Annotated in this window: 288 protein-coding genes, 2 tRNA genes and 2 pseudogenes (1 of these 292 running past the window's edge); 100 read left to right on the forward strand and 192 right to left on the reverse strand. The window is 54.3% G+C overall.

Annotated elements, in window-relative coordinates:
• Positions 1 to 1,370, reverse strand: partial view of a GH3 family domain-containing protein gene (locus tag EJ361_RS11485; protein ID WP_126245763.1) — the 5' portion only. Its footprint begins 172 nt before the window's first position; only the first 1,370 of its 1,542 coding nucleotides appear in the window; it begins with the start codon at positions 1,368 to 1,370; the stop codon falls past the left edge of the window.
• Positions 1,371 to 1,457: 87 nt separating this feature from the next.
• Here EJ361_RS11485 and EJ361_RS11490 point away from each other — a divergent pair, with 87 nt between their 5' ends.
• A complete protein-coding gene (locus EJ361_RS11490; protein ID WP_126245764.1) occupies positions 1,458 to 2,231 on the forward strand; it encodes an inositol monophosphatase family protein in 774 nt (257 codons plus the stop codon).
• Between the two features lie 3 nt (positions 2,232 to 2,234).
• A complete protein-coding gene (gene thiL, locus EJ361_RS11495; RefSeq protein ID WP_126245765.1) occupies positions 2,235 to 3,263 on the forward strand; it encodes a thiamine-phosphate kinase in 1,029 nt (342 codons plus the stop codon).
• A 60-nt stretch (positions 3,264 to 3,323) separates the two neighbouring features.
• Here thiL and EJ361_RS11500 read toward each other — a convergent pair whose 3' ends face one another.
• The 11 genes from EJ361_RS11500 to EJ361_RS11550 all read right to left on the reverse strand — a co-directional run bounded on the left by EJ361_RS11500 (position 3,324) and on the right by EJ361_RS11550 (position 16,410).
• Positions 3,324 to 5,009, reverse strand: coding sequence for an ArnT family glycosyltransferase (locus EJ361_RS11500; RefSeq protein WP_126245766.1), 1,686 nt, complete (start codon positions 5,007 to 5,009; stop codon positions 3,324 to 3,326).
• Positions 5,010 to 5,044: 35 nt separating this feature from the next.
• Positions 5,045 to 5,836 carry an amidohydrolase gene (locus tag EJ361_RS11505; RefSeq protein WP_126245767.1) on the reverse strand — a complete coding sequence of 264 codons (792 nt, stop codon included), beginning with the start codon at positions 5,834 to 5,836 and terminating at the stop codon, positions 5,045 to 5,047.
• A 73-nt stretch (positions 5,837 to 5,909) separates the two neighbouring features.
• A complete protein-coding gene (locus tag EJ361_RS11510) occupies positions 5,910 to 6,371 on the reverse strand; it encodes a regulatory protein RecX (protein WP_126245768.1) in 462 nt (153 codons plus the stop codon).
• 60 nt (positions 6,372 to 6,431) lie between these two features.
• Complete coding sequence (locus tag EJ361_RS11515) at positions 6,432 to 8,765, reverse strand: ATP-dependent helicase (RefSeq protein ID WP_126245769.1); 2,334 nt, start codon at positions 8,763 to 8,765, stop codon at positions 6,432 to 6,434.
• 113 nt (positions 8,766 to 8,878) lie between these two features.
• On the reverse strand, positions 8,879 to 10,390 hold the full coding sequence (locus EJ361_RS11520) for a M28 family peptidase (RefSeq protein WP_126245770.1): 1,512 nt from the start codon (positions 10,388 to 10,390) through the stop codon (positions 8,879 to 8,881).
• A gap of 126 nt (positions 10,391 to 10,516) precedes the next feature.
• On the reverse strand, positions 10,517 to 10,975 hold the full coding sequence (rpiB, locus tag EJ361_RS11525) for a ribose 5-phosphate isomerase B (protein WP_126245771.1): 459 nt from the start codon (positions 10,973 to 10,975) through the stop codon (positions 10,517 to 10,519).
• A gap of 50 nt (positions 10,976 to 11,025) precedes the next feature.
• Positions 11,026 to 11,871, reverse strand: coding sequence for a twin-arginine translocase subunit TatC (tatC, locus tag EJ361_RS11530; protein WP_126245772.1), 846 nt, complete (start codon positions 11,869 to 11,871; stop codon positions 11,026 to 11,028).
• A gap of 621 nt (positions 11,872 to 12,492) precedes the next feature.
• Positions 12,493 to 13,764, reverse strand: coding sequence for a hemolysin family protein (locus EJ361_RS11535; RefSeq protein WP_126245773.1), 1,272 nt, complete (start codon positions 13,762 to 13,764; stop codon positions 12,493 to 12,495).
• Positions 13,765 to 13,817: 53 nt separating this feature from the next.
• Positions 13,818 to 14,387, reverse strand: coding sequence for a guanylate kinase (gene gmk, locus EJ361_RS11540; RefSeq protein WP_126245774.1), 570 nt, complete (start codon positions 14,385 to 14,387; stop codon positions 13,818 to 13,820).
• A 5-nt stretch (positions 14,388 to 14,392) separates the two neighbouring features.
• Positions 14,393 to 15,706, reverse strand: coding sequence for a UDP-N-acetylglucosamine 1-carboxyvinyltransferase (murA, locus tag EJ361_RS11545; RefSeq protein WP_240646612.1), 1,314 nt, complete (start codon positions 15,704 to 15,706; stop codon positions 14,393 to 14,395).
• Positions 15,703 to 16,410: a DUF4290 domain-containing protein gene (locus EJ361_RS11550; RefSeq protein ID WP_126245775.1), complete on the reverse strand. Its 708-nt coding sequence runs from the start codon at positions 16,408 to 16,410 to the stop codon at positions 15,703 to 15,705. Before EJ361_RS11550 ends, murA begins: the two co-directional genes overlap by 4 nt.
• Before the next feature lie 172 nt (positions 16,411 to 16,582).
• On the opposite strand from EJ361_RS11550, the gene EJ361_RS11555 reads away from it, so the two are divergent.
• Positions 16,583 to 17,368 carry an SDR family oxidoreductase gene (locus tag EJ361_RS11555; protein WP_126245776.1) on the forward strand — a complete coding sequence of 262 codons (786 nt, stop codon included), beginning with the start codon at positions 16,583 to 16,585 and terminating at the stop codon, positions 17,366 to 17,368.
• Positions 17,369 to 17,487: 119 nt separating this feature from the next.
• Positions 17,488 to 18,528 carry a tryptophan 2,3-dioxygenase gene (locus EJ361_RS11560; protein ID WP_126245777.1) on the forward strand — a complete coding sequence of 347 codons (1,041 nt, stop codon included), beginning with the start codon at positions 17,488 to 17,490 and terminating at the stop codon, positions 18,526 to 18,528.
• A gap of 77 nt (positions 18,529 to 18,605) precedes the next feature.
• Here the strand turns inward: EJ361_RS11560 and EJ361_RS11565 are convergent, their stop codons facing one another.
• Complete coding sequence (locus EJ361_RS11565; protein ID WP_126245778.1) at positions 18,606 to 19,073, reverse strand: Lrp/AsnC ligand binding domain-containing protein; 468 nt, start codon at positions 19,071 to 19,073, stop codon at positions 18,606 to 18,608.
• 462 nt (positions 19,074 to 19,535) lie between these two features.
• On the opposite strand from EJ361_RS11565, the gene trmB reads away from it, so the two are divergent.
• From trmB to EJ361_RS11600, 7 genes are read left to right on the forward strand one after another with little or no spacing between them, the layout of a single operon-like run.
• Positions 19,536 to 20,243 (forward strand): tRNA (guanosine(46)-N7)-methyltransferase TrmB, encoded by a 708-nt coding sequence (gene trmB / locus EJ361_RS11570; RefSeq protein ID WP_126245779.1) that lies wholly within the window; start codon positions 19,536 to 19,538, stop codon positions 20,241 to 20,243.
• Positions 20,215 to 20,412: a DUF5522 domain-containing protein gene (locus tag EJ361_RS11575; RefSeq protein ID WP_126245780.1), complete on the forward strand. Its 198-nt coding sequence runs from the start codon at positions 20,215 to 20,217 to the stop codon at positions 20,410 to 20,412. Before trmB ends, EJ361_RS11575 begins: the two co-directional genes overlap by 29 nt.
• The gene (locus tag EJ361_RS11580) at positions 20,345 to 20,758 is read left to right on the forward strand and encodes an MGMT family protein (RefSeq protein WP_126245781.1); all 414 of its coding nucleotides are present in this window, start codon (positions 20,345 to 20,347) and stop codon (positions 20,756 to 20,758) included. The genes EJ361_RS11575 and EJ361_RS11580 overlap by 68 nt, the downstream gene beginning before the upstream one ends.
• A gap of 30 nt (positions 20,759 to 20,788) precedes the next feature.
• The gene (locus tag EJ361_RS11585; RefSeq protein WP_126245782.1) at positions 20,789 to 21,232 is read left to right on the forward strand and encodes an IPExxxVDY family protein; all 444 of its coding nucleotides are present in this window, start codon (positions 20,789 to 20,791) and stop codon (positions 21,230 to 21,232) included.
• A 40-nt stretch (positions 21,233 to 21,272) separates the two neighbouring features.
• Positions 21,273 to 21,512 carry a 4a-hydroxytetrahydrobiopterin dehydratase gene (locus EJ361_RS11590; RefSeq protein WP_126245783.1) on the forward strand — a complete coding sequence of 80 codons (240 nt, stop codon included), beginning with the start codon at positions 21,273 to 21,275 and terminating at the stop codon, positions 21,510 to 21,512.
• A gap of 36 nt (positions 21,513 to 21,548) precedes the next feature.
• Positions 21,549 to 23,588 carry a histidine kinase gene (locus EJ361_RS11595; protein WP_126245784.1) on the forward strand — a complete coding sequence of 680 codons (2,040 nt, stop codon included), beginning with the start codon at positions 21,549 to 21,551 and terminating at the stop codon, positions 23,586 to 23,588.
• A gap of 23 nt (positions 23,589 to 23,611) precedes the next feature.
• Positions 23,612 to 24,364: a LytR/AlgR family response regulator transcription factor gene (locus EJ361_RS11600; protein ID WP_126245785.1), complete on the forward strand. Its 753-nt coding sequence runs from the start codon at positions 23,612 to 23,614 to the stop codon at positions 24,362 to 24,364.
• Here EJ361_RS11600 and chrA read toward each other — a convergent pair whose 3' ends face one another.
• Positions 24,365 to 25,534, reverse strand: a complete 1,170-nt coding sequence (gene chrA / locus EJ361_RS11605; RefSeq protein ID WP_240646613.1) for a chromate efflux transporter — start codon at positions 25,532 to 25,534, stop codon at positions 24,365 to 24,367.
• A gap of 191 nt (positions 25,535 to 25,725) precedes the next feature.
• Here chrA and EJ361_RS11610 point away from each other — a divergent pair, with 191 nt between their 5' ends.
• Positions 25,726 to 26,772: an alpha/beta hydrolase gene (locus EJ361_RS11610; protein WP_126245787.1), complete on the forward strand. Its 1,047-nt coding sequence runs from the start codon at positions 25,726 to 25,728 to the stop codon at positions 26,770 to 26,772.
• Here EJ361_RS11610 and EJ361_RS11615 read toward each other — a convergent pair.
• The 4 genes from EJ361_RS11615 to asnS form a co-directional block, all read right to left on the reverse strand.
• Positions 26,769 to 26,963, reverse strand: a complete 195-nt coding sequence (locus tag EJ361_RS11615; protein ID WP_126245788.1) for a hypothetical protein — start codon at positions 26,961 to 26,963, stop codon at positions 26,769 to 26,771. The two genes, EJ361_RS11610 and EJ361_RS11615, sit on opposite strands and share 4 nt — an antisense overlap.
• A gap of 161 nt (positions 26,964 to 27,124) precedes the next feature.
• Positions 27,125 to 28,081: an isopenicillin N synthase family dioxygenase gene (locus EJ361_RS11620; protein WP_126245789.1), complete on the reverse strand. Its 957-nt coding sequence runs from the start codon at positions 28,079 to 28,081 to the stop codon at positions 27,125 to 27,127.
• A gap of 55 nt (positions 28,082 to 28,136) precedes the next feature.
• Positions 28,137 to 28,658, reverse strand: a complete 522-nt coding sequence (locus tag EJ361_RS11625) for an ExbD/TolR family protein (protein WP_126245790.1) — start codon at positions 28,656 to 28,658, stop codon at positions 28,137 to 28,139.
• A 186-nt stretch (positions 28,659 to 28,844) separates the two neighbouring features.
• Positions 28,845 to 30,281 carry an asparagine--tRNA ligase gene (asnS, locus tag EJ361_RS11630; protein WP_126245791.1) on the reverse strand — a complete coding sequence of 479 codons (1,437 nt, stop codon included), beginning with the start codon at positions 30,279 to 30,281 and terminating at the stop codon, positions 28,845 to 28,847.
• 364 nt (positions 30,282 to 30,645) lie between these two features.
• Here asnS and rho point away from each other — a divergent pair, with 364 nt between their 5' ends.
• The gene (gene rho / locus EJ361_RS11635; protein WP_126246046.1) at positions 30,646 to 32,364 is read left to right on the forward strand and encodes a transcription termination factor Rho; all 1,719 of its coding nucleotides are present in this window, start codon (positions 30,646 to 30,648) and stop codon (positions 32,362 to 32,364) included.
• Positions 32,365 to 32,432: 68 nt separating this feature from the next.
• On the opposite strand, the gene EJ361_RS11640 is transcribed toward rho, so the two are convergent.
• From EJ361_RS11640 to EJ361_RS11665, 6 genes are all read right to left on the reverse strand, one after another.
• A complete protein-coding gene (locus tag EJ361_RS11640) occupies positions 32,433 to 32,879 on the reverse strand; it encodes a hypothetical protein (protein WP_126245792.1) in 447 nt (148 codons plus the stop codon).
• A 354-nt stretch (positions 32,880 to 33,233) separates the two neighbouring features.
• Positions 33,234 to 33,410, reverse strand: coding sequence for a quinol oxidase subunit 4 (locus EJ361_RS11645; RefSeq protein ID WP_126245793.1), 177 nt, complete (start codon positions 33,408 to 33,410; stop codon positions 33,234 to 33,236).
• 127 nt (positions 33,411 to 33,537) lie between these two features.
• Positions 33,538 to 34,152 (reverse strand): outer membrane beta-barrel protein, encoded by a 615-nt coding sequence (locus tag EJ361_RS11650; protein ID WP_126245794.1) that lies wholly within the window; start codon positions 34,150 to 34,152, stop codon positions 33,538 to 33,540.
• Positions 34,153 to 34,286: 134 nt separating this feature from the next.
• Positions 34,287 to 34,895, reverse strand: a complete 609-nt coding sequence (locus EJ361_RS11655; RefSeq protein ID WP_126245795.1) for a TetR/AcrR family transcriptional regulator — start codon at positions 34,893 to 34,895, stop codon at positions 34,287 to 34,289.
• Positions 34,896 to 35,180: 285 nt separating this feature from the next.
• Positions 35,181 to 36,155: a deoxyhypusine synthase family protein gene (locus EJ361_RS11660; protein ID WP_126245796.1), complete on the reverse strand. Its 975-nt coding sequence runs from the start codon at positions 36,153 to 36,155 to the stop codon at positions 35,181 to 35,183.
• A 175-nt stretch (positions 36,156 to 36,330) separates the two neighbouring features.
• Entirely contained in the window at positions 36,331 to 36,774 is a 444-nt protein-coding gene (locus EJ361_RS11665) for a PepSY-like domain-containing protein (protein ID WP_126245797.1), read from the reverse strand.
• Positions 36,775 to 37,191: 417 nt separating this feature from the next.
• Between EJ361_RS11665 and EJ361_RS11670 the strand changes: the two genes are divergently transcribed.
• From EJ361_RS11670 to EJ361_RS11695, 6 genes are all read left to right on the forward strand, one after another.
• Positions 37,192 to 37,782 (forward strand): acyl carrier protein phosphodiesterase, encoded by a 591-nt coding sequence (locus EJ361_RS11670; protein ID WP_126245798.1) that lies wholly within the window; start codon positions 37,192 to 37,194, stop codon positions 37,780 to 37,782.
• Between the two features lie 54 nt (positions 37,783 to 37,836).
• Positions 37,837 to 38,466 (forward strand): DUF2911 domain-containing protein, encoded by a 630-nt coding sequence (locus tag EJ361_RS11675; protein WP_126245799.1) that lies wholly within the window; start codon positions 37,837 to 37,839, stop codon positions 38,464 to 38,466.
• Positions 38,467 to 38,848: 382 nt separating this feature from the next.
• Positions 38,849 to 39,988 carry a cystathionine gamma-synthase gene (locus EJ361_RS11680; RefSeq protein ID WP_126245800.1) on the forward strand — a complete coding sequence of 380 codons (1,140 nt, stop codon included), beginning with the start codon at positions 38,849 to 38,851 and terminating at the stop codon, positions 39,986 to 39,988.
• Between the two features lie 92 nt (positions 39,989 to 40,080).
• Positions 40,081 to 40,860, forward strand: a complete 780-nt coding sequence (locus EJ361_RS11685) for a TIGR02757 family protein (protein WP_240646614.1) — start codon at positions 40,081 to 40,083, stop codon at positions 40,858 to 40,860.
• Between the two features lie 15 nt (positions 40,861 to 40,875).
• Entirely contained in the window at positions 40,876 to 41,814 is a 939-nt protein-coding gene (locus EJ361_RS11690) for a DUF6263 family protein (protein ID WP_126245801.1), read from the forward strand.
• Complete coding sequence (locus EJ361_RS11695) at positions 41,814 to 42,149, forward strand: hypothetical protein (RefSeq protein WP_126245802.1); 336 nt, start codon at positions 41,814 to 41,816, stop codon at positions 42,147 to 42,149. The genes EJ361_RS11690 and EJ361_RS11695 overlap by 1 nt, the downstream gene beginning before the upstream one ends.
• 63 nt (positions 42,150 to 42,212) lie before the next feature.
• On the opposite strand, the gene EJ361_RS11700 is transcribed toward EJ361_RS11695, so the two are convergent.
• Together EJ361_RS11700 and EJ361_RS11705 are read right to left on the reverse strand one after the other, a co-directional pair.
• A complete protein-coding gene (locus EJ361_RS11700; protein WP_126245803.1) occupies positions 42,213 to 42,875 on the reverse strand; it encodes a sterol desaturase family protein in 663 nt (220 codons plus the stop codon).
• Between the two features lie 66 nt (positions 42,876 to 42,941).
• A complete protein-coding gene (locus EJ361_RS11705; RefSeq protein ID WP_126245804.1) occupies positions 42,942 to 44,876 on the reverse strand; it encodes a serine hydrolase in 1,935 nt (644 codons plus the stop codon).
• Positions 44,877 to 44,932: 56 nt separating this feature from the next.
• Here EJ361_RS11705 and EJ361_RS11710 point away from each other — a divergent pair, with 56 nt between their 5' ends.
• Entirely contained in the window at positions 44,933 to 45,949 is a 1,017-nt protein-coding gene (locus EJ361_RS11710) for a fumarylacetoacetate hydrolase family protein (RefSeq protein WP_126245805.1), read from the forward strand.
• A 9-nt stretch (positions 45,950 to 45,958) separates the two neighbouring features.
• Positions 45,959 to 46,846, forward strand: a complete 888-nt coding sequence (locus EJ361_RS11715; protein ID WP_126245806.1) for a flavin reductase family protein — start codon at positions 45,959 to 45,961, stop codon at positions 46,844 to 46,846.
• Between the two features lie 72 nt (positions 46,847 to 46,918).
• Here EJ361_RS11715 and EJ361_RS11720 read toward each other — a convergent pair whose 3' ends face one another.
• The gene (locus EJ361_RS11720) at positions 46,919 to 47,656 is read right to left on the reverse strand and encodes a DUF4197 domain-containing protein (protein WP_126245807.1); all 738 of its coding nucleotides are present in this window, start codon (positions 47,654 to 47,656) and stop codon (positions 46,919 to 46,921) included.
• A 24-nt stretch (positions 47,657 to 47,680) separates the two neighbouring features.
• Positions 47,681 to 48,508, reverse strand: a complete 828-nt coding sequence (locus EJ361_RS11725) for a universal stress protein (protein ID WP_126245808.1) — start codon at positions 48,506 to 48,508, stop codon at positions 47,681 to 47,683.
• 198 nt (positions 48,509 to 48,706) lie between these two features.
• Between EJ361_RS11725 and lysS the strand changes: the two genes are divergently transcribed.
• The 3 genes from lysS to EJ361_RS11740 all read left to right on the forward strand — a co-directional run bounded on the left by lysS (position 48,707) and on the right by EJ361_RS11740 (position 53,131).
• Positions 48,707 to 50,245, forward strand: a complete 1,539-nt coding sequence (lysS, locus tag EJ361_RS11730; RefSeq protein WP_126245809.1) for a lysine--tRNA ligase — start codon at positions 48,707 to 48,709, stop codon at positions 50,243 to 50,245.
• A gap of 148 nt (positions 50,246 to 50,393) precedes the next feature.
• The gene (locus EJ361_RS11735; RefSeq protein WP_126245810.1) at positions 50,394 to 50,774 is read left to right on the forward strand and encodes a DoxX family protein; all 381 of its coding nucleotides are present in this window, start codon (positions 50,394 to 50,396) and stop codon (positions 50,772 to 50,774) included.
• Between the two features lie 230 nt (positions 50,775 to 51,004).
• Positions 51,005 to 53,131, forward strand: a complete 2,127-nt coding sequence (locus EJ361_RS11740; protein ID WP_126245811.1) for a S9 family peptidase — start codon at positions 51,005 to 51,007, stop codon at positions 53,129 to 53,131.
• 640 nt (positions 53,132 to 53,771) lie between these two features.
• Here the strand turns inward: EJ361_RS11740 and EJ361_RS11745 are convergent.
• From EJ361_RS11745 to EJ361_RS11770, 6 genes are all read right to left on the reverse strand, one after another.
• Positions 53,772 to 54,110, reverse strand: a complete 339-nt coding sequence (locus tag EJ361_RS11745; protein WP_126245812.1) for a tRNA-binding protein — start codon at positions 54,108 to 54,110, stop codon at positions 53,772 to 53,774.
• A 250-nt stretch (positions 54,111 to 54,360) separates the two neighbouring features.
• On the reverse strand, positions 54,361 to 55,350 hold the full coding sequence (locus tag EJ361_RS11750) for a potassium channel beta subunit family protein (protein ID WP_126245813.1): 990 nt from the start codon (positions 55,348 to 55,350) through the stop codon (positions 54,361 to 54,363).
• Positions 55,351 to 55,551: 201 nt separating this feature from the next.
• Complete coding sequence (gene lptC, locus EJ361_RS11755; protein ID WP_126245814.1) at positions 55,552 to 56,106, reverse strand: LPS export ABC transporter periplasmic protein LptC; 555 nt, start codon at positions 56,104 to 56,106, stop codon at positions 55,552 to 55,554.
• A 4-nt stretch (positions 56,107 to 56,110) separates the two neighbouring features.
• Complete coding sequence (locus EJ361_RS11760) at positions 56,111 to 57,421, reverse strand: hypothetical protein (RefSeq protein WP_126245815.1); 1,311 nt, start codon at positions 57,419 to 57,421, stop codon at positions 56,111 to 56,113.
• Positions 57,402 to 58,145, reverse strand: a complete 744-nt coding sequence (locus tag EJ361_RS11765; RefSeq protein WP_126245816.1) for a type III pantothenate kinase — start codon at positions 58,143 to 58,145, stop codon at positions 57,402 to 57,404. The genes EJ361_RS11760 and EJ361_RS11765 overlap by 20 nt, the downstream gene beginning before the upstream one ends.
• Positions 58,146 to 58,154: 9 nt before the next feature.
• A complete protein-coding gene (locus tag EJ361_RS11770; protein WP_126245817.1) occupies positions 58,155 to 58,790 on the reverse strand; it encodes an LON peptidase substrate-binding domain-containing protein in 636 nt (211 codons plus the stop codon).
• Between the two features lie 96 nt (positions 58,791 to 58,886).
• On the opposite strand from EJ361_RS11770, the gene meaB reads away from it, so the two are divergent.
• From meaB to EJ361_RS11785, 3 genes are all read left to right on the forward strand, one after another.
• Positions 58,887 to 59,786, forward strand: a complete 900-nt coding sequence (gene meaB / locus EJ361_RS11775; protein WP_126245818.1) for a methylmalonyl Co-A mutase-associated GTPase MeaB — start codon at positions 58,887 to 58,889, stop codon at positions 59,784 to 59,786.
• Positions 59,787 to 59,960: 174 nt separating this feature from the next.
• Positions 59,961 to 60,287 (forward strand): DMT family transporter, encoded by a 327-nt coding sequence (locus tag EJ361_RS11780; protein ID WP_126245819.1) that lies wholly within the window; start codon positions 59,961 to 59,963, stop codon positions 60,285 to 60,287.
• 426 nt (positions 60,288 to 60,713) lie between these two features.
• A complete protein-coding gene (locus EJ361_RS11785; protein ID WP_126245820.1) occupies positions 60,714 to 61,325 on the forward strand; it encodes a MarR family winged helix-turn-helix transcriptional regulator in 612 nt (203 codons plus the stop codon).
• A 9-nt stretch (positions 61,326 to 61,334) separates the two neighbouring features.
• Here EJ361_RS11785 and EJ361_RS11790 read toward each other — a convergent pair whose 3' ends face one another.
• The 15 genes from EJ361_RS11790 to EJ361_RS11860 form a co-directional block, all read right to left on the reverse strand.
• Complete coding sequence (locus tag EJ361_RS11790) at positions 61,335 to 61,550, reverse strand: hypothetical protein (RefSeq protein ID WP_240646615.1); 216 nt, start codon at positions 61,548 to 61,550, stop codon at positions 61,335 to 61,337.
• Between the two features lie 50 nt (positions 61,551 to 61,600).
• Complete coding sequence (locus EJ361_RS11795; RefSeq protein ID WP_126245821.1) at positions 61,601 to 62,167, reverse strand: DUF420 domain-containing protein; 567 nt, start codon at positions 62,165 to 62,167, stop codon at positions 61,601 to 61,603.
• A 15-nt stretch (positions 62,168 to 62,182) separates the two neighbouring features.
• Positions 62,183 to 62,830 carry an SCO family protein gene (locus EJ361_RS11800; RefSeq protein ID WP_164714196.1) on the reverse strand — a complete coding sequence of 216 codons (648 nt, stop codon included), beginning with the start codon at positions 62,828 to 62,830 and terminating at the stop codon, positions 62,183 to 62,185.
• A 169-nt stretch (positions 62,831 to 62,999) separates the two neighbouring features.
• Positions 63,000 to 63,392, reverse strand: a complete 393-nt coding sequence (locus EJ361_RS11805) for a cytochrome C oxidase subunit IV family protein (protein ID WP_126245823.1) — start codon at positions 63,390 to 63,392, stop codon at positions 63,000 to 63,002.
• 58 nt (positions 63,393 to 63,450) lie between these two features.
• Complete coding sequence (locus EJ361_RS11810) at positions 63,451 to 64,128, reverse strand: cytochrome c oxidase subunit 3 (protein ID WP_126245824.1); 678 nt, start codon at positions 64,126 to 64,128, stop codon at positions 63,451 to 63,453.
• 54 nt (positions 64,129 to 64,182) lie between these two features.
• Positions 64,183 to 64,746 (reverse strand): cytochrome c oxidase subunit 3, encoded by a 564-nt coding sequence (locus EJ361_RS11815; protein ID WP_126245825.1) that lies wholly within the window; start codon positions 64,744 to 64,746, stop codon positions 64,183 to 64,185.
• A gap of 4 nt (positions 64,747 to 64,750) precedes the next feature.
• Entirely contained in the window at positions 64,751 to 65,632 is an 882-nt protein-coding gene (gene cyoE, locus EJ361_RS11820; RefSeq protein WP_240646616.1) for a heme o synthase, read from the reverse strand.
• An 86-nt stretch (positions 65,633 to 65,718) separates the two neighbouring features.
• The gene (locus EJ361_RS11825; RefSeq protein WP_126245827.1) at positions 65,719 to 67,551 is read right to left on the reverse strand and encodes a cytochrome c oxidase subunit I; all 1,833 of its coding nucleotides are present in this window, start codon (positions 67,549 to 67,551) and stop codon (positions 65,719 to 65,721) included.
• 97 nt (positions 67,552 to 67,648) lie between these two features.
• Positions 67,649 to 68,689 carry a cytochrome c oxidase subunit II gene (locus tag EJ361_RS11830; protein WP_126245828.1) on the reverse strand — a complete coding sequence of 347 codons (1,041 nt, stop codon included), beginning with the start codon at positions 68,687 to 68,689 and terminating at the stop codon, positions 67,649 to 67,651.
• A gap of 64 nt (positions 68,690 to 68,753) precedes the next feature.
• Complete coding sequence (locus tag EJ361_RS11835) at positions 68,754 to 69,953, reverse strand: quinol:cytochrome C oxidoreductase (protein ID WP_126245829.1); 1,200 nt, start codon at positions 69,951 to 69,953, stop codon at positions 68,754 to 68,756.
• A 46-nt stretch (positions 69,954 to 69,999) separates the two neighbouring features.
• Positions 70,000 to 70,629: a c-type cytochrome gene (locus EJ361_RS11840; protein ID WP_126245830.1), complete on the reverse strand. Its 630-nt coding sequence runs from the start codon at positions 70,627 to 70,629 to the stop codon at positions 70,000 to 70,002.
• Between the two features lie 107 nt (positions 70,630 to 70,736).
• The gene (locus EJ361_RS11845) at positions 70,737 to 71,309 is read right to left on the reverse strand and encodes a DUF3341 domain-containing protein (protein WP_126245831.1); all 573 of its coding nucleotides are present in this window, start codon (positions 71,307 to 71,309) and stop codon (positions 70,737 to 70,739) included.
• A 41-nt stretch (positions 71,310 to 71,350) separates the two neighbouring features.
• Complete coding sequence (gene nrfD / locus EJ361_RS11850) at positions 71,351 to 72,787, reverse strand: NrfD/PsrC family molybdoenzyme membrane anchor subunit (protein ID WP_126245832.1); 1,437 nt, start codon at positions 72,785 to 72,787, stop codon at positions 71,351 to 71,353.
• 122 nt (positions 72,788 to 72,909) lie between these two features.
• On the reverse strand, positions 72,910 to 76,017 hold the full coding sequence (locus EJ361_RS11855) for a TAT-variant-translocated molybdopterin oxidoreductase (RefSeq protein WP_126245833.1): 3,108 nt from the start codon (positions 76,015 to 76,017) through the stop codon (positions 72,910 to 72,912).
• A gap of 64 nt (positions 76,018 to 76,081) precedes the next feature.
• Complete coding sequence (locus tag EJ361_RS11860) at positions 76,082 to 77,362, reverse strand: c-type cytochrome (protein ID WP_394344729.1); 1,281 nt, start codon at positions 77,360 to 77,362, stop codon at positions 76,082 to 76,084.
• Between the two features lie 527 nt (positions 77,363 to 77,889).
• On the opposite strand from EJ361_RS11860, the gene purN reads away from it, so the two are divergent.
• On the forward strand, positions 77,890 to 78,453 hold the full coding sequence (purN, locus tag EJ361_RS11865) for a phosphoribosylglycinamide formyltransferase (RefSeq protein ID WP_126245834.1): 564 nt from the start codon (positions 77,890 to 77,892) through the stop codon (positions 78,451 to 78,453).
• A 51-nt stretch (positions 78,454 to 78,504) separates the two neighbouring features.
• Positions 78,505 to 79,158 carry a hypothetical protein gene (locus EJ361_RS11870; RefSeq protein WP_126245835.1) on the forward strand — a complete coding sequence of 218 codons (654 nt, stop codon included), beginning with the start codon at positions 78,505 to 78,507 and terminating at the stop codon, positions 79,156 to 79,158.
• Here EJ361_RS11870 and EJ361_RS11875 read toward each other — a convergent pair whose 3' ends face one another.
• From EJ361_RS11875 to EJ361_RS11885, 3 genes are all read right to left on the reverse strand, one after another.
• Complete coding sequence (locus EJ361_RS11875) at positions 79,159 to 81,366, reverse strand: TonB-dependent receptor (protein ID WP_205686994.1); 2,208 nt, start codon at positions 81,364 to 81,366, stop codon at positions 79,159 to 79,161.
• Between the two features lie 218 nt (positions 81,367 to 81,584).
• The gene (locus tag EJ361_RS11880) at positions 81,585 to 82,817 is read right to left on the reverse strand and encodes a GTP-binding protein (RefSeq protein WP_126245836.1); all 1,233 of its coding nucleotides are present in this window, start codon (positions 82,815 to 82,817) and stop codon (positions 81,585 to 81,587) included.
• Between the two features lie 63 nt (positions 82,818 to 82,880).
• Positions 82,881 to 83,294, reverse strand: coding sequence for a MerC domain-containing protein (locus EJ361_RS11885; protein WP_126245837.1), 414 nt, complete (start codon positions 83,292 to 83,294; stop codon positions 82,881 to 82,883).
• Positions 83,295 to 83,444: 150 nt separating this feature from the next.
• On the opposite strand from EJ361_RS11885, the gene EJ361_RS11890 reads away from it, so the two are divergent.
• From EJ361_RS11890 to EJ361_RS11910, 5 genes are all read left to right on the forward strand, one after another.
• Entirely contained in the window at positions 83,445 to 84,086 is a 642-nt protein-coding gene (locus EJ361_RS11890) for an ABC transporter ATP-binding protein (RefSeq protein WP_205686995.1), read from the forward strand.
• On the forward strand, positions 84,083 to 85,393 hold the full coding sequence (locus tag EJ361_RS11895) for an ABC transporter permease (protein WP_126245838.1): 1,311 nt from the start codon (positions 84,083 to 84,085) through the stop codon (positions 85,391 to 85,393). Before EJ361_RS11890 ends, EJ361_RS11895 begins: the two co-directional genes overlap by 4 nt.
• Positions 85,386 to 85,955: a DUF3299 domain-containing protein gene (locus EJ361_RS11900; RefSeq protein ID WP_126245839.1), complete on the forward strand. Its 570-nt coding sequence runs from the start codon at positions 85,386 to 85,388 to the stop codon at positions 85,953 to 85,955. Before EJ361_RS11895 ends, EJ361_RS11900 begins: the two co-directional genes overlap by 8 nt.
• Positions 85,956 to 86,023: 68 nt before the next feature.
• A complete protein-coding gene (locus EJ361_RS11905) occupies positions 86,024 to 86,650 on the forward strand; it encodes an SCO family protein (RefSeq protein WP_126245840.1) in 627 nt (208 codons plus the stop codon).
• Between the two features lie 10 nt (positions 86,651 to 86,660).
• On the forward strand, positions 86,661 to 87,089 hold the full coding sequence (locus EJ361_RS11910; protein WP_126245841.1) for a Fur family transcriptional regulator: 429 nt from the start codon (positions 86,661 to 86,663) through the stop codon (positions 87,087 to 87,089).
• Positions 87,090 to 87,154: 65 nt separating this feature from the next.
• Here EJ361_RS11910 and EJ361_RS11915 read toward each other — a convergent pair whose 3' ends face one another.
• From EJ361_RS11915 to EJ361_RS11925, 4 genes and pseudogenes are all read right to left on the reverse strand, one after another.
• Positions 87,155 to 88,879, reverse strand: coding sequence for a M3 family oligoendopeptidase (locus tag EJ361_RS11915; protein ID WP_126245842.1), 1,725 nt, complete (start codon positions 88,877 to 88,879; stop codon positions 87,155 to 87,157).
• 131 nt (positions 88,880 to 89,010) lie between these two features.
• Complete coding sequence (locus EJ361_RS11920) at positions 89,011 to 89,502, reverse strand: DUF6852 domain-containing protein (protein WP_240646627.1); 492 nt, start codon at positions 89,500 to 89,502, stop codon at positions 89,011 to 89,013.
• 9 nt (positions 89,503 to 89,511) lie between these two features.
• Positions 89,512 to 89,646: pseudogene (locus tag EJ361_RS26000) on the reverse strand (DUF5606 family protein); the annotation flags it as partial.
• Between the two features lie 90 nt (positions 89,647 to 89,736).
• Complete coding sequence (locus EJ361_RS11925; RefSeq protein ID WP_126245844.1) at positions 89,737 to 91,407, reverse strand: lamin tail domain-containing protein; 1,671 nt, start codon at positions 91,405 to 91,407, stop codon at positions 89,737 to 89,739.
• A gap of 99 nt (positions 91,408 to 91,506) precedes the next feature.
• Here EJ361_RS11925 and EJ361_RS11930 point away from each other — a divergent pair, with 99 nt between their 5' ends.
• Positions 91,507 to 92,496 carry an aspartate-semialdehyde dehydrogenase gene (locus EJ361_RS11930; protein ID WP_126245845.1) on the forward strand — a complete coding sequence of 330 codons (990 nt, stop codon included), beginning with the start codon at positions 91,507 to 91,509 and terminating at the stop codon, positions 92,494 to 92,496.
• A 512-nt stretch (positions 92,497 to 93,008) separates the two neighbouring features.
• Positions 93,009 to 93,227 carry a hypothetical protein gene (locus EJ361_RS11935; protein WP_126245846.1) on the forward strand — a complete coding sequence of 73 codons (219 nt, stop codon included), beginning with the start codon at positions 93,009 to 93,011 and terminating at the stop codon, positions 93,225 to 93,227.
• A 94-nt stretch (positions 93,228 to 93,321) separates the two neighbouring features.
• On the opposite strand, the gene EJ361_RS11940 is transcribed toward EJ361_RS11935, so the two are convergent.
• The 4 genes from EJ361_RS11940 to uvrB all read right to left on the reverse strand — a co-directional run bounded on the left by EJ361_RS11940 (position 93,322) and on the right by uvrB (position 99,267).
• Complete coding sequence (locus EJ361_RS11940) at positions 93,322 to 93,984, reverse strand: DUF2461 domain-containing protein (RefSeq protein ID WP_126245847.1); 663 nt, start codon at positions 93,982 to 93,984, stop codon at positions 93,322 to 93,324.
• A gap of 173 nt (positions 93,985 to 94,157) precedes the next feature.
• Positions 94,158 to 95,207, reverse strand: a complete 1,050-nt coding sequence (locus EJ361_RS11945) for a porin (RefSeq protein ID WP_240646618.1) — start codon at positions 95,205 to 95,207, stop codon at positions 94,158 to 94,160.
• 201 nt (positions 95,208 to 95,408) lie between these two features.
• On the reverse strand, positions 95,409 to 96,803 hold the full coding sequence (locus EJ361_RS11950) for an ammonium transporter (RefSeq protein WP_126245849.1): 1,395 nt from the start codon (positions 96,801 to 96,803) through the stop codon (positions 95,409 to 95,411).
• A 415-nt stretch (positions 96,804 to 97,218) separates the two neighbouring features.
• Entirely contained in the window at positions 97,219 to 99,267 is a 2,049-nt protein-coding gene (uvrB, locus tag EJ361_RS11955) for an excinuclease ABC subunit UvrB (protein ID WP_126245850.1), read from the reverse strand.
• A 91-nt stretch (positions 99,268 to 99,358) separates the two neighbouring features.
• Between uvrB and EJ361_RS11960 the strand changes: the two genes are divergently transcribed.
• Positions 99,359 to 100,156: a S1/P1 nuclease gene (locus EJ361_RS11960; RefSeq protein ID WP_126245851.1), complete on the forward strand. Its 798-nt coding sequence runs from the start codon at positions 99,359 to 99,361 to the stop codon at positions 100,154 to 100,156.
• A gap of 73 nt (positions 100,157 to 100,229) precedes the next feature.
• On the opposite strand, the gene EJ361_RS11965 is transcribed toward EJ361_RS11960, so the two are convergent.
• Positions 100,230 to 101,153, reverse strand: a complete 924-nt coding sequence (locus EJ361_RS11965) for a PfkB family carbohydrate kinase (RefSeq protein WP_126245852.1) — start codon at positions 101,151 to 101,153, stop codon at positions 100,230 to 100,232.
• Positions 101,154 to 101,387: 234 nt separating this feature from the next.
• On the opposite strand from EJ361_RS11965, the gene EJ361_RS11970 reads away from it, so the two are divergent.
• Positions 101,388 to 101,888 carry a hypothetical protein gene (locus EJ361_RS11970; protein ID WP_126245853.1) on the forward strand — a complete coding sequence of 167 codons (501 nt, stop codon included), beginning with the start codon at positions 101,388 to 101,390 and terminating at the stop codon, positions 101,886 to 101,888.
• Between the two features lie 183 nt (positions 101,889 to 102,071).
• On the opposite strand, the gene EJ361_RS11975 is transcribed toward EJ361_RS11970, so the two are convergent.
• The 3 genes from EJ361_RS11975 to EJ361_RS11985 all read right to left on the reverse strand — a co-directional run bounded on the left by EJ361_RS11975 (position 102,072) and on the right by EJ361_RS11985 (position 120,239).
• Positions 102,072 to 104,042 (reverse strand): OmpA family protein, encoded by a 1,971-nt coding sequence (locus EJ361_RS11975; RefSeq protein WP_164714198.1) that lies wholly within the window; start codon positions 104,040 to 104,042, stop codon positions 102,072 to 102,074.
• A 66-nt stretch (positions 104,043 to 104,108) separates the two neighbouring features.
• Positions 104,109 to 105,119 (reverse strand): PorP/SprF family type IX secretion system membrane protein, encoded by a 1,011-nt coding sequence (locus EJ361_RS11980; RefSeq protein WP_126245855.1) that lies wholly within the window; start codon positions 105,117 to 105,119, stop codon positions 104,109 to 104,111.
• A 93-nt stretch (positions 105,120 to 105,212) separates the two neighbouring features.
• Complete coding sequence (locus EJ361_RS11985; RefSeq protein WP_126245856.1) at positions 105,213 to 120,239, reverse strand: Ig-like domain-containing protein; 15,027 nt, start codon at positions 120,237 to 120,239, stop codon at positions 105,213 to 105,215.
• A 709-nt stretch (positions 120,240 to 120,948) separates the two neighbouring features.
• Here EJ361_RS11985 and EJ361_RS11990 point away from each other — a divergent pair.
• Genes EJ361_RS11990 through EJ361_RS12000 form a run of 3 tightly spaced genes read left to right on the forward strand, consistent with a single transcriptional unit; the run spans position 120,949 to position 124,980 of the window.
• Positions 120,949 to 123,519, forward strand: coding sequence for an NACHT domain-containing protein (locus EJ361_RS11990; RefSeq protein WP_126245857.1), 2,571 nt, complete (start codon positions 120,949 to 120,951; stop codon positions 123,517 to 123,519).
• Between the two features lie 47 nt (positions 123,520 to 123,566).
• Complete coding sequence (locus tag EJ361_RS11995; RefSeq protein ID WP_126245858.1) at positions 123,567 to 124,475, forward strand: transglutaminase domain-containing protein; 909 nt, start codon at positions 123,567 to 123,569, stop codon at positions 124,473 to 124,475.
• A gap of 31 nt (positions 124,476 to 124,506) precedes the next feature.
• Positions 124,507 to 124,980 (forward strand): Dps family protein, encoded by a 474-nt coding sequence (locus EJ361_RS12000; protein WP_126245859.1) that lies wholly within the window; start codon positions 124,507 to 124,509, stop codon positions 124,978 to 124,980.
• 78 nt (positions 124,981 to 125,058) lie between these two features.
• Here EJ361_RS12000 and EJ361_RS12005 read toward each other — a convergent pair whose 3' ends face one another.
• Positions 125,059 to 126,519 carry an OmpA family protein gene (locus tag EJ361_RS12005; protein ID WP_164714199.1) on the reverse strand — a complete coding sequence of 487 codons (1,461 nt, stop codon included), beginning with the start codon at positions 126,517 to 126,519 and terminating at the stop codon, positions 125,059 to 125,061.
• A gap of 244 nt (positions 126,520 to 126,763) precedes the next feature.
• Here EJ361_RS12005 and EJ361_RS12010 point away from each other — a divergent pair, with 244 nt between their 5' ends.
• Both EJ361_RS12010 and EJ361_RS12015 read left to right on the forward strand, forming a co-directional pair.
• Complete coding sequence (locus EJ361_RS12010) at positions 126,764 to 126,949, forward strand: SDR family NAD(P)-dependent oxidoreductase (RefSeq protein WP_317126931.1); 186 nt, start codon at positions 126,764 to 126,766, stop codon at positions 126,947 to 126,949.
• Positions 126,950 to 127,280: 331 nt separating this feature from the next.
• Entirely contained in the window at positions 127,281 to 129,983 is a 2,703-nt protein-coding gene (locus tag EJ361_RS12015) for a TonB-dependent receptor (RefSeq protein ID WP_126245861.1), read from the forward strand.
• Positions 129,984 to 130,053: 70 nt separating this feature from the next.
• Here EJ361_RS12015 and EJ361_RS12020 read toward each other — a convergent pair whose 3' ends face one another.
• Genes EJ361_RS12020 through EJ361_RS12040 form a run of 5 tightly spaced genes read right to left on the reverse strand, consistent with a single transcriptional unit; the run spans position 130,054 to position 135,506 of the window.
• On the reverse strand, positions 130,054 to 131,394 hold the full coding sequence (locus tag EJ361_RS12020; RefSeq protein ID WP_126245862.1) for a DUF58 domain-containing protein: 1,341 nt from the start codon (positions 131,392 to 131,394) through the stop codon (positions 130,054 to 130,056).
• 8 nt (positions 131,395 to 131,402) lie between these two features.
• Positions 131,403 to 132,383 (reverse strand): AAA family ATPase, encoded by a 981-nt coding sequence (locus EJ361_RS12025; protein WP_126245863.1) that lies wholly within the window; start codon positions 132,381 to 132,383, stop codon positions 131,403 to 131,405.
• Positions 132,383 to 133,633: a DUF4350 domain-containing protein gene (locus EJ361_RS12030; RefSeq protein WP_126245864.1), complete on the reverse strand. Its 1,251-nt coding sequence runs from the start codon at positions 133,631 to 133,633 to the stop codon at positions 132,383 to 132,385. Before EJ361_RS12030 ends, EJ361_RS12025 begins: the two co-directional genes overlap by 1 nt.
• Before the next feature lie 5 nt (positions 133,634 to 133,638).
• On the reverse strand, positions 133,639 to 134,523 hold the full coding sequence (locus tag EJ361_RS12035; protein ID WP_126245865.1) for a DUF4129 domain-containing protein: 885 nt from the start codon (positions 134,521 to 134,523) through the stop codon (positions 133,639 to 133,641).
• Positions 134,520 to 135,506 (reverse strand): stage II sporulation protein M, encoded by a 987-nt coding sequence (locus tag EJ361_RS12040; RefSeq protein WP_126245866.1) that lies wholly within the window; start codon positions 135,504 to 135,506, stop codon positions 134,520 to 134,522. Before EJ361_RS12040 ends, EJ361_RS12035 begins: the two co-directional genes overlap by 4 nt.
• Before the next feature lie 57 nt (positions 135,507 to 135,563).
• On the opposite strand from EJ361_RS12040, the gene EJ361_RS12045 reads away from it, so the two are divergent.
• Positions 135,564 to 136,352 carry an RDD family protein gene (locus tag EJ361_RS12045; protein ID WP_126245867.1) on the forward strand — a complete coding sequence of 263 codons (789 nt, stop codon included), beginning with the start codon at positions 135,564 to 135,566 and terminating at the stop codon, positions 136,350 to 136,352.
• A 167-nt stretch (positions 136,353 to 136,519) separates the two neighbouring features.
• Here EJ361_RS12045 and nagA read toward each other — a convergent pair whose 3' ends face one another.
• The 4 genes from nagA to EJ361_RS12065 all read right to left on the reverse strand — a co-directional run bounded on the left by nagA (position 136,520) and on the right by EJ361_RS12065 (position 144,210).
• Positions 136,520 to 137,620 carry an N-acetylglucosamine-6-phosphate deacetylase gene (gene nagA / locus EJ361_RS12050; RefSeq protein WP_126245868.1) on the reverse strand — a complete coding sequence of 367 codons (1,101 nt, stop codon included), beginning with the start codon at positions 137,618 to 137,620 and terminating at the stop codon, positions 136,520 to 136,522.
• A gap of 13 nt (positions 137,621 to 137,633) precedes the next feature.
• On the reverse strand, positions 137,634 to 139,373 hold the full coding sequence (locus EJ361_RS12055; RefSeq protein WP_126245869.1) for a RagB/SusD family nutrient uptake outer membrane protein: 1,740 nt from the start codon (positions 139,371 to 139,373) through the stop codon (positions 137,634 to 137,636).
• A gap of 20 nt (positions 139,374 to 139,393) precedes the next feature.
• Complete coding sequence (locus EJ361_RS12060) at positions 139,394 to 142,930, reverse strand: TonB-dependent receptor (protein ID WP_205686996.1); 3,537 nt, start codon at positions 142,928 to 142,930, stop codon at positions 139,394 to 139,396.
• Between the two features lie 275 nt (positions 142,931 to 143,205).
• Positions 143,206 to 144,210 carry a FecR family protein gene (locus EJ361_RS12065; protein WP_126245870.1) on the reverse strand — a complete coding sequence of 335 codons (1,005 nt, stop codon included), beginning with the start codon at positions 144,208 to 144,210 and terminating at the stop codon, positions 143,206 to 143,208.
• Positions 144,211 to 144,394: 184 nt separating this feature from the next.
• On the opposite strand from EJ361_RS12065, the gene EJ361_RS12070 reads away from it, so the two are divergent.
• Positions 144,395 to 144,946: an RNA polymerase sigma-70 factor gene (locus EJ361_RS12070; protein WP_164714200.1), complete on the forward strand. Its 552-nt coding sequence runs from the start codon at positions 144,395 to 144,397 to the stop codon at positions 144,944 to 144,946.
• On the opposite strand, the gene EJ361_RS12075 is transcribed toward EJ361_RS12070, so the two are convergent.
• Together EJ361_RS12075 and EJ361_RS12080 are read right to left on the reverse strand one after the other, a co-directional pair.
• Positions 144,909 to 146,762 carry a glycoside hydrolase family 9 protein gene (locus EJ361_RS12075; protein WP_126245872.1) on the reverse strand — a complete coding sequence of 618 codons (1,854 nt, stop codon included), beginning with the start codon at positions 146,760 to 146,762 and terminating at the stop codon, positions 144,909 to 144,911. The two genes, EJ361_RS12070 and EJ361_RS12075, sit on opposite strands and share 38 nt — an antisense overlap.
• Positions 146,763 to 146,812: 50 nt before the next feature.
• Positions 146,813 to 147,547, reverse strand: a complete 735-nt coding sequence (locus EJ361_RS12080; protein ID WP_126245873.1) for a murein L,D-transpeptidase catalytic domain family protein — start codon at positions 147,545 to 147,547, stop codon at positions 146,813 to 146,815.
• A 460-nt stretch (positions 147,548 to 148,007) separates the two neighbouring features.
• On the opposite strand from EJ361_RS12080, the gene EJ361_RS12085 reads away from it, so the two are divergent.
• On the forward strand, positions 148,008 to 148,427 hold the full coding sequence (locus EJ361_RS12085) for a LytR/AlgR family response regulator transcription factor (protein ID WP_126245874.1): 420 nt from the start codon (positions 148,008 to 148,010) through the stop codon (positions 148,425 to 148,427).
• Positions 148,428 to 148,445: 18 nt separating this feature from the next.
• On the opposite strand, the gene EJ361_RS12090 is transcribed toward EJ361_RS12085, so the two are convergent.
• From EJ361_RS12090 to EJ361_RS12115, 6 genes are all read right to left on the reverse strand, one after another.
• Positions 148,446 to 149,852, reverse strand: a complete 1,407-nt coding sequence (locus EJ361_RS12090) for a S41 family peptidase (protein WP_126245875.1) — start codon at positions 149,850 to 149,852, stop codon at positions 148,446 to 148,448.
• 20 nt (positions 149,853 to 149,872) lie between these two features.
• Positions 149,873 to 151,045 carry an AraC family transcriptional regulator gene (locus EJ361_RS12095; RefSeq protein WP_126245876.1) on the reverse strand — a complete coding sequence of 391 codons (1,173 nt, stop codon included), beginning with the start codon at positions 151,043 to 151,045 and terminating at the stop codon, positions 149,873 to 149,875.
• An 829-nt stretch (positions 151,046 to 151,874) separates the two neighbouring features.
• The gene (locus tag EJ361_RS12100; protein ID WP_126245877.1) at positions 151,875 to 154,316 is read right to left on the reverse strand and encodes a glycoside hydrolase family 31 protein; all 2,442 of its coding nucleotides are present in this window, start codon (positions 154,314 to 154,316) and stop codon (positions 151,875 to 151,877) included.
• Positions 154,317 to 154,404: 88 nt separating this feature from the next.
• Positions 154,405 to 155,955, reverse strand: coding sequence for a RagB/SusD family nutrient uptake outer membrane protein (locus tag EJ361_RS12105; RefSeq protein ID WP_126245878.1), 1,551 nt, complete (start codon positions 155,953 to 155,955; stop codon positions 154,405 to 154,407).
• Positions 155,956 to 155,985: 30 nt separating this feature from the next.
• Positions 155,986 to 158,937: a SusC/RagA family TonB-linked outer membrane protein gene (locus tag EJ361_RS12110; protein ID WP_126245879.1), complete on the reverse strand. Its 2,952-nt coding sequence runs from the start codon at positions 158,935 to 158,937 to the stop codon at positions 155,986 to 155,988.
• Between the two features lie 224 nt (positions 158,938 to 159,161).
• Entirely contained in the window at positions 159,162 to 160,754 is a 1,593-nt protein-coding gene (locus EJ361_RS12115) for a DUF6377 domain-containing protein (protein ID WP_126245880.1), read from the reverse strand.
• A gap of 117 nt (positions 160,755 to 160,871) precedes the next feature.
• On the opposite strand from EJ361_RS12115, the gene EJ361_RS12120 reads away from it, so the two are divergent.
• A tRNA-Asn gene (locus tag EJ361_RS12120) sits at positions 160,872 to 160,945 on the forward strand.
• A gap of 151 nt (positions 160,946 to 161,096) precedes the next feature.
• Here the strand turns inward: EJ361_RS12120 and EJ361_RS12125 are convergent.
• Positions 161,097 to 162,107 carry a putative phage abortive infection protein gene (locus EJ361_RS12125; RefSeq protein ID WP_126245881.1) on the reverse strand — a complete coding sequence of 337 codons (1,011 nt, stop codon included), beginning with the start codon at positions 162,105 to 162,107 and terminating at the stop codon, positions 161,097 to 161,099.
• A gap of 150 nt (positions 162,108 to 162,257) precedes the next feature.
• Here EJ361_RS12125 and EJ361_RS12130 point away from each other — a divergent pair, with 150 nt between their 5' ends.
• Positions 162,258 to 164,978, forward strand: a complete 2,721-nt coding sequence (locus EJ361_RS12130) for an ATP-binding protein (RefSeq protein ID WP_126245882.1) — start codon at positions 162,258 to 162,260, stop codon at positions 164,976 to 164,978.
• Positions 164,975 to 166,468 (forward strand): argonaute/piwi family protein, encoded by a 1,494-nt coding sequence (locus tag EJ361_RS12135; protein ID WP_126245883.1) that lies wholly within the window; start codon positions 164,975 to 164,977, stop codon positions 166,466 to 166,468. Before EJ361_RS12130 ends, EJ361_RS12135 begins: the two co-directional genes overlap by 4 nt.
• Before the next feature lie 4 nt (positions 166,469 to 166,472).
• Here the strand turns inward: EJ361_RS12135 and EJ361_RS12140 are convergent, their stop codons facing one another.
• Positions 166,473 to 166,703: a helix-turn-helix domain-containing protein gene (locus EJ361_RS12140; RefSeq protein ID WP_126245884.1), complete on the reverse strand. Its 231-nt coding sequence runs from the start codon at positions 166,701 to 166,703 to the stop codon at positions 166,473 to 166,475.
• Between the two features lie 339 nt (positions 166,704 to 167,042).
• On the opposite strand from EJ361_RS12140, the gene EJ361_RS12145 reads away from it, so the two are divergent.
• The 4 genes from EJ361_RS12145 to EJ361_RS12160 are packed head-to-tail and all read left to right on the forward strand — an operon-like array spanning position 167,043 to position 168,440.
• The gene (locus EJ361_RS12145) at positions 167,043 to 167,270 is read left to right on the forward strand and encodes a hypothetical protein (protein ID WP_126245885.1); all 228 of its coding nucleotides are present in this window, start codon (positions 167,043 to 167,045) and stop codon (positions 167,268 to 167,270) included.
• A 33-nt stretch (positions 167,271 to 167,303) separates the two neighbouring features.
• Entirely contained in the window at positions 167,304 to 167,522 is a 219-nt protein-coding gene (locus EJ361_RS12150) for a hypothetical protein (RefSeq protein WP_126245886.1), read from the forward strand.
• A gap of 6 nt (positions 167,523 to 167,528) precedes the next feature.
• On the forward strand, positions 167,529 to 168,005 hold the full coding sequence (locus EJ361_RS12155; RefSeq protein WP_126245887.1) for an antitoxin Xre/MbcA/ParS toxin-binding domain-containing protein: 477 nt from the start codon (positions 167,529 to 167,531) through the stop codon (positions 168,003 to 168,005).
• Between the two features lie 9 nt (positions 168,006 to 168,014).
• A complete protein-coding gene (locus tag EJ361_RS12160) occupies positions 168,015 to 168,440 on the forward strand; it encodes an RES family NAD+ phosphorylase (RefSeq protein WP_126245888.1) in 426 nt (141 codons plus the stop codon).
• Between the two features lies 1 nt (position 168,441).
• On the opposite strand, the gene EJ361_RS12165 is transcribed toward EJ361_RS12160, so the two are convergent.
• The 9 genes from EJ361_RS12165 to EJ361_RS12205 all read right to left on the reverse strand — a co-directional run bounded on the left by EJ361_RS12165 (position 168,442) and on the right by EJ361_RS12205 (position 176,411).
• Positions 168,442 to 169,011, reverse strand: a complete 570-nt coding sequence (locus EJ361_RS12165) for a hypothetical protein (protein ID WP_126245889.1) — start codon at positions 169,009 to 169,011, stop codon at positions 168,442 to 168,444.
• A 12-nt stretch (positions 169,012 to 169,023) separates the two neighbouring features.
• Positions 169,024 to 169,974, reverse strand: coding sequence for a relaxase/mobilization nuclease domain-containing protein (locus EJ361_RS12170; protein ID WP_126245890.1), 951 nt, complete (start codon positions 169,972 to 169,974; stop codon positions 169,024 to 169,026).
• On the reverse strand, positions 169,955 to 170,311 hold the full coding sequence (locus EJ361_RS12175; RefSeq protein ID WP_164714201.1) for a plasmid mobilization protein: 357 nt from the start codon (positions 170,309 to 170,311) through the stop codon (positions 169,955 to 169,957). Before EJ361_RS12175 ends, EJ361_RS12170 begins: the two co-directional genes overlap by 20 nt.
• A 133-nt stretch (positions 170,312 to 170,444) precedes the next feature.
• Positions 170,445 to 170,753, reverse strand: a complete 309-nt coding sequence (locus EJ361_RS12180; protein WP_126245892.1) for a hypothetical protein — start codon at positions 170,751 to 170,753, stop codon at positions 170,445 to 170,447.
• Between the two features lie 29 nt (positions 170,754 to 170,782).
• Complete coding sequence (locus tag EJ361_RS12185) at positions 170,783 to 171,748, reverse strand: toprim domain-containing protein (RefSeq protein WP_126245893.1); 966 nt, start codon at positions 171,746 to 171,748, stop codon at positions 170,783 to 170,785.
• The gene (locus tag EJ361_RS12190) at positions 171,745 to 172,047 is read right to left on the reverse strand and encodes a helix-turn-helix domain-containing protein (RefSeq protein WP_126245894.1); all 303 of its coding nucleotides are present in this window, start codon (positions 172,045 to 172,047) and stop codon (positions 171,745 to 171,747) included. Before EJ361_RS12190 ends, EJ361_RS12185 begins: the two co-directional genes overlap by 4 nt.
• A gap of 132 nt (positions 172,048 to 172,179) precedes the next feature.
• On the reverse strand, positions 172,180 to 173,052 hold the full coding sequence (locus tag EJ361_RS12195) for a hypothetical protein (protein WP_126245895.1): 873 nt from the start codon (positions 173,050 to 173,052) through the stop codon (positions 172,180 to 172,182).
• Positions 173,053 to 173,213: 161 nt separating this feature from the next.
• Positions 173,214 to 174,884, reverse strand: a complete 1,671-nt coding sequence (locus tag EJ361_RS12200; protein ID WP_126245896.1) for an RNA-binding domain-containing protein — start codon at positions 174,882 to 174,884, stop codon at positions 173,214 to 173,216.
• 189 nt (positions 174,885 to 175,073) lie between these two features.
• Positions 175,074 to 176,411: a tyrosine-type recombinase/integrase gene (locus EJ361_RS12205; RefSeq protein WP_126245897.1), complete on the reverse strand. Its 1,338-nt coding sequence runs from the start codon at positions 176,409 to 176,411 to the stop codon at positions 175,074 to 175,076.
• A 489-nt stretch (positions 176,412 to 176,900) separates the two neighbouring features.
• On the opposite strand from EJ361_RS12205, the gene EJ361_RS12210 reads away from it, so the two are divergent.
• Together EJ361_RS12210 and EJ361_RS12215 are read left to right on the forward strand one after the other, a co-directional pair.
• Positions 176,901 to 177,569 carry an HAD family hydrolase gene (locus tag EJ361_RS12210; protein ID WP_126245898.1) on the forward strand — a complete coding sequence of 223 codons (669 nt, stop codon included), beginning with the start codon at positions 176,901 to 176,903 and terminating at the stop codon, positions 177,567 to 177,569.
• 30 nt (positions 177,570 to 177,599) lie between these two features.
• Entirely contained in the window at positions 177,600 to 178,169 is a 570-nt protein-coding gene (locus EJ361_RS12215) for a hypothetical protein (protein WP_126245899.1), read from the forward strand.
• Positions 178,170 to 178,495: 326 nt separating this feature from the next.
• Here the strand turns inward: EJ361_RS12215 and EJ361_RS12220 are convergent, their stop codons facing one another.
• The 3 genes from EJ361_RS12220 to EJ361_RS12230 all read right to left on the reverse strand — a co-directional run bounded on the left by EJ361_RS12220 (position 178,496) and on the right by EJ361_RS12230 (position 183,890).
• A complete protein-coding gene (locus tag EJ361_RS12220) occupies positions 178,496 to 179,839 on the reverse strand; it encodes a RagB/SusD family nutrient uptake outer membrane protein (protein WP_126245900.1) in 1,344 nt (447 codons plus the stop codon).
• Between the two features lie 18 nt (positions 179,840 to 179,857).
• Entirely contained in the window at positions 179,858 to 182,926 is a 3,069-nt protein-coding gene (locus EJ361_RS12225) for a SusC/RagA family TonB-linked outer membrane protein (protein WP_205686997.1), read from the reverse strand.
• A 217-nt stretch (positions 182,927 to 183,143) separates the two neighbouring features.
• Complete coding sequence (locus tag EJ361_RS12230) at positions 183,144 to 183,890, reverse strand: DeoR/GlpR family DNA-binding transcription regulator (protein ID WP_126245901.1); 747 nt, start codon at positions 183,888 to 183,890, stop codon at positions 183,144 to 183,146.
• Between the two features lie 332 nt (positions 183,891 to 184,222).
• Between EJ361_RS12230 and EJ361_RS12235 the strand changes: the two genes are divergently transcribed.
• Together EJ361_RS12235 and EJ361_RS12240 are read left to right on the forward strand one after the other, a co-directional pair.
• Positions 184,223 to 184,975 carry a glycosyltransferase family 2 protein gene (locus EJ361_RS12235; RefSeq protein ID WP_126245902.1) on the forward strand — a complete coding sequence of 251 codons (753 nt, stop codon included), beginning with the start codon at positions 184,223 to 184,225 and terminating at the stop codon, positions 184,973 to 184,975.
• Between the two features lie 9 nt (positions 184,976 to 184,984).
• Complete coding sequence (locus EJ361_RS12240) at positions 184,985 to 186,073, forward strand: glycosyltransferase family 4 protein (RefSeq protein WP_126245903.1); 1,089 nt, start codon at positions 184,985 to 184,987, stop codon at positions 186,071 to 186,073.
• Positions 186,074 to 186,078: 5 nt separating this feature from the next.
• Here EJ361_RS12240 and EJ361_RS12245 read toward each other — a convergent pair whose 3' ends face one another.
• Positions 186,079 to 186,903 carry an SGNH/GDSL hydrolase family protein gene (locus tag EJ361_RS12245; RefSeq protein ID WP_126245904.1) on the reverse strand — a complete coding sequence of 275 codons (825 nt, stop codon included), beginning with the start codon at positions 186,901 to 186,903 and terminating at the stop codon, positions 186,079 to 186,081.
• Positions 186,904 to 187,229: 326 nt separating this feature from the next.
• Here EJ361_RS12245 and EJ361_RS12250 point away from each other — a divergent pair, with 326 nt between their 5' ends.
• From EJ361_RS12250 to EJ361_RS12260, 3 genes are all read left to right on the forward strand, one after another.
• Positions 187,230 to 187,682, forward strand: a complete 453-nt coding sequence (locus EJ361_RS12250) for a very short patch repair endonuclease (protein ID WP_126245905.1) — start codon at positions 187,230 to 187,232, stop codon at positions 187,680 to 187,682.
• A 70-nt stretch (positions 187,683 to 187,752) separates the two neighbouring features.
• The gene (gene dcm, locus EJ361_RS12255) at positions 187,753 to 188,946 is read left to right on the forward strand and encodes a DNA (cytosine-5-)-methyltransferase (RefSeq protein ID WP_126245906.1); all 1,194 of its coding nucleotides are present in this window, start codon (positions 187,753 to 187,755) and stop codon (positions 188,944 to 188,946) included.
• Positions 188,939 to 190,117, forward strand: coding sequence for a type II restriction endonuclease (locus EJ361_RS12260; RefSeq protein ID WP_126245907.1), 1,179 nt, complete (start codon positions 188,939 to 188,941; stop codon positions 190,115 to 190,117). The genes dcm and EJ361_RS12260 overlap by 8 nt, the downstream gene beginning before the upstream one ends.
• A 57-nt stretch (positions 190,118 to 190,174) precedes the next feature.
• Here the strand turns inward: EJ361_RS12260 and EJ361_RS12265 are convergent, their stop codons facing one another.
• The 5 genes from EJ361_RS12265 to EJ361_RS12285 all read right to left on the reverse strand — a co-directional run bounded on the left by EJ361_RS12265 (position 190,175) and on the right by EJ361_RS12285 (position 194,140).
• Entirely contained in the window at positions 190,175 to 190,879 is a 705-nt protein-coding gene (locus tag EJ361_RS12265) for a DcrB/PsbP domain-containing protein (RefSeq protein WP_126245908.1), read from the reverse strand.
• 61 nt (positions 190,880 to 190,940) lie between these two features.
• Complete coding sequence (locus EJ361_RS12270) at positions 190,941 to 191,948, reverse strand: hypothetical protein (RefSeq protein ID WP_126245909.1); 1,008 nt, start codon at positions 191,946 to 191,948, stop codon at positions 190,941 to 190,943.
• 2 nt (positions 191,949 to 191,950) lie between these two features.
• Positions 191,951 to 192,676: a hypothetical protein gene (locus EJ361_RS12275; RefSeq protein ID WP_126245910.1), complete on the reverse strand. Its 726-nt coding sequence runs from the start codon at positions 192,674 to 192,676 to the stop codon at positions 191,951 to 191,953.
• Positions 192,673 to 193,443, reverse strand: coding sequence for an HmuY family protein (locus EJ361_RS12280; RefSeq protein ID WP_126245911.1), 771 nt, complete (start codon positions 193,441 to 193,443; stop codon positions 192,673 to 192,675). The genes EJ361_RS12275 and EJ361_RS12280 overlap by 4 nt, the downstream gene beginning before the upstream one ends.
• Before the next feature lie 7 nt (positions 193,444 to 193,450).
• On the reverse strand, positions 193,451 to 194,140 hold the full coding sequence (locus EJ361_RS12285) for an HmuY family protein (RefSeq protein WP_126245912.1): 690 nt from the start codon (positions 194,138 to 194,140) through the stop codon (positions 193,451 to 193,453).
• Positions 194,141 to 194,309: 169 nt separating this feature from the next.
• Here EJ361_RS12285 and EJ361_RS12290 point away from each other — a divergent pair, with 169 nt between their 5' ends.
• Positions 194,310 to 194,639, forward strand: coding sequence for an antibiotic biosynthesis monooxygenase family protein (locus tag EJ361_RS12290; protein WP_126245913.1), 330 nt, complete (start codon positions 194,310 to 194,312; stop codon positions 194,637 to 194,639).
• Between the two features lie 6 nt (positions 194,640 to 194,645).
• Positions 194,646 to 194,768, forward strand: a complete 123-nt coding sequence (locus EJ361_RS12295) for an alanyl-tRNA synthetase (RefSeq protein WP_126245914.1) — start codon at positions 194,646 to 194,648, stop codon at positions 194,766 to 194,768.
• Between the two features lie 80 nt (positions 194,769 to 194,848).
• On the opposite strand, the gene EJ361_RS12300 is transcribed toward EJ361_RS12295, so the two are convergent.
• The gene (locus EJ361_RS12300; protein WP_126245915.1) at positions 194,849 to 195,826 is read right to left on the reverse strand and encodes a helix-turn-helix transcriptional regulator; all 978 of its coding nucleotides are present in this window, start codon (positions 195,824 to 195,826) and stop codon (positions 194,849 to 194,851) included.
• Positions 195,827 to 196,054: 228 nt separating this feature from the next.
• Here EJ361_RS12300 and EJ361_RS12305 point away from each other — a divergent pair, with 228 nt between their 5' ends.
• Positions 196,055 to 198,199, forward strand: coding sequence for a TonB-dependent receptor plug domain-containing protein (locus EJ361_RS12305; RefSeq protein ID WP_126245916.1), 2,145 nt, complete (start codon positions 196,055 to 196,057; stop codon positions 198,197 to 198,199).
• On the opposite strand, the gene EJ361_RS12310 is transcribed toward EJ361_RS12305, so the two are convergent.
• The 4 genes from EJ361_RS12310 to nirB form a co-directional block, all read right to left on the reverse strand.
• A complete protein-coding gene (locus EJ361_RS12310; protein ID WP_126245917.1) occupies positions 198,200 to 199,063 on the reverse strand; it encodes a formate/nitrite transporter family protein in 864 nt (287 codons plus the stop codon).
• A gap of 27 nt (positions 199,064 to 199,090) precedes the next feature.
• Positions 199,091 to 200,434 carry an alginate export family protein gene (locus EJ361_RS12315; RefSeq protein ID WP_240646619.1) on the reverse strand — a complete coding sequence of 448 codons (1,344 nt, stop codon included), beginning with the start codon at positions 200,432 to 200,434 and terminating at the stop codon, positions 199,091 to 199,093.
• A gap of 76 nt (positions 200,435 to 200,510) precedes the next feature.
• Positions 200,511 to 200,894 carry a nitrite reductase small subunit NirD gene (gene nirD, locus EJ361_RS12320; RefSeq protein WP_126245918.1) on the reverse strand — a complete coding sequence of 128 codons (384 nt, stop codon included), beginning with the start codon at positions 200,892 to 200,894 and terminating at the stop codon, positions 200,511 to 200,513.
• Between the two features lie 24 nt (positions 200,895 to 200,918).
• Positions 200,919 to 203,411, reverse strand: a complete 2,493-nt coding sequence (gene nirB, locus EJ361_RS12325; RefSeq protein ID WP_126245919.1) for a nitrite reductase large subunit NirB — start codon at positions 203,409 to 203,411, stop codon at positions 200,919 to 200,921.
• A gap of 200 nt (positions 203,412 to 203,611) precedes the next feature.
• Here nirB and cobA point away from each other — a divergent pair, with 200 nt between their 5' ends.
• Both cobA and EJ361_RS12335 read left to right on the forward strand, forming a co-directional pair.
• Positions 203,612 to 204,406, forward strand: coding sequence for a uroporphyrinogen-III C-methyltransferase (gene cobA, locus EJ361_RS12330; protein ID WP_126245920.1), 795 nt, complete (start codon positions 203,612 to 203,614; stop codon positions 204,404 to 204,406).
• On the forward strand, positions 204,381 to 205,085 hold the full coding sequence (locus tag EJ361_RS12335; RefSeq protein ID WP_126245921.1) for a Crp/Fnr family transcriptional regulator: 705 nt from the start codon (positions 204,381 to 204,383) through the stop codon (positions 205,083 to 205,085). Before cobA ends, EJ361_RS12335 begins: the two co-directional genes overlap by 26 nt.
• Before the next feature lie 59 nt (positions 205,086 to 205,144).
• Here the strand turns inward: EJ361_RS12335 and EJ361_RS12340 are convergent, their stop codons facing one another.
• From EJ361_RS12340 to EJ361_RS12440, 21 genes and pseudogenes are all read right to left on the reverse strand, one after another.
• The gene (locus EJ361_RS12340) at positions 205,145 to 205,780 is read right to left on the reverse strand and encodes a histidine kinase (protein WP_126245922.1); all 636 of its coding nucleotides are present in this window, start codon (positions 205,778 to 205,780) and stop codon (positions 205,145 to 205,147) included.
• Positions 205,781 to 205,908: 128 nt separating this feature from the next.
• The gene (locus tag EJ361_RS12345) at positions 205,909 to 206,610 is read right to left on the reverse strand and encodes a tyrosine-protein phosphatase (protein ID WP_126245923.1); all 702 of its coding nucleotides are present in this window, start codon (positions 206,608 to 206,610) and stop codon (positions 205,909 to 205,911) included.
• On the reverse strand, positions 206,600 to 207,985 hold the full coding sequence (locus EJ361_RS12350) for an undecaprenyl-phosphate glucose phosphotransferase (RefSeq protein ID WP_126245924.1): 1,386 nt from the start codon (positions 207,983 to 207,985) through the stop codon (positions 206,600 to 206,602). The genes EJ361_RS12345 and EJ361_RS12350 overlap by 11 nt, the downstream gene beginning before the upstream one ends.
• A 2-nt stretch (positions 207,986 to 207,987) precedes the next feature.
• Positions 207,988 to 209,223, reverse strand: a complete 1,236-nt coding sequence (locus EJ361_RS12355; protein WP_126245925.1) for a WcaI family glycosyltransferase — start codon at positions 209,221 to 209,223, stop codon at positions 207,988 to 207,990.
• A 6-nt stretch (positions 209,224 to 209,229) separates the two neighbouring features.
• Positions 209,230 to 209,805, reverse strand: coding sequence for a WcaF family extracellular polysaccharide biosynthesis acetyltransferase (locus tag EJ361_RS12360; RefSeq protein ID WP_126245926.1), 576 nt, complete (start codon positions 209,803 to 209,805; stop codon positions 209,230 to 209,232).
• Positions 209,783 to 210,688, reverse strand: coding sequence for a glycosyltransferase family 2 protein (locus EJ361_RS12365; protein ID WP_126245927.1), 906 nt, complete (start codon positions 210,686 to 210,688; stop codon positions 209,783 to 209,785). The genes EJ361_RS12360 and EJ361_RS12365 overlap by 23 nt, the downstream gene beginning before the upstream one ends.
• The gene (locus EJ361_RS12370; RefSeq protein ID WP_126245928.1) at positions 210,685 to 211,848 is read right to left on the reverse strand and encodes an XrtY-associated glycosyltransferase XYAG1; all 1,164 of its coding nucleotides are present in this window, start codon (positions 211,846 to 211,848) and stop codon (positions 210,685 to 210,687) included. Before EJ361_RS12370 ends, EJ361_RS12365 begins: the two co-directional genes overlap by 4 nt.
• Positions 211,849 to 211,856: 8 nt before the next feature.
• Entirely contained in the window at positions 211,857 to 212,642 is a 786-nt protein-coding gene (locus tag EJ361_RS12375) for a glycosyltransferase family 2 protein (RefSeq protein ID WP_126245929.1), read from the reverse strand.
• A 23-nt stretch (positions 212,643 to 212,665) separates the two neighbouring features.
• Positions 212,666 to 212,806: pseudogene (locus EJ361_RS26150) on the reverse strand (DapH/DapD/GlmU-related protein); the annotation flags it as partial.
• A 436-nt stretch (positions 212,807 to 213,242) separates the two neighbouring features.
• Positions 213,243 to 214,169: a polysaccharide pyruvyl transferase gene (locus tag EJ361_RS12385; protein ID WP_126245930.1), complete on the reverse strand. Its 927-nt coding sequence runs from the start codon at positions 214,167 to 214,169 to the stop codon at positions 213,243 to 213,245.
• Positions 214,170 to 214,172: 3 nt separating this feature from the next.
• The gene (locus tag EJ361_RS12390) at positions 214,173 to 215,402 is read right to left on the reverse strand and encodes a hypothetical protein (RefSeq protein ID WP_126245931.1); all 1,230 of its coding nucleotides are present in this window, start codon (positions 215,400 to 215,402) and stop codon (positions 214,173 to 214,175) included.
• The gene (locus EJ361_RS12395) at positions 215,392 to 216,531 is read right to left on the reverse strand and encodes a glycosyltransferase family 4 protein (RefSeq protein ID WP_126245932.1); all 1,140 of its coding nucleotides are present in this window, start codon (positions 216,529 to 216,531) and stop codon (positions 215,392 to 215,394) included. The genes EJ361_RS12390 and EJ361_RS12395 overlap by 11 nt, the downstream gene beginning before the upstream one ends.
• On the reverse strand, positions 216,531 to 218,087 hold the full coding sequence (locus tag EJ361_RS12400; protein WP_126245933.1) for an MATE family efflux transporter: 1,557 nt from the start codon (positions 218,085 to 218,087) through the stop codon (positions 216,531 to 216,533). The genes EJ361_RS12395 and EJ361_RS12400 overlap by 1 nt, the downstream gene beginning before the upstream one ends.
• A gap of 11 nt (positions 218,088 to 218,098) precedes the next feature.
• A complete protein-coding gene (gene gmd / locus EJ361_RS12405; protein ID WP_126245934.1) occupies positions 218,099 to 219,196 on the reverse strand; it encodes a GDP-mannose 4,6-dehydratase in 1,098 nt (365 codons plus the stop codon).
• A complete protein-coding gene (locus EJ361_RS12410) occupies positions 219,193 to 220,527 on the reverse strand; it encodes a UDP-glucose dehydrogenase family protein (protein WP_126245935.1) in 1,335 nt (444 codons plus the stop codon). Before EJ361_RS12410 ends, gmd begins: the two co-directional genes overlap by 4 nt.
• A gap of 11 nt (positions 220,528 to 220,538) precedes the next feature.
• On the reverse strand, positions 220,539 to 221,492 hold the full coding sequence (gene fcl, locus EJ361_RS12415; RefSeq protein ID WP_126245936.1) for a GDP-L-fucose synthase: 954 nt from the start codon (positions 221,490 to 221,492) through the stop codon (positions 220,539 to 220,541).
• 13 nt (positions 221,493 to 221,505) lie between these two features.
• Positions 221,506 to 222,546, reverse strand: coding sequence for a mannose-1-phosphate guanylyltransferase (locus tag EJ361_RS12420; RefSeq protein WP_164714203.1), 1,041 nt, complete (start codon positions 222,544 to 222,546; stop codon positions 221,506 to 221,508).
• The gene (gene nusG / locus EJ361_RS12425) at positions 222,539 to 223,150 is read right to left on the reverse strand and encodes a transcription termination/antitermination protein NusG (protein ID WP_126245938.1); all 612 of its coding nucleotides are present in this window, start codon (positions 223,148 to 223,150) and stop codon (positions 222,539 to 222,541) included. The genes EJ361_RS12420 and nusG overlap by 8 nt, the downstream gene beginning before the upstream one ends.
• 63 nt (positions 223,151 to 223,213) lie before the next feature.
• Complete coding sequence (locus EJ361_RS12430) at positions 223,214 to 225,565, reverse strand: GumC family protein (RefSeq protein WP_126245939.1); 2,352 nt, start codon at positions 225,563 to 225,565, stop codon at positions 223,214 to 223,216.
• An 82-nt stretch (positions 225,566 to 225,647) separates the two neighbouring features.
• The gene (locus EJ361_RS12435) at positions 225,648 to 226,451 is read right to left on the reverse strand and encodes a polysaccharide biosynthesis/export family protein (protein WP_126245940.1); all 804 of its coding nucleotides are present in this window, start codon (positions 226,449 to 226,451) and stop codon (positions 225,648 to 225,650) included.
• A gap of 156 nt (positions 226,452 to 226,607) precedes the next feature.
• Positions 226,608 to 227,240, reverse strand: a complete 633-nt coding sequence (locus tag EJ361_RS12440; RefSeq protein ID WP_126245941.1) for a response regulator transcription factor — start codon at positions 227,238 to 227,240, stop codon at positions 226,608 to 226,610.
• A 375-nt stretch (positions 227,241 to 227,615) separates the two neighbouring features.
• On the opposite strand from EJ361_RS12440, the gene EJ361_RS12445 reads away from it, so the two are divergent.
• Both EJ361_RS12445 and EJ361_RS12450 read left to right on the forward strand, forming a co-directional pair.
• On the forward strand, positions 227,616 to 228,692 hold the full coding sequence (locus tag EJ361_RS12445; protein WP_126245942.1) for a sensor histidine kinase: 1,077 nt from the start codon (positions 227,616 to 227,618) through the stop codon (positions 228,690 to 228,692).
• Positions 228,693 to 228,726: 34 nt separating this feature from the next.
• Positions 228,727 to 229,101, forward strand: a complete 375-nt coding sequence (locus EJ361_RS12450) for a response regulator transcription factor (protein WP_126245943.1) — start codon at positions 228,727 to 228,729, stop codon at positions 229,099 to 229,101.
• On the opposite strand, the gene EJ361_RS12455 is transcribed toward EJ361_RS12450, so the two are convergent.
• Together EJ361_RS12455 and EJ361_RS12460 are read right to left on the reverse strand one after the other, a co-directional pair.
• The gene (locus EJ361_RS12455) at positions 229,098 to 230,543 is read right to left on the reverse strand and encodes a capsule assembly Wzi family protein (RefSeq protein WP_126245944.1); all 1,446 of its coding nucleotides are present in this window, start codon (positions 230,541 to 230,543) and stop codon (positions 229,098 to 229,100) included. The two genes, EJ361_RS12450 and EJ361_RS12455, sit on opposite strands and share 4 nt — an antisense overlap.
• Before the next feature lie 250 nt (positions 230,544 to 230,793).
• Positions 230,794 to 231,699, reverse strand: a complete 906-nt coding sequence (locus EJ361_RS12460) for an SDR family NAD(P)-dependent oxidoreductase (protein WP_126245945.1) — start codon at positions 231,697 to 231,699, stop codon at positions 230,794 to 230,796.
• A gap of 47 nt (positions 231,700 to 231,746) precedes the next feature.
• Here EJ361_RS12460 and EJ361_RS12465 point away from each other — a divergent pair, with 47 nt between their 5' ends.
• Positions 231,747 to 233,894: an alpha-L-fucosidase gene (locus EJ361_RS12465; RefSeq protein WP_126245946.1), complete on the forward strand. Its 2,148-nt coding sequence runs from the start codon at positions 231,747 to 231,749 to the stop codon at positions 233,892 to 233,894.
• A 131-nt stretch (positions 233,895 to 234,025) separates the two neighbouring features.
• Here EJ361_RS12465 and EJ361_RS12470 read toward each other — a convergent pair whose 3' ends face one another.
• The gene (locus tag EJ361_RS12470) at positions 234,026 to 234,370 is read right to left on the reverse strand and encodes a Rieske (2Fe-2S) protein (protein WP_126245947.1); all 345 of its coding nucleotides are present in this window, start codon (positions 234,368 to 234,370) and stop codon (positions 234,026 to 234,028) included.
• A complete protein-coding gene (hflX, locus tag EJ361_RS12475) occupies positions 234,370 to 235,560 on the reverse strand; it encodes a GTPase HflX (RefSeq protein ID WP_126245948.1) in 1,191 nt (396 codons plus the stop codon). The genes EJ361_RS12470 and hflX overlap by 1 nt, the downstream gene beginning before the upstream one ends.
• Positions 235,561 to 235,709: 149 nt before the next feature.
• On the opposite strand from hflX, the gene EJ361_RS12480 reads away from it, so the two are divergent.
• Together EJ361_RS12480 and EJ361_RS12485 are read left to right on the forward strand one after the other, a co-directional pair.
• Positions 235,710 to 237,671, forward strand: coding sequence for a S9 family peptidase (locus tag EJ361_RS12480; protein ID WP_240646620.1), 1,962 nt, complete (start codon positions 235,710 to 235,712; stop codon positions 237,669 to 237,671).
• 66 nt (positions 237,672 to 237,737) lie between these two features.
• Complete coding sequence (locus EJ361_RS12485; RefSeq protein ID WP_126245950.1) at positions 237,738 to 238,523, forward strand: enoyl-CoA hydratase-related protein; 786 nt, start codon at positions 237,738 to 237,740, stop codon at positions 238,521 to 238,523.
• Positions 238,524 to 238,655: 132 nt separating this feature from the next.
• Here the strand turns inward: EJ361_RS12485 and EJ361_RS12490 are convergent, their stop codons facing one another.
• Positions 238,656 to 239,348 carry a porin family protein gene (locus EJ361_RS12490; RefSeq protein ID WP_126245951.1) on the reverse strand — a complete coding sequence of 231 codons (693 nt, stop codon included), beginning with the start codon at positions 239,346 to 239,348 and terminating at the stop codon, positions 238,656 to 238,658.
• A gap of 249 nt (positions 239,349 to 239,597) precedes the next feature.
• Between EJ361_RS12490 and EJ361_RS12495 the strand changes: the two genes are divergently transcribed.
• Positions 239,598 to 242,552, forward strand: a complete 2,955-nt coding sequence (locus tag EJ361_RS12495; protein WP_164714206.1) for a PAS domain S-box protein — start codon at positions 239,598 to 239,600, stop codon at positions 242,550 to 242,552.
• Here the strand turns inward: EJ361_RS12495 and EJ361_RS12500 are convergent.
• From EJ361_RS12500 to ku, 12 genes are all read right to left on the reverse strand, one after another.
• Complete coding sequence (locus EJ361_RS12500; RefSeq protein ID WP_126245953.1) at positions 242,549 to 244,240, reverse strand: sensor histidine kinase; 1,692 nt, start codon at positions 244,238 to 244,240, stop codon at positions 242,549 to 242,551. The two genes, EJ361_RS12495 and EJ361_RS12500, sit on opposite strands and share 4 nt — an antisense overlap.
• Positions 244,237 to 245,340 (reverse strand): sensor protein KdpD, encoded by a 1,104-nt coding sequence (locus tag EJ361_RS12505; RefSeq protein WP_126245954.1) that lies wholly within the window; start codon positions 245,338 to 245,340, stop codon positions 244,237 to 244,239. Before EJ361_RS12505 ends, EJ361_RS12500 begins: the two co-directional genes overlap by 4 nt.
• A 39-nt stretch (positions 245,341 to 245,379) precedes the next feature.
• Positions 245,380 to 246,456 (reverse strand): porin, encoded by a 1,077-nt coding sequence (locus EJ361_RS12510; protein WP_126245955.1) that lies wholly within the window; start codon positions 246,454 to 246,456, stop codon positions 245,380 to 245,382.
• A 120-nt stretch (positions 246,457 to 246,576) separates the two neighbouring features.
• Positions 246,577 to 247,140, reverse strand: coding sequence for a K(+)-transporting ATPase subunit C (locus EJ361_RS12515; RefSeq protein ID WP_126245956.1), 564 nt, complete (start codon positions 247,138 to 247,140; stop codon positions 246,577 to 246,579).
• Positions 247,141 to 247,152: 12 nt separating this feature from the next.
• Positions 247,153 to 249,201, reverse strand: coding sequence for a potassium-transporting ATPase subunit KdpB (gene kdpB / locus EJ361_RS12520; RefSeq protein WP_126245957.1), 2,049 nt, complete (start codon positions 249,199 to 249,201; stop codon positions 247,153 to 247,155).
• Positions 249,202 to 249,222: 21 nt separating this feature from the next.
• Positions 249,223 to 250,938: a potassium-transporting ATPase subunit KdpA gene (gene kdpA, locus EJ361_RS12525; RefSeq protein ID WP_126245958.1), complete on the reverse strand. Its 1,716-nt coding sequence runs from the start codon at positions 250,936 to 250,938 to the stop codon at positions 249,223 to 249,225.
• 13 nt (positions 250,939 to 250,951) lie between these two features.
• A complete protein-coding gene (locus EJ361_RS26155) occupies positions 250,952 to 251,032 on the reverse strand; it encodes a potassium-transporting ATPase subunit F (protein ID WP_109695581.1) in 81 nt (26 codons plus the stop codon).
• Between the two features lie 90 nt (positions 251,033 to 251,122).
• The gene (locus EJ361_RS12535; protein ID WP_126245959.1) at positions 251,123 to 251,458 is read right to left on the reverse strand and encodes a DUF7674 family protein; all 336 of its coding nucleotides are present in this window, start codon (positions 251,456 to 251,458) and stop codon (positions 251,123 to 251,125) included.
• Between the two features lie 154 nt (positions 251,459 to 251,612).
• Positions 251,613 to 252,950: a sigma-54-dependent transcriptional regulator gene (locus EJ361_RS12540; protein ID WP_126245960.1), complete on the reverse strand. Its 1,338-nt coding sequence runs from the start codon at positions 252,948 to 252,950 to the stop codon at positions 251,613 to 251,615.
• Between the two features lie 82 nt (positions 252,951 to 253,032).
• On the reverse strand, positions 253,033 to 253,527 hold the full coding sequence (locus EJ361_RS12545; RefSeq protein ID WP_126245961.1) for a hypothetical protein: 495 nt from the start codon (positions 253,525 to 253,527) through the stop codon (positions 253,033 to 253,035).
• A gap of 129 nt (positions 253,528 to 253,656) precedes the next feature.
• On the reverse strand, positions 253,657 to 256,299 hold the full coding sequence (gene ligD, locus EJ361_RS12550) for a DNA ligase D (RefSeq protein ID WP_126245962.1): 2,643 nt from the start codon (positions 256,297 to 256,299) through the stop codon (positions 253,657 to 253,659).
• Entirely contained in the window at positions 256,296 to 257,069 is a 774-nt protein-coding gene (gene ku / locus EJ361_RS12555) for a non-homologous end joining protein Ku (protein WP_126245963.1), read from the reverse strand. The genes ligD and ku overlap by 4 nt, the downstream gene beginning before the upstream one ends.
• A 228-nt stretch (positions 257,070 to 257,297) precedes the next feature.
• Between ku and EJ361_RS12560 the strand changes: the two genes are divergently transcribed.
• Positions 257,298 to 257,666, forward strand: coding sequence for a hypothetical protein (locus EJ361_RS12560; RefSeq protein ID WP_126245964.1), 369 nt, complete (start codon positions 257,298 to 257,300; stop codon positions 257,664 to 257,666).
• 37 nt (positions 257,667 to 257,703) lie between these two features.
• Here the strand turns inward: EJ361_RS12560 and EJ361_RS12565 are convergent, their stop codons facing one another.
• From EJ361_RS12565 to EJ361_RS12580, 4 genes are all read right to left on the reverse strand, one after another.
• Complete coding sequence (locus EJ361_RS12565; protein WP_126245965.1) at positions 257,704 to 258,741, reverse strand: DNA topoisomerase IB; 1,038 nt, start codon at positions 258,739 to 258,741, stop codon at positions 257,704 to 257,706.
• Positions 258,716 to 259,582, reverse strand: a complete 867-nt coding sequence (locus tag EJ361_RS12570; RefSeq protein WP_126245966.1) for an SDR family oxidoreductase — start codon at positions 259,580 to 259,582, stop codon at positions 258,716 to 258,718. The genes EJ361_RS12565 and EJ361_RS12570 overlap by 26 nt, the downstream gene beginning before the upstream one ends.
• Positions 259,583 to 259,649: 67 nt before the next feature.
• Complete coding sequence (locus EJ361_RS12575) at positions 259,650 to 260,261, reverse strand: YciE/YciF ferroxidase family protein (RefSeq protein WP_126245967.1); 612 nt, start codon at positions 260,259 to 260,261, stop codon at positions 259,650 to 259,652.
• A gap of 21 nt (positions 260,262 to 260,282) precedes the next feature.
• Positions 260,283 to 260,663, reverse strand: a complete 381-nt coding sequence (locus EJ361_RS12580) for a hypothetical protein (protein WP_126245968.1) — start codon at positions 260,661 to 260,663, stop codon at positions 260,283 to 260,285.
• A gap of 289 nt (positions 260,664 to 260,952) precedes the next feature.
• On the opposite strand from EJ361_RS12580, the gene EJ361_RS12585 reads away from it, so the two are divergent.
• Positions 260,953 to 262,362, forward strand: coding sequence for a sensor histidine kinase (locus tag EJ361_RS12585; protein WP_126245969.1), 1,410 nt, complete (start codon positions 260,953 to 260,955; stop codon positions 262,360 to 262,362).
• A 46-nt stretch (positions 262,363 to 262,408) separates the two neighbouring features.
• Positions 262,409 to 263,845, forward strand: a complete 1,437-nt coding sequence (locus EJ361_RS12590) for a hybrid sensor histidine kinase/response regulator (protein WP_126245970.1) — start codon at positions 262,409 to 262,411, stop codon at positions 263,843 to 263,845.
• 138 nt (positions 263,846 to 263,983) lie between these two features.
• On the opposite strand, the gene EJ361_RS12595 is transcribed toward EJ361_RS12590, so the two are convergent.
• Together EJ361_RS12595 and EJ361_RS12600 are read right to left on the reverse strand one after the other, a co-directional pair.
• On the reverse strand, positions 263,984 to 264,352 hold the full coding sequence (locus EJ361_RS12595) for a DUF6528 family protein (protein WP_126245971.1): 369 nt from the start codon (positions 264,350 to 264,352) through the stop codon (positions 263,984 to 263,986).
• Between the two features lie 84 nt (positions 264,353 to 264,436).
• Positions 264,437 to 264,589 (reverse strand): lmo0937 family membrane protein, encoded by a 153-nt coding sequence (locus EJ361_RS12600; protein ID WP_126245972.1) that lies wholly within the window; start codon positions 264,587 to 264,589, stop codon positions 264,437 to 264,439.
• A 235-nt stretch (positions 264,590 to 264,824) separates the two neighbouring features.
• Here EJ361_RS12600 and EJ361_RS12605 point away from each other — a divergent pair, with 235 nt between their 5' ends.
• Positions 264,825 to 265,286, forward strand: a complete 462-nt coding sequence (locus EJ361_RS12605) for a PA2169 family four-helix-bundle protein (RefSeq protein ID WP_164714207.1) — start codon at positions 264,825 to 264,827, stop codon at positions 265,284 to 265,286.
• Between the two features lie 287 nt (positions 265,287 to 265,573).
• On the opposite strand, the gene EJ361_RS12610 is transcribed toward EJ361_RS12605, so the two are convergent.
• Positions 265,574 to 265,759: a CsbD family protein gene (locus EJ361_RS12610; protein WP_126245974.1), complete on the reverse strand. Its 186-nt coding sequence runs from the start codon at positions 265,757 to 265,759 to the stop codon at positions 265,574 to 265,576.
• Positions 265,760 to 266,038: 279 nt separating this feature from the next.
• Between EJ361_RS12610 and EJ361_RS12615 the strand changes: the two genes are divergently transcribed.
• From EJ361_RS12615 to EJ361_RS12625, 3 genes are read left to right on the forward strand one after another with little or no spacing between them, the layout of a single operon-like run.
• Positions 266,039 to 266,425: a response regulator gene (locus EJ361_RS12615; RefSeq protein WP_126245975.1), complete on the forward strand. Its 387-nt coding sequence runs from the start codon at positions 266,039 to 266,041 to the stop codon at positions 266,423 to 266,425.
• 35 nt (positions 266,426 to 266,460) lie between these two features.
• On the forward strand, positions 266,461 to 267,921 hold the full coding sequence (locus EJ361_RS12620) for a sigma-54-dependent transcriptional regulator (protein ID WP_126245976.1): 1,461 nt from the start codon (positions 266,461 to 266,463) through the stop codon (positions 267,919 to 267,921).
• Positions 267,922 to 267,925: 4 nt separating this feature from the next.
• Positions 267,926 to 268,384: a low affinity iron permease family protein gene (locus EJ361_RS12625; RefSeq protein WP_126245977.1), complete on the forward strand. Its 459-nt coding sequence runs from the start codon at positions 267,926 to 267,928 to the stop codon at positions 268,382 to 268,384.
• Here EJ361_RS12625 and EJ361_RS12630 read toward each other — a convergent pair whose 3' ends face one another.
• The 6 genes from EJ361_RS12630 to EJ361_RS12655 all read right to left on the reverse strand — a co-directional run bounded on the left by EJ361_RS12630 (position 268,385) and on the right by EJ361_RS12655 (position 274,865).
• Complete coding sequence (locus tag EJ361_RS12630) at positions 268,385 to 268,873, reverse strand: VOC family protein (RefSeq protein WP_126245978.1); 489 nt, start codon at positions 268,871 to 268,873, stop codon at positions 268,385 to 268,387.
• A gap of 105 nt (positions 268,874 to 268,978) precedes the next feature.
• The gene (locus tag EJ361_RS12635; protein ID WP_126245979.1) at positions 268,979 to 270,169 is read right to left on the reverse strand and encodes a porin; all 1,191 of its coding nucleotides are present in this window, start codon (positions 270,167 to 270,169) and stop codon (positions 268,979 to 268,981) included.
• Positions 270,170 to 270,187: 18 nt separating this feature from the next.
• The gene (locus tag EJ361_RS12640; protein ID WP_126245980.1) at positions 270,188 to 271,528 is read right to left on the reverse strand and encodes an anaerobic C4-dicarboxylate transporter family protein; all 1,341 of its coding nucleotides are present in this window, start codon (positions 271,526 to 271,528) and stop codon (positions 270,188 to 270,190) included.
• A gap of 37 nt (positions 271,529 to 271,565) precedes the next feature.
• Complete coding sequence (locus tag EJ361_RS12645; RefSeq protein WP_126245981.1) at positions 271,566 to 272,627, reverse strand: type II asparaginase; 1,062 nt, start codon at positions 272,625 to 272,627, stop codon at positions 271,566 to 271,568.
• 14 nt (positions 272,628 to 272,641) lie between these two features.
• Positions 272,642 to 274,048: an aspartate ammonia-lyase gene (gene aspA / locus EJ361_RS12650; RefSeq protein WP_205686998.1), complete on the reverse strand. Its 1,407-nt coding sequence runs from the start codon at positions 274,046 to 274,048 to the stop codon at positions 272,642 to 272,644.
• 358 nt (positions 274,049 to 274,406) lie between these two features.
• Positions 274,407 to 274,865, reverse strand: a complete 459-nt coding sequence (locus EJ361_RS12655) for a hypothetical protein (protein ID WP_126245982.1) — start codon at positions 274,863 to 274,865, stop codon at positions 274,407 to 274,409.
• A gap of 630 nt (positions 274,866 to 275,495) precedes the next feature.
• On the opposite strand from EJ361_RS12655, the gene EJ361_RS12660 reads away from it, so the two are divergent.
• Positions 275,496 to 275,879, forward strand: a complete 384-nt coding sequence (locus EJ361_RS12660) for an acyl-CoA thioesterase (RefSeq protein ID WP_240646622.1) — start codon at positions 275,496 to 275,498, stop codon at positions 275,877 to 275,879.
• Here EJ361_RS12660 and EJ361_RS12665 read toward each other — a convergent pair.
• From EJ361_RS12665 to EJ361_RS12695, 7 genes are all read right to left on the reverse strand, one after another.
• On the reverse strand, positions 275,876 to 277,396 hold the full coding sequence (locus tag EJ361_RS12665; protein WP_126245984.1) for a serine hydrolase: 1,521 nt from the start codon (positions 277,394 to 277,396) through the stop codon (positions 275,876 to 275,878). The two genes, EJ361_RS12660 and EJ361_RS12665, sit on opposite strands and share 4 nt — an antisense overlap.
• Before the next feature lie 212 nt (positions 277,397 to 277,608).
• Positions 277,609 to 278,112 carry a SixA phosphatase family protein gene (locus EJ361_RS12670; RefSeq protein WP_126245985.1) on the reverse strand — a complete coding sequence of 168 codons (504 nt, stop codon included), beginning with the start codon at positions 278,110 to 278,112 and terminating at the stop codon, positions 277,609 to 277,611.
• Positions 278,113 to 278,302: 190 nt separating this feature from the next.
• A complete protein-coding gene (locus EJ361_RS12675) occupies positions 278,303 to 280,150 on the reverse strand; it encodes an amidophosphoribosyltransferase (protein WP_126245986.1) in 1,848 nt (615 codons plus the stop codon).
• 189 nt (positions 280,151 to 280,339) lie between these two features.
• The gene (locus EJ361_RS12680) at positions 280,340 to 281,734 is read right to left on the reverse strand and encodes a peptidylprolyl isomerase (protein WP_126245987.1); all 1,395 of its coding nucleotides are present in this window, start codon (positions 281,732 to 281,734) and stop codon (positions 280,340 to 280,342) included.
• Positions 281,735 to 281,852: 118 nt separating this feature from the next.
• Positions 281,853 to 285,215 (reverse strand): translation initiation factor IF-2, encoded by a 3,363-nt coding sequence (gene infB, locus EJ361_RS26005; RefSeq protein ID WP_126245988.1) that lies wholly within the window; start codon positions 285,213 to 285,215, stop codon positions 281,853 to 281,855.
• A 128-nt stretch (positions 285,216 to 285,343) separates the two neighbouring features.
• Positions 285,344 to 286,591 carry a transcription termination factor NusA gene (gene nusA / locus EJ361_RS12690; RefSeq protein ID WP_126245989.1) on the reverse strand — a complete coding sequence of 416 codons (1,248 nt, stop codon included), beginning with the start codon at positions 286,589 to 286,591 and terminating at the stop codon, positions 285,344 to 285,346.
• A gap of 13 nt (positions 286,592 to 286,604) precedes the next feature.
• Complete coding sequence (locus EJ361_RS12695; RefSeq protein WP_126245990.1) at positions 286,605 to 287,069, reverse strand: ribosome maturation factor RimP; 465 nt, start codon at positions 287,067 to 287,069, stop codon at positions 286,605 to 286,607.
• A 175-nt stretch (positions 287,070 to 287,244) separates the two neighbouring features.
• Here EJ361_RS12695 and EJ361_RS12700 point away from each other — a divergent pair, with 175 nt between their 5' ends.
• Genes EJ361_RS12700 through EJ361_RS12710 form a run of 3 tightly spaced genes read left to right on the forward strand, consistent with a single transcriptional unit; the run spans position 287,245 to position 288,210 of the window.
• Positions 287,245 to 287,529, forward strand: coding sequence for a DUF2752 domain-containing protein (locus tag EJ361_RS12700; protein WP_126245991.1), 285 nt, complete (start codon positions 287,245 to 287,247; stop codon positions 287,527 to 287,529).
• Positions 287,522 to 287,887: a TM2 domain-containing protein gene (locus EJ361_RS12705; RefSeq protein ID WP_126245992.1), complete on the forward strand. Its 366-nt coding sequence runs from the start codon at positions 287,522 to 287,524 to the stop codon at positions 287,885 to 287,887. Before EJ361_RS12700 ends, EJ361_RS12705 begins: the two co-directional genes overlap by 8 nt.
• A 50-nt stretch (positions 287,888 to 287,937) precedes the next feature.
• Positions 287,938 to 288,210, forward strand: coding sequence for a DUF4834 family protein (locus tag EJ361_RS12710; RefSeq protein ID WP_126245993.1), 273 nt, complete (start codon positions 287,938 to 287,940; stop codon positions 288,208 to 288,210).
• 3 nt (positions 288,211 to 288,213) lie between these two features.
• Here EJ361_RS12710 and EJ361_RS12715 read toward each other — a convergent pair whose 3' ends face one another.
• Positions 288,214 to 288,837 carry an HAD family hydrolase gene (locus tag EJ361_RS12715; protein WP_126245994.1) on the reverse strand — a complete coding sequence of 208 codons (624 nt, stop codon included), beginning with the start codon at positions 288,835 to 288,837 and terminating at the stop codon, positions 288,214 to 288,216.
• 76 nt (positions 288,838 to 288,913) lie between these two features.
• Between EJ361_RS12715 and EJ361_RS12720 the strand changes: the two genes are divergently transcribed.
• Both EJ361_RS12720 and EJ361_RS12725 read left to right on the forward strand, forming a co-directional pair.
• A complete protein-coding gene (locus tag EJ361_RS12720; RefSeq protein ID WP_126245995.1) occupies positions 288,914 to 289,783 on the forward strand; it encodes a hypothetical protein in 870 nt (289 codons plus the stop codon).
• Positions 289,784 to 289,898: 115 nt separating this feature from the next.
• Positions 289,899 to 289,972: transfer RNA gene (locus EJ361_RS12725), tRNA-Ile, on the forward strand.
• Between the two features lie 628 nt (positions 289,973 to 290,600).
• On the opposite strand, the gene EJ361_RS12730 is transcribed toward EJ361_RS12725, so the two are convergent.
• The 8 genes from EJ361_RS12730 to EJ361_RS26010 all read right to left on the reverse strand — a co-directional run bounded on the left by EJ361_RS12730 (position 290,601) and on the right by EJ361_RS26010 (position 302,030).
• Complete coding sequence (locus EJ361_RS12730; protein ID WP_126245996.1) at positions 290,601 to 291,086, reverse strand: heme-binding domain-containing protein; 486 nt, start codon at positions 291,084 to 291,086, stop codon at positions 290,601 to 290,603.
• A gap of 23 nt (positions 291,087 to 291,109) precedes the next feature.
• Positions 291,110 to 292,516 carry a dihydrolipoyl dehydrogenase gene (gene lpdA, locus EJ361_RS12735; protein WP_126245997.1) on the reverse strand — a complete coding sequence of 469 codons (1,407 nt, stop codon included), beginning with the start codon at positions 292,514 to 292,516 and terminating at the stop codon, positions 291,110 to 291,112.
• A 249-nt stretch (positions 292,517 to 292,765) separates the two neighbouring features.
• Complete coding sequence (locus tag EJ361_RS12740) at positions 292,766 to 294,544, reverse strand: RagB/SusD family nutrient uptake outer membrane protein (protein ID WP_126245998.1); 1,779 nt, start codon at positions 294,542 to 294,544, stop codon at positions 292,766 to 292,768.
• A gap of 18 nt (positions 294,545 to 294,562) precedes the next feature.
• Positions 294,563 to 297,982 (reverse strand): TonB-dependent receptor, encoded by a 3,420-nt coding sequence (locus tag EJ361_RS12745; RefSeq protein ID WP_164714208.1) that lies wholly within the window; start codon positions 297,980 to 297,982, stop codon positions 294,563 to 294,565.
• Between the two features lie 362 nt (positions 297,983 to 298,344).
• Positions 298,345 to 299,442 (reverse strand): FecR family protein, encoded by a 1,098-nt coding sequence (locus tag EJ361_RS12750; protein WP_126246000.1) that lies wholly within the window; start codon positions 299,440 to 299,442, stop codon positions 298,345 to 298,347.
• Between the two features lie 80 nt (positions 299,443 to 299,522).
• On the reverse strand, positions 299,523 to 300,110 hold the full coding sequence (locus EJ361_RS12755; protein ID WP_126246001.1) for an RNA polymerase sigma-70 factor: 588 nt from the start codon (positions 300,108 to 300,110) through the stop codon (positions 299,523 to 299,525).
• A gap of 190 nt (positions 300,111 to 300,300) precedes the next feature.
• On the reverse strand, positions 300,301 to 301,716 hold the full coding sequence (locus EJ361_RS12760) for an arylsulfatase (RefSeq protein ID WP_126246002.1): 1,416 nt from the start codon (positions 301,714 to 301,716) through the stop codon (positions 300,301 to 300,303).
• A gap of 92 nt (positions 301,717 to 301,808) precedes the next feature.
• Positions 301,809 to 302,030, reverse strand: a complete 222-nt coding sequence (locus EJ361_RS26010; protein WP_126246058.1) for a sigma factor-like helix-turn-helix DNA-binding protein — start codon at positions 302,028 to 302,030, stop codon at positions 301,809 to 301,811.
• Between the two features lie 49 nt (positions 302,031 to 302,079).
• Here EJ361_RS26010 and purU point away from each other — a divergent pair, with 49 nt between their 5' ends.
• A complete protein-coding gene (gene purU, locus EJ361_RS12770) occupies positions 302,080 to 302,907 on the forward strand; it encodes a formyltetrahydrofolate deformylase (protein ID WP_126246003.1) in 828 nt (275 codons plus the stop codon).
• A 209-nt stretch (positions 302,908 to 303,116) separates the two neighbouring features.
• On the opposite strand, the gene EJ361_RS12775 is transcribed toward purU, so the two are convergent.
• On the reverse strand, positions 303,117 to 303,737 hold the full coding sequence (locus EJ361_RS12775; RefSeq protein ID WP_126246004.1) for a hypothetical protein: 621 nt from the start codon (positions 303,735 to 303,737) through the stop codon (positions 303,117 to 303,119).
• Positions 303,738 to 303,830: 93 nt separating this feature from the next.
• Here EJ361_RS12775 and pheS point away from each other — a divergent pair, with 93 nt between their 5' ends.
• The 3 genes from pheS to EJ361_RS12790 all read left to right on the forward strand — a co-directional run bounded on the left by pheS (position 303,831) and on the right by EJ361_RS12790 (position 306,819).
• A complete protein-coding gene (pheS, locus tag EJ361_RS12780; RefSeq protein ID WP_126246005.1) occupies positions 303,831 to 304,859 on the forward strand; it encodes a phenylalanine--tRNA ligase subunit alpha in 1,029 nt (342 codons plus the stop codon).
• Positions 304,860 to 304,936: 77 nt separating this feature from the next.
• Positions 304,937 to 305,794: a 3-hydroxyacyl-CoA dehydrogenase NAD-binding domain-containing protein gene (locus EJ361_RS12785; RefSeq protein ID WP_126246006.1), complete on the forward strand. Its 858-nt coding sequence runs from the start codon at positions 304,937 to 304,939 to the stop codon at positions 305,792 to 305,794.
• Between the two features lie 35 nt (positions 305,795 to 305,829).
• Positions 305,830 to 306,819: an NAD-dependent epimerase/dehydratase family protein gene (locus EJ361_RS12790; RefSeq protein ID WP_126246007.1), complete on the forward strand. Its 990-nt coding sequence runs from the start codon at positions 305,830 to 305,832 to the stop codon at positions 306,817 to 306,819.
• Between the two features lie 7 nt (positions 306,820 to 306,826).
• On the opposite strand, the gene EJ361_RS12795 is transcribed toward EJ361_RS12790, so the two are convergent.
• The 3 genes from EJ361_RS12795 to EJ361_RS12805 form a co-directional block, all read right to left on the reverse strand.
• Positions 306,827 to 307,522: a hypothetical protein gene (locus tag EJ361_RS12795; protein WP_126246008.1), complete on the reverse strand. Its 696-nt coding sequence runs from the start codon at positions 307,520 to 307,522 to the stop codon at positions 306,827 to 306,829.
• A 10-nt stretch (positions 307,523 to 307,532) separates the two neighbouring features.
• A complete protein-coding gene (locus tag EJ361_RS12800) occupies positions 307,533 to 308,474 on the reverse strand; it encodes a UDP-3-O-(3-hydroxymyristoyl)glucosamine N-acyltransferase (RefSeq protein ID WP_126246009.1) in 942 nt (313 codons plus the stop codon).
• A 391-nt stretch (positions 308,475 to 308,865) separates the two neighbouring features.
• Entirely contained in the window at positions 308,866 to 309,570 is a 705-nt protein-coding gene (locus EJ361_RS12805) for a Crp/Fnr family transcriptional regulator (protein WP_126246010.1), read from the reverse strand.
• Positions 309,571 to 309,642: 72 nt separating this feature from the next.
• On the opposite strand from EJ361_RS12805, the gene EJ361_RS12810 reads away from it, so the two are divergent.
• The 7 genes from EJ361_RS12810 to EJ361_RS12840 all read left to right on the forward strand — a co-directional run bounded on the left by EJ361_RS12810 (position 309,643) and on the right by EJ361_RS12840 (position 315,271).
• Positions 309,643 to 310,230, forward strand: a complete 588-nt coding sequence (locus EJ361_RS12810) for a pseudouridine synthase (protein WP_126246011.1) — start codon at positions 309,643 to 309,645, stop codon at positions 310,228 to 310,230.
• A 64-nt stretch (positions 310,231 to 310,294) separates the two neighbouring features.
• Positions 310,295 to 311,170 carry a YicC/YloC family endoribonuclease gene (locus EJ361_RS12815; RefSeq protein WP_126246012.1) on the forward strand — a complete coding sequence of 292 codons (876 nt, stop codon included), beginning with the start codon at positions 310,295 to 310,297 and terminating at the stop codon, positions 311,168 to 311,170.
• Positions 311,171 to 311,178: 8 nt separating this feature from the next.
• The gene (locus EJ361_RS12820; protein WP_164714209.1) at positions 311,179 to 311,676 is read left to right on the forward strand and encodes a gliding motility lipoprotein GldH; all 498 of its coding nucleotides are present in this window, start codon (positions 311,179 to 311,181) and stop codon (positions 311,674 to 311,676) included.
• 3 nt (positions 311,677 to 311,679) lie between these two features.
• Positions 311,680 to 312,702, forward strand: a complete 1,023-nt coding sequence (locus EJ361_RS12825; protein ID WP_126246014.1) for a sensor histidine kinase — start codon at positions 311,680 to 311,682, stop codon at positions 312,700 to 312,702.
• A 78-nt stretch (positions 312,703 to 312,780) separates the two neighbouring features.
• Positions 312,781 to 313,491 carry a response regulator transcription factor gene (locus EJ361_RS12830; protein WP_109695708.1) on the forward strand — a complete coding sequence of 237 codons (711 nt, stop codon included), beginning with the start codon at positions 312,781 to 312,783 and terminating at the stop codon, positions 313,489 to 313,491.
• Positions 313,492 to 313,612: 121 nt separating this feature from the next.
• Positions 313,613 to 314,479 carry a histidine kinase gene (locus EJ361_RS12835; protein WP_126246015.1) on the forward strand — a complete coding sequence of 289 codons (867 nt, stop codon included), beginning with the start codon at positions 313,613 to 313,615 and terminating at the stop codon, positions 314,477 to 314,479.
• 48 nt (positions 314,480 to 314,527) lie between these two features.
• Positions 314,528 to 315,271, forward strand: coding sequence for a LytR/AlgR family response regulator transcription factor (locus tag EJ361_RS12840; RefSeq protein WP_126246016.1), 744 nt, complete (start codon positions 314,528 to 314,530; stop codon positions 315,269 to 315,271).
• Here EJ361_RS12840 and EJ361_RS12845 read toward each other — a convergent pair.
• From EJ361_RS12845 to EJ361_RS12855, 3 genes are all read right to left on the reverse strand, one after another.
• Positions 315,266 to 316,030 carry a tetratricopeptide repeat protein gene (locus EJ361_RS12845; RefSeq protein WP_126246017.1) on the reverse strand — a complete coding sequence of 255 codons (765 nt, stop codon included), beginning with the start codon at positions 316,028 to 316,030 and terminating at the stop codon, positions 315,266 to 315,268. The two genes, EJ361_RS12840 and EJ361_RS12845, sit on opposite strands and share 6 nt — an antisense overlap.
• A 23-nt stretch (positions 316,031 to 316,053) precedes the next feature.
• Entirely contained in the window at positions 316,054 to 317,970 is a 1,917-nt protein-coding gene (locus EJ361_RS12850) for a BatD family protein (RefSeq protein ID WP_126246018.1), read from the reverse strand.
• Positions 317,971 to 318,083: 113 nt separating this feature from the next.
• On the reverse strand, positions 318,084 to 318,791 hold the full coding sequence (locus EJ361_RS12855; protein ID WP_126246019.1) for an SDR family oxidoreductase: 708 nt from the start codon (positions 318,789 to 318,791) through the stop codon (positions 318,084 to 318,086).
• Positions 318,792 to 318,899: 108 nt separating this feature from the next.
• Between EJ361_RS12855 and EJ361_RS12860 the strand changes: the two genes are divergently transcribed.
• Entirely contained in the window at positions 318,900 to 319,595 is a 696-nt protein-coding gene (locus tag EJ361_RS12860) for a YjjG family noncanonical pyrimidine nucleotidase (RefSeq protein ID WP_126246020.1), read from the forward strand.
• A 62-nt stretch (positions 319,596 to 319,657) separates the two neighbouring features.
• Here the strand turns inward: EJ361_RS12860 and EJ361_RS12865 are convergent, their stop codons facing one another.
• From EJ361_RS12865 to EJ361_RS12885, 5 genes are all read right to left on the reverse strand, one after another.
• Positions 319,658 to 319,909: a hypothetical protein gene (locus EJ361_RS12865; RefSeq protein ID WP_126246021.1), complete on the reverse strand. Its 252-nt coding sequence runs from the start codon at positions 319,907 to 319,909 to the stop codon at positions 319,658 to 319,660.
• Positions 319,910 to 319,967: 58 nt separating this feature from the next.
• Positions 319,968 to 320,627 carry a phosphatidylserine decarboxylase family protein gene (locus tag EJ361_RS12870; protein ID WP_126246022.1) on the reverse strand — a complete coding sequence of 220 codons (660 nt, stop codon included), beginning with the start codon at positions 320,625 to 320,627 and terminating at the stop codon, positions 319,968 to 319,970.
• Positions 320,628 to 320,692: 65 nt separating this feature from the next.
• Entirely contained in the window at positions 320,693 to 321,559 is an 867-nt protein-coding gene (locus tag EJ361_RS12875) for a phosphatidate cytidylyltransferase (RefSeq protein ID WP_126246023.1), read from the reverse strand.
• Between the two features lie 33 nt (positions 321,560 to 321,592).
• Positions 321,593 to 321,823, reverse strand: a complete 231-nt coding sequence (locus EJ361_RS12880) for a putative signal transducing protein (RefSeq protein ID WP_126246024.1) — start codon at positions 321,821 to 321,823, stop codon at positions 321,593 to 321,595.
• A gap of 4 nt (positions 321,824 to 321,827) precedes the next feature.
• Positions 321,828 to 322,751, reverse strand: coding sequence for a CPBP family intramembrane glutamic endopeptidase (locus EJ361_RS12885; RefSeq protein ID WP_126246025.1), 924 nt, complete (start codon positions 322,749 to 322,751; stop codon positions 321,828 to 321,830).
• An 81-nt stretch (positions 322,752 to 322,832) separates the two neighbouring features.
• Between EJ361_RS12885 and dusB the strand changes: the two genes are divergently transcribed.
• From dusB to proC, 3 genes are all read left to right on the forward strand, one after another.
• Entirely contained in the window at positions 322,833 to 323,903 is a 1,071-nt protein-coding gene (gene dusB / locus EJ361_RS12890; RefSeq protein ID WP_126246026.1) for a tRNA dihydrouridine synthase DusB, read from the forward strand.
• Between the two features lie 34 nt (positions 323,904 to 323,937).
• Positions 323,938 to 324,507: an HNH endonuclease gene (locus EJ361_RS12895; protein ID WP_126246027.1), complete on the forward strand. Its 570-nt coding sequence runs from the start codon at positions 323,938 to 323,940 to the stop codon at positions 324,505 to 324,507.
• Positions 324,508 to 324,646: 139 nt separating this feature from the next.
• Complete coding sequence (gene proC / locus EJ361_RS12900; protein ID WP_126246028.1) at positions 324,647 to 325,447, forward strand: pyrroline-5-carboxylate reductase; 801 nt, start codon at positions 324,647 to 324,649, stop codon at positions 325,445 to 325,447.
• Between the two features lie 119 nt (positions 325,448 to 325,566).
• Here the strand turns inward: proC and EJ361_RS12905 are convergent, their stop codons facing one another.
• The 6 genes from EJ361_RS12905 to EJ361_RS12930 all read right to left on the reverse strand — a co-directional run bounded on the left by EJ361_RS12905 (position 325,567) and on the right by EJ361_RS12930 (position 334,429).
• Positions 325,567 to 328,761, reverse strand: coding sequence for an efflux RND transporter permease subunit (locus tag EJ361_RS12905; protein ID WP_126246029.1), 3,195 nt, complete (start codon positions 328,759 to 328,761; stop codon positions 325,567 to 325,569).
• A 31-nt stretch (positions 328,762 to 328,792) separates the two neighbouring features.
• A complete protein-coding gene (locus EJ361_RS12910) occupies positions 328,793 to 329,857 on the reverse strand; it encodes an efflux RND transporter periplasmic adaptor subunit (RefSeq protein WP_126246030.1) in 1,065 nt (354 codons plus the stop codon).
• An 8-nt stretch (positions 329,858 to 329,865) separates the two neighbouring features.
• Positions 329,866 to 331,227, reverse strand: a complete 1,362-nt coding sequence (locus tag EJ361_RS12915) for a TolC family protein (protein WP_126246031.1) — start codon at positions 331,225 to 331,227, stop codon at positions 329,866 to 329,868.
• Positions 331,228 to 331,249: 22 nt separating this feature from the next.
• Complete coding sequence (locus EJ361_RS12920) at positions 331,250 to 331,858, reverse strand: TetR/AcrR family transcriptional regulator (protein WP_126246032.1); 609 nt, start codon at positions 331,856 to 331,858, stop codon at positions 331,250 to 331,252.
• A gap of 1 nt (position 331,859) precedes the next feature.
• The gene (locus tag EJ361_RS12925; protein ID WP_126246033.1) at positions 331,860 to 332,468 is read right to left on the reverse strand and encodes a TetR/AcrR family transcriptional regulator; all 609 of its coding nucleotides are present in this window, start codon (positions 332,466 to 332,468) and stop codon (positions 331,860 to 331,862) included.
• Positions 332,469 to 333,169: 701 nt separating this feature from the next.
• A complete protein-coding gene (locus EJ361_RS12930; protein WP_126246034.1) occupies positions 333,170 to 334,429 on the reverse strand; it encodes a pyridoxal phosphate-dependent aminotransferase in 1,260 nt (419 codons plus the stop codon).
• Between the two features lie 288 nt (positions 334,430 to 334,717).
• Between EJ361_RS12930 and dnaN the strand changes: the two genes are divergently transcribed.
• Positions 334,718 to 335,836 (forward strand): DNA polymerase III subunit beta, encoded by a 1,119-nt coding sequence (dnaN, locus tag EJ361_RS12935; protein WP_126246035.1) that lies wholly within the window; start codon positions 334,718 to 334,720, stop codon positions 335,834 to 335,836.
• Positions 335,837 to 336,005 lie beyond the last annotated feature (169 nt).

The raw sequence follows: 336,005 nt of genomic DNA on the forward strand, positions 1-336,005 counted from the left end.
GTTCTTTCCACCGCATAGTCATCATTCACATCGCTCAGCGTCTGGTCAATGATCTCGCGGACCTTGGCCGCGTCCACATTGGTAGCATCGGTCCCGATGTACCACCTGTGCGCAAAAAGGTTCTCATACTGGAAACCCGCTACCGTAAACTCACGGATCGTGATCCCCAGCTTCCGCTGCACGGTATCGATCGCCTTGTTCATGTTATCGATGCTCATGTGCTCGCCTGCCAGGCTCAGGAATTGCTTGGTACGGCCCACGATCACGATCTCATGCTCCTTCACGGAGGTAAACTTCACTACGTCGCCGATCAGGTAGCGCCAGGCACCGGAGCAGGTAGACAGCATCACGGCGTATTCCTGGTCTTCCACCACTTCGTGGATCATGTATGATTTGGGATTCGGCTTCACTTCGCCGTCCGCGTCGAAATTTTCTTCGTTGAAGGGGATGAATTCATAGAATATCCCCGTGTTCAGCACCAGTTTGATGCCTTTCACGCCCGGGCGCGCCTGGAAGCCGAAAGACCCTTCCGAAGCCATGTAGGTCTCGATAAAGGTTATGGGCTTGCCCAACAGCCGCTGGAAGCTCTCGCGGTAAGGCTCGAAGCTTACGCCGCCGTGAATATAAATGGCGAGGTTCGGCCAGATTTCGTGGATGTGCTTGACGTTGTGGTACTTGATGATTTCCTCCAGCACGATCTGTACCCAGGCAGGTACGCCACAAACGGTACCCACGTCCCACTGCGGCGCCTTGCGCACGATCAGTTTGATGCGCTGCTCCCAGTTGGGCTTGCGGGAAATCTGGCTGCCCGGCTTGTAAAACCGGCGGAACCATTTGGGGATGTTCTTGGCCTGGATGCCGCTCATGTCGCCCTCGTAATAATCCCCTTTTTCGAAGAGGGAGGTGGTGCCCCCCAGCATGAGGATACCTTTGGTGAACGACTTCGGCGGCACATTGAAGTTAGCCATGGAATACAGCTGCTTCACACCCACCCTTTTCACGGTACGCAACATGTCGCGCGTGACGGGAATGTGCTTGCTGGCGGATTCCGACGTTCCCGAGCTGAGCGCGAAGTACTTGATCTTCTCCGGCCAGCTCACGTTCGCCTCCCCTTCCAGGCACTTATGCCACCACTCCGCGTGCATCTTGTTATAGTTATGCACAGGAACGCTCTGCCGGAAACGGGCTACCCAGTTGGGGGCATGTAAAATGTCCTCAAATTGATAGTGTTCGCCGAACTGCGTATGCTTCGCTTTTTCCATCAACCTGCGCAATACCTGCATCTGGTATTGGCGAGGCGTCCCCAGCTTGAATGTGAACTGTTTCCTTATTCGTAGGGATCTGGATATCAGGTTACCAATAATGGCCATTAATCGCGGATTCTAAGTTTGAAAAGCAAAAATAGTTAATTCGTGGTAATAAAGGGGGAAGTTGGCGAAGCTTCGTACATTTGCGCCATGTTGAAAACAACGTTACTCAAAGCTACAGAAGCCGGGGCAAAAGTTCTGCAGGAATATTTTAACGGTACTTTCACGATTTCCCATAAAAGTACGGTCAACGACCTGGTGACCGAAGCCGATAAAAAAGCCGAAACCGCCATCATAGACGTTATCCGGGCCGATTATCCCGACCATTTCATCCTCAGCGAAGAAGCCGGAGCCCTCGAAACCGCGTCTTCCGTCAAATGGATCATCGATCCTATAGACGGCACCGTGAATTTCGCCCACGGCATCCCCCTCTGCTGCGTGAGCATCGGGGTGGAACAAGACGGTGAAATGATCCTCGGCGCCGTGTACAACCCCATCATGAACGAGTTTTTCTTCGCCCAGAAAGGATTTGGGGCCACATTGAACGACCGGAAAATCTCCGTTTCGGCCAAGCCACACCTCGCCAACGCCTGCCTCGTCACCGGCTTCCCTTATAAATTCGAAAATTCTACCCGTAATCCCCTCGCCACCCTCCAGTCGTTCGTTCAACAGGGCCTCCCCGTTCGCCGGCTCGGCTCCGCCGCCATCGACCTTTGCTGGGTTGCGGCCGGACGGTTCGACGGCTTCTGGGAACACCACCTCAACGCCTGGGACTCCGCCGCCGGGTTCCTCATCGTTCAGGAAGCAGGCGGTAAAGTGACCGATTTCAAAGGGAACGCTTATTCCCCCTACCAACCGCACATCCTCGCCACTAACGGCCTCATTCACGACGGCATGCTGGAAGCGATCAACAATATTCAATAAATCATGGAAGAAAGAACTGAAATAAACGACCTCGGAGAGTTTGGCCTGATTGACCGCCTCACGCGCAACTTCGAAATCCAGAACGCCGGCACCGTGCTCGGCGTGGGCGACGATGGCGCCGTGATCGACCATTTCGGCAAACAAACCGTTGTTTCGACCGATATGCTGGTGGAAGGGATCCACTTCGACCTGATGTACACCCCGCTGAAACATTTAGGTTACAAGTCGGTGATTGTCAACCTGTCCGACATATACGCCATGAACGCCGTGCCTACCCAGATCACGATGAGCATCGCGTTTTCCAACCGATTTTCCCTCGAAGCGCTCGACGAATTCTATGAAGGCGTGTATGCCGCCTGCGAACGTTATAACGTAGACCTTATCGGCGGAGATACCACTTCTTCCCAGAAAGGCTTCATTATCAGCGTAACCGCCATCGGAGAAGTAACGCCCGGCCAGTTCGTAAAACGCTCCACCGCACAGAAAGGCGACCTCCTTTGCGTTTCGGGCGACCTCGGCGCCGCGTACCTCGGGCTTACCCTCCTGGAACGCGAGAAAAAGATCTTCCTGGAAAACCCCAAGATCCAGCCAGACCTTGAAAATCAAACATATATCATCGGCCGGCAGCTGAAACCCGAAGCCCGGAAAGACATCATCGAGTTCCTGGCCGAAAAGGAAATCATTCCCACTTCCATGATGGACGTGAGCGATGGCCTCAGCTCCGAAATCCTCCACATCTGCAAGCAGAGTGAAGTAGGCTGCGTACTTTACGAAGACAAGCTCCCCGTTCACGACGAAGCCCGACAGATGGCCATGCAATTCGGACTCGATCCTACGGCCTGCGCGCTCAGCGGCGGCGAGGATTACGAGCTGCTGTTCACCATGAAGCAGGAAGATTATGATAAAATCGTACTAAATGAGGAAATCGCGGTGATCGGCTATATTACAGGGCCCGAAGAAGGCGCACATATCATTACCCGCGGGGGAAACAGGCACGAAATCACGGCCCAGGGATGGAACGCATTCAAATAGTGTAAAATCACCATAAATAGAAAAACGCCCGGTTCATTGATCGAACCGGGCGTTTTTAGTTTATTTATCTACTATTTTGAAGTATGGACCGTTGTGCGTGGGATCCAACCCATCCACGGCGTCCAGCCCTAACTTGATCTTGTATTCACCGTAGCTTTTGTAAACAGGAATCCTGATATCTACCGAGTCTTTCCCCAGCAGATCGGCCAGGTGCAATTCCGTTTCCTGGATGTCGGCCGGCTTATCCACAGCGTCGAGGGTGGTGATGACAAACCGGAGCAACGGCCCTTGTCCCGCTACCGGAATTTCCTTTCCATAATGATTTTTCACGGCGAAACGGTAGGAGCGCACTGCATATTCCGGCTCCCCCTTCCGTTCAAACACGCTTTTCGCCGGAATAAACTGAAGGAGGCTATAGGAATAAAAATCCTTCACCGGTCTTCCGTAGAATGTGCCCTGCCTTGCCTTTCTGCCTTTTCCTCCCGGGAAATAGTGCTGGTCTGGGGATGCCAGCCATATTTCCTTCCCCCAGAGCTTCTCTTCCATCGGCCAGAAATTGTACTGGCTGCGGCGGCTGCGGATGGTATTGAGGCTGTAGGCAAGTTCCCCCTGGTAGAACATATATTTCGATGGCTGCTGGTAACTGTTGAGGAACACCACGGGCCGGCCCGCCGCCTGTTCCTTCACTACGGCCGTCCACTCACGGTTGTGGTGGATTTCCGGTCGGATGCGCACCCCCGGCAGAAAATCCCACATCATATACACCCGAACCACCGCTACCAACACCAGCGACGGGACCCAAAGCGCCCGCAACACCTTCACCGAATACCCTTGCCGCACGATCCCCTGGTGCGCCAACGCCAGCAACGGCGCAAACACCATCACCGTCCAGTTGGCTTCCACGCGCCCTTTGATCGTGCTCAGCGCAAAAAATGCCAGTACCCCGATCAGGGAAAACTTCATCGCCCGCTCAAAACTGTCTTTCACCGGCACGCGGAAAGCGTAATACAGCAACAGCCAGCCCACCAGCGGCCCGAACAGCAGGAGCTGGCCCGCCAGGTAATCGAGCGTATAGCTGTAATGGTAAGCCTTGGCGTTCCTTTCGAAAAGATGGTATTGGACAGACGGGAAATCGTGCGTGTATTGCCAGTAGAGGTGCGGGAAGAAGAGGGCAGTCGTCACCAGCACCGCCGCCCAGAAACGGGGCAGCTTCAGCAGGTGCGGGTTGGAGATCACGGTGAAAAGTACCAGCAGCACGCCGTGGTATTTGCTGTAAAACATGAGCGCCATTCCCAAACCCAGCAGCAGCGTGTTTTTCCAGTTTTGCGCGGTGAGGAAGTTGCGATAGAGATAGAAATATAACGCGGCGAAAAATATCAGCGGAATATCCGGAACGGCCAAAATCCCACCGAGCTGCATGGCGCCCATTCCCGCTAAAATGAGGTAGAAAACGGTGTTGTTCTTCTCGGAAATCAGCTTGTCGGTAAGCACGAGCGTGCCCACGTTCAGGACCACCATGCCCAGCCGAACGCCCAGTTCGTTATGGAAAAGCGCGTATCCCGCCTTGATCAGCAGGGCGATCATGGGCGGATGGTCGAAATAGCCCCAGTCCAGGTGCCGGGAATACACCCAATAGTACGCCTCATCGTCCATCAGCTCGGTGAAACAAGCCTGAACGATCGCCAGGAGGGCCCATAGTGCCAGTACGGTATTTTTATACTGGTCCTTTGTGAAAAAGCGGATCATAGTGGGGCGAAGTTAGCCAAATCCCACTCGATTTTTTAGAGGATCATGAAACGGTCGGCGTCTTTCATGAAAGGGAATTTCGCACGCAGTTCGTCGAGGTGCTGACGGCTAAGGGTGTAGGTAAACACATCTTCGTCGTGCTCTTTGCGGTAAATGATCTCGCCGACGGGGTCGATGAGGCTGGTATCTCCGCTGTGGTAGATGTTGTTGCCGTCGTTGCCGACGCGGTTCACGCCGATCATGTAGCACTGGTTTTCGATGGCGCGCGCCTGCAGGAGGGCTTTCCATGGCGTGCTGCGGCGCTCGGGCCAGTTGGCGACGTTGATGAGGACGTCATATTCCGGCTGCCCGTCGTCCTTGATGGTGTTGCGGCTCCAAACGGGGAAACGCAGGTCGTAACACACTGTCAGGTTGATTTTCCAGCCTTTTACGGAAGCGATGAGGCGTTTGTCGCCCGCTTCGTAATGATCGTCTTCCCCGGCGAAGCCGAAGCGGTGGCGTTTGTTGTAGGTGCCGAATTGCCCGTTGGGCAGCATCCAGAGGAGACGGTTGAAATATTGGCCGTTTTCCTCGATGATGAGGCTCCCGGTAATGATGGCGTTCTTTTGTTTCGCTTTCTGCTTCATCCATTGTACGGCAGACCCGTCCATCGGCTGGGCCAGCTTTTCCGGCGCCATGCTGAAGCCGGTGGAAAACATCTCGGGCAGCACGATCACTTCCGTCCTTTCCTTGATGGCGTCGATTTTTTCATCGAACATGGCCAGGTTGGCCGCAATATCTTCCCAATGCAAATTCGCCTGAACGAGCGAAACGGTTAAATCTGACATACGATTTTGATTCTAGCGAAACGACCTCAAATTTACGCAGCAATAACTTAGAAAGTTTTGAAATCATGCAGTATTATTCGGGCTTTTTTGAAATTTCTTCAATCACTTCGCGGGAAAGGTCGGATTCGAAGCCCCTTTGCAACAGGTACTGCATGGTTTTCCACGTCCGTTTCATCGGCTGTTCTCCCTTCAGACTGGCGAATTTCCGTTCCGCGAGCTGTTTCAGCACCCGGTCGTAATCTTCCGGGTCGATTTCCGACAATCCTTTCCGGATACAGTAATCGGACACCTGTTTCTGCTTTAGCATCAGGCTGATCTTCTTCCGGCCCCATTGCCGCATACGGAACTTCCCGCCGGCGTAGGCGCGGGCGTAGCGTTCCTCGTTCAAAAAATTGTCCTGCACCAGTTGCGCGATAGCCTCGTCGGCCGCATCTCCGTAAAGCCCCAGTTCCCGGCATTTCTCTTTCACTTCGGAATGGCACCTTTCCTGGTAAGCGCAATAGTGGCGTAGCTTTTCCATATCGCTGCTGCTCATGTTCTCAAAAAAAAGACCGGCCGTTGATCGGCCGGCCCGGGTGAGTAATGTTATGAAAAATTACTGCCGAACGATCATGAGTTTGGCGTAATTGAGCATGATCTTTTTTTCGCCGCCCGCCTTGGGGAACATCACCGTGGCGATGCGGTTGTTGGGCGCGCCTTCTAAGCCGGTGATCTTTCCGAACCCGAATTTCTGGTGCTCTACGTCCATGCCTACTTCCATGTTCGCCGGATCGTCTGCCGTAAAGTTGGCCGACGGCGTATGGTTCGTGGCTGCGGGAGAAGAGATCACGCGGGGCCGCGGCTCCTGTTGTGCGGGGCGGGAAGGCCCTGCCGGTGCGCCCGGCGCCTTGCGCTTGTCGAACATCGTGCCCCAGGAAGCGCCGCCGCCCATGGATGCGCTGTTGCGGAGGCCGCCGCCGGCATAGCTGCGATCGAGGTACTTCTCGGGAATTTCTTCCAGGAAGCGGCTCGGCTCGTTCTGCTGCAACTGTCCGAAGCGGTAACGGCTATTGGCGTAAGTGATGAACAGCCGGCTCTTGGCGCGCGTCACGGCCACATAGAAAAGCCGGCGCTCTTCTTCCAGCTCTTCGCGGGAGTTGATGGACAATCCGCTCGGGAACAGCCCTTCTTCCAGCCCCACGTTAAATACCACCGGGAATTCGAGCCCTTTGGATGCGTGGATGGTCATGAGTTTCACCACATCGCTGTTCTCGTCGTTGGTATTGTCCGCATCGGTGAGCAGGGTGATCTGCTGGAGGTAGATGCCGAGGGATTTATCGTCGAGCAGTTCGCCGTCTTCCGTCGGCGTTTCGGTGAATTCCTTGATGGAGTTCAGCAATTCCTGCACGTTTTCGTAGCGGGCAAGGCCTTCGGTGGTTTTGTCGTTGAAGAGCTCCTTCACGATGCCGGTGCTTTTACCTACCTGCACTGCCACTTCGTAGGCGTTATGTTTGTCGAGCATCACGCGGAAGCTCTGGATCATGATCACGAAATTCGCGATGGCTTCGAGGGTCCCGCCTTTGAAACCGAATTCGTTCGCTCTTTCCAGCACTTCCCAGAAAGTGATGTTCTGGTCGTTGGCGAAGATAGACACCTTCTCGATGGTGGTTTTACCGATGCCGCGAACGGGGTAGTTGATGATGCGCTTGAGGGCTTCTTCGTCGCGGGAATTGGAAATGATCCGCAGGTAAGCGATGAAATCCTTGATCTCCTTACGCTGGTAGAACGAAAGCCCGCCGAAGATCCGGTAGGGAATGGCTTGCCGGCGAAGGCTTTCCTCGAACGACCGGCTTTGCGCGTTGGTGCGGTAGAGGATGCAGAAATCGCGGTTGGCGAAGTGGTTGCGCAGCTTCAGTTCGGCGATGCTGTCGGCCACCATTTTGCCTTCTTCGTTATCGGTATTGGTACGAACGAGTTTGATTTTGTCGCCCTCCACATTGTCTGTCCACAGGTTCTTTTCGATCTGTCCCTTATTTTTCGAGATCACTTCGTTGGCGACGTGGAGGATGGATTTGGTGGAGCGGTAATTCTGTTCCAGCTTCACCACTTTCACATCGTCGTAATCTTTTTCGAACTGGAGGATGTTCTGGATGGTGGCGCCGCGGAAGGAGTAAATCGACTGTGCATCGTCTCCCACCACGCAAATATTTTCATGTACGGCGCCCAGCAGTTTGACGATTTCGTACTGTGCGGGGTTGGTATCCTGGTACTCATCGATCATGATGTACTTGAACTTGTGCTGGTACTTGGCGAGCACGTCGGGGAAACCTTTCAGCAGCTGGTACATCTTGAACAGCAGGTCGTCGAAGTCCATGGCGCCGTTCTTGTAGCAGCGTTTCACGTACATGTCGTAGATTTTCCCGGTCAGGGGGCGGCTGGCGCGCTGGTCTTCCTGCTGGAGGTAATAATCCACCTGGTACGCTTCCGGACCGATGAGGCTGTTCTTGGCCGCGGAGATGCGGTTGTATACGAGGTTCGGTTTGTAGTGTTTATCGTCGAGGTTCAGCTCGTTGATGATGGTTTTCACCACGCTCTTGGCATCGTCTGCATCGTAAATGGTGAAATCGCTGGGGTAGCCCATCTTCGGCGCATCTGCACGCAGCAGGCGGGCAAACACGGAGTGGAAGGTACCGATGTAGAGATTGCGGGCCTCGTTGCTGCCGAGGATCTTCTCCACACGTTCCTTCATTTCCTTGGCTGCCTTGTTGGTGAACGTCAGGGAAAGTATGTTGAAAGCGTCCACCCCGTTGCGCATCAGGTGGGCGATCCTCGTCGTCAGTACCTTGGTTTTGCCCGATCCGGCGCCGGCAATGATCATCAGCGGCCCTTGCAGGGTCAATACCGCTTCTCTTTGCCGGTCGTTCAGGCCGTCTAAATAGTTTGCACTCATCACTGAAAAAATTTGCGAGTGGTAAAAGTACGATTTGACGGCCGGATCACGAAATAAGTGGATAAACAACGTCGCGCAAGGGCATAAAAAAACGGCCCGGAGGCCGTTTTCAGTTATTTCTCGTTCCTGTCTACCTTCAGCCTGTCTTTCCGGTTGGCGACCTCCCATGCGGTGTAGAACACCAGTTTGGCGCGTTTCGCCAGGAGGTTGTAGTGGATTTTTTCCGGTTTGTCGCCCGAGCGATGGTAATCCTCATGCACCCCGTTAAAGTAGAAGATGATGGGAATTTTATGCTGCGCGAACATATAGTGGTCTGAACGATAGTAGAACCGGTTGGGATCGTTGGGATCGTTGTACTTGTAATCCAGGTTGAGGCCCGTGTGCCTGTTGGCCGCTTCGCTGATGGGGCGAAGGTCGGAGCTGAGCTTGTCGTCGCCGATGATGTACACGTAGTTCGTATCCTTCTTATGTTCGTCGTCTATCCGCCCGATCATGTCGATGTTGAGATCGGTAACGGTTTGTGCGAGGGGATAGATGGGATGGTCGGTATAATATTGCGACCCCAGCAGTCCTTTCTCTTCACCGGAAACAGTCATGAACACGATGCTTCTGCGCGGGCCTTTGCCGGCTTTCTTCGCTTTCATGAAAGCGTCTGCCATGGCGATGACGGATACCGTTCCGGAACCGTCGTCGTCCGCGCCGTTATGGATCTGCCCGTTGATTACGCCTATGTGGTCGTAGTGCGCCGTTACGAAGACGTATTCGTCTTTCAGATCGGTACCGGGCAGGATGCCAAGCACGTTGCTGGATTTTATTTCCTCCGTTCCCTTTTTGAATTCGAGGGCGGTTACCTGTCCGGTGATAGGCGTGGTGCCGGTTTTGGCGGCGGCCACCAGTTCCGGCCATTGTTTTCCGAAGATGGCGCTGGCCACTTCGGGAGATACGAAGTAGGTGTTGGGGATGTATTCCATGGTTTTCATCATGGGCCAGTAGAGGCCGGTGCGGCGCATGCGGGAGCCGCCGCGGCCGCCGATGTTGTATCGCTCGCTGACCATGAATACCGCTACGGCGCCATGCCCGGCAGCGTTGCGGAGTTTATCGGAGATCGCGCCTTTTTTGGCGCCATCTTCTTCTGCCAAAACGACGATCTTTTCGCTACCGTCCATTCCTTTCCAGGGGTCTGAGGTTTCGGAGGCAACGCCATAACCGGCGAATACGGCGGGCGTGGTGCCGAGTTGCTGGTTAACGGCTTCCTTCACGGAGGCGTAATATTCCTGTCCGAATGAGAAGGTTTTGCCGCCGGCCTGGATGGAGCTTTGTGCCAGGGTGTCTTGCATGAGCGAGAAAGGCTGTTCCCATTCGCCGTTGCCGGCACCGGGCCGGAGCCCCGCGGCCCTGAACTGTTCGATGATATATTTGGCGGCTTTATACTGGCCGGGGGTGCCGGTTTCGCGGCCTTCCATTTCGTCGCCGGCTACGATAAACAGGTGTTTTTTGAGCTTGGCGGCCGTGATGGTCTCCGCGTAGGGCGTGGCGGCGGTGCGCTTCAGGGGCGTGGCGGCCTTCTGAGCGCAGGCGGCGGTCCCGATGGCAAGAAGGCAGGCCAGCATCGATTGTTTCTTCATTCGCAGGTTTTTAATGCGCTAAAATTAAGGTTTACGGGTGTTGCCACCGCTACCATTCAAATAAAAAGAGGCTGTTTGCACAGCCTCTTCGAGAAATATTTGCGGAAAGACGCGGCCCTGCGCGGTCTACATGCAGGCGATCTTCTTCACACGGTTTTCGTGACGGCCGCCTTCGAAAGGGGTAGACATAAATACGTCCACCATTTCGGTTGCCGTAGGCACGCTCACGAAGCGCGCCGGGATGCAGAGCACGTTGGCGTTGTTGTGGCTCCTGGCCAGGCGGGAAAGCTCGTCGCCCCAGCAGATGGCCGCGCGGATGCCCTGGTGTTTGTTGGCCGTGATCGCCACACCGTTCGCACTGCCGCAGATCAGGATGCCGAAGGCATGCGTTCCGTCTTCCACCGCGCCGGATACCGGGTGCGCGAAATCAGGGTAATCCACGGAGTCGGCAGAATAAGTGCCGAAATCTTTTACCTGTACCCCTTTCCCTTCTAGCCAGGAAATCACTTCTTCCTTATAATCGAACCCGGCGTGGTCAGACCCGATGGCGATCGGCAGGGAAAGATCGAATGTCGTTTGTTCCATACCCAATGGATTTTTAAGTGGTGTTGATGGTAGTTGAATCTGCTGTGTTATCAGGACCATTCCTCGAGTTCCGCTTTTTCTTTCTTCGCATACGTTTTGGCCGAGATCAGGATACTTACTTCATACAGCAGGTATAAAGGTACGAAAACGAGCAATTGGTCAAGTATGTCGGGCGGCGTGATGATGGCCGCCAGTACGAGGATGACTACGATGGCGTGGCGACGGTAATTCCGCATGAAGGTAGGCGTAAGGATGCCCAGCTTGGTGAGGAAATACACGAGGATCGGCATTTCGAACAGCGCGCCCATCCCGATGATGATCTGCGACATCAGCCCGAAATAATCGTCGATGAAGAAGTCGTTCTTGATCACATCAGACACGGTATAGCTGGCGAGGAAGTTGATCATGAAAGGGGCGATGAGGAAGTAGCTGAACGCGATACCCATGAGGAACTGGAGGGTCACCCAGAAGATCACGCCCTTGGAACCCTTGGCCTCATTGTCTTTCAGGGCCGGGCGGATAAACCGCCACAGTTCCCAGCAAACGTACGGGAAAGCGCCGATCACGCCGATGATCATGGCAAGTTTGAACTGGAGCATGATCTGGCCGGCCATTTTGGTGTTCTGGAAAACGATGTGGGGCGGTGTGATGCACATTTTGTCGCCCAGGCCGAAATAATGGCTGGCGGAGCAAATCCATCTGTAGGTGGGGAAGTCGGCCTGTGTGGGGCCGAAGATCACTTTGGTCAGGATCCAGTCTGTGAACACGAACCCCAGGATGCTCACGATCACAATCGCAGCTGCAGAGCGAACCAGGTGCCACCGGAGTTCTTCCAGGTGGTCGAAAAACGACATCTCTGCTTTTTCTTCGTTACTCGAGAATAACTTCTTTAACATGCGCTATCAGAATCAGGAGCACAAATATAACATGCCCCGAAGAGTTGAATGTGAAAAAAAACGGTGGCTAAGGTAATAAGAAAATTACGAGAAAGTAAGAGGAGATTGATATAGGGCAAAAAAAAGAGCCAGCCCGAGAAGAATCAAGAGCCGGCCTTTCATCCATTGTTTGTTAACCCCAAAAAAGTTGAATTCGAGAATGTCTTTTTCGCTTCTGTAAGATTGAAACTTGCACCCTTTAATGGCAAGCTATTCAGATGTAAGTCGCAATCGTGACTAAAGCATTCAATTTTCTAAAACAAAAATAGAAAGAAATATCGTATTATCAATGTTACAACAAAGTTTTTTACAACCTTTTAACAAAAATCAAATTATTGTGTTACGTATCAGCACCTAAAGGCTTTCCGTTCGTGTTAATTTCCTACCACTCTTGTAAAAAACGATTTTGCAGCTATAATATTATATTAAAAAATAAATATAACTGAAATCATTTTCTAACCGGCTGCCAATCAACTGATACACTTTGCTTTTGGTGGAAATAGCGGACTTTTTCCCTTTTCCGGAACAGCCTGAAAATACAGCCATTCCCCTAAACTACAGCAACAATCAGGCCGGATTGCTTTAATCCAGGATCTTCATTTTCACCATTTCGATCCGCGTATCCGTCACATTCAGCACGTCAAACTCGTAGTTGTCGATGATAATGCGCTCCTTCAACCGCGGGATCGTCTCGTAATGGGAAATGATGTACCCGGAAAGGGTCTCGCTTTCGTCTTCCGGGAAATCGAACCCGTACCGCTCGTTCAGGTAATCCAGCTCCAGGCGGCCGGAAAAAATGTATTCCTTCTCCGCGATCTGCTTTTCCACGAACTCTTCCACATCGTGCTCATCCTTGATATCCCCGAAAATCTCCTCCAGCACGTCTTCGATCGTCACGATACCGGCCGTTCCGCCGAACTCGTCTACCACCCAGGCGATGCTTCTCCGCTCCTTGTTGAATTTCCCCAGCAAATCGATCGCGCTCATGGTTTCGGGCACGGCGAGGATGGGGTGGATGACGGCGCGAATATCTTTCGGGTTCTTGAACATGTCCAGCTGGTGCACATATCCGAGAATATTGTCAATATTTTGTTCGTAAATGATGACTTTGGACAATTTGGTATCGATGAACTTCTTCCGGCAGTCTTCTATCGTGGCGGAAATGTCCAGCGCTTCGATCTCTTTCCGCGGGATGAGGCATCCCCGGATCTTGACATGCACCAGGCTGAGGGCGTTTTCGAACAGCTCGGTGTTCAGTTCCTGACTTTCACCCATGTGCTGCTGGCTCTGGCGGATGAAATATTCCACGTCTACCCGCCCAAAGGAACTCTTGTTCTCGATGATGCGCACATTGAACAGGTATTTCAGTATCCACTCCGAAATCGACTCCAGCATGGCGCCGATCACGTAAAAAGGTTTCGACAGTACTGAAATGGGCCATGCGAAAAAGCTCAGCAAGGCTTCGGGGCGGGAGCGGAAGATGCTTCGCGGGATAAAAAAACCGAAAAACAGTACCAGCAGCGTAGCCGCGCAAATCTCGATGAAAAGCGTCAATGCCACGAACTTCGCCACCTGCTCTTCCGATTTCCAGATGGTGAGCCACAGTTGGTCCAGCCATCCGGCAACCAGCATACTATAAATAACGATACTGATGGTGAGGCCGATGAGGCTGGTGGCCAGGATTTTGGCGGGGTGATCGCTGAAGCCGGCCAGGATCCTGCCGGCTACACGGCCCTGTTTCTTCTTCAGTTCGATGCTCAGCCGGTTGATATTGGCGAACGCCGTTTCCATGCCGGCGAAGAAACCCGCCAGCAATATCACTAAAACCAGTAAAACGATCGTGTAAATATCCATCCGTTCAAAGATATGTGTTTAAGGGCTACGGCAATCGCGCCCATCAATAACGGTTAATGGGCCAAAAAGGTTTCGATCAGTTTCCTCACTTCGGCGTAAGCCGTTTCCAGCACCTCATTTACAACAATATAATCAAATTCCTTCGCAAACGAAAGCTCGTACCGTGCTTTCCCCAGCCTTTCGTCCAGGCTCGCCTGGGTTTCCGTTCCCCGCTCGCTGAGGCGTACCCGAAGCGCGTCGAGCGAAGGAGGCTGGATGAAGACGGTCAGCGCCGTTCCGTGGTATTTTTCCTTGATGCTCAGTGCGCCTTTCACGTCGATGTCCACCATGGGCGTTTGCCCGTTGTCCCAAATCCGTTGCAGTTCGCTCTTCAGCGTTCCATAATACTTCCCGGCATATACCATTTCATATTCGGCGAAGTCGTTCTGTTCGATATGCTCCTGGAAGGTTTCGGGCGACATGAAGTAATAGTCCTTCCCGTGCGTTTCCGTGTCGCGGGGCGAGCGGGTGGCGGCGGAGATGGAGAAGGCGAGCTGCGGCATGTCTGCCAGCAGTTTGCGTACGATGGTGGTTTTACCCGCGCCCGAGGGAGCGGTAATAATTATGATCTTGTTGGATGCCATGTGGTTTAGACGCGCTTGATATCTGCTCCCAGGTTCCGCAGGCGCTCGTCGATATACTGGTAGCCGCGGTCGATCTGGTCGATGTTATGGATGGTGCTTTTCCCCTGTGCGCTGAGCGCGGCGATCAGGAGCGAAACGCCGGCACGGATGTCCGGGCTGCTCATGGTGATGCCCCGCAGCGGGTGCTGACGGCCGAGGCCGATCACAGCGGCGCGGTGCGGGTCGCAAAGGATGATCTGGGCGCCCATGTCGATCAGCTTGTCTACGAAGAACAGCCGGCTTTCGAACATTTTCTGGTGGATCATCACGCTGCCTTTCGCCTGGGTGGCCACTACGAGCACGATGCTCAGCAGGTCCGGCGTAAAGCCCGGCCAGGGGTGGTCGGAAATGGTGAGGATGGAGCCGTCGAGGAAGTTCTGGATCTCGTAGCTTTCCTGTTCGGGGATGAAGATATCATCGCCCCGGTATTCCATTTTGATGCCCAGCAGCCCGAATTTTTCGGGGATGATGCCGAGGTTTTTGATACCTGCGTTCTTGATGGTGATTTCGGATTGCGTCATGGCGGCGAGGCCGATGAAGGACCCGATCTCGATCATATCGGGCAGCATGGCGTGTTCGCAGCCGTTCAGGCCGGAAACGCCTTCGATCTCGAGGAGGTTGGAACCTACGCCCTTGATTTTAGCGCCCATGCTGTTGAGCATTTTGCAAAGCTGCTGCAGGTAAGGTTCGCAGGCGGCGTTGTATATGGTGGTAGTGCCGTTGGCCAGCGCGGCGGCCATTACGATATTGGCGGTGCCGGTTACGCTGGGCTCGTCGAGCAGCATATAAGTGCCGTTGAGGCCGCTTTTGGGCGACTCCAGGCGGAAATAGTTATCGTCCGTATCGTACACGAAGGAGGCGCCCAGGCGCTCGAACCCGATCACGTGCGTATCGAGCCGGCGGCGGCCGATTTTGTCGCCCCCGGGTTTGGGGATATATGCTTTACCGAAACGGGCCAGCAGGGGGCCGGCCATCATAACGGAGCCGCGCAGGCGGCCGGATTTCTTTTTGAATTCGGGGCTTTCCAGGTAATCCATGTTTACGGCATCGGCCTGGAATTCGCAAACGGAGCGGGAAACACGGTTTACTTTCACGCCGGCGTCTGCCAGCAGTTCGATCAGCAGGTTAACGTCCACGATGTCGGGGATGTTGCTGATGGTCACTTTTCCGGGTGTCAACAGTACCGCGCTGATAATCTGTAATGCTTCGTTTTTGGCTCCCTGCGGTATAATTTCTCCTTTCAGACGGTTGCCGCCTCTAACTTCGAACGCGTTGATCACTTGTTCCTGTTTTTGTTGTATTTGTGTTTGTTCTTGTTGCTTTTGTTCTGCTTGTAGTTGTTCTGCTGGAACTGCTTACGTTTGTTGTTATTGTTGTTGCTGTTCGGAGCAGGGGCGGTGGTGTTGCCGGGAGCGCGGAACTGGGTTTCCATGCTGATCACGGGCGCCGGGTTGGCATTGCCGGATGTGGGATAATACTGCAGTTCGCCGTGGGTGATAGCCGACAGTTCGGCGCGGATGGCGTCGTCATGCACGTTTTCCTTATGCCAGTTCCCGTAGGCCAGTTTCATGTAATTGCCGATCACCTGCACGAAACCGTCCTTCATTTCGGGGTTTTCGGTGGCGAGGGCTTTATCGATCACCCGTTCGAGGTTTTTCCCGAAGTGGCGGTGGCGGGGGTGTTTTTTGGGATAGGGCAGGCGCTCGGGTTTGGAACGCAGCGTTTCCCGGGTGGGGATGGGATATGGGGAATCCACATCCAGCCTGAAATCGGATACCAGGAAGAGGTGGTCCCACAGTTTATGCCGGAAATCTTCCACGTTGCGGAGGTGCGGCTGCAGGATGCCCATCAGTTCGATGACGGCAGAAACCTGTTGCTGACGGTGCTCACGGTCTTTCAGCGTCAATATGTATTCGATCATCCGCTGTACGTTCCGGCCGTACTCCCGCATGATGAGGTGATTGCGTGCGGTGTTATATTCCATTAATCTAATTTGTAATGCTGTAAATGTCTTGTATTTCAGCCGTTCTATCGTGAAGTAACAAAAAATATACCTATTTCCTGAACGGCCTGGGTGCAGTTTTATGTATTGCAAACCTAATGAAAAAAAATCATACGCCGTGCGGGGATCGGGGCTGATTCCTTACTTTTACCGCATGAACATCGCGCTCACAGGTAAAACCGCTGTTATCTGCGGGGGCTCCCAGGGCCTGGGGCTCGCATCCGCCCGGGAAATCGCCCTGCTGGGGGCCAGCTGCATCCTCATCGCCCGCAGCGAAGGGCCGCTGAAGGCCGCCGTGGCTTCGCTCGACGTGTCCCAGGGCCAGCAGCACGCCTGGTTCCCGGCCGACTTCAACCAGCCCGAACAGGTACAATCCGTCATCCGGACCATTACCAACGACCGCATCGTTCACATCCTCGTCAACAATACCGGCGGCCCCTCGGGCGGCCCGATCCTCGCAGCGGAAGGCGGCGCCTTCGTATCCGCGTTCCAGGCCCACCTGGTCTGCAACCAGCTGCTGGCGCAGGCCGTAGTCCCGGGAATGAAGGCGGCCGGCTATGGCCGCATCATCCAGATCATTTCCACTTCCGTCAAAACCCCGCTGCGCAACCTCGGCGTCTCCAACACCATCCGCGCCGCCGTCGCCAACTGGGCCAAGACCCTCGCCGGCGAACTGGCGCCTTTCGGGATTACCGTCAATAATGTGCTCCCCGGCTCCATGAGCACCGACCGCCTCCGCAGCCTATTCCGCGCCAACGCAGAAAGCCGCGGCGTTCCCGAAGCCACCGTAGCCGAAGAATGGCGCCAGGAAATCCCCATGCAGCGCTTCGGCGAACCCTCCGAATTCGGCGCCGCCGTCGCTTTCCTGGCTTCGCCCGCCGCCGCTTACATCACCGGTATCAACCTGCCCGTAGATGGCGGCAAAACACCCTCGCTCTAAACCGACGCCATGAATATCTGGAAAAACATCATCAAAAGCCCAACCTGAACCGCTCCCGACCGTTATTCTTCTGAACGGCCGCCAGTGCGGCCCATTCCTCAATCTTATCCTTCCAACACATGCAACAAACGAATGTGCAGTACGGCCCGTACCTGCAACTGGACGCCATATTGAACGCACAACACCCGGAATCCGACAAGCTGGGCCTCCCCGCGCACGACGAAATGCTCTTCATCGTCATCCACCAGGCGTATGAACTGTGGTTCAAACAACTGCTTTTCGAAGTGGAATCCGTAGCCGATATCATGAGCAAACCCGCCGTGAACGATAATTCCCCTGAATTGCAAACGGTCGTTCACCGCCTGAACCGCAGCGTCACCATCCTCAAGCTGCTCGTGCAGCAGATCGATATCATGGAAACGATGACGCCCATGGATTTCCTCGATTTCCGCGACATGCTGCGCCCCGCGTCGGGCTTCCAGAGCTGGCAGTTCAAAACCCTCGAAGCCAGGCTGGGCCTGCAATACGAAAACCGCTTCGGACAGGAATATTACATCTCCCAGCTCACCCCCGACAAGATCGAAATTATCCGAAGGGCTGAGCGGGAACCCTCCGTGCTGAAACTCCTCAACGACTGGCTGGAGCGCATGCCCTTCTTCGAAGAGCCCGGCAACTGGGCCGATTATCAACCCGCCACCAACGCTTCCGCCGCCGGCGATTCGCTGTGGTTCAACGATTACCGCAACATTTATATGGCCGGCCTCGCAGACGCGGAACAGGCCAACCGCGCGTATTTCGACAAGGTTTTCGGGGACGGTGAAGGCGCGGGCCATTTATCGCCCAGGGCGAGCCGCGCGGCGCTGTTCATCATGCTGTACCGCGGCTATCCCTTGCTGCAACTGCCTTTCCAGCTGCTGAACGCCTTGCTGGAAATCGACGAGCAACTGAGCACCTGGCGGTACCGGCACATGAGCATGGTGCAAAGAGTGATCGGCACGCGGATCGGAACGGGCGGAAGTACCGGGAGAGATTACCTGAAAGGTGCGCTGGACAAGCATTACATCTTCGCAGACATTGCGCGGCTGACTAGTTTCCTGATCGAAAGGAGGAAGTTGCCGGAGCTGAGCCCGGCGATGGGAAGGAGGTTGGGATTCAGGTGATCCGTATAAAACGGCAAAAAGGGCGACGGCGACCGTCTCCCTTTTTGCCTTTCGCTCATAACGTGAAACCTGCGGCCTTACTCTACTACGTTGATGGTGCGCGTGAAACTTTCCTCGAGGGAAATGAACGTTTCGGTGCGCTCGATCCCCTTGATTTTCTGGAGCTCGTCGTGCAGTACGCGGCGGAGGTTGGAGATATCCTTACAAATGATTTCTGCGAACATGCTCCAGCCGCCGGTGGTATAATTAAGGCGAACGATCTCGGGAAGCTTGCGCAATTCCTTCGCCACAGTGTCGTACATGGAGCTTTTTTCGAGGAAAATGCCGATGAAGGCGATGACGTCGTACCCGATCATTTTTAAATCTACATGTAATCTCGTACCTTTAACGATACCCAGTTCTTGCAGTTTCTTCATCCTTACATGGATCGTACCGCCTGATACGAACAGCTTCTTCCCCAGGTCAGCATAGGAGATTTCAGCGTTAGACATCATCTCGCTGATGATCTGCAGGTCCAGTTTGTCAATATTTAAATTGTGGCTCATTTTGACAAAGTGTTTTTGAATGTTTTAAACTTACATGCAAATATTTAAAAAATCTCGAAATTTCCAAAATTTCTCTTAAAAAATTTGCAAAAAATACCCCTTCTCTTTAGATTTGCATCATAATCGTTGAAAACAACGCTTACCCAGCCAAGGGAATTATCAACTTTGTGGGGTGATGAAATTGGCAGACATGCCCTCTCGTCTCGGGGGTGAGGATCACGGGATAAACGTAGCGTAATGGGTTGACCACTAATCTTATTTGTGCTATGGCTAACTGCCTCGTGTAGGTTCGACTCCTACCCCTACAGCATCTCAACGCACCGGTTCACGCCGGTGCGTTTTGTTTTTCCCGCCACCGCAACCACCTTTTCCACCCTTTTTCACGCAACTTCCAGCCACTTCCGGCTCACCCGGCGTCCGCAAGATAGGGGTTTTGATCCCTTTTCGTACTTTTGCGCCCTCATGGGACACAAGAAATTACAACGATTCGCGGAAATTGAGACCTTTCCCAACGTGCTCATCTATCCGAAAGACATGCCGGGGAACTGGAACCGCCATTTCGGGAACAGCCACCCGCTCACCCTCGAACTGGCCTGCGGCAAAGGCGATTACACCCTCGGCCTGGCACGGAAATACCCCGAAGAGAACTTTATGGGGGTGGATTTGAAAGGCAACCGCATCTGGAAAGGCGCAAAAACCGCCATCGATCAACATATCGCCAACGTTGCCTTCCTGCGCACCCAGATCGAGCAAATCACCGATTATTTTGCAACCGGCGAAGTGAAAGATATCTGGATCACCTTCCCCGACCCCTTCCTCCGCCAGTCCAAATCCAAAAAACGCCTCACCCATCCCCGGTTCCTCGCGCTCTACCAGCAGCTCCTGGGAGACGGCGGCACCGTGAACCTGAAAACCGACTCCAACGAACTATACACCTTCACCAAAATGGTGATCGCCCGGATGGGATGCCGCCTCATCACCGACGTTCCCGACGTTTACGCCCTTTCCCCCGTTCCGGAACTCCTCCAGATCCAAACCTATTATGAAGGCATGCACCTGGCAGACGGCAGAACCATCCGGTTCCTTAAATTTGCATTACCGGCTGCGCCGATCGACTGGAAAGCCGCGAACCTCGCAACGGATGAAGAAGCAGCTGCAGGAAAATATTGATTTTTATTACAACGAGCAGGGATATGTTGTTCTGACCGAGCATTTCCACCGGGAACGGGGGTATTGCTGCGGGAACGGCTGCCTGCATTGCCCGTTTGATTATGAAAACGTCCCCGAAGAAAAAAGAAAGCGCCTCCTCGAAGCCCGCCGCCCAAAAGACGGCGCCTGATTTCATCGAGCGGGTATTCAGCATCGCCCGGGAAATCCCCCGCGGGCGGGTAACCAGCTACGGCGCCATCGCCGAAAGAGCCGGCATCCGCCTCACCGCCCGCATGGTTGGCTGGGCCATGCACCAGGCCGGAAAAGCCCATCCCCCCGTTCCGGCCCATCGCGTGGTCAACAGTAAAGGCCTTCTGACCGGCGCGGTCCACTTCGCCACCCCCACTTTAATGCAGGAATTATTGGAACAGGAAGGGGTCGAAGTACGCAATAACCAGGTAGTCGGCTTTACGGATAAGTTCTGGAACCCGCCGTTGACCAAAAAGAACACAGCGTTGCCCAAAAAGAAAAAATAGGTGCCAGACCTTTTTCGATAACTTTACCGCATGTCTGTACTTAAATTGAAGCTGGACCAGGACGCACTGGTGGAAGATTTTTTCGAAGACACCTGGCTGGCAGGGATCATTTCCCAGGCCAAAGACTATCAGCTTATCTGGCAACTCAACAAACAACTGGGGTTCGATTTCCGGGTGAACAATACCCTGGAGATCAATCTCGCCAAAAACCGCCGCTCCTTTTTCTTCACCGTGTACGAGCACCAGGAGATCACCAAGGGCGCCGGGCATTACTTCTACAACAATCATTGCAAGGCGGAATTCCTGCTCCCCGAACTGAAGCACGTGGATTACCTCTGGCTCATCAAGGGCAGCTATTACCAACAGGCCGACGTGAAAACGCTCATCGAACAATGCAGAAAGGCCGAACTGGTACAAATGGCGTCGCTGCTGGATATGCGCGACATCAAAAACCGGATTAACCTGATATTCTGATACTTTATTCCCCAACCGTCCACCGCAAAAACAACGCACCATGTGGCAGGAAACCGAGCGGCACCTGTACCGCGCCTTCACCTTCCCCGACTTCCGCGAAGCTTTCGCTTTTATGACCAAAGTAGCTTTGGCCGCGGAGAAAATGGACCATCATCCCACCTGGACCAACACCTGGAACAGGGTGGAAATCTGGCTGAGCACCCATAGCGCCGGCAACACCGTCACGGAAAAAGACCGTGCCCTCGCCAGCGTCATCGATCAATTCATCCACCATTCATAAGCCATAATAGTGAAGCGCCTATCCGTGATATGCCTGATGATTTGTTCCGTTCTCCTGTGGACGGAGCGCGCCGGCGCCCAGGATACGCTGCAGCTCGACTTTTCCCGGCCGGTCAACGGCCTCGATATCCGGCACCAGTTGTCCGTTTTTACGGGCGAAGCCACGCCCGCCACCGCCGCGGCGCTTCCTTTCGGGAAAGACACGTCCATCTTCCACACCAGGAAAAAACTCCTTCACCGTCAGAACGATTGCTGGCTGCGGCTGACCATCCGTAATACCGGACCGGTGGATTCCGTACTGTACCTCTTCGCTGGCTGGCAGGAACAGCTCCGGTTCTATGCGCAAAACACCTCCGGCGAACTGCAGCTCCTTTCCAGCGCGGGTATGATGATGTACGAACCGGACGCGGACCGTTGGGACCGGTACGCCTTTCCCATTCATGTACCGGCCGGCCAGGTGCGCACCTTCTTCCTCCACTTAACGAACCCTTACTACCGCGAAAACGAGCTCATGCCCGTGCTCTACGATGCCATCCATTATGCGCAGTTCCGGAACCGTGAGGCAAACCTGTATAAGGCCGAAGTGCTGGTGATCCAGATCGTTATCGGCATGCTGCTGGTACTGCTCAGTATCACGATCATCAACTACGTCCAGCTGCCAGACAAGCCGAGCATGTATTTTTCCGTGTATTTGCTGGGGCTGATCCTGTTTTTCTGTCTCCGGCTGGAAACGAAGCCCTACCAGCTATCGTTCTTCCACAGATTACCGCTGCTGAAATATTACTGGGACGTTCCGGCGCTGATCGGCTGTTTCTACTTTATGTCCATGCTCTTCGGCAGCGCCTTCCTGAACCTCCGGGAGCGGTTCCCCCTCATGGCGCGGTATTATCTTTACAGTAACATTTTCTACGCCGGGTGCATCCTCGCCTGCTTCGTGTCCATGGCCATGGGGAACTTCATCCTCCCTGGCGAAATCTTCACCTGGGCCACCTTCGCATCGCTGATACCTTTCGGCATTTCGTTCATAGCTCTGGGCCGGCGGATGCGCCATCACCCCCTCATCCGGTTTTTCCTGTACGGTTCGCTCAGTTTGTACATCCTGTCTATCTGGTCGTTCCTCCGCAATACCGAGCCCGTTCCCTTCACCCCGCTTCCCGAGCTGGTATACCCGTACATGCTGCTGGTAGTGGGCGTGCTGCTGCAATCCCTGTCATACGCCGCGGGCCTCAGTTACCGGAACAAGCTCGTGCACCAGGAAAAGACCCGGACGCAGGAGCTGCTCATCAAGCAACTGAACAAAAACAAGGAGCTCCAGCGTAAGCTCAACGAGCAGCTGGAAGAACTGGTGCGGGAGCAGACCACCGAGATCGTGCGGCGGAAAACGGAACTGGAAGAGCAACGCAAACTCCAGATGGAGGCGGAATACAGCAAGAAATTCGCGGAAATTGAGCTGAAAGCCATCCGCGCGCAGATCAATCCCCATTTTATCTTCAACTGCCTCAACTCGATCCAGCTGTTCGTTATGCAGCGCGATTACGAGCACGCACAGAAATACCTGTCCGATTTCTCGTACCTGATCCGCAAGACGCTGGACTTCTCCCGCCGCAATTTTATTTCCCTGGCCGACGAAATAACTTATTTAAATACTTATCTTGGTCTTGAAAAGATGCGGTTTGAACAGAAGATGAGTTACGAGATTTTGATGGACCCCACGCTGAACACGGCAGAGCTGGAAGTGCCTGCGATGCTGCTGCAGCCCTATGTGGAGAACGCCGTCAAGCATGGGATGAACAACGAAGAGCACACAACGGGACAATTGACCATTCGCTTTACCATGATCGCCCACGATATGCTCGAATGCCTGGTGGAAGATAACGGCATCGGCATCGAGCGCAGCCGCCAATTGCGGACGCTCCCCGGGCATCACCAGTCGTCCGGCATGGAAATCAGCTTCAACAGGGCGGAATTATTGAACAAAATGTACAATACCGGCATCCAGATCGAAATCATAGACAAATCGACCCGCAAGACACAGGACAGCGGCACCATCGTGAAGGTGCTTATACCGCAGTTGTAAGACGGGACCAAATTGGAAGACCCATGATCCGTGCAGTAATCATTGACGACGAGCGGAACAGCCGGGATATTATTTCCCTCATGCTGCAGCGCTATTGCCCCGACATCGAAGCGGTGGCACAGGCGGGGAATTGCCGTGAAGGGATCGCCCAAATCCGCGAGCAGCGCCCGCAACTCGTATTCCTCGATCTCGAAATGCCAGACGGCACCGGGTTCGACGTGCTGACCGGCGCCTACGACTCCACTTTCGAAACCATTTTCGTAACCGCGTTCGAGAAACGCTATCTCCATACCATCCGCTTCAGCGAGGTGGAACTTATCCTCAAACCCATCGACCGCGAAAGCCTCCAGCAGGCCGTGCAGGCCGTTCGCCAGCGCCTCGGATCGCCCGGGCGCCAGGAGCGGTACGATGTGCTCCTCCACAACTTCGGCAAAACCACCCGCGACGTTCACCAGATCGTGATCCCACTTTCCGGCGGCGGCGAATTCGTGGCCTCCGTGGAAAATATCGCGTACGTCGAAGGCGGGACCGATAAAACCCTCTTCAGCCTTTCCAACGGCGACCTCCTGCAGTCGCGCAGGCCATTCCGCTATTACACGGAGCTCTTTGCCGGGATGCGCTTCTACCAGGTCAACAATCACCAGATGGTGCAGTTGCCCCACATCCATCACATCGACCACGACCGGCTGCAACTGCATTTGCATAACCAGTCGGTACTCGACATTACGGAGCGCCGGAAGCGGGAACTGGCCAGTGTTTGGCGGCAACAGGCCTGATTACAGGAACGCGCCCGCCAGGATGCAGGCGATCACGATCACGGGGGAAGGAAGCTTCGTAAAACAAAGCAGGCACAGCGTAGAGACCATCAGCAGCGCGTTGTACCAGGTAATGGGGATGGATATGAAGAGGAAGATGGTAGCCGCCCACATCACGCCCACCACCACCGCGTTGATCCCTTCAAGGGCGCGGTAGATCACCACATGTTTTTTCAGGTTGTTCCAGATGGGGAAGAAAAACAGTACCAGCAACATGCTCGGCAGGAAAATTGCCACCGGCGCAATGATGCAGCCGATGAACTGGTACCCCGGCCCCAGACTGCGCATGACCATACCACCCACATAGGCCGACACCGAAAAGGTGGGCCCCGGCATCGCGCGCATGATCCCCGCGCCGGTCAGCAGCTCTTCGGCCGACATAAACTGGCTTTTGGAGCGGAACACGTACTGTTCCAGCATCATGGCGATGAGAATATCGCCCCCGCCGAAAACGAGGCTCCCGAAACGGTAAAAGTTCTCGAACAGGTTGAACGGCCGCCGGGTGATCCAGTTATTGGTACGCGCCATTTCCGACATCACGCCCGCCGCCACGAAGATGAGCGCAAACAGCCAGAGGTTGCCCCACTGGATCTTTTTTCTCGGTTCGTTGATATCGGGGATGCGCTTGTCGCTGAAGTTGGAAATGGTGCCGCCGAGGATGATGAGCGCTGGGAACGTCCACGGAGATTTGAAAAAGAACGCCGCCGCCATGGCCACCACCATGATGATGAATGTAGCGGTGTTGCGGATACTGATCTGGTAGGCGCGGATACCGCCGAAGGCGAGAAAGCCGACGGCCATGGGCTGAACATATTTGAAGATATCGACGCTGAGGGCCCGCTTGTCCATGAATTGCAGCAAAAAACTGAGGGAGCCCATGAGCAGGCAGGCCGGCGTGATCCAGATGGCGAGGGTGGCTACCGCGAGGGGAACGCCGCCGCGTTTGTACCCGATCAGGGTGAGGGTTTGGGAGCTGGAGGCGCCCGGCAGCAACTGGCAGAACGCATTGTATTCCATCAGCTCCTTCTCCGTAACATCCCGGCGCTGTTGCACAAAGGTTTTCATCATCATGGCCAGGTGCCCCTGCGGGCCCCCGAATGCCGTGAAGCTGTGCAACAAGACTGCTTTCAAAAATGAGATGTGACGTAAAAACACGTTGGGATATCAGTTCGCCCCTCAATTTCCAGTAAAATAATGAAATATTCAAATCCCTCCCTTAAATGTGCCTGATAATCCGTGGGTTAGCAAGGCATAAAACTTGTACGTACAAACTGGCGAAACTTTTGGTTTCGTTTAGGCGTTAAAGAAATAACAGCATTCCCATGAAACGTCTTCTGACAGGCTTTTTCCTTGCGCTGGCATGCGCCGCCCAGGCACAGCTTTCCAACTACAACAGCCAGGCGTACTGGTCGCGGTTCACACTGCAATCCCGCCAGCAGCGGCCTTCCGGCAGCGATACTTCGCTGGTTGTCGTCACCAACCGGTTCATTCATCCCGACAGTCTGCGTTTCGTGGACGAATTCATCGACACATCGGCCCTGAAGTACTTTTTCCTGGAAAAACAGCAGGGAACGTGGAAAGTGTACCCCGAGCCCACGCTCTCCGAAGCCATGGACCACCTCCCGCGCCACCGCGATATCGTCGTGTATGCCGAAGGGATGGGCAAGCTTTTCACGTCCAATGTGGAACGGGCGCAGCTGATGAGCGCGCAATACGCCGTGAACGTGGTCATGTTCGACTACGCCAGTATCAATACCACTTACAAACCTTCTAAAAACTTCCGTTTCGCGCGGCAGAACGCGCGGCTTTCCGCGCCGCAGTACCTGCAATTGCTGCGTACCCTACAGGCGGCCCGGGAAAACAGGGAACCCTGGACCGAGGGCGTCTCCATTTCCACGTTTTACCACAGTATGGGCAATATCATCCTCGAACAAATGATGAAGGGGCAAGACACGGGCGTACTGGCGGCAAACGTACCACCGTTCGTCGACAATCTCATCATCAACGCTGCCTGTGTTCCCATGCGGCGGCATGCCCGCTGGGTAGAAAAGATCCACTTCGCGAAGCAAGTTTACGTGCATTACAACAAGCGCGATTTGCAGCTGAAAGGTGCGCACCTGCTCACTTTGAAGCGGCAGCTGGGCGAAAAGGTGCCCCAACGCCAGCGGGCCTCCAATGCACGATACGTCAACTTCCTGGAACTGGCGCGTTGGCAGCATAGCTATTTCATGAATTTCCCCTACAACGACTACCGCCTCAGTTCCGCGATGGTCGAATATTTCAACCGGTTGTTCAACGGCCAGGGAGTTACCGCGGGAGAGCTAACGGCCCTTCAGGCGAGCGCCCCCGCGGCCACGGCCAGCAACTAGCGGCCACGCATCATGCCGGCCACGTCGAGTCCCGGCGGTTCGATGCGCGGGCCGTTCGTGTCGGCCGATTCGGTGCGTAATCCGTTAGTCGGGTCCTTCGCGTCCCGGTTCCTGACGGGCGGCAATGTGGGCAGATCGCCCGTTGCTTCGTCTACCGAAATGCCGCCTGAGATGATTCTCATGTCATCCATAGCCAGCGGGATAATTTGATGGGTATGCATGCCGCAAATAACGATGTTCGGCGGCATTCGGTTTTCGTTCATTCCTGTTCATTCTCTGAACAGGTTTTCAGTGTTGTTCAGGACCAGGCACAAAATACCCGGAGCGCGGGCTCCGGGCAAGTCAAAGCTATTTATTTTTTCAGGCCGATCTCGCGCAGGCGCTCGTCGAGGTACTCGCCGGCCGTAATGGGCTCATATGCCTCCGGGTGACTGCCGTCCACACACTGCGCCAAACACGTAAGATCCATGTCTGACTTGGGATGCAGGAAAAACGGGATGGAAAACCGCGAGGTGTTCCACAGCTCGCGCGGCGGGTTTACGACCCGGTGGGTGGTCGATTTCAAACGATTGTTGGTGAGGCGCTGGAGCATGTCTCCCACGTTCACGACGATCTGGTCAGGCAAAGACGTTACCGGCACCCAATCCCCCTGTTTATCCAGAATTTGCAATCCGTCGGCCGAAGCGCCCACGAGCAAGGTAATTAAATTAATATCCTCATGTTGCTCCGCCCGGATGGCGGAAGAAGGTTCCTGGGTGATGGGCGGGTAATGGATGGCGCGCAGGATGGAGTTGCCGTTGTGTATCTTTTTATCGAAGAAATGCTCGTCGAGCCCGAGGTACAGCGCGATAGCCTGGAGAAGTGAATTGCCCGAGGTTTCGAACCCGCGATACGCTTTGTACAGCGTCGGCGTAAATTCCGGCACTTCTTTTACCATCACGTTATCGGGATAGCTTTCCTTCACGGGGTCATCATCTTCCACCGACTGTCCGAACTGGAAAAACTCCTTCAGATCAGGCGCCTCAAACCCCTTTGCGTGTTCCTTCCCGAAAGAAGTATATCCACGCTGGCCCGCCAGTTCCGGGATTTCGTACTTGCTTTTGGTGCTGGCCGGCAGCTGGAAGAAAGCGCGAACATTGTCGTACAGCTGCTTGATGAGCTCATCGGATATACCATGGTTTTTCACGGCTACGAACCCGACTTCTTCATACGCTTTGCCCAGGGCTGTCACGAACGCGGCTTTCCTTGCGGCATCGCCGGAGCGGAAATCCGCGAGGTCAACGGAGGGGATGGAATGAACGGTTGCCATATCGATAGTGTTTTGGAATACTAAAGGTAAGGGAAAAACCCTCCCCCCGCGCGCCCTAACGTTGCAACAATTTCTCCTCCTGCGGTGTTATGTCGGCCAGCGAATACCGCGCCACGCGGTTGATCTTCATCTCGTCGAGCGCATCTACCACATTGCCGTAACTGGCGCCGTTCTCCGCTTTTATCAACACAATTAATTCTTCCGGATCGCCCCACTTCGCGGCCACGGCGCGCTGCCGTGAGCGGATCACTTCGCCGATACCGTTTTGCGCGGAAAACGTGCTATGCTGCAACTGTGGCGGCTTCGCGGAATCGTCGCCCGTGCCTTCGTACCACGAAATGGTGCGGTCGCTGCGAACGAGCAGGGTGATGGATTTACTTTCGGGTACCGGCGTGAAAGCCCCGTCTGCCGGCATGATCAGCGGTAAAGACTTCGGTTCGGCGAGCGTGGTGGTCAGCATAAAAAACGTAATGAGTAGGAAGCCGAGGTCTACCATGGGCGTCATATCTACGCGGGTAGAACGTTTCGGGCTGCGGCGGCGGTTGCCTTTTTGCGGGGAAGTGATCATTTCTGCCATAGGGACCGGTTTGAAAGATGAAGAAATTCCGGCGGCAGGAGCGAAACCCGCCGCCGTGATTACACACACTGTATTGTTTTGCTCAATTACCTCTAGGATGCAGCCGCCAGTGTTTTCCACAAACGTGCATGCATAAAAAAAGCAGGCGGGTTGCGCCTGCTTTCGTATATAGATAAATGTGTCCGACTAGAATTCCGCGCTTTTGGGCGTGCGGGGGAAGGGGATCACGTCGCGGATATTGGTCATACCGGTCACGAACAGCACCAGGCGCTCGAAGCCGAGGCCGAAACCGGCGTGGGGCGCGGTGCCGAAGCGGCGCGTGTCCAGGTACCAGTACAGCTCTTCCACGGGGATGTTCAGCTCGTTCATGCGGGCCACGAGCTTGTCGTAGTTCTCTTCCCGCTGCGATCCGCCCACGATTTCGCCGATACCGGGGAACAGGATGTCCATCGCGCGGACCGTTTTCCCGTCGTCGTTCTGTTTCATGTAGAACGATTTGATGGCGGCGGGATAATCGGTGAGGATCACGGGTTTCTTGAAGTGTTTCTCCACGAGGAAGCGTTCGTGCTCGCTCTGCAGATCGGCGCCCCAGGCATCGATCGGGTAGGTGAACTTCTTGTTTTTGTTGGGCTTGCTGTTGCGGAGGATGTCGATGGCCTCGGTGTAGGTGATCCGCTCAAACTCGTTGTTGAGTACGAATTCGAGTTTTTCGATCAGGCCCATTTCGCTGCGCTCTGCCTGCGGTTTCTGTTTTTCTTCGTCGGCGAGGCGCTGGGTGAGGAATTCGAGGTCTTCCCGGTTATTGTCGAGCGCGAATTTGATCACGTACTTGATGAATTCTTCGGCGAGGTCCATATTGTCTTTCAGTTCATAGAAAGCCATTTCCGGTTCGATCATCCAGAATTCCGCCAGGTGGCGGGCGGTGTTGGAGTTTTCTGCCCGGAAGGTGGGGCCGAAGGTGTAGATATCGCCGAAGGCCATGGCACCGAGCTCGCCTTCCAGCTGCCCGGAAACGGTGAGGTTGGTGGAGCGGCCGAAGAAGTCTTCCTTATAATCGATTTCGCCGGCTTCGTTGCGGGGCGGGTTCTTCATATCGAGGGTGGTGACGCGGAACATTTCGCCGGCACCTTCCGCGTCAGACGCGGTGATGATGGGCGTATGGAGGTACACGAAACCTTTCTGGTGGAAGAACTGGTGAACGGCGAAGGCCAGGGAGTGGCGGATCCGGAACACGGCGCCAAAGGTGTTGGTGCGGAAGCGCAGGTGGGCGATTTCGCGCATGAATTCCAGGCTTTGTTTCTGGGGCTGGATGGGGTAGGCTTCGGCGTCGCAGTCGCCCAGGATCTCCAGGTTGGCGGTTTTCAGTTCTACGCGCTGGCCTTTGCCGAGCGAGGGGATGATCTCGCCGGTGACGCTGATGGCCGCGCCGCGGGTGATGCGCCGGAAGGTGGCGGGGTCCATGTCGGCCTCGTTTACCACTACCTGGAGGTTATTATTGGTTGAGCCATCGTTCAGTGCTATAAACTGGTTGTTGCGGAAGGTGCGCACCCATCCTTTAACCGTGACTTCATAGTTTGTTCTTTCGTCCTGGAGGACCTGCCTGATTTTTACTCTTTGGCTCATATCAATATGTGTTTTGAATTGAGTTGCAAAAATAGACAAATTCGGATGACGAAAATCGGCTTTTTGAAGAGGGGCGGGGATTACAGGCCGGCTAGCGCATGACCGTAAATCGTTATACGTTAGGGCGGAGGGTTCAACATTTTTTTGGAGAATCGCAAAATTAGTCCTAAACTTGTGTCCTCAATCTGTCTGATTAAGTTCCTTTTTTGCCATCTTCATCAGCAGTCACCTCACCACAGGTGATCCCATCAAATTAATGATCAAGACTTTATTATTGACACAAAACAATTATTTGTTAATTGGTGTATGTTGGTATGCAGTGGTACCCGCCTTACGACACTTCTAAATTTTACAAAAACAGATGATGTACGACATCTTACAATTGAACGACATGCTCGTTCCTGAACTACTTGACATCGCCGAGAAGCTGGAAATTCCCAATGCAAAGAAACTGGATAAGCAAACACTCATTTATAAAATACTCGATAAACAAGCCGTGATAGCCTCAGAAGATAAGCCAGGTAACGGAGATGAAAAGAAAGTGAGGAAGAGGAAACCGGTAGGAACGAAAAAAGACGAACCCGCCCCGGCCCCCGCTCCTCAGAAATCCGCTCCCCACCCCGAAGAAGAAGAAGAAAAACCCGCCGCCAAGAAAAGCCGAAAAGCCGCCACCACAAAAGTTTCCAAATCAGAAGACGAAGAAGAGATCAAAGCCCCTCCGGCTAAACGCAAGATCGATATCGACCTCGACATTCCGTCCCTGACGTTTGATGACGACGACGACATCGTGCTGCCCGCGCTTACCGAAGAGGAAGAAGAACCGGCCATCATTCCGGAAGAAGAAGCGGAAGACGACTTCGTGACCGTAGCGGAACCGGTAGCGCCCATCAAGCCGCAACCCGTTGCCAACAATCCGCAACAGCAACAACATAAATACCCGAAAAAAGAACCGGTATTCAATATCGAGTTCGACGGCGTGATCCTCTCCGAAGGCGTCCTGGAAATGATGCCCGACGGTTACGGCTTCCTCCGTTCCTCCGATTACAACTACCTCAGTTCCCCCGACGATATTTACGTTTCTCCCAGCCAGATCAAACTGTTCGGCCTCAAAACGGGCGACACCGTGCGCGGCTCCGTTCGCCCGCCGAAAGAAGGCGAGAAATACTTCGCCCTGCTGAAGGTGGAAACCATCAACGGCAAAACACCCGAAGAAGTGCGCGACCGCGTACCCTTCGATTACCTGACGCCGCTGTTCCCCTTCGAGAAACTGCACCTCACCACCACGTCCAACAACTACTCCACCCGTATCATGGACCTCTTCACGCCTATCGGTAAAGGCCAGCGTGGCCTCATCGTGGCGCAACCGAAAGTAGGTAAAACCATGCTGCTGAAAGAAGTAGCCAACGCCATCGCCACCAACCACCCCGAGATCTATCTCATGGTTGTGCTGATCGATGAACGACCCGAGGAGGTGACCGATATGGAACGCTCCGTGAAAGCGGAAGTGATCGCTTCTACATTCGACGAGCCCGCCGAAAAACACGTGAAAGTTTCCGCCATCGCACTGCAAAAAGCGAAACGCCTCGTGGAATGCGGGCACGATGTAGTGATCCTGCTCGACTCACTCACCCGTCTGGCCCGTGCCCACAATACCGTGGCCCCTGCTTCCGGTAAGGTGCTCTCCGGTGGTGTGGAAGCGAACGCCATGCAGAAACCCAAACAGTTCTTCGGCGCCGCCCGTAAGATCGAAAACGGCGGTTCCCTCACCATCCTGGCCACCGCACTGATCGACACCGGCTCCAAAATGGACGAGGTGATCTTCGAGGAATTCAAAGGTACCGGTAACATGGAACTCGCGCTCGACCGCCGCCTGGCCAACCGCCGCGTATTCCCGGCCATCGACGTTACGGCTTCCTCTACCCGCCGCGACGATCTCCTGCTGGAAAAAGACGTGCTCCAGAAAGTATACATCCTCCGCAATCACCTGGCAGACATGAACACGGAAGAATCCATGAACTTCATGCTCCAGCACATGCGCGGAACACGGAACAACGAAGAATTCCTGGTTACTATGAACAGATAGTGATCCGTTTCAACAATACACAAAAAGGCCGGTACAATTGCGTACCGGCCTTTTTTATTGTGACCGCTTTAGTAATTATGGCACCGCACGTAATACGTGTAGCAATCTACATACGTTGTGATACTCACCGTAGGTATGCCACCCGCCCCTTCGAGGTATTCAGCGCTCGCCAACATGGTACCCGACCCATATTTCATGGTCAGCAGGCCGTGGTTCGGAGTAGCCAGCGAGGGCATGAGCTGATAATCAATTTTATATTGATTGCCAGGATGCAGGATCGCCGGTAACAGTAAGGAAGTGCTACCCGACGGAATATTGTATACTTCCACGGTATGGTCGATCAAGCGGGTGATGGTAACTTTTTTGATGTAGGGCTCGTCTACCCCGTGCGTTGGATTTTCGATGTGGAGATAAGATCCGCAGCGAACAGCGGTTGTTTTGGGCGCCTGGTCCGATATGCGGAATGAAGCCAGCAGGAGCATAATCGCCGTAAGGAATAAGGGGATTGCTTTCATGGATACGTATTTTTCGGGTTATGAAATCGGTGTTTCCGTTGGTGAAGGACAATGGTTCCCAATATAAAAAAAGAGACTGCGATCAGGCAGCCTCTTTCTCCTTTTTACACTGATTTCCGTTTATCGATGCGGGTATGCTATGGTAAGGTCCGTGTGCATCGCCTCTTCCATCGGGCCATGCGGAGGGCGCGGCGGTGTCGGTGGTGTGGGCGGTCTGCCATGGTGATGACGCGGTGGTTTCGGCGGCCTTGGCGGCCGGGGCACCGCGCACGATGCGGCAAACATGATGGTTGCCAGTGCAATTACTCCTCCGGTTTTCCAATTCCTTTTCATATCCCAACATTTTAATTCAGGTTAGTGCCCTTTCTTTTGCTGGCCCGGCGCGAAGGGTTTTGCTGATTTGGTGCCGTAAACTTTCTTCGCTTGTCCCGGCGGCATGCCGTGCGGGTGACTGTGACGTTCTACCACACAACTGCCGAACATGAATGTTCCTGCCAGCACAAAAAGCAGGTGTACTCGGTTAAATTTCATAGCTGGTTACAATTAATCTACCCATGTAATGCAAGATGCAAGCCAAAACAATAAATCGGGTGTAAAAAAGAAAAAAGGCGTTGTTCCTGAGGAACAACGCCTTTATAAAAAACGCTAATATCATGTATTAGAACAGGAACGAAACACCTACCTGGAAGCTCTTGATAAAGTTGAAATCGAGCGTGCTGATTTTGGTATCAGCACCACCAGCTTCGGGCTTAATGGTTTGGTTTGAATAAGTCAAGCCACCGATGTTACCTTCGAGCATCAGGTGTTTACCAACCAGGTAAGAGATGCCGGGCATGAGGTTAGCCTTGATAGTGGAAGTTTTGTCAGTCTTCACATCATTGGTTTCGATCGTCCCGAAACCGTAAGAAACGTTGGCTTCGCTGGTAAAGTAAACCTTAGAATCTGCGATCTGGCAGTAGTTACGAACGAAAACACCGGGAGCGATAGTATTCGTTTTGTCTTTAGTTGTGGTGGCGCCAACTTTTTCTTTGTTAGTATAGAAGCTACCTTCTACAAATACACCAACCATCCACTTGTCGCTCAATGCATAACCAGCTTTGGGGCTGATAGTGAAAGTAGTTTCCGTGTTTTTGTTATCTGAGCCATCAACCTTGCCGGTTACGCTGTTAACACCTACGGAGCCACCTACCAGGAAGTTACCTTTCTGCACCTGTGCTTTTGCGAATTGGGTTCCGAACAGGGCCAATGCGGCCATAACGATCATCTTTTTCATCTGTCGTACAATTTTTAATTTAATATGTCAATGATTGAATCGCTTAATTCATGTTTCCACATACATGTATAGCAATCGGGGAGGAAAGCAGGTTTCGGTCGAATAAAACGGTTTTCGGATATAGTTTTTCCGGGTTATCGCAAACCGTTAAAGAAAATGGTTAACACACTTCTTTCGCGGTTCATGAATTCTTTTATATTGTCGGCATTTTGAAGGTCGAAATCCGCGGCCTGCCACTTGCACCAGTTGATCCAGAATCCGAACAACACCTGTACAAGTAAATCGGCCGTATAGGCAGGATCATGTTTCTCCGAAACTTCTCCCAGTTCGATCCCTTTGCGGATCCAGCTGGAGATGAAGCAGATTTCCGACTGGTGGACCATTTCCCCGATCTGGCGCATGAGAATGCTCGGTTTGTCGCTCACCCACATGTGGATGCCGAACAGGAAATGATATTCCAGTAAAATCCTTTCTTTTACCGACAGGTAACGGTCCAGCACCTCACTCACGGAAACCGCCGTTTCGAGGAAACTGCTGATATCCTTGAAGCTCCCGCTCACGATCCGTTCTACCACCGCCACATAAATGCGCTCCTTGTCGGAAAAATAATAATACAAAGATCCTTTGCTGATCTCCAAATCCTTCGCGATTTCGTCCATAGTCGTCTTGGCCAGGCCAAAGCGTTTGAACCGCTTCAGCGCCACCTCCAGTATCGCTTCCCTCTTTTGATCCTGTTCGGCCATTGTTGGACTTTGCAAAATCGCGTTTGACTTTTTGACTTTGCGGGTCAAATGTAGGAAGTTTTTGGGACCTGCAAAAAAAATTTCTGCCTGATTTTAAAGAACTATAAAAAATGTGAATATGTAACACAATTGCTCCGCAAACATAAAGAAATATTTAATATTTCGCATATGTATCTTGAAAGATTTTGTTAAAACGGCAGCGTAGGGAGTTTCGGGGCTTGGGGGTCGGGTATTTCGGGGGAAAGAGGAGGCCGCAACCTGCGGCCTCCACGGAAAAATATTTGCTTACCAGCCGAGCAGGTAGGCGAAGATGAGCGGCGCCACGATCGTAGCATCCGACTCAACGATGAACTTCGGCGTATTGATATCCAGCTTGCCCCAGGTGATCTTCTCGTTGGGTACGGCGCCGGAATAGGAACCGTAGGAAGTGGTAGAATCGGAGATCTGGCAGAAATAGCTCCAGAACGGAACGTCTGTCCACTCCAGATCCTGGTACATCATGGGCACCACGCAAATGGGGAAATCGCCCGCGATGCCGCCACCGATCTGGAAGAAGCCTACGCCCTTGCCGGCGGAGTTGTTACGGTACCATTCGCTCAGCCAAACCATATATTCAATACCGCTCTTCATGGTCGAAGCTTTCAGCTCGCCTTTGATCACGTAAGATGCGAAGATGTTGCCCATGGTGCTGTCTTCCCAACCCGGAACGATAATGGGAATGTTCTTTTCAGCGGCAGCCAGCATCCAGCTGTTTTTCGGATCGATCTCGTAGTGTTCCTTCATCACACCGCTCAGCAGCAGTTTATACATGTATTCGTGCGGGAAGTAACGCTCGCCGGCGGCTTCCGCATCTTTCCAGATTTTATGGATGTGCTGCTGGATGCGGCGGAACGCTTCTTCTTCAGGGATGCAGGTATCGGTTACCCGGTTGAAGCCCTGTTCCAGAAGGTCCCACTCTTCCTGCGGGCTCAGGTCGCGGTAATTAGGCACGCGTTTGTAGTGCGTATGGGCCACGAGGTTCATGATATCTTCCTCAAGGTTGGCGCCTGTACAGGAAATGATATCGACCTTTCCGGCACGGATCATTTCAGCGAAAGAAATCCCCAATTCAGCGGTGCTCATAGCACCCGCCAGGGTTACCATCATCTTGCCGCCCTCCAGCAAATGCGTCTCATATCCTTTAGCTGCATCTACCAGTGCCGCCGCATTGAAGTGGCGGTAATGATGCTGGATAAATTGTGAAACAGGTCCTTTAGTCATTACAGTACGTGTTTTACTTGTGTATACAAGCCGCAAAGGTACACTTTTCAATAGCACAAAATGTCAAAAAGATCACAAAACCACCACCCCGGTTCATGGGTGATCAGGGCACAAAAAAACCGTCCCGGCTTTACCCGGGACGGTCATACTGACTGAAACTAAAACTAAAATTCGGTTATGCTTTCTGCAATTTCTTGAGGCGGGTGAGGTTACCGTCCGAATCGGATTTCAACACCGTCCAATGCGTGTCGCTTTCCAGGGTCACAACGTAAGTAGTGAAGCCATTGGCATCATATTCCACGATGTTGTTGATCTTCTGGTCGGGATACTTCTTCATGAGGCGGGTGATCACGTTGAGCGGCAGGTCTGCATCGTCGATATAACGGCTCGTAGCCAGCAGGTTGCCTTCACGGTCGTAATGCGCGGTCACTTTCCGGGCGTGCAGGGTGAATTTGGCCACATACTTGCCGGAAGACGTGTACCAGGACACGCTTTCGGCGGTAGCGAACTCCTTCTTGAAGGAATCCAGCACTTTTTTGTTGTCAATGGTTTCGTCGAAGGCAAAAGCGCCCGTCGCGAATACGGTTACCAGGGTCAGAATGGCGATAATCTTTTTCATGGCGGAAAAATTTTAATCAGGATTTAAAATGTTTTAGAATGCGGTGTGTGATTTGATGATGTAAAATTAGTGCGGCCCCTGGCGGTTGGCAAGGGAATAGTTATGACTGGCATGCCAGTATGAAGCCAGTGTTATGTACGTTATAACGCATACGTAAAACGCATAGTTAGCGCAGTGCGAAACCCGCTACGGCGGCGGAGTTGAGCGGAAAGAGGAAATGTTGCACGCGCCGGGGTTAAGACTTTGTTAAAGTGATCGGGCGGTGACAACCGGCAGCGGCTGGAAAAGCATTTTCGAAAACGGACAGCGTGTCGCGGTAGCGGACGGTCCAGGGAATAATGCCTATCTTCGGAGGAGCGGAAACGCTTGATTGTCGTGCTTTTGCCGTTTATCTGTGTGAAATGCCGCTTGTATCGTATGAACTATCTCGCCCACGCATATTTATCTTTTCATGATCCGGATGTTACGGCCGGACAGCTGATCGCCGACTTCGTGAAGGGAAAAAAGACGGAAGATTACCCGGCGCCCCTGCGCAAGGGGATCGTTCTCCATCGTGCGCTCGACGAATATACCGATCATCATCCCGCCTCCAGAACGGCCCGGGAAATCTTCCGCCCCAGTTCCGGCCTATACGGCGGCGTGTTCCTCGACGTGGTGTACGACCATTTCCTGGCCAACGACCCGCAACGGTTCTCCCTCCCCACGCTCGCCCGGTTCGCGGAAGCAACCTATGCCGCGGTGAACGGCCGCCTCCCGCAGCTGCCCCCCGCGTTCCGCCAGATGTTCTCGTTCATGCAGGCGCAGAACTGGTTATATCATTACCATGAGCGCATCTCCATCCTCCGCAGCTTCGGCGGCATCGTGCGCCGGTCCAAATATTACCCGCACCCGGCAGACGTGCCCTACGGCGTGTTCAACGATCACTACGCGGCCTTCCGGGACTGCTACGACGCCTTCATCCCCGACGCCGAAAACTTTATGAAATCTCTCACATCTGAACTTTCCTGATTTTCGGAAAAACACGTAGGTTTGGGGCCGAATTCAACCTATCATTCAAAGTATATGAATACGCTCAAATCTCTTCTCATTATAGCCGGCCTCGCCGTTAGCAGCATCGCCGGCGCCCAGGACCGTAAAATGCCGCCGGTAGACCCCAGTCCCATGGACATGGCCTATTACCCTGTCATGTACCCCTACGTGTGCAAGGTGAAAGGCGAGCCCGGTGTGCTGGTGGCCAGGGCCATTTTCAGCCGTCCGCAGAAAAAAGGCCGCCCCATCTTCGGGAACCTCGTGGAATACGGTAAAGTTTGGCGCCTCGGGGCCAACGAAGCCACGGAAGTGGAGTTTTTCCGACCGGTGAACATCGGCGGCAAATCCGTTCCCAAAGGCCGGTATACCATTTACGCCATCCCCAGCGAAACCAAATGGACGGTTATCCTTAATAAACAGACCGACATCTGGGGCGCCTATAAATATGAGCCTCAAATGGATATCGTGCGCACGGAGGTGCCCGTGATCGCTTCCCCGGAAGAGATCGAAGCGTTCAGCATGGTGTTCGAAAAGGCGCCCTACGGCGCCAATCTGCTCATGGGATGGGACAAAACCCAGGTTTCCCTGCCCATCCGCTGGTCGGATTCCAAAGTGGTGGCTTCGGCAGACAAGCCGAAAACCGGCAAGCCTGGCCGTAAATAGAACCTTCGGAGAATCAACGATATGCAAAAAGGCAGCGGGTACGCTGCCTTTTTTTATGACTACAGTTTGAAACATGGGGTCTAAAGAAAAAAGCGGTAAGAATACCGCCTTCAGAAAATTTTAACCATATCCTATGAAAAACCTGAGTTAAAATTATCGGAAATCTTCATACATCTCACCGCATTCTAGTGAACGCGTGCTTTTATCTCGTAAGCGATGGAAATGGGCGGGCGTAATTCGGATAAGTGTTCAAAAATCCCCCAAAACCGCACTGCGGCACGATTTCAGCGGAAACGGGATAGCACGTACGTGTAATATCGGCCGGGAATGTTGGGGTGGGTAAATTCGTTAACTTTGGTTTTCCCATAAAATACAGCAAAACATGAAGTTAGGTACAAAGCTGATCCATGCGGGTGTTGAGCCGGACCCATCTACCGGCGCCATCATGACGCCGATCTTCCAGACATCCACCTATGTGCAGGCCGCGCCGGGCGATCATAAGGGCTACGAGTACGCCCGTACGCAGAACCCCACCCGCGACGCCCTCCAGAAAGCATTGGCAGCCATCGAGAACGGCAATCACGGGATCTGCTTCGGCAGCGGCCTCGCAGCCACAGACGCCATCATGAAGCTCCTCGCCCCGGGCGATGAAGTGGTGGCTTCCAGCGACTTGTACGGCGGTACCTTCCGGATTTTCACCAAAGTTTTCGCCAAATACGGGATCAGGTTCCAATTCGTGGATTTGCAGGACGCGGCCCAATTGAAGCAGTACCTCAATGCCGCCACGAAGCTCGTCTGGATCGAGACGCCCACCAACCCCATGCTCAATATCATCGACATCGCCGCCTGTTCCGCCATCGCCAGGGAAAAGGGCGTGCTGCTGGCGGTAGACAATACGTTCGCATCGCCGTACCTCCAGAACCCGCTGGACCTGGGGGCCGACATCGTGGTGCATTCCGCCACCAAATACCTCGGCGGGCATAGCGACGTGGTGCATGGCGCGGTGATCGTGAAAGACGATGCGCTCGCCCAGCAGCTGGCCTTCATCCAGAACAGTTGCGGCGCCGTGCCGGGGCCGCAGGATTGCTTCCTGGTGCTCCGCGGCATCAAGACCCTTCATGTACGCATGCAACGCCATTGCGAAAACGGCGAGGCCGTAGCCCGGTTCCTGCGGGCGCATCCGAAAGTGGATAAAGTGTACTGGTGCGGGTTCGAAGATCATCCCAACCACGGCATCGCCAAAAAGCAGATGCGCGGTTTCGGCGGCATGATCTCCTTTACGTTGAAAGACGATAGTATGGACGCGGCCCTGCGGGTTTTGAGCGGCACCCGCCTGTTTTCGCTGGCGGAATCGCTGGGTGGCGTGGAAAGCCTGATCGGGCATCCGGCGTCGATGACGCATGCGTCTATCCCCCGAGAAGAGCGGCTGAAGAACGGGTTGACGGACTCCCTGATCCGGCTGAGCGTAGGCATCGAAGATGTCGAAGACCTGGTGGCCGATTTGAAAAAAGCGATCGGCTGATTGGATTGTTGCGGTAATCTGCTTACTTTTAGCGCATTACACCTACATGCCTCCCGTTCTTGTAAAGGGCCGGGGGCATTTTTCCATATACTATGACCATGAAGTTCCAGCAACTGAAAGAATTTTTGGATGCCAAAGCGGAGCATTACGACCAGCCGGGATTTATAGCCGGCGACCCGGTGAGCATCCCGCACCGGTTCACGAAGCTCCAGGACATTGAGATCGCGGGACTTTTCGCGGCCATTCTGGCCTGGGGGAACCGTACCACCATCATCAACAAGTGCACCGAGTTGATGGGGCTGTTTGACAATGCTCCGTACGATTACATCTTAAACCACGAACCGCGAGACCGGATGAAGCTCATGCACTTCCGGCACCGCACGTTCAACGGGCTGGATTTGCTCTATTTCACAGAGTTCCTCCAGCACTATTATTCCAACGTCACTTCCCTGGAATTCGCATTCAGCGGGTACCTCCAGCCGGAAGACACCAACGTCGAAAACGCCCTCACCGGCTTCCAGAAAATGTTTTTCGCCATGGAACATCCGGAACGGACCCGCAAGCACGTTTCCAGCCCCGCGCGCAACAGCGCCTGCAAACGGCTGAACATGTTCCTTCGGTGGATGGTAAGGCAAGACAAAAATGGCGTGGATTTTGGACTATGGAAGCAAATTTCGCCGTCGCAACTCGTGTGCCCGGTAGATATTCACGTTAGCCGCGTGGCCGCAAGGCTCGGCCTCATCCAGAGCGCAGACGCGAACTGGAAAACGGCCCTGGAGCTCACCAGCCAGCTGCGGCTCATGGAACCCGCAGACCCCGTGAAATACGATTTCGCGCTGTTCGGCCTCGGGGTCATCGAAAAATACGTTTGATCAAAGTACGAGATAATGAAGAAACTCACCGGACTGGTAGCGATGTGCTGCCTCGCTTTATCCCTCTCCGCGCAGGATTATGTGGAGCTGAACTACAACCTGAAGACGGGTAGCGAATTTACGCTCAGCCAGGAAAGCCGCAGTGAAACCTACATGACGGTACAGGAAGTGGTGCAACGGACAACCCGCGATTACAATAATAAAATGTCCATCAAAGTCACGGACGCCGCGCCCGGACGGTTCACCATGCATTGGTCGTACACCGATATCAAATTCAACTTCAACGCCAAAAACCAGAATATTTACGTAGACGCCAAAACCGACCATCCGGACGAGCCTCTCCAGGGCGCCCTCAAGCTCATGCTCAACCAGCCCTTTACCGTTGAGATCCAGGGCAATGGCACCATCAACAAGGTAGAAGGGCTCGACCAGCTCATGGAAAAAGCCGCAGAAGCTTTCGCCAAACTGAAATCGGACGAGCGCGACGCGTATAAAAAACTCCTGAAAGACCAGTTCGGCACAGACGCATTCCGCGGATGGCTGGAGCAGCTGCTCGTCATTTACCCCGTTCACGGCATCAAGAACGGCACGCAGTGGGAGGAAAGCGTTCCCCTGCGCGGGGGGCTCAAAGGCCGGGTAGACCTGTACTGGAACCTCCAGCATTGGGACGGGCAAACGGCCAAGGTCAACGCCGAAGGCAATATCAAGACCGACCGGGTTGAAACCTTCACCATTGAAGACGGCATCCAGGCCACGGCCGCCATCGAAGGGAAGCTCATCACCAATTACCTCATCCTCCGCGAAAGCGGATTCCCCAGCATCGCCGTGCAAAACACGGAAATGAACGGTAAATACGTCTATCTCGCCAATCGCAAAAAGCAATTGAAAAAAGACCTGACCGTGCCGGTAAAAATCGTGACGAACGCATCCTACAAGATCAAGCAGGTAAAATAATGGAACAAAAGTACCTGGAAGCCACAGGGTCCTGGCTGCAGGAAAACGCCGGCATCCGGCTGCCATCCGCATTTTCCCTCGAAGACCTGGAACAGGCCCTCGCGGCGCAGATCGAGATGCTGGTGGAAAGGGATTTCCAGCAATTCGTTTTGCTGCTCTACCAGGTGGATGTGTCGGAAAGAAAGGTGAAAGACATCCTCGCTTCGCAAAATTACCCGGACGTGTACCGCTCCATCGCCCGGCTGATCATCGACCGGCAAACCGAAAAGATCATTTCCCGCGAAACATACCGCCAGCCGCCCGATCCGCAGGCCAGCGAAGAAGAAAAATGGTAAACCGAATATAAACGCGAACGGCTCCGGAATCCCGGAGCCGTTCGGTATTTCAGTTGGATCGTGTTACTTCTCGAACATGAGCGATTTCACTTTGCCTTTATCTTCCTTCTCCTTTTCCAGGTCGAAGAAAGTCCCGAAAACGCGGTCCCAAAATGCGGAGCTCACCCCGAACCCTTTTTCTTCACTTTTGTAGTGATGCAGGTGATGATTGCGCCAGAGCGGCTTCATGAACCGGAACGGCGGGTTCCAGGCGTGAATGGCGTAATGCATGCTGCCGTACATCAGGTAGCCAAGCAGGAATCCGGGAAAAAACATGAACGTGTATTGCCGCAGGAAGATATACTGCGCCCCGAAGATCAGCGAGGCCAAAATCAGGCTGGGCACCGGCGGCATGAAGAGCCGCTGCTTGTCTCGCGGGTACTCGTGATGGTTACCATGCAGCACGTAAATGAACCGCGTCATCCGCGGACTGTCCGATATCATATGAAAAATGAACCGGTGCATGATATACTCGAAAAACGACCAGAAGAACACGGCTCCGAAAAATATCAACGCGATGCGGCCAATGCTGAAGCCTAACGTGTCGTAACTGTAAAACAGCGAATATCCGATCAACGGAAGGTACATCCCCCAGATCACGAGGGGGTGGGTTTTGGTCAGCATTTCCAGATACCGGCTTTCAAAAAGTCTTGCCTGTCCTTTATTCTTGATCTTCTCAAACTTCATGACTCCCAAATTTTAATTAAACCATTTAGTTAATCAGTAACAGGAGTAGGGAACTAAATGTTTTGGTTATTGTCTGGGCAACAACCGGGGCACAATTACCAATTCGTAATCTTTCAGCTGCAAATATCGGATCAATTTACGCAATTGAAAATAAAATTTATCGGGCCGCCGGGCGTCCGTTCCTGCGTGCAAAAGGAGCAAAAATCCGTCCAAACCACCCGGATGCCCGGCTTCATATTCCACGATGGACGCATAAATCCGGTTGCTGGAAACGTATGATCTACCCATTTCGGGGTAGGTATAATCTGCGTTGGAGCGGGTCCCGGGGGTAAAATTGACGAGTTGCATCCCCAGGTCGTGCGTCCACTGCACGATGGTATCATTGTACCATTCATACGGCGGCAGGAAGAAATGCGGTTCCGGAAGGCCCAGCCGCGCCATGGCGCGGAGGTTCATGTCGAGATCGGATTCGAACCGGGGCCGGGTAACGAGGAGACTGTCGCGCTTTTTCCAGTCGCAGTACAGCAGGTGCCGCCCGGAATGGGGGCCCAGGTAATTGCCGTCGGCCTGCAGGCGGCGGATCAGCGGCGCGAAGGCCGGATTTTCGTAAAATTCGCCCGTAAAAAAGAACGACCCCTTCACGCCCAGGCTTTTCAGCGTTTCCGCGATATGCATCCCGCCATCCGCAAACTCGTGTGCGGTAAACACGAGCGCCAGCCGCTTTTTCGTTGTATCCCCCCGCGTGACGGCTTTCGGTTTTTCGCCCAATCCGGACACGGATTCCCGGAATTTCGAGAGGTCCGGCCGGTGAAGGGGTGGATGTTCCAGCGTATAGTTGTACAGGATATCCCCCACTTCGCGGAAGAACGGGTACCCCACTTCCCCGTATTCATACTTACCATCGTTGAGCACCCCGTCGCGGTTCACGTAAATGTTGCCGGAAACCATGAATTCGACATTGTTCTTAAAGTCCGCGAAATACGCCACATCGGTCAGGTAGCCGTAGCTCCAGCCCGTTTTGTTGAATACGCGGATGTGGTCAGGGATTTTGCGGCGGCCGTCTTTGAAGCGGAAAAACTTGGTGTAGCTGTCGAAAAATTCGGTGGTGTCGTATCGCGGATGGTCGCTTTCGGAGGGCAGGGCCGCCATCCAGCGGTATAAAAACCGGTAATCTTCTTCCTGCAGATCGAATTTCCCTTTACCTGCGCTTTCCGGGAAGATCACGGAGCGGAGGAGGCGGTGCAGATCTTCGAGCGGGAAATAATTATGCTTTGTAAAATCCATGGGCGATAGAACGAGGCTATCGTTTTTATCCCAATGCGAATGGCCCACCAGCACCTGTTCACTGTAATCGAAAGGCGCCGGATTGTAAGCTGCCGGCTGATTGTAGATCATTTCGCCGTTTTGCGTGAAGCGTACGGGGTTGGTGTGGCGGTTCTCTTCTTCGCTCATGGGAACGAAGCGCCGAACAATGCGCACGTCTTTGTAACCCTTGGCCCGCAGCTGATCGTGGAGATACCCCTGGCCGAGGAATTCGTAGATCCGGTTATAGGCGTCGTTATCGGAGACGAGGAATATTTTCTTGATGTATTGGGCGATGGACGGGAGGCCGTTTGCGGCGGATGTGTCTGTCAGCACCGGGGTTTGCCCGCTCCACGCGCTGTCGGTGAGCATGGGCGTCCATTTCCAGATGCCCAGTTTCCGCAGTTTTTCCAGCGCCAGGAAGGCCAGCGGCATTTTGACGGTGGATGCGGGATTGAAATATTGATCGCGATCGGTCTGGAAATGCCAGTCGCGGAACTGCGGCCTGCCGGAAGCATCGCGGGTGATGGTGGTGAAGATCAGCTGAACGTGGAACGAGTCCGGATGCCCGAGCACATGCCGCAGTTGCGGGGAAGCGCGTTGGAACAGGAGATCGCGCAATGGCGCGTCTGTCCGGCCTTGCGCGGCCGCACTGCTGCAATAGCACAGCAAAAGGCAGAAAAGGAACGATCTTGGCATATCTTAAAGCTATAAAAATCCGATATATTTGGCGGCAGAACACCAAAACGTATTTCATGAAACTCGTTACCTATGTACGGGAAGACGTTGACCAGCTGGCCATGCTCGTGAACGGCACCCTGTACAATATGCAGGATCTCCATCCCGAATTGCCTTCCACAATGCATATGTTTTTGCAGATGTGGGAAGAGGTGATCGACCTGGCCAAAGCGATAGACGCCCGGCTGAAGGAAGGTCATTCCCCTCGCTCCAACATTCACGGCGTGCCTTTCGAAGGCGTGCAGCTCCTGGCGCCGGTACCTTTCCCGACCAGCTGCCGCGACGGTTACGCGTTCCGCCAGCATGTGGCCGCGGCACGGAGGAACCGGAAGGTAGACATGATCCCCGAGTTCGATCAATATCCCATCTTCTATTTCACCAATCACAACGCCATCCAGGGCCCCGGCGATATTTTCTGCATGCCCGACCATTTCGACAAACTCGATTTCGAGCTGGAAGCCGCCGTCGTGATCTGCAAGCGAGGCCGCAACATCTCCGCTGCGGAGGCAGATGATTATATCGGCGGATACATGATCATGAACGACATGAGCGCCCGCACCCTGCAGATGGAAGAAATGAAACTCAACCTCGGGCCCGCCAAGGGTAAGGATTTCAGCACCGTCATCGGCCCCATGCTCGTTACGCCCGATGAGTTGGAGCCTTACCTCATCCCCGCCAAAAACGGCCATACCGGCAACAACTTCAACCTCAAGATGCGCTGCCGCGTAAACGGCGTGCAGGTGAGCGAAGGCAATATGGGCGATATGGACTGGACGTTCGCGGAGATCATCGAGCGATGCGCGTACGGGGCAGACATCCTTCCCGGAGACGTGATCGGCAGCGGCACGGTGGGCACAGGCTGCTTCCTGGAGCTCAACGGCACCGGCAAGCTCAACGATCCCAATTACAAGGAACAATGGCTGCAACCCGGCGATGTGGTAGAAATGGAAATCGACGGATTAGGCATATTGACGAATACCATCGTGGCAGAAGAAACGGAATTTTCCATCCTGTCCTTAAAGAAAAATATTTAACCGCCCGGCATGAGAATAGATCCTTCGGAAGTCAAAACCTCCGTTTTGCACGCGTACCTCCTGGGTGCGGTGGCGCCGCGCCCGATTTGCTTCGCCAGCACGGTGGATGCAGACGGGCAGCCGAATTTAAGCCCGTTCAGCTTCTTCAACGTGTTCGGCTCCAACCCGCCCACGCTCGTGTTCTCACCTTCCCGCCGCGTGCGCGACAACACCGTCAAACACACCCTGGAAAACATTTACGCCACCCGCGAAGTGGTGATCAATGTCGTGAATTACGCCATGGTTCAGCAAACCTCGCTTTCCAGCTGCGAATATCCCCGCGGAACGGACGAGTTCGTGAAAGCCGGGTTCACCCCGCTGCCTTCCGAAAAAGTGAAACCTTTCCGCGTGGCGGAAAGCCCCGTCCAGATGGAATGTAAGGTGAGAGACATCATCGAGACCGGCACCGGTGGCGGCGCGGGCAACCTCGTCATCTGCGAGCCCGTTCTCCTCCACGTCAACGAAAACATTCTCGACAATTCCGGAAAAATCGATCCGCAGAAGATCGACCTCGTGGCGCGCATGGGCGCGGATTATTATTGCCGCGCCTCCGGCACCGCGGTGTTCGAAGTGGCGAAACCCAATACCCAACTCGGTATCGGCGTAGATGCGCTACCGCCGGCCATCCGCAACAGCCACATCCTCACCGGCAATAATCTGGGGCAACTGGGCAATGTGGAAACCCTCCCGCCGGTAGACCCCGCTTTTGCCGACGAGCACCTCACCAACATCATCCAGTATTTTTCCATCAATCCCGAAGAAATGGAAAAAGAACTGCACCGTTACGCCAAACAGCTCCTCGATTCCCGAAAGGTTGCCGAAGCCTGGCAGGTGCTCCTCGCAGGAAACCTACACTGACAAAGCATCTCCACAAACAGAAAGCGGTCCCGGCATTACCGGGACCGCTTTCTTTATCTGAAAATCCGTGATTTACGATTTACCGCCGAACACTTTTTTCAGCAGCTCGGAAGTGCGTGCCGCAGGATTGTTGCGGATCGCGGCCTCTTCCTTGCCGATCTGGTCGAACAGGGCGCTAACGGCCTTGTTGGTCACATATCCTTTCAGATCGGGATCGAGTTTGGTGAAGGAAGTGGGGAGGCTGTTGTATTTGGTGACGATATCGCCATAATACTTGGTAGCCATGGTCTGGTTCAGCGCCGAATCGATCACGGGCGAAAACGCAGCTACGAGGCTGGCGGTGGTTTTCTCCCTGAAGAAGTTGGTGGCGGAGTTTTGCCCGCCGGTAACGAGTTTCAGCGCGTCGGTGATGGTCATTTGCTTGATGGCGTTCACGAAGATCGGGGCGGCGAACCCTACGGCGTTTTCGGCGGAGCGGTTGATCTGGAGGATCGCTTTATCCACCAGGCTGCCCATTCCGATGCTGCGGAGCGCCTTTTCGGCTTTCAGCGCGTCGGGCGGGAGGAGCACTTTGTAGAGCTGGTTCCCGAAGAAACCGTCCTGTTTGTTGAGCAGGCCGATGCCTTTGAGGACGCCCTTCTCCAGCGCTTCCTTGATGCCGCCGGCGGCTTCGTTTTCAGTGACGTTGCTGCCGGTGGGCGAAGTGCTGCCGGAATTGAGGACATTGCCCACCTTCTTGAGGATCTGGGCATTGGCCGTGGTGTGGAGGACGAGGGCGCCCGCCGCGATAAGGATGGTACGTTTTAACATGATGCTGTTGTTTTGTACAGGGTGTCATTCGTGGATAGACAAAAGCGGAACATGCGTCTGGAACGCGATCCGCGAAGTATTGCTGCGTTTGAATATGCTGTCGAACAGGCCGTGCTTCTTCGGGATAATGAGCAGCAGGTCGGCCTGCAGCCCCTGTGCGAAATCCGTAACGGCTTCCGGCACGTTGGGCCGGTCGATGAAATGATATTGCGGGTTGTAGTCGTGCAGCATGTTGTCCAGTTCCTGGTTTTCTTCCGGGCGGATGTGTTCGCGGCCTTCTTTCTGGATGTTTACGACATGCAGTTCGGGCTTGAAGATATCGAGGAACCGGAGGAGCGGCTCGCGGCGGGTGGTTTTGGCCACTTTGCGGAGGTCGCAGGCGAACACGACTTTTTTAACGGGCTTGAAGGGAGATTCCGTGGGAACCACGATCACGGGGTACGCGGATGTTTTCACGACGTCGACGGTGTTGGAGCCGACGAGGATTTCTTCCAGCTGGCTGCCGCCGGTGATGCCCATTACGACAACGTCTGCCAGTTCTTCGCGGCAAACCTGGTCGATATTGGCGGCCAGGAGGTGATTATCTGCGCGGATATCGAGGGTGATATGGGCCGGGACCATCGGTTTGAGCTGGGCCTGCATGTTGCGGAGCCCTTCCATGCTGGATGCCCGGAGGTCGTCCATGTTTACGATGGGCACGGCGGTGGGAAGGTCCGGAATGGGGACGATCAGTTCGTAGGCGTGGTACAGCACGATGCGGGTGGCGCCTGTCTGGCCGGCGAGGCCGATGGCGTATCTGGCCGCATTGTAAGCCGTTTCCGAAAAATCCGTTGGTACGATGATGGTTTTCATGCCGGGTCAGTTTTAGCTGGTTTAAAGGTACGCAATAACCGCACCAATCGCTGACATGAAATCATAAATAAATTATAAAAACACACCATGCGGGGCCGTTGGGAAGGGATGCGGCAAATGCGGCCGAAATCGATTATTTTTGCGGTCTCGTAATGCCGGGGGATCGTTGTCCCCCACAAAACAGTACTAATCACGACAATGAGCGTAACTACCCAACAACAGCTTTCGGAACAGGAAATTATCCGTCGCGACAAGCTGAAAGAGCTGCAAAACCTGGGGATCGACCCGTATCCCGCCGCCGAATACCCGGTAAACGCGTATTCCACGGATATCAAGGCCGGTTATTCGGAAGAAACGAAGGACCAATACCAGGAAGTTTGCCTGGCTGGCCGTATTATGAGCACCCGCGACATGGGCAAGGCGAATTTCGCCGTACTGCAAGACAGCAAGGGTAGGATCCAACTGTATATAAAGCGGGACGATATTTGTCCCGGAGAAGATAAAACCCTGTACGACACCGTTTGGAAGAAACTGACCGACATCGGCGATTTCATCGGCGTGAAAGGCTACGCTTTCGTGACCAAAACCGGCGAAACTTCCGTGCATGTGAAGGAGCTCACCATCCTGGCGAAGGCGCTCCGCCCGCTGCCGGTGGTGAAAGTGAAAGACGGAGAGGCGTTCGACGAGGTGACCGATCCGGAATTCAAATACCGTCAGCGTTACGCCGACCTGGTGATCAACCCCGATGTGAAGGAAGTGTTTATCAAGCGCACCCGCCTGATGCAGACGATCCGGGATTTCTACAACGCCATGGGGTACCTGGAGGTGGAAACGCCCATCCTGCAAGCCATTCCCGGCGGAGCCGCCGCGCGCCCGTTCATCACGCACCACAATGCGCTCGATATGCCGCTGTACCTCCGCATCGCCAACGAACTGTACCTGAAAAGGCTCATCGTAGGCGGTTTCGAAGGCGTGTACGAATTCGCGAAAGATTTCCGGAACGAAGGGATGGACCGTACCCACAATCCCGAATTCACCGTAATGGAAATGTACGCCGCGTACAAGGACTATAACTGGATGATGGACACCACCGAGCAACTGCTCGAAAAAGTAGCCACGAACGTGAACGGCACTACGAAAGTAGCCGTGGGCGAGCGGGAGATCGACTTCAAAGCCCCCTATCCCCGCGTCCCCATCTACGAAGCCATCCGCCAGCACACCGGGTTCGACGTATCCGGAATGGACGAAGCCGGCATCCGCGAGGTTTGCAAACAACTCGGCCTCCACGCCGATCCCAACCACGGCAAAGGCAAACTGATCGACGAAATCTTCGGCGAGAAATGCGAGCACCACTACGTGCAACCCACTTTCATCACCGACTACCCCGTCGAAATGAGCCCCCTCACCAAGCGCCACCGCAGCAAAGCAGGCGTGGTAGAGCGTTTCGAGCTGATCTGCAACGGCAAGGAAATCGCCAACGCCTACTCCGAGCTCAACGACCCGATCGATCAGCGGCAGCGTTTCGAAGACCAGGTGGCCCTCATGGAACGCGGAGACGATGAAGCCATGTACATCGACTACGACTTCCTTCGCGCCCTCGAATACGGCATGCCCCCCACCTCCGGGATCGGTATCGGCATCGACCGTTTGACGATGCTCATGACCAACCAGCCGTCTATCCAGGACGTGCTGTTCTTCCCGCAGATGCGGCCGGAAAAGGTACAAACCGCCGAATAACGGAATGATTTTCAATAGCGAGCCCGGCACCTGTGGTGCCGGGCTCTTTTTTATTGTGGAAATCCCCCCAAAATGGGAAAGGGATGTCAGCAGGTGCGTTCGTTGAACAAAAGCCGGGCGGCATCGTTAAGTTGTAAACCCTTTGCTCATGCGTATCCATATACCCACGTTCGTAGCCGTAGTCGTATTCGCCCTTGTCTGGATTTTCTTCGGCATCGCCCATCTCGTTAATGCAAAAGCCCTCGGTCCGCTGGTGGCCCGCATTCCCGGAGGCGTTTTCTGGATCTATTTCACCGGGGCGGCCATGATCCTGGGAGGCGTCGCCATCATCCTCAACAAATGGGCGAAAACCGCCTGTTACCTGCTGGCGCTCATGCTTTTCATTTTCATCCTCGTCATCCACCTGCCATCACTCGTTCGCGGCGAGTTTGCCGCGCCCGTCAACATCCTCAAAGACCTGGGCTTCATCGCCGCATCCATCATCATCGGCAACATCCGGGACCATATCAGGCAACTGGGCCAGCTGTAGACATAACCGGCCCGTTGCCTGACGACCATATCCTATGAAAAACCATGCGGTAAGGTACGCGCCAGGCCCATGCCACTGCAGCTCCATTTCACGGACGCGCGGTTCTGCCGCATGACCGGTCGTTTTCTGTAAACCGCCGGTATAATTGATTGTCATAATTGATAATTGATCTTTATTTTCGCTCCGCTCCGGGATTTCCGGATTTGAACCTGTCAAAAATTATGAGAAATATGCATAAGTCCATTCCGGCATGGACAGCCGGCCTGTGCATCATGGCCGCTTTGCCAACTTTCGCCCAGGAGAAAAAAACCTTGAGTTTCGACCAGATCTTCACCAAACCCGTGTCTATCACCGAACCGCTGCCCGGCGTGAGAGGCTGGGCCGATAAGGCGCATTACATCGAAATGCGCAGCGGAAAACAGGTAGCTGTTGACGTGAAAACCGGCACCGCAACGCCTTACACACCGCCGCCCGCCACCGGGAGCACCGTGAGCGTGAAGGAAAACGACATCTTCCTCCAGCGGCCGGACGGCAGTGCGCCCATCCGCCTCACCACCACCGAAGCGGAAGAAAAGAACCCCACCCTTTCGCCCGACGAAAAATACGTGGCCTTCACGCGCAACAACAACCTGTTCGCCATCGAAATAGCCACACAGAAAGAAATCCAGTACACCACCGACGGGTCAGACGTTATCTACAACGGTTGGGCTTCCTGGGTGTATTATGAAGAAATCCTCGGCCGCCCGTCGCGCTACCGCGCTTTCTGGTGGAGCCCGGACAGCCGGAAGATCGCATTCATGCGGTTCGACGATTCCCGCGTGCCCGTATTCCCCATCTACAGCGAAAAAGGCCAGCACGGCTACCTCGAGAACACACGCTATCCCAAAGCCGGCGATCCCAACCCGGAAGTTCGCCTCGCCATCGTTCCCGTAACCGGCGGCAACATCACCTGGGCCGATTTCAACGAGAAAGACGACCAGTATTTCGGCCAGCCCTTCTGGACGCCCGACGGCAGCGCCCTCTGGGCCCAATGGATGCCCCGCGAACAGAACCAGCTTTTCCTCTACGCCATCGACTCCCAGACCGGGACCAAGAAAGTGGTGTACCAGGAACAGCAGAAAACCTGGATCGACTGGTTTACCGATATTTATTTCCTGTCTAACAGCAAAGGGTTCATCGTGAAAAGCGACCGTTCCGGCTGGGACCATCTTTACCTGCATAACATGGACGGCAGCCTGAATAAACAGCTGACATCCGGTAACTGGCGGGTGAAAGACCTGTTGCAGATCAACGAAAAGAAAGGCGCCATTTACTTTACGGCCCGAAAGGAAGCTACTACCCGGTACGACCTTTACAAAGCCGATTTGAAAGGCGGAGCGCCCCGGCGCCTCACTTTCGGTGAGTTCAGCCACGACGTGAAGCTGGCGCCCGGGGGCGACTGGTTCGTGACTACCTACAGCAACCTGAACACCCCTCCGCGGATGGCCCTCGTGTCTGACAAGGGCAAGGTAGCCCGCGAACTGGGGAACGCCCGCGGCGCAACATACGATAGCTACAAGCTCGCCTCCACCGAGCTGAAAACCTATAAAACCCGTGATGGCCTGGAACTGCCCATTACCATTATCTGGCCCTTCAACATGGAATCCGGGAAGAAATATCCCGTGCTGATCTCCATTTACGGCGGCCCGGACGCGGGAACGATCTACGATACCTACAGGCCCAATATGCCGGCGCAATGGTTTGCGCAGGAAGGCCTCATCCAGGTGGTGATCGACAACCGCGCGGCGGGGCACCTCGGCAAAGCGGGCATGAACTACATCCACCGCCAGCTCGGCAAATACGAGATCGAAGACTATATGGACGCCGCCCGCTGGCTGGCCTCCCAGCCCGGTGTGGACGCTTCCCGCATGGGCATTACCGGCGGCAGCTTCGGCGGATATATGACCTGTATGGCGCTGACCTATGGCGCAGACGTGTTCACCCACGGCATCGCGAATTTCAGCGTAACCGACTGGCATCTGTACGACAGCCACTATACCGAACGGTATATGGACCTGCCGAAAGACAATAAAGAAGGCTACAAGATAACTTCCGTAATGACCCATGCCGGGAAGTACAAAGGTTTGCTGCGGGTGGTGCATGGTACGATGGACGATAACGTGCATTTGCAGAACTCGGTCCAGCTGGTGGATAAGTTCGAAGATCTCGGGAAGCATTTCGAATTTATGGTGTATCCTGGCGAACGTCATGGCTGGGGCGGACCGAAAGCGATGCATTCCCGCAACGAAAACTACCGTTTCTATTACCAAAACCTGCTGCAAAAGCCGCTGCCCGATTTTTTCAAGGGCAAGAATTGATGCGCGGGCGATAAACGCACGAAAAAGGGCCGTCTCGTTTACCGGGACGGCCCTTTTACTTTATATGCCGTAAACGGGGAAAACATAGTTGTTTGTCCGTTAGCGAATGTTCAAGATGAAAAATGGAAATAGGAAGAAAGGAATGGGTGCGTTGAGGTAGGGGCAAAAAAACAGGGCTGCAAGAATACAGCCCCGAAAAATTTTAACCATATCTTTATTGAAAAACCTGTTACAAATTTCCATAATTTAGAAACAACTCCAATCTGCAAACTAGCGAACGCTATATTTTTTCCGGTAAACGTATAGAAAATCCCCCTGAACGATGAGAGCAGTGAGCGAAAAACCGCCTGCAAAGGGACGGCGCCGTATACTATGAGCATACCAATCAGTGATTATTAATATATGATGTTATAACGGCGAATTAGGCGGGAATGGCGCGTGGGGAAAAGAAAAAAGGCGGTAAGAATACCGCCCTTGTAATAATTTTAACCATATCCTATGAAAAACCTAAGTCAAAGATAAGGCGGTTCTTTACCATCGCAAGTTCATTTCCGTGAACGCATGGTTTTTGTTCGTGAAGCGCGAAAAACCGTCTTTTTCTTATCATATTATTAATTTTATCATATTAACAATATTGTTACTATGCAATCCTGTGGCCATTCTTGACAGGGCGGTCTGGCTGCAGCAGTACAATTTCCTTCTCATCGCCCACAACGCCCAGCACGAGGCATTCCGAGAAGAAATTGGCGATCTGTTTTACGGGGAAATTTACGACGGCTACCACCTGTTTCCCGACAAGTTCATCTGGCTGGTAGAGGACGGTAATTTGAGCGGAGGATTTGCGGACCCCGATTGCAGGGCCAAAGTCGACTTCGAGCTGGTAAGCGGGATTACGCGCTTTCTCGAAAACTTTTGCGGAGAGGACGGTGCCCACGTGTATATGCACCTTTTCGAAATCATTCCAGGTGATGGTTTCCATGATTTGAAATTTGAAGAATGGGTTGAATGACTAAAAAAGGGAAGTTAACGGCTTTGGGGCGGAATCAAAAAAAATTGGGCGGTAAGAATACCGCCCACAATATTTTTAACCATATCCTATGAAAAACCAATACAAATATACTGGAGTCCCTCATTGCAGGATATGGCATTTCGTAAACGCAAGATTTTGCCTCGTGAACGTATGGAAATAATGTCTATTAACATCAATTTAACGCACTCCCGATCACCCATTAATGCCTGATGGCCATCGGGGCATTTTCCATGATGGCGTCGATTTCTTTCATGATTTCGGGCGTAAGTTGCTGATATACATCGATTGCCTTGAGGGTTTCGGTCAGTTGCGCCTCTTTCGTGGCTCCCAGGATGGTGCTCGACACGTTCGGGTTGCGGATCGTCCAGGCCACGGCGAACGTAGCCAGGCTGGTCCCCAGCGCTTTAGCCACCTTTTCCAGCTTCACCACCTTGGCGATGTTCGCCTCCAGCAGGTTGCGGTTCCGCAGCCATTCGTAGCCCTCCAGGCTGAGCCGGGAGCCCTCGGGCACCCCGTTGTTGTATTTCCCGGTCAGTATCCCTGACGCCAGCGGACTAAAAATCGTTGTCCCGAGCCCCACACCGCTGAAAACCGGCAGGTATTCCAGCTCGAGTTTTTCGCGGCGGAACAGGTTGTATTCCGGTTGCTCCACTACCGGCGCGATGAGATTGTACTGTCGCGCTATCATGTGCGCTTCCATGATCTCGGCGGCTGTCCACTCCGACGTGCCCCAATAGAGGATTTTCCCCTGCTGGATGAGGTTGGTCATCGTCCACACCACTTCCTCGATGGGCACGTTCCGGTCTGGCCGGTGGCAGTAATACAGATCGAGGTAATCGAGCTGCATGCGCTGCAGGGCTTCGTGGCAGGCTTCCATGAGGTGCTTGCGGCTCAGGCCGGTCTGGTTGGGCTTGTTATTGGCCCCGCGCCAGCCGAAAAACGCCTTGCTCGACACGATGATCGACGTCCGGTCCCAGTTCTTGTTCTTTAATACACGGCCCATCATTTTTTCGGATTCGCCGAGCGCGTACACTTCCGCGTTGTCGAAGAAGTTGATGCCGTTATCATACGCCAGCCCCATAAGGCGGTCGCCGGCGGAATCATCTACCTGGCCATGGAAGGTAACCCAGCTGCCGAAAGACAGTGCGCTGATCTGGAGGCCGGATTTGCCTAGTCTTCTGTATTCCATATTGAAAGATTTTAACGGTTTTTCTTGAGGGGGTTAAAATAATACTTTGGCATGGTTGTTGGATCAATTGGCGCAGGAAATTTTAGGTTAAAAATAGCGTTTGATCTTTCCAGATCGCACACAAACAAACAATTAGGTTAAAGCAAAAGAACCCGGTCGCCTGACCGGGTTCTTTTGTTAGGGTATCTTTCAAAACTTCGTTTATTCGAGGATGAAGGAGCTGTCTTGCGGAACGAACGTCCCGTTTGCCTTCATAAACTCCGTCCGCGACAGGTCTTGCGTAGCACGGATGCCGCTCGCATAGATCGTATCGGTGATGGTGGAGATGCGGCAGAACCGGTCTGTCATGAACATCGCCGTTTTGGAATCGAAGCGGAGATCCTTGCAATCGAGCCGCTGTGCGGTGGTGAGACTGATGAACACGACGGAATCGCGGAGATAGATGTCGTTCGTTCCTTCGTCCAGCCGTCCGAAATTAGCCGTCAGGATGCTTTCCTTCCTTCCCACGCTATCGTAGAATATTACCTGCAACCCTTTCGGGAAATCGGTGTGAGGCGGGTGTGTCACGTAGCGTTCCATGTATTTGCTGGTGAGCACGCCTTTTACGGTGGCCGACTGGCTGAGAATGGTTTCTACGTCGAACGCCTGCTCTACGCCGAGTTTCTTGGTATCGAAGGCGGCTACGGCGTTCATATCGTTTTCACAGCCGCTGAAGGCGATGATCGCGAGGGTTCCGTATGCGAGTAAGCGTTTCAAGCGGTTAGTCGTATTTGGCTTTGAGGAACCAGCGGTCGCTGAGGGTAAAGCCGATGGTCAGGCGATAAAACGTTTCGCGGAGCTGGTCCACGTTTCCGCGGGAGCCCACTTCGAAAGCGGCGTTGATCATCGTGAACTGGTTCATGGCGGGCATGATCCTCCTGACCGGGAAACCTGCGCCAATGGAGAACCCGAGGGTGTTCATGTCCATCCCTGCCAGTTTCACGTTGTCTTTACCGAAGTATCCGCCGAGGCGATACGTTACTTTGTTCCAGTATCCGGAGAAAGATTGTGCATTGGGGACGAATTGGCCGCCGAAGGCCATGCGCCAGCTGTCTTGCGTGGAATCTATCGCGCCGTAGTTCCTGAAATTGCTCCATTTGGAAGTCGTGTAATCGATGCCGAAGGAGAATTTATCGGTTTTGGACAGCATGATGCCGCCGCCGATGGACTGGGGATAGATGATATCGCCACGGTCGCCGCTGGTGTATTTCACGGTATCGCGGGTATCGTATTCCTGGGAAGACGCGTCGTACAGGAGGGTTTCCTGGAGGCGTTCGCGTTTGGCGGAAAGTTTCTGTTCGAGGTTGCCGCTGACGCCGAGCTGGAGGTTCAGGTCTTTCCCGAGCTTGATGCTTTGCTGGAGGCCCAGGGTGTAGAAGAAGGAACCGTAGCTCGTGCGCTTCATGTCCCTTGACGGTACGATGGCGCTTTGCGGGTCGTCCACGTTAGAGGGGAAGAGGACTTTGGTGCTGTTGGTAACGTTTCCGAAGATGTACCCTACGTTCACACCAACGCTGAATCCGCCGAAACCGATACCGGAGCCTACATAGGCCTGGTAAATGCCGCCGCTGCCTTCGAACTGGTTAACGGAAGCTACTTTCAGGGTGTCGAAGAAAATTCTGTCTTCCGGAACGCCGATGTTGTAGGAAACTTTGGTAAGCGGGCGGATCCCGAGGTTGAGGCCCCATTTCGGGCCGAGCGGCATGCCCAGCTGGAGGTAGCTCAATGTTCCATACCCGGCGCTGGACGCCGCGTCTCTCGAAGTGAGCCGGCGGGCGCCGCCGTGAACGCCCACGTCGAACGTTACAAGCTGCAGGCGGGAGTAACTGGCGGGATTGACGAAGTTGATGGACTGGGCATCGCCATATGCCTGTGCCACGCCTCCCATGCCGAGGTTGACTGCGTTCTCGGAACGCGAAATCTCGCCAAGGCCGAATCGGGAGTACGGTGAATTATCCTGGGCGTCAGCATTTTTTGCCGATAGCACTGCTACGCCTAACAGGCAAAAGAAGCTAGCTTTTGTCCAATACATTGAGTTCAGCGATTGATTTTAAACCTTTATACATTAAATACGGGCTTGCAAATATCTTATTTTTAAGGCGGGAAGCAAAAAATTCCAAATTCCCCCCTGTTAAAAGCGCGTTAAAGTTCCCGTACCTGGCGGCATACCGCGAAATCATACCGTCTACCTCCGCCAGCGCGCCTTCCAGCACGCCGCTGAGGATACTTTGACGGGTATTATATCCAATAAAACTATAATGCGCTTCGGCGGGAACGAGCGGCAATTTATCCGTAAAAGCGTGGAGGGCGCGGAACCGCATGTCGATCCCCGGGCTGATGCCTCCCCCCAGAAATTCGCCCCGTTTGTTGATGAAATTGTAAGTGATGGCCGAACCGGTACCGATCACGAGGGTATGCTGGCCGGGAAACATTTCCCAGGCCCCTGCGGCCAGCGCGATCCGGTCTACGCCCAGGGTTTCGGGCTTTTCGTACACGATCTGCACAGGCATCGGCGTATCGTATCGCAGGCGGATGAAGCGGGTTTCGCCCTGCAGCAGCGTTTCCAGCGCCGCCGGATGTTCTATCACCGACGACAGCACCGCCGCGCGGGGGCGCCGCTCTTTCAGCAGTTTTTCCACTTCCGGCAACAATGTTTCTTCGCTGAAAAACCGCTCTTCCTGCAGTTCTCCGCCTTGCATAATGCCACACTTCAACCGGGTATTGCCCAGGTCGAAACAAAAAATCGGGCCGATCATGGCGCCAAGTTAAAAATTATCTACGGATAAATCCCGGAAGTGACCGTTCAGTTTCACCCGGTCTTTGAGCCGCTCCATCTCCATCATGAGGGGAATAACCTTGTTGAGATGGCGTTTGAGGTACTCCAGGCGCTGCATTTCCTGGAAAAGGTGCAGCATTTCGTATTCTTCTTCCAACGAAAGCCCGGCATGGTGTGCGATGTCGTATGCCCGCAACCGGTGGTCTTCTACCGGGAACTGCTTGGAGACCTGCAGGATATGGTGCAGCTCGCGCACCGCCGCCAGCACCTGTTCGCGGAGCGTATCGCTCGTTCGGTCGTGATTGTCCGGGTAATTGACGATGGCGCCGGCATACAGTTTTTCGGGTACTTCGCGGATGATCTCGAGGATGCGGAACACTTTGATACCGCGGGTCCGCACGTCCATCTCTCCATTGTCGTACGTTTTTTCCACCCGCGCAATTTCCACGAGGGTACCGTATTCGTTCACTTTCTGGTCGATCACGGCGGGGATGCCGAAGGGTTTTCCTTCGCGGAAGCATTCTTCCGCCAGCTGTTTGTACCGCGGTTCAAAAACATGCAGGTTGAGCATTTCGCCGGGATAAACGACGATGCCGAGGGGAAATATGGGTATGAAGTTCGTCATGTTCGGGCGTAGGTTCTTCGTTGTTTTAAGTTACGAATTTTGAGCGAAAAATAATGGCGGTTTGGCTTCGCGAAAAATCCTCGATACATTTGTTGCATGTCTGCGTTACTTGACCGGCTCCTATCGGGAGACGTGAGAGCCCTGGCCCGGAGCATCTCCCTGGTGGAGAACGAAGCCCCGGGATACGAACAGCTGCTGGAGTCGCTCCCGGCGCGCGCAGGCACCCGCGTGGTCGGCATCACGGGGCCTCCCGGCGCCGGCAAAAGCACGCTGGTGAACGCCCTCATCTCCGCCATCCTCCGTCGCAAACAACGTGTAGCCGTCATCGCGGTAGACCCTTCCTCGCCCTTCAACTTCGGCGCTTTGCTCGGCGATCGGATCCGCATGGCTAACCACTTTTCCGACCCCGACGTATACATCCGCTCCATGGCGAGCCGCGGCGCATTGGGCGGCCTCAGCCCGAAGATCCTGGAAGTAGCGGATATCATCAAGGCCGCGGGGTACGATTACCTGTTCATCGAAACGGTGGGCGTGGGGCAGAGCGAAGTGGAGATCGCCGGCATCGCGGACACGACCGTAGTGGTGGTGGTGCCCGAGGCCGGAGACGAGATCCAGACCATGAAAGCCGGGCTCATGGAGATCGCGGCGATTTTCGCGGTGAACAAGGCAGACCGTCCGAAGGCAGACGAATTTGTCCGCAACCTGCGGCTGCTGGCGCATTCGCGCGCAACGGCCGGATGGGAAACGCCCGTGATCAAAACAGTAGCGCTGCGCGGCGAAGGGGTCGACGAGCTCGTGAAAGCGCTCGATGCCCATCGCGATCACATCCATGACAACGCCGGCCGCAAATCTTTGCTGCTGGCTGAAAAAGCCTGGCAACTTATCCAGTATAAAAGGATGCGGCCGGTGGACAGGCAGGCCTTGCTCGCGGAGATCCGCGCGCAGATGGACGCGCCGGGGTTCAACCTCTACCGCATCGTTCGGCGCTATAGCTGAAAAATCCTATCTTTGCCGCAATTAACGTAAGCGCAGCGATGTTTACCCAAACGAGAGTTTTCCGTCTTTTCTTCACTTACGCCGTGTTCAACTACGGCGGTTGATGCTGCGCGCAACCCTTTCTCATCAACATTTTCGACATATTTCTGATCATCTAAAACAAAAGCTTTTGTTATGGCTTGGTTATTCCTTTTGCTGGGCGGTCTGTTCGAGATCGGCTTTACCATTTCGCTGAAGTATTCAGAGAATTTTTCGAAGCTCTGGCCTTCGGTTTCTTTCGTGGTTTGTATTTCGCTGAGCTTTTTCCTGCTCAATAAAGCGATCAACGGCGGTTTGCCGATCGGTACCGCATATGCAGTGTGGACGGGCATCGGCGCCGCAGGAACCGCTATTGCGGGGATGTTGTTCTTCAAGGAGCCTGCTACCGCGATGCGGCTGGTATTCCTCGTTATGCTGATCGGCTCCATCATCGGGTTGAAATTCGTATCCGACGCACATTAATCGAAGAGGCCTGTGGGCCTCTTTTTTTGTCGAGAATTGCTGGTGATTAGGTTGTAAATTGGAAATGCATCACACACACGTTGCATCGGCCACCGGGCAGGAGGCCGGAAAAATTTCCCAGGGGAACTATGTTGTAGCATTCGCCACCACGGCTTCGGGTAAGTTTTTTTTCAGCCAGATAGATATATCAAATTAAGCAGATGCAATTTTGCTGAAGGGTGACCGCGGCGGGTGCGGAACGAAATACCCCATCACCGGGCGTATTACACAATTTTGTTTGCCTCACTCCGTTTATCAAAAAGCCTGTGAATCACCATGAAAGTGTGATATTCACGGTTCAAATCTTTCGTACATTACGCCCCCCGTGCAAACCCGTTAGAAGAAACAATTAGGAACAAGCAAAACTACTGCGTTACAAACAACACCATGCGAAAGGAATCTACCTTCAACCCGGAGCATCAGGCCACCAATACCGCCAGTAAAGTGGTCGCCGCACTGGAAAGACTCTCAGAAGCTTTCCGTGTATTGCTTTGGCAGGAAGCGAAACAGTACGGGATCAGTCCAATTCAGGTCCAAATCCTGACCTATCTTCTTCATTACCCGGAAAAGCTTAAAACCGTCACTCACCTCGCCGCGCATTTCAACATGACGAAGGCAACCATCAGTGATGCGATCAAGTCTATCGAGTCCAAGGGTTTTGTAAGAAGGAAAGAAGATAAAGAAGACAGCCGCAGCCATACCCTGCATTTGACCCGCGAAGGCAAAACGGTTGCCCGCCGGGTTGAGCGGTTTGCGGAACCGATGCAGGAGTCTGTGGAAGATATGTCTGCCGAAAAACAGGCGGGTATGCTGGAACAGTTGCTGGGCCTTATCCAGGACCTCAACCGTAACCTCATTATCACGCCGCAGCGGATGTGCTACAACTGCAGGTTCTACGAAAAGAAAGGGAAGTTACATTATTGCCACCTCGTGAATGCCATTCTGAAGGCGGCGGATCTACGGGTAGATTGCCCGGAATTCAGGAAACCAGCCATCTAGGGGCGCGCATTATTGTGCCCGCTGGCTCCTCCACCAGCGGATGCCCAGGAACAAGCCCAGCGCCAGCGGCGCGGCGGCCAGCATCAAGATACCGTTGTTCAGGCCTTTGGCAGGCCCTTCACCCAACTGCTGCGCGGTTTTCGTGCAGAGGGAACATTGCGCCATCAATTGGCCGGCCGGCAGCAGCATGGCTACCGTCATCATCAGGTAGATTATCTTTTTCACGTTCCGAAATTACGCATTTTTAATACGCCCGGTCCTGATTTATGTCAGGCTCAGGCATAATACGGCGAAATCATCATGTACACCACCACACCGGTAATGGCCACGTAAAACCAGATCGGCCAGGTGATCCGCGCTATGCGACGGTGTTTCGGCCAGTCGGACTGGAACCCTCTCAGCAAGGTGAACAGCACCAGCGGAACGATCACCACAGCCAGCACGATGTGCGTGAGCAGGAGGAAATAGTACACATACCGCACGCCGCCAATCGCCGCGATCTCCGCCGCGTCTACCACCCCATTGTGGTCCATGTCCCCGAACTTGGTGGATTCCGTGAGGAAGTGATAGGTGACGTAGGAAAGGAGGAAAATCACAGACAGGCCCACGGCGCTAAGGTTCGCCCATTTGTGGGCCGTTTTCCGGCCGTTCTTGATAAAAAAGAGGCTTGCCAGCAGCAACACCGCCGTGGCGGAATTGAGGATGGCGTGGAAGAAAGGCATCACCTTTACGTCGAACCCTACCTGCACATTCGGCTGCGGGAGCACAAAGAGCACGGCCACCGCCACGGGGATGACGATGGAAATGATGGTGATAATGATATTGAGATTCTTGTTCTTCATGTCTACTGAGATATTTTAATTGCCGGAAGAGAACAGGCGCTTCAGGAGGCCGGGCCTTTTCCTGTCTTTGGCGATATGCAATACGGCGATATCGTTTACCATCTTGCGGACGGAAACGGTGTCCATCCCATTGTAATACCCGCGGATGAAGCGGTCTTTATCGATCAGCACGAACTTTTCTGCGTGGATGAAATCATCCGGTCCGCCGTCGCCCTGAACAGCGTTCACGAAGAATTCGTGGCGGGCGAGGTCGTAGATCTCTTTTTTATCGCCGGTGAGGAGCCACCAGTTGCGGGGGTCGATGTTGCGGCTGTCTGCATAATGCTTCAGCGTGGGCACCGAGTCGCGCACGGGGTCTACCGAGAGGGAAATGATCTGGAGGAGCGTATCGTTTTTGGCGTAGGAGTCCTGCACCCGTTTGAGGTTCTTCATGAGGGTGGGGCAAACGGTGGGGCAGCTGGTGAAGAAGAAGCTCACGACGAGCACTTTTCCCTTGAGCTGGTCCAGGTTCACGTTTTCGCCGAGCTGGTTGGTGAGGGTGAAATTTTTAACCTGGTGGAAGACGGTATCGTAGGATGTTCGTCCGTCTTTCACGATGGTGTCTACCCTTTCTGCGATGAGAAACGGCGGCACTTCCACTACATTCTTGCCGTAGTGGTCCACGATCAGGTAACCCGTGAGGGGTACGAGGATGGCCAGTGCTACGCCGAGTATTGCTTTCCTGTTGATAGCCGTAAGATTTAGGTGTTTATAAAAGCGAAAAATGTAAAAGTGTTGCTGTATTACGGCATCACTTTTACATTTTCCGGGAGTATCGAATTACGATTCGTAATTAGTGATGGTTGCCACCACCGTGCGCCGGGGCCACTTTTTCAGCGGGGAGCGGAGCGCTGGGGGCGTTTCTGCGCATGTTTTTCCAGCTGTCGCCATCTGCGAGGAAGGCGATGATGAACCAGATAAACAGCGTCAGCGGCATAAGGACCGTCCATACCAGGTTCTTGATTTCGTGACCAAGGTGCATGAACTCGGAAACGATATAATAAGCCTTGGCAACGGTCAGGATGATGAACAGGGCATTAAGCAACATTCTGCTGGGCCAGCCCAATTCCAGGTGAACGAATGCCATTCCAACTTCCACTACGGTGATACCGAGAAGGATCCAGAACGTTTTCCAGATTTTCTTGATGGAAGCTTGCCTGTCGGCTGCGTTGTGCGTATGCGCCATATCTAAGTTTCTTTTCTCTTTTCAAAAATACGATCAGTCAAATAGTTGTCCGGGATGCTTACAGCAGGTAGAAGCACGTGAAAACGAATACCCAAACCAGGTCTACAAAGTGCCAGTAAAGGCCTACTTTCTCTACCATTTCGTAGTGGCCGCGGTGCTCGTAGGTACCTTTCAGTACGTTGATCAGGACGATGATGTTGAGGACAACGCCCGAGGTTACGTGGAGGCCGTGGAAGCCGGTGATGGTGAAGAAGAAGTCAACGAAGTTGGTGGAAATAGCTGCCGTTCCATCTGCGTTCGGGAAGGGGTTGCTGCCCCACCAGGCGCCGATTTCGTGCAGGTGCATCCATTCCCAGGCCTGGCAGCTAAGGAACATGATACCGCCGATGATGGTGAGGGAGAGCCATTTCACCACGGATTTCCTGTCCATATAATGGCCTGCATTCACAGCCAGTACCATGGTAACGGACGACATGATCAGGATGAAGGTCATCAAGCTCACGAATACCAGCGGCATGTCCGCATGGCCCATGAAGGGGAATGAGTGGAACACGACGTTGGGATCAGGCCAGGCTTCAGCCATGAAACGTTGCGTGCCGTAAGCGATCAGCAATGCGCCAAACGTGAAGGCATCGGAAATGAGGAAATACCACATCATCAGTTTGCCATAGCTCACGTTGAAGGGAGAAGACCCTCCGCTCCACCATTTTTTCTTCGCTGTTACTGCGTTATCCATTGTACGAATTGTGAATTTTATTGGTTCTAAACAGTATCTTTTTTTCTATTCTTTTTATCTGGCCAGGCTGAAAAATACCAGCAGGTAAATCCAGAGGGCGTCCACGAAATGCCAGTAGGTGGATGCTACTTCGATGGGCACGGTGCTGTAGGTACGCACCCGGGTCCTGAATGCCCGGAAGAACATCACCAGGAGAACCGCTACACCGCCGAGCACGTGCAGTACGTGCGTGCCAACAATCACGTAGATGAAGGAGGCCGAAACGGTGCTGTCGAGCGCCAGGCCGTGGTTCTTCATGTCCGCGAAGCCGATGAACTGGCAAACTGCGAATGCTACGCCGAGCAGTGCCGTGAGCGTAATGAGCTGCTTGTAGGCGCCCATGTTGCGCGCTTTGAACTGGCGGCCGGCCAGGTAAATGGTGCCGCTGCTCAGCAGGATCAGTACGGTAGACACGTAAAAGATCGCCGGCAGGTTGAAACTGAGCCAGTTGGCCTGCGAGCGTTTTACCACGTAAGCGCTCGTGAACCCGATGAACATCATGGTGATGCTCGCCATCGCGATCCACATAGAATACTTATGCGGGTGTATCTTGTTTTTAGGTGCGTTCATTGTAATCATCTCCTCACAGTTTTACTTTATCGAACAACAATGCCAGCAATATCACTGCCAGGTAAATATACGAACCGAACATCAGTTTCCGAGCCGAAGGTACGTCTGCCTTACGGTACAGCTGGATGGCCTTCCACAGGTACCAGCCGCCGATGAGGATGGCTACGATCGCGGAGATGTAGCCCGTGAGCCCCAGCAGATACGGTGCGATCCCGGCGGGTATCAGCAACAGGGTCCACATCGCGGCCTGCATGGCGATCATCTTGCCCGGCCCGTCTTCCCGGGGCATCAGGCGGAAACCTGCGCGCGAGTAATCCTTGTGCGCCACCCAGGCGATCGCCCAGAAGTGCGGAAACTGCCAGAGGAACTGGATCGCGAAGAGCGACCAACCGCCGATAGACAGGGCATTGTCTCCCGCCGCCCAGCCGATCAGCATCGGCAAAGCCCCGGGCACAGCGCCTACCAGTACCGCCAGCGAATTCCATTTCTTCCAGGGCGTATATACGAAACCGTACAACAGCAGGGAAAAGAAACTCAATCCAGCGGCCAGCCAGTTGAACGAAAAACCCAGGATGGCAACGCCCGCAGCGCCCGTAAGCACGCATAGCAGCCAGGCCTCGGCAACGGTCACCCTGCCGCCGGGCAGCGGCCTTACAGCCGTGCGCGCCATCAGTTTGTCCGTCTCCCGTTCCAGGATCTGGTTGATGATATTGGCGGAGCCTGATACCAGGATGCCGCCGGCAAATAACAAAAGAACTTTAATCAAACTGAATTCCACGCCAGGCACCAGCAAATAGGCGACCACGCAGGCGAAAACTACCATGAAGGTTAGCGTAAACTTCATCATCATGAAGTAATCCTTCACCCTGCTTGCAATGGCGTATGATAAAGACAACTTTATGGAATTTTCTTGCAACATAATAAACTACACTGTTTCTGTTCCACCATCCTGCTACGGCAGGGTTGCCCCTGCCGGCATCTTTAGTGTCCGGACTCGTCGGGAGATACCGGTACCGTTTGCGGGATGAAATCTTTTCCGTCCTTGCTGTAATCGTAAGCCCAGCGGTGAACTTCCGGGATCTCGCCGGGCCAGTTGCCGTGACCGGGGTTGATGGGGGTAGTCCATTCCAGGGTGGTAGCGTTCCACGGGTTAGGCGTGGTGAGCTTGCGGCCCTTGAAGATGCTGTAGAAGAAGTTGAATACGAAAAGCAGTTGCGTAGCGAACACGATGATCACCACGAAGGAGATGAACATGTTCAGCCCGTTGAAGCTATTGAAGGACGCCCAGTTGCTGTAGTCGAAGTAACGGCGGGGCATGCCTGCCATACCTTCGTAGTGCATGGGCCAGAAGATCAGGTAAGCACCAACCAGGGTGATCCAGAAGTGGATGAAACCGAGGGTTTGGTTCATATAACGGCCGTACATTTTCGGGAACCAGTGGTAAATACCGGCGAACATACCGAAGAATGCGGATACACCCATTACGATGTGGAAGTGCGCGATAACGAAGTAGGTATCGTGCAGGTGGATGTCGATAGCGGAGTTACCCAGCCAGATACCCGTCAAACCACCGGAGATGAAGGTGCTCACGAAACCGATGGAGAACAGCGACGCAGGCGTGAAACGGATGTTACCGCGCCAGATGGTCGTGATCCAGTTAAATACCTTAATCGCCGAGGGAACCGCGATCAGCAGCGTCAACAGTACGAAGAACGCGCCGAGGAAGGGGTTCAGACCGGTCACGAACATGTGGTGCGCCCATACGAGGAACGCCAGGATCGTGATCGCGAACATGGAACCCACCATCGCCAGGTAACCGAAGATCGGCTTGCGGGAATTCACTGCCAGGATCTCGGATACCATACCCATCGCAGGGAGGATAATGATGTATACTTCAGGGTGACCCAGGAACCAGAACAAGTGCTGGTAGAGGATCGCAGAACCACCTTCGTTCGGCAGTACTTTGCCCGCAACGAACAGCTCGGAAAGGTAGAAGCTGGTACCGCCGTGGCGATCGAACAGCAACAGTACGAAACCGGAGAGCAGTACGGGGAACGACAGCACGCCCAGAATTGCGGTGAAGAAGAAGCCCCAGATCGTCAGCGGCATCTTGGTCATGCTCATACCTTTGGTACGCATGTTCAGGATGGTCGAGATATAGTTCAGGCTACCCAGCAGGGAAGACACTACGAATATTGCCATAGACACCAGCCAGAGGTCCATACCGATCTTGGAACCGATCGATGCGTCGCCCAGGGCGCTCAGCGGAGGGTAAGACGTCCAGCCGCCGGAAGCAGGGCCGGTTTGCACGAACAGGGACGACATCATGATTACGCTCGCCAGGAAGAAGAACCAGTAGCTCAGCATGTTCATGAAAGGGGAAGCCATGTCGCGTGCGCCTACCTGCAGGGGAATGAGCAGGTTGGAGAAGGTACCGGAAAGACCGGCGGTCAATACGAAGAACACGAGGATGGTACCGTGCATCGTTACCAGGGCGTAGTAAGCCTCGGCAGTGATACGGCCGCCCTCAGCCCAATGGCCGAGAATGCTTTCCAGCCAGGGGAACGTGGAGTCCGGGTAACCCAGCTGCAGACGGAACAATACGGAAAAGAACGCACCAATGATGGCCCAGATGATACCCGTGATCAGGAATTGCTTCGCGATCATCTTGTGGTCCATGCTGAAAACGTACTTCGAGATGAAGGTCTCTTCATGGTGGTGATCATGCCCGTCATGGCCATTACCATGCCCATGGTCCGCTGCGTGGCCGTGATGATGTAGATCCTGACTGTGCAATGTTGCTTCGTTACTCATAATAAGTTCTGTTTATGATCAGCCGGTAAACGGGGCGGGCTCGCCGGCTATTTCCTTAAATTTTTTACGCTTCTAGTATCTCTTTCTCTGCGATTGATTATTTACCAAGCGCCGCTACGGCTTTCGTAGAATCGGCGGGCGCTGCAGGTCCTGCCGGCGTTTCGGGGGCGGGATGCGCTACCGAATACTGCGTTACCTGTTTTGCTAACCATGCGTCATATTCTTCCTGTGTTTCCACGACGATGTTGGCTTTCATGGAATAGTGACCGCTGCCGCACATCTGATCGCAGGCCAGTTCATACACGAAATCCGGGTTGCCGGTACGCTTGCGGTACTCTGCCGTAGTGATCGTGGGGGTAAACCACAAGGTGGTCGGGATACCCGGAACGGCGTCCATTTTCAGACGGAAGTGAGGCAGCCCCACATCATGCACCACATCGCGGGAGCCGATGATCAGCTTCACCGGTTTACCTACCACAACGTGCAGTTCCGGAGCGATGATATCGTCTGTGTTCAGTTTATCAGCCCAATCCTGACCTACAGGATTGTTGGATTCGTTCGTAAGCTTGAAGTTACGGCGGCCGAGCTGTCCATCTTTACCGGGGTAACGGATGATCCAGTTAAACTGCTTGCCGGTCACTTCCACAACCATGGACCCTTTGGGCGCATCGGAAGTCATTTTCAGCCAGTGGCGGATACCGAAGGCAACGAGCACCGTGAGCACGATGGCCGGAATCACCGTCCAGATCACTTCCAGTTTGTTGTTATGCGGAAAGAACAGTGCTTTGCGGCCGTCTTTCTCCTGGTATTTCCAGGCGAAAACGAACAGGGCGATCTGCGTCAGTACGAACACGATCATCGTGATGATGAAAGTTACCTTGATAAGGCTGTCTACTCCCACACCATGATCGGAAGCCGGTTCGGCCAGCATGCGGCCTTCCAGCAAATCATGGCACCACCATACGCCGATCAGGCCCAGCACCAGGAAAACGATCATCAGGAAACCGTTGATACGGTTAGACTGCTCGCGCGCTTTCTTTTCACCTTTCAGAATGGACACATATTCGCTTGCTTTCGCGATCTGGAAGATCACGACGAATATGAGAACAACTACTATAACTGCTAAATATCCTGACATTGCTATTGAATAATAATTAAGTTATCTAATGCTAAACGTTGTTTGATTACCATTACGCCACGCATCAGGTGTGGTGCACGATACTTTCTTTCAGGTACGGATGGTTCTTCGCCGTCAGCGGCGCTTTGGCCAGTTGCTGTGCCGTCAGGTAAATGATCAGCCCTACGAAGCCCAGTCCCAGCCCCAGTTCATACCAGGGGAAGTACAGGTGCTTCACGGTTGCCGGCATTACCATCTGGAAGAAGTCGAGCCAGTGACCGAAGATGATCAGTCCACCCATGAAAGCCACCAGTGTATAATTACGTTTGGAATTCCGTTTCATCAGGATCAGCAGCGGGCAGATGAAGTTGATGATGAGGTTCAGGAAGAAAACGGGCCTGAACTCACCCCATACGCGCGGCTTGAAGTAAATGGTTTCCTCGGGCATGTTCGCATACCAGATGAGCATGTACTGGGAGAACCAGAGGTATGTCCAGAAAACGCTGAACGCGAACATGAACTTGCCAAGGTCGTGCAGGTGTTCTTCGTTCACCATTTCCAGGTAACCTTTGCTCTTCAGGTACACTACGAACAGTGCGATGAGCGACAGGCCGGAAACCCAGGTGCTGGCGAAAGTGTACCAACTGTACATGGTGGAGAACCAGTGAGCGTCGATGCTCATGAGCCAGATCCACGGTGTGGTGGAACCCATGCTCAGGGCGTATACCACGGCAAACAGGCCGCACCATACGGTACCCTTCCAGATCAGTGCCTTACGGCTGTCCTGGTCCAGCAGCATCTTGTCTTCCGCGAGCGACATGCGGCGCAGTTTCACCGTGAGCAGGCTCCAGAGGGCCAGGGTGATCACCGTCATGGTGGATACGAAACCGGCGTTGAGGAAAGGAGATTTGAACTCCAGTACCTTGTCGCCATGAGGATGCAGCCAGTGGTAGATATGGCCTTTGTTACCGAAGATGAGGAAGCCCAGTACTACCAGCACGATCACGCTCAGCACAGGCACGGCCATGGAGATGGCTTCGGGTACGCGGCGGAACGCCATTTGCCAGCCACCGTGTGCGAGGGTGGTCACACAGATGAAAAAGGTGCTGGCCAGGGCCACCATCAGGAAGAAGGTGCTGTTCTGCAACAGGCCAGCCCAGAAACGGGTGGGCCCGTGCTCGCCGTTGAGTGCAAATATTCCGATCAACAAAGTCAGCAAGCCAATGCCCAAAAGCACGAAGCTGGTCGTTTTTAATCTTGCTGGTACTACAAATTGGTCCTTCATTACTGTTGTATATTAAAATACGAAGTTGAAATGCGATTTAATCTTATTAATGAGCTGCTGCTACCGCGGGTGCCGCTGCTGTTGCCGAATCGGCCGCGGGTGCCGCTGCTGCGGGCGCTTTGCCGCCGTTCTGCATGTTCTTGATATAGCCTACCACTTTCCAGCGCTGCTCGATGTCGAGCTGGCTGGCGTAGCTGCCCATTGCGTTGAAACCGTAAGTGATCACGTGGAAGATACGGCCTTCGGAGTAACCCATTACCTTACCGGTCAGCATTGCCGCCGGCGCCAGGGGGTACGGCCCGTCGCCGCCTTTGTACAGCGGTCCGTTGCCGTCCAGCTTCTGGCCGTGGCAAACGCCGCAGTAAATATCATACAGGCGCTTCCCTTCATCCAGACCGGCTTTGTCCAGCACCAGGGGGTTTCTCACCAGGTTCGCCTGCGCAGTATCTTCCGCTTTCAGGTGATAAGGCAGCATGGCGCCGCGTTTCACCGTTCCTTCCACCGGCTTCATGCTCGCAAGGCGGGCGCTGTAGAACTCGTATGCACGGGATTCGTACATATCGGGCACATAAATCTTGCCGGGATTTCTATGGTGCGGCCCCTTGTTCCCGCAGGATGCCAGGAAGGCGCCCCCTGCTAAGGCTGCTACAATCAGTATGTTGGAAGTCCTTTTCATCCGATATTTATTGTCTTTTCAGTTGCTGGACAGATACCTTCCGGCTCCGTCCTCCTTTATAATGTCAATAACTGATCTTTCTATTCGATTCGTATCCGGCCAAACGATTATTTGGCAAATACCTTGTCTTCCCTGTCGAAGCGACCCAGCCACCAGCCGGCTTCAGCCGTCTGCTCGTTGATCTCCTTCGCGCCCACGCTGTTCAGGAAGCCTTTCACCTCTTCGGCGCCCGTCTTGTCAGACAGCTCGATCGCCATTACGAACAGATCGTCCGTTTGCCGGGGGTGGAAAATGTGCTTCTTTACGAAAGGAGCCATCTGGCACAGGTACATGAATGTCATCACCATACCCACCGCCGAGAACAGTACCGTCAACTCGAAAGTGATGGGAATGAACGCCGGTAAGGGGAAGTGCGGCTTGCCGCCGATGTTCATCGGCCAGTCGGTCGTAAATACCCAGCTCATGAAAGACAGCGCCGTCGTTGTACCGCAAAGCGCGTAAATGAAGCCGGCCGTGTGCAGGCTCGTCTCTCTCAGGCCCATCGCATGGTCCAGGCCATGGATCGGGAACGGGGTGTACACGTCATGTATCTTGTAACCGGCCTGGCGTACTTTCTTTACCGCCGGAAACAACACCGCCTCATCGTCAAAACTGCCTACAACAAATTTCTTAACAGCCATATGGATAATTATTCTGTATTCCGTTAATCTAAATTCAATTCTTAGTGGTGCGCCGTGTGATCGTGCGCAAATTTCTCAACGCTCTGCTCTTCGTATACGTCCATCTTCTCCTTGAAGTTCTGGCCGGATGTTTTCAGGATCGACTTGATCTCCGCAACGGCGATAACCGGGAAGTACTTGGCGAACAGGAAATAGCAGGTGAAGAACAGGCCGAACGTACCCAGGTAGAAACCAACTTCCGGCCAGGACGGGCGGTAGTAGCTCCAGGAAGAGGGCAGGTAATCGCGGTACAGCGAAGTACAGATGATCACGAAACGCTCGAACCACATACCGATGTTCACGATGATGGACATGATGAAGGTAACCATGATGTTCCTTCTCATCTTGCGGAACCAGAACACCTGCGGGGAGATTACGTTACAGGTCATCATGATCCAGTAAGACCAACCCAGCGGACCGGCAGCGCGGAACTTGTAGAAGGTGTCGAATTCATATTGAACGCCGGAGTACCATGCCATGAACAGCTCGGTCAGGTAGGCGACACCTACGATGGAGCCGGTCAGTACGATCACCTTGTTCATCGCTTCGATGTGGCCAAGGGTGATGTAATCTTCCAGTCCGAGTATTTTACGGGTGATGATCAGCAGGGTCTGTACCATCGCGAAGCCGGAGAAGATCGCACCCGCAACGAAGTAGGGCGGGAAGATCGTGGTGTGCCAGCCCGGGATCACGGAGGTAGCGAAGTCGAAGGATACGATGGTGTGTACGGAAAGTACCAGCGGGGTGCTCAGACCGGCGAGCACCAGGGAAAGCGATTCATGACGCTGCCAGTGCTTGGTGGAACCGGTCCAGCCGAAAGAAGCCACACCATACAGGAGTTTCCGCAGTTTGGTTTTGGCGCGGTCACGCACTGTCGCAAAGTCGGGCAGCAGACCGGAGTACCAGAACAGGAGGGAAACGGTGAAGTAAGTAGAGATCGCGAACACGTCCCACAGCAGGGGCGAGTTGAAGTTTACCCACAGCGGGCCGCGGGTGTTGGGGTAAGGAAGTACGAAGAAGGCCATCCATACACGGCCCATGTGCCAGATCGGGAACTGGCCCGCGCACATTACCGCAAAGATGGTCATCGCTTCCGCCGCGCGGTTCACCCCTGTACGCCAACCCTGGCGGAACAGGAGGAGGATGGCCGAGATCAGCGTACCTGCGTGGCCGATACCTACCCACCATACGAAGTTGGTAATGTCCCAACCCCAACCGATGGTCTTGTTCAGGTTCCACACACCTGTACCGAAGTAAACCTCCCAGAATACGGAGAATACACCGAACAGCAGCAGGAGAATGGAGATGAATAACCCTATATACCACAGTTTACCAGGCTTGGCTTCAATAGGACTGATAATGTCCTCCGTTACCTGGTGATAATCCTTAACCCCATCTACTAAAGGTTCTCTCAGTGTGGATTCGTACTTCAAATGCATAGTATTTCGAGCTTTGCTCGCCCCGGATCGCTCCGGGGCTATGTTGTTTCAAAACTTAAAACAGATTCTTAACTAGTTCTATCGTTCTTGTTCCTGCCCCCTTTCGGGTTGGAACGCTATCATTAGTGATGAGCTTTCTCTTCAGCTTTCGCATCGTGCCCGGCGGCTACCGGAGCGGCATCCTTGTTACGGATCTTCGCCAGGTAGTTGATGGAGGGCAGTACGTGCGTTTCTTCCAGTACGTAGTACATACGGTCGGTCTGCTCTTCGTTACGAACTTTGTAGATACGGCTTTCCTTGTCGTTCACGTTGCCGAATACGATAGCGCCGCTGGAGCAGGCCTGCTGGCAGGCCGTTTTGGCTTCGCCGTCTTTCATCGGGCGGCCAGCTTTCTTCGCGGCCAGTTTGGCGTCTTGCAGACGCTGTACGCAGAAGGAGCATTTTTCCATCGTACCGCGGGAGCGAACCACCACATCGGGGTTCAGCACCATACGGGTGAGGGCGTCGTTCATATCGGCAGTATCGTGCAGGTTGCCTTCGAAGCTGTCTGCACCGTTCCAGTCTCTCCAGTTGAAGCGGCGAACTTTGTACGGGCAGTTGTTCGCGCAGTAACGGGTACCGATGCAACGGTTATAAGCCATCTGGTTGATACCTTCGGAAGAGTGGTTGGTAGCGGCTACCGGGCAAACGTTCTCGCAGGGTGCGTTATCGCAGTGCTGGCAAAGCATGGGCTGGAACACAACCTCGGGGTTGTTTTCGTCGCCGGCGAAATAGCGGTCGATACGCAGCCAGTGCATTTCGTGCGCCAGGATCACCTGTTCCTTGCCAACTACGGATACGTTATTCTCGGCGGTACAAGCTACTACGCAGGCGCCGCAACCGAAGCAGGAGTTCAGGTCGATGGACATGCCCCACTTGATACCGGGATATTCGAACTTGGTGCCGCCGGTGTACAGGGTACCTTCGTTACGGAAATCTTCACCATATGTTTCGAACAGGTGCTGGCGATCGTGGTTCACTTCTTTCGGGTTCTTGATGAACTCCTCGAGCGTGGTTTCCTTGATGATCGGGCGGCCTTCGTAGCTGTTGTGGGTCTGGGTAAGACCTACAGCATACTTGGTGCCGGTTGCTTCCGCCTTGGCGTCGGAAACGAAGTAATCGAAAGTCTGGCCGTTGAAGGATACGAACGGATAAGCGTTCGCTCCGATTTCGCCGGCAGCCTTACCGATGAATGCTTTTTTGCCGCGGCCGTAACCTACTGCGATAGCGATCGTGTCTTCCTGGATACCGGGAACGATCAGCAGGGGCAGTTCTACGGTTTTGCCTTTGGCGGTGATTTTCAGCACTTTCTTCTCGGCGTTGATTTCGTAATCGTCGCCCAGTTCCATATTGAAAGTTTTCGCGAGCTTGTTGGATACGCAGGCGTAGTTGTCCCACGTAGAGCGCGTGATCGGGTCGGGCATTTCCTGGAGCCAGGGGTTGTTGGCTTCCTTACCGTTACCGATGGCCACTTTTTCGTACATCACCAGTTCGAGGCCCGAGGTTTTCGGCGCACCGATCTTGGCGGCGGCGGCGGCTACGTCGGCTACGAAAGAAGCACCACCCAGCGCAGGGGCCGTTGCGGGCTCGATGAGACCGTCTTGCAGGGTTTTGTCCCATGCAGCCTGGGAACCCAGGCGGGTGATCCATTCATTTTTCAGGTAATCTACCCATGCGGTGGTGTTGCCGGTCCAGGTCAGCAGGCTGTCCTGGAAAGCACGGGTTTTGAACAGCGGGGCGATGGTCGGTTGAACGAAACCATAGTAGCCGCTCTTCGGCTCGGCATCACCCCAGCTTTCGAGGTAGTGATGGTCGGGCATGATGTATTTGCAAAGCTCGGTGGTTTCGTCGTAACGGTCGTTGAACGAGATCGTTACCGCGGTTTTCTTCACACCGTCCTTGAATTTGGCTGCGTCGAAGTAATCGTAAGCGGGGTTCACACCGTAAACGATCAGGGCGCCGATGGAACCTGCGTTCAGGTCGGCTACCAGCTGATGCATATCGCTGTCGATACCTTGCTTGTAGTTAACGGGAGACGCCCAGTCGATGGTAGTTCCGTTGGAGCCGGCCAGGTTGTTGATGGCGTTTACCAGAATCTGAACGTTCACATCGTTGGAGCCAGACACTACGATCGATTTGCCGGGGTTGGCCTGGATGGCTTTGGCGGCTTTGGCGATGCCTTCTTTGAGGCGGGTGTTGGCGATAGCGGGCGCGGAAACGGCACCACCGAGGGCAGCCAGCAGCGCCTGGGCTACTACGCCGGCTTCGGAGGGGCGGTGGGTGAAGCGCTCGTCGGCGTTGGCGCCGGTGAGGCTCATCATGCTCTCGAAATGGAAGTGCTTGCTCATTTCGGGGCTTTTCTGGTTGATCTTGCGGCCTTCACCGTACTGAACGGAGAATTCTGCGGGGTTCAGCCAGGTACCGAGGAAGTCGGCGCCCAGGCTCACTACCACTTTCGCGTTTTCGAAATGGTAGGAGGGGATGGCTCGTTTACCGTAGGAAGCCTCGTTGGCGAGGAGCATACCGGAGTAGGAAACGGCATCGTATGTTACATGGCGGCTTCCGGGATATTTCGCCAGGAATTCACCGATGAGCTTCTTGGTGGAGGGGCTTACGATAGAGGAAGTGAGCAGCGCCACGGATTTGCCGGAAATGGCGGCGGCGATCTGCTTGTCCAGCTCGGAATATTGCATTTCCTTGATGCGGGCAGCCAGGTCTGCGTCACCGTTCATTTGATTGATACCGGGGAAGCGGAGGCGGGCCACATCATATAAAGAAAGAACGGAAGCCTGTACACGGGCGGTGGTGGAACCTTTGGTGATCGCCGACATATCGTTGCCTTCGATCTTGATGGGGCGGCCCTCACGGGTTTTCACCACCAGGGGAACGTACTCACCGTCTACAGTATAAGCGGAAGCATAATAGTTGGGAACACCGGGGGTGATATCTTCCGGTTTGTTTACGTAGGGGATCGCCTTCTTAACCGGGATATCGCAGCTGGCCGCGATAGTGGCGGCGGCAGTGGTAAACCCGAGGTATTTCAGGAAGTCCCGGCGAGGGGTGGTTCCACCCAGGAAACTATCGCTCTCTTCAAACGGCAGGTCTTCCCTGAATTCGTTTTTCACAGTCTCCTGATGCGAAGTGGTATTGTGCAACTCCTCCAAGCCTTTCCAATACTTTTTTTGCTCCATGTGATTATTTATATCGCGTTACGATTTGAAAAATTTGTCTGGTCTGATTTCTCTGATCTATTGATTAGTAGTGGCACTTCTGGCACTCGGTACCGCCCAGCATTTCTACGGTCACACTGTCAACTTTACCCGCTTTCACGTCGTTGTGCAGCTTTTCGAAGATGCTGTAGTAGTTGTTCTCGGCAAACTGCACTTTGGTGGTACGGTGGCAGTTAACGCACCAGCCCATAGACAGGTCGGCGAACTGCTTCACTTCGTCCATCTCCTGGATATTGCCGTGGCAGGTCTGGCACTGTACCTTGCCTGCGTTCACGTGCTGGGAGTGGTTGAAGTAAACGTGGTCGGGCAGGCTGTGGATTTTCTTCCATTCGATAGGCTGGCCCGGTTTGGTGTAGCGGCCGGCGTCCTTGTCCCAACCCACGTGATCGAACAGTTTCTGGATCTCGGCCGTACCGTTCACTTTCTTGCCTTCAGCTGTGTAAAGGTCAGCACCGGTGTATTCGGTAATGGCCTTGTGGCAGTTCATACACACGTTCTCCGAAGGGATCATGGCATGCTTGCTCTTTTCAGCGGAAGAGTGGCAGTAAAGGCAGTTGATCTGATTGATACCCGCGTGCACCTTGTGAGAGTAGAAGATGGGTTGCTCCGGCATGTAACCGTCCTGGCGACCCAGGCCGATAGCGCCCTGGATGGTATAGTAACCGCCGACGATGAAGAGCAATACGATGCAAAGGGCGATGTAGACTTTGTTTTTGTAGAAGGGAACAGGTTCTGCGGTAGCATGGCCCTCTTTTTCGGATGCCAGCTTGTTCAGGTTGCTGTTGATCTGCATGAGGATCACCGCTACGATCGCGAGGATCAGGGTGATGATGCCGAACAGCAGGCTGTTGTTGCCGGAATCCTTCTCTCCTCCTGCAGCAGCCGTTCCAGGACCGCCAGCTCCCTTATCGCCGCCAACCGGTTTCGACTCTTCCTGCGCCACGTAAGCGAGGATGTTATCGATGTCCGCATCGGTGAGGGCCGGGAAGGCCGTCATCGGAAGCTTGTTATAAGAGTTGAAAAGCTCAACGGCATACTTGTCGCCGGACGCGATTACAGCAGCGGAATTGCGGATCCACTTGTGAAGCAGCGCCTTATCGGCCCACCTGCTTTCAACACCTGCGAGCGCAGGGCCTGTCAGTTTTTTGTGCACATTGTGACAGGAAGCACAATTCTGCTGAAATAGCGTCTTACCTGCACCAGGATCTGCTGCCCGCGCGATGGAGAAGGAACTAACCAGCCCCGCGCATAGGATAAGAACACTCACAAATTGCTTACGCAAACGAATGGAAACACGACGATACACAGCCTATTTAGTTTAGATTTGACCTAAGGTTTCTTAAAAGTGCCAGCAAAAATAAGACAGAATGTTGACAATTTACCAACAAACGAAAAAAAATTGTCCTTGTTTTGCAAGCTGTTTTTATATAACATCCGCGAAAGATGATTCCGCTGAAATTATCCACTGTGGCTGATTTCGGCTCTCCCTCCCCCCCCTGGCGCATACACGCCGGGCACAATACCTGATAAAAATCATATTTACCATCTACGGAGATTCTGCCGGTTGCAGTGATACTTTTTTTGCTTGGAGTTTTCAACCAGACTGTCGGATAGTGCCTCCCGGAAAGTTGTTCCAGACCGGATATGTGATACTTCAACCTACAACAAGATACGTATATAGTTGGTTGCATGGCCATGATTTTGCGCATTCCCGACACCTGATTTACATCAGTATCCACCCTCCATGGCCCGGGCTTCTCCTAAATTTATGGAAATTTACCGTTACCGGAAATGGTTATCTGCCTATTTTTGCACCTTAATTCATATACAAGCTTGAAAAACATCGCCATTTTCGCCTCCGGCGCCGGCTCAAACGCCCGGAAAATCATCGATCACCTGAAAGGCAACCCCGCCATCCGCGTGGCCGCCATCGTAACCAACAAACCGGACGCCGGGGTCCTCCTTATCGCCGAATCCGAAAACATCCCTTCTTATATTATAGATAAGGAAGCATTCCTCCGGGGAGATTATTATGTTAAATTGATGCAGGAACTGGAAATCGACCTCATCGTCCTCGCCGGCTTCCTCTGGAAAGTGCCCGCCAACCTCGTCCAGGCATTCCCCGACAAAATCATTAACATCCACCCCGCGCTCCTCCCCAAATACGGCGGCAAAGGCATGTACGGCCACTTCGTCCACGAAGCCGTCATCGCCGCAGGCGAACCCGAATCCGGCATCACCATCCACTTCGTCAACGAAAAATACGACGACGGCGCCACCATCCTCCAGGAAAAATGCACCATCACACCAGCCGATACACCCGAAAGCCTCGCTAAAAAAGTACAGGCGCTCGAACATAAATGGTTCCCCGTTATTGTGGAACGATTATTGACCTGATTCCCAAAGGCGGGCGTCACCACCCGCCTCCCCCTACAACCCGGCAGCCATATGAATAGGATCCTTATCATCATCCTCCTCGCAGCAGCAGCACAAACCGCCCTGGCGCAGGACCCTCCCTTTCGCAAACGGACCTTCATCAAGGTAAACCCCACCACCATCATCAATGAGTTGGACCTCTACCTCGAACAGGACCTCTCCGAAACCCTGAGCCTCGAGCTCGGCGTTTCAGGTATTTACACCGATTACCCGGACTACGTCTTCTTCAAAAGGATCAATATCGGGAAAGAAAATCCCGGCATCTCCACCGAACAATTCGTGGAAGGCCGCGGCATCGGCTTCAGGGCCGGCCTCAAATGGTACCTCGTCCGCCGGAACACCGCCATCCGCATGGCCGGCACCTATTTCGAACCCGTCCTCCTCTATAAAAAGGTATTCTATCCAAATGAAAAGGTCACGCTTAACAGCGCGACCTTTGAAAATTCTGCGGATAAAAACGTATACGGCCTCCAGCTCCTGCTTGGCCGCCAGATGCACCGCGGCAAATTCATCCTCGATCCTTACCTCGGCGTGGGCGTTCGCGGGAAAGTATACACCGCCACCACCCACCGCCTCGAAGGCGGCGCCGTAATCCCCCGGACAGACGAAGCCAAGAAATTCCTCCCCAGCCTCCACCTCGGTATCAAAGTCGGCCTCGCCCTCTGATCATTGCCGCGTGAACCGGACCCCCAGGAATCCACGGATCCCCTGGTTTGGCGCAAATACGTATGCGGGGTCGAAAGTCAGGTTATAAGGATCAACGCTTCCGTCGGCATTATAACCCGGCCGCTTGTCGAAGGGGTCATGCGCATGCGCGATGCTGTTCTTCGGCGGCAGGAAATTCAGCAGATTCTTCACCCCTCCATAAATCTCCCACTCCTTCCCCAACTTCTTCGTCAACTGTACATTCTGTATGCTCCACACAGGCGATTCGGCCGGCCGCGGATCGTTCGGTTGCACGGGCAGCAACATCGGTCCATATATATTACCGGTATAATCTACCGTGAGCCCCGCTTTCCTGAACGCATAACTCACCGTCCAAGTCCCCGTAAAACGCTCCGTGAGCATGGGCCTCGTTTTCACCCCGCGATCCTTCTCGTACACGTCCATCACCGTTGCCCCGGCCATGATCTTCAACGGGAAAGCGAACGCCAGGTCGGCATTGAGGCTGAACCCCTCAGACACCGCATACCCGTTCAAATTGTCATATAATATGGAGTCGGGCCGGGAATAGTCGGGCATGATGCGGTTCGAGAAATGCGTGTAGAAAGCTGTTGCATCCAGCCCCAAAAAGGCGTTCCCCAACGGTATTTTCTTCGTGTAGTTCAAATTGACGTTCCAGCTCCGCTCAGGTTTCAGCTCCGACTGGATCACCACCTCGCGGGCGCCGCTCAACGCGGCATGGTCTTCCGTGAACACAGACACTACCCTGTAGCCCGTTCCCGCGTTCAGCCGGAAAACGTTCCGGTAATTGGGCGACCATTTATACGCGAGGCGGGGCGTAACGATATTGCCGTGAAGGGAATTATAATCGTACCGCATCCCCAGCAGCAGGTTGTGCGCCGTGGCGAGCTTGATCTCGTCCTGCACGAACACGCCGGGCAGGAACGTCCGCTGGGGCTTGTTGCCTTCCTTTTCCGTGGTAGCTACCGTATTGTCGTCATAAAACGTGTACCGGAACGGCAAACCCGCCAACAGCTTATGTTTCCCTATTTCCTTGTCCCAGGTCAGCTGCGCGAACGCGATAGACTGCTTCGCGAGGAACCATGTGGTACCGTACACGGAATTCTGGTTATGGTAGTTGAACGAGCCCTGCAGCATAAGGCGCGGCTGCGTCGGCAGCTGGTATTGCCCCAACACTTCAACGCGACTGGTATATATACTCTCGCCGTACACACTGTCCGTTCCGCGCCAGCGTTTTTCCCACTGGGTTTGTCCGCCCCAGCGGTCTTCGTAAAAATATCTCGCCGCCAGCGAAGCCACGCGGTCGTTTTTCCGCGTGAAGCTCCATTTATTGAAAATACTGATCCGGTGTTGCTGGGTAACGTCGGTGAAGCCGTCGCCGTTATGGTCTGCGGGGTCCTGGTAGTTGAAGTAGTTCAGCCCCAGGAGCGACTTTGCCCGCGATCCGGCCTTAAACCGCCAGCCCATGTCCACGTTGTATTCCTTCCAGGACGTGGCCATCACGTCGGCCGAAAGTACCGGTGCCGTGGCGGGCGATTTGGTGATAATGTTGATCAATCCCGCCACTGCTTCGGAACCATACAGCGTCGAGGCCGGGCCCTTTACCACTTCCACGCGTTCCACGAGGCTGTTCGGGATGCCGGACAGGCCGTATACGGTAGACAGGGCGCTGACGATGGGCATCCCGTCGATCATGACCATGGTGTATGGTCCTTCGAGGCCGTTGATGTGGATATCGCCCGTGTTGCAGACGTTGCAGTTCAGCTGCGGTCGCACGCCGTTAACGTTCTGGAGCGCGTCGAAAATGCTGGGTGTGGGATTCTTCCGGAAGAAGATGGGGGAATAGACTTCCACCGGCACCGGGCTTTCCATTTTGGTTACCGGCCGGAGGGTGCCGCTGACCACTACTTCGCCGAGATTGCTCGCAGAAGGTTCCAGCCTGATCAGCACGCTGGTGGTGCCTGTGGCCTTGATGGTGACCGTCTGTTTGTAAGTGAGGTACCCTACCGCGCTCACCTGGAGCTCATGTTTGCCCGCAGGAACGTTGGGGATGATGAACTGGCCGGTTTCGTCGGTCACGACGCCGGTTTTGATATCTTTAAATCCGACGGTAGCGAAGGGGATGGGTGCTTCACCTGCGGAAACGGTCCCTTTCAGGCGGCCCTGGCCGTGAGCGACAAGTGTTGCCACAGCAAATAGTAAAGTTGAAATGATACGTAGCATTGCTGCCATAAGGAATTTTATTTTTTATGAGACAAAGTTAAAAACAGAATTAACATTTGTCTAAATTATTTTTTAGGCCGGTCTAAATCATAGGGTTTGGATGGAAGCCGCCGCCCGTGAAAATAATCGAGGACAAGTTGGGCGGCGGCGTTGGGGTTGCGCAGGAACTAATTACCTAAACATTATCAGAAAGCAGGAAAGGGATCGTTGAAAGAACGGCCGACTTGCCAGTCCTTAATTTCTTCGTTGTTGCACAGACAGCCGTCGAGCATAACGGAAATCGCGTGTGGGTCTATATCCTGGCCGATGATGACGATTTCGTTGTACCGGTCGGCGAACAGCGTGTGCCATCGTTCACGGATGATTTGTTCGGATGCTGTATCGAGCTCCCACTGTTTTTCCGGGATGGAGCACCACCAGACGCCGGCCCGGTCGGCCATGAGCGAGCGGCCCGCCTGGCTCCAATTTATGGCTACATCCGGTCTGGAAGCCAGCCACAACAAACCTTTCGAGCGAACAACACCCTGCGGCCATTGGTGCTGGACCATCTCCCAAAACCTTTCCGGATGGAACGGTGCACGGCTGCGGTACACGAACGACCGTATCCCATATTCCTCCGTTTCCGGCACGTGTTCTTTTTCCAGTTCGGCGATCCAGCCGGCAGACTGGGAGGTTTCATCGAAGTCGAACAGCCGGGTATGGAGTACTTCGCGGAGCGGAACTTCCCCTTTGACCGCCTCCACGATCCTGGCTTTGGCGTTGAGCTTGCGCAGGAGGGATTTCAGGGCGCCTTTCTGTTCGGCGGTCACGAGGTCGCATTTGTTGAGGACGATGACGTTGGCGAATTCGATCTGGTCGGTCAGCAGGTTCACGATGGTGCGCTGGTCGTCTGCTTCCGTCAAATCTTTTTCGGATAGCAGTTCCCGGCTGGAATAATCGTGGTGGAAATTGTATGCATCCACGACGGTCACAAGCGTGTCGAGACGGGCCACGGCGCTGAGATCGATACCTTGCTGATCGTCTTGCCAGGTGAAAGTCTGCGCTACCGGCAGCGGTTCGGAGATGCCGCTGGATTCGATGAGCAGGTAATCGAACCGTTGTTCCGCCGCGAGGCGTTGCACTTCGGCGAGGAGGTCTTCGCGGAGGGTACAGCAGATGCATCCGTTCGACATTTCCACCAGTTTTTCTTCCGTCTGATGGAGGGAAACGGCGTTCCGGACAAGGCGCGCATCGATGTTGATTTCGGCCATATCGTTCACGATGACGGCTACGCGCAGGCCTTCACGGTTGTGGAGGATGTGTTGGAGGAGCGATGTTTTCCCTGCGCCGAGGAATCCGCTGAGCACGGTGACGGGCAGTTGGGAGGGCGCCTTGCGGAAGTGGTCTGCCGACAAAGAAAATGTCGATGTTGCTGGCATATGGTCAGATTAATTGGTTACGAAAAAATACCTTTCGAAGGATGGCATGTTGCATCCCCCAATCTATTCGGCTGCTACCGGCGCCGGTTCCTTCACCCTGCATTTCCGGCAAAAACGGATGTTATCGACATGCGCCGCGATGAGCAATCCCGCGCCCAGGGCGATCGCGCTCAGTTCCCAGGCCTCCGGGAACCAGAAATGCCCCGCCATCAGCAATGCAAATCCCACTACGAACAACAGGGACGGCCGCACCCGGCGATGCTGGTATTTATACCCCCGGTACAGCGCCATCAATCCCACTACGGGCGTGGCGCCCAGCAACAGGTATTCCAGCGGTTCATAATGAAGCGCCGCGCCGGCCAGCGGAAGAAACGCCGCCACCAGCGGCAACGCCACGCAATGCACCGCACAGGCCAGTGAGGCCCCGATGCCTAGCGCGTCCAGGTTCATTCTGTTCATCAGTCGATTATTGGGCATGGTGAGTTGGTTTTGTGGGCAACAAAGCTAAGGGTTATTTTGCAACATTGTTGCATTTAATCCAAAAATTAATGAAATTTGTCTGTAGCGAACGCTATCTTAGCCGAATTCGACGTTCTATTTGCAACGTTGTTGCCAAAACAAGTAGTGATGACAGATATGATGATCCAGACCAGCGAACTGACATATACCTATCCGGGCGGGCGCCAGATCCGGTTCCCTGACCTGGCCTGCCGGCGGGGAGAAACGCTCCTGATCACCGGGCCTTCCGGCTCCGGGAAAACCACCCTGCTGCACCTCCTGGCAGGGCTCATCCGGCCCGCGGACGGCACCGTCAACGTAGCCGGCACGCCTATCGGCTCGCTCAGCACCCCGAAAATGGACGCCTTCCGCGGCCAGCATATCGGGATCATCTTCCAGCGATCGCATTTTATCGGGTCGCTTTCCGTGGCGGATAATCTCCTGCTCCCGCTCCGCCTCACCGGCGCGGCCGCAGACCACAAACGCCTCGAAGCCGTTGCCGCCGATCTCCGGATCGATCATCTCCTGCACCAGCTCCCCGCACGCCTGAGCCAGGGCGAGCAACAACGCGCTTCCATCGCGCGGGCCGTGTTGCCGTCGCCCAACGTCATCCTCGCCGATGAACCCACCGCCAGTCTCGATGACCGTAATTGCGAAGCCGTAGCCCGGCTGCTTTCCGAACAGGCCGCCCGTCACAACGCGGCACTGCTCATCGTTACGCACGACAACCGGCTTACATCCCTTTTCCCTCAACACATCCAACTGCCATGATTTTCCGCATCGCCATACGCAACCTGCTTCACAAACCGCTTTACACCGCGCTCTGCTGGCTGCTGCTTTCCTGCAGCACCACCGTGCTCCTCGTGCTGTGGGCCCTCAACCGGCAGGCGCGCCAACAGCTCGAACAGCAAATCGACGGCATCGATCTCGTGCTGGGCGCGAAGGGAAGTCCGCTCCAGCTGATCCTCAGCAGCGTTTATCATCTCGACAATCCCACCGGCAATATTTCACTGACCGAAGCCGAACGTTTCATGCATCACCCGCTGGTGGAATCAGCGATACCGATTTCGCTGGGGGATTCGTACCACGGTTTCCGGATCATCGGCACCACGCAGGCCTATCTCGACAAATACAACGTAAAGCCCGCACAGGGAAAGGTTTTCGGGAAGTCGATGGAAGTGGTGGCCGGCGCCGAAGCCGCGCGAAAGGCTGGCCTGAAAGTGGGCAGCCGCTTCGCGGGGACGCACGGCCTGGGTAAAACGGGCCATGTGCATGAAAGGGAAGAATATCTCGTAAGCGGCATTCTTCCGGCCACCGGCCTGGCGGTCGATCAACTGCTGCTGACGCCGCTGGAAAGCGTGTGGGACATTCACGCGCCGCATCATGACGCGGATGCGCACGATCATGCGGAAGACGGCCATGATCACGATGAACACGCAACGGATCCGGGCGCAGGGGAAGATCACGATCATCCAGATCACGCGGAGGCCGGCAGCAGGGAAAGCGCCATGATGCAAACGCCCGACCCGCGGAAGCAGGTAACGGCGGTGCTGATCAAGTTCCGCAGTCCGATGGGGCAATTGCAATTTCCGCGGATGATCAACGAACACACGAACATGCAGGCCGCCGTGCCCGCTATCGAGATCAACCGGCTGCAATCGCTGTTGGGTACCGGCGCGAAGGTTTTGCGCGCATTGGGCTGGCTGTTGGCCGGGCTCGCCGCATGCAGTATCTTTGTAACGCTGGTGCAGGGCACGCACGAGCGCCGCTACGAACTGGCCCTCATCCGGACCATGGGCGGCTCCCGCGGCAAATTGCTCGCCCTCGTTTTCGCCGAAGCTTTCCTGTTGGGACTGGCGGGCGTGGTAACGGGTATAGCGCTGAGCCGCGTGGCTTTGCTGCTGTTGCAACAGGAACTGTTTGCCGGCTATCATTTGAATTTTTCCGGCGCCATGCCGTTAACCGCTGCCGACGCCATTACCGCCGCAGCCATCGTCGGGGCCTGCCTGCTGGCCGCTTTGCTGCCTGCAGTGCGCGCTTTCCGGCTGAATATCGCTAAAACGCTTGCCAATGCTTAAAGTGGAGAAAATCGCCCTGGGCCTTGCCGCCTTCGCCCTCGTTTCCTGTTCGGACATTTCGCGGGTTTGCCGCCACGGCCTTTCCGCCGCGCCATGGATGCAGCGGGTCCTGTCTGCCCAAGCCGCTTCCTCCGGCAACCTGCCCATGTCTACCATCGATGTGGCGCCCCGCGACCAAGCGCCCCTCAAAGTGACCTGGAAACAACTGTCGGACGTCATCTTTACCCGTAAATACGACGAAAAGCTGCAATTGCCCATGCTATACCCTTCGTTCTCCCGCACCATCAAGGCCCTGAACGGGAAAACGGTGGAGATCAGCGGGTACATGGTGCCGATAGATCCGAAGGGCTCCGTGTACGTGCTCAGCGCCAACCCCAACAGCTCCTGTTTCTTCTGCGGCGGCTCGGGACCGGAATCCGTAATGGCACTGAACTTCAAATCGAAAAAACCGGATTTCGAAACCGATGACTATATCAAAGTGAAAGGCGTATTGAGACTCAACGAGAAAAACATTTATGAAATGTACTATAATCTCGACAACGCCGAAATCACGGGCAAATGACCTGGCTCAGGGCCCATCTGGGGAAACTGTGCTAACTTTGCAAATCAGACCAGGAGATAAAATTCGACATGTCCAAGAAGTTAATAATTTATACCACATTTTTCGTGCTGCTGAGCGGCAGCTTCATGGCCTACTACGCCTTCATGATCAAGGAAAGCAGGGGCAGCTGGATCGGCAAGGAAAAACTCCCGGTACTGGGCGCTCCCGGCCACACCGTACAGGGCTTCAGCTTTACCGACCAGGACAGTAACCAGGTGACGCAAGACCATGTGAAAGGAAAGATTTATGTAGCCGAGTATTTCTTCACCACCTGTACGAACATCTGCCCGGTGATGAACAAAAACATGGAAAAAGTCTATGCGAAATATAAGGACAAGCCGAATTTCCTCATCCTGTCCCATACTTCCGACCCGGACTACGATTCCGTTCGCGTGCTGAAGGCTTATGCCGAAGAGCATGGCGCGGACCCGAAAAACTGGCACTTCCTTACCGGCGACAAGCGGCAGCTTTACAAACTGGCCCGCGAAAGTTACCTGGTAGACGATGGTACCTTTACCGGGGAAGACGACTTCATCCACACGCAGTGGTTTGCGCTGGTAGACGGCGAAGGCCGCATCCGCGGACTGTATGAAGGCACGAAAGTTAAAGACGTTGACAAGCTGATAGCCGACATCGACCGGCTGATGCAAGAGTAAATTTTAAACAATGCCTGCAAAACACAAAGAAATCATCGTGGAGTTGTTACGTTCCAGCAATCTGAGCGTAACGGATACCCGTGTGAAGATTTTGGAGCTCTTTTTGAAAAGCAACGGCGCACTCGAACATGCCGATTTCGAAAAGCTCACCGGCAAGAGCTTCGACCGGGTAACGATTTACCGTACCCTGCAAACCTTCCTCGACAAAGGGATCGTACATAAAATCCCTACCACCGATACCAGCGTGCGCTATGCCATCTGCAAATCGGAGTGCCGGGAGCACGAGCATCATGATCATCACGTTCACTTCCGCTGCGAAGAATGCGGCAGCACCCAATGCCTCGACGAAACCGACGTGCCGGCGATCACCCTCCCGCAGGGTTACGCCATGCACAATGTGGAAGTAGTGGTGAGCGGCGTTTGCAAATCCTGCCAATAAGAGGGTAGAATGTATAAAAAAAGGAGCGACTTTACCGGTCGCTCCTTTTCTATTTTCAGTCGTACTTACTTTTTGATGAGCAGATCGATTTCCGCCTGTACGAAATCTGCCAGTTCTTTCACGTAAGCCGGCGAGAAATCGAACCGGATGCCGGCCGCTTCGTACAGCTCGGGCAGGGTTTTGGTGTATCCCAGGCTTAGGGCTTTCATGTAGTTGTCCAGCGCCTGCTCCGGCTTTTCGCGGTATTGTTTCCACATGGCGATGGCGCCCAGCTGCGCGATGCCGTATTCGATGTAATAGAACGGCACTTCGAAAAGATGCAGCTGCCGTTGCCAGTTGCTCGCGCGGAAATGCTCGAAGCCCGTCCAATCGATATTTCCCGGCGTGAATTCATCGAGGATGCGCGTCCATGCCGCGGTACGCTCTTCGGTCGTATGCGCGGGATTTTCGTAGACCCAATGCTGGAACTTGTCGATCGTAGCGATCCAGGGGAAGATGACGATGGCGCGTTCGAGCTGCTGGAGTTTGGCGCGGCGCAATTCTTCGGGATTGTCGAAAAACAGGTGCCAATGGTCCATGGTGAACAGTTCCATGCTCATGCTCGCCACTTCCGCGATCTCCATCGGGTATTCCTTGAAGGCGCTGAGCGGGAGGTTGTGGCTGAGGAAGGAGTGGACGGCATGACCGCCCTCGTGCACCATGGTGGTGAGGTCTTTCATCTGGCCGGCGGCATTCATGAAAATGAAGGGGACGCCGGTTTCCGCCAGTGGACAGTTATATCCGCCGGGGGCTTTATTCTTGCGGCTGTCGAGATCGAGGCGTTGCATTTCCTGCATTACTTCGAGGCATTCGCCGAAGAAGGGGCGCAATTCCTTGAAGCACGCGATGGATTTGGAAATGAGCTCATTGCCGTCTTTGAAAGGCTCCAGCGGTTTGGTGCCTTCGGGTTCGGCGTCGCCGTCCCAGGGGCGGAGTGTATCGAGGCCGAGTTTCTGGCGCTGGCGTTCGAGCGCGCCACCCACCAGCGGCAGGATGTGCTCGCGGATGGCCTGGTGAAACTGGAAGCAATCTTCTTTCGTGTATTCGAAACGGCCCAGTTCCTCGAATTTGTAATCGCGGTAATTGGCGAAACCTGCGTTCTGCGCTACTTCGTGGCGTTTGCTGACGAGGGAGGAATAGAGCGCGTCGAGTTTCTCGCGGTCCTGCAGGCGGCGTTCGCCGGTTTTGGTAAAAACTTCCTCGCGCAGTTTGCGGTCGGGGTTTTCGAGGAACTTGGCGGCCTGTTGCAGGGTGTATTCCTGTCCGTTCACTTCGATGGTCATCGCGCCGGAGATGACGCCGTATTGTTGCGCCATGACGCTCAGTTCCGCCTGGATGGGAATATTCTTTTCGCTGAACAGTTTCACCTGCTTGCGCACATTGCGCAGGTAGGGGAAATATTGGGCGGGATCGAGGTCTGCGGTGAAGGGGCTGTCGAGCAGTTTACGGTTAAGCGCGTCTGCATAGGGTTGCAGTTTGGGCTGGATCTCCATGCAGAAGTAGGTGAACGCTTCTTCGTATTCCTTGCTGGCGGTGTCTCTCGTCATACGGATCTGGCGCCAGCAGGCGTCTTCAGAGATCACGGCTTCGAGCTCGCTGATATCGGCCAGCCAGCGGGAGAGTTCTTCGCTGCTGTTGATGGGCCTTTGCTGGAGGGTTTCGAAGTATGGCTGCAGCGCGTCCCAGGTGGTTACGGCAAAATCTGCCGGAAGGAATTGCCGGGGCGGCGCTGTGATATGAGCATTGGGCATGCGTTGAATTTTAATTTGCGGTAAAATAGCAAAAAACGGGCTAAGCGGGGTGTACCTGACATATGGGCAAAAAAGAAACCAGGCCTCCTGCCGGGAGGGCCTGGTTTACTGCCAGATATTTGGGAAACCGGTTATTCTTCGGTTTTCTTCTTACGGGTGGTTTTAGGCTTTTTCTCTTCGCCTTCGGCGCCTTCAACGTCGGCAGCAGCCTTTTTAGGTGCGGCTTTCTTCTTCGGGGCCGGTTTTTCTTCACCTTCCGCGCCTTCGGATTCAGCAGCCGCTTTTTTGGCGGGCGCTTTCTTCTTCGGTTTGGCTTCTTCAGCGGGAGCGGCTTCAGCGGCAGGCGCTTCGGCAACTTCGGCGGTTTCTTCCGCTGCTTCGTCGAATTTCAGGAGGTCGTTTTTCTCGAGGATGGAGAACCATTTCACCATCTTCTTCATATCGCTCACGTAAACGCGGTCCTCATCGAACTCGGGGAATACGCTTTTGAAATAACCTTTGATCGTATTGTTATCGGCTTTCGCGTCCACCAGGGGGAACGATGCCGCTTTTTCCTGCATAGCCTTGAATACAGCCGACAGGTTTACATTATCGCCCGTAGTGAAAACTTCGATGCTTTCCAATGGGGTAAAATTATGTACCCGGGAAGATACAAAGCGGGTGCTTTTATCGTCCAGCGATCTTACAATAGCGCCATCCTGTTTGCTGGCAAGCAATTGGAATAAACCGCCTAATCCGGTTACTGCAACAATTTCTCTGTACTGCATGAATTCATTTTTAAAGAGCCGCAAATATAAAAAATTAACAGATGAAAACGCCCTGACAAATTTTCACGCCCCTTCCCGGCTACCGGCCAATCAGTCGCGAAGCAATACCACGGCGAGTTTTCGGGATAATTGGCGCCCATTTCCGTTCCAGGCCGCGATTTTGACGGCATAACTGCCCTTCGGAAGGGGCAACCCATTGTCTGCCAGTCCGTTCCAGCTTAATTTGCCCCTATCCGCGGCGGAAATATTATTCGCCAGGTGGCGAACGGCCCGGCCCGCCGCATCAAATATCCGGACATCCAACCGAAACCCCGGCGCAGGAAATTCCCAGGTGATCCAGGCGAGATCGTCCAGCCCGTCGTTATCCGGACTGAAAGTCCCCGGCGCCAGGTTGCACCAGTTCCCTTCCACCCCAACGCCCGCCCGGTGGGAATTCGCATACCCCGGCGTCCCGAAACCCGCTGTGGATGCGGCTGAATGCCAGTTCGAAGGCGCAGTTCCCGGCATATTGAAATCCAGCCGCTCGAAGGCTACGCCCTTTGTAACGGCCAGCCCGGGATCGTGCAGCTTCCGGTCCCACAATGCCTCGTCCAGCAGCCGGCCATCGATAGCAAAAAGGCCGATGCGGCCGGATTCTGCGGATAACGCGGGCACTGTAGCGGTTTCCACGCGGCCCAGGCAGGCATATTGCCGGCAAAGGGCTTCCGGGGCGGGGCTCAGCGCCAAGTATTCTCCCGGGAACAGCAGCCAGGGCCGGCGCACCACCGGCGAGGGCGCCTTCCAGCCGTCGTCTGCCCGCACGGCCCAACGCAATTCGGCCAGCTCCACGGGGTGCAGTCCTTTATTATGGACTTCCAGGAAATCATCCGCTCCCGCCGCCGGATCGGGAAGAATTTCAGTAATGACAATATTTTCAGGGGAGGAAGGCCGGCCGCAAGGTACCGGATCGCCGGCGGGCATCGCGCGCCCGGTACAATCTTTCAGCCCGGAGGCGCGGAGCTGGAACAGGGCTCCCCGGGGCATGGGTTCGGCCAGTGTCAGCAAAACGGTTTGGTAAGCCGGCGGTTCGGGGATTACACCGGTAACGACGCGCTCCGAGACATATGCGGCCATCGCGGCAGCGGAGGCGCTATCGAGCGGTGCGGAAAAATGCAGGCGGATGCGGAGGCTATCGACCGAAGAAGACCGGAGCAGCACCGGCAACGGAGGTTCGGGAATCTGCGCCGCCACGGAATTGGCCCTGCCGGGCGTTCCTCCGGAGGGATCATTCGAAAAGGCCCAGTTCAAGGCACCTGCGCAAGGGAACGCCGGGTCTTTCATTTCGAGGCTCCATCCGCCGGAAGATTTGAAGCTGCCGGAAAACGGCCGCATGTCGACCGTCACCACATGGATCACACTTCCGGACGGGGATTCCAGGGAAAGGAGGTCTTCTTCATTATGTAACGCGAAAAAACTCCCGGCATCAACGACCGGTTGGAAAAGCGCGGCTCCCTTTCGCGGGGAAACCACTACATAACCGCCGGGCGCCAGCGAAAAAGCGGGGAGCGTGGCCGAGCCGCCGTTGCCGCGCACTTTCCATCCGGCGAGGTTAATGGTGCGGGAAGACAGGTTCCGCAGTTCGATGAACTCGTATTCCGGAAGGGAAACCGGGGGCGAGGGGTCTGCCATGATCTCGTGGATAATGACGTCGTGCGGCAGTGGGGACAGCGAATCGCCGCATGGCGCGCTCATCAGCGCGCAGGCACAAACAATGACATGCATAACTTACATTTTTAATGGGTCAACAATCTGGCCGAATATATCAAAATTGTCGTTTGATATATTAATTTTGGGTTCTCATTTTAATTCATAATCAAAATCATGAAAGTAGCCGTAGTAGGCGCCACCGGACTGGTAGGCACCAAAATGTTGCAAGTACTCGCGGAAAGGAATTTCCCTGTGACGGAACTGATCCCTGTCGCTTCCGAAAAATCTGTTGGCAAGGAAGTGATGTTCAAGGGTAAGCCGTACAAGGTGGTAACCGCTGATACGGCTATTGGAATGAAACCGAACGTAGCCATCTTCTCCGCCGGCGGCAGCACCTCTACCGAGTGGGCGCCCAAATTCGCGGAAGCGGGCATCACCGTGATCGACAATTCCTCTGCATGGCGTATGGACCCCACTAAGAAGCTCGTGGTGCCCGAAGTGAACGCAGACGTGCTCACGCCCGAAGACAAGATCATTGCGAATCCCAACTGCTCCACCATCCAGATGGTGATCGTCCTCAAACCGCTCCATGTTAAATATGGTATCAACCGCGTAGTGGTGTCGACGTATCAATCCGTGACCGGCACCGGCGTGAAAGCAGTAACGCAGCTCATGAACGAGCGCCAGGGCATTGCAGGAGAAAAAGCATACGCACACGAAATCGACCTGAACGTAATTCCCCAGATCGACGTGTTCCTCGACAATGGTTATACCAAGGAGGAAATGAAGATGGTGAAAGAAACGGTGAAGATCATGGGCGACGAAAAAGTAAAAGTGACGGCGACTACCGTTCGCATCCCCGTGATGGGCGGCCATAGCGAAAGCGTGAACATCGAGTTCGACAAAGACTTCGATCTCGCGGAAGTGCGCAACATCCTGGCGCAAACGCCGGGTGTGGTGGTGGTAGACGATCCTTCGAAAGCGCAATACCCGATGCCGAAAGACGCGCACGATAAAGATGAAGTTTTCGTAGGCCGTATCCGCCGGGATGAAACGCAGGCGAATACCCTGAACCTCTGGATCGTTGCAGACAATCTTCGCAAGGGAGCGGCAACCAACGCTGTACAAATCGCGGAATACCTCAGCGGTAAAAACTGGCTGTAAGCATTCCTTGTAAAATAGTTATCCACAACGGCGCGGAACCTTCCGCGCCGTTATTTTTTGTGTGAATACTGCTATCCTCTTGCAGTTCAGTTCATTAACGAAAAAATATATTTTACCGGTTTTCATTCATTATCATTCAACTATACGCATAACGCTGCCATGTGTCATTTATTCTCAATGTTTTGCGGCATTGAACATTTGGAATTTGCGTTTTTTTAATTTAAATTCACTTCCCCGTCACACATACGACGAGGCATATACGAATACTAGCGACTCTATTGATAAAAACGCGCAATGCGTTGACTGTACCTGCTTTCATCATTTTTTGTTAATGCAATTTGGACTAAAAACTACACGGAAGTAGTATGGATTTGTGAGGGATATAATTCACCTTTGACATTACAATCCTATGCTAATAAATTCTTTATCTGTATTATCCATGAAAACTAAACTATCAAATTAAACACCCTCTTTGTCCTATGAAAACCAACGCAAACCGTGAACTTTTGTTAATGCACAAGTTCACCGAAGAATGGAGCACTAACTTTTCCTCGCAGGTTTCCCGCATCATGAACATCGTTGATCAGAAGGATACGATGGATGGCATCATGCCTATCATCGAAGTGGCGAATGTATATAACCAGCGTTTCGCGCAGACGAGGATCGACAAGGAAAATTTATTAAAGAACCGTAAATCGCGCCCGTTTGAGTTTTTGATACACAAGAATTGATTTACTGTCTTTTTTATTTTGCTACAGCAGTCTAGTTGCCGGATGTCTAAGCAAGACTTCTCCGGTAACTAGCAGGGCGGGGAGGGTATTTGGATTAATCTTCCTGAGCGGTATTCAGGAACCCTATGAATGGGAGCATCGTCGAGAACACACGAAGAATTTCACGGACGAGCGTAGGTTGGGTAGCCGCCTCGTCGGAGACATGAGTTGTAACCACCAGACTTTTTAATTTGAGATAAGCAATTGCGGGATTGTCTTCATGATACCCCTGCGGCGCGTTCTTCAGCGAGTCGCCATTCACTTTTCCAAACAGGCGGATAAAATCTTTCGCCCCAACGATCCGCTGAAATTCAGCGAAGTTATAATCTATTTCCTGGCGCACTTTTTTGAGCACGGGAGGCTCGGGCATCCACAATCCCCCGCCGGCCATGCTATGCCCGCCAGGTTCCAGGTGGAAGTAAAACCCCGCCAACGGGCTCTTCTTTCCCCCTTTCGTGAAAGATGCGCCCATATTCACTTTGTAAGGCGTCTTGTCTTTCGAGAACCGTACGTCCTTAAATATACGGAACACGCAATCCTTTACGACCAGCCCCTCCATGCCGGGGTCCAGCTTCGCCAGCCCGTCAATCAATTGCTGGACAAGGCTTTCGAAATCTTCTTTCGCCTGGAGGTAAGCGGGCCTGTTTTCATCGAACCAGGCTTTGTTATTGTTCAGTTTCAGGTCTTTCAGGAACTTTAATGTGGAACGTTGCAGCATAATCGAGGCTCTTAATTGGAAGGGAAAAGATACAAAAAGCCGGGTTAAGCGGAAGTAAATTTTCTGCGGCCGTCCACCAGCGCAAAAAAGCAAAGGCCGGCTGAGAAACAGCCGGCCCCAAAGCATAACGGTTCGGTAAAACCTAATTTATATGAGCCTGTGATTAGGATTCCTTAAAACTTGTAGATCGCGGCCAGCAGCAGGTTCGCGGAATTGGCCCTGGGCATGTCCCCTTTGGAGAAGACGTCGTGCGAGCCATGGTCCAGCCGGAACTCGGGCACCAGCGTCAACCCGCCGATCTTGTACTGCCCGGAAAGCGTAACGGACATAATGCTGCCGCCTTCGGGATATTCCAATTTGTCGCCGTACACTTTCAGGTTGTCTTTGTCGGAGAAGTATTCCCCGCGCAGCGTAAGCCCGATCTTTTCCGAAGGGTCGAAGTTGAGGTAAAGCGCGGAGCCGTACCAGTTGGTGCTCACGCCGTTTTTATACATGCTGTAAGTACCGTTGTAGCCCAGCCCGAATTTGGGGGTCAGCTGATAGGTGATCACCGCGTCCAGCTGATCGTTGCGGGTCTGGAATGTGTCGCGGCCGCCGATATAGTTCAGGTAGAACTTGAAAGGCACCTCCGCCGGCGCAAAACCATACTGCGCTCCGATGAACTTGATCCCACCCCAGGTAGCAGATTTAAAGTCGGTCGGATTGAACACACCTACCATAAAACTGTGCGATCCGAATGTTAAATCCGCTTTCACCCCGGTGTGGAAGAAAGGGCCATAGGAAAACATATATGACATGCTGTAGTTGCGGTTCGCATAAGCGTCTACCAACTCGTAGCCCACATGGGTGCTATAAGAGCCCATGGAGAATTTCAGCCATTCGGCAGGCGCATAGGAGATATACAGCTGCTTGATCGCGAGTCTCGTTTTTTCGTCGTTGTACGAAAAATCCTCCGCGCGCTTGCCGAAACCGATATCGGCTACCATACCAACGTTTTTGAAGGAACTTTCGAGTTTCAGGGAGAGCATGTTCAGCTCAAAGGAGTTGTGGGAATTGGTGAAGCTGGTCTTATTATCGGAAGTGTTCTTGTTGAAGTTGTATTTATAATATACATCGGCAGAACCAGACAGCTTGAAGCCGACAGGCAGGAGGCGGGTAGAATCCTGCGCGCGGGCAGACACAATCGAAAAGACAGCCAGGAGCGCGAATAAACTTTTTCTCATCATTGGAATTTTAAAATTTGGTTAATAAAATGATAAAGGGGTCCGCTGCTTTGTTTGGGTGCTGATGTACTGTGCCGTTTTGGGGCAAACCACTCCCGGATCGCCCGTCGCCGTGGCATTTCAGCCAGGGCGACGAACAACATCCGGTTTTTCGGTCAAGAGAGAATTAAAAACTATAGCGATTGGATCGGATCGGGTGTATTAACCGTGCTGAATGCCGGTTTCTTCTTCGGTGAGCGTGCCGTTGCTGCTCACGGTCATGAGATTGGGATGATACATTTCGTTGTGCTGGGTAACGTCGAGGCCCAGTTCTTCTTCTTCGTCAGACACGCGGAGCGGGTGGATGAAGTTGATGAACTTGAAGATCGCCCAGGATACCGCGAAGCTGTAGCTCACTACCAGCAGCAGGCCGAGCAATTGTTTGTAGAAGAGGCTGAAGTTGCCGTATGCCCAACCGCTTTCCGAGATGAGCGGGTTCACTGCTTGCGAAGCGAAAACGCCCGTCAGCAGCATACCTACCATACCGCCTACGCCATGGCAGGGGAATACGTCCAGCGTATCGTCGATAGAAGATTTATTCTTGAAGTGAACCACCAGGTTGGAAACGATGGCCGCAACGAAACCGATGAACAGCGACTGCGGAACGCCAACATAACCTGCGGCAGGAGTAATCGCTACAAGACCTACCACTGCGCCTATGCAGAAACCGAGTACCGAGGGTTTACGGCCGCGGATCACATCGAAGAAGATCCAGGAAAGACCTGCAGCGGCGGTAGCCGTGTTGGTAGCGGCGAAAGCGGTAACGGCGAGGGGGTTGGCACCGAGCGAAGAGCCCGCGTTAAAACCGAACCATCCAAACCAGAGCAAGCCGGTACCCAGCAGTACGAAGGGCACGTTGGCAGGGGTGAGCTCTTTTTTGGCGATGTGGTCTTTCCGGCGGCGGAGCACCAGGGCACCTGCAAGCGCCGCGCAACCCGCAGAAATATGTACCACGGTACCACCGGCAAAGTCGAGCACGCCGAGTTTATAGAGAATGCCGTCTGCATGCCAGGTCCAGTGTGCGATGGGCGCATACACCAGGAGGGAGAACAGCACCATGAAAAGTACATAGGAAGTAAAACGGATACGTTCCGCTACCGCACCTACCACCAGCGCCGGGGTAATTACCGCGAATTTCAGCTGGAACAGGGCGAACAGCATCAGGGGAATAGTGCCCCAGGCCGGCCCGTCGGGCACGCCTTTAAAGAAAAAGTAGGTAGTGGGGTCGCCGATAATACCCTTACCGCCCACGGAGTCTCCGAAAGCGAGACTAAAACCTACCACCACCCAGATCACGCTGATCAGCCCGGTGGCGATGAAGCTTTGCATCATGGTGGAGATGACGTTCTTCCGGTTCACCATCCCTCCATAAAAGAAGGACAAACCAGGCGTCATCAGGAATACCAGCGAAGTGGCTACCAGAATCCAGGCAACATCTGCAAAATTATACTTGCTGGCATCAGCAAAAGTGGTCGGGGTCGGTAAAAAAATGCCAATTACGGCAAGCCCGGCCAAAACGATAAAGGGCAGATAGTCCTGAAAAGATGTTTTCTTCATAGCGTATCATTTTAAAATTCTCAATAAAAGTAGGATGACGATTTAAAACATCAAATAGAACGCCCTAAAAATGGAAAACATTGAAAAATGTGGGGTTTCTGCGGGTAACAACGCAATCACATTAAAATACATTACAATATATTATTTGTTTTTGCGATAATTTGAGGAAAGAGAAGGGGTATAAAACAGGTAATAACAGTTTGATTTATAAATACTTATAAGGTCTTTTAGCGACAGGTTACGAAAATCTAACAAACGCGTACGAATGTGCTACTACAAAAATGAAAAAAACGCTGCAAACCTTTGCCAGTCAAAGTTTTAAACATAAAAAAGGATTGTACTGTTTGTTGGGAAACCGTACAATCCGCATATTCATATTACAATTAATTCTATGTTGAGTTATTTGTTTTAGCAACTAATTTCGCTTCATATTCTCCAACTCCTGCTGCATGGCAAACATCTGGTCGCGAAGTCGGGCGGCCTCCATAAAGTCCAAATCCTTCGCCGCCTTCTCCATATCCTTCTTCACCTTGGTTATACTCTTCTCCATCTGCGGAATGCTTTGCACCGTATTGGCGTTGAACGCTTTACCTTCATCCGCCACCAAAGCCATTTCATCATGCACCGCATACGGCGACGATTCGTCGAAATGCCGGATCGCCAGTACAGACGTTTGCCCCATGATCTGCTCCTTCGACTTGCGCACCGTCCGCGGCGTAATCCCGTTCGCCTCGTTGTGCTTCCGCTGCTTCTCGCGCCGGCGGTCGGTTTCGTCGATAGTACGCTGCATGCTGTCGGTAATCTTGTCGGCGTAGAAAATTACCTTCCCGTCTACGTTACGCGCCGCACGGCCAGAGGTTTGCGTCAGGGAACGCTCGTCGCGAAGGAAACCTTCCTTATCGGCGTCCAGGATCGCCACGAGCGACACTTCCGGCAAATCGAGCCCTTCCCGCAACAGGTTCACTCCCACCAGCACATCAATATTGCCCAGGCGCAAATCCCGGAGGATCTCCACGCGCTCCAGCGTATCCACTTCACTATGGATGTAACGGCTCTTAATATTAATACGATGCAGATACTTGTCCATCTCCTCGGCCATCCGCTTGGTAAGCGTGGTCACCAGCACGCGGTCGCCCTTCTGAACGGTTTTGTCGATCTCGTCCAGCAGATCGTCTACCTGGTTCTTGCTCGGCCGGATCTCGATCGGCGGGTCCAGCAGGCCGGTGGGCCGAACGATCTGTTCCACCACCACACCTTCCGTTTGCCGCAGCTCATAATCCCCGGGCGTGGCGCTCACGAATATCGTCTGGTTCAATAACTGTTCGAATTCGTTGAAGTTCAGCGGCCGGTTGTCCAGCGCCGAAGGCAGCCGGAAACCGAAATCCACCAGCGTCAGCTTTCTCGACCGGTCGCCGCCGTACATCCCGCTGATCTGCGGGATGGTTACGTGGCTTTCGTCTATCACCAGCAGGAAATCTTTCGGGAAGTAGTCGAGCAGGCAGAAGGGGCGAGTTCCGGGCGTACGCCGGTCGAGGAACCGGGAGTAGTTCTCGATCCCCGCGCAATATCCCAGTTCGCGGATCATTTCCACGTCGTAGTTCACGCGTTCGGCCAGGCGTTGCGCTTCGATGAGTTTCCCTTCCCGCTTGAAATATTCCACCTGTGCGTTCAATTCGTCCTGGATTTCGTGGAGAATCTGTATCATGGCGTCTTTCGGCGCGATGTAGAGGTTGGCGGGGAAGATGGCGGCGGTATCCATGGTGCCGATACGCTTGCCGTTCTGTACGTCGAAGCTCTCGATCTCCTCGATCTCGTCTCCGAAGAAAGTGATGCGGTAACCATAATCCACATACGGGAGGTTGATATCCACCGTATCGCCCTGCACCCGGAAGTTACCGCGGTTAAAATCGCCGGTGGTGCGGGAGTACAGGGCATTTACGAGCCCGTGCAGCATGGTGTTCCGCCCCAGCTTTTGCCCTTTGAAGATGCGGATGATCCCGTTCTCGAAGTCGGTCGGGTTCCCCATACCATATATACATGACACAGACGCCACCACGATAATGTCTCTCCGGCCGGAAAGCAGGTTCGACGTGGCGCGAAGCCGCAGTTTATCGAGCTCTTCGTTGATGGCGAGGTCTTTTTCGATATAGGTGTCGCTCACGGGCATATACGCCTCGGGCTGGTAATAATCGTAATAGCTCACGAAGTATTCTACCGCGTTGTCGGGGAAGAACTGTTTGAATTCCCCGTAGAGCTGGGCTACGAGGGTCTTATTGTGGGTCAGCACCAATGTGGGCTTTTGCACGTTCTGGATCACGTTGGCCACGGTGAATGTTTTCCCCGAACCGGTCACCCCCAGCAGCGTCTGCGCGGCTTCGCCGTCCTGCAAACCTTTGGTGAGCTGGGCGATGGCGGTGGGTTGATCGCCCGAGGGCTGATATGGTGCTTGTAATTTGAAAGGCATACATTTTCCGGTTTAACTGTGGGTCAACGAATTTCGGTATTTATGGGGGAATGACGAACTTCGGTCCCAAAATTCGATAAATTCGATTGCAATGAAAAAGGTTTTATCCATATTGCTGCTCCTGGGTGCGCTCCTCTCCCTGCAGCCCGCCCAGGCCTGGGGGCCCACGGGCCACCGCGTGGTAGCCGAGATCGCGAGTTTCCGGCTCACCGGCAAAGCCCGCCTTGCCATCCAAAAAATCATCGGCAACGAAAGCCTCGCCATGATCTCCAACTGGCCCGATTTCATCAAATCAGATACTACGGACGCCTACAGGCACACTTCTCCCTGGCATTACCTCGACTTCCCCGGCCATTGCTCCCGCGCGGAATTCGACCGTATCATGGCCGAAGCCAAAGGCGAAAACCTCTACAGTCAAACCGTAGCCATGATCGCCCAGTTGAAAAACCCTGCATCCACCCTCGTCCAGAAACGATTCGCGCTCTCTTTCCTCGTACATATGATCGGCGATATGCATATGCCGCTGCACGTGGGGCGCGACGAAGATATGGGCGGCAACAAGATCCAGGTGTCCTGGTTCGACCGCCCCACTAACCTCCACCGCGTGTGGGACGAGCACCTGATCGATTTCCAGCAATACAGCTATACCGAATACGCCCATAACCTCCACCGCGTCACCTCCGCCGCCCGCGCCGCGGAAATCCGCAAAGGCAGCATCGCCGACTGGATGTGGGAATCGCACGTCCTCAGCGACAAAATCTACGACCGCACTTCTTCCGGCGACAAACTGAGCTACCGATACAATTTCCTTTTCGTGGAAGACCTGAACGGCCAGTTGCTTAAAGGTGGTGTGCGCCTGGCGAAGATCCTGAACGAAGTTTTCGCATAATATATTAATACCGTGCAAAAGAAAAGCGGTCCCGGCAAAGCCAGGACCGCTTTCTAATTATATCAAATTTCGTTTATACGAGATCGATGTCGAAGTTCACCAGCTGCACGAATTGTTCGAGGCGGGTGTGGATGTCTTCCCGGGAAATTTCGCGGAGCCTGGCGGCGCCGAACTTCTCCACGCAGAACGAGGCCATGGCAGAGCCTACGATGATGGCGGTTTTCATGTTTTCGAAGGAAATGTCCTTCGTTTTGGCGAGGTGCCCCATGAACCCTCCGGCAAAGGTGTCTCCGGCGCCGGTGGGGTCGTATACATCTTCGAGCGGGAGCGCCGGCGCGAAGAATACATGGTTTTCGTTGAAGAGCATGGCGCCGTGTTCCCCTTTCTTGATGATGAGGTATTTCGGGCCCATGGTGAGCACTTTCCGGGCGGCTTTCACGAGGGAATATTCGCCGGTGAGCTGGCGGGCTTCGCTGTCGTTGATCAGGAGCACATCAACCATCTTGATGGTTTTGAGGAGGTCTTCCAGCGCCACGTCCATCCAGAAGTTCATCGTGTCCATAACGATGAGCTTGGGGCGGGGGCTCATTTGGTTGATCACGCTCATTTGCACCTGCGGGGTGAGGTTACCGAGGATGAGGAACTCGCTGCCCTGGTAGCTCGGCGGGATCACGGGCTGGAAGTCGGCCAGCACGTTCAGGTCTGTTACGAGGGTATCGCGGGAGTTCATATCGAGGTGATAACGGCCCGCCCAGTAAAAGGACTTCTCGTCTTTCTTCACCTGCACGCCGTCGAGCGCAACGCCGCGGGCGGTAAGGGCGTCCAGTTCTTCCTGCGGGAAATCCCCGCCGATCACCGACACCTGGTTGACAGGCTGAACGAAGTTGGATGCGGCCCAGGCGATATAGGAAGCGGAACCGCCGACGATTTTATCCGATTTACCGAACGGCGTTTCAATATCGTCGAACGCCATGGTACCTACTACGGTAAGAGACATGTGATGCTTGAATTAGAGGTTTAAAAACGGGTCAAATGTACTTCTTTCACCCATATTAATCCCCGATTTTCTTCCGCAGACCTTCGGAAACCGCCGTAAACTGCCATTTCCGGCGTACTGCCCCCAACCCGGGCCCATCCGGCTTCATTTCCCGCGAGATGGTGTAACATTTGGCGGATGGCGGCCGTTTCACTCACGAAAGACACCAAACTTATTATATCTTTGACGGAAATCATGCAACACATGTTCGAAAAACATATCTGGAAAGGACTGGCTGCAGCCGCGATCATCGGCACTTCGCTGATCGCCTGCAAAAAAGACGATGCTCCCAAAAAGGTATTACGCTACCAAACCATTAACCTGCTCGACAAGAATAATGTCATCAACGGTTATATTACCCTGGCAGAAGCGACCGATTCCACTTTTCATATTTTAATGCAGATCAATAAATCGGAAATGGGCAAACGGTACAATTTCAACCTGTTCCGCGGCAACACCACTTCCGCTCCCACCGATACCCTGATCAAAATAGCCTCCATCGAGAGCCAAACCACCGGCGCCCCGGTGATGGGCCGCCAGCTCGATGTCAAGACCATCAAGGTAGACGAGGCCACCATCCGCAAATTTAATTACGACAGCATTATCGCCGTAAACGGATTTGCCCGTATTTCCATGATCGGTTCCCAGGGCCAGGACTCGGCCATCGCGCTGGGCAATATCGGGAAGAACAAATAATCGTACAATTTTTAGTTGATAGATGGATGTAAGCTGTTCCGCGTCTGCGGGGCAGCTTTTTTCATGGCAACATACCCCAAAAGCAAAGCCGGCCAAAAGGCCGGCTTCCAGGTCGTATATGAATAGGATATGGTTCCAGGCGGGAAAGAATTCCCATGCAGAACGATTTATACCGTATGGTTGTCAATTTCGGAGCACCTTGAATTCCGTTCGCCTGTTCAGCTGGCGGCCATCGGGATTGTCGGCCCCGTTGGGCAGCGTGTTCGGCGCCACGGGGCGCGTTTCGCCGTAACCCTTGCTGACGATGCGTTTGGTTTCGATGCCTTTGGCGATCAGGTAATCCACGCAAGATTTGGCGCGTGCGTTAGACAGCTTGAGGTTGTAGGCGTCGGTGCCTTTGCTGTCGGTATGCGCGCCCAGTTCGATCTCCATTTTCGGGTTATCCAGCAGCAGGAAGTACAGCGAATCCAGGATCAGCTTGGATTCCGGCCGCAGGGTGGCTTTGTTGTAATCGTAGAAGATATCGTTCAGTACGATGGGCTTGTTGATCTCGAAACGTTTCAGGCAAACGGTGGGGTTCATCATGGAATCTACCATGGTGAGCTGTTCGGAGTTGAAATTGAAGTTTTTGGAGAAGTAGTTTTCCTTTTCGATAAGGACTTTATACTTCCTGTTCATTTCTATCTCGAACATATAATTGCCACCCATGCCGGTGGTCTGTGTTTCGAGGACGTTGCGCTGGGTACTGTCCAGCAACGTGATTTTAGCGCCTGCGAGGGGTTTATTGGTTTCGCAGTCAAGCACCATGCCGCCGGCCATTTTGGCCCTTCTTTTCACGGCGAAGATTTCGAGGCAGCAAACAGACTCCCTGTCGGAGCTGATAAAGCCTTTGTTAAGGGCTTTATCCGGAGAAAGGCCGGTGTAATATTGATCGTCTTTGGCGGAGTTGATGGGGTATCCCATGTTTTCGGGGGTGCTCCAGCCGCCGAAATTACCGGCGGATTTGGACATATAGAAGTCCTGGCCACCGAAGCCTGTGCGGCCGTTGGTGCTGAAGATGAGGGTTTGTTTAATGGGGTCGTAGAAGGGTGAACTTTCATCGCCGTCGGTATTGAGCGTGGCGCCGATGTGTTGGGGTGCGCTGAGGGTGCCGCCGCTGCCGATGGAGGAGTACCAGATATCGAATCCGCCTTTGCCGCCGGAGCGGTCGGAAACGAAGAGGAAGTATTTACCGTCTGATGAAACGGAGGGCTCTTTCGCGCTGTATCCGGGAACGTTGATGGAAGCGTCCAGGGGCTCGGGTTCCGTCCACCCATTGCCGGTTCGCGTACCGCGGTAGATGCTGGATTTTTTGTTGCCGTCCTTATTCGTCCAGCGGGTAACGAAGAGCGTATTGCCATCCGGCGTGATGGCTGCGGCACCCTGTTCGACACCTTTATCAGTAGGGATCTGGACTTTTTCCCGGCTTTCATAGCTCGCATTATCGCCCGTGGCCACGTACAGCGTGTTCACGAACGGGTTCGATTTTTTCGCCAGCAGCAGGGAATCCGGCCGCGACGAAGTAAAATAGAACGTATTGTTGGAAACGGGTACGATCGCGTAGTTGGCGCCTCCCTGGTTGATGTTCCCGGAAACCTTCACCACTTCGTACCTCGGCGGATATTTCATTTCTTCGATCGCGAATTCGCAATTCCTGATTTCCGCATCCGCTTTCTTCGAGAATTCGTTGTATTCCTTTTGACCGCGGCGGTAAGCAGACAGTTGCTCCCACGCGCGCTCGTAATCTTCTCCTTTCTTCGCGTTGGCGCGGATGGTTAAACCGTACCAGTAGCGCGCATGCGGGAAAAGTGTGGAATCGAACGTAACGGCTTCCGCGTAATATTTTTCCGCATTCCCGAAGTCGTTGTACATCCGGTAAGATTCCGCCAGTTTATACACTACCTGTTCGTAATCTTTCAGTTTCTGTTCCTTTTTCTTGCCGCCCTTCTCTATCATGTACGGTTTGTATTCTCCGGGCTTGATGCTGAAGGTACCCAGCGCCTTGCTGTAGTATTGCGCGGCGGAGTAATAGTCTTTCTGTTCGAAATATTGGTCCGCCGTCCGTTTGTAATCAGTAATGTACTGTGCCTGCAGGTTAGGGAGTAATCCTGTCAAAGCCAAAATACATATGAGTGTAAATCTTTTCATAATGCTCATTTGTGGTGATTGACCGACCGGGTATTATAACCTGGGGCAGATGAAATATTCCGGTTGAAGGATGCGGCGTTTCCGGCCGATGAACGACAGTGATACTTCGAAGGCGTTACTGCCGCTGGCGAGCTTGCGGAGGTTAGACGCGTTGGCATCGTAGCTGAGGCCGAGCGTGAAGTTTTTGTAATGAAACCCTGCGAAGGGGATCACCGCATCCTTGAAGCGATAATTGGCGCCGATGAGCAGGTCGAAATCGAGGTTAACGCGAACCTGGGAATAAACACCCGCAACGGTTTCTTCCGCGTTGCCCTGGCGCATGTACAGCGCGTGGGGCGTGAGGCCGATCATTTCAGACACTTTGATGCGGGAGCCGCCATGCACCGTGTAGCGGATAGGCAACGATTTCGTTTCGTCGTTCTCCGCCACGAAGGGATCCTGCGGCTGGGTAAGATGCGCTCCGGCGATGCCTATAAAGGGATTGAATTTGTGATTGGGATTACCGTCGAACAGCAACAGGCCCACGTTTGCGTCGAACACTGTAGACGAAGTGGCCCGCAGCGATTCGCCGGTGGGGATGTTCGGATCGAAGCCACTCACCGGGTTGTACTGGCTGCCCATCTGGAATTTGGACTGGTCGATCCGCCGGCTGATCACACCCGCCTGCACGCCGGCCACGAGCTGCGTGGTTTGGTTCCGGCCCATTTTCACACCGCTATACGAAACGGTTGCCATGGCGTTGAAGTAATTAAACCCTGCGGAGCCGGCTTTCATGTTGAGGGCGGTGATGCCCAGGCCGAGGTTCTTGCCGGTGGGTGCATCGAAAGAAACACCGCCAGTGGAGAACGGGTCACCGAAGTTCGACCACTGGTTGCGATAGTTCCCGGTCAGCCGCCAATCGCCATCGATCACGCCCGCCATGGCCGGGTTGAGGAACAGCGGATACGCGTAATACTGGGAAAAGTGCGGGTCTACCTGCGCTTTGGCCGTTTGCTGCAAACATCCGCATACGGCGAGCAATGCCACAAAAATTTTATTCTTCATAGGAACGTGTTTTTCGTTTTTGATAGCCGGAACGAAGCTTTGGACTTCGTTCCGGCAGTTTGATGTTTTGCTTTGCCTATGTTTTTGGAAATACTATCTCACGATAGTGATGGTTCCACGTTTATTCACGACCGTACCGTCTTGCAGCACTGCGCGGAGCACGTAGTTGTATACGCCTACCGGCTGCTTCCTGCCGCTCATGGTGCCGTCCCATCCGCGTCCGCGGTCTCTCGACTCGAACACCAGTTGTCCCCACTGGTTGTACACCCTGAATTCCATCTGGCGGATGGTGGTGCCATACACGTAGAGGATATCGTTGGTGCCATCGTTGTTCGGCGTGAACGCGTTCGGAACGAATACGAGGTTACCGGCCGGGTTGTCGGTGCTGCCACCGCCCTGGAACCATGCGCTGTTCTGACATTCGCTGGCCCCTACCGTCATTACCTGGAGGGTAACTGTCTGGTTCGGTTGTAGGCCTGTCACCGTATGCGTAGTGCCCAGGAGGCCGGAGCTCGGCTGCGTGAAGGTGGCGCCGCCGTCTGTCGATACCCTGTAACCCAGCGCTCCTGCGATCGCATTCCAGCTGAAGGTTACCGAAGTAGCCGTTTTGTCGGAGATGGAAACCGTCGGTGCCGGAAGCACTGCGTACACGTTGATGGTAACCGGCGTGCGGGTTGCGCTTACACATCCGCTGGCGTTGCTGGCCGCTACATAATATGTGGTAGCTGCCGTGAGCGCCGGGGTCGTGAACACCGGTCCGGTGAAGATCGGCGTGCCGCCCGTTGCGGAAGTGAACCAGGTGAAGGTGGTGCCTGCCTGTGTTGAGGTAGCCCTGATGTCGACCGTGCTGTCGGGGCAAATGGTATTGGCGTCTGCCGTTACCACCGGTACTACCGGTATGCCGCCCACTTCAGCCCTTGCAGTGGCTCTGCCTGCGCTGGTGCAGGAGCCGCCGACTACCGCTTCAACATACACCGTGAGGCTGCTGGTGAGCGCGCCTGTGGTGTAGCTGGCCATGGTGCCCGACTGCAGGAGGGTACCGCCGGTTGCGGCGTCGTACCACCTGTAGGTCACGTTGGCCACAGGATTCTGGATCGTGAAGGTCGCGGTTGCTCCGGAACAGATATTCACCGTGCCACCGTTCGCCAGAACCGGTACAGACGGTGCGTCTGCCGGGATGAAGATCACCTGGGCGCGGCCATTGCTTGCGCAACTGCCGCCTAACAGGCTCGCTTCAACGTAAACCGTATCTTTTGCCGTCAGGCCCGCCGGCGTGGTGTAGCTGGCCCCTGTGAAGAGGAGGTTGCCGCCGCTCGGTGCATCGTACCAGCGATACTGGTAATCTGTGCGGGCGTTCCTTACCCTTCCGGTTGCCCTGTCGCCACGGCATACTATTACTTCGCCTTCAACGACAAGCGGTACGTCAGGACCGGCGGTCACTGTTACGTTCACGCTGGTGCGCATGCTGCTGGCGCAATTGCCTGCATTCACCGCTTCCACATAGAAGATGTCGTTGGCGGTCATTGCCGGCGTAGTGAAGGATGTGCCCGTTCCCAGGAGGGTCCCGCCGGTTGCGGCGTCGTACCACCTGTAGGTCAGGCCGGCCTGCGGGTTCGTTACATTGATGGTGGCCATATTGCCTGCGCAAACCGTTTTCGCTGCAGCGTCTACCGTTACCACTGGCGGAGCCGGTGAAATGGTTACGGTTACGGCAGCTCTTGTTGCGCTGGCGCAGGTGCCGTTATCGGATTCTACATAGAACGATGTAGTGGCCGTAATGCCCGTCGGTGCATACGTGCTGCCGGTGAACAGGAGCGATCCGCCGTTGGCGGCATCGTACCACCTGTAGGTAATACCTGCCTGCGGAGATTGTACGCTCAGGCTGATCGGAGCGCCTGCGCACACATTCGTATTACCCACGATCACCGGTACTGCAGGCCCTGCAGCAGCGATCAGGATCACCTGGGCGCGGTTGGTGCTCGCGCAGCTGCTGGTGTTCACTGCTTCCACATAAATGGTATCGCGCATCGTGAGCGGGGTTGCAGATGTGTAGTTTGCGCCGGTGAACAGCAGGGTGCCGCCGCTCGGTGCATCGTACCAGCGATAGGTAATGCCCGCAACGGGATTGCTCACGCTCGCGTTCGGACGGTTGCCTGCGCATACCGTTACCGTGCCGGCGGTTACCGTCGGAGTGGCCGGAGCCGGAGATACCGTTACCATCACCTGCGTGCGGTTGTTGCTCGCGCAATTGCTGGTATTCACTGCTTCTACATAGAAGCTGGTGTTACCGGTCAGCACCGGTGTGGAGAAGGAGGTGCCCGAGCCCAGGAGGGTTCCGCCGTTGGCGGCGTTGAACCACCTGTAGGTCAGGTTGGCCTGCGGGTTCGTTACGTTGAGTACGGCCGTGCTGCCTGCGCATGCGGTTTTCGCCGTTGCGTCTACCGTTACGGAGCCCGGTACGGGGTTCACCGTGATGGCTACCACCGTTCTGCCCGTGCTGGCGCAGGTACCGTTGTTCGCTTCCACATAGAAGGACGTGGATGCGCTGATGGCGTTCACCGTGAAGCTGGTGCCCGTAGCCAGCGGCGTGCCGCCGGTTGCTGTGCTGTACCAGCTGTACGTGATGCCGGCTTGTGGCGTCTGGATGCTGAGGCGAACCGTATCGCCGGCGCATACCGTGGTTCCGCCGACCACAACCGGCTGAGCAGGTGCCGCCGTGGCGATGAGGATCACCTGGGCGCGGTTGCCACTGGCGCAATCGCCAGCATTCACTGCTTCCACATAGATGGTGTCGCGCATCGTGAGCGGAGTGGCCGTTGTATAACTATTGCCGGTAAACAGCAGCGTACCGCCGATCGGCGCATCGTACCAGCGGTAGGTAATACCTGCCACAGGGTTGCTGACGCTCGCCGTAGGCCTGTTGCCTGCGCACACCGTTACTTCACCGTTGGTGACGGTCGGCGTTCCGGGGCGCGGGGTCACGGTAACGCTTACCTGCGTGCGGCTGGCGCTTACGCAATTGCTGCTGTTCACTGCCTGTACATAGAAGTTTCTATTCGCATTGAGCACCGGCGTGGTGAAGGATGCGCCCGTTCCTACGAGGTTACCGCCGGTTGCGGCGTCGTACCACCTGTAGGTCAGGTTGGCCTGCGGGTTCATCACATTCAGGGTGGCGGTAGTGCCAATGCAGATGGATTTGGATGCTGCATCCACCGTTACTACCGGCGGAGCAGGGTTCACGGTTACCAGCACCGCGGTTCTGCTGGTGCTTACGCAACCGCCCGTATTGAGGGCTTCAGCGTAATAGGTAACGTTGGATGTAACTCCGGTGGCGGTGAAAGTGCTGCCTGTTCCCAGGAGATTACCGCCCGCGGGGGCATTAAACCACCTGTAGGTCACACCCGCAGCCGGGTTCTGGATCGAAAGACGGACCGTGTCGCCCGGGCAGATCGATGTGCTGCCTGCTACTACCGGCGCAACCGGGTTGGCGGCTACGGCAACGGTAACCCTCGTGAGGGCGGCGCTACCGCATCCGGAAGCGTTCACAGCCTGAACATAGAAGGAATCGGCTGCGTTCACCGGACCGATCGGGAAGTTGGCACCTGTAGACAGGAGCGTACCGCCCGGCTGGTCGTACCAGTTGTAGGTGATACCAGCGGTGGGGTTCAATACGCGGAGCGTGTCCCTTCCACCCAAACAAACAGTCAAGCTGGTAGCCAGTACCGTCGGAGCCGGCGGCAGTGCGTTAACCGTCACATGCACTTTGGCTCTTGCAGGGCTGGTGCATCCGCTAATGCCAACGGCATCCACGAAATAGGAAATCGTATCGGTGATCGCCGGGGTATTGAACACGGCGCCGGTGAAGATCGGCGCACCGCCCGTTGGCGCCGCATACCACCTGTAAGTGATGCCGGCCTGCGGATTGCTAACGCTCACCGTGGCTGTCTTGCCAAGACATACCGCGGTCGTAGCATTGGTCACAACCGGTATTGCCGGAGCAAGGTTCACATTCACGGTGGCCGCTACACGGCCGCCCGCGTTCGGGCAACCGCCTGCGGAGCGTATTGCTTCCACATAATAAATAGTGGTGTTGGTCAGCGCCGGTGTCACGAAGCTGTTGCCCGTGAAGATCGGCGTGCCGCCGGATATTACGTTGTACCAGCGGTATACCACTCCGGCAACAGGGTTCTGTACGCTGAGCGTACCCGTTGCGCCGGTGCAGATGGAGATGCTGTCAGCCACCAGTACCGGAGCCGGCGGCAGCGTGGCCACCGTTACGGTTACGGGTACGCGGGTAGCAGTACCGCAGGTACCGTTGTATGCTTCTGCATAATAAGTCGTATTCGCAGTGAGGTTCGGTGTAGTGAACACACTGTCGAGGCTCAGCGCCGTACCACCGGTTGCGGTAGCGAACCAGCGGATCGTATGGGCCGGGTTAGCCGGACGGGCCTTCAGCACCGCGTTGTTGCCAATGCAGATGGTCGTGTCTCCCGCAATGATGGCCGGAGCCGGCGGAACAGGCAATACATTCACCGTAGCCTGGGTACGGATCGGGTTGGCGCAATCCGTAGATGCGCGGTAGGCTTCCGCATAGTAAGTAGTAGTGGTATTCAGCACTGGCGTGTTGAACACTTTGCCCACGAATACCGGCCTACCGCCCGTTGCCTGGGTGTACCAGCGAACCGTTGCGCTGTCGGATGCAGTGGCGGTCAGTGTAGTGCTGGTACCGGCGCAGATCGTCACGTTGTTGGTGGCGATGGTCGGAGAAGCGAGCACCCTGTTCGCATAATACACGTTCATATTCATCAGCGCGCCTACCAGGCTGCGAACCCGGATTTGCACACTGGTGTATGGAGCACCCGGACTGAAGAGCACCACCTGCTGGTTGGCTCCGCCCAGTACTTCAACGCGCAGCAACGAGCTGTTCAGCGCCCTTGTGTCGCCGTTCGACGTTGCACCGTTGAAAGATGTGATCTCGATCCTGCCCAGCGCCGTTGCATCGAGCAGGCCGCCCGGAGTGGCGAAACGCAGTTTCACCGTATCCCCGGCAGCTGCGAGACCCGGGAAGTTCAGGTTATAAGTTACATCGCCGGCCACACCTACCGGTATGGAGATATTGGCGAAGTTGGTCGTATCGTTGTCCACCGCGTTATCGGGGTTATTCACCGCGCAGAGTACGCAAATCCCGTTGATGCTGGACGTTGCCGCATTGGCAAAGTCGCAACCCGGGTTGAAGTCACGATTTACGTTGATCGTAACCGCCGTTCTGTTCGCGCTCGCGCAACCGCCTGCCGTTAAGGCTTCCACATAGTAAACAGTTGTATTCGCAAGTTGCGGTGTGGTGAAGGATGTACCCGTATGGAACGCCGTACCGCCGGACGCCTGCGTATACCAGCGATAGGTATGTGCGGCGTTCGGAGTGGTGATGGTCAGGATCGCGGTTTGACCGTAGTTGATCATGCCGCTTGCCGGAACGATGGTCACAGCCGGAGATGCAGGTAATGCTTCCGCCATAACGGTTACCGTACGCGGGGTTGCACTGGTGCACTGACCGCTCACGGCTACCACATAATAAGTAGCGTTCGCGCCGAGCGCCGGGGTCGTGAATACGGCACCCGTGAACACGAGGTTCGTGAGGCTGGCATCGCTGTACCATTTGAAGTCAACGCCAGGTGTGGTGCTGGTAGCGGACAGCACTGCGGAAGAACCGATGCAGACAGTGGCGTTACCGGGAGTTACATCTGGCACAGCCGGGCGTTCGCTCACGTTCACCTGAACGGCCGTTCTCGTTGCGCTGGCGCAACCGCCGGCAGACACCGCTTCCACATAATAGGATACGGAGCTGTTGAGCGCAGCCGTGATATAGGTGGCTCCCGTGAACACCGGCGTACCACCGCTTTGCTGGGTATACCATCTGAACGTAGCTCCTGCAGGTGCAGTTGCCCTCAGCGTGGCCGATGTGCCCGCACAAGTCGCAACCGTTGTATTCTCTACCGTAGGCGCTGCAGGCGTGGTGCCCACAGTTACGGTAGCAGATACCCTGCCGCCTGCGTTCGGGCAACCACCGGCTGAGCGGATGGCTTCCACATAATAGATCGTTGTACCATTCAGTGCAGGCGTAGTGAAGGTAGCACCCTCAAACACCGGCGTACCGCCCGTCAGCGTAGTATACCAGCGATACACGACGCCAGCTGCCGGTGCAGTTACACGCAGCGTTGCGTTGGCGCCGGCACAGATACCCACGCTGTCTGCTTCCAGAACAGGCGCCGGCGGCGCTGTGCTTACCGTCACCGTTACAGACGTGCGGGTCGCGGAGCCGCAGGTACCGTTATATGCCTCAACATAATAAGTCGTATTGGCCGAAAGCGCAGGTGTGGTAAACACACTGTCCAGGCTCAGCGGCGTACCGCCGGATGCCGCAGCGAACCAGCGAATGGTGAGCGATGGGTCAGACGGACGCGCCTTCAGTACCGCGTTGTTACCAGCGCAGATCGTGGTATCGCCTGCGATGATGGCAGGAGACGGCGGGATCTGCAGTACGTTCACCGTAAACGCCGTACGTGCGGGGTTCGGGCAATTCGTGGATGCGCGGAAGCTTTCAGCGTAATAGGTAGTGGTGGCACTGAGCGCAGGCGTGGTGAACACCTTGCCGGTGAACACCGGCGTGCCGCCCGTTGCCTGGGTATACCAGCGTACCGTTGCACTGTCTGACGCAACTGCCGTCAGCACCGTTGTGCTGCCTGCGCAGATGGTGCTGTCGCTGGCCGTGATGGTCGGCGCAGCCAATACCCTGTTCGCATAATAAACGTTTACGTTCATCAGCGCACCTACCAGGCTACGAACTCTCAGCTGGATGCGGTTGTAAGCACCGGTCGGCTTGAAGAGCACTACTTGCTGGTTGGCACCGCCCAACAGTTCTACACGCAGCAGCCCACTGTTCAGCGCCCTGGTGTCGTTGTTGGACGTGTTACCGTTGAACGAAGTGATTTCGATGCGGCCCAGTGCCGTAGCGTCCAGCAAACCGCTCGGAGTGGCGAAACGCAGTTTCACCGTATCCCCGGCAGCTGCGAGCGACGGGAAGTTGAGGTTATATGTTACATCGCCGGCCACACCTACCGGTATGGAAATATTGGCGAAGTTGGTCGTATCGTTGTCTACCGCGTTATCAGGATTGTTCACAGCGCACAACAGGCAAATGCCGTTGATGCTGGAAGTTGCCTGGTTGGCGAAGTCGCAACCCGGGTTGAAGTCGCGGTTCACGTTCACAGTCACCGCAGTGCGCGTGCTGCTGGCGCATCCGCCGGCAGACACCGTTTCCGCATAGAAGGTGGTAGCGTTCGAGAGTTGCGGCGTGGTGAATGAATTGCCTGTATGAACAGGGCTTCCGCCGGTAGGTTGCAGGTACCAGTTGTAAGTGGCGCCTGCCTGCGGCGTGGAGATGGTCAGCGTTGCGGTTTGACCATATTCAACCGTACCGGATGCCGGGTTGATGGAAACGATCGGCGCAGCCGGCGGAGCTTCCACCAATACGTTCACCGTACGGGCGGTAGTGCTCACGCATTGACCGCTGGCGGCCACCACGTAGTAGGTTGTATTGGACGTGATCGCAGGGGTATTGAATACCGGCCCGGTGAATACCAGGTTGGTAAGGCCCGCGTCGCTATACCACTTGAAGTCGACACCCGCCGTCGTGGAGGTGGCGGAGAGCGATGCATTGCCACCCACGCAAACCGCGGCGCTCGCCGGCGTAACGTCGGGCACTGCCGGGCGTTCGGTCACGTTCACCTGAACGGCCGTTCTCGCTGCGCTGGCGCAACCACCGGCAGAAATACCTTCCACATAATAGATCACCGAGCTGTCGAGCACCGGCGTGGTAAAGTCGGCACCGGTGAACACCGATGTTCCGCCCGTTGCCGATGTGTACCAATTGAAGGTAGCGCCTGCAGGACCGGTAGCGCGAAGCGTTGCCGTAGTTCCCTCGCAGGTAGTCACCGTCGTGCTTTCCACGGTCGGAGCGGCCGGCGCAGCACCCATTTTCACGAATGCTTTGGTCCTAACCGGGTTTGCGCAATTGGTGGAGGTTTTCACCGCTTCCACATAGAATACCGAATCCACCGAAACAGGGCCGGTCGTAAACGAAGTCCCCGTTGCGATCGGCGTACCGCCCGCAGGGGTTGTATACCAGCGGAACAGGGTATTCGGTTTCGGCGCCACGTTGAACGTAGCCGTTCCGCCTGCGCAGGTTGTCACCGTATCTGGCGTTACATCCGGCACCGCGATGAGGCGTTGTGCATAATGTATGTTCAGTGCCGAGATGAGCGTGGCCACGCCGGAATTGAGGCGAACTTCCACACGGTCGAACACCGCGTTGGGTTTAAAGGCGATAACTGCCTGGGTATTGCCGGCGAGGAGCCGCAGGTTCACCAGGCTGTTGTTGATCGCCACGCGATCGTTGTTGAAGGTAGTACCGTTGTAGGTAGCCACTTGCGTTCCACCCAACAGCGCAACATCCGCCAGCGATGACGGGAAGGATATGAGAATGCGAACGCTGTCGCCCGCGTCGCTGGACGACGGGAAGATGAGCGTCTGTTGCGCATAAGCACCGAGCAGGCCTGCCACTACGTGCAGCGACGAAGCGGAGTTCGCACTGGCGTCTACCGCCGCAGCCTGGTTATCTACGAAACATCCGATGCAGATGCCGTTCACGCTGCTCACTTGTGTAGTTGCCACATCGCAGGGTACATCCGGGTTCGTGATGGTCACGTTTGCCACAACCGCAACACGCTGGGCGCTCGCACAACCCGTTGCGTTCGTTGCTTCCACATAATAGGTAGTGGTAGATTGCAGCGCGGGCGTTGTGAAGCTGGGGCCTGTAAATATAGCAGTACCGCCAACGGGTACGTCGTACCATTGGTAAGTCAGCGCCGGGTTCGGGCTATTCACCGTGAAGGTGGCCGTGCTGCCTTGCGGGATGGTCACCGAATTAGCGGTCACTGTTACTTCCGCCAGGCCTACCTGGACAACTACCGGCACCCTCGTTTCGCTCGGGCAATTGGTAGTGCCGGATACGGCTTCGGCATAGTATACCGTATTGGCGCTGATGGCCGGTGTCACGAACGATGCGCCCGTTGCCAGCGGCGTTCCGCCGGTAGCCGTGCTGTACCAGCGCACCGTATTGCCCGCGGGCACGGTGGCGTTCAGCGTAGCCGTCTGACCGGAGCAGACATTTACCGTATCTGCCGCGATCGTCGGACGGGCGGTTATTTGTTGAACGTAGAATACATTGATTTCATTCAGCGCAGAAACCACACCCGTGAGCCTGATTTCCACGTTGTCGAATGCAGCTGTTGGCACGAAGGATATCACACTGCGCGTGCCACCGTTCAGGAGCTGCAGGTTCAGCAGGCCGCTGTTCAGCGTTTTCACATCTGCCGTATTTTCCGTGGTACCGATCCGTGGACGGACGGTTGTACCCGCAAGCAGGTTCAGATCGAGCAGGCCTGTGGTGGAGCCTACTACCACACGGAGCGAGTCGCCGGGCGTGCTCGCCGTCGGGAAGGAAATCCGCTGGTAAACGGATCCGCCCAGCAAACCTACCGGCAAGTGCAGCGACGAAGCCGTTTCGGGGTTCGCATCCACCGCCAGTGCCGCATCATCCACACCGCACAACAGGCAAAGGCCTACAGTGCCGGTAGCCGTAGAAGTAGCACCGCGGCCGCAAGACAGGTCAGGACTGGCCGGGCCAACCGTTACCGTGACGGGAACGCTGGTACGGATGAAGCTGGTCAGCCCATCCGGCGTAGCCGCCTGAACATAATAGGTTTTATCCTTCAGCAGCGTGGGCGTGGTGAAGGTCGCCGTTGTTGCCACAGGAACGCCGCCGGTCGGGGTTTCATACCAGCTGAACGTTGCACCGGGGAACCGGATCGAAGCATTGAAAGTTTGGGTATTACCGAATGGAACGGTAGCGTTCGGCGGAGCAACCGTTACGGGAACGAACGCTGCCGCTTCATATACGTTCAGGCTGCCGAGCGCGGCCACCACACCGTTCAGGTCTACCCGAACGCCGTCGAAGCCGGTAGTAGCCGGAATCACCACTTTGAATTTGGCCACGTCGCCGGTTACGTCGAGTCCCAGCAATTGCAAGTCTGCGAGGTCATTGTCGAGCGTAACGGGATTCCCGTTCGGCGTGTCGCCGCTATAGGTTTCCACCCTGATGCCGGAAAGCAACTGGGCATTCACCAACTGGTTGGGCACACCGAGGAACAGCGCGATGCTGTCGCCCGCCTGGTAGGTACCCGGGAATTTGATCAATTGGCCTACGGAACCGAGGGCGCCCACCGTCATCGTGATCTGCGACGCCGTGGTCGTATCCTGGTCTACCGCATTGTTGGGGTTCGAAACGCCGCAACCCAGGCAAATACCGCCGATCAGCGGGCTCTGCTGCAGGTCGCCGTATGTCCACAACGGACCGGGGCCACCGTTCACGGTCACCGTGGCGGCCGTGCGCGAGAAGCTCCGCTTTCCGTCTGCCGGCGTAAAGGCTTCCGCAAAATATTGTTTCGTTCTCGTAAGTACCGGCGTCGTAAATGCCGCAGCGTTGCCAACCGCAGTGCCGCCTTTCGGTTCCGTGAACCAGGAATAGGTGGCGCCCGGTGCGCGAACGCTGGCGGTCATCGTTGCCGTGGCGCCGGATGCGATCACCGGTGCCGGTGGCGTGATGGTCAGCGGCATAAAGGCTACCGCTTCGTATACGCGCAGCCCGTTCAGGCCGGCCAGTAAGGCGGTCGTTCCAATGCTGACACCATCGAAGTTAGTTCCTACCGGGAACGTCACGCGGAATTTACCCGTGCTGCCTACCCCGAGGCCGAGGGGTTCCAGTCTTACGAGACTGTTATTCAGCGCAATCACGTCTCCGTTCGGAACATTATTCAGGTAGGTCTGCGCGGTGAGGCCACCTAACGCAGAAAGACTAAACAGCTGATCGGGCAATTCCAGGAACAGCGCGATGCTATCGCCCGCCTGGTAAACACCTGGGAAGTGGATCACCTGCGAAATGCTGCCGAGCGCGCCCAGCGGCATGCTGAGGAGGGAAGACGTGGTCGTGTCTTCGTCAACCGCTTTCGCAGGATCGGTAATGCTGCAACCTACGCACACACCACCGATCACAGGCCCTGCCTGCTGGTCGCCGTACGTCCACAGCGGACCGGGGCCACCGCCCACGTTCACTGTAGCCATTGTGCGCACGAAGCTCTTCTTGCCATCCGGCGTACTGGCTTCAGCCCAGTAGAACGTTTGACGGGTAAGATTAGGGGTATTGAAGCTGGCGCCCGTTCCTACCGGCGAACCGCCGGTGGGTGTGGTGTACCAGTTCACCGTGGCGTCGCCCAGGCGAATGGTAGCGCCAATAGTAGCGGAAGTATTCAGCGGAACGGTTTGTACAGATGGTGCAACCGTCAGCGGCACCATTGCCGTGGCTTCGAATACCTGCAGATTACTGAGGCCGCCTACTACGGGGGCCAGCGAAATTTGCACCGCATCGAAGTCCGCTCCGGCAGGCAATGTTACCCTGAATTTGCCCGTGGCGCCTACAGGAATGCCCAGCACCTGTGCATTGGCAAGCGCTGTGCTGAACGCCGCAGCGTCGTTATTGGAAGTGGTCCCATTGAAAGTTTCTATCCGGATACTGTTCAGCAGGTTCAGGGAAAGCAGCTGACCGGCAGGGATTCCAAGATCGAGGATGATGCTGTCGCCCGGATGATAATTACCGGGGAAGCGGATCAGCTGGCCGGCGTTGGAAAGCACGCCCAGCGGGATGGTGATCGTGGAAGCGGTGGTCGTGTCTTCGTCTACCGCCAGTTCGGGATTATTGACGGTGCAGCCGAGGCAGATACCGCTCAATACAGGACTGGTTTCATTATCGCCATAAGACCAGAGTGGCCCGTCGGCACCGCCAACCCTCACGGGAACGGCCGTCCGCACATAGCTGGTAACGCCGTCTGCGGTTGCCTCTACATAATAAGTGGTGCTGCGGGTCAGGTTCGGCGAATTGAACGTAGCGCCCGTTCCTACCGGCGATCCGCCCGTAGGAGCGGTGTACCAGTTGAACGTAGCCCCGGCAGGACGAACCGTTGCGCTCAGGCTCGCGCTCGTTCCATAAGGCACAACAGCCGGGTTCGGAGTAACTGACACGGGTATCATGGCCACGGCTTCGTACACACGGAGGGTAGCCAGTTCGGCGAGTACCGCGTTCAGGTTTACCTGCACCGCGTCAAAAGATGTTGTAACCGGCATGCTGACGCGGAACTTCGGCGTTCCGCCCAACCCGATTCCCAGCGCCTGCACGTGAATGAGGTCTGTACCGAGATTCATGGCCGGCCCTGCCGTAGCAGCGCCCAGGTAAGGTTGCAGGCTGATATTGGTGAGGATCGATTTGGTGTAGAGTACGCCGGGCAGCTCCAGATCGAGGATGATACTGTCGCCCGACTGGTAGATACCGGGGAATTTGATGAGTTGGCCTACGGTGCTGGCAACGCCTACCGGCGAAGACAGCGTGCTGAAAGTGGTGGGGTTACCGTCTACCGCGTTGCCGGGGTCGGAAACGGAGCAGAGCAGGCAAACGCCGCCGAGTTTCGGGCTTTCTTCTTCAAAGCCGTAAGACCACAGCGGGCCAGCGCCGCCGCCAAGGTTTACCGTGGCGAGGGTGCGGGTAAAGCTCTTCTTACCGTCTGGCGTAGCGGCTTCCACATAATACCGCGCTTTGGCCGTGAGGTTGGGCGTGTTGAAAGTGGCGCCTGTAAACACCGGAGAACCGCCGGTGGGCGTGGTGTACCAGTTGAAAGTGGCCGTAGCCAACCGGTTCGCGGCGGTGATAGTGGCGGATGTTCCGTACGGAACGGTCTGCATGGCGGGGTTCACTGCCACGGGAATTGTAGCCGTAGCTTCATAAACCTGCAGATTCGCCAGGCCGCCGATGAGCGGGGCCAGCGAAATCTGTACCGCATCGAAATCGGTATTCACCGGCAGGCTCACCCGGAACTTGCCGGTGGGGCCTACCCCGATACCGAGCGCGAATGCGTTCGCAAGACTGGTATTGAAAGCGGCCGCATCATTGTTGGCGGTGCTGCCGTTGAATGTTTCTACCCTGATGCCGCTGAGCAGTTGCAGCGAAAGCAACTGACCGGCGGGGATGCCCAGGTCGAGGATGATGCTGTCTCCCGCATGGTAATTACCCGGGAAACGGATCAGCTGGCCTGCGTTGGAAAGTACGCCCGCGGCGATGTTGATGGTAGACGCGGTCGTAGTGTCCTGGTCAACCGCCAGTTGCGGATTGGAGACGGAGCAACCTACGCAAACGCCGCTGAGTACGGGGCTGGTTTCCGTATCACCGTACGTCCAGAGCGGCCCGTCGGAGCCGCCGACCCTCACGGGCACTGCGGTGCGGGTGTAACTGGTAATCCCGTTGGCAACCGCTTCCACGTAATAGGTGGTGCTGCGGGTGAGGTCCGGGGTGTTGAAAGTGGCGCTGGTGCTCACGGGCGAGCCGCCGGTGGGTGTGGTGTACCAGTTGAACGTGGCACCGGCTGGGCGGACCGTGGCGGCGAGGCTGGCCGACGTTCCGTAGGGAACGACGGGGGCTGCGGGGCTCACGGCCACAGGGATCATGGCTACTGCTTCATATACACGGAGGGTGGCAAGTTCTGCCAGTACAGCGTTGAGGTTCACCTGCACACCGTCGAAGGAGGCGGATGCGGGAACGCTCACGCGGAATTTGGGAGTACCTCCCAGGCCGACGCCAAGCGCCTGAACCTGGATCAGGTCCGTGCCGAGGCTGATGGAAGGCCCTGCGGCGGCGGCGCCGAGGTAGGGTTGGAGGGAAATATTGGTGAGGATGGATTTCGTGTAAAGAACGCCGGGCAGTTCCAGGTCGAGGATGATACTGTCTCCCGACTGGTAAATCCCCGGGAATTTGATCAGCTGGCCGACAGTGCTGGCTACGCCAACGGGCGAGGAGATGGTGCTGAATGTGGCGGGGTCTGCATCTATCGCGTTACCGGGATCGGTGACCGAGCAAAGCGCGCAGATACCGCCGAGCTTGGGGCTTTCCTGCTGGTCGCCGTAGCTCCAGAGCAGTCCGGGCCCGCCGCCGACGTCTACGGTGACGCCCGTACGAAGTATGCTGGTGAGGCCATCGGCGGTGGTGGTGGCTTCCACGTAGTAGTCATGGACGCCGCGGGTGAGCACCGGAGCGTAGGTGGCGCCGGTGTTCAGGAGGGTGCCGCCGGTGGGGGCGTCGTACCAACGGAAGGTTGCCGCGCCGAGGCGGTGGGAGGCCGTCATGGTAGCGGCCTGGCCTGCGGGACTGACGATAGGATCATCGGCAGGGGCGATCGTTACCGGCACCACGGCCGCGGCCTGGAAGAGTTGCATGTCGTACGAAAGGCTGATGAGCCCGCCGAAGGTGATGGCAACCTGGTCGAACTGGCTGGTGATGGGGATCACGGCTCTTCTTTTACCGGTGGAGCCGACGCCGAGCAGTTGTACGTTGAGGGCGGAGCCGAGGCGGACGTCCTGTTTGGCGGTGTTGCCGCTGCCGAGGTACGTGCGCACGCGAACGTTGTTCAGCACTGAAGCATCAACCAGACCGGTGGTGGTCAGCGCGAAGTCGACCACGAGGCTGTCGCCCGCTTCATAAGTACCGGGGAATACGATCCGTTGGCCCATTTCTGAGATGAGCCCTACCTCCATATTATATAATGCGGCGGTGTTGGGATCGTTATCGATCGCGAAGTTGGGGTCGGAGATCGAGCAACCGATACAAAGTAGCGGGTTGAGGATGTTGGACGCCGTAGTACCGCGGGAGTAAATGGGCCCGGCGGCGAAGAAACTACGTATAGACATCACATTTAGCCAGGACAGCCTGGCATCGTCATGCAATACCGGGGATCTCCCGTGCCAGTTTTCGGGCAGGGGCGACGGGGCTTTCTCCGGGTACCACCAATATTGATTATATGCTGCAGGGGCTGCAGCGCGCGCGTTTCCGTTCCATCCGAGCACCAGGGCTGCGGACAGCACGAGGAAGAAGCGCCATAAGCAATTCGGAGTAACATTACAACTCATACGACAATGGTTTGGGTTTATATTATGCTTGTGTTGAACTTTCGACACTTCGGGAAGGAACTACTGTTTTTGGTTGGAAGCAGGGTTTCCCGGTCAAACGACTCTGGCTGCAGAGGCTATGATGAAAAAGGAGAATGACTGTCTGCATCAAAAAGGTTCAGGATTACAAAGCCGCGCTTTACAGTTTTTGATAGGATGCATTCTTCGGTTTAATATCATGGATTCTCGAAGCGATTTAACGATGCTAAATTAACTGGCAGAGATGCGAAATCGATGGGCCATTCTTATTCATTCCAATGCATGATAATCGTTCTGTTCATTGTTAGAAATTCTGTTCATTTTGTTCATTTTTTATTATTTTGAACAAAAGCAGTTCAAATTTTGTATCGCGGTTTATTCATGAGACTTGTCACCTTGAGGTCAAAACGAAATATTTATGCATCACCTGTTCATCCTTTCCGTTTATTTTATCCTCTCTGTTAATAAAATAGTTAGGAACACAGATTATTAAAAAAATTTCCACAGGGGTTAGTATATTACATTAGCATGATTATCAGATAATTATAAACGATTTATCTCTATGAGTACATCTGTTCATTCCATTCATTTGTTAAAAACAGAAATCCAAACGTTCATTCCTTTACGTATTTATTCATTTCAATCAGGATCCCGGCATACCATAATCCTAATCCATTAATTGTACGCCCTTATGATCGATCTGTCCTACGACTTTATCATTACATTACAGTCGGAAGTATTGCGGCAATTCGGCGTCGAGAATCTGCAACCCAATCAATGCAAGCATCTCACGCAGGCTATTATGAACCACACAGGAAAACTGGTTAGTGAAACTACCCTCAAAAGGGTATTCGGTTTCGCCGTCACACAACACAGCTTTTCCCGCTACACCCTCAACACGCTCGCGCAATATTGCCGGTTCCGTGACTGGGAAGATTTTCAAAACCATTTCTACAAAAAGCAATTCCATCAACCCGCCGGGCAGGATAATTCCAAATGGGACGACGTTCGCCGCAAAGCATCCGCCGTTTCCCACTACACCATCCTCACCCTCCGCAACCGCTGCGGCCTCCCGTTCGATAACACCATCTCCCGCGGCTATTGCCTCCAGCACATCGAGAAATTCCTCGAATCCAAATACGCCGCTACCGTGCTCATCGCGCCCGCAGGCTGGGGAAAATCCACCTCCCTCGTGCACGCCGCGGAACATTACTGGTTCGGCAGAGCACCCGCCTGCCCGCAAGACATCTGCTGGTTCATCAACGCCCACGCCGCAGGAAGCCTCCTCCTCAAAGGATTCTCCCTCTCCTCCTGGCTCGATAACCAACTGAACCTCGGCAACGGCGACAACTTCCGCGAATACTTCACCAAGCACGCGGATGAAAGATCCGGCCGGCTCATCCTTATCATCGACGGGTTCGACGAGATCGCCATGAGTGCAGACAAACTCAAGCTCCTTTATAATAAACTGGAAGATTTCGTTTACTCCAACGAACTCCATCCCTGGGTAAAAGTGATCCTCTCCATCCGCTCCAGCACCTGGGGCGAGGTTTTCCACCAGTCTCACCAGTACCCCGCCTTCCGCAAATACTGGTACCTCGGTACGGAAATGGACGAAGAAACCAACACCAATATCCCGCCGTTGACGGACCTGGAACTGAAATCCGTATTATATAACTTCGACTTCGACCCGGCCACCGTCCGCCTCTTTTCCGACAGCTTCCTCCAGAAGCTCCGCCATCCTTATTATCTCCAGCTTTTCTGCCAGCTGAGCAACACGCCCGACCACTCCTTCGTCGACGAAAACCTCAGCCTGTTCGAAATCATTTCCCGGTTCATCCAGAACCGTGTCTTCAATTCGCCGGCCAACACGTTCAAAATGCAGCTCATCGAAAAACTGCTGAAGCTGTTGGATATGGGAAGAGCCGGTTTATATACCGATAAGAGCAGTCTCCTCAACCAGAACGCCGATTATTTCCCGGCGTACAAGGAGCTGTTGGCAGATAACATATTAGTGGAGGAAAACCTCAGCCAGGAGATCATGTTCAACGTGAAAGTCCGTTTCGCGCACAACTTCCTGCTGGAGTACTTCACGGCCATGCATTACGTAAACCTTTACGGACAAAATGTTTCCGCCCCTTTGCTGGAAGTGATCCTGGCCGATTTCCCGCAGAGCCCGTTCCGCATCGCAGTATTCAAATGGCTGTTGCGCTATGCGATCACCCGCGGGCAGGCAGACGGTATCCGGGAGTTTTTCCGCCTCCCGCTGGCCACTTCGGAAAAAGCACACCTGCTGGAGTACGTCGTGATGCATTACCAGCAGGAAGGTTCGCACCAGGAGCAGCTGTCCAACATCTTCCCGCCGGGATATTTCCGGAAAAACCCGTTCGGGCAGTTCATCTCCGACGATTTCATGCATTTCAAGAAGCGAAAGGTGCTCAATACCTTGCTGAGCATGGCCGAATCGGCAGACGACCGGCTGAAGATCCGGTGCAACCTGTTCGTAATGGCGCTTATGCAGCTCGATGCGGAGCAATGCGAAATCGAGCTGACCAATATCCGCAAGCTTTGTGCGGGCGAGCCCGCGGGAGAAATGTGGATCACCCCCTACGCGGCGTTCCTCTTCATCTACGAATACCTGAAATTCGGGCAGATCGACGAAGAGATGAAAGATAAACTCTATCATTATGCGTCGTGCTGGAACTTCGGCAAACAGAAACCCCTTTCCACCGGCGAAGAGGCGGTGTACCGGGCGCTCTGTTTCATTTTCCTCCTCCTGGGAGATTACCATCAGCTGCTGCTGTTCACCAGCCGGCTGTTCGAACAGCACCCCAGTATCCTTTTCAACCGGACAGACCCCTTCCGCCTTATGATGCTCTGCTGGAAAGCCCAGGCGCACATCCATACCGGCGACGTGGATTCGGCGAGAAGGCTAAGCTGCCATGTAGAGCGTATCCTCAAACATTATCCTGCCGAATTTTACAACGGCAAGCACATCGAAACGCTGCAGAAAATCATCGCCGCGCAAATCCACCTGCACGACCAGGAGTTCAACAAAGCCATCCGCGCCGCGGAATCCGCCATGGATACGGCCCAAAAACTCGATTTCAAGATTTTCGCACTGCTGAACTACAGCATCCTCGACCGGATTTACCATCAACTCCAGATGGACAAACAGAAGAAGGACGCACAGCAAAAAATGATCGTCATCCGCCAGAGCACCACTTTTATCCAGACCCTGCCCGGGCTCGTGGAACATTAAACTGTTTACTGGTGGAATTGGCATAATTTTGCGGTGTATAATCGGCAATGCCTATCGATCAGAGCAAATACACGACATTTCAGCACTTTCTGCTGAACCTGCTGAGCCTGTTGACCGTCCTGCCCCTGGCCCCCTACCTCAACCGGTTCATGCCGGTGATCCAGGTGGGCGCGTGGCACATCGACCTGTTCGTGTCCATTCTGATCGCGTTCCTCTTTACCCGGCTGTTGCTGTGGATCTTCCGCCCGCTCATCATCCCCGCCTTCGTGCTGGTAGCCGGCGCCCTTATCTTTAACCAGTTTACGGGGAGATATACTTTCCAGAACGTGGTGAACGATTACCAGGGCATGGTACAGGGGAACTGGGGCACAAAGGACAGCAAGCAGCTGGACATCCTCAGCTTCTACCCCCGGAAAGTGGAAACCTACGTCGATAAGACCGTTCGCGGCATCCGGGAGAAAGTCAATTACAACGATTCCCTCGTCCGCAACTTTTCCGTTAAACATTCCGTGGATTATTACGACGAATACTTCCCCAAGTATGGCCGTATCGTCAGATATCTTTCTCTTTACAGATATATTCGTGAAAATTTCAAGTATGTGAACGATTCCCAGCGCGACGAATACTTCGCCACAGCCAGGGAAACGATCCAGAACGGAATGGGCGGCGATTGTGACGACCATAGCATCCTCATGATGTCTTGCATGGAATCCATCGGCGCGCGGATGCGCATCGTGCTCATCCGGGGGCATGCATATCCGGAGCTGTATTGCGGTAGTAAAGACGATTTCGAAACGATGAAACAGGCAATTATCCTGCTTTTCAACAATCCGCCCGTTAAAGAGTTATATTATCATGAAATGAACGGCGAGTACTGGATCAATATGGACTATACCGCGCGAAACCCCGGCGGGCGCTACCTCAACAACAAAGTGTACGCCCTCATAGAGTTGTAACCATTATTTAATATTAAAAATATTGTTAATCATGAAAGCAAACATCGGCATCGGAGAAAACCACCTGAAGGCGGTAGCAGAAAAATTACAGGTTTTACTGGCAGACGAGCAGGTACTTTATACGAAAACCCGCAATTACCACTGGAACGTAGTCGGCGATAACTTCATGGAAATGCACGGTTTCTACGAAAACCAGTACAACGAGCTGGCGGAGATCATTGACGAAGTGGCGGAACGCATCCGCATGATCGGCCATTACAGCACCGGCCGCCTCGCAGATTTCCTGAAACTGACCAACCTCCTGGAACCGGAATACACCAACGTTCAATCCGAACAGATCAAAAATCTGCTGGACGATCACGAGACCATCATCCGCGGCCTTCGCGAAATGATCACCGAGTTCGCCGACAAGCAGAAAGACCTCGGCACCAGCGATTTCGTGACAGGCCTGTTGCGCCAGCATGAAAAAATGGCATGGATGCTCCGTTCCTACATCACCAAGTAGCGCATCAATCGTCATATTGAGCAGAAAAGCCGGTCAACATACGTTGCCGGCTTTCTTTTTTATGCTTGCTTGCCTGGGTTATTGCCTGTAAATGATGATCTCCACCCGCCGGTTGCGGCGCCGGCCTTCCGGCGTATCGTTGGGGAATGCGGGCCGGTGCTCGCCTTCGCCGCCGACGGTGAGGATGAAATCGCCCAATCCCTTCCCGCGCAGATAATCCGCCAGCGACGCCGCCCGGCGCTGGGAAAGCTGCTGATTGTAATCGTCGGCCCCGGCATTGTCTGTATGGCCCACCAGTTGCAGCGAGACGCCCGGGCTCCGGGGGATTTTGGCCACCAGCGAATCCAGGCTGCGGAAGAGCGCGGGGTTCAGCTCGTGGCGGTCGAATTTGAAAAGGATGTCGGGGATGACAAGCGTATCCGGCGGCGGGGCGGCCTTCACCGTTTCGATGGCCGGTGGCGGCGTGGGTTGGGCGGAAGGATCGGCCACGCAAAACTCGATCGCCACGTAATTGTTCCGCGCGCGGCCGGTGGGCGAGCTGAAATCGAACCGGGGGATGGCCGAGTCGAGGACGATGACCTTGATATCGTCGCTGCTGAACCCAAAATCCTTCACCAGCACCTGGCGAACGGTTTCCGCTTGCTGTGCGGAAGCCTGTTTATCGAATTTCCTGGTGGCGAAGTCGAAATGCACCCCGGTGATGAACACACGCCGGCCTGCGCGGGGTTCGTACCGCAGGATCATGGAATCGATCCGGGCGGCCGACCTGGGATAGCGCCCCCTACCGGTTGCCGTGAAGATCTCCGGCCCCGGAATGTCTATGTCTACACAGCCGGGCCTGATGAGGGGCACTACCGGGTTGGTGGATGAGATCGTCTGTCCGGGCAGTGTGTGGCGGTGGATCCGCCGGCCCAGGGAATCTTCTACCGCGGCGGCTTCCGGGCACAGGGGGCGCCCATCCACCGGAACCAGTTCCAGCCAATCGATGAAAACGGATTCAGGTCCGTCGAGCCGCCGGGAAGGCAGCAGCTCCATCCGGCCCATGAGCAGGTGCGTGTAATCGTCTTTCGCCTCAAATTCCATCTCCATCCTGTAGAAATTTTTCTCCAGCCCCTTCACCACCTGTTCTTTCCGGAAAGTAACGGTGGGTTTCAGGTCGGTCAGCGCGCGGCCCTGTTCGCGGAAAACGTAATCCTTCGACAGGTAAAAATCCAGTTCCGCCTGGAGCTTTCCCGTTGCGCCTACGATGCCGGACAGGCGATAGCGCTGTCCTTTCCGGAGCGGGCACAGCAACCTGGTTTGCGCATAGTTCCGGTCTTCCCGGGTATCGCCGGCCAGCAAAACGATGTATTGATGCCCCGCTTTGTTTCGGTAAGTATGATAGTTGAAAAGCAGTTTGCTGGCGGGCGAAACGCTTTCCCAGGCTACCGGTGCGCAGGGGGCGCGGTATTCCGTACAGATATTGATGACTTCGAAACTGGGGTTGGCCAACAGGTTCTGCGCCCGCGCCGCTGCAGGCAGCAGCAGGGCGGCAATCATAAGGCGGAACAGTGTCGGTGGTCGCATTTTCGCGTACATGGAAACCCTTTTAACTGAAAATCATGACAATTATTATCCAGCGCCGTAAGATATGACACAAATATGTTATGGATACGAAATCTTAGGATTTCCCTAACGCAGCCTGTCTGTACCTTTATGGCCTACCAACATTCCCCGGCCATTTTACGTTAAACCTTCTGCCTTACACGGTAACCCTATCGATTATTCATCTTTTAGATCTTACATGATGGAACAGCTTTTTTCCGGGAAAGTGGCATTGGTAACCGGCGCAGGCTCCGGCATCGGGGAGGCCACGGCCCTCCTGTATGCAAGGCATGGCGCAAAAGTGATCGTATCGGACATTAACGGGGAGCTTACGCCTGCAACAACGCGGGCATCAGCGGAGAAGCCGCTCCGGTGGCGGATATGAGTATTGGCCCGGGTCTTACTACCCGTTAGACGGGGCTTACCTGGCCGTGTAAGCAAAGATATCAGGACAGTACAGGACAGTTGCGGAATTTTGGCGGCTGTCCTTCTTTTTCCTACCGCCCATCTTCCCCATTCCCCGCTCCTCCATTATCACGCATCCCGCTTAAACGTTTTGCGCCGTAATGACGTCTATCATCATGAACGAACCACGTTTTCCTTGCCGGAAAATGGCGCTACCATTTATCCCGTAAATCATGCACAGGTGTAAAACACCCGTCTGGCGGCCGATGGATGCGTACTTTTCGGCATCAACCTATAGAATTATACCTTAGATGAGATTCACGCCTAAAACCGGTATGGGCGCCATTGCGGCGTGCCTGTGCTGGCTCGGATGCATGTTCACCCAACAGGAAGCCTACGCGCAGCAGCCCCCGTCAAACAAAGATTCGGAAACCGGTGCCATCAGCGGGAAAGTGCAGCAGTCCGGCATTAAGGAACCGATCCCTTTCGCCACCGTAGCCCTGTTGAACGAAGACGATTCCACGATCATCAACGGCGTTGCCGCAGATGAAAAGGGGACGTTCGTCCTAAAACCCGTACCCTACGGAAGCTACCTCGTGAAAGTGGCCACCATGGGCTTTACGCCTTACTTCGTCAAAGTCAAGCTCAGCAACGAGCGCCCGCAGTGGGACCTCGGCACCGTGATCCTCGAAACCGGCGCCCGCGCCCTCAAGGAAGTGGAAGTGGTGGGACAGAAGAAAATGTTCACCATGAACAAGGATTCCATCATCTTCACACCCGACGAAAACTTCCTCCCCGGCGGCACCGGCATGGAACTCCTCGAATACGTGCCCGGCGTCACCATCGACGCCAATAACAATATTACCATGGAAGGGAAAGACCAGGTCAGGTTTTACGTCGATAACAAACCCATCGCCCACACCGGCATGGACGCCAACAGTTACCTCAACAACCTGCCCTCTTTCATGATCGAACGGATTGAAGTGCTGAAACAACCGCCAGACGCCGTGGATGCGGAACAGGCGCTCGTGGAGGGCCGCACCAATATCCGGTACATCAACATCATCACCCGGAAAGTACAGTTCCGCGGGTATTCCGCCGCTGTAACGGCCGGGGTCGACAGCCGGCGCAACCTCAACGCCAAGATGCGCTTCAACATGAACATGGCGCCCTTCCAGATCACTTATTTCAACAACGCACAATACAACGCAGACTCCAGCTACCTGCAACGTATCTATTTCCCGAAAACACCCGGGGGCGACAGCTCCTTCCTTTCCCAGAAGAACTTCCGCACCTCGTACAACTTCAACCATAACCTCAACACCCGGTACGAACGCAAATTCACCGACAAGGAATTCCTCCGCGGCGCGGTTACCCTCGGCTGGACGGGCGACGGGTCTAACGGACAGAATAATTCCATCAACAGCAATAAAGACCACAAACCCACCATGCTCAAGGACCAGGACAGCGAAAACCGCCGTGGCGGCTATCGCGCGGTGACGGACTGGAACTATTTCAAGGAGTATGAAGAGAAAGACAAACGCCTGGAAGCCGGGTTCAACTTTACCAAGGCCGGCACCAGCGGCAGGGGCTATAACGATTACCTGTACCCGCTGACAGGCGATACTTCGCTACAGCGCAACACCCAGAACAACGGCAGCTACAGCATGCGGGCCAATATCCACTTCCGGCAGCCCCTGGGCAAAGGGAAGTACTACGACCTCAGCGCTTCGGCCAATATCAGCGGAAACGATAACGAGAACATCGCGAAGCGGAAGAACGTGAACGACAAGGAGCTCCTCGACGCACCGCGCCTCAGCACCGACTATACGTCTTTCAACCAGAACTACGCCGTTAACGCCACTACCGGAAAAAACAGTCCCAAACTGGGTTACAGCGTTACCGGAAGGCTGGTGTACAACGGCTCCCAATCCCGCGAAACCTTCGCCGGCAACGAGTTCAACAACGAAACCTACGAAATCCGCAGTTCCGCGGGTATCAATTACAGACCCTGGAAAGACCATCGCGCCAACCTGCGCTTCAACCCGGGCTTGCAGTTCTTCAACCAGATGGCCTTGCTGGATTCGCTGCGGAGCAGCGTTCCGTTCAAGTACACGAACTTCGCGCCGGGCATGAATTTCAGTTACGATTACAAGCAACAGCAGCTCTCGTTCAACTATTCGAGGAACATGGACCGGCCGTCGCCCGATCAACTGAACCCTTTCGTGAATACGACAGACAGTTTCAACATCCGCACGGGCAATCCCAACCTGCGCCCTTCGTTCACGAAGGATTACCGCGCCGAATACAGCATCCAGGTGAAATCGCACTCGCTGAAAGTGGGTGTGGAAAAGCAGGACGCAGACGATATCATTTCGCGCTACACCCGCGTGGAGCATATCAACGACACCACCATCATCAACACGAGCACTTTCGTGAACCTGGCGTCGCGCCGCGACAATAACGCGTACATCACCCTGAATTCCCACTTCTTCAAAGCCACCAATAACAACAAGGGTGCGCTGCAACTGAATATCAACGGCGGTTTGCGGTACTACGATACCAAGACCGACGGCGGGGAAGACGGACAGGGCGCGGTGAGCGAAAAATTCGCGCATGTTTCCGGGTGGACGAGCCACCTCAACGTCTGGACCAGCTACCGCATCCGCGTGTTTTCCGTATCGGCGCACTTCCGGTACAACGGCCCCCGTTATTACGCCCAGGGCAAGCAGGAAGCGCGTTTCGGCAGCGGGCTGAAAGGACAGGTGAACATGTTCCAGCGGAAACTGAACCTGGCTTTCTCCGTGGAAAACATCTTCGGGTCGAGCGTCCGGAATTTCTACGAGCTGACGAAAGATTACGAGCAATATTCCAACAACCGCCGCAACGTGCGTTATCTCAGCCTGAACCTGACGTACAACATCCGCAAGTTCAACAAGCTGGGCAAAAAAGGGCCGAAAGAATTCGAGCTGGGAACGGAAGAAGAAGATAACGGTCCGCGCCGCCGCAGATAAATATTCTACAACGAAAAAGCGCCGGCTTCCTATTGTGAAGCCGGCGCTTTTCAATTTCAGGAATCCCGCATTACAATACCATCCTGGATTTGAGCTCCAGGTATTTATTGACAACGTTGACAGTGAGGTGCTCCGGCGGTGTGAGGAGGCTCATAATGCCCGCCTGCGCCAGTTCCCGGACGATCTGCTTTTTCTCGTGCGCGAATTTCTGGGCGATCACCTGCATGTAAATATCTTCCGTTTCCGTCATCCGCTTTTCGTTCAGGTCTTTCAGTTCCGTATTCTCGAAAAACACCACCAGCAGCATATGATATTTGGCGAGCTGCTTCAGGTACGGCAACTGTCGCTGCATACCCGACAGCGACTCGAAGTTGGTGAACAGCATGAGGAATGAGCGTTGCGACAGCGAAGCCCGCAGATGCACGCCCAGCCGCTCGAAATCGGTTTCCATCCAGTCGGTGGATTGGGCGTAGAGCTGATCGAGGATTTTATTGAGCTGGATTTTCTTGTTGCTGGCGGGCATCACTTCCGTTTGTTTGCCGGTGAAAGTGATGAGGCCTGATTTGTCGCCCTTTTGCATGGCTACATTGCTGAAAACGAGCGTGGCGTTGATGGCGTAGTCGAGCAGGGTGAGGCCGCCGAAAGGCATTTTCATGTTGCGGCCTTTGTCGATCACGCAATACACGAGCTGCGAGCGTTCCTCCGTATAACTATTGACCATGAGGTTGCCTCTGCGGGCGGTGGCTTTCCAGTTGAGGGTGCGCACATCGTCTCCGCGGATATATTCCTTGATATGATCGAACTCCATGCTGTGGCCTATTACGCGGCGGCGGTGCACGCCGAGCTCGTTCAGTTTATGTTTGACGGAAAACAGTTCGTAATTGCGGAGCTGGATGAAGGATGGATAGACTTTCACGGTCTGGGCGGCGTCCAGCGAAAAGCGGCGGCACACCAGGCCGAAGGGGCTCCAGGCGTAGACGTGCAGTTTCCCGAAAGCGTATTCGCCTCTTTCCACGGGCCGCAAGGCAAATTGGACGCGTGTTTCGCCGCCGGCTTCCAGTTTCAGGGGGATGGTGAAATCGCGCCGCTGGAACTGGAACGGCAATTCGTCCATCACCTCGCCGCGCACCGGGAATCCGTATTTGCTGCGGACCGAGTAGTGGATGGGGTTTTCGTCGCCGTTGCTGAACCTTTCCGCCATGATCCTTTCCGCTTCGATGGCCTTTCCCGGCGAGTACAGCATCAGCAGATCGAGCAGGATCAGCCCCGCCCACACGGCGAAGCCGATCAAAGCGGCCGTGAACGCGGCCGGAATGAAAAAGCCCGTGATGCAAACCAGCACCAGCACGCCCAGCGAAAGGTACAGCCGGTTGCGGAAAAACAGCGATTGATAGAATCGGGTGATCGGCATGTTGTGGATTATCTGGGTACTTCTACGGCTTTGAGGATTTCAGCGATCACTTCGTCGGGCGAGATGCCTTCCATTTCGCGTTCGGGCGTGAGGATGATACGGTGGCGGAGCACGTGGGGAAGGATGTACACCACGTCATCCGGCGTCACGAAATCGCGCCCGTTCATCACGGCCACGGCTTTGGCGCAGTTCATCACGGCTACGGATGCGCGCGGCGACGCGCCGAGGTAAATGCCCGGGTTGTTGCGCGTTTCGTTCACCAGCGTGGCTACGTAATGCAGGAGTTTCTCTTCCATGAGGATGCCCCGCACCTGCTGCTGCAGGCGGATCACGGTGGTGGCGGTCACCACGGTCGTCACCTGCTCCACGGCGGAATGGTCGCCCCCGCGGGCATTGGCGGCCTGGAGGATGGCGATCTCGTCCTGCAAAGCGGGATATTTCACATCTACTTTGAAAAGGAAGCGGTCGAGCTGGGCTTCCGGCAGCCGGTAAGTACCTTCCTGCTCGATGGGGTTTTGCGTGGCCACTACCATGAAAGGCGAATCGAGGATGTGGGTAACGCCATCGTTGGTGATCTGCCGTTCCTCCATCACTTCGAACAGCGCGGCCTGCGTTTTGGCCGGGGCGCGGTTGATCTCGTCTATCAGGATGATATTCCCGAAAACCGGGCCTTTCTTGTATTCGAATTCCTTGCTTTGCGGGTTGAAGATGGAAGTCCCCAATACGTCGGCCGGCATGAGGTCCGGCGTGAACTGGATACGGGAAAACTTCGCGTCGATGGTACCGGCGAGCAGCTTGGCCGCCAGCGTTTTGGCCACACCGGGAACGCCTTCCACAAGCACATGCCCGTTGGCCAGCAAACCGGTGATCAGCAGGTCTACCATCTGGTGCTGTCCTACAATTACTTTCCCGATCTCATTCCGGATCGCATTTACGGCATTGTGAAGATCGGCCAGGTCGGTTCGCGGCACAAAGGTGTTAATGTCCATTATTTCGGATTTTGATAGAATTGATAGATGCTGTTATACAAAATATGCAGATACTCGTCATCCACATGCGCCCCTGTCCGCACTTCCATTACCATCTGCATCATTGATTCCACATATTCCTGCGGGAATCCCGACTTGCGGGCGAGGCCGGTGATGAATTCGGCGTCGATCCGTGCGGTGTTGAGGAAATAATGCTGGCGGATGTATTCGAGCAGGTGCTGGACCATTTTCTGGGCCAGGTTGGCGTTGTTGTGATGAAGGTAGTACAGCCGGCCGAGGGTTTCCGCAAAATCGATGGAATTGTTGCGGAGCACGGGCCTGTCGGGGATGATGCGCTGGCGGCGCTTGCTTTCGCTGAAAATGTACAGGGCCACCAGGAGCAAAGCCAGCCAGAGCGCCCATTTCAGCGGCGGGTGTTTCAGCATCACCTGCATGTCGGAGAAATTGTCTGACGTGCGCGGCATGAGCTGGTACTTATAGAATTCGTCCCAATACACATGGTCTGCATGCATGCGCAGATAGGCCATTTGCCAGGTGAGCGCCTGCACGTTATTGTTTTCCAGGAGCCAGGAATTGGTCCAGCTCATGGGGTTGAGCAGCACGAAAAGGTGGCCTTCACCGTGTTGTACGCGGAAGTAGTTGGGCTGATGCTGCGCGTTGTTGCCGAGGATGGTGATGATGGACGTATCGCTTTCGGCCAGTACCAGGTGGCTGTTCATGGGAATACCCTTCCCGGAAAATACCGTGTCTGGCGAAAAAGCCGGGTTGACGAAGCGTTGTACCGCGGAGGAGGGCCCGGATTCGAATAATGGTTCGGTTGTTCTGAAACCGAAGGTTTTCTGGAGGAGGGAGTCCGTACCTTCCACCACCAGGAACAACTGGTTGCCGGCCGATACATAGGCCGACATATCTTCCGCATCCTTATCGGTAAGGAAAAGCTGCGTGGCCACCGCGATGTACACGGAATTGTTTCCTTTCAGGTTATCGGAATTGCGGTAGGTGTAGGAGAAGGGGCGCGTTACCCGGCGGGGGGCCCTGCCGTTAAAATATCCGTCGAGCAGCGTAAAAGCCACTTTCCCGCCGTAAGGCCGGGTGCTCCTGTTGCCGTAATGTATCTCCTGGCGCTGGTAGCGCGGGTCCTGCGCGGCATCGAATGCAGGCGAAGTCAAATGCCGGATGCCCAGCATCAACAGCAGGAACAGCACAACCACGGCGGCGGCAAGAACAATGATGATAATGCGTTTACTCACTGCGGTTATTTGGTCAAGGAGTTTTTAAAATCTTCGAATGCCTCGTTTACGCGCCAATATTGCGCTTCGCTCAGCGACATCTTTCCGTACCATACATATTCGTATTGCAGCGTGATGGCGGCGAAGGGCTGGTAATAACTGGTACGGCCCAGTTCGCGGAGATAATCCATATTGGTTTTGTCTTTCGTCCGGGAGATCAGCCCCACATTTTCCAGCAGGTGAAGCGTGTGCAGGTACCGGAAGCGGACCGCTTCGCGCAGCTGTCCGGCATTGCGAGCGGCGAGGGCCAGGGCTTCCAGGTCGGTTTGGCCGATCTCTTCCGCCACTTCGCTTTCGGCCGGTTTCCGCCGCGATCTCCATCTGAAAACGGGTATATCGTTCTTGCCCATGAACAGGACGATCATGACGATGATCAGCAGCCCGAGTGCGCCCAGCATCAAATTGCGAAGGAGCCGGATGTTGCCGGCGGCCCATTGCCCCAGGTCCTTTATCCATTGCGGACGCCAGTCTTTCCGGGGGTTGTAGGGCGGGTATTTCAGGGATTCGTCGTCGCGGAGTTTTTGCAGCGCGCCGGCGGCGGGCCCCCGGGGCGTCAGGCGCATCTGCGAACCTTCGTCGAACCCGTCTACCGGCTGGCGGTCGTACAGCGAATGATCGATTATCCCGTGGCGCATCTTTTCCTCGGTATTCATATCCGATTCCGACAATTCTTCGTTTTCCGGTTCGGCAGGATCGATGTCCACATCCTGCGACGCTTCGGCCACGGAAGGGATATTATCGCTATCGGTAGAATCGAGCATACGGTATTCGAGCGTATCGGCCCGTTGGGCAAGCGCGTTCCCGCCAGCCGTCAGCAAAAGGATCAACAGCACGGTTTTCAGCTGGTTCATGCGGCGGCGGGTTTAATCAGTTTGCTGTCCATATCGAGGCGGTAGCCCATTTTCTGAACACGGATGGGGTACCAAACGAAATACCAGATCATGAATGCGGCGGAAACGGCGAGGATGGTCACGCTGAGGAACATGGGCATTTCGGTGTGCCGGGTCACGAAGCTTTCGAGGAAAGCGGCCACGATGAAAATGGGAATGAGGGCCACGATGATCTTCACGCCTTCGAGGGCGCCGCGCTTGAGGGATTCCTTGCGGGAAAACGTTCCGGGAAACAGCAGGCTGTTGCCCAGGATTACGCCGGCGCTGCCGGCGATGACGATGGAGGATATCTCCAGCGTTCCGTGGATCCAGATCACCAGTACGGATTTCAGGCCCAGGCCTTTGGCGAAGAACATATACTGGAACGATCCGAGCATGATGCCGTTCTTGAACAGCACCCACAGCGTTCCCGCCGAAAAAGCGATCCCGCTCACGAAGCAGTACATAGATACGCGGATGTTGTTATACCCGATCCGCAGCCACATCATCCAGGGATTTTCGTCTTTGTACACGTTGAACGGATCACCTTTGGCGATGTTCTCTTCCGTCATGTTCACATAATCGTCTCCCAAAACGCCGCGGACGAACGTGTCGTCGTGCGCCGAAGAGAAAGCTCCCAGGATGCAGAACAGGAGGAAATAGCAGAACGTGAACAGGAAAACGCGGTGATGTTTGCGGATCAGCAGCGGCAACTGGTATTTGAAGAAATTGCGGAAACGGTGTTTGTCGCCCTGATGGTCCCGGTAAATACGCTGGAAGATGGCGGCGGCCATTCCGTTGATGTACCCGGTAACTTTACTGTGCGCGTAGAATGTTTTGGCGTAGGCAAGATCGTCGACGAGGGATGTGAACCTTTCGGCCATCACATCCGGGTCCTCGGTTGGTTCCTCGCGGATTTTGTTCCACCTGGCCAGGTTACGTTTAATGAATGAAGATTCTCTCATGCGGTACCGGAGATAAAAAATAACGAAGTGAAAATATAATAAATTTTAAATTTGAATATGCCTAATATTAAAATCCCTACCGTTTTCAATATTGACCTGGAGTTTGAAGCTGCCGATCTGGGCCGGCGCCTCGTGGCGTATCTGCTCGATCTCATCATCCGGGTGGCATACGTGTTGGTGGCGATCTATTTTATCGAAAAGGCTGATTTGGGCGCCACCGAAAGGAGCTTGGCCTATTCTACGGTGGTGTTACTGCCGGTTTCGCTGTATTATTTGGTGTCTGAACTGCTGATGCGGGGCCAGAGCCTGGGGAAGCGGGTGATGGACGTGAAGGTGGTGAGCCTTATGGGCAATGTGCCCAGTTTGAGCCAGGTGGCCTTGCGATGGATGTTCCGGCTGATCGAGTCGCCATTGCTGACGATGTTCTTCATCGGCGCCATTCTGACGGAAACTTCGCCGCTTACGGCGCTGATGGTGTTGCTGATCGGGATGTTGCCGGTGGTGATGGTGCTCAGGTCGCCCCTGAACCAGCGGCTGGGCGATATGGCGGCGGGAACGATCCTGGTGCGTACCCGCCAGCGGCACCGCCTGGAGGATACTATTTTCCGGGAGATCGAGCAGGAGAATTATGAGCCCCGGTTCCCGCAAATCCTCCGGCTGTCTGACCGCGACCTGAGCAAGATAAAATCGGTGATCGACAGTACCCACCGGAGCCAGGATTTCGTGATAGCAGAACGTATCTCATTCAAAATCAAGGAAGTATTACATATTGACAGCGATATGCCCGCGCTGGAATTCCTGGAAACCCTGTTAAACGACTATAATTACCTGGTAACCCGTAAATAAATTCCGTGCGTACCCAACATACGATCCCTCGATGGATGTCTATGCCTGCATAGCATCCCCGGGAAATCATGACGCACATTTCGCCGGCCAGGCAGGTCGTCTACCGGTTTGCGTTCCCCACACGGGCATTTTTTGCGCCCGGCCTCCCAGTTTCTTTTCCGGAAATATTATTGATGGAACTGCCCGTCGAGGTACACGCCTCCGGGATTGCCGGCGGCATCGAGCAAAGTGAGATTGGCGCGATATCCTGCGCGAATGGCGCCGATGTCCGTATACCCCATCAGTTTCGCAGGGTACACCGTAGCCATCCTAACCGCCTCTTCGAACGGGATGCCCACATGTTGCACACAGTTGCGGATCCCTGCTGCCAGCGTGATCGCCGAGCCGGAAAGCGTGCCATCCGGCAACGTGAAGCGATCGCTTTGCCGAACGTGCGGATAGGCGCCTTCGCTTTTCTCTACCGCATCGGTAATGAGGAATAATCGTTCGCCCATGATTTTCTTGCTGATCGACAATGCTTCGTAGCTCACATGGATCCCGTCGGGGATGATGCTGGCATGCGCGTTGGACTGGTACACGGCACCGGGAAGCCCAACATCGCGGTGGTGGAACGGGCTCATGGCGTTGAAAAGGTGCGTGGCCGTCTGGATACCGGCGTCGAAACCGGTTTTCCCTTCTTCAAAAGTGGCATTGCTATGGCCGGCGGATAATACCACACCATGGTCGAGCAGGAGCCTGACGATATCTGCGTCCATCATTTCCGGGGCGACGGTCATCATTTTGACGGTGCCGGCGGCGCGTTTGAGAAGCGCTTCCACTTCCTTTCGCTCCGGTTTTCGGATGCAGTCCAGGATGTGGGCGCCGCGTTTTACGGGATTGATGTACGGCCCTTCGAGATGTAGGCCCAGTACGGCGGGATGTGGGTTTTCCCTGACCACGTCCATCGCCGCCTCGAACACTTCCAGCCGGTTGGTGGCCAGGGTGATGAGGAAACCCGACGTCCCGGTCTTTACGAGCCCCGCCGCCATATCGTACAATGCAGCGGAGGAGGGGGCGTCCGAAAAAAGTACGCCGCCTCCTCCGTATATCTGCAGATCCAGCAGCCCCGGAACGATCGTCATCCCGGGATGATGGATGATGTAATAATCTGAAGGGATGCTGTTTTCACTGACCAGTCCTAAAATTCTTCCGTTTTCCAGTAACAGGGCCTCGCCCGTTCTCGTTTCTTTTCCGGTAAAAATCCGCGATTGCGTCAGTGCCAGCAACATAAATCAAGGAATTTTAATTTGACCAAAGAGGATTCTGCTTCAGCTCATATCCCTTATCGGAGAATATTTTGATCTGATCGGCAGGGATCGGGGTCAAATATACGCGCTCGTTGTCAAAAATCCTGTCTGCATTCGCGGAAACGGACGGAATGATGTAGCCTTCGTCTGCACCGGTCAGTGTAATATTCACGAGCCAGGAACCGCCGCCGGCTTTCTCCCATTCCGACCGCTTGATCCAGGCGCCGCGGTTGATGTCCGAATTGGCGCGGGTGTCTGCATATCCCATTTTCTTCCAGCGGCGCAAATCATCCAGCCGGAACCCTTCCATGCTGAGTTCCACCCGGCGTTCACGACGGATTTCCCAGATCAGGGCCGGCACTCCCGGGTCGCGCGCGGGATCGTCGTACGCCACTCCGTTCACGGCAGGCTGCCCGCCTACCACCTGGAGCGGCGGCAAGGGATTGGCATTATCTACCGGCCGCGCCCGCAGTATGTTGATCGATTTATCGAGGTCCGCCTGCGAAAGGGTACCCAATTCCGCACAAGCTTCCGCATAGTTCATGAGCACTTCGCCGTACCGGATCACGGGGGCGTCGGTATCATTCAGGTTGCTCGTACCGTTGGGTAACGTCGCGATTTCCTCGTTGAGGAATTTGTGGTGCGCATACCCCGAGCTGGAGGTCGCGTAATTGTTGAACCGGCCCTTGGAACCGTTGGGCCGCAGCGCGGGCGCCACGGTTTGGCGCAGCCGGGGATCGCGGTCGGTCAGCACGTCGGCGATGGTTTTATCGCCTTTGTAAAGCGGCGAAAGGCCGATGGGGAGCCCGTCTTTGCAGAGGTAAGACTCCACGAGGTTTTTGGAGGGCCCCACCTGCGCATCGGTGTTCACGTAACTCATCATGGAATGCGTCAGTAACCCGGGCATATAGCTGCGGTACATGATCATTTCCTTGTTGGAAGCGAGGTCTAGCGAGTTGAACGACAGCCGGTAGCCGTGAGAAAAGCTGAAATTGCCTTTTGTGATGATTTCGTTGGCGGCCCATTTGGCGGCTTCGAGGTACTTTTTGGATTTATCGTTATTGGCGGCCTGGTACTTCTGCCAGGTGCCTTCGAACAGCATGATCCTCGACATGAAAGCAAGCGCCACCCATTTGGTAACGTTCAGCCCGGTGGCGCCGTCTTCCGCGCGGATTTTGGCGGCAGCGTATTCAAGGTCTTCCTGCATGTGGTCCATCACTACGGTGCGTGCGTCGCGGGGCTTGAAGAGCTCTTTTTCCTCGACGATATCGATGGTGCGGTCGTACCACTGCACGTCGCCATAATCGTTCACGAGCTGGTAGTACGCCATGGCGCGGAAGAACCGGGCAACGCCCATCCAATGATCGCGGGCGGCGGGCTGGAGGTTTGGCATCGCCTGCACGCGTGCCAGCATGAGGTTGGCATCCCTAACCCGGATGAAGCCCCAGTTGGAAGAGCTGTTGGGCACCTGTTTGGTGAAGGGATTAGGCGTTTCCGGTGAAAAATCATCGTTCAGGCCTTGCCCGAGATAGGTGTAGTTAGCCCAGGTGTACCCGGAACTGAAGCCGGGGAAATAAGCGGCGTAAAACCGGTAGGCGAAGGCGCGGACGTTCTCCTCGGATGACCAGTACGTCTGGTCTGTAAGTTGGTCGAGCGGCATGCGCACGAGGAATTCCTTTTTGCATCCTCCGGCCAGGGTTGCTGCGAATAAAAGTGCGAATATTTTGCGTTTCATATACTGTCAGTTTAAATCGATTAGAAAGTGATCTGCAGGCCTACGGAATATTCGGCGCGGTAAGGGTACACGCGGCCGAAGGAGTTCCGGTCAGATTGTTCGGGCAGGTAGTCAATTTCGGGATCGATGGGAACGTCGAGCTTATCGAACGTCACCAGGTTTTCGCCGGCCACATAAATGCGGGCGGTTTTGATTTTGGCGCGGCTGATGAGGTGCTGCGGCAGGGTGTACCCGAGCGTCAGGTTTTTAAGGCGCAGGTACGACATGTTCAGCATATACTTCGTTTGGCGGTAGAAGTTCTTCGAGCTTTCCAGTTGTTCGTGGTTGGTGGGGCGGGGATAGAAAGCGTTGGGATTGGAAGGCGTCCAGTAATCGAGCTGGTGCGCGTACCATGCTTCGGCTTCGCGGAACCCGGGGATCACTACTGGCCCGGAAGCCCAGTAATCCCTTTTGCCTACGCCCTGGAAGAAAACGCCGAGATCGATGCCTTTCCAGTCGCCCCCGGCCCGGAAGCTATACTGGTAGCGGGGTGTGGAGTTCCCGATGATGCGGAGGTCTCCGTGGTCGTCGACGGTTTCTTTCCCGAAGGTCACTTTTCCATCGCCGGTGATATCTTTATACTTGATATCGCCGGGGCCGTAGCGGAACCAGCCGCTGCCGCGGGTGAGCTCCGTCTGGTCGGGAATCCCTTCCTTCGGCACCCAAACCCCGCCGGCCTGTGTAAAGTCGCCTTCCTGGAAAATACGGTCGGTTTCATATCCCCAGATTTCGCCCAGCACGCGGCCTTCGTAGTTTCCATAGATGTTCCTGGTGGCGCTTACGAATTTGGTCAGCGATTCGGTGAAGTCCGTAACGGCAGCCGTCAAGTTGATGCCGACACCACTTTCCGTACGGTGGTTCCAGTCCAGCGCCAGCTCCCATCCTTTCGTGGTCAGTTCCCCGAAATTCAGCACGGGGGCGGATGTGCCGAGCGTAGACGGAACGCCCACGGTTTGGGTGATCATGTCAGACGTAACACGGTTGTACCAGTCGAACGTGACACCGAATTTGTTATCGAAGAACCGGGCGTCTACACCGAAGTCGAGCGTCGTCACTTTTTCCCAGGTCAATGTGGGGGAAACGAGGCCGGGAGACGAGAACGTCAGCATATTATTGCCGCCAACGAGCCATCCGCTGTTCGCGGAATTCATGACGGACAGGAAACGGTATCCGCCGAGGTTCTGGTTGCCCACCTGGCCCCAGGAGCCACGGAGCTTCAGGAACGAAACCACCGGCTTCAGATCGTCCATGAACTTTTCCTCGGTGATCACGTAGCCCACGGAAGCCGAAGGGAAAAACGCCCACTGGTCGTTCACCGGGAACCACGAGGAACCGTTGTAACGGCCGTTCACTTCCAGCAGGTATTTGTTTTTATAATCGTAGTTCACGCGCGCGAAATACCCGTTGGTGGCCCAATGGCTGGCATCGCCGCCCACGAACTGGTCGCCCAGCGCCAGGCTGATCTCCCCGAAATCCGGATCGATGAGCTTTCTCCTTTCGGAACTGTTGAAACCGCTGGTATATTGGTCTACGTCCATCCCCGCGATCACTTTGAAATTATGCGCCTTGTTCAGCGATTTGGTATACGTGGCGAAGGCGCGGCCGGTGTGCAGGGCGTTGTAGCCCGACCTGTCGCGCACCATATCGAATGCGGGGCCCTGGAAATCTTCGGCGTAATTGAGGTTACCGGCGTTCCAGAAGTTGATGCCGCGCAGTTTTCCGCCCACCTGGTGAATCCGGGTATTGGTGGTGGAATACGTATAGTCGACGTCGATCGTTAAACCTTCCATTGGCCGGATCGTGGTACCGATCTGTACCCGGTTGAAATTGGAGCGGGTACGGTCCATCTGGCTTTGCTGCATTTCCATGATAACGCTGCGCATGGGCTGCCCGCCCAATGTACCGTACGGGTAGGTCAGCGGCCAGCGGTAGAGGTAATACCAGGGGCCGTATGTGGCGGCGGAATAACTGAACGGCTGGGTGAGGTTCGATTGGGAGAACATCATTTTCCCACGAACGTCCATCCAGTCCTTCACCGCGGTATTGATGTTGAAAGTAGCGTTGTACCGGTCGAAGCGGTCGTTTTTCACCTTGAGGATACCGGTTTGGTTGAGGTAGCCGAGGCTGAGGTGGTACACCGTTTTATCGCCGCCTCCGGAGAACGACAGGTCATGTTTCTGCTGTAACGATGTTTTTTTCATCCATTTGCCGGCGGCATCCCAGGTGCGGATGGGGTAAAACGCGCCACCGCGGACTTCATAATCCCGGCCGTTGACCATTTCATCGCCCAGGTCTACCCCACTGTATTTTTCTTCCCATTCCCTGATCTTGCGGATGCTTTGGGTATCGTACGTCATGCCCAGCGTGGCGAAAGAGACCAGGTTGGGGTTATTGGTGGTCCGCCGCCTAACGTCCAGCACCATGGCAGCCCAATCGGAGGCTTTTGCCACTTCGGGGAGGTTGAGGGGTTTGGACCAGGAGAAGTTGTTGCTGTAATTGATGGTGGCGGGAGCGCCTTTTTTGCCGCTTTTGGTGGTGATGAGGATAACGCCCCATGCGGCGCGGGGGCCGTAGATGGCGGCAGACGCGGCGTCTTTGAGGACAGACATGTCGGCGATATCCTGCGGGTTTACCATTTGCAGGCTGGTCACTTCCACACCGTCTACCAGGATGAGGGGCTGCGTGCCGCCGCCGTTGAGGGAGCCGGTCATGCCGCGGAGGCGGATGTTGGGGTTTCTGCCGAGGTCGCCGCTGGCGGTGGTGATGGTGAGGCCGGGTACGGCGCCCTGGAGGCCGCGGCCGATGTCGGTGATGGGCCTGGCTTCGAGGGTGCGCTTCACGTCTACCGTGCTTACGGCGCCGGTGAGGTTCGCTTTGCGCTGGGTGCCATATCCCACGATCACCACGTCTTCCAGTTTACGGTGGTCTGCCACCATTACGATGGACAGGGGCGCGGAGCCGGATACGATATGTTCCTGCTGGATGGAGCCTACGGAAGAGAACAGGATCACTTCGCCGCGGGACACTTCCAGGACGAACTGTCCGTTGCCATCGGAATAGACGCCGCGGGTGGTGCCTTTCACCCGGATGGAAACCCCGGGCAACTGCAATCCGGTTTCATCCATGACTTTTCCACGAAGGGGAAAAACGGAGTCTGCCGCTGCAACCGGAGCTGCGTGGGGAACGGGGGATTCCCGGGGCTGCGATACGATCAGGATGGTATTTTCCGCGTAGCGATATACCATGCCCGTGTTCTGCAGCAGGGATTCCAGCGCCGCGCTCACGCTGCGCGTGCCCATGGGCATGAAAACCCGCTGGTGCCGCTGCACTTTCTCGGTGGCGAAGGCCACTCTGAAACCGGAGAGCCTCTCCAGCTGCACCAGCGCCTTTTCCAGCGTGATGTTGGGTGCTTCCATCGTAATTTTCTTTTCATCCAGCGCCTGGCCTTTGAGCGGGGAAGCTACCATCAACTGGAGCCCCAGGATCATGAAGAGCAGGAGAGAGAGACTAAATCTCATAACAAAACGCATTTGCGTGGAATAAACCGCTTTGTACAGTAATGGCAATAGCCGACCATTAGCAAAAACCGCTGATTTTTGCATAACTTGCAATAGTTTAAAATGATGAAGAATCAGCCCCAACAGGCTGTTTACGTTTTAGACCTTCCCCTCCCGACCTGCCACAGTACGGAGGGGTTTTTCGTTAATGGCGCAGGCACGGCTGCCTCGTCATGATCCGATTCATGTGTTTGATTTTGGTTACCGATCTATTTTTCAGCTTTCTGTCTTTTCAGTTACCGGACGATGCTGCTGTCCGCTTCCATACAGCCTTCTCCACTGATGATGATCCCTTTCGCGGAATGGCTATAGGTAGTGTTGCCGACCGTGCATAATACGAACAGCACCTGGTCGAGCGTTTCCGTGCCCTCGAAAGTGGCCCTGATCCTGCAGTTGCGCAACGATTCGCTGGCGAATTCGATTTTTACCTGGTATTGCCCGGCAATCTGCGCTGCGATGTCGCCGAAAGGCACGGAATTGAAATCCATCCCCTGCTTCAACCAGGTCACGTTTTCTTCCGCTTTCACGCGGCGCGTTTCCGCCACGGCGGCCGAGTTTTCATATACGATCTGCTGGTCTTGCTGTAAAATGCCCAGCAGCTTGTTGCTGTCATGTTCTTCGATCTTCACCTTTCCGCTGTTGACCGTCACCGTCACATGCTCCTGGCCGGGGTAGGCCTTGATGGTGAAAGCGGTCCCCAGCACGGTGGTCACCAGTTTGCCCGACCGGATGCGGAAAGGCTTTCCAGGCTGTTCGCGGATGTCGAAATACCCTTCGCCGGTAAGCGTCACTTCCCGCTCGTTACCGTCGAACGAGGCAGGATATAAGAGGGAGCTGCCCTCCCGCAATACCACGGTACTGCTGTCGGGCAGCTGGATGAAACGTTTGCTGTCGGGTTTCGCCGGCGCTTCCGCCAGCACGGGGCCCCGAACGGATGTGCCCGCCGATGGGCGGCTCATCCACAGGAAAGCACCGATCCCCGCCAGCGGGATCACCACTGCCGCCACCTTCCACCAGCTGCGCCAGCCGTTGCCGCCCAAAAGCCGCTCCCGGCGCCGCTGCATGTCCCGAAAATCCTGCATCAATTCGCGCGTCAGCACTTCGTCCGCCTCCCAGCCCGCGTCTGTCGCGTCCGGATGACGAAAACTTTCGTACCATGCCTCCAATGCCTCCAGCTCCTCCGGCGAACAAGTGCCGGCCTCGTATTTTTCCAGTAATTGCCTGATGTCTGTCACGCTCATATGTATGATTTGATGCGTCGGTTACCGTATAGGACAATCAATAATACATCAACCGTTACGCGCGTTAAAAAAATATTTTTTCCGGGGTTTCACTTTGTATTTGCCGCTTATTTTTACTTACATTTAACTTGCGATAAAACAGCCAGAATCTATTCCACACTCTCTTCAACATACCGACACCATATTGCTGGGCCGCTGGAAGAATGGCGACCAGTCTGCGTTTGAGACGCTGTATGAAAGGTATGCCGTCATGTTGCTGAAAAAAGCATATGAAAAAACGGGCGACCGCGAAACCGCGCGGGAATTTGTGCAGGAAGTGTTCCTCGAACTGCTGGAGAGGAAAGACCGGCTCGAAATCCACACCTCTTTCAAAGCTTACATATTCACCGCGCTTCGCAACCGGGTACTGAATTTCATCCACCGCCAATCCATCCACCACAAATACGAGATCTTCCAGGAAACGCGGCCCGCGCCGCCTTCCAACGACGTGGAATCCTATCTTTCCCACAAAGAGCTGAGCCTCCAGTTGTCGGACGCCATCCAGCAACTTCCGGAAAAATGCAGGCAGGTTTTCCTGCTCAGCCGGGGAGAAGAGCTCAGTAACAAAGAGATCGCCGAACGCTCGGGCATTTCCGTCAATACAGTGGAACAACACATGCGCAAGGCTTTGCGCATGCTGAGGAGCGGTCTCCAGCGTACTATTTTGCTGGTCGGGGTGTTGCTTTTTCAGTGGTAAGCCCTTCGTTTTCCTTTAACGCCAACAGGTAAATCAGCACCGCCGTACCATCCATCGTAGGTTCGTTGGTACTGTAGTCGCCGTAATCGTCGTGGTACACCACCAGCGGGCTTTGGAAAGGCGCATACTCGTCCGCCTCCGCGAGCCGGATCCCGATGAGGCTGCCGTAGATCGATCCGTACACCGGCCCGTCCACCAAACCACCGTCTATCGGGTAATTCCCGATATGCGTGAACGCGGAATGCGGGTCCACGGGCGTATCTCCGTGCGCAGGCAACCCGTACACCATACTCGTTCCCCATGGGTTACAACCCAGCAGCCAGTCTACATTCGCCTGCGCCAGTTCCGCGAAACGCTTGTCTGCAGTGAGGTTGCCGTACCAGTAACATTGTATCGCAAAAGCGGCGGTAAGGTTGTTGCTGCACCAGATGAAAGGCACACCGCGGTAGAACGCGTTGTCTTTCGCCTTCGCCCAAACCTTTTCGATCCCGTTCGCATAATACCCGGTCAGTTCGCGCCGGGCCGCGCCGGAACTGCGTTTGGCCAGTTCGTAATGGCCGGGGTTGATGAAAGGGTACCATTGATAGTGGCTCGCCGTATCCTTTCCGAGCCAGGGCGTTACGGGCTCCTGCGCCGCATACGCCCGTCCTTCCCGGAAAAATTTCGCATCGCGGGTAACGCCGTACAGCTCCGCGGCGGCCAGTTCCATATCGTCTGTCCAATTATCTTCTGCGTAAATGTAGGGAGACATGACCGAAGCCGTCTGTTGTACACCCGGCTTCTCCAGGCCCAGCTTGTAGGCGCTGTGCGCCCTTTGCAACAGGCGCTCCGCATAGGCCGCGTCTTTCCTTTGCAGGAGCGAATGCCCCAGTGCAAAGGCACTCGCGAATTTGCCCGCGGTAGACGCCACGCCGGTACTGTGGTTCATCTTTTTGTATTTCACGCCCTGCACCTGCGGCTCGCCGGAACAGAAGTACACCGGCCGCTCGAAACCACGCCCGTAAAAGGTATCCAGCTTCGGCAGCCGCATCCCGCGGTGATCGCGGTCGTCGGCGATCTGGTTGAAAAGCCAGTCGCTTTGCGGATGCATTTTCAGCAACCAGTCGAGCCCCCAACGCGCCTCGTCGAGCACATCGGGCGCGCCGTTGGCGCCGGGAAGCCCCGTGGCGGCGTGATCATCGCCGAAAACCCCGGGAAAGTCGCGCCAGGCGGCCAGCAGATGATACACTGTATTGGCGGAAGTGGTGGAATACTGGAGGTAATCGCTGGCATCATGCCAGCCGCCGATGGCGTTGATCCGCGTACTGTCGGGCATGGGGCCATATAGTGTGTAGCCGTCTTCGGTATGACAGGAATCTTTGAGGAAAGGGTTGAACCCGCAGCGTTGCTGGCGGAGGTAGCGCAGGCAGAAATCGGCTGCGCCTTTATAGACGTCGGGCCCGATGCGGAAGTTGGGGGACCTGGCGGAAGGGGTTTCGATGTAATACGTTCCCGGTGTGCGGAAGGCGGAAAAGTGCAGGCGGTACGATTGGCCGAAAGGGCCGTACGCGCCGAATGCCCTGCCGGCCCGGGCGGTAAAAACGGCTCTCCCGCTGGAGGCATCTATCAACCGGAAGGCATCGACCGTCATCCCATCCGGCCCGCCCCACACAGCCACTTTCACGCCGCCGGGCAGGTATCCCACCTGGTTGATCCGCACCACGGGCGGCACGGTACGCAAAGAAAAAGCGGATGGCGCCGGGATGTCTCCGCTGCGCGATCCGCTCGCTATAAATACTTGTGGAATAATCAAGAGAGAAAGAAATATCTGCTTCATAACACCGGCGGTATTTGTCTCAATATAGACAATCCTGCCGGCTTCCGCCGTTACGCCGCAGGCTGCAATACGCGGCTGGAAGCCAGGTATTTGCGGTCTGGACTGTAAATGAACAGACAGGTTCCGTTCCGGATGCTGCCGATGATCTTTTTATGCACATTCACCGGCACCGCGGGGCAACCGAGGCTTCTGCCGATGTAGCCCTGCGCTTTCCCCAGTTTGTCGTTCACATAATCGGCCGCGTGCATCACGATCCCGCGTTCCATCGCCTTATCGTTGATGCCCAGTTCCGTCCCTTCCAGCCGCAGCGAATAACCGTGCTGGCCCTGGTAAGTATCGCGCGTTACGTAGAAACCCAGGCTGCTCTTGTAACTCTCCGGACGGTTGGAAAATGAAGTGGCCATGGCTTTACCGGAATTCCGGCCGTGAGACACGAGCGTATTGAACAACACTTTCCCTTCCTCCAGGTCGATCACGAACAATCGCTTGCTGGTAGACGGTAAACTGAAATCGATGATGGAAATGATATTGTCTTTCTGGACCTTCCCTTCCGAAACGAGTTTGCGATAACCCGTCATCGCCCGCTCAAACGCCTGGCGCGACAACCCCGCGGTTTCAAGTCCCAATGAATCGTACATCTTGGCCGCGCTGGCCGCAGCGTGTAATTTGACCGGCTTCACCACCCCCCCGTTCTTTTTTCCTATGGAAGAAACATTCAAAGTCAGTAGGGAAGTAAGGACTACAAATGGAAGTATGAATATCTTTTTGCTTAAACGTTTTTTCATCCGCCTCATAATTAATTTCTTTCACAAATGTTTTGTCAAAAATGGTTTTTCAAAGTCGAATAGTGACAAAGATACGAAATATTCATCATCCGTATTGTTGTTAAGATCATCGGATTGTCGGAAAGTGGTCAAAAATATCGTACTGAAAATCAATTCTTTGTGAATGTCAAAAATTCCGCACATCGCTTACCGGCCAGCTGCGGCAGTCACCGCTCCGGGGGAGCCATCATTATCGCCGTTAGACGAACAGCTGTGTAATACACTGACCCACAGTAGCAGTAAGCTGATTTCTCGCATATAAGCCGGTTTTCGATTGGGTGTGTAAAATGCCCCCTCCGGGTTGCCATTAATGTCGTTTCATCGGAAAATATATGTAAGTAATTACGAAAAATAAGTAGTTAACCGGATACGCGGCGTTTTCAGATCGCTTTACTTTGCCGATAAGAATAATGCGACTCCCATGCTTACTTTACAAACCCCAGTCCCCGACATCCGGGACATCGCGCAAATGCTCGAACAACTGTTGAAAAAACAGGCCTACAAGGAACGCTTCGCCATCAAACGTGGTCAAACCATCATTTCCGTACCGGTGCAGGACATCGCGTATTTCTTTTCCCGCGACAAGATCAGCTATATTAAAACGCACGACGGGAAGGAATATTATTTGTCGATGTCGTTGGGCGAGATTGAAAAGTGCGTATCCCCCGACATGTTTTTCCGCGCCACGCGCCAGCTCATCGTCAGCTACCCCGCCATTTCGCGGATCAATGTGTGGTGGAACGGCAAGCTGAAGCTGGACATCCGGCCGGAGCACCCTGCTGCGGAGATCATCATCAGCCGCGAGAAAGTGGCCGGTTTCAAGGCCTGGCTCGGCGAGTAGCGCGGAAATCCGCATCGGCTAATCGGCATGCAGCAATTTCAGGGCCTCCTGTAATACGACATCCCGCCCTTCCAGCACATCGCGTACCGTGGGCAGCACGGTTACATCGGCAGGAACGCCGCCGGGCCCCGCTTCCGCGGCGTGCATGTAATATCCCAGCAGCGGCACGGCCAGCGTGAGTTTGGAATGCGGAAGCGTAACGATCGCGAAACCTCCGCTGGTATTACCGGTGCGGCCGCCACCGCTCTCTTCGCCGATGGTTTTTATACCCATCGCGCGCGCCGCGGCCGCAAATTCTCCGCTCACGGAAAAGCTGCTTCCGTTCTGCAGGATGCACACCTTCCCGTTAAAGACGTTTTCCGCCGCAGGGGGCTTTTCGCCCAGGCCTTCGCTGGCGGTAAAAAGATATTCGTCGCCCACTTTCTGAATGAACTTTTTCAGGTACTCCATTTCCGGGGGGAACGTGGCGTATTGCGCAAAGGAATACGGCCCGATGCCGGCCACCGTCAGCTTTTGATAATAACGGAACGGCCGCTTGGCGAGGTACGACAGCAATTGCACGCCCAACCGGTCAGTGCCGCCTTCATTGTTCCGCAGGTCCACTATGAGCCGGTCTGCGCCTTTGGATCTGATTTCCGCGAATGCGGCCGGCATGCCCCCCGGCATTTCATGGAACCCGCTGATGCGGAGGAGCGCCGTTTTCTCTTCGGGCCAGCTGAGGCGGAAAGCGGGCGTGTCGGGCGCGGGGAGCGGCGGCAGCTGCGCGACGGTGATCCCTCCCAGCTTGCGCGTCACGCGTTTGCCCATCACTTCCTTGTACTGTATTTCGAATTCGCTGCGCGGACCGAAGAACGTGGCATAATATCCGGCGAAGAACTTTTCCAGTTCCCGGAACCTGGCGCTTTGGCTGCCGGCATCCGCCAACACGATGCCTGATAACTTTCTGATGATGGAAGAAAGGGGCTTACCGTTGATTTTCAGGACCTCCGCACCAGCCTCGATCCCGCCGCCCGTCACGAACGCGCGGCCATCGCGGATATACAGCCGGAGGGGGAAAAGCCCGGTTTGATGGAATGCATACCAGTCGTTGGGCCAGTTCTGGCGATGGAGTTTCGTATGTCCGTCTTTAATATTGGCCAGGATCGGGGATAAAAACCTGAAAAACTCCAGTTCCGACATGCTTTTTCGAATACCTGCGGCGCCTTTGGCAAGGAGGGCGTCCATTTCGGCGCGGGAGGTGTAGCGATAGAGGCCGGCGTGGGCTTCGCGGAGGGCGCTGCAGAAAACCTGGTAATCTTCCGCCAGTTGAACGGGGGAGAACACGGGCGCTGGGGTAACTTTTTCGAGGCTGTCCGGCAGTGCAGGGAGCGCCCGGGCAACGGTGGCCGCCATGACGCCGGCGGCAAGCATCCAAATTCTACGCATTTTCTTTTTTTTGAGTAAAACTAGCTACCACGGCGCGTTCCGTCGACCGCGCCCATCGGCTCGTACCTCATTTCCATCCACTCTTTTTGCCAGGCGGAAGGCGTGGTACCCGTCATCTTCCGGAAAGCGGCATTGAAGGTGGCTTTGTTCTGGAACCCGCATTCCATCGCGATGCCCAGGATGCTGAGGTGGTGATTTCGCGGGTCGGCCAGCATACGCTTCACCGCCTCCACCCGGTAGCCGTTCACGAAATCGAAATAGCTGCCGCCGGAATGTGCGTTGATGACCTGTGAAAGATGGTGCCGCTTCACGCCGAGCAAATCCGCCAGCGCCGTATGTGTTAAGTCCGGATCGAGGTACGGACGGTTTTCTTTCATGAACAGGCGAAGGTGCTCGAACAGCAACACAGGTTCGGCGAGGCCGGATTTGCGGTATTTCTTCGCCTCCGATTTTTCTTCTTCCGTAAACAGTTCGGGCACGTGCTGGCATTTCCAGGTGAGCCAGTACACCAACGCCACGATGGCGGCATAATTATAATGGTAGAAATGCGTGATGCCGGGCAGACCCCACTTCCGGCCGAAGAACCCCAGCGCAGAGATCCCCAATATCACCAGCAGGCTCGTCAGGAACAGGTGCAGCCAGCGGAGCCATAGGGCTTGCCGGGACGGAACGGCTGCCGGCAATTCACGTTTCCAGCGCATCAACCGGAAATATGCCGCCAGCAAGTAAATGGCAATCATCATCAGGTTTACCTGGTTCATCCACCCAAAATCCAGCTTCGACAATCCGTCAAAATCCATCAATAGTCTCCTTTTCGCATCCGCCGATTGAAAAAACCAGGGACTGAGCACACCAAATGCGATAACGAAAGGAATGCCGTGTAACGCATCGCGCAGATAAAACCGCGGCCCGTCGCCGGTCATTTTACGGGTGAGCAGGTACACCAGCGGGCCGAAAAGACTGAGGTTCAGCCACGACACCCGGCTCAGGTGCGGAAAGGCGAGGAAGAAATTACGATGATCGAACGCGTTGAGGAGCGCCTGGAAAGACACCAGCAGCATGAGCGCCAGCAGCAGCAGGAAAGGTGCGGAGCGCCGCCGGCGAACGAGGAGAAGCGCCGCGGCCACGGCGGTATTGATCCATCCAGCTACTACGAAGTACCGGAAAAGCAGGGAAGCATCTACGTTTTGCATGGGGTTTCTCGGTAAAAATGATCAAATGAATTCGTCCTAAAGACGCGCATGGATGCGGGAAGTTGCACGCTGTACGGGGAATTTTGAAAACAAACCGGTGCAGGATTATTAAAATCGCGGAATTCTTTTCATCTTTGCATCAGCAAATTAAAAACGCATATCATGTACCGCAATTTTCAACATATAATTCTTCAGGCGTCAGCGTATCGCGCGGCGGCGGGGGAACCTATTGCGGAGCAGGTAATGCTTGGATAACACGATAAAACGAGTCCAATATAACTAAGGCCCCGCAAGCAATTGCGGGGCTTTTTCAATTTACGGCCAATGCTATACATAAGGATTAGACCTACACAAAGAAACACTGGGGGCGAGTCTTCGCCCGCACGACACACGTAGCCAGGCAACCGGGAAAAGGCGGTTGCCCGGAACTCCGGCCCGGTCGTGCAGCATGCGCGGCCGGGCTTTTTTTATGGTGCCTGTAGTTTAGTGGCAGAACCGATTTATCCCTATGCCTTGTGAATGGGCATTCATCCGGTTAACCCCGAATTTTTTCGCCCGAAAGCGGCCTTCATCCGGTTGACCCATTTTTTAGATTCGCCAGTCGTCTAGCGGCAGGACGTCCTGTGAAGCATCGCCGATGCGATCCGGCCTTCATCCGGTTAGCCCAATGCGCAACGCGCCGATCCCGGCCAGCGCCCTGTTAGCCCTGTACCTCAGCCGGTACCCGGTGCGCCTGCGCACACGGGGCCGCTGTGTTTTCAGCCGGCCGCAAACAAACCGGCCCGGCATAAAATACCAGGCCGTTTGCTTTCCTTACTTGAGGAATCGCTTATTCCACGTTTACAGTTATGGACTGATTATCGTTCGGCAGCGTCAGCGTTTTCACTTCACATTTCACTACCGGGTTGGCAACGCCCTGCGGGTCGAAGCGCGACACCGGCTGCACCGCCACCCATTCCCCCACGGTCAATCTCCGTTCCGTGCCATTCACTTTCGCCGCGTTATTCCCAAACCCGTGCAACACCAGCTGCACCTGCCGGAAGTGGGACGGGGCGCCGCTTTGCGTTGGCTCCAGCACCAGGTTCCCATCCGCCGGCTCATACCTAATCACCCGCCGGAAGCTCGCGCCTTTTTGATACGCGAACGTTTCGCCATCGTCTTCATAATATTCGAACCGGTTGCTGCGCGCACCTTTGTAAACATGCAGGAACAGCGTGTCTGCGGGCTTTTCAGCCGTCGATTGTACGAGCGACTGCATGGGGATGATGCTGCTTTCGCGGATGTACACGGGCAGGGTGTGCATGCCCAGCGTCAACATTTTTTCGCCGGAAGCTTCTTTCGCGTCGTTGTACAAATTGTACCAGGTTTCGCCGGGAAGGTACACCGGCGCGTAGGTTTGCTTGCTGTCGAATGGTGCTACCAAAATACCATCGCCGAGGAGGAACTGGTTCTGGAATCGGGGATCGTAGACGAGGGGGTCGTGCGTGTAACCGATAGCGAGGGTGCGCATGAGCGGCATGCCGGTAGCGCTGGCTTCGTGGAAGCCGGAATAGAGGTACGGCAGGAGGCGGTAGCGCAGGTTGATGTAGTTCCGCGCGATTTCCAGGACTTCTTCGCCGAAAGCCCAGGGCTCGGCGGATTTCGTATTGATGCCGGTGTGACTGCGGCAATACGGTAAAAACGCGCCCAACTGGATCCAGCGGGCGTACAGGGCGGGAGATCCGTTCCCCGTGAACCCGCCGATGTCCATCCCGGAAAACGCCACGCCGCTCAGGCCCAGACTGTTCATCAGGCGGACGCCCAGCAGCATGTGATCGTCTTCCGCGCGATTGTCGCCGGTCCAAATGGCGGTGTAGCGTTGCAAACCGGCGTAACCGGCGCGGGTAAGGATGAACGGCCGGCGCCCCTGCATGGCCGCGCGTGCGCCTTCGTAGCTCGCGCGCACCATGGTCAATCCGTATACATTATGCGCTTCGCGGTGGGTGGCCGTTCTTCCTTCGAAATCGAACAGCACATTGTCGGGCATGTTCTGCCCCCACGTGGCGATCTCGTTCATATCGTTCCAAAGCCCGTCCACGCCTGCATCAACATAACCTTTCACCTGGTCTTTCCACCAGCTGCGGCCTTTGGCGCCGGTGAAATCGGGGAAGTGGCACCAGCCGGGCCACACCTGGCCGGTGTAATACTGTCCATCGGAATATTTAATGAAAATATCCGCCTTTTTCCCGCTTTCGAATGCGGGATAATTTGCTTCGGTTTTGATGCCGGGATCAACGATCACCGTGGTGCGGAAGCCCATTTTCCGCAGACGGGCGTTCATGCCTGCGGGGTCGGGGAAGCGTTGTTTGTTCCAGGTGAAGAGCTTGTAGGCGTCCATGTAGTGAATATCGAGCGTGATACCGTCTGCCGGTATCTGTTTTTCCCGCATCGTTTGCGCGATCCGCATCACTTCCGCTTCGGGATAATAGCTGTAACGGTTCTGCTGATACCCGAGGCTCCACATCGGCGGCATCGGCATGCGGCCGGTAAGCCAGGTGTAGGCCGAAATAATGCCCGCCACTTCCGGGTGATGGATGAAGTAATAATTCATTTCCCCGCTGTTGGCGGAAAACGATGCGAATCGGTTGTTGCTGGCGCCGAAGTTAAAATTCGTCCGGAAGCTGTTATCGAAGAACAGGCCGTAGCTTTTGCCGTGATGGACGCCGATGTAAAACGGGATCGTGGCGTAGATGGGGTCCTGGTTGACGGTGTACCCGAACGCGTCGGTGTTCCAGTTGGTGTAGGCGCTGCCACGGCGGTCGAGGTTGCCGGTTTTTTCGCCCAGCCCCAGGAACCGCTCGCCGTCCTGCATGGTTTTATAGGCCGTCACTTCTTCGCCGATCCACGAGGTGCCGAGCCCCGGTTCGTCGGCCTGCAGCACTTCGCCGCTTTTCGTGAGGAAGGTGACGGAGAAAGGCTGCTTGCCGATGCGCGCCACGAGCGAATCCGTTTCCAGCCTGATCTCGTTTTCGTTCTGGGTGATGACGGGCGCGAAGTTTTTCGGCGTGGCCACTACTGCGTAAGAAAAATCCTTCCCCAATTCCTGCCTGTCCATCCGCACGCGCACCACGTTGTGCGACCAGGCGGTAATTTCCGCTTTGGCATGTGCGGCGGTGATGCGGATGGTTTGGCCGCTGATGTCCACGCCGGTCACATTCCCGGGTGTCACTACCTGCTGTGCCGCTGTGGTGGCGGTGATGAGAAGGCACAGGCTCAACATTCTACCGATCATATATTGTTGATTTTTTTGCAAAAAGAATCCAGCAGAGAGCGGCGAAGCCGCCCCCTGCCTGGATATTTTCCTGTTCAGTCTTTACGAATTAATATCCCGGATTCTGTTTCAAGTTGGGGTTAACGGCCAGATCGTTTACGGGTATGGGAAACAGGAGATTCCGCGGATCGTCTGTGGGCTTGAGGTGCCAGGGTTGCAGGAATTTCCCGAAGCGGATCAGGTCTTGCCGGCGCCATCCTTCCCAGTACATTTCGCGGCCGCGCTCGTCGAGCAGGTTGGCGAGAGTGAGGGTCGCGAAGGGCGTGGCTCCGCGCTTCAGGCGGAGCTGATTCACCACCAGCAATCCGCCGGCGGCGTTGTTGGAACGCAATTGGGCTTCGGCTTTCATGAGCATCACGTCGCCCAGGCGGAAAAATACCCAGTCGTTGCTCGCGTTGTTACTGTTATGGCCGCCGTCGGTCACCATATCGGGCGGATATTTCACGACGCGGATGCCTTTGATCTCGAGGTCGTTCCCGGATTCGGAGAGTTTCAGGTCGCGGGTAAAGGCGAGATTGTTGCCTTTCCGGTCTTTCAACGCCGTGCCGTTCTTGTCGAACTGCTGGCCGATCAGGAAGCCGACGCGCGTGCCGGTCACGTCCGTCACACCATCATACGCTACACCGCGACGGATATCCGTTGCTTCGAACAGGTCATAAAAAGTGGCCGTGGTAGCGAAACCGTTCCATCCGCTGGGCATCTGGTGGTAGTGCAAAGTGGGCGCCCAGTGGCAGAAAGCCGCGTTGCCGCCGCGGATGGTGCTCAAACCGGGACCGTTCTGCTGGGTAAAAATGTTCTCGGTACCGATCACGTCGTTGTTGTACGCGAGGTTATCGAAGTAATTATTGGCGAGGGAATATCTGCCGGAACCGATCACCTGGTCGGCCAGGGTGATCACCTGTTGCATATCGGCCGCGTCGAACGTCGGGTTGGAGCGGTTAAGGAAAGCGCCCTTGTTGAGGTAGCATTTCATCAGCAGCGTGCGGGCGGCGTCTTTGCTGGCCGTCCAGGCTTTTACCGTGCCCGAGCGCTCGGGCAGGTCGGGGATGATGGCGTTCAGTTCGGCGATGATAAATGCGATGGCTTCCGCCACAGGCTTCACTTTGGGCGGCATGAGCAGGTTCTCGTTCGGTTCGCGGTAGGGCACCTGTCCCCATCCGTCGAGCGTGGCGAACATGCTCAGTGCGCGGATGAACCGGGCTTCGGCGGCCTGCTGTTTGGACGGATTGAAGTTGAGCACATTGGTAGCGGAGAATTGCAGCAGCAGGAGGTTCGTGAACGTGTTCTGGATGGTGCCATGCTCGGGCGTCCAGGTGTGGAGCTTGAGGGAGCGCCAGGCGCCGTTATCGTCCCAGTCTCCGCCGCGGGTGGGCGCCACCGCTTCGTCTGACGGCATTTCCTGCAGGGCCCAGAAGTTAGACTGGTCCTGGAAAGGCAACTGCATATCGTTATAGGCGTTGATGAGCAGCGAATTCACCTTGATCACTTTTTCGGCTTCGGAGCGAACCAGCGTGGAACCGAGTTTTTCATCGAGTTTCGTGCAGGCGCCGAATGCGAGGCCAGACAGGGCGAGGATGGAAAGTTTTTTATGTAGATGCATGATAATCTGGTTTAATAAAGGGAAACGGAATTAGAAGGAAACACCGACGCTGAACATGATATTCCGGGCGGTGGGGTACGGGATGTACTCGATACCGAACGAATTCACGCCGTTCACGCTTTTATCTGTGTTCACTTCCGGGTCGAATCCAGAATATTTGGTGATCACGAAGAGGTTCTGCCCGGTGAGCGCGAGGTTCAGGTTTTTGAAATTCTTGCCGACGTCGCCGAAGGAATAGCTGATGGTGGCGTTGGTGAGTTTCAGGAAGTTGCCGCTTTCGAGGTAGCGGGTAGACGTGGCAATGGGGTTCGAAGTGCTTTCCCCGTTGTTCATCAGGTCTTTCCCGATGTTGCGGGAAGAGAGGTTGTTGATCGCAAGCACCGTGTTGGCCGTGTTGTTGTACAGTTTATGGCCGAAAGCGCCGTTGAAGTTCACGGAGAAGTACCATTTTTTCACGCTAAGGTCTGTGGTGATGCCGAGGAGCGTGCGGGGGTTGGGGTCGCCGCTGTAGAAGCTTTTATCGGCACCGCCTTCGTATTCGCTGATGCCGTCCTTGTTCAGCCCGGTCCATTTCCGCAGGTAGAACACGTTGAGGGGATAGCCGTTGGCGAAACGCTGGATGGTAGCGCCGGATACGCCCTGTCCGCTGATAGCGCCGGTCAGCACATCGGGCCCTTCATAATTCCGCAGTTCGTTTTTCATGAAGGCAGCATTCACGCCCAGGTTCCAGGACAGCTCCTTCCCGCGAACCACTTCACCACGCAAAGCCAGTTCCACACCGCGGTTCAGGATTTCGCCCGGCATGTTGCGCCATACGTTGGCGGCGGGGCCGGGGCCGGTGGCGATGAAGTTGAACAGGAGGTCGGAGGTCCTTTTATGGAAATAGTCCACATTACCGGAAATGCGGTTTTGGAGGATGGAGAAATCGATCCCCGCGTTCAGTTGTGCCGATTTTTCCCATTTCAGGTCGGGGTTGGCCGCGTTGATCTGGCGCGATCCGCCGCCGCCGGTAAGCATGAATTGTTCCTGCGCGGCGCCGGCAGGGAATTCCTGGTTGCCCGTGATCCCCCAGCCCGCGCGGATCGCCAGCTGCTGGATGAACGAATGGCCTTTGAGGAAATCTTCCTGGCTGAGGTTCCACTTCGCCGCAAACGAGGGGAAATAACCGTAACGGTTGTTCTTCCCGAATTTGTTGGACCCGTCTGCCCGCATGGTGGCCGTCAACAGGTATTTATCATACAGATTAGCGGTTACGCGGCCGAAGATCGACTGCAGTTCGGATTTGGGCTGCACCATGGTAGACATGAAGGTGTTGCTCTGATTCGGGTCCTGGAGGATGCTCGTGTACGGAAGCGCGTCTGTACTGAAACCCAGGGCGCCGAGGTCGGTGGTGCGATATTGGAAATCCTGGTATTCATACCCTACAACGGCGCCGAGATGGAAGGCGTCGGTGAGCTGTTTGTTATAGCTGAGGGTGTGGGAAAACAGTTTGGTGAGCAGTTCGGCATTGCCCTGGTAGGCCTGGCCGAGGTCTTTCACGCCGTTGATATTGATCCACGATTGTATTTCCGTGCGGCGGATACCGGCCTGGCGGTTGATCGAAAAGAGGAAGCGGTACTCCAGGTCGTTGGTGATCTTGAAATACGGGGAGATATTGCCCAGCAGGTAACTGATATCGGCCTTATCGTCCCAGGCTTCCGACATGCCCAGCGGGTTTACCGCACCGTTGCTGCCGAGGATGGTGAGGCTGCCGTCGGGTTTGCGGAGGTTGAGCGTGGGGTTCCATTGGAGCGCCTGCCCGATGAGCGAACCGGTAAAGCCGGCGTTGTTGGAAATGGGCGCCATGGTTTCCACGGTTTGCGCGGCCATGAGGGAGAAATCGAGGCCCAGGCGGCGACTTTCCAGGAATTTGAACTGTCCGGTGAGGTTGCCGGTATATTTTTTCAGGCCGGATTTGAGGACGATGCCTTCCTGGTCCATCAACCCGAAAGCCGCGCGATAGCGGGCATTTTCCGATCCGCCGCTGACGGCCACGTTAAAATTATGGGTGAGGCCGGTGCGGAGGATGGCGTTCAGTCCTTCTGCGGAGCCGCCTTCATCTCCCCCTGCGAAATTGTAGTTTTTCAGGGTTTGACGGAACTGGTCGGCATTGAGCACTTCCAGTTTTTTCATGGCGGTGCTGGCGCCGATGGAGTAGTTGAAGTCCAGTTTCGCGGGGCCTTCCTGGCCTTTTTTGGTGGTGATGATGATGACGCCGTTGGAGCCGCGGGAGCCGTAGATGGCGGTGGCGGATGCGTCTTTCAGCACGTCCATGGAGGCGATATCGAAAGAGTTCACGAAGTTGAGCGGGTTGGCGGCGGGAGTTTGGCCGATGCCGTTGGCGTTGATTTCGGGGCGGGCCACGCGGCCGTCGAGCGGAACGCCGTCGATCACGTAGAGCGGCTGGTTGCCGGAGCGGACGGACGATACCCCGCGGATCCTCACGGTGGCGGCGGCGCCTGGGGCGCCGGAGTTGTTAACGATCATGAGGCCGGCCACTTTGCCCTGGATGAGTTGGTCGGGCGAGGCCACGATCCCTTTATTGAAGTCTTTGGCTTTCAGCGAGGTAACGGCGCCGGTGAGGTCTTTTTTGCGGGTGGTGCCGTATCCGACCACCACCACGTCGGTGAGGGTGGAGCTTTCCAGTTTGAGGATCACGGAGATTTCAGACTGGTTGGCGATGCTCACTTCCTGCGGGGCGTATCCGATGAAAGATACCAGCAGTGTTTGGGTTTGGGCGGGCACATTGAGCTTGAAGGCGCCGGTAGGGTCGGAAACGGTCCCGATGGTGGTGCCTTTCGCCTGAACGCCGGCCCCGGGGATGGCGTTCCCTGTTTCGTCGGTAATTTTGCCGGAAACGGGTTTTGTCTGGGCGAAGGCTACCTGGGATAGCAACAGGGTCAGGCAAATCAGCAGCGCGCTAAGCGGTCGCATTTTGATCATAACGTAGTGTTTAAAGAATTACTGAGATGGTTTTTTGCGGAGTGGAACTAAACGTGAAATCCAATTTTGGTTGAACGATTCAAAGTAAACGGGTTCACGAATCGTGGCAAACTATTATCGCCCGAGTATAGAAATTAAAGGCCAAAATCGCCTTCCACTGCAAATCAATCCAATGATTTACAATCGGTTAACAATGCATATAAATATTTTTAATATAAACGTTTTTATATCTTGATTTGCATGATCCGGTCTTCGAACTCGTCGTTGGGGAGGGTGGATTTGTTCCGGATTTTGGTTTTATAGGCGTAAATGGTGTTGACGGAGTATTCGAGGATGCGGGCGATTTTCTCGTTTTCGGAGATGCCGATCCGGATGAGGGCGTAGATGCGGAGGTCGGTATTGAGGAGTTCATTTTCCTTGAGGCGGACCTGGTCTTCTTCCCGGAAGAAGGAGTTGAATTCGGCGACGAAGTTGGGGAAAATGCGGAGGAAGATGCGGTCGAAGTTATGGAAGAGCTCTTCCCTTTCCTGTTTGATATTTATATTATTGACGATATAGCGGATATCGCCATGTTTGTGATCGGCGAGTTTTGTTTCGACCTGGTTTTTCAGTTTTTCGATTTTTTCGATGTAGGCTGAGGCGATGTGGAAGCAATAGCCGATATATTCTTCTTTGATCCGGTTGGATTCGAGGAGTTTGTCGTTGATTTCCTGCTGGCGGTGGTGGGCTTCGGTGATGATTTCCTTGGCGGCTTTGAGGCGGCGGATTTGTTTGAAGATGATGAAAGTGAGGAGGATGAGGGCGAGCACGAGGAAGGTGGCGATGGCGGAGTAGACCACGAGGCGGTTTTTCTCGCTTTCCACGGCGGCGTACCGTTCCCCTTCGATCATGGGGAGGATGGCGCTTACCTGGACTTTCCGCTGGCGGGCGCCGTAGAAGGTGGCGTCTTCCACGGCCCGTTCGATGTACCGGGAGGCGTTTTTGATATCGCCGGTCTGGAATAGCAGGGAGGCGAGGTTGAAGGCGGCGGTTGTTTCCTTCACGGAGCCGCGGGTATCGGCCATGGCGGATTGGGCGAGCATGGCGATGGCGGAGTCGTATTGTTTCCGGAATACATATATGGAGCCGATGTTTGCTTTGATCATGGCTTGCTGGTGCCAGGAGAGGTTGGGCAGGGCCATGGTGCGGCGGAGGTAATGGAGGGCGGAGTCGAGCCGGTTTTCCTTGAAGAATTTGTATCCCAGGCAGGAGAGCCGTTCGAAATGATTATCGGGGTAGCTGGCGGCGGCGGAGTCGGTATATAATCCCGCGAGGTGGAGGTATCGTGGGGAATAGTACCAGTCGTTCACATAATCGGCGAGGTCGTAATAATATCTGCGGATGAGCACGTAATATTCGGCGCGCATGGTGTCGGGGAGTGCCTGGGGGTTGAGGGAGTCGAAAACGGCGGCGGTTTCGCGGAACATGCCGGACGACAGGAGGATGAATCCGAGTTTGATATCGGCGTATGCGGACCGGTGGGGGTCGTTCATGTCGCCGGCGATTTTTTTGAGTTGGAGGGCGTATGAAAAAGCGGTGTCGTAGTTGAACGATTTGTATTCATTATACAGCCGGATGCAGGCATCGTACTGCGAAGCGGGAGACGTTGCGGCGGCGAGTTGTTGTTTCAGCGACTGGAGGAGGGCATACTTCGAGTTATCGAAATCGCGTGTGAGGCGGATGGTTTCGTCCAGTTGGCGTAACATGCTGTCTTTCCCGGATTGTGCCGTGGTTGCGGTACTCCAGAGGATAATAATGCTGAACAGGATCCACTTCATAAAATAATTCTGGCAGCTATAAAGATATCTGAAATCAAGATTTGAGAAAAAAAATGAAAATAGATTTTGCAGAAATGAAATTTTGTCTATTTTTGCAATCCCAATCGAGGGAAACACTCCTCCTTAGCTCAGTTGGTTAGAGCATCTGACTGTTAATCAGAGGGTCGTTGGTTCAAGTCCAACAGGGGGAGCAAAGGAAATCAAACCTTTACAAAGGATCGCGAAAGCGGTCCTTTTGTTTTTGCCAACAATTTGCCAACAAAGGGTGTTGAGGTAGAGAAAGAGCTTTTGATGAAGTTAGGAAAAAGTACTTAATCCGATCAGAAAATTGCTGCCGATGTATCATTCTTGATATTCAAACAATGCAAGTTTCCTTAATTTAACAGGCTTGTTTTCTAAAAAAGTTAATTGATCTCCGACATATTTATATGTAACCAAATCGTCCTTAATCAAATTATGTATCATTCTATACTCAGTAAAGAATTGATTTTCGTCATTCTCCCATTTTTTCCCATACTTTCCAACCCAATTATAAAAAATTAACACTTGCTCAGAATTAGATAACTGGGCTCTTAAAATCTTTAGATACTTCAACTTCTCCTCATAGTCATCTACCACTTCGCTTTCCGTAACAAACTTAACCATCATAAATAAGTGACGATAGTAATGTGCTAATAATCCAGAATGTCCCATAAAATCAAGAAAACTCACGGTGGGGCCTGGACCAACTAAGTTCTGACCTGTTATCAGATTAACCGATGGTGTGGATAAATGCCTACTATACTCGACATTGTACCCGTTAAAAAAAATGTCATATGCTGCATTAAATTCAGCTGACGTTAAATCTGTTCCGAATCCCGCATTCACAAGCAAATAGGTTAACTCCTCCTTCATTATCCGAAACGCTTCTCGGCCTTCGCCTTTACCACCATCCAAAATACTGACCACACCCATTTCAGTTACGTTCTCCTTATGCAGTCGGAGCATTTCAAAAAACTGACTTTCAAATTGCTGTCTCTTTATTTGCTTCTTAGCATCTGCTTGCTCTTCCGCAAATTGACTTTTTGCCACCTCGAGCTGACTACTAAATATAGATACTTGTAACTCATTTGCCTTGAACTGCATGTAAAATGCTAAACCGGTAACAATGACTGCAGAGAGATTTATGAAAGGTCCCATCAAACCTCCAATAGTATCGCCAATTGGTCCCGTGTTCTTGAAGTTTAGCCTTTCGCTAGAAGTTCCCGTGAAAATATAAGGGGCACAAAATGAAAAAATAACAAGGAGAGCTGCAACTATCAATAATCCGATTACAAATCCACTTAGTCTAAATTTTGGAATTACGGTACTCATAGAAAATTGGGGATAAAAGTTAAATAATAAAAACGAACAAATAAATATAATCTTTTATACCAATACTAAATAAAAGCGATGGACAAGCCAGGCTTGTCAATGTTAATTTTTAAGTATCTTTATTAGATACCTATCATTGTTTTGTTCATCATGGATAATCTTCAAAGTTCTGCGACTATAGTTTCGCTCTTAAAAGAAACCCCAAAACCTGTAATATTGCTAGGTGCAGGGGCCTCTGTAACTTCAGGCATTCCTTTAGCGTCAGAAGTTGTAAGCAAAGCTGCAAGATGGGCTTATGCACGTCAAAATGGGAAAAATCCGGACGATCCTAGAATTACAAAAAGCGACTGGTATCCTTGGCTTACTAATCAAACATGGTTCAAGGAAGACGCCTATTTAGCTGATTTATTTCCAGATGCCGTTGAAAATCTATTACAACCCCAAAAAATACGGAAAGAATTTTGGATCAAAATATTGAACCCAGACGTACCAATTAGCACAGGCTACCTTCGATTAGTTGAATTAATGCATCTGAAAAAGATATCAAACGTATTGACAACAAACTTTGATGATTGCTTACCTAAAGCTAGAAACCTAATTAATCGTCCTCACCACATAGATATTATCAAATCACCTGATGACTACACAAAAATCTCCTCCAATCCTCAATATCCGTGTTTAATATATTTACATGGCGCTGTGGAAAACTATACTGATAAGAATGTTATTGAAGAAGTTTCGAAGATGGACAACAATCTTGTTGAAAATCTCCTGCCTATACTAAAAGATTGTCCACTAATCGTTATCGGGTACCGTGGTTCAGAACCTTCGGTAATGGACCATTTACTAATTAACAATGCTGAAAAAGCATTTAACTTTAAAAATGGAATTTATTGGTGTATAAAAAAGGGCGAAAGTCCGGAAAATATGTCATCAAAAGTAAAAACGCTTGCGCAGACAATTGGATCTAATTTTCAACTTGTAGAAATTGAAAGCTTTGATCACCTTTTCGATAAGGTTGTGGGAGCTCATTTAGAAGAAAAAAGAATTGACTTACCCCAACAGTTTATAGCTCCAGCAGAAAGTATGGAATCTGAGCCTAAAAACTTCGATTTGAGAGCTGCGAAGAAATTTGATGAAAACGATGTAGACAAATCACTGCTACGAGACAGGATTATAAACTATTGCCAAAAACTGAATATTAATACCCCACCAACTATAACGGATCAATGGTTGCTAAATCAAATGCAATATCTGAATTTGGTTAGAGAATTATCAGACAAGTCTATTTCGATAACAAATGCAGGCATTTTACTTTTTGGCAAAGCGCCTCACTTCTCAATTCTTAATTCCAGAATTAAAATTCGATTCATAGGTGAAGAATATTGGCTCAGAAAAATTCTTGACAATGAAAATATTGATGGCAACATTTATGAAGAGTCGATTGAAGGCAATCTATGGATACAGCTAAACAAAATAAATGATGCGCTAGCTACTATCAATAAACCGTTCCGGTTAAAAAACGAAAAGTCAGAGAATGTATTACCCTATGATCCGATTGCATTAAAGGAAGTAATTGTCAATTCAATCGTACACAGAGACTACGAAGAATCTGATGAAAATATCATTGAAATTTATCCAAATAGAATTGTCATTAAAAATCCAGGAGGCCTTATAGATGAAGTGAAAACTTATTTTGAAGATTCGGTGATGCAAGAGGAGATTAAGAGGGGCATGCGTGGAATTAAGGGTTATAGAAATCCAGTTCTCGCCGACCTATTTTACAGCTCTGGCGACATGGACAAAAAAGGATCTGGACTTTATGACGTCATAATGAGATCCCAAGCAAATTCCGGTGCAGTTGAATTCTACGCAAATGAAAACAACACACTATTTACTGTATGTATGTGGTGTAGACCTGAAGCAATAGATGATATAACTAATACTGCCTCCCCCCTGACGGTAATATCAACTAGGTTTTATACTAACATCATTGAAATTAAAGAAATCCCATCAAGAGTATATTTTTCGAACTGTTCATTTCGCGATAAAAAGGAAGTTTATGCAACCTATGATCAAGTTACATTTCCTCCGTTTCAAATATTTCAAGGAAAAGCCTTCTCCTTCTCAAACCTAGATCGAAAAAATAATCCATTAAGGAACATTATTAATATAAGAGAAATTGATTCCTGGGCACTGGACGAATTCCTTGCACAACCGGAAGGTGAGAAACAGTTTGTAGCTATATTGAATGATTATATCCGAGGCTTTTTATCAGAAAAAGGTTTAATCGTAGACCCAATAAAAAAGCGTGCATATTATCCCAAGAAACAAACAGATGAGGAAAGAACAATTTCATACCAGGCGAGGTTTAAAAAAGCAACTCGAACTATTGTCAAGCCTAAGTATTCTGTCAATAAGGACCGAATTAGATACTGGGAACATAAAGGATTTAATTATTCAATTAAAAAATTCGATAGCGATTGGTCATTGTTGATTGAGCCAACCTACATTTTTACATTAGATGGAGTAAAAAGACTTTTCGCCCCGTTAAAAGTGGGGGCATTAGCTACAAAAAAAGCGTCAAGAGATTACAACTTACATGTTCTCAATGACATTATTTTTTGGATGTGGGTATTGACAAATGGCAGTAGCGAAGACTTTAAACTTAATAAGAAGGAGATTATCGACCTGAATTTGGAAGATAACATTACTCTTTCGTGCGAATACTTAAAAACTAGCATAAATAATATCGAAAATGCTGAGTTAATATCTGATAAAGATTCATACTTAGATATGGAGGATTTGGAAGAAGAAATTGCATCTCTTGCTGAACAGGAATTTCAGGACGATCAAAAAGAAACTGAATGAAAATTGAGATTAATGAAATAGCAGTTCCCGAATTGGAATTTGGAGGAATAGGCACTTTTGGAGATCCTAAAGTTGGCCTAAAAGAAGCGGGACCGTTTGACTCTAGATTTGGAGCCGCTCAATTAAAAGAACTTAGAATTGGTATTGTTGGCACTAGGGATATGAATTTAATGGCTAAACACTGGATTGAAAAATGTCAGCATGAAATTCCCACAACAATGAAGAACTTTATTCAATATCCCGATTGGGGCGGTTTTGAAAATATTTTCAAAGCAACCCTTAACACCAATTCATTCTGGACTCACGAAATTGACGACGAACAACTGAGCAGTGCAATTAAAATAAAGAATGACAACCAAAGATTCGAAACAGTCTTAGAGCTTTTTAACGAAGGACTAAGACGCATTTCGGAAATTGAGAACAACCGTCCCAATGTAGTTTTATGTGCAATTCCCGAGACTGTTTTGGAAGCATGCCATCATGTTGAAAGAAAGATGACAGCTGAAGAGAAAACTCATTTTAAGAAGGTAAGTAACTTAAATAGAATAACAAATCAGCTCAATTTATTTGAGGAAATAATCGAAAGCGAGCTTGAAGAAGATCTTCTTTACAGGGATTTTAGGCGGGCTTTAAAGGCTAAAGCAATTCTTTGTAAAATCCCGATTCAAATAGGGACAAATCGTTTATTTGAAGATAGAAAAGACAACCAGGATGCAGCCACCAGGGCGTGGCATTTTTCCGTCGCTATGTACTATAAAGCTGGAGGTATACCTTGGAGAATGAAAAGTGACTCACCTGATACATGCTTCGTAGGAATTACATTTCATCATTTAAAAACCAATCAGAAAGCTATTGTAAAATCTTGCTTAGCTCAAGCTTTTTCGTCTGATGGTGAAGGCTTTGCACTTAGAGGCGGTGATATCCCATTTAATCCTGACAAGTCCAAAATGGTACATTTATCGAAAAATCAAGCATTTGAACTGGGATTAAAAATAATAGATGAATATAGTTATCGAACAGGGTTAACCCCTAAGAGAATTGTACTTCATAAAAGCTCTCTATTCAATGAAGACGAAGAGGAAGGTTTTAGATCTGCATTTAGTAGCATTCCAATAATTGAGTTGCTCTGCCTTGCACCTACTTCGTTTTTCCTCCTGAAAGACAGCGATTATCCAACAAATAGAGGCACATTATGTACTATTAACGAGAAAAGTTACTTCCTGTTTATTACTGGTTTTATTAAACAACTTTCCACCTATCCAGGTCCACATATTCCAAGACCAATAGAAATAAAAAGTAATGAACCTGTAGACATTCTTTCTGCTGCCAGAGATATCCTCGGACTTGCGCGAATGAATTGGAATACTTCAAGCATAACAAGTGGCCAACCAGTAACTTTATTCTTCTCCAGACAAATTGGAGGAATACTTGCCGAGTTAAATGTCAAAAACATTGAAAATATTCCAACTTCATTTAGATATTACATATAGCCGGTTAAAGCGGAACATTGGGAAAAAAATCTTTCGGTGAGCATTTGAGAACTTTAGCAAGTTCGTTCAAATGTCGCAAATTATATTTGCTGCTCCTTTTAGATGTCTCAATGTTAGCTATAAAACCTTCACTGTAACCCAGTAAGTGAGCCAGTTTTTCTTGTGAAATACCAAGCAGTTTCCTTCGTTCCCTAACCGCATCGATTACATATTGTTCAATTGGTGCCAATTCCATGTGTAAAAGGATTTGGGGCGAATCAACGGCACCCAAAGAATAAATCTACACGCCTATAGACTAGGGAATCAAAATAATTCGTATATTCGAGTTACAATCACCCTAAATGGCATCCTCAAAAAATGCCTGGGGAAAATATTAGCTTTGCAGCTTTAAGATATTAAGCGCATAGCCCGAATTCTCGTTCCAGACCCGCGAAACAAGGAACACGAGAGGAAGGCTTGCCCGCGTTCGTGCGCGGGCTCTTCTTGTCCGTGTTCCAATCCTCGCGGGTCTGGGCGGCAGGTTGAGTACCGCGCTTTTTTTATGCCGGTACCCCAACCCCTAAAAACCGGCCTTATGCAGAAATCGACCTACATCAAGGAAAAGGTAGAGGAGTTAGCCAGGCAACTCTTCCCATTGGGAATCTCCCACATTACTATCTACATCACCGGTAGCCGGGATTTGTTCTCGCCTGCCCTTCCCATCTCCAGCCTCCCGTTCAACGATGGCGAGCTCCTATTCCAAGAGATGAAAAATAATTGGGAGATCCCAATAACTGTCATTTTAAAAGCCTCCTCCATCTGAAATTAGATCCATCGTTCATTAATCCGACGCTATATGACAAACAAGAAAAACGAACTGAAAGCGGTATCACAATATTTTAAAGACCTGGAGGACAAGTTCCGGAAGCGGGTCTGCAAGGAACTGGCGTGGCAGAAGGCTACCTTCCATCAGAAACAGAAAAATCACGCCAGTTTCAGCCAGATTGAAGTAGAAACCTTTAAAGGCATCGGCTGGGAACTGGCCGACGAACTCCGCCGTAAAATCGCCAAATAACAAATTATGGAAGAAACCTTCAATCAAGAGGAGCCCCGCCGCCGCGGCCGTCCCCGGGTAACCGAACGCCAGATACCCGATCACCCGGAGGATTTCATTAACTATTATCGCAACTTGTCTTTCATCGAACGGGAAAAGACCATCCGCGCGGGAATCACCAAAAGGCAACTCGTTTGTCTAAAAGAAGTTCTAAAATTCGATTATGATACACTCGCCGGAACACTAGGAATAACTACACGTGCTTTGTTTCTCCGAAAATTAGATCAGCCATTCAGCCGGTTGTTGAGTGATCGGATCGCCATCTTGCTGGAACTTTATTGTTACGGACTGGACGTATTCGGTGAGCACGAACTACTACTCGAATGGCTCACCACTCCCAACGAAACCTTGCTGAATCAACGCCCCATTGACCTCCTGCATACACATCCCGGGGTACTGGAAGTACGGGCACGACTGCATCGTCTTTGCATAGGACAATTTTAAATATTCAATATGAAACTGTATCGCCTCGCACATACCGAAATTGCTTTCCGGCTCGAGGATAACCCAATATCCGGGTTCAACTTTATCGGGAAGCAACCTTTTTATTGCGCATTCGAGTCAATTGCCGCTGCAATCCTTGAATGTAGTGTTTACAGGACACTGAAGAGAATGCCCCATAGCTTCTGCTTCGTCGAATTCCGTTTGCCAGACCATTGCTGGATCTCTACTATCCAGGATGAGTCCATCATCGATCCGGTTGAGGGTACGTTCACCGGCTATCCGGGCACCAAAGCACAGCAGTTCCTGCAGGAAAGAAAAGCCCTCGTGGCCTCATTCCCTTCCTTTCACTGGCGGGCTCAGCTCAATTTCCTTATCAATCCCCGCCACCCCCTATTTAAAGAGATCACCATAACAAAAATACTCCCCTGTATCTAGGCTAATGGCCGAATCCCTTCCGCCTCAACCTTTCTGCTTCCCGAATTGTTTCCCAATACCGCTCCCGATCCACTTCAATCTGGATCACGCTATCCCTTACCTTCTCCGGATCGGCCTTCACTACTTCCCCCGCATGCCTTAATGTTGAATACAGCGAATCCTCCTGCAAAAGGCGCAGATAACGGATTTGGGTATCGGCGTTCCGATATGCCAATCCATCCTTCCATGCCGAAGTCCAACCGGAGACCGCCACAGCCAAACCGATAAACAGGCCTATTGTTATCCAGATAATTTTTGGGAAATGATTGTGGTGCTCATGCAATAACGGCTTCGCCAAATCCTGCCGAAGGTGACCCACCAGTCCGCGCAAACCCGCAATTTCCTGTGAAAGGCGGTCCACATCACGCGATGACTTTTCCAGGCTTTTTAATAATAGATCCCCGGTGCGATCCAACGTTTCCACCTTTTTCAGGGTGGTTTTGATCCCCACGAGCAACCCGTTCTGGCTTCCCATATACTCCCGCAACTCGTGTAGATCTTTCGATATTATGTTTAATAACATTTCGTCCATGATACAATGTTTTTACCGGCTTAATCCTCTGCGTTTCTTTTTCTTCCTGGCCTCCCGCAGGAGTTCATGAGGAACCTGGTTGTTGACAAATTCCGGCTTGAGCAATTCTTCCAGAAAACCAGCCATTACCTTCATCACTTCCTGAGCAGGGAACGCAGCCCTAACACAGGAATAGGCTACAGAAGATTTTTGATGATGAATCGGCAAATTACGCGCGACGGATTTCCGTGGGATCTGAGGTTGCGATTCGATAGTTTTCTTAAGATTGGCCAGCGAAAACTTCCGGTCAACCGCGCTCCCTTTGAAACAAAAATCCCCGAGCTTAAAACTGATTCCCTGCGCCTCCTGCGTCCCGCTGCGGAACTTAACCACCGTTTCAATGCCCCTCACTTTTAGCCGCCGTGCCAGTTCGTCGAGGTCGGTACACCCCTTCAGGCTGCTGGAGATGGCGGAATAAATCCGGTAGCGTATTTGTTCCGGTTCGCTCATTGCTTTGACCTGGGTGCGGGAGATATCCTTCTTTTCCGCCGGTCGCAATCCGAACTCCCGTGTCAGTTCCTGGGCAACGGCTTTCGCCCGCCTGCCGATCATGCTATCCGTAATTGCCTTGCCTTGGAAGTTGACCCGGTTGGCAATAATGTGAACATGCGGATGCTCAGTGTCCGCGTGCCGGACGACTGCGAACTGGGTTCCGACCATCCCGATCCCGTCCAAATACTTCCCTGCCAGGTCTACCATTAATTCGTCCGTAACCTTTTCTCCTGGCGGAAAACTCAGCACTGCATGAAAACAAGGGCGGGAAATAGTCCGGCGAAGTTCAGCCTGCGCCTCAAAATCATCGGCCATCAGTCGCGGGCAATGTTCGCGGACGCCATCCGAAGCCAAAATATATGCTCCGTCTTTCCCCAATACATACTGGCAGGCTCGGCGGAAGCTGGCGCTGCTAATTACCTTGCTGATCATTCTTCACCTGTTTCATTTGTTCGTCGAAAAATCTGATTATCTCCTTCAGTTTGGTATAGAGCGGAAGGATTCCCTGCTTATTGACAGCCCGCGCCACCTGATTCAGGTTGGTCGAAATGCCGATGACCTGGCGAAAAAAGCCGTGATCTTTTACGTGAGGTCGGGCAACTACTTTACCCTTAATCGCGGCGGCGCGGATATAATTCGCCAGGTTCGTCCCGGCCTCCCGGGCCTTTCCTTTCAATATATACCTTTCCGCTTCGGTCAGGCGGATGGTAATTCTCCATTCTTTTTTCACCGGCTTTTTCGGCCGTCCGCCGTGGTTAGTATCGCTCATCATGCACAATGTTCCGGTTCAATAATCCCCCCTTGCGACCAACGGGAGCAAAGGGCAAGCGGTTTTCGGCTGCCGAAAACACCGCTTGCAATTCCAATATCCGCTCCGGTGAGGCCAAAAGCCCCTTCCCCCTTTACCGTATAGTATCGTGGTTGAAAACCTTCGGATTATCGACGCCGTGACGGCGCAGGTTCGCTTTCAGGTTCATCCACAACTGGATATTATAATCCGCGATTTCCTCCAGATCGTTGGCGGATAAGTTGTGGACGTTGATCACCTTGCCGTCGGGATCGTTCGGCCCCTCCGTCCCTGAAAAAGAAAAAATATTCGGTGCGCACCCTTCCCCGATCTCCAGTCCTTTGGAAATCGCGATGCTACTGCCATACAATCGCACCTGCCTGCCGCTGGCGAGCGACAGCAGCTTCTTGCGTAGTTCTGCCATTACAATAAGTTTTGAAGTAAATGAATTGATTAGCGGATTCTCCGGCCAGGATTCCGGAGTTGAGGGGAGTTGTCGTCATCAGGAAACTTCCGCTGGAGTTCCTGGGCCAGTAGTTGCGCATCCGACAACTTCGGGTAGACCGTCACGAACCATTCGTTCAGATCCTTCGAGCCCTTGTAAAATGAACTTCCATCCCGAGCAGCCGGATGCTCATGGATTACCTGCTCCGTTGCCCGCCGACCCGCTACGTCGTGATCGAGGTACAGAGTTGTGGCGGAATATTGCCGGATCACTGGCAGGCTCTCCCGGAGGAATGCGACCGAGTTCAGAATCAAACAACTGGACGGCGGAATCCCGAACCGTTCCTCGAGAACCTTGAAGGAAAGGAAGTCGAAACAGCCTTCGAAGAGCCGCAGCTCCCGCGAATCGGCAGGAATGAGTGTTGTCCCTTTGGGGGAATTGCTCAATTTGATCCGGGCGTTCCGCAGCTCGAGTCCGCCCTTGTCGTTCTTAAACCCGATAGCGTAAAAGTCCTTCTTACCCAGCCGGTAGACGACCTCCCGGCAATACCTGCTCGCCAGCTCCAGCGGAATACCGCGATGATCGAGATAATCGATTAACGCCGGGGCCATGATCGGCCGTTCGGCCCGGATGTGGATCTTGGGTTCTTCATTGATGGGCTGCGCTGGTGCGGCATGGTGCCGGTCGAGCTGTCCATGAAAAGAAAATTCATGATCGAATTTGGATAGGAAGGTGGGAATATCGCATTGATAAAACGCCATTCCGAAATCGATAATCGTGCCGCCGCGCCCGTCGCCATGATCGTACCAAACATTTAGTTTACGGTCAATTTTAAAGGAGGCAGTTCGCTCATTCCGAAGAGGGGAGAGATACCAATATTCTTGATTCTGGACTTTTACCGGGTGAAAACCAAGGGAGGCAAGGAAATCAACCAGGTCAAGCTGCTTAACATCAGAAATTTTAACGGAGCTCATGGCTTAACAGTTTTACGGCGAGGATTAGGCTTACTTTTCAGAAATACATGTACCTCTGACTTCAGGAAGTATACCCGGCCTCCCTGCTTGTGGCAGGGCAAACCACCCTTCATCCACTCATGCAATGTCACTAACGAGACTCCCAATACCCCGGCAATTTCCTTCCGGGATAGCAAAGGCTCCTCTTCCGGCCGACCTTCAGTCCGCACTTTTCCGGTAAAATCCTCCAGGCATTCTTTCATTGTCTCCCTTACCCACTTCCGGATATCACTTTCATTTGGAATGTAAACCGTATTCATAAACAATTATTTTATGAACGCAAGTTGAGTCAAGCAAAGAGTCAAGTCAATGCAGGATTAGTCATGGAAAAATATACATTGATATACAATTGGTTAAGTTGTAAGATTAGGGCTTAAGTAGGCAAATTTCACCTAACTGTAGAAGAATTCCTGGAGGGCTTCGTTCAGTTTTTTTACTTGGGGGATCTCGAATCTGACTTTTTCGACAGCGGCAGCGATCTTTTTCTGAACGGTGTTAGGCTTCATACTTTTGAACTCATTGAAGTGCATATTTAATAAGAAGGCGAGATCTGTTGCTGTGAATTCCTTAAACAGTCCGTTAGTTTTACTTCCGGGAGCTTTTACAGTGCTGAATAGGTAAAATGCCTGAAGTAGCTTTTCGGTATGTTGCTGGTCGTTCAATTGGATATTCCCAGTCGTAAAGGCGCGGGCGATTGCCAAGAACCGGTCTTCCGCTTCGTTGGTAATCGATTGAACGTGAGCCGTAAGTGGCGCGGACACCCTTTCAATGATCGCTTCCACATCGAAGGACGAGGCCGGCCAATTTAATGCGTCACGAATTGTTCCTGATATTCCCTGTTGTACGATTGGAGCTTCCTTTTCGAGATTCTCCTTCTGCTTTTCTTGAAGCCATTTCAGGGTCGTCTTCTGTACCCGTTTATATTCCGCACCGCCCGATTTTTGCATCCGCTCTTCAGTTTCATACCGCAGAAAACGGAGGAAGTCAGGCTTATCCTCGTATAATGAATAATGAAAATCCAGGTACTTTACGATTTCATACCCGGTGTATTCAATCATCTTGTTGAAAATCTCGTTATAGTATCGCCTAGCAAATGGCTCCTTAGGAAAGTATAAAAAGTAATCCGATTGATAGGGCCCGGTTTTGTATTGAAAATAAGGGGTGATATGAATATGGTCTTTATATGGCTTTGATCTCGAACCAAAATCAGTGAGAATATTCCTCACCAACATATTAGAAAACAGCCATTTCTTAAGGTTTCTCATTGCTGTAGATTTTTAGGCTTCCCCTCAGTCTAATTAAATTAGCATAACCTATTAGAGGATACCATTTGTAACATATTGACTATCAATTGATATACGAATTATCGCACAAAACAGCACTAATTAACACTAATAAGCTCTAATAAACACTAATTCGCACTAAATCACACAAGCACCCACTGCGGAGCTGCATCGGACCCTATGTTCTTAATCTTTCCATTCTTCCGAAGTTCTGATAATAAGTTGTTTACTTTAATCTTCTTTTGTCTATCATCCATCCAATCGGGCAACTTATTGAAAAGCAAATCATCAATATCTTTTCTATTTAAACTCCGATGTTCCTTAATCGCCTTTTCTATTAAATCTAGATACCACGCCTTGTCAAAAGCACTATTCTTAGAATACTCTGCCTTCTTACCAATCGTTTGAGCAACTTTACGCGAAAAATAAAAATTCGGTTTCCTCCCTTCTATTAAGCCCGCAGCCTTAAGGCCCTTTTCCTCCAGTAAAGTCAAAGGCATTTTCTTTTGAACTTTATCTAGAGAAAGTATTTGTTGAAGGCTTAATTCTGGATGAATCGCCAAAATTCTTGCGTAATCTTGATTCAGGATTTTACCTGTTATAGTAACTCGAACCTTTCCACCACTAAGGTCATAGTCAGGAAGTGGGAAAAATCTGGCTCTCTGAAAAGAAAACATTTTCCGAATTCCGCTGCCTACTGTATCAACCATTTTAAGACTGAACATTGCATTTGCCAGGAACTTGTTTCGGTACTGCTCTTCCGGGGCATTATCTTTTATGACTTTTTCAACTGATCCGGGAATAAATCCTCCAACATTGGTAAAAATCAATTGATCATCCGTCTCGACTAGATTAATCCTTCCTCCAATAGTGTAGTCCTGATGCGCGATGCAATTATTAATTGCCTCTCTTATCGCATACGGCTCATACTGATCGACTTCTTCTGGAAACAATGTCCCTTCCTTCAAATAACGATATTTTAAGTTTCTAATCTTTGCATAAACCTTATCAATTGAAAGTAACAAGGGAGGGCCAAAAATCTCATAATCCTTATCATTTCCGTTATGGTCTTTTAGTATCCATCGAATTTTAGCTTCAGAAGGATTTATAAAATGTTCAGACACCTCTTTCCCTAGGAGAATAATTGCCGTTCTTGTTACCTTTCCTTTAATGAGGATCTTGGCTTTATTTAAGAAAGTTTCATCGTCCCAAGCGTCAACTTCACCTGCCATATTTGGAAACTTGCTTTTGAAATTATGCCGTGCCTGCAAAATTGCGCCGGGATCCAAATCATCAAGAGTTGCCTCAGGAATAATCACCGCGCTCCAATCATCACTCATCGCTTGATCTCGAATACGATGAATTTCTTCAATATTCAGCGCTCCGAGTTGTTCTCCATTTCTGCCGTAATAATGACCATCGAACGTTATAGGAATTCCCTTCGGTGCAGCTGGAATTTGAAACATAACCACCCTGCCTTCTGGTAAGTTCAATTCATAAATCTCTATGAAAGAAATGTTTCCAGTTATTTTTGCTGCAACTTCCGCTTTTAAATTATCTAAGTCTTTTCTATTCGGCCGGAACTGGCTCCCGACTATTTTATGTGCACTATTTTCAATTCCAAAAACTAACCATGCATATGGCATCCCTTTTAAATTAGCTTCGTTACTTAAGGCAGAGAAGTATTTGCCAAGTTTAGTAAAGTCATAGTTGCCCTTTGCTTCTTTAAATTCAACTACTTCGGTCTCGGAAGTGAGGCTACAAAGCGTAGCTAAAATCTTTTTCAATTCATCTTCTGTGAACGTTTTTATCATGATACACTTATGTCTATGTTTGAATTCTAAAATACTGCACCCTAATCCAAGTCACCACCGTAAAGATAGAATTTAACGAATCAGCACCATTTGCGATATTTTAACGATAAAGCAATATATGAATTTATGATACGCAATATATGATGCTAAAGAAAAGGGGCATGAACAAAATAACTAATAAAATAATATTTAATTTATTGTTTTAAAGTTACTAAGTGCTTTTGTATACTCTTTTTTCACTTTCTTTTCAAAGCTATCAAGATAACTCTCCGTCGTTTTCAAGCTGGTATGCCCCAACGACTCCCTAATAAATTCCGTACTCACCCCGGACCGCTTCATAACCGTCGAGAAAGTATGCCTCGCCACGTAGGTAGTCACCTTCTTCTCAATATTCAGTTTCACTCGGATCTTCTCCATCCAATCATTTATTGACTGGACGAACAACTCAATCAGCTCCACTTGCCGGAGGGGAGTAATGCCATGCTCCAGAACAGGGAAGAGGTAATTATCCGGCTTCCGATCCTTATTACCCCAATAATCGATGATCTTCTGCATGTCCTCCGTAACATACACTGTGATGGGCCGCGGATCGAGGCGGGTAGCGTTCTCCGTTTTGGAGCGTTCGAAGATAATGTACTCCCCATCGATGTTCTTGAACCTGAGATGAGCAATATCCGTCGGGTTCATCCCGTTGCCGAAGTAGGAGAAGAGCCAGAAATCCTTCGCCTTCCGTTCCCGCTCACATTCCGGCTGGTAATAATAGATCTTGCTCACATCCCCCAACTCCAGGGCCTTTTTGATATTCCGGGAGGCGGGCGGCTGATACTGACGCCGGCCGAACGGGTAATGCTTCTCCCGGCGAATGATCCCCTGAAAAATCGCTTCGTTAAAAATCGCGCGGAGCAACCTTGTGTAAATCCCCACCGTTGTCTTTGAAAACTCCTTCGCCAGCATCCAGGCCTCCAATTGCTTCAGGAAAGCAACATTGATATCGACAAACCGGACGTTCCCCCGGAACTTGGAGATCGTATTATAGGCAGTTTGGTAATTAGCTGCTGTCCGGATGCGGTGCTCGTTAAGGAGCTTACTTATATAAAATAAGAACACCGCGAGAATAGTGTCCGGCTCCGGCTTGGGATTCAAGAAGATGGGGAAGCGGTTGTTGTAAGTAACCTGGTCGAAAGCATGGTTTTCCAGTGCGGCGGCTGTCTTTACGGACTTTCGCTGATGAAAGGAGGGGTTATTGAGGATAAAATCCTTTTCGAACTCTGGGAAATTGAAGGGTTCGATCCCCTGGGCCACGTCCTCAGCCTCCCGCTGGATGCGTTTCAGGTCGTCACGAATTGGGCGGAGAGCTTCGGAAATGTTCCGGGCAGATATTCCCCGGTACTCGGCCTCGGTCAGGTCGTACACGGTTTGGTAGCGGAGTGGCTTCCGGTTGTGGATCACCAGCATTTTCAAGGGGTACTTCCCGGTTTTCTGTTTCATACGCCGGGTGTCCAGCGTCATAGAGATCGTTACTGACATTTTATAGATTTTTCGCGTTCATAATGGCTCTCCCATCTCTCAAAATTTGCCAACAATTTGCCAGCAAAAACCAATTAGTAACCCTTAATCAGAGTTCCATTGAAATTAGCGAAAAACTATAAACGTTTGAATTTTAAACAGTTAAGTTAAACTGACTTCGTCCGGATTCGTCAGAATTAACCAATTTCGCCGCTGTTAATCAGAGGGTCGTTGGTTCAAGTCCAACAGGGGGAGCGAAGCAAAAAAGCTTTCAACAGACGTTGAAAGCTTTTTTCATTTACAGCCGCCCGGAGCGCAGCATTGCGCCGAAAGCACGTTCCGCCGACCGCGATTTCCCGGCTCCTTCCAACTACCCTTTCATCCGCAACAACGCTCTCCATTTATCAAAATCATCCGGCATTCCGCTACCTTCATCCGGATATCCCGAAAACCATCCGCCCCGGCGCAGCCTCCCAAATTATCTGAATAGTTTTGATTAACTTGGTATAGATGACAAACGAAACCCAACATTACCGGCAGGCCGGTTTTGCTTTCGACCTGGACGGGACGCTGATTGATACAGAACAGCATAAATCCGTTTGCCACAACAAGACCATTGCGTATTTCGGCGGGCAACCCGCACAAGGCATATATTATAAATACATCGGCAATTCTTTTGAGTACGTTTTTGAAAAACTGAAACATATCTCCGGAATACACGCATCGCTGAAAGAATACCGGGAAGTATTCAACCGTTTTTACCTGGAAGAACTGGATAAAGGGCTCAGGCCATCCGAGGGTGTGGTGGAACTGCTTGAAAAAATTGCCGCCAAGGGCTTGAAGATGGGATTGGTAACATCCAGCGAAAGATGGATGCTTGACAGGATCATTGAAAAAACCGGTTTGGGAAAATATTTTACCGTGATGGTATCCGGCAACGATGTGGCACACAACAAACCTGCTCCGGATCCTTATCTGAAAGCCATCCGTTCGCTTGCATCCGACAGGATATTTGCGTTCGAAGACACGAAACCCGGTCTTGATTCTGCCAGCGCCGCCGGCGCAGTAGTATTTGGAATAAAAAATTCGCATAATACTGAAGAAGAACTTCAGTCTGCGAAAGAAATTTTCACCAGCTTCAAAAAAATTGATCTCGAGAAAATATTATCGTCATATTGATCCGTTCATGTTTTGTAAAATACTATACCAATGAGCGTAGAAGACTTTAAAGAAGAAGGAAAATCACTCTTCGAAAAAATCCCGGATATCGCATTCGACTGGTACGCAAGGATAATACCCGGCTTTATATGCGCTTTCCTGGTCATTTATGCTTTCGAAATTCCCCTGGAGAAAGTCACTGGCAACTTCCTGTTTTTCGCGCTGGCCGCATACATAATCGGCCACCTGGTACAACCCTTTTCCAGCGGACTGCTGCAAAGATTCTACAAAAACCTTCGTGGCAAAAAATTGGCGCTATTACTCAAGGCATATTCTGAACTGGTCGGTTTCGTTAGCTGTCTCCTCTTTTCCATATGCCTGCTCATCGTAACGCGGTGGTGGAACTACTATGAGAACATCGATCGCCCGTTTTTCCCATACTACCTGGTGTTAACAGGCGCGGTTGTCTTTTTCGGATTTGCCGTCCATTTTCGTAAAAGAGCATACGACCGGAAATATGAAGAGCAGAACGGCCCAACAATCAAACCACCGAAACAGAAGGTAAAAGAATCTGATCCGGAAGAGGATAAAGTGGAGAAGCCTGTTAATGCCGGTAAATGAAAACCAAATTCATGCTCCATTTCAGATATGGAACAAAGAATCCGGCAAATCCCGTCAACAGATTACGGCGAAATGAAGTACATCATTTTCCGGCAACCCAAAAGGAAAGAAGAAATATTGTCGCCTGTTTGGTGCCGTCTTGTTTATACTTATGATTATGGACCAGGCACTCCCTGCCGGAGTTCGAATATTCCAGCACCCGCATCCTAGGGAAACAATTCACCAACAATAACGAACTCAATGCTGCCCGGTGCCCCCATCCATCAAGAAACAAAAACCGGCCACGCACCCTGCGCAGCCGGCTTCGTCTATCAAATCAAAATCCACTAAATCGCCGGATCCCCAGGCGTATTCGGATTATTATCCCGCTCGCTCAACGGATAAGGATAAAAATTCCGGTTCCGCTCCTCTCCAGGCTGGTTCGGACCAGGACGGCCAAACCGGCGGCTATCCTCCAGCTCCTGCCCGCTGATAAACATCTCCAGCCGGCGCTGCTTGTAAATATCGGTCATGATCGCCGCCTGCGTCACCGCTCCGGCGTAGGGCGACTGGTTCGCCCCAATACCATAGATATCGTCTACCGCTTTTTTCGTACGCACGGCGTTCAGTGCAACGATCGCATTCGGGAACTGCGACTGCCGCGCGTAGTTCTCGGCGATGATCAGCTGCATCTCCCCGGGCAAATACACGGGGTACGACGAAATATTGGTTTCCGCAAAAGCTTTCAGCGGATAAGTAGTCCCGCTTTTGAAACTGATGTAAAATGCTACCCGCGGGTCTGTGGCGGCAGGCACCGGCGCCAGCCCGTTGCGCAGACCCAGCGTGGAATCAATGGCCCCGAACACGTTCTGGGTTAATGCCTGCTCCCCAACCGGATTCGGTGTTACGGTTGAAAAAAGGAACTCCGATTTCTTGGTGGCATCCACGGCTTGCGCATAGGTGATGGCCTTGTTACCGTCTGCCGCGTTGTATGTGCCGGTGATCATGCTCTGAATGTTGTAAAACCGGGCCAGCAATGCTTTGATGGTATTTTTCACATCGATCCCTTTGGGAACTTTACCGAGGAATTTGGCGCTGATGGCCGTGGTAGCCAGTTCCGCATCGGCACTTTCCAACACCTGGATCACCTTCTTCAACGCTTCCGCCCTCGGACTGAAAGTGGCATGATTGGCGCTCACCAGCGGAATCTGTTCATAATATTGCACGAGCATCCCCATACTGAGCGCATAGAAGATGCTGGCGTAAGCCTTCAGGCCCGCCCGGTCTGCCGGATCAGTGGCAATTGCGAGATTGTTGAGCACAGTTTCAGATTCGGTCCGCAGGAGCAGGCATTGCGTCCACATCTGCGTGACAAACGAATTGCTGAGCGTGATGGCGCCCTTCCCCGTTTCCACCTCCTTTTCGCTGGTGTTCCCGATGTTGATGGTATACAAAGCATACACGCTGTACCCGCCGCCCACAGCGTAACAGTACAGCGGGCTCTGCCGCCCGATCGAATAACGGCGCTGCAAACCGGCGCAAAGCGTCATCAGCGCATCCGGACTGGTTTCCACACTGGGCACCGAGCCCTCGCTCGGGTTGATGTACTCCTTGTTGCAGGAAGTACCGGGAAGAAGCGTGCACCCCAACAGGAAGACGGCCACGATTCGTATTATATGATGCATTTTCATGTTACTTGACTTTAGTGATTAGAAACTGGCGCGAAGCGATAATTGATACGTTCTGGGGATGGGCACGTTGCCGAAATCGATCCCGCGGAGCACGGCACTGTTGCCGCCCGCGTTCGTTTCCGGATCGTAACCGTCATAATTGTCGAAGCTCACCAGGTTGCGGCCCGTGAGAGACACCGTCATGCTGCGGATGAAACGCGCCAGCGACGGCAACTCATAGCTAAGCGATACTTCGCGCAGCTTGATGTAGGAACCGTCTTCCACGCGGTATTCTTCCGTATTGTACACCGAGAAGATATACCCCCTCGGCAGTTCACCCTTGATCTCCTTCTCGGAAATATCCCCGATGCCGACGCCCTGGCGGGTCCGGCGGTCGGCGTTGAACACGTCCTGGCCCAGCGCGCCATCGAACAGGAAGTTGAACGACAGCTTTTTGTATTGCAACGCGTTCCCGAAGCTCACGATCCAGTCGGGATTCGGATTGCCGATCACTTTGCGCAGCAGCACTTTTTGCGTGGAATTGTTGATGGCGGCGATGGGGCGGCCCTGGTCGTCCTCCTTCCACTTTCCATTCTCGTCGCGCTCGAAATAATTGCCGTAAAACACCCCGATGGGCTCACCCGCCAGAATAACCGACGGCGATCCCGCAGCGTTCACCAGCGTGATGGGCGTTACCTGGCTCGATGATGTTACCAGGTTCTTGTTGCGGTTCACCGAAGCCGTGACGTTCCAGTTGAAGTTTTTGTTCGTGACGGGCGTTGCAGTAATGCCCAGTTCCCAACCTTTGTTGGTCAGGTTGCCGACGTTCTCTACGCGACTGGTACCGCCGCTCGACGGCGCCAGCGTCCTTTCCACCAGCAACGAACTGCCGACGATCTTTTTGTTATACACCGTGAATACCACGCCCAGCCTGTTTCTCAGGAACGACAGATCGACGCCGCCTTCCATTTCGCTCGCGCGCTCCGGCTCCACGTTCGGGTTGCCCAGCGCGGGATTGAGGTTGAAAGTAGCCGTACCGTTGAGGGAAGCCGACAGGTAAGAGGAAAACCGGTCGTAACTGCCGATGCCGGACAGGTTGCCGGCCAGCCCCCACGATCCCCTCAGCCGGGCAGACGAGAACCAGGACCCCATGTTTTGCCAAAAGTCCATTTCGTTAAGGTTCCAGGCCAGACTCGCCTTGGGATACCAGTAATTGCGCGTGTCTTCCGGGAAGCTGGTGGAACCGTCGATACGGGCGGCCAATGTCAGGAAGGCGATGTTTTTATACCCGAAGGTTTCCTGCAGGAACGCACCGTAAACCTGCCGCTGATCGGAAGTATACCGCGGATCGAGCTTGGTGGCGGCTCCCATGATGGTGGTGATGCCCGGCAGCATATCGCGCCCCTGGTTATACTGGCCGGTAATTTTCTGATACTGGTGATTGAACCCTACCGTCGTCTGCGAAGAAAAATCGCCGAACTTGCCCTGGTATCCGACGTTGAAATCGTTGTTGATAAGGAATGTGTTCACATTGGCCGCAGATGCATAACCCGTGCCTTCCTGCGCGGAGATGTACGGATACCGCTCAATGAAATTCTGCCCTTCCTGCCCGAAGTTGTCCACACCCAGAATATAATCGATGCTCAAGCCTTTCACCGGCCGGATCTTCACCTGGAGGTCGCTGATCGTACGGCTGACAGATTGGGTGAGCGACATATCCTCGATCACGCTGAGCGGGTTTACGCGGGTGGGCTCCACGGCTTTGAGGTTGCCGCTTGCATCCCTTTCCCGGATATTGAAAATGTTGTTGGTAATGTTGACGGAGTTGATGGGGCTCCAGAACACGTTGCCATTGGGCTTTTCGTTGGAGAAACTGTTGGTATACGCCACCCCGCCGGAAACCGACAGCCATTTGGTAATTTCCTGGTCGATGCGGGCTTTTACGTTGAACCGCCGGAAATCCGTGGTCCGGACAATCCCTTCATTTTTATAGTAACCGCCGGAGAAATAGTATTTTGTTTTTTCCGATCCCCCGCTCAGTGAAACATAATTATCCGTACCGATCCCCCGCTGGAAGATTTCGTCCTGGTAATCGTACCGCGTTACATCTACCAGGCCGGTGGCGAGTTTTCGCGTTTGTCCGTCGGGCCGCACATACGTAGTGAAAGGCAAGCCCACGGGCGCGTCGCTGATATTGCCGAGGCGGAGGGTGGCGGAACCGAATTGTTTGCCGTATTTGGAAATGTATACCTTCTTGCGCAGTTCGTTCATAATGATGCTGGTGCCCACATCCACCCTGATCTGCCCGGCCTTGCCGGATTTGGTGGTGATCAGTACCACACCGTTACTGGCGCGCGCGCCGTAGATCGCGGAGGCCGATGCACCGGGGATCACGTCGATCTTTTCTATATCGTTGGGGTTGATATCCGCGAGGCGGTTGGTCCCGAATTCCGCGCGTGGGTTACCGAGCACGTTGAGGTTGGTCACGTTGGTTGTGGCGTTGCTGATCACTACCCCGTCTACCACATACAGCGGTTCGGCCGATCCCATGATGGTGCTCGTACCGCGCATGCGGATGGAAATGCCGCCCGCGGGGTCTCCTGAAGTCTGGGAGATCTGCGCACCGGGGACCTTGCCCTGTAAAGACGCGCTGAGGTTGCCGGAGCCGGTGTTCTGGAGCTGTTTCGCATCCACCGAATTCACCGTATTACCGAGCTGCTTTCGCGATTGCCGGAGCGATGAGCCGATCACTACCACTTCATCCATCTTCAACACGTCTTCCTCCATCACCACATCGGCCGACGCAGCGCCGCCGCTGACGGTCACGGTTTTGTTGACGGTTTTGAAGCCGATGCCCGAAAACTCGAGCACCTGTGTCTGGCCCTGGACGTTGGCGGTAAAGCTGTACTGGCCGTTGGCATCGGTAGTGGCGCCGGCAGCAGTGTTGCGCAATTGAACGGTGATACCCGGCACGGTAGAACCGTCTGGCGCCGTCACCTTGCCGCTGAAGCGGACCTGCGCCATCAGTACGCAGGCCGTCAACTGGAAGAAGAGGAACAGTGAAAACGTCTTCCATCTTCTTTGCTGATAACTAAGTGGATTTGTCATGACGAATTTGGTTTTGGCTGTAAAAATTGAGATTGGGGGGATAAAAGGATTCTGGTTGCTGGGCGCTCATGCACGTCATGGTAAGACAGCGCCATTCCTGCCGTTCATTGTTCACTACAGTAGTTTGCTATTGGGGATAAAGCCTTGCTTCGTGGTTGATTTTCTTCGGGGGGTAATCCTTTCTTTCGATGTAAACCTTTCGGGACCGATTCTACGTTTACCTGATTTCCAGCCCTGCCGCGGCATATGGGCGCAGCAGTTCGTGATCGGGTTCCAGTTCTGTTATTATTGTGTCGATACTATTGATATGGCAGACTTTCAATCGCTGTGAGGTGTTGATTTTCTCCGAAATCGCCAGCGACACGACTCTGGAGGATGATTCGATCATCGCTTTCTTGATCTGTACTACGTCGAGGTCGTTATCCGTGAGCCCGTCGCGGAGGTCAATGGCGTTGGTGCCCAGGAAACAGAGGTCGGCCTTCACCTGCCTGATCTGTTCGATGGCTGCGCCGCCGACGGTAATTTTAGAATTTTTGAGGAGGCGGTCGCCGATTACGATCACTTCGATATGCGGGTGTTGCGAATATTCGAAGGCTACGGGCAGGCTGCCGGTGAAGAAGGTGGCATGCAGCTGCTGCGGAAGGGCGCGGGCCAGCTCCAGGATGGTGGTGCCGCCGGTGGTGAGTACGAACATGCCGTTTTCGATCAGTTGAGCGGCTTTTTGCGCGATGATCTTTTTTTCCGAACGGGCGTAAACGTCTGTTGGGCTGAATGCGTTATGGAAAGATTTGGAAAGCGCGCCGCCGTGCACCTTGATGATGCGACCGAGGTCCGCCAGCTCGTTGAGGTCGCGGCGGATGGTGTCTTCCGACACGCCCAGCCGTTCCACAAGGTAGGTCGTGAGCACCCTGTTGTGGAGGTTCACTTCGTGCAGGATTACGTTTTGACGTTCTTCCTTGAGCATAAGCGGCGAACTAGGTTGATACGGCAAGTTACCAAAAAGTCACAAAACACGCAAAAAAATGCAGCAGTCTTCCCGATATACGCAGTTTGGCGCATCGATCTGCCGGTTTCGGCAGGGATTACCCTAGGCGGAGGTTATCTTGTTCCGCCGGCCGTTCAGGCTTCAAATAATCGGGGTTCCCGTCTTCCCCTACATTTCAACCGTCATAAAATCCATCCCGGTACGGTAATTGGACATCTCACATAATTATCTACATCAATTTTTTAAAAATTGTTTTGTAACTAATCCTGGCGTTGCAACGTCATAAGTAATTGTTATAATTTTTATTAGATATGTTGGAAGGCGGAAACAGAACGCAAAGGCAAAAACCCGGAAACCCGATCGTTTCAATTATTACCGTGACAAGGAATGCAGCTGATTGCCTGGAAACAGCAATTCAAAGTGTATTATCCCAGCCGTTCCCCGATGTGGAACACATTATCCTGGATGGCGCCAGTACAGACGGCACCATCGAAATCCTCAAAAAGTACAATGACCGGTTAGCATACTGGAAAAGCGAGGCAGACGATGGCGTGTACGATGCCATGAACAAAGCCGTTCAATATGCACGGGGCAAATGGGTGCTTTTCCTGGGGGCGGACGACGAGCTGTTCGACGGCTTTTCCGAAATGGCGGAGCATCATCTCAAGCGGCCGAATCATATATATTACGGCTGCAGTCTCTGGAAGAACCTCGTGTTCGGCAGTCAGTACAGCGGATACCTACTGGCGAAGGAGAACATCACGCACCAAAGCATCTTTTATCCGCGGAGCGTATTCGACAGCTATAAATTTATGCTGAAATATAAGGTGCGGGCAGATTATGTCATGAACATGCAGTTGTGGGCGGACAAAAATTACCGGTTCGAATATGTTCGCCTGTTGATTTCGCGGTACGCTGCCGGCGGGTTTTCCGGGCAGGTGATCGACGATGCTTTCCGGAAAGACAGGATCCACCTGGTGGGTAAATATCTTGGTTTCTTCGTGAAGTTGCGCTACATACTCAAGCGTTATAAGTATAAGCGTATTAACTTTGTCGAATACTAAGCGCACTCTATGAAAGTCTATTTCGATCACCAGGTTTTCTCATGGCAACGTTACGGCGGGATTTCCAGGTACTTTGCCAATATTTACAATTCCCTGCATGATCGTGGATTTACCGATTGCAAGATCACGCTGCTATACAGCCGGAATCATTATATCCAGGATCAACGGTTCCCGCTGTCGCCGCTTATGGGCGAGCGCCTGTTGAGAAAACAGCGCAAGCTGGAAAAGTGGAATAAAAAGTATTCGAAGTACCTCATCGGGAAAAACGATTTCGACATCCTGCATCCCACATATTACGACCCATATTTCCTGACACGGCTGAAGAAGCCGTTCGTCATTACCGTTCATGACATGATCCATGAGCTGTTCCCCGAGTTTTTTTCCCCACACGACCATAACGTTCCCTTCAAGCGCGCTACCATCACGAAGGCCGATCATATCATCGCCATTTCCGAATCCACCAAAAACGACCTGCAGCGGGTTTTCAACATCCCCGACCAAAAGATCAGCGTGGTGCATCATGGTTACCAGGATGCGTATGTTCCGGCTGATCCGGCGTTCAAACCGCCGTTCCCGGAATACCTCCTATTCGTGGGCGACCGTGCAGGCTACAAGAACTTCGCCCGGTTCGTGCAGGCCGTCCGGCCGTTGCTGGACCGTTACGACATCAACCTGGTGTGCGCCGGCGGCGGTGATTTCGGCGTAGCGGAGAAAGAGCTCCTCATCCGCGCGGGCATCGAGCATCGTGCGAAGCAGATTTCCGCCACCGAAGCCCAACTGAACGCGCTGTACCAGGGGGCGTTGGCGTTTGTTTACCCCTCGCTGTATGAAGGCTTCGGGCTCCCGATCCTGGAGGCTTTCCGGAATAATTGCCCCATCGTTACCAGTAACACCAGCTGTTTCCACGAAGTGGGCGGCGACGCCGTCGCGTATTTCGATCCGTACCAGGTGGAGGAAATGACACAAGTGATCGATTCGGTGATCAATAGCCGCGACCGCTCCGGGGAATTACGGGCGAAGGGGTTGGTCCAGCTGGAGAAGTTCCCCATGCAGTTGTGTATGGATAGGACGTTGGAGGTGTATCGGGGGTTGATGTAATCCTCCTAATATCTTTTCATAATTGGAACAAGCATCTTTGTGATTGCCGCAAAGCCTTTATCTGAAGGATGCAGACCGTCGTACGTCATATTGATGGCTCCGGGCGGGTAAGGATAGGCGTCGGTATCGGGGTTCCAGGGTATATCTTTCCAGGCGGGCCATTTGTATTGGCGGGGCTCTTGGGAGGAGGGGTCTTTCAACAATTTAAATTGGACCATATTCTTCAGGTTGATCCCGCTTTTGTGGTATAAATCCACGAATGTTATATTCTCTTTTTGCGCGATGGAATCCAAAGCCGACACGAACGATTCGAGGGATTGACCGATTTTATTGGGTTTGTAGGAGCCCCATGCATTGTTGTGGTTGTTATGCAGGTAGACGAAATCCCCGCGCTGGAGGGGCGTCATGAGGATAATATGGGCGTTGGGACTGAGGGTGCGGATTTTGTCGATGATAATTCGGAAAGAGCCGCACACGGTGCCGTTGCCGCTGTTGGTTGAATAGTCGGCCATGGTGCCGAGGGGGCGTCCTTGCCACCAATCGTTGGTTCCCAGGAAAATGGAGTAGATATCGGCTTTCCCGATGCCGAGATTATCGAATTGTTCCGCGATTCCGCCAGACGTCCAGCCGTTGTGACCTTGGTTTTGATACTGGATGTGAGGTAGTTTTTCGGTCACCATGGTCATGTATCCTTTGGTGATGCGGTGGTCTGTTTCGTTGGGATGCTCGTTGAGGTAGGTGATGGAGTCACCGATCGCGATCCATGTGAGGGGGCGCGGGGTGAGGGAGGTGATGAGAAGTATTAGGATCGCGGAAATTAGATATTTCATAACGGCAATTGGCATTAAAGCTAGAAAACTATCCAAGGCAAAATACGATGGATTGTAATTATAATTAATATTCTTTCATTATTCATGCTTCAGTGCGCTCCTGCTCTTGGATCAGAACATCAATAGCCCAAGACTACGAGGGGTTAAAATAGTTGGTACAACCTGGCATTCTGGCAAAATCGGTCTCAACATTGAACAGACTTCATGCGAAGTGATTGCCATTCCTGACATATTCATTCCCTGTGCGTAAGTAGATGCAGGAATCCAACACTTTCATTTTTTCCATGATGTTCGTACCTTCAAACTACATAATATTCAGTAATCCCATGGCAGACATTGTATCAAAGGAGAAGAGGAGCCAAATGATGTCCGGAATAAAGAGCAAGAATACAAAACCTGAATTAATTATCAGGTCGGCATTGCATGGCGCCGGGCTTAGATTCAGGCTCCATGTAAAAGACCTTCCTGGCAAACCTGATCTGGTTTTACCAAAATATCGAGCGGCTATTTTCGTTAACGGGTGCTTCTGGCATGGTCATAGTTGTCATATGTTCAAAATGCCGCGTTCACGACCAGAATTCTGGAATTCAAAAATCAGGCGCAATCAGGAAGTTGATAGTGAAGCTCTACGGAAACTACTGGAAAATGGCTGGCGAGTTGCAACAATTTGGGAATGCAGTTTAAGGGGGAAAGGCAAACTGGAAGTTCCTGGAATTATAGAGATGATTCAAATTTGGATAAATTCTGATCAACAAGTACTTGAAATCTCGGGATGTTAGCTACTTAAATTTAATGACATGCTAGTTTACGAAATTTTTTAGCAAATTGCACAAATAACAACCGGTTCAAATGACTTCATATAACGACATTAAAAATAAACTAAATATAAAAATTGACAAGCACCTTAATGATGGATTTGCAAATCTGACACATTACTGGCAAAATCACAAAAATGGCGTATCTGGCTATTTTTTAGATGAAGCAAAACAATATCTGCAAGTTGAGATTCTGGATGAGGTTAATGATCCCGGGCAGTTGTTCATTCCTAACTCGTTTGACATACCCTTCCCTCCCCCCAAATCTCACAAGTTTAAATTTATTGATCTCTTTGCGGGAATTGGCGGGATTCGGCTCGCTTATCAAAACCTGGGGGGCAAATGTGTTTTTACAAGCGAATGGAATAATTATGCCAAACGGACTTATGAAGCCAACTACGGAGAAGTTCCATTTGGCGACATTACCAAAATTGACGAGAAACGTATTCCCGATCACGATATTCTGTTAGCAGGCTTTCCTTGCCAGCCATTTTCAATCGCAGGAGTAAGTAAGAAGAATGCTTTGGGAAGGAAGCACGGCTTTCTTGATGAAACCCAAGGCACCCTTTTTTTCGACATCGCCCGAATATTGAAGGAGAAAAAACCTTCAGCGTTTATGCTCGAAAATGTCAAGAACCTTGCTTCTCATGATAAGGGAAACACATTTCGCATCATTGATAAAACGTTAAAAGAACTCGGATACACGCTTTTCCATCGAATACTGGATGGCAAACATTTCGTGCCACAGCATCGGGAGAGAATTATCATTGTCGGTTTAAGAAATGATCTTGTAGAAAAAGGCTTGCACTTCGAGTTCCCGAAATTACCAGAAGTAAAGCATACAATAAAAGATATTCTCGAATCCGATATCGATCCCAAATACACACTTTCAGACAAGCTCTGGGCTTATTTAAGAGCATATGCCGACAAGCATAAGGCAAAGGGAAATGGTTTCGGTTTCGGTTTGATAGATCCGGAAAGTATATCACGCACATTATCTGCCCGCTACTATAAAGACGGTTCAGAAATCCTGATACCGCAAAGCAAGTCCAATCCTAGAAGATTGACCCCCCGTGAATGCGCCAGATTGCAGGGATTCCCTGACGGTTTTGTTATTCCTGTTTCAGACACACAAGCCTATAAGCAGTTTGGCAATTCCGTTACCGTACCTCTTATCCAGGCTGTCGGTAAACAGCTAGTAAAAGAACTACTAAAAATAAATGGATAATCATCTTGAGAATGCAATTACATTAGCTCAGAAAGCTGAAATTGCTTATTCAAAATTCATTACCCCCAACGATGTTGGCGCCACAGGAGGGCATCAACAGGGCTTCCATATTCACCAGAGTGCATGGCCATTGTTGTTTGATAAACAGGGTGAAAAAGGCGCAAACAGGGATAAATTTGTAACCATCACGTGGCAAGATAACTTTGAAACCGCTAGTAGATTTATTTATTATGGCGTAGGCACAAGAAATGAATACAGAATTACCCGATTTGGCAAGGATTTTCCTTATTTGAACGACCAACACATTGGAGATCTGCTTGTTATAGGTAAAATTGATGAACTGCATTATCATGCATATGTTTTATCTACGGAGCATGAAATCGAAACTTTTCAGGCGAGTTTAAATCTCTCACCTCTTGATAACAATAAAATTATAACTCATGCCTCGACACCTGACGCCAAACAAATACTGGAAATATGCTTTAAAAAGTTCGTTCAAACATTAAGAAACAATTTTCCTTCAACATCTGCATTGGCTAACGCCGCAAAAAACTGCGTTGACCAGTCAAACAAAAGAAATGCGAAGGATATTATCGCTGACCCTGACAGCTATTTGATTGAATTAATAGAAGCAGAATATTCACTCTTCAGGAATATTGAAAATGAAGTGTATGCAAACAGAATCGCATCGCCATTCAAGACAGTTGAAGAACTAGTTGAAGTTTCAAATACTATTCTGAATAGACGAAAAAGCAGGGCAGGTAAATCACTGGAGCATCATTTGGCCACCATCTTCCAGACAGCCAAACTTCCATTTAGCACACAAGCTATCACAGAGGGCAACAAAAAACCTGATTTCCTTTTCCCGGATAGTTCATCCTACTCTGATCCATCGTTTGACAGAAATAAAATTTTCATGCTTGCCTCTAAAACCACCTGCAAGGACCGCTGGAGACAAATACTTAATGAAGCAGATTATATCCCTACAAAACATTTGTTCACCTTGCAACAGGGCATTTCATTGAATCAATTAAATGAAATGTACAATGCCAATGTTTGTCTCGTAGTTCCCAGACCTTATTTGAAAAGTTTCCCCCCGGAGTATAATGGCCGGATACTTTCGCTGGCCCAATTCATTGAATGTATTAAATCAGCATATTCAGCTACTTGAAAAAACCGGCCACAGGGCTCCCCCCATGACCGGTCGATTCCTGAGACTAAAAAAATACTACAACCCCTGGTACACAAAATTATAATACGGGAACGCCCCGCCCGTCACGCCATTCTGGTAAATGGACGTCACCTGCATCTTCCATAAGACAGTCCCCACCTTGATCAGCAACGTCCTTCCGGCAACCGGGGTAACGGTATGCCCGGTGCTCCAGCCATACGTATACCATCCTTTCCCGTTCGCGTAAGCCAATACGCCGGGCGGAATGCCCGTACCGGTCACGTTGTTCATGCCGATCACGTTGCTCCCGGCCGGGGACGCGCCGGGAAGTGTACCCGATGCCCAATCCGCCGCCACAACGGAAGCGAACGATTTGTCGATGTACTTGATGGAATCCCGCGGGATAATGTCTCCCGTGGCGATACCGGTAAATTTCACTTCCAGCGTGGATGGGGTGCCGGCCTCATTCACGGAAAAACGCCAGTAAAAATTGCCGTCCGCAGGCTGGCCCGGGCCAGTACTATAGGCTTGTTTGAAATTGGTCACCGTATACAGCGACCCGCTGCGCGCGATGGTGCCCGACGTTACTCCGGGCCCGGTAATGGCCTGGCTCGTACCGTCAGGAATGGTCACGGCCACACCGATGCTACCCGCCGGAATGCGGGAAGTTTCAGGGGCCGCCACGTCGCTGTTTTTCGAACAGGACGCAAGGAACAATGCAACGACGAGCAGGCCGCCGGCAGAACGAAGGGTTTTCTTCATGGTAATCATTGCGATGATTGGGTTTGTGGGTGAAACAATATTGAAAAGGGTGTTAAATGCATCAGGGCGTAACGGTGAATTTCACGAAACCGGTCACTTCCACGTAGTTCTTCCGGTTGCCATTCCAGCTCCACCAGCCGGAAAAGTCGGTAATGCGCAGGCGGATCCCCAGCGCGCCGGGGCCCCAGTCGCCGAACTGGTAAGTGCCGGCCGGGAAATCAGCGGGAATCCGGTAGGTGGCGGATGTAGCCGTGCTGCTCACCAGCGTGAGGTTGGTGATCGGCTTTTCGTTGTAATTCTCGTCGTAGGTATAAGCGACGGCTTCTTTCAGGTCGAAGTAATTTTGACCGGTGAAAGTGATCGTCTCGCCGCGTTTCACCGTCACATCGGCGGCGAGACCGGCCGGCCTGGGCTTCTCGCTGTCGGGATATAGCACGCCGAATACATGGTTTTCCGTAGTGCGGGATTGCGCGCCGCTGGTGATGCGCACTTTGTAGGCGCCCGGCTTCACACCGGCCGCAGGCACCCTGATCCGCATATTGGGAACGCCGTTGTGCGGCTTGAAGAATTCGATATCGAGCCTGGTGGCCGTACCGGGCGTATCAATGATGTAGAGGCTCGTTTTGGTAATATCGGGTTCGAAATAACGCATGGACGATCCGATATCCACCACACATTCCCCACCGCGGACCGCCATATAGGAACCGGTTTCATCGATCTGGATGGGCGCCTGGTTCATCACCACCTTCAAATAATATTTCTTTTCCAGCCCGCTTTGCGCTTTTACGGTATATGCCGTTCCCGTCCGGAAAGGAACAGCCGCACCCGACGCCGGGCGCACAACTGCCCCGTCAGACACGGCGATCACCGGCTCAATAGTCGACGGCGCGGGCAGGTAAGACGGCCAATAAACGAGGATACTGTCTCCCGACATGGCGGCCGACATTATTTCATCGCCCGCTTCCACCGTAAATCCTGCGATCCTGGCGTGGGGCGACGGCGCCTGCCTGGTTTCCTTCTTGCACGCGGCCAGCAACAGGCCGATGCTCATGATATATGCGATTCTCATTTTTACTGTTTGTTGATTCGGATGGGATATTGCAATGTTTTCACGCGGCCGTACACATACACCCGCAGACGATACAGCCCCGTTGCCGGAAGCGCGTCCAGCAAAGGTTTTAGCTGCTCAGACTGGTCGAGGTAGGGGCTCACCTGGTACAGGCTCCCCAAATGCGTGGTCGACAACAGGAATGCCGGCAGCTCCTTCCCCGATCCATCCACCGGCGCCACGCGCATCAGTTCATTATTCTCGAGAAAACCCGTCCCTTTCAGGTAAATGACGAAATTGGAATATGGATCTTTCGTGTTGATGGTATACTCCCGGATATCGTCCACCGTGCTCAGTTCTTCCAGCGTAACATCAGGTTGCTGGGTGCGGACCAGGAGTTTGTAATCGCGCTTGCTGCCGTTCTTCGCAGTCACAGTATATATGATATTGCGGTTGGTGCGGATGGCGCCGAAAACATCTTCCACCAAAGTGCCGGAAGCTGGCGAAACGGTAGTGCCCGCCGGCAGCGTGATCGCCGGTTCCAGGATGGTCAGTTGCCGGTAGGAAGGCAGGTAGAGGGTGATGGTACCATCTCGGTCGGAAATGGCGGCTTCGACAGGATCGCCCTGGACGTTGGTGATACGGAACGACTCGATGCGGTCCGCCGGCTCGGGCGCCGCGTCGGTAATATCCGTCTTCGTGCAGGCAAAAAGCCCGCCCGTCAGCAAAAGGGAATAGATGTATTTCATGGGATGTTCAAGTTGGTGGAACCATCCATCTGGATGGAATAACGGAACGTGATGTAACCAGGCTTGTGGGTGCGGTCGGGGTTCGCCGGACTGTCTTTGTAAATGCTTTCCATGATGAGTTTGGCGTACCGGCCTTTGTGGGTTTTGACGATGAGCACGCGCGGCATCGTATACACGACGTGCGCCTTCTGCGGATTGCCGGGGAAGAGGCTTCCGTAGAAATCATAATACCCCCAGCCATCGAACCCGCCGAGGAAGTGATCGAGCCCGATGTCGCGCGTAACGAACCGCAGGCCCGCGGGCACCGTCGTCACTTTGTTATACGCCTCGCTCCACAACGCAGCGGGAATGGGCAGCTGGGTCGGTTTGAAGTGGGTGGTATCATAATACGCCACGTCAAACTTGCGGTCCACGATCACGGCGATTTCCGCCTTCCCCGGTCCGCCGAACCCCGGCGAACCCACGGCGTTCCCGTTATTGGGGTAAACGCTGGAATTGTAAATCCCGTAAAAAACGATGTCCCAGTTCCCGGTCTGCCGCTGCGAAGCGGGGACCACCCTGTTCTCTTCGAGACTATAGTAGAGGGAAACCGCATCTCCGGCGGATGTGGCGTTGGTGTCGGCCACGAGGTTCACGACGCGGTAGGTGCCCGTTTTCACGGGGTTGCCTGCGCTCCCGCCCGGCTCTTCGGGCCCGGGGGGCGCATCGTCTTTGGAACAGGCCGCCAGCAATGCGATCGCCAGCAGGCCCAACAGTTTTGTGTTCATGGTTTCGTTAGTTGGAAGTGTTCAGCCGGCGGCTCCCGTCGGTCTGCACGAAATATTTGAAAGTGAGGTAGGGTGCGGGCCAGAAAAGGTCCGTCACCACAGGAGGATTGCCCTTGTAAATATTGAGCAATGCCAGCTTGGCATACTTCCCGCTGGCCGTCCGCAGCACGAATGTTCGGTTTTTGACCGGCACGCAAATGTGATTGCTGAGGGAATAGAAAAACCAGCCATACCCGTTCCCGCTGTCCCAACCCACGCCGTGAACACCGTTGTTCTCGAACGTTTCGTCAGACGGCGCTTCGGTAACCTGGTCGTACGGCTTCTCAACGATAACCATCGCGCCTTTGCCCGGCCCGCCCGCCCCGGGCGTTCCGGTAAAGGCGCCGTTGTTCACCACCACGTAGGAATTGTATTCCTGCGTAAACGCGATGTCCCAATCCGTATTCTTCAGATATTGGATGGAATCGGCTTTCGATTTGATGAGCCGCGATCGTTGGGTGGTAAAGCTGAAAGTGAGGGAATAGAAAGGCCGTTGCTCCTTGCCTTCTTCCGGCTCGCCCACGGAAGCGCCGGTATCTGCCTGCAGGTCGGAAATGAGGGTGCTGGCCGGGCCCGTGGGAGCGGGCTTGTCGTTGCTGCTTTTACCGCAGGCGGCGAGCAGGACGCCCGCCGATATAATCAATATTCGTAATTTCATTGGTCGCTGGTTAGGCTGCAAAATTGAGGACAGCTGCTGACCACTTCGGGAAAAAGACCAACCTATTCAGGAATTCCGGGAATGTTCCGTTTCGGGTAAGCGAAATTCCGCGGGAGATACGTGACAATTCGATGACATCAGTATCTTTATGACGTTAAATTGACAAATCATGATAAACCACTACGTTGCCATTAACTACATTACCTGTAACGACGATTTCAGGGATCGTTTCGAGCAATTATTCGCCAGCCGCGCGCATGCGATAGATACCATGCCCGGTTTCGTCAACATGCACGTGCTGCGGCCGGAGAAAGCGGGAGACGCCTACCTGATCGTCAGCTATTGGGAGACGGAACAGGCATTCCGCGACTGGATGAAATCTCCGGCGTTCACCGCAGGCCACCAGCGCGGGTTCGACGAGCTGGCCAAGGCCAAGGCGGAGGGGCGCCCGGCTCCCATGTCCAGCGACTTCAAGATTTACCGCGTCATCAGCGAATAGGCGATCATGAAAGCACCCAATAAGGAGGCCATCCTGAAATGGCTGAAAAGACTGGGCTTCTGGGGATTCATTTTCTTCCTCGTGAAGGGCCTCGTGTGGCTTGCCATCTTTTACTGGCTGGCCACCTAGGCCGGTACTTTCGCAGATGCCGGAACGCCGCGTGGCGGAGGTTTTTCATTGCCTCCGTTTCGCGGCGTTTCCTTTTCGGGTCAGCCTTTGATCCGCCCCGGCGCGTAGCCGAAATATTTTTTGAACGCCCGCGTAAAATGCGCGGTATGTTTGTAACCCGAGAGGTACGCCACTTCAGAGACCTGTTTCCCCTGCCCCAGCAATTCCCGCGCATGCGCCATCTTGATGCCCTGCAAATAACCGTACACGGTTGTGCCGAACACCTGTTTGAAATGGCTTTTCAGATAGGCGTCGTTCGTGCCCACCTGGTGCGCCAGGTCTATCAGCGTACAGGGACTGTGTATGTTCGATGCAATGATTTCCCGGGCGAGGTGCATCCTTTCCACATCTTCTTTCCGCAGCGACCGTGCGTTCTCGCTGGGGCGCACGCCGGCCATCTGCTCATATTGCGCCAGTTGGATGGCCAGCAGCTCGATGGTTTTCGCTTTCAGGAACAGTTGCTTGTAACGCCCTTCCAGCGGGCAATGCAGCATATCGTACAGGATCGTGCTGATGGATGATTGCAGCGGAAGGTTCACGGCGCTGATGGCCGCAGGCTCGTTCCGTTCGATGCTGCCTGAAAAAACCGGGTACAACGGATGCTCCTGCGGCATGGCCTGTAACACCAGGTCGGGGCTCACGCCCAGTTCGAAGATCTCGAGCTGCTCATGGGCGGGCCATTGCATGTGGATGTCGTCTTCCGGGAAGAAAAGGTAGTTGTATTGATGGCGGTCCAGCGATGCGAGCTTGCCCGTTCCGCCGTGGGCGGAATAGCTTTTGGTGCCGCTGACCGTGTAACTCATCTGGAAAAACGGCGTGGTGTTGCGGATGACGATCTCGCCGGCATTGCGCGAACGGAGATTGTAGTAGCCGAAATTGATGCCGTCAGGGCTCAGCATTTCAAATACGGAACCGGTGTGGCCGTCTTCCGCGAGCTCGCGGCGGCGTTCACGGAACTGGCCGGGGTTGCGGATGTCGAACCGGCAGGAAGGGATGATATGTACGGGTTGTGCAGGCAAACGGAGAATGGGCTGGATCAGGCAATATTAAACCATCATGCCAAGAAAACAGCCCGTAATCGGGAACGGCAAATGATCGGATCGGGAAGACCCGCGCGGTTGCGCCATTCCTCGGTTTTGAATTTCCGGATATGGTAAATCTTTTTCCGGGGATGAGCGAAGAACCTCCGCCCCGGGTAACCCTTTCTCCGCTACCGGTCAATATTCAGCCCGACCTTTGCGCACGATATGCATCTTCAGCGATCTCTCCTGCTCCCGTTCCTCCTGGCATGCGCCGCCGCATCCGCACAGGGCCCGCGCACCGACACCACGCCGGCCGTGCGCACGCTGCGTACCCACGAAGTCACGGAAAATCCCCTCCGAAAACCGGACGATCTCATCGCCATCGGCCGGCAAACCGCGCCCACGCTCGTTATTTCCCGCCAATCCATTCAACTGGCGGGCAGCCGCCGGCTCGATGAAGTGCTGCGCGAACAAACCGGTATGGCTATCGTCCCCGATCTCGGAAGCGGCAACCGCAGCGTGGGGATCCAGTTGCAGGGGTTCAGCTCGGAATATGTGCTCATCCTGATCGACGGGCAACCCATGACGGGGCGCCTGGCCGGCAATTTCGACCTTTCGCGCATCGGCGTGGGCGATGTGGAACGGATCGAAGTGATCAAGGGAGCGGCGAGCAGTTTATACGGCTCGGAAGCATTGGGCGGCGTCATCAACATCATCACCCGCCAGGCGGTCCGGAAGGCGCAGGCCACGGCGGGCCTCCGGTTTGGCACGTACCAGACCACGGATGCGAACCTCAGCGCGGAGGCTCCCTTCAAGCACAATAAAGGCTTCGTTTCCGTTTCGGGCAACTTTTACAAAACAGCCGGATTCAACGCCAACACCGAGTACCTCAAGGAAGGGAAAACTTCCCCTCCATACTCAAGCATCTCTGGCCAGGCGCGCGGCCAGTGGCGGTTCAGCGGCCGCACCTCCTTGCAGGCGCGCCTGCGCGTGGCCGGCAGAACGTCTGACATGTTCCGGTCGTACGGCGCGCAACCTTTCAACGATCACCTCCGCGAGCAAGACCTCAACGCCGGGCTGAACCTCCGCCACCAGGCCTCGCGCTCCACCACGCTGCTGGCCCGGTACTACTACACGGGCTACGATACCCGCCAAACCGTGACACTACAGGAAAACGGGCGCATCCTCCAGGAAAACGATTTCTTCCAGCAGATCCACCGGCTGGAAGTGCAGGCAGAAAACCGGCTTGATCACCTGCCGGTCACGTTTCTCGGCGGCATGGGCGGCGACAGGCAATCGTACCGCAATCCCGGCGCGGACATCCGGAATAATATGAGTGGATATTTCGCATACCTGCAGGGCGAGCTCGCTTCCGCCGAAAAATTCCGCCTCACGGCAGGCCTCCGGTACGATGGCAATTCCGATTACGGCGGACGGCTGAACCTCAGTGCCGGCGCGCGATTCAGCCCCACCAGCTGGCTTTCGCTGCGCGCTTCCCTGGGCAACGGTTTCAAACCGCCGGCCTACGCGCAGATGTACCAGGTGTTTACCAACATACAGCAAGGTTACACGGTGATCGGGGCGCATAACTTCGCGGAAAAAGCCGCGCAACTGAAAGCGGCCGGTACCGTCGCGCAGATTTGGGACAACGCGTCGCAGGTCAGGCACCTGGAACCGGAAACCTCCACGTCCGTCAACGCCGGCATCACGGTGAACGCGGGGAGCCGGATGGAGTGGCAGGCCGGGGCGTTCCATCACCGGTTAAAAAATCTCATCAACACCGAGCAGGTCGGCATCATGCGGAACGGCCAGCAGCTGTTTTCCTACATCAACATCGACCGCGTGGTGATGCGGGGCGTGGAAGCGGGATGGAAATTCTCCATCACGCCGGACCTGCAATTATCCGCCGGTTACCAGCTGCTGGACGCGCGCAATCCCGCCGTTACCGACTCCATCCGCCAGCAATCCCGGCGTTACAAATCCGTGCGCACGCCAGACGGCATCCGCGCCGCCACTACGAAAGACTACTTCGGATTACCCAACCGCAGCCGCCACATGGGCAGCCTGCAGGCTTCGTGGGCGCATCCGCGCTGGGGGCTCGGCGTGTCATTCCGTGGAACTTACAGCGGCAAATACGGCTTCCTGGACGTCGACAACAATGGATATATCGATCATTACGACGTGTTCGTGAAAGGTTATACGCTATTATACTTCAGTGTACAAAAAACGCTCTTGCAGAAAAGGCTTACGCTCCATGTGAGCGCCGATAACCTCACCGGTTATACGGATTACCTGATGCCATCGCAGCCCGGCCGTGTGTTCATGGCCGGGCTGCGATGGCATTTCTTCCGGGAAAAAGACAAAAACTGATCATTGCAAAGCGGGTGCGCTCTCCGTTGCCACCTCCGCACGGGAGCTGCTCCCCGCCGTTGCTGCCGGGATCTCTTTCCGGCGTTTGCCGTGCATGAGGTATAACGTCAACGCCGTGAAGATCACACCGCCGACGATATTGCCCAGCGTTACGGGGACCTGGTTCAGCCACCACCATTGGCCCGCGGAAACCGGCGCGCCCATGAAAATACCCGCCGGGATCACGAACATGTTCACCACCGCGTGCTCGAACCCCTGCGCAAAGAAGATAAAGATCGGCAGCCAGGCCGCCAGGATTTTACCCAGTGTAGAACTGGACGTCATGGCCATCACCACGCCCAGCGTCACCATCCAGTTGCACAAAATCCCCTTCACGAAAACCGTCAACATCCCCGTTGCACCGAATTGCCCGTAGCCGGTGGTTTTGGCCACGGCGACGCCGGAGATCATCTTGCCCAGCGCGCCGCCGTCCACATTCCCGAACTGCGTGAGCGACGCCCAGAAAAGCCCCGCGTACAGCTGACCACCGGCGAGGTTGGCGAGGTACACGATCGCCCAGTTCTTACCGAGCTGCTTCAGCGAAATTTGCCCGGCGAACCAGGAGAGCGACATCACCGCAAAATTCCCCGTCACCAATTCATACCCCAGCAATACCACGATGATGAAACATGCGGGAAAGATGGCCGCGCCGATGAGCGGGAGGCTCGTTTGCACCGTGGCCGTGAACGCGAAGGTAGTGCCGAAACCGAGGATCGCGCCGGATAGGATGCCTTTCACGATCATGTCGGTCGTGCTCATGCGGGTTTTGTCGATACCGGCCTGGATCATGGCGCCGGCTACTTCGGCAGGTTTTTTATAGTCCATTGTAGAAGATTTGAAGTGATGAAAATTTTATTTCAGAAGGAAGGAAGGTTTGATATTGATCATGAGATAAGCCCACTGGTTGCCACGCGCGGCGTTCGCCACCTGCTTCGCCACGGCCAGCGCGGATGTGCTGCGATAGTAGCTGCAACCTGCTTCGAAACTGATCATGGGCGTGAGCGCGAAATTGGCATTTACATCCGCCTCCCATCCGAAATCGCGGCCATGCCCGGCAACGTCGCTGGCGGACAGGAAGCGGTGCCCGTCGGCCTGGAGCGCCCATTTCGCGCCGGGCTTGTAGAGAAAGCGGAGGTAATAATCCTGCAAACCGGTGGCGCCGAACGTGCTGCCGGCGTAATAATAATCCATGTGCCCCCAGAATTTGTGCGGCGTTCCGTACAACGGGTCAAAGGCCTTCGACGTGCCGGATGATTTCCCGCCCGTTGTGTAATCCGCACCCAGTCCGGCTTTCAGTTTCGGTGTGACGGCATACAACGCTTGCCCGGACAGCAGCCATCCATCCACTTTCCCGCCGTCCGCATATTTCCCGCCCTGGTAAGCGACGTTACCGGTCAGCGTGATCTTCCGGAACGTTTGCTGCGCGAAAACCGCCGCCGTGAAGCGGGAATGCACGCCGGCGTCCCAGGTTTTGACGGGCTTCAATTCCACGGTGTCTACGTGGTACCGCGGGAACTGGTCTGCCAGGGCCAGCAGCGAAATTTGGCCGTTCGCGTTTTTCCGGGAAACATGCAGATACTGTAACCCCTTGTACATGGCACCACCGTTGGTGTTGGCGGCGTATGCGCCCGGAGGCGCGCCGTTGTACCGCGTTCCCGCGCCTGCTTCGCGGTTCTGGTTAAATGCGAAACCCGCATCGGCCGTCCACGCGCCGGAAGCGTAGCGGAACAGGAGCGCATCGTGCCGGCGGGCCTGTTGCAGCCAGTCGAGATTCCCCAGCAGCCGCCCGTCGTCATAATTCAATTCCTGCCGGCCTACTTTCAGGTTGAAGATGTGGGCAGACGCGGTATCGGTGAGCCGGACCTCCGCCCAGGCCTCATGGACCATTAGCCCGTTGTTGTCGGCGGTACTGGTCTTATTGATGGTAGAAACATCCTGGCCCCAAACCCGGACGTCCTGGACAGACAATCCGAATTTGAGGCGGTTCGAGGTAAACCCCGCGGTAAGGCGGGTACGTTGCGACGTGAAGAACGCCGGTTTTGCGGAGCGCGGTAGCGGCGCTCCCTGCCCGTCGCGGAACTCGGTGCGCGTGCGGAGTTGCGCCGCGATCGAGAACTGGGCTTTACCGGCCAGCGGAAGGCCGCCCAACAAAAGGGCCACGGCCGTTCCGCAGCGGAAATGCATTTTATTGTACATTTGAACGATTTTAATTCCAGCAATTGAAGTCACGAGACCCGGTTCGCCGCCAAGCCACCGGGTTTCACTTTTTCTTTCAGGCAGGCACGGCCGAAGTTTCCTTTCCGCCGTCCACACCGATATAAATTCTGTCTTCTTCCAACTTTACGGGATACACTTTGATGGCGCATTCGTGTTCGTCGGAAAGGCAGCGCCCGTCTGCCAGCGAAAATGTTTTCTTGTGGAAAGGGCAGGCCACTTTGGGCTCGCCGGCCTGCGCGCCGATCATCCCGCGGCTGAGCGCCATTTGCCGGCGGTGCGGACATAAATTCTGCGATGCGTACCATTCGCCGCGCCGCGCGAAATGGAACAATGCGATCTGCTCGTTTTTGTACTTGACGCAAACCCCGCCGTTGGCCGGTACGTCCTCCACTTTACAGGCGAAGAACCAGTTCGTTTTTTCTTTGGTGATGGGAGACATGGTATATATTTTTCGGTTGATGATTTATTTCCACTCCACGGCCTTCTTTTGTTCGCGCAGTTGTTCGAATTTGACGCTGGGGTCTTTTTCTTCCGGTGCGTCCACGAAATGCGTGAAGCGCTTGCGTAGCGCGGGCGTTTCCACCACTTCGCGCCATTCGCATTTGTAACTGTCTACCAGCGCCTGCATTTCGCGCTCCAGTTCCCCGGCGATGCCCAAACTATCTTTCACCACCACATTCCGCAGGTAATCGATGCCGCCTTCCATTTTGTTGAGCCAGGTAGCGGTACGGGTGAGCGGATCGGCGGTTTTGATGTAGAACATGAGGAACCGGTCTATGTACTGAATGCAGGTTTCGCTATCGAGATCGGCCGCCAGTAGCAGTGCGTGCTGGGGCTTGGAACCACCGTTCCCGCAGACGTACAGATTCCAGCCTTTCTCCGTGGCGATGATCCCGAAATCTTTCGACTGCGCCTCCGCGCATTCCCGGATACATCCCGAAACGGCGGATTTGATTTTGTGCGGCGCCCGCAATCCACGGTACCTTTCTTCCACCCTGATGGCATAGCTCACACTGTCGTGCAGCCCGAAGCGGCACCAGGTAGACCCCACGCAACTTTTAACCGTCCGCAGGGCCTTCCCGTATGCGTGCCCGCTTTCGAACCCTTCCGCGATCAGTTCTTCCCAGATCAGCGGCAGGTCGCCGACGTGCGCGCCGAACATGTCGATACGCTGGCCGCCGGTAATTTTGGTGTATAGATTATATTTCTCCGCGATGCGGCCAATGGCCATGAGTTTCTGCGGAGTGATCTCCCCTCCGGGGATGCGGGGCACCACGGAATAGGTGCCTCCTTTCTGTATATTGGCTAAATACCTGTCGTTGGAATCCTGCGCCGTATCGTTGCCTTTCGCTAAAATCATATCACCCCACAAACTCGCCAGGATAGACGACACCGCGGGCTTGCAAACCTCGCACCCGTCTCCGTGCCCGATACTGTCCAGCACCTCGTCGTAACTATGCAGGCTGCGGATTTTAATGAGATCGAACAGTTCCTGCCGCGAATACCCGAAATGCTCGCACAATACATTGCGCACATATTTGCCCTGCGATTTCAGCGTGTAGGTGATGAGGTCCTTCACCATTGGCGCGCATCCACCGCAGGATGTGGAGGCGCCGGTACATTTTTTCACGGCGTTGAACGTTTCGTGGCCATCTTCCACCGCCTGGCAAATCGCGGATTTGGACACGCTTTCGCAGGAGCAGATCATGGCGTCGGGCGGGAGGCCGAGCGCGCCGGCCGCGGCTTCGCCGGTGGAGCGCGCGCCCAGCAGCTCGTCTTCCGGCTTGCCGGTGATCTTCATTTTATTCTTGACTTTCTGCAGCAGCATGTTGTACGCCGATGCGTCGCCGATGAGGATACCGCCGAGGAGATATTGCCCGTCTCCGGTCATATTGATGCGCTTGTACACGCCGGCCACCTGGTCTTCGAACACGATCACGCGGCAGGAATCGGGCGGCGGGAACGGGTCGCCGAAGCTGGCCACGTCTACGCCTACGAGTTTCAGTTTGGTGCTCATGTCGAACCCGCCGAAAGTGCGGTTGCCGCCGAGAATATTGTCGATGGCGATGTCGGCCATTTCATAACCCGGCGCCACGAGGCCGTAAATGATGTGCTGGTACAGGGCGCATTCGCCGATGGCGTAGATGTTGGCATGGGTGGTCTGCATCCGGTCATTCACCACAATGCCCCCGCGCGATCCGGTTTCGAGGCCGGCGGAAGCGGCGAGCTCGTCGCGCGGACGGATGCCGGCAGAAATGACGATCATATCTGCGGGGATGGACGAGCCGTCTTCGAACCCGACGCCGGTGGCCGTTCCGTCTCCGAGGATGGCGGTGGTGTAGGCGTTGGTGCGGATCTTCAGGCCGAGGGTTTCGAGTTGTTGCTGGAGGATGGCCGAACCGTTCTGGTCGATCTGGCGGGGCATGAGCCTGGGCGCATATTCCACGATGGTGGTGTCTGCGATGCCGAGGTCCAGGCAGGATTTGGCGGCTTCCAGCCCGAGGAGGCCGCCGCCGATCACTGCGGCGCGCCGGGCTTTCCGGGCGGCGGTTTTCATGTGGTCGAGATCGTCGAGCGTACGGTAAACGAACACGCCTTTCTGATCGGTGCCGGGCATAGGCGGAACGAAGGCGGATGAGCCGGTGGCGAATACGAGGATATCGTACGGTTCGGTGATGCCGGATTTGGCGGTGACGGTCTGGAGGCCGGGGGAGATGTGGTGGACGGGGTCTCCGAGATGGAGGCGGACGCCATTGTCGGTGTACCAGGACTTGGGAGCGAGGAGGAGGTCGGCGGCGGACTTTCCGTCGAAATAGCTGCTGAGGTGGACGCGGTCGTAGGCGGGGAGGCGCTCTTCGCCGAAGACGACGAGCTCCAGGCCGGGGACTTTCCTTTCAACGAGTTTCCGGCAGAATTTAAAGCCGACCATGCCGTTTCCGATGACGACGATTTTCATGGGAGGAAGTTTGAAAGATTTACATTATAATATTTTCTATATAGACTTTGTTACGACCAATCAGCAATTTTTCAAGCAAAAACTATCGAAATAATCAAATTAAACAATGATTCATATCATGAATTTACGCTTCGATCTATTATTTTTATAGCGATTCACTTAATTTATGTCAGATAAATATTTTTATAATTTGTTTTGCCATGGTACAACCGATGCTTAGTCTTGTGGGCGCCGGACCGGGGGATCCGGACCTCATCACCCTGAAAGCGATCAAAACCCTCCGCACCGCGGACGTCATATTATATGATGCGCTCGCCAGCGAAGCGCTCCTCCGCTACGCCCGCCCCGGCGCACTTTGCCGCTCCGTCGGCAAACGCGCCGGCCGCCACGCCGTTCCCCAGGAAGAAATCAACCGCCTCATCGTTCATTACGCGCTGTCGCACGGCCATGTGGTCCGCCTCAAAGGCGGCGACCCCTTCCTTTTCGGGCGGGCCGAAGAAGAAATACGCGCCGCCCGCGAAGCGGGCATTCCCGTCTCCACCGTTCCAGGCATCACCAGCGCCGTAGCGGCCCCGGCTTCACAAGGCATTCCGCTCACGGCCCGCGGCCTCCACGAATCCTGCTGGATCACCACCGGCACCACCCGCAGCGGGCACATCTCGGCAGACATCGCCCTGGCCGCACGATCTTCCGCCACCGTTGTGGTGCTCATGGGCATGGGCCACCTCCGCGAAATCATGGACATCTTTTCCGCCAACGGCAAATCCGCCACCCCGGTTGCCATCATCCAGTCGGCCACCACGGTCGAAGAACGCTGCATCACCGGCTGCGTCCACGATATCGCCGACGCCGCAGCGGAAGCAGGGATGGGAAGCCCGGCGGTCATCATCATCGGCGAAACCGTTCATCTGCACCCGACTTTATGGAGAGAATATGTTAATTTGACCCCCCAGATCAACGAGCCGCCACATGAAAACCGCCAAACAAGCCTGTAACATGGACACCTGCCTGCTGTGCAAACTTTGCCTGCCGGCCTGGAAGCCTGCCGTAGCCACCCACAGAAAGAATTTCACCCTCAAAAAAGGCGAAATGCTCTTTTCCGAAGGCGATCCGGTGAACGGTATCTATTTCATTAATGAAGGAGGGATGAAAGTGCACAAGCAATGGGGCCGCGAGAAAGAATTGATCGTCCGCTTCGCGGGAGCAGGCGATATCGTAGGGCACCGCGGCATCGGGACAGACCTCGTCTACCCCGTTTCCGCCACCGCGCTGGAAACTTCCACCGTCTGCTATTTCGACCTGGATTTCTTCCAAAGCACGCTGCAGGTCAACACGCCGCTATTATATGAACTGATGATGTTCTACGCCCGCGAACTGCAGGAATCTGAAAAACGCATGCGCAACCTGGCACATATGCCCGTGAAAGGGCGCATCGCCGCCGCACTTCTACATCTCGAGAAAAAATTCGGTACGGAAAACGGGCACATCGATTTCCCCCTCACCCGGCAAGACATCGCCTCTTATACCGGCACCACGTACGAAACGGCCTGGCGCATGCTGCAGGAACTGGCGAAAGAAGGGATGATTTCGCTGGAAGTCAAACGCTACGCCGTGCTGGACCAGGAGGCGGTGCGGACCTACATCCTCTCGCAGGAAGCAGGTGAAATTCCCTGAAAAAGGAAAGGCACTCCTTCCCGGAGCGCCTCTCGCTATACTCAAACTAACCAGACAGATTAAACCGGTACTTTCACCGCCAGCGTGCCTTCCGCTTCATTCAGCTCGAAAGTGCCACCCTGCAATTCGGCGAGGTACCCGATGAGCCGGCACATCCGCTGGTCCAGCGCCGGGCGGCCAGGCGCGGGCAATGTGCCCGTCAGCTCGAAATATTCGCCGTTCACCGAAAACCTCAGTTCCGGCGTTGCGCCCGGGGCCGCGTTGCGGTTCAGGCACCAGGCCACGTTCAGCACCGTTTGGCGAAGCAACTGCTCGTCTGCGAACGCGATCTCCCGATCGTCGTTCATATCGAAGGCAACGCGCGTCGGGAAAATATGCGCATACCGCTCATCTTCCACCAACTGCTCCAGCATAGGTACAATATTAAAATGACTGCGATGGATGACCTGCGACGCGTTCAGCATGTCCTGTATCACTTTTACGTTCTGCAGCTGAAATTCCAGCTCCATGACCTGCAACTTGATGGAGCCCGCCTGCCGGCTGATGCGCCCGCCGGAGTCAGGCTTGGCGGCATACATTTCAATCAGCTCCACACTGCTCAAAATAGCCGACAGCATACTCCGCAGCTCATGAAACACATCGTTGATTAACCATTTATCGGCCGGGAGGTCGCGTATTCCGGTGGAAGATTTCATTGTTAGCCCCTTGGTTTTTGTAGTCAGTTTCAAAATAAAGATACCTGCGGCAGCAGCGGTTTTTATGCCCTACTTGATACAAATTAATGTTTTTCCTGAAAAGAAAAACGATATCTGCGCGTTAAAGATTATAACAAAGCATTTCTTAAATTGTTGACAGCCAACATTTTCTCTAACACTTTCCGGAAATTGAACTGCGTGAGCGCCTGCAAATGGCGCTGATGATGCAAATCCGTTCCCGCGAAATCGAGCAATCCTTCTTCCGCCAGTTGCAAGGCCGCCGCCTGCACCCGGCTTCCGTAATAACCGGTAAACGACAGCAAGTTGGCCTGCAGCCGCACGCCGGTGGCATGTACTTCGCGATACACATCGAAATCCTTGTGCAGGTAATGGTAACGCTCCGGATGGGCGAGCACGGGCTCGTATCCGGCCATTTTCATATTGAAGAACGTATTCCGGAAGCCGGCCGGCAAGCCCACCCACGAAAACTCTACCAGCACGAGGTTCCCGCCGATCGTCATCAGCGGCTCGCGGTCTTCGAGGAGCGATTCGAAATAATCGTCCATCAGGTATTCCGCACCGGCGTCCATTTCCACAGGAATGCCGGCTTTATGCACCGCTTCCCGCACTTCGTCCAGCTTCGGGTTGATCGTGTCTGCCCCGTTATTGTACACCCCGCACATGATGTGGGGCGTAGTCGTAAGATGGGTGTAGCCCAGTTCCGATAGCTGCCGGATGAACGCCAGGGCGGTTTCAAGGTCTTGCACGCCATCGTCCAGCCCGGGCAGCAAATGGGAGTGGATATCGTGCTTCAATACGTCAAAATGCATTCTTTTCTCCTTTCAATGTGTTTGCCACGGTTAAAAATATGATGCGGAGGTCCAGGTAAACAGACCAGTTTTCCATGTACCAAATATCATGCTCCACACGCTTGCGCAGGTGCACATCTTCCGTGATCTCGCCCCGGTAACCGTTCACCTGCGCCCACCCGGTGATGCCGGGCTTCAGGAAGTGGCGGACCATATACTGTTTGATGATCGAGGAATATTCTTCGGTATGCTTCAGCATGTGCGGGCGCGGCCCCACCACCGACATATCGCCCAGCAGCACGTTGAAGAACTGCGGCATTTCGTCGAGGTTCGTTTTCCGGAGGATGCGGCCGATGCGGGTAAACCGCTTGTCGTTGCGCGTGGCCTGCTTCGAGTTGGCATCGTTGTTCACGTACATGCTGCGCATTTTGAGGCATCGGAACGTTTTATTATTACGCCCAGTGCGGTGCTGCACAAAAAATACCGGTCCTTTCGACTCCAGCCTGATCAGCAGCGCCAGCAAGGGAATGAGCCAACTGAGCAGGAACAGGCAGACCAGCGAACTGAAGACCAGGTCGAAAATGCGCTTGCGAATGCGGTTGGCGATATCGTCCAGCGGTTCGGAACGCAGGCTGATGATGGGGATGTTGTTGAAATAGTCGACATGGATCTGCCGGTTCACGAACATCTTAAAATCCGGGACGAACCGGAAATGGATGAAATGCTGTTCCGCCTCGTACGCCAGCGTGTAGAGATACGGGAACTGTTCGGGGGAAAGCGTGGAATAAATTTCGCGGATATTGTTTTCCCGCGCGTAGGGCACGCAATCCTGCAGGTTCCCGATCACCGGGAAGAACGACAGTTCCTGCACCTTGCTGTATTCTTCGAAATACCCTTCGAAACGGAGATTGCTTTTTTCGGCCAGCAGGTTGTTCGCCAGTTTTTTCGACATTTCGTTATAGCCGAGGATCACCATTTTCCGCTCGATCCCTTTCCTGCGGCGGATATGATTCGTTATCCAGTAAAACAGCAGCCGGTCCAGCACCACCGTGGCGATGAAGAGCGAGCAATACATCAATACGAAAAACCGGCTGTAAAGATGTTGATACAGGAACAGGAACCCCAGCAGGATGAGCAAATACATCAACACCGATTTCGCCGTCTTCCGCGCCATTTTCTCATACGACAGCGTACTGCTCATGGAATGCAGTCCCGAAGTATACAGGGCAATTACCCAGGCGATGTTCGACACCAGCAGGAAAGCGTCTGCCCCCTGGTGCGTTTGCAGGTCGTATTGCCGCAATCCCATCCCGGCAAGGAAGAAGAGCCCGTTGAGGCAAATGAAATCCAGGACGAAAATCTGGATGAGGAATATTTTCAGATACCGGTTCAGCATGACTAATTTTTTAAAACATTGGCTTCAAATCGGCCCATTACTTTATCGATGGACAAATACTCCACGGCGTACGACCTGGCGTTGCCGCGCATGCCGGCATGGTCTTCCGACACGGCCTTCCGGATCCCGGCATTGAGGGCTTCCTGGTTTTCGGCCGGCACGATGATCCCCAGCTGGTAATGCTGCACCACGTCGTACAAACTCGATCCGGGATTGGCCGTTACGAGCGACAGTCCGCCTACGGCCAGGATGGCGGTGAGTTTGGAGGGCATCACGAGATCGGACGCGCCGGATTTCTGGATTACGAGGTGCAGATCGGCCATATTGAGAAAACGGTTGAACTGTTCGAACGGCTGGAGCGGTAAAAAGTGAACGCGCTTCAACCCCATGGAGAGGGCTTTCCCGTGCAGCTTTTCCCGGTACGGGCCGGAGCCGCAGATGACGAACTGCACATCTTCCCTGTCTTCCAGCGAAGCGGCGGCGTGCAAAATGGATTCCAGGCCCTGTTTTTCGCCGATCGCGCCGGAATACAGCACCACTTTATCATCCGGCCGAAAACCGAATGCTTCCTTCAGCGCCATTCTCCCGGGCAAAGGATGAAATTTGTCCACATCCGCCCAATTGGGGAACAGTTCGATTCGCCGGTCCAGCTTGCCGCTGATCTGCCGGATCATGCCGTCGGAAATGCTGGACACGCAGTCCGATTCCCGGAGGATGAACTTTTCGAGTTTCAGCATGGCGTTGATCATTTTGCCGCTGCGGATCATATTGAGATCGCGGGCGGCGTCGATCTGCAAATCCTGGATATGGTACAGCGCCTCCGCGCCGCGGAATTTTTTATACAGCAGCGCCAGCAATCCCAGGTGGAACGAGGGCACTACGCTCATGACGTAATCGTATTTCTTCGCCGGCAGGATGCGCAACAGCTGTGCAAAGGCGGCCATGGCAAAGGTGACGTCCATCATCATGCGCTTTTTGCCGCTGGGGTTTGCCGGCACGTACTGCGGACAGCGGTACACGGTCAGTTTTCCGTTGTGAGAAGTTTCCCTGCGGAACCACCGGGCTTTCCGGGCGTAGGGTTCCTGCACTTTCCATTGCGGATAATACGGATAGGTGGTGATCACGGTGCATTCATACCCGTTGTTCACCAGCCAGCCGATCATCTCGCCGTTGAATTTCCCGATGCCGGTGGGCTCGGGCGCATAATTTCCTCCTATGAGCAACAATCTTTTGGGCATGTCTTTCTATTTTTTCATCACACGATCGCGGACGTACTGCGCCGGGTTCCCCGCATGGATCTCCCAGGGCGCTATGCTGCGGGAGGCCACGGAATTCACGGTAAGGATGGCGTGACTGCCGAGCCTGACGCCCGGGCAAACCACCGATCTTGCGCCCACCCAGGCGCCGTCTTCCAGGTCGATGCGGCCGAGGCGGTACGGGAAATCATGTGCAGTGTAGTCGTGATTGCCCGTCAACAGCAGGGCGCCCTGCGAAATGCAGACGTTGCTGCCGATGGCCACGTTTTCCAGGTTATCGATCCACACATCCTCACCGATCCATACATGATCGCCGATGGCCAGCCGCCAGGGGTTCTTGATCCGCACTTTCGTCTTGATCACCAGCCCGCGCCCCACTTTTGCGCCGAACATCCGCAGCAGCTTTGCCTTGAAGCCGTACGGCCAGGGGAGCGCGCTGTAGAAGATCCAGTAGTTCACGAAATACCAGGTCAGCACTTTCCATTTAGGGCCGGCTACATAATCACCGGTCCGGAACTTCGACAGGTCTGACTTTACGGCTTCAGATCGCGATGTTGTAATCATTTTTCAAAATTTCTTTCAGTTTGGCCGCACTGGTGTCTCCCGCCAGCTTGGCTTCGAATTCCTTCACATTCACATCTACCAGCAACCGGTACCAGTATCCCTGCATGAAATGGAATATAAACCCGCGATACCCGTCGAGGAACCCGAGCCGCACGAAATAACGGTAGCAGAAATACAGGAGCGCACGGCCGCCCGGCGGAATGGCGGCATAAACCCTTTCCTTCAAAAACCGCTTCCGGCGGGCCTGTCCGTTGGTAGACCCCAACAGCCGCTGGTCCATATCCATGAATCGGTATTTGATATTGAGGAGGTCGATCATTTCCTTGACGGCGTAATTATTATGCTTGTTCACCCACCAGTGGATGGAATTGAGGTTATGGTCGACCATGTGTTCCTTCAGCATGTGGGTTTCGCCGCTGTTGACGACGATGTGCTCGTCCATCCACCGCTGTTCCACGCTGGCCTGGCCGTTTCGCCAGACGCGCAGCAGCACGTGGGGATAAAACCCGCCGTAGCGGATCCATTTGTCTTTGAACAGGACTTTCCGGCGGATGTACAGCCCGGTGATGTTTTGCGGCATGGTATCCAGCCGCTCGCGGATTTCGCTGACGAGCGCGGGCTCGAGGTATTCGTCTGCATCCAGGCGCATCACCCAGTCGGCTTTGATGCCGCAATTGTCCATGCCCCACTGGCATTGTTCGGCGTGGTTGGTCCATTTCCGCTGTACCACTTTGGCGCCAAAGCGTTCCGCGATGGCAAGGGTATCGTCTGTGGAATAGGAATCCACGATATGGATCTCCGACGCCAGCGGCCGTATATTTTCAAGACAGCGCGCCAGGTGAAGCGACTCGTTATAGGTCAATATGATAACGGCGAGGTTCATACGGCTGCACGTTTTAAGGGAAGGCTGCCTACGTTGCGGTACATTTCCGCATAGTCGGCGGCCAGTTTTTCTTCATTGAAATCTGTCCGGATGATGGGCATGGCTTCGCGGCGGATGCGCTGGCGCTCGTTTCCTGCGCGGTACGCCTCCGTAAGCCGGGCGCGCACATCGTTGATAGCCAGGGTGGTTACCCAGCCCAGGTGCTTCTCTTTCACATAGCGGCTCAGGCCCACGTGTTCGCTCACCAGTACCGGCGTCCCTACAGCCAGCGACTCGATCACCACTACCGCGAAATTTTCGTTGTGGGACGTCAGCGCGAAAAGGTCCACGTCCGCCAGGAATTCAAACTTCGCTTCCCCTTTCTTCCATCCCGCCCATTCCACTTTATCTTCCAACTTTTCTTCCGTGATCAGGGAACGCAGATCCGCTTCATAAGCCGCATCTCCCGCCCCCGCGATCTTCAGCCGGAACGGGAATTCCACGCCGGCCAGCGCACGGATGAGGATATCGAGGCCCTTTTTCGGGTCCACGCGCGACAGGAACCCGATGGTAAACTCCCGGTTTTCGGGCTGCGGAGCCGCTAACCCGGGCATGAACGGCAGGTCCACGATGTTGTGGATGAGGCCGCCGCGCCAGTTGGTATTGATTTTCAGGCAGTCGTTCCATTCCACGTCAGACGTCACGTGCAGAAACGTGCGCGAAAGCAGGTGTTTGCCGACGGCGTGATGGAGCAGTTTCTTCTTGAACTGGTTTTTACTTTGGAAAACGTAATCGCACAGCATGCCGCGGGGGCTCAGCACGGGTTTGATGCCTTTGATCGCGCAGATGGCGGAAACCCCCATGATGAGGAAGTTCCACCAGGAATGGATGTGCACCGCATCGTATTCCTTCACCGTGTGCCACACCGCTTTCCAGAGCGCGGGCGAAACATGCGTATGGTCTTTGGTGATGCGGCGGAAGAATTGCACGCGCACCCCGTCCATCATCACGGGCCGGTCGAGCGGCATATCCAGTTCATCGGGCCCGTTGGCGGTGGTGGTATAGACGGTCACCGTGTGCCCGATCTGCACGAGGCTTTCGGCCAGCCGTGCCACGGAAACGATGGGCCCGCCATAGATATAAGCGGGTTTGTAACTTGGAACGATAAACAGTATGTTCATGTCGTTTTTCAGAATTTCGTGCCTTTGTAGGTCATTTTTTTATAGATGCCGCGGGCGTTCACCACTTTGGTGATCATTTCATAGAAATATTTCCGCAGTTTGTCATGTTTCAGGGGGAGGGCGCTGGCCATCCGCTGGTGTTCCGCGATCATTTTGTCTGTCACCGATACGGAAAAGGAATCCCCATGCATGCGGTACTCGCCGAGCGGCGCGGGGATGTAGCCTTTCCGGGTGGTAGGGTCGAGGCAAAGGGTGAGGAGGAACTTGGAGTCGGCGGAATACTTCATGGATTTGTCGAACCCGCCCACTTTCCGGTATGCGTCTCTCGTCCAGAATGCGCTTTGCTGTGCGAACGGTACACGGCGGAGGTAGCTGATGGCTTTCCAGCCGAGATTGATGCCTTTGTAAGCGTACGCGATATCGCCCGTTTCGGAGATGAAATTGTGGTCGCCGAAAACGAGGTCGTAGTTCCCGTGCTCGAATTTGCGCACTACTTTCTCCAGGGCGTACGGCAGCAGGCGGTCGTCCGAATTGATATAGCAGAGATATTTTCCCGAAGCCGCTTCCATGCCTTTCCGGAGCGCGTCGTACATGCCTTCGTCTTTTTCGGAGATGAGGACGTCTACCGTTTGCGGATGTTCCGCCACGAGCTGCAGCGTGCGGTCGGTCGACGCGCCATCTACCACCACCAGCTCAAACCCGCGCCAGGTTTGGCGGAGCAGGCTATCGAGCGTGTCTGTGATATACTTCTCGCCGTTGTAGACGGGAACGATGACGGATATGAGTTTTTCCATTACTTTCTGAATTTTTTGATGACGGCCGGGTTCCCGGCCACGATGGCATATTCGGGCACGTCTTTCGTTACCACCGATCCCGCACCGATGATACTGTGCGACCCGATCGTGATGCCGGGCAGAATGATGACGCGGGTGCCGATCCATACATCATCGCCGATCACTACCGGCTTGCGCTGTGTGGCGCCCTGCTCGCGCATCGGTATGTCCGTCCGCTCGAAATTGTGGCTCCCCGAAAGGATGACCACTTCCGGCCCGAACATGACATCGTTGCCGATGACCGTATCGTTCCCGATCCATCCACCCGTATTCAATCCCGAAAAATCCCCGATCTGCACGTTGACGCCGCTGCCGAAACGGGTGTTCCTGCCCACCTTGATGTTTTTCCCCGCTTTCAGGAAAATCCTTGAAGCGAGCCAGGTGCGGAACGACAGGCAAAGCCCGCCGATGGGCCGCGGCGGATCGGGCAGCCACACGGCCACGCTGTAATAGAGGTACAGCAGGATGCTTTTTTTGATCGAAATGTTGGACCGGCGGAGGAAATACAGCGGGTTATCGCGGTACATCTTCACCTTGCCCGTCCGCGCGTCGGTCTTTTCTTCAAATAATTGTTCTGTCGCCATGATGAACGGTATTTAGTTCCGCTTTGAGGGCGGCGATTTCTTCAAAAAACCGGTTATTGATATCGTTGATGGCACTATCGGCCGACAGGCTGAAATTCCGGATGTTCGCCAGCTGCCGCACCAGGTCCTGGCGCACGGCGCTTTTCACGAGGAATTCCGTGTTGAGGACGTTCCCCGAGATCTTCTTCAGCCAGCCATGCAGGAAAGATTTGCGGTACAGCTTGATGTGAGCAGTATCCGTGCCGGTTTGCCCGATGGAAAACAGCCAGTCCATCCATTTGAATTCCGACACCCCGCTGCCTTCGGTAAACGGCGTGCTGAGCACGAACCGGCTCCAGGGCACGCGGAGGATATCGGCGATGATGGCGCCGTGCATCGCTTCGGCGATCACCACTTCCGACGCGGCGATCTCCTCCAGGGTGTGGACGATCCCGTTTTCGGCGGAAGGGGAAATGAAATGGTACCCCAGTTCCGCGCATATCTTCTCCCAATCGAAGAACGGCAGTGACCGGAAGTACGGGATCACGCTGACTTTGTATTTTTTAGGGGTAGACGCGATGCGTTCGAAATCGGCCGAAAGCCCCAGTGCATACGCCGCATCGGCGATAAACGGGTGCTCGTTGCCGAAGTAATGGGCAGACAATGGCCCCCGCAAAAACCGGACGTCCCAATCATCGCCAAAGGCGAAAGACCGGTACCCCGGCCTTACGCCCGTCCCGAACACGATCTTGCGGCGTCCGGAAAGGTTGCGGAAAAGCGGGGAATCGTAGGCCAGGATAGACCCGATGCCCACGAAGGCGTGGGGCGACGAGGGGTTGTGCGGACCGAAGAACTGCGGCCACAGCCAGGCGTTGAGATCGTCGCCGAAATTGCCCTTTGCGTCTTTGTAATAAATATATTCCATCAACTAACTGGTATAAAGGAGTTCAGAAAAATCCGGTTCTTCCGCATATATGAAATCGTAATACGCGCTCATGATAATGGCCCCGGTGGCCGGTACGCTGAATCGCAGGTGCTGGAACGGTGAGAACGCGAACGTCCATATCAGGCCGATCGTCATCAGTACGATCACCGGGTACAGCGCCAGCGATTGCCCGTTCCTGACCAGGTAGAATCCCATCTTCATCAAAAAGAAAAAGACGAGCAATACCGATAAAAACCCGCCGATCCCGCAGTTGATCCACGCGCCCATGAGTATCGAGTGGCTGGGAATGAGCTGTTCTTTCGAATAGGCTTTTTCGACATTGAAATCCTCGTCATGGAACATGAGAAGGATCTGGTAATATTTGAGGGTATGGTCTTTCGCCCAGGAACCATGTCCGAACACCGGTGCGTCGGCGATGGCGGTAGCGGCGGCGAAGGTTTCGCCACGGCCGGTCATCAACAGCTCGAACGGGTTGTACGGGTTCTCCAGCCGCCCGATCTGCGCGCGGGCATGGTCGCCCCCGAATTCGCCGGCTTTGACCGCGTCTACGTAAAACATGTACGTGACCTGGAATATTATCAGCCCGACGATCGCGAAAACCGTGATCTTGGCTTTGGTAAGTTTCAGCCCCGAATTGAAGAAGTAAATGATGATGGCCGACAGGAAAAAGACCACCGCCGTGGAGCGCGAATCGAACGAAACACAGGTGATCGAATACCCGAACAGTACGCCCATCACCGCTTTTATGTTCCCACGGCGATAGAAATAGGCGCTGAGCAGGTACACGGCGGAAGACAGGATGGGCACCATTTTGAACTTGAAGTAACTCATGTCCGACGTCACGATATCGTCTGTATAGAAGATATTCTTCACCATGATCATGAACAGATAGATCATGATGCCTTCGTAACTGTTGAACAGTTTGAACAGTACCAGGAAAGACAGCATGGACATGATGATGGAAGCCCATCCGCGGAAGTAGTTCTGCGAAGTGGTGCCTACCACCATATCGGTAAGGATCTGGAAGAAAAGCAATAGCGCCAGCGAAAGGATGATCTTCCGCAGGTACGGATACCTGGAGAAATCGTCTTTTTTGATGGCGGTGGGCGCCAGGCCGAGGAGCAGGATCTCGCTCAACCGCATGGAACCCACGAGGTTGACGTTGACCGTGCTGAGCAAGGCGTAGAGCGCTATTTTGATTTTATTGTACATGTTGAGCGAAATGAATGGCTTCGGCCAGGCGCTGCCGGTTCACGGCGGCGCTGTATTCCTTCATAAAATCTGCCCGCAGGGCGTCTCCGCGCTGGGGCGACCCTTCGAACCGCAACAGGGCCGTCCTGAAATCGGCGGCGGAATCGGCCACGATGAAATGATGGCTGAGCACGCCTTCCACCCCGCGCGACGTGGCAATGACGGGAGTATGGAGCGCCATGGCCTCGAGGCACTTCAGCCGTGTGCCGCTGCCGTGCAGGAGCGGGATCACGACCCCTTCGGCGCTGGCGATGTATTGCTTCACATCGTCTACCCGGCCGAGGGCCACGATATTTTGCCAGTCCGTGCTGCCGGTGATTTTCTGCAAAGCCTCCCGAGAGCCGCGGCCCACGAGTTGCAGCCGGAACTTTTCTGCCAGGGCCGGGTTCCAGACTTCCTGTACGAACCAGCGGAGCCCTTCGAAATTCTGGTACACGGTAAAATTGGCCGTCATGACGAGGAGGCGCTGTTGCCGGGGGGCTTTCAGGGCATATTCGGCTTCGTCGAGGAAATTGGGGACGAGGAACAATTTGTCCGGATCGATGAAGCGGCGGTGATAGTCGAGGTCGTGATGGCTCACCACCAACACCGCATCGGCTTTCGCGAAGTAGGAGCGTTCGTGCCACTGTTCCAGCGTCACCAGCTGCATCTTCCTGAATTTCTGGATGAGGCTGCGGGCGGGCAGCTGGCGGGAGATTTCCGGTTGTGCATTGTGCGTGCCGAGTACCACCCGGATGCCGCGCCGGCGGAAAAACCCGATGTAATGGCCCACGTAACCGTAGTCCAGCACGGCCGTGTCGATGTCATGCTCCCGGCAGATTTTCCCGAACAAATCCATTACCGCGGGCGACTTCGTGAAGTAGTGGCTGCCGGTGAGCCTTTCCGTTACGGCGAGCGGCTTCTTCGGATGGATATGGTAAGCGACGTTGGGAAGTGCGTATTTCGACAGATCGGCCTCCTCCTCGTTGCGGATCACGGCATGGACCGTGTGCCCGAGGTCGGAGAGGGCCTTCAGGAGATAATAACTCCGCAGCTTCTCGCCTCCGTTGTACGGAAAAGTTGAAATGTTGGTAAAGAAAATAATGTTCATCACGCAGCTTTTTTAATCACGGCGAGCCGCGGATGTATCCGCGTCAGCGCCTTCGTCAACACATCCCGGATCTTGCCGGTTTCATAGGCCGAAAGGCCCAGCCAGTGCAGGGTACAAGCCAGTCCGGCCGTGCTTGCCGCACCCGTGGCGATCAGCCGCGCCCATCCTTCGTCCATCATCCGGCAGGGCAACAAAGCGATGCAGAACGCCAGCAGCACGCTGCCCGCGGCCCGCAATACCACGCCGCCCAGGAACGTCTTCACGGGCAATCCGATCAGTTTTTCGGCTGCCTTCACCCGGTATGCGCACGTCACGATCTCGATCCCCAATGCGGAGGCCAGCACCGACCATGCAGGCAATCCCATCCGCAGCAGCAGATACGCCACCGGGAGGTTGAGCATCAGCAGGGAACTGACGGCCACCTGGTATTTCCTGATTTTGCCCACGCTCTGCACGCCTACCTGTATGCCGACGGATAATTGATTGACCATCGTGCACAACAGGATCAGCCGGCAAAAAACGATGGTGTACGCCGGCACTTCCTTCAGCCACAAACCCAGCACGAAGGGTGTTTCCAGCAGCAGCGGGATGGCGAAGAACGCCAGCAGCGCGAAGGAGAACTTGCTCGCGATCATGGCCAGTTTCAACATCCGTTCCCGGTTGCCCTGGCCTTCGCTTTTCATGATCTGCGGGTTGAGGGCCTGCATGAGCGTCACGGAAAAGAAGCTCAGCTGGGCGTTCACCTGGTTGGCGATCCCGTAGGCCGCGTTCACGATCGTCCCGAAAAAGACGTTCAGGACCATGGCGATGCCCTGGTTCCTCGTTACCACACTCACCGCGCCGAACATGTTCCACCCGCCGTAGGAAAACATTTCCTTCAGCAGGGCTTTGTCTTTATACCGCCCGATCTTAATACGGCTTTCCGGGTATTTCACCGAACAGTACACCCGTTTGAACAGCAGCAGCGCGATGGCCGTGGCCGCCGTGAGCCCTGAGAAAAGGATGAGCCGGTCTGCGGACGCGCGCTGCAACGCGAGCGCCACCACCAGTTTCAGCAATGCCTCCGCGATGCCCGTAAGCGCCACCAGCAACATGTTTTCCCGCGCGTTGATGGTGGCATCGTACGGCACGGAAATAATGGTAACGAACGCGCTGGCCACCATGAAATGATAAATGACCCTGGCGGCCGGTACCCGGTCGGGCGGGATGTTGAGCACATGCCCGAACAGGAAATACCCCGCCACTTCGAACAACAGCACCAACCCCAGCCCCAGCAGCAGGTGCAGGAGAATGCTGGCGTTAAATACCTTCTTCAGCCTTTCCATATCCCCGCCTCCCAAATTGTAGGACATATACCGCTGGGTGGAAAGCGTCATGGCCATATTGAGAAAAGACAACATGGCGATCACCCCCGCGATGAGATTGAAAATCCCGTAATCGAGGGCGCCGAGTGCGCTCAGCACAAGCCGGGTGGAGTACAGGGAGATGAAGATGGTCACCAGCATTTTCCCGTACAGCAAACCCGTGTTCATCACTACCCTGTTCGCTGCCTGCATGCCTGTTTAATTTATCCGATCAAATGCTCCAGATGCGCTACGTCTTTCTTCCGGAACAGCTCCACGTCGGCCGCCATCATTTCCTTCACGAGGGCCGGCAAATCGTATTGCGGCTCCCAGCCCAGTTTGGTCTTGGCTTTGGTGGGGTCGCCGATGAGGAGCTCCACTTCCGTCGGACGGAAATATTTCGGGTCTACCGCCACTACTTCCTTCCCGACCGGAAGAATAAATTCCTTGTTCCGGCAAGCCGTTACCACGGCCGTTTCGTTGACGCCGGTGCCGATGAAGGCCAGTTCGATGCCCACTTCGTTGAACGCCATGCGCACGAAATCGCGGACGGTCGTCGTAATGCCGGTAGCGATCACGAAATCTTCCGCCGTATCCTGCTGCAGGATGCGCCACATCGCTTCCACATAATCCTTGGCATGGCCCCAGTCGCGCTTGGCGTCGAGGTTACCGAGGAAGAGCTTGTCCTGCAGCCCCAGTACGATCGCAGCTGCGGCGCGGGTGATCTTTCTGGTGACGAAGGTTTCGCCGCGCAGTGGCGATTCGTGGTTGAAAAGAATGCCGTTGCAGGCGAACATCCCGTAGGCTTCGCGGTAGTTGACCGTGATCCAGTAGGCGTACATTTTTGCAACGGCATATGGAGAACGCGGGTAAAAAGGCGTGGTTTCGCGTTGCGGCACTTCCTGTACGAGGCCGTACAGTTCGGACGTGGAGGCCTGGTACACGCGGGTTTTCTGCTCCAGTTTGAGGATGCGCAGGGCTTCCAGGATGCGGAGCGTTCCGATGCCGTCGGCATTGGCGGTATATTCCGGTGTATCGAAGCTCACGCGCACATGGCTCATGGCCGCGAGGTTATAAATTTCGTCGGGCTGCGTTTCCTGGATGATGCGGATCAGGTTGGTAGAATCCGTCATATCGCCGTAATGCAGTTTGAAGCGAACGTTTTTTTCATGAGGGTCCTGGTACAGGTGATCGATCCTTTCTGTATTGATCAGCGATGCGCGGCGCTTGATGCCGTGCACCATATATCCTTTTTCCAGTAAAAGCTCGGCGAGGTATGCGCCGTCCTGGCCGTTAACGCCAGTAATCAATGCGACTTTCATATGGTTATCATTTTTTGAAGGGTGGGTTGAATGGTTCCGATGCCGTAATAGGTGATGCCGTTTTTATGCAGCTGCACGTCGTCATAAATATTTCTTCCGTCGAAGAGCACCCGCGCCGAGATCCGTTGCCAGTCGGGCAGGCGGAATTCGTTCCATTCCGTTACCAGCGCCACGGCATCGGCGCCTTCGGCGGCATGGTAGAGGTCGGAGCACCAGGTCACGTGGTCGCCGAGGATTTTGCGGGCTTCCACCATGGCCACGGGGTCGAATACCCGCACGCTCGCGCCGGCTTCCAGGAGGGAATCCACCAGTACCAGCGACGGGGCTTCGCGCATGTCGTCCGTGTTTGGTTTGAAGGAAAGGCCCCACAGGGCGATGGTCCTGTTTTTCAGTTGGCCGTCGAAGTGACGGAAAATCTTGTCGAACATGACTTTTTTCTGGTCGTTGTTCACGGCTTCCACGGCTTCGAGGATGCGGAGCCTGCGGTCGTATTCGAGGCCCGTGCGGATGAGGGCTTTCACGTCTTTCGGAAAGCACGATCCCCCGTACCCGATACCCGGATAAATAAACCGGGAACCGATGCGCGGGTCGCTGCCGATGCCTTTGCGCACCTTATTCACATCTGCGCCCACCAGCTCGCACAGCCCGGCGATGTCGTTCATGAACGATATCTTGGTAGCCAGCATGGCGTTGGCGGCGTATTTGGTCATTTCGGCGGAAGCCACGTCCATGAACAGGATCGGGTGGCCATTCAGCAGGAAAGGCGCGTACAGCGATTCGAGCACTTTGGCGGCGCGTTCGTTGTTCACGCCCACCACGATGCGGTCGGGCTTCATGAAATCGGCCACGGCGGCGCCTTCCTTGAGGAATTCAGGGTTGGATGCCACGTCGTAATCGATCTGAGCTTCCCGGGCCTGCAGGGCTTCCTTCACGGCGCGGTTCACTTTCACGGCAGTGCCCACCGGCACGGTGCTCTTCGTGACGATCACGAGGGGCGCGGTCATGTGGCCGCCGATCTCTTTCGCAACCTGGAGCACGTACCGCAGGTCTGCAGCGCCGTCTTCCCCGGGAGGCGTTCCCACGGCGATAAACGCCACGGATGCGCCGGGAATGCTGAATTCCAGGCTGGTGCTGAATTTCAGGCGGCCGTTCTTATGGTTGCGGACAACGATTTCTTCCAGTCCGGGTTCGTAAATGGGCAGGATTCCCTGTTCGAGCCGGCCGATCTTCGCCGCGTCTACGTCCACACACACCACTTCGGTGCCCACTTCGGCCAGGCATGCGCCTGTCACCAATCCTACGTATCCCGTTCCTACTACAACTACTTTCATGTCTTGCTATTTTATTGATGCATGGCATTCATATCCTGATACTGTTTCCGGAGAAAATCCCCGTACGCCTGCGCGATGCCGCTCCGGAGGTCCGTGCTGTGCCGCCAACCCAGGCTGTGCAGTTTGGACACGTCCATCAGTTTGCGGGGCGTACCGTCGGGCCTGGTGGTATCGAACACGATATCGCCTTCGAAGCAAACCACATCGCGGACGGTTTCCGCCAGTTTGCGGATGGTCAGGTCTTCACCCGCGCCGATGTTCACCAGTTCGCGGCCGTCGTATTTTTCCATGAGGAACACGCAGGCTTCGGCGAGGTCGTCGGCGTAGAGGAATTCGCGCTTCGGTGTTCCCGTTCCCCACACCGTTACCGTGGGCCGGCCCGCCTGTTTCGCTTCGTGGAACTTGCGGATGAGCGCAGGCAGCACGTGTGAATTCTCGGGATGGTAATTATCGCCGATGCCATACAGGTTGGTCGGCATGACGCTGATGAAATTGCAGCCATACTGATCCCGGTAAGCCTCGCACAGCTTGATCCCCGTGATCTTGGCGATGGCGTAAGGCTCGTTGGTGGCTTCCAGCGGACCGGTCAGCAGGCTGTCTTCCGCGATGGGCTGGGGCGCCAGGCGCGGATAGATGCACGAGCTGCCGAGGAACATCAGTTTCGATACGCGGTTTTCATACGCCGAATGGATCACATTCGCGGCGATCATCAGGTTGTCGTACAGAAACTCCGCGCGGTAGGTATTGTTGGCGTGGATGCCGCCTACCTTGGCCGCGGCGAGGAACACGTAATCGGGTTTCTCTGTTTCGAAAAAATCCTGCACCTGGTCTTGGCGGCGCAAATCCAGTTCGCCTGAGGTACGGGTAATGATGTTTCGGAAACCGTCTTTCTCGAGTTTCCTTTTGATGGCGCCGCCCACCATTCCCCGGTGGCCGGCTATGTAAATTTTAGCATTGAGTTCCATGGAGGATTGCGGGTTACAGCAGTTCCGGGCGGTTTTCGGCCACCCAGTTATGCAATTGTTTAATGACTTGTCCTTTTCCTTTTTGCATGATGAGCAGGGCGCCGGGGGTATCCACCACCACCATGTTGTCCACCCCCACCAAAGCCACCAGCTTGTTTTTCCCGATCACGGTACTGTTTTGCGGATCGCTTTCGATGAAAACGGCCTGGTCGTTGGAGTAGCGGAATTGCTCGGTAAGCGCCTGTGCAAGGGCTTCATAGCTGCCGACATCGCTCCATTCCATATCGCTGGGCACCACTTTCACACGGCTGCTTTTTTCCATGACGGCGTAATCGATACTGTCGGAAGGAATGTCGATCATGGCCTCGCGGGAAATGCTGCCGGTGCGCACCAGTTCCGCCGCCGCGCGCGATGCCGCGTGGTAAATGGCGGGCGAATGCTTTTGCAATTCATCGAGCATGACGGAAGCCCTGGCGCAGAAAATCCCGCTGTTCCAGAGGAAATCCCCGCTTTCGAGCATGGAAACGGCGGTGGCGGCGTCGGGCTTTTCCACGAAACGCAGCACTTCATTTCCTTTATGGTGTATATACCCGAAACCGGTTTCCGGGTAAGCGGGCTTCAATCCGAAAGTGACGATATGATCTTCCTCCGCCAGGCGTTTCGCTTCGTTCAGCGCCGCTTCGTACCGGTCGGGCGTGCCGATGAGGTGGTCGGAAGGGGTGATGAGCAAAATATCTGCGGGAGCCGACACGAACGCCGCGATGGCGATGGCCGCCGCGGTATTGCGCCCCACCGGTTCGGCGATGCACCGGAGCGACGCGCCTTCGTCGAGCAGTTGATTGGCGATAAGGTCTGCCTGCGCCGCACCTGCGATAGCCAGCACGCCTTTGCAGGCAGACCGGTTGCGGAGGTAAGTCAGCTGCAGGAGGCTCCTGTCGTCGAAAAGGGGGAGCAGCTGCTTGGGGGTCTGCCGGTTCGAAAGCGGCCAGAGCCGCGTTCCGGAGCCGCCGCACAGTATCACATGCTGCATGCCTGTATTGTCTGATTTATGCATAGATGTAATCGGCTTTGCGTACGTTATGATCATGAGCAGGCACGGCCGCCACCAGGGCGTACCCCAGGCTGGAGAGCACCGCTCTTGCCTTGTTCCTGCCCGATTCGGGCGTTCTGCCGCGGAAGTACAGCAGGTTGGCGGTTTTGGGCGGTTCCGCCTCCGCCGCGCGCATGGGTATTTTTTCCAGGGCGGCCGACCGATGCTCGCGCATGAACCGGCGGATCATCTCGATGTCGGTATCGTGGATCAATGCCGGTTTCCCCAGCCAATACACGAAGTTGACGATCCCCTCCGTTTCGCGGACGATGTCCAGCATACTTTCGGGGATGCGGACGAATACGTACGACGGGAACAGCGGTTCTTCCGACATCTTTCGCCGGTCGTTCCATTGTTTCTCGACAACGTTCATAGGGCAGTAAATTTCAAGGCGCCTGCGGGTCAACAGATCAGCAACCTTTTTTTCCATTTTTGCCTTGGTATACACGGCATACCAGGCATGCAATTCCTGTTTCATAGTGTAGCATTTTTCGGTGAACGGATCGCAATCGGTTTTCATAGTGTGGAATTTATAAAGGCGGGAAGAAGCAACAGCTTCGCTCCTCATTCACATGACGAGCCGGGTTTCCAATAAAGGCTATCGTGTATGCGGCCGGGCCGCTATGGTTTCCTATTTGAACATATTCTTCAGTTTCTTGCTGGCGCCATTCTTCTGATCTTCCACATATCCATATCCGTAACCGTACGTGTGGCTGGCCACCCCGCGCGGTTTCACGCCGTTGTACACCAGGCTGAGGCGCCCCATTTCACCGGTGCGGTACAGTTCGTCGATCTGTTTCAGGTATTGGCGGGGCGTTACCTGGTGGCGCAGCACGTACAGGCAGGCGTCGGCCAGCGGGGCGAGCAGCCGCGCGTCGGTCACCAGCCCCACAGGCGCGGAGTCGATGATGATGTAATCGAACCGTTCGCGCAGCTCGGTGATCAGTTCCTCCAGCCGGCCGTTCAGGATCAGCTCCGTCGGGTTCGGCGGGATCACGCCCGCCGGGATGAGGAACAGGTTTTCGTTATCCGGTATTTTGCGCACCAGGTCGTCTAGCTGCGCTTTGCCCACGAGGTAATTGGTGATCCCCGGTTCGCGGCTGACGCCCAGCATGCTGCTCAGCATGGGCTTGCGAAGGTCGAACTCCATCAGCACTACTTTCTTGCGCAGGAGCGACAGGCTGGAGGCCAGGTTCAGCGACACGAATGATTTACCTTCCCCGGAAATGGACGAGGTTACGAGCAGCGTTTTGTTATTGCCGTTGAGGCCGATGTAGGAGAGCGACGTCCGCAGGTTGCGGAATTGCTCTGCCACGAAGCTTCTGCGGCCGTCGGAGATCACGAGCGGTTCCTTGCTGTCGTCGTGCAGGAGCTCCGCCACGATGGGCGCCGAAGTTTCCTTCTCTATTTCCACGCGGGACGTGATCTCGCGTTTCAGCATGTCTTTCAGGGTGATCCAGATGGCCACCACCGCAATGCCCCCCAGCACTGCGATGGCGTAGACCATCATTTTGCGGGGACTCACCGGGATTCCGGCAGTTTCGGCCCCGTCCACGATCCGGCTGTCGGAAATAGCGGCGGCATAGGCCAGTGCCGTTTCTTCACGCTTCTGTAAAAGGAACGTGTAAATATTGTTCTTGATGGCCTGCTGGCGGCTTACTTCCAGCAAAGCCCTTTCCTTGCCGGGCACGCTGCGCAGCATGCTGGCGAAACGGTCGTTGGCGGAAAGGAGTTTCGCTTTGGCCGCTTCCAGGTTGGCGCGCTGGCTGTGGATGTTTTCCAGGATACCGGGCTTGAGCATGTCTGCCTGGCGGTTGAGGGCCATCAGCGAGGGACTGTTCGCACCGGTGGTCTTTTTCAGCTTTTCCTTTTCCAGTTCCGTTTCATATAATTTATTGACGAGCTCCAGCAGCACGGGATCGCTGAGGCCGAGCGTGGCCGGCACCATGTTCACGCCTTCCGTTTTACCCGACACATATTTTTCGATGGACTCGAGCACGGAGAGCTGCATATTGGCTTCGTTGAGCCTGGCGTCGTTTTCCTGCACGCTGCCGAGGAACATTTTGCTTTGTTCGCTGATGTCGACGATGCCTTCGTTCGTTTTGAACCGCGCCACTTCCTTTTCCACTTCACTCAGCTCACGCGTCACGATGCGGAGGCGTTCTTCCACGAAAGACATAGTGCTGGCGGCCATCCGGTTCTTATCCTTCACCGCGGCTTCGTTGTATACGCGGATGAGGTCGTTGACGATGGCTTCGCCGCGGGATGGCAACGCGTCCAGGTATTCCAGGTTGATGACCGTCGCCATTTTGGATACCGGTGTGATCTTCATTTTAGCGAGGATCTGCCGGGTGAGGCTGCGCTCACCGGTAAGTTTGAGGAAATACTGGCCTTCGGCGATGGGCGTTGCCACGTCGCGCATGCGGATCACCATCCGGCCCCAGGGCGTTCCGGCGGTATCGTTGATGGGATAAGGCTTGCTGTTCAGCAATACCATTTTCTTCTTATCGTCGTACCCCACGCTCACGAATTCCGGCGGACCGTCCCGGATCGCCCAGGGCTCCACGAAATGGAAGTTCACGGGCGACGATTCCCCATAAACCGAAACGTTCTTCAGCCGGCCTTTTACGTACAGTTCCCCGTACAGGTCGAGCTTCCGGATCACGTCGCGGATGAGGGTGCGGGAAGTGAGTATCTGGATTTCGTTTTCGATATTCTTTTTGGAACCGAACAGGTCGAGCGAGCTCATGATGTTCGATTCGTCGAGGTCTTTGGCTTCGTCCTTCACGAGGAGGGATGCGGAAATCTTATAGACCGGGGTGGCGTATCGCAGGTAGGCCCATGCCCCTCCTGCCGCGATGAGTGCGGCCAGCACGAACAGTGGCCAGTAGCTCAGGTAGCGGAACCTGAGCATGGCCAGCAGGTCTGCCGAAGACTCTTGCTGCGGCTCCACGCGTTTATGGGCATTCGTCTGCTGCTTCATGGTTTTTTCAATTCAATATGGTTATCAACTATGGTCTTTCAGCTTTGCGGCCATTCCGAACGGGTTTTCACGAACGGACGGTTTACTTGATCACGAGGCGGTCGAGGATGATGACGAGGAGGCTGAGGCTGGAGAGCACCACGGGCAGTATCTGCCGGGAGCGGTCGGCCTGGGCTATCTTCGACTTCGTCGGTTCCACGTAAACGATATCGTTGGGTTGTAAATAGTAGTAGGGCGATGAAAGGATGCTGGCGTCGTTGAGGTTGAGCCGTTTTACGGTGCGGCTGCCTTCCTTGTCGCGGATGAGCATGACGTTTTCGCGTTTGCCGTATACGGTAATGTCTCCCGCCATGCCGAGGGCCTCCATGATGGAGATTTTCTCGCTGGTGACGGTGATCACGGCGGGCTTGGCGACTTCGCCCAGCAGGGTAACGCGGAAATTGAGGAAGCGCACGCTCACAACGGGGTCTACCAGCAACTGCCGTTGTACGAAGCGGTTGCGGATCGTATCTGCCAGTGCGGTGGTGGTGATGCCTGCGGCGTGAATGGTGCCGAACACCGGGTATTGTATGTTCCCGGCGCCGTCTACGAGGAACCCTGCTCCCGGCGCTGCGCCGGATGCGGCCGTGGCGCCGCTGTTGGAGGCGTTGGGCACGTTGTAAAGCATGGCTTCCTGCGGGTTCAGGCTGCTGACGGTGATCTGCAGGATGTCGTTCTGCTGGATCGCCGGTTCAAAATTTCCGGCGATGCGCTGCACCGCCGTATCGCTGTTCACATTATTGAAATACGTTGCGTTCTTGGTGCTCGCGCAGGATGCAAACAGCGCACAAGCCGCTGCCAGCAAGGTGTTCAATAAAGCATTCCGGTTCTTCGACTTTCGGGTCATATAGCACGTTTGATATGGTCTGGGTTCACTGCTAAAGCACAGTTACAATATTAGAGCATACTACGCGCCATAAATATTACTACATAGAGTATAAAACCGGGGATCAGCAGAAAACGTACTACTCATAACAGTAAGCTGCCTTTCCGCACAGATATTTCAGAAAAGATTATTTGACCAGATTTTGGAAATCAGCTCCGATTTCGAAGCTACGTTCAGCTTGGAATATATTTTTTTAAGATGCTGGTTGACGGTGTGTACGGTCACGTATAGCCGCTCCGCCATCTCTTTATAGGAGTGCCCGTCTTTCAGCAGGCCCAGCAATTCGTACTCCCGTTTGGTGAGCCGGTCGCGGATGCTTTCGAGCGGATCTTTGGATATGTGGGCGATGAGCAGGTGAGCGGCTTTGGGCGAAAGGGTGCCGCCTTGCGTAACGGCGTCGAGGATGGAATGATAGATTTCCATGAGCCGGCTGGTCTTGATGATATACCCGCTGGCGCCGTGCATGATAGACTCTATCACGTACTGCTGGCCGTCGTGCCCCGACAGCACGATGATCTTCGCGTCCGGGTAATGCTGTTTCAATTCCTCCATTCCTTCGATCCCCGAATCTCCCGGAAGGGAAATATCGAGCAGGATCGCTTTCACATCAGGGTCCTTGTAAGGCAACGCCCTGAACTCTTCCATCGAACGACAGGCGAAAACAACCTTGCACTCCTGGAAATCTTCTAAGAACTCTTTATAATTATTGAGTTGAAAATGGTTGTCTTCAATGATACCAATAGTTATCATATTACGGTTAACGTTGATATGGTTTTCGCAATAAAGATGCTGTTCGCACCTCGAACAATTAAATAGGATAGTGTTCTATCAAAGATAAGTCCAATTTTTAAAAATTTATCAGCAGATGTATTAATTTATTGATAGCTATTCAAAACGGAATGGGAATTGCTGTACTATTATTTCAAGTAACAAATTAACAATAATCATATTCGATTAAAACGTATATAAGCTTTGCGACAATACATAGCATGAAATATGCAAATTTTGCGCGGATTATGAGATGTAAATTGCCTATCTTTTCCGAGTGAAACCCGGCCGGAAATTTCCGGAAAAAGAAACTGAAGAACCGAATCGACGAAGAACCATATCGACAGAACTCAAGACATGAAGCCTAACCAATCCATCAGGGTAAGCCATATGCTGCGCGGCATTGAAGACCCTGTATTGATCATCAGCACAGACAAACAGGTCGTACTCAATGCCAACGGAAAGGCTATCGAAGTATTAGCCAATGGCAAAACCTCACAGCTCAGGGGCCTTCCCCTCCAGCTCGCCTATGGCGGCGAGCGGCAGGATGCATTTCCGAAACCTTTACCCCCGGCGTTTATGCTGCCGGTTTCACAAAACGGTGAAATCTCGCTGATCGACTTTCGCGTCAGCCCGTTAAAAATCGAAGGCAAGAAATACTGGCTGGCCATCGGCCGGAAAGTGGAACAGGCCGAAGAACTGCAAAAAAAATTGCAGGATCTCGAACAGGAAAAATCCTTGCAGCAGATGAAAGTTCAGTTCATGTCCATGACTTCTCACGAATTCAGAACTCCCCTCACGGCCATCTCTTCGGCGATGGACCTCCTCGAGGCGCGCCTGCAGCTCGATGGACAACTGTCTTCCTTCCACCGCCTGCAACTCCGGAAAATGGCGGACGAAATCTTCCAGCTCAACGCCATGCTCGACGAAGTGCTGACCCTCAGCAAGATCGCGGGCAATAACTGGGAGGCGGATCTAAAACCGGTTTTGCCCGAACAGATCATTGAAACACTACGCTATCAATACTTCTCGCAACGAAAAGACGACCGCTCGCTGCTGATCTCCATAGACGGCGAGCCCCGGCCCATCCTGGCAGATAAGGACCAGCTGGCAAAAGTCTTCACCAACCTCATCAGCAATGCCTTTAAATATTCCACCCAAAAGAATCCATCTGTAAAACTGCAGTACAAGAAGAAAAAACTGGTCATCACTTTCCGCGATCACGGTATCGGGATCCCGGAAAGCGACCTTCCGTACCTGTTCACCTCGTTTTTCCGCGGCAGCAATGTAGACGGGATCGAGGGCACGGGCCTCGGTCTTTCAATTGTCAAAACTTTTGTGGAATCCAATCACGGCACGATTTCAGTTAGTAGCGGGGTGAACGAAGGGACCACCTTTACTTTGGTGTTCCAGGAGTTCGCCGATGCCATCTAAATCGATTTTGTGCCAGGTACAAAGCTGAACAGTAATGAACAACACCATCCTGCTCATTGAGGATAAGCCCAGCTTGTCCGACGCGCTGAAGTCACTGCTCGAATTGCACCAGTACACGGTTGCCACGGCAGCCAACGGAGAAGAAGGGATTCGCGCCGCACGCAAACTGCGGCCCGGCCTGGTGATCAGCGACATCTACATGCCCGTGCTCAACGGCCTCGATCTGCTCGACAGTTTCCGTGACGACCCTGCCTTGCAGGATATTCCCGTGGTGATGCTCACCGCGCGTTCGGAGATCGACGATATCCAGCAGGCCCTGGAGCGGGGCGCTGCGGGTTATGTCACCAAACCGTTCCTGTTCAAAAATTTACACGCAGTCATCCGGGGGATCTTCGAAAAGCAGCTCTAGCGGCGGGCGGGCGCGAACAGCCATTCCACGCCCAGCATAAAACCTGCGGTTTTGCTCATGTCTCCGCCATCGAGCCCCACGGCCCCTGTGAGGGTGAGGCCGGGCACCGGCGCGCTGTAGCGCACCTGTTGCAGCGCATACCATTGGCTGAGGGGCGCTTTGATGGGCCCGGGATCGTAAGTCCCGAAATTCCTCGTATACGTCAGCATCGTTTTTCCCTGCAACATGCTCCCGACGCGGTACAACGCCCCCAGGTGCATGCCGCTCACCCGGTTGTTGATGATATTCCAGCCTTTGTTCCGGATCACGTTCCATTTCTCGCTGTAATCGAACGGCTGGATGTTGCCGAAGTAATGTTGTCCGCGGCTGCGGTTCACGAAGAGCGGCGTCCCGATGATATGGTTTTCGTATTCCCAGCCTGTGAGGTAGACGCCGTTGTTGTAGTAACTTTCGCGATACTGTTTGGGGTGCCAGTTGTTCATTTTTTTGGTGGAAATCCACTCCACCGTGGCCTGGAGCAGCACGGCGCCTTCCCGTTTGTCCCGGAAACTGAGGCCCATGAGGTGATCCGTATTCTTAAAATCGACGCCCTGGCCGGTTTCGAACGGGGTTTGATTGTAGGCGCGCAGCGCGAAGTTGTCGTTCTCCCATTCCAGTCCGCCTTCCAGCACGCCGCGATGGTCTCCCGGGCGGTTTGGGCGTACCTGGTCGGTCAGCACCGTTCCGTCATCCCCTTCTTTAACCAGTACTACATCCATGTAGTCTTTGAAACTGCTTTTGATCTTCGGAAGGTCTTCCCGGTTGCCTCCCCATACGGCGTAATGCTGGATGCCGCCGTATGCTTTCAACTTCTTTTTGCCGATCCGCAGGTAGAAATTCTTTTCGTGGAGGAAAGCATATGGGATGAACTGGTTGCGGCCCATCCAACCGTGACTGAATTGTCCTTTTACCTGCAGCCAGCCATTGGTGAAGGGGACGGGGACGTATTCCTTCAAGCCGATGCTTACTTTGGGAATGGGGAGCGCGTTGCCGCTCACGCCCAGCGAGCCCGACGATAGCTCGGGGGCTACGTCGCCGATGATTTCTTCATACCGGCCAACCCGCAATTCGAGTTTTTGGAATGCGAATTTGACGAAGGCTTCTTCGAAGAAGTTCCGGCGGAAGTTGTTATTGTTGTACAGGCTGAATCCGTATTGGAGGCGCCAGTTTTGTCCGGCGCCGAAAGTGTGTGTGTTGGTGGCGCGGATGTAGGTGGACAGATCGGATTTGCGATCGGAGATGGTCCCGAATTTGTTGGCCGTGAGCCAGAGGGGCTGATAGCCCTTTGTGGCGATAGTGGCGCGTGTGCCCGTCCGCACTTCGAGCGAGTCGGCAAACTGCGCGTGGATGGCGGAAAAGGGCAGCAGTAAAGATATGGTAATTGCGATGCCTGCCGTTTTCATAATATGTCGTATGTCTTACCCGGCAAATTAGCATGGATCCGGGTTGGATTGGGCTACTTAAACCAGTATAATCGTGAATCAACAGCGGTAAAAGGGTACTTATGGGAGGAATGGGGATCGGAAGGGTGTCCATTCCCGGCGGATTTGTTTTTGCGCTATTCCGTTTTTGGTGCGCGCCTGGGTCGGGAGAGCCTTTCGCTTTGTAATTGGTCAAGTACCAAACAGTCGACTTGATGAACGTGAAGAACCTTTAACTCCCAAATTTCCTGGCTACCCTATGATATAGCGGTGGCGCCCATTTCCGGAGATACCATAATAACCTTTCTTCGCGGGCGATGATAACGTGTTTCCGCTTTCGGGCGATTGCGGAGATCATTTTCATTGCGCATACTTCGACAGGAATCCCCTTCTCTTGCGCTGCATCCATTTTACCATGAGGCTCCCCGCTGCCACGAAGGGCGTTGAGCGAAAGGGAAGTCTTCACTCTGCCAGGACTGATGATGGTAACATGAAACCCCGGAACGGTATGCTCCACTTGCAATGACTCGAAATAGCCCATCAGCGCGTGTTTCGCGGCAGAATAGGCAGTTCGGCGCGGCACACCCATCAGCCCCGCCATGCTTCCGGTCACTACTACCTGTCCGCCATTTGCGCGAAAATGTGGCAGGAGCGCCTGTGTGAGCAAGGCCGGTGCAAAGAAGTCCAGCCCGAGTATCTGGCGGAGCACGGCTTCGGAGGTTTCTTCCGCGGAGGCGCGCTGGCCGATGCCTGCGTTGTTGATCAATATATCGACCCTGCCGTAAATATCGATCGCTTGTTCGGCCAGACCGGAGAAGCTGTTTTTTGTTGGAGGCGAACCGGAAGCCGGGCCTGGATGACCTGTTTGGCTGGAATGATCGTTGCCGGCAAAGTCAGTACCGCCGGACTGGGGAACCGAGAATTCCCCCGTCGAAAGATCAGCCGGCAAAACAGCCACCGTACCCGCACACCGCGCCTTCACCTCAACCAACGCCTCCGCATTCCGCGACGTCAGGATCAACCGGGCTCCCAGTGCCGACAACCGGATCGCCAAAGCCTCGCCGATCCCGGACGATGCGCCCGTAATCCAGATGACTTTTTCACTAAAACTGATCCTATTTTGTCGCAAACCGGTCATGTGACGAAAGGTATACTTTTTTAAGAACGATTTCCTACTTTGCTATCATGAAACGATTTTTTTGTATCATAACCGCCTGCCTCGGCTGGATCCATTCCGCTACAGCACAAATAGAACCCTCCGCCCTGCAGCAATGGCGCGATCGTAAATATTCCATGTTCATCCACTTCGGCGTTTACAGCAAACTGGGCGGCGTGTGGGAGAACAAACAGATCAGCCGCGGCCTTAGCGAGCAAATCCGCGCACATGCCGCCGGATTGTATAACGACGCCTACGAAAGCGTGGCACAGGAATTCAATCCCGCACAATGGAACCCCGATAGCATCGCGATCCTCGCAAAACGCGCGGGCATGAAATCTGTCGTGATCACATCCAAACACCACGACGGATTCGCACTGTGGGATTGCGCCTACACAACATTCGACATCATGGATGCCACGCCCTACAGGCACGACATCCTCCAAGAACTTTCCGAGGCCTGTCGCCGCCAGGGGATCGCTTTCGGACTGTACTTCTCACTGATCGACTGGCACTTCCCGCCGGCCATGCCCATTTCCGGCAGCAACTCCGATTCCATCCCTCCCGCACACCATACGTACAACATGCAGCAGATCACGGAACTGCTGACGAAATACGGCCCCGTTTCCGAATTATGGTTCGACATGGGACAAATGACCCGCCAGCAAAGCGGGGAAATGCGCGCATTGGTGCACAAACTCCAGCCCAATTGCATGATCGGCAGCCGCATCGGGAACAACCAGGGCGATTTCACCGTCATGGGCGACAACCAGGAACCCGATTACATCATCGGCGTGCCCTGGCAAAGCCCGGCCTCGTTCTTCCACGAAACCTGGGGATACCGTTCCTGGCAGGAGCGTGGCGACATCAACGCCAAGATCCGGGAAAAACTGACGAGCCTCGTGCGCGTGGCCTCGCGCGGGGGCAACTTCCTGCTCAACATCGGCCCCAAAGGCGATGGCACCGTGGTGGAATTCGAACGCGACGCGTTGCTCGCTATCGGCCAATGGCTCAACACCAACAGTGAAGCGATCTACGGTACCCAGCCCGACCCTTTCCATGTACCTTTCGACTGGGGCAGCATCACCAGCCGTAAAAACAAGCTTTACCTCCACCTCATGAACCGGCCCGCCAACAATACCATCGTACTGCCCGGTCTGAAAGGCAAGGTAAGCGCAGCTCGTATCATCGGCGGCCCTGCCAGGGTGAAAACGTTCGATGGAAAAGACGGCCTTCACATCCAACTGCCGGAAACCCTCGATATGAGCGGGCTTTTCCAGGTGCTGGAGCTCACTTTACCCAACGGCTACACCGTTCCCCCGGCCAATATCCGCACGATGGCGGCAGGCCTCGTGCTCGACAATTCCAACGCCTTCCCCTATTTCAGCAACGCCACCATCGACTATAATACCAGCTTCACCAGTACGATCCGTAACGCCTGGGCGCTCGAACCCCAGCGCAGCGGCGCTTTCCGCCCTACCTTGACCTACTCCGAAGAAGAGAAAGGCCGCACCATCGACCTCGAACTGGGCAACAAAACCACACCCGTTCTCCTGGATGGCGGAAAAGCTGAACCACTGAATAACGATATCGCCAGCCTGCAAACCGGCCCCATCCACATCCTGGGGCCCCTGTATTCCGGCCCCGGCGGCACACATGGCTCCCTCGCACAGGTAGACCCTTCCAAACCCTGGCCCCGGCAAGACGGCAAAAACTGGGTAGCCCATCCCGAATGGAAAAACGGCACCGAATACGCCATTGATGCGAAACGGCCCGCCGGCGCCATGACCGCCCACTATCTCCTCCAGGAAATAACCACGCCTTCCGCCCGGAACGTACTCGTAAAGCTCACGAGCGGCGATGGCATCATGGTTTTCCTGAACGGCAGGCAGCTCCTCATCCAGAACAACCCCTTCCGCAAGGAAAAATTGGACCACTACGTGCTGCTGCCTTTGCAAGCCGGAAAGAACCAGCTGGCGGTGAAACTGTTCAACTATTTCCTCAATGCCGTTCCCTTTAATATCGACTTCAACGTTCCCCAGGTCGTGTATCACCTGGAACTGCCGGAGGTCCGCATGCAGAAGGGGGCTTACTTCCCTGTAAGCTGGCAACTCCACAACCCCTCCACACCGCACGATGAAATGGGATTGCCCAATCTGAAACTGACGTTCGAATAGCGCGTTTACATGTATGTCGGCCTATCCTCGCCCGAAGAAATTAATTGAACGGTCATGGCCGCAGTCTATCCGAAAAAAGGCCACGAAAATTTTATGGCAGCGCGCCATGTAAGGGAGATGGTTTAGAAAAATCACCAGCTAAGCCAGCTTTTCTCCATGCCGATGTAGATACCGTCGGCTCGGTACTCGATGGGGTAAGTTCGAAGGTAAAAACCTTCGCCACTGGAATTATATCCGTTCCGCAACGCAAATTTGTAACGGTGCAGGGGGCACACCACATTCCCACGGTCGTCCAGAAAACCGTCGGACATCAGGCCCCCCGCATGCGGACATTTATACGCAAAAGCATACAACTCGCCACCCTGCCGCGCCACACAGATCTTCTTCCCGTTCACTTCCTGAACGGTAATACGCGATTCCTCCGCCACCGGATCGTCTGCACCCGTTAGCCGGTACCAGTTGTACTGCTTCGCCATTAATAGAAGAATTCAGATTTGTAAGGATAACGCTCACGGTACAACTGCATCACTTTCTCCATGATCGTTGTCCGCAACTCCTCGATGTTCCGCCGCTCCGTCGCCGAAACGAACACACAGTTCCCGTTCGTACGATGCTGCCAGCTTTCCTTCAACTGGTTCAGGATGTCGGTTTTCACTTCTTCCGTCAACCACTCGTCGAAAGTCTGCTTCTCGTACAGGTCCATCTTGTTGAAAATAAGAATGGTCGGCTTGTCGAGGGATTTAAGCTCGGTCAGTGTACGGTTCACCACTTCGATCTGGTCTTCGTACTGCGCATGGCTGATATCCACCACATGCAGGAGGATATCGCTCTCGCGGACCTCGTCCAGCGTGGATTTGAAGCTTTCCACCAAATGGTGCGGCAGTTTCCGGATGAAACCCACCGTATCGCTGAGCAAAAAGGGCGTCTGCTCGAACACCACTTTGCGGGTAGTCGTATCCAGGGTAGCGAACAATTTATTTTCGGCGAACACTTCGCTCTTGCTGAGCAGGTTCATGAGCGTGCTTTTCCCCACGTTCGTATACCCCACCAGCGCCACCCGGATGAATTCTCCCCGGTCTTTGCGCTGGGTCAGCGATTGTTTGTCGATCTCGGCGAGGCGCTTTCGGAGGAGGGAAATCTTGTCTTTTACGATACGGCGGTCCGTTTCGATCTCCGTTTCACCGGGCCCCCTCATCCCGATACCCCCTTTCTGCCTTTCCAGGTGCGTCCACATACCGCGGAGGCGGGGCAGGATGTACTGGTACTGCGCCAGCTCCACCTGCACCTTGGCCTGGGCCGTGCGGGCGCGACGGGCAAATATGTCGAGGATCAGGTCGCTCCGGTCGATCACCTTCACCTTCAGTTCTTTTTGAATATTGGATATCTGGGAGCCGGTCAGCTCGTCGTCGAAGATCACCAGCTGGATGTCTTTCCCGGCCACGAACTGCCGTACTTCCTCCAGCTTGCCCTTCCCGATGAAGGTAGCCCTGTCGGGATGCGGCAGCCGCTGGGTGAAGCGTTTCACCGCGGTGGCGCCCGCCGTTTCGGCCAGAAATGCCAGCTCGTCCAGGTACTCCTGCACCTGGGGCTCCGTTTGTTCCTTGTGGATCAGTCCAATCAGCACGGCCCGTTCGTCCGCGGCTACTGCCTGTGTTTTTTCAATCAATGTGCTTGCGAAATTTGTACAAAGTTAATGAATTAGACCGGCGTCCGGCATGAGGCCAAATTTTCCTACATTTATGCCTCACCACAACAAAATCTGATCCAATGCGTAAAACATTCCTGTTAGCAGGTATTTTATTCATTCAACACAGCATGGCACAGCAAACAATGACCCCCGAACTCCTCTGGAAACTCGGAAGGGTAGGCGGAGAAACGGTGCTGGAAGACGGGACCGTCGTTTTCGGCGTTTCCCGGTTCAGCCTGGAAGACAATAAAAGCGAACGCAACCTGTATTCCATCGCCCTCACCGGCGGCGCTCCCAAACAGCTGACTTCCGCCCCCGGCGGCGAATCGTTCGTGAAATCGCTGCCCGGCGGCAAAATCCTCTATAGCTACAAAGGCCAGCTCTGGGAAATAGACAGGGACGGCACCAATCCCGTCCAGAAAACGAAGGTAGACGGCGGCCTGCAGAACGTCCGCATCTCGCCCGACGGAAAACATATCCTCTTCTCCCGGGAAGTCGAAATGGAAAAAGTACTGGCGAAAGACAAATACGCCGATCTTCCCAAAGCCAATGCCCACATTTACACCAACCTGAACTACCGCCACTGGGACACCTGGGAAGACGGCAAGTTCAACCACGTTTTCTTCGCCACCTTCGACGCCGCCTCCGGGGATGTAGGTACGCCGACCGACATTATGGCGGGGGAGCCGTTCGACTGTCCGCAAATGCCTTTCGGCGGCGCGGAAGATTTTATCTGGAGCCCGGACGGGTCGCAGATCATCTACGTTTGCAAGAAAAAACACGGTAAAGACTATGCCGTAAGCACTAATACCGACATTTACCGCTATACGCTGGCCACCCAAAAGACCGAAAACCTCTCCGAAGGCATGAACGGGTACGATGTTGCGCCGCAGTTCAGCCCCAATGGCAAGCAGCTCCTGTGGCAAAGCATGGCCAACGACGGGTTTGAGGCGGACAAAAACGACGTGATCGTGCTGGATATCGCTTCCGGCAAGAAAAATAACCTCACCGCCAAGTGGGACGGCACCGTTGCCTCGGCCCGCTTTGCGGCAGACGGGAAAACCGTTCAGTTCCTGGCCGCCACCAAAGGCACGGAGCAGCTTTTCACCGTTCCGGTAACGGGCGGCGAAGTGAAGCAACTCACCAGGGGGCAGCATGATATCAACGGGTTCGTAGGCCAGCACGGTCAAACGCTGGTGGTGACGAGAACGGACATGAACCATGCCGCCGAGCTCTTCACCGTTAACCTGAAAGATGGTGCCGTGGCGCCATTGACACAGGTGAACAACGATATTTACGGTAACCTGAAGATGAGCAGGGTGTCTGAGCGCTGGATCAAAACCACCGACGGCAAGGATATGCTCGCCTGGGTGATCTATCCCCCCGATTTCGACCCGAATAAAAAATACCCCACGCTGCTGTACTGCCAGGGCGGCCCGCAAAGCGCACTGAGCCAGTATTATTCCTTCCGCTGGAACTTCCAGCTGATGGCGGCGCAGGGATATATCGTCATCGCGCCGAACCGCCGCGGGATGCCCGGGCATGGCGTGAAATGGAATGCCGATATCAGTAAGGACTGGGGCGGCCAGCCCATCCGCGATTACCTGTCGGCCATCGACGACCTGGCCAGAGAACCGTATGTGGACAAGGCGCGCCTCGGCGCGGTGGGGGCCAGCTACGGCGGATATTCCGTATTCATGCTGGCAGGCGTGCACGAGAAAAGGTTCAAATCGTTCATCGCGCACGACGGGCTGTTCGACCTCCGCAGCTGGTACGGCACCACCGAAGAACTGTGGTTCGCCAACTGGGACATCGGCGCGTATTTCGACAATGCCAACGCCAAATCGTACGAGCAGTTCAACCCCAGCAACTTCGTGAACAGGTGGGATACGCCCATCATGATCGTGCAGGGCGGGACCGACTTCCGCGTGGGCATCGAGCAGGGGCTGCAGGCCTTCCAGGCGGCGCAGCTCAAGGGCATCAAGAGCAAGCTGGTCTATTTCCCGGAAGAGAACCACTGGGTGCTGGGCGCGCAGAACGCCATCACCTGGCAGCGTGAATTCTTCAGCTGGCTGAAAGAAACTTTGTAGGAATTTTCATACTTCGACAGCGGCCCCCGTGGCCGCTGTTTTCTTTTTATCGCAAAAAACCATTCCATGTTCAACTCCTTACTGTACGAGGTCCACCAAAACATCGCCACCATTACCCTCAACCGCCCGGACGTTTACAATGCCTTCAACGACGAGCTCAGTTACGAATTACAGGACGCCCTGAAGCAGGCAGATAAAGACGCTGCCGTGCGTGCCGTGGTGCTAACGGGCGCCGGCAAGGCATTTTGCAGCGGGCAAGACTTGAAAGCCGCCATGGGGGCGGACGGCAAACCCCGTAACTTGGGAGATTCCCTGCACAAGCGGTACAATCCCATCATCCGCGCTATCCGCAATATGCCCAAGCCGGTAATTTGCCGGCTGAACGGCGTGGCGGCCGGGGCGGGATGTTCGCTGGCGCTGGCTTGCGACGTGATCATCGCGTCTGACCAGGCCTCGCTGATAGAAATATTCATCAACATCGCGCTGGTGCTGGATTCCGGCTCGTCGTACTTCTTACCGCGGGCCGTGGGGTATCATCGGGCGTTCGAACTGGCCACCAAAGCCACGAAGCTCAGTGCCACGGAAGCGAAGGAATTGGGCCTTCTCAATAAAGTGGTACCGCTCGCCGACCTGGACGGGGCCGTGGCGCTGGAGGCGGAATTTTACGCAAACGCACCCACGAAAGCCATCGGCCTCCTGAAGAAAATGCTGACCAAAGGCATGACCGAAAACCTCGACGCAGTGCTGGAATACGAAGCCTACTGCCAGGAAATCGCAGGGAACACCGCCGATAACAGGGAAGGGGTGACGGCTTTCCTGGAGAAGCGGAAACCGGTTTTTACGGGAAAATAAGCGCCTGAACGATGATTCTATCGGAGATCAGAAAGTTGCGCACGATAAGTTTTGAGATAGTTCGATAGTCTCCTGACGAAAAATGGCCCCTCAGCAGAGGGGCCATTTTCAAATATAATGGTTCCTTCGGGATTAGAGGCCGGTGAGGGCGATACCGATGGAATACGGCCTGATGTCCAGGTTGGTATTGTCTTTGAACAGCGGGTTGAAGTTCATGGTGCCGAACAGGGCGATGTTACCGTAACCGATACGCGCCGTGCCCGCGAAGCGCCAGGGATTGAAGAACCGCTTGTTCTGCTCCTTGATGATATTCTTGTCGCCGCCGAGCGTGTTCTTGCCCTTGGTATGCGCATTCACCAACATACCCACTTTCGCGCCGATAGCCGCCTTGAAACCTTTGTTGGCGTTGTCGGAATGCTGGCGATAGCGGAATTCCAGGGGAACCTCCAGGTAATTGGTGGCAACCTTGTATTTTTTATACTTGTCGGAGCTGGTGAAGCGCACAGCATTGGAGTTACCATTGCTCATGTCGATCACCTGCTTGTCCAGGAACACGCTGCTGGAAGAAATGCCAAGACCGGCCGCAACGCTGAAATGCTCCTTTGCGATGGGAATATCGTACATGAAAGCGATATTGAAACCGCGGGAAAGCCCCTTCGTTTTCACACTGTCCGGCGCGGATGCCCAGCCGTCATACGAAATTCCGATCACCAGGAAGTCCCTGCTCTGCCGAACCTTGCTCATGGCTGCACCGGCCACTTTATCCTGCGCAAACGTGGTTGCGGATATGCCGAGAATACCCAGCGACAAAATTAATTTTTTCATAATATGTTTAAATGCTTGGCAAAAAGAATATCTGGCAAATTTAATAGAATGCAAGTAAACCAAATGGTTAAAATATTCCAAAAAAATACATAGCTCCCGCCGTGCTTGCCGTACGCCAAAATTCAGTAAATTGTACGGATCAATGCATCGCTTGATGTGTTGGACCGATTTGTAGCCCCCACATACGCCCAATTTGACATCAGCCGATTGAGAACCTTTCGCCGACGCGTAAGAAAAGAGATGCCATACATGAAACGTATCAGTAACCCCGTCATTTTCGTATTTGCGGCCGCCATCGTGTCTGTCGCCTGGTTTACCTGGAGCGCCTGGATGTCTGACGCGGCCTCGATGCGGATGAACGCACGGGTGAGGCTGACCACCGAAAAAATTCGCCTGCTGGAGCAGGTGGCTTACCAGGCCCGCGCCCTCGAAGCCGCCGTGCGGGGCTATATTATTACCGGAGACACGGGGTTTCTCGGCCGGGAAGACCTGTCCGAAGCCCGCCTTCGCGCACCCATCCAAAGCCTGGCCGTACTCGCGGGCGATAACGCCTACGAAGCAGCACAGGTAGACACCCTCCACAACCTCGTGTACGACCGCATCGTGTTCTCCCAATACCTCGTGCGTACCGCCCACGAATCGTCGGTCATGGCCGGCGCCATGGTCCAGACGCGCCATCCCGTTGGCCCAGATCCCCTTACCGGGCTCACCGGCCGCATGCTCGTGGATCAATACGGCCAGTTCAACGACCTCACCGGGCCTGCCTGGTACGACCGCCTGCCCTTCGTGCTCGCCGTCAGCGGAGGCATCGGCGCGGTAATCGTTCTCGGCGCGGGGCTCATGGGCGTGATCCGCAATGTCCGCAAAGCCGGTCTCGCTGAAAACAAACTCCGCGAAAACGAAGAAAGATACCGCCTCCTCATCGAAGACGCCGGCGTTACCCTCTTCACCTCCAACCGCGGTGGATTTTTCACCTACGTCAACAGCAAAGCCAAAGAACTCACCGGGTACGAGCCGCATGAGCTTGTCGGCAAGCAATACGTCGATCTGCTCGACGTTTCCGAGCACAAACGCCTCCGCAAATTCTACGAGCAACAGGCGTTCGACGGCAACCGCGAATCCACCGTCCGCTTCCAGATCCGCCGCAAAAACGGGGAACGGAGATGGGTGGAACAGCATGTAGTATTGCTGCGGAAAAACGGCCTGTTCAGCGGATATCAATGTATCGTGAAAGACATCACCGCCGAAAAAACGAAAGAAGTCGAGCTCATCCGCGCACAGAAAGAAATGGAAACGCTGCATGAAAGGTTCGAATCCGTCCTCTTCAACACACCGAACATCATTTTCATCAAGGATACCCTGGGCCGGTATGTGCTCGTCAACAAACGCTTCGAAACCACTTTCGGCCTCACGCCGGAGCAGGTGATCGGCCGGACAGACCGCGATTTCCCCGAAAAACTGAATGTGGAAACCAGTGCCGAAACGGACCGGAAAGTATTGCTGGAAGAAAAAATGATGGAAGTGGAAGACACGCTCGACATCGATGGCCAGACCCGGTATTTCCACATCGCCAAATTCCCCATCCGCGACCCGCAGGGGCGGGTTTACGGGCTTTGCGGAGTAGCTACGGACATCACCCAGCGCATCGCCCGCGAACACGAACTGATGGCTTCGAGAAAGAAAGCGGAAACGGCGCACAGCCGCATGGAGAACTTCATGGCCAACATGAGCCACGAATTGCGCACGCCGCTGAACGGGATCATCGGTTTCACGAACCTGTTGGAAAACCAGCCGCTCAGCGGCGAGCAGCACGATTATCTGCAGGATATCAAAGCATCGGCGGGGAACCTGCTGGTGCTCGTGAATTCGCTGCTGGATTTCTCCAGCATCCGCGCCGGAAAAATGCACCTGGAAAAAGCAGCATTCGACCCCGCGGGCCTTATCCGGCAAACGCTCGACCGCTATGGCGACCGCGCCACCGAAAAAGGATTGCGGCTGGAATGCGAAATGGAAGACGGTCTCCGGGCCCCGCTGCTGGGAGACGCTACCCGCCTCCAGCAAATCCTCCATAACCTGATCGACAATGCCATTAAATTCACCCACGAGGGCGGCGTTACGCTGGCCGTAAGTTCCGCCCCGCTCGAAAACCGGAAGGTTTCTCTCCGGTTCTCCGTTTCAGATACGGGTATCGGTATCCCGGAAGAAATGCGCGGCAAGGTAGGACAGGTGTTCACACAGCTCGATGTAGGCGATGTCCGCAAATACGGCGGGATCGGCCTGGGATTGGCGCTCACGCGCGAGCTTATTGCGCTGCACAACGGCACCCTCGATGTACAGGGCAACCCCGGCGGCGGCACCCGCATCGAATTTTCCATCCCCTACCAGCTCGATGTGCCGGAAACCATCGCCGATACGCCCATGCCCGACGCCGTGCTGCTGCCGCTTGCAGGAAAACTCATCCTCCTGGCGGAAGACAGCCTGCTGAATCAGAAACTGGCCATCAAGACGCTGAACGGCGCCGGCGCTACCGTAGACCTTGCGGAAAACGGCGTGGAAGCGGTGCGCATGTATGTAGCAAAACCCTACGACTGTATCCTCATGGATATTCAGATGCCTGAAATGGACGGGCTCGAGGCCACGCGCATCATCCGCGAAGCCGGTTCCGCCATTCCCATCATCGCATTTACGGCCTGCGCGCTCAAGGGCGACCGCGAGCGTTGCCTGCTGGCAGGGATGAACGAATACGTCTCCAAACCGTTCGTGCCCAAGGAACTTTTCCAGCGGGTGCTCGAAGCTATCGGCGAACGGTTCCCCGACACCGCGCCTTTCGTGACCGATGCCTGGGAAGACGCGCCCGACGAGATCAAGATCGATCTGCGGCATCTGAAAAGCGTTGCGGAAAATGACAGGGAATATTTGCTGGAAGTGCTGAAATCGTTCATGCAGAACACCGGGCCCATGTTCCACCGGTTGCTGGCCGCCACTTCGGGCGGGGACTGGGAACATGCGGCCAGGCTGGCCAAGGTGCTGTACGCCAGTTTGATGATCGTGCGGATTCACCCGCTTTCCTATAACATCGTGCAGATCCGGCAAAAGCTGGAGGCCAATGCGGAGCCGCTCACCATCCTGTCAGACATCCACTTAGCCATTAAACATTACAAGCAATCGCTGGTGTTGCTGGAAGAAGAAATCCGGGACCTCTAGGCTTTGGGGAGCCGGAACCAGAAATAACTGCCTTTGCCGGGTTCGCTTTCCACCCCGATCTGCCCGCCCTGCGCCTCGATGAATTCCCGGGCGATGGCGAGCCCCAGGCCCGTGCCTTTCCCGCCGTCGGCTTCGGGCACGCGGAAAAACCGTTCGAAAATCTTATCCCGGAAACTGGCGTCGATGCCCTTTCCCTGGTCGCGGACGCCGAACAGCCACATCTTCCCTTCATCCGTCACCGTGAGGTCTACCGTGCCTTTGGGCGGGGAATAACGGATGGCGTTGGTCAGGAGGTTGACAAGTACCCAGGCGCTTTTTTCCGCATCCGCCAGCACAGGCACCGCGGCTGCGGGGATGTCCGTATGGATATCCACTTCTTTTCCTGAAGCCTGCCGGCCCACGGTTTCGAGGGCGTAGCGAAGGATGTCTCCCGGGGGAACGGCCTGCACCTGCAGCGCGATGTTCCCGCTTTCCACCTTCGAAAAATCCAGTAATTCACTCACCATACGGATCATCCGGCGATTATCTTCCCGGATACTGTCCACCAACTCCCGCTGATCTTTGGAAAGCGGGCCGGTACGCTCGTCGTCGAGCAGTTTGAGGCTGAGATCGGTAGCGGCGAGCGGGGTTTTCAGTTCGTGGGATATGGTGGCGATGAAATGCGTTTTGGCGAGGTCCTGCTCCTTGAACGCCGTGATGTTGCGCAGGGTGATGATGTGGCCGATGGTTTCGCGGTTATGGACGATATCGGCAGATTCCCGGAGGAAGAAGTTTTCCTTTCCTTCCGTGACGATCTTGATGGGCGCGGGATTTTTTTCCTGGATGAGATACCGGAGGAGATCGTTATGGCGGGCGGCGTCATCCGCTTCCTTGCCGATGAGCGCGGACTCGGGGAGGTTGAGCAGCTGGAGGGCTTCCGCGTTGGCGAACAGGATGATGTTTTTATTGTCGAGGCCGATGGCCGCGTCTTTCAGGCTGCCGATCACCGCTTCCGCGCGCTGCTTTTCGAACAGGATGCGCGCCAGGTTGCTGTGCTCGTATTCATCGAGTTTCCGGGCCATGCTGTTGAAAGCTTCGGCCAGTTCGCCGAATTCGTCACCGGACCTGAAATGCAGCCGCTGTTCGTATTTCCGGTCGGCGATCTGCCTGATCCCTTCCGTCAGTTCGCGGATGGGATTGGCGATATATCCCGGGAAATTGTACACGAACACGATCCCTACCAAAAAGCACAATCCGCTCACCAGGGCGATGTAGAGCAGGGCTTTGTCGGCCGTATTGCGGGTGTTGTCCTGCTTGGTCACGATGGCTTTCATGTTCACGTCCATGATCCCGGACAGGCTGGCCCGGATGGCGGGCAACCGCGCGGAATCCCCGCGCAGGAAAGCTTCGTAATCCTGCCGGAGCGCGTTGGTATAGCGGGCTTCGCCCGGTTCCGTCACGTTTTTTTCCTGCTTTCCGAGCGCATCGCCGAATTGGCGGCGAGCGGAATCGCTGCCAGACCAGTTTTCCACGACGCGCAGCATGATCCCCGCATATTCCACGGATTCGTAATTGTCTTCCAGGATCGCCGCGGCGGCGCGGTTCACTTTGTTCAGGGAATAATAACCCATTACGCCGACCAGCAGCAGCATGGCGAACAGGAAAAGCACGCCGGCGGAAATTTTCGTTTTTAGCCTCAGCCTTGTCATGACAGGATCACCAGGTCGGTTTCGTGAGCGGATAATGTTTTCAACAATTGATTAAAGATATTGGTTCTCAGCAATAAACCGAAAAGGGTGATATGCGGCTTACCGATGCATACGGTGGTAATCTCTTTCTGCGCCGCCGTTTCCATGATCGCCTCGGCCACATTGGCGTGCTGGACCTGCAGCACTTCCGCCCCCAGTTCCGTCGCCAGTTTGAGGTTATTGATCAGGTGCCGCTGGGCGGCGAGGTTGATGCGGCCCGTACTTTCTTTGGGGGTCTGCACATATAACGCGAACCATTCTCCCTGGTAATAAGCCGCCAGCCGCGCGGTTTTCCGGATCACCCGGCGCGCGGTTTCGTCGTTGGAGGAAACGCAGGCCAGGAACCGTTCGTGGCGCATCTGCCGGTTTTTCGGCACTTCGGCCACCACTTTCCTTTCTACCTGCGAAGCAACTTCCTTGAGCGCGAGCTCGCGGAGCTGGAGGATTTTTTCCGACTGGAAAAAATTCCGCAGCGCCGTTTCCACTTTCCCGGGATCGTAAATTTTCCCTTCTTTCAGCCGGGTGATGAGCTCGTCGGCCGTGAGGTCGATGTTGACGACTTCGTCTGCCATTTGCAGCATGCTGTCCGGCACCCGCTCATGGACCTCCACGCCGGTGATGGCTTTCACCTGGGCGTTGATGCTTTCCATGTGCTGGATATTGACGGCGGAAATGACGTTGATCCCCGCGCGGAGGATCTCCATTACATCCTGCCACCGCTTTTCGTTACGCGAACCGGGGATGTTGGAATGGGCGAGCTCGTCTACTACCACCCATTCGGGCGAAAGGAGTAAAATGGCGCCCAGGTCCATTTCATCCATGAGCTTGCCTTTGTAAAAATTCTGCCGCCGGGGGATGACGGGCAACCCTGCCACGAGGGCCTCTGTTTCCTGGCGGCCGTGCGTCTCGATATAGCCGATCTGGACATTGACACCATTGCGCAACATGGCATGCGCTTCCTGCAACATGCGGTACGACTTCCCCACACCGGCGCTCATGCCGATGTATATCTTGAATTTGCCTCGTCCCGGATTGCCGGGGTGCTGGATTTGTCGTGCCATGATATGAAGTGCGGAGCCCCAAGGGGCCCCGCCTGAATTTTAGAATGAAAACGCCAGCGAAGTGGCGATGGAAAAATTCTCTTTCCGCGGCGAATCGCCTTTGAGGAAAATCTCGTCTTTGCTGTTGTACAATTTCCCTTCCAGCCTGAACATCACCTGGCTCACAGGGCTCACATCGAGGTTCAGCGAATAACCGCTGGTGCGGAAGCCCATGGGCGTTCCCGTGGCGATGATCACGCCGTCTGCATCGTTGTAATATTCATACCGGCCAGCCATGGCGATTTTGTCGTTGAATGCGTATCTGGCGATGAGGATGGGTGCGTACCAGGCATTCATCCCGTCCGTATCTTTTCCTTTTTTCTCCGCCCCGATATCGAACCCTGCGATGAGGCTCAGTTTACCGGTGAGGGCGAATGTTCCGTAAAGATCGCTGAAATAACGCATCTGGCGAACGGAATCGGGTTTGTCGTTCCCGACGAACGTGCTCCAGTTGAGGGTCACCTTCCCGGTGGGCTTGTACGTGATCTGCGAACCGAAACCGGGCGTCTGGTTGGCATCCGGCCGTTTGATCCTTTGCCAGCCGTTGAGGTACATGGCGGCGAAGTACCATTTATCGTTGGGCGTATAGCTGATTTTAGCCCCGGCTTCGTAATACGGGGAATTCTCCGCCAGGACGCTCCGCGTCAGCGTGAAATTGTCTTTCCCGATGGCGCTTTCGAACCCGATGTGCGAGGGCATGATGCCCGCATCCACCCACAAACCTTTCCCGATCCTTACACCGGCATTGGCTTCGTAAATGTGTTTGACCAGTTCCTGTTCGGACGCCATGTTGTATTGGGCGTAGGTGCCGGCCATGATGGCCACGTTCCCACGGACCCTGTCTGCCGAATAACTGGCTTTCAGCATGGCGAGATTGATATTCAACTCGTTATGACGGGCATGGTTATACAGGAAACCCGGCCGCATGTGGTTATCGGGTTTATTGAAGTCGAAAACGTAGTACGCTTCGGCATAGCCGGAGATCGTAAGTTTAGGTTCGGTCTTTTCCGGCGCCTGTTGCGCCAGGGCCGCCATCGATCCGCAGACTGCGAAGGCGGTGAGGAAGTGTTGTTTCATGTTGAAATTAAAATTGAGCTGTTGGTCCGTACCGCGCGCGCTGGCCGGGACTTTCCCGGTCTGCGCCGCAAGTACCTCTTTTTTTCGGGTTTCCATAGGTTGGGCTGAGACTAAAAAAGGCTAGTGTATTTCGTCTAAAGCCAAATTGAGTTGAAGGACGTTTACAGTCGCCGGACCGAACATTCCCGCCAGCGGCCCTTTCGTATTCGCTTTCACGAGGTCGCGGAGTTTTTGTTCGGGGATGTTGCGCACCTTCGCGATGCGGGGCACCTGTACCAGCGCGCCTTCCGGAGAAAGGTGGGGATCGAGCCCGCTACCGGAGGCCGTTACCAGCTCAGCCGGGATCTCGGAACGCTTCACGCCCGGGTTGTGGGCGAGGAAGGTATCGATACGCTCTTCCACGATTTTCAGGTAGTCGGGGTTAGACGGCCCTTTGTTGGACCCGCCCGATCCTGCGGCATTATAACCCACGGCGCTCGGCCGCGTCTGGAAATAGTTGTCGCCGGTGAATTGCTGGCCCACATTGGCGTATCCCACCACCACGCCGTTCCTTTCCACCTTCACCCCGTCACCTTTACCGGGCGCCAATTTGGCGATACCGGCTACGAAGAGGGGATAGATGCCGGCGGTCAGGAGCACCAGTACGATGGTCAGTTTCAGTGCCGGGAAAAAATATCTTTTCATGATTGTTTCAGTTTAGAAGAATAAAGCAACTATCATATCGATCAGCTTGATGCCGATGAAAGGCACCACTACGCCGCCGATCCCGTAAATGAGGAGGTTCCTCCGCAACAGGGCGCTGGCGCCGATGGGTTTGTACGCTACGCCGCGCAACGCCAGCGGGATCAGCAGGGGAATGATGATGGCGTTGAATATCACCGCGCTGAGGATCGCCGTTTCCGGGCTGTGCAACTGCATGATGTTGATACCCTGCAGCGCGGGGATCGACAGGACGAACAGCGCCGGCACGATGGCGAAATACTTGGCCACGTCGTTGGCGATGGAGAACGTAGTGAGCGTACCGCGCGTCATGAGCAACTGCTTCCCGATCTCCACGATCTCGATGAGCTTCGTGGGGTCGTTGTCGAGGTCTACCATGTTGCCGGCTTCCTTCGCCGCCTGCGTGCCGCTGTTCATGGCCACGCCCACATCGGCCTGTGCCAGGGCGGGCGCGTCGTTCGTACCGTCTCCCATCATCGCCACGAGCCTGCCTTCCTGCTGCTCTTTGCGGATGTAGGTCATCTTGTCTTCGGGCTTGGCTTCGGCGATAAAATCGTCTACGCCTGCCTTATCGGCGATGTATTTGGCGGTAAGCGGGTTGTCGCCCGTAACCATCACCGTTTTCACGCCCATCCGGCGAAGCCTTTCAAAACGCTCGCTGATACCGGGCTTGATGATATCCTGCAGTTCGATGACACCGGTCACTTTATCGTTCACGGCCACTACCAGCGGCGTGCCGCCGTTCCCGGAAATCTTCTTCACCATTTCGGCCGTGTCTGCCGGGAATTCGTGGCCGGCTTTGGTGCTGAGGTTGCGGATGGCGTCGAACGCACCTTTGCGGATGCGGGTGCCGTCGCTCATATTGATGCCGCTGCTGCGGGTTTCCGCGGTAAACGGCACCAATTGCGAACCGTTGAGGCTCAGGCGCGACGATACCTCTTTCCCCGCCAGTTCCACGATCGATTTCCCTTCCGGCGTTTCATCGGCCAGTGAGCCGAGCACGCTGTACCGGATGAATTCACTGGCGTCATAACCTTTTGAAGGATAGAATTGCGTGGCTTTGCGGTTACCGATGGTGATGGTGCCGGTTTTGTCGAGCAGCAGCACGTCCACGTCTCCGGCCGTTTCCACGGCTTTCCCGGATTTGGTGATGACGTTGGCGCGAAGCGCACGGTCCATACCCGCGATGCCGATGGCCGACAGCAAACCGCCGATGGTAGTGGGGATCAGGCAAACGAACAATGAGATGAAGGCCGCGATGGTGATAGGCGTTTGTGCATAGTCCGCGAAAGGTTTCAGCGTTACGCAGACGATGACGAACACCAGCGTGAAACTCGCCAGCAGGATAGTCAGCGCGATCTCGTTGGGTGTTTTCTGCCGCGACGCGCCTTCTACCAGCGCGATCATTTTATCGAGGAAAGATTCCCCCACGCCCGCGCTCACCCGCACCACGATCCGGTCGCTCAGCACTTTGGTGCCACCCACCACGGAGCTTTTGTCTCCGCCCGCTTCGCGGATCACGGGGGCGCTTTCGCCGGTGATGGCCGATTCGTCGATGCTCGCCAGGCCTTTCACGATTTCCCCGTCTGCGGGGATCACGTCGCCAGGCTCGCAGAGGAACAGGTCGCCTTTATGAAGTTGCGAGCTGGGCACTACTTTCACTTCGTCAGTGAAGATTTCGCCGACGGCGAGGATTTTCTTGGCCGGGGTGTCTTCCCGGGTCTTGCGCAGGCTTTCGGCCTGTGCCTTGCCGCGTGCTTCGGCGATAGCTTCGGCGAAGTTGCCGAAGAGCACGGTGAGCAGCAGCACGAGGAACACGGTCAGGTTGTACCCGAACGATCCCTGCGAGCTGTCGTGGCTGAACGCGGTATACAATGTAACCACGAGCATGACCATCGTTCCGAGCTCCACGGTGAACATCACCGGGTTACGGATGAGGAGGCGCGGGTTCAGTTTCACGAACGATTGCGCCAGGGCTTCCTTCACCAGTGCTGCCGGGAACAGTGTATTGTCTTTCGTTTTCATTTTTTTCAGCGTTTGCGTGCGTTAGTACAGGGAGAAATATTCCGCAATGGGGCCGAGCGCCAGGGCGGGGAAGAAAGCCAGGGCGGCGATGATGACGATCACGGCGAAGGTCATGATGCCGAAGGTGGTGGTGTCTGTCCGCAGCGTACCGGCCGATTCGGGGACGTGCTTCTTCGAAGCCAGGAGCCCTGCTATCGCTACCGGACCAATAATCGGCAGGAACCTGGAGAGGACCAGCACGAAGCCGGTGCTCACGTTCCAGAACATGTTATTGTCTGTCAGCCCTTCGAATCCAGAGCCGTTGTTGGCCGCGGCAGAGGTGTATTCATACAGCATTTCCGAGAAGCCGTGGTGGCCGGGGTTATTAAGCCAGGCGCCCGGCTGCGTGGCCCATCCCGCGCCCCATCCATGTGCGATGGCGTAGGAGGAAAGCGCCGTGCCGGCGAGGATGAGGAAAGGATGCAGGAGCGCCACCAGTGCCGCGATCTTCACTTCCCGCGCTTCCACTTTATGCCCCATGAATTCGGGCGTGCGGCCCACCATAAGGCCGGAGATGAACACGGCGATGATGATAAAGATGAAATAGTTGAGGATACCTACCCCACAACCGCCGTAGAAACAGTTGGTCATCATGGCGATGAGCTCCATCATACCGGTGGTAGGCATGGTGCTGTCATGGAAACCGTTCACCGAGCCGGTGGAAATGATGGTGGTGACGGTGCTCCAATATGCGGTGGCGGTAGGCCCGATGCGGACTTCCTTCCCTTCCATGGCGCCCGTGGCCTGGGCGATCCCCATTTTCGCGATGGCGGGGTTGCCGCCCGCTTCGGAGATGATGGAAGGGATCATGAGCGCCAGCATACCGGCCGTCATGACGCCGAAAATGACGTAAGCGAATTTCTTCCGCTGGATGAAGAACCCGAGCGCAAAGACCAACGCGATGGGGATGATCACCTGCGAGATGGCCTCGGTCATGTTCGTTAAATAATCCGGGTTTTCGAGCGGGTGGATGCTGTTGGCGCCGAAATAGCCGCCGCCGTTGGTGCCCAGGTGCTTGATGGCGATCATGCCGGCCGCGGGCCCGCGGGATACCTGTACCGTATCGCCCTGTACCGTTACGATCGTGTCTTTACCCGCATAACTGGCCGGTGTGCCGCGGAACGCCAGGATACCGGCGATCACGAGGCAGATCGGGAGCAGCAGGCGGGTTGTGGTTTTCAGGAGATGTTCCCAGAAGTTGCCCAGCTGCGTGGTCGTTTTCTGGCGCAGCGCCTTGAACAGGGCGATCAGCGCCGCGATGCCCGTGGCCGCGCTCACGAATTGCAGGAACGTGATCACGAACAACTGCGTGAAATACGTCAGCCCCGATTCCCCGGAATAGTGCTGCAGGTTGCAGTTTACGAGAAAACTGATGGCGGTGTTGAAAGCCAGGTCGGGCGTTTGGCCCGCGTTAAGGTCTGGATTGAGCGGCAATTTGTCCTGGAAGATCAGGAGAAAGAATGCGTAAACGAACCAGAGCATGTTGATGGTCAACAATGCCTTCAGGTGCTGTTTCCAGTTCATTTCCTCCTTCGGATCGATGCCGCAGAAACGGAAAATCCACCGTTCCAGCGGTGCCATAAAGTCCAGCAGCGTCCGCTGTCCGCCGAAAACCTTCGCGATGTACCGGCCCAGCGGAATGGCGATGAGGAGCGTAATGGCATAAGTGGCGATAATGCCCAATAATTCGGTGTTCATGTCTGGATGGATTTCAGAATTTTTCCGGTTTCAGCAACACGTACACCATGTAGCAGAAAACCAGCAGGGATAAAATGAAAAGTGCGTTCATCATTTGTTCGCGTTTTTTAAATCTTGTCGAAATAATCTACCGATGCGAAAAGCAGCCAGAAGCATACGAGCCCGGCGAGCAAAAGGAGCAGGATCAGCATTGTGAATTATTTAAGATGAATTGACGGCGCGCGCTTTGCAGCGACGCGGGCAGGAGCGTTTTCACCGGCGCGTTCAGCAGCGGCGAAAGCCCGAAAAGGAATACCGACTCGATGGCGTCGCGCAATTGGCGGCTGCCGTTCTTGTACAACACGCCGGCCATGGAAAAGCATTTCCGGATTTCGGGCAATGCGCCTGTGCGGATCATTTTCCGCGTATACGCCGTAAAAGCCTGGATAACTTTGGCCGGCGCGCCGCCGGGTTCCGCTTCGGTGCGGAGGCCGGGGATCTGTTGCGCCAGCAGGAGATGGATTTTAGCATCCGGTAACATGATAGGTGATTTTGGCACCCTAAAGCCAGCGGAGTGCCACTTCTTGCAAATCCATCATAAACCCATCATAATCAACGAAATAAAAAGCCGGCATGTCTTTTCAGACGTGCCGGCACCATGCAAAAACGGAAGGGTAGTTTGCAAAAACGGTAGGTCAGCGGATGTTGTATTCCTTGATTTTATTGTACAAAGTGGTCAGCCCGATCCGGAGCATTTCTGCCGCCCGGGTCTTGTTGCCGTTCACGGCCTGCAGTACGCGGGTGATGTGTTTCTTTTCCATATCCGCGAGGCTCAGCGGGGCGGGGCCATCGTTTTCCGGATGGGTAAATTCCAGCGGCAGCACGCCGGTATCCAATTCGTTACCCTCTGCCAGGATCACCGCTCTTTCGATGACGTTGCGCAGTTCCCGGATGTTGCCGCGCCAGTGGTGGTTTTCCAGCGCCTGGCGGAAGGCGGCCGTCATCCCCGTGATGCGCTTGCCGTTTTTGGGGCCCAACTGCGCCAGGAAGTAATCGGCGAGCAAAGGCACATCCTGCCGGCGCTCGTTCAAAGCAGGCAGCTGTATCTGGAAGGCCGACAGTCTATAATAAAGATCCGCGCGGAAAGTGCCTTTTTCGGCTTCCTTTTCCAGGTCGCGGTTGGTAGCGGCGAGGATGCGGATATTGACTTTCAGGGGCCTGGAATCGCCCACTTTATAGAATTCCCGCGTTTCCAGCACGCGGAGCAGTTTGGCTTGCAGGTCGAGCGCCATTTCGCCGATCTCGTCGAGGAAAATGGTGCCGTTGTTCGCTTCTTCGAGGAAACCTTTCTTGTCTTTCACCGCCCCGGTAAACGCACCGGCTTTATGGCCGAACAGTTCGCTTTCGAGGATTTCCTTTCCGAAGGCGCTGCAATTCACCGCCACGAACGGTTGGCTGGAACGGGCGCTGGCGCGGTGGATGGCCTGTGCGAACACTTCCTTCCCCGAGCCCGTTTCCCCGAGCAGCAACACCGTAGCATCGGTAGCCGCCACTTTGCGGGCCAGGTTCACGGCCTCGAGAATGCGTGGCGACTGTCCGATCACCTGGCTGAAATCATGTTTGCCGCCCAGCTTTTCTTCCAGCGAGCGCACCCGGAACTGGAGGCGCGCCTTGTCCATCGCTTTGCTCACCAGCGGAAGAATGCGGTTATTGTCGTCGCCTTTCGTGAGATAATCGAACGCGCCGTTCTTGATCGCCTGCACACCATCGGCAATGTTGCCGTAGGCCGTGAGTACGAGGATTTCCGTATCGGGATGGGAGGATTTTAATTGCCGGGCCAGCTCAACACCATTGGCATCCGGGAGTTTCACGTCGGACAGGATGACGTGGACTTCCGATTTATCGAGCAGTTTGTGGGCGGACCGTGCGTCTGGCGCTTCCAAAACCGTATAGCCTTCCAGTGTGAGAAGGCGGGCGAGGAGTTTCCGGAGTTGCGCTTCATCGTCGATGATGAGGATCGTGCCTTGGGTCATGGGAGCAAATGTAGCGCAAAAAAACCGGGACCGACAAATGTCACTTCCCGGTTCGTTCCCGTTGATGCTATTCTTTTTCGCCTTAGCCGGCGTTTTCGGATTTCTGGTCCCTTTTCACGGCGATGGCCCCTATCAACGTGCCGAGCACGCCCAATGTAACATTGGCGAACAGGATATTCCCGACCATGAAGACCCAAAACCCCTGCCTCGTTTGCACACTATATTCATTGATGCGCGCCTCTTCGGTGGTAATGTTGAGCGTGGCCGGATCGGCAGGCACGGTCACCAGATGGAAAAGCACCGTCACCGTGGCGATCATGATCGTGGCAAGCACCGTGGTAATGATACCCGATACCGCCAGCTGGTACAGCGATGCCCCGCCGCCCAGCGCACTATTGGCGTGAACGACCGCCAGCATGACGCCGATGAATATAACGCCGTTGATGATGTAACCGGTCCACAGATCGGTGAACCAGTGCGTAAGGTAAAAGATCCCGGCCAGCGCAATGCAGACCGCCGTGATGATGAAGCTGTATACCCAAACCAGCCTGAGAATAGAATGTTCGGCTCTTGCCATGGGACTGCGGATTTGGTGAACAATAGCCGTTTCCGGCATTTACAACCTATCCCATCCAATTGGCATGCCATTACAGGAAAAATCCCCTGTCAAAACATGATAAAAACCCTCGCCCACAGTTGTTTTCCATTATTCTCCGGCCACTTTCAGTATGGCTCTCAGATCGTTTTTCGCGGTGAGGATGCCCGCCCACAGATCGCCCTTTTTGTCCAGTCTTTTCCCGATGTTGCCCATGTGATAATCCTCCATTTTGAGATGCTTCGTCACTTCCTTCCACTCCAGCGGCGCGGAAACGGTGGCCCCGGGCTTCGGCCGCACGGAATACGCCGACGCGATGGTTTGTCCTCTGCGGTTTTGCAGGAAATCGATATAGACTTTCTTCTTCCGTTTCGATTTGGTGCGCTCCACGCTCGTAATTTCCGGTAACATGGCGTTCACTTCCTGCGCCAGGTATTCCGCAAACAGCTTGCAGGTATCGAAATCGTGCTTCGCACCGGTCGGGATACAGATATGCATACCGCGCGAACCGGAGGTTTTGACGAAAGAAACGATATCGCGGGATTCGAGCAACTTCCGCACCGCGAGCGCCGTTTCCACCACATGCACGAACGCAATGTCGTCCGGATCGAGGTCGATAACGATATAATCCGGATGGTCCGGCTTTTTCAATCTCGACAGCCAGGGATTGATCTCGATGCAGCCCAGGTTTACCATCCAGGCCAGCGTGGCTTCGTTGTTGCAAACGAGATAATCGATCTCCCGGTCCGAGGATTCCGACCATACCTGCGCGGTTTTCAGCCACGACGGAACGGTTTTCAAGTCGAGGTCTTTCTGGTAAAAACTGGGCCCGGCGATGCCATTGGGAAAGCGGTTCAGGCTTAGCGGACGGTCCTTCAAATGCGGTAAAATCACCTCCGCCACCGATAGATAATAATCCACCAGCCGCCCTTTCGTGATCTGTTCCTTCGGCCAGTAAATTTTCTGTTGATTGGTGAGCGACACGGTTTTCCCGTTCAGTTTCATTTCCCGGTCGTTTTCCGGAGCGGCCTTCGCTGTGGAGGCTTTCTTCGCGGTTGCTTTCATATCGGCAGGTTTTGAAGCCGGCAAGTGCCGCGGGGTTTCGCGGACGACGGATTTGGCGGGCTTATCGTCGCGCAGGGCGATGAATATGGGTTGGCGCAAATGCCCGTCGTTAGTCCATTCCGAAAACTTGACTTCGCAGACGAGCTGCGGTTTCAGCCAGGTGACGGGCATATTTGTTTTGATTTTTTCCCTGAATGGCGATGCGTTGGTGACGAGTGGCTGGAGCCGGGCGTGCATGTCCCTGAGCCCGGCATCGTTGAACCCGCCCCCGCAGTGGCCGATGTAGCGGAGCGATCCGTTGTCGTACACGCCGAGAACGAGGGCGCCGATGTTTTTGCGGCTGCCGCGGGGTGCGGTGAATCCGCAAATGACGGCTTCCTGGCGGTTGAGCACTTTCACTTTGAGCCAGTTGAGGGAGCGGGCCCCCTCTGCGTAGGTGCTTTCGCCGTTCTTGGCGATCACGCCTTCCCACCCGGCTTTCTTCGCTTTTTCGAAATGCTGGATGCCTTTCCCTTCCACGTGCCCCGAGAATATCACGGCGGGATCGTTTAGCTGATCCACGATTTGCCGGAGGAGTTCTTTCCTTTCCAGCAGGGTCAGGTCTTCCAGCGGATGGCCATCGAGGTAAAGGAGGTCGAAAACGGCGTAAGCGAGGTTCCCTTTGCGGGTGGTTTTGTAATGCTGTAGCGCCTGGAAATCCGATTTGCCGCGGGCGCCGGCGATGATAACTTCCCCGTCGAGCACTACGTTGTGGGGAATTCGCTCCACAGCTTCTACGATCGGTTGATATATTTCATTGAAAGACAAATTGTTGCGGGAATACAATTCCGCTTTCCCGTTCTTCACCGCGGCAATGGCGCGGTATCCGTCCCACTTGTTTTCGAAAATCCAGCCGGGGCGGTCGAAGGGCGCGTCTACGAGCGTGGCGAGCATGGGCTTGTAGTGTCCCTTCATCGGCTCACCTTTCGCCGCTTTTTTTTTACCGGTGGATGCAGTTTCCCTTGCCGCCGCTTTTTTTGCCGGCGCTTTATTAGCGGCTTTCCTGGAAGATGCAGATTTTGATGGCGCTGTTTTTTTGACGACCGTTTTCTTTGCCGCTGTTTTCGCTTCGGGTTTCGTGTTATGCGGCCCTTTCCCCTTCGCGATCACCGTTTTGGGCGTGTGGTCTTCACTGTCGTACGCGTCATGAACGGCGAATTTATCATTGTGCTTGATGAGCAGCCATGCATTCTCTTCGCGCCCGCCGCGCATCTTCACCAGCGCAAATTCTCCTTTCAGTTTCTTTCCGTGCAGGACCACTTTCAAACTGCCCGATTTCCACTCTTTCAGCGCTTCCTTGTCGAACGGCCGACCGTTCGGTTCGAGGAGCTCGTACGTCCCCTTATCCCAGATGTACACGTATCCCGCGCCGTAATTCCCTGGCGGGATTTCGCCCTGAAAATCTTTGTAGTCGAACGGGTGATCTTCCACTTCCATGGCCAGGCGCTTGTCTGCCGGGTTCAGCGACGGGCCTTTCGGTACCGCCCAGCTTTTGAGCACGCCGTCCATTTCGAGGCGGAAATCGTAATGCAGGCGCGTGGCGTGGTGGCGCTGTATGACGAAAATGTGGTCTTTCCCCGATGCTTTTCCGGACTTTGGCTCGCTGGTCTTCTTGAAATCCCGTTTCTGGTTATATTTCGTCAGGCTCATGATACGCGTTTTTTAGTGCCCAGGCTGGCTTTCAGCTGTTCGAAAAGATCGGTGCCTTTCGTGGTGGCCACTTTCATTTTCTTCACGACGGCCCGTTTACCGGCCGCTTTGGCTTTGATGATGCGGAGAAGCTCTTCGCGGTAAGTGTCTTTATAGGCGCTGATATCGAAGGTCTCGGAATAGCTTTCTACCAGTTTGACGGCCATGTCCAGCTCTTTTTTGGGGATGGCCGTGGCGTCGGGGAGCTTCAGTTCGTCCGGCTCCCGGACCTCTTCTGCGAACCGCAGCCGGTGAAGCATGAGATAATCGCCGTTGGCGCGCACCACGGCAAGGTGCTCCTGTGTCCGCAACACAAACAGCGCCACCCCCACCTTACGGGTTTTTCCCAGGGTTTTCAGCAACAATTGGTACGCCTTGCCGCCGCCTTTATCGGGCTCTATGAAGTACGCCGTCTCGAAATACACGGCATCTATCTCGTCTGTTCCGGCAAATGACGATATTTCGATGATTTTGCTCTTTTTCGGGCTCGCATCTTCATAATCATGTTCGTCGAGCACAATGTATTTGTCGTTGTAATTGTATGCTTTGACGATGTTTTCCCAGGCCACTTCCTTTCCTGTTTTCTCGTTGATGCGTTGAAAACGGATGCGGGAATGGTCTTTTTTGTCCAGCATATCCAGGTCCAGCCGGCTTTCCTGGATGGCGCTGTAAAGCTTCACCGGAATGTTAACGAGGCCGAAGCCGATGCTGCCTGTCCAAATGGCTCTCATGTGGAAACGGTTTAGTGTATACCTGTACAACAATCATTATACCATGGTAGTTGCACGGAAAAGCCGTTCCGGGAGCGGAACGGCCTTGTTTCTTCATATGCATAACTATCGGGGGAATTTGCTATAAATGTATTTGATCGCTTCATGCATCCTGTGCCAACAATCAGGCCATTTTTTTCGTCCGTGGCATGTGATTTGGATTTCAAAGGGTAATCAAACATGACTTTTATGGAAAACCTGAGAACAGATAAACCCGGCGAAATGAACACCCTGTCGCAAGTAATGGCCAAATTGCACTCGAAAGGCTATGATGTCGAGTTCAAGATGAGTGACCATGGCCGGATGCAGCCCACAGAAGGCGATGAGATCTATAACCCGGACGATCTGCTCATCATCAAAACCTACCGTTTCGAAGGGGAATCAGACCCTTCAGACAATTCGGTGTTGTACCTGATGGAAGACAAAAACGGCAAGAAAGGGTACGTGCTCGACGCTTACGGGGCTTACACCTCGCACGATGAAGCGGGATTCGACGAATTCCTGCAGAAGATACCGGTCGAAGATCGGGAAGAACAGCAGATCTTCGGCGGACTGTGATGCATGAACTACATGTAAACGAGAGCGGCGGCGCCTTTCAGGGGCGTCGCCGTTTTTGTGTATGATGATCTTTCAGGATTTTCAACAGTAGTTTTTCGTCCACACTTTGCCCTAGGTATTTCCCCAATCCGCCGCTTTCGTAAAGATCGGTGAGGGCGGGGTGGACGTAGTATTTCTTACACACCGCGCGGGTATTCCCCAGTTTCCGGGCCACCTGGTCCAGTACCTCCACAATTTTGCGTTTGCAATCCGCGGCCGACTGTCCCGTTTCACATGCCGCCAGGAGGTGCAGGGCTTCGAGGGTGCCGGCCCAGGTACGGAAGTCTTTGCATGTGAAATCCTCACCGGTAATGCTTTTCAGGTAGTCGTTGAGCGCGCCGGAATCGAGGCTTTTCACTTCGCCGTTTTCATAATACTGGAAAAGCTCCTGGCCGGGGATATCCCTGACTTTGCGCAAGAGCCGCGCCAGCGCCGCGTGCCGCAGCTCTATCTGCTGTTCCACGCCTTTCTTCCCTTTGAACCGGAACAGCGCGGATTGGCCGTTGAACCGGACGTGTTTATTCCGTAAGGTAGTAAGGCCGTAGGATTGGTATTTACTTTCATATTCCGCGTTGCCCACCCGCATAAGGGTTTCTTCCATCACGCGCATGGCAATGGCGCATACCCGCGGTAGATCGAGCGTTTTTCGCCGTAAGTCCTTCGTCACCTGCCGCCTGAGCTTCGGCAGTTGTTTCCCGAATGCGAGCAATCGGTAAAACTTCGTTTCGTTGCATACTTCCGCCCATCGGGCATGGTAGCGGTATTGCCGGCGCCCCAGTGCATCGGTGCCCGTTGCCTGGAGGTGACCGTTCAGGAAAGGGCAAATCCACACGTTTTCCCAGGCCGGCGGCAATACCAGTCCACGGATGCGGGCCAGCACGTCTTTGTCTGTCACGCGGCGGCCCTGGGCGTCGGTATAATAAAATCCACCGCGCATGCGATGTCTCGTAATGCCCGCCATTCCCGGCTGAACGTAGCGGAGGCGGGCGGCCTGCGCCACGGCGGGCGCATCAGCCGTTAACAATTTCTCCTCCATTGGGGTGCAAGATTTGTCCGGTCATATAATCGGCCTCCGCAGAAGCCAGGAACACGTAACAGCCGGCCACTTCGGCCGGTTCGCCGGCGCGTTTCAGCGGCACGTCCGACCCGAAATCGGCCACATGTTCCGCCGGGAATGTGGCGGGGATCAGCGGCGTCCAGATGGGGCCGGGCGCCACACCGTTCACGCGGATGCCTTTTTCCGCCAGCATCGACGAAAGCGACCGCGTAAACGAAACGATGGCGCCTTTCGTAGCGGCATAATCTACCAAATGTGCGCTGCCCCGGTAAGCTGTCACCGATGTGGTATTGATGATGCATCCGCCGCGGGGCATGTGCGGCAGCGCGAAGCGCGTGAGATAGAAATGCGGGAATATGTTGACGGAGAACGTTTTCAGCAATTGTTCCGCCGTGATGTCCGTGAATTTTTTCTGCGGGAATTGCACGGCGGCGTTGTTCACGAGAATATCGATGCGCCCGAATTTTTTCACGGTTTGCCGCACCACTTTTTCGCAATGCCTTTCGCGGCTCAGGTCTCCGGGGATCAGCAATACTTCCCGCCCGCGGTCTTTCACGCCAAGGGCGGTGGTATTGGCATCTTCGTTTTCATCGAGGTACGCGATGGCCACATGTGCGCCCTGCGCGGCGAAAGCCAGCGCCACGGCGCGCCCGATGCCACTGTCGCCCCCGGTGATAAGGGCGATCTTGTCTTTCAACCGGCCGGCCGGCTGCGATTTCGGTTGGGCCTGGGGCAGGGGTTTCATCCTGTGTTCGGCGCCGGGCTGGCGGCGTTGATGCTGGGGCGGGCGCAGGGTCTTTTTCTTGCTTGATTTCTGCATATCCGGGATGTTGGGTCAAAAAAAAGCTGCTGCAAATGAATGCAGCAGCCTTGTTTCCGATGGCATATCAGTCTTCCGCCATCGCTTCCTCGTTCACTTTCGATTCGGCGATCTGGGTGAGGAGGGAATCCGTTTCCTTTTCTTCGTCCAGTGTTTGTTCCAGTAAGTTGGCGGCATCGGTGTGGCCCATGCGGGTGGCCAGCGTGCGCAAACTGCCGTACGTCGCGATTTCGTAGTGTTCCACTTTCTGCGCGGCGATGATGAGCCCGGCGTCGAGCACGGAACCTGCTTCTTCTTCGGTGATCAGTTCCTGCGCTTCGGTGACCAGGCCCGCCATGGCTTCGCATTTTTTGGCCGTGGGTTTCATCCCGATGATCTCAAAAATGTCTTCGAGCCGGCTGACGTGGCCTTTCGTAGCTTCGAGGTGATCGGCGAATGCGTCCACCAATTCGGCTGTGGAAGCGGCTTTCTGCATTTTGGGCAATGCTTTCACGAGGTGTTTCTCGGCCCAGTAGATGTCTTTCAATTCATCCACGAACAATTGATGAAAAGGCGATGCTTCCATGTCTCCGTTGCGGGATGCGGGTTTGCGTGCCGGCGCGGATTTTTTCATGGAGCCGTTGCTCCGGCCGTTGGCACTTGCTTTTTGCCCGGCTGTTTTGGTGTTCTTTGTTGCCATAATTCGTGCGGTTTTTCAGGTTTATTTGTTAGGAAAAGGAAAGCGGTCGCGCTTGTCGATGATGCTATCGTTTTCGATGTCACGTTCACCGGCGATGTCTGGCGATCGTTCCTGGACATCGTTGTTTTCTTCACTCTCCGGAATATCGGGTTGATGTTCCCTGCGGCCTTTCTCTGGCTTATCCTGCCGGGGGCCCTGTTCGGGCTCGGATTGGGGGTCGCTGGGTTTGCGGTCGATTTCCCGCTTGGGGATTTCCTGCGGGATGTCCGGGTTTTGCTTGCCGGGTTCCTGCCCCTGTCCGGGTTTGGGCTGACCACCACCCTGGCCCCTGTTTTCGTCTGGCGGCTGAATGCCGGGCGATGCCGGGTTCGGGCGTGGTTTTTTATCGGTTTCGTTTGTCATGGCTGGAAGATTTTAAGGTTAGATACATTCTTTATAATACTTGTCCAAACCGCATTCCAAGACGAAGGCACATGATTTGCGGCATAGGGGAACAACAACAATATCATGCGCCACTGTAACGCATTCGGTGGCGGGCGGACCGGGATGGAATGCGGGGGTTTTCGTACTTTGGGGGTAGGAATGGCGGGTAAACCGGCGACTTTCCGGAGGCAGCCTTGTAGAAGGGAGTTTTCAGTATGTAGAAAATCTTGCACATCCAAAACCGGCATCCATAAACAGTTTGAAGGAAATGCACATTAGCATACATAAGAAGATCAGGGTGGGATTTTTCATCGCTTTTACCGCCATCGTCGGCGCCAGCGTCGTGTCTTACCTCATCGCGAAAAACCTCCAGCACAACGCCTCCCGCCTTCAGCACGCCGTGGAGGTCTCCAAGCGCCTGGAGCTCATCTCCCGCCATCTGAAAGACGCCGAATCCGCGATACGCGGCTACAACATCACCCATCAGCAGGAATTTCTCCGCCCCAGCATGGAAGAACGGAGCGTCGAAATCGAAAGCGAATACCGCAAGCTCCGCCGGATCATCGACGATCCCCCCCAACAAAAGAACCTCGACACCCTCAAAGACCTCCTCGACGTTAAATACGGCCAGCTGCTCGCCGGCGCCAGGGATCCCCGCATCGCCTCCGTGAAGGAAGGGGAATTGTCGATGGACCGCATCGACCGTAAAATGCAGGACATGATCGCCATCGAAGAAGCCCAGCTCACCGAGAAATCGCGGCTGTTCACGTTCTTCTCCAACCTCTGGATTCCCGTCGTGTTCATCATTTCCCTCATCGCCATCATCATCGGTATATATTCCTACGTTACCCTCAACCGCGAATTCCGCCTCCAGCTGCATATCGAGTCCAGGATGCGGAGCTACCAGCGGGAACTCCAGGAAAACATCAACCTGCTCAATAAATCGAACCAGGAGCTCGAACAGTTCGCATACGTGGCTTCACACGATTTGCAGGAACCCCTGCGCAAAATCTCCACGTTTTCCGACCGGCTGCTCCTTAAATACCGGGAAGATATCCCTCCCGAAGCGGGCCAGTTGGTAGACCGTATGGTATCTGCCGTAGGCCGCATGCGCGTGCTCATCAACGACCTGCTCATCTTCTCCCGTGCCGGCCGTATCACGCCAGACACCATCGCTGCGGTAGACCTCAACGAACTGCTGCGCGACGTGCTCGGCGACCTGGAAGCTCCCCTGCAAGAGAAGAAGGGCACCGTTTCGACCGACAAACTTCCGACCGTGGAAGGGTCAGACACGGGGCTGCACCAGCTTTTCCAGAATATCCTGTCCAACAGCATCAAATTCGCCTCGCCCGACCGCCCGCTCGAAATCCGCATCACCGGCGAAACGCTCACCGGCGCCGAAGCCCGCGTTCCCAGCGAAAAACGGGCGCAGGAAAAATACCTCCGCATCCGCGTGCAAGACAACGGCATCGGGTTCGACCCCGCTTACGCAGACCGTATCTTCCTCATTTTCCAACGGTTGCACGGCGTGAGCGAATACAAAGGCACCGGCATCGGGCTCGCTATCTGTAAAAAAATCGCCGACGCCCACCAGGGCTTTATTTCCGCCGAAGGCGACCCCGGAAAAGGCGCGGCATTCATCATCACCCTCCCGCTCCGGCAATTGCGGGAAGACTGATTTTTGAGCATGCTTCTTGCTTGAAAACAGGAATACACGGACCAATATGAAAGATAAACGCAAACGCATCCTGATGATCGACGACGATGAAGACGATTTTTTCCTCGTCAACACCATATTGCAGGATGTAGCGCCCGACCAGTACGAGTTAACCTGGGCCCCTACCTACGACAAAGCACTCGAAGCCATCGGGCGGCGAGAGCATGAACTGTACCTCGTCGATTACCGGCTGGGCATGCACACGGGGATCGACATCCTCCGGTATTTCCAGTCTATCGGCCACGAAGCCCCCGTGATCATGCTCACCGGTAAAGGCGATTACGCCATCGATAATGAAGCGATGATCGCCGGGGCAACCGACTACCTTGTGAAAGGCGACATCACCGGCCCCGACCTGGAACGCGCCATCCGTTACGGTATCTCCGAATTCAAGCACCTGCGCGCCATCGCGGAAAACGAGCGCAAATATTTCGGCATCTTCGAAAAAAGCCACGACATCATCATCCTGGCCGATTGCGACATGAATATCATCGACGCCAATCCCAACGCACGTAAAAAAATGAATTACGCGCGCGAAGAACTGCTGACCATGAACATGGACAAGCTCTTCTTCCTCGAATCCGAAGCCAAACGCTTTTTCGAAGAAATCTGTACCGACGACGCCATCGTGCAGAAAGAATTCACCTTCCGCGACAAATCCGGGAAAAAGATCGCCGTGCTCGTCAACGCCAGCAAGCTCGACGAGCAACTGGGCACCTTCCTTTGCGTAGCGGAAGACATCACCGACAAGAAACGCGAAGAACAGGAAAAACGGCAACAGGAAAAGTTCGTGATCTCGGGGCGCATTGCCCGGGTGATCGCACATGAAGTACGCAACCCGCTCACCAACATCATATTAGCGGTAGGGCAATTCAGGGGGGAAGATTCGACCGACCCCGAAGACACTACGCTCTACCTCGACATCATCGAGCGCAACTGCACGCGCATCAATCAACTCGTGACCGAACTGCTGCAATCTACCCGCATGATGGAGCTTCATCTCCAGGAACATGACCTGAACGATCTCATCCAGAGCTCGCTGGCCCTGGCTACAGACCGTCTGCAGCTCAACGGCATCAGGCTGGAAGAGGATTACGCGAAAGAGAAAATAATGCTGACCGTAGATGACGAAAAGATCCGCATCGCACTGCTCAACATTCTCATCAACGCCATCGAGGCCATGATGCCGGGGAAAGGCGTACTGACCGTGAATACGTACACCGAAGGGAAATCCGCCGTCATACGTATCCAGGATAACGGAACGGGCATTCCGGAAGAGAACAAATCGCGCCTGTTCGACCCGTTCTTTACGTCGAAAACGAAAGGCACGGGGCTGGGGCTTACGTCCACCCAAAACATTATCATCAATCACAAAGGCAACATCCAGGTGGAAAGCACTATCGGAGAAGGCACTACGTTCATCATCACATTGCCCGCCAATTAGGTGTTCGCCATTTTTTAAAATAGGTAGTATCGCCTTTGGCGTTGATATTCACAAAGGTATTCGTGTAACACCGCAACCAGCGCGCCTTATAGATTTTGGCACCGGGCAAACGCAGGATGATATTGCCGTTCAGATCGGTTACATCGTCTGTCCACCATTGAATTTTCGGTACGGTAACGGAAGGCCGGGAGCGATGTCGATAGAATGCGGATTGCCGCCTACGGAATCGTACCACATCGTTTTGCCGTCGCGGATACGGATAATGGCCGCTCCGCCGCCGGAGGCGCAGGTGAGAATGAAGTTGCAGTCGCGCGAGAGCTTCGCTTCGCTGGGATTGCGGAACCATTTGCGATGCGCTTCGGGAATGTCGGCCGCCCGCCAATCGCGGAGAACCTGGCCGGAAGGGACTAGCATGAGCACCACACGATGTTCGGCCTGGTCTGTGATCACCATGGCTTCATCGCCGGCCTGAAAAAAAAGGGTCAATAGCAACAGGATGGGATTCATATCCTGAATTAACGCAAAAAGCGGTGTAAATGGAAATTTCTGTCCATTTACACCGCTTTTTATCTGGCGGAGATGGCGGCAATATTATACAGCCCTGCCCCGGATGATATTGATCAAAATGGCGATGATCGCCAATACGAGCAGGGCGTGGATAAGGCCGCCGGCGGAATACACGAAGAATCCCAGCAACCAGCCGATGATCAGGATCACCGCAATGAGATACAGTAAGGAATTCATATCTGGATTGTTTTTGGTTCATGATAAATGATGTAAAATTCATGCCAGCGGCGTTTCAGCCTTAGGTTTCCCATCCACCGGAAATATTCGCCCCAACCGATGTGGACGCACTTCCACCAACAGGGGCGCCGCTGCGCCAAAACAACCTCGATTCCCGCATTAAACCGGCATGGCAGCTTTTTTGGACGGAATAGTACGGAACCATATCATTATATCACCCATAAAAAAGCATATCATGGAACACCTGCAAAAAACGGCCGCAGTCGTGGAAGACCTGGTGAAGATCAATAACGACCGGGTAGAAGGATACAACAAAGCCCGCCTGCAAACAGACGATCTGGACCTGAAGGAATTATTCGAGACCATGATCGCCGACAGCAAGCAAAACACCACCGAGCTGAATAAATACCTCCGCAGCCTGGGCGAAGAACGCGAACGCGACACCACTTTCGCCGGGAAGCTGTACCGCACCTGGATGGATGTCAAAGTCTCCTTCGGCGGAGGAGACCGCCGTGCCATCCTGGCCACCTGCGAATACGGGGAAGACGCTGCCCAGAAATCGTATAACACCGCGCTCGACCAGGACTTCCTCCCGCCCGAAGTGCGCACCATGATCTCCGACCAACGCATCAAACTGCGCACCGCGCACGATAAAATCCGGTACCTCCGCGACCTCGAAACCACCAACAAAGGTTGAGTCCTGTAGTATCGATATATAAAAACAGAAAGTTCCGGCAGGTTTTGCCGGAACTTTCATTTTATGAGCAGGATGATCAAAATGGTCACAAACAGGATGAACGCTTACGATGGATCAATCTATGATAATACATTTTTTTGCCAGACAAAAGGCTGTCCCGCACCGGAAGATGCAGGACAGCTGGCAAGCTTTACGGTTTTAAGATGCTTTAACTGCATTTTAAAACCAATCGAAGCTGCCAATAACTAAAACAACAGCTATGATAAAAGTATAATCGTATACTGCGTTTACAGCTCGTCGATGAGCTTTTTCACTTCCTCTTTCGACTTGCCGAGTTTCTGCTGGAGCTTGCCCAGCAGCTCGTCTTCCTTACCTTCGGTATACGTCAGATCGTCGTCGGTCAGATCCGCGTACTTTTGTTTCAGCTTGCCTTTGATTTCATTCCAGGCACCTTTCAATTGCAGATTGTTCATACGTTAACTTTTTAGGATGAAGTAAATGACGCTGTCTGAAATGAAACAATTACTATACCACCGTGCCAATAAGGGGGAAATGGCCGGGTTTGGGCGGGATGGCCGAACATTATGTGGAAATACGCCGTAATTTCCGGGGAAGATTATCCACAAATTTGCTTGTTGGAACAGACAAAAGGTTCCGGCAAACAGTTTGCAGTTGTAAAGCTTAAATGACAGTAACTTTCCGGCGGAATTAACCAAGTGGCAGGAATTTCCCGGTTTTAAACTGACGACGCCATGGGAGATTTGATTTTAATAATAGACGACGAACCGGATATTTGTCAACTTTTACAGTTAAGCCTGACGAAGCACGGATTCAAGGTGAAATATGTGCACGCGCTGAAAGACGGGCTGTTGTTCCTGCAACAGCAGCAACCCGATATTCTGTTCCTGGACATTCACCTCCCCGATGGGTCGGGCCTCGATATACTGCCGAAAATCAAGGCAGATTATCCCGATTTACCGGTAATATCCATCAGTGCTTACGACAATGGCATGGAAAAACAGAAAGCCCTGACTTCCGGCGCGGCGCGCTTCCTGCCGAAACCATTCAATGTGAATGAGTTAACTGACATCCTGTTTGAAATGAAGCGGAACGATGTAAAACCGCATATGCATAATTAGTTGTAAATTTAATGTCCGTCCAACATATTCGAATTATGAAGAAAATCCTCATTGTTGATGATGAAATAAACATTTGTACCCTGCTCAGCCGATTCCTGGGCAAGCATGGCTTTAAGACAGAAAGTACGATGACGGGCGCCGGCGCCCTGAAGTTGCTCAAAGAAGCGCCCTTCGACCTGGTGCTTTGCGATTACCGGCTCAAAGACACGGACGGGGCGCAGCTGCTCAACGATATCCGCACCCTCAGCCCGCAAACCGTCGTAATTATCATCACGGGATATTCTGATGTACGCATCGCGGTAGACATGGTGAAGAACGGCGCATACGATTACATTTCCAAACCATTATATCCGGACGAGATCCTGGCCCTGATCAACAAGGCCCTGGAAAGCCCCGGCGCCGCCAGGCCCCAACCCGTGCAGGCGGCTCCCGCAGCGCCCGTCCGGGAACAGAACGCCCAGCGGCCGCAACCTTCCGGCGGTACCGGGAACGGCGCGCAATACGTATACGGCGAAAGCGACCCTTCGCGCCAGCTCATCCGCGAGCTCACCCTCGTGGCCCCCACAGATTACAGCGTGATCATTTTCGGGGAAACCGGCACCGGTAAGGAATCCGTGGCCCACCTCATACATGACCACAGCAGCCGCAAAAACCAGCCGTTCGTCCCTATCGACTGTGGCGCGCTTTCGCGCGAGCTGGCGGCCAGCGAATTGTTCGGTCATGAAAAAGGATCGTTCACCGGCGCCATCGGCACCAAAATCGGCGCATTCGAACAGGCGCACGGCGGCACCATCTTCCTCGACGAAATCGCCAACCTTCCCTACGACGTTCAGGTAGCACTGCTCCGCGTCATCCAGGAAAAACAGATCCGTCGCGTGGGAAGCATGAAAGAAATAGCGGTGGATGTGAGATTGATCGTAGCGTCTAACGAAAACCTGTTCGAAGCCGTGCAAAAAGGCAAATTCCGGGAAGATCTTTTCCACCGTTTCAACGAATTCACCATTCATATTCCGCCGCTGCGCGACCGTGGCGACGATCTCCGCTCTTTCGTAGACGCCTTCCTGGCGCAGGCCGGCAGGGAACTGAACAAACCCGAAGCCACGCTCAGCGAAGAAGTCTGGGAATGCTTCCGGAACTACGACTGGCCAGGCAATATCCGTGAACTGAAAAACGTCATTCGCCGTGCGAGCCTGCTCACGCCCGCCGGAAAGGAAATTTCCATGGCCGCGCTGCCGCTGGAAATGAAAGCCGGTAAAATGACGCGCCCCATCACACCTTCCGGCATCGAACCCGCCTCCACGGAAGCGGCAGACGAGCCCAACCTCCCGATGCTGGACGATAACGATCTCAAATCCGTAGCGCTGAAAGCGGAATACAACAAGATCATCAACGTCCTGAAAGAAGTGAAGTACAACAAGACGAAAGCCGCGCAGTTATTGAATATAGACCGGAAAACCCTCTACAACAAGCTGCGCCTGCTGAACATCAATTACTAATATTATGCAGCAGCAAGAAGCAAACAGGAAAGTGCCGCTGTTCGAGCGGTTCGCAGGCAAAGCCGTGTCCGCCACCGGCAGCCCATGGGCCTTTATCATCGCCTTCTTCGTGATCATCGCATGGGGCATTACCGGCCCGTTGTTCGGGTTTTCAGATACCTGGCAGCTGGTCATCAATACCGGCACCACCATCGTCACCTTCCTCATGGTTTTTATCATCCAGAAATCCCAGAACAAGGATTCCAAATCGATCCAACTGAAACTCAACGAGTTGATCGCCTGTACAAAAACGGCCAGCAACCGCCTGATAGACGTGGAATCGATCTCCGAAGAAGAGCTGAACACCCTGCACACTTTTTATTCCAAACTGGCGCAAGACACCAAGCGCCACCTGGATATACGGAAATCCCATTCCATCGACGAAGCGATCGAAAACAGCAAAGGCAAACTGAAAATCCAGTAATTACTGCTTCAGTTCGTGCAGCAGATCGCTGATATTGAGGCGATGGGTGTACATGGTCAGATTCCCGTTCCCATCTTTCGGCCACTGTTCGCGCGGGCGGTCCCAATACAGTTCCAGTCCGTTCATATCCGGATCGTTAAGGTACAGCGCTTCCGACACGCCGTGGTCGGCGAAGCCGGTGAAAGCCACGCCTGCACCGGTGAGCCTTTTGTATATCTCCGCCAGGTCTTTCCGGGTAGGGTAAAGGATGGCCACGTGATAAAGCCCTGCCGCATTTTCGGGCGCGGGCGGCATGCCCTTGCTGTGCCAGGTATTGAGGCCGATGTGGTGATGATAGCCGCCGGCGGAAATGAAAGCCGCCTGGTCGCCGAACTTCGTCATCAGTTCAAATCCCAGTAATCCGCAATAAAAATCGAGGGAACGCTGGAGGTCGGAGACCTTCAGGTGCACATGGCCGATGGTGGTGGCCGCAGGAACGGTATAGCGCATGTAAAGTTGGTTCGTTTTGATGCAAAGATAAACGGATCCCTCCTGCCTGCGATGTGTTGTTTGTCCGCTGATATTACCGCCGGCGCTCGGGATCCGTTCCGTACGTTACAGGATGACCAATGGGCTGATGATTCCGATCGAAGCACGGTAATTATCCGTGTTCGCCACGCCGAAATTCGACTTCGCGTAATCGGTATATACGTGTTTTCTTCCGATGAAAGTCCCGAACACTTTGAGATTCAGGTTTTTGAACGGGTACACTTCCAGCCCGGGAATATATCCCCACGCCGTCCGCAACTTGTTGGTAGACGTATTCGCCGGCAGTGTGGTCCCCGAAGGTTTCCAGTAAGCATCGTCCATCATGCCCACGAAAAACAGGTTGACTTTAGCCGAAAGGTGCCAGTCGAGCCGCACCCAGTGGCTCATGTACCTGGCGCGGTAGGCATGTTTGATGCCCATGTTGTCGGTGATCCCCGAAACGATGCCTTTCCGGTCGAGAGCCTCGCGGCTCCATTTGAAATCGTACTGGATGTGGAACTTCTCCGTCTGGAACTGGTTCCCCAGCGCCAGGTAATTCATGTATTCGTTCTCGGCTTCGCGGAACACGGAGTACGACCACAAAGTGCTGAATTTCCCGAAATTGCCGCGCCAGTTAAGCACCCCCGCGAAGGGGAACTTCGCCGGTTTGATGCCCGGCAGCGCCGTGGTATCGTACAATTCCGTGAAACTCGCCGTACGGCTGTTCAACAACTGAACGGTGAACTGGTTCTGCTTGTCGGGCAACATATACGAAACGCCCGCGCCTACCAGAAAATTGTCGGCGTACTCGATGATGTCGGAATACGCGTAGATCTCGATGGGATTGGCGTCGAACTCGAACCCTCCCCAGTCGGCGCACAGTTTACCGGCGTAAATACTCCAGCTGTCGTTCGCGTCGAACCGGAGAAATGCAAGGTCGGTGCTGCGGCTGATATTGTCGATCGTTTGCGGTACCACGCCACGGGTGTACCGGTCGCGGAAACGGAAATAAACCTTGTCGTGCACCTTCCCGCGGATTTCCAGCCGGAACTGGTTCATGACGAAGCGGGACTGCTTGTAGGTGCCGTCGTCGAATTCGTGCTGGAAAGACATCTGCATGTTCGCGATCACGTCTACGTTCGACAGCAGCGATTGTTTGCTTACCGGGATAAACGGAATACTGTGGATCGACGTATCGTCTGTCTGCCGTTCGTGCACCTGCGCCATGAGCGAAGCGGGCAGGAGCAGCAGCCAGGGAAGGGTTCGGCATTTCTTCATACATCGGTTTTTAGGGGGCTACCAGAATAGGTGGGCAAACAGGAACCCCGAGGCCACGCTCGCCGACACGGCTACGAGCCCCGGTAACATGAAACTATGATTGATGAGGTATTTCCCGATATAGGTGCTGCCCGTGCGGTCGAAGTTGATGGCGGCCAGCAGCGTGGGGTAGCCCGGCAGCACGAAATCGCCGTTGGTAGCGGGGAACATGGCCACGAGGTTCATCGGGGCGATGCCCAGCAACACGCCCAGCGGCATGAGCGCCTTGGTGGTGGCGGCCTGGCTGAAAAGCAGCATGCTGAGCAGGAACAGTGCGATGGCGAACGTCCACGGAGCGGCTTTTACCATATCTCCCAGCGCACCTTCGATGGCTACTGAATTCGCTTCCATGAAAGTGGCGCTCATCCACACCACCCCGAAAATCGACACTACGGCCTGCGCGCCTGCGGTAAACAGGCTGGCTTTGGCCACGTCGGCAGTGGCGGTTTTAGTGAACAGGAGCATCAGCGCCGCGGCGCCCAGCATCACCAGCTCGATCACCGCCGCCATTTTGATGGTACCGTTGGCGTTCACGGAAAGGTTCGCGGCTCCGGGCTCGAACGATGGCAACATCGATGGGAAAGCCCCTACCAGCACGATCAGCAGTACCGCCACGGCGAATATGATCACGGAGATTTTGGCGCCGGGCTTCAGCGGGGTATTGTCTGATGCGGAATGCGCATCCAGCTCCTGCGCAAATTCCGGATCTTTCATTTTCTCCAGGAACACCGGGTCTTTCTCCAGTTCCTTCCCCTTCTTCCAGACCACCGCCACGCCGCAGAGAATACCGACGATGCAGGCGGGGATGCAGACTTTCAGGATATGCACCAGTTCGATCTGGCCGGCCAGGATGGTGATCATGGCTGCCGTTGCCGCGGAGATGGGACTGGCCGTGATGCCCAGGTGCGAGGCGATCACTGATATGCTCAAGGGCCTTTCCGGCCGGATGCGCTTTTTGGTGGCCACTTCCGAAATGATGGGCAGCAGCGAATACGTGATATGCGCCGTTCCCGCGAAGAGAGTGAACGCGAACGTCACCAGCGGTCCCAGCAAAGTGATCATCGACGGTTTGCTCCGCAGGATTTTTTCCGCGATGCGGACGAGGTAATCCATCCCGCCGGCCGCCTGCATGGTGGCTGCCGTGGAAACCACGGCGAGGATGATGAGCATCACGTCTATAGGCGGCTCTGCGGGCCGCATACGGAATACGAAAAGGTAAAGGGCAAGGGCCGCCATGCCCATCACGCCCAGGCCGATGCCTTTCATGCGGGCGCCGATGAGGATAGCCACCAATAGAATGGCAAATTGGATCCAGATCATGTTTTCTTTTTACGTGGTTGTTATGTAGGAAGCGATGTCAATACTCAAAAAACATTTCCTGGATCTTCTTCGTGTCTTTCGTCTTCAGTAATGCCAACTGCAGGAGGATGCGGGCTTTCTGCGGATTGAGATCGTCTGCCGCGATGGTGCCCAGTGCAGCGTCGTCGGTTTCCGCGTTCATCAGCACACGGCCGCTGCCGGTGCGGCTGGAGCGCACTACCGCGATGCCCCGGCGGGTGATCTTCTTCACGCGCGCTTCCACGGCAGGGTAGAGGTTGCCATTGCCCACGCCCGCGATCACGATGCCTTGCACGCCGTCTTTCACCAATGCGTCTACCAGCACGGGGTTCGTATTGGCGTACCCGTACAGGATATCGACTTTTGGCAGGGAATTCACCTTGCTCACGTCGAATTCCGTCTGGTGCGTGTGCTTGCGGATGATGCGGTGATAAAATTCAACCCGCCCGTCCATCACCACGCCCAGCGGCCCCGTATTCGGCGCCTGGAATGTGGAAACGTTGGTGGTGTTGGTTTTGGTAACGTCTCTCGCGGAATAGATGTAATCGTTCATGGCCACGAGCACACCACGGTCCGCCGAAGTTTTATTCGCCGCCACCACGATGCCGTTGTAGAGATTGAGCGGACCGTCTGCCGACAGCGCCGTTGCGGAACGCATCGCGCCCACGAGCACTACGGGCTTGGTGGTTTTGACGGTCAGTTGGAGAAAGAAGCCCGTTTCGCCTTCCGTATCCGTTCCATGCGTGATCACGATGCCGTCTACATCATTGCGCTGAGCGAGCTCGTTGATGCGGTGGACCAGCTTCAGCCAAACGCTGTCGTGCATGGCCTGGCTGCCGACGCTGGCCAGTTGTTCGCCCCGGAGATTGGCGATCTTCCGCGCCTCCGGTACGGCGTTCAACAGGTCGTCTATCGGGAGTTTTCCGGCCGTGTAAGCCGTTCCCACGCTGGATTCCCCTGCCCCGGCAATCGTGCCGCCCGTTGCCAGGATCACGACATTCGGCAAATCGGCGTTCTGTCCGCGGGCAGGGCGCAGCATCCAGCAGGTGCTTGCCAGCAATAGCAGCAATGCATTTTTCATAAGCACAACAACAATTAACTATTAATGAATTTGGGGCGGATCATATTGTCGAACGTAAATATTTCATCCCACTTCTGCTGCGTCACCAGTTTCTTTTCCTTCACGGCGATGTCGTGTACCGACTTGCCCGTTTCCAGCGCCTCCCGCGCGATGGCGGCGGATTGTTCGTAACCGATGATGGGGTTGAGTTGCGTTACGATCCCTATGCTTTGCATGACCATTTCCTGGGTATGCTTCGCGTTGGCCGTGATCCCGTCCACACATTTTTCGCGGAGGGTATTGCAGGCGTTCGTCATATAGGTAATGGAAGTGAACAGTGCGAAACCGATCACCGGTTCCATCACGTTCAGCTGTAACTGTCCGGCTTCTGCGGCGAGGGTCAGCGTAAGGTCTTGCCCGATCACGTAAAACGCCGTCTGGTTCACAACTTCCGGGATCACGGGGTTCACTTTTCCCGGCATGATGGACGAGCCCGGTTGCATGGGCGGCAAATTGATCTCGTTGAGGCCGCAACGCGGGCCGGAGGAGAGCAGGCGCAAATCGTTACATATCTTGGAAACCTTTACAGCCGTGCGTTTCAGCACTCCCGACAGCTGCACGTACGCTCCTGTGTCTACCGTTGCCTCGATGAGGTCGCTGGCCAACACGAGCGGCAGTCCGGTAATCCTGGCGAGGTGTTTGGTCACGAGTTCGGCGTAACCGTTGGGCGCGTTCACACCGGTACCGATGGCCGTAGCGCCCATGTTGATCTCGGAGATCAGCCGTTTGCTATCCTCTACACGCGCCAGCTCTTCGCGGATGGTGGTGGCGAAAGCTTTGAACTCGTCGCCCATGCTCATCGGCACCGCATCCTGCAGTTGCGTGCGCCCCATTTTGAGGACCTGTTTGAATTCGTCGCCTTTTTTGTCGAACGATTCGGCAAGCGCGGCGAGGCTTTGTTTGTAGGACGAAAGTTTATTGATCAGCGCGATGCGGAACGCGGTGGGATAGGCGTCGTTGGTGGATTGCGAGCAGTTTACGTGGTTGTTGGGATGACAGAAATCGTATTCGCCTTTCTTTTTGCCCATCATTTCGAGTGCTATGTTGGCGATCACTTCATTGGCGTTCATGTTCACGCTGGTGCCGGCTCCGCCCTGGATGAGGTCGGTGATGAACTGAGAATCGAACTCGCCGTTGATCACCCGGTCGCTGGCTTTTATGATATGCTCCGCGATGTTCTTATCGAGCGCGCCGAGCTCCGCATTGGCCATGGCCGCACCTTTCTTCACATATGCGAGGGCCTGGACGAACAGGGGTTCCGTGTTCAGCGGGATGCCGGTGATGTGGAAATTCTCGATGGCCCGGAGGGTCTGGATGCCATAATACACGTCGGCCGGGATTTCGCGTTCGCCCAAAAAGTCATGTTCTCTGCGTTGTGCCATAATAGGGGGGATTGAGAGTGTTTGTGCAATATTCGTTTCCATTAAAACAGTGTGGCGGCGGAATTTGTTTACAAGTGGAGCATGAACAATTTATAGTGTTCCGCATTACTGAAGAGCATACTCCTCATCGCCGGAGGCATCACCATTCTTTGCGGATATTCCTTTGCAAGTCTACCGGGCGCAAAGTATAGTCCAACATCGTTCATCCGAAAAAAGACGCGACATGGCGGCAGCAGGCAGATCGCGCTGCAATCCGTTATCGTGGCGTTTATCATCATTGTGGTATTTAGCCGTGCCCAGTATGCAGATGTTGCTGGCAGGCGAGAAGAAGGGATCAGGCCGGGAATGCTATGAAAAGCTAGAAGCCTTGCGCCGCGCGGGTTTGCGGCGCCATTTGCATTTGTTCCTTACGGATTTTCTCGCGCTCTTCCTGCCGGTCTTCCACCTGGCGGTATTTGAAGTAAAAGTAGATGGCGAGGAAAAGACAGGCCTTGAACAGGAGGAACGCCGCAATGAAGATCCATTTCCAGACACGGTGAACGGTGATGTACTGGTTCTGGTTAGGCGCGATGTTGATGAAGGTATAATTCGGTTTCTTCCCTTCCTTCTCCGCATTGGTATCTGCCCAGTCGAGCGGCTGAAGCGTGCGGTGGCGAAGGGTAGCAGGCGGCAATACGGCTTCTTCGAAAAGGAGCTGCTGGATCACGCGCTCCACTTCGTCGAATTCGGTTTCCAGTTCCGGGTACTCACGCGCAAGCTTCCTCATCTCCTCGCGCTCATCGGGAGAAGAAAGTCCGAGTACGTAACTTTCAACCATTCCATTATCTATGTATTCCCTGATATTCATATAAGGAATAAAAAAAGTTCCACGCTATCATTTCTGGAGAGATACCATCCCATGTCTGTCTATACATCAATAATAGTCCGGTCGGTCGGAAATTCCTTTTGGGATCATCCAAAAGAACAACGGCAGGGACTATTTTGTTTGTACGGAAACCTTCTATTTTAAAAATCCACTTAATCTATTCGGGCGATTGCATCTTACCAGTTAATCCACCGCCTGACTAAGACGGTTTTATCGAAAATCGAATGAAAACGAAAATAAGGATAAATCGCTGTAAGTCGTTCAACCTGCGCCATTTTACCATTTTCGTGTGAAACATGAATTAACCGGAAATCGAAACAAAAGTAAATAAACCGTTAAAATATGATCGTAAAAAAGAAGGAAATTCCGCAAACATGTTAGTAAAACGTTGACATGCAAGTATTTATTTTACAGGCGGGATTTTTTTGGCCACAATGCGTACTGCTGGTTAAAATCGTGTCATCCGTGTTATGGCTGTTATCAGTCGAATGGGGAGGCGGGGCGAAGCTGAAAAAGTCCTTTCAGGGGATATTTGCGGACAGCCCGAACGGCCGGTCCCTAAAAAGTTAAAAAAGCAAGATGATGAACGAATCAAGAATACAACAGTCGGAAACCCGGATTTTCAAAGCGGTGTTTCCCAACACGACCAATCATTACGACACGCTTTTCGGCGGAACGGCCATGCAATTGATGGATGAAGTTGCTTTCATCACCGCCACCCGCTACGCGCGCAAACGCATGGTGACCGTATCTTCCGACAAAATCGATTTCAAAAAACCCATTCCCGCCGGCACGATCGTGGAATTGATCGGGCGCGTTACGCATACGGGCAACACGAGCCTGCAGGTGCTGGTGGAGATTTTCGTGGAGGAAATGTATTCCGACGAAAGGTACCGCGCCATCAGCGGCACGTTCACATTCGTAGCGATCGACGAGTACAAGCGCCCCGTACCGCTGGAAGCCTAATCCAGCTTGCGGAATTCGTACGGCGCGCTTTCCACGAAGCCGGATACACGGATGGTCACGGTTTTCACTTTATCCGCCTCCACCGTGAAATGTGTTTCTTTAATCCCGTACATGGTAAGATTGTAGAAGCACCAGAATTCGTCTTCCTTTTTGGGATAGAGTTTGCCGACCAGGTTCGGGTGATGCTCGAACCGCATCGCCAGGCCGTCTTTCTCCATGCGGATGTTCATCTTACCGTAAACGGGATGCTCGTAATTCCCTACGAACGCCGTCAAAGGCACGGGGAGCTTAGGTTTCGAGGCAATTTCCTCCCGGATCTGCTGCAGCGTTTTCTTCACTTCCGCCAGTTCTTCCCGCTGTTCGTCCAGCGATTTGCGGGCGTAGTTGCGAAAGGGGAGATCGAGCATGGCATCGGTCAGTTCCTCTGTAAGATCGTTATAGAAGTTGTTGGATTCGGTATTGGTGAGCACCACGATGCCCAGGTTTTCTTCGGGCAGCAGCCGGACAGCCGTCACAAAGCCGTTAACGCCACCGGTATGTTGCACGACCAGCCGGCCTTCGTAGGAATTGGTGAACCATCCGAGGCCGTATAAATTGAATTGCCTGCGGTTGAAAGCATGCCCGCCCTCCCCGAGGCTCGAGTGCGGCAGCCGGGTTTCCATGATGGCGTCTCCGGAAATCACTTCGCGGCCTTCGTATCGCCCGCCGGAAAGGAGCGCTTTCACCCAGTGCGACATATCCGCTACCGAAGAGCCGATGCTGCCCGCCGGCGCGAGGTTGTCGAGATTGCCGTAGGGGACTTTCTTCAGTTCGCCGAGGAAAACGGAGTGCGCCGCGGCGATGTTTTTCACCGTCGGGATTTCGGCCGATGTGGCAATGGTGTTGCGCATGCCCAGGGGCTCGAAGAATTTCTCTTTCAGGAATTGCGCCCAGGTTTTGCCCGTTACTTTCGGAATGATCTCCCCGGCAGTGAGGAACGCCGCATTACAGTAGCCCCAGGTGGTACGGAATCCGAACGGCGGCTCCAGTTTCGCCAATCTATCCCGGACCTGCGCTATGGTGAGGTCGGAATCGAAAAACATGAAGTCTCCCTGGAAGGTATAAAAACCGAGCCGGTGGCTGAGCAGGTCTCGGATGTTGGCATGCTCCGAAATCCAGGGGTCGTGGAGGTGGAAGTCGGGGAGGTGTTTGCGGACGGGATCGTCGAGCTGCAATTTCCCTTCGGCCTGGAGCTGGGCGAGCGCCGTGGCGGTAAACGCCTTGGTATTGGAACCGATCATGAACACGGTATTGCTATCCACTTTATCCGTTTTCCCCGCTTCCTTCACCCCGTATCCTTTCATCAGCACCACCTTTCCGTCTTTAACGATGGCCACTGCCACACCCGGGACCTGCCCTTCTTCCATGGCTTTAATTATGTAGTTGTCCAGGCTGTCGGCCAGGAAGGTGCGGGTGCGCTGCTGGGCGGTCGCCTGCAGGAAAGTAAACGCCAATACCAGCGATAAGAGTTGTTTCATGTTTTTCCGTTTTTACCGGGATACTGCAATTCTGTCACGCAGAAAAGCAATTTGCATATGTAATCAGGCTTAAACCATGCGATATTGAATTATTTGCACAAATACACAAATTCAAATCGCCGGGTTTTGTAGCTACAAGACGACCGGGCCGGTCAAAGGATACAGACCCGCATCATAAATATATGCCAAATTTTCAGGATATTTTGGGAGGCTTATACCGCTTCTTCGCTCTTGGGGTAATCGAAAAAGAGGAATTTTTTGGGGGCGCGATCGAAGTCTTCCCACTTTTCCGTGTCGGCCGAGATGGCGAAAACTCCTGCCGTGGGAACGTTGTCGATCCGGATTTCTTCGGTGAGATAGTTGGCGAAATCGGTGATGCCGGGGTTATGGGCGAAGATGGCGACGATGTTGAAATCATCGTCGATGCGGGTGATGTGCTTCAGGAAAGTGGAAGCGTAGCAGAGATAGAGTTCCTCTTCGAGGAGGATGGCCTCCCGGGGGTAATTCCATTCTTTGGCCATGATACGCGCCGTTGTGCGCGCCCGTTTCGCAGGACTTGAAATGACCAGCTCGGGCAGTAAACCGCGGCCCAGCAACCGGATGGCCATTTCTGGAGCGTTCTGTTTACCGCGTTTGTTGAGAGGCCGGTCAAAATCGTCCATGTCCGGGTCGTTCCAACTGGATTTTGCGTGACGGATCAATAACAATGTTTTCATAGACATTGTAAGTAGTTGAGAACAAACACTATCCTAAAATACGGGTTTTTGGCACAAAACACGCCAATTAAAGGAAATTTAACAATCGAAACCACGGAAAAGCTTACACGAACGTGCTGAAAATCAACGGGCCGGAACGCTTTTTCGCGCTTCGGCCCGTCTGGAAAATATCGGTAAACCCGTCCAGGGATCAGTATCCCCTGTCGTTCTTTCCTTCCATATAGTTCATGAATGCCTTGTTCACCACGCGGTTCCCGCCTGCAGTGGGGTAATCGCCGGTAAAGTACCAGTCGCCCAGGTTGTTGGGGCAGCTGGCGTGCAGGCTTTCGATGTTTTGATAGATCACTTCCACTTTCGCTTCGATGCCGGGCGGGGTGATGATTTCTGCGATTTTCGCGGAAATCTGCTCGGGCGTGAACGTCTTGTAGACGTTTTTCACTACGTTCTGCGCGTTCAGGGTGTTGGTCCGCTCCAGTTCTTTCGCCAGGCCGTAAGCTTCCTGGAGGATGTATTCCTTGCCCTGCTCGCGGATCAGCGCGATGGCGGCCTGGAAGGCAACGAATTCGCCCATCTTGCTCATATCGATGCCGTAGCAGTCCGGGTAGCGGATTTGCGGGGCTGAAGACATGACGATGATGCGTTTCGGGCCGAGGCGGTCGAGCATTTTGATGATGCTTTCGCGGAGCGTGGTACCGCGAACGATGGAGTCGTCGATCACTACCAGCGTATCGGTGCCGGGCCGAACGGTCCCGTAGGTAATGTCGTACACGTGCTGTACCATTTCATTACGGCTGGAATCTTCGGTGATGAAGGTCCGCATTTTCACGTCCTTGATGGCGATCTTGTCGATCCGGACGCGGCGGTTCACCATTTCCGTGAGTTTCTCTTCGTCGAAATCCTTGCCCCAGCTCATGATCCTTTCCACTTTAATGCGGTTGAGGTAATCTTCGAGCCCTTTGATAAGGCCATAGAAGGCTACTTCGGCCGTGTTGGGGATGAAGGAGAAGATGGTATTGCGAAGATCGTTATCGATCGCTTTGAGAACGGTTTCGGAAAGATGATATCCCAGTGCGTGGCGCTCTTTGTAGATTTTTTCATCGTTCCCGCGGGAGAAATAGATCCGTTCGAAGGAGCAGGCGCGGCGCTCGCGGGCCGGGATGATCTCTTCGATGGAGTAATCGCCGTTTTCCTTTACGATGAGGGCATTGCCGGGCATCAGTTCCATCACTTCATTTTCGCCCACGTTGAAGGTGGTGCGGATGGCCGCGCGTTCGGAAGCCGTCACGATCACGTCTTCGTTCACATAATAATACGAAGGGCGAATGCCGTGCGGGTCACGGATAACGAAAGAATCGCCGGAACCGATGAGCCCACCTACATGATAACCACCGTCGAACATGGAGAATGCCTGCTTGAGGATGTTCTTCACGTCCAGCCCGTTCTGGCGCGCTTCGTCCTCTTTGCAGAGGAAGTGGTGCACTACTTCGAGCATGGCCGCCAGGTCACTGTTCTTATGCTTTTCGCCAGGCGAAACTTTCGTAAAGCTGAACAGCTCGTCTACATTCACCAGGTTGAAGTTGCCTGCCATGGTGAGGTTACGGGCGGGGATGGTATTGTATCTAACGAATGGGTGGCAAAGGTCGACGTCGTTTTTGCCCTGGGTAGCGTAGCGGAGATGCCCCAGCAGCAGTTCTCCCAGGAAGCGGACGTGCCCTTTCATGAGGCCCGGGTAGCGGGTGATTTCGGGCTGGTATTTCTCTATTTCTGCGATTTCGTCGCGCACTTTACCAAAAACGTCGCCGATGGGTTGCGGCTGTGCGCTCCGGATCCGGTGCATGAAAGGCACCCCGGGCTCGGTGTGTAATTTTACAGTGGCCAGGCCTGCACCGTCTTGTCCACGGTTATGCTGCTTTTCCATGAGAAGGTACAGCTTGTTCAGGCCGTAGAAAACCGTTCCGTATTTCTGTTGGTAATAACTGAATGGTTTTCTTAATCTTATGAATGCAAGTCCACATTCATGCTTTATCGCATCACTCATACCGTAAAATTGAAGTCGCAAAGTTACGCTTTAATTATCAAACGGCCGCATTCGCGGGAACGCCGTTTGCAAGGGCATTGCAGGGGAAATGGGTGCCAAACGGGCCGGGGGCTTGCCTGGCATGGGAACGCTAAAAAAAATCCCGGCGCTGCAGGCGCCGGGATCGTATCATAAATTGCTGGAATTCGCTTAATTGCTGGCCACCGAATTGCTCGCGGCCGACCATTTCGACACGTTTTCGCACTGTTTGTACTCGTCTTCCACATGTACGTAGAACGTCGGCACTTTGTCTACCAGCCATTTGCTGAGGGCCAGCGCCTGTTTTTCCTGCAGCGTGCGCTGCTGGATGCGGGAGTAATCGTCGCTCAGGTTTTCGCGGTGGGGCTCGGTACGAGTTTTCAGGTACACGAGGCGAACGCCTTTACGGCCCTGTTCGTCGGTATATTCGATGGGTTTGGTAACGCCACCGGGTTTCAGGGAATCGAGCAGCATCACGATATCCTTGGTAGTAGGGTCATTGAGCTGGTCGATGGTGATGAATGTGCTGTTGGTCATGGGGTTGGTGAGCATACCGCCGCTGAACTTGGCCATTGGGTCGTCGCTGTATTTGGCAACGGCTTCGCCGAAGGTCATTTTACCGGCAATGATGTTCGCGCGAACGGTGTCCAGTTTCTGGATGGCGTGACTGATCTCGGTGTTCATTACGTTCGGCTTGATGAGGATGTGTTGCACGGTCACGTTGTCGCCCGCGCGTTTCAGCATCTTGATCAGGTGGTAGCCGAATTGCGATTTCACGGGGTTCGACATTTCCCCTTCCCGCAGGCGGAAGCTGGCGGAGAGGAACTCGGGGTCCCAGTTCTTGTCGTAACGGTTGAGGGGATAGATACCGCTGTTCTCGCGAACGGCGGGGTCTTCGGAATACAGGTTGGCGAACGTGCCGAATTCTCCTTCTTTCTTTTCGACGCGTGTGCGGATGTCCATCAGCTTGTCGTAAGCGTATTTGTCCATTTCGCGGCTGGCTTTGGGAAGGATGATGAGCTGGCCTACTTCGAGTTCCGATTCATAGAACGGCAGGCTGTCTTTCGGTATTTTCTCGAAATTGTTCCTTACTTCCGTGGGCGTCACTTTTACCGAGTTCACGATTTTGTCGCGCATGGCTTTGGCGAGCATGTTTTCGCGGATGGCATCGCGGAAGCGTTCGCGGAGCTGGTAAATGGTGTAGCCGGTAACTTTCGTCATGTTCTCACGGCCGTTGTAGCGCTGTTCTGCCCAGCGGATCTGGGATTCGATACGGCCTTCCACGTCGGATTCGGAGATGGGGAGGGAGTCCCGCTCGGCCTGCAGCACCAGAATCTTCTGTGCGATGATCTGCTCGATAGCGGCACAGTTTGCGTTGGGGGGAAGCGGCTGGCCTTCCAGGGCCTGTTGCTGCATATCCACCAGTGCCGATTCGATATCGGACTGAAGGATGATTTTTTCCCCCACCTTGGCGACGATCTTGTCGGCCACGATCTTCTGTTGCTGGGCTATGGCTACCTGGAAGAGGAGCATGGCGCCGAAGGAAGATATGACGATTTTATTCATATAATTGGTACTGTCTTCTCAAAGTAACTGATAAAAAATTAGCCGCACAAAGACGGCTAATGTATTTAACAAAAATTTCGGAATTGCGGCGGGCGGTGATGCCCGCCGCAACTGGATTTTAGAGGGTACGTTTAACTTCCACTTCTTCGAAGCCTTCGACGATGTCGCCGACTTTGAGGTCGCTGTAGTTTTTGATGGACAGGCCGCATTCCATGCCGGAAACCACTTCCTTCACGTCATCTTTGTAACGTTTCAGGGATTGCAGTTCGCCGGTGTGTACTACGATGCCATCGCGAACGAGGTTGATGCGCGAATTGCGGAAGAGTTTGCCATCGAGCACGAAACAGCCTGCAACGGTAGCCTTGTCGAATTTGTAGGTTTCGCGGATTTCGACGTTTGCGGTAACCTTCTTTTCGATTTTCGGTTCCAGCATCCCTTCCATCGCGGATTTGAGTTCGTCGATGGCGTCGTAGATGATGGAGTAGGTGCGGATTTCGATATTTTCCTTCTCGGCGAGGCGTGCTGCATTGAGCGAGGGGCGAACCTGGAAGCCGATCACGAGTGCATCGGATGCGGTAGCCAGCAGTACGTCGGATTCGGTGATCTGACCTACGCCTTTCAATACCACGCTCACTACGATCTCTTCTGTAGACAGTTTCTGCAGGGAGTCGGACAGTGCTTCCACGGAACCGTCCACGTCGCCCTTGATGATGAGGTTCAGCTGCTTGAAGTTGCCGAGGGCAAGACGGCGGCCGATCTCGTCGAGGGTAATGTGTTTCTTCGTACGGATACCCTGTTCACGGACGATCTGGGCCCTGCGGTTGGCGAGGTCTTTCGCTTCGGATTCGTCTTCGTACATCCTGAACTTCTCACCAGCCTGCGGCGCGCCGTTGAGGCCGAGCAGCTGCACGGGAGCGGAGGGGCCTACTTTCTCGACGCGTTGTCCGCGTTCGTTGAACATGGCCTTGATCTTGCCGAAGTGGGAACCGGAAACGATGGTGTCTCCCTGGCTCAGCGAACCGTTCTGCACGAGTACCGTGGTCACGTAGCCGCGGCCCTTGTCGAGCGTGGCTTCGATCACCGTACCGGAGGCTTCGCGGTTCGGGTTGGCTTTCAGGTCGAGCAGTTCGGCTTCCAGCAGGATTTTTTCCAGCAGGATGTCGATATTCAAACCGTTTTTAGCGGAGATTTCCTGGCTTTGGTATTTACCGCCCCAATCTTCGACGAGGAGGTTCATACCGGCGAGTTGTTCCTTGATTTTTTCCGGGTTGGCACCATCCTTATCCACCTTGTTGATGGCGAAAACCATCGGCAGGCCGGCGGCCTGGGAGTGGGAGATGGCCTCACGCGTCTGGGGCATGATGGCATCGTCTGCCGCCACCACGATCACGGCGATGTCGGCTACTTTGGCACCACGCGCACGCATGGCCGTAAAGGCTTCGTGGCCCGGGGTATCGAGGAAGGTTACTTTCTTGCCCGAAGCGGTGGTTACCTGGTAGGCACCGATGTGCTGGGTAATGCCCCCGGCTTCACCGGCTACCACGTTCGCGTTACGGATATAGTCGAGCAGGGAGGTCTTACCGTGGTCTACGTGACCCATGATGGTCACGATGGGAGCGCGCGGTTCCAGATCTTCCGGAGCGTCTTCGATTTCGTCTTCATCGTCGTCGGTAGCATCGTCGATCCCGATGAATTCCACTTCATACCCGAATTCTCCGGATACGAGTTCGATAACTTCGGCGTCGAGTCGCTGGTTGATGGATACCATGATACCGAGACCCATACATTTCGAGATCACTTCCGCGAAGGATACGTCCATCAGGGTGGCCAGTTCGCTCACGGAGAGGAACTCGGTTACCTGCAGTTTGTTGCCGTCTGCGGAATTCATGGCCTCGCGTTCTGCCATTTCGTGGCGCTTGTCGCGGCGGCGGCTGGCTTTGGAGTTTTTGCCTCCGCGGGTGTTGCCACCCAGTTTGGCCATGGTTTCCTTGATCTTGTTCTGGATTTCGTTCTTATCGATTTCGCGATCCTGCGGTCCGCGGGGAGCGCCCTGACCGAAGTTACCCTGACCGGGCCGTTGGTTACGGTTGCCGGGGCCGCGGTTGCCTTGATGGCCGCCGCCGGGGCCGCGATTACCCTGATGGCCGCCGGGGCCACGGTTGCCTTGCTGGCCGCCGGGACCACGATTGCCCTGCTGGCCGCCGTGTTGGCCGGGGCCACGCTGGCCGGGGCCTCCGGGGCCGCGGTTGCCACCTTGCTGGCTGCCGCCATGTTGACCGGGGCCGCGCTGGCCGGGTTGTCCGCCTTCGCGGGCGAATTCGCCGGGTTTGATGGGCTCGGGTTTCTTTTCTATAACGATGCGCTTGCGCTTACGTTTTTCGTCTTTGTTGAAGCCGCCTTTATTGTCTCTGCGGTCTTGCGACACGGGGAGTTCGATCTTCCCGATCACTTTGGGTCCGGAGAGGCGGGTGGCCTGGATATTTTCGATCACGGAACCGGCTTCTTCGCTGCCGCCAGCATCTGGTGCGCTGGGGGCGGGAGCTTCGGGTGCTGCTGCTTTGGGAGCGGGAGCGGGTGCGGCTTCTTCCCTGGCGGCGGGTTTGGGTTCCGGTTTCGGTTCGGGTTTGGATTCGGCGACGGGTTTGGGCTCCGGTTTGGCTTCGGCGGCAGGCTTTTCGGGCTGCGGTGCGGGGGCCGGTTGGGCGGGAGCTTCTTCCTTTACGGCTTTGGGCTCGGGAGCGGGCTGCGGCTTGGGCTCAGGTTTGGCTTCAGCGGCAGGTTTGGGCTCCTGGGGAGCAGGGGCCGGGGCCGGTTTTTCTTCTTCCGGTTCGGGTTTGGCGGCTTTCTTGCGATTGGCGGGATTGAGGGCTTCGAGATCGATGGTGCCCATGATGCGGGGACCGTTGATCTTGGGCGAATCCGGTTTCACGACCTCTTCCGTTTTCTCGGCTTTGGGTTCGGGCGCCTTCTCCTTCGGCTCGGGGGCCGGTTCGGGTTTGGGCTCGGGTTGGGCTTCGGCTACGGGTTTGGGTTGGGGAGCGGGAGCCGGTTCCGGTTTGGGCGCAGGCTGCTCTGTGCGGGCCTCCGGTTGGGGGGCCGCCTGGGGAGCTGGCTCAGGCTGGGGCGCGGGAGCGGGTTCCGGTTTGGCGGGCGCGGGTTCCGCTTTTTTGGCGGCTGCGTCTGCTTCCTCTTTTTTCTTCGCTGCCAGTTCTGCCTCTTCCTTCTCCTTCTTCTTGGCTGCGTCTAACACCGTTCCTTTCGGCAAAGCGATCTGATCGCTTTTACGCTTGTTGGCCTTATCCTGTTGGAACTCATTCTGCAGCGCGTGATACATCTGGGCGGTGAGACGGGCGTTGGGAGATCCGAATCCATCCATATCATAGCCTTTACCGGCTAGGAAATCGATCAGCGTTTCCTTGCCAATGTTGAATTCCTTGGCTGCGGCCAGCAATCTCGGTGTGTTGTTTGTTACTTCAGGCATATCGTTTTCTCGTCCTTCCCGTTTAATCCCCACCAACCGGCGGAGCAAATCTTTTAACATTTTAACAATAACTCAAATATCTCTGCAATCAAAAAAGCCAACCCTATGGGAAGGGTGTAGCGGAAGGCTTATTCTTTTTCAAATTCTTCCTGGAGGATCCTTCTCACTTCCGTTACGGTTTCCTCCTCGAGGTCTGAGCGGCGAACCAGCTCTTCGGCGGTCAGGTCGAGCACGCTGCGGGCGGTATCGCAACCGATGCGTTTGAGCTCGTCGATGATCCAGGGTTCGATCTCGTCGGAGAATTCTTCCAGGTCGATGTCAAATTCTGTCTGTTCCTGTTCTTCGTCGCGGAATACGTCGATTTCATATCCGGTCAGTTCGCAGGCCAGTTTAATATTGACGCCTTTTTTACCGATGGCCAGTGATACCTGGTCGGGTTTAAGGTAAACGGAGGCGTACTTATTATCATTATCCACTTCCATCCGGCTGATGCGGGCGGGCGTGAGGGCACGCTGGATCAGGAGCTGGATATTGGCGGTGTAATTGATGATGTCAATGTTCTCGTTGCGGAGTTCACGTACGATGCCGTGAATCCGGCTTCCTTTCATACCCACGCAGGCGCCTACGGGGTCGATACGGTCGTCATAGGATTCCACGGCAACTTTGGCTCTTTCGCCGGGCTCGCGTACGATCTTTTTGATCACGATAAGGCCGTCGAAAATTTCCGGGACCTCAATTTCGAGGAGTTTGGCCAGGAAGGAGGGATGCGTTCTGGAAAGGATGATCAGCGGGGAGTTATTCTTCAGTTCCACTTTCTTCACGACCGCTCTCACGTTCTCACCTTTCTTGAAATAATCCGTCGGTATCTGTTCGGATTTAGGCAATATTAGTTCATTCCCTTCATCATCCAATAATAAAACTTCTTTTTTCCACACCTGGTAAACTTCCCCGGTCACGATCTCCCCCACACGGTCACCATATTTCTTTACAAGGATGTTCTTTTTCAGGTCGCCGATGCGGGCGGTCAGCGTTTGCTTCGCTGCCAGGATGGCGCGCCGCCCGAAGTCCAGTATTTCCACTTCCTCATACAAATCCTCACCTACCTGGTAATCCGGCTCGATCAAAATGGCTTCGGAATATGCAACCTGCGCGTTCTCGTCTTCCACGGTGCCATCTTCCACGATGGTGCGGCGGCGGAGAATTTCCAGGTCACCTTTCTCAGTATTTACGATCACGTCAAAGTTCTCATCTGAGCCATACTTCTTGCGCAACAGGGTCTTAAACACGTCCTCCAACACTTTCATCAGCGTTGGCCGGTCGATGTTCTCAGCCTCCTTAAACTCGGTGAATGACTCAATCAGGTTAATACTAGCCATGTTATATATTATTTTAAAACACGATGCACACCTTTGTGTGCTTGATTTCGTTTAAATTGATGTTAGATATTGTGATTTCTTTCTTTTTCCCGACCGTTTCCTCGAGGGTCAGCGCTTCTTCGGTTGCCGCCGTGAGCTTGCCTTCCTTAACGGTCCCGTCCAGCAAAGTCACCTCCACCTTCCGGCCTACGTTCTTCACAAATTGCCGATGCGTCTTCAAAGGCTCGTCGAGCCCCGGTGAAGACACTTCCAGCGAAAAATCATTGTCGGGGAAAAGACCGGCCGCTTCCAGCTGAGGGTACAATTGCCGGTTCAGCGACACCAGCTTGTCGATCGACGCGCCGCTATCAGCATCCACGTAAACCTTCACATTGTTGGTAGGCTTGATCCTGATATCCACCACGAAATATTCCGGCCTGTCGGCCAGCAGCGCGTCCAGCATTTCCCGTATCCGCGCCGTAACTTGTTCGTTTGCCATACAAAATAGAAGAAGGGGACTCCCATCGTCCCCTTCATTTGAATCTTTATTCCGTTACAAAATTAGCATTTATTTTCATTTCAAAAACTATTTCTTTCGCGCAAAGCCAATACCAGACATATGATTAAAGTTTATAATTGGTAGTCCGCTTCATTTGCCGTAACTTCCCATCCGCATGATTCTCCGCATTCAGCCAGAACTGGTGGCATGGACGGCCGGCCTCGTTTTACTCGCGTGCATGGACCCGCATGCGGACCTTCCCAGCCTGTGCGTCTGGCGATGGATCGGGTTCGGAGAATGCCCGGGATGCGGCCTCGGCCATTCCATTTCCCACATTTTCCACGCCCAATGGCAGGAAAGCTGGAATGCCCACAAGCTCGGTGCCCCCGTACTGGCGGCATTGCTCTGGCGGATCGGACAATTGACCAAATCGCAAATTCATTCTTTCCGACATGGATAACTTTTATTATGCCTCCCTTCCCGGCATCGACCAGGAAGAAATGATCTGGCTCGAAGAGCTGACCAAAAAATTTGATCCTGAAACGCGGAAAAAATTCCTGTTCCTGTATCAATCCCGCAGAAAAGACCCGCAAACCATCCTTTTAACCTGCCTCGTGGGGCTCATCGGCCCCAACGGCATCCACCGTTTCCTGCTCGACCAGATCCTCCTCGGCATCCTGTTCGTCGTAACTTTCGGGTTCTGCCTCATCGGCACCATCATCGACGCCGTGAATTACCGCAAACTCACCTGGGAATATAACAAACAGGTTAGCCTGGAAGTGGCGGCCATGCTCAGCAGGACCTGGACAGATCGTTAAAAAATTCCTAAAACCGGGCGAAAAAAGGGGGCAGATACTATCTTTGCGGGATGGGATCGCTATTAAGATTATTATTCTGTATCCTCGCGATATGGTTCTTATATAAACTGATTTTCGAATTCATCGTTCCGGTTTACCGTGGCACCAAACAGGTGCGCCGCCAGATGCGCGACATGCAGGACGCCATGCGCCAGCAGTTCGAACAACAGCAGCGCCAGCAGCAACAACAGCAGCAGGCCGGGCCGCAGGTACCTCCCCAGGCACAGGAACCCGTGCGCAAGCGCGACGAAGGCGACTATATCGACTTCGAGGAAATCAAATAATCCTTACTTTTTCGGCTTGAAGATGTCCAGCACGGTGCCGGGCGGTTGCAGGTGGACCGACTGGATACCCAGTGCCCGCGCGGCTTCCACGTTGGGCAGCGTGTCGTCTATGAACAGGGTATGCTCGGGCTTGAGGCCGTTTTCGTCCAGCACCATCCGCCAGGCTTCCGGCTCCGGCTTGCGGCAGCCCATGAGGTGGGAATAATACGTTTTATCGAAAAACGCGGCCAGCGACGGGATACCGCGTTCCCTTTCCAGGATTTTGTTGAACGCTTTCATATGGATCGCGTTGGTATTGCTCAGCAGGAACAGGTCGTAATGGTTCCGCAACTGCTGCAACAGCTGGAGCCGCGCCACCGGGTAATCCAGTAACAGCGCGTTCCACGCGTCGATCACCTGCTGGTCGGTAGTGCCTTCCGGCAAGACGCTCTTCATTTTGCCGACGAACTCCTGTTCGGAAACGCGCCCGGTCTCTAGATCGTTGAACAGGGTACTGACGTGCGCCTGTGAGTAATGCTTCCCGAAATTGTCGAGCCCCAGCGATTCGAAAGCGCGGGCGGTGAGGCTGATATCAATGTTGAGAATAACGCCTCCGAGGTCGAAAATGATGTGTCTGATTCCTTGCATGGTGAAGCAAATTTAACCGTTTCAAGTTCCAAAAACGGCTGCTAAACGATAACTTCGTCGCAAATTCTTTTTACCTATGAGATTTATCCGCTCCATTGTATTGGCGGGCACCGTTTTCGCCTGCAGCCCGGCTTTCGCACAACTTACCGCATCCGGCCCCCTCGAAATTGGCGCCTCCCCCATCGGCTGGACATCCAACGGCTGGAAGAAAGCCCTCAAGTTCAACATCGGCCACGCCGTTCATTTCCCTGGTCCCACCCAGCATTTCGGTCTTGGCGCTACGCAGACCGGCAGTACCTCGGGACTCTTTTTCTTTACTACCCCGACAGACGCTGTCGATGCGCCTGCCACCTACCGCATGGCCCTGCTGGCCAACGGCAATCTCGGAATCGGGACCCTTACTCCAGTGGCTATGCTCGACGTTCAGGGCACTTTCCGGCTGGGCGTGGGCAGTAACATGGGAGGAGAGGCCTACGCCATCGGTTTCACCCGGACGGCTTCCGCACAATTGTTTAGTTCCGTTGCAAGTGGCCTGACGCTTGGGGGCGACGGCAACGGATTCGACATGGCGATTCTCCCCAACGGCAATGTGGGCATCGGCACCAGCACGCCTGCTCAAAAGTTATCCGTAGACGGTACTATATTGGCCAAAAAGGTAAAAGTTTCCACCGCCGCAGCCGATTGGCCGGATTACGTGTTCCTGCCCGGGTACCAGCTCCCGGCGCTCTCTTCCATTGAACATTTTATTGCCCAAAACGGCCATCTGCCCGACATTCCTTCTGCAGCTACCATCAAAAAAGATGGGCAGGACCTTGGTGAAATCAATAAACAGCTCGTTAAAAAGGTAGAAGAACTGACGCTGTACCTCATTGAGATGGAAAAGCAGCAGCAGGCCATGAAAGCCACTATCCGCGAACTGCTGGAACGCAGCAAGGGCAGCCACTGAGGCCTGCGCACAAAAAATAAAGGCGATTTGCGGAAAAAATATTTACTTTTGCCATCCCCTGAAAATGGGGCACCCAATAAAGTTTGTTATATATTTTTGTCCTGAAAGAAGGACCGGTCCTATAGCTCAGTTGGTTAGAGCATCTGACTCATAATCAGGGGGTCCCAGGTTCAAGCCCTGGTGGGACCACAACCAAAAACGAGAGCGCCAACAACCTGGCGTTCTCGTTTGTTAAGTATCGCTAGCGGATGCTAGAAAGTTGGAGCTACACGCTATCATTCCTTTCCTTTTGACCCGGCCTTGTCAAATTTTCGCTTACCAGATGAACTAATTGTAAATGGGAAAAACATTATCCCGAATACTGGGTGGATTCCAGCGAATAACTTCATCCGGAAGTTTTATCCCGGTTATTGACGGACTTAGGTTTCTCGCTATTGCATCAGTGGTCTTGTACCACATCACCAGTTAGCGAAACTGCCCAATTTGAAAGATTACTATTTCAGAAGGGTAACCCGGCTGGAACCTCCCTATATCATTAATATCCATCTCAGGCCGGTTTATTGCAACGCTCCCAATCAGCGGTAATTACTGTGTTGACTGGCTATTAAAATCATTCGTCCTGTCTGTGGCGATCCTCATCATCGGTGGTTTGTTCTTTAAATTGATCGAGCAGCCATGTATGCATAAAGTCTGGTATCAAAAATTCCTGCCTAAACGTAAATCCGTTGAACGATTCGATACCGCGGGGGTTAGCGTCAATACTTCTAATGAGAACGCACATGCATAACAAAGCCTGCTTTTCCGTCCTCTAAATTCTTCAAATCCCGGCCTGCGCTTCCTGTTGCATTTCAGCCTGGATGTCTGTCCGCAGCCCGTTTGCCCAGTCTTTCAGGAGTTTCACCTGGTCGGCCGAGAGTTTCGCGGTGCGGTGGATCAGCAAATATGATTTCAGGGGCATTTCCCGTTCGTCGATCACTTCTATCAATTCTTCCAGCTTATGGTCCTGCCGCTTGAGCGGATATCCGAGGAATTCGGAGAAATTGAGTTTCCGTTTTCCTTTGCGGATATGGCTGTCTAGCCACCATGCCACCGGTTGCACGTTGGCATACCAGGGGTAGACGGTGGTGTTGGAATGGCAGTCGTAACAGCTTCGCTGCAGGATGGCGGACACGTTTTCCGGCACGGTATATTCCCGGATGATGTCGTTGTCAGACGGGGCGGCTGCCTGGTTCCTGGCGGGCCGGAAGAACTGGATAACGGCCAGTACGATGATCAGTCCGATGAAAATGCGCTTCCATTTCATAGTATTGGTTTTGGTCCGAAGGGTCAGAAATTGATCGCGCCTCTTCCGGAAGCGGCCAGGAAAGCGTCCTTGAGCGTTTCGGAGAAGGTGGGGTGCGCGTAGGAGATCTTGCCCAGTTCGATATCGGTGAGCTCGAATTCCATGGCGGAAACGCCCAGTGCGATGAGGTCTGCTGCGCGGGCGCCGATGATGTGGACGCCGAGGATTTCGCCGTATTTCGGATCGGTCAGCACTTTGGAGAAACCTTCGGTATCGTCGGAGGCGCGTGCCCTGCCGCTGGCCATAAAGGGGAACTTGCCTTTGTTGAAAGGGATATTTTTTTCCTTGAGTTGCTCTTCCGTGTAGCCGACGCCCGCCACTTCCGGCCAGGTATATACGACCGAGGGGATGCAGTTGTAATTGATGTGATGGGCTTTGCCGTGAATGGCTTCGGCTGCCATCACGCCTTCGTCTTCCGCCTTATGGGCCAGCATGGCGCCTTTTACGACGTCGCCGATGGCGTAGATACCGGCTTCGGCGGTTTGCAGTTGTGCATCCGTTTCGATGCGGCCGCGCTCGTCGGTTTTGACGCCCGTGTTTTCGAGGCCGAGGCCTTCGGTGTAAGGACGGCGCCCCACGGCTACCAGGCAGTATTCGGCGGTAATGGCGGCGTCTTTGCCGGAGGGGCCGGTAAAGGTGGTGGTTACGTCTTTCCCGTTGTTAACGGCCCCTTTCACGGCGCATCCCGTTTGGATATCGATGCCCGATTTCACGAGGATTTTCTGCAATTCCTTCCCCAGTTCGCCATCCATAGTGGGGATGAGGCTTTTCGCGTATTCGAGGACCGTCACTTTCACACCGATGCGGTGGAAGATGGACGCCATTTCCACCCCGATCACGCCGCCGCCGATGATGGTCATCGTTTTCGGCATTTCCTTGAGGTATAATGCTTCGGTTGAAGTGATGATACGCTCCTTGTCGATCCCGATACCCGGCAGGGTGGAGGGTTTGGAGCCGGTGGCGATGATGATGTTCTTCCCCGTCAGCTCCACCGTTCTCCCGTCGGCCTGTTTGACCGTTACTTTTTTTCCTTTGCCGATGGAACCGGTGCCGTAGAAGGTCTGGATTCTGTTCTTCTTCATGAGATAAACCAGCCCGTCGTTATTCTGCTTCACCACATGCCGGTTCCGCTCTGTCATTTCCCCGAAATTAATGTCCACGCCGCGCACGTGTATGCCCTGTTTGGCGACTTTATGCTGGATGATATCGAAATTCTCGGAGCTGTCGAGCATGGCCTTGGAAGGGATGCAGCCTACATTGGTGCAGGTGCCTCCCAGCACGGGGTACTTCTCGATGACGGCACAGCTGCTGCCCAGCTGGGCGGCGCGGATGGCGGCCGTATAGCCTCCGGGCCCGGAACCGATGACGATAACGTCGAAATTATTCTCCATGGTTGTTCGGTTTTCGTTCAATGAATACAATCCAGCGAAGCTATTGTTTAAAAGCACGGCGGCCAATGGACAAATCCGGGCAATGTTGTACAAATCACGGTAAAAAACGAAAAAGCGCCCGAAGGCGCTTTGAAACCGCAGTGAACAAGCGGGCGGGGTTACGTCCCGGGTAAGGCGCCCCGGCAGCAAAACCGCTGCCAGAGCGCCATCGGAACGAACAGGGCATGAAGAAGAGTAGCTACTAACGGCTTATTGCGGCCAACCCGGGTTCTGGCCCAGTTTGGGATTCAGCGTCAGTTCGTTCGTTGGCAACGGCAACAGGTAATCACGGTCTACCCGGAACTTGTAACCGTTGGCCATCGACGCGATGTTTTTGAACAGTTCGATGTAGCCCTGATCGTTTACCGGGTACGAATTGAGCAGATTTGCGGGAATGAGCGTCGTCCACTGGTCTTTTTTCGCACCTTGTGGCTTTTTGCCGACGATCAGCTCGTCTGCCGCGGCCCAGCGGAAGATATCATCGCGGCGGAAGCCTTCGCAGGCCAGTTCCACCCTTCTTTCGCGGCGTACTTCGTTGATGACCGGCCCCAGTGCGGGGAATTCCCAGTTGGGATCGGCAGCGATGGCGCTGAGGGTGAGTCCGGGCATGCCCACACGGTTGCGGAGCTTGTTGATGGTGATGTCAACATCTCCCTGGCTGAGGGTCCCCAGTTCGGCTTTGGCTTCCGCGAAGATGAGGAGCACTTCCGCGTACCGGAAATAGATCACGGCGGTAGTGCCGAGGTTGCCGGCGTTCTGCTGGTTGTAATCGGTGTTATGGCCTTTGTAAACCTGGTAACCGGTGGCGGGCTTGCCTTCGTTGGCCTGGTTGAACGAGGGTATCTCGAAGATCACGTTCGGCGCGCCGGCGGGCTGGTTGCTCGTGATGATATGTTTTCCGTCGGGAACGTACATCGTTTGCTCCAGGCGCGGATCGCGGTTGGCGACAACGCGGTTGATGGAATCGTCTCCCTTGTACAGGGTGCTCAGCGCAATCGGGGAACCGTCTGTGCAGAGGTACGCGTCCACCAGGTTCTTCGTCAGGCCGCGGCCGGCGCCGCTGGTCGTGTAGCGGTGCCAGTTATGATGCAGCCCCAGTGCCACGTCGAATTTGCGCCAGAACATGATTTCCTTGCTGCTGCCGTAGTCCGACTGGTTGAAAAGTCTCCAGTATCCGTCTGTGGCGCCTACGTTATCGAGCGTGAAAAGTCCGCTGTTCATGACCGCTTGTGCAGCATCGGCGGCTTTCTGGAAATATTTTGCACCTGTAGAACCGGTGACGCCGAAAGGCGTTCCTGCATGGTATTTCTCCCAGGAACCTTCGTAGAGCGCCACCCTGGCCTGGAAAGCCATGGCCATTTCCCGGTACACGCGGGATGCCTGCGCGTTGGCTTTGGACGGCAGATAGGAGATCGCCTTGTCCAGGTCGCTGAGGATGGAATCCGCCACCTGGTTCCTCGGCAGGCGGGCGCCGTAGAGCATGGCGGTATCGGTCAGCTTCAGCGGAGTGCCGATCCAGGGCAGCGCCCCGTAATTTTTCATCAGGTTGAAATACATCATGGAGCGGAAGAAGAGGGCTTCGCCGACGTAGGGTTTTACGTTGTCCCAGCTATCTTGCACCTTTCCGTAGTTGGCGAGGAAATAGTTCGCGTTCCGCACGTTGCCCCAGCTCCAGTCGCCGCTGGTGGCGGGAACGGTCCTTTCGCCGTTGAGCATGCCGTTCACGCCCATATTGATCATGTTATCACTTCCCTGGTCGGCGTCCAGCCCATAAATGCCGATGGTGCCGAAAGCGCCCAGGCCGTAGTGGGGCATGAGCGAGGAGTTGTTATAGAAGTTGTTGACGTACAACTTCATGTCGTTGGTGCTTTTCCAGAATTCCGCTTCGCTGATGCTTGTTTCGGGCGCACGCTCCAGGAAGTCTTTCGTGCAGGACGTCAGTGCCGCCAACGAAAGGGCCATCATGCCGATGATATTTTTCAATTGCATTGTCTTCAATTTTTTTGCTTAGAAACTAACATTCAAACCCAGGGAATACGTCCGCTGCAGCGGGTAGATCTTGGCATCGCCGATAGACAGTTCGGGGTCCATCGTTTTCACCAGGCTGGTGAAGGTGGCGAGGTTCTCCAGGCTCACGTACATCCGAACTTTCTGCGCGTTGATGCGGCGGATGAGGTTCCCCGGCAGGGTGTAACCGAGCTGCACGTTCTTGATCCGCAGGTACGAAGCGTTTTGCAGGTACTTCGTCTGCTGCTGCGTGTTTTTCCCGTTTTCGCCGCTCATGTAGAATTTCGGGAAGTAGCCGCCGGGGTTGGAGGCCGACCAGCGATCGCGGTGCACGGTGAACGGAGAGCTTTGCCATTCGTCTCCGTTAATGCCCCAGAAGTAGTTGGAACCTACCCAGGCGTCGCGCTTACCGACACCCTGCATGAACAGATAAAAATCGAACCCTTTCCAGTTTGCTTCGCCGATGAAGCTATAAGCGTACCGGGGCGTGGTGTTGCCGATCACGCGGCGGTCGCCGGTATTGCCCAGCGTATTGTTGCCCCAGTCGATAACGCCGTCGTTGTTCAGATCGGCGTAGCGGATGTCGCCGGCCGTCCAGTTCGCCGCGGAAATCTTGCTTTGGTCGGCGCTTTTGGATTCTTCATCGTCTGTCTGGAAGTAGCCCATGGTGGTGTATCCCCAGATATTGCCCATTGTTTCGCCGGCATACCAGCTGGTGATGAGGTTCGTGGGGTTGGGGTAACGGAGCACTTTGCCGCGGTAATCGCTCACCACGCCGCGTACACGGTAGTTTACGTTGCCGATGTTATCGGCCCAGTTGAGCATCAGTTCCCAGCCGCGCGTTTCGATGTCGGTATTGTTCGCGGAAGGCACGCCGGTACCGAGCACCTGCGGCAATATCTGCGAAGGGCCTGCGAAATTATTCGCTTTCCGCACGTACCAATCAAAGGCAGTCGTCAGCCTGTTATCGAAAAACGCCGCGTCTATCCCGAGGTTGAGGGAAGTGGTGGTTACCCAGGTGAGGTCGTTGTTCACGAGCCCGGGCTGCGAAACCATCGCCTGCTGGGCGCCGCCGAAGAGCCAGTTGGTGCTGGTAGGCCGGGTAGTGCCCAGGCTGGGATAGAAAGGATAATAGTTGGGGGCGCCGATCACGGCATCGATAAACGCCTGGTCACCCAGCTGGCCGTAAGAACCCCTGATCTTGAAGGTATTCACTACTTTCGCGACCGGTTGCCAGAAGTTTTCGCGGTGCAGGTTCCAGCCGGCGGAAACACCGGGATAGAACTTCCAGCGGAAACCTTTCAGGAAGCGGGAAGCCCCGTCGTACCGGCCGTTCACTTCCAGCAGGTATTTATCGTCGTACGAATAGTTCGCCCTTCCGAAAAACCCTTCCACCGCCAGTTTCCGCACAAAATCGGAAATCGACGGGCTCACGCCGTAAGCGAGGCTCAGGGCGGGAATGTTGTCGGAATACAGTTGGCTGTTGCTGGCGCCGAAGGTCGTGTAAGACGTCAGTTCCCGGATATAACCGCCCAGTACTTTGAAGTTATGTTTCCCGATGCCGCGCTCGTAGCTCGAGAATGCGTTCAGGACGTGGTGTTCGTTGTTGATGTCTGACCGGGAGAAACCGTTCGGGAAAGTGCCGCCGATATTACCGGTGGTGCCGTCGGGCAGGTATTGGACCACGGTTTTGGTATGGTTGGTTTCGCCCTGGCGGAAACCGTCGAAGGTGTAATTCGTCGTCAGCGTCCATCCTTTGGCGAGATTGAACACGAATTCCCCTGTCAGGAAAGTCCCGTCTTTCACGCGGTTGAGCCGGCCGCCGTTGAGGTGCAGGAGCACGTCGCTGGTTTCGGAGTATTGTCCGTCGGGGTTCATCAGGGGCACCGTGGGCCATTTCCGGCCGATCTGGTGCATGTAGTTACCGCCGGTACGGCTGCCGTAGGTGTTGGGCGAATTGAAAGCTTCGCGGGTGAAGGAGCTCCTGAGGTTGATGGCCATCCAGTTGGTGAGCTCGCTGCTCATATTCGCGCGAACGTTGTAGCGTTTGAACTTGTCGTCGCCGAAATTATACATCCCTGCACGGTCGTTGTAGCCCAGGCCTATGTAGTAGGTGGATTTGTTGCCGCCGCCGGTTACGCCAACGTTATGCTGCTGGCTGAAAGCCGCGTCTTTGAAATATATTTTGAACCAGTCGTTGTTGGCGTTGCCGCCGCCCCACGACTGCCAGTTGTTGGCGGTGGGCGATTTGATGGTTTCGTCTTTCAGCGTGCCGTTCTGGTAATCCTTGATCCGCTGGATGGTGGCGTCGTCGAAGGCTTTTGCGCGGTTGGCGTTGGTGAAGGCTTCGTTATAGAGCTCGGCGAATTCGAGGGAATTGAGCATTTGGGGCAGGTTGATGGGTGTTGCCCAGCTCAGGTTGTTGTTATACGAGATCCTCGGTGCTGCGCCTTTCCGCCCCTGCTTGGTGGTGATCAGCAATGCGCCGTAGGGGGCGCTGGAGCCGTAGATCGCCGCGGAAGCCGCGTCTTTGATGATGGAAATGCTTTCGATATCGTTGGGGTTGATGGCGTTGATATCGCCGCCGGGAACCCCGTCTACCACGATGAGCGGGCCGCCGGTGGTGCCCATGCCCGTGTAACCGCGGATGTTGATGTTTTGTGTGGCGTTGGGGGCGCCGCCAGCGGAGGTGGACGTGATGTTGAGGTTGCCCACCATGCCCTGGAGCGCCTGGGAGATGCGGGTAACGGGCCGGTCTTCGATGTCTTTCCCGCTCACCTGGTCTACCGCGCCGGTGAGGTTCGCTTTCTTCTGGGCGCCGTATCCCACTACCACCACTTCTTCCAGCTTACTGTTATCTATGTCCAGGGTAATGGAAAGGGCGCTTCGCCCGTCCAGCTTCACTTCGCGGTTGGCGTACCCGGTAAACCGGAACTCCAGCACCGCGTCTTTCTTCACGTTGCGCAGGCGGAACACGCCGTTCTCGTCTGCCACGCCGCCCTGTTTCGATCCTCTCACGATCACGGTGGTGCCGATGAGGGGCTCGCCCTTCTCATCTGTCACCTTGCCGGTCACTTCGGGCACCACGGAAGTATCCGCCGCGGGGAAGTACCGGAGTACGGGTATCGGCTGGCGGCGCAGCACGATATTTTTTTCCACGATCTCGAATTCGAGGCCGGTGTTTTCAAAAATCTGCTCCAGCGCCTGTTTCAGGGGAACGTTGTTCAGCCAAACGTCCGCTTTCTGGCCGGCGTTGATCAGCTTGTCGTCGTACAGGAACAGGTGGCCGCTCTGCTTGCGGATTTCCTTGAACACCTTTCGCAGCGGCGCCTTGTTCATGACCAACGTGATATTTTGCGGCAAAGCTTCGCCGCTGACATGTAAGAATCCGATAAGGAGCAAAAAAGCGGTCATCTTCATAACCTTCCAGATTTTGGTTGCGGCACGCCCCGGACCATCCGGCGCATGTCCATTCAAGTACAAATGCATAATTTTGCAGTGTTTGGGTGTTGTTTAATGAATCGCAGCTAATGATGATTTAGGTGATGCCCGGCAATCAGGGTCGGGGGTGTTACCAGCACCTCCGGCTTTTTTGTTTCGGGCAGGGACGTGTTCATTACGTTTTCATGTGGATTTGTTTTTGTTGATGAAATAAAACTCCCTTCCGCGGGCGCCTGCCCGCAGTTGTCCTGGCGTTGTTCCTGTTTGTAAGTAATAGTTTTTCCTTTCCGTGGTATGGTTTACCCACGGCGGCTCATGCTAATTCCGGATGTTGCTGTTCTTTAAGTGATGATGATCAATTTCCTGGCCTCAATCTTAAACTGTAATCCTGTGGCTTTCAGTACTGTCAATACTTGCGACAGACTGTAATTCCTGTATACTGCTCCATTTAGTTTCATGTCTGACGGGCGGCCCTGGTATTCGATTTCCACATCGTACCACCGGGCCAGCTGGCGCATGACCGATTTCAGGTCTGCATCCTGGAAAATGAAAAGCCCGTTCTTCCAGGCCAGCACTTCCTCTACGTCTACCTCGCTCACTTCCGGCGTAGCGCCGCCGGTCACCACGGCCTGTTCTCCCGGCAGCAGCCGTTTCGCCCCGCCATTTCCTTTCACGATCACTGCGCCCTGTACCAGGGTAGCGTCTACCGATTTTTCTTCGGGATATGCCATGATGTTGAAGCTCGTTCCCAACACATCTACCGTTGTCTCGCTGGCTTTCACGCGGAAGGGGCGCAGGGCGTCTTTCTGCACTTCAAAAAATGCCTCGCCCTTCAGCTCCACCTCGCGGAAATCGTCGCTGAAGGCGGTAGGATAGGTGAGCGAGGATTCGGCGTTCATCCAGACTTTCGTACCGTCAGACAGGATCACTTTGAACTGTCCGCCCCGCGGCGTGCGCAGGGTATTGAAAGCAGGCGCCGCCTTGATGGAATTGGCGTCGTAGCTCAATTGTCCGCCGGCCGCGCTGATACTGGCGCTTCCCTGGGGGGGGATCTTCACGGCGCCGGTGCTGTCCAGTTCTATGACCGAGCCGTCGGCCAGGGTGAGCATGGCTTTGTTGGAGCCGGGCAACACTTCGGCCACGGAAGCCGGGTTTTGCTGGCCGGCGCCTTCGTGCTGCAGCAGTTTCATGGCGAAGAAAGTCGAAATGCCGCCGATGAGGACCGCCGCCGCGGCGGCTTTATACCGCCAGGCGCCCAGCAACCGCACGATCCCGTTTCGGGATGCGGGCGGGTGCGACAAAGCCCTGAGCACATCGTGCTGCACCAGCTCGTCGAACCGGCCGGAAGCGGCGGCTTCGGCGAATTCAGCCTCCTCGCGGGGAGACAGCCGGCCGTTTTTATACCGGGAAAGCAGTTTCAAAAATTCGGGTTCGGTCATTTGCTTGGACTTGACTTTTGCGCCTTTGGGATAAAGACAGTTGAAAGAAGGGGTCGGACTATTCCGCGGAAAAATATTTTTTACCACCCCATCAACAGCCCGATGGCGGCGGCGAGGGTGTGCAGGTGCTGGAGGAGGTACAGGCGGATGGACTGGAGCGCCTGGGCCATGTGGTTCTTCACCGTGAACCGGGAAATCCGCAGTTCGTGCGCGATTTCTTCATAACTCATCCCTTTTTCGCGGGCGAGCTGGTAAATGCGTTTGCGTTGCGGGGGAAGACTGTTGATGGCGGTGTGGAGGATGCGCTCACAGTCGCGGTTGAGGACGCGGAAATCTGCGCCGCCGGTGGAAAGATCGGCGTTATAGAGCAATTCCTTTTGTGCGGCGGTTTCCTGCGCCGATTTTTTGAACTGGTTGAAAATAAGATTGCGGGCGATGATGAAGAGGTAGTTCCGCATATCGCGGACTTCGGCGAGCCTGTCGCGGTTTTCCCATAATTTGCGGAAAACGTCCTGAACGATTTCGCGCGCGGCGTCGCGGTCTTTTACGTACAGGCCGGCTACCTGTAAAATGTGTGCTTCGTAACGGTGGTACAAGGTCGTGAATGCATGTTCATCCCCCTCCGCTACCTGGCGCAACAGCTCCAGATCCTGGTTGATCCATAACATGTTATTGTCCACTGCTACCGTTTTCGATTGGTTAAATGAGTACTACGTACGCGGTATAATATTACAGAAATAAGCGGATTGCATTCTGCGCATATTTTCACATATAGTGTTGTTATTTTCACAAAACCACTGGACAAGAACCCCAGCCGCCCGGTCCACAGCGGGTTTCGGGCGGCCGGGGTTTATATCGTCATTTGCCTGTCAACAGCGGAAATACCGGTGATTCAACGTGCGCTTCGTTGATTTTCTCCCCGATTTTCCGGACGATGTCCGGGTGTTGCGCGGCGATATTGTTTTTCTCTGCAGGGTCATTTTCGAGATCGTAGAGTTCAATCGGCGCGTTGGGGTTTTTCTTCACCTGGAGCTTTATCCCTTTCCATTTGCCCATGCGCACGGCCTGCCGGCCTCCGCCTTCGTGGAATTCCCAGTACAGGTAGTCGTGTTTCGGTTGGCGGCCTTTGCCTTTCAGCGCGGGCAGGAACGAAATGCCGTCTGTGAACCTCGGCGCGGGAGCGCCGGTAATTTCCACGAGCGTAGGCATCACATCCCAGAAAGCGCCGATGTGGCCGGAAGTGGAACCGGCTTTTACGTTGCCTTTCCATTGTACGATAAAGGGTGTTTTGATGCCGCCTTCGTACAGGTCGCGCTTGGTGCCGCGCAGGCCGCCGTTGCTGTTGAAGAACGCGGGATCGGCGCCGCCTTCGGTATGTGCACCGTTATCGCTCGTAAAAATGATAATGGTATTGTCGATGAGGTGCAGCTCGGTCAATTTCGCGATCACCTGTCCAACATACGCGTCCATCCGCGAAACCATGCCCGCGTATGTGGCGTGGGGCTTTTCCACCGAAGCGTACCCGGCAATGGCAGCACCGGGCCCGTAACCGTTCCCTTTGTGCGGCGTTTCGGTGAATCTGCCATCGTACATTTTATACCACTCGTCTTCCGGCCCCTGCAGCTCCGCGTGCGGCAACACTACCGGTATGAACAGGAAAAACGGTTTATTTTTATGCTCTTCGATGAAAGCCAGCGCCTGCTGCTGTATCAACTCCGGCGCGTAGTGGACTTTCTTCGTAAGGTCGTTCTCTTCGAGCACAACTTTTTTATCGTTGTCCCACAGGTGGGTGGGGTAGTAGCGGTGTGACTGCCGCTGGCAGTTGTACCCGTAAAATCTATCGAAGCCTTTACGGTCGGGCGCGCCGGTGGTGCCTGCCATGCCGAGGCCCCATTTCCCGAAGGCGCCAGTCACATAGCCGGCCTGCCTGAGGAGTGTGGCCATGCTCTGGACCGTATCTGCCAGTGGCTCCTGGCCTTCCGGCTCGATTTCCTTGTTGCCGCGAACGTAGGTGTGGCCCGTGTGCTGCCCCGTAATGAGGCTGGAACGGGAGGGCGCACATACCGAAGTGCCGGCGTAAAACGAGGTGAAGCGCATGCCGTTTTTTGCCATCCCGTCGATGTTGGGCGTTTTGATCTTTTGCTGGCCGTAAGCGCCGAGGTCGCCGTAACCGAGGTCGTCTGCAAGGATGAAAACGATGTTCGGTTTCTTTTGCTGCGCCAGGCCGAGGGATGCGAGTAGCAGCATCCCTGCCGTCAAAAAGTGCTTTTTCATGTTGAAAAGATAAAAAAAGGCCGGTCAATCGCGTAACCGGCCATGAAAAATCTGGTTTTATTTCTACCCGGGGTTTTGCCCGAGGTTGGGATTCAGAACGGTTTGACCGGAAGGGATGGGGAACAGGAAATAGTATTCCGGCCACGATTGGGGCGGCACGCCTTCACCGTTTTTTCGGAAATGCCCAGGCGGGCGGCGATTTCTTTATTGGAGAGATATTCGAATCGGCTGAGGTCGAAAATATCGCGGCAACGGCGGGGGAGCTCTCCGGCAATGAAAACCCCGGCGCCAGGGGCCGTTTGGCCGGCAAAAATCCGCGTACCGTTATGAACAAGCGTTACGAATGATTAATTTAGGCGGACCATGATCATACTTATTCAATCGAAAGACCGGGTTGGCCTGGTGGCGGATGTGTCGGCGATCCTGGCCGCGGCGGGACTGAACATCGTGTCTTTGCGGGAGTTCGTCGACAAATCGGACAACCGTTTTTTTATGCGGATAGCGGCCGACAATGAAACGGACCCTCAGGCCCTGGAGTCCTCCATCCGGAAAGTGCTTCCGGCAGACGCGCTGGTGAGCATCAACCCCCGGCCCGATAAAAAGATCGTAGTGCTGGTGACGCGGGAATACCATTGCCTGGCAGACATCCTCGTCCGCAACCAGTTCAACACCCTGGGCGCTACCGTTCAATGCGTTATCGGCAATCACCCCCACCTGGAAAATATCTGCAGGCGGTTTAATATCCCTTTCCACCTCGTTTCCCATGAGGAGGGCGACAAATCCCATTTCGAAAGCCGTATCCGGGAGCTGATCGATGCGGAGGGGCCGGATTTCATCGTACTGGCCAAGTTCATGCGGATCCTCAGCCCGGAATTCGTGGCGGCCTATCCCGAGCGGATCATCAACATCCACCACTCGTTCCTCCCGGCGTTCGCGGGCGGGCATCCTTACCGGCAGGCGTTCGAGAGAGGCGTGAAGCTCATCGGCGCCACCTCGCACTTCGTGACGAACCAGCTGGACGAAGGGCCCATCATCGCGCAGCAGGTGATCCCCGTCAACCATAATTATACGGCGTCAGACATGATGAAAGCCGGAAAGGAGATCGAAACATCGGTACTGGCGCATGCGCTGCAACTGGTGTTCAGCGACCGGGTGTTCGTGTATCGCAACAAAACGGTGGTATTCGAATAAAAAAAGGCCGGATCGCTCCGGCCTGCCGGCGATGGCGGGCGCCGCAAATGTCCTGACGATTCTCCCCGCCAGCCCATCCCTCCCGCAGCGATGGCGGTAACTGCGGGCAGGACGGGGGCAGGGATGGGAAAGGGATGATATCTTGAGGTGTTGGGGCTAACGCTGTAGCTGTACGATGATTGTCCGTTGATAACTTTTCTGCTGGTGCATTACGCGGCCGGCGTTCCTTTTTTAGCAGGCGGCGGTGGCGGGGGAGGGATTTCCCTGTTGTGTTCGCCGTTCGGGTCCGCGATGCCGGGAACCTTCTTCCCAGCGGCGGGAGGAGCGGCCGGCTTCCTGAACTGGACGGGCGGCGGCGGAGGCGGGATGTCGTTGACTTCCTTGCCGTTTTCGTCGAGCACCTTTCCACCGCCGGACGCGTCTTTGATGAACTTCACTTTCTTCGTTCTCGGAGAAATTTGCCCGGTAATATCTTTGTTGTTCGCGTCATACAATTTCACTTCGCCGGTAGCTTCATCCACTTTCACTTTTTTGATGATGGATTTCTTTTGTGGCATGTCTTTCCGCACTACGGGCGGGGTAAATTTCACGACAGGCTTGCCGTCCAGTTTGTCGCGCTCGACCCCCGCGGCGGATTTCGGTGGAGGCGGTGGTGCGAATTGCACTTTCGGCAGAAGGGAGGTATCTTTCTTTTGCTGCTGATAGCCGCTGGCGGCGGCGATCTGTGCCACACGAACTTCGCGCATGGCCACCTCGCGGGCGTCTTCAGGCCTTGCCGGAGCGCAGGCGGTGAGCAGGCCGGCCAGGATCACAGGAATGTATTCTTGCATAATGGGGAGGATTTGAAGCTAAGATGCGCCCGCCTGCGGATTCCATAAAATCCGGCAAGGAAATTTCTTCCGGCAGCGTTATCTTTGTCGGCTATGGAGCCAATCGTGCAGCAAATAGAAGCTTATAAACAGGAAATTGCGGCTTTCCGCCCCGAAAACGCGGAACAGCTGGAGCAGTACCGTATCAAATTCCTCGGCACCAAAGGGATCGTGAAGGCCCTTTTCGGGGAGATGAAAAACGTTCCGAACGATCAGAAGAAGGAATTCGGGCTGATCCTGAACGCTTTCAAAGTAGAAGCGGAAGCAAAGTATGCCGAATTCGAGCAACTGAAAGATGAAGTGGGCGGCGCGGCCGACCAGCTGGACCTTACCCTTCCCGGCGAGCCTTATCGCCTGGGTACCCGCCATCCCATCAGCATAGTCCGCAATAAAGCCATCCGCATCTTCGAGCGGCTGGGCTTCACCGTTGCCGAAGGGCCCGAGATCGAGAACGACTGGCATAACTTCACCGCCCTCAACCTCGCAGAAAACCACCCGGCCCGCGATATGCAGGACACTTTCTACGTGCACAACAACCCCGACTGGCTGTTGCGCACCCACACCTCCTCCGTTCAGGTGAGGGTGATGGAAGAAGGAAAGCTCCCCATCCGCATCATCTGCCCGGGCCGCGTATACCGTAACGAAACCATCAGCGCCCGCGCGCACTGCTTCTTCCACCAGATCGAAGGGCTGTACGTGGCCGAGAACGTTTCGTTCGCCGACCTCAAGCAAACGCTGTATTACTTCGTACAGGAGTTCTTCGGCGAGAATTTCAAGATCCGTTTCCGCCCCTCGTACTTCCCCTTCACGGAGCCCAGTGCGGAGATGGACATTTCCTGCCTCATCTGCGGCGGCGAAGGCTGTAGCGTGTGCAAGCATTCCGGTTGGGTGGAAATCCTCGGTTGCGGCATGGTGCACCCGCAGGTGCTCGAAAACTGCGGGATCGATTCGTCGAAATACACCGGCTTCGCATTCGGCATGGGCATCGAAAGGCTTACCATGCTGAAGTACCAGATCAAAGACCTTCGCCTTTTCTCCGAAAACGACCTGCGCTTCCTCAAACAGTTCCAGGGCGCACGATAAACATATCGCAACGCGGCCGCTCCACTCCAGGGGCGGCCGTTTTCCTTTCCGCTACGCTCCCCAAAACGATCTTCCTTATGTTACAAGTATCCGACATCAGACAGATAGCAGTTTGCGGCGCCGGCACCATGGGAGCCGGGATAGCACAGGTTTCCGCAGCAGCAGGGTTCCCCACCTTACTGTTCGACGTGAAGCCCGAAGCCGTTTCCGCGGGGATGGACATGATCCGCAAAAACCTCGGCAAAGCCGTTGAAAAAGGCAAGCTGAAACCCGCAGACCGAGACGCCACGCTCCTAAGGCTCACGCCCTGCCACAATATCGCCGATTGCCGGGCCGATCTCATCTTCGAAGCCATCGTGGAAAAGGTGCCGGTGAAAGTTTCGCTTTTCCGCGAACTGGCGCAACACAATCCTCCTACCACCATTTTTGCATCCAATACTTCTTCCTTATCCGTTTCCGCCATCGCAGCGGAAATCCCCCATCCGGAAAGGGTGGCCGGCATGCACTTCTTCAACCCCGCGCAACTGATGGCGCTGGTGGAAATCGTGTCTGCCGCACAAACGGATCCTGCCATCGCGCAGCTGCTGTACCAACTCGTGCAGCACATGGGAAAAACGCCCGTACAGGTGAAAGACGCGCCGGGTTTCATCGTGAACCGCGTGGCCCGGCATTATTACCTCGAAGCGATGGAAATCGCGCAATCGGGGGCGGCAGACCTGCAAACGATCGATCGCCTCCTGGAAGCCGCGGGCTTCCGCATGGGGCCCTTCGCGCTGATGGACCTCATCGGCAACGACGTCAACTTCGCCGTTACGAAATCGCTCTACGAAGCCTTCCACGAAGCACCGCGGTTCAAGCCCGGCGCCCTGCAGGCAGCACTCGTGGAAAAAGGGGAACTGGGCCGCAAAACCGGCCAAGGTTTTTACAAGTATTGATTTACATTTGTGGCTTCATTCACAATTCATTCTACATGATCCTTGTCACAGGCGGAACGGGTTTTCTGGGAAGTTATCTGCTGCGGGCGCTGGTGAAGGCCGGGAAACCGGTGCGCGCCCTCTATCGCAGCCGCATACCCGACCAGGTGCAAGACATCGCCGCTGAAGTAGAATGGTTCCGGGCCGATGTGCTCGACGTTTGCGCCCTCGAAGACGCGTTCGCCGGCATCACCGAAGTGTATCACTGCGCCGCGGTAGTTTCCTTCCAGCCCGATAAGCGAAACGCCATGATGAAGATCAACATCGAAGGCACCGCCAACGTCGTGAACATGGCCATCGACGCCGGCGTTCGCAAGCTCGTGCATGTAAGCTCGGTGGCATCGCTGGGCCGCGCAAGGCAAAACCAGCAGTTGTCGGAAGATGCGCAGTGGGAAGAAAGCGCCAACAACAGCCATTACGCCGTCAGCAAACATCTCAGCGAGATGGAAATCTGGCGCGGCATCGCCGAAGGGCTCGACGCCGTGATCGTTAACCCCTCCATCATTCTCGGCAGCGGTTTCTGGCACGATGGGTCGGGGATGCTGTTGAAAAACGCGTGGAAAGAGTTCCCGTATTACACCGAAGGCGTGAACGGATTCGTGGATGTGGAAGATGTAGTGGAAGCGATGGTAAGATTGATGGACAGTGATATTTCCGGGCAACGCTTCATTCTCAACGGAGAAAACTGGCCGTACCGGCAACTCTTCACCGAAATGGCCCGCCACCTCGGTAAAAAGCCCCCGCACATCGCCACCAAACCCTGGATGGCGGCGCTCGTGTGGCGAGTGGAAAAAATCCGCGGCATGATCACCGGCAAACGGCCGCTGCTCACCCGCGAAACCGCCCGCACCGCACAACTGAAAGTCTACTACGACAACAATAAGATACTGGAAGCGCTCCCCGGTTTCCGGTTCCGCCCCCTGGCAGATACCATTGCGCATATCTCGCTCGCCTACCTCCGGGAAAAACAGTCCAACCCTTCCTGACGCCGCATTACTGTGGCCTGAACAGCATGCCGAGCATCACTGCCGCCAGCGTTTCGCGCAGCGCGGGATCGAGCTCCTTCTGCAGCCAGACGCGCTGATCTTTCCCGGTCAGCACCGCCGCCACGGCGATCCCTTTCCACTGGAATTCATAACAGATTTTGTCTGCACTGTTCACCGCGCCGTAACGGTTGTGCGCCGTCACTTTCAGTTCATCGGTAGGGGAGCGGAGGATGCCGGTCACTTTATTATCGTTCAGCTCCAGGAACGCGATGTTCCTTTTCACGATCAGTTCCCAGCTTTTAAGCGGGTCTGCCGCGGTAGCGCCCACATGAACGTACCAAAGCGGGGCGTCGCCGCCCATGTTCGGGAACCACCCGGGAAAAGTGCGCGCGGAGAAAGTGATCCGCGGTGTGCTCAGTACCTGCACCGGCAATTGCGAACCGCCGTTCTTCACCGTGAAATAGAAAGCGTCGGAAACGTTTTTCCATTGCCTGGCCGGCGCGCCGGAAGGGATGCCGTTGGTGCGCGATGAAGTGGCGTAGTCGCCGATGGAGATCGTTTTGGCGGAAAACCATCCGTCGTCGGTTTTCACGGCAAGTTCGTTGGCTGCGTTATAGAGGCCTGTCGGGGAAGCAGGTTTTGTAACACCGCAGCCAACCAGGAAAAGGCAGGTCGCGGCGAACCCGGTGAGGGATTTTATCATGACTTGGAAATTAACCTTTGAGTTTGTTCCACATTTCGGGAATGCGTTTGATCCAGGCGAGCTCTTTCATTTTGGTGCGTGCTTCTTCTACCGGCGAACCGAAGTAGTTTTTCCCGCCTTCGATGGAATCTTTCACACCGCTGCCGGCGAAAACGACGGCTCCCTTCCCGATGGTGAGGTCTTTGTTCACACCAACCTGTCCCCAGAGGATGACGTTGTCTTCGATAATGGCTTTGCCACCTACGCCTACCTGGGCGGCGAAGAGGCAGTTGCGGCCGATGATGGTGCCGTGGCCGATGTGGACCATGTTATCGAACTTGGTGCCTTGCCCGATGATCGTATCGCCACTCACGCCTTTGTCTACGGTGCAAAGCGCCCCGATCTCCACGTCGTTTTCGATGATGACGCGCCCGCAGCTCACGAGTTTGTCCCACATCACTTCGCGCGTTGCCCGTTTCTTGAAGTAGAACGCATCCGCCCCGATCACGGTGCCGGAATGGATGATGACGTTGTCGCCGATCTCGGTATGTTCGTAAATGGTAACGTTGGGGTGGATGATGCAGTTGCGGCCGATGGAGACATGGTGGCCAACCACTACGCCGGGAGAGAGAACGGTCCCTTCACCGATCACCGCGCTATCGCTTACGGCCTGTGTTTGCGGAACGAAGGGGCGGAAGCGTTTTACGAGGCCAACGTACGCGGAAAACGGATCGTCGGTTACGAGGATCGCTTTGCCGGGAGGAACGTCCACATCCTTGTTGATGATGATAATGGTGGCCGCCGAGTTGAGACAGGCGCTGTAATACTTCTCGAAGTCTACGAACGAGATGTCGCCCGGAGTAACTTTATGTATCTCGTTGATGCCCGTAGCCATCAGCGTTTCGTTGCCTTTCAGCGTGGCGCCGGTGAGCGCTGCTATTTCCGTAACCGGTATCGGTGTGTCAAACTTCATATGTACATCGTTAAATCGAAGCAAAGTTAGGGGGCGTTATCCACAATTTTTTTTTGCTTGTGAATAAAATTTCTTGTAAAATTTTTCTTTTGTGATGAAATTCTTTTTAATATTGTGTAGGGAAATTTATTTCCCTGTACTTACTAACCCATTCACATACTAAGAAAGTCTGATTGTTCTCGCAGTCAGACTTTTTTAATTCCTCCTGAAACCCTTTCCAACACAGCGTTACATCGATCACTTCAACTTACTTGCATCCACATGCACCGGTTTGCGGGGCGTTAAATTTCGTGTTTCGGACGGGGGTGGGCAGTTGGCCGGCAAAACCGGTTTCCGTTCATTTTCGGCTTTTAAATGCCTTTTGCGGTCAAAACTTCGGGATGTAAGGGAATCAATCCTGGAGATTCGCCATTTTGATGAGTTGCTGCAGGCGGAGAATGCGGATTTTTTTACCGGCGAGGTCGATCACATTCTCTTTTCTGAATTCGGAGAGGAGACGAATGGCCGATTCCGTAGCGGTACCCACGAGGTTGGCGATCTCTTCCCTCGACAGCGTCACGTTGATGGTTTGCCCGTCGTCTTCCAGCCCGTACGTTTCCTTCAGCGTAAGCAATGTTTCGGCGAGGCGCTCCCGAACAGGTTTCTGCGCCAGGTGCGTGATCTTTTGCTCCGCTCTCCGCAACTCGCTCGAAAGTATCTGCATCATGCGCAACGCTAGCGTGGGATCTTTCTGCAACAGGCCGAGAAATACTTCCCGCGGGATGAAACAAACCGCACTGTCTTCCAGCACGGTAGCCGTAGCCGTATATGGTGCATTGCTAATGAGCGCCTTATACCCGATGAGGTCGCCCGGCTTCACGAGCCGTACGATCTGCTCGCGACCTTCGTCGCCGCTGTGCGACAACTTCACTTTCCCCGAATTCACGAAATAGATGCCGTAAGGATGCCCGCCTTCCTGGAATATGTCTTGTCCTTTACGGTAGATCTTGCAGGTTTTGGCGTTGGAGATCTCTTCCACATGTTCAGGCGTGGCGGCGGAAAAGATTTCGCCCAGGTATTTGCCGCAGTACGGGCAGGGAGATGGTTCGCTTAACATGTCATATGCCATAAAATCGCTAAGGATGCGGCAAAATTACTAATTTACAGGCCCTTAACCAAAGCAGTGCGCGTGAGCCTTTCCTATTTTGCCGTTTACAAGCCGTTCCAGGTATTGACCCGTTTCGGGAAAGAAGGCGACAAAGCCGTTTTGTCCGACTACTTCGACGTGCCCAAAGATGTGTACCCGGTAGGGCGGCTCGATTATGACAGCGAAGGGTTGCTGATCCTCACGAACGACAAATCCCTCAACCAACGTTTGCTCCATCCCTCGCAGGCGCATGAACGGGAGTATTGGGTGCAGGTAGACGGGGCGATCACGCCGGAAGCGGTCCGCCAACTGGAAGCGGGGGTGACGATCACGGTGGATGGGAAACCCTTCCGCACAAAACCCGCGAAGGCATCGTTGTTCACCGCTCCGCCGGAAGTTCCCGACCGCAACCCGCCCATCCGTTTCCGGCAGCACATCCCCGCACCCTGGATTCGGCTCGTGCTCAGCGAAGGCAAGAACCGGCAGGTAAGGAAAATGACCGCGGCCGTGGGTTTCCCCACGTTGAGGCTCATCCGTTACCGCATCGGCCGTATCAACGTCAAAAACATGCAGCCCGGCGATATGGTCATGTTGGGCAAAAAAGAGATCGAAGCCGCACTCTTCCGCTAACACGTTGGGCCTCCGGCCGAAATATGACAATAATTGACTAGGTTTGTCACATTAAACAGATAATATGCTGAAATCCATGACCGGCTTCGGCCGTGCGGAAGTAACCCGGGGAGAAACAACCATTGTGGCCGAAATCAAATCGCTCAATGGAAAGCAGTTCGAAGTGAACCTCAAACTTTCTCCCTTACTGAAACCCTACGAATTCGACATCCGTAACATCCTCCAGCAGGAGTTGCAGCGCGGCACCCTCGACGCCACGATCAACATCAAACAAAACGGCGCCACCCGCCCCGTAGTCATCAACACCGAACTGGCGCGGTATTATTACGAAGCCATCTCCGGCATGGCGCGCGACCTCGCCATCCCCCAGGAAGACATGCTCAACGTGCTCATGAAACTCCCGGAAGTAGTGTCTCCCGCCAGCGAACAGATCTCCGAAAATGAATGGAACGAAGTAGCCGCCATCGTCCGCAAAGCCGTCGCAGAAATGGACGCCCACCGCGTAGACGAAGGCCAGATGCTCGAAAAAGACCTGCTGCTCCGTATCGATAATATCCTCCTGTATACCGAGAAAGTCCGCGAACTGGACCCGCTCCGGAAAGACAAAGTGCGCACCCGCCTCGAAACCCTCCTCGCCGAATATGTAGGCAAAGAAAACGTAGACGGCAACCGCATGGAACAGGAACTCATTTTCTATTTGGAGAAACTCGATATCTCCGAAGAGCTCGTTCGCCTCCAGAACCATTGCCGCTACTTCAAAGACATCCTGGGCGAAGCAGAATCCGCCAAAGGCAAAAAACTCGGATTCGTGCTCCAGGAAATCGGCCGCGAGATCAACACCACCGGCTCCAAAGCCAACGACGCCGGCATCCAGCAATGGGTCGTGATGATGAAAGACGAACTGGAGAAAGCCAAAGAGCAGGTGCTCAACGTACTCTAATACCGCATATGACCGTAAAGACGATATCTCGCTTCGCCTGCCTCGCCTTCGGCCTGCTCGCCTTCGCCTGCAAGCCCCCGAGGCTGGATACCTTTGAAAAAAACAGGGACATCCCGCAATCCAGCTGGGACAAGTCCTTCAAACCAGCATACGAAGTAACGCTCGGCAATGAAGACACGGCGTACTATTACAACCTGTACGTGAACGTCCGCCACAAAGACGCTTACCCGTACAACAACATCTGGCTGATCGTCAGCACCCAATTGCCGGGCGACAGCCTGCCGCAATCCCGGAGAGTGGAACTGCCTTTGGCAGACAGCTACGGCAAATGGCTGGGCAGCGGCCTCGACGATATCTTCGAGCACCGCATCCCCATCCAGCAGAACGCCATCCTCCCCAGGGCCGGCACGTATCGTTTCACTTTCGAGCAGAACATGCGACAGGACCCGCTGCCCGACATGCTCAGCGTTGGCCTCCGCGTGGAAAAAGCCGCTCCGCGTAATTAAGGCATGAAGAAACAGTCGACCACAGCAGCCCTTCCGGGCAAAAAGACGGTCACCGCCATTTACATTTTCGTACTGGCTTATACCGTGGTCCAGCTTTTCTGGTGGGGCATCCTGTTGCACCAGCAATCGAAGGAGATCGCGTATTACGAACAGCTGGAACTGACGCACCGGGTCCACCTGTTGCACGAACCGTCAGAATTCATGCGGGAGATGCAGCGCCATCATCACGAACAACGCATGCGCACCCTCAAGTACATCGGCGAAGGCACCATTTTCCTCATCATCATTCTCGCCGGCGCTTCCATCGTATACCGCGCCGTGTGGAAACAGATGCGCCTGCAACAGCAACAACAGAATTTCATGATGGCGGTCACCCACGAACTGAAAAGCCCCATCGCCATCGCCAAACTCAACCTCGAAACGCTCCGTAAACATAAGCTCGACGAAGAAAAAGAGAAGAAACTGCTCGACGCCACCATCCGGGAAACGAACCGGCTCGACCAGCTCTGCAACAACATCCTGCTGGCGTCGCAGTTCGAACACCAGAACTCCCAGCCCTTCTTCGAGCCGCTGGACCTGAGCCAGGAGCTGGGCAATGCACTGCAGGAGCTGCGCGACCGGATACAAAGTCACGACATACTGGCAGACATCGAGCCGGGGATCGGGATGGAGGCGGATAAATTTATGATCACGCTGATGCTGAACAACCTCGTGGAAAATGCGGTGAAGTATGCGCCGAAGGGGACCAGGATCGAAGTGAGCCTGAAAATAGAACAAAACGACCTGTTGATGCGGGTTTGCGACGAAGGGAACGGCATCCCGCAGGAAGAGAGAAGCAAGATTTTCATGAAGTTTTACCGCATCGGGAACGAGAATACCCGGAAGTCGAAGGGCTCCGGACTGGGCCTCTACCTCACCCGGAAGATCGTGGAACAGCATGGCGGAACCATCTCCGTGCGTGACAACTTGCCGAAAGGCACGTGTTTTGAGATCAAATGGCAGGATTATTCCCTCCAACCTGTATAAAATTAACCAGTTAAGCGTAATTTTATAGGCAATAACCGGAAAAGCAATTTACCGTTCACCATTTCACCCAATGCATTTATGAAGGAAGCGACGAAAGCATCAATTTTGTTGGTAGAAGACGAAGAGAACCTGCAGGAGGCATTAAAACTCAACCTGGAGCTGGAAGGTTATGAGGTTACGGCGGTAGATAACGGCACCAGCGCCCTCAAAGCCGTCAAGAATGAGTATTTCGACCTCATCATACTCGACATCATGCTGCCCGAAATGGACGGCCTGGCGGTTTGCGAGAACATCCGGATCCAGAACAACGAAGTGCCCATCCTTTTCCTCAGCGCCAAAAACAGTAGCGCCGACCGCGTGCTGGGCCTCAAGAAAGGGGGAGACGACTATATGACCAAGCCTTTCAACCTCGAGGAACTCCTCCTCCGGGTAGAAAAGCTCATCGTCAAGAACAAAAAGATCCAGGATAAGGACAGCGTGCCCAATGTGTACCGTTTCGGCAATAATATGATCGATTTCGCCGCGCAGGAATGTGTGGGCAAAGACGGAAAGCACCACGAACTGTCCAAAAAGGAAACCATGTTGCTGAAGCTCCTCATCGAGAACAAGGGCGAAGTGGTTACCCGCGAAAAAATACTCCAGGTGGTTTGGGGGTACAACGTATATCCTACCACCCGGACGATCGATAACTTCATCCTGAATTTCCGAAAATACTTCGAGGAAGACAGCCGCAATTCCCGCTATTTCCACTCCGTTCGCGGCGTAGGGTACAAGTTTACAGACGGCTGATAAAGCCTTTTGCCAGATAACCCCGCTGTGCCGCCGATTTTCCGGCGGCGCCCGCCAGCTATGACTTCCCTCTTTTCCGGAGCCGGACCGCAGATTATATTTGAGCGGACTAGAACTCGATATGATTAACCCCGCTAATGTCTCGGTTCAATCGCATGCTTATCCAACGGTTGCCGCGCAGGAACCATCGTTTTTCCCGGGTACCGCTGTATCGCTGACTATCCTTTTCTTCCTTGCAGGCGCCCTCGTAGCAGGTGCGTTCTGGTGGCGGGAAAGAAGGATGCGCCGCCGCATGCAGGACCAATACCACCTCCTGGGCGGCAAAGCCTCGCTGGAACTTCACACCATCCAAACGCAGATGAACCCGCATTTCATCTACAACAGCCTCAATGCCATTCATAGCTTCATCCTTTCCTCCAGCACCGATATGGCATCTTCCTACCTCACCCGCTTCAGCCGCCTCATGCGCATGACGCTGGAACACAGCAGCCGCGAATGGATTTCCCTGGAAGAAGACCTCGAAACCCTCGACCTCTACCTCCAGCTGGAATCCCTGCGGTTCGACGGCCAGTTCGAATACGACATCCGCCTGCTGCCCGGCCATCCGTCCCTCAATGTCCTCATCCCCCCGTTCCTCATCCAGCCATACGTACAAAACGCCATCTGGAACCGCCTCCTGCAGCGCGAAGAAGGGAAAGGCTACATCCAGATCGAAATCGGGAAAAATGACGACGGCATGTTCGTCAGGCTGGAAGACAACGGCATCGCCCGGCATGGCGCGTTTCACCTCCATCAGCAGAAAACGCCCGCCATCGCCGTAGCAGGGGAGCGGCTCCACTGGATCAATCACCGGTATCATACACACGCCAACATTACCTCCGGTCACCGGTACGACGAGCATCACCAGCGCATCGGCACCTATACCCTCATCCGCCTGCCAGACGTTACCTACGACGAGGTGGCGGCCGAAGAAAGGATTTTTAAGTAAATTTGATAACCCCAGGTTAAACCTGTCATAAGGCCATATCCCAGCTCCATGAAAACGATCATCATAGACGACGAAGAGCACTGCCGCGAGGTATTGCGCATGCAACTGAACCGATACTGCCCGCAACTGGAAATCGTTGCCTGCAGCGGATCGGCGGAAGAAGGGCGCGCCGCTATCGAGCGCATCCGGCCCGATCTCGTGTTCCTCGACGTGGAAATGCCCGGTGCCGATGGCTTCTCCGTCCTCGAAAACTGCACCTGGCGCCGGTTCTCCGTCATCTTCACCACCGCGCACGACCGCTACGCCATCAAAGCCATCCGCCACAGCGCGCTCGATTTCCTACTCAAACCCATCGGTAAAGATGAATTGGTACAAGCCGTGAACAAAGCCACGGAACGTCACCCTGCCGCCCAGATGCAGGCAGACACGATCCTGCGCCTCCTGCACGAGCAAATGCCGCAGTTCGGGCGTGTGGCCCTCCCTACGTTCGACGGGCTCCGCATGATCCCCGTGAAAGATATCCTGTATTGCGAATCGGAAGGAAGTTACACCCGCATCTTTCTGCACGAATGCCCCAAACCGGTCATGATCTGCCGGCCACTGCGGGATGTAGACGATACGCTGCGCAACAAGGGATTCTTCCGTACGCACAACAGCTTCATCATCAACCTGGCCCACATGCTTAAATACATCAAGGGCGATGGTGGCGACATCGTGATGGCCGACGGGCATACCGTGCCGCTGGCCCGCAACCGCAAACAGGAATTCCTGGAAAAGATCGAGAAATTATAAGCGCCTGATCTCGTTCACCGGCACCCAGCCGGTTTTGCCGTCAGACAGTTGCACTTTACCGAACTGGCTGGTGGCGTCGAGCACTTCTACCTTCATACCTTCCTTCAGTTCAAACAGGTCTTTCGCGCCATCGTCGGGCGCGGATTTGGCTTTCACCGAATTGTTCATCACGATGGCGTCGCCGCTGTTGAAGGATTGGCTGTGCATCCACGCAGCCATGGAAAAATAGCCGATGAGGAAAATGCCGGAGACGGCGAGCGCCCAGCGGATGTATTTTTTTCCCGGAACGGGGAAGAAGAAGTAAGCGATGACGAGCGCGGAAAATATCCAGCTCCAGGCGATGCTCCAGTTGGCCCATCCTGCGGGCGTATGCAGCTGCTGCCATTGCAGCCACCAGCGTTCGAAGAAAAGCAGCGGAAGCGTTTCCACATTACTGCCGACCTTCTGGTTGGCCAGGGCAAGATTGTGCTCGATGGCTTCGTCGCCAGGCTGAAGGCGGAGCGCTTTTTCGAAACTGTAAACGGCCATGGCCGTCTGGCTGGATTTATAGTACGCGTTCCCGGCGTTGAAATACAGGTCTGCCACCTGGAACCCGGAATCGATCAGTTGCTGGTATTTGGCGGCGGCTTCGGCGAACTGTTGCTGTTCGTAGAGCCGGTTGCCTTCATTGAAAGCGGCGGGTTCCTGGGCTTTGACGGCAGTTCCGACAAGCAGGAAGATGAGGAAGAGGCGGGCGCAGTAAGAAATGAATGGTTGCATATAACTGTTTTTTCCGGCGTGGTTTACGCCCGTCCTTTGATTTCGTTTTCGATATTGGTGATCACTTCAACGGCTTCCTGGTAAGCGCCCTGGCGCAGTTCCACAGAGTCTCCCGGTGCGTAGAGCGCCCGTTCGCAACGGTCTGCCAGCGCGAAGAGTTTTTCTTTGGCGGCATCGCTGAGCCGGAGTTTCGTCAATTTTTCATCCACCCGCTGTTTCGACATTTCGGCCATGGGGATGCGGAGTTTATGGCTGAGGTAGCCCCACAACGCGCGCGATGTTTCTTCGTAGAAAGCCTTGTCTTTCCCTTCTTTCAGATAACGCGCCGCCAGCTCCAGGCGCTTCAGCGCCACTTTGTTGGCGTGGCGATGGCGAAGGAGTGCGGCGTTGTTCGTGTTGTATTGCTCGCGGCGGCGGTAATACGCCGCCCCGGCAATGGCCAGTACCGGCAGCAGGAAGAGCACCCAGAACAGGGGCTTCCCGAAGAAGAACGGGCGCTGCTTGCTCCATTTCGCACTGCTGGTCCGGATGCCGGCCAGGTCTGTTTGTCCACCGAAATCGGCTTTCTCTTTCTTCACTTCCTTCCCTTGCACCACGTGTACGCTGAACGGCGCGGATGTGATGGTTTTATAGGCTTTCGCCGCAGGATCGAAGTAGGAAAACTCGACCGGTTTCAGGTTGTAATCGCCTTTCTGCTGCGGCATGAGCGCATACTGGAACGTGCGGCTGCCGCTGAGGGGATTGCTGTTCTTTTCGATGTTGTCGGTAACGGTGGGGTCGTATTTTTCGAATGCGGCGGGAATGTCCAGCGGAGGAGCGTTGAGCAGGTTTACGTTGCCACGCCCGCTGATGGCCACTTTCAGCGAAAGCGCATCGTCTGTGCTCAGCTGTTCCTTATCCAGCGACGCGTTCATGGTGAATTGCCCTACCGCGCCATTGAAACTGGCCGGTCTGCCTTCTGCCGGCAGCGGTTTCACCTGCACTTTCACTACGGGGCTCTGGATCCTGTAGGGAACGATCTCGGCTTCGGGTTGCTCGAAGAAGAAATCGTCCGCAAATAAATCCTGGAACGGATCGTTGGTTTGTGCGCGCCTGCGCTGGCCGCTGCCGCCCACTTTCACGAAATGGACCTGGTTATCCACTTCCGCGGGGTCCAGTTCCAGCTCGCCGGATTGCAGGGGGAACAGTAACGTCTTGCGGATCACGAACACATTGAAAGGCACGCCGTTCACCATTTCTTCGGTTGGCCGCGGCGGATTGGGAATGTCCATGTCTTTGGCGGAAAACCCTTTGAACGCGGGCACTTTCGTTACGCTGGAGTTCGTCGGCAGCCGGGTATACAGTTTATAGGTAGCGGTGATCTGTTCACCTTCGAATACGTTCGTTTTATCCACTTCCACCCGCACGAAAACGTTTTTCCGCAACTGTTCCTTCACATCGTCGCCCGGGCGGAGCACGCCGGGATGTGCTTCCCCGGGATACCGGCGCTGCGGATAATTCGGCTGGGCGGGCTGCTGCGCCTGCGGCTTCACGGGCGTTCCGGCTTTCGTCACTTCGATGGAAACGGGATTGCTGCGCACCGTTCTGCCATCCACCCGCGCCGTGGCGCCGGGAATGGTGAAGTTGCCGGGCGCCGTGGGGGCCAGGGTGTATGAAAATGCATAATAGGTGGTAACACGCCCGTTGTCGTTAGACATCCCCTGCTGCTGCGAAGGCCCCTGCACCACTTCGAAGCCCTTGAACGCAGGCGCTTTGAATTCGCTGAGGTTCGTGGGGTTGATGAGCGTAAACTGGACTTGCACATATTCATCCTGCGCTATCACGTTGGTGTTGACTTGCGCGGTGAAGCGGAATTCCTGGGCGCTGGCGCCTGCCGCCGTCAGCAATACGGCGAAGAGCAAAACGAGATTCTTTCTCAATCTGGCGATATAAAACTTCATCTATGACAAATTTAACCAATGCCTGACCGGCCTTTGCCGCGGACAAGTTAAAAGTAAGTTAAAAAAGCAGCTTGAAAATGGCTACAGTAAAGGATTTGGGGTGACTTCCACCGCTATCCGAGATCCCCGAGCTGGGGGCGCATCACAATGTCTTCGATCACCGCCTGGGCGCTGAGGTTATACGCCGCCCACAGCATGGATGCTACGTCTCCCGGTTCCATGAGCCGGTCTGCCGGCCCGCTGAACCCTTCCCAGGAGGCCGTCAGAACGGGGCCGGGGCTGATGGAGGTGACTTTCACGCCGTGGGGCTTCATTTCTTCCCGCAGGTTCTTCGAAAACCCGAGCAGGGCGAATTTGGTGATGCTGTACGATCCCCCGTTCGGGTACGCCGTGTGGCTGGCCGTGGAACATAGGTTGAAAACGTGGCCTTTCCTCGCCGATTTCATGGCGGGGAGGAAGGCGCGCGTGAGGTGATAGGCGCTGTAAAGGTTCACGGCCATCATCTTTTCCAGGTGACCGTCTTCCTCTTCATGCACCGCCCCGGGCACGAAGATGCCCGCATTGTTGACGAGGATGGCCGGCGCTTCGCCGAATTCGCGTCGAACGGCGCCGGCGAAGGCCAGCACCGCCTGCTTGTCGCCCATATCCACCGGCAGCGCCAGCACCTTCGCAGCGGGGCTTTGCTCCCGGATGCCGCGGGCCGTTTCTTCCAGCGCCGCTGCGCCCCGGGCGCAGATCGCCACGTCAAACCCTTCCGCCGCCAGCTTCTCCGCTACCGCTTTCCCGATACCTTTGCTGGCGCCTGTGATGATTGCATACATACCCTTGTAAGTCTTGTTGTTAATACGCTTTTAATACGCCAAAATAAGGGAAAAATGGATTTGTCGTACCTTTGCCGTTCACCACTTTAGCCAACGAACGGACCCATCATGAGATATAAACATATTTTTTTCGACCTGGACCATACCCTTTGGGATTTCGAAGCCAACTCCAACGCCACCCTGCAGGAATTGTTTCACGCGCATAACCTCGCCGGCAAAGGCATTCCGTCGTACGACAATTTTTTCGCCGTCTATTCGGACATCAATGATAAATTGTGGGACCGCTTCCGCAGAGGCTTCATCAACCGCAACGAGCTGCGCATCAAGCGTTTCACCCAAACTTTCCTTGAATTTAAACTGTGCGACGATGCGCTGTGCAAAACCCTCAGCGAACGGTTCCTGGAAATCCTCCCCACCAAAACCACCCTATTCCCCGACACGGTTGAGGTACTGGATTACCTGCGCGATAAACAATACCCCCTCCACCTGATCACAAACGGGTTTGAGGAAACGCAGAAACTGAAGCTGCAGCACTCCGGGATCGGGCATTACTTTACGCATATCGTGACTTCCGAGAGCGCTGGCTCGCTGAAGCCTCACCGCGAAATTTTCGATTTTGCGATGAAATTGTCGAACACCACGGCGGCAGACAGCATCATGATCGGCGATACGCTGGAGGTAGACATCCTCGGGGCGCAGCAAGCGGGGATGGACCAGGTGTATTTCGCGCCGAACATGGTACAGCAGGGCGTTTCCCCGACTTATACGATCAAAAATCTTTCCGAACTGAAGAACATTCTGTAGGGACAAAAAAATCCCGGTAACGTAATGCTACCGGGACTTCCCAATATAATGGCTGCAAAAAGTCAGCTTTTGTCCGCAGTTTTCTTTTTGGCGGCCGAGGCTTTGGCGGCGGCTTGCGAGCGGGAGGGCATCGGCATGCAGCAGGATTTACCTTTGGCGGCGGTCGCTTTCTGGCAGCACGATGCATCTTTACCCTTGTGGCAGGCTTCCTTTTTTTTGGCGGGAGCCTTTTTCGTCGCGGAAGGTTTTTCCTGGGCGAGTGCCGGGCCGGCGAGCAGTGCTACGGCGGAGAGCGTCAAAAAGAATTGTTTCATGCGGTGTGTCTTTGTATGTTGGAAGATACGGCTTCCCTTTTGAAAAGAAACGTTAAAATCATCCCGCTAATTCAGCGATCACGGTTTGGCCGCCGCGAACGATCTGTTCGAGGTTCACGTTCACTTTGGTGCCGACGGGCAGGTACAGGTCTACACGGGAGCCGAATTTAATGAATCCCATTTCGGTGTTCTGCTTCACGTCCATGCCCGGTTTCAGGTAATTGACGATGCGGCGGGCGAGGGCCCCGGCGATCTGGCGCACGAGGATGTCGGTTTTGCCGTTGCCGATCACGACGGTATGGCGTTCGTTTTCCGTAGAGGCTTTCGGGTGCCAGGCCACGAGGTATTTGCCGGCATGGTACTGGCTGAGCTTCACGCTGCCGCTGATGGGGTTGCGGTTCACGTGCACGTTGGCCGGGCTCATGAAGATGGACACCTGGAGGCGCTTGTCTTTAAAATATTCCGGCTCGTAGGTTTCCTCGATCACGACGATCTTCCCGTCTGCCGGGGCGATCACCTGCCGTTCGTCGAATTTCATTTCGCGGGAGGGGATGCGGAAAAAGGAAACGATGAACAGGAAAAACACGATGGAAATACCCAGCAGCGTATAGCACAGTACCGGCGTATCGAAAAGGAAATAGAACACTGCGATGTTGAGCAGCGCCAGTACGGCGAATGTTAGGGCGATGGTAGCGGTACCCTCACGGTGGATCGTCATGATTCAGTAGATTTTATCTGGCCTTTTTAAAAGAGGCGGTACGAAGGTATGAAGAAAAATGTTTATCAGAAGAAGACCCGCATGTAGATCCATGCGATGGGGGCGGCCACGAGCAGGGAATCGAACCTGTCGAGGAATCCGCCGTGCCCCGGCATGATGCTCCCTGAATCTTTTACACCGGCCAGCCTTTTGAGCCGTGATTCCAGCAGATCGCCGGCGGTCCCGAAGATGGCTGCGATAGCCGCGAAAGCGATCCAGTGTTGTAACGGCATCCACTGATACCCCCAGAAATGACCGAACACGCCGGCCGCCGCCACCGCGAGGATCATCCCGCCAACCGTCCCCTCGATCGTCTTTTTCGGCGAAATGGCCGGGGCGAAGGGGGTTTTCCCGATGAGGGAGCCTACGATGTAAGCCATGGTATCATTGATCCAGATGGCGCAGATCAGGGTGAGGGGGTACAGCCATACGTACTGTTGGCCGAAGCCCGGCACAATTTCCTGTGTAAAGCTCATATCCACGAGCATCCCGAACGGGACCGTTACGTACAACAGCCCCAGCAGCGAATATCCGATCGTTTTCAGCGAAAAGTTCTTGCCCATGAGGATTTCCCCCAGCGGCATCACCAACAGGAAAATAAACGTCAGCACCCAGCCGATCTCGCCCAGCGAAAACCCTTCGTACCAGAACCGGTCTCCGGCAATGGACATAAACAATGCGCATCCCGCCACCAGCACGCCATTGCGGTGCCAGGGCGAAATTTCCGTGTAATCGGGATCGATATGGCGAACCAGGCTTGCATATTCCCGCAGCGCAAAGAAATTGATAATGAAAAACAGGGCGAAAAAGGATAGTCCCGACCATAAAATGCCTCCCAGCATGATGGCCACGAAAAACAGGGCGGTGATGGTCCGCGTAATGAAAGTCTTCATGTGTTGATTTAAGGTGAACCGGCGATTCCCGGTTTATTCCGTTTTCCCGGGCTCGGGGCGGCTTTCTGCGATAAGCTGTTTGGCCTGCGCCTCGTTGGAGACGTGCACGTATACTTCGTCCATTCCCGGCAACATGGTCACGAAAGATGAATCCTGCCGGGGAACGATCACGGCTTCGATCCCGTTTTCTTCGAGCATGCCGCGGATAATTTCGGATTCGTAGGCGATGTTGCTTGCGTACACTTTTACCCAGTCTTTTTCCATAATGTTAGTTTTTTGATTCCGCCAATGCCGTTTTCCAGTTGTACCCTGCCTGTTTCGCGCGTTGCTGGAGCCTCCAGATGAGGAGCCCCGTGATGAGGGCGCTGAAAATGGCGAGGTATACGGGCACTGATTCGTCGGCGGAAGGGTCTTTACTGATAAGTTTGTTCTGGTAAAGATAAAACAATACCACCTGCATGCCGTTGTTCAGAAAATGCGCCGCAATGGCCAGCCAGAGGTTCCCCGTTACGAGGAATACCGCGCCGATCGCGAAGCCCAGCACTACACGGGGCAGGAAAGTAATAAACTGCAGGTGAACGGCCGAAAAGATGATCGCGGTGATCAGCACCGCCACCCAGCCGTTGCGTACCAGCCGCTGAACGATCGTTTGCAGGCAACCGCGGAAAAACACTTCTTCGCCAATGGCGGGCAACAGGGCCATGAGGAAGAGGTTCCGGACCATCGTCCAGCTATCGGGCATTACGAGCAGGGCCTTGGTCTGCCGCTCGGCCAGCTTCTCCATTTCCTCGAATTTCTGCGAAAACCCGACCAGCTTGTTCCATTCTACGGACGCGCCTACCAGCTGCAGGGAGCAAAGCAGGATGAGCAGGGAAAGGATCAGTTGGAGGAATGGAAGCCCGCGGTTAATGCCGAGGTATTGTGCCGGCCGCTCCATGGCCAGGGCGAAAAGGGCGCCGGGCACGAGGAACACGGTAAACGTATAAAAGAATTGCGATATGCGAAGGGCGGCGGCGACGGAAGGGATTTTGATGATGGAGGGGTCTTGCGCCTGCAACATCGTATAGCCCCCGCTGATAGCCGGGAATACTTCCTGGAAGATGATGCCGTATGCCATGAAGCAGACAGACATCAGTCCCAATAAAATCGCCAGTTGTCCGAACGGGGACGCCTTCCGTATAAAGTCCATCATACTTTCGCTGTGCTAAATTTGCGTAAATTTACAGGGCATTTATCAGTTTTGTCAGAATAAATTCTAACCGGCAGCAATTATATGGTGAAAATTGGAGATATAGAACTGGGTGAGTTTCCGCTTTTGCTGGCCCCCATGGAAGATGTGAGCGATCCGCCGTTCCGTGCGGTATGCAAGCGCGAGGGGGCAGACCTGATGTATTCCGAATTCATTTCCTCGGAAGGCCTCATCCGCGACGCCATCAAAAGCCGGATGAAGCTGGACATATTCGATTTCGAGCGCCCCGTCGGCATCCAGATATTCGGGGGAGACGAAGAGCCCATGGCCATGGCCGCCCAGATCGTGGAAGCCGCCAACCCCGACCTGCTCGACATCAATTTCGGCTGCCCCGTGAAGAAAGTCACCTGTAAAGGCGCCGGCGCCGGTATCCTGAAAGACATTCCCAAGATGGTCCGCCTCACCGAAGCCGTCGTAAAGGCCACCCGGCTCCCCGTTACCGTCAAAACCCGGCTGGGGTGGGACGATGATACCAAAAACATCGAGGAAGTGGCGGAAAGGCTGCAGGACGTGGGCATCAGGGCGCTGACCATCCACGGCCGCACCCGTACGCAGATGTACAAGGGCCATGCAGACTGGACGCTCATCGGCAAAGTCAAGAACAATCCCCGCATTAACATTCCCATCTTCGGCAACGGAGACATCTGCACGCCCGAACAGGCGGTGGCGGCGCGGGAAAAATACGGGGTAGACGGGGTGATGATCGGCCGTGCGGCCATCGGGTACCCCTGGATTTTCAATGAAATCAAGCACTTCATCCGTACCGGCCAGCACCTGCCGCCGCCTACCGTTTCCGAGCGGGTAGACGTTTGCAAGGAACACCTCCGCCGGTCTATCCAGTGGAAAGGAGAAGTGGTCGGCATCCTCGAAATGAGACGGCATTACACGAATTACCTGAAAGGGCTGCCGCACATCAAGGAATTCCGTGCACAATTAGTAACTTGCACTACGGCCCCAAAGATCGAGGAGGTCCTGGATGCCGTAGCATATCAGTACAAAGATCATATATTTGAGAGGACGATGGCCCCAATGGCTGGCATAGAAGCAACAGCGAATCATCCGGAGAGAGAACTGAGTTGTGAAGTTCCGGACTGAACCCCAGAAATGAACCATATAAATTGCTTTCACAATGGCCACAATCAAAAATTTGAAAAATGAGGTCTGGAAAGACTTGCAGATCAAAAACAAATCTGCCCTGCGTAAACGCTACGCGGTTTCCAATATGGGAAGGGTGATGAGTTACCAGGAAAGCAAGGAAGACGGCAGGCTGCTCAACGGCTCTACCGTGGAAGGCTATACGGTGCTCAACATCAAGCCGGCCGACACGTACCAGTCGCTCTACCTCCACCGCGAAGTGGCGCGCCTGTTCATCCCCAAAACCAGCCGTTCGCAGAAATACGTCATCCATCTCGATTTCGACAAAAAGAACAATAAAGTGTCCAACCTCCGCTGGGCCACCAAGGAGGAAATGGAGCAGCACCAGCAAAACAGCCCGGCGAAGCTCGCCTACAAGGAGCAGCAGCGCCACCGTACCAAAGGCCTGAAGCTGAACATCGCCAAGGTGAAGAGCATCAAGCGCCTGTTGCACAAGCCGGGGCGGAAAACGATGAAGCAGATCGCGGAACAGTTTTCCATCAGCGAAATGCAGCTGTACCGGATCAAAAGCGGCGAAAACTGGAGCCACGTAACATTGGATTAACGCCTGAGTCATCAGGAATGGTCATATTTTTTGATGTTGTCTGACGAAAGTCTCCGGCTTGCCGGGGGCTTTCTCATTTTTGGCGGGGTTTGCAGGAACGGGGGTTTTACCGTACCTTACTCTTCCAAATCAGTAGACTATGTCAGGCAAGAAAATCGCCATCATCGGCGGCGGCAACCTCGGTTCCGCCATCGCGGAAGGCCTCCTCGCAAGCGGGTTCTCCCAGGCCGGAGAAATCACCGTCACCAAGCGCAACATCGCTACCCTGGCCGCATTGCGCGAGCAGGGCGTTCATGTGGAATCAGATAACGCCAAAGCCATCCGCGAAGCAGACGTGGTGGTTGTGGCCCTCAAACCCTATAACGTTAAGGAAGTCCTCACCGAGCTCCGCGCCAGCTTCGATGCGGATAAACAACTCCTCATCTCCGTGGTGACCGGCGTACTGCTCGACGATCTCGAAAAAATCACGCTGCCCGGCCTGCCCATCTTCCGGGCCATGCCCAACACCGCCATCGCCATCCGGGAATCCATCACCTGCATCTGCGGCCGCAACGTCACCGAAGAGCAGACGGCTTTCGTGAAGGAAATGTTCGACCAGCTGGGCGTTACCGTTTCCATCGACGAAAAGCTCATGGATGCCGCCACCGTGCTCGGCGCCTGCGGCATCGCCTACGCCCTCCGTTTCATCCGCGCCTCCATCCAGGGCGGTATCGAAATCGGGTTCGACGCGGCCACGGCCAACCTCATCGCCGCACAAACGGTGAAAGGCGCCGCCGAACTGCTCATCAAAGGCAACCGCCACCCGGAAGCCGAGATCGACAAGGTAACCACTCCCAAAGGCTGCACCATCGCAGGCCTCAACGAAATGGAACACCAGGGCTTCAGCTCCTCGCTCATCAAAGGGATCACCAGTTCGTACAACAAGATCGTCAAGGGCTAAAACCCTTCACATATTTGCATAAAAAACCAAGGCCGGGATAAGAATATCCCGGCCATTTTAGTTAAACCTACAACTGTTACACTGTTTGTAACACTATTATCACTTATGCAAGTATTTTATCAGTTCATCATCGAAGCGGATTGCAGGTCGCGCGCTTCGATTTCCTGTTCCGTAGGCGCTACCATCCGCTGGCGGATGTAACGTTTTTTGGAAATACGTCCCATACCGAACTTCGCCATCGCCTTGTCTACCACATAATAAATTACGGGCACCACGATCAGCGTGAGGAACATCGAGGTGATCAGGCCGCCGATGATTACCCATGCCAGGCCATTCTTGGTCGAAGCCACACCACCCGTTGCCAATGCGATCGGCAACATACCGATCACCATCGCGATGGTGGTCATGAGGATCGGGCGGAGACGGGCATGGTTGGCGTGGATGAGCGCGTCGTACGTGCTCTGGCCTTCTTCCTTCATCTGGTTGGTGAAGTCGACGAGGATGATCGCGTTCTTCGCCACCAGACCGATCAGCATGATCATACCCAGGATGGTAAAGATGTTCAGCGTATTGTTGGTCAACGCCAGCGCCAGCAAGGCACCGATGATGGCCAGCGGGATGGAGAACATCACCACGAAAGGATAGATGTAGTTGTCGTACAGCGCCACCATGATGAGGTACACCATAATAATGGAGATAAGCAGTGCCACACCGAGGGTAGAGAACGAGTCTCCCTGGTTTTCGGCGTCGCCGCCCAGCACGTAGCTTACGCCCATGGGTCTCGGCATTTCGCCGAGCTTTTTGACGAATTCCTGGGTTACGGTACCGGAAGGCCTGCCCATCACCTGGCTCTGGATGGAAACCGAAGTGCTCTTGTCGCGGCGCTCGAGGCGGCTCGGGCCGGAACCTTCGGTGATGGTCGCGAATTGCGAAAGCTTCACCAGTTCGCCTTTGTCGTTCTTGAAATCGATATTGGAAACGTCCTGGATGTTGCGGCGGTTGAAGTCGCCGAAACGGATGTTGATGTCATATTCAAATTCGCCCTGGCGGAACTTCACCTTGGAATCGTCTGCCGTACCGCTGAAGGCGGTCTGCATCGTTCCCCCCACGTTTTCGAGCGTGAGGCCGAGCGCCGACATCTTGTCGCGGTCCACCTGCACGTTGATCTCGGGATTTCCTTCTTCCACGGAAAGTTTCACTTCCGTGGCGCCTTCGATCTTCTTCAGTTCGGCCATACCGGCTTTCGCGAATTTGAAAACGCTGTCGAGGTCGGTACCCATCACGATCACATCGATCGGTGCACGTTCCGCGGTACCCATGATGCTTACGGACGTGGTTTTCACTTTCACGCCGGGCAGCACTTCTTTCAGTTCTTTCTTGATGCGCGAAGCGAGGATGTCTGCCGGTTCACGTTTGTGCATATCCACCAGCTGTACCGTTACTTCGGATTTGTAAGCGGTAGATTGCGAAGTACCGAAACCGTCTTCGGAAGTTTGCCCTACCGTGGTGATGAGCGACACTACTTCGGGTTTCTTTTCCAGGAAGGCTTCCGCTTTGAGGGTGGCCTGGTTCGTTTGTTCGAGGGATGCGTCTTTCGGCATTTCGAGCATGACGATGAACTGGCCGCGGTCGCCTTTCGGGATGAACTCACCGCCGATGTACCCGCGGCTCACCAGTTGGAAAGAAGCCAGCAGCAGCACTACGGAACCAACGAGCGTGATGGTTTTGTTCGCCAGCGACCATTTCAGCATGCCGGTCATCCAACGGGTAAATTTATCCAGCTGGCGTTCAAACCACAGAATGAATTTCTCGAAGAAGTTCTTGCCGGTGAGATGCGTGAGCTTACCGAACCGGGAAGCCAGCAAAGGCACGATGGTGAACGATGTGAGCAGCGACAGCATGGTCGAAATCATCACTACCACGCAGAATTCGCGGAGGATTTTACTTACCAGTTCGTTCGTCAGTGAAATCGGGAGGAACACCACTACGATTACGAGGGTAATGGAAGTTACGGTGAACCCGATTTCCTTCACACCGTCGAACGCCGCGCGCACCTTGTTTTTGCCCATCTCCATGTGCCGGTAGATGTTTTCCAGTACCACGATGGCGTCATCCACGAGGATACCGACCACGAGTGAAAGGCCCAGCAAAGACATGAGGTTCAGCGAGAAGCCGAACATTTTCATCCCAATGAACGTAGCGATGAGCGACGCGGGGATGGAGATCATTACGAAGATGGCGTTGCGCAGGCTGTGGAGGAAGAGCATCATTACGGCGGCCACGAGGAGCACGGCGATGATGAGGTCATGGATCACGGAGTCGGCAGACTCGAGGGTGAACACGGAGTTGTCGTTCGCGATCTTGATCTTCAGCCCGGCGGCGGCGTATTCGCTTTCGATTTTCGAAATGGCTTTGTGGATTTCTTCGGAAACGGTTACGGCGTTGGCGTCTGACTGTTTCTGTACCATGAGGGCGATAGACGCGTCGCGGTCTACACGGGCGAGGCGTTCCGCGTCTTTCTGCGCATCCTGCACATCGGCCACGTCTCCCAGGCGTACCTGGGTGCCGGAGGCGGTGGTGGTGAGCACGAGGGCGCGGAGCTGGTCCACATCTTTATATTTACCTGCCAGGCGCACGAGGATCTGCTGATCGGTGGTTTTTACCTTACCGGTCGGGAAGTCGAGGTTGGCGTTGGTCACGATCTGGCGTACCTGCATGATGGAGAGCTTGTACGCTTCGAGTTTTTTCGGGTCGATGTTGATCTGGATTTCCCTTTCCTGGCCGCCGATCAGGGAGATCTGGGCTACACCGGGCAAGCGCGACAGCATGGGCTGGATACGCTTGTCGATCAGGTCGAAGAATTTCCGGTCATCCATTTTCGCCGTGGCGGAAAGGGTCATGATCGGAAGGTCGTCCAGGGAGAATTTGTTGAGGGACGGCGGTTTGGCATCGCCCGGCAGATCGGCGAGGATGGCGTTCACCTTCCTTTGCGCGTCTTGCAGGCCGATGTCTTCGTCGGCGTCGTTATTCAGTTCCACCGTAACCAGGGAGAGGCTTTCGGAGGATTTGGAGGTCAGCTTCTTGATGTTTTCCATGGATGCCACGGCGTCTTCAATTTTCTTGGTGACGGTGGATTCCACTTCCGAGGGCGAAGCCCCGGGGTATACGGTGGCGATGGTCACGATGGGCGACGAGAACTTGGGCAGCAGTTCATAGTTGAGCGCTTTGTAACTGAGGAGCCCGAGCAGCGTCAGGATGGTGAAGAGCACCACCACGACCGTTGGCCTTTTTATCGAAATCTCTGTAATCTTCATTGTGTCGGTTTGTTAAGTCAAGCAAATCGTCTTAGTGCGCCTGCACGGAAACTTTGGCGCCGTCGGTCAGGTTGATCTGGCCGCTGGTGATCACGGTTTCGCCGTCCTGCAGGCCTTCACGGATTTCGACTTTATCGCCGAAGATGCGGCCGGCGGTCACTTTGCGCAATTTGGCCACGCCGCCTTCCAGCACATAGATCTGGTTGCTGTTCACACCGCCCACGAATGCGTTGCGGGAGATGAGCATGGTGGGTTCCTGCCTGGGCATTTCGAAGTTGGCGGTCCCGTACATGCCGGCTTTGAGTTGTTTGCCGTTGATATTGGTCACTTCCATTTCTACCGGGTAGCTGAGCGTTTGGTCGCCTTTGGCGGCGATGAAGGTGATTTTTCCGGCATACTGGATTTCGGGGTATACGTTGGTGGTCACGTTCACTTGATCGCCCAGGTTGAGGTGGACTACCTGCATTTCCGGAACGGTCACGCGGAGTTTGAGGCGGCTTACGTCTACGATGTCGAACATTTTGGTGCCGGCGGAGAGGTAGGTTCCTTTTTCCACGTACTTGGCGTTGATGAACCCGGAGATGGGGGCTTTCACGTACGTATCGTTGACTTTGCGGCTGGCGGCTTCGTAGCGGCTAACGGCGAGGTCGTACTGGAGGCGGGCGTCGTCCATTTGTTTCTGGGTTACGCCGCCGGTCTTGAAAGCGGATTCATACCTGTCTTTATCCACTCTCAGCTGTGCGAGGTTGGCTTTTGCGGAAGCCAGGTCGGTACCTACGATCTCATCGTCTACACGCGCCATGATCTGGCCCTGTTTAACGAAGCTGCCTTCGTCTACGAGCAGTTGATTGATGCGGCCAGCAGCTTCAGCGAGATAGGTCAATTCCCTGAACGGCTCGAAGTTGCCGTTGGCGGCGAACTGCTGGTCGAAATCCACGCGGGCGGCTTTTTCGGTGAGCACGGGAATATCACCGGTGTTGCTCTGTTTCACAAATTCCGTCTTGGCAGCGTTGGCTGCCTTGTTGGCGTTGAGTTTCCAGACGATGGCCGCGAGGGCTGCTATAGTTAAAGTGCCGTAGATTAAAACTTTCTTCATGGCTTGCATTAGTTTAAGAGTGAGGGCAGGTTACCGTGTGATTTGATGAGGTCGAGCTCTGCGAGTTTGTACTGGAGCAGGGCTTCGTTATAGCTGTTCTGGGCTTCGGCCAGGGAGGTCTCCGAGTTGAGGAGGTCCGTCAGGTTGGCGAGGCCCAGGTTGTAGTTATTCCGGGTGGATGCGTACACCTCGTCGGCGAGGGCTACGTTTTCCTTTTGCGACTTGATGGTGCTGAGGCTGTTCAGAAGGCTGAGCCTTGCGTTCTCGAACGCGGTGGTCAGTTCCATTTTGTTGGCATCCAGCTTTTTGGCGATCTGCTCCAGGGTATAATTGGCCTGGTTCACGCGGCTGCGGCGGGCGAAGCCGTCGAAGATGGGGATCTTCAAGGTCAGCCCGATGGAAGCCATGCCGAAATTGTTGGCGGTCCCGTTGTTACCTTTGAACATGTCGAACTTGTCGCTCAGGCTGTTATAGGAATAACGGCCGTTGAAGGAAAGGCTGGGGAAATATTCGGCGATGTACGCTTTCTTCTGGAATTGCTGCAGCTCTTCGTTTTTCTTCAGCAGTTTATATTCGGTACGGTTGGAAAGGTTGAATTCCCCGAAATCCGTCGTCACCGCGGCTTTCTGTTCGATGTCGCTGAGGGCGAGGGGAGGGAACTCGAGGTCTTCGGCCACCGGCATGCCCATGGCTTGTTTCAGCTTGTTCTCGTCCACTTTCAGCTGGTTGATCAGCTGGCTTTTCTGGGTTTGGTAATTGACCAGGCTCACCTTGATGCGGTCGAGATCGATCCTTTTGGCCAGGCCGTTATCGAGCTGGCTTTGCGTGGTTTCGACGAGTTTGGTCATCTTGTCGATATTGCTTTGCACTACGTTGAGTTTTTCCTGTTTTACGAGGAGGCTGTAATACAGTGCGGAAACGTTATAGATGACCGCTTCTTTCGTTTGTTGCGTTTGGAGGGTGTAATATTCCTCGCCGGAACGAGCGGCCTGGAGGCCGGTGAATACGCTCTGGTTGAACAGTTGCTGGTTCAGTTCCGCGGAGGCCGAGGCGTTCCAGGTGGTACCTACGGGGAGGGCAACCGGTTTACCGGGCTCGTCGCGGTTAAATTCTCCGGGAAGTACCATCACCTGTTTCTTGATGTTGTCGGTGATGTTGGCGTTACCGGTGATCTGGGGGAGCGCCTGGGCGCGGACTTCCAGGGTTTTCTGTTTGCCGATCCGTTCTTCCAGACGGCTGACGGCCAGCTGCTGGTTATGATCCAGCGCAAAACGGAGGGCCTCCTGCAGCGACAGCTGCTTCGTTTGTGCGTAAACGTTCGTGGTCCAGGCGGAAGACAGGAACAGGAACGGTATGATCCATTTTTTCATGCTGTGTATTGTGACGATAGTGTTATGCGGTGATGGCGGAAGGAAGGTATGTTTCCAGCAGCGCCTGTCCTTCCGGGGTGGCGATGCCGTTGATATAATGAACGGTGAGCTGGTACATCACGTCGTGCAGTTCGAACTGCGTGGCGGGGAAGTGCAGCGGGTTGAAGAGGGAATCCATCTGGAGGAGCCGCAGGTGCACCATGATGTCTGTCCGCAGGTTGGGCCGGTAGAGACCTTCGCGGATGCCTCTTTCCAGGTTGCCGAGCACGGTGGCCGCCATTTCTTCCTGTTTGAAATGCTGTACCCTTCTCCAGGCGGAGGGGTGGTATTTCTCCAGTTCGAAAAGCAGGACGGGATTGGTGCTCCGCGCCATGTGCTCGGTGTGGTTGATGGACAAGACGAGCTCGTCGATCGCGTTCTTTCCGGCGTCCTGACATTCGGCGAGCCGGTCGCGGTAAGTGTCTGTCATGTAGCCGGTCACTTCGTCGATCAGTTCGTTTTTGTCGGAGAAGTGTTCGTACACGGTTTTCTTGGAGATACCGCATTCCCGGGCGATGTCTTGCATCGTGATGCTTTTCACCCCGAAAGTTTTGCACAGGCGCAGTGTTGTTTCCAGAATCCTGTCTCGCATCTTACTTTTTTAATGAATTGATGAATATGTCGGCTAATTGCACCTGCCACTCCCGCACCCTTTCAAATTCCTCGTCGCTGATCTCTTCACTTAAATCCTTACTTACCAGTGACAGGCGCAAGCCGATCATAGCATGCATATACAAGGCGGCGACCTTTGCCGGGTCTGCGCTTACCATTTCTCCACGGTCGACGCCTTTTTCGATGATGTTTGTGATGATGCCTATTTCCCGGTCGCGCGCGGCTTCGAAGGCTTTGTTGGCGATCCGCACCAGGTGTTTGTCTTTTAACACTTTAAACAATTCGAGCCGGCAAAACCTGCGGGCGAATTCGTGCCTGGTGGCGATGAGCTCCATGAATGCCTGGCGGGCGGTAACGGCCTGGTCGGCTTTTTCCTGGAGATCATGGAAATAGGTTTCCCCGGCTTTTTCGAGCACGGCCACGTGCAGTGCCTGTTTGTCGGGGAAATAGTAATACAGGGATGCTTTGGAGCAATGGAGGTCTTCCGCGATTTCGTTCATGGTCGTTTTGGAGGCGCCATAATACGTGAACCGATTCAGTGCCGCATCGATGATGCGTTCCCTTGTTTCATCCCTGTTTTCAGTCAACATTAACTTTCTGACTTTTTTAGTTTCAAAGTCAAAATTAGAAACTTCTGTTGAATTTAGTAAGCACAGTTGACCATTTAACGCATTTTTAACGATTGGGTGACAGATGGGAGTTTAGGGAGTTTCCCGGGTTTGAGGGGCTGTAAGTGGTTGAGGATGAATGGGACGGAAATGAGGTGGAGAATCAATATGGATTGATAATCAACAACTTAATACATTTTTGGTGAATTTACACAAAAGAAGCTTTTTAATTTACGCATTAAAATCTTTTGTGTAAAAGTATCATTAATAGGGTTTTAGCCGAATTAAGGCGATGCATAACGATATGGGGCCGCCTATCCGGTAAAATAAATTACCCGATAAAACGGGCTGATATTCAATCGGATTTCCGCTGAATGCGCAGAAAATTGCGGGCCGGCGTTCCGCCGGAGCGGAGCTTTCCCGGAGAAAACCGGTCCACCAACCCGCCCGTCAATCGCTATTACGCATTAAAAATATTTGTGTAAAACCGTCAATAATAGTGGTTTAAGTCGCTGAAAAACCTGCCTAACGAACGGGGCTGCCATATCAGGGAAAGTCAAAAGCAATTGGTTTTCATTGATTTGTGTGGAACACTAAAGCCAAGCCGGGTTAAAAAGAAACGGCCCCGGTGCGGAGCGCACCGGGGCCGGGAATATCGTTACCATTATTATATATGGTATACCTTATTTCAATTTCTCAAGCGCAGCTTTGAGGGCGCTCAGCATGGCGGGGATCTCTTCCTTCACGCAGGTACCCACGCTCAGGCGATACCAGGGAGAAGTACGGTCGGACCCGAATGCGTAGAACGGAACCACCGCCAGTTTCGCCTCATCGAGGATGTAAGAGGTAACGGCGCCCTGGTCTTCCAGCACTTTCCCGCCGGCAGTGGTTTTGCCTTTCAGGTCGAGCTTGATGGTCAGGTAAATCGCTGCCTGGGGAGCGATGGCGTCTACAGCGTGGCCGGCTTTCTTCAGCGCATCGAAGCCTTCGTAGATTTTCACGAGGCGTTCTTCCACTTCGCCTTTGAAGTGAGCGAGGTATTTATCGACGTTTTCTTTCTGCACGAGGTACCTGGCCGCGGCTTTCTGTTCTGCCATGGGGCTCCAGGCGCCAACGTGGGAAAGGATGGATTTCATTTTGCTCATCACGTGCTTGGGACCGAGTGCCCAACCCACGCGCACGCCGGTTCCGGCGAAAGCTTTGGACATACCGTCGATGAAGATGGTGTAGTCCTTCATTTCCGGACGGAGGGAAACGGGGTTATAGTGCTGCGTATCGCCGAAGGTGAGTACCCAGTACATCTGGTCGAACAATACGTAGAGGGGTTTCTCACCGGCGGAGCGGCTTTTATTTTCTTCCAGTACCATGTCGCAGATCTCTTCCAGTTGCTTTTTGGCGAAGGTGGTGCCGGTCGGGTTCTGGGGAGAGCAGAGGGCGAGGAGGGTAGCGCCTTTGAGGAGGGGCTTCAGCTCGGCCGCGGTAGGCATGAAGTCGTTTTCCACTTTGGTTTCGAGCACCACGTGCTCGCCTTCCAGGAAGTGGGTGTAGTGGTTGTTGTTCCAGGACGGGGTGGCGTAGATCACTTTCTCGCCGCGGTCAACGATGGTGCGGTAAGTAGCGTAAATGATAGGACGGCCGCCGCAGGAGATCACGATCTCGCTCATGGGGTCGTAATCGAGGCCTTCGCGCTCACCGATAAACTGGCCAACCGCTTTGCGGAGCTCCAGGATACCGTCGGCCGGAGGATAGTTGGTGTATTTATCCCGGTATGCCTGGCAGATTTCGTTTTCGAACTCCAGGGGGATGGGGAAAACCTTGGGATCGAAATCGCCAATGGTGAAATTATAGATCTTTTCACCCTTAGCCTGCTTTTCCTTGATCTCTCCTGCAAGTTTGATTATTTCGGAACCTATCAGCGTTTCGGCTAAATGAGACAGTTTCATATCCCTTGATTTTGATTTAAATGAAATGATGTTTTTTGCGCCCGCAAAATTAACCGATTTGACAATAATTTAAAAGAACCGGCACATTGTTTTCAATATTTTCAATATACAGGCCTTTTCTCGAATATTTGTTCAAGAAATGACGATTTAACTGCATTTTTGACAAGACGCATTCATCTTTCGCATTTTTGTTTCTTGCCATGCGATGTGGAAAAGCCGAGGGTGGATCATTGGCGAAACTTTCTATCTTTGTTTGCCTTACATTTGCAACAATTATTAAGTAACCTTATGAAGTTTATCGTTTCTTCCTCCACCTTACTGAAACAATTGCAACAGATCAGCGGCGTGATCAACTCCAACACCGTGCTGCCCATTCTCGAAGATTTTCTTTTCCAGATCGAAAAGAATGAGCTGACCGTTGTGGCCACCGACCTGGAAACCGTGATGAAGGTGAAGCTGGAGGTAGAGGCCAAGGAAAGCGGCCGTATCTGTATCCCGGCCAAGATCCTCATGGATTCCCTGAAGAACCTGCCCGATCAGCCGCTGACCTTCAACATCGATCTCAACTCCTTCGCTGTCGAAATCACTTCCGACAACGGTAAATACAAGGTGATGGGCGAAAACCCGGAGAACTTCCCGAAAGAGCCCGCCGCGGAAGACGCCACCAATTTCACCATGATCTCCTCCGCACTGCTCACCGCCATCAACAAAACGCTGTTCGCGGTTAGCAACGACGATCTTCGCCCGCAAATGACCGGCGTGTTCTTCGAGCTCCACCCGGACAATATCACCTTCGTAGCTACCGACGCGCACCGGCTGGTAAAGTATGTTAGGACGGACGTGAAATGCCCGCAGGACGATACTTTCATCGTCCCCAAGAAGCCGCTGAACCTGCTGAAATCCGCTATTCCCGATAACGAAAGCGAGATCCGCATCGCGTACAGCAGCAACCACTTCTTCGTTTCCCACGAGAACGCACAAATGATCTGCCGGCTGATCGATGCGCGCTTCCCCGATTATAAGGTGGTGATCCCGAAAGACAATCCCTATCGCCTCACCCTTGTGAAAAGCGATTTCCAGAACGCCCTGAAGCGGGTGAGCGTGTTCGCCAACAAGAGCACCAACCAGGTGGCGCTGAGCATCAGCGGTTCCGAGCTGCAGCTTTCCGCGCAGGACGTAGACTTCTCCTTCGAAGGTAACGAGCGCATGAGCTGCCAGTACAGCGGCGAGGATATGCAGATCGCTTTCAACGCCAAATTCCTCATCGAAATGCTGCACGCAGCCGAGGGAGACGAAATCACCATCGACCTGAGCGCGCCTACCAAGGCCGGCATCCTCCGCCCGGTAGAAAAAGCCGAAGAGGAAGACCTGCTCATGCTGGTGATGCCCCTGCTGATGAACAACTAATCATCGAATGTATTCGCATAGAAAAAGCCGCCTCTCAAATGCAATGCCCCCCAAAAGTTGGACACTTTAGGGGGGCATTTTTATGGACAAACGCATTAAATACAGTATTCGTCAAAAAGAGTTAACAGTTGTTTCGATAGAAAAGGGGAAGGAGTCCATTACTTCAGCA

This window comes from Chitinophaga rhizosphaerae, assembly GCF_003958645.1.
GTDB lineage: Bacteria > Bacteroidota > Bacteroidia > Chitinophagales > Chitinophagaceae > Chitinophaga > Chitinophaga rhizosphaerae.

What these genes read in the sequence shown, in the direction of transcription:
- EJ361_RS11490 (WP_126245764.1), top strand. Translation starts at nt 1,458, where the DNA reads ATGTTGAAAACAACGTTACTCAAAGCTACAGAAGCCGGGGCAAAAGTT.
- thiL (WP_126245765.1), top strand. Translation starts at nt 2,235, where the DNA reads ATGGAAGAAAGAACTGAAATAAACGACCTCGGAGAGTTTGGCCTGATT.
- EJ361_RS11500 (WP_126245766.1), bottom strand. Translation starts at nt 5,009, where the DNA reads ATGATCCGCTTTTTCACAAAGGACCAGTATAAAAATACCGTACTGGCA.
- EJ361_RS11505 (WP_126245767.1), bottom strand. Translation starts at nt 5,836, where the DNA reads ATGTCAGATTTAACCGTTTCGCTCGTTCAGGCGAATTTGCATTGGGAA.
- EJ361_RS11510 (WP_126245768.1), bottom strand. Translation starts at nt 6,371, where the DNA reads ATGAGCAGCAGCGATATGGAAAAGCTACGCCACTATTGCGCTTACCAG.
- EJ361_RS11515 (WP_126245769.1), bottom strand. Translation starts at nt 8,765, where the DNA reads ATGAGTGCAAACTATTTAGACGGCCTGAACGACCGGCAAAGAGAAGCG.
- EJ361_RS11520 (WP_126245770.1), bottom strand. Translation starts at nt 10,390, where the DNA reads ATGAAGAAACAATCGATGCTGGCCTGCCTTCTTGCCATCGGGACCGCC.
- rpiB (WP_126245771.1), bottom strand. Translation starts at nt 10,975, where the DNA reads ATGGAACAAACGACATTCGATCTTTCCCTGCCGATCGCCATCGGGTCT.
- tatC (WP_126245772.1), bottom strand. Translation starts at nt 11,871, where the DNA reads ATGTTAAAGAAGTTATTCTCGAGTAACGAAGAAAAAGCAGAGATGTCG.
- EJ361_RS11535 (WP_126245773.1), bottom strand. Translation starts at nt 13,764, where the DNA reads ATGGATATTTACACGATCGTTTTACTGGTTTTAGTGATATTGCTGGCG.
- gmk (WP_126245774.1), bottom strand. Translation starts at nt 14,387, where the DNA reads ATGGCATCCAACAAGATCATAATTATTACCGCTCCCTCGGGCGCGGGT.
- EJ361_RS11550 (WP_126245775.1), bottom strand. Translation starts at nt 16,410, where the DNA reads ATGGAATATAACACCGCACGCAATCACCTCATCATGCGGGAGTACGGC.
- EJ361_RS11555 (WP_126245776.1), top strand. Translation starts at nt 16,583, where the DNA reads ATGAACATCGCGCTCACAGGTAAAACCGCTGTTATCTGCGGGGGCTCC.
- EJ361_RS11560 (WP_126245777.1), top strand. Translation starts at nt 17,488, where the DNA reads ATGCAACAAACGAATGTGCAGTACGGCCCGTACCTGCAACTGGACGCC.
- EJ361_RS11565 (WP_126245778.1), bottom strand. Translation starts at nt 19,073, where the DNA reads ATGAGCCACAATTTAAATATTGACAAACTGGACCTGCAGATCATCAGC.
- trmB (WP_126245779.1), top strand. Translation starts at nt 19,536, where the DNA reads ATGGGACACAAGAAATTACAACGATTCGCGGAAATTGAGACCTTTCCC.
- EJ361_RS11575 (WP_126245780.1), top strand. Translation starts at nt 20,215, where the DNA reads ATGAAGAAGCAGCTGCAGGAAAATATTGATTTTTATTACAACGAGCAG.
- EJ361_RS11580 (WP_126245781.1), top strand. Translation starts at nt 20,345, where the DNA reads ATGAAAACGTCCCCGAAGAAAAAAGAAAGCGCCTCCTCGAAGCCCGCC.
- EJ361_RS11585 (WP_126245782.1), top strand. Translation starts at nt 20,789, where the DNA reads ATGTCTGTACTTAAATTGAAGCTGGACCAGGACGCACTGGTGGAAGAT.
- EJ361_RS11590 (WP_126245783.1), top strand. Translation starts at nt 21,273, where the DNA reads ATGTGGCAGGAAACCGAGCGGCACCTGTACCGCGCCTTCACCTTCCCC.
- EJ361_RS11595 (WP_126245784.1), top strand. Translation starts at nt 21,549, where the DNA reads ATGATTTGTTCCGTTCTCCTGTGGACGGAGCGCGCCGGCGCCCAGGAT.
- EJ361_RS11600 (WP_126245785.1), top strand. Translation starts at nt 23,612, where the DNA reads ATGATCCGTGCAGTAATCATTGACGACGAGCGGAACAGCCGGGATATT.
- EJ361_RS11610 (WP_126245787.1), top strand. Translation starts at nt 25,726, where the DNA reads ATGAAACGTCTTCTGACAGGCTTTTTCCTTGCGCTGGCATGCGCCGCC.
- EJ361_RS11615 (WP_126245788.1), bottom strand. Translation starts at nt 26,963, where the DNA reads ATGGATGACATGAGAATCATCTCAGGCGGCATTTCGGTAGACGAAGCA.
- EJ361_RS11620 (WP_126245789.1), bottom strand. Translation starts at nt 28,081, where the DNA reads ATGGCAACCGTTCATTCCATCCCCTCCGTTGACCTCGCGGATTTCCGC.
- EJ361_RS11625 (WP_126245790.1), bottom strand. Translation starts at nt 28,658, where the DNA reads ATGGCAGAAATGATCACTTCCCCGCAAAAAGGCAACCGCCGCCGCAGC.
- asnS (WP_126245791.1), bottom strand. Translation starts at nt 30,281, where the DNA reads ATGAGCCAAAGAGTAAAAATCAGGCAGGTCCTCCAGGACGAAAGAACA.
- rho (WP_126246046.1), top strand. Translation starts at nt 30,646, where the DNA reads ATGTACGACATCTTACAATTGAACGACATGCTCGTTCCTGAACTACTT.
- EJ361_RS11640 (WP_126245792.1), bottom strand. Translation starts at nt 32,879, where the DNA reads ATGAAAGCAATCCCCTTATTCCTTACGGCGATTATGCTCCTGCTGGCT.
- EJ361_RS11645 (WP_126245793.1), bottom strand. Translation starts at nt 33,410, where the DNA reads ATGAAATTTAACCGAGTACACCTGCTTTTTGTGCTGGCAGGAACATTC.
- EJ361_RS11650 (WP_126245794.1), bottom strand. Translation starts at nt 34,152, where the DNA reads ATGAAAAAGATGATCGTTATGGCCGCATTGGCCCTGTTCGGAACCCAA.
- EJ361_RS11655 (WP_126245795.1), bottom strand. Translation starts at nt 34,895, where the DNA reads ATGGCCGAACAGGATCAAAAGAGGGAAGCGATACTGGAGGTGGCGCTG.
- EJ361_RS11660 (WP_126245796.1), bottom strand. Translation starts at nt 36,155, where the DNA reads ATGACTAAAGGACCTGTTTCACAATTTATCCAGCATCATTACCGCCAC.
- EJ361_RS11665 (WP_126245797.1), bottom strand. Translation starts at nt 36,774, where the DNA reads ATGAAAAAGATTATCGCCATTCTGACCCTGGTAACCGTATTCGCGACG.
- EJ361_RS11670 (WP_126245798.1), top strand. Translation starts at nt 37,192, where the DNA reads ATGAACTATCTCGCCCACGCATATTTATCTTTTCATGATCCGGATGTT.
- EJ361_RS11675 (WP_126245799.1), top strand. Translation starts at nt 37,837, where the DNA reads ATGAATACGCTCAAATCTCTTCTCATTATAGCCGGCCTCGCCGTTAGC.
- EJ361_RS11680 (WP_126245800.1), top strand. Translation starts at nt 38,849, where the DNA reads ATGAAGTTAGGTACAAAGCTGATCCATGCGGGTGTTGAGCCGGACCCA.
- EJ361_RS11685 (WP_240646614.1), top strand. Translation starts at nt 40,081, where the DNA reads ATGACCATGAAGTTCCAGCAACTGAAAGAATTTTTGGATGCCAAAGCG.
- EJ361_RS11690 (WP_126245801.1), top strand. Translation starts at nt 40,876, where the DNA reads ATGAAGAAACTCACCGGACTGGTAGCGATGTGCTGCCTCGCTTTATCC.
- EJ361_RS11695 (WP_126245802.1), top strand. Translation starts at nt 41,814, where the DNA reads ATGGAACAAAAGTACCTGGAAGCCACAGGGTCCTGGCTGCAGGAAAAC.
- EJ361_RS11700 (WP_126245803.1), bottom strand. Translation starts at nt 42,875, where the DNA reads ATGAAGTTTGAGAAGATCAAGAATAAAGGACAGGCAAGACTTTTTGAA.
- EJ361_RS11705 (WP_126245804.1), bottom strand. Translation starts at nt 44,876, where the DNA reads ATGCCAAGATCGTTCCTTTTCTGCCTTTTGCTGTGCTATTGCAGCAGT.
- EJ361_RS11710 (WP_126245805.1), top strand. Translation starts at nt 44,933, where the DNA reads ATGAAACTCGTTACCTATGTACGGGAAGACGTTGACCAGCTGGCCATG.
- EJ361_RS11715 (WP_126245806.1), top strand. Translation starts at nt 45,959, where the DNA reads ATGAGAATAGATCCTTCGGAAGTCAAAACCTCCGTTTTGCACGCGTAC.
- EJ361_RS11720 (WP_126245807.1), bottom strand. Translation starts at nt 47,656, where the DNA reads ATGTTAAAACGTACCATCCTTATCGCGGCGGGCGCCCTCGTCCTCCAC.
- EJ361_RS11725 (WP_126245808.1), bottom strand. Translation starts at nt 48,508, where the DNA reads ATGAAAACCATCATCGTACCAACGGATTTTTCGGAAACGGCTTACAAT.
- lysS (WP_126245809.1), top strand. Translation starts at nt 48,707, where the DNA reads ATGAGCGTAACTACCCAACAACAGCTTTCGGAACAGGAAATTATCCGT.
- EJ361_RS11735 (WP_126245810.1), top strand. Translation starts at nt 50,394, where the DNA reads ATGCGTATCCATATACCCACGTTCGTAGCCGTAGTCGTATTCGCCCTT.
- EJ361_RS11740 (WP_126245811.1), top strand. Translation starts at nt 51,005, where the DNA reads ATGCATAAGTCCATTCCGGCATGGACAGCCGGCCTGTGCATCATGGCC.
- EJ361_RS11745 (WP_126245812.1), bottom strand. Translation starts at nt 54,110, where the DNA reads ATGGAAACCATCACCTGGAATGATTTCGAAAAGGTGCATATACACGTG.
- EJ361_RS11750 (WP_126245813.1), bottom strand. Translation starts at nt 55,350, where the DNA reads ATGGAATACAGAAGACTAGGCAAATCCGGCCTCCAGATCAGCGCACTG.
- EJ361_RS11760 (WP_126245815.1), bottom strand. Translation starts at nt 57,421, where the DNA reads ATGTATTGGACAAAAGCTAGCTTCTTTTGCCTGTTAGGCGTAGCAGTG.
- EJ361_RS11765 (WP_126245816.1), bottom strand. Translation starts at nt 58,145, where the DNA reads ATGATCGGCCCGATTTTTTGTTTCGACCTGGGCAATACCCGGTTGAAG.
- EJ361_RS11770 (WP_126245817.1), bottom strand. Translation starts at nt 58,790, where the DNA reads ATGACGAACTTCATACCCATATTTCCCCTCGGCATCGTCGTTTATCCC.
- meaB (WP_126245818.1), top strand. Translation starts at nt 58,887, where the DNA reads ATGTCTGCGTTACTTGACCGGCTCCTATCGGGAGACGTGAGAGCCCTG.
- EJ361_RS11780 (WP_126245819.1), top strand. Translation starts at nt 59,961, where the DNA reads ATGGCTTGGTTATTCCTTTTGCTGGGCGGTCTGTTCGAGATCGGCTTT.
- EJ361_RS11785 (WP_126245820.1), top strand. Translation starts at nt 60,714, where the DNA reads ATGCGAAAGGAATCTACCTTCAACCCGGAGCATCAGGCCACCAATACC.
- EJ361_RS11795 (WP_126245821.1), bottom strand. Translation starts at nt 62,167, where the DNA reads ATGAAGAACAAGAATCTCAATATCATTATCACCATCATTTCCATCGTC.
- EJ361_RS11805 (WP_126245823.1), bottom strand. Translation starts at nt 63,392, where the DNA reads ATGGCGCATACGCACAACGCAGCCGACAGGCAAGCTTCCATCAAGAAA.
- EJ361_RS11810 (WP_126245824.1), bottom strand. Translation starts at nt 64,128, where the DNA reads ATGGATAACGCAGTAACAGCGAAGAAAAAATGGTGGAGCGGAGGGTCT.
- EJ361_RS11815 (WP_126245825.1), bottom strand. Translation starts at nt 64,746, where the DNA reads ATGATTACAATGAACGCACCTAAAAACAAGATACACCCGCATAAGTAT.
- EJ361_RS11825 (WP_126245827.1), bottom strand. Translation starts at nt 67,551, where the DNA reads ATGAGTAACGAAGCAACATTGCACAGTCAGGATCTACATCATCACGGC.
- EJ361_RS11830 (WP_126245828.1), bottom strand. Translation starts at nt 68,689, where the DNA reads ATGTCAGGATATTTAGCAGTTATAGTAGTTGTTCTCATATTCGTCGTG.
- EJ361_RS11835 (WP_126245829.1), bottom strand. Translation starts at nt 69,953, where the DNA reads ATGAAGGACCAATTTGTAGTACCAGCAAGATTAAAAACGACCAGCTTC.
- EJ361_RS11840 (WP_126245830.1), bottom strand. Translation starts at nt 70,629, where the DNA reads ATGAAAAGGACTTCCAACATACTGATTGTAGCAGCCTTAGCAGGGGGC.
- EJ361_RS11845 (WP_126245831.1), bottom strand. Translation starts at nt 71,309, where the DNA reads ATGGCTGTTAAGAAATTTGTTGTAGGCAGTTTTGACGATGAGGCGGTG.
- nrfD (WP_126245832.1), bottom strand. Translation starts at nt 72,787, where the DNA reads ATGCATTTGAAGTACGAATCCACACTGAGAGAACCTTTAGTAGATGGG.
- EJ361_RS11855 (WP_126245833.1), bottom strand. Translation starts at nt 76,017, where the DNA reads ATGGAGCAAAAAAAGTATTGGAAAGGCTTGGAGGAGTTGCACAATACC.
- EJ361_RS11870 (WP_126245835.1), top strand. Translation starts at nt 78,505, where the DNA reads ATGAATAGGATCCTTATCATCATCCTCCTCGCAGCAGCAGCACAAACC.
- EJ361_RS11880 (WP_126245836.1), bottom strand. Translation starts at nt 82,817, where the DNA reads ATGCCAGCAACATCGACATTTTCTTTGTCGGCAGACCACTTCCGCAAG.
- EJ361_RS11885 (WP_126245837.1), bottom strand. Translation starts at nt 83,294, where the DNA reads ATGCCCAATAATCGACTGATGAACAGAATGAACCTGGACGCGCTAGGC.
- EJ361_RS11890 (WP_205686995.1), top strand. Translation starts at nt 83,445, where the DNA reads ATGACAGATATGATGATCCAGACCAGCGAACTGACATATACCTATCCG.
- EJ361_RS11895 (WP_126245838.1), top strand. Translation starts at nt 84,083, where the DNA reads ATGATTTTCCGCATCGCCATACGCAACCTGCTTCACAAACCGCTTTAC.
- EJ361_RS11900 (WP_126245839.1), top strand. Translation starts at nt 85,386, where the DNA reads ATGCTTAAAGTGGAGAAAATCGCCCTGGGCCTTGCCGCCTTCGCCCTC.
- EJ361_RS11905 (WP_126245840.1), top strand. Translation starts at nt 86,024, where the DNA reads ATGTCCAAGAAGTTAATAATTTATACCACATTTTTCGTGCTGCTGAGC.
- EJ361_RS11910 (WP_126245841.1), top strand. Translation starts at nt 86,661, where the DNA reads ATGCCTGCAAAACACAAAGAAATCATCGTGGAGTTGTTACGTTCCAGC.
- EJ361_RS11915 (WP_126245842.1), bottom strand. Translation starts at nt 88,879, where the DNA reads ATGCCCAATGCTCATATCACAGCGCCGCCCCGGCAATTCCTTCCGGCA.
- EJ361_RS11925 (WP_126245844.1), bottom strand. Translation starts at nt 91,407, where the DNA reads ATGCATGTCATTGTTTGTGCCTGCGCGCTGATGAGCGCGCCATGCGGC.
- EJ361_RS11930 (WP_126245845.1), top strand. Translation starts at nt 91,507, where the DNA reads ATGAAAGTAGCCGTAGTAGGCGCCACCGGACTGGTAGGCACCAAAATG.
- EJ361_RS11935 (WP_126245846.1), top strand. Translation starts at nt 93,009, where the DNA reads ATGCACAAGTTCACCGAAGAATGGAGCACTAACTTTTCCTCGCAGGTT.
- EJ361_RS11940 (WP_126245847.1), bottom strand. Translation starts at nt 93,984, where the DNA reads ATGCTGCAACGTTCCACATTAAAGTTCCTGAAAGACCTGAAACTGAAC.
- EJ361_RS11945 (WP_240646618.1), bottom strand. Translation starts at nt 95,207, where the DNA reads ATGAGAAAAAGTTTATTCGCGCTCCTGGCTGTCTTTTCGATTGTGTCT.
- EJ361_RS11950 (WP_126245849.1), bottom strand. Translation starts at nt 96,803, where the DNA reads ATGAAGAAAACATCTTTTCAGGACTATCTGCCCTTTATCGTTTTGGCC.
- uvrB (WP_126245850.1), bottom strand. Translation starts at nt 99,267, where the DNA reads ATGCCTTTCAAATTACAAGCACCATATCAGCCCTCGGGCGATCAACCC.
- EJ361_RS11960 (WP_126245851.1), top strand. Translation starts at nt 99,359, where the DNA reads ATGAAAAAGGTTTTATCCATATTGCTGCTCCTGGGTGCGCTCCTCTCC.
- EJ361_RS11965 (WP_126245852.1), bottom strand. Translation starts at nt 101,153, where the DNA reads ATGTCTCTTACCGTAGTAGGTACCATGGCGTTCGACGATATTGAAACG.
- EJ361_RS11970 (WP_126245853.1), top strand. Translation starts at nt 101,388, where the DNA reads ATGCAACACATGTTCGAAAAACATATCTGGAAAGGACTGGCTGCAGCC.
- EJ361_RS11980 (WP_126245855.1), bottom strand. Translation starts at nt 105,119, where the DNA reads ATGAAGAATAAAATTTTTGTGGCATTGCTCGCCGTATGCGGATGTTTG.
- EJ361_RS11985 (WP_126245856.1), bottom strand. Translation starts at nt 120,239, where the DNA reads ATGAGTTGTAATGTTACTCCGAATTGCTTATGGCGCTTCTTCCTCGTG.
- EJ361_RS11990 (WP_126245857.1), top strand. Translation starts at nt 120,949, where the DNA reads ATGATCGATCTGTCCTACGACTTTATCATTACATTACAGTCGGAAGTA.
- EJ361_RS11995 (WP_126245858.1), top strand. Translation starts at nt 123,567, where the DNA reads ATGCCTATCGATCAGAGCAAATACACGACATTTCAGCACTTTCTGCTG.
- EJ361_RS12000 (WP_126245859.1), top strand. Translation starts at nt 124,507, where the DNA reads ATGAAAGCAAACATCGGCATCGGAGAAAACCACCTGAAGGCGGTAGCA.
- EJ361_RS12005 (WP_164714199.1), bottom strand. Translation starts at nt 126,519, where the DNA reads ATGATTGCCGCCCTGCTGCTGCCTGCAGCGGCGCGGGCGCAGAACCTG.
- EJ361_RS12010 (WP_317126931.1), top strand. Translation starts at nt 126,764, where the DNA reads ATGATGGAACAGCTTTTTTCCGGGAAAGTGGCATTGGTAACCGGCGCA.
- EJ361_RS12015 (WP_126245861.1), top strand. Translation starts at nt 127,281, where the DNA reads ATGAGATTCACGCCTAAAACCGGTATGGGCGCCATTGCGGCGTGCCTG.
- EJ361_RS12020 (WP_126245862.1), bottom strand. Translation starts at nt 131,394, where the DNA reads ATGCCGATCACCCGATTCTATCAATCGCTGTTTTTCCGCAACCGGCTG.
- EJ361_RS12025 (WP_126245863.1), bottom strand. Translation starts at nt 132,383, where the DNA reads ATGGACATTAACACCTTTGTGCCGCGAACCGACCTGGCCGATCTTCAC.
- EJ361_RS12035 (WP_126245865.1), bottom strand. Translation starts at nt 134,523, where the DNA reads ATGAACCAGCTGAAAACCGTGCTGTTGATCCTTTTGCTGACGGCTGGC.
- EJ361_RS12040 (WP_126245866.1), bottom strand. Translation starts at nt 135,506, where the DNA reads ATGAGAGAATCTTCATTCATTAAACGTAACCTGGCCAGGTGGAACAAA.
- EJ361_RS12045 (WP_126245867.1), top strand. Translation starts at nt 135,564, where the DNA reads ATGCCTAATATTAAAATCCCTACCGTTTTCAATATTGACCTGGAGTTT.
- nagA (WP_126245868.1), bottom strand. Translation starts at nt 137,620, where the DNA reads ATGTTGCTGGCACTGACGCAATCGCGGATTTTTACCGGAAAAGAAACG.
- EJ361_RS12055 (WP_126245869.1), bottom strand. Translation starts at nt 139,373, where the DNA reads ATGAAACGCAAAATATTCGCACTTTTATTCGCAGCAACCCTGGCCGGA.
- EJ361_RS12060 (WP_205686996.1), bottom strand. Translation starts at nt 142,930, where the DNA reads ATGAGATTTAGTCTCTCTCTCCTGCTCTTCATGATCCTGGGGCTCCAG.
- EJ361_RS12065 (WP_126245870.1), bottom strand. Translation starts at nt 144,210, where the DNA reads ATGAGCGTGACAGACATCAGGCAATTACTGGAAAAATACGAGGCCGGC.
- EJ361_RS12075 (WP_126245872.1), bottom strand. Translation starts at nt 146,762, where the DNA reads ATGAAGCAGATATTTCTTTCTCTCTTGATTATTCCACAAGTATTTATA.
- EJ361_RS12080 (WP_126245873.1), bottom strand. Translation starts at nt 147,547, where the DNA reads ATGAAAAAACGTTTAAGCAAAAAGATATTCATACTTCCATTTGTAGTC.
- EJ361_RS12085 (WP_126245874.1), top strand. Translation starts at nt 148,008, where the DNA reads ATGCTTACTTTACAAACCCCAGTCCCCGACATCCGGGACATCGCGCAA.
- EJ361_RS12090 (WP_126245875.1), bottom strand. Translation starts at nt 149,852, where the DNA reads ATGCGTAGAATTTGGATGCTTGCCGCCGGCGTCATGGCGGCCACCGTT.
- EJ361_RS12095 (WP_126245876.1), bottom strand. Translation starts at nt 151,045, where the DNA reads ATGCAAAACGTAGATGCTTCCCTGCTTTTCCGGTACTTCGTAGTAGCT.
- EJ361_RS12100 (WP_126245877.1), bottom strand. Translation starts at nt 154,316, where the DNA reads ATGATCGGTAGAATGTTGAGCCTGTGCCTTCTCATCACCGCCACCACA.
- EJ361_RS12105 (WP_126245878.1), bottom strand. Translation starts at nt 155,955, where the DNA reads ATGCATCTACATAAAAAACTTTCCATCCTCGCCCTGTCTGGCCTCGCA.
- EJ361_RS12110 (WP_126245879.1), bottom strand. Translation starts at nt 158,937, where the DNA reads ATGATCAAAATGCGACCGCTTAGCGCGCTGCTGATTTGCCTGACCCTG.
- EJ361_RS12115 (WP_126245880.1), bottom strand. Translation starts at nt 160,754, where the DNA reads ATGAAGTGGATCCTGTTCAGCATTATTATCCTCTGGAGTACCGCAACC.
- EJ361_RS12125 (WP_126245881.1), bottom strand. Translation starts at nt 162,107, where the DNA reads ATGAGTACCGTAATTCCAAAATTTAGACTAAGTGGATTTGTAATCGGA.
- EJ361_RS12130 (WP_126245882.1), top strand. Translation starts at nt 162,258, where the DNA reads ATGGATAATCTTCAAAGTTCTGCGACTATAGTTTCGCTCTTAAAAGAA.
- EJ361_RS12135 (WP_126245883.1), top strand. Translation starts at nt 164,975, where the DNA reads ATGAAAATTGAGATTAATGAAATAGCAGTTCCCGAATTGGAATTTGGA.
- EJ361_RS12140 (WP_126245884.1), bottom strand. Translation starts at nt 166,703, where the DNA reads ATGGAATTGGCACCAATTGAACAATATGTAATCGATGCGGTTAGGGAA.
- EJ361_RS12145 (WP_126245885.1), top strand. Translation starts at nt 167,043, where the DNA reads ATGCAGAAATCGACCTACATCAAGGAAAAGGTAGAGGAGTTAGCCAGG.
- EJ361_RS12150 (WP_126245886.1), top strand. Translation starts at nt 167,304, where the DNA reads ATGACAAACAAGAAAAACGAACTGAAAGCGGTATCACAATATTTTAAA.
- EJ361_RS12155 (WP_126245887.1), top strand. Translation starts at nt 167,529, where the DNA reads ATGGAAGAAACCTTCAATCAAGAGGAGCCCCGCCGCCGCGGCCGTCCC.
- EJ361_RS12160 (WP_126245888.1), top strand. Translation starts at nt 168,015, where the DNA reads ATGAAACTGTATCGCCTCGCACATACCGAAATTGCTTTCCGGCTCGAG.
- EJ361_RS12165 (WP_126245889.1), bottom strand. Translation starts at nt 169,011, where the DNA reads ATGGACGAAATGTTATTAAACATAATATCGAAAGATCTACACGAGTTG.
- EJ361_RS12170 (WP_126245890.1), bottom strand. Translation starts at nt 169,974, where the DNA reads ATGATCAGCAAGGTAATTAGCAGCGCCAGCTTCCGCCGAGCCTGCCAG.
- EJ361_RS12175 (WP_164714201.1), bottom strand. Translation starts at nt 170,311, where the DNA reads ATGAGCGATACTAACCACGGCGGACGGCCGAAAAAGCCGGTGAAAAAA.
- EJ361_RS12180 (WP_126245892.1), bottom strand. Translation starts at nt 170,753, where the DNA reads ATGGCAGAACTACGCAAGAAGCTGCTGTCGCTCGCCAGCGGCAGGCAG.
- EJ361_RS12185 (WP_126245893.1), bottom strand. Translation starts at nt 171,748, where the DNA reads ATGAGCTCCGTTAAAATTTCTGATGTTAAGCAGCTTGACCTGGTTGAT.
- EJ361_RS12190 (WP_126245894.1), bottom strand. Translation starts at nt 172,047, where the DNA reads ATGAATACGGTTTACATTCCAAATGAAAGTGATATCCGGAAGTGGGTA.
- EJ361_RS12195 (WP_126245895.1), bottom strand. Translation starts at nt 173,052, where the DNA reads ATGAGAAACCTTAAGAAATGGCTGTTTTCTAATATGTTGGTGAGGAAT.
- EJ361_RS12200 (WP_126245896.1), bottom strand. Translation starts at nt 174,884, where the DNA reads ATGATAAAAACGTTCACAGAAGATGAATTGAAAAAGATTTTAGCTACG.
- EJ361_RS12205 (WP_126245897.1), bottom strand. Translation starts at nt 176,411, where the DNA reads ATGTCAGTAACGATCTCTATGACGCTGGACACCCGGCGTATGAAACAG.
- EJ361_RS12210 (WP_126245898.1), top strand. Translation starts at nt 176,901, where the DNA reads ATGACAAACGAAACCCAACATTACCGGCAGGCCGGTTTTGCTTTCGAC.
- EJ361_RS12215 (WP_126245899.1), top strand. Translation starts at nt 177,600, where the DNA reads ATGAGCGTAGAAGACTTTAAAGAAGAAGGAAAATCACTCTTCGAAAAA.
- EJ361_RS12220 (WP_126245900.1), bottom strand. Translation starts at nt 179,839, where the DNA reads ATGAAAATGCATCATATAATACGAATCGTGGCCGTCTTCCTGTTGGGG.
- EJ361_RS12225 (WP_205686997.1), bottom strand. Translation starts at nt 182,926, where the DNA reads ATGACAAATCCACTTAGTTATCAGCAAAGAAGATGGAAGACGTTTTCA.
- EJ361_RS12230 (WP_126245901.1), bottom strand. Translation starts at nt 183,890, where the DNA reads ATGCTCAAGGAAGAACGTCAAAACGTAATCCTGCACGAAGTGAACCTC.
- EJ361_RS12235 (WP_126245902.1), top strand. Translation starts at nt 184,223, where the DNA reads ATGTTGGAAGGCGGAAACAGAACGCAAAGGCAAAAACCCGGAAACCCG.
- EJ361_RS12240 (WP_126245903.1), top strand. Translation starts at nt 184,985, where the DNA reads ATGAAAGTCTATTTCGATCACCAGGTTTTCTCATGGCAACGTTACGGC.
- EJ361_RS12245 (WP_126245904.1), bottom strand. Translation starts at nt 186,903, where the DNA reads ATGAAATATCTAATTTCCGCGATCCTAATACTTCTCATCACCTCCCTC.
- EJ361_RS12250 (WP_126245905.1), top strand. Translation starts at nt 187,230, where the DNA reads ATGGCAGACATTGTATCAAAGGAGAAGAGGAGCCAAATGATGTCCGGA.
- dcm (WP_126245906.1), top strand. Translation starts at nt 187,753, where the DNA reads ATGACTTCATATAACGACATTAAAAATAAACTAAATATAAAAATTGAC.
- EJ361_RS12260 (WP_126245907.1), top strand. Translation starts at nt 188,939, where the DNA reads ATGGATAATCATCTTGAGAATGCAATTACATTAGCTCAGAAAGCTGAA.
- EJ361_RS12265 (WP_126245908.1), bottom strand. Translation starts at nt 190,879, where the DNA reads ATGAAGAAAACCCTTCGTTCTGCCGGCGGCCTGCTCGTCGTTGCATTG.
- EJ361_RS12270 (WP_126245909.1), bottom strand. Translation starts at nt 191,948, where the DNA reads ATGAGAATCGCATATATCATGAGCATCGGCCTGTTGCTGGCCGCGTGC.
- EJ361_RS12275 (WP_126245910.1), bottom strand. Translation starts at nt 192,676, where the DNA reads ATGAAATACATCTATTCCCTTTTGCTGACGGGCGGGCTTTTTGCCTGC.
- EJ361_RS12280 (WP_126245911.1), bottom strand. Translation starts at nt 193,443, where the DNA reads ATGAACACAAAACTGTTGGGCCTGCTGGCGATCGCATTGCTGGCGGCC.
- EJ361_RS12285 (WP_126245912.1), bottom strand. Translation starts at nt 194,140, where the DNA reads ATGAAATTACGAATATTGATTATATCGGCGGGCGTCCTGCTCGCCGCC.
- EJ361_RS12290 (WP_126245913.1), top strand. Translation starts at nt 194,310, where the DNA reads ATGATAAACCACTACGTTGCCATTAACTACATTACCTGTAACGACGAT.
- EJ361_RS12295 (WP_126245914.1), top strand. Translation starts at nt 194,646, where the DNA reads ATGAAAGCACCCAATAAGGAGGCCATCCTGAAATGGCTGAAAAGACTG.
- EJ361_RS12305 (WP_126245916.1), top strand. Translation starts at nt 196,055, where the DNA reads ATGCATCTTCAGCGATCTCTCCTGCTCCCGTTCCTCCTGGCATGCGCC.
- EJ361_RS12310 (WP_126245917.1), bottom strand. Translation starts at nt 199,063, where the DNA reads ATGGACTATAAAAAACCTGCCGAAGTAGCCGGCGCCATGATCCAGGCC.
- EJ361_RS12315 (WP_240646619.1), bottom strand. Translation starts at nt 200,434, where the DNA reads ATGTACAATAAAATGCATTTCCGCTGCGGAACGGCCGTGGCCCTTTTG.
- nirD (WP_126245918.1), bottom strand. Translation starts at nt 200,894, where the DNA reads ATGTCTCCCATCACCAAAGAAAAAACGAACTGGTTCTTCGCCTGTAAA.
- nirB (WP_126245919.1), bottom strand. Translation starts at nt 203,411, where the DNA reads ATGAAAATCGTCGTCATCGGAAACGGCATGGTCGGCTTTAAATTCTGC.
- cobA (WP_126245920.1), top strand. Translation starts at nt 203,612, where the DNA reads ATGGTACAACCGATGCTTAGTCTTGTGGGCGCCGGACCGGGGGATCCG.
- EJ361_RS12335 (WP_126245921.1), top strand. Translation starts at nt 204,381, where the DNA reads ATGAAAACCGCCAAACAAGCCTGTAACATGGACACCTGCCTGCTGTGC.
- EJ361_RS12340 (WP_126245922.1), bottom strand. Translation starts at nt 205,780, where the DNA reads ATGAAATCTTCCACCGGAATACGCGACCTCCCGGCCGATAAATGGTTA.
- EJ361_RS12345 (WP_126245923.1), bottom strand. Translation starts at nt 206,610, where the DNA reads ATGCATTTTGACGTATTGAAGCACGATATCCACTCCCATTTGCTGCCC.
- EJ361_RS12350 (WP_126245924.1), bottom strand. Translation starts at nt 207,985, where the DNA reads ATGCTGAACCGGTATCTGAAAATATTCCTCATCCAGATTTTCGTCCTG.
- EJ361_RS12355 (WP_126245925.1), bottom strand. Translation starts at nt 209,223, where the DNA reads ATGCCCAAAAGATTGTTGCTCATAGGAGGAAATTATGCGCCCGAGCCC.
- EJ361_RS12360 (WP_126245926.1), bottom strand. Translation starts at nt 209,805, where the DNA reads ATGATTACAACATCGCGATCTGAAGCCGTAAAGTCAGACCTGTCGAAG.
- EJ361_RS12365 (WP_126245927.1), bottom strand. Translation starts at nt 210,688, where the DNA reads ATGAACCTCGCCGTTATCATATTGACCTATAACGAGTCGCTTCACCTG.
- EJ361_RS12370 (WP_126245928.1), bottom strand. Translation starts at nt 211,848, where the DNA reads ATGAACATACTGTTTATCGTTCCAAGTTACAAACCCGCTTATATCTAT.
- EJ361_RS12375 (WP_126245929.1), bottom strand. Translation starts at nt 212,642, where the DNA reads ATGGAAAAACTCATATCCGTCATCGTTCCCGTCTACAACGGCGAGAAG.
- EJ361_RS12385 (WP_126245930.1), bottom strand. Translation starts at nt 214,169, where the DNA reads ATGGAATATATTTATTACAAAGACGCAAAGGGCAATTTCGGCGACGAT.
- EJ361_RS12390 (WP_126245931.1), bottom strand. Translation starts at nt 215,402, where the DNA reads ATGTACAATAAAATCAAAATAGCGCTCTACGCCTTGCTCAGCACGGTC.
- EJ361_RS12395 (WP_126245932.1), bottom strand. Translation starts at nt 216,531, where the DNA reads ATGAACATTATTTTCTTTACCAACATTTCAACTTTTCCGTACAACGGA.
- EJ361_RS12400 (WP_126245933.1), bottom strand. Translation starts at nt 218,087, where the DNA reads ATGCAGGCAGCGAACAGGGTAGTGATGAACACGGGTTTGCTGTACGGG.
- gmd (WP_126245934.1), bottom strand. Translation starts at nt 219,196, where the DNA reads ATGAAAGTCGCATTGATTACTGGCGTTAACGGCCAGGACGGCGCATAC.
- EJ361_RS12410 (WP_126245935.1), bottom strand. Translation starts at nt 220,527, where the DNA reads ATGAAAGTAGTTGTAGTAGGAACGGGATACGTAGGATTGGTGACAGGC.
- fcl (WP_126245936.1), bottom strand. Translation starts at nt 221,492, where the DNA reads ATGGAACTCAATGCTAAAATTTACATAGCCGGCCACCGGGGAATGGTG.
- EJ361_RS12420 (WP_164714203.1), bottom strand. Translation starts at nt 222,546, where the DNA reads ATGCATAAATCAGACAATACAGGCATGCAGCATGTGATACTGTGCGGC.
- nusG (WP_126245938.1), bottom strand. Translation starts at nt 223,150, where the DNA reads ATGAGGAGCGAAGCTGTTGCTTCTTCCCGCCTTTATAAATTCCACACT.
- EJ361_RS12430 (WP_126245939.1), bottom strand. Translation starts at nt 225,565, where the DNA reads ATGAAGCAGCAGACGAATGCCCATAAACGCGTGGAGCCGCAGCAAGAG.
- EJ361_RS12435 (WP_126245940.1), bottom strand. Translation starts at nt 226,451, where the DNA reads ATGACCCGAAAGTCGAAGAACCGGAATGCTTTATTGAACACCTTGCTG.
- EJ361_RS12440 (WP_126245941.1), bottom strand. Translation starts at nt 227,240, where the DNA reads ATGATAACTATTGGTATCATTGAAGACAACCATTTTCAACTCAATAAT.
- EJ361_RS12445 (WP_126245942.1), top strand. Translation starts at nt 227,616, where the DNA reads ATGAAGCCTAACCAATCCATCAGGGTAAGCCATATGCTGCGCGGCATT.
- EJ361_RS12450 (WP_126245943.1), top strand. Translation starts at nt 228,727, where the DNA reads ATGAACAACACCATCCTGCTCATTGAGGATAAGCCCAGCTTGTCCGAC.
- EJ361_RS12455 (WP_126245944.1), bottom strand. Translation starts at nt 230,543, where the DNA reads ATGAAAACGGCAGGCATCGCAATTACCATATCTTTACTGCTGCCCTTT.
- EJ361_RS12460 (WP_126245945.1), bottom strand. Translation starts at nt 231,699, where the DNA reads ATGACCGGTTTGCGACAAAATAGGATCAGTTTTAGTGAAAAAGTCATC.
- EJ361_RS12465 (WP_126245946.1), top strand. Translation starts at nt 231,747, where the DNA reads ATGAAACGATTTTTTTGTATCATAACCGCCTGCCTCGGCTGGATCCAT.
- EJ361_RS12470 (WP_126245947.1), bottom strand. Translation starts at nt 234,370, where the DNA reads ATGGCGAAGCAGTACAACTGGTACCGGCTAACGGGTGCAGACGATCCG.
- EJ361_RS12480 (WP_240646620.1), top strand. Translation starts at nt 235,710, where the DNA reads ATGGCACAGCAAACAATGACCCCCGAACTCCTCTGGAAACTCGGAAGG.
- EJ361_RS12485 (WP_126245950.1), top strand. Translation starts at nt 237,738, where the DNA reads ATGTTCAACTCCTTACTGTACGAGGTCCACCAAAACATCGCCACCATT.
- EJ361_RS12490 (WP_126245951.1), bottom strand. Translation starts at nt 239,348, where the DNA reads ATGAAAAAATTAATTTTGTCGCTGGGTATTCTCGGCATATCCGCAACC.
- EJ361_RS12495 (WP_164714206.1), top strand. Translation starts at nt 239,598, where the DNA reads ATGAAACGTATCAGTAACCCCGTCATTTTCGTATTTGCGGCCGCCATC.
- EJ361_RS12500 (WP_126245953.1), bottom strand. Translation starts at nt 244,240, where the DNA reads ATGACAAGGCTGAGGCTAAAAACGAAAATTTCCGCCGGCGTGCTTTTC.
- EJ361_RS12505 (WP_126245954.1), bottom strand. Translation starts at nt 245,340, where the DNA reads ATGGCACGACAAATCCAGCACCCCGGCAATCCGGGACGAGGCAAATTC.
- EJ361_RS12510 (WP_126245955.1), bottom strand. Translation starts at nt 246,456, where the DNA reads ATGAAACAACACTTCCTCACCGCCTTCGCAGTCTGCGGATCGATGGCG.
- EJ361_RS12515 (WP_126245956.1), bottom strand. Translation starts at nt 247,140, where the DNA reads ATGAAAAGATATTTTTTCCCGGCACTGAAACTGACCATCGTACTGGTG.
- kdpB (WP_126245957.1), bottom strand. Translation starts at nt 249,201, where the DNA reads ATGAAAACGAAAGACAATACACTGTTCCCGGCAGCACTGGTGAAGGAA.
- kdpA (WP_126245958.1), bottom strand. Translation starts at nt 250,938, where the DNA reads ATGAACACCGAATTATTGGGCATTATCGCCACTTATGCCATTACGCTC.
- EJ361_RS26155 (WP_109695581.1), bottom strand. Translation starts at nt 251,032, where the DNA reads ATGATGAACGCACTTTTCATTTTATCCCTGCTGGTTTTCTGCTACATG.
- EJ361_RS12535 (WP_126245959.1), bottom strand. Translation starts at nt 251,458, where the DNA reads ATGTTACCGGATGCTAAAATCCATCTCCTGCTGGCGCAACAGATCCCC.
- EJ361_RS12540 (WP_126245960.1), bottom strand. Translation starts at nt 252,950, where the DNA reads ATGACCCAAGGCACGATCCTCATCATCGACGATGAAGCGCAACTCCGG.
- EJ361_RS12545 (WP_126245961.1), bottom strand. Translation starts at nt 253,527, where the DNA reads ATGGCAAGAGCCGAACATTCTATTCTCAGGCTGGTTTGGGTATACAGC.
- ligD (WP_126245962.1), bottom strand. Translation starts at nt 256,299, where the DNA reads ATGAGCCTGACGAAATATAACCAGAAACGGGATTTCAAGAAGACCAGC.
- ku (WP_126245963.1), bottom strand. Translation starts at nt 257,069, where the DNA reads ATGAGAGCCATTTGGACAGGCAGCATCGGCTTCGGCCTCGTTAACATT.
- EJ361_RS12560 (WP_126245964.1), top strand. Translation starts at nt 257,298, where the DNA reads ATGGAAAACCTGAGAACAGATAAACCCGGCGAAATGAACACCCTGTCG.
- EJ361_RS12565 (WP_126245965.1), bottom strand. Translation starts at nt 258,741, where the DNA reads ATGGAGGAGAAATTGTTAACGGCTGATGCGCCCGCCGTGGCGCAGGCC.
- EJ361_RS12570 (WP_126245966.1), bottom strand. Translation starts at nt 259,582, where the DNA reads ATGCAGAAATCAAGCAAGAAAAAGACCCTGCGCCCGCCCCAGCATCAA.
- EJ361_RS12575 (WP_126245967.1), bottom strand. Translation starts at nt 260,261, where the DNA reads ATGGCAACAAAGAACACCAAAACAGCCGGGCAAAAAGCAAGTGCCAAC.
- EJ361_RS12580 (WP_126245968.1), bottom strand. Translation starts at nt 260,663, where the DNA reads ATGACAAACGAAACCGATAAAAAACCACGCCCGAACCCGGCATCGCCC.
- EJ361_RS12585 (WP_126245969.1), top strand. Translation starts at nt 260,953, where the DNA reads ATGCACATTAGCATACATAAGAAGATCAGGGTGGGATTTTTCATCGCT.
- EJ361_RS12590 (WP_126245970.1), top strand. Translation starts at nt 262,409, where the DNA reads ATGAAAGATAAACGCAAACGCATCCTGATGATCGACGACGATGAAGAC.
- EJ361_RS12595 (WP_126245971.1), bottom strand. Translation starts at nt 264,352, where the DNA reads ATGAATCCCATCCTGTTGCTATTGACCCTTTTTTTTCAGGCCGGCGAT.
- EJ361_RS12600 (WP_126245972.1), bottom strand. Translation starts at nt 264,589, where the DNA reads ATGAATTCCTTACTGTATCTCATTGCGGTGATCCTGATCATCGGCTGG.
- EJ361_RS12605 (WP_164714207.1), top strand. Translation starts at nt 264,825, where the DNA reads ATGGAACACCTGCAAAAAACGGCCGCAGTCGTGGAAGACCTGGTGAAG.
- EJ361_RS12610 (WP_126245974.1), bottom strand. Translation starts at nt 265,759, where the DNA reads ATGAACAATCTGCAATTGAAAGGTGCCTGGAATGAAATCAAAGGCAAG.
- EJ361_RS12615 (WP_126245975.1), top strand. Translation starts at nt 266,039, where the DNA reads ATGGGAGATTTGATTTTAATAATAGACGACGAACCGGATATTTGTCAA.
- EJ361_RS12620 (WP_126245976.1), top strand. Translation starts at nt 266,461, where the DNA reads ATGAAGAAAATCCTCATTGTTGATGATGAAATAAACATTTGTACCCTG.
- EJ361_RS12625 (WP_126245977.1), top strand. Translation starts at nt 267,926, where the DNA reads ATGCAGCAGCAAGAAGCAAACAGGAAAGTGCCGCTGTTCGAGCGGTTC.
- EJ361_RS12630 (WP_126245978.1), bottom strand. Translation starts at nt 268,873, where the DNA reads ATGCGCTATACCGTTCCTGCGGCCACCACCATCGGCCATGTGCACCTG.
- EJ361_RS12635 (WP_126245979.1), bottom strand. Translation starts at nt 270,169, where the DNA reads ATGAAGAAATGCCGAACCCTTCCCTGGCTGCTGCTCCTGCCCGCTTCG.
- EJ361_RS12640 (WP_126245980.1), bottom strand. Translation starts at nt 271,528, where the DNA reads ATGATCTGGATCCAATTTGCCATTCTATTGGTGGCTATCCTCATCGGC.
- EJ361_RS12645 (WP_126245981.1), bottom strand. Translation starts at nt 272,627, where the DNA reads ATGAAAAATGCATTGCTGCTATTGCTGGCAAGCACCTGCTGGATGCTG.
- aspA (WP_205686998.1), bottom strand. Translation starts at nt 274,048, where the DNA reads ATGGCACAACGCAGAGAACATGACTTTTTGGGCGAACGCGAAATCCCG.
- EJ361_RS12655 (WP_126245982.1), bottom strand. Translation starts at nt 274,865, where the DNA reads ATGGTTGAAAGTTACGTACTCGGACTTTCTTCTCCCGATGAGCGCGAG.
- EJ361_RS12660 (WP_240646622.1), top strand. Translation starts at nt 275,496, where the DNA reads ATGAACGAATCAAGAATACAACAGTCGGAAACCCGGATTTTCAAAGCG.
- EJ361_RS12665 (WP_126245984.1), bottom strand. Translation starts at nt 277,396, where the DNA reads ATGAAACAACTCTTATCGCTGGTATTGGCGTTTACTTTCCTGCAGGCG.
- EJ361_RS12670 (WP_126245985.1), bottom strand. Translation starts at nt 278,112, where the DNA reads ATGAAAACATTGTTATTGATCCGTCACGCAAAATCCAGTTGGAACGAC.
- EJ361_RS12675 (WP_126245986.1), bottom strand. Translation starts at nt 280,150, where the DNA reads ATGAGTGATGCGATAAAGCATGAATGTGGACTTGCATTCATAAGATTA.
- EJ361_RS12680 (WP_126245987.1), bottom strand. Translation starts at nt 281,734, where the DNA reads ATGAATAAAATCGTCATATCTTCCTTCGGCGCCATGCTCCTCTTCCAG.
- infB (WP_126245988.1), bottom strand. Translation starts at nt 285,215, where the DNA reads ATGCCTGAAGTAACAAACAACACACCGAGATTGCTGGCCGCAGCCAAG.
- nusA (WP_126245989.1), bottom strand. Translation starts at nt 286,591, where the DNA reads ATGGCTAGTATTAACCTGATTGAGTCATTCACCGAGTTTAAGGAGGCT.
- EJ361_RS12695 (WP_126245990.1), bottom strand. Translation starts at nt 287,069, where the DNA reads ATGGCAAACGAACAAGTTACGGCGCGGATACGGGAAATGCTGGACGCG.
- EJ361_RS12700 (WP_126245991.1), top strand. Translation starts at nt 287,245, where the DNA reads ATGATTCTCCGCATTCAGCCAGAACTGGTGGCATGGACGGCCGGCCTC.
- EJ361_RS12705 (WP_126245992.1), top strand. Translation starts at nt 287,522, where the DNA reads ATGGATAACTTTTATTATGCCTCCCTTCCCGGCATCGACCAGGAAGAA.
- EJ361_RS12710 (WP_126245993.1), top strand. Translation starts at nt 287,938, where the DNA reads ATGGGATCGCTATTAAGATTATTATTCTGTATCCTCGCGATATGGTTC.
- EJ361_RS12715 (WP_126245994.1), bottom strand. Translation starts at nt 288,837, where the DNA reads ATGCAAGGAATCAGACACATCATTTTCGACCTCGGAGGCGTTATTCTC.
- EJ361_RS12720 (WP_126245995.1), top strand. Translation starts at nt 288,914, where the DNA reads ATGAGATTTATCCGCTCCATTGTATTGGCGGGCACCGTTTTCGCCTGC.
- EJ361_RS12730 (WP_126245996.1), bottom strand. Translation starts at nt 291,086, where the DNA reads ATGAAATGGAAGCGCATTTTCATCGGACTGATCATCGTACTGGCCGTT.
- lpdA (WP_126245997.1), bottom strand. Translation starts at nt 292,516, where the DNA reads ATGGAGAATAATTTCGACGTTATCGTCATCGGTTCCGGGCCCGGAGGC.
- EJ361_RS12740 (WP_126245998.1), bottom strand. Translation starts at nt 294,544, where the DNA reads ATGCAATTGAAAAATATCATCGGCATGATGGCCCTTTCGTTGGCGGCA.
- EJ361_RS12745 (WP_164714208.1), bottom strand. Translation starts at nt 297,982, where the DNA reads ATGAAGATGACCGCTTTTTTGCTCCTTATCGGATTCTTACATGTCAGC.
- EJ361_RS12750 (WP_126246000.1), bottom strand. Translation starts at nt 299,442, where the DNA reads ATGACCGAACCCGAATTTTTGAAACTGCTTTCCCGGTATAAAAACGGC.
- EJ361_RS12755 (WP_126246001.1), bottom strand. Translation starts at nt 300,110, where the DNA reads ATGTTATGGATCAACCAGGATCTGGAGCTGTTGCGCCAGGTAGCGGAG.
- EJ361_RS12760 (WP_126246002.1), bottom strand. Translation starts at nt 301,716, where the DNA reads ATGAAAAAGCACTTTTTGACGGCAGGGATGCTGCTACTCGCATCCCTC.
- purU (WP_126246003.1), top strand. Translation starts at nt 302,080, where the DNA reads ATGATCATACTTATTCAATCGAAAGACCGGGTTGGCCTGGTGGCGGAT.
- EJ361_RS12775 (WP_126246004.1), bottom strand. Translation starts at nt 303,737, where the DNA reads ATGCAAGAATACATTCCTGTGATCCTGGCCGGCCTGCTCACCGCCTGC.
- pheS (WP_126246005.1), top strand. Translation starts at nt 303,831, where the DNA reads ATGGAGCCAATCGTGCAGCAAATAGAAGCTTATAAACAGGAAATTGCG.
- EJ361_RS12785 (WP_126246006.1), top strand. Translation starts at nt 304,937, where the DNA reads ATGTTACAAGTATCCGACATCAGACAGATAGCAGTTTGCGGCGCCGGC.
- EJ361_RS12790 (WP_126246007.1), top strand. Translation starts at nt 305,830, where the DNA reads ATGATCCTTGTCACAGGCGGAACGGGTTTTCTGGGAAGTTATCTGCTG.
- EJ361_RS12795 (WP_126246008.1), bottom strand. Translation starts at nt 307,522, where the DNA reads ATGATAAAATCCCTCACCGGGTTCGCCGCGACCTGCCTTTTCCTGGTT.
- EJ361_RS12800 (WP_126246009.1), bottom strand. Translation starts at nt 308,474, where the DNA reads ATGAAGTTTGACACACCGATACCGGTTACGGAAATAGCAGCGCTCACC.
- EJ361_RS12805 (WP_126246010.1), bottom strand. Translation starts at nt 309,570, where the DNA reads ATGTTAAGCGAACCATCTCCCTGCCCGTACTGCGGCAAATACCTGGGC.
- EJ361_RS12815 (WP_126246012.1), top strand. Translation starts at nt 310,295, where the DNA reads ATGCTGAAATCCATGACCGGCTTCGGCCGTGCGGAAGTAACCCGGGGA.
- EJ361_RS12820 (WP_164714209.1), top strand. Translation starts at nt 311,179, where the DNA reads ATGACCGTAAAGACGATATCTCGCTTCGCCTGCCTCGCCTTCGGCCTG.
- EJ361_RS12825 (WP_126246014.1), top strand. Translation starts at nt 311,680, where the DNA reads ATGAAGAAACAGTCGACCACAGCAGCCCTTCCGGGCAAAAAGACGGTC.
- EJ361_RS12830 (WP_109695708.1), top strand. Translation starts at nt 312,781, where the DNA reads ATGAAGGAAGCGACGAAAGCATCAATTTTGTTGGTAGAAGACGAAGAG.
- EJ361_RS12835 (WP_126246015.1), top strand. Translation starts at nt 313,613, where the DNA reads ATGATTAACCCCGCTAATGTCTCGGTTCAATCGCATGCTTATCCAACG.
- EJ361_RS12840 (WP_126246016.1), top strand. Translation starts at nt 314,528, where the DNA reads ATGAAAACGATCATCATAGACGACGAAGAGCACTGCCGCGAGGTATTG.
- EJ361_RS12845 (WP_126246017.1), bottom strand. Translation starts at nt 316,030, where the DNA reads ATGCAACCATTCATTTCTTACTGCGCCCGCCTCTTCCTCATCTTCCTG.
- EJ361_RS12850 (WP_126246018.1), bottom strand. Translation starts at nt 317,970, where the DNA reads ATGAAGTTTTATATCGCCAGATTGAGAAAGAATCTCGTTTTGCTCTTC.
- EJ361_RS12855 (WP_126246019.1), bottom strand. Translation starts at nt 318,791, where the DNA reads ATGTATGCAATCATCACAGGCGCCAGCAAAGGTATCGGGAAAGCGGTA.
- EJ361_RS12860 (WP_126246020.1), top strand. Translation starts at nt 318,900, where the DNA reads ATGAGATATAAACATATTTTTTTCGACCTGGACCATACCCTTTGGGAT.
- EJ361_RS12865 (WP_126246021.1), bottom strand. Translation starts at nt 319,909, where the DNA reads ATGAAACAATTCTTTTTGACGCTCTCCGCCGTAGCACTGCTCGCCGGC.
- EJ361_RS12870 (WP_126246022.1), bottom strand. Translation starts at nt 320,627, where the DNA reads ATGACGATCCACCGTGAGGGTACCGCTACCATCGCCCTAACATTCGCC.
- EJ361_RS12875 (WP_126246023.1), bottom strand. Translation starts at nt 321,559, where the DNA reads ATGAAGACTTTCATTACGCGGACCATCACCGCCCTGTTTTTCGTGGCC.
- EJ361_RS12880 (WP_126246024.1), bottom strand. Translation starts at nt 321,823, where the DNA reads ATGGAAAAAGACTGGGTAAAAGTGTACGCAAGCAACATCGCCTACGAA.
- EJ361_RS12885 (WP_126246025.1), bottom strand. Translation starts at nt 322,751, where the DNA reads ATGATGGACTTTATACGGAAGGCGTCCCCGTTCGGACAACTGGCGATT.
- dusB (WP_126246026.1), top strand. Translation starts at nt 322,833, where the DNA reads ATGGTGAAAATTGGAGATATAGAACTGGGTGAGTTTCCGCTTTTGCTG.
- EJ361_RS12895 (WP_126246027.1), top strand. Translation starts at nt 323,938, where the DNA reads ATGGCCACAATCAAAAATTTGAAAAATGAGGTCTGGAAAGACTTGCAG.
- proC (WP_126246028.1), top strand. Translation starts at nt 324,647, where the DNA reads ATGTCAGGCAAGAAAATCGCCATCATCGGCGGCGGCAACCTCGGTTCC.
- EJ361_RS12905 (WP_126246029.1), bottom strand. Translation starts at nt 328,761, where the DNA reads ATGAAGATTACAGAGATTTCGATAAAAAGGCCAACGGTCGTGGTGGTG.
- EJ361_RS12910 (WP_126246030.1), bottom strand. Translation starts at nt 329,857, where the DNA reads ATGAAGAAAGTTTTAATCTACGGCACTTTAACTATAGCAGCCCTCGCG.
- EJ361_RS12915 (WP_126246031.1), bottom strand. Translation starts at nt 331,227, where the DNA reads ATGAAAAAATGGATCATACCGTTCCTGTTCCTGTCTTCCGCCTGGACC.
- EJ361_RS12920 (WP_126246032.1), bottom strand. Translation starts at nt 331,858, where the DNA reads ATGCGAGACAGGATTCTGGAAACAACACTGCGCCTGTGCAAAACTTTC.
- EJ361_RS12925 (WP_126246033.1), bottom strand. Translation starts at nt 332,468, where the DNA reads ATGTTGACTGAAAACAGGGATGAAACAAGGGAACGCATCATCGATGCG.
- EJ361_RS12930 (WP_126246034.1), bottom strand. Translation starts at nt 334,429, where the DNA reads ATGAAACTGTCTCATTTAGCCGAAACGCTGATAGGTTCCGAAATAATC.
- dnaN (WP_126246035.1), top strand. Translation starts at nt 334,718, where the DNA reads ATGAAGTTTATCGTTTCTTCCTCCACCTTACTGAAACAATTGCAACAG.